At 42.7% G+C, this 444580-nt stretch carries 390 protein-coding genes, 3 tRNA genes, 1 other RNA gene and 1 pseudogene (1 of these 395 cut by a window edge); 209 read left to right on the plus strand and 186 right to left on the minus strand.

The annotated features are described in order from the left end of the window. From CCS90_RS02005 to CCS90_RS02020, 4 genes are all read right to left on the minus strand, one after another. On the minus strand, positions 1 to 616 hold the 5' portion of the coding sequence (locus CCS90_RS02005; RefSeq protein ID WP_099017832.1) for a hypothetical protein. The gene continues 212 nt to the left of window position 1, outside the view; 616 of the gene's 828 nt are visible here — the first part of the coding sequence; it begins with the start codon at positions 614 to 616; the stop codon falls past the left edge of the window. A gap of 115 nt (positions 617 to 731) precedes the next feature. Next, a complete protein-coding gene (hslU, locus tag CCS90_RS02010) occupies positions 732 to 2057 on the minus strand; it encodes an ATP-dependent protease ATPase subunit HslU (RefSeq protein ID WP_099017833.1) in 1326 nt (441 codons plus the stop codon). A 10-nt stretch (positions 2058 to 2067) separates the two neighbouring features. Continuing rightward, positions 2068 to 2619, minus strand: a complete 552-nt coding sequence (gene hslV, locus CCS90_RS02015; RefSeq protein ID WP_442757001.1) for an ATP-dependent protease subunit HslV — start codon at positions 2617 to 2619, stop codon at positions 2068 to 2070. Between the two features lie 159 nt (positions 2620 to 2778). Next, positions 2779 to 3294 carry a DUF1232 domain-containing protein gene (locus tag CCS90_RS02020; RefSeq protein ID WP_099017834.1) on the minus strand — a complete coding sequence of 172 codons (516 nt, stop codon included), beginning with the start codon at positions 3292 to 3294 and terminating at the stop codon, positions 2779 to 2781. Between the two features lie 209 nt (positions 3295 to 3503). Between CCS90_RS02020 and CCS90_RS02025 the strand changes: the two genes are divergently transcribed. The 3 genes from CCS90_RS02025 to CCS90_RS02035 all read left to right on the plus strand — a co-directional run bounded on the left by CCS90_RS02025 (position 3504) and on the right by CCS90_RS02035 (position 7034). After that, a complete protein-coding gene (locus CCS90_RS02025; protein ID WP_162846728.1) occupies positions 3504 to 4052 on the plus strand; it encodes a M48 family metalloprotease in 549 nt (182 codons plus the stop codon). 200 nt (positions 4053 to 4252) lie between these two features. Next, the gene (locus CCS90_RS02030; protein WP_099017836.1) at positions 4253 to 5707 is read left to right on the plus strand and encodes a GTPase; all 1455 of its coding nucleotides are present in this window, start codon (positions 4253 to 4255) and stop codon (positions 5705 to 5707) included. Then, a complete protein-coding gene (locus CCS90_RS02035; protein WP_133566424.1) occupies positions 5634 to 7034 on the plus strand; it encodes a GTP-binding protein in 1401 nt (466 codons plus the stop codon). Before CCS90_RS02030 ends, CCS90_RS02035 begins: the two co-directional genes overlap by 74 nt. Positions 7035 to 7054: 20 nt before the next feature. On the opposite strand, the gene CCS90_RS02040 is transcribed toward CCS90_RS02035, so the two are convergent. Both CCS90_RS02040 and CCS90_RS02045 read right to left on the minus strand, forming a co-directional pair. Beyond that, on the minus strand, positions 7055 to 7423 hold the full coding sequence (locus tag CCS90_RS02040; protein ID WP_099017838.1) for a hypothetical protein: 369 nt from the start codon (positions 7421 to 7423) through the stop codon (positions 7055 to 7057). A 270-nt stretch (positions 7424 to 7693) separates the two neighbouring features. Continuing rightward, on the minus strand, positions 7694 to 8707 hold the full coding sequence (locus CCS90_RS02045; protein WP_099017839.1) for an SRPBCC family protein: 1014 nt from the start codon (positions 8705 to 8707) through the stop codon (positions 7694 to 7696). Positions 8708 to 8754: 47 nt separating this feature from the next. Here CCS90_RS02045 and CCS90_RS02050 point away from each other — a divergent pair, with 47 nt between their 5' ends. Continuing rightward, entirely contained in the window at positions 8755 to 10182 is a 1428-nt protein-coding gene (locus CCS90_RS02050; RefSeq protein ID WP_099017840.1) for a DNA recombination protein RmuC, read from the plus strand. 35 nt (positions 10183 to 10217) lie between these two features. On the opposite strand, the gene CCS90_RS02055 is transcribed toward CCS90_RS02050, so the two are convergent. The 3 genes from CCS90_RS02055 to pyrF form a co-directional block, all read right to left on the minus strand. After that, positions 10218 to 13376 carry an efflux RND transporter permease subunit gene (locus tag CCS90_RS02055; protein WP_099017841.1) on the minus strand — a complete coding sequence of 1053 codons (3159 nt, stop codon included), beginning with the start codon at positions 13374 to 13376 and terminating at the stop codon, positions 10218 to 10220. Next, the gene (locus CCS90_RS02060) at positions 13373 to 14569 is read right to left on the minus strand and encodes an efflux RND transporter periplasmic adaptor subunit (RefSeq protein ID WP_099017842.1); all 1197 of its coding nucleotides are present in this window, start codon (positions 14567 to 14569) and stop codon (positions 13373 to 13375) included. Before CCS90_RS02060 ends, CCS90_RS02055 begins: the two co-directional genes overlap by 4 nt. Positions 14570 to 14748: 179 nt before the next feature. Further along, entirely contained in the window at positions 14749 to 15552 is an 804-nt protein-coding gene (gene pyrF / locus CCS90_RS02065) for an orotidine-5'-phosphate decarboxylase (RefSeq protein ID WP_099017843.1), read from the minus strand. 86 nt (positions 15553 to 15638) lie between these two features. On the opposite strand from pyrF, the gene CCS90_RS02070 reads away from it, so the two are divergent. From CCS90_RS02070 to CCS90_RS02100, 6 genes are all read left to right on the plus strand, one after another. Beyond that, positions 15639 to 16979 carry a Do family serine endopeptidase gene (locus tag CCS90_RS02070; RefSeq protein WP_099017844.1) on the plus strand — a complete coding sequence of 447 codons (1341 nt, stop codon included), beginning with the start codon at positions 15639 to 15641 and terminating at the stop codon, positions 16977 to 16979. An 18-nt stretch (positions 16980 to 16997) separates the two neighbouring features. After that, on the plus strand, positions 16998 to 17384 hold the full coding sequence (gene msrB, locus CCS90_RS02075; RefSeq protein WP_099017845.1) for a peptide-methionine (R)-S-oxide reductase MsrB: 387 nt from the start codon (positions 16998 to 17000) through the stop codon (positions 17382 to 17384). Positions 17385 to 17471: 87 nt separating this feature from the next. After that, a complete protein-coding gene (locus tag CCS90_RS02080) occupies positions 17472 to 17813 on the plus strand; it encodes a hypothetical protein (protein ID WP_099017846.1) in 342 nt (113 codons plus the stop codon). A 327-nt stretch (positions 17814 to 18140) separates the two neighbouring features. Further along, positions 18141 to 19229 (plus strand): serine hydrolase domain-containing protein, encoded by a 1089-nt coding sequence (locus tag CCS90_RS02085; protein ID WP_099018714.1) that lies wholly within the window; start codon positions 18141 to 18143, stop codon positions 19227 to 19229. A 192-nt stretch (positions 19230 to 19421) separates the two neighbouring features. Continuing rightward, positions 19422 to 19799, plus strand: a complete 378-nt coding sequence (locus CCS90_RS02090; protein WP_133566423.1) for a hypothetical protein — start codon at positions 19422 to 19424, stop codon at positions 19797 to 19799. 656 nt (positions 19800 to 20455) lie between these two features. Then, entirely contained in the window at positions 20456 to 21859 is a 1404-nt protein-coding gene (locus CCS90_RS02100) for a mechanosensitive ion channel family protein (RefSeq protein WP_246026982.1), read from the plus strand. A 14-nt stretch (positions 21860 to 21873) separates the two neighbouring features. Here the strand turns inward: CCS90_RS02100 and CCS90_RS02105 are convergent, their stop codons facing one another. Both CCS90_RS02105 and CCS90_RS02110 read right to left on the minus strand, forming a co-directional pair. Continuing rightward, positions 21874 to 22194: an ArsR/SmtB family transcription factor gene (locus CCS90_RS02105; protein ID WP_099017849.1), complete on the minus strand. Its 321-nt coding sequence runs from the start codon at positions 22192 to 22194 to the stop codon at positions 21874 to 21876. Then, positions 22191 to 22634, minus strand: a complete 444-nt coding sequence (locus CCS90_RS02110) for an SRPBCC family protein (protein ID WP_099017850.1) — start codon at positions 22632 to 22634, stop codon at positions 22191 to 22193. The genes CCS90_RS02105 and CCS90_RS02110 overlap by 4 nt, the downstream gene beginning before the upstream one ends. A 179-nt stretch (positions 22635 to 22813) precedes the next feature. Between CCS90_RS02110 and CCS90_RS02115 the strand changes: the two genes are divergently transcribed. The 4 genes from CCS90_RS02115 to CCS90_RS02130 all read left to right on the plus strand — a co-directional run bounded on the left by CCS90_RS02115 (position 22814) and on the right by CCS90_RS02130 (position 24463). Next, positions 22814 to 23083, plus strand: coding sequence for a type II toxin-antitoxin system Phd/YefM family antitoxin (locus CCS90_RS02115; protein ID WP_099017851.1), 270 nt, complete (start codon positions 22814 to 22816; stop codon positions 23081 to 23083). Then, positions 23084 to 23377 carry a type II toxin-antitoxin system RelE/ParE family toxin gene (locus CCS90_RS02120; protein WP_099017852.1) on the plus strand — a complete coding sequence of 98 codons (294 nt, stop codon included), beginning with the start codon at positions 23084 to 23086 and terminating at the stop codon, positions 23375 to 23377. Positions 23378 to 23478: 101 nt separating this feature from the next. After that, positions 23479 to 23799, plus strand: coding sequence for a hypothetical protein (locus CCS90_RS02125; protein ID WP_099017853.1), 321 nt, complete (start codon positions 23479 to 23481; stop codon positions 23797 to 23799). A gap of 214 nt (positions 23800 to 24013) precedes the next feature. Continuing rightward, positions 24014 to 24463 (plus strand): hypothetical protein, encoded by a 450-nt coding sequence (locus tag CCS90_RS02130; protein ID WP_099017854.1) that lies wholly within the window; start codon positions 24014 to 24016, stop codon positions 24461 to 24463. A 48-nt stretch (positions 24464 to 24511) separates the two neighbouring features. Here the strand turns inward: CCS90_RS02130 and CCS90_RS02135 are convergent, their stop codons facing one another. From CCS90_RS02135 to CCS90_RS02150, 4 genes are all read right to left on the minus strand, one after another. Beyond that, positions 24512 to 25528: a glycosyltransferase family 4 protein gene (locus CCS90_RS02135; RefSeq protein WP_099017855.1), complete on the minus strand. Its 1017-nt coding sequence runs from the start codon at positions 25526 to 25528 to the stop codon at positions 24512 to 24514. A 5-nt stretch (positions 25529 to 25533) separates the two neighbouring features. Beyond that, positions 25534 to 26196, minus strand: coding sequence for an SPOR domain-containing protein (locus CCS90_RS02140; RefSeq protein ID WP_133566422.1), 663 nt, complete (start codon positions 26194 to 26196; stop codon positions 25534 to 25536). Positions 26197 to 26263: 67 nt separating this feature from the next. Further along, positions 26264 to 27070, minus strand: coding sequence for a biotin--[acetyl-CoA-carboxylase] ligase (locus CCS90_RS02145; protein WP_162846727.1), 807 nt, complete (start codon positions 27068 to 27070; stop codon positions 26264 to 26266). 7 nt (positions 27071 to 27077) lie between these two features. Then, positions 27078 to 27728, minus strand: a complete 651-nt coding sequence (locus CCS90_RS02150; protein ID WP_099017858.1) for an alpha/beta hydrolase — start codon at positions 27726 to 27728, stop codon at positions 27078 to 27080. A gap of 70 nt (positions 27729 to 27798) precedes the next feature. On the opposite strand from CCS90_RS02150, the gene lptM reads away from it, so the two are divergent. The 16 genes from lptM to CCS90_RS02225 all read left to right on the plus strand — a co-directional run bounded on the left by lptM (position 27799) and on the right by CCS90_RS02225 (position 42006). Then, a complete protein-coding gene (gene lptM / locus CCS90_RS14890; RefSeq protein ID WP_162846726.1) occupies positions 27799 to 27969 on the plus strand; it encodes an LPS translocon maturation chaperone LptM in 171 nt (56 codons plus the stop codon). 7 nt (positions 27970 to 27976) lie between these two features. Continuing rightward, positions 27977 to 28753, plus strand: coding sequence for a diaminopimelate epimerase (gene dapF / locus CCS90_RS02155; RefSeq protein ID WP_099017859.1), 777 nt, complete (start codon positions 27977 to 27979; stop codon positions 28751 to 28753). After that, a complete protein-coding gene (locus tag CCS90_RS02160) occupies positions 28746 to 29435 on the plus strand; it encodes a DUF484 family protein (RefSeq protein ID WP_099017860.1) in 690 nt (229 codons plus the stop codon). The genes dapF and CCS90_RS02160 overlap by 8 nt, the downstream gene beginning before the upstream one ends. A gap of 276 nt (positions 29436 to 29711) precedes the next feature. After that, positions 29712 to 30089: an ATP synthase subunit I gene (locus CCS90_RS02165; protein WP_099017861.1), complete on the plus strand. Its 378-nt coding sequence runs from the start codon at positions 29712 to 29714 to the stop codon at positions 30087 to 30089. A 9-nt stretch (positions 30090 to 30098) separates the two neighbouring features. Next, positions 30099 to 30965: a F0F1 ATP synthase subunit A gene (gene atpB, locus CCS90_RS02170; RefSeq protein WP_099017862.1), complete on the plus strand. Its 867-nt coding sequence runs from the start codon at positions 30099 to 30101 to the stop codon at positions 30963 to 30965. A 40-nt stretch (positions 30966 to 31005) separates the two neighbouring features. Then, positions 31006 to 31281 carry a F0F1 ATP synthase subunit C gene (atpE, locus tag CCS90_RS02175; RefSeq protein ID WP_099017863.1) on the plus strand — a complete coding sequence of 92 codons (276 nt, stop codon included), beginning with the start codon at positions 31006 to 31008 and terminating at the stop codon, positions 31279 to 31281. Between the two features lie 39 nt (positions 31282 to 31320). Beyond that, positions 31321 to 31791: a F0F1 ATP synthase subunit B gene (locus CCS90_RS02180; RefSeq protein WP_099017864.1), complete on the plus strand. Its 471-nt coding sequence runs from the start codon at positions 31321 to 31323 to the stop codon at positions 31789 to 31791. Position 31792: 1 nt separating this feature from the next. Further along, positions 31793 to 32320, plus strand: coding sequence for a F0F1 ATP synthase subunit delta (locus CCS90_RS02185; RefSeq protein WP_099017865.1), 528 nt, complete (start codon positions 31793 to 31795; stop codon positions 32318 to 32320). A 38-nt stretch (positions 32321 to 32358) separates the two neighbouring features. Then, positions 32359 to 33906, plus strand: a complete 1548-nt coding sequence (atpA, locus tag CCS90_RS02190; RefSeq protein WP_099017866.1) for a F0F1 ATP synthase subunit alpha — start codon at positions 32359 to 32361, stop codon at positions 33904 to 33906. 48 nt (positions 33907 to 33954) lie between these two features. Then, the gene (gene atpG / locus CCS90_RS02195) at positions 33955 to 34815 is read left to right on the plus strand and encodes a F0F1 ATP synthase subunit gamma (protein ID WP_099017867.1); all 861 of its coding nucleotides are present in this window, start codon (positions 33955 to 33957) and stop codon (positions 34813 to 34815) included. Between the two features lie 12 nt (positions 34816 to 34827). After that, a complete protein-coding gene (atpD, locus tag CCS90_RS02200; RefSeq protein ID WP_099017868.1) occupies positions 34828 to 36222 on the plus strand; it encodes a F0F1 ATP synthase subunit beta in 1395 nt (464 codons plus the stop codon). 11 nt (positions 36223 to 36233) lie between these two features. After that, positions 36234 to 36656 (plus strand): F0F1 ATP synthase subunit epsilon, encoded by a 423-nt coding sequence (locus CCS90_RS02205; protein WP_099017869.1) that lies wholly within the window; start codon positions 36234 to 36236, stop codon positions 36654 to 36656. Positions 36657 to 36920: 264 nt separating this feature from the next. Beyond that, positions 36921 to 37691 (plus strand): hypothetical protein, encoded by a 771-nt coding sequence (locus CCS90_RS02210; protein ID WP_099017870.1) that lies wholly within the window; start codon positions 36921 to 36923, stop codon positions 37689 to 37691. A gap of 762 nt (positions 37692 to 38453) precedes the next feature. After that, the gene (pip, locus tag CCS90_RS02215; RefSeq protein ID WP_099017871.1) at positions 38454 to 39401 is read left to right on the plus strand and encodes a prolyl aminopeptidase; all 948 of its coding nucleotides are present in this window, start codon (positions 38454 to 38456) and stop codon (positions 39399 to 39401) included. Between the two features lie 399 nt (positions 39402 to 39800). Continuing rightward, positions 39801 to 41471 carry a M28 family metallopeptidase gene (locus tag CCS90_RS02220; protein WP_099017872.1) on the plus strand — a complete coding sequence of 557 codons (1671 nt, stop codon included), beginning with the start codon at positions 39801 to 39803 and terminating at the stop codon, positions 41469 to 41471. Between the two features lie 118 nt (positions 41472 to 41589). After that, positions 41590 to 42006, plus strand: a complete 417-nt coding sequence (locus CCS90_RS02225; RefSeq protein ID WP_099017873.1) for a hypothetical protein — start codon at positions 41590 to 41592, stop codon at positions 42004 to 42006. A 57-nt stretch (positions 42007 to 42063) separates the two neighbouring features. On the opposite strand, the gene CCS90_RS15080 is transcribed toward CCS90_RS02225, so the two are convergent. From CCS90_RS15080 to CCS90_RS02245, 5 genes are all read right to left on the minus strand, one after another. Next, positions 42064 to 42198, minus strand: coding sequence for a hypothetical protein (locus CCS90_RS15080; protein ID WP_257205601.1), 135 nt, complete (start codon positions 42196 to 42198; stop codon positions 42064 to 42066). 89 nt (positions 42199 to 42287) lie between these two features. Then, positions 42288 to 42950, minus strand: coding sequence for an energy transducer TonB family protein (locus tag CCS90_RS02230; RefSeq protein WP_099017874.1), 663 nt, complete (start codon positions 42948 to 42950; stop codon positions 42288 to 42290). Between the two features lie 174 nt (positions 42951 to 43124). Beyond that, a complete protein-coding gene (locus CCS90_RS02235) occupies positions 43125 to 44279 on the minus strand; it encodes a T6SS phospholipase effector Tle1-like catalytic domain-containing protein (protein ID WP_099017875.1) in 1155 nt (384 codons plus the stop codon). A 184-nt stretch (positions 44280 to 44463) separates the two neighbouring features. Further along, positions 44464 to 45696: a hypothetical protein gene (locus tag CCS90_RS02240; protein WP_099017876.1), complete on the minus strand. Its 1233-nt coding sequence runs from the start codon at positions 45694 to 45696 to the stop codon at positions 44464 to 44466. 162 nt (positions 45697 to 45858) lie between these two features. Beyond that, entirely contained in the window at positions 45859 to 46467 is a 609-nt protein-coding gene (locus tag CCS90_RS02245) for a BON domain-containing protein (protein ID WP_099017877.1), read from the minus strand. A 358-nt stretch (positions 46468 to 46825) separates the two neighbouring features. Here CCS90_RS02245 and CCS90_RS14895 point away from each other — a divergent pair, with 358 nt between their 5' ends. Both CCS90_RS14895 and CCS90_RS02255 read left to right on the plus strand, forming a co-directional pair. Beyond that, positions 46826 to 47713, plus strand: coding sequence for a prealbumin-like fold domain-containing protein (locus CCS90_RS14895; RefSeq protein WP_180236482.1), 888 nt, complete (start codon positions 46826 to 46828; stop codon positions 47711 to 47713). Positions 47714 to 47716: 3 nt separating this feature from the next. After that, the gene (locus CCS90_RS02255) at positions 47717 to 48169 is read left to right on the plus strand and encodes a hypothetical protein (RefSeq protein ID WP_099017878.1); all 453 of its coding nucleotides are present in this window, start codon (positions 47717 to 47719) and stop codon (positions 48167 to 48169) included. 16 nt (positions 48170 to 48185) lie between these two features. Here CCS90_RS02255 and CCS90_RS02260 read toward each other — a convergent pair whose 3' ends face one another. After that, complete coding sequence (locus CCS90_RS02260; protein WP_211336953.1) at positions 48186 to 48854, minus strand: helix-turn-helix transcriptional regulator; 669 nt, start codon at positions 48852 to 48854, stop codon at positions 48186 to 48188. A gap of 147 nt (positions 48855 to 49001) precedes the next feature. On the opposite strand from CCS90_RS02260, the gene CCS90_RS02265 reads away from it, so the two are divergent. Beyond that, on the plus strand, positions 49002 to 49388 hold the full coding sequence (locus tag CCS90_RS02265) for a VOC family protein (protein WP_099017880.1): 387 nt from the start codon (positions 49002 to 49004) through the stop codon (positions 49386 to 49388). A 79-nt stretch (positions 49389 to 49467) separates the two neighbouring features. Here CCS90_RS02265 and CCS90_RS02270 read toward each other — a convergent pair whose 3' ends face one another. Continuing rightward, positions 49468 to 49896 carry a hypothetical protein gene (locus CCS90_RS02270; RefSeq protein ID WP_133566421.1) on the minus strand — a complete coding sequence of 143 codons (429 nt, stop codon included), beginning with the start codon at positions 49894 to 49896 and terminating at the stop codon, positions 49468 to 49470. A gap of 748 nt (positions 49897 to 50644) precedes the next feature. Between CCS90_RS02270 and CCS90_RS02275 the strand changes: the two genes are divergently transcribed. From CCS90_RS02275 to CCS90_RS02285, 3 genes are all read left to right on the plus strand, one after another. Next, a complete protein-coding gene (locus CCS90_RS02275) occupies positions 50645 to 52954 on the plus strand; it encodes a hypothetical protein (RefSeq protein WP_099017882.1) in 2310 nt (769 codons plus the stop codon). Between the two features lie 63 nt (positions 52955 to 53017). Further along, positions 53018 to 53206 carry an IS3 family transposase gene (locus tag CCS90_RS14900; protein ID WP_371411547.1) on the plus strand — a complete coding sequence of 63 codons (189 nt, stop codon included), beginning with the start codon at positions 53018 to 53020 and terminating at the stop codon, positions 53204 to 53206. A 147-nt stretch (positions 53207 to 53353) separates the two neighbouring features. Further along, entirely contained in the window at positions 53354 to 53992 is a 639-nt protein-coding gene (locus CCS90_RS02285; protein WP_133566420.1) for a hypothetical protein, read from the plus strand. Positions 53993 to 54051: 59 nt separating this feature from the next. Here CCS90_RS02285 and CCS90_RS02290 read toward each other — a convergent pair whose 3' ends face one another. From CCS90_RS02290 to CCS90_RS02300, 3 genes are all read right to left on the minus strand, one after another. After that, the gene (locus tag CCS90_RS02290; protein WP_218961645.1) at positions 54052 to 54498 is read right to left on the minus strand and encodes a hypothetical protein; all 447 of its coding nucleotides are present in this window, start codon (positions 54496 to 54498) and stop codon (positions 54052 to 54054) included. Between the two features lie 59 nt (positions 54499 to 54557). Then, the gene (locus tag CCS90_RS02295) at positions 54558 to 55121 is read right to left on the minus strand and encodes a hypothetical protein (RefSeq protein ID WP_099017885.1); all 564 of its coding nucleotides are present in this window, start codon (positions 55119 to 55121) and stop codon (positions 54558 to 54560) included. Between the two features lie 62 nt (positions 55122 to 55183). Further along, positions 55184 to 55543: a hypothetical protein gene (locus CCS90_RS02300; RefSeq protein ID WP_099017886.1), complete on the minus strand. Its 360-nt coding sequence runs from the start codon at positions 55541 to 55543 to the stop codon at positions 55184 to 55186. A gap of 572 nt (positions 55544 to 56115) precedes the next feature. On the opposite strand from CCS90_RS02300, the gene CCS90_RS02305 reads away from it, so the two are divergent. Next, on the plus strand, positions 56116 to 56727 hold the full coding sequence (locus CCS90_RS02305; RefSeq protein ID WP_099017887.1) for a DUF6445 family protein: 612 nt from the start codon (positions 56116 to 56118) through the stop codon (positions 56725 to 56727). Between the two features lie 149 nt (positions 56728 to 56876). On the opposite strand, the gene CCS90_RS02310 is transcribed toward CCS90_RS02305, so the two are convergent. The 6 genes from CCS90_RS02310 to CCS90_RS02335 form a co-directional block, all read right to left on the minus strand. Next, positions 56877 to 58364: a tryptophan halogenase family protein gene (locus tag CCS90_RS02310; protein WP_099017888.1), complete on the minus strand. Its 1488-nt coding sequence runs from the start codon at positions 58362 to 58364 to the stop codon at positions 56877 to 56879. Between the two features lie 26 nt (positions 58365 to 58390). After that, complete coding sequence (locus tag CCS90_RS02315; protein WP_099017889.1) at positions 58391 to 59926, minus strand: tryptophan halogenase family protein; 1536 nt, start codon at positions 59924 to 59926, stop codon at positions 58391 to 58393. Positions 59927 to 60222: 296 nt separating this feature from the next. Then, positions 60223 to 60930 carry a hypothetical protein gene (locus CCS90_RS02320; RefSeq protein WP_099017890.1) on the minus strand — a complete coding sequence of 236 codons (708 nt, stop codon included), beginning with the start codon at positions 60928 to 60930 and terminating at the stop codon, positions 60223 to 60225. Between the two features lie 38 nt (positions 60931 to 60968). Further along, a complete protein-coding gene (locus tag CCS90_RS02325; protein WP_257205602.1) occupies positions 60969 to 62138 on the minus strand; it encodes a ribonucleotide-diphosphate reductase subunit beta in 1170 nt (389 codons plus the stop codon). A gap of 131 nt (positions 62139 to 62269) precedes the next feature. After that, a complete protein-coding gene (locus CCS90_RS02330) occupies positions 62270 to 65149 on the minus strand; it encodes a ribonucleoside-diphosphate reductase subunit alpha (protein WP_099017891.1) in 2880 nt (959 codons plus the stop codon). Between the two features lie 236 nt (positions 65150 to 65385). Next, on the minus strand, positions 65386 to 66735 hold the full coding sequence (locus CCS90_RS02335; RefSeq protein WP_099017892.1) for an MATE family efflux transporter: 1350 nt from the start codon (positions 66733 to 66735) through the stop codon (positions 65386 to 65388). Positions 66736 to 66815: 80 nt separating this feature from the next. Between CCS90_RS02335 and CCS90_RS02340 the strand changes: the two genes are divergently transcribed. Beyond that, the gene (locus tag CCS90_RS02340; protein ID WP_099017893.1) at positions 66816 to 67799 is read left to right on the plus strand and encodes an NAD-dependent epimerase/dehydratase family protein; all 984 of its coding nucleotides are present in this window, start codon (positions 66816 to 66818) and stop codon (positions 67797 to 67799) included. Continuing rightward, on the plus strand, positions 67792 to 68478 hold the full coding sequence (locus tag CCS90_RS02345) for a YjjG family noncanonical pyrimidine nucleotidase (protein ID WP_162846724.1): 687 nt from the start codon (positions 67792 to 67794) through the stop codon (positions 68476 to 68478). The genes CCS90_RS02340 and CCS90_RS02345 overlap by 8 nt, the downstream gene beginning before the upstream one ends. 4 nt (positions 68479 to 68482) lie before the next feature. Here the strand turns inward: CCS90_RS02345 and CCS90_RS02350 are convergent, their stop codons facing one another. The 10 genes from CCS90_RS02350 to CCS90_RS02395 form a co-directional block, all read right to left on the minus strand. Next, positions 68483 to 69052 (minus strand): hypothetical protein, encoded by a 570-nt coding sequence (locus CCS90_RS02350; RefSeq protein ID WP_099017895.1) that lies wholly within the window; start codon positions 69050 to 69052, stop codon positions 68483 to 68485. A gap of 1324 nt (positions 69053 to 70376) precedes the next feature. After that, positions 70377 to 70913 carry a hypothetical protein gene (locus CCS90_RS02355; protein ID WP_099017896.1) on the minus strand — a complete coding sequence of 179 codons (537 nt, stop codon included), beginning with the start codon at positions 70911 to 70913 and terminating at the stop codon, positions 70377 to 70379. A gap of 12 nt (positions 70914 to 70925) precedes the next feature. Next, on the minus strand, positions 70926 to 72668 hold the full coding sequence (locus tag CCS90_RS02360; RefSeq protein WP_099017897.1) for an OPT family oligopeptide transporter: 1743 nt from the start codon (positions 72666 to 72668) through the stop codon (positions 70926 to 70928). A 581-nt stretch (positions 72669 to 73249) separates the two neighbouring features. Beyond that, a complete protein-coding gene (locus CCS90_RS02365; protein ID WP_099017898.1) occupies positions 73250 to 73444 on the minus strand; it encodes a hypothetical protein in 195 nt (64 codons plus the stop codon). 110 nt (positions 73445 to 73554) lie between these two features. Then, a complete protein-coding gene (locus tag CCS90_RS02370) occupies positions 73555 to 74757 on the minus strand; it encodes a type III PLP-dependent enzyme (RefSeq protein ID WP_211336951.1) in 1203 nt (400 codons plus the stop codon). Next, positions 74754 to 75626, minus strand: a complete 873-nt coding sequence (speE, locus tag CCS90_RS02375) for a polyamine aminopropyltransferase (RefSeq protein ID WP_099017899.1) — start codon at positions 75624 to 75626, stop codon at positions 74754 to 74756. The genes CCS90_RS02370 and speE overlap by 4 nt, the downstream gene beginning before the upstream one ends. Continuing rightward, complete coding sequence (gene speD / locus CCS90_RS02380; RefSeq protein ID WP_099018719.1) at positions 75623 to 76120, minus strand: adenosylmethionine decarboxylase; 498 nt, start codon at positions 76118 to 76120, stop codon at positions 75623 to 75625. Before speD ends, speE begins: the two co-directional genes overlap by 4 nt. A 194-nt stretch (positions 76121 to 76314) precedes the next feature. Then, entirely contained in the window at positions 76315 to 77217 is a 903-nt protein-coding gene (locus CCS90_RS02385; RefSeq protein WP_099017900.1) for a hypothetical protein, read from the minus strand. Next, entirely contained in the window at positions 77207 to 78520 is a 1314-nt protein-coding gene (locus CCS90_RS02390) for a hypothetical protein (protein WP_099017901.1), read from the minus strand. The genes CCS90_RS02385 and CCS90_RS02390 overlap by 11 nt, the downstream gene beginning before the upstream one ends. Before the next feature lie 29 nt (positions 78521 to 78549). Beyond that, positions 78550 to 79404, minus strand: a complete 855-nt coding sequence (locus tag CCS90_RS02395) for a substrate-binding domain-containing protein (RefSeq protein ID WP_099017902.1) — start codon at positions 79402 to 79404, stop codon at positions 78550 to 78552. Positions 79405 to 79514: 110 nt separating this feature from the next. Here CCS90_RS02395 and CCS90_RS02400 point away from each other — a divergent pair, with 110 nt between their 5' ends. Then, positions 79515 to 80270 carry a hypothetical protein gene (locus tag CCS90_RS02400; protein ID WP_099017903.1) on the plus strand — a complete coding sequence of 252 codons (756 nt, stop codon included), beginning with the start codon at positions 79515 to 79517 and terminating at the stop codon, positions 80268 to 80270. A gap of 6 nt (positions 80271 to 80276) precedes the next feature. On the opposite strand, the gene CCS90_RS02405 is transcribed toward CCS90_RS02400, so the two are convergent. From CCS90_RS02405 to hemL, 3 genes are read right to left on the minus strand one after another with little or no spacing between them, the layout of a single operon-like run. Then, positions 80277 to 81755, minus strand: a complete 1479-nt coding sequence (locus tag CCS90_RS02405) for a multiheme c-type cytochrome (RefSeq protein WP_099017904.1) — start codon at positions 81753 to 81755, stop codon at positions 80277 to 80279. After that, positions 81752 to 83650, minus strand: a complete 1899-nt coding sequence (locus CCS90_RS02410) for a DedA family protein (RefSeq protein WP_099017905.1) — start codon at positions 83648 to 83650, stop codon at positions 81752 to 81754. Before CCS90_RS02410 ends, CCS90_RS02405 begins: the two co-directional genes overlap by 4 nt. A 4-nt stretch (positions 83651 to 83654) precedes the next feature. Next, positions 83655 to 84929, minus strand: a complete 1275-nt coding sequence (hemL, locus tag CCS90_RS02415; RefSeq protein ID WP_099017906.1) for a glutamate-1-semialdehyde 2,1-aminomutase — start codon at positions 84927 to 84929, stop codon at positions 83655 to 83657. 108 nt (positions 84930 to 85037) lie between these two features. Here hemL and CCS90_RS02420 point away from each other — a divergent pair, with 108 nt between their 5' ends. Next, a complete protein-coding gene (locus CCS90_RS02420; protein WP_099017907.1) occupies positions 85038 to 86456 on the plus strand; it encodes a gamma-glutamyltransferase in 1419 nt (472 codons plus the stop codon). 75 nt (positions 86457 to 86531) lie between these two features. Here the strand turns inward: CCS90_RS02420 and CCS90_RS02425 are convergent, their stop codons facing one another. Continuing rightward, on the minus strand, positions 86532 to 86849 hold the full coding sequence (locus tag CCS90_RS02425; protein ID WP_099017908.1) for a hypothetical protein: 318 nt from the start codon (positions 86847 to 86849) through the stop codon (positions 86532 to 86534). A 190-nt stretch (positions 86850 to 87039) separates the two neighbouring features. Here CCS90_RS02425 and CCS90_RS02430 point away from each other — a divergent pair, with 190 nt between their 5' ends. From CCS90_RS02430 to CCS90_RS02450, 5 genes are all read left to right on the plus strand, one after another. Continuing rightward, positions 87040 to 88221 (plus strand): hypothetical protein, encoded by a 1182-nt coding sequence (locus CCS90_RS02430; protein WP_099017909.1) that lies wholly within the window; start codon positions 87040 to 87042, stop codon positions 88219 to 88221. After that, positions 88221 to 89405 carry a heme biosynthesis HemY N-terminal domain-containing protein gene (locus tag CCS90_RS02435; protein WP_099017910.1) on the plus strand — a complete coding sequence of 395 codons (1185 nt, stop codon included), beginning with the start codon at positions 88221 to 88223 and terminating at the stop codon, positions 89403 to 89405. Before CCS90_RS02430 ends, CCS90_RS02435 begins: the two co-directional genes overlap by 1 nt. A gap of 12 nt (positions 89406 to 89417) precedes the next feature. Then, entirely contained in the window at positions 89418 to 89666 is a 249-nt protein-coding gene (locus CCS90_RS02440; protein WP_099017911.1) for an FUSC family protein, read from the plus strand. 67 nt (positions 89667 to 89733) lie between these two features. Continuing rightward, the gene (locus CCS90_RS02445) at positions 89734 to 90438 is read left to right on the plus strand and encodes a hypothetical protein (protein ID WP_099017912.1); all 705 of its coding nucleotides are present in this window, start codon (positions 89734 to 89736) and stop codon (positions 90436 to 90438) included. 78 nt (positions 90439 to 90516) lie between these two features. Next, on the plus strand, positions 90517 to 92313 hold the full coding sequence (locus CCS90_RS02450) for an ABCB family ABC transporter ATP-binding protein/permease (RefSeq protein WP_099017913.1): 1797 nt from the start codon (positions 90517 to 90519) through the stop codon (positions 92311 to 92313). Positions 92314 to 92321: 8 nt separating this feature from the next. Here CCS90_RS02450 and thrC read toward each other — a convergent pair whose 3' ends face one another. Genes thrC through thrA form a run of 3 tightly spaced genes read right to left on the minus strand, consistent with a single transcriptional unit; the run spans position 92322 to position 97030 of the window. Beyond that, positions 92322 to 93611, minus strand: a complete 1290-nt coding sequence (gene thrC / locus CCS90_RS02455) for a threonine synthase (RefSeq protein WP_099017914.1) — start codon at positions 93609 to 93611, stop codon at positions 92322 to 92324. 1 nt (position 93612) lies between these two features. Next, positions 93613 to 94581: a homoserine kinase gene (gene thrB / locus CCS90_RS02460; protein WP_099017915.1), complete on the minus strand. Its 969-nt coding sequence runs from the start codon at positions 94579 to 94581 to the stop codon at positions 93613 to 93615. 1 nt (position 94582) lies between these two features. Next, the gene (thrA, locus tag CCS90_RS02465) at positions 94583 to 97030 is read right to left on the minus strand and encodes a bifunctional aspartate kinase/homoserine dehydrogenase I (protein ID WP_099017916.1); all 2448 of its coding nucleotides are present in this window, start codon (positions 97028 to 97030) and stop codon (positions 94583 to 94585) included. A 422-nt stretch (positions 97031 to 97452) separates the two neighbouring features. On the opposite strand from thrA, the gene CCS90_RS02470 reads away from it, so the two are divergent. From CCS90_RS02470 to CCS90_RS02490, 5 genes are all read left to right on the plus strand, one after another. Further along, positions 97453 to 97872 carry a DUF6491 family protein gene (locus CCS90_RS02470; RefSeq protein WP_099017917.1) on the plus strand — a complete coding sequence of 140 codons (420 nt, stop codon included), beginning with the start codon at positions 97453 to 97455 and terminating at the stop codon, positions 97870 to 97872. Positions 97873 to 98104: 232 nt separating this feature from the next. Continuing rightward, entirely contained in the window at positions 98105 to 100315 is a 2211-nt protein-coding gene (locus tag CCS90_RS02475; protein WP_099018720.1) for a TonB-dependent receptor, read from the plus strand. A 101-nt stretch (positions 100316 to 100416) separates the two neighbouring features. Next, complete coding sequence (locus CCS90_RS02480; RefSeq protein ID WP_133566419.1) at positions 100417 to 100779, plus strand: CidA/LrgA family protein; 363 nt, start codon at positions 100417 to 100419, stop codon at positions 100777 to 100779. Beyond that, entirely contained in the window at positions 100772 to 101497 is a 726-nt protein-coding gene (locus CCS90_RS02485) for an LrgB family protein (RefSeq protein ID WP_099017919.1), read from the plus strand. The genes CCS90_RS02480 and CCS90_RS02485 overlap by 8 nt, the downstream gene beginning before the upstream one ends. Positions 101498 to 101570: 73 nt before the next feature. Next, on the plus strand, positions 101571 to 102752 hold the full coding sequence (locus CCS90_RS02490; RefSeq protein ID WP_162846723.1) for an acetyltransferase domain-containing protein: 1182 nt from the start codon (positions 101571 to 101573) through the stop codon (positions 102750 to 102752). A 16-nt stretch (positions 102753 to 102768) separates the two neighbouring features. Here the strand turns inward: CCS90_RS02490 and CCS90_RS02495 are convergent, their stop codons facing one another. From CCS90_RS02495 to CCS90_RS02525, 7 genes are all read right to left on the minus strand, one after another. Next, positions 102769 to 103827 carry a mechanosensitive ion channel family protein gene (locus CCS90_RS02495; protein ID WP_099017921.1) on the minus strand — a complete coding sequence of 353 codons (1059 nt, stop codon included), beginning with the start codon at positions 103825 to 103827 and terminating at the stop codon, positions 102769 to 102771. Continuing rightward, positions 103824 to 104909, minus strand: coding sequence for a saccharopine dehydrogenase family protein (locus tag CCS90_RS02500; RefSeq protein ID WP_099017922.1), 1086 nt, complete (start codon positions 104907 to 104909; stop codon positions 103824 to 103826). The genes CCS90_RS02495 and CCS90_RS02500 overlap by 4 nt, the downstream gene beginning before the upstream one ends. Further along, positions 104909 to 105394: a phosphatidylglycerophosphatase A family protein gene (locus CCS90_RS02505; RefSeq protein ID WP_099017923.1), complete on the minus strand. Its 486-nt coding sequence runs from the start codon at positions 105392 to 105394 to the stop codon at positions 104909 to 104911. The genes CCS90_RS02500 and CCS90_RS02505 overlap by 1 nt, the downstream gene beginning before the upstream one ends. A 5-nt stretch (positions 105395 to 105399) precedes the next feature. Continuing rightward, on the minus strand, positions 105400 to 106299 hold the full coding sequence (thiL, locus tag CCS90_RS02510) for a thiamine-phosphate kinase (RefSeq protein WP_099017924.1): 900 nt from the start codon (positions 106297 to 106299) through the stop codon (positions 105400 to 105402). Beyond that, on the minus strand, positions 106296 to 106769 hold the full coding sequence (nusB, locus tag CCS90_RS02515) for a transcription antitermination factor NusB (RefSeq protein ID WP_162846722.1): 474 nt from the start codon (positions 106767 to 106769) through the stop codon (positions 106296 to 106298). Before nusB ends, thiL begins: the two co-directional genes overlap by 4 nt. A 22-nt stretch (positions 106770 to 106791) precedes the next feature. Next, on the minus strand, positions 106792 to 108045 hold the full coding sequence (gene glyA, locus CCS90_RS02520) for a serine hydroxymethyltransferase (protein WP_099017926.1): 1254 nt from the start codon (positions 108043 to 108045) through the stop codon (positions 106792 to 106794). A gap of 122 nt (positions 108046 to 108167) precedes the next feature. Beyond that, positions 108168 to 108599, minus strand: coding sequence for a CopD family protein (locus CCS90_RS02525; protein WP_099018721.1), 432 nt, complete (start codon positions 108597 to 108599; stop codon positions 108168 to 108170). Positions 108600 to 108723: 124 nt separating this feature from the next. On the opposite strand from CCS90_RS02525, the gene CCS90_RS02530 reads away from it, so the two are divergent. The 7 genes from CCS90_RS02530 to CCS90_RS02560 all read left to right on the plus strand — a co-directional run bounded on the left by CCS90_RS02530 (position 108724) and on the right by CCS90_RS02560 (position 116934). Further along, the gene (locus CCS90_RS02530) at positions 108724 to 109479 is read left to right on the plus strand and encodes a DUF6776 family protein (RefSeq protein ID WP_133566418.1); all 756 of its coding nucleotides are present in this window, start codon (positions 108724 to 108726) and stop codon (positions 109477 to 109479) included. A 49-nt stretch (positions 109480 to 109528) separates the two neighbouring features. Continuing rightward, positions 109529 to 109933, plus strand: coding sequence for a bactofilin family protein (locus CCS90_RS02535; RefSeq protein ID WP_162846721.1), 405 nt, complete (start codon positions 109529 to 109531; stop codon positions 109931 to 109933). After that, positions 109923 to 110258: an iron-sulfur cluster insertion protein ErpA gene (erpA, locus tag CCS90_RS02540; protein ID WP_099017929.1), complete on the plus strand. Its 336-nt coding sequence runs from the start codon at positions 109923 to 109925 to the stop codon at positions 110256 to 110258. The genes CCS90_RS02535 and erpA overlap by 11 nt, the downstream gene beginning before the upstream one ends. Further along, the gene (gene nudC, locus CCS90_RS02545; RefSeq protein WP_099017930.1) at positions 110255 to 111139 is read left to right on the plus strand and encodes an NAD(+) diphosphatase; all 885 of its coding nucleotides are present in this window, start codon (positions 110255 to 110257) and stop codon (positions 111137 to 111139) included. The genes erpA and nudC overlap by 4 nt, the downstream gene beginning before the upstream one ends. A 17-nt stretch (positions 111140 to 111156) precedes the next feature. Beyond that, positions 111157 to 111972, plus strand: a complete 816-nt coding sequence (gene mutM / locus CCS90_RS02550) for a bifunctional DNA-formamidopyrimidine glycosylase/DNA-(apurinic or apyrimidinic site) lyase (RefSeq protein WP_099017931.1) — start codon at positions 111157 to 111159, stop codon at positions 111970 to 111972. Between the two features lie 154 nt (positions 111973 to 112126). Continuing rightward, positions 112127 to 114892: a bifunctional diguanylate cyclase/phosphodiesterase gene (locus tag CCS90_RS02555; protein ID WP_099017932.1), complete on the plus strand. Its 2766-nt coding sequence runs from the start codon at positions 112127 to 112129 to the stop codon at positions 114890 to 114892. Positions 114893 to 114954: 62 nt separating this feature from the next. Next, positions 114955 to 116934 (plus strand): ATP-dependent helicase, encoded by a 1980-nt coding sequence (locus tag CCS90_RS02560; RefSeq protein ID WP_099017933.1) that lies wholly within the window; start codon positions 114955 to 114957, stop codon positions 116932 to 116934. A gap of 8 nt (positions 116935 to 116942) precedes the next feature. Here the strand turns inward: CCS90_RS02560 and CCS90_RS02565 are convergent, their stop codons facing one another. Further along, the gene (locus CCS90_RS02565; RefSeq protein ID WP_099017934.1) at positions 116943 to 117620 is read right to left on the minus strand and encodes a hypothetical protein; all 678 of its coding nucleotides are present in this window, start codon (positions 117618 to 117620) and stop codon (positions 116943 to 116945) included. 136 nt (positions 117621 to 117756) lie between these two features. On the opposite strand from CCS90_RS02565, the gene CCS90_RS02570 reads away from it, so the two are divergent. The 7 genes from CCS90_RS02570 to CCS90_RS02600 all read left to right on the plus strand — a co-directional run bounded on the left by CCS90_RS02570 (position 117757) and on the right by CCS90_RS02600 (position 122341). Further along, positions 117757 to 118248: an RNA polymerase sigma factor gene (locus CCS90_RS02570; RefSeq protein WP_099017935.1), complete on the plus strand. Its 492-nt coding sequence runs from the start codon at positions 117757 to 117759 to the stop codon at positions 118246 to 118248. Then, on the plus strand, positions 118241 to 118606 hold the full coding sequence (locus CCS90_RS02575) for a hypothetical protein (RefSeq protein WP_099017936.1): 366 nt from the start codon (positions 118241 to 118243) through the stop codon (positions 118604 to 118606). Before CCS90_RS02570 ends, CCS90_RS02575 begins: the two co-directional genes overlap by 8 nt. 13 nt (positions 118607 to 118619) lie before the next feature. Continuing rightward, entirely contained in the window at positions 118620 to 119138 is a 519-nt protein-coding gene (locus CCS90_RS02580) for a DUF4252 domain-containing protein (protein WP_099017937.1), read from the plus strand. Between the two features lie 106 nt (positions 119139 to 119244). Beyond that, positions 119245 to 119487, plus strand: coding sequence for a type B 50S ribosomal protein L31 (locus CCS90_RS02585; protein WP_099017938.1), 243 nt, complete (start codon positions 119245 to 119247; stop codon positions 119485 to 119487). 194 nt (positions 119488 to 119681) lie between these two features. After that, the gene (locus tag CCS90_RS02590; RefSeq protein WP_099017939.1) at positions 119682 to 120971 is read left to right on the plus strand and encodes a citrate synthase; all 1290 of its coding nucleotides are present in this window, start codon (positions 119682 to 119684) and stop codon (positions 120969 to 120971) included. Positions 120972 to 120976: 5 nt separating this feature from the next. After that, positions 120977 to 121675 (plus strand): class I SAM-dependent methyltransferase, encoded by a 699-nt coding sequence (locus tag CCS90_RS02595; protein WP_133566417.1) that lies wholly within the window; start codon positions 120977 to 120979, stop codon positions 121673 to 121675. 114 nt (positions 121676 to 121789) lie between these two features. Next, positions 121790 to 122341, plus strand: a complete 552-nt coding sequence (locus tag CCS90_RS02600) for a hypothetical protein (RefSeq protein WP_099017941.1) — start codon at positions 121790 to 121792, stop codon at positions 122339 to 122341. Between the two features lie 39 nt (positions 122342 to 122380). On the opposite strand, the gene CCS90_RS02605 is transcribed toward CCS90_RS02600, so the two are convergent. Then, entirely contained in the window at positions 122381 to 123853 is a 1473-nt protein-coding gene (locus tag CCS90_RS02605) for a peptide ABC transporter substrate-binding protein (protein WP_162846720.1), read from the minus strand. A 231-nt stretch (positions 123854 to 124084) separates the two neighbouring features. On the opposite strand from CCS90_RS02605, the gene CCS90_RS02610 reads away from it, so the two are divergent. Then, entirely contained in the window at positions 124085 to 125437 is a 1353-nt protein-coding gene (locus tag CCS90_RS02610) for a glutamate--cysteine ligase (RefSeq protein WP_099017943.1), read from the plus strand. A 68-nt stretch (positions 125438 to 125505) separates the two neighbouring features. Here CCS90_RS02610 and CCS90_RS02615 read toward each other — a convergent pair whose 3' ends face one another. Next, entirely contained in the window at positions 125506 to 129975 is a 4470-nt protein-coding gene (locus CCS90_RS02615; protein ID WP_099017944.1) for a PA domain-containing protein, read from the minus strand. 96 nt (positions 129976 to 130071) lie between these two features. Continuing rightward, entirely contained in the window at positions 130072 to 131544 is a 1473-nt protein-coding gene (gene nhaB, locus CCS90_RS02620) for a sodium/proton antiporter NhaB (protein WP_099017945.1), read from the minus strand. Positions 131545 to 131853: 309 nt separating this feature from the next. Between nhaB and CCS90_RS02625 the strand changes: the two genes are divergently transcribed. Further along, a complete protein-coding gene (locus CCS90_RS02625; RefSeq protein ID WP_099017946.1) occupies positions 131854 to 132849 on the plus strand; it encodes a YeiH family protein in 996 nt (331 codons plus the stop codon). Here the strand turns inward: CCS90_RS02625 and CCS90_RS02630 are convergent. The 8 genes from CCS90_RS02630 to CCS90_RS02665 all read right to left on the minus strand — a co-directional run bounded on the left by CCS90_RS02630 (position 132817) and on the right by CCS90_RS02665 (position 139878). Beyond that, the gene (locus CCS90_RS02630) at positions 132817 to 133644 is read right to left on the minus strand and encodes an MOSC domain-containing protein (RefSeq protein WP_099017947.1); all 828 of its coding nucleotides are present in this window, start codon (positions 133642 to 133644) and stop codon (positions 132817 to 132819) included. The genes CCS90_RS02625 and CCS90_RS02630 overlap by 33 nt on opposite strands. Continuing rightward, complete coding sequence (gene queC, locus CCS90_RS02635; protein WP_099017948.1) at positions 133634 to 134314, minus strand: 7-cyano-7-deazaguanine synthase QueC; 681 nt, start codon at positions 134312 to 134314, stop codon at positions 133634 to 133636. The genes CCS90_RS02630 and queC overlap by 11 nt, the downstream gene beginning before the upstream one ends. Before the next feature lie 64 nt (positions 134315 to 134378). Continuing rightward, positions 134379 to 135035 carry a 7-carboxy-7-deazaguanine synthase QueE gene (gene queE, locus CCS90_RS02640; RefSeq protein ID WP_099017949.1) on the minus strand — a complete coding sequence of 219 codons (657 nt, stop codon included), beginning with the start codon at positions 135033 to 135035 and terminating at the stop codon, positions 134379 to 134381. Continuing rightward, positions 135032 to 135886 carry a tol-pal system protein YbgF gene (gene ybgF, locus CCS90_RS02645; protein ID WP_099017950.1) on the minus strand — a complete coding sequence of 285 codons (855 nt, stop codon included), beginning with the start codon at positions 135884 to 135886 and terminating at the stop codon, positions 135032 to 135034. The genes queE and ybgF overlap by 4 nt, the downstream gene beginning before the upstream one ends. A gap of 98 nt (positions 135887 to 135984) precedes the next feature. Further along, entirely contained in the window at positions 135985 to 136518 is a 534-nt protein-coding gene (gene pal, locus CCS90_RS02650) for a peptidoglycan-associated lipoprotein Pal (RefSeq protein WP_099017951.1), read from the minus strand. A 262-nt stretch (positions 136519 to 136780) separates the two neighbouring features. Further along, on the minus strand, positions 136781 to 137335 hold the full coding sequence (locus CCS90_RS02655; protein ID WP_099017952.1) for a lysophospholipid acyltransferase family protein: 555 nt from the start codon (positions 137333 to 137335) through the stop codon (positions 136781 to 136783). Positions 137336 to 137338: 3 nt separating this feature from the next. After that, positions 137339 to 139387, minus strand: coding sequence for a phenylacetic acid degradation bifunctional protein PaaZ (gene paaZ, locus CCS90_RS02660; protein WP_099017953.1), 2049 nt, complete (start codon positions 139385 to 139387; stop codon positions 137339 to 137341). Beyond that, a complete protein-coding gene (locus CCS90_RS02665; protein WP_162846719.1) occupies positions 139384 to 139878 on the minus strand; it encodes a DUF4442 domain-containing protein in 495 nt (164 codons plus the stop codon). Before CCS90_RS02665 ends, paaZ begins: the two co-directional genes overlap by 4 nt. 120 nt (positions 139879 to 139998) lie before the next feature. On the opposite strand from CCS90_RS02665, the gene CCS90_RS02670 reads away from it, so the two are divergent. Beyond that, the gene (locus CCS90_RS02670; RefSeq protein ID WP_180236484.1) at positions 139999 to 144318 is read left to right on the plus strand and encodes a hybrid sensor histidine kinase/response regulator; all 4320 of its coding nucleotides are present in this window, start codon (positions 139999 to 140001) and stop codon (positions 144316 to 144318) included. A 10-nt stretch (positions 144319 to 144328) separates the two neighbouring features. Here CCS90_RS02670 and CCS90_RS02675 read toward each other — a convergent pair whose 3' ends face one another. The 4 genes from CCS90_RS02675 to glnA form a co-directional block, all read right to left on the minus strand. After that, positions 144329 to 144748, minus strand: a complete 420-nt coding sequence (locus CCS90_RS02675) for a hypothetical protein (RefSeq protein WP_099017956.1) — start codon at positions 144746 to 144748, stop codon at positions 144329 to 144331. 179 nt (positions 144749 to 144927) lie between these two features. After that, positions 144928 to 145386, minus strand: coding sequence for a free L-methionine (R)-S-oxide reductase MsrC (gene msrC, locus CCS90_RS02680; protein ID WP_099017957.1), 459 nt, complete (start codon positions 145384 to 145386; stop codon positions 144928 to 144930). Positions 145387 to 145512: 126 nt separating this feature from the next. Then, a complete protein-coding gene (gene mscL / locus CCS90_RS02685; protein ID WP_099018722.1) occupies positions 145513 to 145917 on the minus strand; it encodes a large-conductance mechanosensitive channel protein MscL in 405 nt (134 codons plus the stop codon). Between the two features lie 138 nt (positions 145918 to 146055). Next, entirely contained in the window at positions 146056 to 147459 is a 1404-nt protein-coding gene (gene glnA / locus CCS90_RS02690) for a type I glutamate--ammonia ligase (protein ID WP_180236485.1), read from the minus strand. 142 nt (positions 147460 to 147601) lie between these two features. Here glnA and CCS90_RS02695 point away from each other — a divergent pair, with 142 nt between their 5' ends. Genes CCS90_RS02695 through modC form a run of 4 tightly spaced genes read left to right on the plus strand, consistent with a single transcriptional unit; the run spans position 147602 to position 151470 of the window. Next, positions 147602 to 148963 (plus strand): mechanosensitive ion channel family protein, encoded by a 1362-nt coding sequence (locus tag CCS90_RS02695; RefSeq protein WP_099017959.1) that lies wholly within the window; start codon positions 147602 to 147604, stop codon positions 148961 to 148963. After that, positions 148950 to 149726 (plus strand): molybdate ABC transporter substrate-binding protein, encoded by a 777-nt coding sequence (modA, locus tag CCS90_RS02700; RefSeq protein ID WP_099017960.1) that lies wholly within the window; start codon positions 148950 to 148952, stop codon positions 149724 to 149726. The genes CCS90_RS02695 and modA overlap by 14 nt, the downstream gene beginning before the upstream one ends. Beyond that, positions 149723 to 150397, plus strand: coding sequence for a molybdate ABC transporter permease subunit (modB, locus tag CCS90_RS02705; protein ID WP_099017961.1), 675 nt, complete (start codon positions 149723 to 149725; stop codon positions 150395 to 150397). Before modA ends, modB begins: the two co-directional genes overlap by 4 nt. After that, positions 150397 to 151470: a molybdenum ABC transporter ATP-binding protein gene (gene modC / locus CCS90_RS02710; RefSeq protein WP_099017962.1), complete on the plus strand. Its 1074-nt coding sequence runs from the start codon at positions 150397 to 150399 to the stop codon at positions 151468 to 151470. Before modB ends, modC begins: the two co-directional genes overlap by 1 nt. Before the next feature lie 234 nt (positions 151471 to 151704). On the opposite strand, the gene CCS90_RS02715 is transcribed toward modC, so the two are convergent. Beyond that, positions 151705 to 152121, minus strand: coding sequence for a hypothetical protein (locus CCS90_RS02715; RefSeq protein ID WP_099017963.1), 417 nt, complete (start codon positions 152119 to 152121; stop codon positions 151705 to 151707). A 199-nt stretch (positions 152122 to 152320) separates the two neighbouring features. Here CCS90_RS02715 and CCS90_RS02720 point away from each other — a divergent pair, with 199 nt between their 5' ends. The 7 genes from CCS90_RS02720 (at position 152321) to CCS90_RS02750 (ending at position 162963) form a co-directional block, all read left to right on the plus strand. After that, positions 152321 to 153535 (plus strand): alginate export family protein, encoded by a 1215-nt coding sequence (locus tag CCS90_RS02720; protein ID WP_099017964.1) that lies wholly within the window; start codon positions 152321 to 152323, stop codon positions 153533 to 153535. Between the two features lie 198 nt (positions 153536 to 153733). Further along, entirely contained in the window at positions 153734 to 154168 is a 435-nt protein-coding gene (locus CCS90_RS02725; protein WP_099017965.1) for a c-type cytochrome, read from the plus strand. Positions 154169 to 154179: 11 nt separating this feature from the next. Beyond that, positions 154180 to 155589, plus strand: a complete 1410-nt coding sequence (locus tag CCS90_RS02730; protein ID WP_099017966.1) for a cbb3-type cytochrome c oxidase subunit I — start codon at positions 154180 to 154182, stop codon at positions 155587 to 155589. Between the two features lie 60 nt (positions 155590 to 155649). After that, positions 155650 to 156453 carry a CbbQ/NirQ/NorQ/GpvN family protein gene (locus tag CCS90_RS02735; protein ID WP_099017967.1) on the plus strand — a complete coding sequence of 268 codons (804 nt, stop codon included), beginning with the start codon at positions 155650 to 155652 and terminating at the stop codon, positions 156451 to 156453. A gap of 4 nt (positions 156454 to 156457) precedes the next feature. Continuing rightward, a complete protein-coding gene (locus tag CCS90_RS02740; RefSeq protein WP_099017968.1) occupies positions 156458 to 158293 on the plus strand; it encodes a nitric oxide reductase activation protein NorD in 1836 nt (611 codons plus the stop codon). 166 nt (positions 158294 to 158459) lie between these two features. Beyond that, positions 158460 to 160637 carry a TonB-dependent receptor plug domain-containing protein gene (locus CCS90_RS02745; RefSeq protein ID WP_162846717.1) on the plus strand — a complete coding sequence of 726 codons (2178 nt, stop codon included), beginning with the start codon at positions 158460 to 158462 and terminating at the stop codon, positions 160635 to 160637. Positions 160638 to 160815: 178 nt separating this feature from the next. Continuing rightward, positions 160816 to 162963 carry a cytochrome D1 domain-containing protein gene (locus CCS90_RS02750; RefSeq protein WP_281275141.1) on the plus strand — a complete coding sequence of 716 codons (2148 nt, stop codon included), beginning with the start codon at positions 160816 to 160818 and terminating at the stop codon, positions 162961 to 162963. Positions 162964 to 163033: 70 nt separating this feature from the next. Here CCS90_RS02750 and CCS90_RS02755 read toward each other — a convergent pair whose 3' ends face one another. The 9 genes from CCS90_RS02755 to deoC form a co-directional block, all read right to left on the minus strand. Then, positions 163034 to 163741: a Crp/Fnr family transcriptional regulator gene (locus CCS90_RS02755; RefSeq protein WP_099017970.1), complete on the minus strand. Its 708-nt coding sequence runs from the start codon at positions 163739 to 163741 to the stop codon at positions 163034 to 163036. A 45-nt stretch (positions 163742 to 163786) separates the two neighbouring features. Beyond that, positions 163787 to 165076, minus strand: a complete 1290-nt coding sequence (eno, locus tag CCS90_RS02760) for a phosphopyruvate hydratase (RefSeq protein WP_099017971.1) — start codon at positions 165074 to 165076, stop codon at positions 163787 to 163789. Then, complete coding sequence (kdsA, locus tag CCS90_RS02765; protein ID WP_099017972.1) at positions 165063 to 165905, minus strand: 3-deoxy-8-phosphooctulonate synthase; 843 nt, start codon at positions 165903 to 165905, stop codon at positions 165063 to 165065. Before kdsA ends, eno begins: the two co-directional genes overlap by 14 nt. Positions 165906 to 165926: 21 nt before the next feature. Beyond that, entirely contained in the window at positions 165927 to 167558 is a 1632-nt protein-coding gene (gene pyrG / locus CCS90_RS02770) for a CTP synthase (RefSeq protein ID WP_099017973.1), read from the minus strand. 77 nt (positions 167559 to 167635) lie between these two features. Next, positions 167636 to 168892 (minus strand): cation:proton antiporter, encoded by a 1257-nt coding sequence (locus CCS90_RS02775; protein WP_099017974.1) that lies wholly within the window; start codon positions 168890 to 168892, stop codon positions 167636 to 167638. Positions 168893 to 169000: 108 nt separating this feature from the next. After that, on the minus strand, positions 169001 to 170311 hold the full coding sequence (gene deoA, locus CCS90_RS02780) for a thymidine phosphorylase (protein WP_099017975.1): 1311 nt from the start codon (positions 170309 to 170311) through the stop codon (positions 169001 to 169003). Positions 170312 to 170374: 63 nt separating this feature from the next. Continuing rightward, the gene (locus tag CCS90_RS02785; protein WP_099018724.1) at positions 170375 to 171190 is read right to left on the minus strand and encodes a purine-nucleoside phosphorylase; all 816 of its coding nucleotides are present in this window, start codon (positions 171188 to 171190) and stop codon (positions 170375 to 170377) included. A gap of 4 nt (positions 171191 to 171194) precedes the next feature. After that, on the minus strand, positions 171195 to 173558 hold the full coding sequence (locus CCS90_RS02790; RefSeq protein WP_099017976.1) for an aldehyde dehydrogenase family protein: 2364 nt from the start codon (positions 173556 to 173558) through the stop codon (positions 171195 to 171197). 20 nt (positions 173559 to 173578) lie between these two features. Beyond that, positions 173579 to 174532, minus strand: coding sequence for a deoxyribose-phosphate aldolase (gene deoC / locus CCS90_RS02795; RefSeq protein ID WP_099017977.1), 954 nt, complete (start codon positions 174530 to 174532; stop codon positions 173579 to 173581). Between the two features lie 353 nt (positions 174533 to 174885). Between deoC and katG the strand changes: the two genes are divergently transcribed. Beyond that, positions 174886 to 177060: a catalase/peroxidase HPI gene (katG, locus tag CCS90_RS02800; RefSeq protein ID WP_099017978.1), complete on the plus strand. Its 2175-nt coding sequence runs from the start codon at positions 174886 to 174888 to the stop codon at positions 177058 to 177060. Positions 177061 to 177173: 113 nt separating this feature from the next. On the opposite strand, the gene CCS90_RS02805 is transcribed toward katG, so the two are convergent. From CCS90_RS02805 to CCS90_RS02815, 3 genes are all read right to left on the minus strand, one after another. Beyond that, positions 177174 to 179945 (minus strand): ligand-binding sensor domain-containing diguanylate cyclase, encoded by a 2772-nt coding sequence (locus CCS90_RS02805; protein WP_099017979.1) that lies wholly within the window; start codon positions 179943 to 179945, stop codon positions 177174 to 177176. A gap of 263 nt (positions 179946 to 180208) precedes the next feature. After that, the gene (locus CCS90_RS02810) at positions 180209 to 180706 is read right to left on the minus strand and encodes a cupin domain-containing protein (RefSeq protein ID WP_099017980.1); all 498 of its coding nucleotides are present in this window, start codon (positions 180704 to 180706) and stop codon (positions 180209 to 180211) included. Continuing rightward, positions 180703 to 181356, minus strand: a complete 654-nt coding sequence (locus CCS90_RS02815) for a TetR/AcrR family transcriptional regulator (protein ID WP_099017981.1) — start codon at positions 181354 to 181356, stop codon at positions 180703 to 180705. Before CCS90_RS02815 ends, CCS90_RS02810 begins: the two co-directional genes overlap by 4 nt. 150 nt (positions 181357 to 181506) lie before the next feature. Here CCS90_RS02815 and CCS90_RS02820 point away from each other — a divergent pair, with 150 nt between their 5' ends. From CCS90_RS02820 to CCS90_RS02830, 3 genes are all read left to right on the plus strand, one after another. After that, complete coding sequence (locus tag CCS90_RS02820) at positions 181507 to 183729, plus strand: TonB-dependent receptor (protein WP_180236486.1); 2223 nt, start codon at positions 181507 to 181509, stop codon at positions 183727 to 183729. A 136-nt stretch (positions 183730 to 183865) separates the two neighbouring features. Continuing rightward, positions 183866 to 185818 carry a 3-hydroxybutyrate oligomer hydrolase family protein gene (locus CCS90_RS02825; protein WP_099017983.1) on the plus strand — a complete coding sequence of 651 codons (1953 nt, stop codon included), beginning with the start codon at positions 183866 to 183868 and terminating at the stop codon, positions 185816 to 185818. 5 nt (positions 185819 to 185823) lie between these two features. Continuing rightward, entirely contained in the window at positions 185824 to 186579 is a 756-nt protein-coding gene (locus CCS90_RS02830) for a 3-hydroxybutyrate dehydrogenase (RefSeq protein WP_442757005.1), read from the plus strand. A gap of 44 nt (positions 186580 to 186623) precedes the next feature. On the opposite strand, the gene tsaD is transcribed toward CCS90_RS02830, so the two are convergent. Together tsaD and CCS90_RS02840 are read right to left on the minus strand one after the other, a co-directional pair. Beyond that, on the minus strand, positions 186624 to 187655 hold the full coding sequence (gene tsaD / locus CCS90_RS02835) for a tRNA (adenosine(37)-N6)-threonylcarbamoyltransferase complex transferase subunit TsaD (protein WP_099017985.1): 1032 nt from the start codon (positions 187653 to 187655) through the stop codon (positions 186624 to 186626). Continuing rightward, the gene (locus tag CCS90_RS02840) at positions 187652 to 188230 is read right to left on the minus strand and encodes a nitroreductase family protein (protein WP_211336950.1); all 579 of its coding nucleotides are present in this window, start codon (positions 188228 to 188230) and stop codon (positions 187652 to 187654) included. The genes tsaD and CCS90_RS02840 overlap by 4 nt, the downstream gene beginning before the upstream one ends. A gap of 121 nt (positions 188231 to 188351) precedes the next feature. Here CCS90_RS02840 and CCS90_RS02845 point away from each other — a divergent pair, with 121 nt between their 5' ends. Continuing rightward, the gene (locus CCS90_RS02845) at positions 188352 to 188807 is read left to right on the plus strand and encodes a GFA family protein (protein ID WP_099017986.1); all 456 of its coding nucleotides are present in this window, start codon (positions 188352 to 188354) and stop codon (positions 188805 to 188807) included. Positions 188808 to 188898: 91 nt separating this feature from the next. After that, positions 188899 to 189375: a DUF1203 domain-containing protein gene (locus CCS90_RS02850; protein ID WP_099017987.1), complete on the plus strand. Its 477-nt coding sequence runs from the start codon at positions 188899 to 188901 to the stop codon at positions 189373 to 189375. A gap of 19 nt (positions 189376 to 189394) precedes the next feature. On the opposite strand, the gene CCS90_RS02855 is transcribed toward CCS90_RS02850, so the two are convergent. From CCS90_RS02855 to CCS90_RS02865, 3 genes are read right to left on the minus strand one after another with little or no spacing between them, the layout of a single operon-like run. Continuing rightward, a complete protein-coding gene (locus CCS90_RS02855) occupies positions 189395 to 189871 on the minus strand; it encodes a nucleoside deaminase (protein WP_099017988.1) in 477 nt (158 codons plus the stop codon). A 40-nt stretch (positions 189872 to 189911) separates the two neighbouring features. Next, complete coding sequence (locus CCS90_RS02860) at positions 189912 to 193013, minus strand: efflux RND transporter permease subunit (protein ID WP_099017989.1); 3102 nt, start codon at positions 193011 to 193013, stop codon at positions 189912 to 189914. Between the two features lie 3 nt (positions 193014 to 193016). Then, the gene (locus CCS90_RS02865; protein WP_099017990.1) at positions 193017 to 194129 is read right to left on the minus strand and encodes an efflux RND transporter periplasmic adaptor subunit; all 1113 of its coding nucleotides are present in this window, start codon (positions 194127 to 194129) and stop codon (positions 193017 to 193019) included. Positions 194130 to 194295: 166 nt separating this feature from the next. Between CCS90_RS02865 and CCS90_RS02870 the strand changes: the two genes are divergently transcribed. The 4 genes from CCS90_RS02870 to CCS90_RS02885 all read left to right on the plus strand — a co-directional run bounded on the left by CCS90_RS02870 (position 194296) and on the right by CCS90_RS02885 (position 199285). Continuing rightward, the gene (locus CCS90_RS02870) at positions 194296 to 195435 is read left to right on the plus strand and encodes a Re/Si-specific NAD(P)(+) transhydrogenase subunit alpha (protein ID WP_099017991.1); all 1140 of its coding nucleotides are present in this window, start codon (positions 194296 to 194298) and stop codon (positions 195433 to 195435) included. Beyond that, complete coding sequence (locus CCS90_RS02875) at positions 195432 to 195749, plus strand: NAD(P) transhydrogenase subunit alpha part 2 (RefSeq protein ID WP_099017992.1); 318 nt, start codon at positions 195432 to 195434, stop codon at positions 195747 to 195749. Before CCS90_RS02870 ends, CCS90_RS02875 begins: the two co-directional genes overlap by 4 nt. Then, positions 195749 to 197179: an NAD(P)(+) transhydrogenase (Re/Si-specific) subunit beta gene (locus CCS90_RS02880; protein WP_211336948.1), complete on the plus strand. Its 1431-nt coding sequence runs from the start codon at positions 195749 to 195751 to the stop codon at positions 197177 to 197179. Before CCS90_RS02875 ends, CCS90_RS02880 begins: the two co-directional genes overlap by 1 nt. Positions 197180 to 197446: 267 nt before the next feature. Further along, complete coding sequence (locus CCS90_RS02885; protein ID WP_099017994.1) at positions 197447 to 199285, plus strand: FG-GAP repeat protein; 1839 nt, start codon at positions 197447 to 197449, stop codon at positions 199283 to 199285. 17 nt (positions 199286 to 199302) lie between these two features. On the opposite strand, the gene CCS90_RS02890 is transcribed toward CCS90_RS02885, so the two are convergent. Together CCS90_RS02890 and CCS90_RS02895 are read right to left on the minus strand one after the other, a co-directional pair. Then, positions 199303 to 200838, minus strand: coding sequence for a sensor histidine kinase (locus tag CCS90_RS02890; RefSeq protein WP_099017995.1), 1536 nt, complete (start codon positions 200836 to 200838; stop codon positions 199303 to 199305). Then, positions 200825 to 202171 (minus strand): alkaline phosphatase D family protein, encoded by a 1347-nt coding sequence (locus CCS90_RS02895; RefSeq protein WP_099017996.1) that lies wholly within the window; start codon positions 202169 to 202171, stop codon positions 200825 to 200827. The genes CCS90_RS02890 and CCS90_RS02895 overlap by 14 nt, the downstream gene beginning before the upstream one ends. Before the next feature lie 193 nt (positions 202172 to 202364). Between CCS90_RS02895 and CCS90_RS02905 the strand changes: the two genes are divergently transcribed. From CCS90_RS02905 to CCS90_RS02960, 12 genes are all read left to right on the plus strand, one after another. Then, positions 202365 to 205415 carry a TonB-dependent receptor gene (locus CCS90_RS02905; RefSeq protein ID WP_099017998.1) on the plus strand — a complete coding sequence of 1017 codons (3051 nt, stop codon included), beginning with the start codon at positions 202365 to 202367 and terminating at the stop codon, positions 205413 to 205415. Positions 205416 to 205528: 113 nt separating this feature from the next. After that, on the plus strand, positions 205529 to 206770 hold the full coding sequence (locus tag CCS90_RS02910) for a cation:proton antiporter (protein ID WP_099017999.1): 1242 nt from the start codon (positions 205529 to 205531) through the stop codon (positions 206768 to 206770). Positions 206771 to 207178: 408 nt separating this feature from the next. Beyond that, positions 207179 to 207255: transfer RNA gene (locus tag CCS90_RS02915), tRNA-Met, on the plus strand. A gap of 138 nt (positions 207256 to 207393) precedes the next feature. Continuing rightward, a complete protein-coding gene (gene rimP / locus CCS90_RS02920; RefSeq protein WP_099018000.1) occupies positions 207394 to 207858 on the plus strand; it encodes a ribosome maturation factor RimP in 465 nt (154 codons plus the stop codon). Continuing rightward, entirely contained in the window at positions 207855 to 209336 is a 1482-nt protein-coding gene (gene nusA / locus CCS90_RS02925) for a transcription termination factor NusA (protein WP_099018001.1), read from the plus strand. Before rimP ends, nusA begins: the two co-directional genes overlap by 4 nt. Before the next feature lie 19 nt (positions 209337 to 209355). Then, positions 209356 to 212019, plus strand: coding sequence for a translation initiation factor IF-2 (gene infB, locus CCS90_RS02930; RefSeq protein WP_099018002.1), 2664 nt, complete (start codon positions 209356 to 209358; stop codon positions 212017 to 212019). A 16-nt stretch (positions 212020 to 212035) separates the two neighbouring features. Beyond that, the gene (gene rbfA / locus CCS90_RS02935; RefSeq protein WP_099018003.1) at positions 212036 to 212413 is read left to right on the plus strand and encodes a 30S ribosome-binding factor RbfA; all 378 of its coding nucleotides are present in this window, start codon (positions 212036 to 212038) and stop codon (positions 212411 to 212413) included. A gap of 9 nt (positions 212414 to 212422) precedes the next feature. Continuing rightward, on the plus strand, positions 212423 to 213352 hold the full coding sequence (gene truB / locus CCS90_RS02940) for a tRNA pseudouridine(55) synthase TruB (protein WP_099018004.1): 930 nt from the start codon (positions 212423 to 212425) through the stop codon (positions 213350 to 213352). Positions 213353 to 213490: 138 nt separating this feature from the next. Further along, the gene (gene rpsO, locus CCS90_RS02945) at positions 213491 to 213757 is read left to right on the plus strand and encodes a 30S ribosomal protein S15 (protein WP_099018005.1); all 267 of its coding nucleotides are present in this window, start codon (positions 213491 to 213493) and stop codon (positions 213755 to 213757) included. Positions 213758 to 213878: 121 nt separating this feature from the next. Continuing rightward, positions 213879 to 215975, plus strand: coding sequence for a polyribonucleotide nucleotidyltransferase (gene pnp, locus CCS90_RS02950; RefSeq protein WP_099018006.1), 2097 nt, complete (start codon positions 213879 to 213881; stop codon positions 215973 to 215975). A 211-nt stretch (positions 215976 to 216186) separates the two neighbouring features. After that, positions 216187 to 216498 carry a hypothetical protein gene (locus tag CCS90_RS02955; protein ID WP_099018007.1) on the plus strand — a complete coding sequence of 104 codons (312 nt, stop codon included), beginning with the start codon at positions 216187 to 216189 and terminating at the stop codon, positions 216496 to 216498. A gap of 81 nt (positions 216499 to 216579) precedes the next feature. Continuing rightward, positions 216580 to 217383, plus strand: a complete 804-nt coding sequence (locus tag CCS90_RS02960) for a M48 family metallopeptidase (protein WP_099018008.1) — start codon at positions 216580 to 216582, stop codon at positions 217381 to 217383. 23 nt (positions 217384 to 217406) lie between these two features. On the opposite strand, the gene CCS90_RS02965 is transcribed toward CCS90_RS02960, so the two are convergent. Both CCS90_RS02965 and CCS90_RS02970 read right to left on the minus strand, forming a co-directional pair. Then, positions 217407 to 219986 carry a hypothetical protein gene (locus CCS90_RS02965; protein WP_133566415.1) on the minus strand — a complete coding sequence of 860 codons (2580 nt, stop codon included), beginning with the start codon at positions 219984 to 219986 and terminating at the stop codon, positions 217407 to 217409. 55 nt (positions 219987 to 220041) lie between these two features. Continuing rightward, the gene (locus tag CCS90_RS02970) at positions 220042 to 220779 is read right to left on the minus strand and encodes a hypothetical protein (RefSeq protein WP_099018010.1); all 738 of its coding nucleotides are present in this window, start codon (positions 220777 to 220779) and stop codon (positions 220042 to 220044) included. 204 nt (positions 220780 to 220983) lie between these two features. Between CCS90_RS02970 and CCS90_RS02975 the strand changes: the two genes are divergently transcribed. The 5 genes and pseudogenes from CCS90_RS02975 (at position 220984) to CCS90_RS02995 (ending at position 224309) form a co-directional block, all read left to right on the plus strand. Continuing rightward, on the plus strand, positions 220984 to 221469 hold the full coding sequence (locus tag CCS90_RS02975; RefSeq protein ID WP_099018011.1) for an asparaginase domain-containing protein: 486 nt from the start codon (positions 220984 to 220986) through the stop codon (positions 221467 to 221469). 5 nt (positions 221470 to 221474) lie between these two features. Further along, the gene (locus CCS90_RS02980; RefSeq protein WP_099018012.1) at positions 221475 to 222092 is read left to right on the plus strand and encodes an L-threonylcarbamoyladenylate synthase; all 618 of its coding nucleotides are present in this window, start codon (positions 221475 to 221477) and stop codon (positions 222090 to 222092) included. Positions 222093 to 222126: 34 nt separating this feature from the next. Further along, positions 222127 to 222885, plus strand: a pseudogene (locus tag CCS90_RS02985) (segregation and condensation protein A); the annotation flags it as partial. A gap of 13 nt (positions 222886 to 222898) precedes the next feature. After that, on the plus strand, positions 222899 to 223498 hold the full coding sequence (gene scpB, locus CCS90_RS02990; RefSeq protein WP_099018013.1) for an SMC-Scp complex subunit ScpB: 600 nt from the start codon (positions 222899 to 222901) through the stop codon (positions 223496 to 223498). Then, positions 223488 to 224309, plus strand: coding sequence for a pseudouridine synthase (locus tag CCS90_RS02995; RefSeq protein ID WP_099018014.1), 822 nt, complete (start codon positions 223488 to 223490; stop codon positions 224307 to 224309). Before scpB ends, CCS90_RS02995 begins: the two co-directional genes overlap by 11 nt. A gap of 12 nt (positions 224310 to 224321) precedes the next feature. Here CCS90_RS02995 and CCS90_RS03000 read toward each other — a convergent pair whose 3' ends face one another. The 18 genes from CCS90_RS03000 to CCS90_RS03085 all read right to left on the minus strand — a co-directional run bounded on the left by CCS90_RS03000 (position 224322) and on the right by CCS90_RS03085 (position 241947). After that, positions 224322 to 224927 carry a rhomboid family intramembrane serine protease gene (locus CCS90_RS03000; RefSeq protein WP_162846714.1) on the minus strand — a complete coding sequence of 202 codons (606 nt, stop codon included), beginning with the start codon at positions 224925 to 224927 and terminating at the stop codon, positions 224322 to 224324. After that, positions 224914 to 225387 carry a SixA phosphatase family protein gene (locus CCS90_RS03005; protein ID WP_099018016.1) on the minus strand — a complete coding sequence of 158 codons (474 nt, stop codon included), beginning with the start codon at positions 225385 to 225387 and terminating at the stop codon, positions 224914 to 224916. Before CCS90_RS03005 ends, CCS90_RS03000 begins: the two co-directional genes overlap by 14 nt. Next, positions 225387 to 226361 carry a hypothetical protein gene (locus CCS90_RS03010; protein WP_099018017.1) on the minus strand — a complete coding sequence of 325 codons (975 nt, stop codon included), beginning with the start codon at positions 226359 to 226361 and terminating at the stop codon, positions 225387 to 225389. The genes CCS90_RS03005 and CCS90_RS03010 overlap by 1 nt, the downstream gene beginning before the upstream one ends. A gap of 13 nt (positions 226362 to 226374) precedes the next feature. After that, positions 226375 to 226902, minus strand: a complete 528-nt coding sequence (locus CCS90_RS03015) for a gamma carbonic anhydrase family protein (protein WP_099018018.1) — start codon at positions 226900 to 226902, stop codon at positions 226375 to 226377. Positions 226903 to 226949: 47 nt separating this feature from the next. Continuing rightward, entirely contained in the window at positions 226950 to 228755 is a 1806-nt protein-coding gene (locus CCS90_RS03020; RefSeq protein WP_099018019.1) for a hypothetical protein, read from the minus strand. 2 nt (positions 228756 to 228757) lie between these two features. Beyond that, positions 228758 to 229207, minus strand: coding sequence for an NfeD family protein (locus tag CCS90_RS03025; protein ID WP_162846713.1), 450 nt, complete (start codon positions 229205 to 229207; stop codon positions 228758 to 228760). Positions 229208 to 229209: 2 nt separating this feature from the next. Next, positions 229210 to 230130: an SPFH domain-containing protein gene (locus tag CCS90_RS03030; RefSeq protein WP_099018021.1), complete on the minus strand. Its 921-nt coding sequence runs from the start codon at positions 230128 to 230130 to the stop codon at positions 229210 to 229212. Between the two features lie 91 nt (positions 230131 to 230221). Beyond that, positions 230222 to 231628: an ATP-binding response regulator gene (locus CCS90_RS03035; protein WP_099018022.1), complete on the minus strand. Its 1407-nt coding sequence runs from the start codon at positions 231626 to 231628 to the stop codon at positions 230222 to 230224. After that, complete coding sequence (locus CCS90_RS03040) at positions 231625 to 232101, minus strand: Rab family GTPase (protein WP_099018023.1); 477 nt, start codon at positions 232099 to 232101, stop codon at positions 231625 to 231627. The genes CCS90_RS03035 and CCS90_RS03040 overlap by 4 nt, the downstream gene beginning before the upstream one ends. Further along, the gene (locus tag CCS90_RS03045; RefSeq protein WP_099018024.1) at positions 232098 to 233873 is read right to left on the minus strand and encodes a BON domain-containing protein; all 1776 of its coding nucleotides are present in this window, start codon (positions 233871 to 233873) and stop codon (positions 232098 to 232100) included. Before CCS90_RS03045 ends, CCS90_RS03040 begins: the two co-directional genes overlap by 4 nt. A gap of 42 nt (positions 233874 to 233915) precedes the next feature. After that, positions 233916 to 234311 (minus strand): hypothetical protein, encoded by a 396-nt coding sequence (locus tag CCS90_RS03050; protein ID WP_099018025.1) that lies wholly within the window; start codon positions 234309 to 234311, stop codon positions 233916 to 233918. Between the two features lie 20 nt (positions 234312 to 234331). Continuing rightward, positions 234332 to 235009: a response regulator transcription factor gene (locus CCS90_RS03055; RefSeq protein WP_099018026.1), complete on the minus strand. Its 678-nt coding sequence runs from the start codon at positions 235007 to 235009 to the stop codon at positions 234332 to 234334. 84 nt (positions 235010 to 235093) lie between these two features. Further along, positions 235094 to 236458, minus strand: a complete 1365-nt coding sequence (locus CCS90_RS03060) for a coniferyl aldehyde dehydrogenase (protein ID WP_099018027.1) — start codon at positions 236456 to 236458, stop codon at positions 235094 to 235096. 2 nt (positions 236459 to 236460) lie between these two features. Further along, positions 236461 to 238614 (minus strand): sensor histidine kinase, encoded by a 2154-nt coding sequence (locus tag CCS90_RS03065; protein ID WP_099018028.1) that lies wholly within the window; start codon positions 238612 to 238614, stop codon positions 236461 to 236463. Beyond that, positions 238611 to 239159: a DUF4390 domain-containing protein gene (locus CCS90_RS03070; RefSeq protein ID WP_099018029.1), complete on the minus strand. Its 549-nt coding sequence runs from the start codon at positions 239157 to 239159 to the stop codon at positions 238611 to 238613. The genes CCS90_RS03065 and CCS90_RS03070 overlap by 4 nt, the downstream gene beginning before the upstream one ends. Beyond that, positions 239156 to 240403, minus strand: a complete 1248-nt coding sequence (rsmB, locus tag CCS90_RS03075) for a 16S rRNA (cytosine(967)-C(5))-methyltransferase RsmB (protein ID WP_099018030.1) — start codon at positions 240401 to 240403, stop codon at positions 239156 to 239158. The genes CCS90_RS03070 and rsmB overlap by 4 nt, the downstream gene beginning before the upstream one ends. After that, positions 240400 to 241323, minus strand: a complete 924-nt coding sequence (fmt, locus tag CCS90_RS03080) for a methionyl-tRNA formyltransferase (RefSeq protein WP_099018031.1) — start codon at positions 241321 to 241323, stop codon at positions 240400 to 240402. Before fmt ends, rsmB begins: the two co-directional genes overlap by 4 nt. A gap of 6 nt (positions 241324 to 241329) precedes the next feature. Then, the gene (locus tag CCS90_RS03085; RefSeq protein WP_099018032.1) at positions 241330 to 241947 is read right to left on the minus strand and encodes a thymidine kinase; all 618 of its coding nucleotides are present in this window, start codon (positions 241945 to 241947) and stop codon (positions 241330 to 241332) included. Between the two features lie 383 nt (positions 241948 to 242330). Between CCS90_RS03085 and CCS90_RS03090 the strand changes: the two genes are divergently transcribed. The 12 genes from CCS90_RS03090 to trhA all read left to right on the plus strand — a co-directional run bounded on the left by CCS90_RS03090 (position 242331) and on the right by trhA (position 254986). Beyond that, positions 242331 to 244214: an EAL domain-containing protein gene (locus CCS90_RS03090; protein WP_099018033.1), complete on the plus strand. Its 1884-nt coding sequence runs from the start codon at positions 242331 to 242333 to the stop codon at positions 244212 to 244214. Between the two features lie 158 nt (positions 244215 to 244372). Further along, positions 244373 to 244624: a divalent-cation tolerance protein CutA gene (cutA, locus tag CCS90_RS03095; protein WP_246026990.1), complete on the plus strand. Its 252-nt coding sequence runs from the start codon at positions 244373 to 244375 to the stop codon at positions 244622 to 244624. Continuing rightward, on the plus strand, positions 244605 to 246821 hold the full coding sequence (locus CCS90_RS03100) for a protein-disulfide reductase DsbD (protein ID WP_099018035.1): 2217 nt from the start codon (positions 244605 to 244607) through the stop codon (positions 246819 to 246821). The genes cutA and CCS90_RS03100 overlap by 20 nt, the downstream gene beginning before the upstream one ends. 72 nt (positions 246822 to 246893) lie before the next feature. Further along, positions 246894 to 247322, plus strand: coding sequence for a type II 3-dehydroquinate dehydratase (aroQ, locus tag CCS90_RS03105; RefSeq protein ID WP_099018036.1), 429 nt, complete (start codon positions 246894 to 246896; stop codon positions 247320 to 247322). A gap of 19 nt (positions 247323 to 247341) precedes the next feature. Continuing rightward, positions 247342 to 247791: an acetyl-CoA carboxylase biotin carboxyl carrier protein gene (accB, locus tag CCS90_RS03110; protein WP_099018037.1), complete on the plus strand. Its 450-nt coding sequence runs from the start codon at positions 247342 to 247344 to the stop codon at positions 247789 to 247791. A 32-nt stretch (positions 247792 to 247823) separates the two neighbouring features. Then, positions 247824 to 249170: an acetyl-CoA carboxylase biotin carboxylase subunit gene (gene accC, locus CCS90_RS03115; protein ID WP_099018038.1), complete on the plus strand. Its 1347-nt coding sequence runs from the start codon at positions 247824 to 247826 to the stop codon at positions 249168 to 249170. A 30-nt stretch (positions 249171 to 249200) separates the two neighbouring features. Further along, positions 249201 to 250085: a 50S ribosomal protein L11 methyltransferase gene (gene prmA, locus CCS90_RS03120; RefSeq protein WP_099018039.1), complete on the plus strand. Its 885-nt coding sequence runs from the start codon at positions 249201 to 249203 to the stop codon at positions 250083 to 250085. 111 nt (positions 250086 to 250196) lie between these two features. Continuing rightward, positions 250197 to 251003 carry a zinc-ribbon and DUF3426 domain-containing protein gene (locus CCS90_RS03125; protein WP_099018040.1) on the plus strand — a complete coding sequence of 269 codons (807 nt, stop codon included), beginning with the start codon at positions 250197 to 250199 and terminating at the stop codon, positions 251001 to 251003. Further along, positions 251000 to 251239 carry a helix-turn-helix domain-containing protein gene (locus tag CCS90_RS03130; RefSeq protein WP_099018041.1) on the plus strand — a complete coding sequence of 80 codons (240 nt, stop codon included), beginning with the start codon at positions 251000 to 251002 and terminating at the stop codon, positions 251237 to 251239. The genes CCS90_RS03125 and CCS90_RS03130 overlap by 4 nt, the downstream gene beginning before the upstream one ends. A gap of 132 nt (positions 251240 to 251371) precedes the next feature. After that, entirely contained in the window at positions 251372 to 252949 is a 1578-nt protein-coding gene (purH, locus tag CCS90_RS03135; protein WP_099018042.1) for a bifunctional phosphoribosylaminoimidazolecarboxamide formyltransferase/IMP cyclohydrolase, read from the plus strand. Positions 252950 to 252962: 13 nt separating this feature from the next. Then, positions 252963 to 254237 carry a phosphoribosylamine--glycine ligase gene (purD, locus tag CCS90_RS03140; RefSeq protein ID WP_099018727.1) on the plus strand — a complete coding sequence of 425 codons (1275 nt, stop codon included), beginning with the start codon at positions 252963 to 252965 and terminating at the stop codon, positions 254235 to 254237. Between the two features lie 110 nt (positions 254238 to 254347). Then, positions 254348 to 254986: a PAQR family membrane homeostasis protein TrhA gene (gene trhA, locus CCS90_RS03145; RefSeq protein WP_099018043.1), complete on the plus strand. Its 639-nt coding sequence runs from the start codon at positions 254348 to 254350 to the stop codon at positions 254984 to 254986. Here trhA and CCS90_RS03150 read toward each other — a convergent pair. Beyond that, a complete protein-coding gene (locus CCS90_RS03150) occupies positions 254983 to 256026 on the minus strand; it encodes an FAD:protein FMN transferase (RefSeq protein WP_162846712.1) in 1044 nt (347 codons plus the stop codon). The two genes, trhA and CCS90_RS03150, sit on opposite strands and share 4 nt — an antisense overlap. A 48-nt stretch (positions 256027 to 256074) precedes the next feature. Between CCS90_RS03150 and CCS90_RS03155 the strand changes: the two genes are divergently transcribed. The 6 genes from CCS90_RS03155 to CCS90_RS03180 all read left to right on the plus strand — a co-directional run bounded on the left by CCS90_RS03155 (position 256075) and on the right by CCS90_RS03180 (position 259824). Continuing rightward, positions 256075 to 257295, plus strand: coding sequence for a porin family protein (locus CCS90_RS03155; protein ID WP_099018045.1), 1221 nt, complete (start codon positions 256075 to 256077; stop codon positions 257293 to 257295). A 15-nt stretch (positions 257296 to 257310) separates the two neighbouring features. Next, positions 257311 to 257829 (plus strand): FMN-binding protein, encoded by a 519-nt coding sequence (locus CCS90_RS03160; protein ID WP_133566413.1) that lies wholly within the window; start codon positions 257311 to 257313, stop codon positions 257827 to 257829. Then, complete coding sequence (locus CCS90_RS03165) at positions 257826 to 258545, plus strand: PepSY domain-containing protein (RefSeq protein WP_099018047.1); 720 nt, start codon at positions 257826 to 257828, stop codon at positions 258543 to 258545. Before CCS90_RS03160 ends, CCS90_RS03165 begins: the two co-directional genes overlap by 4 nt. 84 nt (positions 258546 to 258629) lie before the next feature. After that, a complete protein-coding gene (locus tag CCS90_RS03170) occupies positions 258630 to 258992 on the plus strand; it encodes a DUF6249 domain-containing protein (RefSeq protein ID WP_099018048.1) in 363 nt (120 codons plus the stop codon). A 5-nt stretch (positions 258993 to 258997) separates the two neighbouring features. Continuing rightward, the gene (locus tag CCS90_RS03175; RefSeq protein WP_133566412.1) at positions 258998 to 259543 is read left to right on the plus strand and encodes an RNA polymerase sigma factor; all 546 of its coding nucleotides are present in this window, start codon (positions 258998 to 259000) and stop codon (positions 259541 to 259543) included. Further along, positions 259540 to 259824 (plus strand): hypothetical protein, encoded by a 285-nt coding sequence (locus tag CCS90_RS03180; RefSeq protein WP_099018050.1) that lies wholly within the window; start codon positions 259540 to 259542, stop codon positions 259822 to 259824. Before CCS90_RS03175 ends, CCS90_RS03180 begins: the two co-directional genes overlap by 4 nt. 39 nt (positions 259825 to 259863) lie before the next feature. Here the strand turns inward: CCS90_RS03180 and CCS90_RS03185 are convergent, their stop codons facing one another. After that, positions 259864 to 261807: an alpha/beta hydrolase family protein gene (locus tag CCS90_RS03185; RefSeq protein WP_099018051.1), complete on the minus strand. Its 1944-nt coding sequence runs from the start codon at positions 261805 to 261807 to the stop codon at positions 259864 to 259866. A 141-nt stretch (positions 261808 to 261948) separates the two neighbouring features. Between CCS90_RS03185 and CCS90_RS03190 the strand changes: the two genes are divergently transcribed. After that, complete coding sequence (locus CCS90_RS03190) at positions 261949 to 263199, plus strand: DUF819 family protein (RefSeq protein ID WP_099018052.1); 1251 nt, start codon at positions 261949 to 261951, stop codon at positions 263197 to 263199. 188 nt (positions 263200 to 263387) lie between these two features. Here the strand turns inward: CCS90_RS03190 and CCS90_RS03195 are convergent, their stop codons facing one another. Continuing rightward, positions 263388 to 264074 (minus strand): cupin domain-containing protein, encoded by a 687-nt coding sequence (locus tag CCS90_RS03195; protein WP_099018053.1) that lies wholly within the window; start codon positions 264072 to 264074, stop codon positions 263388 to 263390. A 285-nt stretch (positions 264075 to 264359) separates the two neighbouring features. Here CCS90_RS03195 and CCS90_RS03200 point away from each other — a divergent pair, with 285 nt between their 5' ends. The 4 genes from CCS90_RS03200 to CCS90_RS03215 are packed head-to-tail and all read left to right on the plus strand — an operon-like array spanning position 264360 to position 266500. Then, the gene (locus CCS90_RS03200) at positions 264360 to 264833 is read left to right on the plus strand and encodes a hypothetical protein (protein ID WP_099018054.1); all 474 of its coding nucleotides are present in this window, start codon (positions 264360 to 264362) and stop codon (positions 264831 to 264833) included. Positions 264834 to 264855: 22 nt separating this feature from the next. Beyond that, entirely contained in the window at positions 264856 to 265332 is a 477-nt protein-coding gene (locus tag CCS90_RS03205) for a hypothetical protein (RefSeq protein WP_099018055.1), read from the plus strand. After that, positions 265332 to 265559, plus strand: a complete 228-nt coding sequence (locus CCS90_RS03210; protein WP_099018056.1) for a helix-turn-helix transcriptional regulator — start codon at positions 265332 to 265334, stop codon at positions 265557 to 265559. Before CCS90_RS03205 ends, CCS90_RS03210 begins: the two co-directional genes overlap by 1 nt. Continuing rightward, on the plus strand, positions 265556 to 266500 hold the full coding sequence (locus tag CCS90_RS03215) for an NAD(P)-dependent alcohol dehydrogenase (protein WP_099018057.1): 945 nt from the start codon (positions 265556 to 265558) through the stop codon (positions 266498 to 266500). The genes CCS90_RS03210 and CCS90_RS03215 overlap by 4 nt, the downstream gene beginning before the upstream one ends. 5 nt (positions 266501 to 266505) lie before the next feature. Here the strand turns inward: CCS90_RS03215 and CCS90_RS03220 are convergent, their stop codons facing one another. Beyond that, entirely contained in the window at positions 266506 to 266964 is a 459-nt protein-coding gene (locus CCS90_RS03220; RefSeq protein WP_099018058.1) for a MarR family winged helix-turn-helix transcriptional regulator, read from the minus strand. Between the two features lie 87 nt (positions 266965 to 267051). Between CCS90_RS03220 and CCS90_RS03225 the strand changes: the two genes are divergently transcribed. Next, entirely contained in the window at positions 267052 to 267786 is a 735-nt protein-coding gene (locus CCS90_RS03225; protein WP_099018059.1) for a lipase family alpha/beta hydrolase, read from the plus strand. 34 nt (positions 267787 to 267820) lie between these two features. Here CCS90_RS03225 and CCS90_RS03230 read toward each other — a convergent pair whose 3' ends face one another. Continuing rightward, on the minus strand, positions 267821 to 269140 hold the full coding sequence (locus CCS90_RS03230; protein WP_218961646.1) for a DUF1329 domain-containing protein: 1320 nt from the start codon (positions 269138 to 269140) through the stop codon (positions 267821 to 267823). Further along, positions 269133 to 269612, minus strand: a complete 480-nt coding sequence (locus CCS90_RS03235) for a GNAT family N-acetyltransferase (protein WP_099018060.1) — start codon at positions 269610 to 269612, stop codon at positions 269133 to 269135. Before CCS90_RS03235 ends, CCS90_RS03230 begins: the two co-directional genes overlap by 8 nt. Positions 269613 to 269809: 197 nt before the next feature. On the opposite strand from CCS90_RS03235, the gene CCS90_RS03240 reads away from it, so the two are divergent. From CCS90_RS03240 to CCS90_RS03255, 4 genes are all read left to right on the plus strand, one after another. Then, on the plus strand, positions 269810 to 270250 hold the full coding sequence (locus CCS90_RS03240; RefSeq protein ID WP_246026981.1) for a DUF4442 domain-containing protein: 441 nt from the start codon (positions 269810 to 269812) through the stop codon (positions 270248 to 270250). Positions 270251 to 270335: 85 nt separating this feature from the next. After that, entirely contained in the window at positions 270336 to 270734 is a 399-nt protein-coding gene (locus tag CCS90_RS03245) for a hypothetical protein (protein WP_099018061.1), read from the plus strand. A 101-nt stretch (positions 270735 to 270835) separates the two neighbouring features. Beyond that, a complete protein-coding gene (locus CCS90_RS03250; protein ID WP_246026980.1) occupies positions 270836 to 271501 on the plus strand; it encodes a class I SAM-dependent methyltransferase in 666 nt (221 codons plus the stop codon). A gap of 86 nt (positions 271502 to 271587) precedes the next feature. Next, a complete protein-coding gene (locus tag CCS90_RS03255; RefSeq protein ID WP_099018062.1) occupies positions 271588 to 272466 on the plus strand; it encodes a winged helix-turn-helix domain-containing protein in 879 nt (292 codons plus the stop codon). Between the two features lie 41 nt (positions 272467 to 272507). Here the strand turns inward: CCS90_RS03255 and CCS90_RS03260 are convergent, their stop codons facing one another. Continuing rightward, the gene (locus tag CCS90_RS03260) at positions 272508 to 273251 is read right to left on the minus strand and encodes a choice-of-anchor J domain-containing protein (RefSeq protein ID WP_099018063.1); all 744 of its coding nucleotides are present in this window, start codon (positions 273249 to 273251) and stop codon (positions 272508 to 272510) included. A 194-nt stretch (positions 273252 to 273445) separates the two neighbouring features. Here CCS90_RS03260 and CCS90_RS03265 point away from each other — a divergent pair, with 194 nt between their 5' ends. Next, positions 273446 to 276103, plus strand: a complete 2658-nt coding sequence (locus tag CCS90_RS03265; protein WP_099018064.1) for an alpha/beta hydrolase family protein — start codon at positions 273446 to 273448, stop codon at positions 276101 to 276103. Positions 276104 to 276262: 159 nt separating this feature from the next. Here the strand turns inward: CCS90_RS03265 and CCS90_RS03270 are convergent, their stop codons facing one another. Both CCS90_RS03270 and dtd read right to left on the minus strand, forming a co-directional pair. Further along, positions 276263 to 276766, minus strand: coding sequence for a hypothetical protein (locus CCS90_RS03270; RefSeq protein WP_099018065.1), 504 nt, complete (start codon positions 276764 to 276766; stop codon positions 276263 to 276265). After that, positions 276763 to 277203, minus strand: a complete 441-nt coding sequence (gene dtd / locus CCS90_RS03275; RefSeq protein ID WP_099018066.1) for a D-aminoacyl-tRNA deacylase — start codon at positions 277201 to 277203, stop codon at positions 276763 to 276765. Before dtd ends, CCS90_RS03270 begins: the two co-directional genes overlap by 4 nt. Before the next feature lie 1158 nt (positions 277204 to 278361). Here dtd and CCS90_RS03285 point away from each other — a divergent pair. Then, positions 278362 to 281142, plus strand: a complete 2781-nt coding sequence (locus CCS90_RS03285; protein WP_099018068.1) for a hypothetical protein — start codon at positions 278362 to 278364, stop codon at positions 281140 to 281142. Positions 281143 to 281152: 10 nt separating this feature from the next. Next, positions 281153 to 281554, plus strand: a complete 402-nt coding sequence (locus tag CCS90_RS03290) for a hypothetical protein (RefSeq protein ID WP_099018069.1) — start codon at positions 281153 to 281155, stop codon at positions 281552 to 281554. Between the two features lie 2 nt (positions 281555 to 281556). Here the strand turns inward: CCS90_RS03290 and miaA are convergent, their stop codons facing one another. From miaA to CCS90_RS03310, 4 genes are all read right to left on the minus strand, one after another. After that, positions 281557 to 282513, minus strand: a complete 957-nt coding sequence (miaA, locus tag CCS90_RS03295; protein WP_099018070.1) for a tRNA (adenosine(37)-N6)-dimethylallyltransferase MiaA — start codon at positions 282511 to 282513, stop codon at positions 281557 to 281559. Between the two features lie 9 nt (positions 282514 to 282522). Further along, complete coding sequence (gene mutL / locus CCS90_RS03300; protein ID WP_099018071.1) at positions 282523 to 284355, minus strand: DNA mismatch repair endonuclease MutL; 1833 nt, start codon at positions 284353 to 284355, stop codon at positions 282523 to 282525. A 153-nt stretch (positions 284356 to 284508) separates the two neighbouring features. Further along, positions 284509 to 286713, minus strand: coding sequence for a ferrous iron transport protein B (gene feoB / locus CCS90_RS03305; RefSeq protein WP_099018072.1), 2205 nt, complete (start codon positions 286711 to 286713; stop codon positions 284509 to 284511). Between the two features lie 12 nt (positions 286714 to 286725). Continuing rightward, positions 286726 to 286968, minus strand: coding sequence for a hypothetical protein (locus CCS90_RS03310; protein WP_099018073.1), 243 nt, complete (start codon positions 286966 to 286968; stop codon positions 286726 to 286728). 224 nt (positions 286969 to 287192) lie between these two features. Between CCS90_RS03310 and argS the strand changes: the two genes are divergently transcribed. Genes argS through CCS90_RS03325 form a run of 3 tightly spaced genes read left to right on the plus strand, consistent with a single transcriptional unit; the run spans position 287193 to position 292993 of the window. Next, the gene (argS, locus tag CCS90_RS03315) at positions 287193 to 288974 is read left to right on the plus strand and encodes an arginine--tRNA ligase (protein ID WP_099018074.1); all 1782 of its coding nucleotides are present in this window, start codon (positions 287193 to 287195) and stop codon (positions 288972 to 288974) included. Continuing rightward, a complete protein-coding gene (locus tag CCS90_RS03320; RefSeq protein WP_099018075.1) occupies positions 288971 to 289549 on the plus strand; it encodes an SPOR domain-containing protein in 579 nt (192 codons plus the stop codon). The genes argS and CCS90_RS03320 overlap by 4 nt, the downstream gene beginning before the upstream one ends. 9 nt (positions 289550 to 289558) lie before the next feature. Next, positions 289559 to 292993, plus strand: coding sequence for an NIDO-like domain-containing protein (locus CCS90_RS03325; protein ID WP_099018076.1), 3435 nt, complete (start codon positions 289559 to 289561; stop codon positions 292991 to 292993). Between the two features lie 104 nt (positions 292994 to 293097). Here CCS90_RS03325 and CCS90_RS03330 read toward each other — a convergent pair whose 3' ends face one another. From CCS90_RS03330 to CCS90_RS03355, 6 genes are all read right to left on the minus strand, one after another. Then, entirely contained in the window at positions 293098 to 293985 is an 888-nt protein-coding gene (locus CCS90_RS03330) for a lysophospholipid acyltransferase family protein (protein ID WP_099018077.1), read from the minus strand. A gap of 325 nt (positions 293986 to 294310) precedes the next feature. Continuing rightward, complete coding sequence (locus CCS90_RS03335; RefSeq protein WP_099018078.1) at positions 294311 to 294550, minus strand: FmdB family zinc ribbon protein; 240 nt, start codon at positions 294548 to 294550, stop codon at positions 294311 to 294313. An 83-nt stretch (positions 294551 to 294633) separates the two neighbouring features. Then, positions 294634 to 297216: an ATP-dependent chaperone ClpB gene (gene clpB, locus CCS90_RS03340; RefSeq protein ID WP_099018079.1), complete on the minus strand. Its 2583-nt coding sequence runs from the start codon at positions 297214 to 297216 to the stop codon at positions 294634 to 294636. 205 nt (positions 297217 to 297421) lie between these two features. Continuing rightward, complete coding sequence (locus CCS90_RS03345) at positions 297422 to 298717, minus strand: DUF2254 domain-containing protein (protein ID WP_099018080.1); 1296 nt, start codon at positions 298715 to 298717, stop codon at positions 297422 to 297424. A 142-nt stretch (positions 298718 to 298859) separates the two neighbouring features. Further along, positions 298860 to 301088 carry a xanthine dehydrogenase family protein molybdopterin-binding subunit gene (locus tag CCS90_RS03350; protein WP_099018081.1) on the minus strand — a complete coding sequence of 743 codons (2229 nt, stop codon included), beginning with the start codon at positions 301086 to 301088 and terminating at the stop codon, positions 298860 to 298862. Further along, a complete protein-coding gene (locus CCS90_RS03355; protein WP_099018082.1) occupies positions 301085 to 301561 on the minus strand; it encodes a (2Fe-2S)-binding protein in 477 nt (158 codons plus the stop codon). Before CCS90_RS03355 ends, CCS90_RS03350 begins: the two co-directional genes overlap by 4 nt. An 875-nt stretch (positions 301562 to 302436) precedes the next feature. On the opposite strand from CCS90_RS03355, the gene CCS90_RS03360 reads away from it, so the two are divergent. From CCS90_RS03360 to CCS90_RS03375, 4 genes are all read left to right on the plus strand, one after another. Beyond that, entirely contained in the window at positions 302437 to 304017 is a 1581-nt protein-coding gene (locus tag CCS90_RS03360; RefSeq protein WP_099018731.1) for a GMC family oxidoreductase, read from the plus strand. A gap of 337 nt (positions 304018 to 304354) precedes the next feature. Continuing rightward, positions 304355 to 305278 carry an ABC transporter permease subunit gene (locus tag CCS90_RS03365; RefSeq protein WP_099018083.1) on the plus strand — a complete coding sequence of 308 codons (924 nt, stop codon included), beginning with the start codon at positions 304355 to 304357 and terminating at the stop codon, positions 305276 to 305278. After that, complete coding sequence (locus CCS90_RS03370) at positions 305278 to 306078, plus strand: ABC transporter permease (RefSeq protein ID WP_099018732.1); 801 nt, start codon at positions 305278 to 305280, stop codon at positions 306076 to 306078. The genes CCS90_RS03365 and CCS90_RS03370 overlap by 1 nt, the downstream gene beginning before the upstream one ends. A gap of 22 nt (positions 306079 to 306100) precedes the next feature. Then, on the plus strand, positions 306101 to 307840 hold the full coding sequence (locus CCS90_RS03375; RefSeq protein WP_246026979.1) for an ABC transporter ATP-binding protein: 1740 nt from the start codon (positions 306101 to 306103) through the stop codon (positions 307838 to 307840). A 233-nt stretch (positions 307841 to 308073) separates the two neighbouring features. Here CCS90_RS03375 and CCS90_RS03380 read toward each other — a convergent pair whose 3' ends face one another. Continuing rightward, the gene (locus CCS90_RS03380; protein WP_099018085.1) at positions 308074 to 308973 is read right to left on the minus strand and encodes an acyl-CoA desaturase; all 900 of its coding nucleotides are present in this window, start codon (positions 308971 to 308973) and stop codon (positions 308074 to 308076) included. Between the two features lie 98 nt (positions 308974 to 309071). Here CCS90_RS03380 and CCS90_RS03385 point away from each other — a divergent pair, with 98 nt between their 5' ends. Both CCS90_RS03385 and CCS90_RS03390 read left to right on the plus strand, forming a co-directional pair. After that, complete coding sequence (locus tag CCS90_RS03385; protein WP_099018086.1) at positions 309072 to 309389, plus strand: metalloregulator ArsR/SmtB family transcription factor; 318 nt, start codon at positions 309072 to 309074, stop codon at positions 309387 to 309389. 4 nt (positions 309390 to 309393) lie between these two features. Next, positions 309394 to 310044, plus strand: a complete 651-nt coding sequence (locus CCS90_RS03390; RefSeq protein ID WP_099018087.1) for a DUF4272 domain-containing protein — start codon at positions 309394 to 309396, stop codon at positions 310042 to 310044. A 165-nt stretch (positions 310045 to 310209) separates the two neighbouring features. Here CCS90_RS03390 and CCS90_RS03395 read toward each other — a convergent pair whose 3' ends face one another. Next, positions 310210 to 311427, minus strand: a complete 1218-nt coding sequence (locus CCS90_RS03395; RefSeq protein ID WP_099018088.1) for a bifunctional alpha/beta hydrolase/OsmC family protein — start codon at positions 311425 to 311427, stop codon at positions 310210 to 310212. A 123-nt stretch (positions 311428 to 311550) separates the two neighbouring features. Between CCS90_RS03395 and CCS90_RS03400 the strand changes: the two genes are divergently transcribed. Further along, positions 311551 to 311928, plus strand: a complete 378-nt coding sequence (locus tag CCS90_RS03400) for a DUF2237 family protein (RefSeq protein WP_099018089.1) — start codon at positions 311551 to 311553, stop codon at positions 311926 to 311928. 33 nt (positions 311929 to 311961) lie between these two features. On the opposite strand, the gene rarD is transcribed toward CCS90_RS03400, so the two are convergent. Next, positions 311962 to 312852, minus strand: a complete 891-nt coding sequence (gene rarD / locus CCS90_RS03405) for an EamA family transporter RarD (protein WP_099018090.1) — start codon at positions 312850 to 312852, stop codon at positions 311962 to 311964. 92 nt (positions 312853 to 312944) lie between these two features. On the opposite strand from rarD, the gene CCS90_RS03410 reads away from it, so the two are divergent. Continuing rightward, entirely contained in the window at positions 312945 to 313805 is an 861-nt protein-coding gene (locus tag CCS90_RS03410) for an MBL fold metallo-hydrolase (RefSeq protein WP_162846709.1), read from the plus strand. A 25-nt stretch (positions 313806 to 313830) separates the two neighbouring features. Further along, positions 313831 to 315195, plus strand: a complete 1365-nt coding sequence (locus tag CCS90_RS03415) for a M24 family metallopeptidase (protein ID WP_099018092.1) — start codon at positions 313831 to 313833, stop codon at positions 315193 to 315195. A gap of 10 nt (positions 315196 to 315205) precedes the next feature. Here the strand turns inward: CCS90_RS03415 and CCS90_RS03420 are convergent, their stop codons facing one another. Together CCS90_RS03420 and CCS90_RS03425 are read right to left on the minus strand one after the other, a co-directional pair. After that, entirely contained in the window at positions 315206 to 316279 is a 1074-nt protein-coding gene (locus CCS90_RS03420; protein ID WP_099018093.1) for an acyltransferase family protein, read from the minus strand. Next, positions 316276 to 317868 carry a tetratricopeptide repeat-containing sulfotransferase family protein gene (locus CCS90_RS03425; RefSeq protein ID WP_162846708.1) on the minus strand — a complete coding sequence of 531 codons (1593 nt, stop codon included), beginning with the start codon at positions 317866 to 317868 and terminating at the stop codon, positions 316276 to 316278. Before CCS90_RS03425 ends, CCS90_RS03420 begins: the two co-directional genes overlap by 4 nt. Before the next feature lie 155 nt (positions 317869 to 318023). Between CCS90_RS03425 and CCS90_RS03430 the strand changes: the two genes are divergently transcribed. From CCS90_RS03430 to CCS90_RS03440, 3 genes are all read left to right on the plus strand, one after another. Next, the gene (locus CCS90_RS03430) at positions 318024 to 318869 is read left to right on the plus strand and encodes a sulfotransferase domain-containing protein (protein WP_099018095.1); all 846 of its coding nucleotides are present in this window, start codon (positions 318024 to 318026) and stop codon (positions 318867 to 318869) included. Between the two features lie 450 nt (positions 318870 to 319319). Then, the gene (locus CCS90_RS03435) at positions 319320 to 321911 is read left to right on the plus strand and encodes a TonB-dependent receptor plug domain-containing protein (protein WP_257205604.1); all 2592 of its coding nucleotides are present in this window, start codon (positions 319320 to 319322) and stop codon (positions 321909 to 321911) included. 61 nt (positions 321912 to 321972) lie between these two features. Beyond that, entirely contained in the window at positions 321973 to 322905 is a 933-nt protein-coding gene (locus CCS90_RS03440; protein WP_099018096.1) for a class I SAM-dependent methyltransferase, read from the plus strand. Here CCS90_RS03440 and gmk read toward each other — a convergent pair. Beyond that, positions 322902 to 323528, minus strand: coding sequence for a guanylate kinase (gene gmk / locus CCS90_RS03445; protein ID WP_099018097.1), 627 nt, complete (start codon positions 323526 to 323528; stop codon positions 322902 to 322904). The two genes, CCS90_RS03440 and gmk, sit on opposite strands and share 4 nt — an antisense overlap. A gap of 2 nt (positions 323529 to 323530) precedes the next feature. Then, positions 323531 to 324397, minus strand: coding sequence for a YicC/YloC family endoribonuclease (locus CCS90_RS03450; protein WP_099018098.1), 867 nt, complete (start codon positions 324395 to 324397; stop codon positions 323531 to 323533). A gap of 134 nt (positions 324398 to 324531) precedes the next feature. Here CCS90_RS03450 and CCS90_RS03455 point away from each other — a divergent pair, with 134 nt between their 5' ends. After that, the gene (locus CCS90_RS03455) at positions 324532 to 327771 is read left to right on the plus strand and encodes a VPS10 domain-containing protein (protein WP_099018099.1); all 3240 of its coding nucleotides are present in this window, start codon (positions 324532 to 324534) and stop codon (positions 327769 to 327771) included. Positions 327772 to 327816: 45 nt separating this feature from the next. On the opposite strand, the gene CCS90_RS03460 is transcribed toward CCS90_RS03455, so the two are convergent. Continuing rightward, positions 327817 to 328686, minus strand: a complete 870-nt coding sequence (locus tag CCS90_RS03460) for a sulfotransferase family 2 domain-containing protein (RefSeq protein WP_099018100.1) — start codon at positions 328684 to 328686, stop codon at positions 327817 to 327819. A 270-nt stretch (positions 328687 to 328956) separates the two neighbouring features. On the opposite strand from CCS90_RS03460, the gene CCS90_RS03465 reads away from it, so the two are divergent. The 7 genes from CCS90_RS03465 (at position 328957) to CCS90_RS03495 (ending at position 337916) form a co-directional block, all read left to right on the plus strand. Beyond that, positions 328957 to 329364: a pilin gene (locus tag CCS90_RS03465; RefSeq protein WP_099018101.1), complete on the plus strand. Its 408-nt coding sequence runs from the start codon at positions 328957 to 328959 to the stop codon at positions 329362 to 329364. A 69-nt stretch (positions 329365 to 329433) separates the two neighbouring features. Continuing rightward, entirely contained in the window at positions 329434 to 331362 is a 1929-nt protein-coding gene (locus tag CCS90_RS03470) for a hypothetical protein (RefSeq protein WP_099018102.1), read from the plus strand. Further along, complete coding sequence (locus CCS90_RS03475) at positions 331322 to 332194, plus strand: glycosyltransferase family 2 protein (RefSeq protein ID WP_099018103.1); 873 nt, start codon at positions 331322 to 331324, stop codon at positions 332192 to 332194. Before CCS90_RS03470 ends, CCS90_RS03475 begins: the two co-directional genes overlap by 41 nt. A gap of 228 nt (positions 332195 to 332422) precedes the next feature. Continuing rightward, on the plus strand, positions 332423 to 333316 hold the full coding sequence (locus CCS90_RS03480; RefSeq protein WP_099018104.1) for a lysylphosphatidylglycerol synthase domain-containing protein: 894 nt from the start codon (positions 332423 to 332425) through the stop codon (positions 333314 to 333316). A 79-nt stretch (positions 333317 to 333395) separates the two neighbouring features. Then, entirely contained in the window at positions 333396 to 334490 is a 1095-nt protein-coding gene (locus CCS90_RS03485; RefSeq protein ID WP_099018105.1) for a UDP-N-acetyl glucosamine 2-epimerase, read from the plus strand. A gap of 179 nt (positions 334491 to 334669) precedes the next feature. After that, the gene (locus tag CCS90_RS03490; RefSeq protein WP_099018106.1) at positions 334670 to 336805 is read left to right on the plus strand and encodes a sulfatase-like hydrolase/transferase; all 2136 of its coding nucleotides are present in this window, start codon (positions 334670 to 334672) and stop codon (positions 336803 to 336805) included. Between the two features lie 103 nt (positions 336806 to 336908). After that, entirely contained in the window at positions 336909 to 337916 is a 1008-nt protein-coding gene (locus tag CCS90_RS03495) for a DUF2333 family protein (protein WP_099018107.1), read from the plus strand. On the opposite strand, the gene CCS90_RS03500 is transcribed toward CCS90_RS03495, so the two are convergent. Both CCS90_RS03500 and CCS90_RS03505 read right to left on the minus strand, forming a co-directional pair. Further along, on the minus strand, positions 337913 to 339667 hold the full coding sequence (locus CCS90_RS03500) for an ArnT family glycosyltransferase (RefSeq protein WP_099018108.1): 1755 nt from the start codon (positions 339665 to 339667) through the stop codon (positions 337913 to 337915). The genes CCS90_RS03495 and CCS90_RS03500 overlap by 4 nt on opposite strands. Continuing rightward, a complete protein-coding gene (locus CCS90_RS03505) occupies positions 339661 to 340941 on the minus strand; it encodes a transglycosylase SLT domain-containing protein (RefSeq protein ID WP_218961647.1) in 1281 nt (426 codons plus the stop codon). The genes CCS90_RS03500 and CCS90_RS03505 overlap by 7 nt, the downstream gene beginning before the upstream one ends. A gap of 19 nt (positions 340942 to 340960) precedes the next feature. Between CCS90_RS03505 and CCS90_RS03510 the strand changes: the two genes are divergently transcribed. From CCS90_RS03510 to nth, 16 genes are all read left to right on the plus strand, one after another. Further along, the gene (locus CCS90_RS03510; RefSeq protein WP_162846707.1) at positions 340961 to 341470 is read left to right on the plus strand and encodes a tellurite resistance TerB family protein; all 510 of its coding nucleotides are present in this window, start codon (positions 340961 to 340963) and stop codon (positions 341468 to 341470) included. Between the two features lie 20 nt (positions 341471 to 341490). Then, entirely contained in the window at positions 341491 to 342579 is a 1089-nt protein-coding gene (locus tag CCS90_RS03515; RefSeq protein ID WP_099018111.1) for a PilT/PilU family type 4a pilus ATPase, read from the plus strand. Between the two features lie 232 nt (positions 342580 to 342811). Continuing rightward, a complete protein-coding gene (locus tag CCS90_RS03520; RefSeq protein WP_099018112.1) occupies positions 342812 to 343027 on the plus strand; it encodes a hypothetical protein in 216 nt (71 codons plus the stop codon). Positions 343028 to 343042: 15 nt separating this feature from the next. Beyond that, a complete protein-coding gene (locus CCS90_RS03525; RefSeq protein WP_099018113.1) occupies positions 343043 to 343705 on the plus strand; it encodes a class I SAM-dependent methyltransferase in 663 nt (220 codons plus the stop codon). 22 nt (positions 343706 to 343727) lie between these two features. Further along, complete coding sequence (locus CCS90_RS03530) at positions 343728 to 344879, plus strand: CDP-glycerol glycerophosphotransferase family protein (RefSeq protein WP_099018114.1); 1152 nt, start codon at positions 343728 to 343730, stop codon at positions 344877 to 344879. Further along, a complete protein-coding gene (locus tag CCS90_RS03535) occupies positions 344872 to 345993 on the plus strand; it encodes a YidC/Oxa1 family membrane protein insertase (RefSeq protein ID WP_099018115.1) in 1122 nt (373 codons plus the stop codon). Before CCS90_RS03530 ends, CCS90_RS03535 begins: the two co-directional genes overlap by 8 nt. A 355-nt stretch (positions 345994 to 346348) precedes the next feature. Then, positions 346349 to 347677: a class I SAM-dependent methyltransferase gene (locus tag CCS90_RS03540; RefSeq protein ID WP_099018116.1), complete on the plus strand. Its 1329-nt coding sequence runs from the start codon at positions 346349 to 346351 to the stop codon at positions 347675 to 347677. Positions 347678 to 348050: 373 nt separating this feature from the next. Continuing rightward, entirely contained in the window at positions 348051 to 349169 is a 1119-nt protein-coding gene (locus CCS90_RS03545) for an MBOAT family O-acyltransferase (RefSeq protein ID WP_162846706.1), read from the plus strand. Between the two features lies 1 nt (position 349170). After that, positions 349171 to 350289 carry an SGNH/GDSL hydrolase family protein gene (locus CCS90_RS03550; protein WP_099018118.1) on the plus strand — a complete coding sequence of 373 codons (1119 nt, stop codon included), beginning with the start codon at positions 349171 to 349173 and terminating at the stop codon, positions 350287 to 350289. Between the two features lie 120 nt (positions 350290 to 350409). After that, positions 350410 to 351381, plus strand: coding sequence for a sulfotransferase family 2 domain-containing protein (locus CCS90_RS03555; RefSeq protein WP_162846705.1), 972 nt, complete (start codon positions 350410 to 350412; stop codon positions 351379 to 351381). 204 nt (positions 351382 to 351585) lie between these two features. Continuing rightward, entirely contained in the window at positions 351586 to 352170 is a 585-nt protein-coding gene (locus CCS90_RS03560; protein WP_342775142.1) for an ABC transporter permease, read from the plus strand. Between the two features lies 1 nt (position 352171). Further along, positions 352172 to 352909 (plus strand): ABC transporter ATP-binding protein, encoded by a 738-nt coding sequence (locus tag CCS90_RS03565; protein ID WP_099018121.1) that lies wholly within the window; start codon positions 352172 to 352174, stop codon positions 352907 to 352909. Continuing rightward, entirely contained in the window at positions 352893 to 354185 is a 1293-nt protein-coding gene (locus CCS90_RS03570; RefSeq protein WP_099018122.1) for a glycosyltransferase family 4 protein, read from the plus strand. The genes CCS90_RS03565 and CCS90_RS03570 overlap by 17 nt, the downstream gene beginning before the upstream one ends. A gap of 15 nt (positions 354186 to 354200) precedes the next feature. Then, positions 354201 to 355532: a hypothetical protein gene (locus CCS90_RS03575; RefSeq protein WP_099018123.1), complete on the plus strand. Its 1332-nt coding sequence runs from the start codon at positions 354201 to 354203 to the stop codon at positions 355530 to 355532. Continuing rightward, complete coding sequence (locus tag CCS90_RS03580; RefSeq protein WP_162846704.1) at positions 355522 to 356592, plus strand: sulfotransferase; 1071 nt, start codon at positions 355522 to 355524, stop codon at positions 356590 to 356592. The genes CCS90_RS03575 and CCS90_RS03580 overlap by 11 nt, the downstream gene beginning before the upstream one ends. Next, the gene (nth, locus tag CCS90_RS03585; RefSeq protein WP_099018125.1) at positions 356585 to 357229 is read left to right on the plus strand and encodes an endonuclease III; all 645 of its coding nucleotides are present in this window, start codon (positions 356585 to 356587) and stop codon (positions 357227 to 357229) included. Before CCS90_RS03580 ends, nth begins: the two co-directional genes overlap by 8 nt. Here nth and aroE read toward each other — a convergent pair. Further along, positions 357226 to 358014 carry a shikimate dehydrogenase gene (gene aroE, locus CCS90_RS03590; protein ID WP_099018126.1) on the minus strand — a complete coding sequence of 263 codons (789 nt, stop codon included), beginning with the start codon at positions 358012 to 358014 and terminating at the stop codon, positions 357226 to 357228. The genes nth and aroE overlap by 4 nt on opposite strands. Then, positions 357999 to 358988 carry a porphobilinogen synthase gene (gene hemB, locus CCS90_RS03595; RefSeq protein WP_099018127.1) on the minus strand — a complete coding sequence of 330 codons (990 nt, stop codon included), beginning with the start codon at positions 358986 to 358988 and terminating at the stop codon, positions 357999 to 358001. Before hemB ends, aroE begins: the two co-directional genes overlap by 16 nt. Before the next feature lie 93 nt (positions 358989 to 359081). Between hemB and map the strand changes: the two genes are divergently transcribed. Then, positions 359082 to 359852 (plus strand): type I methionyl aminopeptidase, encoded by a 771-nt coding sequence (gene map / locus CCS90_RS03600; RefSeq protein ID WP_099018128.1) that lies wholly within the window; start codon positions 359082 to 359084, stop codon positions 359850 to 359852. 3 nt (positions 359853 to 359855) lie between these two features. Continuing rightward, on the plus strand, positions 359856 to 362441 hold the full coding sequence (gene glnD, locus CCS90_RS03605; protein ID WP_099018129.1) for a [protein-PII] uridylyltransferase: 2586 nt from the start codon (positions 359856 to 359858) through the stop codon (positions 362439 to 362441). 112 nt (positions 362442 to 362553) lie between these two features. On the opposite strand, the gene CCS90_RS03610 is transcribed toward glnD, so the two are convergent. The 4 genes from CCS90_RS03610 to CCS90_RS03625 all read right to left on the minus strand — a co-directional run bounded on the left by CCS90_RS03610 (position 362554) and on the right by CCS90_RS03625 (position 368712). Then, positions 362554 to 363312, minus strand: a complete 759-nt coding sequence (locus CCS90_RS03610; protein ID WP_099018130.1) for a MipA/OmpV family protein — start codon at positions 363310 to 363312, stop codon at positions 362554 to 362556. A gap of 337 nt (positions 363313 to 363649) precedes the next feature. After that, the gene (locus tag CCS90_RS03615; protein WP_099018131.1) at positions 363650 to 363967 is read right to left on the minus strand and encodes a hypothetical protein; all 318 of its coding nucleotides are present in this window, start codon (positions 363965 to 363967) and stop codon (positions 363650 to 363652) included. Positions 363968 to 364117: 150 nt separating this feature from the next. After that, positions 364118 to 366040, minus strand: a complete 1923-nt coding sequence (locus CCS90_RS03620; protein ID WP_133566411.1) for a CRTAC1 family protein — start codon at positions 366038 to 366040, stop codon at positions 364118 to 364120. Between the two features lie 77 nt (positions 366041 to 366117). Further along, the gene (locus CCS90_RS03625) at positions 366118 to 368712 is read right to left on the minus strand and encodes a bifunctional aspartate kinase/diaminopimelate decarboxylase (RefSeq protein ID WP_099018133.1); all 2595 of its coding nucleotides are present in this window, start codon (positions 368710 to 368712) and stop codon (positions 366118 to 366120) included. Between the two features lie 59 nt (positions 368713 to 368771). Here CCS90_RS03625 and CCS90_RS03630 point away from each other — a divergent pair, with 59 nt between their 5' ends. From CCS90_RS03630 to pth, 8 genes are all read left to right on the plus strand, one after another. Next, positions 368772 to 371141: a Lon protease family protein gene (locus CCS90_RS03630; RefSeq protein ID WP_099018134.1), complete on the plus strand. Its 2370-nt coding sequence runs from the start codon at positions 368772 to 368774 to the stop codon at positions 371139 to 371141. Positions 371142 to 371303: 162 nt separating this feature from the next. Next, positions 371304 to 372068 carry a hypothetical protein gene (locus CCS90_RS03635; protein WP_099018135.1) on the plus strand — a complete coding sequence of 255 codons (765 nt, stop codon included), beginning with the start codon at positions 371304 to 371306 and terminating at the stop codon, positions 372066 to 372068. 48 nt (positions 372069 to 372116) lie between these two features. Beyond that, positions 372117 to 372695 (plus strand): lipoprotein insertase outer membrane protein LolB, encoded by a 579-nt coding sequence (lolB, locus tag CCS90_RS03640; protein ID WP_099018136.1) that lies wholly within the window; start codon positions 372117 to 372119, stop codon positions 372693 to 372695. After that, complete coding sequence (gene ispE, locus CCS90_RS03645) at positions 372689 to 373519, plus strand: 4-(cytidine 5'-diphospho)-2-C-methyl-D-erythritol kinase (protein WP_099018137.1); 831 nt, start codon at positions 372689 to 372691, stop codon at positions 373517 to 373519. The genes lolB and ispE overlap by 7 nt, the downstream gene beginning before the upstream one ends. Before the next feature lie 122 nt (positions 373520 to 373641). After that, a tRNA-Gln gene (locus CCS90_RS03650) sits at positions 373642 to 373717 on the plus strand. Positions 373718 to 373771: 54 nt separating this feature from the next. Continuing rightward, the gene (locus CCS90_RS03655; RefSeq protein WP_099018138.1) at positions 373772 to 374725 is read left to right on the plus strand and encodes a ribose-phosphate pyrophosphokinase; all 954 of its coding nucleotides are present in this window, start codon (positions 373772 to 373774) and stop codon (positions 374723 to 374725) included. 58 nt (positions 374726 to 374783) lie between these two features. After that, a complete protein-coding gene (locus CCS90_RS03660; RefSeq protein ID WP_099018139.1) occupies positions 374784 to 375455 on the plus strand; it encodes a 50S ribosomal protein L25/general stress protein Ctc in 672 nt (223 codons plus the stop codon). Between the two features lie 62 nt (positions 375456 to 375517). Beyond that, a complete protein-coding gene (gene pth / locus CCS90_RS03665) occupies positions 375518 to 376084 on the plus strand; it encodes an aminoacyl-tRNA hydrolase (protein WP_099018140.1) in 567 nt (188 codons plus the stop codon). Here pth and metX read toward each other — a convergent pair. From metX to CCS90_RS03710, 9 genes are all read right to left on the minus strand, one after another. After that, a complete protein-coding gene (metX, locus tag CCS90_RS03670; RefSeq protein WP_099018141.1) occupies positions 376069 to 377166 on the minus strand; it encodes a homoserine O-acetyltransferase MetX in 1098 nt (365 codons plus the stop codon). The genes pth and metX overlap by 16 nt on opposite strands. 104 nt (positions 377167 to 377270) lie before the next feature. Further along, positions 377271 to 378221: a hypothetical protein gene (locus CCS90_RS03675; protein WP_099018142.1), complete on the minus strand. Its 951-nt coding sequence runs from the start codon at positions 378219 to 378221 to the stop codon at positions 377271 to 377273. Further along, positions 378218 to 379075: an ABC transporter ATP-binding protein gene (locus CCS90_RS03680; RefSeq protein ID WP_099018143.1), complete on the minus strand. Its 858-nt coding sequence runs from the start codon at positions 379073 to 379075 to the stop codon at positions 378218 to 378220. Before CCS90_RS03680 ends, CCS90_RS03675 begins: the two co-directional genes overlap by 4 nt. Continuing rightward, complete coding sequence (locus tag CCS90_RS03685) at positions 379072 to 379443, minus strand: GntR family transcriptional regulator (protein WP_099018144.1); 372 nt, start codon at positions 379441 to 379443, stop codon at positions 379072 to 379074. The genes CCS90_RS03680 and CCS90_RS03685 overlap by 4 nt, the downstream gene beginning before the upstream one ends. A 1-nt stretch (position 379444) precedes the next feature. Continuing rightward, positions 379445 to 379654 (minus strand): hypothetical protein, encoded by a 210-nt coding sequence (locus CCS90_RS03690; RefSeq protein ID WP_099018145.1) that lies wholly within the window; start codon positions 379652 to 379654, stop codon positions 379445 to 379447. Positions 379655 to 379762: 108 nt separating this feature from the next. Then, the gene (locus CCS90_RS03695) at positions 379763 to 380215 is read right to left on the minus strand and encodes a hypothetical protein (protein ID WP_099018146.1); all 453 of its coding nucleotides are present in this window, start codon (positions 380213 to 380215) and stop codon (positions 379763 to 379765) included. A gap of 2 nt (positions 380216 to 380217) precedes the next feature. Further along, positions 380218 to 381096, minus strand: a complete 879-nt coding sequence (locus CCS90_RS03700) for an ABC transporter permease (protein WP_099018147.1) — start codon at positions 381094 to 381096, stop codon at positions 380218 to 380220. Next, entirely contained in the window at positions 381093 to 382070 is a 978-nt protein-coding gene (locus tag CCS90_RS03705) for an ABC transporter permease (protein WP_099018148.1), read from the minus strand. Before CCS90_RS03705 ends, CCS90_RS03700 begins: the two co-directional genes overlap by 4 nt. Then, on the minus strand, positions 382067 to 383866 hold the full coding sequence (locus CCS90_RS03710; protein WP_099018149.1) for an ABC transporter substrate-binding protein: 1800 nt from the start codon (positions 383864 to 383866) through the stop codon (positions 382067 to 382069). The genes CCS90_RS03705 and CCS90_RS03710 overlap by 4 nt, the downstream gene beginning before the upstream one ends. A gap of 69 nt (positions 383867 to 383935) precedes the next feature. On the opposite strand from CCS90_RS03710, the gene CCS90_RS03715 reads away from it, so the two are divergent. Further along, positions 383936 to 384250 carry an Mpo1-like protein gene (locus CCS90_RS03715; RefSeq protein WP_099018150.1) on the plus strand — a complete coding sequence of 105 codons (315 nt, stop codon included), beginning with the start codon at positions 383936 to 383938 and terminating at the stop codon, positions 384248 to 384250. Here the strand turns inward: CCS90_RS03715 and prmC are convergent. The 6 genes from prmC to CCS90_RS03745 form a co-directional block, all read right to left on the minus strand. Continuing rightward, the gene (gene prmC / locus CCS90_RS03720; protein WP_162846701.1) at positions 384240 to 385070 is read right to left on the minus strand and encodes a peptide chain release factor N(5)-glutamine methyltransferase; all 831 of its coding nucleotides are present in this window, start codon (positions 385068 to 385070) and stop codon (positions 384240 to 384242) included. The genes CCS90_RS03715 and prmC overlap by 11 nt on opposite strands. An 8-nt stretch (positions 385071 to 385078) precedes the next feature. After that, positions 385079 to 385564: a hypothetical protein gene (locus CCS90_RS03725; RefSeq protein ID WP_099018152.1), complete on the minus strand. Its 486-nt coding sequence runs from the start codon at positions 385562 to 385564 to the stop codon at positions 385079 to 385081. After that, complete coding sequence (locus CCS90_RS03730; protein WP_099018153.1) at positions 385551 to 386099, minus strand: RNA polymerase sigma factor; 549 nt, start codon at positions 386097 to 386099, stop codon at positions 385551 to 385553. Before CCS90_RS03730 ends, CCS90_RS03725 begins: the two co-directional genes overlap by 14 nt. 5 nt (positions 386100 to 386104) lie before the next feature. Further along, positions 386105 to 387649, minus strand: coding sequence for an ankyrin repeat domain-containing protein (locus tag CCS90_RS03735; RefSeq protein WP_099018154.1), 1545 nt, complete (start codon positions 387647 to 387649; stop codon positions 386105 to 386107). A 79-nt stretch (positions 387650 to 387728) separates the two neighbouring features. Next, on the minus strand, positions 387729 to 388859 hold the full coding sequence (locus CCS90_RS03740) for a sensor histidine kinase (RefSeq protein WP_162846700.1): 1131 nt from the start codon (positions 388857 to 388859) through the stop codon (positions 387729 to 387731). A 142-nt stretch (positions 388860 to 389001) separates the two neighbouring features. Then, positions 389002 to 389688, minus strand: a complete 687-nt coding sequence (locus tag CCS90_RS03745) for a response regulator transcription factor (protein ID WP_099018156.1) — start codon at positions 389686 to 389688, stop codon at positions 389002 to 389004. Between the two features lie 276 nt (positions 389689 to 389964). Between CCS90_RS03745 and xrtH the strand changes: the two genes are divergently transcribed. Then, the gene (xrtH, locus tag CCS90_RS03750; RefSeq protein ID WP_099018157.1) at positions 389965 to 390507 is read left to right on the plus strand and encodes an exosortase H; all 543 of its coding nucleotides are present in this window, start codon (positions 389965 to 389967) and stop codon (positions 390505 to 390507) included. A gap of 28 nt (positions 390508 to 390535) precedes the next feature. Here the strand turns inward: xrtH and CCS90_RS15190 are convergent, their stop codons facing one another. The 4 genes from CCS90_RS15190 to CCS90_RS03770 form a co-directional block, all read right to left on the minus strand. Then, entirely contained in the window at positions 390536 to 390817 is a 282-nt protein-coding gene (locus CCS90_RS15190; RefSeq protein ID WP_162846699.1) for an Hpt domain-containing protein, read from the minus strand. A gap of 4 nt (positions 390818 to 390821) precedes the next feature. Continuing rightward, a complete protein-coding gene (locus tag CCS90_RS03760) occupies positions 390822 to 393119 on the minus strand; it encodes an Ig-like domain-containing protein (RefSeq protein ID WP_162846698.1) in 2298 nt (765 codons plus the stop codon). Positions 393120 to 393245: 126 nt separating this feature from the next. Continuing rightward, a complete protein-coding gene (locus CCS90_RS03765; RefSeq protein WP_099018160.1) occupies positions 393246 to 393941 on the minus strand; it encodes a DUF3379 family protein in 696 nt (231 codons plus the stop codon). Next, on the minus strand, positions 393938 to 394453 hold the full coding sequence (locus CCS90_RS03770; RefSeq protein WP_099018161.1) for a sigma-70 family RNA polymerase sigma factor: 516 nt from the start codon (positions 394451 to 394453) through the stop codon (positions 393938 to 393940). The genes CCS90_RS03765 and CCS90_RS03770 overlap by 4 nt, the downstream gene beginning before the upstream one ends. A 126-nt stretch (positions 394454 to 394579) precedes the next feature. Here CCS90_RS03770 and CCS90_RS03775 point away from each other — a divergent pair, with 126 nt between their 5' ends. Next, the gene (locus CCS90_RS03775; RefSeq protein WP_211336941.1) at positions 394580 to 396763 is read left to right on the plus strand and encodes a S9 family peptidase; all 2184 of its coding nucleotides are present in this window, start codon (positions 394580 to 394582) and stop codon (positions 396761 to 396763) included. A 74-nt stretch (positions 396764 to 396837) separates the two neighbouring features. On the opposite strand, the gene CCS90_RS03780 is transcribed toward CCS90_RS03775, so the two are convergent. From CCS90_RS03780 to CCS90_RS03795, 4 genes are all read right to left on the minus strand, one after another. Continuing rightward, positions 396838 to 400095, minus strand: coding sequence for a M12 family metallo-peptidase (locus tag CCS90_RS03780; protein WP_099018162.1), 3258 nt, complete (start codon positions 400093 to 400095; stop codon positions 396838 to 396840). 121 nt (positions 400096 to 400216) lie between these two features. Beyond that, positions 400217 to 401887 (minus strand): energy-dependent translational throttle protein EttA, encoded by a 1671-nt coding sequence (ettA, locus tag CCS90_RS03785; protein WP_099018163.1) that lies wholly within the window; start codon positions 401885 to 401887, stop codon positions 400217 to 400219. Positions 401888 to 402112: 225 nt separating this feature from the next. Next, positions 402113 to 403912, minus strand: coding sequence for an LTA synthase family protein (locus CCS90_RS03790; RefSeq protein WP_099018164.1), 1800 nt, complete (start codon positions 403910 to 403912; stop codon positions 402113 to 402115). 124 nt (positions 403913 to 404036) lie between these two features. Further along, positions 404037 to 404657, minus strand: a complete 621-nt coding sequence (locus CCS90_RS03795; protein WP_099018165.1) for a DUF502 domain-containing protein — start codon at positions 404655 to 404657, stop codon at positions 404037 to 404039. A 127-nt stretch (positions 404658 to 404784) separates the two neighbouring features. Here CCS90_RS03795 and CCS90_RS03800 point away from each other — a divergent pair, with 127 nt between their 5' ends. Together CCS90_RS03800 and CCS90_RS03805 are read left to right on the plus strand one after the other, a co-directional pair. Next, positions 404785 to 405741 (plus strand): MBL fold metallo-hydrolase, encoded by a 957-nt coding sequence (locus tag CCS90_RS03800; protein ID WP_099018735.1) that lies wholly within the window; start codon positions 404785 to 404787, stop codon positions 405739 to 405741. Positions 405742 to 405800: 59 nt separating this feature from the next. Next, the gene (locus CCS90_RS03805) at positions 405801 to 408143 is read left to right on the plus strand and encodes a Tex family protein (protein WP_099018166.1); all 2343 of its coding nucleotides are present in this window, start codon (positions 405801 to 405803) and stop codon (positions 408141 to 408143) included. A gap of 85 nt (positions 408144 to 408228) precedes the next feature. On the opposite strand, the gene uvrD is transcribed toward CCS90_RS03805, so the two are convergent. Genes uvrD through yihA form a run of 3 tightly spaced genes read right to left on the minus strand, consistent with a single transcriptional unit; the run spans position 408229 to position 412145 of the window. Beyond that, positions 408229 to 410415 (minus strand): DNA helicase II, encoded by a 2187-nt coding sequence (uvrD, locus tag CCS90_RS03810; protein ID WP_099018167.1) that lies wholly within the window; start codon positions 410413 to 410415, stop codon positions 408229 to 408231. Between the two features lie 10 nt (positions 410416 to 410425). Next, on the minus strand, positions 410426 to 411526 hold the full coding sequence (locus tag CCS90_RS03815) for a hypothetical protein (RefSeq protein ID WP_099018168.1): 1101 nt from the start codon (positions 411524 to 411526) through the stop codon (positions 410426 to 410428). Positions 411527 to 411542: 16 nt separating this feature from the next. Next, positions 411543 to 412145, minus strand: coding sequence for a ribosome biogenesis GTP-binding protein YihA/YsxC (yihA, locus tag CCS90_RS03820; protein ID WP_099018169.1), 603 nt, complete (start codon positions 412143 to 412145; stop codon positions 411543 to 411545). Between the two features lie 131 nt (positions 412146 to 412276). Between yihA and CCS90_RS03825 the strand changes: the two genes are divergently transcribed. The 3 genes from CCS90_RS03825 (at position 412277) to CCS90_RS03835 (ending at position 414534) form a co-directional block, all read left to right on the plus strand. Beyond that, on the plus strand, positions 412277 to 412891 hold the full coding sequence (locus tag CCS90_RS03825) for a c-type cytochrome (protein ID WP_099018736.1): 615 nt from the start codon (positions 412277 to 412279) through the stop codon (positions 412889 to 412891). A gap of 56 nt (positions 412892 to 412947) precedes the next feature. After that, entirely contained in the window at positions 412948 to 413739 is a 792-nt protein-coding gene (locus tag CCS90_RS03830; RefSeq protein ID WP_162846697.1) for a thiol:disulfide interchange protein DsbA/DsbL, read from the plus strand. Between the two features lie 129 nt (positions 413740 to 413868). Continuing rightward, a complete protein-coding gene (locus tag CCS90_RS03835) occupies positions 413869 to 414534 on the plus strand; it encodes a thiol:disulfide interchange protein DsbA/DsbL (RefSeq protein WP_162846696.1) in 666 nt (221 codons plus the stop codon). Positions 414535 to 414585: 51 nt separating this feature from the next. Here the strand turns inward: CCS90_RS03835 and CCS90_RS03840 are convergent, their stop codons facing one another. Then, positions 414586 to 416649: a bifunctional (p)ppGpp synthetase/guanosine-3',5'-bis(diphosphate) 3'-pyrophosphohydrolase gene (locus CCS90_RS03840; RefSeq protein WP_162846695.1), complete on the minus strand. Its 2064-nt coding sequence runs from the start codon at positions 416647 to 416649 to the stop codon at positions 414586 to 414588. Between the two features lie 104 nt (positions 416650 to 416753). Next, positions 416754 to 417108: RNase P RNA component class A (gene rnpB / locus CCS90_RS03845), an RNA gene on the minus strand. A 257-nt stretch (positions 417109 to 417365) separates the two neighbouring features. Here rnpB and CCS90_RS03850 point away from each other — a divergent pair. Beyond that, positions 417366 to 419564 carry a S8 family serine peptidase gene (locus CCS90_RS03850; RefSeq protein WP_162846694.1) on the plus strand — a complete coding sequence of 733 codons (2199 nt, stop codon included), beginning with the start codon at positions 417366 to 417368 and terminating at the stop codon, positions 419562 to 419564. Positions 419565 to 419657: 93 nt separating this feature from the next. Here CCS90_RS03850 and CCS90_RS03855 read toward each other — a convergent pair whose 3' ends face one another. Continuing rightward, a complete protein-coding gene (locus CCS90_RS03855) occupies positions 419658 to 422072 on the minus strand; it encodes a S9 family peptidase (RefSeq protein WP_099018174.1) in 2415 nt (804 codons plus the stop codon). A gap of 159 nt (positions 422073 to 422231) precedes the next feature. On the opposite strand from CCS90_RS03855, the gene glyQ reads away from it, so the two are divergent. From glyQ to CCS90_RS03880, 5 genes are all read left to right on the plus strand, one after another. Next, entirely contained in the window at positions 422232 to 423158 is a 927-nt protein-coding gene (gene glyQ / locus CCS90_RS03860; RefSeq protein WP_099018737.1) for a glycine--tRNA ligase subunit alpha, read from the plus strand. A 2-nt stretch (positions 423159 to 423160) separates the two neighbouring features. After that, on the plus strand, positions 423161 to 425248 hold the full coding sequence (glyS, locus tag CCS90_RS03865; protein WP_099018175.1) for a glycine--tRNA ligase subunit beta: 2088 nt from the start codon (positions 423161 to 423163) through the stop codon (positions 425246 to 425248). A 330-nt stretch (positions 425249 to 425578) separates the two neighbouring features. Beyond that, on the plus strand, positions 425579 to 426352 hold the full coding sequence (locus CCS90_RS03870) for a DUF6090 family protein (RefSeq protein WP_099018176.1): 774 nt from the start codon (positions 425579 to 425581) through the stop codon (positions 426350 to 426352). Beyond that, a complete protein-coding gene (locus CCS90_RS03875; RefSeq protein WP_099018177.1) occupies positions 426349 to 427122 on the plus strand; it encodes a DUF6090 family protein in 774 nt (257 codons plus the stop codon). The genes CCS90_RS03870 and CCS90_RS03875 overlap by 4 nt, the downstream gene beginning before the upstream one ends. Positions 427123 to 427152: 30 nt before the next feature. After that, positions 427153 to 427374: a hypothetical protein gene (locus CCS90_RS03880; protein WP_099018178.1), complete on the plus strand. Its 222-nt coding sequence runs from the start codon at positions 427153 to 427155 to the stop codon at positions 427372 to 427374. Between the two features lie 2 nt (positions 427375 to 427376). Here the strand turns inward: CCS90_RS03880 and CCS90_RS03885 are convergent, their stop codons facing one another. The 4 genes from CCS90_RS03885 to CCS90_RS03900 form a co-directional block, all read right to left on the minus strand. Next, a complete protein-coding gene (locus CCS90_RS03885) occupies positions 427377 to 428372 on the minus strand; it encodes an adenosine deaminase (protein WP_099018179.1) in 996 nt (331 codons plus the stop codon). Between the two features lie 80 nt (positions 428373 to 428452). Continuing rightward, on the minus strand, positions 428453 to 429241 hold the full coding sequence (locus CCS90_RS03890; RefSeq protein WP_099018180.1) for a hypothetical protein: 789 nt from the start codon (positions 429239 to 429241) through the stop codon (positions 428453 to 428455). Positions 429242 to 429308: 67 nt separating this feature from the next. Beyond that, a complete protein-coding gene (locus CCS90_RS03895; RefSeq protein ID WP_099018181.1) occupies positions 429309 to 430850 on the minus strand; it encodes a tetratricopeptide repeat-containing sulfotransferase family protein in 1542 nt (513 codons plus the stop codon). 150 nt (positions 430851 to 431000) lie between these two features. Further along, positions 431001 to 431720 (minus strand): hypothetical protein, encoded by a 720-nt coding sequence (locus CCS90_RS03900; protein WP_099018182.1) that lies wholly within the window; start codon positions 431718 to 431720, stop codon positions 431001 to 431003. Positions 431721 to 432005: 285 nt separating this feature from the next. Between CCS90_RS03900 and CCS90_RS03905 the strand changes: the two genes are divergently transcribed. Then, complete coding sequence (locus CCS90_RS03905) at positions 432006 to 433535, plus strand: CRTAC1 family protein (protein WP_099018183.1); 1530 nt, start codon at positions 432006 to 432008, stop codon at positions 433533 to 433535. Here CCS90_RS03905 and CCS90_RS03910 read toward each other — a convergent pair. The 6 genes from CCS90_RS03910 to rsmD all read right to left on the minus strand — a co-directional run bounded on the left by CCS90_RS03910 (position 433521) and on the right by rsmD (position 437911). Next, positions 433521 to 433916, minus strand: a complete 396-nt coding sequence (locus CCS90_RS03910) for an MAPEG family protein (RefSeq protein WP_099018184.1) — start codon at positions 433914 to 433916, stop codon at positions 433521 to 433523. The genes CCS90_RS03905 and CCS90_RS03910 overlap by 15 nt on opposite strands. Then, positions 433917 to 434762 carry an MBL fold metallo-hydrolase gene (locus CCS90_RS03915; RefSeq protein WP_099018185.1) on the minus strand — a complete coding sequence of 282 codons (846 nt, stop codon included), beginning with the start codon at positions 434760 to 434762 and terminating at the stop codon, positions 433917 to 433919. Between the two features lie 148 nt (positions 434763 to 434910). After that, the gene (gene ggt, locus CCS90_RS03920; protein WP_099018186.1) at positions 434911 to 436611 is read right to left on the minus strand and encodes a gamma-glutamyltransferase; all 1701 of its coding nucleotides are present in this window, start codon (positions 436609 to 436611) and stop codon (positions 434911 to 434913) included. After that, positions 436608 to 436859, minus strand: coding sequence for a YfhL family 4Fe-4S dicluster ferredoxin (locus CCS90_RS03925; RefSeq protein WP_099018187.1), 252 nt, complete (start codon positions 436857 to 436859; stop codon positions 436608 to 436610). The genes ggt and CCS90_RS03925 overlap by 4 nt, the downstream gene beginning before the upstream one ends. A gap of 1 nt (position 436860) precedes the next feature. After that, positions 436861 to 437349, minus strand: coding sequence for a pantetheine-phosphate adenylyltransferase (coaD, locus tag CCS90_RS03930; protein WP_099018188.1), 489 nt, complete (start codon positions 437347 to 437349; stop codon positions 436861 to 436863). 16 nt (positions 437350 to 437365) lie between these two features. Further along, positions 437366 to 437911, minus strand: coding sequence for a 16S rRNA (guanine(966)-N(2))-methyltransferase RsmD (rsmD, locus tag CCS90_RS03935; protein WP_099018189.1), 546 nt, complete (start codon positions 437909 to 437911; stop codon positions 437366 to 437368). An 83-nt stretch (positions 437912 to 437994) separates the two neighbouring features. On the opposite strand from rsmD, the gene ftsY reads away from it, so the two are divergent. The 8 genes from ftsY (at position 437995) to CCS90_RS03980 (ending at position 444064) form a co-directional block, all read left to right on the plus strand. Further along, positions 437995 to 439146 (plus strand): signal recognition particle-docking protein FtsY, encoded by a 1152-nt coding sequence (ftsY, locus tag CCS90_RS03940; protein ID WP_211336939.1) that lies wholly within the window; start codon positions 437995 to 437997, stop codon positions 439144 to 439146. Between the two features lie 10 nt (positions 439147 to 439156). Beyond that, entirely contained in the window at positions 439157 to 440176 is a 1020-nt protein-coding gene (gene mutY, locus CCS90_RS03945) for an A/G-specific adenine glycosylase (RefSeq protein WP_162846693.1), read from the plus strand. Continuing rightward, positions 440154 to 440426: an oxidative damage protection protein gene (locus CCS90_RS03950; RefSeq protein WP_099018192.1), complete on the plus strand. Its 273-nt coding sequence runs from the start codon at positions 440154 to 440156 to the stop codon at positions 440424 to 440426. The genes mutY and CCS90_RS03950 overlap by 23 nt, the downstream gene beginning before the upstream one ends. A gap of 102 nt (positions 440427 to 440528) precedes the next feature. Beyond that, positions 440529 to 440604, plus strand: a tRNA-Phe gene (locus tag CCS90_RS03955). A 319-nt stretch (positions 440605 to 440923) separates the two neighbouring features. Next, positions 440924 to 441973: a tyrosine-type recombinase/integrase gene (locus CCS90_RS03960; RefSeq protein ID WP_099018193.1), complete on the plus strand. Its 1050-nt coding sequence runs from the start codon at positions 440924 to 440926 to the stop codon at positions 441971 to 441973. Positions 441974 to 442361: 388 nt separating this feature from the next. Then, positions 442362 to 442559, plus strand: coding sequence for a hypothetical protein (locus CCS90_RS03970; RefSeq protein WP_099018195.1), 198 nt, complete (start codon positions 442362 to 442364; stop codon positions 442557 to 442559). 1 nt (position 442560) lies between these two features. Further along, positions 442561 to 442914: a hypothetical protein gene (locus CCS90_RS03975; RefSeq protein WP_099018196.1), complete on the plus strand. Its 354-nt coding sequence runs from the start codon at positions 442561 to 442563 to the stop codon at positions 442912 to 442914. After that, complete coding sequence (locus tag CCS90_RS03980; protein ID WP_099018197.1) at positions 442907 to 444064, plus strand: helicase RepA family protein; 1158 nt, start codon at positions 442907 to 442909, stop codon at positions 444062 to 444064. Before CCS90_RS03975 ends, CCS90_RS03980 begins: the two co-directional genes overlap by 8 nt. Before the next feature lie 153 nt (positions 444065 to 444217). Here CCS90_RS03980 and CCS90_RS14905 read toward each other — a convergent pair. Beyond that, positions 444218 to 444580 (minus strand): hypothetical protein (locus CCS90_RS14905; RefSeq protein ID WP_180236487.1); only part of this gene is annotated, 363 nt, incomplete at its 5' end.

Genomic DNA, 444580 nt, shown 5'->3' on the forward strand with positions numbered 1-444580 from the left:
CCAAAGCTTGGTCGAAGCTCATGTTTTGGACTTCATCCAAAGATTTCATGTCCAATTCTTTTGCGGTGTTAACCAAGGCAGAAATAGCGGCTTTGGTTTTGTCTTCACTTAAGATGTCATTTTCACCCATCCAATCCATCGCGGCGCCAACCACAGTTGCGGCTGAATCACGCTGAGCTTCTGGTAACATGGGGTTTTCTTTGATGCCTTGCAGGATTTGGTCTTTGCCCATCATCAACATCATTGGTAGCATGGCTCTGGCTTGTTCCAGTTGTGGTTCAACCATGGCATACAAAGTTTCTTCAGCGCCATCGGATGTCAACATGGTAACCGTTTGAGCAAATTGTGCTTTGTCTGCTTCAGAGAAATCACCTGTTTTGTTGTTTTCAAATTCCGTGACCAATTCGTTGTACTGTTCTTGGCTCAATGAATTTTTAATCAATGATTTCAGATCGTTTGATTTCATCGCCGCCACTGACGCCATAAAGGCACCATCTGGTGTGTTGATGTCCATTTTCGAAATCTCAGCTTCGGCAGAATTATCATCTCCACCACAAGCGACTAATCCCATCAGTAATACCAACAGCAGTGACCCTAATTTTAAATGTGCTTTCATTGTGTTCCTCTTCTAAATTTTGTATTGAATAGCCGTGTATTATCTCTTGATTATTGGTTTTCCACAAGTTTTTAACCTGTATTCAAGCGTCCACAAGGATGATGTTGGGCCAATATCACAGAATATAACGACTTAAGTCCTCATCTTCTGACAATTCGCCGACGGCTTGATTAACATGTTCTGCATCAATCACATAATCGCTGCCGGATTTATCCGCCGCTTCAAATGCCACTTCATCGAGGATTTTTTCTAACACGGTGTGTAATCTTCTGGCGCCAATGTTTTCGGTTTTTTCGTTCACCGAGGATGAGATTTCAGCGATGCGTTTGATGCCATCTTTGGTGAATATCAGTTTGACATTTTCTGTACCAATCAATGCACGGTATTGTTCGGTCAATGAATGCTCTGGTTCGGTCAAAATGCGTTCAAAGTCATCACTGGTCAATGCCCTTAATTCCACCCGGATGGGTAAGCGACCTTGTAATTCAGGTATCAAATCAGAGGGTTTGCTTAAATGAAAGGCGCCCGAGGCAATGAACAAAATATAGTCGGTTTTGATCGGGCCATACTTGGTGTTGACCACTGAGCCTTCAATCATTGGCAACAAATCACGTTGTACGCCTTCTCTTGAAACTTGGCCAGTTCCACCGATGCCACCACTTTTTGCTACTTTATCGATTTCATCGATAAACACGATGCCATTTTCTTCGGCTTGGGTCAGGGCTTGTTGTCTGATTTCATCTTCATTGATTAATTTTTGAGCTTCTTGTTCGGCCAATATAGGTAAGGCGGCTTGGATGGTCAGCTTTTTGGTTTGTTGTTTCTTTTTTCCTAAGTTTTCAAACATGCCTTGTAATTGATCGGTCATTTCCTCCATGCCTGGCGGTCCCATGATATCAACGCCTAAATTCATATTGACCTTGATTTCTATTTCTTTGTCATCAAGCTTACCCTCGCGCAAGCGAGTGAGGAATTTGGCTCGGGTGGCGCTGTCATCCACAGACTCGCCAGGAATGGGTGATTCTCTTTTGGGTAACAAATAATCCAAGACCCTTTGTTCGGCCGCATCTTCCGCTTTTTTCGTCACTTGTTTCATGGCCGCTTCACGAGTGCGTTTCATTGATGACTCGACCAAGTCACGGATGATGGATTCAACGTCTTTACCAACATAACCCACTTCGGTGAATTTAGTGGCTTCCACTTTGATGAATGGCGCATCTGCCAACACCGCCAAACGACGTGCGATTTCAGTTTTACCCACACCAGTTGGCCCAATCATGAGGATGTTTTTTGGGGTGATTTCTTTGGCCATGGCATCATCCAGTTGCATGCGGCGCCAGCGGTTACGCAAGGCGATGGCCACGGAACGTTTGGCATTGTGTTGGCCAATGATGTGTTTGTCTAATTCTTCAACAATTTCTCTGGGAGTCATGTTTGACATAATAATTCCTTTATAAATCCAATGTTTCGATGGATTGGTTTCGATTGGTGTAGATACAAATATCGGCTGCAATGTTCAAGGCTTCTTTGGCCAATTTTTCAGCCGGTAGTTGGGTGTTTTTAATCATCGCCAATGCGGCGGCTTGAGCGAATGGGCCGCCAGAGCCAATGGCAATCAAGCCATGTTCAGGTTCGATCACATCACCGTTACCGGAAATGATCAATGAAGTGGTTTTGTCGGCCACTGCCAACAAAGCTTCCAAGCGACCCAGGCGCCGATCTGTGCGCCATTCTTTGGCCATTTCGACGGCTGAACGAACCAAATGCCCTGAATGTTTTTCCAGCTTGGCTTCAAAGACTTCAAACAAGGTAAAGGCATCCGCTGTGGCACCAGCAAAGCCAGCCAAAACTTCATTGTGGTAAAGCCGGCGGACTTTTCTGGCATTGGATTTCATGACGGTGTTGCCTAGGGTCACTTGACCGTCACCGCCGATAACCACTTGTTTGTCATCACGATAACTGACAATGGTGGTGCCTCTGTAATTATGCATGGATTCTTTCATTTGCGCTTTGATTTAATAGTTAGGTTCCTAAGATGGGATTTAACTTTAGAAATTCAATTGTTTGTTGAGATTCTTTGTAGCAAAAAAAACACCCTGCCAGACGGTGGGTGTTTTTTACTGGCCAAATAAATGGCAGCGTGACCGTTCAGTGGTTGGTCATTAAAAGCCTCTTGATCTTCTTGAGTTTCTGAAACGACGATTTCTGGCACGACTCACAGCCTCTTGGTCTTTAATTTTGCCCCAATCATCCAATGAAAATGGACCGTTTTTGGCGTACACCAAACGAGCACGACAGAAATCTTTGTATTCCATCATCTCGTCTTCAACAGCATCCATGGTGCCATCAATCACGATACAATCGTCCACATAGCCGATTCCTGGGATGTGATCTGGGATCACGTCATTGTCATCAATGAAGTATTTGATGGTGGCGTTGATTTTTTCCTTGTTGCTGTCTTCGATCACCCAAGTGTTGTCTTCAACCATGCTTAACATCATTTGTAAACAACCCACTTGGTCAATCACATAGCCGTCATTGACGCTTTCACGAACTTCCGCGACCTTCTTTAAAGCTTCTTTGACATCAGCTGAATCAATGTTGGTGCCATGTTCTTCGATAAATTTATTAAAATGTGCTTTGACTTGATCATCAATATCAATTGAAACTGTTGCCATAGTTTTCCTCTGTCAGAATAAATGTAAACATTATAAACAGCCCATCAGATAAATCAATTGGCTGGGTTAAGTCGTTTATAATATCATTGCTTGGTTAAATGCGGACAATAAATATCAAAAATATACGTCACACATATATACATCACGTTTTAGCAGCACTTTTGTTACTGAGTTTTGTTGTATTATCGAAAAACCAACCAACAAAACTGTTGAATCTCGCTGAGCAGCAACAACAAAAACTGGTAGAGAAGTTTGGTTTACTGGAAAACCAAAAGTGGTTGAAACGATGTGACCAATTGATGACAACCTTGTCACTCTCCGAGTTTAACCAGTGTTTCATTATTGATGCGGATTTCGCCAATGCCTATTCTTTGGCGAATGGAGTTTTGATTTTGACCAAGGGCCTGATGCAGAATATCAAGAACGATGATCAGTTGGCTCATATCATGTCGCATGAACACGCGCATTTGGTGCTAAATCACCATCATCAAGCGATGCAAATGGTAAATAACCCACCCACATTTTTTACCAAATCACGGCTAAAAAAGTTCTATCGTCAGTTGGAATCAGCAGCCGATCAAGCAGCCACTGAACGGATGCTTGAACTCAAGCGCGACCCCTTACAAATCCATCATTACCTGTTGCGCATTGAAAAAAACAGCAAGGAGGACAGCAGTGACCACCAGAAAATCAAAGATCGCATACAGCGTAACGACTTGCCTGATGAAGTGCTTGAGACGTTTTGGCTGAGTCAATAAAGCACTGTGTCCGCCGTCTTGTAGTGGTTGAAAAAATTCAGCAAACATTTCTCATATCATTAAAGTACATCAACAACAAAATCAGCTCACTGAGTACTTCGACGGGCATACAATATTAAGTTTGAGGGTGTAGCAAGTTTATCGCAAATTGATGACTATTCACACGAGCCAGGTGGCAGGTATTTATTTATAATGAGCTTATGAAGTTAAACAGCAGAACATTTTTATTGATTGTCTTGGTTGCATTGGGCTTGTTTGCTTTGGTGATGGTTTTGATTTTGGCCGAAAAGTTGTTAACCATTTGGCAACACTTACAAGATGCACCGCTTTGGGTCACCGTGATGTATGCGGTGGTTATTTTGTTGGTGGCATTGATACCGCTGTGGTTGTTTTTAAAATTGACGCGACCCAAAGTTAAAACCGAAGCATCGGTCAAGGTGATTGATGAAGGCTCTTTACAACAGGCCATCCACAAAGAACAAAAGCGTGGCGTAGATACCCAAGCCGCTGATGCTGAAATGCTGGAATTACAAAACCGACGTGCCGGCGGCCGGTTTCACATCAGTCTTTTTGGTGGCGCATCGACCGGTAAATCCAGTTTAATTGATGTGCTGATTCCAGCGGCTGAAGTTGCTATGGATGTCATCAAAGGCACCACCATAGATGCCCATCACCACAGTTACAAACAACTGGTGATTACTGATTTACCTGGTTTTGATGCGGTTGATCAAGCGGAGTTGGAAACCCTGGCTTTGGAAGAAAGTCAAAGGGCCCATGTGGTGGTGTTTTTGCTGAATGCCGATATTTCCCGCAGTGAAATGATTTTGTTTGAAAAGCTCAACCAATGGCATAAGCCCATGGTGGTTGCGTTGAACAAAGTAGATGTGTATTCTGCTGAACAACTGACGAAACTGACTGCTGCCATTGAAGCCAAAATTCAACAACAATTTCCAGTGGTGATGATTAACACCGGTGGTTTTAAATCAGTGACTGTGGTACATCCAGATGGCAGTGAAGAACACAAACAGCAAGCAATCCCAGTCAACATAAAACCTTTGTTGGATGCGATTGAAACGGTGGTACAAGATAACCCCGAAGCCCTGCATCGTTTCCGAGATGCCGGTATTTTGATGTTGGCAGAGGAAAAGTTGCACCAAGCCAGCCAAAAACACAATCAGCAATTGGCCGCAGAAACCATTGATCGACATACCAAGCGAGCCATCGTTGGCGCCTTGGCATCGGTGGCTCCGGGGTCCGATTTGGTGATACAAGGCACCATTGGCACTCAATTGGTTCGTGAGTTGTGCCAATTGTATGATGTGCAAGTGAATCAATTACAAGTAGATGAGGTGTTGAAGTCAGCCGGTGGTAAATTGCGCACCTCAACTTCATTGGTACTGGCGGTGGCTGGTAATGCCTTAAAAGCATTTCCAGGGGTGGGAACAGCGGCCGGGGGCATCATGCATGCGGTGGCTTATGGCATGATTTTCAATTCATTGGGTAAGGCCGTGATGACATCGGTCAGTACCCAAGGTCGGTTAGATACCGAACAAACCAAACAAACATTTGAGGAGAACCTACTTGGCTCATCTAAAGAATTGGCGAAAGATTTGGCGAAAATGGCGCTCACCATCAGCCGCAACAAAAACCAATAAGACCACAGCAGACAAGCACAAAGCTAAGGCTGAAAAGCTTGATGAAACCCCTGTGCCGACTGCCAATGAACAAGCCTTGGGCAGTTTGCGACAGTTGTTGTCCGATCCCAAAATTCCGGCAGCGGTCAGAAATCAATTAAAGGAAGAATACCAGAACATCCAGCTCTTGATTGATAAGTTGGAAAATGAACAAATTCATATCGTGGCATTCGGCAAGGTCAGTACCGGCAAGTCATCATTGCTCAACGCCATCAGTGGACAAGCACATTTTACCGTCAGTCCATTGCACGGCGAAACCAAACACAGCAGTCACTTGGATTGGCCCAGTTATGAACAGCAAGCCGTGGTGTTGATTGACACCCCGGGTACCGATGAATTTGACGGTGAAGCGCGTGAAATCATGGCGCAACAAGCGGCCAAACAAGCCGATGTTATCTTGTTCGTATTGGATGGCGACATCAGCGAATCACAGAAACAACAACTGGCCATCATTGCTCAGCCGAACAAACCGATAGTCATCGTTTTGAACAAGGCCGACCTTTATACCCATGATGAAATAGAACGCATCAAGGCATCCATCGCCAACAAAACCCAAGGCATCAACAGCCGCATCGTGGCAGTTTCTGCGGACCCAAGACCCAGGACGTTGATCATCCAATTGCCAGATGGCAGCCAGCAAGAAAAAATTGAAACCCCAGCTGCACACATTGATGAACTCAAACAGCTGATTTGGGACATGTTGGAAACTGAAGGCAAAACCATCACCGCTTTGAATGCCAGTTTGTTTGCTGGAGAAGTGTCGGAAAATGTAGCGAAAAAAGTCATTGAAGTGCGTAAATCCGCAGGTCAAAAAATCATCAGAACCTATTGTATGGCCAAAGGCATTGGTGTGGCATTCAATCCGATTCCAGTGGCAGATTTATTGTTTGCTGCTGGCTTGGATGTGGCCATGATCAGACAATTGTCCAAACTGTATGGACTGTCATTGGGTAAAGTGGAAGCGACCAAGTTGACCACCACCATCATGGCTCAATTGGCGGTGTTGATGGGTGCAGTTTGGGGCGTTAACCTGTTGTCATCAGCGATGAAAACAGTCAGTGCAGGCTTATCGACCACCATCACTGCCACAGCCCAAGGGTCCTTGGCCTATTACGCCACCTACTTGGTAGGGCAGATTGCTGAGTATTATTTTGTTCAAGGGAATTCATGGGGTAAAGAGGGCCCAAAAACAGTGGCGAAAAACATCGTAAAAAACCTGGATCGTAATTCCATCTTACTGGAGGCTCGGGAGCAAATTCTAAAAACCTTGAATAAAAAAAACGACTGAAATGATGTGCCTGTGCTGGTCTATAACAAAGATTTAAGCCATTGATTCATTCTGAATTTGGATTTGAAGTTTTTACTGCAGAGATAAAAGCCACCCAAGAAATGACCGCCTTCCTCTTTGACCCATAACAATTCAGCAAACACCTTGATGTGTTGTGCATCACAGTGGTCAAGGTTTAAAAGCAAAGTCAATTCATGAATTTCATTCAACGCCCTGTTTTGCAACATCAATAATTGCATGCCAAATTCATTGAAATTCAGTACATGACCAATCAATTCATTGGAGCACGAGTCAACCACATTGACCTTATTATCAGGCCTCAGACGAACCGGTCGGTCCCAATGTTTAAGGTTATTAAAAACCTGCCTTTCAATCGTTTCTTGGTTCATTTTATCAACTCAGTGTATACAATTATCATAATACGAAAACCCGGTTTTATAGGATCTGAGTTGTTAACAATTGTGATAAACAGCCAAATCAGCAGGAAAAATCTGGTTTTAATGTTCTGAAAAGTAAAAAAGGTGAAAAATTATCAATAAAATAACAGAAACACCGGTGGACAAAGGCCACAGTCCAACGATTTCAGTTGGCCATGGGTCTGAATAACGGGTTTGCGAAAGCTGGAGAAGTGAAAGACATCCTTGTCTTTGATGGCTTGTTTATTTAATCGGTTGATAAATATAAGTCAAAATTTCAGTCTCTGGAACGGTTTCTGGGTCATTGGCGTAGACTTCCCATGGGTTACCATTGCGCTGTAGTTCATTTTCAGCGATGTAAGCATCCAGTAAAGCGTATGAGGCTTCGCCTTGGTCATACGAGCCTTTTTGGATGTATTTAACCGCTTTACCGGCATAGGTTTGGCCCAGTTGAATTTCACCGGTTTCACCTTCAATGCTGGTCAGGTCAACTGGGATGGCTGCATCAAATTCCCACACGCTGTTTTCCCAACTGCGGGTAATGGCCAGTGGCATGCCACCGAAATTGATGTCGTTGGCAGCCATGAATGCAGTGATTTTTCCGTAAGCTTCGCCAATCACACCACTCAAATCATCATTGGTGTTGCCTGAGGCAGTGATGTACAAGACATTTTGTGATGACACATTTTCAATGCTGAAGCCGGAAAAATCATAAACCGGTTTTGCCTCAACCAAGGTTTTTAAGTTTTGCAAACCCAATTCATACTGCGGGCCTAACATGCCATCCATCATCATGCCAAAATAACGTCCGAGGATGTCGCCTTTAAAATCAGCGTCAAAAATCCACGAAACTTCTGTTGAATCTCCCATTGCTTTGATTTGATAGGTGGCCCATGCGGGATCATCTCCTTGTCCATCAAAATACAATTCAGCTTTAATTCTTTCATAAGGTACTGATTCAATGATGGTTTGGTGACCCGAACCCACTTCTTTGTTACCAGACCATGACATTTTAGAACCAACCCCTTTCTCAGGTCCTTCATACTGGTAGCTTGCATCGGGGTCTAGCTTGGCCCAGGGAGACCATTGGTTGAAAGTGTGCATGGAGTTGACGGTTTTAAAAACCATTTTTGCCGGCCGGTCAATGGTGATGCTGCGCGAAACTTGCACTTTATCTTCTAAAAAGAAAAAGCCATAAGCATAGAAAGCGATGACTAAAAATAACAATGCGAAAAACAAATACTTGAAAACTCTCATGATGAATACCCTATGTTTTAACTGGGTTAAATGATAGCATATATGCCATGAAAAACCTTTTGAGTTATGCGGAAATTTACCTGCTAGAAAGTTTGTTGATCAGCCTGCTTTTGGGCGTATTTTTGTGTGCATTATTGGTTTGGTTTTTATGGGCCAAAGCCAAGAATCAATGGCAATCCCTGACGGCCGAAAAGCACCGGGCAGAAATTCAGTTGCATCAACAGCAATCGCAACAGCTACAAGCAGAACTTGAGAAAGTTTCTCAAGAAAACGAACAACAAGAACGAGAATTGTTGCGGCTGAACAAACTGACCGTCAAAATTTCAGAGCAGTATAAATACAGCCAAGAAAAAGCACAGCTGGCTGATGAGCGACAATTGGCACTATCAGAAGCAGAAAAACAATTGACTCAATTGAAATCTGAAGTCGAACATCAATCAGCGCGCTTCAAAGAACAAACGGAATTCATTAAAAACTCTCAGGCAACCTTGTCCGACCATTTCAACACTTTGGGGCAGAAAATTCTGGAAGAAAAATCCGCCAAATTTACCGACCGCAACAAAGAACAAATGAACCAGGTGGTCAGCCCTTTACAAAAACAATTACAGGAATTTCAGCTACTGATTAATCGCAATGCCACCGAAGGTTTGGCCCAACAAAAATCGATGAAGTCAGAGATTGAGCGCATCTACCAGCTCAATCAGGAATTAAGTAAAAAAGCCACAGATTTGACCAAAGCGTTGACCTCAGAAAGCAAAACCCAAGGCAATTGGGGTGAATTGATCTTACATCGATTGCTTGAAGTGGCCGGCTTGGAAAAAGGCCGTGAATTTGAAACCGAAATTTCTTTCACCAATGAAGACAACAAGCGCTACCGTCCTGATGTATTGATTCATTTACCACAACAAAAAACCATGGTGGTTGATGCCAAGGTGTCATTGACGGCCTTTGAGCGCTATGTCAATGCAGCAACCGATGCCGAACGACAAAACCAATTGAAATTGCATGTGCAATCGATGCAACAACACATCAAAACCTTGTCAGAAAAAGCCTATCAGAAGATTGAACAAATTGATTCATTGGATTTTGTGATGATGTTTGTGCCCGTTGAGTCGGCTTTTTTAGAAGCGGTTAACTCACAACCTAATTTGATTGAAGAGGCCTATAAAAAGAACGTCTTGATTTTATCCGCCAGTAATTTATTGGCCACTTTACGCACGGTGATGGTGCTGTGGCAAAACGAAAATCAAAACAAGAATGCCCAATTGATTGCTGACAAAGCCGGCAAAATGTACGACAAGTTTGTCAGTTTTGTTGATGATTTGAACCAAATCAAACTGCGTTTAGATCAAGCCGACAGTGCTTGGTACGATGCAGAAAACAAACTCAAAACAGGCCGCGGTAACCTCATCAGACAGGCGGACAATTTAAAACAATTGGGCGCACGCAACAGCAAACAATTACCCTCCGACTGACCTTTTTTCAATCGTGGTCAACCTGCCAAGCTCTGTTATTGACCATGTGGCACCGGTGCTTTGTTTTCACTTTTTCGTTGATAGCCTTTGATGTTGATGAATCGATACTTCATGCGCTCTAACAAGGCGTACAAGGCGGGAATCAATATCAAGGTAATGACCGTGGCGAATAAAATTCCAAAAGCCAGGGACACCGCCATCGGGATGATGACTTTGGCCTGTAAGGATTGTTCGAACATGATCGGTAACAAACCAAAGAATGTAGTCAAAGAGGTCAATAAAATGGCCCTGAACCGTTTGCTGCCGGCGTGTTTAACCGCGGTAATGATGTCTACGCCATGGCTGCGTTCTTTGTTGATGTAATCAACCATCACCAGCGAATCATTGACCACCACCCCAGTGAGTGCAATCACCCCAAAGATTGACATCATGCTGAAGGTCATGCCCAGCAACAAATGCCCAACGATGGCACCAGTAATTCCAAAGGGGATCACCATCATGATGATAATGGGTTGTAAATAGGACTTCAGAGGAATTGCCAATAAAACATAGATCAACATGATGGCAGACAACATGCCGATGGCCAGGTTATTGATCAAGTCAGTCATCTCCTTGCTGGTGCCGTCCAGATCGAATTTCACATCGGGGTATTCAGGCACTATGGGGCCACCATTGCTTGGCATGATTTGACCCACAATGGCTTGAGGGTCGGCAATCGATTTATCAACCGCTGCGGTGATTCGGGCGGCCCGTTTGCGATTAACCCGTTCAATCGAATTGGCCGCTTTACCCAAGGTAACTTCAGCCACGGTATTCAAAGGCAATTCATCGCCCTGCTGAGTGCGGATGCGCAAATCATCCAGTGATTTCAATGACTCCCTGGTTTCGCGGTCATAACGCAACATCACCTTGATTTCATCATTGCCTCTTTGCAGGCGTTGAATTTCTTCGCCGTAATAAGCTTGCCTGATTTGTCTTCCAATGTCGCTTTGACTGAGGCCCAAGCTGCGCCCGACCGGCTTGATGGAAAATTCAATTTCATCCTTGCCGGCTTCCAATGAATTTCTGACATCAGAGACGCCTTCAAACTCAGCGATTTTTCCCGCCAGTATTTCTGCCGCCAACCTGAGCTCTTCGGTGTCATTGCCCACCAGTTTTAGGCTCACATCAGGACCTTGGCCAGGGCCGGTCAATGACATGGTGCCGATGTGCGTGGCGCCAGGAATGTCGCCAATGTATTCTGTCCAGCGCCGCAACATTTCTTTGCCATCAATGACTGAGTGTTCATCCTTGACCAATTCAACGATCACTTTGCCTGATATTTGAGAATCAATGAAAGACAATCTGTGGGTAAACACAGCGCCGCTTTCTTTGCCCACTTCCTGACTGATGTCTCGGTCTAATTTAACCAAAGAATTTTCAATGTGATCAAGCACTTCCATGGTTTTGTCCTGAGGTGTTCCTTGGGCCATGGCAAAATCTGCTTGCACAAAATCCGCCACAAAATCCGGCATCATCACGAAACGAACCAAGCCATTACTGATTAAACCGATGCTTAAAACAAAGACCGCAACAAAGGCAGTTAAAGTCAAGCCTGGACGATTAATGGCTTTGCCGATAATGGGTTTGTAATGGTGCTTGATGACGTATTCCAAACCGTGGTTGACCTTGCGTTGTAGCCGCAACAAGGGTCCGGGATTTTGGGTGCCAATGTCATCGGATTTCATGTGTGCCAAATGTGCTGGCAAGATTAATTTTGATTCCACCAAGGAAAACAACAAACACAAAATCACCACCCAACCAATGGCTTCAAAAAAGGAACCAAATAAAGTGCCAACGAACAGCATCGGGGCAAAGGCCGCTATGGTGGTTAACACCCCAAAGGTGGCAGGTGTGGCCACTTTTTGCGCTCCGACCACTACATTTTTTAAGGAATGTCCATTGTGTTGGATTTCGGAGTAGGCGCTTTCACCAATAACAATGGCGTCATCAACCACAATACCCAACACCAATATAAAACCAAACATGCTGAGCATGTTGATGCTGACCCCAGTCAACGGCAGGAACATGAAGGCACCCAGGAAAGCGACGGGTAAACCGAGCATCACCCAAAAGGCCACTTTGAGGCGCAAAAATAAAGTCAAGGTCAATAACACCAACACGGCACCTTGCAGCATGTTGCGTTCCATCATGTCCAGTCGGCCCCGTACATAATGCGAAGTGTCTGACCATGTGGCCACTGACATATTGGCTGGCATTTTGTCTTGAATTTGTGAGACGTAGGCATTGACCTGATCGGAAATAATCAACACCGATTCATTTTCCACCGCATTCACTCGAATACTGATCGCTGGTTTACCATCAAAAGTGCCAATGTCAGCGGTTTCAACAAAGCCGTCCTTGATGGTGGCGATGTCAGACAGTTTTAACCTTGAGCCATCTGGATTGGTCCTGATCACAGTTGCTGCAAACTCCTTGCCAGTATAAGATTGGCCCACAGAACGCAGCAACACATCACCGCGATCGGTTTTGATGGAACCACCAGGTAAATCAATGGAAGCGGCTCGCAATGCGCGTGAAATTTCATCAAAGGTCAATTGGTACTGTCGCAGGGTGTTCTCAGTGATTTCAATGGCAATTTCATAATCTCGGCTGCCGACCAAAGTCGCCATGGACACGTCGGGTAAGTCTATGATGTCATCGCGCACATCGCGGGTGGCTTGCAGTAAATCAGATTCTGGCACATTGCCATAGACCGACAGAAACAACACAGGTTGTTGGATCACGATTTCACTGATGATGGGTTTTTCAGATTGTTCGGGAAATGAATTGATGCCATCGACGCGATTTTTAATTTCTGCCATGACGTTTTTGACGTCGTAATTGCTGCCGATTTCTAGGTTGGCTCGGGCAAACCCTTCGTTGGCCAAACAGGTGGTTTTATCAATGCCTTCAAGCCCAGTGACGGCGTCTTCAATCTTGACACAAATGCCTTTTTCAACCTCATCAGGCGCAGCACCCGGGTAGGCCATGGTGATCTGAACTTGATTGATGGAGGTGGCAGGGAACATTTCTTTTTTCAGCGTCCAGGCTGAATACAAACCTCCAATGATTAAACAAACCATCAGCAAGTTGGATGCCACAGAGTTGCTGGCGAACCAGTAGATAATGCCTTGGTCCCATTGTTTTTTCATGGGCTTGCCTCAGAGGCTGAATCGTTGCTATCAACAGTGGCGTCATTTTTCCTTAATTTCATGCCAACTTCTGGAGCCTGAATGGGGGTGGTGATGATTTGATCGTTGGCCGTTAAGCCATCATCTACATAAAAATACTCATTGGTTTTGTGTACCACATGGACTGATTTTATGGCCAATGTGCCATCGGTTTGATACACAGAAAGTTGGTCGTTGGGCATCATCCAAGCGGTGGGTACGGCATAGACTTGGTCATAGGTTTGGCCAGTAATTTTTGCTTGTAAAAAGCTGTTGAATAACATCCCTTGGGCAAAAGGCTCAGGGACCTCGGCCACGGCATAAGTCATCAATGTTCGACTGTCTTTGCTGGATTCCAATCGCTTGATATGACCATTGATAGGTTTAGGCTGCTGATCACTGGTAAACACAACCTGTAATGGCTTGTCGTTCAATGTTTGTTCGGCGAGGTTCAGCTTGATTAAATTGTCATTGGTTAAGGGCAATCTAACCTCTGCAACTGCCGTACCGGCCAAGGTTGCCAATTGACCTGACATACCGATGAATTGTCCCAGATCAACCGATTTACTGATAACCGTACCATCAAAGGGGGCTTTGATTTCGGTTTTTTCTAAATCCCGCTTGGCTTTCATTAAATCAGCTTTGGCGGCTTTTAAGTTGGCTTTGGCGCCATCCAATTGTGGGATGTTGAGTAACAAGGCACTGGGCTGACCTTTTTTGCCAAAAGATTGCCAGTCTTTTTTGGCCTGATCCGACTTGGCTTGTTCCAAATCCAATTGGGCTTGGGCGCTGGCGACATTGGCATCAGCTCGAGCCACGGCGACTCGGTAATCGGCTGGATCTAAGGTTATCAACACATCACCGGAGTTAAAAAATCCGCCTACAGTGAACGATGGGCTTAAGGACAAGACCTTGCCACTGACTTCTGAGGCCAGGGTAATTTGACGCTTGGCTTGTAAAGTCCCTTGAGACTCCACTTGGATGGTTAATGAGCTGGGCTTTAGGGTTGCGGTTTCTACCAAAAAGCCTTTGGGTTTTTCAGGTATTTTGGCGGGTTCTGTTTTCATCGACGACATGAATTGCCAAGCGAAAATCACCAAAAGTACAATGATAATAACGGGCAAGACTCGTTTGATGAACGAGTTTTTGTGGTTTTGGTGACTGATCTTTTCCATGGCTTTTATCCAACGTTTCTCTGGTTTACTACGCAATCAACAGCTCCCCAACTGCTGTACATTTTCGGTGATTTTATGTGGGTTATTTTAAACGATTACCAGCCATGGTGATATAGACCATCTGGCATAAATCTGATTCAACTTCAATGCCTGCAATCGGCATCAGCCCAAATCCTCGTTTACCTGAAAGCGTTGATGGTGTTTTTCAGGTCAATACAGGCTTGTTCGGCTTTCGCTGCGTAATTTTCTGGCTTATCACCAGCATAGATGATGCCGCGTGATGAGGAAATGATCAGGCCTTTGCCATCCGTTCTGAGACCGGCTTTTAAGGTGGCTTCGACATCACCGCCTTGCGCGCCAATACCAGGAATCAGTAAGGGCATGTCACCTACCAATTGTCTGATGGTTGCCAGTTCATTGGGATAAGTGGCACCAACCACCAGCAGTAAGTTGTGGTTGTGGTTCCAGTCTTGGCTGGCTTTTTTGGCCACCGTTTGGAACAAGGTGTCGCCATTGGCTAAGGTTAAATTTTGTAGCTCACCTGAACCAGCGTTGGAGGTTTTGCACAGCACCACCACGCCTTTGTCTTTGAATTTGGAATAGGGTTCAATGGTGTCGCCACCCATGTATGGATTGACGGTGACGGCATCGGCCTGATATCGCTGGAAGGCTTCGGCGGCATATTGGTCTGCGGTGCTGCCGATGTCCCCGCGTTTGGCATCCAAGATGACCGGAACTGTCGGGTGGTTTTGCTGGATGTATTGAATGATCTGAGTGAGCTCTGTTTCTGCTTTCAAGGCGGCAAAATAGGCAATTTGAGGTTTGAAGGCACAGACATGTGCGGCTGTTGCATCGACGATGGCGGTTAACCAAGGCAATAAATCAACGCCCAGTTCACTCAATTTTTCAGCATTGGGGTCAAGGCCAACACAGACCAAAGATTGATTTTTATCTTGCGCGTGTTCTAATTGTTGAATAAACATGGTCTTGAAAATAGACAGAAAGCGTCTATTTTAGGAGAGTGACCTCAGAATGGGAACTTTAATTTAGTTAAACAATCAGAAACACTATGAAAAAAATCAGCTTCATCATCATGTTTTTTGTGGCGGCCACTGTTCAGGCCACTTTGCCAGCAGCCGTGAGTGGTCAACCCGTGCCTTCTTTGGCACCTATCTTGGAGCGGGTGACTCCGGCGGTGGTCAACATCAACACCAAATCGGTGCAATATGTGCGTTCCCGCAACAGTGAGTTTTACAGTTGGTTTTATGGACTGCCCAATACCCCCAGAGAACGGGTGACTCAATCATTGGGGTCAGGGGTGATCGTGGATGCAGTGAAAGGCTTGATCTTGACCAACCACCATGTGGTCAATGACGCCGATGACATATCAGTGGTGTTGCATGATGGGCGTACTTACAATGCCAGATTGATTGGTTCAGATGACGGCACCGATGTGGCTGTGATACAGATTGATGCAGACAATTTAACGGCTTTGCCATTGGCTGATTCGAAACAGTTGCGGGTGGGTGATTTTGTGGTGGCAGTGGGTAATCCATTTGGTTTGGGTCAAACCGTGACCTCAGGAATCGTCAGCGCTTTGGGCCGCACCAGTTTAAGCGGACTGGGTTTTCAAAATTTTATACAAACCGATGCTTCAATCAATCCAGGTAACTCTGGTGGAGCCTTGATTGACCTCAATGGTTCTTTGGTGGGTATCAACACCGCGATATTCTCGCCTTCAGGTGGCAATGTTGGCATTGGTTTTGCCATTCCATCTTCCTTGGCCGAACGCATGATGCGCCAATTGGTGGAGTTTGGCACCGTACGCCGTGGTTCTTTAGGTATGGGTGTACAAGACATCACTGAACGCTTGGCTCGGGCTTTCGATGTGGGTCAAAAACAAGGGGTTTTGGTGACCTCGGTTGATCCAGACTCTCCGGCCGATCGTGCCGGTTTACAAGCTGGTGATATCATCACCCAGTTAAACGGTGATCGCATCACCAGCCAAAAACAGTTTCAAAATTACGAAGGCCTGATTGAATTGGACAGCCATGTGATCATTGATTACATGCGCAATGACAAGCAACGTCAAGTCCAAACCCTGATCACCGAAGCCGATCGCAATGAAATGAAAGGCAAGGAACTACATCCACTGCTTAAAGGTGTCTTGTTGAGTAATTTGCCGGTGCAATACAAAGATCGTTTTCAAGGTGTTTTGATCGAAGAAATTGAGCGTGGCTCAAAGCCATGGAAATTGGGTCTGCGAGCGGGTGATTTGATCACCTCGGTCAATAAAACAGAAATCAACAGTCTCAAGCAGTTGACCCAAAATGTTGAACGATCCCGCAAGACACCGTTGTTAAACATTTACCGCAACGGCCGCAATTATTTGTTGTTGCTGGAAGAGTAAAGTAATAGAGTAAACAACATGAAAGAAGAATTGAAAAAACAACTCAAAGAAAAACTCGACCCAGTCAGTTACGAAGTCATCGTCAACAAAGGCACCGAACGACCACATTCCGGTGAATACAACCTCAACCTCAAAGATGGTATCTACAGTTGTAAGGCCTGTGGTGAAGCTTTGTTCGAAAGCGGTTCAAAATTTGATGCCGGTTGCGGATGGCCCAGTTTTGATCAAGAAATTGCTGAAGGTAAAATCAAAGAAGTGTTCGATGATTCCCATGGCATGCGACGGGTTGAGGTGGTTTGCGCCAATTGTGATGGTCACTTGGGTCATCTGTTCAATGATGGTCCGACTGAAACTGGTTTGCGTTATTGTGTGAACTCAGTGTCGGTGGATTTTGAGGAAGCTTGATTTTTATGGGTTCAATCATTGGCCTGAACAATAAGATATAATGATTAGCACATTCATTGTTTTTATTGTGCGAGGGTCTAACAGAAAATGAAAATATTTTATCAAGTCATCACTGTCATTTTGATGTTGTTGGCTGTTTCTTCGGGCATCAGCAAAATCATGTTGATGGAACAAGACGTGATGTTCTTTGCACCCTACGGCTTCAGCAATGCTTTGCTGATGATTTTTGGTGTCGCACAAGTCATTGGTGGTTTGTTATTGATGCCATTCAAAACCAGGGTGTTGGGGGCGATCATTGTGGCCATTACTTTTGTTATTTCCCTGGTGATGCTCCTTATGGCGAAAAGTATGCTGTTTGCAGCGGTCACCCTGGTCTCGCTGTTGTTATTGGGCATGGTGGTTAAAGAACGCTTGAGTGCATCCAGTTAGTCCAATACACACAGATGGCATCAGTTTAGATCAAAATTAACTTGCTGTATCCGCATGATTCACACAGTGGTGCAATATGTGTTTGCAAAGCATGACTGCAGACTGGCTTTAACACTTTAACAGGGGTTTAAATCTTCCAGTAAGTAACCAAAATGATTTTTCTGCGTTTAATCAGTGAACTGAAGCCAATCTTTATTGAGATATCGTATGACATTTAATTACATCAAAACACGCCTTTTTTGCTTGTCATCCAAGCGCGTCATTAAGCACCCATGTAATAAGAACAATCAACGTCAAAAAAGTCGTGCAAGTAAATTGATACTTCTGATGCTGTGGATTTCCAGTACCAGTTTGTGGGCTGAAAAATCGACTTGTATTGAGGCACTAAAATTTTATGATACAGCCACATTCGTACAACAAATCGATTGCTTGCGCCAAGCAGCAAAAATTCCTGGATTGTCATTTGCGGTAGTAAAGGATCAAGAGGTTTTGATTGCGGCGGGTTTGGGATACGCCCATAAAGAATCTGGATTGCGGGTGACTGCACAAACGCCTTTCAACATCGCCTCGGTGACTAAGCCTTTATCAGCAGTGGCCGCTCTTCGAATGGTAGAACTGGGTCAACTTCAGTTAGATCGGCCGATCGCTGAATACAGCCAATGGTCCGATTTCTGTCATGCATTCAGTGAACAACCTTCGATTTTTGCCAAAGAGCTGCAGTGTCAATCAGCTGATCACACCCTCAGACAACTGCTTTCTCATACGGCCACTGGCATGCCCGGTACACGTTTTTCATACAATCCGGTTTTGTACTCATGGGCATCACGTCCCATCATGGCTGTCGGTGAACGTTCTTTTTCCAATTTGGTTGATCAATACGTGTTGCAGCCTGCTGGCATGCTGCAATCAGCTCGAACCAACCGAGACCTTCCGCTGACTGAGGATTTGGCTCAACGGTTGGCGAAACCTTATCTGCTTGACAGCACTGGAAAGATTCAGCGTGCGCCTTTACCGCCACCTCAAGGCGATGGTGCAGCCGGCGGGGTCATCAGCACGGTGATAGATTTGGCCAAATTTGATATCGCCTACGATCAAGGACAGCTCATTTCTGCACAGTCTCGTGAGTTGATGATGACACCTACGCAGTTGACTGGTGGAAAAACTGCCCCTTATGGGATTGGTTGGTTTGTGCAAGATTATCAGGGTCATCGCTTGGTCTGGCATTCAGGATGGTGGGAGGATGCGTATTCGGCTATTTATTTAAAGGTTCCAGAGCAACAATTGACCTTTATTTTGCTGGCTAACAGTGAAGGCGTTTGGTGGGACAACCCACTGGATTCGGCCCGAGTGCAGGACTCTGAATTTGCTCAGGCGTTTTTTTCGACTTATATCAAAGATTGGGTGTTGCCAAACTAAAATTCCCTGCCTTTCTTGGCACGACTCAAGTTTCGGTTTTACCTCGTACTGCTTAAATGAAGTTTTGTCATTTGAAATGAATATAGGTGACAGCAGGCCACCAATCGCTGTCGCTTAATGAATGGGGGTAATTTATTCTTCATGTGTTACTATTATATGGCATTAATGGTTGAACCAAAGGTTAAGAGTACAGTGAAGAAAATTAAAATAGGTACAATTTTCGGGTCTTTAGTGGGTTCAAGTACTGCTGCAGCACATGGTGGTTTGTCATCCTTAGAGGGCCTGTGGGTCATTTATTTGGTGCTGGTATTGATCGGGTGTCTGTTGGTGGTCATGGGTCTATTTTGGCTGTGGCTGACTTACCTGTACTGGACCCAAGCACGTGCGCGCTTTTTCCGCATCAAGACCTACCTGTTTTTATCCATCGCCATGACTCTGGTGGCTGGATTCAGTGCTTTCACATTCCATGCCAATGCACCTTACAGCCAGAATGTTTATTTTTCACTCGTCACTGTTGTGGTTATAGTGACCAGTTTATGGACTGTGATTGGGCAGTATAAAAGAACATAAAACGGAGTGATTCCCCCCCACGTTACCTCACTTTTGATATTCATATAAACTTGTGTTGTTTGAGGTGTAGTTTGGCACCTTGCCCATGACACAGAATCAATGGGCGCTATAAGCCAGCACATGTGACTGTTGTTAAAATAACTATTGAGTGGCTTCATGTGTGCCAGTAGAATTTATTTTTAAATCACCCCTTTTGTAGTGTTATGACCCTCCAAAAATGACTGTTGTGTACTTAGTTCTTGCTGCTATCAACTGCAGCTTTGACCGACCAACCACCAGCTGATTCAACCCTTGATTTAAAGGCTAATTATTCGGAGTTTCAATATTGTGACCAGTCCAGGGCAAGCGGGTTTTCTAATCAAGTGGGTTTGATTTTGGAGCCTTTAAGTGTGGATTTGGGATTTACTGTGCTGCTGGCTCATGCGGTGGCGGCTTTCCCCAAACCGCAATTGATAACGACGCATTGCTTACCTAACCCTATCGATCGGTGAAACCTTGTATCTGGGCTATCGACAACATAAACCCATTGCCAACCGCGTAAAAACAGTGATGGCAGAAATCAAAAAGTGGCTTTAACAAGCTATATGTATAAAAGCCACCAGACACCATATCATCAAATAGATTGGGTTCAAACAATCGATTCAATAGGGTGTTTTATGAACATTTTTGCAGATTGTGTGGCAAGTTGTGTAGCCAAAGGCATAAACTGGGTGTTGATCATTTATCCAAAAGTAACAGGAGCCAAACCCATGGATTTTCAAAATTTTAAACAGTCCTTGATTGATGGGGGCAATCATGTTGCTGCAACCTGGGTACAAACTGAAACCTATGCTCAGTTGGCTATGGTGTTGTTGATTTTTATCGTGGCATTGATAATCACCAATCGCTTGCGAAAATCTTTTCCATTGATAGCCAAGGCTCCTGCCGATGCGCCATTAAGTCCTTTGAGGAAGTTGGCCAGCAAAATGGGCAATTTGTTGTTTCCATTGATTGCCATATTGGCCTTGAGTTTCGCGGTTGAAATCAGTGCGAATTTATTGGGGCAAACTTGGTTGGTCAACACGGCTTTGACCCTGGCCATGATGTTGATGTTCATTGCCATCATTCGAGACCATGTCAGAAGCAATTTCATTGCCTTTGTTTTTCGCTGGATTGGATTGCCGCTGTTGTTTTTGCACCAAGTTAACCTATTAGATCCACTCATCGAAACACTGGAAAGTATGCAAATAACGGTGGGAAATATTCAGGTATCCGCCTACGGTGTCCTGCGCGTGGCATTGTTTGGTACTTTGTTGTTCTGGTTGGGTCGTTTTTCTAACAGCACTGGTAAAGAAATCATCCGGCGTCAACCCAAACTCGATTTTCGCACCAAAGAAGTGGCTTCAAAACTGTTAGAAGTCGCGATTTTCTTTTTGGTGTTTTTATTGTTGTTGCAAGTCATGGGCATCAACCTAACAGCCATAGCGGTGTTTGGTGGGGCGATTGGTGTTGGGATCGGTTTTGGTCTACAAGCCATCGCTTCCAATTTTATTTCTGGCATCATCATATTACTTGATCGCTCTATTTCGGTTGATGATTACATTGAGTTGGAAGATGGCAGAACCGGGATTGTGCGAGAAATGAAACTGCGCTCAACCACCTTGGAAACTTTTGATGGCAAAGACATCATGGTGCCGAACGAAAAGTTCGTGACCGAAAGTTTCATCAACTGGACTCATAAAGACAAGAAGCAACGTTATCGGGTCGACTTTTCAGTGGCCTATGATTCTGACATCCGTCAATTGGTGGAAATCATCAAAGAAACCGTGGCTTCACATGATCAAGTTATCAGCGGTGAAGACATCCCCATCGAAGAACGACCTGATTGTGAAATTGATGGTTTTGGCGATTCAGGCGTCAACATGTTTGTCGAGTTCTGGATGTTGGGTATAGATGATGGAAAAAACCGCGTTGGTGGTGATTTGTTGTTAATGATTTTCGAAGCGATGCGCAACAACGGTTTCACCATACCATTCCCACAACGAGAAGTGCGAGTGCTTAAAGATCCGACAGCAAAATAACAGTTTCAAATCCATTAAGGAACGGTTTGATCTTCCACAAAATGTTTCAGTGCATCGAGCCTGTGTTCCCACTGTTGTTCCAGTCGGGTAATGAAGGTTCGTGCCATTTTTAATTTGTCGGGATTCAACAGCACCTGGGTTTCTCGACCCTGTTTCTTTAATTGAACCAGTTCGGCCGATACCAACACTTGAATTTGTTTTCTCGCCCCTTGTCGAGAAATGCCCAAATTTTCAGACAGTTTGCCAATGGTATGGGTTGAGCGTCCGGACAATCTTGTAATGATTTTTAATCGGACAGGGTCTCCCAATGCTTTGTAAATATCGGCTTCGATCATGATGAGCCAGAAAAATACTGTGCCAATCGATCCATCATAAAGTCCCAGCCACCTGAGTTTTGTTTGATGGCATCTGCCATCATTGCTGCTGGTAAGGCTGCAAAGCCAGATTCAGTCAAGGTGACTTCGCAGGCGCCATCAGTGGCTGCTGAAATCTTAAATTCAACCAGGGTATGGGGCACAGTGCGCACATCACCGATGAACATATTGGACCCGGGCACCCAGCGAAAAGCGAAGTATTCATGGGGTTTGGCCGCTTCAACATGAATTTGGGTTTTGCCGCCTTCACCAAATCCAAATACTGGCTGACTGCCTGGCTGGTAGTCTCCTTCCAGTGTTTCCGGAAACCACTTCACCACCAATTCAGGATCGGCGATGGCCGCATAGATTTGTTGTTGAGTGGCCTTGACTTGTATTTTTCGTTGAATGGTGTCTTGCATTTGAGGTTATCCAAATAGTTTTGTTAATTAGATTTAAGCATGGTTTATCTTAATATGCAACTATTGGGTTGCATATAATCATAGCTATGTTCATACAGGCCATGTTTTAATTGCTTACATATTGACAAGACCTGTTAAAAGGTGCTATAAAATGGTCTTTCCATCAATTGATAAACCTGATGCCAACTAAATTTTCTGAAGATGTCATTTCTTTATCAGAGCTCAAAGTGAATCCAGGCAAGGTTGTTAATCACGCCAAGGACTCTCAACGTCCTATTCTTTTAACCAGTCGCGGTAAAGGAGTTGCAGTGGTTCAAGGCCTGGCAGAATTCGAAAAGAATGGTGAGGAGCTGGCTTTTGTGAAAGCCATATCTCAAGGCTTGATGGATATTGAAGAAGGCAAGGTTATGAGCCTCAAAGACGCCAAGAAAAAACTAGCTATTGATTAAGTGAAGATTTTATTCTCAGATTCTGCCGTGGCTGACCTTGAGAGTATTAAAGCATATTACATCGAACAAATGGTTGCAGTGATTGGGGAAAAATTTGTTGCTGCAATCATTGAAAAAATTGAAACCCTTAATGATCATCCTGACATGGGCAGAATTGTTCCTGAGTTCGATGAAAGCCATATCAGAGAACTTATCCACCCGCCATTCAGAGTCGTTTACCTGCGCGGTAAAGCCTCAATTCAAATAGTTAGGGTTTGGCGAAGCGAAAGGTTGTTGAATCTTGACGAAGGTTAGTAACATCGCCACAGAATTTAAACTCGGATATTTCTTTGATAGGTAAAAAGAAATTGTTTGTGATGTAACACATAACTTATACAGACTATTTAAAAATTAAAATGGGATGGACACTGCAATATAAAGCAACAGCACATGAAGAAGTGCTCGAAACATTTGTTAATGAAGCAAATCAACATTCACTAAAACTTTCTTGGGGTGCGGAGCCTTATTGTTGGGGTTTGAATGAGGACAACACAGCCGGAGGTTTTACTAAAATAGAGTCATCATTTAGAAAAAAGAAAGATTTTATAAAAATTATAAATGAACTGAAAAGGTTGTCTGAAAAATGGCCCAATGTTCGAATAAGTGTTGTGGATGATTATGTTCTAGAAGACTGGTGGCAAGTTAAAAATATTGAAGTAGATAAGTTAGATTTGTAAATTATTGTGGTTATCAAAAGTCGAAAGCGAAACCTACTAACCGATATTTTCAAAACTTGTAGAACGTGGGTTTTATGAAAGCAATTGGTGCGACTTTACTCAACTGATAGACTATCATGAATTGGTGGACAGAGCACACCTTACATGGCTCTCATAACAATGAATTAACTACAAGAGTTAAATACCTGGATGAAGACAGTTATATTATTATTTTATGATCAATGCCACTCATTCACAGCACTTTCAATTGTCTTTCGACGATGGACGAGTGGATAGTTTTGATTCAACGTACAGTTCGTTCAATCGGGAGATGTGTGGTGATGCTGCTGATCAATGGGTTCCGTTGAAGCTAGAAAGTGTAGAAGTACAAACACTGATTCCATTGATTGATGCTGTGAGATTTTTCGAATTAGCTGAGAACCAAGTAGAATCTAAGTTGGTGGATAAAGACAAAGGTATCTCATTAACATGTAACCCTTGTGCGAAATCCCAGTTACAAATTAAATTAGGTGACATGTCGAATAAAGTCTTTTGGGACTGTGGATGTGCCAGGAAAATATCACCGCCTGAATCCATCGAGCCATTGGTAAAAGGTATTAAAGCCATTCTTTATCAGCGAAAAGAGGTGAAATCAATGCAAAAAACTAATTGTGTATTTTTTTAAATTGTAATGTGTTTATAGCGCACTTCGACTTCGCTCAGTGAGCGGGTTTCACAAACCCAAAGCATTTACCCACTGCTGGTAAACAGAGGGTTCGTCAAATTCTTTGCGGTAACTCACTTCAGGCAATGACTGCTGCCATTGGATCAAGGTTTGGGTGATTTGCTTGATGTTTTCGGCATTAATTAGCGGATTGTTTGGATGCAGGATTTCTCGGGCAGCCCCGATGTCATGGGCCATCACTGGTGTACCCAGTGCGTTGGCTTCGGCATATATTAATCCAAAGGTTTCGGCGAATGAATTTTGTGGGTAAAACACACACAGACTGGTGGCCAAATGCGCTTTGACTTGTTCAGCCGGTAAAGCACCGAGGTAATGAACATTGGCAATTTGTTCTGGATTTTCATCGCGGTAGCCGGGGTTGGCGATGTAAAGATGTAAATCTTTGAGTTGCTGATTGATTTGTTGAAAGGTTTTTAATACTTGGTCTAGGCCTTTGTTGGGTGCAGACAGGAACAGCAGTTTATTGGGGTCCCGGTGTTGGCTTATACCTTGGGCCAAAGTGGCAGGAATTGGGTTGTAACAGGTCTTGATTTGGACCTTGGCTTTGAACAGGTTGTAAATTCGACCCATAAAACCATGGTTCAATAATCGATCACAATGCTTGGCATGGGTTTTTGAGTTGGTAATCAATTGCCAAGGTTTGGCCAGCCTGAGGCCGCGCTTTAACACATACTCCCAATTTTTGTAGGTGTGAATCCACAGGTGAAATTGGGCTTTGGGGAATTGTTTTTGCAATACCAGAACTTGTGGAAATTTCCTTAACACGATGACATGATCAACACCTGTTGTGGCAGCCAAATCCTCAGGTGCTAAGAATTGGATACCATGTTGTGTTTCACTCAGTGATCGGTTTTTTTGATACACACTGATTTGGTGACCCTGGTTGTGCAATATTTGAGCGGTTCGCAGCAAACTGGATTCAGTACCACCCATGGCATGCGCCGCTAAATCATCAAATCCGTAGGGTTTGGGGTGACTGGTGTCGGCGAACAGGATGTGTGCCATGATGCTTAATTATTTTTGCAAATCACTTCGTTTTGACTGACGTCTGGGAATGTCGCTTTGAGGTCAGGCAAAGAAGTCAATTGGGTTTCAGTGGCACTGAAATCCAACCAAAATTCAGGCCATTGTTCGATGCGAATTTCTTTGTTGACCTGAAACCCTTTCTTGGACAATTCATTGATGCGATTGTCTGCATTGTATGGTTCACGATACAACCCCAAAGAAATCGAGTTCTCATTGTCACCCGAGGTGACTACATAATAGTCACGAACAAAGGCAGCGGCCAATTCTCGACCTTTTTTCAAGGCTTCTGCACGGCTGGATAATGCCGGCAAATAGACCCAGTATCCCGCTTCTTGGGTGGTGGTTATTTTGCGGATATTGGTTTTCAGTACCAGTGGATTTAAAGTTTCAGCAGCTGCGTGGATATTGGCTTCTATGTCAAATGGGCCGACAGAGAAACACATTTGTTGTACATCGTCATTGATGTCCACTGGCTTCTCAGGTATTGGCGTGTTGTTTGTTTCGGTATCAAGTTCAGCGACCAATTGCAGGGGTGTGACACCAACATCCACTGTGGTAAATGCTTTTTTAGTCGGTGGCGACAACCGTTTGGTCCAGACGAAAAACGCAATGTTGGCCATCAATAAAAGAATAAAGAAATAACGCATTCAGAGCAAATGTCTCAGTCAGTGGTGTAAAAGCGCAATTATATATTAACCTGACTACATAATACCATTATGTCTCAGGCTTAATCATTCTTACACTGACTTCACCGGCTGAATAAGTTTTGATCATGCCATTGATGGCAATCAACAGTTGTCCTTGTTCATCGATGCCATGATACAGCCCTTCAACAATGCCGGTGTCTTGCGTCACGCAGACGGGTTTGTTGACCAAATAATCGTGTTGTTGCCACAGCTGTAAAAATGGACTCAGGCCATGTGCCAGGAATTGGGGGTTGTTGTGGTTTAATTGTTTGATCAGGCGATTGATGAAATCAGCTCTGGGTGGTTTGTCGCACAAGGGGATGTTACAGACGGGTTGGTCGACAGACTGCAATTGTTCCTTGGAAAGTGACCAATTGATACCGATGCCTACAGTGACATCCAATTGTTTGGGACCAGCAGCACCTGGATTCATGGGTTTTACATGAATCAAAATACCGCCAAATTTCTGCTGATCGAAATACAAATCATTGGGCCATTTTAGCTGAGCCTTGGTTGTCGAGCCGGCAGCACCATCGAACGCCTTTATCACTTGGATGATTGACACCGCCACCATCAAAGCATAACCAGACATTTGATTGGTTTGGGCATTTAAAGTGAAGCGGTAGGAAAAACAAATGGCCTGTCCACTGGGTGTCAGCCAGCGGTTGCCACGACGACCCACCCCGGCCAATTGTTGTTCGGCAATCAGTATAGAGTTGGCTTGGACCGATTGCTGGGTTGAATCAATTGAGTCAACCCAGCTCACGGTGAGGTTTGGATGGTCTTGTTGGAGGTTGTCCAAGCCTTGGCTGTTTGTCTTTACTGGGCTTGGCATGCAGGGTTCAAAGTCCCAAGATAAATTGTTTGATGTCCTCGAGTTCATCCATAGAAACACCGTGTTGCAGCGGGTATTCATGCCAGGAAGTTTGGTAACCGGCGGATTTGAGGGTATGGTAAGAATCTTGACCAAGTTGGTAGGGCACCACAGGATCATAACTGCCATGGCCCATAAAGAAAGGTGTGGATTGATTCACTTTAGATTGTTCGTCAGCCAATTTTTCAGGAATCGGCAAATAACAACTTAAAGCCACCACCCCGGCCAATTTGTGCTGGGTGCGTGTTGCTGTATGCAATGCAATGGCGCCGCCTTGAGAAAATCCAGCCAGTACAATTTGTTCTGCTTTGAAGCCTGCTTTGATTTGGGCTTCTATCAATTCCAACACGCTTTGTTCTGATTCACGGATGCCCTCTTCGTCAGGCATTTTGCCGATGTCCATCATTTTGATGTCGTACCATGAACGCATGCGCATCCCACCATTGATGGTAACGGCTTGAACTGGTGCATGTGGAAAGATAAACTGCAAGTCTTTGTTGGGGTTGTTGAATTGTGGCACCACAGGTTCGAAATCGTGACCATCGGCGCCCAGGCCGTGAAGCCAAATAATCAATAATTCAGGGTTTTCACCGGTTTTTTTAGTAATAAAATCTAACATATTGTCTCTGACTTGTTATCCAGATAAAAGCGTTCTATTATACCGGTACTGACAGTTTTGGCATGATTTTATGAAATTTTTGAGACGCAACCGACTTACCATGTGGCTTGGTGTGGTTTTTACTTTGGGTTTATTTGGCTGTGGCAACAAAGGTGAACTTTATTTGCCTGAAAAAACTGAAACAGTTGAATCTGCACAAACTAAATCAGCAGCAGCATCAAGCAACCAAGGTTTGGACTGAAAGTAAGATGAAAACGAAAACCCTTGAATTTGAAAAACTCAACGGACTTGGCAACGACTTCATGTTGGTTGATTGCCGTCACGGTGAGTTTGAAATTACAGCAGACAACATCAGGGTTTGGTCAAATCGGCGCACTGGCGTGGGTTTTGATCAAATGATACTGATCAATGAAAATGAAACTGGCTTGTCTTATCGGTTTTTCAATGCCGATGGTGGTGAAGCAGAACAATGTGGCAATGGACAAAGGGCCATCGCACATTATTTACATCGCCAAGGATTGGACGTCAATGACTTAACCCTGGATGGGCTGGGTGGTGAGGTTCATTTGAAATATGTCGATGAAGAAAAAATTTCAGTGACTTTTTATCAAAATGTCGTGGTTGATGAAGTGACCATTGCAGGGGTTGATGGTTATTTTGTAGACATTGGCAATCCACATTGGGTTTATCATGAGCCGCAATTAACGGCCAAAGATTTGGTTCCATTGAGCCACATAGCCAATCACCATTATCCTGCAGGGATTAATTTTGAAGCCGTAAAAAAAATTGATGACCACCACATACAATTGCGGGTGATTGAACGGGGTGTAGGAGAAACCCAAGCCTGTGGCAGTGGTGCCTGTGCGGCAGCGATTGCCAGTGCGACTTTATTGGGAACCACCACACCACTGACTGTTTCGATGTTGGGTGGGGATTTACGAGTTAGTTACGATTTGGTTTGTGACAAAATCACCTTAACTGGCCCAGCACGTTTGGTATACAAAGGACAATTAAGCTATGAGTAAAGAAAAAAACATCCAACAAGGCATCAAGAAATACTTACTCAAAAACCCCGGTTTTTTTGCCTTGTTTCCAGAGCTCATGGCTGAGTTAGAGGTGGTCACACCTGAAGGCGAGTTGACCAACCTGTCCACCCATCAATTGCGTACATTACAAAAAGAAAACAAACAACTGAAAGCGCAAATTGCCCAGTTGATTAAAAACGCCCAACAAAGTGAGTCATTGATGAATCGCTTGTTTGAGCTGTTGACCGAATTATCGGTGATGAATCAAAGCGAATTCATCCCTGGCTTTGTGAAATTTGTGACCACCCACTTTCCCAGTGATTATTTTAAATTGTTGTTGGCCGAAGGCACGCAGGGAGTGGTTGCATCAGCAGAAGTTGCTACCATCACCACAGCCCAATTGACTCAGTTTTCAGTGTTTCAAGCCAAACAAGAACCGATGTCTGGCCGACTGAAAAAAGAAAAAATAACCAGCCTGTTTGGAGAGCAAGATGACATCAAGTCAGCCATTGTGTTACCGATAGGGCAACAAGCCAAATTTGGTTTGATGTCATTTGCCAGTAAAGACGAAGAAAAATTTCATCCCAATTCTTCCAGTGATATTTTACAAAAGTTGGCACAAATTCTTGAAAGTTACCTCAAACAGCAACAACCACAAGACGAACACCAAGCCATGTCTTGACGGTGGTTTCTGATCTATTTGACTGGGTTAAACCCAGTAAGGATACATATTAATGAGTGGCTTACTTGAAAGATAAATGTGAAATAGCCAACAAGCCAGACCTTTATAAATAGCTCAATATCATTGGGTTAAAATGTCGTTAATAAATCGCAGGTGTTTTTGCCCTAAAAGCATTGCGTTGCCTTGGATTAACCATTATAATGCACCCGCTTTTAGTTGAGGCAATCTGATTGACTCGTTAATTCAAGTAAATGCAGTATTGACTCCTGGCCCAAAATGACTGAACAAATAACCTTGAAAGAGGTGAAGAAAACGGTAGTAAAAATTCCCCTATATCAAATGTTGATTGGGATTGTTATTGCTGTAGTTTTTTACTACTTACAAGGCCGCTCAGCTGCGTATTCCGCAGGTACGGGTGCTTTGATCAGTGCATTGGGTTCTTTGGCTTTTGCTTTAATAGTTACTTGGCCTTTCGGTAACTCCCAAGTTTTGGTTGGCAGAATGTTTAAAGGCGAAATCATGAAATTTGTAGTGATTGGGATATTGTTCTATGTGGCAGTAACCAATTTCTCATTCCAATTGATGCCTTTATTGATTGGATTTATTGCTACCCTATTGGCGTTTTGGGTGGCTTTGTTAACATCTTTTAAGTGAGTTAAATCAATGGCAAGTGGCGAAGGCGGCGGCGCTGGTGAATACATCAGTCACCATTTAAAGAATCACACAACTGAATTGGTCGAAGGCAATGCTTTTTGGACCATCAACACAGACAGTGTTTTTTATACCATTCTGACGGCGGTTATATTCTTGTGGTTTTTCCGTAGAGTGGCTAAAAAAGCAACTGCGGGTGTACCCAATAAAACTCAAAACTTCATTGAGATGATCATTGGTTTCATTGATCAACAAGTGAAAGACATCTTCCATGGCAACAGCAAAGTGGTTGCGCCATTGGCATTGAGCATCTTTATTTGGGTGTTTTTGATGAACTTCATGGATCTGTTACCGGTTGATTTGTTACCTTGGTTAGGTACATTCGTTGGAATTGATTACATGAAAGTGGTTCCATCGACAGACTTGAACATCACCTTTGGCATGTCATTTGGTGTCATGTTAATTGTTTTCTATTACAGCTTCACGGTTAAGAAGCCATTTGCGTTGGGTTACTTGAAAGAGTTTGCGACCCATCCATTTGAAAGTCCTAATTTCTTTGTACAGAGTTTATTGGCCATCGCCAATATATTCCTTAATATAGTCGAGACCATCGCGAAACCTGTTTCGTTGGGTTTGCGACTGTTCGGAAACATGTACGCAGGCGAATTGATCTTTATCCTGATCGGTGTCTTGACTTTAAACTACGGTTGGTCAGATGCCTTCAGTTTCGGTGGTGCTTCAATGGGCATCGTACAGTTTTTACTTGCTTTGGCATGGGCTTTATTCCATATATTGATCATTACATTGCAGGCTTATATTTTCATGATGTTGAGTGTGGTTTATTTGAACATGTCACACGAGACACATGATTCACATTAATTTTTTAATATTTTAACCAAAAGGTAAATCGGAGAAAACGATGGAAAATTTAGCATTAGTAGCTGATATTCAAGGCATGACAGCCATTGCAGTGGCATTGATTTTGGGCTTGAGTGCGATTGGTACAGGTATCGGTTTGGGTATATTGGGTGGACGCTTATTAGAAGCTTCAGCTCGTCAACCTGAATTAGCCCCTATGTTACAAGGTAAATACTTCTTGTTAATGGGTCTGGTCGATGCGGTAGCTATGATTGGTGTTGGTATTGCTTTGTTCTTTACTTTCAACAACCCATTCTTAGCAGCTGTTACAGGTTAATTCTAGGCACTTTCTAACAGATTAAGGCGGAGTACAAACATGAATATTAATGCAACTCTAATCATTCAAGCACTTGTGTTCTTTGTTGTGATTATCATCACCATGAAGTACATCTGGCCGCAAATCTTGGGCGCCATGGAAGAGCGTGAGAAAAAGATTGCTGACGGTTTAGCCGCTGGTGATCGTGCTGAAAAAGAATTGAACCAAGCCAAAGCCAAGGTAGATACCTTGATTGTTGAAGCCAAAGAGCAAGCCAGTCACATTAAAGACCAGGCAACTCAAATGGCAACAAAAATCAAAGATCAAGCCAAATCTGATGCACTTTCTGAGAAAGAGCGTCAGTTGAATGCGGCCAAGGCTGAAATTGAACAAGAAGCAAATCGTGCCAAGGAAGCCTTGCGTCAGCAAGTGTCTGCTTTAGCCATTGCAGGTACTGAACAACTGCTTTCAAAAGAAGTGGATGCCAGTAAACATGCAGATTTGTTGGACGATTTAATCAAAGAGATCTGAGATGAGTGAATTAATCACATTAGCAAGACCTTATGCCAAAGCGGCATTTGAGTTCGCCAAAAGTGAGTCTGCTGTAGACCAATGGTCTAAAGACTTGTTGGTTGCTGCCGGATTAGCTCAGGACGAACAGATTCTTAATTATTTCAGTCGCCCAGATGTTTTGGACGACGACTTGGTTCAATTGGTGAGCGGTAAAAACGGCAGTGAACATTATCAAAACTTTGTTCGCATGTTGGTTGAGAACGACCGCTTGAGCTTGTTGCCAGAAGTGGCAGAGCTGTATCAGTTTTATTTAGAGCAGGATTCACAATCACTGACCGTGGATGTGTATTCAGCTGTTGAATTGACTGACACGCAGAAACAAGCCATGACCGCAGCACTCAGCAAGAGAACCGGCAAACAAATTAGCCTGCAAACGCACATCGATGAGAACATGATGGGCGGTGCTCGAATTCACTGTGGAGACTTGGTGATAGACGGCACTTTACGCGGTAAGATAAATCGCTTGAAGACACAACTTTTTAATTAATTTAAGTCAATAGACTTAAGAGAATACGAGGAAATGCAATGCAAACGACATTGAATCCATCAGAAATCAGTGAACTGATTAAAGATCGAATTAAGGACTTTAAAGTTCAGTCAGAGGCCCGTACAGAAGGTACTGTAGTCAGTATTTCAGACGGTATTGTTCGCATCCACGGCTTAGCCGATGCGATGCAAGGTGAAATGATTGAATTACCAGGCGATACTTATGCGCTGGCATTGAATCTGGAAAGAGATTCAGTCGGTGCTGTAATCTTGGGTGGTTACGGCCACATTTCAGAAGGCGATAAAGCCAAATGTACTGGTCGTATTCTTGAAGTGCCTGTTGGTCCTGAATTGATTGGACGCGTGGTTGACTCTTTGGGTAACCCCATTGATGGCAACGGCCCAATTGAAACTAAAATGACTTCGCCGATTGAAAAAATTGCACCGGGTGTAATTGATCGTAAATCGGTTGACCAACCTGTACAAACAGGTTTGAAATCAATTGATGCCATGGTGCCAATTGGTCGTGGTCAACGTGAATTGATTATTGGTGACAGACAAACAGGTAAAACAGCAGTAGCGATTGATGCGATCATCAATCAGAAAAATACTGGCGTAGTTTGTATCTATGTTGCGATTGGTCAGAAACGTTCATCGGTTGCGGCTTTGGTTCGTAAGTTGGAAGAGCATGATGCCATGGGTCACACCATCATCGTTGCTGCCACAGCTTCTGATTCTGCAGCGATGCAATACATCGCACCTTACTCTGGTTGTGCCATGGGTGAGTACTACAGAGACCGTGGACAAGATGGCTTGATCATTTATGATGATTTGACTAAACAAGCATGGGCTTACCGTCAAGTGTCATTGTTGTTGAAACGTCCTCCAGGTCGTGAAGCTTATCCTGGTGATGTATTCTACTTACATTCACGTTTACTTGAGCGTGCTGCTCGAGTTAACGCTGATTACGTTGAGCGATTCACCAATGGTGAAGTGAAAGGTAAAACCGGTTCTTTGACTGCATTGCCTATCATTGAAACGCAAGCAGGTGACGTATCTGCTTTCGTACCAACCAACGTAATTTCTATTACAGATGGTCAGATTTTCTTAGGAACTGACTTATTCAACTCAGGTATTCGTCCTGCGATTGATGCTGGTTTGTCAGTATCGCGTGTGGGTGGTGCGGCTCAAACCAAAGCGGTTAAGAAATTAGGTGGTGGTGTTCGTTTGGCACTGGCGCAATACCGTGAATTGGCGGCTTTCGCACAATTTGCATCAGACTTAGATGACGCAACCAGAGCTCAGTTAGAGCGTGGTCAACGAGTCACTGAATTGATGAAACAAAAACAATACTCACCAATGAGTGTGGCTGAAATGGCCTTGTCCTTGTTCGCGATTGATCGTGGATTCATGGATGATGTAGAAATGAACAAGATTGGTGCTTTTGAAAGTGCCTTGATTGATCACATGAACAGCACCCAAGCCGCATTCATGAAAGAATTGAATGAGTCTGGTGACTTTAACGATGAAATCGAAGCCAAGCTGAAAGCTGGTGTTGAAGATTTCAAAAAAACAGGCAGCTGGTAAATAGTTCTTAGCAGGTTAAATGTTAATAACCAATAACAGGTAATAATTATGGCAGTCGGTAGTGAAATTGTAACCAAAATCGTAAGTGTGAAGTCCACCCGTAAGGTGACGACCGCTTTAGAAATGGTTTCAGCAAGTAAGATCAAAAAGGCGCAAGATCAAATGCATGCCTCACGACCTTACACAAGCAAAATAAAACAAATGATTGGTCACTTGGCTAAAGCAACGCCTGAGTACAAACACCCTTTCATGCATGATCAAGATGGCGCACGAGTTGGTTATATCGTGATCTCTACGGATCGTGGATTGTGTGGTGGCTTGAACTCTGGTTTGTTTAAAAACGCAGTGATTCACATGCGTGAATGGCAGAGCAAAGGCAAAGACATCGATGTGGTAACCATCGGTAACAAAGCGGCTTCTACATTCAAGAAAACCAAAGTGAACTTGAAAGCCAACATTTCGGCCTTGGGTGATAAACCTGAATTGGCTAAATTGATTGGTGTGGTTAAAGTGATGTTGGATGCATATGCCAACGGTGAATTGAGTCATGTATACCTGGTATACAATGATTTCATCAACACCATGACACAAAAACCGGTGGTTGATCAATTGTTGCCACTTCCTGCTACCGAAGATGAGGAAATCTCAGATAATTGGGATTACCTGTATGAGCCAGAAGCCAAAGATGTATTGGATCAATTAATGAACCGTTACATTGAATCTTTGGTTTACCAAGGTGTTTTAGAGAATTTGGCCTCCGAGCATGCGGCCAGAATGGTGGCAATGAAATCAGCTTCTGATAATGCATCAGACCTGATCAAAGACTTGCAGTTGATTTACAACAAAGCAAGACAAGCAGCCATTACACAAGAAATTTCAGAAATTGTCAGCGGCGCAGCGGCCGTATAGGAGAAGTCAGACATGAGTTCAGGTAAAATAGTACAAATCATTGGCGCGGTAGTAGACGTTGAGTTTCCAAGAGACTCAGTGCCTAAACTGTATGATGCTTTAAAGATTGCTGCAACCAGCACCACTTTAGAAGTTCAACAACAATTAGGTGATGGCGTCGTAAGAACCATTGCATTGGGTACAACTGATGGTTTGAAACGTGGTTTAGATGTGACTAACACCAATCAAGCGATTACCGTTCCTGTTGGTGAAAAAACATTGGGACGCATCATGGATGTATTGGGCGATCCCATCGATCGTGCTGGTGACATCGGTGAAGAGACTCGTTGGGAAATCCACAGAGAAGCCCCTAAATATGATGAGCAAGCCGCTTCTGACGAAATCTTAGAAACAGGTATTAAAGTAATCGACTTGTGCTGTCCTTTTGCTAAGGGTGGTAAAGTGGGTTTGTTCGGTGGTGCCGGTGTTGGTAAAACCGTAAACATGATGGAATTGATTCGTAACATTGCGATCGAGCATGCAGGCTACTCAGTATTTGCTGGTGTAGGTGAGCGTACTCGTGAAGGTAACGATTTCTATTATGAAATGAAAGAATCTAACGTACTGGATAAAGTGGCCTTGGTTTACGGACAAATGAATGAGCCTCCAGGAAACAGATTGCGTGTGGCTTTGACCGGTTTGACCATTGCTGAATACTTCCGTGACGAAGGTCGTGACGTATTGTTGTTCATCGATAACATCTACCGTTATACATTGGCCGGTACCGAGGTATCTGCTTTGTTGGGTCGTATGCCATCAGCGGTTGGTTATCAGCCTACATTGGCTGAAGAAATGGGTAAATTACAAGAGCGTATTACCTCAACCAAAAAAGGTTCTATTACATCAATCCAAGCGGTATACGTACCAGCGGATGATTTAACAGATCCATCACCAGCAACAACCTTTGCGCATTTGGATGCAACCGTTGTACTGTCTCGTTCAATTGCTGAGTTGGGTATTTACCCTGCGGTTGATCCATTGGATTCAACTTCACGTCAGTTAGATCCGTTGATGGTTGGTGAAGAGCATTACAACGTAACACGTGCGGTACAAGGTACATTGCAACGTTACAAAGAGTTGAAAGACATCATCGCGATTTTGGGTATGGACGAGCTGTCTGAAGAAGACAGACAAGTTGTATACAGAGCGCGTAAAGTTGAGAAATTCTTCTCACAACCATTCTTCGTGGCAGAAGTATTTACCGGCAGCCCAGGTACTTATGTATCTTTGAGCGAAACCATCCGTGGTTTCAAAGGCATCATCGACGGTGAATATGACCACATTCCAGAGCAAGCTTTCTATATGGCTGGTACCATTGATGAAGTTTTGGAAAGAGCCAAGAAAATGGCCGAAAAAGAAGCAGCTTGAGGTAAATAAATATGTCAACCATACAGTGTGATATTGTCAGTGCAGAAAAAGCCATCTATTCAGGTGAAGTGACCATGGTCATTGCCAGTGGTGTGGCCGGTGAATTGGGTATAGCCCCAAGACACGCGCCTTTGATCACACAGCTGAAGCCTGGTCAGGTTCGTGTTTTATTGGCCGATGGTGGCGAAGAAGACTTTTACGTGTCAGGTGGCATCCTTGAGGTTCAACCTTATATGGTTTCAGTCTTGGCTGATACGGCGGTACGTGCTGATGACATCGACGAAGCGGCAGCCATCAAAGCCAAAGAAGAAGCAGAAAACTTGTTGAGAAACAACGACAAGAAACAAGACTTGGCAATGGTACAAGCCGATTTGGCCAAAGCCATGGCCCAAATTCAAGCCATTTCGAGGTTGAAAAAGAACTTGAAACGCTGATTCTGGATTGACCAAGCAGTATTGAAAAGCCGACCCAGTGTCGGCTTTTTTGTGGGTGATTTGTATTTATATTTGAGTTGACTTGCTTTCAATTAGCTGAGCTTGTCATATTAAAGATGACCATTCAGAAGCTTAGTACTTTTGTTGGAAAATGAGATGTTTGTATCACTGAATGATAAATTTCATGTATTTTTAATCTTTTTTTCATAAGTTAACTTGCCGATTAAGTTATTTTAAAGGTAATTAATTTGGATCAAGAATGATATGAAGAATGTAATTTATTTATTAATCATTGGCATGAATTTTTTAAGCACCGCCAGGGCCAATAATGGTGTGTTAGAAATCAATGAAATTGTGGCTAATCCCAATGGCGTTGATGAAAATTGTGAATACATAGAACTGACAGGTGCGGCAGGTTTGGCATTAACCGATCATTATTTTGTTTCCGTCGAAGGGGACTCCACTTCCAATGAAGGCACGGCGGATATGGTGGTGGATTTAAACGCACAAGTACTGGGCAGCAATGGCCTATTGGTTATCACTGCAGAAGACACCCAGGGGGCATGCGGATCCCGGACCTGGGGAGTGCCAGCCACCACCTTGGTTCGTGATGCAGCAATGGATGGAGGTCGTTTGGAAAATGGCAGCAATTCTTTTTTACTGATCCACAGTCCCACGCCGATGGTTGAGGCGACGGATTACGATGCAAACGATGATGGTGTGCTTGAGTTACCGGCCAATGCATCGATTGTCGATGGCCTAGGTTGGTCGGATGGCGGTACTGGTGACTTGATTTATGGCATGGTCAATTTAGCCCTGACAGCAGGTGGTACCCCTGACATGGCGACCCGCTTCCCAGGAAATACCGCACCCAACGACAGCGCTGCCTGGTACCATGGTGACATGGACGGGTCCGCCAATTCAGTGCTGTATGATTTGACCCAAGTCAGCAGTAACTTTCCAGAGGGTGGCATGCTGACTCCAGGTGTAGAGAACATGCCCAATGACGTCATATTTAAGCATGGTTTTGAATAATGGGTGTATGGCTTGATAAACCTAAACTGATCTTTCGTTTCGAGAGAGCAATGCGAGTTAAGGAATTTTATGGGTCTGAGCTGTCGTCATCAGTTTGGTCAGGTAATGAATTGATTTATTGGGAGCGCCTGATCGACGTTATGGACATATGGCAGTAAGGACTGGTACTGAAATGATAATCTGGGGTGGACAAGACGAAGTTAATGAAACCGATTGGTTTGATTCTGGATTGACCAAGCAGTATTGAAAAGCCGACCTGGTGTCGGCTTTTTTTGTGGGAGGAACTGTGATTAACTTGAGACAAAGTTATTTATGGAATTGTTTAATGTTTAAATTAATATTTGAGCAGAAATAGCTATCGGATTAACTCAGATTTAGGTGTCTGAGCTTGTCGAAGTCTGTCACTGACTGGCCGTATATTCAAATGTCCAAACACACTTCGACAAGCTCAGTGAACTGATAAGGTTAAAAACAATATAATGGTGTGTAGACGCCTTGAATGTCCAGAAAAACAGAAATAGCTATCGGATTAACTCGGGTATAGGTGACTGAGCTTGTCGAAGTCTGTCACTGACTGGCAGTATTCTCAAATGACCATACACACATCGACAGGCTCAGTGAACTGAAAAGTTTATAAATACAATATTGTGTTATATAGACAGGTTGTATGTTTCTAAAATCATATGAATGGCTTAAACAGAGTTAACTGACACGGCAAGTTTATTTATTTATAATGATTTATCCGATACACGCCAGAAGCTCATGACCAAAAAACTCTACCCCAGCATTGAACCCAACCAATCCTTTCATTTACCAGTCGGTGATACCCATGAAATCTATGTCGAGACTTGTGGCAATCCAGCTGGCGTGCCGGTGGTGTTTGTGCACGGTGGGCCAGGCGCGGGCTGTGGTTTGGACGACCGTTGTTTTTTTGATGCAGAAAAATACCACATTGTGCTGTTTGATCAACGAGGTTGTAATCGTTCCAAGCCTTTGGGAAATATTGAAGAAAATACCACGCAACATTTGGTGCAAGACATCGAAACCATCCGCGAACATTTAAACATTAATCAATGGGTGGTGTTTGGTGGTTCTTGGGGATCAACCTTGAGTTTGGTGTATTCGCAAACACATCGAGATCGCGTGCTGGGTTTAATTGTCAGGGGTGTATTTTTTGGTACACCAGAGGAGAATCGCTGGTTGTGGCAGGAAGGTTTGAGTCGTTTTAATCCAGAAGCTTATGATCGGTATCAATCATTGGTGCCTGAAGATCAACGTGACCATATACTCGAAGTATATTATCAAATGATGATCGGTGGTGATGTCAAGCAACGCAATCTGGCGGCGGCCGAAATGATGTTATGGGAAGAAGCGGGCTATACCATGCAGAATTACCAACCAACGCTTGACCTTGAGAATTGGCACCAAGGGGTACTTGAAGCGCATTACTGTGTACACAATTGTTTCATCGAAGATCGACCTATTGCAGAAAACCTGGCTGTTTTACAAGGCATGCCAGTTTATATAGTTAATGGTCGTTATGATTTGTTATGCCCACCAATCAAAGCCTATCAGCTTCATAAAGCCTTGCCAGGTTCTCGATTAACCGTGGTCGATCGGGCAGGTCATGCATCGAAAGAACCGGGAATGGTGGACGCCTTGGTCAGTGCCACCGATGAGATGTTGCTCAAACTCCAGCTGACGGGTTAAAACCAAGTAAATGATGAACTGCTTAATTATGGTTTAATCTAATCGATGATCGTTAAGGTCTATGAAAGGATGAAGCAACCAACCCAAGCGATCAACTGATGTATCAATTCTCCAAGATAAAGGCGTATAATGTTTTTAACATTAATCTAAAGGAGTGATTTATGGCTAAGGGCCAAGATGCAAAAAAAGCAGTAAAAAAGAAAGCCGAGAAAACCTTGAAGGAAAAGCGCCAAGAAAAAAAGGACAAAAAGCTGAAATAGCATATTGAATCAGGGTAAGTGCTAAAGACTGATCGACAGTCATCATCTGACACTCAAGAAGTGTTGATGTCGTCATTGAACACGCGACAATGAAATCCATGCTGCCCGCAAAAACAACCAATCAAGAGGAAAAATAACAATGAAAACATTGATCTGTGCATTGCCATTTATATTATTGGGCTGTGTCAACAAACAAGAACCAATGACTGCCGAAAATCAAACTGAAGCAATGGGCCAGCATGCCATTTCAGTCGATGCCTTAACCCAACACATTAAAACCTTGGCATCAGATGAGTTTGGTGGTCGGGCACCTGGTACTCAGGGCGAAGAATTAACCGTTGAATACCTCATCAATGAATTCAAAAAAGCGGGGCTTGAGCCTGGTAATGGTGACAGCTTTACCCAAGCAGTGCCACTGACCTCAGTAGAGGCGGTCAATCAACCTCAGCTCACCATCCAAGGTGGCAATGGTGCGGATTTGTTATTAGACTATACCCAACAACAAGTAATCTGGACCAAACAGCAAATCGACACCGTATCGATAGCGCAAAGCGAATTGGTGTTCGTGGGTTATGGCATCAATGCACCAGAACACAGTTGGGACGATTATGCAGGGGCTGATGTGGTCGGTAAAACCGCAGTCATGTTGGTCAATGATCCAGGCTACGCAACTCAAGACAAGGACATGTTTAACGGCAACAGCATGACTTATTATGGTCGTTGGGATTACAAGTTCGAAGAAGCCGCTCGGCAAGGCGCTATTGCTGCCATCATCATTCATGACACCAAACCGGCAGCCTATCCTTGGTCCACAGTGGCATCCAGTTGGACCGGCCCACAATTTGATCGAGTCAGGGCCGATAAAGGTGAACAGTTGGCATTGATTGAGGGCTGGATAACCAAATCCACCGCTGAGGCCATGTTTGATAAAGTGGGATTGAGTTTACATCAATTGTATATTGCAGCCCAAACCAGGGGCTTTAAAGCGGTTCCTTTGGATTTAACCGCTTCTGCGACCATCAATAATAAAGTCGAACAGATGACTTCACGAAATGTGGTGGCGATGATCAAAGGTTCGGAATCACCAGAAGAAGTGTTTATTTACATGGCGCATTGGGACCACATTGGTACAGATCCAAGTTTATCTGGGGACAACATCTTCAATGGTGCACTGGACAATGCCACCGGTACAGGCGGGCTGATTGAGCTGGCCAAGGCTTATACAAGTTTATCTGAACCCCCTCAACGCAGTGTGGTTTTTATTGCCTTAACCGCAGAAGAACAAGGCTTGTTGGGTTCGGCCTATTACGCCGCCAACCCCATTTTTCCATTGGCCCAAACAGTGGCCGGTTTGAACATGGATGGGCTGAATTATTTCGGACCAACCAACGATGTCACGGTGATCGGATTTGGCATGAGTCAACTTGATGATTACCTGGCGAAAAATGCCCAAGTACAAGGCCGTGTGTTAAAAGCCGATCCTTTTCCAGAAAATGGATACTATTACCGTTCTGATCATTTTGAATTGGCCAAGCTGGGCGTACCCATGTTGTATCCATCCATCGGTTTAGACCACAAAGAAAAAGGCGCCTCATATGGCAAACTGAAAGAAGATGAATACACCGCAAAACATTACCACGGACCTTCGGATGAATACGACAGCAGTTGGGACTTGACGGGTGCAGTTGAAGATTTGCGATTGTATTTCCTGACCGGTTTAGAGATCGTCAACAGCCAAGACTGGCCCGAATGGAATCAAGGCACTGAGTTCAAAACAGTGCGTGACGAACAACGCGCAGATATGAATTAAAAAATAACGTCAAGCCAGAGTGATACATAATCATTTGAATTACATTTTGAGTGATATCTGCTGAGACATCAGATAAACTGATTGTTGAAGATTTGGTTTTATTGGGAGGATTGATAAGATGAATAGCATGACACGCAATGTATTGGCGGTAATTGTGGGGTTGGTGGTTGGCGCGGCAGTCAACATGGGTTTGGTCAATATTGGACCCATGGTTATTCCGGTGCCAGCTGGGGCCGACGTAACGACCATGGAAGGTTTGAAGGAGAGTATGAATTTATTCGCTCCGAAAAACTTCTTGTTTCCGTTTCTGGCACACGCCTTAGGCACCTTGGTGGGCGCTTTTGTTGCAGCCAAATTAGCGGCCACGCATCAGATGCGATGTGCGATGATTATAGGATTGGCGTTTTTAATTGGCGGCATTGCTATGGTTGTGATGGTTGGTGGACCCATTTGGTTCATGGCGGCTGATTTGCTTCTGGCTTATTTGCCAATGGCATACCTCGGTGGTTTAATGGCAGGCAAAAAGGCTGCTTAATAACGGGGCAATTAACCTAGACAGGCGGTCAATCGCAGTTGTATTGACCGCTGTGGTTTAAGCTTCTAAAACCACTGAAATCCATGTGTACAGCTGATCCACCAACAGCGGACTGACCAAAGAGGCATAGGTCAACAAAGACAGCTGAACGTGCTTTCGGTAGCGGATCAATAAATTTTCAATTGGGTTCATGTGGTAACCATTCAATGAAACTACATTGATGTTAGCACATCAAATGATGATTCTGTAGTTAATGTGTTTACCACCTCTTGTTATAAAATTTATGCATCTGTCTTGATGTCAATCGAAAAAGTCTTGCTGATGACTTCATTGATACCAATTTCCGCAGGGGCTTCGAAGCGCCATTTAAGGATACTCTTTTCGGCACTTTCAAAAATCTTCTTTGGGATGGAGGCTTCTGCCACAGTCACTCGAGTGACATGACCTTTGGGATTGATGTGAATGTTCAATTTCAACGTTTCATTGTCACTGAAATTTTGTGGCACTTCAATCGGCAATGACTTCAACAAAGTCCATTTGTATTCACTGACCAAAGGATTCACTTCAGTTTTAACTTCACCTTCACCTTTGCTGCTGAAGTACTGGTCAAAAGCCTCTTCTCTGGTGGCTGCTACAGGTTGAACCGTTTCAACTTCTAATTCCATCACTGGCTCCAGTTCAATCACTGGTTGGGTATTCATCATTTCAATTTCAACACTGGGTAGCTCGGTCAGTTCAAGACTTCGATCGTCTTCAATGACATCCATAGGCTCTTGTTTGACTTTGAACTTGTTGATGGAAGATGTAGGTGTCATTGAACTTTGGCGTTCAGGTAAACCTTGTGACCAGCTGGGACGCTTTTGATTTTTTGGTTTGTCTTCGACGGGTTCTTGGGCTTGGCTGTTTACAGTCAACAGCAGACTAAAGAGGATAAGGTATTTCATGGTCTTTTAATGCGTGTCAATGGATAAATTTTTCGCAATTGTATGCTTCCTATACCTAAAGTCAATCAGTTACCGTTGTTGTTTGATTTTTACCCATGATTTCTTTGTATAGCGTACCCTTAAGCGATGTTTTCTAACAAACAATGACAATAATTGGCCCTTAGGGGTTCATTGTCATTCAGCGGATAAATTAACTGGCCGATAGGGTGGGTCAAGTTCAGTGCCAGACTGTCGTGTTTTGACACTGGGATGAATGGTGGCATCCTCATTAATAAACCTGGGTTCCCCCAGTGGTAAGTACATACCAAATTTTGATGGTCTGCTTGGCCATTCTTTGGCAAAATCACTTTTCGGTAACCATTCCAGAATTTTCCAGACTGCGTTCATTGAGTCATGTTGTTTGGCTTCAGGGTTTGGAGCCACATAGGTTTTTAAGCTGTTGGCAGGATTTTGTCCAAGCACCAATCGTTTGTAAATGACAGCCTTGATTTGTAAACCCTGTTCCACAGCTTCATCAATCATCCACTGTAAAGGAATTTTAGCCAGCCCACTGTCTGCCTCAGGGTAGCCACCACCGATGTCAGAATGCACCCCAGCAAACCAAACCTGTTTGCTGTCTTGGGCCTCAGCGTTTTTATCCTTGATGAATGGATTGGGTTTAAACTTTTGGTCTGCTTGCCAAGGATACAGGCGAAACATGCGGCGTTTTTCATCAATCGCCATGGCCTGTCGAAAAGTCCGTACGGCTGGGTTCGTTTTTGTGTATGGCAGGGCTTGAAAGCTTGGAATATAAAACCGATCCGGCCGAGGAATGATGATTGATGCCACGGTGTCCCACACGCCCATAAAATGAATGGTGACTCGACGGGTTTCCAGGATGTTTTGGAATCGCCAACCAATGGCCAAATCGTTGTTTTCACTGGATTGTTTATAAGCGGTCAAGGCATAACCGCAGAGGTTTTCTTTGGCCGGATCAAGCAGCCCCACCAAGTTCAGAAAGCCAGCCAAAACCCGCACAGAATAAGCGCCACGGCTGAAACCAAACAGGAAAATTTTATCGCCCTGTTTGTAATGACGCATCAAGAACTTATAAGCATCCAACACATTGTCATCCAAGCCATAGCCCGTGGCTAAACCAAAAATGCCCTTGGCATGGTTTTTTAACCTGGCCCAAGCACTGCTGTTACTGATGGTGCCGATGCCAGGATCATAATAGACCACTTGACTTTGGTTTTTGTTAAGCACCCTGAACAGTTTCAAAACATTGGATAAATTTTCTTTGATTTCATTGCCCGTGCCATCACAGCAAATAATGATATTTTTTGGCATGCTTGCTCTAAATTTAATTGTATTCAATTGCACAATAGCACAAGACTTTGGCGAATTAAATTGAAACCAGAAAAATTCTTAGGCGTGATTAAGTCGATTCAGCAATCGAAGTAGCAACACCATCTTCCAATGCGCGTGTTTGGCACCGAACTGGTGCTGATGGTGTACTGGATTGTCATCTTTTTTATGGGCAATCGGCATCATAAATGATGGTGGGAGTCAGTTCGAAGCGACCGGCAAAGATCGGATCAGCTTCCAATCTTTTGAGGTACAAACTGGTACCACCTGGACCCACCGTAGGTCCAATAATCAGACCTTCTATTTCAATGATGTCATTGCCACGCATTTGTTTGATCACACAACCATCGACAGGTCCACCAATACCCATCAGTGGATAATCGGAATCTACAGTGAAAGTCGGCGGAGACATGTCATGGTTGATTTCATACAGATTACCCCACATGACTTGATGAACCATTGGATTGCCGTCCAAGTCAGGAACGCTGTATCCTGAGCCGCCTTGAAAATTAAACTGAGAACCCATGCTATTGATTGGACCTAAGTGGGTCATGGTAAAAGCTGCGGGGTTTGCTGTGGGGATGTTAAATAACTCAGCTTGACCATCACCATTGAATGAAAAGGACATATGATCACCGTTGATACCGCCTGATGACTCTTTCACAAAAGTGAAGCCAGTAGGCTGCATCAGCATGGTTAAATTAACGTGGTCAAAAACAGGGAAGGCATCGGAGGTAAAAAATCGGGTGGAACGGACCATGCCAGTATTCATTTGCGACACGGTCATGGCCAAGCCGCTGTCATAATCTGCTGTAATGAATTCTCGGATACCGCCACTGAATGGCCCCACTGAGTTGTAATTCCCAAACATATTATAAGAAACACCTGAATTGGTGGATTTAAAAATTTCAGTTTCTTGATCAGTCAAATCATGGGTTAGGATAAAAATGCCATCATTGGTCACCGCACAATTGGCATTGTCATAGTTATTTGTCATTGTTGCTGGAATGGTTAAACTGCTGAAGTTTAAGCCATCGTATTTAATCACGCCCACATTAAAATCTTTGATGTAGGGGATGTATGCTTGGTTGTTTTCCACACATATTTCTCCCAAAGCAAACAAATTAGGACTGAAATCTATCCTGGTGGGTGGCGAAACATCTGAGCCATCAAAAGGCTGACGTATGGTGATGGCATCCAGTCGATTGGTGTTGTTGCTGTTATCATGTGACAACAGCACTGAAAGCATCTCGCCGTTTATTGGTTCGGACAATTTCAGCTCTAAACCAGTGATGGCCGTAACCGGGGTGCTCTGCCAAGCATTGCTGCCGGCTGCCAGTGAAACCGATGCGGGTATCAAGGTGAATAATAGACTCAGTGTGTATTGAATGTTTTTCATGCCGCAGCTCCTTTTTTAACTGTACCTTTATTTAATGCGATAAAAGCAGCTTAAAAGCGCCACATAAATGAAATATATATAGATGAGGTTGACTTATTTTGAGCAATAAAAAAGCAGACTTCCCTGTCTGCTTTGTGTTTTCACTGAATCGTGAATGGTTATTTAGCCATTTTTGATTTTCAGTTTATTGATGACTTTGGTTACACCATTGGTGTTTTTGGCCATCTCTTCAGCCAAGGCTTTATTGGCTGATGTATTGGCTGTACCATTCAAAGTCACTACACCGTGCATGGTGTCTACATTAATGTCTAAACCATCAACTTCGCCACTCCACAGAAACTTAGATTTAATGGCTGCAGTGGTGGTTGAATCGTCATACCACGTACCAAAGCTTCTTTCATCACCGTCTTTGTAGGCTTTCTTTGACATTTTAGCGTCTTCTTTGACCACTAAATTATTTTCAACGTCAACCACACCTTCAATGCCTTTGGCGATTTCACCGGCCAATTCTTTGTCAACCCCTGATTTGACAGTACCTGATAAATACACAGTTTTACCTTTCACATCGGTATCTATGGTGAAGTTATTCAAGTGGCGATTGATCAACAAAGCAGATTCTACTTTGCCATCGATCCATGCATCTCTTAATTTGTCATCGGTGTCGTAGTGGGCATTGTTGCCACCAGCCAATGTCATGCTGCTTATTCCTAAAGCAACCACCAAAGAAGTAACTTTCAAAGATTTTCTAATTGATAAATTCAATGTATTCATGATTTTTCTCCTATAAAATTTTTGTCCAACGTCAATTGAAATTGGACTTCCTATTGTCAGGATGTACAGTGAATAATGTGTGAAATGAATGTTAATCTAACGATTTAATTCCAATATATGGTGCCTATCTTATTGATTTATATCGTTATAAATCATTTGCAAATACATGCAAATATTTTATGGTTTATTTTGAAGCAGAAGAAAAAACAGCATCTTTGTATTAAATTGACACTCACAGCTGGGTGTCATTTAGGTCGGGCTGACTCACTTGCAAAACATCCATAAGTCTGTGAAAATAATAAGACGAGATGCCAGTTCCTGTAGTGCACTCAAGTCAACTTTAAGGGTGGAATTAATTATGACTAAGAACCTCAACAACATCATTTCAAGCTTATTGTTTTTATCAGTAAGCCTCTTTTCAAGTATTGGTATTGTCATGCCAGTACAAGCCCAATCAGGCAAAGCAATCGTTGAAGTCATGACAGAGCCAGCAATCAGCGGCACGGTGCGTTTCAGTGGTACGCCTGATGGAGAAGTCTCATTACCCAGTGGTGCCATCTTTGCCACTGGTCTGACGCCAGGCAGTTACCAAAGCAGTGTCAGTTATGTTGAACCAGCCTTATTGGCAGCCAATTATTCATTGACCAGTATCAGCTGTGATGATGACTCCAGTGCCTCGCCAAGCATTGGCGATGTGGCCAGCGGTCGAGCAACTTTCAATCTAGACAACAGCGAAACGGTCACATGTGTCTTCATTTATACCAAGGATGATGTTGACAATGGTCCGGGTGACGATGGAGGTGATGATGGTGATGGCGATGACGGTGGCAATGATGACGGTGATAACGATGGCGATGATGATTTGGTGAGCTGTATTTGCCCCAAAGAGGGTTCTTGGAGGGTCTCTAATTTACCTGGAAAAATGGTTTGTACTGGTGTAATGTCGATGACCGTTCCCTTGGCACCCAGCAGAGATACTGGCGTCATTGAAAAATCCAACAGTTGTCGCACCTTGACGGCATCGGGCTTGAGTGAAGACGAAGCCACCATCGAATTCAACCGAACCGCCAATTGTAATTACATAGGTACCGTGGGTGGATCACATGAAGGCATTCCAATGGAAATAGATTTTACGCTGAATGTGGCTGACGAAAGCAGCATGTCAGGCAAACTGCATTCAGTGGTCAGTCAACAAGGCATGACTTGTACCATGTCACGCAATTACACCATGAATGCAGTAGATTAAAGGATGGCTGGCGCTGAACTCAGCAGGGACATTCGAGGCTATCAGCAGATTCGATTGCTTGCCGGACAATGGCAAGCAGTGAATAAAACCACCACGGTTGAATTTCGTGAATCAGCCTGTGGTTCGATCATCATAGAAACATGGCACTGGCCGGAAAAACAAATTGAGGCATTGACAGTTTATTTTTTGGATAGTCAGCAGCTGACGGCAACTCATTACTGCCCACTGGGTAATCAACCAACTTTGCAGCTGATACCCAGCAAAGCGCCCAACCGTTTTAATTTCCAAAAGATTTCGATCAGCAACTTGAAAGACAAAAACAGCGACCATTGTGAATCATTTTGGTTTGAATTCGGTCATGACAACCAATTCATTCGAAGCGAGTCCTATTGGGACAATGGAATTTTGGATACCCAGCAGTCCATTTATCAACGGATTCAAACCAAGGGAAATTGAACCTATAAATTCCCAATCAATCGTTACAAGATTCAATTTTGGCTAAATAAGCCGACAGGTTTTTGTTGGGGTCATCTTTGAAGGTTTCCTCGTTTACATCCAATTGCTGAATTCGATCTAAACGGAAATTCCGAAAATCTTGGCGTTTTTCACACCAGCCAGCCAGTAACCAGACCGGATTGAAAAAGAACAAGGCCAGTGGCCGCAGGGTGCGATGGGTTTGTTGTTTATTTTCATCGACATAAACCATGTGAATTTTGCGGCGGGCACGAATGTATTCACGCAAAGCTGAAAAACTGACAGACCATGGCACGGGTGGCCGCGTGGGTACAGCATAGGTGGTGATTTGTTTCAGTTCGCCTTGTAGACTGGCAGGTAACACCGCTTGAATTTTTTCAAAGGCACTGTCCGCTTTGTCAGCAAACTGTTTGTCTGTCCATTGACGAACCATACTGATTCCCAGACCAATCGCCTCGAGTTCATCGGCATCAAAGGCTATGGGTGGCAGGTAATATTTTTTGTCTATGGTGTAACCCACACCGGCCTCGCCACGGATTGGCACGCCTGCATCCATCAGACATTGGATGTCGCGGTAGACCGTGCGTTTGCATACCCCAAAATATTCAGCCACTTGCGTGGCGGTAACCGCTTGTCGCCTTTGGCGCAAGAAGTGGGTGATTTTCATCAGCCTGTCTGCTCGTCTCATACCGTGTTTTGCATCCCATGATTAACATGATTATAGCTTAAGCGATCACTGCTGACACCATGCTGTCAGCAGGGTTTTGCTAAGCTGTGATTTTTAACAACAACCAACGAATTGAGGAGAAAAAATATGATTGGATATGTAACCCTTGGAACCAACGACTTCCCACGCGCCGTGGCTTATTATGATGCTTTGTTTAAGTCCATTGGTGTCGGTCGCTATATGGAAGAGGACAACTATTTTGTGGCTTGGTCACCTGCCCCTGACGCCCCCGCGCTATCGGTAACGATTCCGTTCAACAAACAAGCGGCGACTGTAGGTAATGGCGTGATGGTGGCCTTGTATTTCGAGTCGCCTGCACAAGTGGATGCGTTTTACCACAAAGCCTTGGAATTGGGCGGAACTGATGAAGGCAAACCTGGTTTTCGCCCGACAGATGCCACCCAAGGCTTTTATGCCGGATACTTCCGTGATTTAGATGGCAATAAGCTGAATGCGTTTTGTGTGGTTGAGTAAAAGCCCATGGATCCGAGCCCGTTACATCGGGTTCGGTTTTATTGGAACAAAACCGCAGAACCCCTGAGTCTACTGGCTATCAGCCTACCATCAGCTCGGCCTGTTCGATATGATCATACTCATCGGCATTGAGTTCATTGAACCAATCTGACCAATAATTCAATAACCATTCGGCATTGTCTTCGTTCAAGTTTCCGGCTTCATACACATGAATGCTGTGATCGAGTAGGTCGTTGCGGTAAAGCACAGGATAGATTTTTTGTTTTCGCAAATCAAAACCCAGAACCACAGCGGGGTCAGCCTTCAATTGTCCATTGACTGAAACCACATGGGCGTATTCAATGTACACATCGATGAAGTCTTGAGAATGGCTAGGAAAAACTTTTTTTATCAGCAAGCGTTTGCCTTCATCATTCATCAACATCCCTTGTTTGAATTGATTGTTTGAGTCAATAAACCCCTTGAATTTCATTTTGATGAAAACATCACTACCTATAGAATCGCTCACAAATTACCTCACAGTTTCTTATCATTTTTCCTTGCTTCAATTTTTGCTGTGATTCTTTGCAGAATCCTCAAAATCGAATACATAATTAATGATAGCCATTCACTGTAAATTGAACAATTTCATTTCACCAAAGATTGAATTTAAGGCTAAAAACCAACTTAAAAATGTGTTTTTAAGGTGGAAGTGTAATTTTATATCAGTCATTAAAAAGCAGACTGCCACATTTTGGCACATAATTATCAGCCTTTGATTTGCTGATGACTGGATTGGTTTCAAGTTGGTGCTAAGGAAAATAATGGAAACGGCCGCTTTATTATTTGGTGTTCCTGAACAAGCCCCTTTTAAGCCCTCTTTTAGGGTTACATAAAATACATTATGTGACCTTTAAGTTGGTGGCCAATTTTACTGTACCACTACAGAGCTAGGTTTTAAGGGATACGGGATAAATAGGGGTTTTGCGCACATCTCCTCGAAAAGCTAAATTAAATGACTTAACATACTGGTATATTTAATATTAAAATACAGAGAATCTAATGAATGTGACTGTTCTTTTTAAAAACAAACTTCCTTTCTTTATTGTTTATTCAATGTATCCACTGCCTTACTAGGGTGCATAGTATTTGTAAGATTTCATCTGGCCACCAATAAAGTCAGATAATGGATGATTGAATGTTTTTCAAATGACATTATTACTTGATAATTTGAATTTTCGATCATTAGATAACACTTCACTTTAAATGGAAAAAATATGAAAAAAACTACCTCTATATTCTTTATTCTTGGAATGGTAATTACCCAATCATCACTGGCATCTAGTTATTTGTTTTTTGGAGACCCATGTGTGGTTAGTGAAACCAATCAACAATGTATGACAGTCATCAATACCGTTAACAACTCTGGAAAAAAAACATGTTTGTGGAGAGCAGCTCAAAATGGAAAACCACTTGAAATTTTTCATTGTCAAGCAGCAAGCACAATCAACTCATCAAAAAACTGGACCAAAACCAGTGTCAATTATGATGTTTTCGAAATGAAGTCTCATGATTCATGGCCAACTCAAGATCCTTTGGGACTTGAGCATGCATACAACACAGGAACTTTACTAGATACTGATCAATTAACAGCTGAATACGGTAAGATCACAGCTCCTAATGTATGCCAAATCAGTAATCCCTCTGAACAATGTACAACAGAAATTTTTGCCAACAAGCTTGGAAAGTTAAATGGTTGTATTTGGCGCAAACCAACCAACGGTAAACCACTCGAAATCTTTGCATGTAATTCTGTGGCCATTCCAAATTACTCTAAAAATTGGACTAAAACATCATCAACACCTGATGATTTTGTATTCATGTCACATGTAGGGTGGCCAACACAGGATCCAATGGGCTTAAATCATGCTTACTCTCAAGGGATTGTATTGGATGAAATGACAATACAAGCCAATATTGTATCCACCGGCCCACTACCAGAAATCACTTCTGTCACTGCTGGATGCAAACATCGCTACTGTTTAAACATCAGAGGAACTGATTTCGCTGCAAATGCATCTGTAATAGTAAGGGAGAACAGAATTGGTTCTGCACCAAGTACGTTTAGAGATAATTTAATTTACAACCGCAGTTTCACTACCAATGAAGATAAGTTTGTGGTACCAATTGTTGACATGAGTAGACAAGCTCACTTCAGAAACAATGGACTTTGTATTAGGGTCAATAATAACGGAGACTTAAGTAACGAAGTTTGTTTGACACGTCCTGCAAATATAGAACCACAACCACCCTTGATGGGCTCTCCAGTTCTAAGTTACGATTCTCAGCAGGATGTCCACGCAGATTCATACATAGTGAAGGGCGCAACTAACAATGTTCTGAAGTTTTTTGGTAACAGTTGGAAAAAAGTACCAATGAACTACACTGTGACACCAAATACAATCTTGGAGTTTGATTTTAAATCAACCCACCAAGAACCAGAAATAACAGGAATTGGTTTCATATTACAAGGGCAAAATAACATGAGTTTTAATCGATTCTGGCAAATTTTTGGAACAGATATAAACCATGGTAATCAATCTCATAGAAACTACGTTAATCAATCTGGTTTTAAATCTTACCGCATCTCTATAGGTGAAGTTTTTACTGGTCAAATTTCACACATAGTTTTTATCTCTGATGAGGACACTAGGGTGGGACAAAGCGTGATTTTCCAGTCTCCTAATTTAATTGAAGAGGTTAATAACTCTGGACCTAGTGGTTGGGACTATGGTTTGACTACCCGAAATATTCGTTCCTATGTAGACTTTAATGGTGATGACCAATTGTTTGACTTTATTGATGAAACTGACCCTTCAACGAGACACTACCGTATTGGTATCCAAAATGAAGCTGGTTTCGGTCATGGGTTTCCTGGTCCAAACGGTCTTAGTTATATGCCAAATGGCAGTAGCAGTCCTTCTACAATCAATTGGTTATCAAGTAGCGAAGGGGGTTACACGGTTGAGATGAAAACTGATCAATATACTTTTGATGAAGTGAATTATCAGCCAGGTCGCAATATGTTTACTTGGTTTGCCTTTCTTGATAAGAATAGCGATACCAATCCTCATCCGATGGACACTCAAGTTTCTCTGGATGTTAAGTACAATGAGTACAACACAGGCGGATCTGCTGGCAGAATGATAGTAGGTATGGACTTGGTTTTAGATGGGGTTTGGTACGAAATTGAAATAAACACTTATATGAAACAGTGGCAGCATTATGATCGAGAAGTGGTATTTAGCGATTTTGTTGGAACAAACAAGAAATTTATAAATATTAATGGTCGTTTTTTCAATGCCGAGGTACCGTTAAACTCATGGTACAGTCTAATAATCGACTGGGAATACGTACTAAATTGGTTAATCGATAACGGTCACATTCCTTCAGGTGTAAGAAGCAGTCCAACACTTAAACCTAGCTTGAAAGTTGCCATTGAAAATATGTCTAAGTCAACTTCTGGAACGGGTAGTGGTGTTACACATTTACAGTTTAAGAACTTAAAAGTTGATGCAAAACGTTAGTCTAAAGCAACTAAACTGGACAATTATTTAATAGAAATAAAGGGTTCAGTACCCTTTAGTGTTGTGGCTGAGAGTTTCTTTGCCACTCTAAAAAATGAATGGGTCTACTTGACTAAGTACAAAACCAAAGATGCTGCCAAAAGCAGCATCTTTGAATATATTGAATTGTTTTACAATCGAATCAGGCGACATTCATATTTAAATGATGAATCACCAACCGATTTTGAAAGTAAGTACTATAATAAAATCTAGTGTCCAGTAAATTGGGGGATTTTCATACTGACCGCTTTAGTTTCAAAGAAACCTATAGTAAGCAAAAAATATGCTGCTTTAATTATAGGTTCTCTAAGGGTGTCTGATTAATTAAATTTAAAACAATACAAAGACCAGAGAATAATTATGATAAGAATATCATTGTTCATTACCTCCTTAGGGATACTTTTTTTACATACTTCAAATGTAGCTGCATCAACTTATATGGATACATCCATAGAAAGTTTGATTGACTCTGCAGATTTAATTATTAGTGGCAAGGTAGAAAATAAATCATCACAATCAGAGGATGTAATTGTTGAACTACAAACCAAAGAAAACAATAAAATCTCAACTCGAAAAGTTAATACTCGGACCCCAATGACATCATTTGTCATAAAAATAGATGAAGTTATTAAAGGGCAACATTCAGAGGAGTTTGTCACTGTTAAAATGGAAGGAGGCTGTGGTGATGATGGAATGTGCCTAGAGGACAGCACTAACTACAATTATCAAGTCAATGACAATATAGTGATTTTTTTGAAATTTGATCAGGACAATAATTATTATTACTCTAGTGATGGTAACCTTACAGCATTCAAACAAAATGAAAACAAAAACATTTACCGAGAAGATAACTTTAAATTCATAGAAAAGAACACTAATATTGTAAGAAATGAAACTAACAAATTGATACTTTCTATAGATGAATTAAAATCAAAAGTTAAAGAGATTTTAGATAACCAATCAAGGGCAGGCACTTCAATCACACCAGCTCTGGAATAGCTCTAATCCAATCAGTGTTGAATGGGGTGCCTGTCCCTGGTTAGTTCTTGATGTGTTTGTTAGGCATTTTTACCTACGGTTCCACGAAGAATATCTAGCTTATTGCTTGGAGCGTCCGGAGACATAAAATTAGGAATTGTCCTTTCATTTCTTCGAGGACGACCAAGGAATTCTATGGGCCATTCGGTAATACGCTCTTCTTTAACGTGAACATATTCCCCAGGTTCAGATTCGTCTATGTATTCTTTTTGCAAAACAAGAGCAAGCGGTGACTCAGCTCCACATTCCTCGAGGGAACATTCTAAAGCGGTTTCGCAATCCTCGAATGCATAGTAGTAATCGTCGCCTTCTTCAGGGTGACACCAAACTCTGTATTCAAGCACCTCATCCCACACATAGCCCCCTCCCGCTTTAGCGAGAGCAGGATATTCTCCAACCATGCTCGGGTCTTTAACTTTGGGGTACACGCTTAACTCCATGTAGTGCCTAACGCCAAGCTCTGGCATTTAGTGAGCCAGCGAACAAAATTGCTAGCTGCGTATTGTTAGGAATATTAATTGTAAACTTAATGCTCATTATAGTGCTCTTTTAGTGTTTCTATGGACAAACAGTTACCTTTATTTCTTTTATGAAAACTGCGATCCGGACATTTCCTATAATCGGTATGCATGTACGAAAAATCAGTAACACATCCATTATCTTCGTTATAGCTTATAGATGTGGCCATATATTTTATTCCAGTATCTTCAGCGAAATCCTTAGGACTAGGTTGCAGTATAAATTGCCATTGATTTTGATTATCAAAGGTGAAATCAACTCTTTTTCCACCAGTTAAAGCCACAATCAACGGTGTTTCAAACAATGTACCATTTTCATTTTTAGGGTACTTAATTTTGACACTATGCATGTATGCATGAACGAGAATACTGTTGTTACAGGACTCGCCGTAAGGCACTTTCTTGTCGTTCATTGGCTGACCGTAAGAGCAATAATCTCTATACCAATTCGTGTCATCCATTGTTATCGGAATACCAACCACCAAAACAGGTTCATTTTTTGGCAAAGGTATTACCGCACAGCTAGTTAGAAATACTAGAATTGCAAAGGTGCAGTTGATTTTTCCAGCCACTATAGGTTCCTAACGCCTCACATCAGCGGCGCAGCATTACTGCGTCCGACTGCATGTGTTTGTTATGTGCGACGGTTTCGAACATCGATAGCTTTTTCTGGATCAATATGTACTCCTTTTTTCTTCAGCCTTGCTCTAACACCACAAAGTTGTAACTTACCAAATCTTGCCTCATACAACGGAAAGACAAAGCCCACACAAAGAATAAATAATACCAGAACTTTCCAATAGCCAAAAACAATAATGAATAAAAGTGGGGTGGAAATAATAATTGTCACAACCCAAAAAACCACTCTGTTAAGTAAAGTGCTTTTTAATTCGAAATTTGCGCCACAAGAATTACATTGAACCTGGCTTGATGACCAAAGATAAACACCAGCTTCTACAGATTTATTATTACATTCAGCACAAATTCTAATCATTGCTTAGTCCACATAACAATTTATTATAGGTGCATTTATGCATACTATCATCTGTTTACCTTGTTATAAATGCATTAAAAAAACCATGATATTACCATAAGTTGTTGATTTCTTACATTATAGGAAATTATTTAATGCATCTATAGTAGGTTATAGACGGATATAAATGCACGATTGCACTAATATCAGGTAAATTCTTAATAAAAGTGCATTTTGAGGAGTTTTTCTTTGGATAAGGTTATGTGCTTAGTCGCCAGGAAACACTTAGTCAGCATATTTTCATCCTTTAATTAGTATCACATAAAACACGTTATGTTTTACTAATAAAGCATTCTTAGAATGGCCTCAATGGGCTTAATAAATTCAGGCCTTACCAGATTTTCTGGCCACAAAAGTATTCAATCAAAAAGTTCAGTTAAGTGGCTTCATCTGATTTATGTCCTGGATGGGCTCCGCCTGAACCTTTGGGTTCAGCGATTTTTATTGATGGGGATTTATTATTGAGTGACTGTCTTATGGAGAGCTGTTAAAATTAATTGATACCAGCACCTTAAGCAGGAGAATTGACTTTTATGCCTACTTCATTCATTGTGATTGATGACTTTCTTGATGACCCTTATCCACTGCGAAATGCAGCACTTGGCTTGAAATATCCAGCGACCAAAGGGCCTTATCCTGGGCGAAACTCCTCACAACAAATTGAAATCGAAGGCTTGCACCATGAAGTGTCTCGTCTGGTAGGGGAGCCCTTGTTGCCGATGAGTCATAACCAAGCCCATGGTAACTGTCGAATCGCTTTGGCATCTGATGTCGGTACAGCCAAAGTGCATGTTGATGCTTCTCATTGGTCTGGCATTCTCTATCTCAGTGAGCCAGAAGACTGTCGTGGTGGGACTGAATTCTTCCGTCACATTCCAACCAATACCGAGCGAGCACCCTTCAGTGATCAAGAAGCGATGGAAAAATTTGGCGTGCCTTCCGCTAAGCAGTGGACGTCAGATATATTGGACAGAGACACCAATGACGATTCAAAGTGGGAGATGACCATGAGGATTCCGATGCGTTTTAATCGCTTGATTCTGCTCAGGCCATGGCTGTGGCACACGGCTGGAGAGAGCTTTGGTGATAAAATTGAAAATGGTCGTTTGGTGTATCTGATGTTTTTTCGTCAGGCCAATGGCTGATTTTTTGCCGATAGGTATTTTAACGCTTCATTCTGTTCAATGAAGCGGTCATAAACCATCCATTTTGTTTTATATGGCCACGACTGTTGTGCGAACCATGGGATGTGCCGCGCAGGTTCTATTGGGTTTTATTGATACAGCCATGAGTCTCATTCACAATATTTTTCTAAATAAAGACGATGACTCGGCATTTTTATCACGGTGTCTCTGATCGCTGCACGCATATAATCAAACCGTTGTTTGAGGTCTTCAATATCAAAGCTGTCTAAAAATGGATCATATTTATCGGGCCACATACCAAGCCCAAGAAATGTTGAGGCTCGAGAACCTTCGAGAAATGTTTCTAGCTCATAGGAGGCCGATTGACCATGAATGCTGAACAATGCGGTTTTGTGTTTCAACGAATCTGGTAAGGGCTGTTGACGCCATTGATTCCACATCATCGACTCTTGCTTGGTGACCGATAAATAATGTAACAGGTTATAGTCCCGTATATTATCAAGCTCCAATTGCGTCAAACGGTTGTATTCATTAACCAATGCCGGATGACAACTTTGGTCCGGAAACAAATTAATGAATCGCTGTACAGCCACTTGAACCCATTGTAAATTGGACATTTCTAACGCCTCAAAATCTGCAGCCGCTGAGCCAAAAGCAATACAATTTTTAGACCAGTGCTGTTGTCGCTGTCCTGAGTGAAGTTCACGCAGGGAAGGTTCACTGAAAGTATTCGGTGAAAGTCCTGTGGTGATTATATTCTTGGCTTCAGCAAGACTGACTTCGTCACTGTTATAAACAAACTCTCGTACAATCGTATTTAATAGCGGGACATGGCGAAACCAACCCTTGGTCTTACCTGCCACTTGTGTATAAGGCATCACTTCGCCTTTGGATTTAATGGTGGTTGATAAAACCCGGTTCGCCGGTAACCAACAAGACCAATCTTCACGACCAACCCCCATTACTTTTTCAATTAAACTGGCAGCGTTTCCAGAACAATCGATAAACAGGTCCGCCTTGAGATTTTCACCCTTTTCCAGGGTGACGGAATTTATAAAACCGTTGTTTTCATCCAAACTAACATCAACAATATTTTCAGTCTTGAAGTGAGCCTTATCTTGTAACACATGGTTAAGCAAATATTGTTTATAAGCAGTGGCATCAATATGTAGCGAGTAAGCCATGGTCGAAAAAATTGAATTAGGGTCGCTTTGTGGATGCATGAACCTATTATTTTCAGCCGCAACGGCACTCAAAGCATATTCACTATAGGCCGTGTTGTCGCCTGACTGATGCATCTTTGTTGCAAAGTGATGAAACCCAACAAATTCTGTGGCAGCACCATGTGGACCTAATGGTTGCGTATAGCTATGTCCAGGTTTATTCCAGTCCTGATAAATCGTAGCCAACTTAAATGTAGCCTGCGTGGCTTGCATGAGCGCTTTTTCATCGATGCCAAGTAGGCGATGAAATTCATGGATTTGTGGCAGCATGGACAAGGCTGCTGATTGTTCGTCATCCGCGCCAATCAAAGTTATTTTTATTTGTGGCATGGACTTTGCGATCGCAGAGGCCACAGTCACCGCTGTTATTCCTCTTCCAACAATTACAATGCTATTTATTTCTTGGTTCTTCATGTTTGGTACCGCTGGGCTATAGACGTTTATTGTTTTGATGACTTGGACAGGGGATTTGAAATCAGCTCACCCGCACAATACCGGGCAAGCGTTTCGTTGTGTGTGGGCATGGCTTTGGCCGCTTTGGCAACATCCGTTCTCATCTGTGCCATAAGCCGCTTGACCTCTTGTGGATCAACCACATCAACCCTTGGGTCATAGGAATCAGGTTTGATGCCTTGACCCAACATCACTTGCAACCAATTGTGCTCGATAAATAAATCTGAGTTTTTATGTGCAGTGTGACCACTGTGACGGAATACATCGATGCGATGTTGTAGCTCATCAGGGATCTTCATGGTTCGACAATAATTCCAAAATTCAGAATCATTTCTTCGGGTCATATGATAATGCAGCATGATAAAGTTTCTTGACTCTTCATACTTGATATCCATCCTTCGATTGAATTCATTTTCTGTGGCCGGTGCAAAATCTTTACTCGGAAAGTTCCTGATAAGCAGTAGGATAGCCGCTTGAATAAGCGCAATACTGGTAGATTCCAGTGGCTCTAAGAAGCCCCCAGACAGGCCAACGCCAACACAGTTTTTATGCCAGAGTTTTTCGCGTTTTCCGGTGGTAAACTTCAATAAACGAGGCTCGTTAATGGGTTCGCCTTCTATGTTTTCCAACAATTGATCCAAGGCTTTGTCTTCACTGAGGTATTGGTCGCAAAATACATTGCCATCGCCGGTGCGATTTTGTAGCGGAATCCGCCATTGCCAGCCCGCAGTCAACGCGCGTGCACGTGTATACGGTGGTATGGGTGTGTCTTCATTTTCATAAGCCGTAGAAACAGCCCAAGCGCGGTTAACAGGTAACCAGTGACTCCAATCTTTGTAGCCTATCTTATGCGTTTTTTCTAATAACAAGGCCCTGAAACCAGAGCAATCAATAAACAGCTCGCCTTCAATACACTCACCGCTTTCTAGCGTGACCGATTCGACAAAGCCCGTTTCATTGTTTTGTGTTACCTCAGTTACTTTGCCTTCTATTCTGGTCACCCCTTTTGCTTCTGACCATTTTCGTAAATAGCGCGCATAAAGCGTGGCATCGAATTGATAGGCATAAAAATAGCGAGATCCTATAGATTCATTATCAAATTGTTTATGTTCAAATTTGTCATCAACACAAGCCATATAAGGCATGTTGTATTCATGAATCCCCCCAATATCTGGGTCTTGTTGCATCTTCATCCAGTAATGATGAAAAGAAACATCGTTGATTGGGAAGCCGTAATAACCAAAGGCGTGATAGTAATCCTCACCAATTTCTCCCCAGTTTTGAAACCGAATCGCTAGCTTGAAAGATGCATTGGTTTCACGCATAAACTCCTGTTCATCAATACCAAGCCCAGCATTAAAGGTGCGAATGACCGGTATGGTGGCTTCACCAACACCCACCGTCGCAATTTGATCGGATTCAATTAAACGAACATTACATTGTTCTGGGAGGTGTCTTGATAGCGCTGCAGCAGTCATCCAGCCTGCAGTACCACCGCCGACAATTACTATATTTTTAATCATTATGTTACTTAATTTGTTGCTAAATTTATAATAAAAGCGAAGATGAAGTCTCTTCTTTTCAGATTTTTATCAGTGTAACTGCCCGAAACTTTTAAGTCTACTGAAATAACAAACTGCCATGGGAAAACCATTTAATCACAAATCTAGGAAAGGCATTCCATAGGCGACCAATATGATTTGTATGTAGTTAATGGTAAGGGATGGTTTTTGTGGGTTGGTTTGTTTAGTTAGCCGGATTTAAAACTACATATTACAAGATATAATTTATCTATTCCTCTAAATAAAATCTAACTGCATCAATTTTCTCTAATACAAAAACTCTGATTATTCGGGAAATAATCTATATATTGATTCTTTCCATCATTAAATTGTGCTGTAAAATGTACAGTGGTAGACTTTGTGATCTTTGTTAAATTTGAGTTCAATGCTTTTGGTAAATAAACTGTAAGAGTATTGTTTGATACTCTTGTTGAAACAAATAATTTTGTTTTAACCTCCAATTGACCGTTATCTGTTATTGACTCTATTTCCGCAAGAGAACCATCTGCGAATTTTGAAATTGGAATTGTTTTTTCAGGTTGCTTTTCAAATTTATCTTTGTCAATACTTATAAACAAATCTCCTTTTGAAGGCTGACAATCTCCATCAATATCAAAATAGGCTAACCATGAATAATTATTTGCATACAATTCTAAGGCCGCATGATCAATTGTTAACACTTCTGGCAAATCATTCATTGTCCATGAAACTCCAATACACTCATTACCTAATGTCATTCCAATTTCTGTCAAATCTACAAAGGACTTTCCTGCATCTCCAGAAATATCATTAAAATTAATATCTTCACCTAAACAAATTGCTTCTTTAGTGTCACAAGAAATAATATCTTCTCCTAAACTAGAACAAGATGCTTTAGTATTAAAAACTAGCTTATTTTCTAATGTATTATCAGAACATCCTCCTAGCATTAATATAAGACAAATCTGTATAGAATTGTTTTTCATAAAATTTCAACTTATGTGTCGCTCTACGGTGTTGTTCCTCAATCCCAACTCAGCGCTCCACCGGTTTGGTACTCAGTCACGCGGGTTTCGAAGAAGTTCTTCTCTTTGCGCAGGTTGGATTGTTCGTCGAGCCATGGCAGGGTGCATTCGGCGCCGGGGAACGGTTCTTCGATGCCCAGTTGGCGCGCGCGGCGGTTGGCGATGTATCTGAACTGTTCGCTGTGATCTTCAGCGGAGTAGCCGAGGATGGGTCGGCGCAGCAGGTATTTGGCATAGCCGGATTCGGCAGCTTCAGATTCGTCCCACATGTCACGGATTTTCGCTGGATCCAGTTTGACGTCGTTTTCTTCGATGATTTGTTTCACCACGCGGATGCCGAATGAACAATGCATCACTTCATCACGCATGATGTACTGTAGCTGCTCGGCGGTGCCTTTCATCAGGCCACGTCTTTGTAACGCGAAGATCGGGCTGAAGCCGTTGTAGAACCAACAGCCTTCGAAAATGGCGCCGAAGAACATGTAAGCAAGAACAAAGTTTTCCAGCTCGTCTTTGTCGTTCAGGTCGATGTTGGGTCGCATGATGGAATCCAGGCGGCGGTTGGCGACTTGAATTTTTTGGTTGATCTCTGGTACCACGCGGTAGCGGTTGTAGATTTCGCCTTGGTCCAGACCAATGGTTTCAATACAATGTTGGTAAGTCCAAGTGTGCAGGGCTTCTTCATAAACCTGACGCGCTTGGTAGATTTGAAGTTCTGGGGCGGTCATTTTTTCCATCACAGCCAGGCCGATGTTGCGCATCGCCAGAATGTCTGAGGTGGTTAAGTATGACAACACGTTTTGGTACACGTGTTTTTCATCTTCGGTCAGGGTTTTGTTGTAATCATGTACGTCTTGGGTCATGTTGACATCAAGCGGGGTCCAGTGGTTTTTGTTGGCGTTCAAGAAGAATTTCCAAGCCCATGGGTACTTGAAAGGTGCCAGTTGATTCACGTCGGTTAAACCATTGACCACCCTTTTGTCTTCAGCACGAACTGGCTCAACGCCTTTGCTGGCATTGTTCAGGGTGTTTTCTGGGGTGACATTGATGGTTAGTGCCGTCGGTTCTGCGGCCACTGTGGGTTCTGCTTTGACCGCTGGTTTTTTGGCTTCCGGTGCTTTGTTTTCTTCTTTATTCTCGCCCATTCCTAATGGATCGTCCCAATTCATCATGATATATTTGCTCCTCAATATTATTGAGTTTTAATGTTTACTTTGTGGTGCTTTGGACAAGTTCCCAGGGGCACCACGCGTGTTGTTGTGTTTAGCCAGATGAAGTCAGATCACCTGGCTGTGTGGTTTTATTGACAGGCTTCACAATCCGGATCAAGGATGGAACAGGCCAAAGGCGCTGCAGATCCTGGTTCGGCTGTGACCGGGGCCTTGTTCGAGCTGGCATCCACGCTTTTCTCAACGTGGGTGGCACCGACTGAACGGAGGTAGTAAGTGGTTTTTAGACCACGAACCCAAGCCAGTTTGTACAGCGAGTCGAGTTTTTTGCCTGAAGGCTCCACCATGTATAAGTTCAGTGATTGGCCTTGGTCTATCCATTTTTGACGCCTTGAAGCGGCTTCAACCAACCAGCGTGAATCGACTTCAAAAGCCGTCGCATATTTGGCTTTCAAATGTTCTGGGACCCGGTCAATCGGCTGTACGCTGCCATCAAAGTATTTCAAATCATTGACCATCACGTCATCCCACAAGTCCAACGCTTTCAAGTCTTCTACCAAGTAAGGGTTGATGACGGTAAATTCGCCCGATAGGTTCGATTTAACAAACAGGTTTTGGTACACCGGTTCTACTGACTGTGACACGCCTGAGATGTTTGAGATGGTGGCTGTGGGAGCAATCGCCATGGTGTTCGAGTTACGCATGCCTTGGCTTTTGACTTTGGCGCGCAATGAATCCCAATCCATGCTGACACTTTGGTCTTGTTCGATGAATTGGCCACGTTCTTGTTTCAACATTTCAACCGAATCAATCGGTAAGATGCCTTGTGACCACAAGGAACCTTCATAAGAAGGGTAGGTACCACGTTCATCGGCCAAGTCACTGGAAGCTTGGATCGCATAATAAGAGACGGCTTCCATGGTGTTGTCAGCGAAGTTGATCGCTTCTTCGGTGGCATAAGCCATGTCTTGGATGTACAGTGCATCCTGGAAACCCATCAAGCCCAAACCAACGGGTCGGTGACGCAGGTTGGATTTTCTGGCTTGTGGCACAGAATAGAAGTTGTAATCAATCACGTTGTCCAGCATGCGCATGGCGGTGGTGATGGTTTTCTCTAGTTTCTTGTGATCGATGCCGTTTTCATTCACATGGTGTGGCAAGTTAACCGAGCCCAAGTTACACACAGCGATTTCTTCGTCTGATGTATTGAGGGTGATTTCGGTACACAGGTTCGAGGAATGTACCACACCGGTGTGTCTTTGTGGCGAACGGATGTTACATGGGTCTTTGAAGGTCATCCAAGGGTGACCGGTTTCAAACAACATGGTCAACATTTTCTTCCACAAGTCGGTGGCTTGGACCACTTTGGAATTGAGGATTTTACCTTCGGCTGCCAATTGCTCGTATTCTTCATATTTGGCTTTAAAGGCTTTGCCATACAGTTCATGTAATTCAGGCACTTCTTCTGGAGAGAACAAGGTCCATGATTGTTCTTTGGCCACCCGTTCCATAAACAAATCAGGAATCCAATTGGCTGTGTTCATGTCATGGGTACGGCGACGGTCATCACCGGTGTTTTTACGCAGCTCAAGAAACTCTTCCATATCGATGTGCCAAGTTTCTAAGTAGGCACACATGGCGCCTTTGCGTTTACCACCTTGGTTAACGGCTACGGCTGTGTCATTGGCGACTTTCAAGAACGGAACCACGCCTTGTGATTCACCATTGGTGCCTTTGATGTGTGAGCCTAAGCCACGCACTCGAGACCAATCGTTGCCCAGTCCGCCGGCGTATTTGGATAACATGGCATCGTCTTTGATGGCGCTGAAAATGCCGTCCAGATCATCAGGCACTGTGGTCAGGTAACAGCTGGACAGTTGTGGTCTTAAGGTGCCAGAGTTGAATAAGGTTGGGGTTGAACTCATGAAGTCAAATGAACTCAATAATTCATAAAACTCAATGGCTCGAGCTTCACGATCGATTTCATTGATCGCCAGACCCATGGAAACGCGCATGAAAAAAGCCTGTGGCAATTCGATGCGGGTTTTACCTAAATGAATGAAGTAGCGGTCGTACAAAGTTTGTAAACCCAAGTAAGTGAATTTCTTGTCACGTTCAGGTTTAATGGCAGCGGCCAATCGAGGGATGTCATAGCGGTTAAGCTCTGAATCCAGTAGGTTCAATTCAACCCCACGCTGGATGTATTTGCCAAAGTATTCTGGATAGATTTCCAGCATGTCTTTTTGGGTGGCGTCTTTTGGCTCACCATAAATATAGCCCAAGGCTTCTGCACGGATACCGTCCATCAATAAGCGCGCTGTGACATGTGAGTAATTCGGGTCTTTTTCAATCAACACCCGAGCCGTCATGGTGATTGAAGCATTGACGTCTGATTCTGCCATGCCATCAAATAAGTTTCGACGCACGTCTTTGATGATCAGGTCTTTGGTCACACCTTTGAGGCCACGGGTGGCTTCGGTGATGATGGTGTCTATGCGTTGAAGATCGAGTGGTTTGCGGTTGCCATCGGCATCGATGACATGCAAAACCTCTGAAGGTTCTTTGGGAATGCTTTCGTCTTTGTCAGCACGCGCTTTGGCACGGGCTCTTTTTTCATTTTGTTTTTCACGATATAAAACGTAATTTCTGGCCGCTTTGTGCTCACCAGAACGCATCATTGCCAATTCGACTTGGTCTTGGATGTCTTCGATGTGCACCGTACCACCATCTTCCATGTGTCTGAATAAGGCCATGAAAACTTGGTCACCCAATTTTTCTACGGTCTCTCTGACACGTCTTGATGCCGCTGCTTGGCCACCTTCAACAGCAAGAAAAGCTTTGGTCATGGCCACTTGGATTTTAGACTGATCGAAATCAGTGACTTTGCCGTTGCGTCTGATGACTCTGAACTTGCTTGGTTGGTTGGTGGTTGGTGCTTCGGTGGTTGTTGATTGAGTTGCTGATCCTTGAACTTTACTTGACTGACTTTCCGGTTGATCTGTATGTTGCATATGACCCTTCGATATTGATTTGGCTTAAATAATTCAGGTGCAGATTGCTTGTCGCGATCGTTTGTCACCCCAATATGACTCTCTCTCTTCGGAGAAGATAATATCTTATATTTTCAGCTGCTGGCAAGGATAAAATCTGCTAAATTTTTTCCAAGGTCTAATATCAATGACTTAGCAAATTCTCTTTATTTTCTGCACAAACTTTGTTGATTAATTGATACCAAGATGGCGGGTTTTTACGCTGACAATTCGGGTGGTTTTTGGGTTTTCAATTTAAATCGGATGATATTCAAAATGGCGGCAGAAGTTAAACCGACAATGATGCCCATCCACAAACCTTCGGCACCATATCCCAGTTCGAAACACAGGTACCAAGAAGCCACAAAGCCCAACATCCAGAAGGAAAAAATACTGCTGAGCATGATGAAATTCATGTCTTTGATGCCGCGCAAAGCACCAGCGGCTGCCACTTGTATGCCATCGGACAATTGAAACACCGCGGCGTAAAACAACAGGCTGACGGCAATCGTCGCCACGGCCACATCCTTGGTATACAATCCAACAATTTGGGGTGCAAACAAGATGGTCACGGCCGCGGCCAAGACTTGGGTGAATAACACCATGCCAATGCCATAAAAGCCGGCATTTTTGATGTCGATGGGGTTGTTGCGTCCCACTGCATTACCGACGCGGATGGTGATGCCCATCGACAAGCCAAGTGGCACCATAAACAACAAGGATGAGAAGTTCAATGCGACCTGGTGGGCGGCCACGGTTTCGGTGGTCAATGATGAGGCCAATAAGGTGATCACCGCGAAGAAACCCACCTCAGCAAACATCGAAATACCGACCGGAAAACCAAGTCGGAAAAAGCGCCAAATCTCGGGCCAATCGGGTGAGTCGTATTGACTGAAAATTTTGTAGGATCCAATGATTTTGTGTTTGTGGGTGATGATGACATAAGCCAGCATTTGACACAACAAAACGGTGGCAGTGGCATAACCACAACCTTGTGCGCCCATCGGTGGAAAGCCCAGTTTACCGAACATCAAAATGTAGTTCAGCGGGATGTTCAGTAACAAGCCCAGGAAACTGACGTACATGGTGGTTTTGGTGATGGCCAGGCCATCAGCCAAGTAACGAAATGAGACAAAAAAGGCCAGCGGCAACACACCCCATGACAGTGCATTGAGGTAGGCCTTGGCTTCGGGGATGACTTCAGCTTGGGTATCAAATAAGGCAAACAAGGGATCCATAAAGCGAATCACCACGGTGAATGTGAGCCCAAGTATTAAGGCCAGCCACAATGTTTGGCGGAAAAAGCCAGGTATTTTATGGTTCTCATCAGCCCCATCCATGGCAGAAATCACCGAAGGTATGGCCATCAAAATACCAAAGACAAACAAGATGGCGGTCGACCACAAGGAACTGCCGACAGCCACTGCAGCCAGCGTCACAGAGCCCAAACGTCCCGCCATGATGGTGTCTACAAAAGTCATCGCAACCACCGTGATTTGACTGATGATGATTGGCGTTGACAGTTTGATGGTTTGGGTTATGTGCCGTTTGATTGGCATCGGTTGCATGGCTTCACCTTAAAACTGAGCTTCTGTTTACCTAAATTGGTAGAATCGATTAAACTGTTATTTTTTGCGGAATACTTTCAATGTCCAAAACTGCTTTTGTGACTGGTTCAACAGGATTTTTAGGCAGACACTTATGTCATCAGCTGGTTCAAGCCGATTGGCAAGTCACCGCAATGTGTCGAAGCATACCAGAAAATGCGCTCAAAGGCGTCAACTATGTGCAAGCGGATTTGTTGGATATGCGCTCATTGATGGCGGCACTACCTAAGCATGTGGATTGTTTGTTCCATACCGCCGCTGACACCAATACCTGGAATAAAAACAATACCAGACAAAGCCAAACCAACATCCATGGCACCCAGAACTTGCTGGATGCCGCCAAGGAAAAAGGTTTGCAAAAGTGGCTGCATGTTTCATCCATAACGACGTTTGGGGTTGATCACCACGGCATGATTGAATTAACCGAACAAGCACCCATGGAAGGCTTGAACAGCTGGGTTAATTATGTCAAAACCAAAAGCCAAGCTGAACAAATGGTCATACAACAAGCGACTGATTTACCAGCCGTGGTGGTTAATCCGACCCACATCATTGGGGTCGATGATCAGCACAATTGGATCCGTTTATTCAAGATGTTGATCAGTGATACCTTGCCGACAATTCCGATTGGTGCCGGTTCCTTTGCTGATGTGAAAGACGTGGCCAGGGGCTGTATTTTGGCGGCGGAAAAAGGTCTGGTGGGGGAAAAATACATCCTCGGTGGGAGCAACTTGAGTTTTGAACAATTCATTGACCAAGTGGCGGATGGTTTCGGGATAACGGTCAGCAAAAGGCGCAAGCCACAGGCATTGATTAAAGTGGCGGCCAAAATACAATCAGCCATCGGTTATTTATCTGGCAACCCACCTGATTTAACCCCAGAGGCTTTGCAAATCATTTCAGACCAATACAGCTGTAGCAGCCAGAAGGCCAAGGATGAATTGGGTTATACAATCAGGCCATTTGACGAAACCTTACAGGACATCAAGGCCAACTTAATTGAACGAGGGATTCTCAGTGCATAAGCATACCAAACTCATCTTTGATGCGGACAACACATTGTTTGACTTTGATCGGGCTGAAGAAACGGCTTTGGTGAAAAGTTTGGAACATTTCAAGCTACCAAAACCTGAAGGTTTGATTGATTTTTATCGAAAGATGAATGTGGGTTTGTGGCAACAATTGGATAACAAAACCATCACCATCGCACAGTTGAAACAACAACGTGCAGCTCAATTGTTTGAGTTCATAGGCCAGTCAGCAGATCCTACAGTTTTCAGCTTGCATTATTTAGATGAATTGGCGAAGTGTCAGTTTTTATTGGATCATGTGGAACATACCCTCAACCTGTTGTCTGAACATTGTGAAATGGCGATCATTACCAATGGCTTGGAACGGGTGCAAAACCCCAGGTTTGCTGCCAGTACAATCAAACAACACTTTGGCGCTTTGGTGATTTCAGAGGCATTGGGTGTGGCCAAACCGGACGCTGCCATTTTTGAGCACACTTGTGACTTGATGCAATGGAGTGATCCTGCTGCGGTGTTGATGGTCGGTGACAACTACCGCTGTGATATTCAAGGTGCGGCTGATTTTGGCATGAGGACCTGTTGGTATAACATCCGCCAACAAGCCCATGATTACAGCGACCATGATTATGAAATTCAGCGCTTTGATGAATTGTTGACGGTGCTGAAAGCCTGAATCTTTACCCAGCCGCTGGCCACAGCCAAGCAAATGTGGCTGCCACAATGGCTCCATAAATCAAAGCATCAATCAAGAAGCGAATGCAGTTTGACCAAGGATGTCCCATCCAGATTGAAAAAGGAATCAGTCCCCAACCAAAGGCCAAAAAGCTGGTCACCATCACCACTCGAAACACCGACATGAAATCAGCTCCAGCCGTCAGTGCCAATGTGGATGCATAAGCAATCAACAGACAGCCAATGATGAAATACAGCAGTTGTTGACCCAGCAGTTTACCCATTGGTGGCAGGCCATTTTCAAACACGGCCAGCATAACCACTGGACCTGCAGTGAATTTTTTCTGTACAGTTTCATCGCCCATGTCTTTCATGTCGACACAATAAGGCATGGTATACAAGCCGGGTTTTGGGTCACCCGCATGAATGGCATCGGACACCTGTTCTTCATTGCTGATGGGTTTGTAATCGGCGTTGTGGTGTTTAATCACCATGTGAAAAATGGCGCTGGCTATCCAACAGAAAAGACCACCCAATAATATAGGCAACCAAAGTTGCATTAAAGACACTGACATAGGAACCTCCAAAATAACAGTTCTAATGATTATATACCTCATTTCTCAGTGCTTAAAGAATCCGTGGGTTTTTTTGTCATCCAGAGGGTAGCCTTTGTCATCCTGAATGGAGCGCAGCGGAATTGAAGGATCTCATAACGCTGGAAAGGTTTTTCAATTATCAGGGATCACGTGGACTGTAGGAGATTCTTCGACTCGGTACCCTCGCTCAGAATGACGTGGTCTAAAATAGCAAGCTGTCATCCTGAGCGCAGCCGAAGGATCTCATAACGCTGGAAAGGTTTTTCAATTATTAGAGATTACGTGGTCTGTAGGAGATTCTTCGACTCGATACCCTCGCTCAGAATGACGTGTTCTTAATAGCTTGCTGTCATCCTGAATGGAGCGCAGCGGAATTGAAGGATCTCATGATGCTGGAGTGGTTTTCAATAATCATGGATAACGTGGTCTGTAGGAGATTCTTCGACTCGGTACCCTCGCTCAGAATGACCTGTTCTTTAATAGCAAGCTGTCATCCTGAATGGAGCGCAGCGGAATTGAAGGATCTCATAACGCTGGAGTGGTTTTCAATAATCAGGGATTGCCTAGACTGTAGGAGATTCTTCGACTCGGTACCCTCGCTCAGAATGACGTATTCTTAAAAGCAAGCTGTCATCCTGAGCGCAGTCGAAGGATCTCATGATGCTGGAGTGGTTTTCAATAATCAGGGATTACGTGGTCTGTAGTAGATTCTTCGACTCGGTTCCCTCGCTCAGAATGACCTGTTCTTAATAGCTTGCTGTCATCCTGAATGGAGCGCAGCGGAGTTGAAGGATCTCATGATGCTGGAGTGGTTTTTCAATAATCAGGGATTACGTGGTCTGTTGGAGATTCTTCGACTCGGTACCCTCGCTCAGAATGACCTGTTCTTAATAGCAATTGGAGATGCTTCGACTCGCTTCCCTCGATCAGCATGACGTAGTCTAAAATAGCAAGCTGTCATCCTGAATGGAGCGCAGCGGAATTGAAGGATCTCATGATGCTGGAGTGGTTTTTCAATAATCAGTGATTACGTGGTCTGTTGGAGATTCTTCGACTCGGTACCCTCGCTCAGAATGACCTGTTCTTAATAGCAATTGGAGATGCTTCGACTCGGTTCCCTCGCTCAGAATGACCTGTTCTTAATAGCAATAGGAGATGCTTCGACTCGGTTCCCTCGCTCAGAATGACCTGTTCTTTAATAACAATAGGAGATGCTTCGGCTCGCTTCCCTCGCTCAGCATGACATGATGTATTTTTCATTAAAAAAGGCCGCAAGTAGCGGCCTTTTTCAGTCATGGTTACTTTAAACTTGACTCATGGCTTCATCAAACTCTGCCTTGGCATGTTTGAATTGATACAATGATTTTTCAACGTACATCATCACTTCATCGACATAGCCATCGGTTGATGCTGACCAAACCCGGTTGATGTAGCGTTCGCCAGCAGCAAAGCTCGACATGATGTCAGCGAAGGCTTGGATGCCAAACAAGTGTTTCATGCTGTCACGGGCATCGGCGAAATTAATCAAATCATCACGGAATAACTTATCGATTTCAAAACGCATTTCATAAGTGGGTACTTGTTCTTTGCGCCCATTCAATGCCTCTAAGTTTTGTAACACATTGTCCAAAGAGTCAATCAAAATCTTTTTGTTGTTTTTCAATACATCACCGTGTTTGGCAGCGGCATTGGCTTCTTTTTTATACAAAAAGGCGCCAACGAACCCGACCAACATCACTGGAATGAAATAGGTCCAATTCATCAACCTTTCATCCAATGATGCCAAATAGGAGCCTGCCAAGAAGGACAGGATGACGGCTGTAAATGCTAAGTTTTTCATATATTCTCTCCTTTATCCTGCTTGCACTATGACATAAACGGCGTTACCGACACCGACCAGGGCCTCGCCGACAATCAAGCCAGCGGCAATCGGTATGCCTTTGCTGTCTGACCAAGATTTGCCTTTGGTGCGATCAGTCACTTCACGAATCAAAGTACCTATGGCATAAGTCAAAACGATGTTGAAGGGGAGGTAGAATCCGAGGCCAACAGTGATGCCTAAACCGGCTTGCAGTAAAGACAACAAACCGCCCAATACAGCACCCGCGACATATTTCTCAGTGGGCACATCACCACCGGTGATGCCTTCTACCATGGATGCCAGCGCTTGGCCTTGAGGTGCGGGAAATTCATCGCCGCCGAGCCCAAAGGCCTTGTCCAGGGTAAAGATCAGAATGATGATCACAATGGGGCCTAACCAAGCGCCAAAAAATTGTCCCAATTGTTGTTGTTTGGGGGTTGCTCCCACCAGATAGCCGGTTTTTAAATCCAACATCAAATCGGTGGCTTGACTCATCGCCACACAGGTGGCTGCGCCAACGGTGACCGCTGCGACAATCGCAGGCCCCGTTTCCATGCCACCAAAAGTTTGGGTGATCATGATCAGTAATGTCACCGCAATCAAGGTCATGCCTGAAAGTGGAGACCAATTGGTTCGTCCGATGGCTTCCGACAGAATGATACCTGCCATCCAAATCCATAAAGTACCCAGTACGGCCATCATCAAGCCGCGAATCAAGCCGACTTCCTCGGCCGAAGTAACGGCCATCACACCCAATAAAATGGCTGCGCCGACCACCGCAAAATAAAGCATTTTAATCGGTAGTTCATCTTTGCTCATGGCACTGTCTTTTTTGGCCGCAGATTGCATTGATTTGATGGCTGATTTGATCAAAGGCAAAGCGAAAATAACACCAATGATGGCACCACCAATCAACATCCCAATGCCGGTGGGTCTGAATAACATCAATCGCAACTGATTGGGATCGGTAATGGCTGCACCGGCGGCATCCACCGGAAAGGAATTGGTCAGGTCAAGCAATGGAGCCAAGACCCAATAACAAACAAAGCCACCAATGATAAAAGCCAAACCGCCACGGCCTGCAATGAAGGCCACACCGATGGTCATCAAGGACAGGTACCAGGTGCCATTGAGGTAATCGGGTAAACCCAGTTGATCAAATAAATGCCAATTTTCAACACCAAAATAGAGGCTGATAAAATGCACCAAACCAGAAACCAGCATGGCACCAACCAACATCATGGCTTTACTGATGCCCGCACCGGGGGATTTCAGAATCGAAGCCACGGCCACGCCGCCAGGGTACGTCAATCGTTCATAATCGATCATTTGTTTGCGCAAAGGAATGATGAATGCGATACCCAAGAAGGCACCAGCGATGGCACCAAAAGTCAAAACATATGGGTTGAAGTCAGTGCCGTAACCTAAAATAAAAATAGCTGGCACCGAAAACATCATGCCTGATGATGCACCATTGACCGCTGAGGCCACGGTTTGGGTGACGTTGTTTTCAACAATAGAACGGCGCCTTAACAGGCCCCTTAAAATACCAAAACCTAAAATAGCGGCCAATTCAGAACCTTCAATTGAAAAGCCCAGTTTCAATGAGGCATAACCAATTGAAATGGCCAGCACCACACCCAAAAAATACCCAACAATCACCGCATGAGGCGTGAGTTCCGGATACGCGCCGCGGGTGATGGGGCCTGTTGCAGAGATCTGCTGATCAGACATATTTTTGCTCCCGTTAGAATTATTTATTGTGGGTGACTCACCCATTTTGGCAAAAATTATAGCACAAGATGCACCTTACTTCCCTTCTTCAAACCTGCGGTTTGAAACCGGCTGCGCAAGGTTAGTTGATTGAGTCTAAAACGTTGTTTTATCCATAGAGAGTGCCTTGCTCACCTTCTTGGCCTCGGGGTCCCTACTGTTGGCAAACCTGCGGTTTGAAACCGGCTGCGCAAGGTTAATTGATTGAGTCTAAAACGTTGTTTTATCCATAGAGAGTGCCTTGCTCACCTTCTTGGCCTCGGGGTCCCTACTGTTGGTTATGCTGCGCATAAAAACCGGTTTCACAAGGGCATTGATTGAGCCTAAAACGTTGTTTTATTCATAGAATGCACCTTACTTCTCTTCTTGGCCTAGGGGTCCCTACTGTTGGCAAACCTGCGGTTCGAAACCGGTTGCGCAAGGTTAATTGATTGAGTCTAAAACTGCGTTTTATCTATGGTGGGTGATGGTTTTTTGCAGGGTGTCAGGTACACAACGAGGTAAACGTGGTTACCTCGTTGAATGGGTGGGTGCAGCTTGTGTTACTTTTGATAAATGGTGTAGACGTTTTGATCCAGATCGGTGTTCATGATGTCTTTGATCACTTCATCAATGTCTAACTCTGCGTGGCATGAACAACATTCGAAAATGTGTGTGTTCTCTAACCACTTCAATGTCTTTTTGTATTTGAATTCACAATCAGCACATTGTAAAACTATCTTTTCATTCTTATTCATAATCAGCTCAATTTAAGAGCACCTGAGCGACATTAATTGAAAGTACAATTGTTGTGAAGCAACCATGGCTGGCTCAACTCAGGTGTTACATACCCTTTATTATTGTATTTTCAATCAGTCGCTGTCAGCAACTCTTTTTTACCACTCAACCACAAAATCTTGGATTTTGGGTATAAGTTGAACTCGGTTGATGAAGCCATGGTGTAGGCGCCCACTTGGGTGGCAATGAATAAATCACCAATGGCCAGTTCTGGTAAAACGATGTCCTCATCAATCACATCAATGCTGTCACAGGTGGGCCCTGCCAATACACTGGGGTGCAATCCTCTGGTTAAGTCATATTCTTGGAGCGGCGATATGGGGTATTTGGCATGGTCAAACATTTGTCCGCTGAGTACACCATAAACCCCGTCATCTAAGTAATACCAAGTGCGTTCGCCACGCTGTGCCATGCCAACCACAGACAGCAATTGGATGGCGCTGGGGCCTGCAATGAAACGACCAGGTTCTGCCAATATTTCAATCGAGTCATCAACCTGTTGTAGTGCATCATTGATGGGTTGACAGAATTCTTCAATGGTGGGACAAGGGCCATTGTATTCAATCGGAAAACCACCGCCGATGTCCAAAATTTTCCAACCCACATTGGGCATGGTTTTGAACACATCCAAACACTGTTCTATGGCATTCACGTGTGCATAAGGGGCTGGCACTTGTGAGCCCACATGAAAAGACAAGCCAGCAATGCGAATGCCACTGTGTTGCGCTTGATCGACCAATGCCGGAACTTTGGTTAATTCACAACCGAATTTTCGAGACAAATCGACCACCGCATCTTGGTTCCGGAAACTGACCCGGATCAACAGTTCTACTTGGTCTTTAAAGGCTTTGAACTTATCCAATTCATGGCTGTTATCAACGACAAAATAGCGACAACCAAATTCGATCGCTTGACGAATTTCAGTTTCTTTTTTGATCGGATGGGTGTGGATACAATGCGTGGCATCAATCGACAGGCTTTTCAGCAATTCAATCTCGCCTTGGGTGGCGAGGTCAAAGCCACAACCCAATCCATGCAGGTGATTAATCACATCAGGATTGGACAAAGCCTTGATGGCATACCGCATTTTTACCTTGGGCAAGGCTGCGACCAAACTTTGGTATTGTGAGGTAATCACGTCTTGGTCAATGATGACCGTCGGGGTACCATGTTCCGCTGCAATTTTAGTCAGTTTTTTGCGCGAATAATTGCCCAATTGATCAGGGTAAACCTGTTCAGCAAAGTGGGCTTTGAGTTGAATTAAGTTACTCACGATTGGGTGCCTGTGGAATCAATGGCTGTCATCACGTATTGCGGCAGGGCAAAACTGGCTTGGTGGATGGCTGCATTGTAATATTTGGTTTGAATGCCGGCTTGCTTGATTTTTTGCTGTAATTCAGCGACATCGGGTTGTTTTATTTTTGGGTTTTGGCTGGCCCAGGCAAAAGTCATGATACCTCCCACATAAGTCGGTACAGCAGCAGCATAAAAAGTCACGTCATTGAAACAAGGACTCAAACGCCGGTGTGTAGTGGTGACTTCATCCAATTGCATAAAGCTCACGCCATTTTGTGCCACAAAAATACCCTCTTGATGTAAGCAGGATTGAATGGCTTGGTAAAACTTTGAGGTGAACAAAGACTCACCAGGACCTATCGGGTCAGTGGAGTCTGAAATGATGACATCAAATTGTTCAGCACATTGGCTCACAAAATTTACCCCATCATCAATCACGATATTGACCCTGGGATCATCAAAAGCACCGGCAGAATGGTTCGGTAGGTACTTCACACACATATCAATCACTGCTTGGTCGATTTCAACCTGAGTGACTTGTTCTACCGAGGGGTGTTTCAGGACTTCGCGCAAGATACCGCCATCGCCACCACCAATGATCAAAACCCTTTTGGGTTTGGCGTGGGAGAACATGGGGACATGGGTCATCATCTCATGATAGATGAATTCGTCCTTCTCAGTGGTTTGTACCACCCCATCGAGCATCATCACTGTGCCCCATTGTTGGTTGTTGAAAATCACCAAATGTTGATGTTCGGTTTGATGCTCAAACAACACCTCATCTACCTGATAAGCCTGGCCCCAAGTTGGGTACAAGCTTTCAATCAATGCTTGTGTATTTTTCATTTGATTTGGCCGCGTGAAATGTTATCTACTTGGCAAGAATCAGGGTTGAAAAACTGTTGGAACACTTCCACTGCTTTTTCAGGTTCGGCATCGCCACACATGAACACATCAAAAGCCGCGTAATTTTTTTCCGGCCAGGTGTGCACACTGATGTGAGATTCAGCCAATACAGCCACACCAGAAATGCCACCGTTGGGTGTGAAATGGTGTAAATGGATGTGTAACAAAGTGGCTTTGGATTTTTCAACAGCCAAACGCATCGCGGCTTCCATGTGCGCTAAATCATCCAGGCGTTCTGCGCCCCATAAATCGATGATCAAATGCGTACCGGCAAAAACTTTTCCATCGCGATGAATAAAATGATCCAAACGGTCATCTTCTGGGCCTTGTTTAAAGGTTGGCCAGTGCGCTTCATTAGCTGGGTTGTTGCCAGGGTTGTTCCATGAGTTATTTAGGTCAGCCTCATGGTGCTGAGAGTAAGGGGTTTTTAACATCATTTTTTCCACTTAAAAACCATTGTGGAATCAGGCCCCACAATAAAAAAAGCGGCTGAACATTGAATGTGACAGCCTTGCAAAAAAAACCACTTGCCACCGACAAGCAGAAAAAGTTCGCGCATTATTCACAGAAGGGAAGTAAAAATCAAGAAATAATTATCAAGCCAATGAAATATTATTCATTCGCTGATTTACTCACGGAATTGTTGGTAATAATCCATTAACTGAGCCACGTCTTTTTTCATCCCTGGCAGGGTGTTTTGTAGGTACCAGGTTTGATAATCCAAACCACACACTTGAGGTTCATGAGCGCAGGTCAAAAGCATCAGGGCTGAGGTGCTGTCGCAAGTCACTCCCTGTTGGTATTGACAGGCAAGCAACATGATTGCCATGCTGCTGATTTGGTTGGCATATTGTTGGTCATGAGTTTTTAATATTTGTGTGATCGGAAATATTGTATTTCCACCCCAACTGTGCATCATTGCTGATAACATCATTACTGAACTGTTGCCCTCTTTGATGGATTGAGTCAAGATTTGCATGCTCACTGTCTGGCGGTCAAATGCTGTCAAATGTGGGTTTTCGCTGGTTTTAATCAGCTGGCCCAATTGGCTTTGGGGTTCGAATAACGCATTGGTTTTTTTTCGGTCATTGATGGCAAATAAGGATGGGTATTTGGTATGGGACAGTTCACATTTTTGTTGGATGGATTGGGTTATTTTTTGTTGTTGTTGGTAGCTGGCATGTTTTATCAACTCATTGACAAATATGTTGGTTTTGCACATCTCTAGAGTCCACTCCATCGAATATATTTCGACAAATGGATCATCACTGTAAAGTTGAAAATTGATTTCATCTAACACTTGTTGCTGTAATTCTGAAACAGTTGTATCGGTTGTAGTCACATCAACTTTAGCAGTGATTGGGATTGATTCACGGGAGCTAACTGAGTTCTTTGTTGTGGGCACTGATCGAATTGAGTCTGGTGACAACCTTGTTGGTGCTGCGGTGGGTTCAGGTGCATGGAGGGCGGGATAACCCAAGCAAAGCAGCAGTAAAGCCAGCGACAACAAACCCAGTGCTTTAGTTTTCATACAAACCTCGCATGATTTCTAACAGCAGTTGTACATCTGCCCATTGGTTTTCATTCATCCAATGGTCTCGATAAAATGTCAGCAAGTCCAAGTCACAGCTTGCGGCAGCTGGCAAGGCAGGGTTATCAAAACAATGGTATTTGATCCATTGGCTGTTCGGACCGCAGTTGGCGCCCAATTCACAAAGGTACAATTGGGTGGCGTTGTTAATCACCAGCGCAAATAATTGAACATCGGTGATTCCTGTCAGTTGAAGTACCACATCACCTGGAGAAACGTACTCTATAAAGGGTTCTTTCAGCTGACCCTTGCCGATGTTTCGGTAGGGGTAATGGCCGATGTATTGTATGCGATTGGTTTGTTCTAAGGTCATTTGGGCTTCATAAAACACATCGGCATCCTTGCTGTTAAGGAAGTTGAACATTTGGTTGTTGACCAGGTTGAATTCATCTATGGCAGCTGTTCTGGTTTCCGGGTCAACCAATCTGAGTGAACTGAGCGTTTCTTTCAACACCGCTTCTTCGGCGAAAGTCTGGGCATATTCTTTTTTTAGCGCTGTTTGGTCTTCGGTGGATTGGATTAATTGGTTTATTTCACTTCGCCTTATCCGCAATGCTTGTAATTGTTCTCGAATCACTGCTATTTCTTGGGCGTTTTTGGTTTCATCGCCTTTGGATGCATCCAATACATTTTGAAAGCGCTGTTGCCATTCAGGCTTCAAGTTGACCACTGAGGCAATGGCTTTCTCTTTGTTTGACTTAGGAGTTGCGGCAAGTAAATAAGCATTCAACTGTGCTTTGAGTCGGTTATGTTTATCCATTCCCTGCTTTTCTGTGATGTTGGAATGTGGCAGGTTTAACGACTCTAATCGATGCAATAAATCGATGCATTGATTGGCATGTTGTTGTATGGCTTTGCTTTGAGGAGCGGTGGCTTGAACGAATTGTTCTGGGTGTTGTTGGCTTAATGTTAAATTCAATCGAGCCACTGGGTCGTAGTTTGGTTGGTTTTGATAATCATAGATGACTTGATGGCATTGAGCCCACAAACGGGTCATGCGATATATGTCCAGATAACTCAGTTCTTTGTCGGACATACTATCCTGAACCGTTACAAACTCGGGTTCCTCATTCAGTCGTTTGGGTCTATTTTTGGGTTTGGTGTGGGTGTTGGTTTTTAAGTTTTTATTGACATCAGCAGCTTGCTTGCTCAACACATTGGGGGTGTTTTGATGGTCCGAATTACCTTTGGGCCAAAACACCCACAACAAGATCAATAGCAGAATCAGTAAAATTTTTTTCATGTTATTGTTTTTGCTGACAAGCCTCTTACTTACAATTGATAGTAACAATCTTCCGCTTTAAATTTTTGATGGACCAAGCCCAAATCTTTTAAAGTGGCAGTGGTTTCGGCCACCACATCTTGTTTTAGTTCAATTTGCTTGCACCACTTGGTGTAGGACAACCAGGCTGCTACATCTTCTGGCTGTAAATCAAATTGCTTGGCAATGATGTCGATTCGATTGGTGTTGTGGTAAAGCTGCTGCGCTTGTTTGAAAGTTTCTTCCAGCAGTTTTTTGACTTTATCAGCATGTAAGGTCAAGGTTTGGTGGCTGGCGACTACTACAAAACAAGACCAAGGCGTCGGGCATTCACCAATGCGTCTGAATTCGCCACTGTCAACATAGGGTTTGGTGGTGAATTTTTCCCAAAAGAACACATCGGCCTGGTCTTCTCTGAAGGCCATGCGGGCGCCATCCAAGTTATTGATAACGCGAAATTGTAATTTGTGCACTGGCCAGTTTTCTTGTCGAGCGTGTACATAGGGCATCAAATGAGAACCTGAACCATAGCGACTGATGGCATAACGATGGTGGTAAATTTCATTGACATCGGTGATGTCAGAATCAGCTGGCACATGGATGCCCCAAATAATCGGAGAGTCGGTATAAAAAGACACGATTTTATAATTGGCACTGCGGGATATGCCTGAAATGGCACCTTCAGTCAGCAGGATGGCCACATCCAATTCATCGTTTTTGATGGCTTGTATCATGCCACCTGTGCCTTCATAGAAGTCGGTCCATTCGGGCTTGATGCCCTGCGCTTGCAAGGCGCCGGATTGACGCGCCAAATGCCATGGTAGGTTGTAGTGTTCTGGTACGCCGCCAATTCTGAGTCTGATCATGAATGCATCCACAAAAGCGATATTGTATCATCGCCAAATTGTAATTCTGCAACATTATGCACACATAATCGAGCGATAGAATTTGGATTTTACTGTGTTAAACTGACCCGATGAAATGGTTGTTGTGTTTTTTGTTACTGGGTTTTTCTGCAGTTAATGCAGAGGTGAAGTTGATGGTGTTGGGCGGTCAACATACACCGGTTAAGTTTGTGGCATTGCCTTTTTCTTATCAGGGATCAGGCTTGAGTCCGGCAGTGGCGGTTGAAGACCTTATTGTTCAAGCTTTATCGAGCACAGGCTTGTTCAGCATGCCCTATCGCTACGATGTACCAGCCAACACCAACAACATGATGGCCTGGCAATTCAATGGCATACGCTATGTCTTACAAGGGCAGTTGATTGAAGCGGACAAGATGCTGACTTTGCGTTTGTCTATTGATGATACTTTGGGTTTGCAACCGACCATCAGTAGGGTGATTTTGAACCCAGAACAGTTGACCTTGAGCAGTCAAATGTTTGCTGACCAAGTTTACCGCAGTTTGTTTTATGCCACTTTCACCAACGACACGGAAAAACAATATTTAGCCAATGAAAACCCTGTTTTGACGCGGTATTTGAACCAATTGGTCATGACTTTCAAAGCGGCTTGGGTCAATGACCAAGGCAAAGGCAGCTGTACCGTTGATATCCAACAAATGCCTGGTGGGGTGCCTTTCAAAAGTGAATTAAACGAAGACTGTTTTTTAGACAGGGCTTTGCCCAATGAAATTCAGCAAGCACTCGAGTCCATTGAAGTTTTGCCATATGAAAATTACCAAACGGTGTTTGAGCGAAACCTAAAAATTGAGTTCATCAGTCTGAATTAAAATGCATTAATGAATGCTGTCTGAGTTCGCATTGCGTTGCAGGTGAAGATCGGTATCGATCAAATGATCATCCATACCCCAGTCCCTTAACTGTTTTATAATCCAATCCTGTGATTGGTCTTGGTGACAGTCATGGCAAGCATTGGGCGAATTTTCAACACCTAATTTCTTAGACAACAAGGGGTTTGGAATGGATCCCATGTTGTGAGTTCGAACAAGATGGGTCACACCTGATACTTGATTTAACATGTTTTTCGGCATGTGACAGTCATAACAAAACGAACCTTTTTTGCCCGCTGTGTGGTTGGTGTGTGCAGCTAAATTTTCTTCAATGTTTTGGTGGCAACTTAAACAAAATTCATTACTTTGTTCAGTGGCTCGGAGCAAGCCAGTGCTGGCTGGTTTTTTGTTGTTGTGTGGGTCATGACAGGTGTAACAGCGCATGTCTGTGGCTTGGTAATGGCTTGAATCAGCAAAAGAACGAAACATTGTACCCAAGCCCTTGGGTCGTCCATCCGGCCACACTTCAATGGTCGGTACGGTTCGGCCAGGTTCCAAGGGTGCTTCGGTAAAGTAGGCAGACAAGTCGTTCAACTGACCGTGCTGATCGAAACCCGGTTTATAATTTCGATACAGGGGCTGTCGTTTTCTGAAGATGTCAGCGCCATGACATCTGGCGCAGACGCTCAAGGCAAAGCCTTGTTCTTGTTTGCCTGCATTGATGATAAATGGTGCTGTCTTATTGAGTAAGTTTTGGTCTAGCCATGACGCCATTCGGTTGATTGGGTGGCCTTGCATGTAATCAACATGTTGACTGCCTGGGCCATGACAAACTTCGCAACCCACACCAATTTCAGTCCACTGTACATCGGCAACCGTGTGTGCATTGTCTTTACTGATTTCTTGTAAATTGGTGGTGTGACACCGTGCACAATATAAATTCCAAGCAGAATTCATTGGTTTCATTTGTTCCCATAAATCATGCACAGACTGAGGCGATTGTTCTTGTTCATTCCAATAGGCAAAAAAGGATTGTCTGGGCACTGACCATTGAATCGGCAAGCGCCGCAACACCCCGCCGACTTCTTGTGTCAGGTAGGTTTGTCGGTATTGGTAACCAATGACCTTATCAATTTTAAATTCAGTGAAAGCATTGCTGCCTTGATCACGCAAAGCCATGAAATATTCACCTTGTCTCTGGTACATTTTGGCAACGGGTGGTGCATTGGAGTCTTCAATATTTTGTTGAGGTAGGTAATATTGACCTGATGAAAAATTCCCCACGATGGTATTTTCTTTGGGTTCATGTGCGATGTTGTGATGTGGTGAAATTTTCCAGGCGTCGTAATTAATCCAATGACAATCACCACAAACTTGGCTGCCCACAAAATCAGCATGAAACACTTCAGGTGCTGGTTCACGCAACCAAAAAATACCCATAATAATTAACAGTACAAAAGCAACCAAAAGGGCCAGGTATTTCATTTTCTCTTTTTGATGATGGTCAAGGTTTCATCCGGCAAGAAATCGGTAATGAACAAGCTTGATTTGAGGGCAGCCAACAGTACGCTTTTGTCTTCGGCATTGTTCACGTATCCCCAATGATTGAACAGGTACAAATCGGTGTCTTTCTGATGTTCGGTTAAGGTGCCGCGCCAGTGGTCTTCAGAGGGAATGGTTCGGTCTTTCCAGACCCGCAACACGGTCAGTTTTTCACCAACCACAGTCCCCATCAACAAGCGTTCGATTTCACCTTGGTGGACATATGAAAATAAGGGGATGTCAGCTGCATCAGGCTCCACCAACATGGCTTGATATACGTTGCCCCAAGTTCTGGGTGTAAAGCTTTGCCAACCTGCTTGATTCAACTGTTGTTCCAAGGACGGTAAGTCGGATTGGATGATGATATCCAGGGCTTGTTCACCGGTATTGGCCCAGCCAGTGGTTTTCTCGGTATTTTGTTGGTTCAGCCATTCTGGTTTCAATGCGAGGGTGTTGTTAGAAAACAGGAACCATGCAACAAAAGGCATCAACAACACGGTGGTGATGTATGTGATTTTAACCGGCAGGCCAAGGAATTGTTTGCGACTGCGTGTGCGAAAGGCAATACCGATAACCAAGGCCCAAATGCTGGCAATCAAAATCGATAACAAGACCATGGCCAAATTCATTTTGAAGAAAAACAAAGTCGAGAAGGCGAATAACAAGATCAATACACCCGCAAAAACATAAGGCCAGCTGCGCCATTTTATGGGAAAGGCGCCGGCCACCAAAATACCCCAGAAACAGGCCAAGGCGGTGAACCAAAATACATGGTGGTCTGCAAAAAAGTGCCATTGATCATGGCCCACCCTGCAAATCAAGACAGAAAAAATATAGGCACTGAGTGAAACCAATAACCAGTGATTTAAAACGATCGTCATGCGTCGGTAAAAAAACCAAGCTGCAACAGTCAGGGTGGTGATCAAGAGACTGAGGTCGTGTCCAAGAAACAGCAGCCATTTCATGGGCAACACCGTCCATGGATTGTGAAAGGTGAAAAAGAAGGATTCGGAAGCCTGGTTCCAGCGCAACAAGGTGGCGTTGATGGCGATGAACCAAATGGCTGCGACCAAAAACACCAACAACAAAACAGCCAACATGGCAAGTGAACCTTTTTCAGGTTGTCTGGGGTCAACCAAGCCTGAAGTTAATCGGCCCAATTTGGGGTGTTTTTGGGTCCAAGTCAGCAGACCACTGAGCCAGTGATATGCCTTGGGGACCCATAATTTGTAGACCAAATTTATCAACCAATAAACCACCCACACCGAAACCACCAAAACCAACACCAAGACGGACATTTTGACGGCCACCTTGGCCATGGTTTCCATCGCAGAACCAAACAACATACCGGGTAATAAATAAAACGGCGCCCACAGAATCGATGCCACCAAGCTGATGACAATGTAGCGCTTAACGTTCATTCCCATCATGCCAGCAATGGCAGGAATGATGGGCCTGACTGGGCCGACGAAACGCCCAATAAAGACACTGACACCACCGTATTTTTGGAAAAAAGCTTGGCCTTTCTCAATCAATTCCGGAAATTTGTATATGGGCCATACCTTCAATAAGTTTTGTTTGTATTTATGACCAATCCAAAATGAAATGCCGTCGCCTAAAAAGCCGCCCATTGAAGCCCATAGCCAAGCCGTGTAAAAGTCCAAAACCCCCAAGCCAATGAGGGCACCCAAACTGACCAAAAAAGCCGCACCAGGGAAGATGATCCCAACCAACAACAATGATTCGGTAAAGGCGAATAAGAAAATCAGAATCCCAGTCCAGTTGGGATTCGCTTGAATCCAGTCGTAAATGTCTTTGACCCAACCGGTAGGTTCCATCAGCTTATGCCATTATGGCCGATCTGGCGGCGGTTAACGTTTGTTCGATGATGTCATCGTTGTGTTTGCTGCTGACAAAGCCGGCTTCATAAGCCGAAGGTGCTAAATAAACACCTTGTTCAAGCATGGCATGGAAAAAACGTTTGAATTTGTCTTCATCGCAGTGTTTCAGGTCGTTGAAACCAGTGACTTTATGATCGGTAAAGAATAAACCAAACATGCCGCCTTGGTTGCAGCTTGAAAAAGGCACACCAGCCTCGTCAGCAACGGCCTGTAATCCATCAACTAATTTTTGTGTTTGGCCAGATAGATAAGTATAGAAACCAGGTTCAGAAATGAGGTTTATCATGGCAGAACCGGCGGCCATCGCCAAAGGATTTCCAGACAAAGTACCTGCTTGATAAACTGGACCATTGGGTGCAATGTAATCCATGATGTCTTTGCGACCACCGAAGGCGCCTACCGGTAAACCGCCACCGATGACTTTGCCAAAAGTGGTCAGGTCAGGTTTAACACCATACAGTTCTTGGGCACCGCCCAGGGCCACCCTGAAACCAGTCATCACTTCATCAAAAATCAACACCGAACCATACTGATCACAAAGAGAACGCATGCCCTCAAGGTACCCAGGTAGTGGCTCAATCATGTTCATATTGCCTGCGATGGGTTCAACGATAATGGCTGCCACCTCATCACCCACTTCGGCCATCAAGTTTTCAAGGCAGGTTAAATCATTGAAGGGAACGGTTAACGTCAAGTCAGCCACTGCTTTTGGTACGCCCGGAGAACCCGGTATACCCAGGGTCAAAACGCCGCTGCCTGCCTTAACCAAAAAAGAATCGGCATGGCCATGGTAACAACCTTCAAATTTAATGATTTTATCGCGATTGGTAAACCCACGTGCCAAGCGAATCGCACTCATGGTGGCTTCGGTCCCTGAATTGACCATGCGCACCAATTCAATCGACGGAATCATGTTGCAAATTTGTTCAGCCAGAGTCACTTCAGCTTCTGCCGGTGCACCAAAACTCAATCCACGATCAACCGCAGCATGGACAGCTGCCAACACATGTTCATTGCTGTGACCGGCAATCATTGGCCCCCAGCTGCCGATGTAGTCAATATAAGACTTGCCGTTAACATCGACCATGTGTGGCCCTTTTGCTGTGGCGATAAACAGGGGGTCGCCACCCACACCTTTGAAGGCCCTGACTGGAGAATTGACACCGCCTGGAATGAATTGTTGTGCTTTGCTGAATAAGTTGTGGTTGTTGTCCATGTTTATGATTGTATGTGTGGATACGAAAGCTGCCATTATAATTGTTTTGACATGGTTTTTGCATGGCATACAATGGACTTTTGAAAATAACTGCTTGAATTGATCTGTATGTCACAATCTCAACCTCATGCCATTGCGGCAGGTCATCCTGAAACAGCCGCAGCCGCAGCCAAAATTTTGCAACAAGGTGGTAATGCCTTTGATGGCGTACTGGCTGCAATGATGATGTCATTTGTGGCTGAACCGTTGTTGTCATCTCCTGGTGGCGGTGGTTTTTTATTGGCAACAGGTCCTGAGCAACAACCCAAAGTGTTGGATTTTTTTTCTGACACCCCTACAGTGCCAGCGGCAGAAATCAGTGCTGATCAATTGGATTTTTATCCCATCATGGGAGATTTTGGGCCACGCAGCCAGGAATTTCACATTGGTCATGCAGCCGCAGCTGTCCCCGGGGTCCCAGCTGGCATATTCAAAGCCCATGAAAAACTCTGTTCTATGCCTTTGAGTGAAATTGCGGCACCAGCAATTGCGGCAGCTCGACAAGGTGTTAAGGTGAATCACCAACAGGCTTATGTGGCGATGATTCTTGATCCAATCATTAAATCCACCACTGCCAGTCAATCCATTTTCTCAGGTTTGAGGTCTGGTGCTGTCTGGAAAAACCCACAACTGGCAGTTTTTCTTGACAGGCTGTCAACCGCTGATCATGACTGGTTTTACCAAGGTGAAGTGGCGCAATCCTTGTCACAACAAAGGGACAGTTTGTTACAGTTTGATGATTTTTCGAAATACCAATGTGTCATCAGAGAACCGTTGACCTATGAGGTGGGTTCATACCAAGTCATGACCAATCCTGAACCCAGTACAGGTGGGCGATTGATCATAGAACAATTGAAGAGGCTTAAATCACGGCATGACGATGCTGCTGTGCTAGAAGCGATGCAACATGCCGATGACTTAAAACGAAATCCAATGACAGAAGTGTCTCGTGGTACCACCCACATGAGTGTGGCAGACAACCAAGGCAACCTGGCAAGCCTGACCCTTTCCAATGGTGAAGGCAATGGTCAAATAGTGACTGATTGTGGTTTTATGTTAAATAACTTTTTAGGTGAGGAGGACATCAACGCCCAAGGATTTTTTAATTGGATCCAGAGACAACGCATGCAATCGATGATGTCACCCACGCTAATCACCGGACCTGATCAACAGTATGCGCTGGGAACGGGTGGCTCTAACCGAATAAAAACCACATTGTTTCAGGTCATCAATCATTTGCTCAACAATCGCAAGATACTTAAACACGCCATTGAAGCACCGAGGATGCATTTTGAAAATGGGCATTTAGACATTGAACCAGGTTTCTCAGAAAGTGCGCTTTCGTTACTTAAAAAACTCAATCCCATTCATTCGGAATGGCACAATCACAACCTGTATTTTGGTGGTGTGAATGCTGTTCAAACAGGTGAAACAGTCGCTGCGGTGGGCGACTTTCGTCGACATGGCTGTGGCATAGTCGGTCATTAAAACTTTGATTTGTATTGGCCTTGGCTCAGCCTGCTGCAAACCGTTGCCAGCAATCACAGGACCTAAGCAAACTCATTATTGGCAGTGTTTCAGTGCCATATGATAGGTTTCGAGCAAGTCCTTCGGGTGGTCTGAAATGGAATGGCCGCTTAATTTCATTTGATTGATGGCGTTCAAGTCATAGACGTCACCGGCCAACATGTCTTCAACCACACAGCTGGCTGTTGCTTGGTCCATACCGATGTTGGCTGATTTTACTTTTTCAATCACAGCGACTTTGAGTTTACTGGGTCTTGTTGGCTTGCTTTGATTGTTGACTTGCTGATCCGTGCAAGCAGTTAACAGCATCACAAAGGTGCATACAGTGGGTATAGCGCGAACAGCTGCCTTCATGTGTTTTTATGATCCAGAGTGTTGAGGATCATCAGTATAGCAAAAGTCCCCCAGTGCCATTGCGGTTGCAGCAAAAGAAAAGTGTGTGTGATCAGTTGGGCGCTGTTTTTAATTGAACAAGTCGATTGAAATCAGTGAACTCATAGCTACTCTGGGTTAAAATCAGTGTATTGCACACTGATAATTAGACATGGATAAAAGCGAAGAAAACAAACTCACTGAAGACAAGCTTGATAATCAAACGCAGCTCAACGAGGCCGAAGAAGAACTGAGCGATGTGGTTGAAGTAAGCAATGAAACTCAAGTGGTGGTAAAAAAATCGGGTGCTGGCATGGCTGTATTTTTATCTGTATTGGCTTTGCTGGCCACGGCTTATTTGTATTATCAGGACTGGAAAAAGCCTGATGCAGTGATGGCAAATAACAGTCATGATGAGGTGATTAAAACATTGTTGGATACCGATAAAGTGTTGCAAACTGATTTAACAAATACACAGGTTGATGTGAACAATGTCAAGCAACAACTGGCGGCCATCCAGACAGCGGTGGAACAGCAACTGAATGAAATCAGTCAACAAGACAGTAGCCAATCAGCCAGTGCCACAGACCCAGTTCAAGTCTTTGATAACAGCCTCAATGAACAATCCATTGAACAATTGACCCAGCAGTTAAATGCCCAGTCATTGTTGATTACCCAGTTACAAACACAGATACAAAGCCAGGCATTATCAGCGGCCACAGAACCCAGCTTGGTAGCCAAAGAAGTGCTGCCAGAAAACGATGGCATGTACCTGTATCGAATGGCGGTTGATGTATTGAACAGAGTCAGGGTGTTGATCGATACCCAGCGATTGTCTTTGGCCATCGAAACACTGGACGACTTTTTGAATTTAACTGAGGTTGAACCAGCCAGTATGAGGCAAATGGCACAATTACGCCGTCAACTTAAAAGCCTTAAATCACCTGATTTTGATGATTTAAGACAGCAGTTATCTGACTTAAAATTGACAGTCGATGAATTAAAGTTAACTACCGAAGACGCAGAAGTTGAAGAAAGCAGTTGGTACAGTCGGTTGGTTACTGTGAAAAAAATAGCCAACGATGAAGCCATTAATTCAACTGCCAAGTTGATCGAATTCAAAACCGCGTTGAAACAAGCATTGTTCCAAGCGGGCTTGTATTTGACGGTTCATGATCAGCAAGGGTGGTCTGACAGTCTGACGGAAGCGGTTGAGTTGATGAAGCAACAAATGCCTGGCCAGCAAGCTGTGATACGCCAGCTGAACCAACTTGCTAAACAAGCTGTGGTGATTGAGTTACCTGCTGAAATTGATATTCAATCTTTGATTGATGAGTTGAAAGGACTGCGCTGATGCTAAAAACCATTAAAATAGTGATCTTGATCTTGTTGCTGTTATTGGCAGCATGGTTAACCCCCAAGTTAATCAATAACCCCGGTCTGATTCAGATTGAATTACTGGGTTACCAAATTCAAATGACAGCCATTGCTGCCGGTATTTTATTGGTCTTGGTGTTCTTGTCCATTTGGTTGGTTTTTGGTTTGTTGAAAGCACCGAAAAAAGCGGTCCATCATTTGACAGCCAACCAAAGTCGTAAAAAGTTTGCCCGTGGTTTATTGGCCCTCAGTGAAGGCAAATGGTCACAAGCAGAAAAATTGCTGTTGGCATCGGCTGAAAAAAGCCCTACCCCAGAGCTCAGTTATATGGCGGCGGCAAGGGCAGCTGTGGCGCAAAACAACTTGGAACAGGCCGAGGCACATCTGGATTTGGCCGAAAAGGTCATCGACAACCCTTTGACTGTGGATTTAACCCGTTGTGAAATATGGATCAAATCAGGTCAAGCCGAACGGGCTTTGCCGTTGTTAGAGACCATATTAAAAACTTATCCGAATAATCCCAGGGCCGTGCATTTATTGACCCAAGCCTCACAGCAAACACAAGATTGGAAGTTGTTACAAAACACCATCCCTAAAGCTGAAAAATTAAAACTCATCAATCACCAACAAAGCAATCAATTGAAACAACAAGTGACCATGGCGCGTTTTGCCGAAGCCGCTGACCAAGCAGAGTTGCAGGACATTTGGCAAAATTTGAGTAAAAAACAACAAAGCAAATACAGCCACACTTATTGTGAGAATGGTTTGCGTTTGGGTGCCTATCAAGAGATCACCAGCCACATAGAAAAAGCCCAAAAATATCAATTTGACGAGCAGCTGGTGGCTTATTGGTCGGCGCTGCCACACAACCTCAACCACCGCCTTAAGGTGGCAGAAAAATGGTTGGTTCAACACCCAAAAAAAGCTTCGGTGTTGTTGTGTAATGCCAAATTGCAAATGGCAAAAAAACAATGGGACAAGGCAGAAAGCTTGTTGTTGGAAGTACTCAAAGTGGCACCCAGTGCCGAAATCAATCAGCTGTTGGGTTTGATATACCAAGAAAAAGACCAACCTGACAAAGCTTTGAATCACTTTCGTGAATCGGTGGTGCCTAACAACCATGCCATCAGTGTGATTGATGAGCATGAACTTAACTCTTAAACAACCTAAATAATGAAGAAAAAAGAATTGTCAGAATTCACCGATCAGGAATTGTTAGAAGCAGCCAAAAAAAGCAAATCAATGGCCACAATTAATGCGTTGTTAATAGGCTTTATGATTGGAGTGATCATTTTCAGTATTGTGAAAAACACGGTTGGTTTATTCACCTTGATTCCTTTGTTGTTTGCATTCAAAGTATTGAATCAACCGAAAACCAATGAAGAATTAGAAAAACGACTGAAAGAAAGGAACTTGAAATAGATGATGTGGTCAATTAGGGTTAACTATCCAATGCCCCATCTAAGGCGATGTGCCTAACGAGATTAATATGAGCCAGCAAACCAAACTATTTTTTTTGTTAATTTTGATTTCAGTTTCTACTTTACTGGCGGCAGCACAAACTCAAAGTGAATTCGATCAAATCTGTGGTAACAACAGCCATGCCGCAGAATTGGGTCAGTTGATCAAAGGGCACCCATCACAACAAAGACAGTCGTTGCAATGCAATGCAATATTGGCAGAAATTGCCCAACAACGGGCTGAACAGTTGGCCAATAACAGCGCCGATCCAGAGATCACTCCCAATCAAGTTATCATCAAAGGCGGTTTTCGTGTACCCAATTATTACCCAGTCATAGGGAATCAAGTTGAAGCAGTGGCTAAGAATTTTGATCAAGCGCAGCATGCCCTCAGTTACCTGCTTGAAAGCGGCAAGCACCATGACCACATCATGGGAAAAGGTGATTTTTTTGCTTTGCAAAGTCAGTTAGGTGTGGGGTTTTTTAAAGCGCAAGAAGACACCCAACACGATCAGTGGGTGGTGTTAATTGCACAACCTTGGCAGTCACCAAAAATTGTGTATCAACAACAGTTCAATATGCCGTTCAAAATCGCCAAAGGGTGTGAAAAAGATTGGCAAAACAGCAACGATGAGTTTTTGAAACGAAAATGCAGCAGTATGGGCAGAACCAAACGCAATTCGAACAAAGAAACGCAACTGGATTGTGATGAAAAGACCTGTGAAATACAGTAGTCTTTGTCGGTGTCGCCCATAAATAATTCGTTCGTCTAATGCTGTTACAATGGCAGTCAATCAATTACCTAAGCCGTCATGCGTCCACAACCTCCACCTGATAGCAACCAAGCCGAAAATTGGGGCGTGCTGAAGCAGTTATTGCCTTATTTGGCTGAGTTCAAAGGGCGCATTGTCTTGGCTTTGCTGTTCTTGCTGTCAGCCAAGTTAGCCACCACAGGATTGCCCTTTGTGATCAAAGGCATGGTTGATCAGTTGGATTCAGGTGGTGATGCCTTGTTGGCAGCCAGCGATTGGTTGTTGGCACCTTTGGCTCTGGTTTTTGTCTATGGCGCTTTGCGCTTTGCCAATGTCCTGTTTGGTGAAATTCGTGATACTTTATTTGGTCGAGTGACGGAACGCGCCATGCGCAGGGTGGCACATGAAGTATTTCAGCATTTACATCGTTTGGATTTAGATTATCATTTAAACCGCAAAACGGGTGGCTTGTCACGGGACATTGAGCGTGGCGTCAGTGGCATCAGTTTCTTGATGCGTTTTATGGTGTTCAGCATTTTACCGGCCTTGCTTGAGATCTGTTTGGTGGTTGGTATCTTGCTGTTGCAATATGGCTGGTCATTTGGTCTGACCACTTTGGTTTCGATTTTTATTTACATCCTATTTTCAGTTCGCATTACCGATTGGCGCAAGGCTTTTTTGCGTGCCGCCAATACCGCAGATTCTGACAGCAACAGCCGAGCCATAGACAGTTTATTGAACTATGAAACGGTTAAATATTACACCAATGAAAATTATGAAGCCAAGCGCTATGATGCCAACTTAAAAAACCTGGAACAGGCCAAACGCAAGAACCGATTGTCTTTGTTTGCGCTCAATGGCGGCCAAGCATTGATCATCAGCCTGTCCATGACAGCGATGATGTTGTTGGCCGTTTTGGGTGTACAGCATGGCGACATGACAGTGGGTGACTTTGTTTTAATCAATGCCTTTATGATGCAATTGTTTATCCCGCTGGGTTCATTGGGTTTTGTTTATCGGGAAATCAAAACATCAATGATTAACATTGAACAGATGTTTGATATTTTGGCGATTGAACCCAAAATCAAAGACCCAGAAAACGCCAATGAATTGGTCATATCACAAGGTGAAATCAATTTTGATCATGTTGAATTCAGCTATAGGTCAGATCGAGACATTATAAAAGGCATCAGTTTTCGAGTGACGGCTGGACAAACTTTGGCAGTGGTTGGCGCCAGTGGTTCAGGCAAGTCCACTTTGGTTAAATTGCTGTTTCGCTTTTATGACCCCACAGCTGGGGTGATAACCATTGATGGCCAAGACATCAAACAGGTCACTCAACATTCTTTGCGCTCTGCCATCGGAATCGTGCCGCAAGATACGGTGTTATTCAATGATTCTATCTTTGAAAACATCAGATATGGTCGACCAACGGCCACTGATGATGAAGTCAAGCAGGCGATTTCTTTGGCCCATCTGGATGAATTCATCGGTCAATTGCCTAAAGGCAGCAACACCAAAGTGGGTGAACGGGGTTTAAAACTGTCTGGTGGAGAAAAACAACGGGTGGCCATTGCCCGAACGATTTTGAAACAGCCGCCAATCATGGTGTTTGATGAAGCGACTTCTTCCTTGGACAGTAAGTCCGAACAGATGATTCTCAAAGCGATTCAAGACATCGCGAAAAACACCACCAATTTAGTCATCGCGCACCGACTATCAACCGTGGTGCATGCCGATCAAATCATTGTATTGGATCAAGGGCAATTGATCGAACAAGGATCTCATGAAACCTTGATTGCACAACAAGGGGCTTATGCTGAACTGTGGGAAGCACAACAAAAGGAACTGGTTTAATCAGTTATTCAAGCGGTTAAAAATTGTTTCAAAGCCGCATAATCAGGTTCAATGGTTTTGGACAAGTCAGGCAACTGAGCACAAGCGGCAATCGCCGGTGGTAATGGCAATTCAATTTTTAAAATGTCTTCCACGGTTGATTTAAATTTAGCCGGGTGCGCAGTTCCTAAAAAGACACCCACTTCATCAGGGGTCAATGAATCTTGCAACCCTTGGTAGGCCACCGCGGCATGCGGTTCACTGATGTAGCCGAGTTGATGTAGTTGTTGCATGGTGTTGGCCGTTTGGCTTTCATCCACCGCCAAACCGGTTAATAATTCTCGATCAAATTGACCTGATTCAATCAAATACTCAATCCTTGGCCAATTGTTGGGTTTGCTCACATCCATCGCATTGGACAGGGTTTCAACGGTTTTGTTGGGAGCCCATACGCCATCTTGCAGATACCGCGGAACGGTGTCGTTGAGGTTGGTTGAAGCAATGAATCGTTTGATGGGTAAGCCCATGGTTTTGGCAATGATGCCGGCACACAGGTTGCCAAAGTTGCCACTGGGAACTGCCACCACGGCTTGCGACCTTTGTTCTATAGGCAATTGTGCCAATGCATCGAAATAATAACAAACTTGCGCAAACAAGCGGCTGACATTGATGGAATTGGCTGAGTTCAAACCCACTTCTTGCACCAATGGTCGGTCATCAAAACATTGTTTGACCAGTTTTTGGCAATCATCAAATGCGCCTTTGATGGCAACGGTACGGATGTTGTCAGATAAGGTGGTGAACATCTTTTGTTGCAGTTCACTGATTTTACCTGCTGGAAACAAAATCACCACATTGATGTTGTTCAAACCATGGAATGCATGGGCAACGGCTGCGCCGGTATCGCCGGAAGTGGCAGTGAGTATGGTGATTTTTTCTGATTGACCACTTTGTTGTTGGGCAAAATGTTGTAAACAGTTGGCCATAAATCGAGCACCAAAATCTTTGAATGCCAAAGTGGGCCCATGAAACAATTCCAAACAATGGGTTTGTTGATTGATGGTTTTTAACTGAGATGGAAAAGCATAGGTGGCGGCAATGATTTTCCTTAATTCATCATCAGCGATGTTCTCATGCACCAAGGGTTTAAGGATGTGGAAGTTACGCTCAAGGGTAGGCATCGCCAATAAACCATCAATGTTTTGCAGTTGCGGTATTTTTGCTGGGAAAAATAAGCCTTGGTTGTTGCCCAGTCCGGTTTTGACAGCGGTGGCATAGTCAACCACTTGTTGTGGGTCTTTGAGGTTGTTCAATTTCATCCTAAATTCCTTGTTTTATTATTCTGCTGCCTTGTTGGTCTACTTGGCAAATGGTGACAAAGCCGTGTTCACTTTGTAAATAATTTTCGCGCAACCATGTGGCTTGTTCTTGGGCCTCTGCCAAGTGTACACAGGCTGAGAAAATGGTTGGACCTGAACCTGATATACCGACGGCCAAACTGTTCATGCGCTTCAATTGTGCTTGTGTGTTGAGGTAGTCAGGTAGTAAGCCAGCACGATAAGGTTCAGCCACTTCATCAGTAATGAGGCTGAAGGCCAAGGCCAAATTTTGTTCATAACTTGCAGCAACGAATCCAGCCAAATTTTGACCGAAACGGATTAAAGTGGCTCGGTCATAGTGTTTGGGTAGCAAGTCTCTGGCTGCTTGGGTGCTGACCAGCACATCGGGATAGGCCAAGACCCAATAGACGTTTTCGAAAACTGGGATAGATTGTGTCACTTTGGTCTGCCCATGGAGCATCAATTGCAAGCCGCCTAAATAACAAGGTGCCACATTGTCATAATGCAGTGAACCACTGATTTCGGCTTCAGATTCGCCCATCAAACGCAACAAAGTCGATTGATCAATGGGTGATTGGTAAAATTGATTCAAGGCATCAAAAGCCGCCACCACGGAACAGGCGCTGGATCCCAATCCGCTACAGACAGGGATGTTTTTGTGAAGACTGATTCTGACTTTTTGGGTTGCTACATTGAGTTGTTCTAAATGACGTTCAAAGGCATGTAACACATGCCAGACAATGTTCGACTCTTTGTCTTTTGGTAAACGATCAGCAAAGGTACCGGTGAGTTCAAACGCATTGTCCTCGCCATCCTTCAGTGCCTCAATCGTCACTGAATCACCCAAAAGATCGCCATCAATGGGTTTAAGTGCCAAGCCCAAAGAGTCAAATCCAACACTGACATTACCTATGGAAACCGGGGCAAAAACCGTGACCGAATCGTTCATATCAATGCTCCTGTTCCCATGCCAAAGTTCGCAGTAAATCGCCAAACAAGCCTGCGGCAGTGACTTCAGCCCCAGCGCCATAACCGCGAATAATGAATGGTTTGGGTTGGTAATACAGGGTGTTTATGGCCAAGGCATTTTCACCGGCTTCAATTTCATACAGTGGATGGTCTGGACCGACTGATTGAATTTTTACTGCGCATTTGTGATCCTTAATTAAAGCCACATAACGCAGCTTTTCTCCTTTTGACTCGGCATCATCAATCAATTTTTGGAAAGAGGCATCGTATTCCGGCAGCTGATGCATGAATTGTTCGCCATCAGTCATTGCGGCCAAATGAGCGGGGACCACGGCCTGTAAATCAACATCGGATAACTCCAATTCCATGCCCGCTTCTCGAGCAATCACCAACACTTTTCTGGCCACATCCATGCCATTCAAATCTTCGGCAGGGTTGGGCTCGGTATACCCCAGCTTTTTGGCTTTCAAGGTGGCTTCAGATAAACTCAAACCTTGGTGAATTTCACCAAAAATATAAGACAAAGATCCAGACAATATGCCTTCAAATTGCAGCAATTGATCGCCGGCACGCAACAAACTTTGTAAATTATCAATCACCGGAAGACCCGCGCCCACATTGGTTTCATATAAGAATCGACGTTGACGCTTGGCGGCCATGTTCTGTAACTGGTGGTAATAAGTCAAGGAGTCGGTGTTGGCTTTTTTATTGGCTGTGACCACATGAAAGTTGGCTTCTAGGTAACTTAAGTAGTTCATTGCAATCTCTTGGTTGCTGGTACAATCAATGATCACAGGATTGGTTAAATGGGCCGAGCGCACAAACTGCTTCAATCGATCCAAAGACAAACCTTCTTCACAACGGGCCAGTTGAGCTTGCCATTGGTCTAAATCAATGCCATTGGCTGACAATAAACATTGTCTGGAGTTGGCGATGCCAACCAGATTCAATTCAACTTCCTTGCTCTTGAGCCAGTCTTTCTGTTTATTGATTTGTTGAATCAGTTCATGGCCTACGGTGCCGCAACCAATCAGGAAGGCATCAATGCGAGGTTTTTTAAGGAACAACTGTTGGTGACAAATTACCACAGCATCATCCACCCTTTTGGCGCGAACCACAGCTGAGATGCTGCGCTCGGAGGAATCTTGGGCGATGGCAATGATGTTCACTCTGGCATGCGACAAGGCACTGAAAAAACGGCTGGCCGTGCCTTTTTGTTGGTGCATGCGATCACCAATCAATGTGATGATGGCCAAATCTTTGCGACATTGGATGGGTTCTAACAAGGCATTTTTTAATTCCAATTTGAAAGATTGATTGAGGCGTTTAACTGCCAAATCTGCTTCTTCACCCGGGACGCAAAAACTGATGCTGTATTCTGATGACGATTGGCTGATCAGGATAACAGAAATGTTGGCTTCACTCATGCTGGCAAATACCCGTGCTGCCATACCAACCATGCCTTTCATGCCTGGTCCTGACACATTGATCATGGCCACATCTGACAGGTTGGATATGGCTTTGACGGCTTTTTCTTTATCGGTTTTGGCTGAAATCAAAGTGCCAGCATGGGCTGGGTTCAAAGTGTTTTTAATCACACACTGAATCTGATGCTTGGACAAGGGTGTGATGGTTTTTGGGTGTAATATTTTGGCACCGAAATAGGACAGTTCCATGGCTTCTTGGTATGACATTTGTTTGATCAGTTGAGCTTGTGCCACCAAGCGAGGATCGACACTGTAAATGCCATCCACATCGGTCCAAATCTCACACACAGTGGCAGCGGTACAAACGGCCAATATAGCCGCCGAATAGTCCGAACCATTCCTGCCGAGTAAACACAAGTCGCCGGCTGGATTGACCCCATAGAAACCAGGCATCACAGCCACCTCTTCTGCATCGGCATAATGTTGTTTAAACAGCTGTACACTTTGTTCGATATCTGCAATCGGTTCATCACTGAAATCTTCAGTGGTTAAAAAATGTTTGGGATCAATGACGGTGACTTTGCTTTTGGTCCGCAACAAAGCAGCCATTAATAAAGTACTGAATTTTTCTCCGGTTGAATAGATCTGAGCTGCAGTGACTTTGGGGCAATGACCAATCAACAAACAACCTTGTGCCAAGGACCTCAAATCTTCCAATAATTCAGTGGTTTGTAAGTGGTTGTGACTGGCATCAAACCCATCGCGTAACGAGGCACAATCGGTACTGATGGTGAGTAGGTTTTGACTGATCAAATCCAATTGTGGTGTGATGTCTTGTTGGGCTTGAATCATTGCTATCAGATCAGCCAAGGAGTTGGTAACACCTTGGGGTGCGGAAAACACCCCGCAGACTGGAACGGTTTGATGTTCGATCAAACCAACCACATGATTGAATTTAGCTGCTGTGGCCAGTGAAGAGCCACCAAATTTCATTATTTTCATAGTTTTATCAACTTGAGACTGCTACAAGTCCCGCTTAAAAAAAAGCCCGTGAGTTGTTTCCAAATCACGGGCTTCTCAGTTTTGTTATTAACGAATCAGCACATGACCAAAATTTGCAGTGTGGTAATCAGGGTTGTCGATGTGGTGGTTTGATTTTGCATCACACTAATATATTGAGTTTACTGGTAAATTACAACTGTTGATTGAATGGAATTAACAATCATCGCAAGAAACACCGAATCACACGCATTCAGATTAATTTAAAGCCATTTGATCTGATACCAGGGTTCATGAGTAGGGGTGACCAAGCACTTGTGGTTTCACCCCCCTCTGCATGGCAGTTAAAATATGAGTGTATTTATTCATACCACATTAATACTTAGTTTGGTATAAATGACAGACTGAATAAATCGAGAGAACGCATGAAAATTTTTGTTGTTGCTGTAGCCATATTGCTGTTGGGGGCTTGTCAAACCAACAGAGGCCATCGTCCTGATTATCAATCTTTTATCCAAGCCGAACAATTGGTCAAAAAAAGCAGGGTACAACGATTCCGTTTTCAAGGTTGGCAACCCTTGGATGACAGGTATTTGATCCTGAAAAGTTCTCAGCGTACCAGTTACTTGGTGAGGTTAATGTCATCTTGTAATGAACTGCCCTATGCACACAGTATTCAACTGAAACAGGATTTTGAGTCAACGTTGAATGCCAAATTTGATTCAATTATTGTGCCCGGACAGTTCAACCAAGAATGCACCATACATTCATTGTATGAAATGAATAAAGAACAAAAAGCGGCCTTATTGGACTTTGTGAATCAAAAAGAAGAGAACAGACCCTAGTCAAATGATGGATGACTTGGCTGCCTTAAGGCCAAAACCGGTGGTTATTTGTTAAATGGGTGTTAATTTTCAAAATCGTGCTATAAGATAGAATACCGTAGGCGTTTCTCAGTACCCAGTGACTGCGGTATTAAAAGAACATATTATTCGCAGTCGATTTTATTCAATTCGACGGCGATTCAATATGAAAAATACATGCAATAAATTCCATTTCAAAGCAATCAGCATTCACATGTGGACAATGATTTCTTTGGTGGCTGTTACTTTCAGCTCAAGCTTGCTGGCTCAATCCAATGAAGATGATGAAGACTCAATGGAGCTGGATTCAGTGATAGTTACCGCACAAAAGCGTCCAGAAGATGCTCAACAAGTCTCTAAGGCCATTTCGACCTTGTCAGGTGATAAATTAGACGTGCTGACTTCAGGCGGCATGGACATTCGATTCCTTAATTCGAGGTTACCCAGTTTACAGATTGAATCATCGTTTGGTCGTGCCTTCCCAAGGTTCTACATTCGTGGTTATGGCAACACTGATTTCGATGTGAATGCCTCACAACCGGTTTCATTGATCTATGATGAAGTGGTTCAAGAAAATGCCATTTTAAAAGGATTTCCAGCATTCGATTTGGAACGGGTTGAAATGTTGCGCGGACCTCAAGGTACTTTATTTGGTCGAAACACCCCAGCAGGTGTTGTTAAATTTGACTCAGTAAAACCCTCGCAAGCACAAGAAGCTTATGCCCAAGTGGCTTATGGTACTTTTAACCGCATGTTGTTTGAAGGCGCTATGGGTGGATCGATTACTGACAGCGCTTCTGGGCGTTTTTCGGTGCAATACCAAACTCGGGATGATTGGGTTGATAATGGCGGGTTTGTTGACCAGCGAAATGTTTTAGAAGGTTATGATGAATTGGCTTGGCGGGGTCAGTTACGCCATGAGTCTGATGCTTTAGATGTTTTATTCAATCTGCATGGCCGTGACAACGAAGGATCGGCCCGCGTCTTCAGGGCCAATATTATTGAGCCAGGAACCAATAACTTTGTCAGTGACTTTGACATGGATGATGTATTTACCGATGGTTTGAACAAACAAGAATTGGAACAGATTGGTTTTAATTTGCGCATCAATTATGACATGGGTGATTACACTTTGACTTCAGTAACCGGTTATGAAGATGTCGAAGTCTTTTCCCGTGGAGACATTGATGGAGGGTATGGCGCAAGCTTTATTGGTACCTTTGGACCAGGCTTCATTCCTTTTCCATCAGAATCAGCCGTCAGTGTGCCTGACCACAGTCAATTCACTCAAGAGTTCAGGATAGCATCAAATGATTTAGGCGTGTTTGATTGGCAGGGTGGCTTGTTCTATTTCAATGAAGACATTTCGATTGATAACCTTGGTTATGATTCCTTGGGTGGCAATGTGCAAGACACACTGGCTACACAAAGACAGAAAACCACAGCTTGGGGTTTATTTATATCGGGTGATTATGACGTTTCAGAACAATTTCGGTTGCAAGCTGGCATGCGTTATTCCAATGATAAAAAGGATTTTGTGGCTGAGAGAATCACTTCGCCATTCTCACCCCCCATTGGCCCCTTGGTTGAAAACCCAGAGGATGATGAGATTTCCTGGGATTTAAGTGCCACTTACGAATTCAACGATGACGTCAATGTATACACCCGTGTTTCCAAAGGGTTCAGGGCCCCAAGTGTACAAGGGCGCATTGCCTTTGGTGACACCACATCAGTGGCCAACTCTGAAACCATTTTGTCATGGGAAGCCGGTTTGAAGTCAACGTTATTAGACCGAAGGTTGCGAATGAATGCTTCGGTTTACAGTTATGTGGTGGATGATTTGCAACTGACGGCCGTTGGTGGCGTAGGCAATGTGACTCAATTGTTGAATGCAGATAAGGCCAGAGGGCAAGGTCTTGAATTAGAAATAGAAGCTTTATTAACCGCTGATTTGTTATTAACTGCCGGTTACTCTTACAACGACACTGAAATTGATGATCCGAATTTATATGTGGCTGGATGTGGTTCGGGTTGTACCGTATTAGATCCAGAAAGCAGTGTCAATGCAGGACAATTTTTAATCCATGGCAACAACTTGCCGCAAGCGCCAGAGAATGTATTTAACTTAACCTTGTCATACACCCGAGCGATCGGCTCAGGTGAGTTTTTTACATTTGTTGATTGGGCCTACCGTGATGAGGTGTCATTCTTCTTATATGACTCGGTTGAATACACAGGGAAAAGCCTTTCGGAGCTGGGTTTAAGAACAGGCTATCGTTGGGGTGAGAAATGGCAAGAGGTTGCATTGTTTGTTCGCAACATGACCGATGAGCATGTGATTGTTGGTGGTATTGATTTCAACAACTTGACTGGCTTTGTCAATGAACCCAGAACCTTTGGTGTTGAATATAAAATAGAATTCTGAATGGACGGTGATTTAACTCAAAACCCTTCAACTTGAAGGGTTTTTTTGTTCGAGGTTTGGCCTACAATGATGAATCATGTTCATGGTTACCCTGTACTGAATTGAAAATAATTTCAGGTTTGTTGATTTTGATTGCTTACCACCAAACTGGTGAGGCTTTGATGTATTGGTCTGGTTGGCCGATTCCAGGTTCAGTGATTGGCATGTTATTGTTGTTGCTCAGCTTGATGTTATTTAATAAACCACCCAAGCCTATTAAACATTCTGCTGAATTTTTACTGCGTCATTTATCGTTGTTATTTGTTCCGGCTGGTGTGGGCATGATGCTGTTGTTTGATTTGATCGCAGACCAATGGGTGGCGATGTTGCTCAGTTTGGTTTTGAGCACGGTCATATCATTGGCCTTCACGGCTTGGTTGATGCAATTTATATTGAAATTTATGGGTCGACCAGACCATGAATGAACTGATTCAATCTGCGGTGGTTTTGTTCCATGGCAATCCTTTGTTAGGCTTGGTTTTAACTTTGCTTGTGTTCTATCTGGCCCAAGCCATGTATCATAAATTCAATGCCACACCCTTGTTACACCCGGTATTGCTTTCAATCGTGGTTATTATTGGCTTGTTGCTGTTATTAGAAATTGACTATTCAACTTATATGAGCGGTGGGCAATTGATTCACTTTTTTTTGGGCCCTGCCACGGTGGCTCTGGCTTGGCCTTTGCACCAAAATTTTAAAGCAATCAAAGCAATGTGGTTACCAGTCTTGGTGGCAGTGATTGCCGGTGTATTGGTGGCTGCCACATCGGCCATTTATTTGGCTCGATGGTTGGGTGCGGATGTGGTGACTCAGCTGTCACTGGCACCTAAATCTGTGACCACACCCGTGGCCATCGCTGTGGTCGAAAAAATCGGCGGTTTGCCGGCATTGACGGCTGGCTTTGTTATTGTCACTGGGGTGGTGGGCGCCATGTTGGGTTCATTGGTGTTTAAATGGATGGGTATAGATGACCAAAAAGTCAAAGGCATCGCAATGGGCGTTTCTGCGCATGGGGTGGGTACTGCCAGGGCGTGGCAAATCAATCAAACCATGGGTGCCTATGCTGGATTGGCGATGGGCGTTGCGGCCTTGTTGATTGCTTTTATTTTACCGCCATGGTTGCAGCTTTTGGGATTGTGGTGAATTTGACCTAACAGCTAATTTTGCGTGATGCTTGAGGCCAATGCTACAATCATTGCAATTAAAGGGTGGTTGTATGAATACTGAAATCAAAAGAAGTCGAATCCAATCATTGGATATCCTGAGGGGTTTGGTGATTGTGTTGATGGCGATTGATCACGTCAGAGACATGTGGTCTTTGGAGGCTTTTCAGCCTGAGGATTTAAGCCAAACATCACCTGAGTATTTCTTTACCCGTTGGATCACGCATTTCTGTGCACCTGTTTTTGTTTTTTTGGCCGGCACATCATCATTTCTGTACCAAGTCAAAATCAATGACACCAAAGCTTTGAGTCGGTTTTTATTGATTCGTGGTTTGTGGTTAATCTTGGTTGAAGTTATGGTGATTAATGCCAGTTGGATGCTGGGATTTTTCTGGTCTGAATGGGGTTTCTTTTTGCAGGTCATATGGGCGATTGGAATTTCAATGATTGCATTGGCCGGTCTGGTTTGGTTGTCTGACAAGATGATACTGCTGATTGCGTTGCTGCTGATATTTGGACACAATGCTTTGAATTTCATTGTACCTGCTGATTTGGGCTCGTTCAGTTGGTTGTGGAAAATGCTGCATGAGTCAGGCTACCACGGCTTGAATCAGAGCGGTAATTGGGGCGTTTATTTTGCTTATCCGATGATTCCGTGGATGGGTGTGATGGCTGCCGGTTATGTGTTTGGAAATGTCATGACTTTTACACTTGAAAGGAGGACGCAGTGGTTGTATCGATTGGGTTTGGCTGCCATCGTTTTATTTGTGATCTTGCGGTATTCTAATGTTTATGGTGATACCGCTGTATGGGAGCCACAGCAAACGATGTTGTTTACTTTCATGTCTTTTTTGAACACCCAAAAATACCCACCTTCCTTGTTATATGTATTGATGACAATGGGGCCGGCATTTTTGTTGCTGATATTGTTTGAGAAAAAAGACTATAAGTGGTTCGGTTTTTTGCGGGTATTTGGCAGGGTGCCATTCTTTTTCTACGTGCTACACTTTATAGTGATTCACCTGACTTCAATGGTGTATTTCAAGCTGTTTCATGGTGAATGGTTTGATTTGGCGAATACACAAAATCCACAGAATTGGCCTGATTTTTACCAACCTTCCTTACTGAGGTTGTACGTGGCATGGGCGGTGATTGTGGTGTTTTTCTATTACTTGTGTCGTTGGTTTGACCGTTATAAATCAACGCATCAACAGTGGTGGCTGAAGTTCCTTTAAGGCCAATTGTTCTGAACTATTTCACAGCCTGGTGAGTCAACGGAGTGGCCAAAGTCAGTCCGTGTTCTGTTTGAAGGTCGAAAGCAGCCCGATTCAGTGCGTATCGCGCTTGTTTTATCCTGTAAACCGATTCAACCCGAAAATTCAGTCGCCAAAGGATGGCATGGTCGCCTGGGTTAACCAGCACCAATTTGGGTGTTTTTTCCGCATTCAATTGTTTTTCTATTTCACAGGCTTTTTGCCAGACGGCCTGGGCATAAGCTTCTACTTGTTCCGAGGGCGTTTCATAACCAATATTGAATTCAACATAATCGTTCCAATAAGGCACATCCACTTTGTTGAGTACTTCAACAGGTACCGCTCTTAATTTAGAGTTGGCAACTATGATGTTGTGTTTTTGAATCACATCATGAAAAGTGGTTTCGGTCAGCGACATGCGTCTGACCACAGCCAAAATATCCATAGATTGGATGCGACACACCACGCCGGGGGCAATTTCTCCTTGGTGTAACATAATCAAGCCACTGACCGCATCATGTGCCCAGGCTTCTTTGGTACCAAATAAGATCACCAAAATACCACCAATCACCCCCGTCGCTTGTAGCCAAGAAGTGACTTGCCATATGTTGATCAGTAACAACAGTGAAACGGCAATGGTCACCAGTAAGATGATGATGTAACCCATCTCTGATTGATAGGTTCTGGTTTTTGATTCTTTGCCATCTATGGTGCGGTCTTTGCCGTATTTTTTGATGGTCCATGAGTGGGAGAATTGCGCAAATAAATAACCCAGTAATAACACCAAACCGGTTTGAGAAACCCGTTTGAAGAATTCACTGTGTCCATTGTCGTATATGAAGTAATTCCACATCCAATCAAACAGATAGATGGACAACAACAAGACGTTCATCAAACGCAGCATCCGAGCCCGTTTGATGTTTAACCCATCAGAGCCTGATGGGACCACTTTCCTGAATAAAAATCCGGCGATTAGCAACAAGCTGAAATTCAAAACCACCGCCGTCTTGCCAAAAACCGACAGGGTTAAAAAATATGAAATCAGCGATTCAATCATTGTGGGGTGATTTTGATGTTGTGCTGGGCCAACTCTGCAAAAATTTGATCAAACCATGTTTTATTTTGACCAATGAGTTCCGGTGGAATCACGCCGCAAGGCAGGTCATCATGAGAAAGTGCCAGCCGCACGCCAGCTGCACAAGTAAATCCAGTGGTGCGCGCCATTGAAGATATGTTGTTCTCGTGGTCGTAGTGATCAATCAATTGAAAAGTTTCTGCTGTGGCTTGGCCGTTTTTGATGCCTGTGGCAGAGATTTCCATCACCGTGAGGTCTGGTTCATTTTCAGCAAACTGCCATTGCTCAAGCAACACTTTGGCTGTGGCATCCCGGTGTTCTGCTTTAAAGAACCCCGCATCGATTAACTTTTGAATAAAGCCCGCGTGGCCATTGTAGCGAACTGTTTTTTCGGCCATGGTAGGGATGTCTACCGTTTGTAACAACGAACGTAATCCATCGGTATTAAAGGCTTCCATGTGACCGACACCTTTGAAGTACAGTGACTCAATTTCACTCATGGCAGGTAAAATAATTTCTTCCCCCATTCTTTTCATCCGTGCAGGGCGGGTGTATTCCTCAATCACATCCAATGGGGCAAATGGGGCTTTGTATTCAAATGGTTTTAATCGTTCAACTGGAACGCCACCCACTTTGCAAGCAAAGCTATCAACTTGGTCATACTGCGCCACAAAATGTCCAGCATATAAATTTGAAATACCAGGGGCTAAACCAAAATCAACCAAGGCGGTGACACCATTGGTCTTGGCCAATTGATTGAGTGCCAAGGCATCTTCCGCAAAAAATGAAATATCCACGATATTTTTTTTCAGTTCAATCAAAGCACGCAAGCGATCAAAGCCCAATAAACTGGGTAAAGCGCCAACCACTAAATCAAAGGGTTCGACCAAATCAGACAACACCTGGTCATCACATGCATTGGCTGCAACCAATTGACAATGAGGGGATAAATGGCTCAAATGATTAATGCTCAAATCTGCCAAAGTCACTTCGTGATCGACACTTAAATTCTTTGCAATCGCAGCGCCAATGCGACCGCCTCCCAATACCAATACTTTTTTCATCAAACAAATCTCACTAAAATCATTAAAATTATCCAAGCAAATACCCCAGCTATCACGTCATCTATCATGATGCCAAATCCACCTTTTACTTTTTTATCCAGCCATTTTATCGGAAATGGCTTGAAGATATCAAAAAATCGAAACAACAAAAAACCTGTCAATAACCAAGGCCATTCATTGGGGACCAAGAATAAAGTAATCCACAATCCAACAAACTCATCCCAAACGATTCCACCGTGGTCATGCACACCCAAATGGTGACTGGCACGTTCACAAAGATAGATCCCCAGAATAAATGCGATGACGGTCAATGCTAAATAGACAGTCCAAGGCAATGGAGCCATCAGCCAATACAAGGGAATGGCCGCGAGGGTGCCAAATGTGCCTGGGGCAAATGGTGCCAGGCCGCTGCCAAAGCCAAAAGCCAAAAAACCAGAAGGGGTTTTCAGCGCGACGTGTTGGGTGGTTTTTCTGTCAATGCTCATGGTTGTTAAGTGAAGTGCTGATAGCCTTTAAAATTGGTTTCAATGGGTTGGTGATGATTGAGCACCATAACCCCTTGGCCAGCTATGATTTGACCGATGATATGACAATCCTCGGGCAGTTGGTCTTCGTCATCCATATTGATGGTGAAACACAGTTGATAATCGTCACCGCCAGCCAGTACATATGACATCCAATCCGGGTGTTTTTTAACTGTTTCATTCACTGGAATTTGGCTCAGTTCAATCACTGCCGCCAGTTGGCTGGCGTGGCAAATATGCCCTAAATCAGCCAACAGACCATCAGACACATCAATCATGGCTGTGGCCATGTGTTTCACTTGTTCAGCGACATCCAAGCGGGGTTTGGGGCTGTGTAATTGCTCGTTACATGCTTTACTTTTTCTGGGATTTTTAAGTGCAAAGGCAGCTGAACCTAATTCTCCTGTGACCACAATCAGGTCATCCATTTTAGCGCCATCCCTGCGCACCGCTTGGTCGGTTTCACCCATCACTGTAACGGTGATGGATAGTGGGCCTTGTGTGGTGTCACCACCAATCAGTTGGGCTTGGTGTTGGCTCAGTAGCTTGGCAAAGCCTTGGGTGAAACCCTTCACCCATTTGTCATTGATTTTAGGTAAAGTTAAATTGAGCAATACCCATTTAGGTTTGGCAGCCATGGCAGCCATGTCACTGAAACTAACAGCCAAAGCTTTGTGTCCGATGGATTGTGCTGAATCTTTGGCTTTAAAGTGAATGCCTGAAACCAAAGTATCGGTTGAGACCACCAGCTGCTGAATATTCGCTGGATGTAATATGGCTGCATCATCACCGATACCCAATACAGTGCCATCGGTTTCAGATGTGCACTGTTGTTGAATGTGTTGAATCAGGTCAAATTCTTTTATGACTCACCTGTCGCGGCATTGATTTCGGCTTTTCTGGTACTTGCGGCCACTTGTGTTAATACACCGTTGACGAATGTGTGTCCCCCTTCTGCACCAAATTCAGTGGCCATTAAAATGGCTTCATTGATCACCACTTTGAACGGGGTTTCCATGTGGTTAAGCAACTCATAGGTGGCCATGGTCAAAACCGCATATTCAACGGCACCCAATGACTTTTTCTCCCTGCCTAAATGGGGATCTATGGTCGCTTCGATTTCAGTTCGATTGGCTTCAATATAGCGCAGGGCGCTTTTAAAAAACTCGGTATCCACTTTGTCGAAATCTTGTTCCTCAAGAAATTGCTCGATGACAACCCTGGCTGTCATTTCGTTGTAGTGCATTTGATACAAAGCTTGAACCAAACGTTTTCTGGCTCGGTGCTTTCGAGCCAATGGCTCTGGTAATCGTTTATTTTTTTTGTGGTTTGTCATTGACTGTCCTGGAGGTGTTCGTTTATCCATAAACCGGAAATTGCCGGCACATTGAGGCCACTTTGGCCTTGACTGATTTAACAACTTCGTCATTTTCCATGTCATCTAGGATATCACATATCCAATGAGTCATTGCTGAAAACTCTTCATGACCAAAGCCTCTGGTGGTGCCTGCGGGTGTACCCAGTCGCAAGCCACTGGTAACAAAAGGTGATTTTGGATCATTGGGAACTGAATTTTTATTGACTGTGATGTGGGCTTCACCCAATCGAGCTTCAGCGTCTTTGCCCGTGATGTCTTTATCGATCAAGTCCAATAAAAACAGATGATTTTCGGTGCCACCAGAAACCACATTGTAGCCACGTTCAATAAACACTTTGGCCATGACTTGTGCGTTGTCAACCACTTGTGCTTGGTAGGTTTTGAATTCAGGTTCCAAGGCTTCTTTAAAGGCAGTGGCTTTGGCAGCAATCACATGCATCAACGGGCCGCCTTGAATACCAGGAAAAACCAATGAATTGAGTTTTTTCTCTATTTCAGGATTGGCCTTGGCCAGGATGATACCGCCTCTGGGACCACGCAATGTTTTGTGGGTGGTTGAAGTGGTCACGTCTGCGATGTTAACTGGGGATGGGTAAACATCAGCTGCCACCAAACCAGCCACATGGGCCATATCAACCATAAAGTACGCGCCGATTTCATCAGCGATGTCTTTGAATTTTTGCCAATCTATGCGTTTGGAATAGGCTGAAAAGCCACCAATAATCAGTTTGGGTCTGTGTTCTAGCGCCATCGCCCGCACGTTGTCAAAATCAATTTCACCGGTGTCTTCCTTGATGCCATATTGAACTGCATTGAAAAGTTTACCTGACACATTCACCTTGGCACCGTGGGTGAGGTGACCGCCATGCGCCAAAGACATACCTAAGATGGTATCCCCTGGTTGTAACAAGGCGAGAAATACAGCTTGATTGGCTTGAGAACCTGAATGAGGTTGGACATTGGCATAATCGGCATTAAACAATTTTTTGACCCGTTCAATGGCTAAATTTTCTGCGATGTCGACAAATTCACATCCACCATAATAACGTTTGCCTGGGTAACCCTCTGCATATTTATTGGTCATTTGACTGCCCTGCGCTTCCATCACAGCCGGTGAACAATAGTTTTCAGAGGCAATCAACTCGATGTGATCTTCCTGGCGTTGATTTTCAGCCTCGATGGCGGCTTGTAATTCTGGATCCGTGTGAGCCAGGGTCAAAGATTTATCAAACATAGTCATTGATGGTGTGTAAAAAACGGTATTTTACATGAGGAGACCACCGGATGGTTCAACAGTGAAGCAAAAAAAGACAAAAATCCTGATCTATTTACCTGTGGCTGGTCGACTGCAATGATTCAAAACGGCTTGGCGATGACTAAATAGAGCACCAACAACAGCATCAAAGCGGGCACTTCGTTGAAAACTCGAAACCAAACATGGCCGCGATGTTCCTGATTTTGGGCGAAATTATAGTGAATTTTTATGCACCAAAAATGATAAAAGACCAATAAAAAGACCAGGGCAATTTTGGCCATAAACCAGCCTTGTTGGATGTAGGCTTTCCAACCACTGCCAGCAATGGAATAAACCAATAATGTGGCAGAGACCACGGTACCCCAAAAAGTGAAGCGCATCATTTTTATTAACCTGATTTCCATACCCAGAAGCATCACTCGTTGAGCATCTTCTTTGGTTTGGGCGTGGTTGACATAGAGTCTTGGCAGGTAAAATAAACAGGCGAACCAACTGACAACAAAAAAAACATGAAAAGTTTTGATCCAAAGCATGACATTTAATCCCATTTACAAGGTTGAAAATATTTTCCATGGAAATCATCGATATCTGTGAATTTAACGGCTGTTTTCCATGCCAGTGGTATAATGCCGTTTTTTTGAGCAAACAACAAGTCAAGTGAATATCAAAACACCTAAATATGTGATGCAACAAGCCACCGATGAACCTTCGTTTATCCGTCAGCATTGGCTCATGTTTTCGTTGATGGTATTGGCGGTTGTCACTTTTTTGATTGGACGTTACAGCAATATTGATATGTTAAATGCATTCAAAGGTCAAAAAAGAACCTGGGATGAAGTGAATCAACAGCTGACTGCAGAAAATGAACAACAGAAAAAAACCATCAGCTTGTTAGAGACCGAAGTTAAAATCAAGAATCAAGCCATAGCTGAGTTACAAAAAAGTTTGGATTCATTGACCCAAGAGAAATCAACATTGAAAGCTGATTTGGTTTTTTATGAAAATTTACTCAGTCACAAGGACACCATCAATAAGCTCCGGGTATTTGACATAGAAATTGAAGAACAAGGTGAATTGGTTTTTATCAAAATGGTGCTGGCGCAAAAATTACAAAAAGCTGACTTAACTGAAGGCACACTGGTCATGAAGTTAACAGGCATCACGGAACAAACTGGCACAGTGATAGATTTGGTGGAGCAATATAAATTGGACAATGATTACGCTTTTAAGTACTTTGAAATTAAGAAATATACAATCAGTTTGCCCAAAGGTTTCAATCCAACAACGCTTTTAGTAGAATTACACGGTAAAAACAAAAGACAGAAAGTGGTTTCAGAACAGTTTCAATGGTCTGAACTGCTGAGTCGTTCGCAAACTGATTTGGTTGATGAACCATCAGCCAACGCCAATTAATATCATTGGGATAATCATGTTCAATTCAAAAAATAACAAAGAAAAAATCATGTCAAATAATAATCAAACGCAAAATTTCGCCACCTTAATTGGTCAAGGTACCAATGTAAAAGGCGACCTCACTTTTTCCGGCCTGATGCATGTAGAGGGAAGCATTGAAGGATCCATCGTTTCTGCATCTGACAATGACACCCTAACCATCAGCGAGTCTGGAAGTATCAGTGGTACAGTGAAAGCAGGTAACCTCACGATCAGTGGAACGGTAGAAGGTGACATCACTTCTTCGGGTAAAATTGAAGTCGCTTCGCAAGCCAGAATCAATGGCAATATTTTTTATGTCAACATCGAAATGGAAACCGGCTCACAAGTCAATGGTAAACTGATTTATCAAGGTGGAGAAGTCACTCCTATGATCGGTAAAAAACCAGAAAAATCGGAACAAAATGGAAAATAACCCCATTCAACTTTCTTCTGCTGCCGCCCACAAAATCAGCCAGTTGGTGTTAGAAGAAATGAACCCAGATCTTAAATTCAGGGTTTACATCATCGGTGGTGGCTGTTCTGGCTTTCAATATGGGTTTGCTTTTGAAGAAGACATCACTGATGGTGACATGGTCCTTGAACAAAATGGAGTTCAAATGATGGTGGATCCAATGAGTTTTCCCTATCTGATGGGCTCTACAGTCGATTACCTTGAAGACCTACAGGGTTCACGATTTTTAGTCAGTAACCCCAATGCCAAATCAACTTGTGGCTGTGGGAGTTCATTTTCTATATGAGTGCTGACCAAATCCACTTTGTTCGAACGGAACTCGATCGTTGTGCCGATATGCGCGACCAAAAACAACGGATTAAACAACTTAAAAAATTCAAAACCTGCCACTATGTGCCGGTGTATCGAGGCAACCACATTTATCCAGATTCGGATGAAGAATATTACGTGTCTCAGGTTCCTTTAGGCTCGACAGATAAACAAAGTTTTCTGGGTGTTTTGGATGATGAACTGTGGTTTGGTTGTGGTCTGACTGAAAAAGAGGCCAATGCCCTAGAAATACAACTTGGGTGTCGCTTTGAATCAATCAGACAATATGCCATGGCATTAAAGGATGACTTGGCTCACATTGCCTTGTACTCTCGAGGCTTGGATCTTTGGCAACGGCAAAAACGATATTGTTCAAGCTGTGGCACCAAGAATCATTTAGAAAGTTCTGGGCATAAAATGGTGTGCGAAAATGGCCATGAGCAATTTCCCCACATCGAACCTGCGATCATTGTTTTGATTTCAAAAGGTGACCAGTGTTTATTGGGCAGGAAACATACATGGCCACCCAATGTTTATTCAACTTTGGCTGGTTTTGTCGAAGCGGGGGAGTCCATTGAAGATGCTGTGCACAGAGAAATCTATGAGGAATCCAATGTACGCATTAAAAATGTAACTTATTTTGGATCTCAGCCATGGCCATTCCCGTCTTCCTTAATGTTGGCTTTCAATGCCGAGGCAGTTTCTGACGACATCAGACTTGATGATGAAATGGAAGATGTCCGTTGGTTCAAAAAGGCCGACCTCATCAAATGGGCCAAAGATGGGTCAATCATTTTATCGCCGCGTTTCACCGTAGCCAATAACCTCATCAGCAACTTTTTAGGACAACGCATATAAACATTGAGTGATTAATTTTGCCTGAATTGCCTGAAGTCGAAACCACGGTACGTGGCATTTATCCTTGGTTAATAGATCAGGAAATTACAACCGTGAATGTCTATAACGCTGCCATGCGTTGGCCGATACCGCCCGAAGTTAATGATTTGACAGGTGTGCGTATTTGTCATGTTTCCCGAAGGGCAAAATACATATTGATCGAATTATCAAACCAAGCGCACTTGATCCTTCACTTAGGTATGTCAGGTGTTATTCGGGTGGTTGATGCCAATGAAAGCCTCTTAAAGCATGATCATTTTGAATTGGTTTTGTCACACGGAAAGGCACTGCGATTGAATGACCCAAGAAGGTTCGGCTGTGTTTTGATGACCAATCAGCCACTTGATGACCACAAGTTATTAAGCAAGCTAGGGCCTGAACCTTTGTCTGAACACTTTTCAGGGCGCTGGTTGAAGCAACAGGCAAAAAACAAACAGACCCTGATTAAAAATTTCATCATGAATAACCAAGTGGTGGTGGGAGTGGGTAATATTTATGCCGCAGAATCATTGTTTCTGGCTGGCATCAGACCAACCAGAAAAGTGTCGAATATCAGCTTAAAACAATACCAACAATTGGCTCAAGTGATTAAAGGTGTTTTACAACAAGCCATTGAAGTCGGTGGCACCACGTTAAAGGATTTTAAGAATATTGATGGTAAACCTGGGTATTTCAAACAGGAGTTACAAGTCTATGGACGAGCCGGTGAAGCTTGTTATGCTTGTGGAAAATCAATAAAAAGCCTGATCATTGGACAACGTGCCAGTTGTTATTGCCCAGGCTGCCAAAAATAACCCATCCATTGGGTTAATGATTGTCTGTTCAAAACATTTCAGGGCTTAACCCAATCAGCCAGTCCATTTAATCACCGCTTCACTTTAAGCCATCATGCACCTTGAATACCCATTGTGGATTGGTTATCATCAATACAAATAATGGGTGTTACAAATGGTAAGTAGAAGAAGGTCTATTGCTTGGTGGACAGTGGTCAACGTGACGGTTGCGGTGGTCTACGCGAGTTGTTGTTATATGGCCCAAAAATACATGGTCAGACCCACCTTGTCTGTTGCCATTTGGCCTGCCGCCGGTTTGGGGATAGGCTTGATCATGGTTTGGGGCAAAAAAATCATACCTGCGTTGGTGATGGGTGAAATAATCAACAGCCTTGTTTTGTATCAAATTCATTTGGATTTTGGATGGAACAAAATGGCCATGTATGACATGTTGTTGTTGGCCAACAATATCTTCAGACCGTTGTTTGCGGGGTTTTTGGCTCGTTATGTGATTGGTCCAGAACCCAGGCTGATTCAATTTAAGCAAATCCTCCGGTTTTTTGTCTTTGCAACCATGTTACCTTGCCTGCTTTCAACCACTATTTTTGTGGTCTTATTGACAGCGGCTGGCCATTACACCACAGATGATTATTTTGTCAAAGGTGGCTTGTGGTATTTGGGGGATTTGATGAGTGTGTTGATTTTGACACCTGTGGTGATGGCTTTTTTTGCCAAACCCAGAACCATTTGGCGGCCCAGAATCATCAGTGTTGCGCTGCCTGTTTCGGCAGGTTTTTTAATGGTGTTCGCCTTATTCAATTCTTTTAAGTCATACGAAGAAAATAGAATCAATGAATTGGTTAAAAATCATGCCAGCTACATTGTAAACACAGCAGAGATTCATTTATTTAGTTACCAAGAGTTGATTCAGTATCTAGAGCAAAGCAGGGACGGGTTGAATCTGGACAGCTATAAAATTGAAATTGATGAGCAACAAGGTGATGTATGGGTTAATCGATACACCAGCCAAAATGTATTGACGACCAGGCACCAAAACCTCATCAGTCATGAAACCCTTCAATTAGGTAACAAGCCCTATAGAATTACCTTCACCCCGACCAATCAATATTTTTCTGAAGAATCATCTTCAAGTTTGTGGTTAACCCTGTTCATTGCGCTGTGTTTCACTGGCTTTGTCGGGATTGGTATGTTGACACTGACAGGAAGGCATTGGTTAACCGCCAAGGCAGTCAAAGACAGGACCATACAACTCAAGTTGATTAATCAAGAGTTGAAAGAAAGGAACAACAATTACCAAAGAATCATTGAAAGTCAGCCAGTGATATTTTGGAAGGTTAATTTACAGTTGGACAAAGTGACATTTGTGTCTCATGAAGCGGAGTCAATTTTGGGCTACTCAGTCGATGAATGGCTAAATCAGCCTCATTTTTTCAGTAAGATCATTCATCCAGATGACATCAGCTTGGTTAAAGACACCATGCACAAGGATTACCAAACAGAGTCAAATGTTGAAGTTGAATATCGGATCAAACACGTCAATGGACAGTACCGGTGGTTCAGAGACGTTTTGCACATTCCAGAAGATTTTAATGAGTCGCATGAAGTGATGGGCATGTTGGTTGACATCACTGAAAAAAAGAACGACACAGAAAAAATTCACCATTTGGCATTCCACGATTATCTGACACAATTGCCCAACAGACAGAAGTTTCAAAATGTGCTGCATGATTTGATTCAATATGGCCAGCAACACAAAAAATATGGCGCCGTTTTATTCTTAGACATGGACAGGTTCAAAGTGTTGAACGATGCTTTGGGACACCATTTCGGAGATCAGTTGTTACTGAAAATAGCCAATCGCCTGCTGGAATTTGATGAAGATTTCAAAGTCATGGCCCGGTTTGGTGGTGATGAATTTGTGTTGGCGACAGATTGTGAATATGAGAATGCCAATGATGCAGCAGTGCAAATCATCTTGTTGGCAGAACAAATCATCAACCGCTTGGCCGAAGCCTATAACATCAACAAACACCATCATATTTGCACAGTGAGCATGGGCATTTCCTTATATCCGATTGACAACTCCACCGTGAACGACATCATTCGACAAGCTGATGTGGCCATGTACCGGTCAAAAGAACAAGGTCGAAATCAAGTGACCATGTACCATGAGAGCATGCAAAAGGACAATGACAAAATGTTGTTCGTTGAACAAGTGCTGCGCAATGCAGTGAGTCATGATAATTTTATTTTAAAATACCAGCCGATTGTAGACTCTGATCGCAATGTGGTTTGCTTTGAATCGTTGATTCGAATTTACAATGACCAGCAAACCATCTATCCAGATGATTTTATCCCAGTGGCTGAAGATACGGATTTGATTCAACAGGTCGGCCGCTGGGTGATCTCACATGCCTGCTTAAAAATCATGGACTGTGAGTACAATATTTCGGTTAATGTCAGCTCCAAACAATTCCACCAACAGGGTTTCATTATGTATATAGGTCAGATGATGAAGCGGTTTAACATTGAGGCTGGAAAATTGGTGATTGAATTGACAGAGGGTGTGGTGGTTGGCAACATCAAAGAAATTCAGTATAAATTCAATCGCCTAAAGGACATGGGTGTGATGATTGCAATTGATGATTTTGGCACGGGTTACTCATCATTGGAATATTTGCGTCAATTGCCGATTGATTATCTGAAAATTGACAAGAGTTTCGTTTTTGACTTGGGTCATGATGAATCTTCCAGGGTGATCATTGAAACCATCATATCGATGGCACAACATTTGAACTTAAAGACGGTGGCAGAAGGGGTGGAAACCGAAGAGCAGTTTAAGGTGCTTAAAGCCATTGGCTGTGACTTATACCAAGGCTATTTGTTTGGCAAACCTGGCGATTTAATGAGTTTGCAATAACATGGTTGTCAAACGTCATGCACTTTGGCTATGATGCCCCTGCTTAAAACCGAATAACTTCATTGCTCAATCCCCAACAAAAAGCGGCTGTTGAAAAAACCGACCAACCCTTGCTGGTACTGGCGGGAGCTGGCTGTGGAAAAACCAGGGTCATTACTGAAAAAATGGCACATCTGGTGAATCACAACTACTGTTCTACCGATCGACTTTACGCCATCACATTCACCAACAAAGCCGCCAAAGAAATGAAGCAGCGGGCGATGAAAATGGTGCAAAATGGTGAATTGCTCAATATATCCACCTTTCATTCATTGGGCTTGCGAATGATGCAACAGGAAATTACCAGTTCCGAATACCAAAGGGGTTTCAGTATTTTAGATACTTCCGAATGCCAAAAAGTCATCCAAGCCTTGTTGCCTAAAGGCATCAAAAAAGAATTGTCCAATCAATTACAATGGCAAATTTCAGGTTGGAAAAATGCCGCGTTGTATCCAGAACAAGTGGACTCTTCGGTGCCAATGGCAGTTGAAATATACCAACAATATTTGGATTATATGGTCAGCATCAATGCGATGGATTTTGATGATTTGATCTTACAGCCTTTGTGGTTGTTGAATCGATCAGAAGCCGTCAGGAATAAATGGCAACAACAAATTGGTTACCTGATGGTGGATGAGTATCAAGACACCAATACCAGTCAGTATCAGCTGGTTAAAATGTTGATGGGCCACGGCAAGCATTTGACCTGTGTGGGGGATGATGACCAATCGATTTACGGCTGGCGGGGTGCCCAAATTGAAAACCTACAATTGTTACAAAAGGATTTTCCCTCATTGGCGGTGATTAAGTTGGAACAAAATTACCGATCAAGCAGCACCATTTTGAATGCGGCCAATGCGGTCATTCAGCACAACCCACATCCGTTTGAGAAGAAAATTTGGAGTGATTTGGGCCAAGGTGAGACCATCAAGATAACCGCCTACAACAGTGCTGAAGATGAGGCACAACAGTTGGTGACTGACATCAGTTTTCAAAAAAGGGTGAACCTCAAGAGTTACAGTGACTTTGCCATTCTTTATCGTTCTAATCACCAAGCCAAGTTACTTGAGCAAGAGCTCAGAATCAATAATTTACCCTACCAAATGTCAGGAGGCAGGTCGTTTTTTGATTACAGCGAGATCAAAGACTTGATGGCATACATTCGATTGCTGTCTAACCCCAAAGACAATTCGGCTTTCTTGCGTTGCATCAACACACCGAAAAGAGGGATTGGGATGCAAACCGTGCAACAAATTTCGCAAATTGCCAAAAGAAATGGCAAATGCTTTTTTGAGGCTTGTGCTCAAACCCAATTGCTCGGAGATTTAAGTCCTGCTGCACAAGCCAAAATCAAAAACTTTGTGGCCATGATTAAAACCCACCAAAGCATGAAATCATCGGCTGAACACATTGTAGAATCATTGGTTAAACAAACAGACTACATCAACTGGGTCAACCTTTCTGCCAACAATAAGGTGGCAAAAATAAACAAGGTAAAATTGGTCAGAGATTTTTTAAAGTGGATTCAAGCCATCAGTTCGAAGCAATTTTTAGCGATGGATGAATTGATGAATTATTTATCATTGCAAAGCAATCAAGACGATGAGGTGGCTGAGGATTCAATCAAAATGATGACCTTGCATGCCGCCAAGGGTTTGGAGTTTGAACACGTCTATTTGGTGGGGGTTGAAGAAGGTATATTGCCTCATGCCAATTCATTGGCAGATTCCGATGATGAGAATGATGCGGTGGAAGAAGAAAGGCGTTTGATGTATGTTGGCATCACCCGTGCCATGCGCCAGCTAAATATTTCCTACGTCAAAAAACGCAAGAAAAGATACCAAGATGACCCCAATGAAGGGGTCTTCGGCCCCAGCCGCTTCTTGGATGAAATTCCAATGGAGCTAACCAGTGGTTACCACAGCCAAGACCTTTCTGAAGAAGAGCAGAAACAGAGCAACAAAAAGAATTTTGCTGCACTCAAGGCCATGTTAGGTGATTGAGGACAGCGTCAGGGTGTGTTGATCACCTGTGCATCGAATATGGCTTGCCATTGATCAAATAAAAATTGCGGCTTGCTGATTAGATTGATTTTCAGGTCCCCTTTGCGACTGGCTAAACATTGATTTCCAAAGTCACCGGCCAAGTTTTCATCAGATAAATTGATGCAGGGGTCATTTTCCGCCATTTGGGTCAAAATTTCCGTCAGCTCTTTGGGATTAATCACATGGGATACTTGCGCTCTTAAAGCATTCGAACAGCCATCGTTTTCAGATTCGCACAGCAGAAAGTCAATTTGACTGGGTGCAACCAACAAGGATTCGCGTTGTAAAATCCTGATTTGTTTGGCGGTTTCTTGTCGATAGATAGGATGCGCATAGGCCCACAGTAATAATTGTTTCAGAATTATTTGTTGGTGCAGGTTGTAATGATGCAGGTTTTTCAACAACACTTGACTGTTGCTGATGACTTCGTAGGGTTTGTCATTGATGGTCAATTGATATAAATTAATGATGTTGCGGTTTTTGGTGCTGATTTTCAGTTTATTTCTTTCGGCTTTAATCAAAGGATTGTTTTGCGCGATCAAAGCGGCAATCAGCCGTGTATGATCAATTTGTGGCTTGCTTGGTTGGCTACCACAGGCAGACAACAAGATAAATGTAATGACAATTGAAGTAAATTTACGCATAAGATTTCTTATAATGAATGATAAATTAAATAGAAAGTGACAGCATAAGCGATAAAGTGGGTTTATTTTTTTGAATTATGTAACAAATCATTAAATAAACCGTCTTACAAGTTGAAAAGCAAACATAACTGATAGAATGGGCATTTGGTATAGACTACAAGTAAGTAAGAACCAGCACGGATTGTATGCGCTTGCCTATCAAATGTTAGGCAACCAACTTGAAGCTGAAGATGTTGTACAAGACACCTTTATCAAGTTGTGGCAGCGAAAAGAGCAAGGTGGTGAGTTTGAAAAAGCATGGTTGTATAAGGTAACCCGAAATCAATGTTTGGACATCCTTAGGCGACGTAAGCATGCTTATGAGTATCAAATCGCTCAAGCTGTAGGCAGTGATGTATCGCCTTCGGCGAGTGATGAAGTATTGAATGAAGAGTTATCTGGTGAAATTGGTAAAGCCATCAATCAATTGGAAGAACCTTATAAATCCTTATTGGTGATGCGTGAGGTGAATGGTCTAAGTTACCAGGTGTTGGCTGATTCTTTGGATTTGAGCTTATCTCAGACCAAAGTTTACTTACATCGAGCCAGAAAACAATTACAAGAAAGTTTGGAAAAAACATATGCGTGAGCAATCAGTAGAGAAACAAGTCACAGAAGAATTGACAGAATATTTTGAGCAAGCCCGGCAGCTTAAGTGTCCGCCGAGCATGAAGAAAAAGCTATACGCTCAAATTGGCATCAATAAATCCTGGTCATGGGTACAGCCTGCGATGGCATTCTCCTTTGTCGCCATCAGTGCCTTGGGTTTGGTTTGGCACAATCAAAATCAAATCAGACAGTTGGAATTGGCCCAAGCGGAACGAGACATGCAGATCGCTATGCACTATATGCAAAAAATCAGCGAGAAGACCTTAGAAGATACCAACACACATGGCATCAAACCTGCCATCATAGTTCCTGTTTCTAAATCCATGGCACAGATTTAGTGGAGATAAAAAAATGAAAAAAGTATTATTGATTACAATGACTATCTTGAGCTTTCAGCTGAATGCGCAAAATGTCATGGATAAGTTACAAGGCTTATTGAACACAGAACCCTCGGTGGAAATTAACTTAGGTAAGGCCATGTTAGGCTTATTAAGCGGCATGACCAGTGAAGAAAAACAAGTTTCTGATGTGATGAAAAACCTCACTGAAATCTCAGTCAGGGTTTATGACTTGGATGACAGTGACTTTAAAGGTGATTTGAAACAGATCAAATCTTTCATCAACACCATGGCAGGGGAGATGAAAGCCTTGGGTATGGAACAGTTGGCCGCCATCAGAGAAGACGACTCTACGGTTTATATCATGGCCGAAATGAGTGACGACAGCATCATGGGTCTTTCGGTGATGTCATTAGATGATGACTCAGAATTGGTGGTGATTAAAATTGGTGGACAAATCATGTTAAAGGATTTGGCTGGTTTGATGGGTCGTTTTGATGTGGATTTAAACGATTTGGATATTGAACTTTAAGATTTAACCCCATACAATGCATAAAAAGTGAAAAGTGGGCTTTACATTCGCCAGTCGCCACATTAAAATACGCCGTCTTGTTTGAGACAGAACATTGGAAACAGTTATGAGAAAAGATATTCATCCAGAATACAGAGAAGTGGTATTTCAAGACGCAAGTGCTGATTTTGCATTTTTGACGCGTTCTTGTATACATTCAAAAGAAACCATCAAATGGGAAGATGGCAATGAGTATCCGTTAGTTAAAATCGAGATTTCATCAAAATCACATCCATATTATACCGGTCAACAAAAAGTGGCTGATACCGGTGGACGTGTTGATCGATTCAAACGCAGATACCAAAGATAATACACTTTTCAAAGCTATTCAGAAAAAAACCCGACCAGTTCGGGTTTTTTTGTATCTTGAATTAAGCCCACACTACAAACGTTATTAGACTGTGTCATGAGAAGCAAACTGCTTTAATTCAATGGCAGTAAAGTGTTAAAATGAACGATTGTTTGAAACCATAAATATCGAGACCTAAGATTGGAGAGTTGTAAATGAGTGAAGATGTCGTAAAAGTCATTACCCCAGAAGGAAAAACTGCTGAATTACCTGTAATCAGAGCAGAAATGGGTCCGCCCACATTTGATATCAAAACCTTGCACAAACAAACAGGTTACTTCACCTATGACTCTGGTTTTGCTGCAACAGGCGCGTGTAAAAGTGACATCACATTTATTGATGGTGGCAAAGGTGTGTTGTTGTATCGTGGTTACCCCATTGAACAATTGGCGGAAAGCAGCAATTTTATGGAAGTCACCTATTTGTTAATGAATGGTGAATTACCAGATGCACAACAATACAATGATTTCAATCACTTGATTTCTCGTCACACCATGGTGCATGAAAAGATCAGATCATTCATGAAAGGCTTTCAATATGATGCACATCCAATGGCCATGATGATGAGTGTGATTGGTTCTTTTTCAGCCTTCTACCATGATGGAATGAATGTCAATAATGCAGAGGACCGCAAAATGGCAGCCATCCGCTTGATTGCCAAAATGCCAACAGTGGCCGCCGCTGTTTATAAAAACTATGTGGGACAACCTTTTATGTACCCACAAAATAAATTAGGCTTTACTGATCGTTTACTTCACATGATGTATGGTGTGCCTGCAGAAGATTATGTGATCAGCCCGGTGGCTTCTAAAGCCTTGGACTTGTTATTTATTCTACATGCAGATCATGAACAAAATGCCAGCACTTCAACGGTCAGATTGGTCGGCTCAACAGGAGCCAATCCATTCGCTTGTATTTCAGCGGGTATTGCATCGTTATGGGGACCGGCACATGGTGGCGCCAATGAAGCGGTGTTGAATATGTTGGATGAAATTGGTGACGTTTCTCAAATTGATAAGTATGTCGCCAAAGCCAAAGACAAGAATGATCCGTTTAGATTAATGGGATTTGGTCATCGGGTGTATAAAAACTTTGACCCTCGTGCCACCATCATCAGAAAAGCCTGTCACGAAGTGCTTGAAGATTTAGGCATAGTTGACCCTCAATTGGAATTGGCCATGCGTTTAGAGGAAATTGCATTGAAGGATGAGTATTTCGTTTCACGCAAACTTTACCCGAATGTGGATTTTTACTCTGGCATCATATATAAAGCATTAGGAATCCCGGTACAAATGTTTACTGTTATGTTTGCTATAGCCAGAACAGTTGGTTGGACATCGCAATGGTTGGAGCAATACGAAACACCAGACACTCGAATTGGTAGACCGAGACAAGTTTATGGTGGTGCCAAGACCAGAGACTATGTGCCACTTAAAAACAGATAAGTCAGGTGGATCTAAAGCAACATTTGATCCAGATGGGATTGAATGCTGATTTAATTTTTAATTCATTGCCTGAACATTTAACCCTGTCCTTTGAGGATGGGGTTTTGTTTGTTCGTGAACAAAACAATTCAGCCATCAAAGTTCATGTTGATTTCATTCATGGACCCATGGCTTACCGTGCTTCGCGACACATTGGTGGTGAGCATTTAATCAAAGCCTGTAACATCAAATCTTTGGATTCGTGCAGCATCTTGGATGCAACCTGTGGTATGGGAAAAGACAGCTTTTTGTTATACAAGGCTGGTTTTAAAGTGACTGCTACCGAACAAAATCCGGTTGTTCATGCTTTGCTTTCTGATGGTTTGTCACGTTTCAATAAGCAAACCGATGAGCTGGGGTTTAAGTTAATGCAAGGCGATTCTGTTGCTGTGATGAGTGAACAGGTTTTTGATGTCATATATTTAGATCCGATGTTCCCGGTAAAGACCAAATCAGCAAAAACCAAAAAGGACATGCAACTTTTTCAGAAATTGCATCATGATGCTCAGGACAATGCCCATGATTTGCTGGTATCGGCGTTACAATCCAAATGTCAGAGGGTGGTCATTAAGCGCCCCATTCATGCCAAACCCTTGATATCAAGAAAACCCACTTTCCAAATGATTGGCAAAACTTGTCGTTTTGAGGCGTTTCAGCTGGTTTAACAGTATTTCACGTCATTTTCAATAAAAAATGCACGTTATTTTACAAACATTTTGATTACTTATATAACCATTTTGTATAATGTTTGTGTGTGAATAAAAAAGTGTGTATAAAAAATGAAAAAATATGAAGTGAAAGCTACGCCTATGAATCAACAAGTTTCCAGTATTGCCAAAACCTTGGCACTGGCAACTTTGCAAAATGATTTCTCCTATAAGGAATTTGTAGAGTATTATAAAATGCATATGGTTCGTGAGGCAAAAAAGGAAAAGAAAAAATCAACTGTGGTTGAAATTTCGGCACGTACAGGTATAGATAGACGCTTTATTGCGCCTTATTTAAACAGTGAACAAATTCATGTGAAACCTTCAAAAGTGACTCGTGTTTTCGATGACGTGTTGGCCTATTGCAAGAAAAACAATACCAAGAAAATACTGAAAAATGATGACAAAGAATCATTTGAGGTGTTGTGCCAGAAACATGCCAATGGCAGTTTGACGCCAAAAGCCATCTATACTGAACTGTGGCGATTGGGTTTAATGAAAGATGTGGGAACACATTATAAGTTGAAAAAACCCAAATCTGCAGAAAAGAAAGTGGCCAAAGCAACCAAGCGTATGGTCGCCATTGGTGAAGCAATCACCCAATCAGTAGATGGTATGTTGTAACAACATTGTTGGCTGAAAAATAAACGGCCTCTTGGCCGTTTATTTGCTGATATAGCGACTTAAATGCTTGTCCATTAAATTATCATGGTATCCCTTGATGTGCTTGGCCACCAGGTGTCGTGAAACATAATGATACAGCGGTATGACAGGCAGCTCATCAGATAAAATTTGTTCTGCTTGGATTGTCAGTTTATTCAATAAAGATGGGTCTGTTGTGGTGTTCATGGCATCAATCAAATCATCATATTTTTGTTGCTTCATGCCATAAAAGTTAAAGTGTGAATTGGAGTGAAACAATTCTAAAAAGTTTATCGGTGAAAAATAGTCCGCAATCCATCCTGACCTGAAGACTTGTTTATTGGGACTTTTTCGGGTGTTGACAAATATTTTCCATTCTTGATTTCTCAATCGGCTTTTTATGCCTAAATTTTGTCGCCACATGGCGGCTACTGCCAGTGCCACTTTCTTTTGGTTGTCACTGTTATTGTATAAAATTTCTAAATGATCGGTCTCCTTGTTAAAACCAGAGTCAGCCAACAATTGTTTGGCTTTGGGTATATTGATCAATGGATCCTTGGGCGTTGGTTCGACTGGTGGGATGATGGCATAGGCAGCTTGTTGACCTGATTTAAGGACTTTATTGACCAAGATGTCGCGATCAATAGAAGCACTGAGTGCCTGTCTGAGTTTAGGGTTATTTAACAATGAATCATTGAGGTTTAAGCCCAAAAAAAAGGTGCCATAATAGGGCGCAATTTTCAATTCATTGGGGTGATTTTTCTTCAACCAGTCAATTTGATGGTCAGGTATGGTTTCTGTCAAATCAAGCTCATTGGCTCGAAAACGCAATAACTCGCTGTTTTGGTTTTCGGTGACCCAGTAAACCACTTCTTTGAGTTGAACCTTGTCTGCTTGGTGATAATGTTTATTTTTAAGCAGGTGAATTTTTTCTTGAATGTCCCACTGACTTAAGTAAAAAGCCCCGTTGCTGACACGACGGTCATTGTTGTGGCTAGGCAGGGGAAAGAAAATAGGTAAGACCAATTTGTTCAGAAAACTGGCGTCAGGATAATTCAGTGTGATGTGCAACTGCAGTGAATGAGGGGCTGTAACATTGAGCTCACCATCTCTCATCAAGTTATTGAACAGCTGGCGATAAGGTGCGGCCACTTGTGGGTCAATGGCTGTTTGCCATGCAAACAAGAAATCGTTGGCGGTCAGCGATGTGCCATCGCTCCATTTTGCATGCGGATTGAGGTAAAAATGCCACTGCAGTTGGTCCTCTGAAACTTGATAGTGGGTGATGGCACCAGGAATGATCAGTCCCTTGGCATCAAAGGTCATGAGTCCTTCGTATAAGTCCAATAAGATGTTTTGGCTGTTGATTCCCTGTGCTTGATGGATGTTCAAGGAATCGGGTTCAGAACCATTTCCTCGATGAAAGGTTTGGGCATGACAAACAGCAGTGGAGATCAGAAAAAAATACAACAAAGAACGTAAGGTATAATTCATGTCTTGAATTAAAACACAAAAGCTACCATTTATAAATCCTTGAAGTTGTTTAAAACATGATGGCATACGTGCCAGTTTTTGGTATGATAAATTGATACCACAGGTCTCTTGAATTGATGCTTTTATATTGACCATAAAAGTCTATTTCCAAGACTATTATTTACCGCGATTAGCCAATGATCAAACTATGCTTAGCCATCAGGTCACCTCGCATCTTTAACCACCAATATTATGTCTCAAGCTCCACATATAAATTCTAAAGCAGACCTCGTTGATTACTTGGCCTCAGGATGTAAACCCAAATCCGCATGGCGGGTAGGGACAGAACATGAAAAATTCGGTTTCCATCGAGCGAACTTAAAGCCCTTACATTATGCCGAGAAAGGCGGGATCAGAGACATCCTTCAAGGCTTGGCCAGCCAATTCAACTGGCAGCCTGAATACGAAGGTGAACACATCATTGCCTTGAAACGAGAAGGTTGTTCCATCACCTTAGAACCAGGTGGACAATTGGAGTTGTCAGGTGCGCCCTTGGAAAATGTGCACCAAACGTGTACTGAAACTGGGGTACACTTGAAAGAGGTCAAAGCCATTGCCGAACCTTTAGGCAGTGCCTTTTTAGGTATGGGTTTTCACCCTTCTGCTACCCGTGAAGACATTTCATACATGCCCAAGGGACGATATAAAATCATGAGCGAGTACATGCCCAAGGTCGGTACCTTGGGGTTGGACATGATGAAGAGAACTTGCACCATTCAAGCCAACCTTGATTTTTCCAGTGAGGCAGACATGATCAAGAAGTTCAGGGTATCCTTGGCACTTCAACCTTTGGCCACGGCTTTATTTGCTAACTCGCCATTCACTGAAGGAGCTGGCAATGGTTTTGTTTCTTACCGTTCACAGATTTGGACCGACACCGACAATGACCGATGTGGCACCATCCCCTTCGTGTTTGATGACAACATGGGATTTGAACGCTATGTGGATTATATGTTGAATGTGCCCATGTATTTTGTTTACCGAAATGGACAATACATTGATGCAACCGGTCATTCATTTAAAGATTTCATGCAGGGAAAATTAGCCGTGTTGCCAGGTGAATACCCCACGATCAAAGACTGGGAAGATCATTTAACCACCGCTTTTCCTGAAGTGCGCTTGAAAAAGTTTTTAGAAATGCGCGGAGCCGATGGTGGTCCTTGGCGCAGAATATGCGCTTTACCCGCATTGTGGGTGGGTTTGTTGTATGACCAAACCCAATTGGATTTGGCTTATGATTTGATCAGTGATTGGAGCATGGAAGAATATGAATTGTTGCGTTCACAAGTGCCCAAGCTGGGCTTGAATACCCCATTCAGAGATTCCAATGTCAGGGAGTTGGCTTTACAAATGCTGGCTATGTCGCGCAAAGGATTGGAGCAAAGAGCCATTAAATCTTCTTGCGGTAAGGATGAAAGCATTTACCTCGAGCCGTTACAAATTATTGCGGAAACTGACGTGACGCCGGCTGAGAGAAAACTCGGTAAATACCATGGTGTGTGGGATAAAAACATCGAAGAACTGTTCAAGATTTATGCATTCTAAACAGAAAAACTAAAGTGATAGACACAAAAAAACCCAGAATTTATTCTGGGTTTTTTTGTACTGTTGAATCAATGTTCTTGTAATAAGTTCATTATTTTGATGTTTTCTCGGAACCATCGACCACCTTCTGAACCTTGGTAAGTCACGTCTATGGTGGTGGAACCATCGGTGTCCAAATCTCTGAATGTGTTGGCAAGGTTTAAGGTCACTGTGCCTGAACTGGTTAAAGTAAAAGGCACAGGCGTCGCTGTTCGTCCATAGGCATTGACATCAAACATTGGGATGGTGATGTCTTTATTCGGGGCAAATCCACCGGCACTGCCCGTGGCCCATCTTGCATTGCCATCGGCGTCATAATAAAACACATAAGCAATCATCACGTCACCGGTTTGGGCCAAAGAATATCCCCAACCATTTTCAGCTTGTCCACCCCACCAACCGGTACCAAAGTCTGGATCAGGCTTGGCCTCATCAGCGATGATGGGCACGATACACCAAGATTCTGTGACGTTGTTGATGCGCCAAGTGGCCAAAGCAACGGTTTGTAACGGTCTGCTGACACCATCTTGGCATGCTGGGTGGTTTTGTACTTCACTGGAGTTAAAATCAATGGATAAACGGCCTTCTGTGATTGAGTTGTCAGCAAAGAATGGATCTGCCACATTGGGATCAACGTCATAATCATAGATAAACTTACTTAATGTGTTGGCATCAAAACTTTGGTTCAACACCCCATTGGCCAAAGAAGTGACTGAGTTGAGCCACTCAGGATTGCCCGCATCATCATAGGTGTAAAACAAAGTGTAGTACAAATCATTGGCACCAACAGCCTCGACAATGAAACCGTGGCCATCATGCGCGGGATCGTACCATAAGCCTTTGGTCGGAATTTTGTTGTTTGTGGTGCTGACGCATTCATCACAGACGGCATCGGTTTGGGTGATGACATTGCTGACGCTGATGTCATCCAACCAAAATCCTTCAATAGATGTGTTGGTGTCAGAAACCATTCTGAATCTGATTTGAGCGGTTTGTCCGACATATTGCGTACCTAAATTGACTGAAGTTTCCCGCCAAGCCAGCTGAGAACCTGACCAAGCAAACTGAGCTTGGGCGGTGTTATTGGTATACAAAGGTCCATCATATGCAACAGTGCTTAAATGACCAATGTCAAACCAGTTGTCAGTGCCTTCAAGTTTCATTTCCAAAACCAGGCCATCCCAATGTTGTTGGTTACTGCCTTCGGTGTTGTAAGACATGGCAAATTCGAGCACATTGCCGCCACCATCAAAGGTCATCCACGGGGTCAACAGTGATTTGTCTGAATAGGCATCTTCATTGGTGGTGAACCAACTTCTGCTGCCAGAATTCACGCTGTCTGTCACCCTGATCCAACCGTCATTACCCAAGGCCAATTCTGATTTCATCAAACTGTCAGCACTTTCTGCACCATCAGTGAAGTTGTGTTTAACGAATGATTGATTGGCACTGGTTTTGACTGTAACAGCACTGTTGTAACTGCCTTCACTGGTGGTGATGGTCAGCGGAATGGTTACATCAGCCAAACAACTGGCTTGATTGTCCAGGCGACTGTTCAGTGCAATGGTCTTTTGTGCGAAACCGGCCAATGAAAATGACTGATTGGCATCGGTGAAACTGATGGAGCTGGGTTGATTGAAAGACAATGCAACATTGTTAAAATTTTTGCCTGAATTATTGGTCACTGAGACCATTAATTTACCCGCTTCGCCGCGGTCTAAGATGCCGTCATCATCACAGCTTGAATCAGTGGTAAGGAATTTCACCAAACTCACAGCTATGGGGTTTTTACTGGCTTTAAATGTGCCTCGACCATGGGTGCCAATATACAATTCATCGTTGTTCCACACCAAATCAATCACACGAGATGAGGCAGGGCCATAATCAAATTGTGTCCATTGGTAGGTGCTGCCAGATTTTTGGCCCACCCACAGGCCCAATTCGCTGCCTAAATACAGCATGTCAGCATCGCTGGGATCATTCAATATTTGATACAAAGGAATTTTGGGCAGGTTGTTGGCAATGCTGCTCCAACTGTTGCCGCCATCGGTTGATTTGAGGATTCGGTTTTTTTCATAATCACCAAAAGTGGCGTATAAGGTGTTACCAGAGGTATCAAAGGTGTCAACCTTGATGTCTGTGACTACATCACCAAACACCGCGAGACCACGAATGGGTGAAATATCAGTCACTGTATTGGCAGTTCCCAGACCAGATATTTTGACAATTTGGTTGGTACCCAGTGAATCAGAAGAACTCATTCCTGCATAGGCCACAGTGCTTTGATGAGGGTTGAATGCGAGCGCTGACACGCCAGATCCATTGATTGAATCTGAAACATCTTGCCAAGTGGCGTTGCTTAAAAATCTGGCATTGTTGGTGAAAAACACATTGTCGGTGCCGACCAACATGCGGTTGCCGTTGTTTTCATCCAGTACAAAAGGTTGAATAAAACGCGCCCCATCGGTATCAGGAAGTTCCATTGCAGCAGCAGATAAACCGCCATTGTTTGAACCGTACATTTGTCCATTAACATAGGACCCGTAAACATATTGTCCTTGTTGTTGGTCCCAGCCACTGTAGCCTCCATCTCCACCTTGCCACTCTAACCAAGTTTGTTGGTCACCAAAATACAGTTGAGAGCCATTGTCTTGGGTTCCCGATGTGACTCGTTGACCGTCTGGGCTGACGGCAATGCCATAGGATTGCGAGATGTTCAGACCATTGTTTAAAGCCACCCAAGTTGTTCCGCCGTCTTCTGATTTAGAAACTCCGCCATCACTGACCGCATAAATGTGGTCGCTGTTGTGAGGGCTGAAGAAATAGCCGTGGTGATCGGCATGGATGTACTGAGGGACTTGTCCAGCCTGGGGACTCCAGTATGACTTTTGGTTGATGGTGGTACCGCCATTGGTGGTGGCATATTGGTCCACCGCGCCCATGACTACATGATCAGAATCATTGGGGTTTACTGCGATGGCCAGGTCATACCAACCTTGGCGTTCGACAAATTGGGTGTTGGATGTGGTTTTGCTGTAGCTCACGTGGTTGGGCGCTTGGGATTTCCACAGTCCTAAGGTGCCTTCTGTGCCGCCGTTATCTAATTCAACGGTTTCTGTTGAGACAGCCAGGTATGATGTGCCGTCGGTACCAAAGCCAATTTCAATCCTTTCAACACCTGATTCAGGCAATCCATCTGATTGATCTAAAATTTGCCAGTTTTGACCTTGGTTGGTTGAGCGCATCACAAAACGTTCCAATGGGTCTAAAAGGCTTGGACCAACGTTGGCTTGAAGTGCCGTGGTAGACAGCAATATACCATCACCGAAATCTTTATTGACCATGGCTGATGGGATGTTGATGGTGTCATCATCACCGCCCATGACAAAGGCGTCTTCGCTGGAACTTTGGACCACAATGGCAGCGATGGCACCGGCATTTTGTGCGTTTTTGACTTTATCTGTGAAATTACACGAACCCCTTTGCATCACCGCAATTTTGTTGCTGACGTCACTGGTGATGGCTTGACAGCCGTTTAAATTATTACTGCCATAAGAGGCTGTAGCCAACGTGTTGCTGATGCCATTTTCTGGAAAATCAGGACCAAATGAGGCTGGAATGGCGATGTTAGAACCACTGATGTTGTTGGCTGTGGTGATATCGACGGTCAGGACATCATTGGGAATACCGAAATGGCTGGCCAATAAATGTGCAGGGTTTGCTGGGTCTAATTTCAAATCAACAAAGCCCCTGCCGCTGGTGTTATGGTTACTGACTTCTGTCCAGTTTTGACCAGAATCGGTTGAACGAAATATGCCGGTTGCTGTGGCGGCTAAAAAGACATTGCTGTTTGGGATTTTTGCCATGCGATTGACATAATAAAAATTTTCGCTGTCGGTATTGCCAAAGCGTTGCCAACTTTCGCCAAAATCTTCAGAGACAAAAATGCCATTGCCTTGTGCGGCATCGAAATTAAAAAAGCCCTCGCCGGTGCCGATATAAACTTTTTCTGAATCATCGGGATCAAGTAACAGGCTACCGATGGCAATGTTTTCCAAGAAGTCGGTTTTGGCTTCCCATGATTGGCCATCGTCTGTGGATTTCCACACGCCACCCAGTACGCCTCCGGCCAACAAATGACCCGCTCGTTCGGGGTGAATCACGAATCCACGAATCCTACCTCCGAAGACCCCAGGTCCCAATTCCTCAAAGGCCAAAGCAGGAAGTTCCTGATTGGCTTTATTTGCTCGGGCATTTTTTATCTGCTTCAAGTTGGCTAAATTCAATTGTGCTGCGTTGGTACCCTCAGGCGCTCTTCGCATGGTCGCTAACCAAGCAGCCGCTTCGCTGGGTTGGTCATAGCGTTTTGGTGTTTTGGTTTTGCTGTAGAGGTCTTTGCTTTTCAATGCCTTGGATGGGGCCGGAACGATGTTTTGTTGGCTGAAATAAGCCAAAGCAATGAAAGCAGTCAAGGTGGTCAATGAAACAATTGTGCGCATGGGTTTATCATTTTTTTAAAGGTACAAAAATTGTAGCAAAAAAAAAGCGACTTGAATATGCATCAAGCCGCTTTCCTTTACTATTTTGGGTCTGTCTTATTGGAAAATATAACCGACGACTGTCAATACGATGGTATATGGCAGGGCCATCCAAACCATTTGCATGTACCCCAAACGAATTGCAGGTGCCAAAGCCGATGTCAACAGGAATAAAAAGGCGGCTTGTCCATTAGGAGTGGCCACGCTGGGTAGGTTGGTCCCGGTGTTGATGGCCACAGCCAGGCTGTCAAAGTGTTCCCGGCTGATGTTACCCGCATCGTATTGTGCTTTGACTTCATTGATATATACGGTGGCGACAAACACATTGTCACTGATGGCAGACAAAATACCATTGGCCAAGAAGAACGCTTTGGGTTGGGCTTCAATGGGCAGTGCCAAAACCCAATCAATCACGGGTTTGAATAAGTGTTGGTCATGAATCATGCCGACAATCACAAAGAAGATACACAGTAAGGACACGAAAGGCAATGATTCTTCAAACGCATGGCCTATGCGATGTTCTTCGTTAATCCCCGTGAAGGCTGTTACCATCACCAATAACATCAAACCAATCAGGCCAGGTTGCATCACATGCAAATACAGCCCAATAATTAACAGCAAACCAGCAACACCTTGTACGATCAACGCGTATTTTTCTTTTTGGGTGCGTTTGGCGTCTTCTTCAGACAAGTAGTTTTCCAATATTTTTCGAACGCCACTGTCTAATTTACCACCAAAACCAAATTTACCTGTCAGTTCTAACAGCACAACTGTTACCAAGCCAGCCAGCACAGCAGGTATTGTGACATGAGCCATTTCAGAAGCAAACTGGACGAAATTCCAGCCCATTTTTTCACTGATCAATAAATTTTGCGGCTCACCCACTTGGGTGCAAACACCACCCAAGGCAGTACCGACGGCACCGTGCATGACCAAAGAACGCAGAAATGCCCTGAATTCTTCAAGGGTGTCGCCACCCAATTGCTTGCGGTCCTTGACTTCATTTTCATCGTAGTCAATGTTCATCGTTGAATGCACTTTCTCATAAACCCCATACAAGGCGACAAAGACGGTGATCAACACGGCCATTACGGTCAAGGCATCTAAAAAGGCCGAAAGGACAGCCGCTGAAATTGAAAACATCAATGACAGTATGATTTTATTTTTTACTTTCAACAAGATTTTACCGAAGATGAAAATCAGCAAAGGCTGCATAAAGTAAATAAAACTCACCATAAACACCAGCAGCATGATGACCCCGAGGTTTTGTTGAATTTCATACCACACAGTTTCTGGACTGGTCAGCCCTATGGCCAAGGCCGCGATGGCCAACAAGCCACCTGATTGTAATGGATAGCATTTAAGCGCCAAGGCCAATGTCATGATAAACATGGCGATGAAAGCCCAGCCCATAATGGTTTCACCCAACAGCAAGGTCAGCGGGTAACAAGTTACCAAGAAAGCAATAATCAGGTTTTTGAACCACCTGGGGCTGTTGCCTAAAAATTCAGTGTAAAAGGTATTTAGCATGGTTGCTCCAAAGTTAATAATTTGACATAGGTGTTTAACATGAACAAGGTCAAACAATCCAAACTGGCCGCCGCCTTTTGTTGTTGTGGGTTTAGGCCAAAATTTAAGCCATGCATTTTATCATGAGAACAATCATGATATGAAAAAGTTGGTCTGATTTTTTAGGCCAGGCATTCAGATTTACTTTTACTTGATAATCGGCAGCCAAATGCGATGAAACATGAATATTTTAAATCAATGGGGGGCTGTGTTTCATTGAATGTTTTTTTGTTTCACTGCATGGGCTCAAGCTTGGGTTAAAATACAAATATGGGTAAATTTATGAATGGAGTTCCAGGTGTATTAGGGGTGGCTGTATTGGCTGCCATTGCTGTCATCTTAAGCAAATATGTTAGCTTAAGCGGCACCCTAATTGCCATTATGTTGGGGTTTGCACTGGGTAATATAATCACTGTCCCGACAAAATTACAGACAGGTATCAAATGGTGTGAAAGTCAGGCCTTATCGATTGCGGTGGCTTTACTGGGCGTTAACTTGAATGTATTTACCATGCTTGAAATCAATGCCATGACATTGTTGTTTATCATTTCATCTTTGGCTTTGACTTTTTCAGTCACATTTATTTTTGCCAAAATTTTAAATATCCAGCCCGCTCAGGCTTGTTTGGTGGCCAGTGGTCAGGGAATTTGTGGCTCGGCAGCCGTGATGGCCACGCAAAAAATCATCAAAGCACCGACGGTTGAAGCCGGGTTGGTGGTGGCTGTAGTGAACTTTCTGGGGTTTGTTGGGGTGTTTTTAACTGCTTGGATGGCACCCTACCTCTTTACTGTCAATGACAGTGGAGCAGGCTTGTTGATTGGTAATACTTTGCAGTCCATGGGAAATGTGGTGGCGGCTGGTTTCAGTGTCAATGATGAGGTTGGACACTTGGCGGTATTGGTTAAAATGTGTCGAATACTGTTATTGATTCCAGTGCTGTTGCTGTTGATCTTGTACAGCAAAAGGGCGGGTCAAGTGAACCGTCAAGCTGAGCCAGTGCCTATTCACTGGGTTAAATTGGTGCCATTATTCATTTGGGTGTTTTTGGTCTTGAGCTTCATGTCATCCATGCAGTGGATTCCTCCCGTGATTCAAACCGGTCTGTCTGAAGTCAGTGGTGTGTTGTTTTTATTGGCTATGGTTGCCATTGGTTTAGCGATAAAAGTCAAAGACATTTATCAACAAGGTGGAAAGCTACTGATACTGGGGATGCTGGTGTTCAGTTTTCAACTGCTATTCAGCGTCTGGTTTTTGAGTGATGGATAAGTGCATTCCAACTTGCAACCTTGAATCATGAACACCTGCTGTGTCAGGAATGGCATTGATGCCAAATACGGCTTTGTCTTGGTGAGGGAATTTTTGTTTCAAGGTCAATAAGACTTCAGTTCCTGTCTGGGTTCCAGTCTGTTGTTCAATACCGGTCATGACGCATCTGGCACATGGTTTGACTAGATTCAATTTCAGGTTATCAATCGAAAGTTCGTTCCAATCCAATTCACTCCATGCGGGTTCTGTGCTTTGGACCACAATGTTCGGTCTGAACCGACTCATTGCCACTGCATGAGTTAAAGATTTATTTAACTGTTCCAATGTGGCTTGATGAGTTAACAAAATGGGATAACCATCAGCAAAAGCCACTGGCTGTCCAGGTTTTGAAAAGGCCAGGTCGATTTGGCGAAAACTGTTTGCTGCATAATGAACCAATTGCACAGCAACACCCAAGTAGGTTGAAAACCAGTCATTGGCTTGGTGGCTGATGACATGGGCAGTCAACGAGTCTTGCCAAATGGTGACATTCCTGTTGTGCCCAGTGGTGGTCAAATCAATCGACAATTGTTGCATGCCTGGTGCCGACAGTGTCAGTTTTGAATCTGTAAGCTGCGGTTGAATCAAGGCCATTTTTGGGTACTTTCTTTGGCTTAAAAAAACACCCTCTTCATCGACCAACATCCACTTGCGGTCACCTTCTAAGCCCATTGCGTTGATGGTGATTGTATCGTGACTGATGGCAGCACAAGACTTGATTGGATAGGTGTAAAGATGACTTATTTCAGCTGGCATATCTGGTGGGGTCCTTAAGCCCTGCTGCCTCAAAACCTTTTCTGCGGTAATGACAAGAATCACATACACCGCAGGCTTCTCCTTTTCGGTTGGCACTGTAACAACTGACTGTTAGGCCATAATCAAAACCTAAATGGTGCCCCAGTTGAATGATTTGTGATTTATCCAAGTCGATCAACGGCGTGATGATGCTGAGTTTTTGTCCCTCAACGCCAGCCTTGGTGGCTAAATTGGCCATGGTCTCAAAGGCTTGGATGTATTCAGCTCGACAATCTGGGTAACCAGAATAATCAACCGCTGTAACGCCTATAAAAATGGCATTGGCACCCACCACTTCGGCATAGGCCAAAGCAGTCGACAGGAATATGGTGTTTCTGGCAGGTACATATGTGACAGGAATGGCATCATTTGAATCACCATAATCTGGCACATCAATGTCATCATCTGTTAAGGCAGATCCACCAATGGCATCCAGGTTTATTTGTACCACTTTATGTGGATTGGGGGTTATGTTTTTGGCAATGGTTTTTGAGGCTTCCAACTCAGCCACATGTCGTTGACCATAATCTATAGACAAGGTATAGCAATCATAGCCATGGTCTTTGGCCACGGCCAAACAAGTAGAGGAGTCCAAGCCCCCAGAAAGCAGTACCACACACTTTTTACTCATGGCTATTATCCTGGGTTGTTGCTGAGGTCATGGGGTATATAAGGTCAATCATATGGGGAAAGAATTAAGTACCTGGGATGTCGCCCCAAAGGTGTTTATGTAATTGTATTTGAAACCTGACGTTCAACTGGTCAGCCAAAATCCATTCAGCCAATTGTTTGGCTGGTAGCACATCAGCCACTGGCGACATCAATATTTGACATTGCTCATTGAGCTTGTATTTATCCATGGTTTGTTTAGACCACAGGTAATCAGCTTCATCGGCAATAACAAACTTAACTTGGTCTTTTGGGGTTAATAAAGCCAAATTTTCATACAGGTTTTTACTGACTTCGCCTGAGCCAGGGGCTTTCAAGTCCAACACCTTGTGAACCGCTGGATTAACTTTTTCGACACTCAATGAACCAGCCGTTTCTAAGCTGACCGTCAAGCCTTCAGCGACCAATCGATCCATCAATGGGAACACCCGTTTTTGTGCCAAGGGTTCGCCACCAGTGACACAGACATAAGGTGTGTTGTGTTGTTTGACTTGTTTGATGATGTCATCGAAAGTCATCCATTGGCCGCCAAAAAAAGCGTATTCAGTGTCACACCAAGTACAGCGCAATGGACAGCCGGTTAACCGAACAAAAACCGTGGGCAAACCAACGAAATGACTTTCACCCTGTAAAGAGTGAAAAATTTCAAATATTTTTAACTGTTGGTCTCTGTTGGGTTTCAATTAATTTTACCTTCGCGTTTCAGTAGGTTCAGACGATTTTGTGCCAAGCGAGCAACCGATTCATTGGGGAATGAGGTCACAACTTTCAACAAGGCTTGTTCGGCTTGTTGAAAATCTTCCAATTCATGATAGGTGTAACCGATTTTTAATAAGGAATCGGCCAATTTGCTGCTTAATGGAAATTGTTGTTCCAGGGATTGAAACGCCGACAATGCCATTGGATAATTTCTGGTGACGTAATAACTTTCACCCAACCAATAATATGAATTGTCTGTCAATTCGTGATTGGGGTTTTGTTGAATAAAATCTTCAAATAAGCGCGCTGATTCGTTAAAGCGACCGGCTTTCAATTGACTGAAAGCGGCTTGGTATTTTTGTTCAATCGCTGGGTCTGTTTCACTTGAAGTGGCATTGATGTTGTTTTGATGAAGGGTGTTGGTTGATAGCTGCGCATCAACTGAATCACGAACCACGGGGTCGGCAATGGTTACCGTTTGGGTTTGTGCGCCGCTGTCTTCAATGGCACTGTCGACCACCAATTCATTGTTATTGTTGGTGTTTTGCGACAGCTTGGTTTTTTCTAATTCAGCCAACCTGGAATCCATGTCAACATACAATACTTTTTGTCGTTCTTTGAGTTCACTGATTTCAAAGTTTTGTTCTTCAATGGTGCCTTGCAGTTGTGCAATTTGAGTTTGTAGTTGTTGTAGTTGAATCACCAAATCGGCTACATTGCTTTGTCCGCCTGATTGCTGTTCCAGTTTGCTCAGACGATCTTGAATGGACATTTTTTGTGCGCCAGCAGCTTGGCTGACCAACAAGGTTAAAACAATTAATGCAATGTGTTTCATAAGCACCTCTTAAAATTTATTTAAAATTAACATGAAAAAAACCCGACATAAGCCGGGTTTTTGACAATCATGCGTTGTGAAAGTTTATTTTACCAAAATTATTTGGCAGTATAAACGATGACACCACGTCGGTTTTGTGACCAACATGAATCATTGCTACAAGTGGCTTCAGGTCGTTCTTCACCGTAACTCACGACTTTGACTTGGCCAGAAGCGGCACCCTGTGCGTTCAATAAGTTAGCGACTGCATAGCCCCTTTTCTCACCCAATGCCAAGTTATATTCTCTGGATCCTCTTTCATCCGCGTGACCTTCAACAGTCATGCGAGCAGAAGGATTCTCTTGCAAGTATCTGGCATGCAGTGACAACATTTCGCGGTATTCTGATGCGATGTTGGCTTGGTCGTAATCAAAGTAGACCACACGTTGTGATAACAAGCTGTTTGGATCATCTAAATCTTCAGCATTACAACAAATCAATCCGTCAGTTCTTACTGGTGTAGTATCAACCACAGCGGTGTCGTTGTTGTTGTCGCTACCATCATCCATAGGCGGCTTAACTTCGTCTTTTTTACATGCTGTCATCGCTAATGCGAAGATCAGTATCATTGCTAATTTTGTTATTTTGTTCATAGTCACTCCAAGGCGTTTTTGTGAAATATCATTCAACGATGTAGTTTACAACAAATACCCATTAAATGAATAAAATTTTAGTTAATTATCGATGTTACGGTTATTTAAGCCGATTATTGGTCTAATTAATGTGAATAAGTCCGTATTTTTGCTGTTTCAAGAGCTAAATTTAAAACAGATAAAAAAGGGTCCTAGGTCTCGATGGGTGTTGAGTTGAGTCAAGCTGCTTGGTTCAATTCACAGAAAATCCAATGGCATTCATTTATGATTTGACCCTGATTGGTCCTTGTTTTTCAGGATTTTTGCCTTGTATGTTTTCATAAAATGCCCTGATTAGTTCCATGTCTTCTTGGATGTTTCCGCTGGGCATAAAAGCACTGCCTAGTTTGACCATTTTGTTGCCAAAATCCAAGGTGGCCATAGCGATTGGAACCCCTGCTTTGTGAGCGATGTGATAAAAACCTGATTTCCAGTACTCAAGGTGTGAACGGGTTCCTTCTGGCGACATGGCTAAAATCATGTGCTCACGTTTATTGAATTCTTGCACCATTTGATCGACCATATTCAGTTTCTTTTTGCGATAAACCGGAATGCCACCCAAGGCACGAAAAAACCAACCAAAAGGTGAATCAAATAAAGCCCCTTTGCCTAAGTAGTTGAGTTTAACTTTTTGTGAAAATTTAACCAATATACCCAAAGGGAAATCCCAGTTACTGGTGTGTGGGGCTGCAATCAGCATGTACTTTTTTTCATCCGGTAAGTCATTGATGACTTTCCAGCCTAAAATTTTTAAAATAAATTTAGCAATCCAAGACATTGTTTATTCCTCAAAAGGTTCGGTGTTTGAGGCAACCATGGTTAATATGTCATAGGCAGCCACCACTTCATTGTCTTGGTTGATGGCTTGTAAGTCCCATCTGACTTCGCCATAACCCTTACCGCGACGATAGGATTTTTGTTTGCATGTTAGTTGGATGCGGATGAGGTCTCCCGGATAAACCGGCTCAGTGAATCGCAATTCATCCAAACCATAATTGGCCAACACAGGACCCTCTTCTGGATAAACAAACAAGCCTGCAGCCATTGAAACCAGAAAGTAACCGTGAGCCACTCGGCCGTCAAAAAACGGGTTTCTGGCAGCGGCTTCTTCATCCATGTGCGCATAAAAATGATCGCCAGAGAGTTCGGCAAATTGTTCGATGTCAGCCAAGGTAATTTCACGGCTTTCGGTGGTGATTGATTGGCCGACTTGTAGTTCTTCATAATGTAGCTTAAAGGGGTGTTGGGGTGGTTCGATGGTTTTCGCTTTCGGCATGTATTTTTCAGTTAGTTTCATCAAAGTGGTTGGTGAACCTTGTATCGCCGTTCTTTGCATGTAATGTTTGACCCCACGAATGCCTCCCATTTCTTCACCACCACCGGCACGACCAGGTCCGCCGTGAACCAAATGTGGCAAAGGTGAGCCATGGCCAGATGATTCGCCAGCTGAATCACGATTTACCAAGACCATGCGGCCATGAAAGCTTGCGGTTTGATTGACCAATTCACAAACGTTTTCATCGCTTTGACCAAAAATTGAACCAACCAAAGATCCTTGACCCAAATTCGCCAGTTGAGCCGCTTCTGCCAATGAGTCATATGGCATCAAGGTAGACACTGGGCCAAAGGCTTCAATATCATGTGCCATGTGATTGTTCAAGGGGTCTGAGTTCAGCAATAAGATGGGTGAAATGAACGCACCCTCTTTGTCATTGCCACCTGTGACTTCTGTGTGGTCTGGGTCACCATACAGTAAGTCGCAACTTTGTCTGAGTTCGGCCACCCGTTCTCTGACTTCAGTTTGTTGTGCTTGGCTGGCCAGTGATCCCATTTGAACACCAGCATGGGCTGGATCACCAATGACGACTTTTTGCAGTTCTTTTTGTATCGCTGCAGCCACTGCTTCAGTCAATGCTGCAGGGACGATGGCACGCCTTATGGCGGTACATTTTTGACCTGATTTAACGGTCATTTCTTTCACCACCTCTTTGACATACAGATCAAATTCAGCTGTGTCAGGTGTGGCGTCAGGGGTCAAAATTGAACAGTTCAGTGAGTCGGCTTCCATGGTGAAGCGAACGGCATTCTTGGTGATATTGGGTTTGGATTTGAGGTATAAGCCAGTATAGGCAGAACCAGTGAAAGCAACCACATCTTGGCAGCTCAATAAATCCAAAAGATTGCCGGTTGAACCACAAATCAATTGCACAGCACCTGGCGGTAAAATGCCGGACTCAATCATGGCTTTGAACATCAATTCAGTTAAATAGGCAGTGTCTGATGCCGGCTTAACGATCGCTGGCACTCCAGCCAGTAAGCTGGGGGCTAATTTTTCAAGCATGCCCCAACAAGGAAAGTTAAAGGCATTGATGTGGATAGCCACCCCTTGTAGTGAAGTGCAAATATGTTGGGCCAGAAAACTGCCATTTTTTGAAATATGCTCAGGTGGCCCATCCAAAAGAATGTGGTGGTCTGGCATTTCTCTGCGGCCTTTGCCTGAGTAAACAAATAAAGTGCCTATACCGCCATCGATGTCTATCCATGAATCTAATTTGGTGGCGCCAGTGGCAGCAGACAATTGATAAAATTCTTTTTTGCGTGACATCAAATACAAAGCCAATTCCTTGAGCATCAATGCCCTTTCGTGAAAAGTCATTTGAGCCAGTGCCGGTTTTCCTGTGGACTTGGCATAATCTAACATGCCAGAAAAATCTAAGCCTGCACTGGAGATTTGGGCAATCAGTTGACCATTGATGGCATGGTGACAGGGTTTGAATCCATCAGTGGCCGTGTGCCACTGTCCTTGAGCATATGATTTGAGTTTGTTCATTGTATTTTATCTTTGGGTGAAAGTAGCCAAGTAACTGTGACGATTGATACCAAATCATTGTCACTGTCATAAATGTTGGCTTGAATGGTGTGGCTGGTTTTGGGCACTGTGATTTCTGGAATTTGAACTTCAGCAATGGCGATTAAATGGCCACGCGCTTTTTTTAAATATTCGGTGCTGATGTGCGTAACAATACCCCTGATGTGGCTTGGTAAACCAGTCATTACAGCCAGACCACCGGTGAACTCGCCTAAATTTGATAAGGCCAAAGCATGAACTGAATTCAAATGGTTGGTGTTGGCTTTTCTGAATTTTAAAGCCACTTCACACAGGCCAGGTTGCAATTTTTGCACATCCGCTTTGATGCTACCAGTATAGGGAATTTTCTTCGCTATGATCTGCTTAAACAGAAATTTTCCGAAGGGTTTTTGGTGTAATTTCCGCCAGGTTTTTAATAGATTTTGACCGGCAGATTCTAAGTTATTGTTCATGTTGCGATTATAACATGAGGGCATGATTGTGGGGTTTAGATAAATCTGCAGATTTGAGTTAAGATGATAACGTTCGATGAAATGACCGTCACCAAGGTGCTGTGGTTTAAAGCAAAGCGTATGAATGAAACAAAAAAATACATGACAGTTTACAAAATGGATATTTTCAAATTGATCTGCTTAATGGCACTGGTACTCCACGTACTCACAGCTGGGGCGCAAAATGACCAGTTTGTCAACATCACCCAATATGATGTTTATGAAGGCTTGGCCGGGAATAAAGTCACCCAAATCAGTCAAGACGATGCCGGTTATATGTGGTTTGGGACCCACAGTGGCTTAACTCGCTTTGACAGTCAAAATTTGCATAATTATAAACAAGATACCTTGGCTACAAATGCCTTGCCAGCCAATGAAATTTCGTTGTTCCATTGGGTAGAAGATGAAATGTGGATCAGTTTAAACGATGTAGGCTTGGCTCGATTCGACAAAAACAAAGACACTTTTTCAATGGTTGATGAAACCCCTGGAAGTCCTGAGGGTATTCAGCATTCCGTGGTTTTTGCGATTTCATCTGATGACCAAAACAATGTTTGGGTGTTTCAATTTGACCATGGTATTTCGGTCTTTGAACGGGCACAAAATTCATACAGTCATTACACCCCAGAAAACGCAAGTTGGTTGACTTCAGTGCGGTTTTTTGATGCCAAAAAAGACCCTTTGGGATTTATTTGGGTGGCCACCTTGGAAGGAAAAATTCTTAAAATTGATCCAAGCAAGCGACACGCTGAGACGTATTTAATTGAACATGATGTCGAGGACCTCAAAACGGCTCGCATGTATGGCATATCGATTGCTCCAGATGGTCAAGTGTTTGCCTCAGGTTACCAAGGCGTGTATCAATACAATACAGCCAGCAATCAATTTCAACAAATCATATCGGATCAAAACATCATCGACTTAATGGGAGAACGGTTCACTGTCCGTAGTCTGTTGTCTGATTCACAAGGCCATTTGTGGTTGGCCACCAGAGGCGCCCTGTTGTTGTTTAAACAGCATCAATTGAATCAAATCAGATTTTTGCAGAAGGGTAAGCCTGTTTTGGATGATTTTCATGTCAGGATGGTTTTTGAAGACAAAGAAAACAACATATGGTTGGCCACGGATGAAAATGGTGCGATCAAGTTGAACAGTGGTTGGGATGATTTCAATATTTATTTGCCTTACCTCAACAACCAACTCCCCAACAACAGAATCAATGTTATTTTAAGTGATCACGGCAGCCTTGAAGATACATTTTGGGTAGCCAATGAAGGTGAAAATAACCTCATGGTATACCGCTATGTGAAAGGCAGAATCATGCAAAGCCAGGTATATGACAGCCAACATAATTTGCCTGATGTGGTTTTATCGATGTACCAAGACTCAGATTTTCGACTTTGGATCACGTCACTTTCCGGTTTGTATGTTTTTGATCGTGCGAAGAACCAATTTATGCAAATCGAATCCGATGTCATCCAAGGTGGGGTCACTGGGTTATTTGAGGCAGGTAACCAACTTTATTTTGCTGTTTATGGTGAGAAGACCCTCTACAGTGTCGATAAAACTGCATTGATTGTGACCAAGCATGAACAAAAAATGTTAAGTGATGTGTTGTCAACCACAGCACAAGACAGCGAGGGCAATTACTGGCTGGGAGGTAATCGTGGCTTGGAAATTTTTAGTCCTGAAGACTTGTCATTTACCTTGAAAATAGAATCAGATGAAGGTTTCAACCACATTTTGTTGGAACCAGAAAACGACTTGGTTTGGCTGATTTCAAACGGCAAATTACTGCAATATGAACTGACCGAAGGTCATCTGATTGCCAAGGACACCAGTCTGACCAACGCGCTTATTTCTAAAGAATTTGTTGACGCTGTTCATGTGTTTGGTGATGAGTTGTGGTTAGGCTCGAACAATGGGGTGATCGTGGTTGATAAAAACACCGGAGGTTTTGTTCAAAAAATCACAGTTGAAACCAACTTACCCAGTAACGAAATTCTGGAGATCATCGAACTTTACGATCGATCAAAGATGGTGTTTACCGATTCAGGTATGGCACATTTGACCCAACCCTTAAAACATAAACCTAACGGCCCATCAAAGCTGGTTATGCAACAAATTCGCTTGAATGATGATGTGGTCAGTGGTTTGACAGAATTGGCATATAACTACGGTAGCTTGTCTTTCAATTATCAATTGTTGTCGTTTACTGATCCGAGTTTGCATCAATATCAATACCGATTAAATACAGAGTCCACTTGGACCCACTTACAACAACAAACCCATCTGATTTTTAATCAACTGGGAGCGGGCAATTATGATTTAGAAATCAGAGGCAGAAGTGGTCAAGCACAATGGTCAGATCCATTGATTGTGAATTTTGCAGTTTTGGCGCCACCTTGGAAGAGCCATGTGGCTTATTTGATGTATGCATTGACCGGTCTGCTTTTGTTGATTCTGGTCATGTACTTGTATCGCAAACGCTGGCAATATACCGCCAAAATTTCTCAAGCCAAAGAAAAACAATCTTTTGCGGAAACCCAGCTTTCCTTAACCACTTCGTTGGTTTCTTCGCTGGCCATTGATGAATTGTTAGAAAAAATCAAACAGGAAGTCAAAAGCAATGTGAAAGCGGACCAAGTAGAGGTTTGTTATTGGAACAGCCAAAGTCATTATCAGATTTTTAGTGACAACAACCTGACAGTGGTTGAACAAAACGAATTGGGTGCCAAGGCGCTGACGATGTATGAAAATCAACAAGATCAAATGATTGAGTCTTCAGAGAATGGCCATGTTTTGTGGGTGCTGTTCAGTCATGCCAAGGACAGGTTGGGTTTGGTCAAGTTATACCGTGCAAGTAAGTCATTTAAACAATCTGACATTGCGCTTTCATTGGCCTATGCCACCCAGTCTTCCTTGGCACTTGAAAATGCCAGGTTATTTGAGGAAGTGAATCACTTAGCGGAACAAGCCAATGCTTCCAACCAGGCCAAAAGTGATTTCTTGGCGCAAGTGTCCCATGAAGTCAGGACGCCGATGAATGGTATTTTAGGTATGAATGAATTGTTACTTGATACTGACTTGAATGACGAGCAGCGTTTGTATGCCAGTGCTGTGGCCGAATCAGGTGATCATTTGTTACACATCATCAATGACATTTTGGATTTGTCAAAAATTGAAGCAGGTGAACTGGTGTTAGAGCATCGTTTGTTGAACTTACAAACCTTGTTGGATGAAGTGGTTAAGTCATTTGTGTGTGTCAGTAAAAATAAAAAGATTTTGTTCTGGTTCAATTACGACCCTGCACTTGAACCGATGCAAATGGGTGACTCAGTGCGACTTAAGCAAATCATGATGAATTTATTGAGCAATGCTTTCAAGTTCACACCCGCTGGTGAAGTCAGTATAGAAATGGGATATGCAGCTCCAGAGGGTTTATTGCAGTTGACCGTTACGGACTCTGGTATTGGTATTGAACCTGAACTGTTAGATAAGTTATTTGAACCATTCACTCAAGCGGACAGTTCAATCACCCGCAAATACGGAGGCACCGGTCTTGGCTTAAGCATTGTTAAACGTTTGACAGAAAAAATGGGTGGCTATTTGGCCGTGAACAGCAAGCCCAATGAAGGCACCGCTGTCAGTTGTTTTATTCCTTTGGTTGAAGCAGAAACAAAAGCAGAGGTTCCAGTAGCCAATGACCGCCATCTGGTCAAGGTTTTGTGTCACCATACAGGTATTAAAAACAGTTTAGTCAACTGTTTAGGCACTGTTGGAATTCAAGTGGTTGATGTAGCAGAGAACGTTCATTGGGATGCTCTGTTTATCTTGGATGATGAATCAATTGATTACACCGATGAAATTGCTGAAGCCAACCGAAATTTAATTCCTGTTTATCTGTTTAAAAGGGCTTTTCAAGACCACTGCCACCAATCAGGCACGTACAGAACCATCGATTTACCCTTCACATTTGAAGCCGTTAAAAATCTGTTCAGAACCAAATCACAAGAATCAACAGCTGAAGAAAAGCACAGCTCACAGCAATCCAGTCTGCATTTATTGGTGGTTGAAGACAACCCCATCAACCAACAGTTGTTGCTGGAGTTATTGGAAAAAGAAGGACATATCGTGGATATTTTTGATGATGCCAATCATGCCTTGTCAGGGATTAATAATTCCCATTATGATATTTTATTGGTGGATTATCATTTGCCTGACATGACAGGAATAGAATTTATTGCTGCCTGTAAAAATTTGGATGTAGAGGCCAAAGCCATTATCATGACTGCTGATGTGTCGAATGAATTGAAGCAATTGTGCGCAGAAAGCGGGGTTAATCACATGATCACAAAACCATTTAAAATGGCAGAATTGAAAGCCATCATTGGCCAATAACAAGATAGTCTTAGGCTTGTTCAGAGGGTCCTTTCTTGGTGTTCATCTTGCCATTGATGTCATTTAAGGCATCATTGAGTTTTTTAAGCAGCAAGTCCTTTTTTTCGGGATCAATGTACTTTGACTCAAAGGCCGTTTGGGTTTTTTGAATCATTTCATCAAAATTCTTGCCTTCATATTTAATCGGCTCCATTTGATCTTTGTCAGCATCATCAAACAAACCAATCCATTTTTCAGAAATGCGACCGTAACTGAGAATTCGATACAAATACCTGCCTGGCTGTTCACGATGTAAAATCAAACCCAACAAGGCTGCAAAAAAGCACAATGGCATCAAAGCCAAGTCTCGCAAGCCATCCACGATTAATTTAAGCTGTAATACCACAGTGTCTCGAACCACTTCAGTTCTGGAGTTGATACTTTCTGGCATGTTTTTCCCTGTTGTTTTTTAAATAATTATAAGCCATTCATCATTATTTATGAATAGGCCTTTGGTCATCTTGTTTAACATCTTTGCTCTGCCAGCAAAAGGCAAAAAAAGCAGTTTATCACCTGTTGTAGGCATTGGCGTTGAGAGAAACTTGGCAAGTGGCAGAGCTTGGTGATGCTTTAGTCTGCTTGAATGGATTGAACAAATATTTTTACCACGGCCTCAAAAAATGACTTTTCAGCTTGGGAAAATCGATTTTTTATCGGGCTGTCCACATCCAAAACACCATTGATTTGATCGGTGTAAAAGGGCACCACGATTTCAGATTCTGACGCGGCGTCACAAGCAACATGGCCAGCAAATGCGTGCACATCATCCACCACTTCGGTGTTACGCTTGGCAAATGCGGTGCCACAAACGCCTGATCCAATGGTTAATCGAGTACAAGCCGGTTGGCCATGAAATGGCCCCAACACCAACTCTTCGCCTTGCTGGTAATAAAAACCAAGCCAGTTAACCTGGGTTAAATTGTGGTACAAAAATGACGACAGGTTAGCGGCATTGGCTTGGACATCTTTTTCAACTGAAAGCAAGCCTTCTAATTGTTTCAACAACAGTGAGTAGTGGTTGTTATTCATGTTTTGGGTTAATTGATTGTGTTTTGAGTAGCTGTAGTGCGGTCGACTTGATTTATTTCAAGCTTTGATTGATAAAAACAGCAGAACTTTGCAAATACCAAAGTTCTGCTGTTTTTCGGATTAAGTTTATGCTTTTTCTTTCAACAAGTCCCTGATTTCAGTCAGTAACTGTTCTTCCTTGGTCGGCTCTGGTGGTGCAGAAGGTGCTGCTTCTTCTTTCTTTTTCAAGTTGTTCATGGCTTTAACCACCATAAAGACAGCAAACGCCACAATCAAGAAATCGATGGTGGTCTGCACGAACGCGCCCCATTGAATGGTCACTGCTTCGGCGGTTTCTGTGGCTGGTTTCAGTACATAGGCCAGCTCGGAAAAATCGACCCCGCCAATCAATAACCCCAATGGTGGCATCATGACACCACTGACAAAAGAGGCCACAATTTTACCGAACGCCGCACCAATGATGATACCAACTGCCATGTCCATGACATTGCCTTTGACTGCAAACTTTTTAAATTCTGACATCATACCCATGTCCATCTCCTCTCATTAATTAAGTCCAATTATTTTAAACGCCATGAGACAAGTTTGGACAGTAAAACATTGTAAATTAAAGACAAAAAGGCCAGTTATGTAAATAACTGGCCTTTGGATTTACTTAAAAATGATGGTTTACAATGAATAATACATGTCAAATTCTGCTGGATGGGTGGCCATTCTGATGCGATTGACTTCTTCCATTTTTAAATCAATGAACCCATCAATAACATCATCAGTAAACACACCGCCCGCTTTTAAGAATTCACGGTCATTGTCTAAGGCTTCTAAGGCTTGGTCTAATGAGTGACACACAGTAGGGATGTTTTTGGCTTCTTCAGGCGGTAAATCATACAAGTCTTTGTCCATGGCAGAACCTGGGTCAATTTTGTTTTTGATGCCATCAAGGCCGGCCATCATCATTGCAGAAAACATCAAATAAGGATTACCCATAGGGTCGCCAAATCTGACTTCAATGCGCCGAGCTTTTGGATTGTTGACAAATGGGATGCGGATAGAAGCTGAACGATTTCTGGCTGAGTAAGCCAACATCACAGGGGCTTCAAAACCAGGAACCAATCGTTTGTAAGAGTTGGTTGAAGAGTTGGCAAATGCATTCAAAGCGCGGGCATGTTTGAAGATGCCGCCAATGTAATGCAAAGCGGTTTCTGAAAGTCCGCCGTAGCCATCACCCATAAATAAGTTGTTGCCATCTTTGGTCAATGACTGATGCACATGCATCCCGCTGCCGTTATCACCTACCACTGGTTTTGGCATAAATGTTGCGGTGTAACCGTAATCGTGAGCCACGTTGTGGACGGCATATTTCATCATCAAAACTTCATCGGCCTTTTTAACCAAGGTGTTGAATCTGGCACCAATTTCGCATTGGCCAGCAGTGCCCACTTCATGGTGATGAACTTCAATTTCGATGCCCATACCTTCCATGACTTTACACATGGCAGAACGCAAATCATTCAAAGAATCAACTGGTGGCACTGGAAAATACCCGCCTTTGACACGAGGTCTGTGCCCTGAGTTTTCCTTGGCATCGGTGCCAGATTCCCAAGCACCTTCGCGTGAATAAATTTCATAACCACAATTGTTGGCATCATTTTTCCAGCTGACACCATCAAACACGAAAAATTCAGGTTCAGGACCAAAAAAAGCGGTGTCGGCCACGCCTGATTGTTGCAGGTAGGCTTCAGCACGTTTAGCGATTGAACGTGGGTCACGTTCATAACCTTGCATGGTGTTGGGTTCCAAAATGTCACACCGAATCACCAAAGTTGGGTATTGGCTGAATGGGTCGATAAAAGCAGTGTCTGGTTCAGGCATCAATACCATGTCAGATTCATTGATGCCTTTCCAACCAGCAATCGATGAACCGTCGAACATTTTACCGTCCTCAAACATTTCTTCATTAACCTGAGAAACAGGCAATGTCACGTGGTGTTCTTTGCCACCCGTGTCACAAAAACGCAAATCAACAAAATCGATGTTTTCGTCTTTAATTAAATCTAATATTTTATCGCTCATTATTCAGCCTGTTATTTTGATGGAATGCACGTATTTTAAGGTTTGTGCCAAAATAAAAACATACGCAATTCTGCGTGGATAGCCAAATTCATCTGAGTTGTGATAGAGTAAATACCTGTCTATTTAACAGCTTCATTGAAACATGAATAATATTTTAAAATGGTTGCCATTGTTGTTATTCTCTGGATTGTTATTGGCTCAAGAAGATGAGTCCAACATCACTGAAAATAAACCCAGTTGGAGTGACACAGCGCAACAAATAATTGTCAATCAAACAGTCGCGGATCAAGCCATACAGCAACGATTTGCCAATATTTTAAAAATCAGTGCACGCATCCAAGATCCTGAGGTTGAAGTCACTGAAGGGGTGTTGGTGTTAAATGGTTGGACAGACGATGCAGCTGATAAAAAATGGGTAGAGGAGGCAGCCAATCGGACAGAAGGCGTGATTGCTGTGGTCAATAACATTGAAGTGCGTCTCGGTGAACAATGGGACTTGGACCCTGCGTTCAAAGAAGCCATGACTTTGTATGATCAATTCATCCGAGCCTTACCTAAAATATCCATTGCTTTGATGGTTTTAATCCTCACATGGGTACTGGCTAAAATCACCGTTGCTTTGGCGACACGTGGATTGGGACGCAAGGTCAGTAATCCTTTCGTGCTGCGAATGGGTGCAAGGTTATTGGCTGTGCCGGTGGTGGTGATTGGTCTTTATTTGGTGTTAAAACTCACCGGTTTAACCAACTTGGCCCTGACAGTGGTTGGTGGTACTGGCATATTGGGTTTGGTGATTGGTATTGCTTTCAAAGACATTGCTGAAAACTTTCTGGCCAGTATTTTAATCAGTATTCAACGACCATTCAGAATTGGCGACTATATTTTAGTCGATGGGCATGAAGGCGTGGTGCAAAGTGTCACCACCCGAGGTACAGTTATCATGACCCTGGAAGGCAATCACATCCACATCCCCAATGCCATCATTTACAAAAACACCATCGTTAATGTAACCGCCAACCCCAATATCCGGCAAAAATTTACCGTGGGTATTGGATACGATGACTCGATCACCAACGCCCAACAAATTGCTTTGGCTGTTTTACTTAACCATGAGGCCATACTGAAAGAACCAGAGCCTCAAGTGCTGGTAGATAACCTGGGTGCAGCTACAGTCAATATCATCGTGTATTTTTGGGTAGATGGGCAAAAAAACAGTGCGTCCAAAGTCAAATCTGCGATGATTCGGCTGATCAAAAAAGCTTTTGATGAGGCCAAAATATTGATGCCTGATGAAGCCCGTGAAGTGGTTTTCCCAGAAGGCATTCGAATCATCCAAGATTCGGCTGAGGATACAGTGAAAGAGCCCGTGGTTAAATCCAGCGAACCGCAGGACAATGCGGTAGAAGCTGACTTATCCAATGATGTGGATGAAATTCGCAAACAGTCAGCAGAAAATCAATTGTCGAAAGCCGATGATAATTTGATCAAAGATGAAAAAAACTGAATCTTATGGGTTTTCGGTGTTGTTGATACTGTGTCTATTTGCCAGTCCTAGCAGTGCCACAAAATTACATGTGGCAGTGGCCAGTAACTTTCTGGCAACGGCTGAACAATTGGCGCCAGAATTCAAGTCCTACAGCGATGATGACTTGTTGGTCAGCTCGGGATCAACCGGCATGTTGTTTGCCCAAATCAACCAAGGTGCACCATATGATGTGATGATGGCAGCAGACACCTCAACCCCCCAAAAGTTAATGTCGTCAGGTTTGGCAAGTGACGCTTTCACCTATGCCACTGGCCAATTGGTGTTATTGGCCAATCAAAAAAGCAGTGGTGCCTGCCAAGACATTTTGTTTGCTGGTGATCTGCGTCATTTAGCCATTGCCAACCCTAAGTTGGCTCCATATGGATTGGCTGCAAAGCAATATTTAGAGGCCATAGGCTGGTGGCAGTCAAACCAAAATAAACTCGTGATGGGTGAAAATGTGGCCCAAGCCATGCAAATGGCGGTGAGCGAAAATGCCACTGCTGGGTTGGTGGCTGCTTCTGTCTTGATTCACCATATTCCATCAACCACCCAATGTACTTGGACACCGCCGATTGGTAGCTATGCACCGATAGAACAAGCCATGGTATTGCTGTCCCGTTCGGATCAGCAGCAGGCGTATCAGCGCTTCAAGACATTTTTACAAACTGCGCCCGCTCGTAAAATAATTGAGGCCAATGGATACCTCATTTCAGCTGACAATTCAGGGCGGACTGAATGATTGAGTGGCCAGACTTAACGGCATTCTTTCTCAGCTTTAAATTGGCCACCCTTACCACTTTGATTCTGCTTGTCATTGGCACACCTTTGGCTTGGTGGTTGGCTCGAACCAACAACAGAATCAAGCCATTGATTGAAACTTTGGTGGCCTTACCCATTGTGTTACCACCCACTGTGATGGGTTTTTACTTATTGATTTTACTGGGGCCAAATGGCTGGTTGGGTGGCTTTTGGGTCAGTCTGACAGGTCAGGCATTGACCTTTTCATTTGCTGGCTTGGTGGTGGCTTCTGTTGTTTACAGTTTGCCATTCGTCATTCAACCTTTACAGAATGGTTTTGAATCGGTCTCACCCAGGTTGTTAGAAGCTGCCAGGACTTTGGGTGCTAAACCTTTGGATGCCTTTTTTACCATTGCAGTACCTGTGGCCAAACGTGGGTTTTTGACCGCGACCGTGCTTGGTTTTGCCCATACCTTAGGTGAGTTTGGGGTGGTGCTGATGGTTGGAGGTAACATCCCAGGTGAAACCAAAGTCATCGCCATTGAAATTTATAATCAAGTGGAAATGTTGAATTACGCTCAAGCCCATGTGTTGTCCGCGATGTTATTGATTTTGGCATTTGTGATGATTTTTGCCATGTATTGGATCAATAACAAAGGCAGGAGTTCTTGATGAATATTGCGGGACATTGTCATTTTAAAATCAAGCGCGAAGATTTTGAACTTGAGCTGGCATTTGATATTCCAGTCGCTGGCATTATGGCCATCTATGGTGAATCAGGTTGTGGTAAAACCAGCATCCTCAGGGCCATGGTGGGCTTGGATCATCATTCAGGATCTTGCTTTACCTTGAATGGGGTGGCGTTGCAAAAAGGCGGTGTATTCATTCCAGCAGAACAACGAAAAGTGGGTTTGGTGTTTCAGGATTTGTCTTTGTTTCCACATTTGAATGTGCGGGAAAACATCCAGTTTGCTGAGAAAAGAAACCCCAGTGGAAACAACATTAAACGATCAGATGTGTTGGATGTTTTGGCCATTGGGGCATTACTCGACCGAATGCCTCAGCAACTTTCTGGTGGTGAACAACAACGGGTAGCGATCGCCAGAACCTTGATGCGACAACCAGAGCTGCTGTTGTTGGATGAACCGATGAGTGCTTTGGACGACAACAACAAGCAGCGGTTGATACCTTACCTTCGGCAGGTTCATCAAACTTTTGATTTGCCAATGATGGTGGTCAGTCATGACTTGAATGTAGTGACTCAATTGTGCGACCATATATTGATGATCAATGACAGAGGTTATCAGTTTCATGACTCAATTCACCAAGCGATGTTATCAGATGATGCTGAAACCTTCAAATCTCAGCAATTACAGGCAGTATTTAATACACAGGTGATTGACCGTGATGAAGCATTTGGTTTAACCACGGTTGAAACTCCAACTGGTACCACTTTTTATATCAATGGTTTGTTCCCAAAAACACAAGCCATCAGGCTCAACATCCATGCCAAAGATGTTTCTATGTCTTTGCAAGCTCCTCAGCAAAGCAGTATTTTGAATGTGTTGGCAGCCAAGGTGGTTGAGGTCAAAGCCACCCCAGGTTTTGAATGTTTGGTGGTGGCTCAAGTGGGTGAAGATCAAATTATGGGTCTGATCTCTAAAAAATCTGCAATAAATCTGAAACTCCAGGTTAATCAAAATATTTTTATCCAGATCAAAACCAATGCCATTGTTGCTGGCTAGGTGCCATGTTTTGATTTTCAAACTTCATGAATGATTTTTTCGCTTAATTATTCTACAAGTCTGGTCAATTTGAGGGATGATTGAGCTTGTAAATGCCAAACCAAAAGCCTGAATTGCGGTTTCAAAATATACATTGGCCATAAAAACCAAGTCATTGTTGTAATAAGCATTCATGGTTTTATTAATGATGTTAAAGGTACCTTGATATTCTCTAACTGTTATGTATTCATACCCTTATTCTGTCTCTATGAATTGCTCAACAGTTAATTTAAAAAAATCGTCCTGAAAAGTTGAAAGTGTGATTAAGTGGCCGTTGCATGAATTGGTGTAAATACCGACTAATTTGGGCTTGTAACTTGGATAATATAAACCTGCAGAATTGGTATAAAATTGATTGCCACCTTGTGCCAAAGTGGTATAAACAATTTGGTCCAGTGCAGCCTCAACAGCCCCAATGGGAAAAGAGATGGCACTGACCAAGGTCAGTTGATCAAATTCAGAACTCAGATTGTTTTGCTTTATAACCTCGATACCACTGTGTTCGAGTTTGTTTTTTAGTTGATCAAATTGTACTTCATCGGCGCCAATGACGAACAGTTTGTGCTGACTACAACCCACACAAAATAGCAAACATAAAACAATATACTTCATCTCACCCGACATCAATTAACATGTAAAAAAGTACTTTATCACATCTACCTTGTGAGAAGTTGTGTGGAGTTAATAATGCCATTAAACCTAAGTAGCAACATGTGCAGACATTGTTTTTTTAAGCTCCTTGATTTAAGTCAATGCGATTCAATGGATATTGACTAAACTTCACCCTGATGGCTCACATTGGAGAATTGAGATGCACAAGAAAAATCATCATTTAACGTCTGCTGTTGCTATGATTTTGATGAGCTCGCCTGCCTGGTCTATTGATTCATTGGGAGATGCTTTCAGAGAGGGCGATGCCAATTTGTCTTTCAGGTACCGATTTGAATGGGTGGACCAAGATGGGTTTAACAGAGATGCCAATGCATCAACCTTACGCACCCGTTTAAACTTCCAAACAGCTGCTTACAAAGGGTTCAGATTCTTCATAGAGGCTGATAATGTGATGGAGGTTTTTGGTGATAATTACAACGCTGGGGCTGGCAATACACCAAACCATGGACAATATCCTGTGGTTGCAGACCCAACAGACACTGAAATCAATCAAGCTTGGTTCAATTACGCTTTTAACGACACCAGTGGCATTAAATTGGGTCGTCAAAGGATTTTATTAGACAACCAACGATTTGTCGGTGGCGTCGGCTGGCGACAAAACGAACAAACCTATGATGCCGTTTCATTGGATACACAAATAGCCGGCAGTCAGTTGTTTTTATCATATATCGAAAACGTAAACCGCATCTTTGGTGATGATGTGGCTGCCGGCGATCATGACAACCAAACATTGCTCGCCAACTGGTCTAACATATGGCAAAACAAACATCAATTAACACTTTACTACTACAACATAGACAATCAAGATGCCGCTGATTTTTCTACCGCTACTTTGGGCGCCTCATTCAAATCACATTGGCCCATGGGCGAGCACAAAATGACTTTTGCCGCTGAATTGGCACAACAGTCTGATGCCCATAATAATCCCGTCAATTATGATGCCAGCTATATGCGATTAGACCTGGCTTTGGCCTTTAAACAAGTGACTTACTTCGTTGGTTATGAAGTGTTGGAAGGCAGTACCAAGCAGTCTGGTGCAGCTTTCAGAACACCGCTGGCAACCTTGCATGCATTCAATGGCTGGGCTGATCAATTCCTCGGCACACCTGATGTTGGCTTGGCAGATTCTTTTGTGGGCGCCAAAGGTGCAATTGCAGGTTTCAACTGGCAAATAAAATACCATCAGTTTGACCCTGAAAGTGGTCCTGGTGATTTGGGCCATGAAGTGGATTTTTCAGTGGCCAAAAAACTGAATAAAAACTTATCTGCATTGGTGAAAGCAGCCCATTTCGAAGCCGAGGACATCAAGTCTGACACCAATAAATACTGGCTTATGTTAAGTGCTGATTTTTAATAGAATCAATAACTGATTAATTCCTTTAAATTCCACGCTGCTGCGCCGTTACTAGCGGTGTATCGGCCTGGTTTGTTGTAGCCGTACTGCAGCGAGTCCGCGTTAAATTAAATAAGATTGACTTACATCAAGATGTCATTCTTAACATATTGTTAACATAGCGAAAACCCAGTAATCAATTCCTGATATGAGGCTAACATGAAAGATATATTCACCAAGAGCGTGGCTCGAAACATCTATTACGGCGGTTCCGCATTTTTTATTTTTTTATTTTTGGTACTGACTTTTGATACGCACCAAAGGCTGCCACAGCGTGACAACCGCGAGGCCATGACCGAAGTCACTTCCCATGGCAAGCGATTGTGGGAAGAAAACAACTGCATAGGTTGTCATACATTGTTGGGTGAAGGGGCTTATTTTGCACCTGAGTTAGGCAATGTTTATTTGCGTTATGGAGAAAGCACTGAAGCCATCAAAGCCTTCATGAAAAGTCGACCACCTAATGGCATTCCTGGTAGGAGAAGCATGCCGCAATTCAATTTCACAGAAGAGGAATTGGATGCCATTGCTGAGTTTCTTAAATATGCCAGCGGTATCAATACTGAAAACTGGCCACCCAACATTCAAGGATAAGGAGACATCAAATGACCTATCAATCTCAATCTGTAGCTAAACTTTATTTCATTGCCGCCATTGGTTTGTTTGTTGGACAAATTCTGTTTGGGGTGATTTTGGGTTTACAGTACGTCATAGGAGACTTTTTGTTTCCCTATATTCCATTCAACATTGCGCGCATGGTGCACACCAATCTGTTGATTGTGTGGCTGTTGTTCGGTTTTATGGGTGCGGCTTATTATTTGGTACCTGAAGAGTCCCAAAGGGAGTTGCACTCGGTTAAATTAGCCAAGCTCTTGTTTTGGGTGTTTCTTGGCGCTGGTGTGATGATTATCTTGAGTTACTTGCTGATTCCCTATGGACGCTTGGCAGAACTGACTGGTAACAGCATGTTACCTACCATGGGACGGGAATTTCTTGAACAACCAACCATTGGTAAGATTGGTATTGCCTTGGTTTGTGTGGGTTTTGTATATAACATTGGTATCACCGTTCTTTCGGGTCGAAAAACAGTCATTAACATGGTGTTGTTGACAGGCTTGGTGGGCTTGGTCGTGTTGTGGTTGTTCTCATTTGTTAATCCAGAAAACTTGGTTTTAGACAAATATTATTGGTGGTGGGTGGTGCATTTATGGGTCGAAGGTGTGTGGGAACTTATTCTGGGTTCCTTACTCGCTTTTGTGCTGATTAAAACCACTGGTGTTGACCGTGAAGTCATTGAAAAATGGTTGTATGTGATCATTGCTATGGCTTTAATTACTGGAATTTTAGGTACCGGGCACCATTACTTTTTTATGGGTGCTCCCAGTTATTGGTTGTGGATAGGTTCTGTCTTTGGCGCTTTGGAACCGATACCATTTTTCTTGATGACACTTTTTGCCTTCAATATGGTGAATAAGCGACGCCGAGTACATGCCAATAAAGCAGCTGTTCTTTGGGCTTTGGGTACCGGTGTCATGGCATTTTTGGGTGCTGGAGTATGGGGCTTTTTGCATACACTCGCTCCTGTTAACTACTTTACCCATGGGACTCAAATTACCGCTGCACATGGTCACATGGCATTTTATGGTGCTTATGTGATGGTGGTGTTGTGTATCATTTCTTACGCCATGCCAAAACTGCGTGGTCGTGTGGCCAATTCGAATCAAGCCCAAGTGGTTGAAATGTGGTCGTTCTGGTTAATGACCGTATCAATGGTATTCATTACACTGTTCTTAACGGCTGCAGGAGTGGTTCAAGTGTATTTACAACGCATGGGAGACACCCCATTACCATTTATGGTGGTTCAAGACAAAATTGAAATTTTCTATTGGATGCGAGAAGTTTCTGGTGTGGTATTTCTCATTGGTTTGATGGTCTATATCAGCAGTTTCTTTATCAAAGGCGATGTGGCTGATGAAAAAACTGTTGCTGAAGAAACGCAAACCGTTACAGGTTAACAAACCACATGAACCCAGGCTTACAGCGCCTGGGTTCATTTTCCCTCTTTGGAGTAGATCATGGATAATGTCCAAGCCATTCAAACAAGCAAGCAGACTTTTTATCAAGCTCAAAACAATGAAATTGAATTGTTTCAAACAGCAGCCAATAACCAAGTCCCAGTATTAATCAAAGGGCCGACTGGCTGTGGAAAAACACGTTTTATTCAGCACATGGCTGAAGTGTTGGGTCGCAAGCTATTTACAGTCGCCTGTCATGAAGATTTAACAGCATCCGACTTAATAGGACGTCATTTGATTGGTGATGGCAATACGTATTGGCAAGATGGACCGCTGACTCGCGCTGTGCGTGAAGGTGGCATTTGTTATTTAGATGAAGTGGTGGAAGCCAGAAAAGACAGCATCGTTGCGATTCACCCATTAACGGATGATCGCCGCATTTTACCCATTGATCGTACCGGTGAATTACTCAAAGCACCGGATGATTTTATGTTGGTGGTTTCCTACAACCCTGGTTATCAGAACCTATTGAAAGGCTTAAAACCTTCAACCAAACAACGGTTTATGGCATTGCGGTTCGATTATCCAAACATAGAAACTGAAACTCAAATCATTCTCAAAGAAACCCATTGTGAGATGAGCTTGGCCAAACAATTGGCAGAATTGGCTCATCATTTACGCCAACTCAAGGAGCATGATTTAGAAGAGTCAGTCTCAACCCGCTTGTTGATATATGCAGCCAATTTAATCAAGCAAGGTATCAATCCTTTGTCTGCTTGTGGTGCCGCCATTGCAGAATCCTTGAGTGATGACTTGGCAGTGGTTGAGGCATTGAACTTGGTGATACAAGCTAAATTGGTATAAAATCATGGAAGAATGGGTTGGCGTCAAATGGCACCATTACATCACTGCTAAGTCCTTGCCGGCTTATCCAGAATCACGTGTTTGTCTTGTCGATATCAAGAGACCTTTGGCTATTTTCTTTAGGGCGTTGGGTGGTGACAAAGGTATCAGTATCGGTCACACCACAGCACAGTTATTTGATGGGCACAGAAGCTGGCTGCAAAAGATTTCTGGTGCAGCCAAAAGATTCGAAAGGGCACACTTCAGTCGTGACCATTTGTATTTACCAGAACACATAGATTATTTTGATAACCGCCAAAGTAATTTGGATGTTTATTACTGGTTGACTGCTTTGGCCAGTCACAATCAGTTGCCACATCCTCAGCATTTATTGGCTCACAATCTGCACCTAACCCAAAAAACATTGCGTCAATGGCCTGGTTTAAAAAAACGCTACCACAATTTGATACAACAACACTTGCCACAAAGGCCTCATTTGAAACAATTGCCTTCCGCTTATCAGCAACATGAGTTGTTGATTAAAAATGTCCTTAAAAATGTCGAACATACGCAAGCAATTCCAGAAGTGTCCGAACAAAACCTTCCTGCCATGGTCCCTGTGTGGTTGTATCCCAGCCCTGAAGTGATACTCAGACATGGTAACAAGCAAGCCTTTCCACAAGCCAAAGGCAGCAGTGAGGCCAAAGCCCAAAAACAAAAAAGCAAACGATACAGTGCTGAACAAGTGGCCTCAACGGACAACAAAGACGGGTTGTTGTCATTTCGCTTAGAAAGCCTGTTTTCCTGGTCAGAATTCATTAATTTAGATCGCAGTGAAGAGGATGGTGATGACGACAATGAAGCCCTCAAAGCGGCTGATGATTTAGACAAACTCAGTATCGGACAAGGAGAAACCGGTCATAAAATCAAGCTTGATTTGGATTTGCCTGCAGCGGAATATGATGATGAAGTGTTAGAAAAAGGTATTTTGATGCCAGAGTGGCAACACAAAAAACAACAATTGGTGAATGATTATTGTAGCCTGCAGTTGATGCAAATCACTGCCAGTGAATCAGTGACTTGGCCCCATCAGTTACAACGCCAAGCGCAGCAATTAAAAAGGCAATTTGAAGCCTTAAAACCACAGAGGCAGTGGCTGAATCAACAAACCGATGGTGAAGAACCTGATCTACTGAGTTTCATTGATTACACCGCTGACAAGCGTGCTGGTCGCAGCAACACTGACCCTAAACTCTACCGGAATTTACAGCACAAGCAACGTGACTTGTGTAGCTTGATCTTAACCGATTTATCCTTATCAACCGATGCTTATATCAATGATGAAAAAAAGGTCATTGATGTTATCAGAGATGCGCTGTATCTGTTTTCAGAAAGTTTGGACGCAGCTCAAGAACGTTTTGCCATTGCTGGATTCGCCTCTCGCAAAAGGTCACATGTTCGATATTACCCAATCAAAAGGTTTGATCAAAAATACGACGATCTGATCAGAGGGAGGATTCATGCCATTCAACCCAGTTACTATACCCGCATGGGTACTGCTATTCGCTATGCAACCCAAGCGCTTTTAGAGGAAAAATCCAAACAAAAACTGTTGTTGATCCTCACCGATGGCAAACCCAATGACCTGGATCAATATGAAGGTCGCTATGGATTAGAGGACACCAAAATGGCGGTTAAAGAAGCCAAACAAAAAGGCATTGTTCCGTTTTGTGTTTCAATTGACCATGAAGCTTATGATTACTTGCCCTATATTTTTGGTTCACAATCTTTCTTTCACATCAAAAATGCAGCTGAATTACCCAGAAAGCTTCCACAGCTTTACTTGCATTTGATCAGTTAAAAAACCTGCTGTATTGAAAAATTTTGATTCGCGTCAAGTTTGCAATACACAGCAGCATCAAACTTGCTTAACTTGACATATGTCAACGGTACTATAGATTCAATTGGCTAAACTTCAACCACTGCAAAATTTGACTCACATGTATATTAATTTAGGAATTCTTGGCATGAAAAAAATATTGATTCTAAGTCTACTTGGTACGCTGACTTCTGTGGCTGTGGCAGAAGAGACATTGACAGATTTGACTGAATTGGATGATATGGTGGTGGTGGCGTATAAACAAGCCAGACCCGTTCAAGATGTGATTGGACATGTCAGTGTCATTTCAGCTGAACAGATGGCTGAAACAATCAGCCAAGACATGGCATCTGCCATAAAATATGAAGCCAATGTCAACATTGAAGATGCCGGTACGCGATTCGGCACCTCAGGGATTAACATCAGAGGAATGGGTGATAACCGGGTGGCCATCGAAGTCGATGGCATTCCTAATGCGAAGACTTTCGATTTAGGTTCATACTCTTTTGCCACAGCCGGCTTTCCTGAAATTGATTTGATTCAGAACATTGAAATCCTCAAGGGACCAGCATCAACTTTGTATGGCAGCGATGCTTTGGGTGGTATTGTGGCCATCAACACATGGGATCCTGATGTGTTACTGGCACAAAACCCCAACAGTGATGATAATTGGACTAAACTCAGATTGGGCTTTGATGGTAAACGTCATGGGAGATTTGCTACCTTAAGCTCTGCTTGGGATTTTGACACCCAAAGTTTGTTGTTATCGGCCACCCAGCGCGATGGCAAAGGCGTGGTCAATGAAAATTCTTCGCTGCTTAAGGACACTGCTGACTGGGATGCCCAATCAGTTTTTGGTAAGTGGAAAATAGACCTTGCTGAGGGTAACAGCATGACCTTAGGCTTTCTGGCTACCCAGAAAGACCAGTTCACGCAAATCAATTCATTTATAGGACAAGGACGTTTTATACGCACCACTGCTTTAAGTGGTGATGACGAAGCCTCTGACCATAAATTAAGCCTTGATTATGACTTTTTAGTCAATGGATCACTGGCCGATGAAGGCAGTGTGGTGATTTTTCATGCCAAAACCCAGTTCGAACAAAACACCTTCGAGAATCGTTTTTCTAGACGAGGCATACCACAATTTCAATACCGACAATTTAACTTTGACAGCCGTCGAACTGGACTGGAAATAAATTTCATCAAATCATTGTCAACAGTCAACACCCAACATCAATTGATTTATGGGTTTGAGTGGACCCAATCTGCCGTTGAGGAATCACGTGACGCCTCTGAAACCAACTTAATCACCGGTGTCAGCACCAATGTGGTATTGGGTGAAAATTTTCCATTGCGAGATTTTCCCAAAACCGATCTGCAAGAATTGGGGGTTTTTATTCATGATGAGATAACTTTCAACGATTCCAAGTGGGCATGGGTGCCCGCGATTCGTTTCGATCATTACGATTTGTCACCCAACCGTGACAGTTTATTTGATAATGGGGCAGGTGATGCAGAAGTTGTTTCAATCAGGGCTTCAGACTTTTCCCCTAAGTTGGGTGTGATGTACGATGTTAATGAGGCAATCAACCTCTATGCGCAGTACGTTCGTGGTTTCAGGGCCCCACCTTATGATGATGTCAATATTGGATTTAATTTGGCCTTATTTAATTACCAAGCCATTCCTAATCCAGACCTTAAGTCTGAAACTTCAGATGGCTTTGAATTGGGCTTTAGGTACAGTGGTGACGCTCAGCAAATTAACTTCAACGTTTTTCATAATGATTACAATAATTTGATAGTCAGTCGTGATTTAATCGGTTTAGATCCAGCAACTGATGCTTTGATTTTTCAATCCAGAAACATCAATGATGCCAAGATTTATGGTGCTGAACTTGACTACCAATGGCAGATCAATGAGCAATGGTCAACCGCTTGGCAGTTGGCATGGACGCGTGGTGAAAACAAACTGACAGACCAACCTTTGAATCACATATCGCCGCCGAAAGCCACCGCAAATTTACAATGGCAATCAACCAACCAGCTTTGGCAGCTGGGTCTGTATGGCGTCTTCAGCCAAGCTCAAAATCGACTTGATGATGCTGATGAATATTTCCAGACGCCAGGGTTTGCAACTTTTGATTTGATTTTAGGGTATCAGTTATCTGACAACGCAGCGCTGCGCATTGGATTGAATAATTTAACAGATAAAAAGTATTGGTTGTGGCAACAAGTGAGGAATTTTGAACCTTCAGATCCCATCATAGAAGCGATGGCTCAAGCATCCAGGTACTTGAGGGTTTCCTACAGCGTTGAATGGTAAAACAACAGCTGCGGACAAGCATCATTTGGTTCAACCAATCAACAGCTACATTGACTTATATCAATTACTGTTGAGAACAATAACCATAAAATAACAACAGAAAGTTTTGGAGTGGCTCTGCTTCGATGTATTTAAGCAAAAAAACTCAATAAATGTTACTAAGTAGTAGGAGTGAATCATGAAAACCATAAAGCGCAGTCTGTTACATGCAGGCCTCATAGTAGGGATGTTTACCGGAATCAGTGCTTGTGCCGCCGAACAACCGGCAGCCACAGATGCCTTGGCAGAACACAAGGCCGAAATGATGGCAGGCACCACAGATTTAGCCAGCCAAATAGCCGCCGGCGAAAAAATATACCAAACGTATTGTACGGCTTGTCATCAGGCGAATGGACAAGGGCTGGCTGGTGCATTTCCTCCATTGGCTCAATCTGATTATTTGTTGGCAGATAAAAATCGCGCCATAAGTACAGTCATTGGTGGATTGTCTGGAGAAATCACCGTCAATGGCAAGACTTACAATGCGGTGATGCCTAATTTGTCGTATTTAAAAGATGAAGAAGTGGCCAACGTGGTTACCTATGTCATGAACAGCTGGGGCAATCAAGGATTTCAAGTCAGTACTGCAGAAGTGATGGCTGCCAGGAATGAGACCGCAGCTGTACCCACAGGAGCAGCTGCTGATCACCCCATCACCACTGCAGAAGAAGCGGGGTATCAAGGGGCTCCTTCAGGCATCAATCCAGAAGACGCGGTGCAAATGATAGACTCAGAGGGTCCTGCCATGAGTAAAGATGAATTTGCTTTCGCCACCAAAATTTATTTTGAACGATGTGCAGGTTGTCATGGGGTGCTGCGTAAAGGCGCCACTGGCAAACCACTGACCACTGACATCACCCGAGAAAAAGGCACTGACTACTTAAAAACATTGATTACCTATGGTTCTCCAGCCGGCATGCCTAATTGGGGCACCTCAGGTGATTTTACTGCCGATGAGATTGATACCTTAGCAAGATTCTTGCAACATGAACCACCTGCGCCTCCAGAATGGGGTATGAAGGAAATGATGGATTCATGGAAAGTTTACGTCAAACCAGAAGACCGACCCAAAACCAAACAACACAACAGAGATGTAGACAATTTCTTTTCGGTCACCTTGCGTGATTCAGGTGAAATGGCACTGATTGATGGTGACACCAAAGAAATCGTCACCATTTTAAAAACGGGTTATGCGGTACACATCACCCGACCATCGGCTTCAGGTCGGTACGCTTACACCATTGGCCGAGACGCTAAAATCGACATGATAGATATGTACATGGATCCGCCAGAAATTGTTGCCACCATCAAAATTGGTTTGGAAGCACGTTCGGTTGAAACATCTAAGTACAAAGGCTATGAAGACAAATACGCCATTGCGGGTGCCTATTGGCCGCCACAATTCACCATCATGGAAGGTGATACCTTAGAGCCTAAACGCATTGTTTCTACTCGTGGGATGACTGTAGATACCCAGGAATATCATCCAGAACCTCGAGTGGCAGCGATTGTGGCTTCACACCTGCACCCTGAATTTATTGTGAATGTCAAAGAGACTGGTAAAATTTTATTGGTCAATTACTCAGACATAGAAAGTTTGTCTATTACCACCATTGATGCCGCACGTTTCTTACATGACGGTGGTTGGGACAGCACCAAACGCTATTTTCTGACAGCAGCCAATCAGTCAGATAAAATCGCTGTGGTTGATTCCAAAGAACGAAAATTAACGGCTTTGATTGATGCTGAAAAGATTCCGCATCCGGGTCGAGGTGCCAACATCATTGATCCTGAATATGGTCCCGTGTGGATAACCAGTTCATTGGGTAATGACAACATCACTTTCATTGCCACTGATCCTGTCAACCACAAGGAGCATGCTTGGAAAGTCGTCAGAACATTACATGGCCAAGGTGGCGGTTCATTGTTTGTGAAATCACATCCTGAGTCAAAAAACCTGTGGGTGGACTCGCCGCTGAATCCAAGTGAAGCCATCTCACAAAGTGTTGCCGTGTATGACATCGAAGATTTAGAGGCAGGTTTTGTGGTTTTGCCAATTGCCGAGTGGGCTGATTTGGGCGAAGGTGCCAAACGGGTAGTACAGCCAGAATACAATAAGCAAGGTGATGAAGTGTGGTTTTCAGTTTGGAATGGTAAAGATCAAAAATCAGCGATTGTCATTGTCGATGACAAAACCCGAAAATTGAAACATGTGATCAAAGATAAGCGCATCATTACCCCAACCGGTAAATTCAATATTTACAACACTGTGGAAGATGTTTATTGATTCAAGACTGAAACTATAAACAGTTAAGAAAAAAGCGCTGCCCTTTCCTCCGGGGCAGTGCTTTTTTAGTTTATAAAGCTTCGGTATTCAGTAATGAACGCAGTTGAGGTAGGTTTTTCAGGATGATTTTTTTTTCTTCAATCACAATCAAGCCCTTATTTTCTAACGATTTCAATGCCCGTGAAAAAGTTTCTGGTTTGATTGAAAGACGGGATGCAATGTCGCGTTTAGTCACTTTAAGTTTGAGTGTGAACTCATCTTCAGCTGCATCTTGGGCTTGGGTAAGGAAATAATCGACGACCCTGAAAGCCGCATTGTGCAGGGTTTGTTTATCCAGTTCTTTGACCATCCAATGTAACCTGACGGATAAATGCCCCAGCATATTGATGCATAAGTCGGCTGAACTTTTTAACAGTTTCAAGAAGGGTTGGGCTTGGATACTGACAATGATCGATGGTTTCAATGCGATGGCTGTGACTGGGTATTTGGGTTTGCCGGCAAACAACACCCCTTCGGCAAAGGTGTTACCCGGGAACACCACTTCAATGATTTTCTCATCACCTTTGATGGTGCTGCGGACCAGTTTAATCGCGCCATCATAAACAAAATAGATGTGTGACAAATCCATACCTTGTTGAAACAACATGTGATCTGGTTTTTTATGCAGCAAGTCAGAGAACTGTAACACCTGACTGAACTGAATATCGCTCATGCCTGAAAACATCACGCACTCACGCAAAGCGGCAACCACATTTTGGTTCAATGCCTCATGAATCATAAGGGTTCATTTAAGCGAGTCTGCACAGTTCTGCGAATTTTCATTTTACAAGATATTCAATAAATCAAAGGCAGACTTACCTGCATAACTGGCATTGGATCCCAGTTGTTCTTCGATGCGTAATAATTGATTGTATTTGGCGATCCGGTCCGAACGACACAAAGAGCCAGTCTTGATTTGTGTGGCAGACGTGGCTACTGCTAAATCAGCAATGGTGTTGTCTTCGGTTTCGCCTGAACGGTGTGAAATCACCGCTGTATAACCCGAACGGTAAGCCAAATCGATGGCATCCAAAGTTTCAGTCAAAGTACCAATTTGATTGAATTTAATCAAAATTGAGTTGGCAATGTTTTTATCGATGCCTTCTTTGAAGATTGAAGTATTGGTGACAAACAAATCGTCGCCAACCAATTGAACTTTTTTACCCAGCTTCTCAGTTAAATGTTTCCAACCCGTCCAATCGGCTTCATCCAAACCATCTTCAATACTGATGATGGGGTATTGATCGACCCATGATGACAAAAAGTCAGTGAATTGTTCAGAGTTCAATTGTTGCTGCTCACCGGTGAGGTGGTATAAACCGTCTGAGTGAAATTCAGAACTGGCCACATCCAAGCCCAAATAAACTTCTTCACCGATTTTATAGCCGGCCTGATGAACGGCTTCTAAAATGGTGTCTACCGCTTCAACATTGGAACGCAAATTAGGAGCAAAGCCACCCTCGTCACCCACTGAAGTTGACAGGCCTTTGCTTTTCAGAACTTTGGCCAAGGCGTGAAAAATTTCGGTGCCACAACGCAAAGCTTCGGAAAATGAAGTGAAGCCAGTAGGCAGTACCATAAATTCTTGAACATCCACATTGTTATCGGCATGGGCACCACCATTGATGATGTTCATCATTGGCACTGGTAAGACAAATTTTTCTTGTGTCGCGATGCTTTGGTACAAAGGGATTCTTTTGTCATTGGCCACTGCATGGGCGTTGGCCAGTGAAATGCCCAACAAGGCATTGGCCCCCAGGTTGCCTTTATTATCGGTGCCATCTAAATCCAACATGGCTTGATCCAATCCAGCTTGATCATTGGCATCACGACCCACCAGGGCAGCGGCCAATGTACTGTTGACGTTATTAACTGCTTTGCGCACACCTTTGCCTAAATAGCGAGATTTGTCACCATCCCTCAATTCAATGGCTTCACGAGCACCGGTGGATGCGCCGGATGGCACGATGGCGCGACCAAAGGCGCCTGAATCCAGGGTGACTTCAGCTTCTAAGGTGGGGTTGCCGCGGGAATCCAGAACTTCTCTGGCGTGAATTTTTTTAATTCCAGTCATCGCTTTGTTCCTGTAATGGTTTGGATTTAATGGTTTGATCAATCATTTTCAAAGTTTCCAGTAAGCCGGCCATGTGGCCTAATTTAACGGCATTGGGGCCATCACTTTTGGCATTGGCTGGATCTGGATGGGTTTCCATAAATAAGCCTGCTATACCAACGGCTGTGGCTGCACGGGCGAGTACCGGCACATGTTCACGTTGGCCGCCTGAAGTACCACCTTGGCCACCCGGTAATTGTACCGAATGGGTGGCATCGAAAACCACTGGACACCCAGTGTCTCGCATCACCGCCAATGAACGCATGTCTGAAACCAAGTTGTTGTAGCCAAAACTGGCACCACGTTCACAAACCATGATTTGTTGGTTACCGGTTGATCGGGCTTTTTCGATCACATTTTTCATGTCCCAGGGAGCCATGAATTGGCCTTTTTTGATGTTAACTGGTTTACCTGCATTACAAACCCGCAAAATGAAGTTGGTTTGTCTGGCCAGAAAGGCAGGTGTTTGTAAAACATCAACCACATCAGCCACTTCTTCAATCGGTGAATCATCATGCACATCAGTGATCACAGGAACCCCAACTTGCTTTTGTACTTCAGCCAATATATTCAATCCTGTTTCCATGCCCAATCCGCGGAATGAATTCAAGGAAGTTCGGTTGGCTTTATCAAATGATGATTTGAAGATAAATGGGATGCCCAGTTTGTCGGTGATTTCTTTCAAGTGTCCAGCGGTGTCAATGGCTAACTCCAGTGACTCGATCACACAAGGGCCAGCAATCAGAAAAAAAGGTTGGTCTAGACCGGCTTCAAAATGACATAATTTCATGTTTATTCCTTGGTTAAGCGGCTATTTATTGGTTTTATAAGCCAAAGCAGCAGCAATGTAGTTAGCAAAAAGCGGGTGTCCATCTCGCGGCGTTGAGTTGAATTCAGGGTGAAATTGACAAGCCAAAAACCAAGGATGATTTGGTAATTCTACCATCTCTACCAATTTTGAATCTTCAGAATGGCCTGAAAAAACCATGCCAGCCTCACTGAGTGGTTTTGCATAATTGTTGTTAAACTCAAAACGGTGGCGATGGCGTTCAGAAATCACTTCACTGCCATAGACCTGGTGGGCCAAAGACCCCGGTTTTAACAAGGAATTTTGTGCCCCCAGTCGCATGGTGCCACCTAAATCTGATTGTGAATCCCGAATTTCTTTTTGTCCAGCTCGATCCATCCATTCGGTGATTAATCCAATCACCGGATGAGGGGTTTTCTCGTCGTTTTCTGTGGTGTTGGCTTCAGTCAAGCCACAAACGTTTCTGGCATAGTCAATCACTGCTGCGTGCATGCCATAACAAATACCTAAATAAGGTATGTTGTTTTCTCTGGCAAATCCCACAGCAAATATCTTGCCTTCAAATCCACGATTGCCGAATCCACCGGGCACCAATATGGCATCCACATCAGTGAAAACTGTGCCGTCTTTGGTTTTGCCAAGTTCTTCTGAATCGATGTGCTTGATGTTGACCTTGGTTTGGTTGGGTATGCCTGCATGACGCAAGGCTTCATTCAATGATTTGTAGGCATCAGAATGGTCTAAATATTTACCGACCATACCGATGGTGACATCGTGTTTGGTGTTGGCTTCTGCTTGAACCACACGTTGCCATTCAGACAAATCTGTTTCACCACATTGCAAACCAAACCGTTCTACGACCAATTGATCGAAACCTTCTTTACTTAACTCTTCAGGGATTTGGTAAATGTTGGCACAATCCAGTACAGGGATGACAGCACGCGCTTCTACATTGGTGAACAGCGCAATTTTTTGTAACTCTTCTCGCGGTATACGGTGTTCAGCACGACACAGTAATATGTCTGGTTGTATACCAATCGAACGCAATTCCTTGACGGAATGTTGTGTTGGTTTGGTCTTCAATTCTCCAGCAGCACTGATATAAGGAACCAAGGTTAAATGCACAAACATGGCATTGGAACGCCCTTCTTCCACGCCCATCTGACGAATCGCTTCCATAAAGGGCAATGACTCAATGTCACCCACGGTTCCACCAATCTCTACCATGATCACATCAAAACCATTGGCGGCTTTGCGGACTTTTGATTTGATTTCATCGGTGATGTGCGGGATCACTTGAACGGTTCCACCCAAATAGTCACCACGACGTTCCTTGCGAATCACATTTTCGTAGATTTGGCCGGTGGTGTAATTGTTGTTGCGTGACATTTTGGTACGCACAAAACGTTCATAATGACCTAAATCCAGATCAGTTTCTGCACCGTCTTCGGTGACAAAGACTTCGCCGTGCTGGAATGGGCTCATGGTGCCGGGATCGACATTGATGTAGGGGTCTAATTTCATCATGGTGACACGCAATCCGCGTGCCTCAAGGAGCGATGCCAGAGAGGCTGCCGCTATACCCTTTCCAAGAGATGAAACCACACCACCAGTGACAAATACAAATTTAGTCATGTTGGGTGAAATAGTTAAGCTCAGAAAGGACGTGTATTATATCCGATGGCCGATTTATTTAGCAACTTACTTAACAACTATTCAGTGGTTTTACTTTCCTCTGTTTTGAATTTAATTTTCCACAGTTTGATTGAAATGGGCACCGAAATATTTAACAAGAAAGCAGTGATCATCAAGGTGTAGAAGACTTCAACACTGAATATTTGGTATTGCACAAAGGCTATGTTCATGACCACAAAGGCCAGTTCAGCACGACCTAACATACCAAAACCAATCAACCAACTTTCTGGCCATGAAAATTTTCCAGTATATTTAGCGGCTAATCCTGCTGAAATAATCTGTCCCATAAACAAACCAACAAACAACAACAAGGCTTCAGGCAGCACCGACAGTAACAGCTCGGCATCAAAAATCAGGTGGGTACCCATGGTGACAAAAAACACCGGACCGATCCAGGTGAAGGCCACGTTATCAATGATGGATCGAGCCTTTTCATAAAAATCAGTTTTTTGTTCTTTGTGAAAATCAAAATACTCAGTGTGGATGACCAAACCTGCCATATAGGCACCAATGGCTGGATGGAAGCCAAACTCATGCGCCAACAGCCCCACAGAAACAGCAATTAATAACAACGAAAGTACGGTGTATTCGCCTTTACCCATGGACAACAAGCTGCGTAAATTAACTTGACCAATGATGGGTATTTTCTTGATCCAACCTTTGCTGGTTGGAAACAACCATTTGCCGATCACCACAATGATCAAGAAGAAAACAATCACTTTACCAATGATTACGAATATGTCAGAACCATTGACTTCAGATTGGCCGGCAGCAATTGGCACCAAGATGGCCACAAAGGCCAGTGAAGCAATGTCATCCAACACAGCTGATGTCATGATACCAGTGGCAGCTGGAGAGCCGGAGAGGCCTTCGGATTTCAGTGAAACCATGGTCAATGAAACGGCCGTAGCCGTCATGGCTAATCCAACCATCAATGCGATGTTAGGGTCTCCCCAGTACATCATGGCGGCGCCATATGCGATGGAGAAGGGTACGATGGCACCAAAAAAAGCAATGCCCCATGAACGTTTGATGCTTTTGATGAATTGGTTAACGCATTCTTCAAAGCCCAAAGCAAACATAATGATGATGATGCCCAGTTCAGAGATGTGGTTAATGAAATCTGGTAATTCTTTGGGTAATAAACCGATGTTGGTTAACAGGGTGCCAAAAAACAAAAACCAGAGTACCGGCGTTAATCGGGTGATGTGAGCCATCCAAGCGGCAAAAAAAACACTGACCCAAATAATCGCCAACAGCATCAAATCATGCATCCAATCACCCTCCTGTTATTAATGAGAAATTGCTTTCCTATTATTCTAACTCACAAAAGCAGGGTGCAGGAAACAGATAAAAAATTTATCGCTGTGAATTGACCGAAGTCAAATTGAATCAATAATGACCGAGGTTGGTTTGGGTTTATTGTGGCCTATTTTAAAACAAGTCCTAAGTTTATTCTTGGCGTGATTTAAGGTCTCTTGGCTGCTGGCATGCACCATGGCGATGGGTGTTTGTGCATCCACTTTGTGACCAGTTTTTAACACTTGCGAGAAACCCACTGTCGGATTGATTTCATCACTGGCATGGGTGCGTCCACCACCCAAATCAATGATACTTAAACCGACATCACGACAGTTGATTGATTCAATAAAACCCGTTTGTCCAGCAAACACCGGTTCAATGAACTCTGCTGGTTTTAAATATTTTTGTGGTTGTTCAATGAGGTCACTTGGGCCACCATGGGCAGCCACCATTTGAGCGAATTTTTCAGCAGCGTGACCTTGATCTAATACTTGATTAACTTGGTCTTTGGCATCATCAATGTCTGCAGCCAAATGACCAACCAACAACAATTCAGCTGATAAGTTGAGTACCAATTGATGCAGCTCGGTGTCTTCAGATTCCAGCTTTAAATAATCGATGGTTTCTTGAATTTCTAAACAATGTCCAGCACTGTGGCCAATCACTTGATTCATGTCTGTGATCAAAGCCCTGACCGGAATCGGAGAAACGTCTACCAAGCTTTTGGCCAAATCCAATGCCATGGTGTAGTGGTCAGCAAAAGCGCCACTACCGCATTTGACATCCATCACCAAGCCATCTAAACCAGCTGCCAATTTTTTTGACAAAATGGAGGCAGTGATTAATGGAATGATGTCAACAGTTGCCGTGATGTCACGTGTGGCATATATGCGTTTATCTGCCGGTGCCAGGTTACTGGTTTGGCCAATGATTGAACAGCCCAGTTCGGCGACAATCTGTTTAAATTGAGTGGTGGACAGTTGCGTGTTATAACCTGGGATGGCTTCCAACTTGTCCAAGGTGCCACCAGTGTGACCCAAGCCTCGACCAGATATCATCGGGACGTATCCGCCACATGCAGCCACTATGGGTGCCAACATCAAGGATATTTTGTCGCCCACCCCACCGGTGGAATGTTTGTCGATCACAGGACCGTTTAAATTCAAACTGCGCCATTCAAGTACTTCACCTGAAGATTTCATCGCTTCGGTCAGACTGCGACATTCAGCCGCGCTCATTTGTTGGAAATAAATCGCCATCGCCAAGGCGGCAATTTGTCCTTCACTGATGCTGTTGTCGGTGATGCCCCGTACAAAGAAATTGATTTCTTCTATACTCAGCTCACCACCGTCACGTTTTTTCTTGATGATTTCTTGGGGTAATAGTGTCATGGTTATCGAAACTCTGTTGGCGTATCTCTGACTGTTTGATGTTTATCAACTCATTCGTCATTGTTAATTTGTAGCATACAAATGATCCAAAAAACCGCTGATCAAGGTGTGTACTTTGGCGGCGGCTTTGGGTGCGTAGTTCAGGGTTTGTTCGTGACTGAGGCGCACATCGTCCATACCAGCACCGTAGTTGGTGATGATGGATAAAGCGGCCACTTTCATGTTGTGGTATCTGGCCAAAATGGTTTCTGGCACAGTCGACATTCCGACGGCATCGGCGCCCATCATGCGGATGGCACGAATTTCAGCTGGGGTTTCAAATTGTGGTCCAACCATCCAGGCATACACGCCTTGGGCCAGGTGAATGTCGTTTTTCTCAGCGATTTGACGTAAATGATATCGGTATTGAGCATCATAAGCTTTGCTCATGCTGACAAATCGATTGTTGTTGTTCACTCCAAACAATGGTGATTGGCCGGTGAAGTTAATGTAATCTTTGATCAGCATCACCGAACCCGGTGCTGAATTGAGCAAGGAGCCGGCTGCATTGGTTAAAATCAGGGTTTCAATTCCCAGCAGTTTTAAAGTAGCAATCACCGGAGCCATGGCACCTGCTTCGCCTTTTTCATAGAAATGAATGCGACCGTTCAAAATGATCAAAGGATGACCATTCATTTTGGTCAATAACATCGAACCAGAATGTCCGGCCACGCCGGTTTCTGGAAAACCTGGGATGTCGCTGTATGGAATTTCAGCCAGGATTTCAGTTTGATCGGTCACTGTACCAAGTCCGGAGCCTAGAATCATCGCCACTTTGGCATGGTAATCGACCCGTTGATGGCGAATCATTTCAACGGCTTTGATGGTGGTATTTTCCATGCTGTTATTCTCCATAAGGCGTCCATATGTTTTTAACTTGTGTGGCACGGCGCAGGAATTCTTGGCCTTGTCCTTGGTTTATGTTTAACCAATCTCTGTGGCTGTTTTGAGTCCAACTTCGTTTCAAATTGGTCGCCGACTCATGCTCTACCCATTGCGCGTCAGAACCGAACGCCCAAATGGCATCGACATTCATGTGCCCAGCCAAGGGTTTGGTCAGTTCTAAACGATTGCCACTGATGATGTTTACAGTACCTGCTGGCACATCTGAAGTGTTCAATACCTGGTAAAAATCCAAGGCCGACAAGGGGAAGGCTTCACTGGCAGTCATCACCACTCGGTTGCCCATGGCGATGGCGGGTGCCAGCAATGAAATAAAACTCAACAATGGCGCTTCATCGGGGCATTGGATGGCGATTACCCCTATCGGTTCGTGCATCGCCATGACCACACCGCGCATGGGTACACTGTGAATTTGACCGTCGAATTTATCGCACCAAGCGGCGTAATAACTCAAGCGTTGGATCGAAGATTCAACTTCTGTTTCGGCTTGTTTTTTGCTGTGACCAAAAGACTCCAATCGAGTGGCAAACTCAGCTTTGCGATAGGATAAGTTTTCGGCCATAAAATACATCACTTGTTGCCGTTGATAAGCATTCATATGCGACCAACTGTGGCTTGTAGCTGCGGCTTCTACCGCATTTCTCACATCTTTGCGATTACCCAGACCGGCGTGGGTGATGATTTGTCCTTTTGAGTTATGGATGGCGTATGAATAACCACCATCAGGTCGGACTTGCTTGCCACCGATATACATCTTGGGTGTTTTGTCCATACCTTGAACGGGTTCAATGCTTTTGGCTGCTTGTTTGTTGGCCGCTTTGTCTTTATCTTTTTGGGTCTTTGTGTTAATTTTTAAAGTCAAGTACTCATACAAGCCCTCTTTACCACCTTCGCGACCAAAGCCTGATTCTTTGACCCCACCAAAACCTGCGGCAGCATCCATCATATTGGTGCAATTGATCCACACAATGCCTGCTTGTACCAAAGGTGCCAAATGCATTGCCATATTGATGTTCTCGCTCCAAATGCTGGCAGCCAAGCCATAACGAGAATTGTTGGCCAAAGCCACCGCTTCACTGGGGGTGCGGAACGTCATTGAAACCAAGACAGGGCCAAATATTTCATCTTGTACCACTTGATCTGAGGGTGAGACATCGGTTAACAAAGTCGGTGGATAAAAACAACCGGAACTGGGTAACTCAGCCGTTGATTGGTTCAAACACGCACCAGCATCGACACCAGCTTGAACCAAACTGGCAATTTTCTGTTGTTGTCTGGGGTCTATGATGGCGCCCATGTCGATGGATTTGTCCAGTGGGTCACCAATGCGTAGTTTATGCATGCGGCTGATTAATTTTTTATGAAACCTTTCTGCCACGGCTTCTTGTACCAGCAGGCGCGAGCCGGCACAACAAACTTGGCCTTGGTTGAACCAAATCGCATCGACCACACCTTCTACAGCGGCATCCAAATCGGCATCAGCACACACGATAAAGGCCGATTTACCACCGAGCTCCAGCGACAGTTTTTTGCCACTACCTGCAGTGGCCTGTCTGATCCAACGACCCACAGCAGTGGAACCGGTGAACGCAATTTTCTTGATGTCTGGGTGTTCTACAATGTGTTGTCCAGTGCTGCCATCTCCTGTCACCACGTTGAGCACCCCTTTGGGTAAACCGGCTTGTTGACAGATTTCTGCGAACAACAATGCGGTTAAAGAGGTGAACTCAGCCGGTTTGATCACGATGGTGTTACCTGTTGCTAAGGCTGGGGCTATTTTCCATGCCAACATCAGCAGTGGAAAATTCCAAGGGATGATTTGACCCACCACACCAATGGCTTCATGGTCAGGGAATTCTGTGTCTAACAATTGTGCCCATCCAGCATGGTGGTAAAAATGACGGATGGCCAATGGCACATCAATGTCACGACTTTCGCGAATCGGTTTGCCATTGTCTAAGGTTTCTAACACAGCGAACAATCTAGAATTTTTTTGAATCAAGCGAGCGATGGCATACAAATATTCACTCCGAGCATGGCCCGATAAAGCCTGCCAGCCTGGCAGTGCTTTTTCAGCGGCCTTGACCGCTTGATTAACTGTGTTTTTATCGGCCTGGGAGACCTGAGCCAGCCGTTCACCACTGGCGGGGTTGTTGCTGGCAAAATGGTTTTTACCACTATGCCAATCGCCGTTGATGAAATGGCTCATTTTGTTTTTATGCTGAGCCAACCATTCAAGGGCCAAGTCAGGTGATTCTGGTGCGTTGCCGTAATCCATTGTCTGTAAGATGTCTTTAATGTTCATGATTAATATAATTTGTCCCTTTATCCGATGGCATGTCTGTGTGCAGCCGAATAATGGCCGGTGATGTGATGTTCCAATTGACGTTCGATGTCGCCCAATAAACTGGAGGCGCCAAATCGGAATAAATCCGGTTGTAACCAATCATCTCCTAATTCTTCTTTCATCATTGAAAGGTAAACCAAAGCGTCTTTGGCTTTGCTGATGCCGCCAGCTGGTTTGTAACCCACTTTATAGCCAGTGCGTTCTTGGTATTCACGAATTTGTCTGATCATGGTCAATGACACCGGCAAGGTGGCGTTGACTGATTCCTTACCGGTGGAGGTTTTGATGAAATCAGCGCCCGCCATCATACAGACCATCGATGCCTTGGCGACATTCCTTAAAGTGGATATTTCACCGGTGGAAAGGATGGTTTTCATGTGTGCCTGACCACAAGCTTCGCGGTAGGCTTTGACCTCGTCGTACAAGGCTGACCAGTTCTCGGAAAACACGTGTTTACGCGTGATGACGATGTCAATTTCATCAGCGCCGGCTTTGACCGACTCTTTGATTTCCTCGATTTTTAAATGCAAAGGTGTCAAGCCAGCTGGGAAACCGGTTGAAACAGCGGCCAAGTGAATGTCAGTGCCTTTCAATGCATTCGCGGCAGTGGTTAACATGTCATGATAAACACAAATGGCGCCCGTAGTCAGGTGTAAATCTTCGATGCCCAAAGCCGTCACCAAATCATGCCGAATGGGCTTTTTAGCCTTGGCACATAATCGCTTGACTCGCAGTTCGGTGTCATCACCTGCCAAAGTGGTCAGGTCGATCAATGTAATGGCTTTAAGTAACCACGCCGCTTGGTGTTGTTTTTTCACACTGCGTCGCGCTCCTAAAGATTGTGCGCGCCTTTCAATGGCGCTTTTATTGACTTGAATGGACTCAATCCAATCCAAGTTCAGGTCCATGCCTGGGTTTCTTTCAATAGTCATGCCGGTTATTTTACATCAAATTTTATAGACTTAATATTCAATGCATTCAGATACCATGATTTCGACTGCTTGGTGCTGTCTTTTGGGTGGTCGGTTTGAACCCGTTAATTCAATGTAACAAGCAGGTCATTCTGATTTAGCGAATGTTATGATTCAATCATGCTATTTTACAAAAGATGCGAGCAATCGTATGATGGAAACAGAAGGGCATAAGAGATTGGCTTGTCAAAATCAAATCTAAGACAGCTCAGGTAAAATCGCCTGGTGTTGCAAGTTGATTCAATTCCATAACCTGATGACCCTGAGGTATAAAATAAACGAACTGACTGAGATTTTAGTTAAGGAGCATGATAATGAGTAACAATGAAACACCGAAAACCGGAAAATGTCCGGTGATGCATGGGGCAAACACCAATCCAAGCACTTCTAAAGATTGGTGGCCAAATACCCTGAATTTGGATATCTTGAGTCAACACGACAGCAAGACCAATCCATTGGGTGATGACTTTGACTATCGAACGGAAGTCAAAAAGCTTGATGTGGCGGCACTGAAACAAGATTTACATGCATTGATGACCGACAGTCAAGATTGGTGGCCCGCCGACTGGGGTCATTATGGTGGATTAATGATTCGCTTGACTTGGCATGCGGCCGGCTCTTATCGTGTGGCAGACGGTCGTGGTGGTGCAGCAACCGGTAACCAACGATTTGCGCCGTTGAATTCTTGGCCTGATAATGCCAATTTGGACAAGGCTCGACGTTTACTTTGGCCAATTAAAAAGAAGTACGGCAATCAACTGAGTTGGGCCGATTTATTGGCTTATGCAGGAACCATAGCCTATGAGTCTATGGGCCTGAAAACCTACGGATTTGCCTTTGGTCGTGAAGACATTTGGCACCCTGAAAAAGACATTTATTGGGGTTCGGAACAAGAATGGTTGGCCACCAGTGATCAACCCAACAGTCGGTATTCAGGTGAACGTGATTTGGAAAACCCATTGGCTTCAGTGATGATGGGTCTGATATACGTTAATCCAGAAGGGGTTGATGGAAAACCTGATCCGTTAAAAACAGCCCATGATGTCAGGGTCACTTTTGCTCGCATGGCGATGAACGATGAAGAAACTGTGGCATTGACGGCCGGTGGTCATACTGTCGGTAAGTGTCATGGTAACGGCGATGCCAGCTTATTGGGTGCTGAGCCTGAAAGTGCTGACATCAGTGAACAAGGCTTGGGCTGGAACAACCACAGCAAGCGTGGTATTGGTCGAGACTCGGTGACCAGTGGACTGGAAGGAGCTTGGACATCTAACCCCACACAATGGGACAACGGCTATTTTGACATGTTGTTGAAGCATGAATGGACATTGAATAAAAGCCCAGCAGGGGCTTGGCAGTGGGAACCAGTAGATCTCGACGAAGCCGATAAACCGGTTGATGCAGAAGACGCCTCTTTAAAAGCCAATGTGCTCATGACTGATGCAGACATGGCCATGAAAATGGATCCTGAGTACCGCAAAATATCAGAAAAATTTCACCAAAATCCAGCTTATTTTTCTGAAGTGTTTGCCAGAGCTTGGTTCAAATTAACGCATCGAGACATGGGGCCAAAATCTCGTTACATTGGCCCAGATGTACCCGACGAAGATTTACTTTGGCAAGATCCAGTGCCTCAAGGCCATGTCAGTTATGACGTGAAAGCAGTTAAAAGCCAAATACAAAAAAGTGGTTTAAACACCGGTGATTTGGTTGCAACCGCATGGGACAGTGCCAGGACCTTTAGAAATTCTGATTTAAGGGGTGGTGCCAATGGTGCACGCATTCGCTTGGCGCCACAAAAAGATTGGCCAGGCAATGAACCTGCCAGGCTGCAAAAAGTGCTGTCGGTGCTGGAAAAAATAGCTGAGACATCAGGCGCCAGTATTGCTGATGTGATTGTGTTGGCAGGTAATGTGGGTGTTGAGCAAGCCATCCAAGCAGCTGGCATTGATGTCTCTGTACCATTCATACCAGGCCGTGGTGATGCCACAGATGAAATGACTGATGTGGATTCTTTTGAGCCACTGGAAGTGGTGCATGATGGTTTTCGCAACTGGGTGAAGAAAGACTATTCAGTTGAGCCTGAAGAATTGTTGTTGGATCGTGCCCAACTTTTGGGTCTGACTGCGCCAGAAATGACCGCCCTGGTTGGCGGCATGCGAGTGCTTGGTACCAATCATGGCGCCACTGAACACGGGGTTTTTACCAATCGAATTGGCACCCTGAGTAATGATTTTTTTGTCAATTTAACTGACATGCAAAATACTTGGCAGCCAACTGGTAATAACATTTATGAGCTGCGAGATCGACAATCAAAGCAAACCAAGTGGACAGCCACTCGGGTTGATTTGGTGTTTGGTTCCAATTCCATTCTTCGCAGTTATGCTGAGTTTTATGCCCAAGATGACAACCAACAAAGGTTTGTCAAAGATTTTGTGGCTGCTTGGACCAAAGTGATGAATGCCGATCGATTTGATGTGAACAGTTAACCGTTCAAGGGTATTGCATTCCCAAAGAAGAGATTCCAGTGTCATTGTTATTATGCCACTGGAATTTTTAATATGGGATGTTTGTCAGTGAGGGTTATGCAATGGACCCATTTTTATGGTTCGACTACAATGGTACCAAATTGGTTTTTGCCATTGTTTTTAGCTAAATAAAGTCCTTGGTCCGCTTGTTTCATTAGTTCGTTTGAATCAATGTTTTTCCATGTGTTGTCAGACATTAAACCAATACCAATACTGACAGTTATGTTGTCCTTGATCGCCTCTGAAATGTTTTTGGTGTCTATTTCCGAAACGATTTTCAGTATTTTGTTGGCTATTTTTTTGGCGCCATCTAGTGAGGTATGAGGCAATATGACGGCAAATTCTTCACCACCTATGCGAGCTGCATAATCACCTTTCCTGATAGATGCCTCCAGCATATGAGCCACATTGATCAATACCAAGTCACCGATGTCATGTCCATAATTGTCATTGAAAAACTTGAAATCATCAATGTCCAAAATCAGTAAGGACAATGGGCTGTTGCTTCTGGTGCTGATATCCAATTCAATGTTCAAGCTTTTATGAAATGAACGTCGATTGGCCATGCCCGTTAAAGGGTCGGCATTGGCTTCTTTGTGTAGTTGCGTATTGGTTTCTCTTAATTCAGTAAATGCCTCAGAAATTTCAAGCTGTTTTTGTTCCAATTGTTTTTCCAGGTGTTCATTCATTTGTATCAATGCAGACGATTTTCTTTTACTGGAAAAAACCCCATAAACCACGTTGAAAAATCCATAAACTGCTTTCAACCAACCACGAGCCCAACGCGGGGTCAGGACTTCAAATTCATACAATATGGTGCTTTCACTCCACCCTTTGAGTGGTGAAAAGGCTTGGATCAAAAATTGATAATGGCCAAGTGGCAATGAATTGAATTGGACAAAATTTAATTTAGTGAAACTCCAATCATCATCAAAACCAATTAATTTGTAACGGTACTTGAGGTTGTTTTCATTGGAATACCAAGCACTGAAAAATTTAATTTTAAGGGTCCAGTTTCCCGGTTTAACTTTATCCAGCTCTTTAGATCTTTTTACAGTTGCTTTGTCCCAAATCACTTCATCTAAATAAGTATTGAGTTTGTTGGTGATGTCGTCTAGTTTAAGTTTATCGACAATGACCAAGCCTGAGTTTAGTCCACAGTACAGGTATCTGTTATTGACCATTAACAAGCTTTTACTGGTGGTGAATTCCCAGTTGGCCTGTGATAAAAATGCGGTGATGTTTCTGATTTCATGTTTGCCCTTGGTATCGTATTGGCTCAGGCCGTTGATGCCACCGACCCAAATGGTGTCTTCATCCCATACCACGGACCAGCCTGAAATCATGGTTTCGGTTTCAATCAGTAGATGAGATTCATGATTTTGGTGATGGATTGAAATCAGGTTGTCATGCAATATGGCACAACTGTTTTCAGCATTAAAATTAATACAGTAAACGCTGGCATTTTCTTTTAAGTACCGCAGTTTCTGTTTGATGAATTCGTGATTCGATTCAATAAATAAACCATTGCCAATGGTCCCAATCCATAATACTTCATCGGCATCGCAGGTGATGCTGTAAACATAGCCCAGATCAAACTGTTTCACAATGTGTAAATGACCCTCGCTATTCAATCGGGTCTCAGTTAATCCATACCTGCTACCAATCCACAGTTGATTCTGACGTTTGAAAAGTACCCTGGCTTGTTTAGATAAATACTTGTCACTGGCAAACAATTGTTGCCATTGTCCGGCTTTATTGGCATAGACCCCGATATCAGTGGCTATAAATTGTAAATGGTCATCAATTTGAATTTGGTCCCAAATAATGGTTTCAGCTGGTTTGGGCGAATCCTTAAAATAATGAAAATTATCTGTTTTCACTATTTTGTTTACGCTTCTACCGCCTATTTGGATTTGGTTTTCATCCACTTTATTGATGCAAAATACTGTGCAGTTTCGATCAAAAATAGGTTGATAAATCAAATCTTTCAAAGCACTGATTTTAATCGCGCCATACTGGGCAGTAGAGCACCAAATGTTGTTGAATGAATCGATAACAAAATCATTAATCAGGCAATCATGGTTAATCACTGCAGGATCGCCCCATTGATTGTCAAGGAGTTTGTACATGGCCAATTGATCATTGATACCTAACCAAAGATCATTTTTATTACGTAATGCAGCACTGACATTACTGAATGGGTTTGTTCTGATGATTTTATTGTTGTTGATTTCAAAAATATTATCTTTGGCTACCAAGCAAAGGTTGTTTTCTGAGTCTTGACTGATGTGTTTCAATGATTTTATTTGGTTTGAGATTTCAGACAAAGTAGGTTTAAATTCAGTGTCGTAAATTTTCATACCTACCGTTCGCCCATAACTCCAAATCAAACCAGAATGATCAACGAACACCAGGTCATGGTTGCCATTGAATAATTTTGTAATGGAGTGGTTTTGGAATTGGAACAAGCCCTCTGAACTGCCAAAAATCAGACCAAGTTGAGGGTGTAGGGCCAAATCATTAACCAGGCCAAATTCCCATTTTTCGATGATCTGCTGGCTGTTGCCTTTTATAACTAAATCAATGCCACAGTCTGTAGCAATCAGAAGCTGTCCGTTGGGACCTGGGATGACCTTTCTCAATCCATGTGACGATAGCTTAAGGCGTTTGGTGTGGTTTTCCAGTTCATTGCCGTTGTATCGGCTGAGGCCATTGGGTCCTGAAAGCCAAATTAAACCGTTGCTGTCTTGGCAAATGTTGTGCACCTGGCCACTGTCCAAGCCATTGTTCTTATTGAACCACTTCAGAGGAATGTGTTGTTTATGGTAGGTGTAATTTTTCAAAGCTGAATGGCTGGTTTAAATTTATATAGCATAAATGATATGTTTTTTGGTTCCCAGTGCAAGTGATTTAAGTGCTTTATTTTAAACATATTTTACTAAATCATCACTTTCAATTAATTTTGTTGCTGTTATGTCCAGAGACTCAGTTTCAACTTGCTGTTATTATTTTAAAATCTAAGTACAAATGTACAACATTTTTATCACAAACCTGTAACAACGGCTACAGATTTTATCTGAAGATTCAATTCAAAAACCAAGACTGCTTACCGGGTCAGTTGCTTTATGATTGTCTGATGTTGGGGGTATAAACCAATCAACTCATCTTGATCAGCCAATTCAAAATCAGCAAATTCAAACCCAGGTGCAACCGTGCAACCAACCAATGCATAACCATTGGGTTCAGCAACACTGGCAGCGAACCAATCGCCCGCTGTGACCAGCTGTTGCAATGATTGGCCATGTATTGGGTTGTTACCCAGTGGCAAGACTTCATACTGCCCGTTGGTTTTGAGGACGTGAATATTCAAACCTGAGCCTTGATAGAAATGCCACAATTCGTCTTGTTTGATGCGGTGAAATGCAGAGAATTCAGGTGCTTCCAACAAGTAATAGATGGCGGTAGAAAAACTGTGTGCTTGATCAAACCTGGGTGGAAGCTTGACAGCTGGCAAGGATTCTTTACAACGGTAAGTTTCTCTGAAAAAACCACCTTCTGGGTGAGCCTGTAGGTCTAAATGATCAACCCACTCCTGGGGTTTCATGGGGTTTTGTTTGGTTGCTGTTTAAAAGCTTCGAATCCCGCGGTGATGAAGGGCACCAAGCGTTCATGCACCGCATCTAAATTACTTGATTGGCACAGACCGTCTGACAAATTACTGATGCGCTCAGTGCCTGAAAAAGTCAAGGTCAATGCGCCTGAAAGAAAATGATAACACCAGAACAAATCCTCCTTTTCGGCAGCAGGCATGGTGGCATGGATGGCATCCAAAAACTTTTTAGCCAACGGGTCAAAATATTGGGTCATGATGACACCACCAAGTTCAGGATGGTTGTTGATTTGTGCGATGATGGCAAAATAGCTTTTCCAGCCAGTACCACCTTTGTTTGACCGGTTCAATAATGCATGAGTAAATGCATCAATGATTTCATGCAGGGGTGCTGGATTGGGTTGGGCTCGCCGAATGCAATCATCCAACATTTGGATGCGCTCACGATTCAATATTTCTGCTCGGCGTAACATCACCGCATCAAAAATATCATTCTTCTTGCCAAAATGGTAACTGGCCAATGCTGGATCAACATCCGCTTCTGCAGTGATTTGGCGAATTGAAACGCCATAAAATCCACGAACGGCAAATAATTTTTCAGCGGCATCAAGGATTAAATCTTTGGTGTTTTTTTTATTGGTCATGTTTCATTTAATGTTTATTGATAGTCATTCTACAGGCATTTTAACATGCTCAATTCAACACATGATGAAATTAATTTAAACAAGTGTTGAATTAATTTAAATAAATGATGTAACATCTTAGCCGGACAATTAAATTTTGGGGACGAAATGATGTACAAGAACAAAATAACTGCTGCCATTCATCAGACTTTGATGGTTTCAGCATTCAGTATGGCAATGGTTCCAGTCGCTTGGTCACAAGCGGCGGACGATGAAGAGTCCGTGGCTCTGGATGATGTGAAAGTAACTGCCAGAAGGGTGGAAGAATCCATACAAGACATTCCTGTGGCCGTGACTTCATTCAGTCGGGAAGAATTAGAAGATGCGCAGGCTGAAAATTTAGATTCATTGAAAGGTGCAGTACCGAATATGAACCTGGTACAGGGCCGTGGATCGGCCACCAGTGCCAATATCTACATTCGAGGTATTGGCCAACCCGATGCCCTACAAACATTTGACCCAGGCGTGGGAGTTTATGTAGATGGTGTATACCTGTCACGGATTCAAGGCGCATTGATGAGTTTGCATGATGTTGAACGGATCGAAGTGCTGCGTGGCCCTCAAGGCACCCTGTATGGTAAGAACACCATTGGTGGTGCAGTCAATGTGGTGACTCGAAGACCTGATGGCGAAAGTGCTGGTGAACTTCAGCTACTGGGTGGTAATTACGGTAAATTGTCGACCAGCATGTACTACAAAGGCGCTTTAAGTGATCGTACCAGCGCCAGTATTTCTGCATTGTATCGTTTGGACAATGGCTTTGTTGAAGACCAATTCAATGGTCAACATTACAACGACCGAGACAACACTTCACTGCGATTTTTATTGAATTCACAGGTCAATGATCGCCTGTCATTGGATTTTTCGATTGATTATACTGATCAAGAAAATGCGTTGTCTTTGGGTCGGTCTGAATCGGCTTTGATTGCATTGGATTTTGCTGATTTAACCACACCTGTGATATTGAGTTTGCCCCCAAGCGGTGAATATGATTTCCGCGGCCGCACATCATTCAATAACGATGAAAATCAAGAGTTGCGTCACACCGGTGCAAGCATAACGGTCAACTATGACATCAATGACCGATGGAACTTCAAATCCATTACCGCAAAACGCGATTTACAATCAGATTCATTCATTGATATCGATGCCACAGAATTTGAATTGGGTGATGTCTTTGTAGGGGTTGATCAAGATCAATTCAGTCAAGAGTTTCAATTTCTTTTCGACAATGCCAATGGATTTAACGCCGTGTTGGGTGCTTACTATCTTCAAGAAAATGTGCCATCACATCAAGAAGCTTATGCCAATGATTTTCTGCTGTTTGGTGGCGTGCCTTTAGATTTTCTGCGGACTATTGATGATGACTTAGAAACCACAAGTTATGCCTTGTTTGCCCAAGGTAACTGGACTTTAACTGATCGCTGGGGTTTAACAGCTGGTATTCGTTACAGCAAAGACGATAAAGACTATGCCCGAACCACCTCCACTTTTTCAACGGCTGGTCCATTCTTAGATGGCACCTTTGCTTTTCAAGACTCGGACAGTTGGGACAGTGTGACACCCATGCTGTCAGTTGATTACCAAGTCAGTGACAACAGCATGATGTATGCCAGTGTATCCAAAGGATTTAAATCAGGCGGATTCAATGGTCGTGCCAATGGTGCTGCAGATGTCAGTTCATTTAAGCCAGAGACGGTATGGACTTATGAAGTGGGTGGTAAGTCGCAATTTCTAGATAATCGCCTGCGCGTTAATTATGCGATGTTCACATCAAACTATGAAGACTTTCAAGCTCGAGTGGCAGAAGACATTTCCAGTTTCCCAGTCATCAATGCAGCGGAGCTTGATATATCTGGAGCTGAACTTGAAGTCACTTGGTTATTAAGTGCGTCTACATCAGTATACAGTTCAGTGGGGTATTTAAACTCAGATTACAAAAAATTCTTTGATTTCAGGCAACCCGATTTAGACCGTTCAGATGACACACCTCCCTTTTCACCAGATTGGACATTCCGCATAGGAATGAATCATGCGATGTATTTAAATGGTGGCGCGGTGTTGCGATTTGGGGTTAATGGTAATTACACCGATGACATGTATTTGTCGGTGGATAACCAGGCTGCGCTGACTCAAGACGACTATTGGTTATTCAATGCTTATGCCACCTATGATTTTGCCAACCCAGCTTGGTCTGTCAGTGTTGGAGGTAAAAATTTAGGTGATGAAGTGTACAAAGTGGATGCCCAAGAATTCTCCAGTGTCGGAAACATCCAGACGGCTTATTATGGTGATCCAAGAACCTGGTATGCGGCTTTGAACTATCGATTTTAATTGTTCTCCTCGAAATGGCTTTTGCATGATACTGCAATTAGATAGTGGTGCTTTGTGAAAGCCGTTCAATTAAAATAAGTTGATGTCACACCACAATAAATGGGTTGTGGTGTGCTTCTTTTTACAGAGCTAGTTTATGCAAAATGTATTGAAATTGATTCCGGTTGCTTGTTGTATGCTGTTGCTCTCATGTGGCAATCGCACAGCACATAAGGCATTGCAAAACACACCGCCAGAGGTGCTTAAAAAAATCTATTACGATGGGGTTGAAGACGATTTACTAACGGCAGGACTGGGCCTTGCTGGTTTGCGCTCAACAGCGCCGGAAATTCCGCAACAGCCAAGTGCTGCCAGTTTGCGTCAAGCCAGTTATTACCATCAGTTTAAGGCTTTGAATGACCTCAGCACAACAGGCGGTTTCGGTACCTTGTATGGCTTTGATGAAAATCAAAATCCCATCGCTGGCCATGAATATTGGGGCCAAAGAAGTGTTGCAGAAGGGGTCTTCCATACCGTGGTTTTTCAACTACCCGACACATTCAATGCTGACCAAGCTTGTTTAGTGGTTGCGCCTTCCAGTGGTTCAAGGAATGTACTCGGTGCAGTTGGTACCAGTGGGTCATGGGCGCTGACCCAAGGCTGTGCTGTGGTCTATACTGACAAAGGAACAGGAACGCAGGTGGCATTGGATAACAACCGAACTTATCAAATTGACGGTTTGATTGATGAAAATCGAGACACCGCCACTGATAAGCTGTTAGAAAACACTCAATTAGCAACCGCCAGTAAACTGCATGTGGTGCAAAAACACCCTTATTCACAGCTTCATCCAGAGCAGCATTGGGGGACTTTTGTGCTTGATGCCGCGCAATTTGGCCTGGACTTGTTACAACAAGAAAAAGGCCTGACAAGAAACGAAATAAAAGTCATCGCTGCCAGTGTATCCAATGGTGGTGCTGCGGTATTGCGAGCAGCAGAAAGTGATGTATTGGGATTGATTGATGCGGTGGTGGCCGCCGAGCCACAAATAAATTTGCAGCATCAATATGATTTGAAAAATCGCAGGGGAATCAACAGCATAACAACCAAACCATTGATTGAATTGTCGATGAATATGAGTCTGTTTGAACCCTGTGCGGCATTGTCTGAATCGTTGAATGGATCGCCATTTAAGCACAACACTGTATTGATTCAAGAGTTACAAAAATCTCGTTGTGCTGCGCTTAATCAGTTGGGTTATTTGGCAGCAACAGATTTAGCAGCTCAAATTGATGAAGCATTGAAAAAGATTGAACAGCTCAAAATCGAACAAGCCGCCATGCAATTAAGTCAAGTGAATACCTTGGCCAATATGTGGGCAGCAATCAATCACACATACAGCAACAGTTATTTACAAACAACGGCGCTAGATAATTTGTGTCAATCAGCCATGAGTGCATTCACGACACAAGGCGTGCCTCGGGTATTGTCAGCAGCTGAAATCACTGGCATGTTTGCCCTGTCCAACGGCATTGCGCCCAGTAATGGAGTGGAGTTGGCACACAGCAACCAACACAATGAAGTTCAGTCACGGATGATATTGGCCACTGGCTTTGGCCTTGAATCTCAATCTTGTTTTTATCAACTATTGGATGATGCCAACATGCAAGCGGCGATAGAATCGATCAAAGCCCAGCCAGAAAAAAATCAAGTGCCAACCATTGTCTTACACGGCCAAGCCGACGGCACGGTCGCGATAAACCACGCCAGTCGGGCTTATTATCATCGCAATCAAAGCAGTCATGATGCCAACCAAAGCATGCGATATTATGAGATTGAAAATGCGCAACATTTCGATGCGTTTTTGGCCTATCCAGGTTTTAATCAGCAGTTTGTGCCAATGCACCCATATTTTGAACAAGCCCTGGAGTTGATGCATGCGCATTTGTTTTCAGCCTATGCATTGCCTGAGAGTCAATTGATTAAGACTGAACCCAGGGGCGTGATTGAAGGACAAGTGCCTGCCCTGAGCCAATCAAACATTCCTCGCATTAAACGGCAAGCAATGGATCGAATCACAGTGAAGCAACAACAATTGGAGATTGAATGAAACCCATGCGAGTATTCATCACAGGGGCCAGCAGCGGTATCGGTAAAGGCATTGCGCAACATTTGGCACCGGACCATGAGGTCATCATTTCAGACTGTTCAGCAGCAGCCATCAAGCAAGCACAGCAAGATTTGAAACGGCAAGGATGTCATGTGGAAGCGCAGGTTTTCGATGTGTGTGACGCCACTGATTTGGCTCAACTTAGAAAAATGGCAGATGAAAATAGGATTGATGTGTTGATTAACAATGCTGGCATTCAATATGTTAAGCCACTGGAAGAATTCCCGCCTGAAAAGTGGCAACAACTCATCAATGTGATGTTGGTTGGTCCTGCCATGACCACCCGAGCGGTTTTGCCGGCCATGAAAGCCAATAATTTTGGTCGGATCATCAATATTGGTTCAGTTCACTCCTTGGTGGCATCGGCCTACAAAAGTGCTTATGTGGCTGCCAAGCATGGTTTACTGGGTTTGGCTAAAACCGTGGCACTTGAAGTGGCTGCGGCCAATATCACCATCAACACCCTGTGCCCTGGTTATGTAGATACGGACATGGTGCGTGACCAAATTAAGCAACAAGCCGAGGCCCACCAAATTCCTGAATCAACCGTAATCAATGACATCATGTTAAAGAGCATGCCGAAAAAAGAATTCATTGAAATCAGTGAGTTGGCTGGCACTGTGGCTTTTTTAATGGGCCCTTATGCGAAAAACATCACGGCTCAAGCCATTACTTTAGATGGTGGATGGACGGCCCGCTAAATAACCTTGAGAGGTTGTTTTGATTATATGAGCTAGCAGTTGAATCAACTGAGCTGTTCAAGACTCCACCTTGGATAGGCTTTGATCAATGCATTTTGTGCGGTGACTTTGTGGGTGAACCGCATGGCTCCAGCGAAGGCAATCATGGCGCCGTTGTCTGAACAGTATTTCATAGATGGAAAATAAGATTTGAAGCGATGTTTTTGACCCATGACAGCCAAAGTTTCACGCAAAGCAATGTTGGCGCTGACACCACCAGAAATAACCAATTCTTGGTGACCTGTTTGTTTGATGGCTCGCAAACATTTTTTGGTCAGGGTATCAACCACAGCCAGTTGAAAACAAGCGGCAATGTCGGCTTTCAGCTGTTGTGTTTCGGCTTCGTTTTTACAATCATCTTGTGCTTTTTCCCATGCCACACGGGTGTGGGTTTTTAAGCCAGAAAAGCTGAAATCCAATCCAGGGCGATTCATCATTGGTCGTGGAAACTTAAAGCGAGTGGCATCACCTTGTGCCGCCAATTCGGCGATGTAACGTCCACCAGGATAGGGCAAGCCCAATAATTTAGCCGTTTTATCAAAGGCTTCACCAGCGGCATCATCCAAGGTGTCTCCCAGAATTTTATAATCGCCTAAACTTTGTACATCGACTAATAAGGTGTGTCCGCCTGAAACCAACAAACACAAGAAAGGAAATTCAGGTTTGTCAGTCTCCAACAATGGCGCCAATAAATGGCCTTCCATGTGATGAACCTCGATGGCTGGTAAATCCAAGGCCCAGGCCAATGATTTACCAACACATGCACCGACCAATAATGCACCCACCAAGCCAGGACCAGCGGTATAAGCGACGGCATCCAAATCTTTGAGTTGTAGATTGGCTTCTTGACAGGCTTGTTGAATCAATGGCACTATTTTTCTGACATGATCGCGTGATGCGAGTTCTGGCACCACGCCACCATATTGTGCATGAAGTTCGATTTGACTGTACAACTGGTCGGCAATCAAGCCATGTTCAGTGTCATAAATGGCAATCCCCGTCTCATCACAGGAAGATTCAATTCCAAGGATTTTCATTGTTCATTCCAATGCATAACCACCTCATCCAAATCAGGTCGTTGTCGATCCAAGGGTTCATCAGCACAGCTTCCAATATAGAGGTAGCCTGCAACAAACTCTTTTTCACCCAGACCCATGGCTTGTTGCGCATTTTTATCCAAACATGACCAACCAGTCACCCATTGGCTGGCATAGCCCAAAGAGCCAGCAGCGATGTTGATGTTTTGACACACCGCTCCGGCGGACAGTATTTGTTCAACTTCAGGGGTTTTGTGTTCAATCGGTGAAGCCACCACCACAATCACCAGCGGGGCTCGCATGAAACAATCTTTTTCGATTTCCACTTGAATGCCCATGACGGCTTCTTTTTGCGCTTTGACTTCAGCCAACTTTTCACCAAAGGCACGCCGTGCATCGCCTTGTAACACCAGCAGGCGCCAAGGTTCTAATTTGCGGTGATCAGGCACGCGGGTCGCTATGGTCAAAATGGTTTCTAGTTCCTGTGCATTGGGACCAGGTTCCACCATGTTTTTGATTAACACTGAACGGCGGTTGAGCATGAATTGTGTGACTGATTTGTTTTGTGGGTTCATCTGATTACTTCTTATTTAAAGTTTTTATCTGGCTTATTATAAAGGATAGTTGCAGTCCACTAAACCATCTCACAAAAAGATTATGTATGAGAATTAATTTAGCTGGGTTAAACTGCAATTGATGAATAACTATCATTTCAAATGTGCTTGTGAGCAGACTGCATTTAATGTGCTTGGTCAGCCGCAATTCAGGATGTTGTGCCACTGTACCATTTGTCAAAAATTCAACGCGGCGCCACGTGCTGATATTTTGGTGTATAAAATGTCTCAAGTAACCATGCCAGCTGATGGTGTGGTTAGCTTCAGTACCTTCAAACGACCGCCGAATGTACAACGGGGAAAATGTGTTCAATGTGGCCAAGCCGCCATCGAAGTATTTAATATGCCGTTGATGCCTAAATTGGTGCTGGTGCCAGTTGGTATGGTGGACAGATCAGCTGAAATACCAGAACCCAAGGCGCACATGTTTTATGACAAGCGTCTGGCCGACGCCCAAGATGATATACCCAAACACCAAGGATTTATCCCGAGTCAATGGGCGTTTTTTAAATACTTGTGGTTTCCCAAGCGCAGTTAGCAGCTCGATCTAATTCAAGCTTAGCTTCCGATTTTGTCCAGCTTCAGAATCAATAAATATTATCATGATGGTTTTTTAAGTGAATCAAACCATGCAAAATACTTCATTCCAAATCAAAGCATTGGATGCAGCACTGCTAGATCCTTATTTTAAAATGAATGAATCAGAACTGCAGCGTCATAACGCAAGATGGGTCACTGCAGATGCTGACCCTGGATACCCATGTAGGGTTTCATTGCAAGATGCCAAAATCGGCGAAAGGGTTTTGTTGTTCCCGTACAATCACCACGATGTGTCATCACCTTATCGGGCTGCAGGCCCTGTTTTTGTCAGAGAACTTGCCGTGACTGCAAATCCAGCCATCAACCAAATACCAGATATGTTGCGCCATCGAAACCTGTCAATGAGGGCTTATGACCGTGCTGGCATGATGATTGCTGCGGCTGTGGTGGCAGGTGAGGCTTTGGAAGCAGCCATGGTTGAGATGTTGCAACAGCCAAAGATTGAATATATTCACCTTCACAATGCCGGACCTGGCTGTTTTCATTGTGCTGTTGTGCGTGCTTGAAATAGGGGTTGAATTGCATTCAATACTCAGTTTTATCAAGCTTATTTGCCCAGGCTTTGAACACTTCAAGGGCGTCTTTTTGTGCCACTTGTTGGAAGGGTATTTTTCTTTGATTGATGGGTGTTTCGATTTCGTCGTAGATAAATTGGTCATCAAAAGCGATGTCGGCAGCATCTTGTTTGTTACAGCCATAATAAACTTTTTTCGGTCGTGCCCAATAGATGGCACCCAAGCACATGGGGCAGGGTTCGCATGAGGTGTAAATCACACAATCATCCAATTGAAAGGTGCCCAGTTTTTCACAGGCGGCTCTGATTGCGGTTACCTCTGCGTGTGCAGTCGGATCATTGGTCGAGGTGACCTTGTTCCAGCCTTCGGCAATGATTTGATTGTCTCGGACCACCACGGCCCCAAACGGGCCGCCAGCACCGCTGTCCATCCCAGCACGGGCCAGTTCAATGGCGCGTTGCATAAATTCTACGTGTCTATTTTCCATAGAGTCTATGATAAATTGTATCTAATTTATTGCAATGCTTTTATGTTTGATTTGATTCAGCTGCCAGCTTTTTAGCCACCGTTTCTGGGGAGCTGGTGTTGCGCGCCAATAAACTATAGGCCACAGGTAGAATAAACAAAGTAAACACTGTAGCAGCCACCACTCCAAACAAGATCACTGTGCCAATCACAATGCGGGTTTCCGCTCCAGCTCCAGTAGCCAATATCAATGGCAAGGAGCCGGCAATGGTGGTTAAACCGGTCATCACTATCGGTCTGAATCTGACTTTTGAGGCGGTTAAGGTGGCACGATTGAAATTGTAATTCATGTCCCGCAATTGATTGGCAAATTCGACAATCAAAATACCATTCTTGGTGGCCAGACCAATCAAAATAATCAACCCAATTTGTGAATATATGTTGATGGAACCACCCAATAACAACAGCCCCAATAAACCGCCGCCCATCGCCAACGGCACTGTCAGCATAATCACAAAGGGGTGTACATAGCTTTCAAATTGTGCGGCCAACACCAAGAACACCACAATGAGACCCAGTACAAAAACAAAAATAACGGACGAACCTGATTCCATAAAGTCTCGGCTTTGGCCTTTATAATCAGTGATGGCATGGTCAGGCAAATGTTCATCAACCATGCGATCTAAATAACTCAAGGCTTGGCCTAAACTATACCCTTCGGCTAAGTTGGCTTCTAAAGTGATGGACCTGACTCGGTTGTAACGTGCCAGGCTATCCGCCGCGCCGTATTCTTTGATGCTGATCATATTGGACAAAGGCAACAACTCGCCTGAACGTTGTGACCTGACATAAATATTTTCAATGTCACTGAAGGATTTTTGTTGGCTGCGTTCGCCTTCTAAAATGACATCGTACTCTTCGCCATTGTCTATATAGGTGGTGACGTTTCGACCTGAAAGCATGGTTTGTAAGGTCCTGCCAATTTCATTCACCCGCACACCTAAATCAGCAGCAGCATCATAATCAATGTTGAAGTCAATCTGCGGCCGGGTTTCCTTATACCCGCTGTCCAGCCCAATTAAACCAGGATTATAGGCGTTGATTTTTGCAAATAAAATATCACGCCATTCACTCAGTTCCTCGTAACTGTCTCCACCCAATACAAATTGAATTGGCTTGCCAGTCCCGCCCCCCAGACCTTGACGCATCAACGGAAATGTTCTGACACCAGGTAATGCAGACAAATCTTTACGGATTTCGTCCATCACGGTGAAAGCCGAGCGACGTTCACCCCAAGTGTCCATTTTTGCAATGATGATGCCACTGTTGAATGACTCGATGCCACCGAATGATCTTGGTGAGCGAACCAATAAACGGTCGAACTCACCACTGTCTACATATTTCATCAGGCGTGATTCAATTTCAGTCATGTACTCTTCCATGTATTGAAAAGTTGCGCCTTCAGGGCCGTCTACTCGCACAAAAAAGGCACCACGGTCTTCTTTGGGTGAAAATTCTTGAGCTATTTTGGGGTAAATAAATACTGTGCCAGCCAATAAAACCGCGAAAACCAAAAACATATAGATGGGTTTGCGCATAGATTTAACCAGGATGCTGATGTATTTTTTACGCGTGCCATTGATCACTCGATTGGTGGCTTGGAGGATGCGACCTTTGTTGGTTTTGGATTTCAATAATTTTGAAGCCAACATCGGTGATAAGGTCAATGCCACGATGGATGAGAAAGTAACAGCGGCAGCAATGGTCAATGAAAACTCAGTGAACAGACGACCAATGTCACCATCCAAAAAAGTGATGGGGACAAAGACTGCCACCAGTACCAAGGTGGTAGCAATCACTGCAAAACCCACTTGTCTTGAGCCGCGGTATGCAGCCACCAAGGGTGTTTCGCCTTTTTCTTGCATGCGCCTTACGATGTTTTCCAGTACCACAATGGCATCATCCACCACCAATCCAATGGCCAGGACCAAGGCCAGTAAAGTCAGTAAATTGATGGAAAAGCCCAACGCATTGATCACTATAAATGTTGCAATGATAGAGACAGGGACGGTAACCGCTGGAATCATCATGGCACGTAAATTACCCAAGAATAAAAAGATCACCAACACCACAAAACCAATGGCCACAAACAAGGTGAAATAGACTTCCTTGATGGCTGCTTCAATAAATATTGAGGCATCGTAACTTTGTTCAATGGTCATGCCATCGGGTAAGTCTTGGTTAAGTTTAGCCGTCAAGGCTTTGACCGATCTGGCCACATCAATGGTGTTGGCATTCGATTGTTTGATGACACCGATACCGACCATCGGAATGCCGTTACCACGAAAAATGGTGCGGTCTTCTTCCAAGCCTAATTCAACCCTGGCCACATCACCTAAACGGACCAAGTAACCGTTTTCTCCTTTGGCTAAGACCAGTTTTGCAAAATCCTCAGGTTGGTTGAAGTTACGAGTGACTCGGGCTTTGAATAATCTTTGTTCAGACTCCAAACGACCTGCCGGCAATTCAATGTTTTCGGCCCGCAAGGCCTGTTCGATGTCTGCAACACTGAGGTTCCGAGCAGCCAAAGACATGCGATCAACCCAAATGCGCATGGCGTAGCGTAAGCCACCGCCGACCCGCACACGGGCCACGCCATCAAGGGTTGAGTATTGGTCAACCAAATAACGTTGTGCAAAATCGGTGATTTCAGGGACGGACAGTTTGCTGCTGGCCAGGTTTTGCCAAATCACCACATCATTTGAACTGTCCACTTTCTGTACTTCGGGTGGTTCGGCTTCTTCGGGCAGGTTGTCTTGTATGCCTGCGATGCGATCTCGCACATCGTTGGCCGCTGAGTCAATGTCACGACTGATGGAAAATTCGATGGTTACATTGGATTCACCATCGCTGGAATTTGATTCGATGAATTCAATGCCTTCAATGCCTGAGATGCGATCTTCAACAATTTCGGTCACACGGGTTTCTACCACATTGGCAGGCGCCCCTGGGTAATTGACTTCAACAGTGACCACCGGTGGATCAATGTCTGGGTATTCACGCAGAGACAAACGATCAAACGCCACCAAACCAAAAGCAATCAATAACAATGAGATGACCGAAGCAAAAACCGGTCTTTTGACCGAAATGTCAGAAATTAACATGGTTTAAATCCCTTCTTCTGTAGCGCTTTGTGAGGTCTTTTTTTCAGCCAACAGTTCTACCAAGGTTTCCTTGTTTTTTTTATCAGCCACCACTTCTACTGGATCACCATCTTTGATTTTTAAAGTACCGTGAATCACCACTTGATCACCTGCATCTAAGCCTGAGTGGATTTCAAGCTTGCCACCGTATCGAGTACCAATGGTGACCTGGGTTTCTGCCACTGTGCTGTGCTGGTTATCATTCACTATTTTAAATACTTTTTGTTCATTGGTTGATGCTGTGATGGCTTCTTCAGGAATCAGTAAACTGGTCCTGGGTTGGGTGGCCAGCTGTATGCGCATCAAGATACCTGGTTTAAGCAATTGATTGGGGTTTTCAATAATGGCTCGAACCACCACAGAGCGTGTCACTGGATTGATGCGACTGTTGATGCTGGCAATTACGCCACTGAATTTCTGGTCAGGAAATGCCAAGGTTTGGGCCTCAATTTTTAAGCCTTTGCTGAGGTATGATAAATGCCTTTCAGGAACCGAAAAATCCATCTTCATGGTGACATCATCGTCTAATGTGGCCAGCTCAATACCGGGTTGTGCCAAAGTGCCTACACTGATGTCGAGTAAACCCAATACCCCATCAAAAGGCGCTTTGATCAGACGTTTGTCGATTTGTGATTTGATGCCTCTGATTCGCGCTTCAGCTACACTGACAATGCTGTTTTGTGCGTCCAAGGCACTTTTTGATGTCGCGTTTTGAGCTGCCAATGGTTTCAATCTTTTTACCAGTCTTCGGGCTTCACCCACCCTGGCTTGTTCTTCTTGTAACAAGGCTTGTTCGTCGGAAGTATCCATGGTGACCAGCAAATCGCCTCGCTTAACCCGTTCGCCATCACTGAAATGCACCTCAGTGACTAACTCAGTTACGGTAGATGTTATGGTCACGCTGTTGTTGGCTTTCAGGGTGCCCAGCGCTTCAACCACATCATAAAACTCTTGGTTGACTGCAGTGGCTGTTATCACGGGTGTGACGGTGTTGTCTTGTGCTTTGGCAAAGCAAGTCACTAGCCATAATGCTGTGATGACAATGAATGGGTGGGTTTTAAATTGTATGGGATTCATGGCTTAATCTAAATCAAAGGTCGTCACATTGTATTTTTACATATGTCGACAGCTTGTGAAGGAATAATTGAATGGATTTATAACATCACATTGTGCAAAAAAAATGAACAGCAAAAAAAAAAGCATTTTGCTATACTGATGTTCGATCAAAAAATAGTGGGACAATATGACGATAACGGTGGGCTTTGTAAAAGAGCGTAATGAAGGTGAGTCGCGTGTGGCCATGGTGCCAGAAACGGCAGAGAAAATTCTTAAACTGGGTTGGCAAGTTTTGTTTGAACCTGATGCGGGTGTATCAGCTGGCTTTCCCAATGAAGCCTATCCTGAAATGTGTCAAATGGCCAAAAAGCGTAACGACGTGTTGAATGCCGCTGATGTATTGGTCGGTGTTGATGCCTTGTCCGATGAAGACTTGAAAGAAATTAAAAATGATTCGGTGGTTGTTGGTATGGTTTCGCCGTACCAAAATCAACAGCGATTTGATCAAGCCGTGGCTAAAAACATCACGGTATTTTCCATGGAATTGATACCTCGAACTTCTCGGGCACAAGCAATGGATGTGTTGTCATCTCAGGCTTCTGTGGCAGGCTATAAAGCCGTGCTTTTGGCCGCCAGTGAAGCCCCCAGATTTTTCCCAATGTTAACCACCGCTGCCGGCACCATTCGCCCAGCTTCGGTTTTGGTGATTGGGGCTGGAGTGGCCGGATTGCAAGCGATGGCCACGGCCAGGCGTTTGGGTGCCAATGTCACCGGTTATGACGTCAGGCCTGAAACGGTGGAACAAATCAAATCATTGGGCGCCAAGTTTTTGGACTTGGGCGTCGAGGCAGTGGGCGAAGGTGGCTATGCCCGTGCTTTGACTGATGAAGAAAAACTCACACAGCAACAAAATTTAGCCAAACACCTGACTTCTGTAGACGTGCTGATCACAACCGCAGCGGTTCCAGGTCGGCCCGCACCACGCATCATTACCGCGGAGATGGTTGATGCGATGAAGGCTGGCAGTGTGATTGTTGATTTGGGCGCCGAAGGTGGCGGTAATTGTGAGCCGACAGAATTGGGTGTGACCAAGTTGGTGAACAACGTCAAAGTGATTGGGCCGAAAAATTTACCAGCCACAGTGCCACTGCATGCCAGCGAGATGTATTCACGCAATGTCTGGAATTTACTGAATTTGATGAACCATGAAGGTGAGTTTGTGATTAATTGGGAAGACGATATTTTAGCCGGTTGTGCAGTCACCAGAGAGGGTGCCGTGGTACATCCAGCAGTAACAGGAATTAAGGAAGGCGGAGACAAATCATGATAGACGGTTTTATTGCTTTGTATATATTCGCACTTGCAGCGATTTTGGGGTTTGAAATCATCAGAAAAGTACCGGTGGTTTTGCACACGCCATTGATGTCTGGTTCAAATTTTATTCACGGCATTGTTTTGGTCGGTGCGATGATTGCTTTGGGCCATGCCGACACCACTTTGGAAAAAGTGTTTGGTTTCATCGCAGTGTTCTTGGGCGCAGGTAATGCCGCCGGCGGGTATGTGGTGACTGAGCGGATGTTAGAAATGTTTAAGCCGCGGGTCAAAAAAGATGACAGCCAAGACAATCAAGGAGGTCAATGATGGAATTTATCAATGAATACCTCCCCTATGTGATCAAAGGCTCGTATTTTTTAGCTGCCATCTTATTTATCACCGGTCTGCGCCGCATGAGCGCGCCAGGCACCGCCAGAGGCGGCATTGTTTGGGCTGGTTTGGGTATGTTGATCGCCACCATAGCGACCTTTTTATTACCAGACATGCACAACATGGTGTTGATTTTGGCCGCCTTGGTGTCATCCACAGTGCTGGCTTGGGTCAGTGGCAAAAAAGTGGCCATGACAGACATGCCACAAATGGTGGCTCTGTACAATGGTATGGGTGGTGGTTCAGCGGCCTTTATTGGTGCCATGGCCTTGTTCAATGCAGTCGACCACATGGGTGCTTGTACGGCAGGGACCCTGGTCGATACGGCGTCATCACATGATTGTTTGTCTGGTGTCAGCATGGTGTTCGCCATTGTTGGTGTTTACATTGGTGCCATATCACTCAGCGGATCATTGGTGGCCTTTGGAAAACTACAGGGCTGGATTGATAAACGTTTTACCTTCCCTGGACAAAACATTTTCAATGGTCTGGTCGGCATAGGCACCTTGGTATTGGGCTTGTATTTAACCCAAGACCTGAATCCTCACTACATTTGGATTTTCTTTGGTTTGTCTTTGTTGCTCGGTTTGTTGATGACATTACCGATTGGTGGTGCGGATATGCCGGTGGTGATTTCTTTGTACAATGCATTCACGGGTTTGGCAGTTTCATTCGAAGGTTTTGTGTTACAAAACGAGGCGATGATCATCGCTGGTATGTTGGTCGGTGCAGCCGGTACCATGCTCACCCAACACATGGCCAAAGCGATGAATCGATCTTTGGGTTCGGTGTTATTTGGATCCATGGGAGGCTCTGGTGGTGCCGCCATTGAAGGTGAGATGAAAGAGATTCAGGCGCAAGACGCATCGATTCAAATGGCTTTCGCTGACCGTGTTATTGTGATTCCAGGTTATGGCATGGCCGTGGCTCAAGCACAACATAAGTTATGGGAAATGACACAAATATTAATGGACAAAGGGGTCGATGTGAAATTTGCCATTCATCCAGTGGCCGGTCGTATGCCGGGTCACATGAATGTGCTGTTGGCAGAAGCAGGGGTCCCCTACGATCTGATTGAGGACATGGAAGACATCAATTCACAGTTCAAGCAAGCTGATGTGGCCTTGGTGATTGGTGCCAATGATGTGGTCAATCCGGTGGCCAAAACCGATCCGCAAAGTCCGATATACGGCATGCCCATTCTGAATGTCGATGAAGCCAAAAATTCCATTGTGATTAAACGCGGTAAAGGCACCGGTTTCGCCGGCATCCAAAATGCCTTGTTCTTCGCCGACAACAACAAGATGCTCTATGGTGATGCGCAGGATGCGATTGCGCAGTTGATTCAGGGTTTGAAGGCGCTTTAATGGCACAGTAATAAACAGCCCAGTGAGTTCACTGGGCTGATTCGCGCTTCAGACCTTCTCTGAGAAATCAATTCAGGTGATTGATTGCCTTAAATTCCTCAGTCTGGCTTGACTCAATCCATAGCGGTTTTATTATGTAGATTACTTTGCTGGGTGCTGATCAGATGTCAGCAGTGAATCCCACAGTTGCGATTCAGCCATTGGTTAAAATAAATGGCGTGATTTTGGTTTTAACTGGTTATACCTAATAAATAACCGGAAAACCCAATGAAAAAAACTGTCTTTATACGCATCCATCCTTTCATATTATGTTGTTTGTTCCTGTCTGTGGCTGTTGATGCCAGTACATCCAATGTCACTCCCAATCAGTTTAACCACAATCAATGGTTGAACCAGTTAGGGTCAATTGAGCAGGCCAAGTTGTTGGCAGATGATGGCATGGCGACTGATTATTTTGGGGCTGCTGTAAGCCTATCTGGAAACTGGGCTGTGGTTGGTTCAATTCGTCATGATGCTGTGGCGAATGATGCTGGTGCTGCTTATGTCTATGAATTTGATGGCAGTTTTTGGGTGTTCAAACAAAAACTTACAGCTGATGATGGGGCCAGCAATGATCAATTTGGTTACGCAGTCAGTATTTCAGGTGAACAAATCATGGTCAGTGCCATTCGCGACGATGACAACAACGGTGACTCGGGTTCAGTGTATGTATTTGGTTTTGATCATAATGCCAACAATTGGGTACAAACTCAAAAACTGTTGGCTTCAGATGGCAGCAACGGTCATTGGTTCGGTTTTTCCATCAGCATACAAAACAACCGTGCCATGATTGCGGCCAACCATGAAAATCAGTTGGGCTCCAATGCGGGTGCTGTATATGAGTTTAATTATGTGGCTGACACATGGCAGGAAGGTCAAAAGTTGTTGGCCAGTGATGGTGATACACTCGATCAGTTTGGTCAATCGGTGAGTTTGTCTGGAGACCGACTGTTGGTTGGGGCTTTTTACCATGATGTCAATGCCGAACCGGTTGGTGCAGCATATGTGTTTGATTTCGATGCCTCCAGCAGCAGTTGGCTTGAAAGTCAAAAGCTGCTTTCACCGAACCCTGAATCAGACGGCTATTTTGGTTTTTCAGTCAGCTTGTCTGGGGATCGAGCATTGATTGGAGCCCATCAAGAGACGGGCGGTGCTGGCGTTACGGGTTCGGCGTATTTGTTTGATTTTGATGGCAATGATTGGAACCTGACACAACACTTGACTGGTGATGCCAATGGTTCAGGTGGACAGTTTGGTATTTCGGTTGGTTTGTTGGGTAACCGGGCCTTGGTGGGCGCCAGTCGCGAAGCCTACAATGGCTTCAATTCAGGTTCGGCCTATGTGTTTGATTTAATCGGTAACACTTGGCTCAATTCTGAGCAATTGACTGCTGCCGATAATGCATCCAGAGATGAATTTGGGGTGTCGCTGAGTGTCTTAGGAGGTCAAGTCATTATTGGTGCTCACAGGGATGGTGATCAAGGCAGTGATTCGGGTTCCGCATATGTATTTGATGTGCCTTTTCCACTGGCTTTGCAATTGACTGGCTTGGCCCCCGGTAATTCTGTGGTGTTACAAAACAATGCAGCTGACGATCTGCAGGTTGATGAAAATGGTCTGGTGGTCTTTCCAACGGCTTTGTTTGAAGGAACGGGGTATGATGTGACTGTGGCGGTGCAGCCCACTTCGCCCAACCAAAGCTGTGTCGTTAATCAAGGTGTTGGGGTGGTGAGCCAGTATGGTATCAGTGGAATCACTGTGGTTTGTGTGACCACGCCATATTTTGTTGCTGGCATGGTTGATGGTCTTTTCGATGACAACCCAATGGTGTTACACAACAATGGATCAGACCCACTAACCATCAATCAAGATGGCTCCTTCGTGTTTGCAATACCCGTGGATGACCAACAGACTTACGAGGTCACCATCAACAACCCGCCAGTCGATCCCATCCAACCCTGTGTAGTCACCCAAGGTCAAGGCGTGATACAAGGTGGTGATGTGACTGATGTCAGGATTGATTGCGCAGTTGGTGGTGATTTGATTTATCGTGGTGGATTTGAATAATCGTGTCTGTATGGCGCTTACACTACTTTCATTAAATTGTATTCCAACCTGAATACATGGAAACCATTGATGTGGTAATAATTCAATTCTGCATGGTTGTCATGACAGAGTTGGCGACAAATATGCAAACCCAAACCTGTGCCTCGGTTGTGGGTGGTGAAAAAAGGCTCGAATAAGTTTTTGGTTTTCTTGCCATCAAAGGCAGTTCCTTTGTTCTTGAAGTCAATCACTTGCCCGCGTACGATGATTTGTAATTCCTTGTTTTCACCATGTTTGATGGCATTAGAAGCTAAGTTCCAAATAACCTGCTTGAAGTGGTCAGGATCAAATTGAATGGTGGCCTCTTTGGGGGCGACGATTTGGATGTTTTTTGCTTCGACATTGACTTCTTGAATCAATTGTTGTTTGACCTCAGACAGTTGGTTGAACAACAGCAGCTCTTGTGGTTTGGCTGTTTTGCGTCTAGACATTTGTAAGATGTCTTCAATGATGTGATTGGCTCTGCGGGTTTGATTGACTATGATTTCACTGATTTGTTTGTCTTGGTCTTGTAAGTCTGGTGATTCAGTCAACAATTCAGCGGCTGTACTGATGGCGGCCAGTGGGTTTCTGATTTCATGCGCAATTGAGCTGGATAATTTGCCCAGAGAGGCCAGGTTCAATTGTTGAGCGGCCTTTTTTAAAAAACTGGAATCTTCAATGAACAAAACGCCAAAATTCTTTTCTTCACTGACGCTGGCTTTGCGCAGGTACAAATCCATGCCATTGGGTGCGTGATACACCATGCCATCCTTGTTGCTCTCGATGTATTTTAAGATGTCTTCGGGGAAGAAAATAATGTCTTCCACGCCCAATAATTTTTTAGCCGATTCATTGGCATGTAGGATCACATGGTCTTGTTGATAAATAATCACACCATTGGTTAATTTTTCAATGATGATTTGATTCATGTCCTCTAAGCCGCTGATGGTTTGTCTTTGGCTTTTGTACATTTGTAAGGTGCTGGTGTATGAAATGGATTGTCTGATACCCACCAAGGCGATGACAAAATAACCCAGGGCATGCAGCAGTTTGTTTGAATCAGAAACTTCTTCTTGGCGGCTGAAATTAACAATTTCAGGCAAGTACCACAACAAGATCGCGGCTGTTAATGGTGCCAATAAGATATAGATGGCTTTGCGATACAAGATGGCGGCTGAACCAATGGCCAACACCGGTAAAATGGCCAAGCCTTGTTGAAACCCATTGATGGCGAAAGCCAAATATATCAAAACAAACAAGTCAAGGAACAGGATGACTTTACTCAGTAAAATGGCATTGTTCTGTTTTGAAACATAGGTGATGATCATGATAAGGACGGATATCGCCGCATAAATGATCACCACATTTTCAACCATATAGTGGTAATTGGTGGAATCAAAAAATTTACTGATCAGGTCATTGTTGATCAGCATGAGAAAGAACAAGCTGATAAACAGCCTGAATAAATTCAGGTACCTGAGGTTCTTTCTCTCTAGTTGAAAAAGCAGTTCTTGGGTGTCATTCCTTATCATTGACTTGAGCGTAACTCAGCACACTGCTTTTGATTTGTTTGGTCCAATACTGTTGGCCATCTTTGCCTTTCACTTGAATATTTAATCGCCGGTCGGTGCGAGGGCCGGTAAATGACATTTTACAGTAGTTGTGTTGGTTGACCAGAGAGCCTTTGACCAATCTGGGGTTATCAAAATCGCCGCCAGATTTGCTGGAGTGCGTTCCAGCCGTAAAGGGAGAGCAGGTCATTTCATACAAAGGGTAGGCGCCAGGTCTTTCGGCTTTCAACATTTCTGTGTGGTGTTTGTCACCACTGAGAAAAATGACGCCAGTGATTTTATTGTCATCCAACCACTGAATGAATGGGTCTCTTTCATGGCGGTATTTATCCCAGCCCTCATAAGCGTGGTAATTGTTGAGCATTTGTCCGCCACCAACAATGAATTTGAAGGGGGCGTAAGATGCCAATAAACTGTTTTTCAACCAATCAAGTTGCGCTTTGCCATAAAAGATTTTATCTGGCCCATCAATGGCATTTTCGTGCGACTTGTTGTAGCGGTTGTCCATCAAGAAAAAGTCTACATCATTGTAACTGACTTTGGTGAACACGCCCTCTTGTTCTGGCATCCCATAGCTGGGGTTGGCCCAAAACTTTTTGAATATGTTCAAGGTTTTTTGTTTGAAGGGAAACTCTGAACCTGAATTGTTGGGGCCAAAGTCATGGTCATCCCAAGTGGCGTAATTGGCAAACTTATTAAAGACGGCTTGTAAATGGGGTTGTTGGCGGTCGCGCACCACTCGGTGGATTAAGTTTTGTTCGGCAGCAAAGTCGACTTCACGGTAATACCAGTTGTCGCCGATCCAAATCATCACTTCAGCATCTTCAGTGGCCATTTGGTCAAAAATTTCATGCTCACTGCCATACGGTTTACCGGGACGGTCATAAATGGTTTCATTTTCAAAGTTACATGAGCCTGCCAAAACCGAGAAATCAGGTGGATCGGTTCGCCATTGCCACAGGGTTTGGGTGGTGAAAGAATAAGTGGTCAATGGTTTTGACTTTTTGTTGTTGATTTTGAAAAAATAATTGTAACGCGTGGCGGGCTCTAAACCAGACAGCTTAAAGGTGTGGGTGTTGCCATAGTCTGTATCCACTTTGGCTGACAAAGATTGTTTGTTCTTGGGTTTGTCCGATTCCCAGTAAGTAATTGATACCTGACCATTTTCTGGAGATTGCACCCAAATATTGGCACCCCGCAATGCCACATGACCAAGTAAAGGACCCGCTGACAATTGTTTGCTTTGGCTGTCAAGGGTAAAGAGCAATATAGATAATATAATGAGTGTTTTCATGGTTTATATGTTACTGTTTTTAACGGAATCTTCACAAAAGGCTTTTACCATTGGCCTTCATGTGAGAAAATACGAAGTGGATTTTTTCAGAGAGGCTTTTAAAAAGCGCCAATTTTATCAAACGTTCGTTTTATGTGTCTGTTTGATGGTTGCGTCCATAAAGTCATTATGTTTATTTATATAGGTTTTTGCAATGAGAAATATGAAACAAGTTAAATGGATGGTTGCGGTTTTAATGATCGCAGTATTGCCATGGGGTGTTACATTGGCTCAAGAAACATCAGCGTCAATCAACGGTACTATTGTTGATTCATCGGGAAATGTTTTATCGGGTGCCACTGTAATCGTGACTCATGAACCCACTGGTCAAGTTAAGACTTTGACTACGAACGACTCAGGTCGTTATTCAGCACGCGGTTTACGCGTTGGTGGTCCTTATAAAATTGAAGTCAGAAATGACGGCTTCTCTGATGCTGAAGAAGGCAACATTTTCATCAAGTTGGGTGAAGATCGTGCCATTGATGCTGTGTTGGTTCAAGACGCCATCAACCTGGATACTGTAACCGCTGTCGGCGTTGCCGCTCAGTCAGCTACTTTTAATCCAGACAACATGGGTACAGGTACCAGCATTTCACAAGAACAAATAACCAATTTACCGACTGTTGATCGCAACATTCAAGATTACGTGCGTTTAGATTCACGTGTCAACATCAGAAGTTTTGGTGAAGGTATTTCAGTTTCTGGTGTTAATAACCGTTTCAACAACATCTCTATCGATGGTGTAGGTATTGGCGATCCATTTGGTTTAGAAGCTGGTGGTTCACCCGGTTTGTCACAACCTTTCTCATTGGATACCATTCAAGAGTTGAACGTTCAGTTGTCACCTTATGACGTGACGTTGTCAAACTTTACCGGTGCCAACATCAATGCCATCACCAAATCAGGAACCAATGAGTTCACTGGTCGTGCTGCATTGTATTATTCAGATGATGATTTGCAACGTGACGATGCAGATTTTACCCGTGAAGTTTACTCGGTATCTGCTGGTGGTCCAATCATCAAAGACAAGTTGTTCTTTTTCTTGGCATATGAAAAAGAAGAGCAAACTCGTTTGAACAACAATTCAAGTTTGACAGCAGAAGCTCAGCAAGTGGCTGATGTGGCTTCATCTGTATATGGTATTGATGTTGGTGGTTTTGATGCACCTTCTGACCTGGTGACTGAAGAAGAGTCTATTGTTTTAAAACTGGACTGGAACATCAACGAGTATCACAGGGCTTCATTCAAATATCAGAACAATGAAGACTCACAGCCTATTTTCCCAAATTATGGCGGTGGTGAAATTTCTTTGAGTTCACATTGGTATACCAATGCTTTTGAAAACAAATCTTACAACTTGAACTTATACAGTGATTGGACCACCAACTTCTCGACTGAGTTGCGCATCTCTAATTCTGAGTTTGATAAAATCCCTGATTTGAATGCTGTATTACCACACGTTGAAGTAGGCGTTGGAAATGGTAACTCTGTTTATTTTGGTACAGAAGAATTCAGACATGCCAACGAATTGAATGTTGTGACTGATAACATTTATTTAGAAGGTAATTACTTCATGGGCGATCACATCCTGACTTTTGGTGTTGATTGGCGTGAGCAGGACATCCGCAACTTATTCATCTCACAAGCTTTGGGTTACTATGAATTTGACAGCATCGATGATTTTGCCAATGGTATTCATTCAAGGTATGAATACAATCGCGGAACTAATGTGCCTAGACCAGAAGCCAATTGGTCTTGGGAAAACCTGGGTTTGTTCATCCAGGACAACTGGACAGTTAATGATCGCTTGACTGTGCAAATGGGTTTGCGTTTCGACAAGCCTGATACAGGTGACAAGCCACGTTTCAACCAAGATTTCTTTGATGCTTATGGTTTTGCCAACAACAACGTGGTCAGCAAAGGCACACTTCAACCAAGAATTGGTTTTAACTATGACATGTCAGACGACAAATACATGCAGTTGCGTGGTGGTATCGGTGTATTCACTGGTGGCACACCCAACGTGTGGTTGTCTAATTCATTCACCAACACCGGTGGTGATTTGACTTTCTACAGCTCCAATGGAGTGGATGATGATGGTGTGATTTTCAGCCTTGACCCTAACAACCAACCTATTTTGGATGGTTCATCTAGACAAAATGTTGATGTATTGGATCCAGACTTTGAAATTCCAACCGTGTTGAAGTCTAACATCGCAGTAGATGCTGAATTACCTTGGTTTGGTTTGATTGGTTCGGTTGAATTGGAATACATCAAAGCGCAAAACGCCATTGATTACCAACATTTGAACTTGGGCGACCCTACTGGCACATTGCCTGATGGACGTTTGTCTTACTATGATGATCCATTGAATTTTTCAGGTAGACGTGCCAATGCCAACTCGGATTTTAATGATGTGATTTATTTAACCAACACATCTAAAGGTGACACCAAACGTGCCACTGTGAGTATTGAGTTACCACAAACTGAGCATTGGTATGCCAAAGCATCTTACACCTACACTGATGCGACTGAAGCTTCAGCAGGAACATCGTCTCGTGCGATTTCTAACTGGAACAACACACCTGCATTCAACCCCAATCAAGCCTTGGCAGCAACTTCTGCCTATGAAATTGAGAATGCATTTGTATTCACTACGGTTTATCAAAACATGTTCTTCGGTGACAACTACACCAACATTGGTATGGTTTGGATTTCTCAAGATGGCGAACCATTCTCGTACACATATAGAAATGACATCAATGGTGATGGTATCCGTGACAATGATTTGGTTTATGTTCCATTGCCTGATGAATATGTTTTAGATGACGGCGACAACCAAGCAGAATTTGAAGCCTTTTTACAATCTTCAGGTTTGGCTCAATACCGTGGTCGTGTGGCACCAAGAAATGGTTTCAAAGCACCAAGAATCAATACAGTTGATTTAAACATGTCTCAAGAGTTGCCAGCATGGGGCCCTGTCAGAGCCACTTTGTTTTTCAATGTGAAAAACTTGGGTAACTTGATGAACAGTGATTGGGGTCAAATCCAAACAGCTGGTTTTGATGGTGATGACGTGTTCAACTTAGACAGCATCGACGAAGATGGTACTCATAACTTGAATTGGAATGGTCCAACTCGATTCAGTACCAACCGCACCGCTTCACAATGGCGTGCTCAAATTGGTATCCGTTTAGATTGGTAACCAATTGAAAAATCAGAGCCGATGATATTGGCTTGTAAAAAAGGGTGGCTATTAAGTCACCCTTTTTTTGTGGCTCGAATTAAAATAACTTCATCTTTTAAGGAATCTATATGATGAGTTTATTTGACTTGGTATCCATCTTGTTGTCATTGGCGGCATTGTTTGCGTATTTTAACCACCGCTTTATTGGCTTACCCAATGGCATCGGCATCATGTTGATTGGTTTGTTGATGTCTTTGATTTTGGTGGCGCTGAGTAAACTGGGTTGGTTCAACACCGATCAAATTGCTGCCATTGTTTCTCAAGTCGATTTTGATGAGACGGTGATGAATGGCATGTTAAGCTTTTTATTGTTCGCAGGTGCTTTGCATGTCAACATCAACCGTTTGGCTGCTGTCAAGGACACCATTGCCATATTGGCGACCATTGGTGTGGTGATCTCCTCTTTAATCATCAGTGTCGTTAGCTTTTATATATTCCAATTGTTTGGGGTGGAAGTCTCATACATTTATTGCTTGGTGTTTGGGGTGTTGATTTCACCCACAGATCCGATTGCGGTGATGGGGATATTAAAGAAAGTGGGCGCTCCCAAATCAATCGAAGTCAAAATCACTGGAGAGTCCCTGTTCAATGACGGCGTTGCCGTAGTCTTGTTCATTGCGGTGCTTGGGGTGGCGACCGGTCAGGCAGAAGCGTCTTTCTCCAGTGTCGGTTTGTTGTTTTTACAAGAAGCGGTCGGTGGGGCTTTGTTTGGGATTGCTTTGGGCTATGTTGGTTATTGGATGCTTAAGTCGATTGACAACTACCAGGTTGAAATGCTGATCACCATTGCAATGGTGACTGGTGGTTATGCCTTGGCACAACATTGGCATTTATCGGGTCCGATAGCCATTGTGATTGCGGGCTTAATGACAGGCAACCAAGGTCGACTATTGGCGATGAGCGATGTCACCAGAGAGCGTCTGGATAATTTTTGGGAATTGATTGATGAAGTTTTGAATGCGGTGTTGTTCTTGTTGATTGGGGTGGAAATCTTGTTGATTCAATTTTTACCCAGTTATATTTACAGTGCATTGTTGATCATTCCTTTGGTGATTCTGGCCAGATTCATCAGTGTGGGTTTACCTGTCAGTTTACTTAAATTTAAAAACACCTACTCGCCACATGCCATTAAAATATTGACCTGGGGTGGATTGCGCGGTGGTATTTCAGTGGCCTTGGTATTGTCTTTGCCGCTTGGACCATACAGAGAACCATTGATTGCAGCCACCTATGCAGTGGTTTTGTTCAGTATATTGGTGCAAGGGTTGACAGTTGGCAAGGTGGCAGCGATGGCTAAACAGGACAATGGATGAACTGTATTAAGGGTGTCATGCTGAGCGGACTTGAACCATGAGATAAAACTTAATCGCACAGTATTGGGGTTAAAAGCACCATGAAAAAACAAAGGCAATGAGTCGAAGGATCTCCTGACGCTGGAAGGGTGGTTCCTTTTTAATTTGCGAGCGCTGTGGGAGGTTCTTCGACTCGCCTTCGGCTCGCTCAGGATGACATTCAGTTTTTTTGGCACACGGCCTACGGCATTCCAATATCGCTTCATGAGCTTCATTTAAATCGCAATATCCCCATAATCCTTACCTCTGAATGACATGTTATATTTTAATATTTATCCTGTACCAAACCTGAGAACTAAAGTTTGTTGATTCATCCACATTAACTGTTGCAAAAACAAAATTATATAGTAGAATATGCCATCTTGATGATGCGGGGTGGAGCAGTCTGGCAGCTCGTCGGGCTCATAACCCGAAGGTCGTAGGTTCAAATCCTGCCCCCGCAACCAATTGATTGATCGTATTATCAGGCTCCAAGTGGAGCCTTTTTTGTTGCTGAAATTCATTGATTGGTGAAGCGACAAATGTCTTTGCCCATCTTATAATTTCTTAGCATCGAGTATTTTTAAAACGTATTTTCACTGTTAATGAAAGAAAAACTGCTAACTGAACTTATTGCACCTGTGATTGAAGACATGGGCTTCGTCTTTTGGGGATTGGAATACCTGCCACAAAAGAACAATGCTATATTGCGTGTATATATTGAGCATGCAGATGGCATTACTGTCAACAATTGTGCCGAGTGTAGCCGTGAAATTTCAGGGGTGTTGGAAGTTGAAGACCCCATTACTGGTGCATATGTATTAGAAGTTTCCTCACCAGGCATGGATCGTGTGTTGTTTAACAGCACGCAATTTGATCGTTATAAAGGTGAGTTTGTTCAAATCAAATTGGCACAGCCAGTAGATGGTGCTAGAAATATTAAAGGCGAAATCAAGTCAGTCGATGGTGACAAGATCATTGTGGCCAATGAAGTGACTGAATATGAATTCGAAATGGGTAATGTAATGAAAGCTCGGTTGAAACCAACATTTGGTGGAGTTAAAAAATGAGTAGAGAAATTCTATATGTAGCTGAAGCCTTGTCAAATGAGAAAGGTGTCAGTCGTGATGTGATTTTTGAGGCCATCGAATTGGCATTGGCTTCTGCCACAAAGAAAAAACACATGAAAGACATGGATGTGCGGGTTGATATTGACCGCACCACTGGAAAATATGACAGTTTCCGCAGATGGACTGTGGTCGAAGATGATGAGTTTGAATCTGAAGACAAGGAAATTTTGTTGGCAGAAGCGAAAAAAACCGATGCCGACATTGAAGTAGGTGATGTGATCGAAGAACAAATGGATTCGGTTGAGTTTGGTCGCATTGCAGCACAAACAGCCAAGCAAGTGATTTTGCAAAAGGTTCGTGAAGCCGAGCGTGAGCAAGTGGTTGAAATGTTTGAAGACCGCATTGGCGAAGTGCTTTCGGGCATAGTAAAACGTGTAGAACGAGGACATGTCTTTATTGATGTGGGCAGTGGTATTGAAGCCATTGTGCCGCGTGAATTTGGCATACCACGTGAAAAAGTAAAACGGGGCGACCGTTTGAAAGGCTTGTTGGTTGAAGTGAATCGATTGAATCGTGGACCCATTCTAACCCTTTCAAGAAAAAGCCCAGATTTCATGATTGAATTGTTTAAGGTTGAAGTGCCAGAAATCTCACAAGGATTTTTAGAGATTAAAGGCGCCGCCAGAGATCCTGGACACCGGGCAAAAATTGCCGTCTTTTCACATGACAAAAAACTAGATCCGATTGGCGCTTGTGTGGGCATGAGAGGCTCACGCGTAATGTCTGTAGCCAATGAATTGGGTGGCGAACGAATTGATATCATTTTGTGGGATGAGAATCCTGCTCAGTTTATGATCAATGCCATGTCGCCAGCTGAAATTGAGTCCATTGTTGTCGATGAAGAAAAAGGTTCTATCGATGTGGCAGTGAATGAAGCTCAGTTGTCACAGGCCATTGGTCGTGGCGGACAGAATGTTCGTTTGGCCAGTGAATTGACCCAATGGGAAATCAATGTTCTAACCACCGAGCAAGCGGAAGAGAAAAACGAAGCTGAAGCGATGGAATTTGTGCGTGAGTACGAAGAAAAATTGGATGTGGATGAAGACATGGCCATCTTATTGGTTCAAGAAGGTTTTTCATCCATTGAAGAAATTGCTTACGTTGATGAAGCTGAACTGTTGAACATTGATGGTTTTGATGAAGATTTGGTTGAAGAGTTAAGGGGACGAGCCAGGGATGCCTTGTTAACCCAAATGATTGCCAATGAAGAAAAATTAGAAAGTAAAAAGCCTGCAGATGATTTGTTGGGCTTGGAATTAATGAATGATAAGTTGGCCTATATGTTGGCTGACAAAGGCATAAGAACCAGAGATGATTTGGCTGATTTAGCAACAGATGAATTGCTTGAGTTGATCGAAATGGATGAAGCCGATGCTTCAGAATTAATCATGGAAGCCAGAAAACATTGGTTCGAATAAATAACAACAGGAGACGACAATGTCTGATGTAACTGTAAAACAATTAGCTGGTGTATTAGGAATCACTGCAGATAAGTTGATGGAACAACTGGAAAGTGCTGGTATTCCAGCCACATCTGAAGATGAGGCGATCAGCAATGAGTCAAAAGTAAAATTACTGGAATTTTTGCGTGGCTCGCATGGTAAAGACAAGAAAAATTTATCACCACGTAAAAAAGTGGTTTTAAAAAGAAAGTCCAAAGAAGTTTTACGCGTATCCAGCAGTGGACCCGGTGTTTCTAAAACCAAAAACATCAACATTGAAGTTAAAAAGAAAAAAGTTGCTGTTGGACCCAGTCAAACTGAGATGGCGGAGATTGAAAAAGAACGTCTAGAAGCTCAACGTGCATTGGATGATCGCAAGTTGCAACTTGAGGCAGAAGAACAAGCCAAACGCGATGCTGAAGAAAAAATAAAAAGCTTGGAACAAGCGGGTAAACAAAAAGAAGCCGAGCAAAAAGCCAAAGAAGAACAAGAGCGCTTGGCACTTGAAGCTGAACAAGAAGAAATTCGCAAGCAAGAAGAAGCCCAACAAAATTTGGTCGATGAACAAGCCAAATTAGAGCAGGCCAAAGCTGAGTCGGTCAACAAAGAAGAAGCGAAGAAGAAAAGACACGAAGATTTGGTTAATCAGCAAGTGCAAAAAGCCATTGCTGAGCGAGCCAACAGAAAGAAAAAGGAACAAACTCAATCACAACCTGCTGCCCCTGCTGCTGGTAAAGGCAAAGCCAATGAAGCTGGCAACAAAGGTAACAACACACGTTATGGCCGAAAACAGTTGCACGTTCAAGCGGGTCATCAAAGGTTTGATAGAAAAGCACGGAAACACGTGGCACCATCAAATGCAGAGCATGGCTTTCAGCTTCCTGCTGCACCAGTGGTCAAAACGGTAGCCATTCCTGAAAACATCACAGTATCAGATTTGGCCAAAGAGCTGTCAATCAAAGCAGCAGATATCATCAAAGTATTGATGAAAATGGGCATGATGGTTACCATCAATCAACCATTGGATCAAGACACTGCCATGTTGGTGGTCGAAGAATTGGGCCATATTGCTGAAGAAGCGGTTGAACAGACCAAAGCTGATATTTTGAAAGAAGAGTCAGTCAGCAGCATTGACGAAGAAAATGCAGAAACCAGACCGCCAGTTGTGACGGTAATGGGTCATGTTGATCATGGTAAAACTTCATTGTTGGATTACATCAGAAAAACCAAAGTTACCGACAAAGAAGCCGGTGGCATCACGCAGCACATTGGTGCGTACCATGTTGAAACTGAAAAAGGTGTGATTTCATTCATCGACACCCCCGGCCATGCAGCTTTTACAGCCATGCGTGCCCGTGGAGCACAGGTGACAGACATCGTTATTTTGGTTGTGGCAGCCAATGACAGCGTCATGCCCCAAACCAAAGAAGGTATCGCTCATGCCAAAGCGGCCGGCGTACCATTGATCGTTGCGGTCAACAAAGTTGATTTGCAGGATGCCAATGTAGACAAAGTGAAACAAGACCTGGCTGCTCATGAAGTGGTTCCAGAAGACTGGGGTGGAGAGGTTCAATTCATTGAAGTTTCGGCACTGACTGGACAAGGTGTTGATGCTTTATTGGATGCCATCTCACTACAAGCTGAGGTGATGGAATTGAAGGCAGTTAAAGATTCAGATGCTTCTGGCATCGTGGTTGAATCTTCACTGGACAAAGGACGTGGCCCGGTTGCAACCGTACTGGTTAAAAGCGGTACTTTGAAAAAAGGCGACATGATTCTTTGTGGTGAACAATTTGGTCGCATCAGAAGCTTGATTGACGAAAATGGCAATGAAATTGCTGCGGCTGGACCATCCATACCTGCTGTTGTATTGGGACTGTCTGGAGTGCCTATCGCCGGTGACGAATTCCTGGTGGTTAAGAACAAAAAACACGCACGTGAAGCGGCACAAGAGCACCGTGAACGTGAGAGAGAAACACGACTTAAGCGTAAACAAGCCGCTAAGCTTGAAAACTTGATGTCGCAAATGGGTAAGGAAGCTAAGCTTGAAGTGAATTTATTGGTCAAGGCCGATGTGCAAGGTTCGGTTGAAGCACTGCGAGAATCATTGGAAAGTATTTCTAATGATGACGTCAATGTGAATGTCATATCATCAGGTGTGGGTGGAATCACCAACGCCGATGCCCAATTGGCTGCAGCGTCAAGTGCCATCATCATTGGTTTCAATGTCAGGGCAGACAAAGCCGCACGTGAATTCATTAAAGAAAGTGATTTAGACCTTCATTATTTCAGTATTATTTATGAAGCCATTGATCAAGTTAAACGATCAGTGACTGGTATCTTGGGTACAGAAATCAAAGAAGAAATCATTGGTAATGCAGATGTTAGAGATGTCTTCAGGTCATCTAAATTTGGCACCATTGCAGGTTGTTTGGTTTCTGATGGCGTGGTTCGTAAAGACAACCCGATCCGCGTGTTGCGTGATAATGTGGTTATCTTTGAAGGTGAGTTGGAGTCATTGCGCAGACACAAAGACGATGTTAAAGAAGTGAAATCTGGAACTGAGTGTGGTATTGGTGTAAAACAATACAATGATGTTCAGCCGGGCGATCAGATTGAATGTTATGAACGCATTGAAGTTCAAAGAACTTTGGATTAAAGGCAAGGATTAATTTATGGGACACAGAGATTTTAAAAGAAGTGATCGAGTCGCCGCACATTTAAGGCGTTGTTTGGCTACGGCCATTCATCAAAATTTGCCAGATGAAGACACTTCTTTTATTGCCATTTCAGATGTCGAAGTGACCCGTGATTTATCAGTGGCGACTGTTTATATCAACACTTTGGATCCATCCCAAGAAAAGTTAGCGATCCAAACCTTGCGGTTGAATGAAAAGCCGTTGAGAAAAATCATGGCGAGCCAGTTGAACACCAGAAAGGTGCCAGAATTGCGTTTTAAATATGACTCTTCTTTGGAATACGGTCGAAAATTAGAAACTTTGATCCAAAAAGCCAGGGCCACTGACCCGAACTTACCTGAAGAAGACAGTTAATTCACGTTTATGGGCAATCATGTCTCAGCCAAGCGCAATTATGATGATTTGCATGGCATCATATTATTAAATAAACCCAAAGGAATCAGTTCCAATCTGGCGCTGCAAAAACTCAGGCATTTAATCAAAGCCAAAAAAGCAGGACACACTGGAAACCTGGACCCCATGGCAACAGGTTTGTTGCCTTGTTGTTTTGGTGATGCCACCAAAGTAGCTCATTTACTGATCAATTCTGACAAAACATACATCGCACGGTGCGTATTGGGGATTAAAACCGATACCGGTGATGCCACCGGCGAAACCATTGAAACGGCCGCATTGACTCAGGTCAGTGATCAACAAATCGAACAAGCCTGCTTGGCGCTCACCGGAGACATTGAACAAGTGCCACCGATGTACTCTGCGTTGCATCACAAAGGACAACGTTTGTATGATTTGGCAAGGCAAGGAATCACCGTTGAACGACCAGCCAGACCAGTCACTGTTCATGCATTTAAATTGTTAGAAAATACCCCTGATTACATCGATTTTGAAATCAAAGTATCCAAAGGCACTTACATCCGAACATTGTTAGAAGATTTTGCCATTCAACTGGGTACGGTCAGCCACATGTCAGCCTTACATCGCACTGAAACAGGTATTTTCAATGCAGCTGGTATGAAAACATTGGAACAATTGGCTGAGATTAAACAGCTTGAAGATGTGTTGATTCCATTTGAAAAAGCCTTGATCGAATACCCAGTGATTCATTTGAGCGAACAGCAAACACAAGATTTAATTCATGGCAAACAGGTAAAGTGTGATCAAGCCGATGAGCTATATGTGATGTTGGATCAGCAGAATTTGTTCTTAGGCATAGGGCAGGTCGATGGTGGTCAACTGAGGGTAAAAAACATTTTCATGAAATCATACCAACAAAGGCTGTCAAGGCTGAGTTAAAACCCCGAAAACACTTGTTATTGAGGTGCAATACCATTAGAATACGCCCACCTCTGAACTGTGCGACAAGTCTGACGGCAGTTCGGTATTATTAATGGGTCAATCCAATGAATAAAGACCCCTTCAACGAGAGCAAAAATGATTACAGTTGAACAAAGACAAGAAATCATCAAAGATTTCCAAACAGGTGACAATGACACCGGTTCACCAGAAGTGCAAGTGGCTTTATTAACAGCCCGCATCAGTAACTTAACTGAGCATTTCAAAAACCACAAAAAAGACAAGCATTCTAGACGCGGATTGATTCATTTGATTAATCAACGTCGTAAATTATTGGCTTATACCAAACGCAAAGACACGGCCAGATATCAAGATCTGATCAAGCGCCTAGGTTTAAGAAGATAAACTGATAAAAAAGCCCGCTATAGCGGGCTTTTTTAATTGGTAGATTAAAGGTGCATTCAAGGGAATGTATCAGTAGGTAAGTAAGAAAATAACAGGTTGTCAATTCGACCAGGAAAAGAAAGTGAATAAAAATATTAAACAATTCCAGTATGGAAAACACACCGTAACATTAGAAACAGGACAAATAGCAAGACAAGCCACAGGGGCTGTCAAAGTCACCATGGACGATACGGTCCTATTGGTTACTGTTGTTGGTAAGAGAGAAGCCAAGCCAGATCAAAGCTTTTTCCCATTAACAGTAAACTATCAAGAGAAATTTTATGCAGCGGGTGCAATTCCTGGCGGATTCTTCAAACGTGAAGGCCGACCCACTGAAAAAGAAACATTGATTTGTCGTCTGATTGACAGACCGATCCGACCTTTATTCCCAAATGGGTTTAAAAATGAAGTTCAAGTCATCGCCACTGTGATGTCATTCAGCAAAGAAATTGATGCCGACATTCCGGCATTGATTGGTACTTCAGCCGCATTGGCTATTTCAGGTTTGCCGTTCAACGGCCCCATTGGTGCAGCCAGAATTGGTTATGCAGATGGTGAATACTTGTTGAACCCATCTTTGGAACAATTGGAAACTTCAAAATTGGATTTGGTTGTAGCCGGTACTGATAAAGCAGTATTGATGGTTGAATCAGAAGCAGATTTACTGAGTGAAGAAGTGATGTTGGGCGCTGTTAACTATGGTCATGAGCAAATGCAAGTGGCGATCGAAGCCATCAAAGAGTTTGCTGCTGATTTCGGTAAGCCTCGTTGGGAATGGGAAGCACCGGCCATCAATGAAGCTTTGTTGACTGAGATCAATGAAAAATTCGGACCTGTGATCGAAGCTGCATTTGCCAACCAAGAAAAAGAAGAACGTTACGCGGCATTGGCTGCCATGAGAACAGCTGCCATGGAGCAATTGTGTCCTCAAGGTGAAGAGCATGGCAATGATCCGAAGGAAGTTTCTGCTTTGATCAGCAAACTTGAAAAAGAACATGTGCGCAATAAAGTGATTTCAGGCGCACCAAGAATTGATGGTCGTGACCCTACTCAAGTTCGTCCTATTTCAGTTGAAGTGGGTATTTTACCTCGAGTCCATGGTTCAGCGTTGTTCACCCGTGGTGAGACCCAAGCGATTGTGGCCACTACATTGGGAACAGGTCGTGATGCACAATTGATCGATGGGATTGAAGGTGAGTCTAAAGATGATTTCATGTTGCACTACAACTTCCCTCCATTTTGTGTCGGTGAAGCGGGCTTCATGAGTGGTCCAAAACGTCGTGAGATTGGTCATGGTCGTTTGGCTAAACGTGGTTTGATGGCAGTGGTTCCTAGTGAAGAAGATTTTCCATATGTAAAACGTGTGGTATCTGAAATCACTGAATCCAATGGTTCAAGTTCTATGGCTTCTGTTTGTGGTTCTTCATTGGCCATGATGGATGCTGGTATTCCTTTGAAAGCACCAGTGGCTGGTATTGCCATGGGTTTGATCAAAGAAGGTGAAGATTTTGCTGTATTGTCTGACATCTTAGGTGATGAAGATCATTTGGGTGATATGGACTTTAAAGTGGCTGGTACAGAAGATGGTATCACTGCTTTGCAAATGGACATTAAAATTGAAGGCATTACGCCTGAAATTATGGAAATTGCTTTGAACCAAGCCACGGCTGGTCGTCATTTTATCTTAGGCGAAATGAACAAAGTACTTTCATCTGCCCGCACAGAAATGTCAGCTTATGCGCCAAGGTTAGAAACGATTAAAGTCAATCCTGATAAGATTCGTGACATCATTGGTAAAGGCGGAGCCACCATCCGTGCATTGACTGAAGAAACCAACACCACAATCGACATCAACGATGACGGTACTGTAACGATTGCTTCTATCAATCGCGAAGACGGTGATTTGGCCAAGAAACGCATTGAAGACCTGACTGCAGAAGTTGAAGTAGGTACGATTTATGAAGGTAAAGTAGTCAAAATTATGGACTTCGGTGCATTTGTTAACTTATTACCAGGCCAAGATGGCATGGTTCACATTTCAGAAATCTGTCATGAGCGTGTGGCTAAAGTTACTGACAAGATTCAAGAAGGTGAAGTGGTTAAAGTTAAAGTGTTGGAAGTTGATAAACAAGGCCGTGTTCGCTTATCAATGAAAGCATTGGAAGAAAAACCAGAATAATAATTGTTATTCAGTACAAAAAAAGCCCGCTTTTGTTGCGGGCTTTTTTTTGACTGTTATTTGATGACTCTAGTTTCGATGAATGTAACAACAATCAAGTATTGAAGGGTGATTGGTCATTAACAGAGAAAAATTATTTATGGGTGAGTTGTAATTCACTGAAACATAATCTTAAATTGTTATAATGTCAGTTTTTAATGATTGACTACTGATGAAATCAAAAAATGTGGTTTTTACCCCTTTAAGAATTGCCCTGATTATTTCAATCGTTGTATCCAATGCATTGGCAGTGATCAGCCTTTTTGTCGAAAAATCACCAGCCACAGAAGCTTTGGGCATATTTGCGGTGGTCTTTATCATGCTGTTTGTATTTGTGATTCTGCTTGAAGTGGTGTGGTTGCATCATCGAGCCAAGGCCATCACTGATCCTGCGACCTTAAGTCGTTACAGAGCCGCTAAAATCATTTACAGCCTTTTATTCATATGTGGGTTTATTATTTCATATTGGGCCATATTGAAGTAAGTCCAGATCCTTAACAAATATTTCACGCCGAATTTTGGTAACTGCGCTAGAATAATATTCATTGAAAATCCGAGCATGACGATGAAAAATATTCTTCCAATGGTATTGATTTTGCTGATCTCAGCCTGTGCCACCACCCCAAGTGGTGACAGTCGGTTGATGTTGGTCAGTAGCGAACAAATGAATCAAATGGGTGTGACTACATTCCAACAAATAAAAACGGCCCAAAAGATTTCCACTGATTTTAGACAACGTAAATACGTTGAATGCGTTTCCTACGCAATCATCAATGCATTGCCCCAACAGTGGTCAAACATGAATTGGGAAGTGGTCGTCTTTGAAGACGATTCAGCCAATGCTTTTGCTTTACCAGGCGGTAAGATTGGTGTTCACTCGGGGTTGTTAAAAGTGGCAGAAACACAGTCACAATTGGCGACTGTGATTGGGCATGAAATTGCTCACGTGTTGTGGGAACATGGTAATCAACGTGTTTCACTACAAATGCTGGCACAAACTGGGTTACAAGTGGCTGATGTCATGAGCCAACAAAAGATCGAAGGCTCAGCCGGACGACAAATGTTAATGGCTGGATTGGGTTTGGGAGCACAAGTTGGGGTGATGCTACCCTTCTCCCGAGATCATGAAAAAGAAGCCGATCGCTTTGGTTTACATTTTATGGCTGCCGCTGGTTTTGATCCGACAGAGAGTGTCCAGCTTTGGCAGAACATGGATAAAGCATCAGCAGGTAAGCGTCCACCTGAGTTCCTTTCAACCCATCCACAGCCCGAAAACAGGATTGAGAAATTAAATAAATTCATGGCCAAAGCGCTGAGTTATCAAAATGAAGCCAAGCAACGTGGGTTGAACCCGCAATGTAGCCTGTAAGGCTTTCCTAGAGAGTCAACAGCTTATTGTTTTTCAGTAAAATCAATGATCTGTTTTAATTCATTCAAGGTGGCGTTGATGAAGCCTGATTCAGGTCCGGTCAGCGCAGAAAAGCTTTCGGTCCAAATCGCATCATGTTGGACGAACAAGGCATCTCCTTGTTCCATCATGTCAATGACATTGGTTTGGTTGTCATATGATTTGCGGAAAAAATCGGCATCAACCATTCTTAAATCACCTGTTAAAGCAGATCGAACTGCTTGGTTTGATTGGAAGGTATTGGGAAATAACCCCGTGACCATATGATTGATCAGTTTGCGTTGATTTAAGTATTCAAAAGTGGCCTTTGATAAAGCAGAATCATTGATTCTTGAAGGGTTGCTGGCAATTAATTTGCGATAAATTTGTTGTTGAATTTGATTGACGTGTTTCAAGAACGAGTCATTGACTTTGGTTTTGATGCCATTCATTTCATCAAAATAATTCAATGCAGTACTTTCATCTTGGATGTTTTCTAACCAAGTGTTCCAGTTATTTTTAATCACCGCATTGATGTCTGTTTTTTGTGCTGTTAAAAAGGTAAGCCGGTTGGGTAACAAACCAAATGTGCCCCGATCCAGGGTGGTGTTGATTTGTTTACCAATTAGACTCAACGGACACTCCATTTCTAAAGTTTCCTGGTTGTTTTCTCCAAACAAATAAATATGTCGTTGATTGCTGATCAGCTGTTTTGAAAATACGGTGTTGCCCTCGAACAGGCCATTGAGCTGAATGGAAAGTTCACCTTCAAAATTAGATATCTTGTTGTTATCTAAATGAGTGGGAGCGGTTTTTCTGTTTTGCCACTGCACTTGGTCATAACAAATTTGAATTTCACCTAAGCCGAACTGTGTGGCAAGTTTTAAGTGATTGGGGAACAGGTTCATTAATTTAAGGCTGGGGTCTAATTCTACATAGGCCCCACATGATTGACTGATATCGCATGGCTTTATAACTAAACCATCTGGAATGTGGTTGGTTTTTTGTTCGATGGAATCAAACAAATTGATGTCGGAATTGGCAATTAATTCATTTTTTTCATACAGGTCTATTTGGAGTTTTATTTCCTGCTTTAAGCGCTCCCATTTCGATTTTAGGGTGATGTACTGGTTGGCCAAGGCATCTGATTGATTGAAACAAGGTGGGTGATTGTTAATTGCTTTGCCCATAGAAATCAATCGCTTGAATTCATCATTCTTATTCTTATCGGCAAAGATTCCTGGCCACCGATCATGGAACCAAGCCAGTGTTTCAGTCGCCAATAACCATTCAAACAAATTGGCTTGAGTCTCAATTTGTTGTTGGCAGTTTTCATCAGTGACTGCTTGCATGTTGAGGATGTTGATGATTTGTAAACTGGGCAACTCAAGGGCTCGATGCAAACTGGTTGGATTGTCTAACCTGACTTTGTTACCGGCCAAAATAGGGTCTTTGGCTGTTTCATTGGCCCAATTAAACAAATCGTCGAAGCAACTTTCAAACTGCTTGTCAGCAATCGGTAAATTTGGTTCTGGTGATTGCATCACACTTAAATTCAAACAAACTTCTAAGTTTTTCTGGATGTTTTCACGAACCGGATGGTTCATGTACGATGCCATGTCCTCTACGTCAAAAGCCAAGCCTAAAATTTGTTGGTTCAATATGGGGTTAATGTGATCAGGGTTCTTAAATTTATTAGGTAACTCAAGCAATAAGAGTTTTAAGATCGGGTGCAGGCGTGCATCTAAAGATTGAATTTGATCCAGGTTTTGCTCCCAAAATAACATGGATTGATCTATCAGCTTGGCCAGGTTTTTCTGTTCAGCTGAAGTCAACAGTGAAGGACTGAGCTCTATCAATTGATAAATTTCAATCCAGTCATTGGCGAATGCCAGCAAAGAACCCTGTTGCATATGGTGGTGTTGTCTGATCAATGCCACCGATAGGTTGTCATAATATTCAATCATTGCATCGGTCTTAGCCAATTCAACAGTAAGCTCAGGTGCTTTTTTATTTAACCAACTCAGCACCAAAGGCAAATCAGCTTGTTTTTCAATGGACAGGAATTGATTTGCTTTTAATGTCGCATCAGGCCATTTGAGCCATTGAACGGTCTGTTGTGGCTGGTTTTTAATGATTTGTTGCCAGAAATAAGGCAGGTTCAACCAAATTTGAAAAACCTGGTCTGGGGTTAAACCCTCACCAATGGCCGGTAATTGGGGTGGGGGACTTAAGTCTGTCAAGCGCCAGCGATTGAGGCTCATCCCGTTGGAAAACTGGATTAAAGTTTGTGCCATCAAGGCATGGGTGTTGATGTGGTTGAATTGTTGGTGTTCAAAAACTTCAGTTTCTAATGCCTGTAGCCATTGCTGTTGTAGTTGATCAACGGAAGCAAATGAGCGAGAAAACTCCCAAGCCATTTGCGTCAAGTAGGCTGCTTGGGTCATGCCATAGTTAAGCCTTAAATGATTCGCAATAGCCACCGCGGATGGCATCGCCACATCTTTGTTTACTTCATCATTGGTTTGTCCATAAGAATAGAACGAATTAAGAATGATGACTAGGGTGAGTATTAAACGTTTCATAAAGTTCATTGTAACAAAGTAGTTGAGATTGCCAAGGAGAGAATGCAGTCCTTGGTCACCGCCTATGTGGTTCGTAGGGCGCTTTGAAATATAAAAATAAACTGATGAGTAAAACCCCAAATGCAAATGACATCAGAGAACGCCACTGGTTTTTCATCGGTTGTAGGATGCTGATCTCTTTTACAAATATAGTTTCACAGGCGCCATCGCCACGGTCATTTCTGCTGGTACTGGTACCTCGTTCATATCCCAGTGGGTTTTTGTAATGTGCCAACCAGCCTTTGATGTTAATTTGGTCACCAATGTTAACTTCACTGATGGTGTCCCTTACAGCATCATCAATGGCCAATAAGTGGTTGTTGGACAGTTGGGTTTCGTTGAATGCATTCCACGCGGCACTGCTTTGCGTACCATAACTACAAGTGAATTGGCCGTTGCTGAAATCAAATTCCCGCAATAAACCAGGCTGGGCGGTATCGCCCCACACCACGCAAAAATCAGCAACGTTTAAATGGTCTTTACTTAAAGCATGAAGCATCGTACCGCCATCTGCATCATGCAAGCGATATGACACCACCAATCCATTCAATTCATAATCATACTTAGGCATGATTTCAAAATCCTCTTCATTGTATGAAGTGAAAAATGGCGGTAAGTTTACGGGTGTTTGTTTCGGATCGTGCATCAAATCAACCAACACGTTCAAATCATCAGTGAAATCATTTCTTTTACTGAAAGATACAATCAATAACACGAAACTGATGATGATTAAATAGGGTGAAATTTTTAGCATCGGTAGATTATACTTTGGTGTGGTGAATTATCAGCTAATTTCAGAAAAAATCACCTCAATGAGCCCATGTTTGGATTGAATGGACGGGATTATTTGACAGGGGTGATATACTGATTAAACAATGTGGCCAGTAGGTTTAAAATTCATGATTTATCACAACCTAATACGGCTAAAATAGCAGCACTTTGAGTATCTAGTATTAACATGAAAAATCTAAAAATCATTACCACTGGCGGAACCATTGATAAATTGTATTTCGATGACCTCAGTGATTATCAAATAGGCAAGCCCATCATTGGTGAATTGCTTAATACTTATCATGTTGGGTTTGATTTTGAAGTGGTGCCGTTGCTGAAAAAAGACTCCATTTATATCACTGATGAGGACAGGGAGTTAATCAGACAAGTGATTGAAAAATCTGAAGAGTCCCATTTTTTGATTACCCATGGAACAGACACCATGGTGGAGACGGCTCAGTTTTTAAGCGCCATCAAAGGTAAAACCATTGTGCTTACTGGTGCTTTGACCCCAGCCAGGTTCAATGCCACGGATGCCATATTTAATATCGGCTGCGCAGTGGCTGCCGTACAAACACAACCAGCCGGTGTTTGGGTGATTATGAATGGTTTGGTTTGGAACCCTGAACATGTACGAAAAAATCGCAAAGCCAACCGATTTGAAGAGGCATAAAACACATGGCAAATATCCTTCGCGTTCATCCAGACAATCCACAACCCAGGTCAATCAAGGCAGCTATTGATACGGTGAGAAATGGTGGCTTAATCATTTATCCGACTGGCTCTGGATATGCGATTGGATGGGGATTGGAAAATTTAAAAGCACCTAAGATAGTGGCCATGATCAAAGAAATCGATGCCCAGCATCATTTCACCATGATGTGCCATTCAATTTCGCAAATGACAGAGTTTGTGTTGGTTGATAATGTGGCCTTTCGATTGATTAAACACCATACACCAGGCCCATATACTTTTATCATGCCGGCGACTCGCAGGGTTCCTAAAAAATTACAACATCAAAAAAGAAAAACCATTGGTATCAGAATCGATGAAAACCCGGTGGTTCATGCATTACTAGAAGAGTTGGGTGAGCCCTTGATGACTTCAACCTTGGAGTTTCCTGAGGTGGACATGTATGAGTTGGACGTTATGGACATCGAATTAAAAGTGGGTAATCGCATCAACACCATCATTGATTCTGGTTATTGTGCACAAGAACCGTCAACTGTGGTTGATTTGTCTGAAGGTGAAGTTAACATCATTCGTCAAGGTCAGGGTGAGATTGACTTTGTCTGACTCAGATAAAAAAACGCAAGTCCAACAAGAGGAAATGCCTTTTGCAATGGTTGAAGGCCAACCATTTACCACCATGCCTACCGATTTGTATATTCCGCCTGATGCGTTGGAAGTTATTCTGGAAGCATTTGAAGGCCCATTGGATTTGTTGTTGTATTTAATCAGACGACAAAATTTAGATATTTTAGACATTCCAATATACGACATCACCAAACAATATGTCGAATACATCGAATTGATGCACCAATTGAATTTTGAACTGGCAGCTGAGTATTTAGTGATGGCAGCCATGTTGGCAGAAATTAAATCAAGGATGTTGTTACCCAAACCGAAAACAGATGATGAGCATGAAGAGGATCCCAGAGCCGAGTTGATTCGTCGTTTACAGGAATATGAGCGATTCAAGCAAGCCGCTGAGGACATCGATGGTTTGCCACGGGTTGGTAGGGATTTTTATGTGGCCAGTGTTTATTTAGAGAAACAAGTGGACCAAGAAGATCACATTGAGGTCGACATCAAAGATTTGTTGATGGCTTTTAAAGAAGTGATGGCCAGGGCTGACTTGAAAGTATCCCATGAAATAGAAAGGGAAGTTTTGAGCGTAAGGGACCGCATGACCGTGGTCTTAGACCGATTGCTGCAAGAAAAAACCATCAACTTCAAGTCCCTATTCAGCCGTGAGGAAGGACGCCAGGGCGCCTTGGTTTCTTTTTTGGCTGTGTTAGAATTGCTCAAAGCGCAGAGTTTAGAACTGGTTCAAAACACACCTTTTGGTGAAATTTATATTCAAGCTGCTGGATAGTACCATGGAAATCAAAGAATTAAAAAACACAGTCGAAGCTGCTTTATTGGCATTGGATGAACCGTTAAGCATCAAGGAATTATTACAATTATTCCCCGATGAAGAAATAACCAGCAATGACATCAATCAAGTGATCAATGATCTTGAAGCTGAATATCAGGATCGAGGTATTGAGTTGAAACGTTTATCCAAAGGTTATCGCTTACAAACCAAACAAAAGTACCAACCGTGGTTACAAAATTTATTTCACCACAGACCAAAAAAACTGTCGCGAGCACTGTTAGAAACATTGGCATTGATTGCTTATCGCCAACCAATCACTCGTGGTGAGATAGAAGACATACGCGGTGTTGCGGTTTCCAGTAAAATCATACATTATATGATGGACCGTGATTGGATCAGGATTTTGGGTTACAGAGACGTCCCAGGAAAACCCGCCATGTTAGGCACCACAAAAACATTTTTAGATGACTACAACCTCAGTTCGCTGCAAGAATTACCCAGTTTGGCTGAGATCAAGGACATTGAAACACTTGAACAAGAGTTGCAATTCAATGATCACAATAATGACGAAACGCAGAATGAAGAATTAAATGAAGATTGAAGAGCACGAGTTTGAACCCACTGAACGTATCCAAAAAACTTTGGCCAGATGTGGCTTGGGTTCAAGAAGACAAATAGAAGCAGCCATTAAACTTGAACAAATTACCATCAATCGAGAACCGGTTACCTTGGGTCAAAAACTTATGGTGGGTGATAAGATAGGATGGAAAAATCGAGCCTGGGTGGTTGAGAGTGAATTTGTTCCACCCAGGGTCTTGATGTACAACAAACCATTGGGTCAGGTGACCACCAGAAAAGACGACAAAGGCCGTCCAACGGTATTTGATTCTTTACCCAGTGTTAAAGGGCAAAAATGGTTGAATATTGGCCGTTTGGATATCAACACAACTGGCTTGTTGTTATTCACCACCGATGGTGATCTGGCCAATCACATGATGCACCCAAGCGCCACCATTGATCGTGAATATGTTTGTCGCGTGTATGGGGAAATTACCGATGATGTGATCAAAAATTTGTTGAAAGGTGTGGAATTAGAAGATGGCATGGCCAGATTTTCTGACATCCAAGAGGCCGGTGTGGCCGCTGAAGAAAAAGGAGCCAACAGTTGGTTTCATGTGGCGCTTATGGAAGGAAAGAACCGTGAAGTCAGGCGTTTGTGGGAATCTCAAGGTTTACAAGTCAACCGTTTGAAGCGAGTCAGATACGGCGGTGTCTTTTTGCCTAAAAGCTTGAGAATCGGTCAACTGCGAGAGTTGAATGACAAAGAACTGGCAGTTTTATTTAAGGACACCAAGTTCGAACCAGCAGCCACTTCTTTAATCGTTAAATCCATTAAAAAAGGGCGGCACTGAAGCTGCCCAAGGTCACCACTTAAAAGGTGGTTTCTTGCGCCAAAACTGAATCAATAAGAAACCAGTGATGGCACCGCCAAGGTGTGCAATGTGAGCGATACCATCGTTGTTTGGATTGATGCTACTGATCAGTGCAATACCAGCAAAAATCATCACGAAGTATTTTGCTTTCATAGGTATGGGTGGCAAGATCAGTTGAATGGTGTGGTTTGGCCACATCATGCCATAGGCAACCAGTAGGCCATAGACCGCGCCAGAGATTCCAATGGCGCCTATGTCACTTAACAATGCATTGGCTAAGCCTGAACCTATGATGCAGGTAATGATGTATATGCTGTATTTCTTTTCTCCCCAATAGCTTTCAATTTGTGAGCCGAACATCCAAATGGCAAATCCATTGAAAAATAAATGCATCAAATTTCCATGCAGTAAAGCATAGGTCAGTAATTGCCATGGATAAAAATATGGGGTGTCAATTGGGTAGAGTGCAAAATACCGCCCGATAAATTGGCCACCTGTTTGCCCCAGTATTTGTTGAGCGATAAACATCACCACAATAGCGATCAAGATATTGCGGGTAACGGGTGGGATTGAACTCAGTGGATTATTGGATTGCATCAGGCGAAAATAATTCGTTAAAGTGAGCTGGTAATTTAAGGCCATCGGCCGCAATTTCAAGGCTAAAGTGCCCAACACAAGCAGGTTTATATTGAAAGGATTTGGAGGGTATCAGGTATTGGCTGAGGGTTGACATGGTCGGGTTGTGGCCCACCAAGATCAGTTTTTCGAAATGGCGATGAGCCAGGATGGCATCACACCATTCACCGGTCAGTGCATTGTAATATTGGCGATCGCTGTGTAATTGTACTGCAGCTAAATGTTGTTGAATGATTTTGGCAGTGGTCATTGTTCTTAATGCATCTGAACAGATGATATGTGTCTTGGCATTTAAACAGTTTTGGGCAATAAATTGAGCGCTTTTTCCCGCTTGTACTTGCCCTCGTGGTGACAATGGTCTGCTGTGATCAGATCCAGCGTGAAAAGGTGATTCTCCATGCCTGACTACGAATAAGTCCATCAAACACGACCCAGTTCGAAAGCTTTTTGCCTGAATGCATTTTTAATTTCAGTGGCTGGCAAGTCTTGAGGAAGTGAAGCGATGTGCTGAGAAAGGGCAATCAGGTTGTCACGGTTGTTGTCTTTGTGAGGTTGAAACCATTTTTTACTTAACGTTGCATGAAAGCTTTGTTGTTCAAAAAAATAAATATGTTGTTGCTGACAAAAAAAATAATGCGCTGAAATTTGCGCTTTTTGATGAGAAATCAGTTCATCATAAATTTGAATGGCCGATTCGGCGAATTGTGCAATGGGTAAACTGACATTGGCGGTGTCTATGTCGCAGGCAAGCAGCACCAATTGGTTGTCATATTCATTTTGCAGATTAAGTTTTTCTAATAAATGTTTAGCCAAGTTGCCTTGAAAGAAATTCTTACTTCTTTTACCACCAGAACCAAAGGTGCTGCCTTCAATCATGGTTTTGAGTAACAATAAATTGTGGTCATTCCACAGTGAGCCCTTATGTGATGTATGGTTGGTTAATTCAATGATTCTCAGGGCTTCTAAATAACTGGCTGTTTCATTGGCCCCAACCAAGGAATCATCTGTTGCTGATTTTCTAGGTTCTGCTTGTCTTAAATCATGACAGGCGGCAAAAAAACTTAATAGGGCTAAACCCTCATTGGTCAGTTCGTTATTATCTCTACCAGCACAATACATGATGCGGAGTAACAGGTCATTGATGTGGTTTTCATTGTGGTAACTTCTTGGGGTTTTGCTCAACAGGCCATTGCGCAATGCCATGCGAGCGTATGCTATGGTCATGCTTTCTGCCAGTTGGGTTTTCCAGTCTTCCGCGGCAAAGGTTTCTTCGCACCAAATGTTCCAATGGTTGAGCTGATGATGGGTGTCAGGTAAGCAGGACAAGGTTTCAATCGCTTGATCAAAGCCATTGATTGCTAATTCAGTTTGATCTGGTGCAGAAGCCGAAACCATGATTAAGTATAAATTACCTTTGATACATTGATTTTAGTTTAACATATTGATCGGCTGAATATTCCAAATATTCAATTTGTGATTGGGTCAACATTTTGACTTTTTTTGCTGGGTTTCCCATCCACAACTCCCCGGTTTTGATCAATTTACCAGGTGGTAATACACTGCCTGCTCCTAACATACTGTGATGCTCCATTTTGGCGTTGTCCAACAGGGTTGAACCCATACCCACCAAACAAAAATCATCAATGGTACAGGCATGTAAAATGGCACCATGGCCAACAGTGACGCCTTGACCAATGAGCAGTGGGCCACCTTTGGGGTTGGCTTTTGATTTATGGGTGACATGTAAAATGCAGCCATCTTGGATGTTACTCAGCGCGCCAATTTGGATGTGGTTAACATCGCCTCGAATCACTGACATCGGCCAGACGGATGCATCTTCACCAATTTTGACTTCACCAATCACCACAGCATCATGATCGATATAAGCCGAATGAGCAATTTGCGGACTGTGCTTGTTGAACGTTCTGATTGTCATTTAAGGATAGGCGCCCCAATTGATTTGAGGCGCCGTGTTGTGGTTAATTAATATTTGATATTGAAATCAGTTACAAAACCTTTGTCAGTAAAAGACAAGGTCATTTTTTGAGTTTTCCAATACAACATACTCAGCGTCAAGTCTTTTTGAATGGCCAATTCATTCTTAACTTGTTCCGGCATATCTGGCATTTCAGCCATGGAGAAAATTTGTTCCAAAATCTTTTTATAGCCATCAACATTGGCAGAAAAGCTCATCAAAACGGCTTGGCCTTCTTGTTTGACTTTATCACTTAATTCTCCACCGCCTTCATGTCCCATTGATAGACCAATGGTGTCAGTTGATATGGCTGCATACAACTCACTGATGTCCAATGGGATGTCTTTGCCACTGAGCATGGGCACTTTATCCGCCAAGGTAATCAATGAACCATCGGTATCAATTTCAATGCCTTGTAATTGTGGCACCATCATTTGTGCCATACCTAACAATGCCTGAGTCTCATCCAATGCAAAGTACATTTGGGTCTTTAGGCTTTCAATGATCTCATTGGGATTCGGATTGGCCAGGTCGGCGTTGGCCAGATTCAATTCCAAATCATCCAATGAAAAGTTAAAGCCTTTGAAATTACCCACAAAAGGAGGAATGGGTTGGCTCAGTTTGGCTTGCATGTCTTGGGCTTGTTGATTAAGCGGTGCCAGGTGTTCACATTGGTAAGGGTCATTAATCAATTGATCAACATATTTACTGGCAATGTCTTTGGCCCCTTTGAGATCAAAACTCATGCCAAATGCCATCGCTGCATCGTCGTTTCCTTGTGGAATTCGACCTGTCATCTTAGCCATATCCACTGCAAGGGTTTGATTCATTTCCCAAACCAAAGCGCCATGAATGGTGTCACCGGTCAGTGTTTTATTTCCAGCGACCATGCGAGGTGCTTTGTCAAACATGGCAGATATTTCATCTTTACATGCGGCTGACAGCATGTTGTCATCTATTTGTAAGTAATTAACCAGCTTTGAGTTGTGTTTGCTCGGGTTAATAAAATAGTCAGCCAATGCTTTGAAGTCTACCAACATCAAATCATCAGTAGTAAAGCCATGGGCTTGTTTGATTTCAGTGACAACTGATGGGTCATCTGCCAATGATTGACTAGGTTTATCTAAACCAAGCAGTTGATTGAACAGCTGGTCTTTGATGACAGTAGGTGCTCCTGTAATAACCATATAATCATCTTGTAAAGCCAGTAATAAAGTCATTTGATCGGCAACCACTTCTCTGACTTTAGTCCCGTTGACATCAGTGGTCACCATGGGTAGTTCGAATTCTTGTTGCATCTCAGTTAACATGGCTTCTACTTGCTGTCCTTTACTGAGTTTCATTCTTAGGACTGGAATTAAATCGACCAAATAAACAGCCAATTGAGTTTCGCCCACTTTAAAGCCAACCTTATTGAGGTTTTCATCAATCAACCATTTATCAACAAAAGCCATGATTTTCTTTTGTTCTGGGTCTTCAGTGGTTGTGGTTTCAGAGGGTGAAGCATTGTTTTCATCCAACGCGTCTTTAACGGCGGCATACTTTTTCGATTGATCGGTGGCTTGTTTAATCAAAACCTCAAGGTATTTAACTACGCCGTCCATATTAGATTGCATCACATCAATGTAATTGGCAGGGTATTGTTCTGGATAGATACCACTGGTAATAAGCACTGGTGATTCTGCTGGAATATAAGTCAGCATATCAGGTTGGTTTTTACCAAGTATTTTGACTTCCGCTGCAGTGTTGTCTGATTGGTCACCACTGCACGCCACCAATAACATGGTGGCCATTATTGTCATGAAATTTTTCATGGTTATGATTCTCCTAAAGATTCTACTATTAAAACGGTTCCATCAATGTCTTTGACTCTGACAGCGGTGCCTTCAGCCGCATCTGCGCCTTTGACTTTCCAACTGGAATCGTCAACATTGATTTTGCCAACGCCATTGATGATGGGCTGGCTGAGTTGAAAGGTGCGGCCGATGTATTGATGGCCTCGTTTGTTTAAGGTTGGTCGGGTGCTTGTTTTGTCACGTTTTTTATCATAAACATACCAAGCCACAACGGAAAATATAGACGACAGTGAAAACACAATCATTTGTGCGCCCCATTCGAGCCCAAACATCCACTGTAAAACAGCTGTTAAGAATGCTGAAAAACTCACCCACAACAAGTAGTATGAGCCAATCATCATTTCAATCACCAGCAGTAAGACTGCCGCTGTTAACCAATGCCAGGGTGTCATTGCGATTAAAAATGCCATAATCATGCCTTTTCTTTATTGGTTAAGTCTTTGGCCAATTCGGTGATACCAGCCAATGAGCCGAGGATACTGGTGGCCTCCATCGGTAAAATCATGGTTTTTTGGTTGGGTGAATCAGCAAATTTTCCAAATTGATCCAGGTATTTTTGGGCGACAAAATAATTGATGGCATTGACATCTCCAGCAGCAATGGCTTTTGATACCATCATGGTTGCTTTGGCTTCGGCCTCGGCTTCCCTTTCTCGTGCCTCGGCTTCCCGGAACGCAGCTTCTTTCAATCCTTCAGCTTCCAGTATGGCAGCTTGTTTCTTGCCTTCCGCTTGTAATATATCAGATTGACGTGAGCCTTCAGCTTCTAAAATTTGCGCTCTTTTTTCACGCTCAGCCTTCATTTGTCTGGCCATCGATGCGACTAAATCATGGGGTGGCTTGATGTCCTTTATCTCAATCCTGGTCACTTTAACACCCCAAGGTGAGGTGGCTTCATCCACTACGGCCAAAAGTCGATGATTGATTTCATCGCGTTTAGATAAGGATTCATCTAAGTCCATTGCACCCAATACAGTTCGTATGTTGGTCATGGTCAGGTTTAAGATGGCATACTCGAGTCTATTGACTTCGTAGGCGGCCTTCACTGAATCTAAAATTTGGTAAAAAACCACGCCATCAACAGTCACCACCGCATTGTCTCGAGTGATCACTTCTTGTGAAGGTACATTGGCCACTTGTTCCATCATATTTATCTTGCGTCCGATGCGCTCCATAAACGGTACTTTTAACCCTAAACCGGGAGAAAAAACCCGTTTAAATTCACCAAATCGTTCGACAGTGAATTCAAAGCCTTGTGGTACGACCACAAAAACACTCTTGAGAAAAATGATGCCAAACACACCGAGTATGACGTAGAAAATGGTATCGTCCATTTCGCTCCTCCTATTGCTTAAATAATAATAATAGCATGATTATATGACATTAATCATGTGCCATTAGTGATATCGAAATATTCAGTTAAGATTATGCGACACTGTTCACCAAATCCAATTGATTCAATGGTTTAGCCAGGACCAGGTCAAAGCCATATTGGTACAGTTTCTCGGTTAATTCTGCGGTTGGGTTAGCGGTTACCACAATTTTTAGTTTGGTGTCTTTGAGTAAATGAAAAACATCTGTTACTTGAGCCTTGCCTAGATTCAGGTCTGTGATGATGGCGTCAAAATATTTATGGCTTAATTGCTCAGCCAGTGTGTCGATCGAATTTGCAGTGGTTACTTGGTGTTGTGCTTGGGTCAAAAAATACTCAAACAATGCCAAACAATCCTCATCATCATCAACCAATAAAATGTGTTTAACTGTCACTACTTTTTCTTTGGGGAATTGAAACCTGAAAGTGCTGCCGGTGGTGTTTGTTGCCAAAAGGAATAAGTCTGCCGAAAGTTGTTCTGCCATCATTTTTGAAATCACCAAACCAATCCCATTGCCTTTGGCTATACTTTTATTTTCTCGGGCCCATGCTGTGAATAAATCAGGTTGAAACTCACTGCTGATTCCACAACCGGTATCAATCACATCCACCAATAAATGTTCATTGTTTATGGATGATTGAATGGTGATTGAACCTTGGTCAGTGTATTTGATGGCATTGCTTATCAGGTTGGTTAAAATTTGTTGCCATTTGGTTTGGTTAGAAGATACCGACAACTTTTTATCAACTTGATTAATCAGCGTCAATGACTTTTGTTGCGCTTGTATTTTAAAGTCTTTGATCAGTTCATCAATTAATTGATGTGGGTGAAAAATAAAATTATTCTTATGTGATTTTTTATTGTCATAATCTATGGCTTGGGTAATGATTTTATTCAGCTTATCGACATTTTTATCAATCACTGCAGTGGCCTGTTCAAGGTCTATGGCCTGTTCCTGTAATAGATTGTTGTATCCTTTTATGGCATTGAGTGGATTACCCATTTCATGAGAAAGTGCTGATATGTAAAATGATTTGGCTTGATTGGCACGTATCAATTCTTCTTGCGCCAATTCCAATGCGTTGAACAATGCTTTGAACCTTAATTTTTCAATTTCCTCATCATGCGCCAATTGTTGTTTGTATTGAACTTGTTGATGAAGGATGTCAACAGGAACCATGATGACAAATTTATGGCTGGAGTCAACGATAAAATGTACATCAAACACGTGTTCATTGTGGTTGTAATAAGGCAGAAAAAATGATTCGTCCAATGGTTCTGTCGCCAACAGTGGCAAGGCATCCTGGATGTTTTGTTGCTTGCTGTGGATGTTCAATTCACTGGATGCTTTTGAATTCAATTTAATGATTTGGTTGTTTTGATTGAGTGTGATTAAACACCAGTTTGATGCTTGGTAATGTTGTTGAATTTGTTTGATTATGTGGTTAGGTAAACTCACAACAGTTGATGACTTAAAGCAGTGAACCCAATTTCTACATTTTCTCCAGTCTTGGCACTGGTCCAGTAGGTTTTGGTGGTGATTTTTGATAATTTATCATCAAACTCTTGTTGCCATTTGATTTCATCACTTAAGTCGGCTTTATTGATAAAACACACCGAGGGTTTATCGGCCAATTCTGGAGAGTCTTGTAGAATGGTGTCTAAGGTGATGATTGATTCTGGTTCAGTGGCGTCCACTACATAGATGATGGCGTGTGCGCCTCTCAAATAAGGTTTGTAGTGATTTTCTTGTTCGAAGCCTGCAATATCCCAGATGATAAATTTGGTGGTTTCATCGATTATTTTGGTGGCTATAGCAACCCCAACCGTGGTTTGGTATTTTTCTGAAAAATGGTTTTTTACAAAACGGTCAACCAATGATGTTTTACCGACTGCAAAACGACCAATCATACATATTTTTTTAGATATCATTCAACCACCTCAAACCAAACTCCTAATTTATTGGTGTCTAATTGATCTGAAACTTGGCGACAAATATCAGAGACACTGATTAATGTATTTTCTGACAAGCCAAATTCAAGCAATTGTTGCTTGACTGTGGCTGCCCTGTTAGCGGCATAGGTATTGCTTTCTTCAATGGAGCCTTGACAATCACTTTTGCCGCTTAACTTTAATTTTAATTGATTGTTGTCAGTGTAAAGTAAATTAAATTTTTGATGGATGTTTCTGAGTGTGTTTAGCTGATTGGCATTGATGGTTCCTGTTTGTACCATGGGTAAGGTCGTTGACGACAATTCGGCTTTCAGCGCTTCAGGGCTGTAAAGTTGGAGGGATGAGGTTTCTGGGTTTGGGAAACTCGACGCTAGGTTTGACAAATAAGGTGTGCCAACTGCTTCAAGTTGCAGCCCCGAAAGTAGGATGGTTTCATCTCGCAGCTCAACATTTAAACCATCAGGCGTGGGGTTTTCCGTCAGGAAATGATCCAATTGTTCAGCAAGGCTTAACACCTTGGTTAATTGATTTTGGATAGACTTCACACCAGGCAATAATTCAATTTGCATGATTTTGGTCGAGAATGAATCGGTATCAGGATGGAGGCCAGCTAAGGTAACCATGCCATTGTTTACGGTCACAATAACGTCTGGCTCTGACAAATACTGAGCGACCCTGGCTTGTATCATGTTGTCATCCAAAGAGATAAAAGGTGTGGTTTCAAGTTTTATGTCAGGACTTAATTGAGTCAAATCGGTGTTGGGATCCGCCAATCCTTTGGCAATGTACTGCCCTTTGCGTTGAGAAAAGTCTTGTAGCACCAGCCCGGGTGTTTGGTTCAGAGATGACAGGTGATCATTGTAAGTTTTGTGTTTTTGATAACTGCTCCAACTGAGCCAGCCAAAAAGCAGTAAAAACATCAGTGCCCATGGCCACCAACGAGTGCTTTTTGCCACTTGTTGTTCTTCAGATTGTGACTTGGTCAACAACAGTTGTTCAAGTTGCAGCTTGAGCTCTGGGTTGTTGTTCCACTTTTCCTGATTGGTTAGTTCCTGGTTAAAATCTGAATGCAATTCGCCACAGGCATCGGTTAATTGATCTCTCAATCGATTGGTGGGAGCACCTTTGACCACAACAGCTAAATTGGCCACATTGCCTTGAATCAACCACAGTAATTTATCCCCCAACTCTGCTGCCGATAATCCTGCTGATTGTTTGTCTATGGAATCTTTAACAAAATCTTGAATGGCCGTTAGCATGGCTGACATGGCTTCTTTGTCTTGTAACAAATCACCTTCTTGGCCAGCATATTCAATCAGTAGGCCGGTTTCATTGTCGATCAAAAATATTTGTTGTACTTGATAGGCAATGGTGTTGTTAAAAACCAATTCGGCAAAGGGGACACCGGTCCGCAAAGACTGCCAGCGCCATTTAAGGGCTTTGGCTGAAAACCCCATTTCCATGGCACGGTTGACATCAGATACGAATCGCCTGATGGCTGACGTGACAGACTGCCTGATCATTGGACCAATGATGGGAAGTAAAGCATCAATAAAGGTTTGTTTATTGGCTTTGATAGCCCTCACATAAGCTTTGGAATCTATCTTAGAAAATTTCTTTTGAAAATTGGGGTTGTTTTGAATGGTGAGATCAGTGGCCTGATCGAGAACTTCACTGATTTTTTGACTGAATTGATTGTGATTATCCAGTAATTTTCGGATGGCATTGATTTGAGCGATTTCTTCGCTCATTAAGAGGACCTTGAGTTTATCGCGATCTTCGCTCATTCAAGTTTATCCGGAGATTTGTTCTGCCATTTTTTTAAGCAAACTGGCCAATTCTTTTCTGTGGGTTAAGTTTTGATCAAGCTCATTGGCGCGTTGTTGTAATTCATTCAGGATACTGGCTTCGGTGTCGATGATTTTGTTGTTCAAACTGGCTTCAATTTTTGCCATTTGATCGGTGTGTTCCGTGTGCAAACTGGTCAAGCTTTCATTGCTTTGTTTTTCCATCGCTTTCATGTTCGCAGTCAATTGTTTATTCATGGCTGTAATTTGGGTTTTGAGCCCATTGAATTGTTGATTGATTTCAGCTTCTAATTGAGTGAATTTCTTTTCAATGCTTTTGGTTTGTTCACCAAACAATATGTCTCTGATTTGGTCTACTGAACTGTTGTCTTTCTCTGCCATAATAAGGGTGTCCTCCTGGGTTAAATTTGGATGAGTCTGTAGCCTTTGTGATAGACCGAAATCAATTTCCATCCAGTCGAACCGTCTAAATTCAGTTTTTTTCTTAATCGACTGATGTGAGTGTCTACCGTTCTGGTGGTGATGGCTGAACTTTTGGCCCATACGATTTCTAACAGGTAATCCCTGGCAATCAATCGGTCGGGGTTGTTGAAAAAATAATAAGCCAATTGATATTCTTTAGATGTCAGTTTGACGGTCTGACCCTGAAAGTCAACCGTGTCTTCTTTGCTGTTAAAATTATAGGGTTCAAAAACCAAAGCGTTTTGGGCTGAACCGTTGTGCCTTCTGTGCAATGCATTGGCTCTGGCAATCAGCTCAACTTCCTTGATTGGTTTCACCAAATAATCATCGGCACCTTGGTCTAAGGCTTGAACCAAATCGTCATCATGCCCTCGGGTGGTGGCAAATATGACAGGTAAATCACTGTAGTCGCTTGAACGCACCCAATTTAATATTTCAAGGCCGCTGATGGTAGGTAAATTCCAATCCAGCACCAGTAAATCGGGTTGTTCAAAAGGTAATTTATCGATAAAACTTCTGCCATTAACAAAATGTTGACACTCATGCCCACTCTTTTCGAGCCAGTGCTTGACCAACAGTGCCTGGTCAATGTCGTCTTCCAGTATAAAAACTTTCATCCCATCCTAATGTTCATAGTTATTGTTACTCATCATTCTAACTCAATTTAACAATTATTAACATTCCCCAATCTTTATTATTTTTTAACTTAATAACCCTAAAATTTTCTTTTTCAAACCGGTAAATGGGGCCCTGACCATTGGGTTAACGTTTATTTTTGATTGGTAATAAACAGATTTCATGTGGCTCATGGCAACAAAGCCTTGGTAACCATGATAGCTGCCCATGCCGCTGGCTCCAATTCCGCCAAATGGCAGGCCTTCTTGTGCAAAATGAACCAATGTTTCATTGATGGCCAATGATCCGGACTGAGTGCCTTCACGCACGGCTTTAATCGTTTGCTTGGAGTGACTGAACAAGTATAAAGTCAGGGGTTTTGCTTGGCTGTTGATGTGATCGATGGCTTCATCGACTCCAGCCACAGTAATGATGGGTAATATAGGGCCAAAGATTTCGTTTTGCATCACTGGGTGATCTTTGGGTGGCGTTATTACCAAGGTTGGGGGCATTTTTCGACAAGTGGCTTGGGTGCTGTCTTGGCCCAGTTTGATGATGTGTTCTTCAGCCAAACCAGACAACATTTGATTCAATCTTTGGAAGTGGTTTTGGTTGATGATGGCAGAGTAGTCGTCATTGAATTCATAGTCTGGATAACTGATGGCTGTGTATTTTTTGAGGGCAGCAACCAATTCTTCCTGCCTAGATTGGTTGATTAATATATAGTCGGGTGCGATGCAAGTTTGTCCTGCATTAAACCATTTGCCTTGGACAATGCTTTGTGCAGCTCGATTGATGGAATAATTGTCATCGATGATAACCGGCGACTTACCGCCTAATTCTAGTGTCAACGGCACCAAGTTTTCACTGGCATTTTTCATCACAATTTTACCCACTTGGGTTGAGCCAGTGAAGAGGATATGATCCAGTGGTAATCGGCTGAATGAATCGGCAACCGATACATCACCCAAAACCACAAAAACCTCATCATTGGTAAACACTTCAGCCAGTAAGTTTCGAGTCAATTGAGCCGTATTTGGTGTCATTTCAGAGGGTTTAATCATGACCCTGTTACCTGCAGCAATGGCTGCTATCAAGGGCTCAATCACTAAATTAAAAGGGTAATTCCAAGGTGACATGATGCCCACCACGCCTTTGGCTTGTGGTGATATGGCACATTTTGAAGGAAAAAATTTCCAATTGGCATGCCAAACTTTGTTTTTGGTCCATTGTTTGATGTGTTTCAGCGTGTGTTTGATTTCATCCAAACAAACCATGACTTCTGCCAACTGAGATTCTTCTGAACTGCGGTGAGAAAAATCTGTGTTGACCGCCTCAATGATTTTGGATTGGTTGGCCTTTATCGTTTTGGCCAGTCGTTTGAGCTTGTTGACACGCATGTCCAATGACAAAGGTGGCAGTTGCTTCATGGTTTCTAATTGTTTATGCATCTTTAAGCCAAGGGTAAGAGAATACTGATTTTAGCACCAATTTCTTGGTTTTTTGCGGTGATGATGCCGCCATGTTCTTCTACAATTTTTTTCACTATGGCTAAACCCAGTCCAGAGCCACCTTGTTTGGTGGTTTCATAAGGCTCAAATACATGTTCTTTGATGTCTGCACTGAATCCATGTCCATTGTCAATGATGTTCAGTTCGAGTTGATCATTGTGGGTGATGGTACTGATTTGAATGATGACATCACCGGAATCTACACTTTCTTGGGCGTTTTTGATTAAGTTGGTGAGTAACTGAGTGATGCGACCTTTGTCGAGTAGTAATTGAGGTTCTGGTGTCATCAAGTCCAGCGTGAATGTAATGCCTGGTTGAGACAAGCTGTACAGATCGACTATTTCATTGATTAATTTATTCAACCCACCCAATTCTTTTTTCAGTTCTGGCGGTTTGGCATAATCAGAAAATGCATTAACCAGTGTTTTTAGATTTTCAACTTGTGAAACAATGGTTTGTGTGGCGCGGTCTAAAATTTCATCTTCTTCCTTCGAAAGTTTGCCGGTGAAACGCATGTGCATACGTTCTGCAGATAATTGAATCGGGGTCAAAGGGTTTTTGACTTCATGGGCCAGTCTTCTGGCGACTTCACTCCAAGCCGCATCACGTTGCGCTTGGTTGATGATGGTTTGATCATCAAATACAATCACATGACCACCACCTTCAATTTCTTGGTCGCTGATTTGGCTGCCTCTGACCAACAATATTCTGCGCAATGAATCTTCTGCAATCAGGACTTCTTGCTGCCAATAATTGGTTTTATCAGTCACTTTCTGCTTGATGAGTTCAATCAAAGGCTTGAGTGTGGGGTTTTTCATGGCCAAATAATCAATGTTTCGATTATTCAAACTGCGGTTACCCAAATGCAGAATTTTGTGCGTGGCTTCGTTGCTTAATCTGATAAGAAAATCCTGGTCAATACTGATTACCCCACTGGTTAAGTGAGACATCACATTTTCCAGGTACGTCCTTTGGTTTTCCGCTTCACTCTGAGCGCGGTGAGCCAGTGCACTGGATGAGGCGATTTGAATGGACATTGAGTTGAATGATTGAACCAGCAGTCCTAATTCGTCGTTAGAATCAACAGGGATGACTTTACTGAATTTGCCCTCGGTGATGTCTCTGGTGGCTTCTGACAGTAATTTAATGGGTGCAACCAAGCGTCGAGCAGATGAAAAAGCCCGCAACATGGCGAGCAATACACTGATCAATAAAACGATGGAAAGGATGATGATGAAAGTGCTTTTTAATTGTTGTCTTTGATAAGTTTGTTGGGTGTATTCATGGTATTGGGTTTCAATGTTTATGGTCAGGTTCTCATAGTTTTTGGGAATCGGATAAAGTCCTTGTAGGTATTGTCTTTGTCCCACATTGATGGCCGTGTTGTTAATGATTGGTAACACCACACGAATATGCAATCCGGTGTTGCTGGAAGGTTCAACCCGGGCATAATCCCTGTTGTTACTGACTTCATTGAATGTGTTTTGTGGCAAGGCTGGTGAGACAAAATTAAGTGGATTGAGGTTGCTGGTGCTGATGAGTTGGCCATCTGCGCCATAGATGGACAATGAGTTTGCTTTTGAATTGTCCAATAAGCGATCCAAATAAATGGACTGGTTCAACGGATCCACTTCAGCCAGTTCTGCAGCCATATTCCGCGCTTCGGTTAAATGTGTGATGGTTTGTGTGTCTAGAAAAGTGTTGCCTAAGGTGATGGCATCTTTCAAGGCTTGATCTGTTTCAACATCAAACCAAGAGTCTACATATTGATTGACCAACATGATGGCAAATAAATAAACAACGATTACCGGTGGTAAGGATAAACCGGTGAACATCAGCACCATGCGTGTTGTGAGTTGGATGCCAGGTTCGTTGTTTTTGCGTTTGATGAACAGCCACACCATCCGTTGAATGATGATCAGAATTAAAAACACCACGGCCAGTACTGAGGCGGCAAACAGCCAAATGTAGATCCGATTGAATTGCTCAGAACCTTGTATCGCAAGACCCAACAAATACAGTGCCGCCAATAAAGTGATTACCAATGCCAGCACTGGTAAGTTTTTATTGAACACTATTTTGGTGAATTTATTCATGGCGTTTCTGCCGACTCAGCTGCCATGACTTTTGCCTGTTGCCAACCTGAGTTGATGTTCCAGTCTTGGTCGAAAACAATGGGAAGCTGCATGGTTGAAGGCAAAGCTTGCTTGTCTAAAAACAGTTTGGTTTCAATATAATCAGCAGAATTTGATTTTTGAAAATTGAATTGTGTTTTGCCACTCAAATGGTTTAGCAATAAATCCAATGTGACAAAGGTTTGAATGTTCTTCTGGCTGATGTTATTGAGTTGGTATTGTCTACTCAGTGAAAAATAACGCAATTTAAAAGTCTGACGTTTGCTGCTGATGGTGCTGTCATACCACCAATTAACTTCTTTCATTAACTGAACTTGGATCACAAATGTGATGACAATGCCGCTGTTGATGGCTTCTTTAATTTCCTCTGATAATTGCAGTTTGAATTGCGGTGTGATGATCAATTCTTCATCGATATATTGTTGTTTAACGGAAACCAGTTCAGCAGCACTCAGCCCGAAGCACAGCAGCAACAGGGTGGTCCGCAGCAACAGTTTAGTTTTCATGATGTTCTTTGTAATAAACAATAATAGAAGCCATCCATCTGTTCAGTGCCGGTGATGATTTGAATACCATAGGCGCATTGTTCTGCGAAATCATCATGCAGTTCAATTTCGGAAAAGTTTGGGTTGGCCTTTAAAAACTTTTTTATTTGGCGTTCATTTTCAGACCTGAAAACCGAGCAAGTGGCATACAACAGTTGGCCACCAACTTTCAATAGTGGTGAAATTCGATTGATGATTTGTTGTTGTAGTTGAGTTAAATGTATCAAGTGTTCGGCTTGTCTCAGTAATTTAATGTCTGGATTCCTTCGAACCACCCCAGCAGCACTGCAAGGCACATCCAAAAGTATTTTGTCATATTCTTTTTCTTCAAACCAATCTTCAGGTTTGGTGGCATCGCCTAAAATGATGCGGTTTGCCGACAAGTTCAATCGACTTAAGTTATCCTCAACACGCTTTAAACGGCTGGGCTCCTTTTCAAGTATATCTAATTGTATCTTACTTTCCTGCTCTAGCAGGTGGCAAGACTTTCCTCCAGGTGCTGCGCAAGCATCTAAGATGTATTCTCCTGCTTGTGGATTCAAAATTTTTGCCGCCAATTGCGCCGCAGCATCTTGTACCGAAAACTGTCCATTCATGAGTTCATCACTTTGACTGGCTTTGTTGTCGTCCAATAACCAAGCCGTTTTGATATTTGGGTGTTGTTGACCTGGCATGATTTGACTTTCATGGACAGTTCTTATCCACAAAGGGGGCTTTTGATTGTTGGCTTGCAAAATTTTTAGGTAATGTTCAGGCCAGTCTTTTTTCAACAAATCAATCCACCATTGAGGGTGATCAAACTCGATGACTTCGCTGTCTATTTTGTAATCAACATCTTTCATTGCCAACCTCAGCACTTTGTTGATTAAGCCGCTGGCCCAATTTTTTTTGACTTTTTTTGCTGCTCGAATGGCTTCATCCACGATGGCGTGGTCCGGCGTAGACATGTGAAATTTCTGGCACAAACTCAAAGTCAGTAATTCAGACACCCATTTGTCCTTTAATGGTTTGTCGGTGAATTTTTGCCAACGATTTTGTAATGAAAAATGATGTCGTAAACTGACATAACAGGCATGTTGTATCCAGGCTTGGTCTTGGTCACTGATGCCTGTACCGATGTTGTTGTGGAGCGCTTGTTTGAGGTGCTGATGTTTAACCACTACTTGGTACAATACTTGGGTGGCCACTTGTCTGGATTGACTCATGAATTAAACCAAGCTGTTTTGGCTGCCATGAATGCCTCAATTGGCATCCGTTTTTTACCCGACTTCTGAATTTCTTGGATACAAATTTGCCCATCACCAGTTTGTATATACAATTGATTTTTATTGGCCAGCACAATACCTCCTGGTTGTATTTCAGTGTTCATGTCGACGGTCTCGGCTGCCCATATTTTGACTGAGTCACCATTGATTTCGGCATGCGAACCAGGCCATGGATTGAAGGCCCTGATCTGTCGTTCAATGTGGGTAGCCGGCGCTGACCAATCGATTGCTGATTCTGCTTTTGTCAGTTTGTGCGCATAGGTAGCCAGTTCATTGTTTTGTTTTTCAGGTGGCGGCAATGATTCATTCACCAATTGTTCTACACAGGCCACAATGGCTTCTCCGCCCATCAAACTTAGGCGGTCATGCAAGGTGGCTGAAGTGTCCTTGGTGCTGATTTGGGTTGGATACATGTGGTATACCGGGCCCGTGTCTAAGCCAGCTTCCATCTGCATGATCGCAATGCCGGTTTCTTCGTCTCCGGCAAGAATGGCCCTGTGTATAGGTGCGGCACCACGCCATCGCGGTAACAATGAAGCATGAATGTTCCAGCAACCATGCTGCGGTAGATCCAAAATATTTTGCGGGATGATTAAACCATAGGCTACCACCACCATTAAATCAGCTTCGAAACTGGCCATCAGTTCAACCACTGCAGGGTCCCTCAGTGAAGTCGGTTGAAACACGGGTATGTTGTGTTTTTCTGCTTCAATTTTTACCGGTGTTTTTTGAATCTGTTGACCACGACCTTTTCGCTTATCCGGCTGGGTAAAAACCGCTTTGACATGATGGCCAGCCTTCACCAAGTCGACCAGTGGCGGAACGGAAAATTCAGGGGTACCACAAAATATAATATCCATAATGATTTATATGTCCTCCAAAGGTAAGGATATCTGAGAAGGCTTGATGCTGCCTTCATCATGGAAAATTCGTTTGTACTCGGCTCGAGAAACCGATACGTACCGTTCATTGCCACCGATTTGGATTTGTGCGCCTGATTTAATGGCTTTGCCATTGTCATCAATGCGGACCACCATGGTGGCTTTTTTGCCTGTGTGACAAATGGTTTTTAATTCTCGCAACTCATCGGCCCATGCCAGAAGGTATTGACTCCCTTGGAACAGTTCACCTTGAAAGTCGGTTCTTAACCCATAGGCCAAAACTGGAATGTTTAATTTGTCGACAACCTCAGTCAATTGATAAACTTGTGCTTTGCTTAAAAACTGCACTTCATCGACCAAAATACAATCAACAGCAGCTTGTTGATTTACCAAGTCTAAAATATTCTCAGATTGGTTGAAGACGATGGATTCTGATTGGATGCCTATTCTTGATTTGACCACCCCTCGGCCAAATCGATTGTCCAGAGAAGAGGATAAAATCAAAGTTTTCATGCCTCGTTCCCGATAGTTGTGACTTGACTGTAAGAGGTGTGTCGTCTTGCCAGCGTTCATCGCAGAATAGTAAAAATAAAGTTTTGCCATGCCATATAGAATGAAAACCACTTATTTTAACAGAGAATTGAAATATTGTGACATTTTGCAATCAACTGAAACATGAGGTTTTCTGTTTATATCAAACCAATTTTTGAGGGAGTTAATCAAAGCTCTTCTCATGATCATCTGTTTTATCTTTGGTTATGACGGCAGGTGAAAATAGGCCGGCATGTATTTTTTTGTTATGGATGAATGATTAAAAAAAAGTACAAAAACTAGGGAAATTCACAAAGGATTTAGGTAGAATAAAATATGTGGGATTTCTGTTTTGCTGTAATTTATCCAAGAAATAAAAACAGCTAAGCAATTTAATTGGCCAATGCTAATTTAATTAGGCGTATTGAAGATTTAAGTTGTTTCGAGTGAGTTAAATGGAAAAAAAGAAACGCTCATTGTTGATGGTTATTTTCACATTTGTTGTGATATTGCTTGTTGCGGCCGGGAATATATATAGTTTATCTAGAAGCCATTATTTGGCTCAATTGGATGGTCAACTCAGCTTATTGGCCAATCACAAAGCCATCAGTCATTTGCTCAATGCAGTTGATACAGATGAAATCGCATCACAAACCAGCCAGTTTGAATTATTTCTTAAACAACAACATCCAAATGCATTTGGGGTGTTGTTTTATCATGAACTGCCGAGTGAAGGTGAGGCCTTTAATTGGGCCAGTAGTCAAAAAACACCCATCAATGGAATGGCCTTTGATAACAATTTGGTGTCAGAACTTGCTGCCAAAGCCATTGATGACAATCAGTCAGCGACTTCAGTCATGGTCGGTGACAAGACGTATCGGACTTTGTTTGTTCCAGCCAGTACAGGTCAAAGAGCCAACTTGTTGTTGCTTGTTGAAGTGTCTGGAGTCAGGCTGCTTTATGCAAAATATGCTTTTTGGCTGATACCTGTCATTGTTGCGCTGGCTGGCATTGTTTATTGTTGGCATCGTTGGATTCATACAAAACGATTGGCACGTTGGTTGAAATTAATCGATCAATCTATGGTTGATCCAATAACTGGACTGCCTAATCAGCAGCAATTGTTATTGGATTTAGAAAATTCAAGGCACACCAACCTGGCCTTCATCAAAGTCAGCAACTTCAACAGCATCTTAAATACGTATGGACCAATCATTACAAATGGGGTCCTTAGACAAATATCAGCCGTTATTGCTGGATTTAAACACCCTATGTTACTCAAGCCGACCTGTTATCATGTCAATCAGTCGGTGTTTGCCATCTTAGAAGATCAAGACATCAGTTTTGACGGCATAGCTGAAGTAACAAAAAGTTTAATCCGCACCATCATGAGCACAGAATATCAGGTAGGCAATGGTCAGACCATCGCTGTCAATGTGACCACGGGTGCTGTTCGACAAAACACAGACGCCTTTATATTGGCCAACATGGCTTTACAGGAAGCAGAGTCCAATAAACTACAGTTTTACTTGGTTGATGAGCGTGACAGTATGTTACCTGAAACGTACAAAAGGGATTTGGCGTTGACTCAGGTTTTGATTAAAGGGATCAATGAGCGACGATTGATTGCTTATTACCAACCTATTTTTTCAGCCAAAGACCACAGCAAAGTTGAAAAGTATGAATGTTTGGCCCGCTTGGTTGATGGGCAAGGTGAGATTTTACTGATGCCCAATGTTTTTATCTCCTTGGCACAGCGAGCCAATATCTATTATTTAATTACCAAAGTGATGATTAAGCACGCTGTAGAATTTGCGCAAAAAAACAAAGTCATGGTCACCATAAACTTGAGTATCGCGGACATCAATAATCCACGAACTTGTGACTATCTGTTTGAAAAAATAACAAAATCAGGAGTGGGTGATTTGTTACAATTTGAATTGTTAGAAAACGAAGCCATTGTTGAGACTGAGTTGGTCATTGAATTTATAAAATTACTACACCATCATGGCTGCAAAGTGGGCATGGATGATTTGGGTAAGGGACACTCAAATATAGAGCGGCTGCTAAACCTGCCAGTCGATTTCGTGAAAATTGATCGAGCCATCATGGAAAATGTCACACAAAACCCAGAAATCCAAAATTTGGCGCGAGGGATAGTCGAGCTGGCGCATAAAAAAGGGTTTAAAGTAGTTGCTGAGTATTGTGCAGATCAAGACTTGGTAGAGGCAGCCATAGATCTGGGCGTGGACTACCTTCAAGGATTCTACTTAGGGAGGCCAGCCCCTGATTTATTTGTCCACAATGAGCAGCAAATGACAGCTAGCGGTCGCGCTTAATGACTCAATCAGCGTAATTCAGTGCTACAGGGCCGTAAGGTCTGATAAAATCATCAATCATCAAAAAATAAATTTAAATTATTTGCATGGAGATTCCATTCATTCAGGTCTTTATCAGCTGTGCCACCAGGTCACAAGCTCAATCAATGGTTGATTCTATGCTGGAAGCCCAGATAATAGCTTGTGCACAAATTATGCCAAAGATTGAATCTTTTTATCGTTGGCATGGTCAGACAGAACGCGCTGAAGAATACTTGTTGATAGTCAAAAGTAAAAAGGACCATTTTATTGCGATTGAAGCAACAGTTAAGCGGTTGCACTCATATGAAGTACCTGAAATTTTAGCGGTCCCAGTGGTGGATGGCTCAACGGATTATTTGAATTGGATCAATGAACAACTTAAATCATAAAATTAAATATATGGCCGCATGGGTGTTACTGTGCTTCTCTTTTTTGGCGCTAGCAGCAAATAACAACCCGCCGCCACCTGATGAAGCGATGAAAGTTTCGTATAAGGTGTTGAATGATGAAATGGTTCAAGTCAGTTTTGAATTGATTGATGATGTTTATTTATATAAGCATGCCTTTAGTTTCAAAGGTGAAGATTTGCTTGTTGATGAGGACCTGTTGATTATCCCAAAAGGCAAGGCAAAAGATGATCCTGCTTTTGGTCCGGTCGAGACTTATTATCAGGCGGTGACTATAGATGTCCCTGTTAAGAACGCAGGAGCATCACCAAAACTAACTGTCAAGTACCAAGGTTGTGTCGAAAACTTCATTTGTTATCCACCACAAAGAAAGACTTTTGATTTAAGTGGTCAAATCAATGCCTCCGTGGTGCCAAATACAAACCAAGGTATTGAATTGTCATTCGGCCAAACTGCCACAAACAGTTTTTTTGGTGGCGATGCCTTGTTACCAGTTGATCAAGCTTTCCAATTTGAAACCATCGCTTTATCGGCCAATCAATTGATGGCACGATTTACCATGGCACCCAATATTTACCTTTACAAAGATCAAATCCAATTCACCAGTTTGACCGATGGAGTGGTTTTAGAACCAGCGGTTTTCCCACAAGCTCAGCGCAAAGACGATCCTGAGTTTGGCATGGTTGATGTGTTTTATGATGTGGTCGAAATTGAAATTCCGATACAAAGAACGCTGGCTGATGTCAAGCAACTTGAAATCGAAGCGGCTTACCAAGGCTGTGAAGATGGTAAGGTTTGTTACCCACCTGTTGCCAATCTGGTGACCGTTGAATTGCCTCCGGCCGAAGCTTTGGTTGATGCCTCAAACTCAGAGTCGCTTGAATTGTCTGAAACAGACGAAATCAATAAAATATTTAATGAATCAATTGGCTTGATTGTGTTGCAATTTTTTGGCTTTGGTTTGTTGTTGTCATTAACCCCTTGTGTGTTTCCTATGATACCGATTCTTTCAGGCTTAATCGTCGGACAGAAGGACCCCTCAACAGCCAAGGCATTTTCATTGTCTTTGATTTATGTGCTCGCCATGGCATTGACTTACACCGTAGTGGGCGTGGTGGCTGGCATGGCAGGAACCAATTTACAGGCTCTGTTTCAAACCCCTTGGGTGATCATCAGTTTCAGCGTGGTGTTTGTGTTGTTGGCATTGTCGATGTTTGGTTTTTATGAGTTGCAGCTTCCAGCGAGTTTACAAAACAAGTTGTCCAGTATTTCAAACAAACAGAAAAGTGGGTCATGGTTGGGTGTGGCCATCATGGGCTTGTTGTCAGCCTTGATCGTTGGACCTTGTGTGGCACCGCCCTTGGCCGCAGCTGTGATTTATATTTCTGCAGTTGATGGCGGCCCCTTTATTGGTGGCTTGGCCTTATTTGCCATGTCTATGGGCATGGGCGTGCCATTAATCGCCATAGGAACTTCGGCTGGAAAATGGATGCCCAGCTCAGGTGGCTGGATGAATGTGGTTAAATCATTCTTTGGTGTGCTGTTGATTGGCATGGCCATTTGGTTCCTTTCACGCCTGTTACCTGAGGACACCATTTTGATGCTCTGGGGCTTGTTGTTGATAGCCACGGCTGTGATGTGGCATCAAAATGCCAAGGACAATGGTTTATCTGGTTGGGTGATGTCACTGTTTGATGCGCTTAAGGTGATCTTGTTGGTCATCGGTGTGGCTCAATTGATTGGCGGAATGGCCGGGCAGTCTGATCCCTTGAGGCCATTGAAAGGTGTGTTTGCAAGCGGTGGCAGTGCGGCGATTGAAGCAAAGGTTCAGTTCAAAAAGATCAAATCATTGGCTGACCTCAATGAACAGATTGCCAACAGCAATCAACCGGTGTTTTTGGATTTTTATGCCGACTGGTGTATTGAATGTAAGCGCATGGAAAAAACCACTTTTATGGATGCTGAGTTGGTTGAACTGTCGAAACGATTGACGGTTTTAAAAGCCGATGTCACTGCCAATGATGCGGTGGATGCTGAATTAATGCAGCACTTTGGTATCGTTGGCCCACCAGCCAGTTTATTCTTTGCGGCAGATGGCCAGCCGCTGGTGGCTCACAACTTCTTTGGTTATAAGTCAGCGGATGATTTAAAACAAACGTTTGAAAAAATACTAAATTAAGCGACTTTCTGGACATTCGCGACCAATTGATGCAAAATCGCAGAACTTAGAAGCGAAATCTGTTTTTCATACATGCGTGAAATTGCCATCATAAACGGTCCAAATTTAAACTTACTTGGGGTCAGAGAGCCTGAGGTCTATGGTGCGGAAACGTTGCAAGACATCAACCAATCATTAAGTGAGTTGGCTGAAAAGTTGAATTTAAGTTTACGTTTTATGCAATCCAATGCAGAGCATGAGATGGTTAATTACATTCACCAATGTTTTGAAGATCAAATTTCAGGAATCATCATCAATCCAGCTGCTTTCACCCACACCAGTGTGGCTATACGTGATGCGCTGTTGGGGACACAAATTCCATTTATCGAAGTGCACTTATCTAATATACATGCCCGCGAACCCTTCAGGTCAGAATCGTGGTTATCCGATGTTGCCATAGGTACCATCACAGGCATGGGTTCGATTGGTTACCAAATGGCACTCAGGTATTGGGATCAATAATAAATTACAGGATATATCAATGGACATCAGAAAAATAAAAAAACTCATTGAATTGTTAGAACAATCTTCTTTAACCGAAATGGAAATTACTGAAGGAGAGGAAACCGTTAAGTTATCAAGGATGGGGCAAGCTGCACAAATGGCCCCTGTTCAAACGCAAGCACAAGTTGCCATTCCGGCAGCAGCACCTTCGATGCCAGCTCCTGCTGCCGCACCGGCTGCGGAAGAACCTTCTGGGTTATTGGTTCGAAGTCCAATGGTGGGGACATTCTATGCCTCTCCGTCACCGGATTCAGAAGCTTTTGTCAAAGTGGGTCAAAGTGTGAATGTTGGAGATACTTTGTGTATGGTTGAAGCGATGAAAATGTTCAATCAAATTGAATCAGAACTGAAAGGTAAAATCAAACGCATATTGGTTGAAAATGGCCAGCCTGTTGAATTTGATGAACCGTTGTTCGAAATTGAGTGATTTAAGCCCCAGCAGAATAAAGAGAATCTATTATGTTCAGTAAAATAGTCATCGCCAATCGTGGTGAAATCGCTTTGCGAATATTGCGGGCTTGCCAAACCATGGATATCAAAACTGTGGCCGTGCATTCAACCATTGATCGCAACCAAAAACATGTGGGCATGGCAGACGAGTCAGTTTGTATCGGCCCACCTTCATCTTTAGAGTCCTATTTGGACATCCCTAAAATCATTGCAGCGGCTGAAGTAACCGATGCCGAAGCCATTCATCCTGGCTATGGGTTTTTGGCAGAAAATGCCGAATTTGCCGAATGTATTGCAGAGTCAGGTTTCAAATTCATTGGTCCTAGAGCAGAAACCATCCGATTGATGGGGGATAAGGTTGCCGCCATTGAGGCCATGAAAGCTGCCGGGGTTCCCTGTGTCCCAGGTTCAGACGGTCCATTGGATGATGATGGAGAACGGAATTTAAACATCGCCAGGAAAATTGGTTACCCAATCATAGTGAAAGCGGCAGCAGGTGGTGGCGGACGCGGTATGCGAGTGGTGCACACCGAAGCAGCATTGAATAATGCCATCATGACCACCAAAACGGAAGCCAAAGCAGCCTTTGGCGATGATACGGTCTACATGGAAAAGTATTTAGAAAATCCCAGACACATTGAAATCCAAGTTTTATCAGACATGCATGGTCATGCGATTCATTTAGGTGAAAGAGATTGTTCGATGCAACGCAGGCATCAAAAAGTGGTTGAAGAAGCGCCTGCACCAGGCTTGACTGAAGAAGAAAGAGCGGCCATAGGTGAAGTTTGTGTCGCTGCTTGTAAACGCATTGGCTATGAAGGTGCCGGTACATTTGAATTTTTGTATGACGAAGGGCGTTTTTATTTCATTGAAATGAACACCAGAATACAGGTTGAGCATCCAGTGACTGAAATGGTTACCGGCGTTGACCTGATTAAACAACAATTGTTGATTGCCAGTGGTGAACACATGACCATCCAGCAGTCAGACATCAAAATGACCGGTCATGCCATTGAATGCCGAATGAATGCCGAAGACCCCAATACTTTTATGCCTTCACCAGGTACCATAGATATATTCCATGCGCCGGGAGGGCCTGGGGTGCGTGTTGATTCTCATATTTATGACGGTTATCGAGTGCCACCAAACTATGATTCAATGATTGGCAAAATCATCACCCATGGTGAAGACCGCAAAACAGCCATCAGACGCATGCGATTGGCCTTGGCAGAAACGGTGGTGTCAGGTATCAAAACCAATATTCCATTACAATTAAGAATCATGAATGATCAGGGCTTTGTGGCGGGTGGTAAAAACATCCATTACTTAGAAAAACGCCTGAACGAAAATAAGTAACGGTTTCGTTTATCAGGAGTGACTGATTCAATGCCATTTTATGAATTGACCCTACAGGTCGCTAAACAGCAAGCTGAATCTGTCGATCAAACATTGACAGATTCAGGTGCGGTGGGTGTGACATATGTGGACGCCAAGGATGCCCCTATTTACGAACCCAAGCCAGGAGAAACACCGCTTTGGGACCACATTAAATTAATCGGTTTGTTTGATGATGAATCACTGATGGATTCTGCCAGTGAGCAGTTGTCATCACTGTTCCCACAGCTTGAACAATTGAAAACCCAACTGAAAGACCGGGTTTGGGAACGGGTTTGGATGGATCATTTTAAACCCATCCGATTTGGTCAAAACAGTTGGGTCATACCCGATGGCTTTGATGTCGTTGATGCAGAGGCGGTCAACTTAATTCTTGATCCAGGCTTGGCCTTTGGTACAGGAACCCATGAAACCACCGCATTGTGCCTTAAGTGGCTGGATCAAAATGATGTAAGCGGTAAAGAATTGGTTGATTTTGGTTGTGGTTCAGGCATTTTAGCCGTGATGGCTTTGTTACAAGGAGCCAAGCGAGTGACTTGTGTGGATATAGATGAACAAGCGATCACCGCAACCTTACAAAATGCGGCTAAAAACGGTGTTGCCCAGGGAATTGAAATTATTAATCCTGAAAATGTGCACCTCATCAAGAATAAAGATGGCATATTAGCTAATATATTGGCAGAGCCATTAATGATGTTCTGTGAAGATTTTTATCAAATGTTGAAAATTGATGGTTTTATCGTACTCAGTGGCATACTTAAATCGCAAAAAGACATGATTTGTGAAAAATATGCACAGCACTTTGTTGACATCGAAGCTGAAATTGAACATGATTGGGTACGTGTGGGAGCCGTCAAAGGACCCGTCAGCGGATAAGGCTGACAACCAATCTAAATGTTGTTCAACTTCAGTTGATTATTTACATCAGCCCGCAGCTTGGTGACGGCAAAAAAAAAGTTAGTTTATAGCAGGTATTAGAGAAGAATTTTGTATACGCAATGTAGAGGTTGTGGTGAAGTATTTGTGGTTGAAGTAGATCATTTAATACACGCCAGAGGACATGTGAGATGTAATTTGTGTGGAACTGTTTTTGATGGTTTGGAGACCTTAAGTGCAGAGAAGCCACATGAAGACGAAGATTTATTGTTACATGATTTTGACAATGCACCGCCTTTATTGACCCAAGCCTATCATTCGATATTGGTTTCAGAAAGTGTTGAAGAAGAATTGGAAGAAACGCAAGTTCCAGAATTTGTCAATGAAATCGATACCCCTGAAGATGTTCCCTTTGTTGCTGAAAAAAGAATCAAAGACATCCCGAAAACTTCTCGTTGGATGTGGGGTGGCTTGTCAGCTGTCATGTTGGTGGGTTTGTTTTGGCAGGCACAGGCATCAATTGCAAGCGGTCAACTTAAACTGCCGGAAAATAATTTCAGCGATCAACTGTGTGAAATAATCAGTTGTCATGGTGAACAACTTGAGGTGGACTTAGAGGCCATATCCTTGGTGTCACGAAACATCAGGCCCCACCCTGGAAGAGATCATGCGTTGATAATTTCGGCCAGTATGATCAATGCCAATAAAGACCAATTAACCTTCCCTGCATTGGAAATTAAACTGTCAGATTTGAATGGTCAGATTGTAGCCATGCGTCGATTTGTGGCAGAAGAGTATGTTCCCAGCGATGTTTTGCGGGCTGGTTTCGTCAGTAATACATTGATCCCAGTTAACTTGGAAATAGTCAGTCCTGGCGATAATGCAGTCGCATTTGAAATTGGATTTGTTCAACCATGAGTGCCAATCAGCCCAATCAAAAAGCCTTTACCAGGGATTCTGTTCGTCGGTACCTTGAATCATTGAACGGTCACAAAGCCAACCAACTCTATGACTTAGTGATTGAAGAAACTGAAAGGGGCATGATTCTTGAGGTTTTGAAGTGGTGTAAGGGTAACCGGTCCAATGCCGCAGATATCTTGGGCATCACTCGAACCACCTTACGCAATAAAATGAATAAACTTAAAATATCTTAATCGCAAACAGTACCCGTTTAAGTCAAAGTATACTTATTGGGGCTGTTGTTAAGAAAAAAGTGTCAATATCAATTAACTTCATTTTTATTCGCGTTTATAATACGCGCCTCTTTGAGCACATTCACAATCATCATGCCACAAAATCGTGTACCCATCAGAAGGGCTTTAATCAGCGTATCCGATAAAACAAACATCGAATCACTTGCTACAGGTTTATCTCGTTTAGGTGTAGAAATCCTGTCTACAGGTGGAACCGCTAAAATGTTGGAACAAGCTGGCATATTAGTCACCGAAATTTCAGAGTATACTGAATTCCCAGAAATGATGGACGGGCGGATCAAGACTTTACATCCAAGAGTTCATGGTGCCTTGTTAGGAAGGAATGGGGTCGATGAGGAAGTCATGTCACAACATGGCATTGAAAGCATTGATCTTTTGGTGGTTAATTTATATCCATTTGAGTCGACCATTAAAAAAGCGGATGTTACTTTAGAAGAAGCCATTGAAAACATTGATATTGGCGGGCCCGCAATGATTCGTGCAGCAGCCAAAAACCATGACCGTGTGACGGTTATGGTCAGTCCAAGTGATTATGAAGAAATGTTGGATGAGCTGACCACTTATGGTGGCATTTCCCATGCCAACCGCCACATCCTTGCTGCCAAGGCATTCGCTCATACGGCACGCTATGATGGCTTAATTGCCAATTACTTAAGTGCCATCAATGACACGGAAGAACAAGAAGATTTTCCACGTTATTTAACCCAACAATTCAAACACCGTTCAGAATTAAGGTACGGTGAGAACCCACACCAAAAAGCGGCTTTTTACACTGAAGAACATCCTGTGTCTGGCACCATCGGACATGCTTGGCAAATCCAAGGTAAGGCCCTGTCATATAACAACATTGCAGATGCCGATGCAGCCCTGTCCTGTGTCAAAGAATTCAAAAACACACCGGCTTGTGTCATTGTTAAGCATGCCAACCCTTGCGGCGTAGCCACTGAATCTAATTTGACTTTGGCTTATTTAAAGGCCTTTGCCACAGACCCAACTTCTGCTTTTGGCGGGGTGTTGGCTTTCAATGGTAAATTGACAGGTAAAACGGCTGAAACCATTTTGGAAAAACAGTTTGCAGAAGTGATTGTGGCACCAGAGTTTGATGATGAGGCGTTGAAGGTGTTTGCTACCAAGAAAAATCTTCGGGTTATTTGTTGTGGAAAATTACCGGAAGAAACCAAACCATGGATGATGTATAAAAGAGTCAGTGGTGGTTTATTGGTTCAAGATGCCGATATTGAAATGATCAATGTGCATGAAGCCAAAGTGGTAACAAAACGTCAGCCAACAGAACAAGAATTGACAGACATGTCTTTTGCTTGGAAAGTGTGTAAATGGGTTAAATCTAATGCCATCGTTTATGTCAAGGGCGAACAAACCATTGGGGTTGGCGCCGGTCAAATGAGTCGTGTCGTATCGGCACGAATTGCATCCATCAAAGCAGATGATGCCGATTTAAAAGTTCCTGGATCTGTGATGGCATCAGATGCGTTCTTCCCCTTCAGGGATGGCATCGATGCAGCAGCGCAAGCAGGTATCACCGCAGTGATTCAACCCGGTGGATCGATTCGTGATGAAGAGGTCATTCAAGCCGCCAATCATCATGACATGGCGATGATTTTCACTGGCATGCGCCATTTTAACCACTGATTTGGAGTCAATGATGAATCGTGTATTGGTGATAGGGTCAGGTGGCAGAGAACATGCTTTGGCATGGAGAATATCACAATCAACCAACGTCGAAAGCACCTTTGTGGCCCCTGGTAATGCAGGAACTGAATCTGAGCCTAACATCAGCAATGTGGTACTGGATGTTAATGACTTTGTGGCCGTGGTGAAGTTTTGTCAAATTGAAGACATCAGTTTGGTTGTGGTTGGTCCAGAACAACCTTTGGTTGATGGCATGGTGGACCATTTATCAGCTGCTGGTATACCGTGTTTTGGCCCCAGCGCTCAAGCAGCCCAATTGGAAGGTTCAAAAGCCTTTGCCAAAGCCTTTTTACAAAGACATCAAATTCCAACAGCTGCCTATGGCGAATTCACCGAAGTTGAAGCAGCCAATGAGTATTTACAAAACCAATCTTTTCCCATCGTTATAAAAGCAGATGGTTTGGCAGCCGGTAAAGGTGTGGTTATCGCTGAGGATTTATCCGAAGCCGAAGCCACTGTCGCTGACATGTTGGCAATGAACAAATTTGGTGATGCTGGCAGCCGCATCATTATCGAAGAATTTTTGGTGGGTGAGGAAGCTTCTTATATTGTGATAGCCGATGGTAAAAATTTCATTCCGATGGCCACCTCGCAAGATCACAAAGCCAGAGACAATGGCGACATAGGTCCAAACACCGGTGGTATGGGTGCCTATTCACCCGCGCCAGTTGTCACAGCGGAAATTGACCGACAAGTGGCCAAAGATGTGATTCAAGCCACTCTAGATGGCATGGCCAAAGATGGCATGCCTTTCACTGGTTTCTTATATGCAGGGTTGATGATAGATCAACAAGGCCAAGCCAAAGTACTGGAATTCAATGTTCGTTTTGGTGATCCTGAAACCCAACCAATCATGACCCGCCTAAAGAGTAACCTGGATCAACTGTGCATCGCAGCCATTGAGGGTCGATTGGACCAAACCAACTGTGAGTGGGATGATCGATTTGCATTGGGCGTGGTGATGGCAGAAAGGGGTTATCCATTCGCTTATGACAAAGGCCATGTGATCAGTGGCTTGAATGAAGTCAGTCCTGAGGTCAAAGTGTTCCATGCAGGTACAGCGTTACAAAGTGGTTCTGTGCTTACCAATGGAGGCCGAGTCTTGTGTGTTTGTGCATTGGACAGTGATTTGGCTCAGGCGAAATCTAAAGCCTATCAAGCTGTTGATAAAATCACTTGGGGCAGTGAATATTATCGAACCGACATTGGATTTAAAGCCATCAAGTAGTGGCTTGAATCTTTCCAATATAGCGGGTTTTGTATTGAATCCGCTTTTTACATGACATTAAGGGTAACAATGCTATACTTCGAATTTTTAGCATACAGATGTGACTTAAAATGAATAAAAAAGCTGTCCATTTTTATCCCCCTTTAGAAGAAAAAATCAATATCATTTCTCATGCCTTGGGTCTGCTGCTCAGTGTGCTTGGGTTTGTGTTGTTATTGGTTCAAGCCATAAGTCAGGAATGGGTCCATGTATTGGCTGCCGTGGTGTATGGTTCAAGTATGGTGATCCTGTATGCAGCTTCGACCATATATCACCGTTCTACCACACCCAGCATACGCATAAGACTCAGGGTGGTTGACCATGCTGCCATTTATGTATTGATTGCGGGTACATACACGCCATATATGCTCATTACTATGCCAGGTACTTTGGGGTACTCAATACTGGCGGCTGCCTGGACTATGGCTGTGGTGGGTATTGTGATTAAATTATTTTATACCGGACATTTTGAAGTGTTTTCCACTTTATTGTATATCGCCATGGGATGGGCGATTGTTTTTGCGATCAAACCATTGGCTGCCAATTTAGCACCGGAAGGTTTGTTTTGGTTGATGGCCGGTGGTATTGCTTATACGGTTGGTGCCATTTTATATGCAATCAAACAAATTCCGTACAACCATGCGATATTCCATTTGTTTGTATTGATGGGCAGTATCAGTCATTTTATTTCAATCTACTTTTACCTTTAATCGATTGCTTGGCATTTGATGTTGAGGTTTTGTAGCCGTTGAATCATCGCTTGGGTTCCGGTGCATTGCATCTGTTCATTGATGATGAGGGCCTGCTTAATTCCCATGCTTTGCGCCGTTGCCAGCCAATGCGCACTGCCCGCCACGATCAAAGCTGTGGCTGCTGCATCGGCACTGATGCCATCCTGAGTGATTACAGTCGCTGAAACGATTTCACCAACGGGCATACCTGTTGTGGGATGGATGATGTGTGAATAGCGTTTACCATCAAACTCCTTATACCTCTGGTAATTGCCTGAGGTGAAGACTGATTCATCGCCGACAATTTCAAGTTCGGCTACCGTGGTCCAATCACTTGGAGATTGGATGGCGATGCGCCAAGGGACCTTGCCTTTGCTGCCGATACTGCGCAAATCACCGCCTGCATTGATGATGGCATTTTCAATTTGCTGTTGTTGCAAAATACCCACTGCCAAATCCACCGCCAAACCTTTGGCTATGCCGCCAAAGTCCAGCCACACGTGAGGATTGTCAGCCATTAGGTTTAAACCATCCAGATGTAGGTTCTTAACGGTTAAATTTTGTTGGATTAAATGTTCAATCTCTGACGGCTGGGGAGGTGGACTCAGGATGGGATATTCATCGGTGTGAAAGCCCCAAAGGTTGATTAATTCACCAATCACCGGATTAAACAAATGATTTGATAGCTCAGCCTGATCAATGGTTTGTTGGATAAATTGCGCTTCCTCACGACTTAACATCACACTTTGGCCATTTCTCAGTGTTTGATTGATTTGATGTAATCGTCCAGGTTTCCAGGCATGCCATTGGTGGTGCATGTTATTGAAAGTGTGACTGATCAGTGCCACAGCGTCAGTGACTTGTTGTTCATCATCGTGCCAAATATTGATGTCAATTAAAGTACCAAATACAAACAGTTGGTGTTTACTGACATTAAGTTCTTTCGGTTTGCATGAAGTCAAAAACAAGAAAAAAAGTAACAAAAAAACAGTTTTTTTCAAAACGCTGTTGATAATCATTCTTATTAGCATTAAAATTCACCCACTTTAAACAACATTGATAATGACATGATCAAAAAAACACTTATTTTAGCATTGTCGTGCTTCACCGTAGTGGCTTCTGCAGCAGAGAAAACGCCCAGCATAGAAGAAATGTGGCAAATCATTCAGTCACAACAAAAAACCATTGATGCACTGCAAGCAAAGCTTCAAGAACAAGATAAAACCGCAAACCAAAAAGCCGAGCAACTTGAAGCCCAAGTTGACGCACAGCAAGAAGCGATTGCCGTGGTTGCAGATGCCATAGAAGAGCGGTCAGAACCCACCAATCGAGTTAAAATGGGTGGCTATGGAGAGCTGCATTACAACAATTTGGATTCTGGTGAAGAAATTGATTTTCATCGTTTTGTGTTGTTTTTTGGTTATGATTTTAATGAGAAAACCCGCTTTTTCTCAGAGTTTGAACTGGAACATGCTTTGGCAGGTGATGGCAAGCCGGGTGAAGTTGAATTGGAACAAGCTTATATAGAGCATCTGTTTAATGAAAGCACCAAAGCCACAGCCGGCGTTAGTTTGGTGCCAGTAGGTATTTTAAATGAAACACACGAACCTGATACCTTTTTTGGTGTAGAACGCAATAACGTTGAGAAAAACATCATCCCTTCCACTTGGTGGGAAGCTGGTGTTGGCTTTAACAAACAATTCAATGATCGAGTGGGTTTAGACTTGTTTTTATCCAGCGGTTTGAATACACCGGTTTCAGGCAGCAAGGCATTCCTTATTCGCAGTGGTCGACAAAAAGTGGCAGAAGCCCAAGCTTCAGACTTGGCATACACCGCAAGAATAAGGTATAACCCAATCCCGGGATTGAAATTGGCAGCGACCTACCAACACCAAACTGATTTAACGCAAGGCGCTTTGGATGTGGCAGCAGATTTATTTGAAGTCAATGCGCAGTATCAAAAAGGTGGATTTGGTCTTAAAGCTTTGTACGCCAATTGGGATCTGGATAATAATGTCAATGACATCAATGCAGGACGAGCTGAACAAATGGGTTATTACATTGAGCCTTCATACCGTTTTGGTGGCGCCAGAGAGTATGGGGTTTTTGCTCGTTATTCTGTGTACAATAACAACGCCGCTGACAGCAATGCTTTGGATGTTGAACAAGTGGACATAGGCTTTAATTATTGGCTGACACCAACCACTGTGTTTAAATTTGATTACCAAGATCAAAGCGAAGGTGGTTCCGATGACGGATTTAATTTGGGTGTAGGTTATTCTTTCTAACCAAGAGATAAAAACTTGAGAAAAATAAATTTTCATTGGCTTTTAATCACCAGCCTGTTGATGTTGGCATCAACAGGCTGGTCTTATACTGCGGATGAAAAGTTAAAAATTGAATCGTTTTTGGCACAACAATTCAAGCAGCAAACCCCTAAACCCGCTCGTCTGTGGGTCAATGCAGAGATCAAAGCAGGCATCAGTAAAATCCTCAGCAGACCCAGCAATCAATTGAACTATCGATATTGGCAAGCCCAAGGCAAAACCATTTGGCTGTTGGATGAATTAGGTAAGGAGCGTGACATCACCACCGCTGTGGTGGTTAAAAACAATCAAATCGCAGCGATAAAAGTGATTGTGTATCGCGAATCCAGGGGTGGTGAAGTTCAAGTGCCTTGGTTTACCGATCAGTTTGTTGGGGTTCAATCAGGGACCAACTGGCAGCGCAATATTGACAGCATCAGTGGTGCCACCTTGTCGGTCAATGCGATGAAAAAACAAGCTGAATTGGCACTGTTTCTCAATGAGCAATTACCATGAGGATGCGCAAAGCCTTAAGAAAAATACACCGCTGGATTGGCATGATTTCTGCAGTGTGGTTGTTACAGTTGGCCACCACAGGCTTGTTGCTACAACATGCAGATGATTTAAAATTAACCACCAGTTATGTCAGTTCACCTACCATACTACAGTGGTTTGATTATGGTAAAAGACAACTGGCCTGGGATTCGGAAGGCGAGGTGTTTTATCAAATAGATGATGCCATCGGGTTTTCAGACTTTAAAATAGACCAAGCAGAAAAAATAATGGCTGCGGTGAAAATCAAGCAAGAGTGGTGGGCTGCTTCTGCTCAAGGTATTTACCGATATAATCAACAAGGTGAACTGGTGATGCAGTTAGATGCTTTTGATGGCTTGGCAACGCCGATTGACAAAGTGGCCTTGCACACTGACTATTGGTCTCATCAGTCTGCAGGTCAATGGTTTGAAGTCGATTCCAATGGAATGACCTCGAATTTAAATCATCAGCCCAGTGAAATCGTCCGCGCCAGGGAACTTGACTCGGATGAAAAAAATATATGGTTGCCACGAATGCTAGGGAATCAACTCAGTTATGACAAAGTCTTGCATGGCATTCATTCAGGAATCAAAAGTTCAAGTTGGCTCAACAGCCTGTCTGCATTGGCCCTGTTTTATTTGTGCTTTTCAGGACTTTACCTATTCTTCAAACAGCCAAAATCTAAACGAATCAGTTGAATAAAGAAAATAAGTGGCTAGCCATGCATCTGATTTTGGGTGAATCACCTCTATATAGGTAATACACAAAATCAAAAGGTTATTATGCAAACTGAAGTCGTTGTTTTATTTTTCATCGTAGGCTCATTAGCCACCATTATCCTGGTTCATTTAATCAATCGATATAAGCTCAAAGTAAAGACCCATGAATTGTTAGAAAAAAGCATTGAGAAGGGGTTTGATGTTACACCTGAACTTTTAGATAAGTTGCACAATGAGAAGTCATCCAGATTCAAAGATTTGCGTCGTGGTATCATAATGGCAACCATTGGAGCCGCAGTCTTCTGTTTCAGTTTGGTCATACCAGAAGATGACACTGCCCAAGTGTTCAGGGGGCTTTCAATATTTCCATTCTTTATTGGTGCGGGGTTCTTGCTGGTTTGGAAAATCAACAAATACGAAGACTGAAGCTGGTGAATCAAGACACGGTCTTGTCGCTGGTCAATCGTGTGGTCTGTAGCAATGACCACACCGCTTTCGAACGATTACTTAAAATGCACCAGTCTCAAATCAGACATTTTTTGCGCAGGTTAACTGCTGGCAACCATGCCTGGGCGGATGACTTATCGCAAGACACTTTTTTACTGGCCTATCAAAAAATCCATCAATACCGCTCAAAAGGCAGTTTCAGTGCTTGGCTGCACACCATTGCATACCGATTGTTTTTGAAATCAATTGATAAAGTCCAAATGGTTTGTTTTGACAGCGAATTACATGCACAAAATACCGAAAAAAACACCCTAGGTGACGATATATATGCCGAACAATTGATGCAAATATTGAACCCCAAAGAGCGAGTAGTGATCACATTGTCATGTGCCGCTGGTATGAGTCACAGGGAAATACAAGCCGTAACCCAGATGCCACTTGGCAGCATCAAATCCTTGATTCAACGAGCCAAAAGTAAAATCATTAAATATGCAGAACAAGACACTAACAAACAACAGGTGCAATCATGAATGATTCTTTTTTAGCAGAGATATTGGCCTATAAAAAGCCATTGGATGAAGCAACTTTCAATGCCACAGTGATGGACCAAATAAAGAAAGCCCATCAAATGAGGCGCATGATCGTGGCATGTTTCAGTTTAATGGGTGTATTCTTGACAGCGATGTATTTGTTGACTGTGATGCCAGCTGGCTTGGCGCCAAAACTGTTGACACCAACCAATGGCTTATTACTTTCAAGTATAGGACTGTTTGTTATTTGGCTGTGGACTGTTGAACTGTCCAGTGATTAAGGCACCAGGCTATTCCGGGTGCCTTATATTGCGGTTAATTTATTGGGCCTGTCCAATGTGTTGGTCAAAAAATGCCTGCACCTTGTCATACAATTCTATTTTGTTGTCCAAATCATAAAAGCCATGACCTTCATAAGGCTTGAGCATCTTTTCATGATTGATACCCGCTTGGTCTAAGGCTTTAGACATGTCATGGTAGTTATCGACGACCACCCTGGGATCTTTGCCGCCATGGACCAACATGACAGCGGCTTTGATTTTATCGACATGGTATATGGGTGAACGTTGCTTGACAAAATCAGTGTCGTCTCTGTTCCAGGCTTCATCAAGAAAGCGTTGGCCGCTTTCAGATTGAACAATATCAGATTTGCGGGTTAGTTGAATGTCATATAAACCCACATAACCCACAGCACATTGGTACAAATCAGGTTCTTGAGCCACACCCATCAACGCGGCATAGCCTCCATATGAAGCGCCATAGATACAAATATTTTCTTTACTGGCATGGCCTTGTTCAACCGCCCACAAGGTGGCGTCAGTTAAATCATGTTGCATTTCCTTACCCATTTGACGGTAGTGGTCATATTGAAAATCTGCACCACGTCCCCCTGAGCCACGGTAATTCACTTGTAATACGGAATAGCCATGGTGAGATAAAAATTGCACTTCAGGGTTGTATCCCCATGAGTCAGTCACTCCGTAAGGACCCCCATGAACCATCAACACCATGGGTGATAATTTGCCTTCTGGCTGGTTCATTGGTTGGGTCAAATAACCACGAATTTCTAATCCATCACGCGCCACAAACTCAATCGGCTGCATCGAAGCCATTTGTTTGCGATCTATCCAAGGTAAGGTTTTGAATAATGGGGTGACTTTGTTGCTGTTCATGTCCATCAAATAGTGGTTGCCTGGATTGTAATCACTCCACACCCTGATGACTGCCAGTTTTCCATCTCTGGAAGTGTTGACGATATTAACCACTTGACCTTGGAATGAATTGAATAATGAGCGGTATATTTTAGCCACTGGATGTTGGGGATCAAAAAACTCAGTTTCTACATAGCCAGGCATGCGAGTAAAGCCAATGATTTCAGGTGAATCATAATTAAAATCATAAAGATGCGACAACACTTCAGCATCGCCTTTCACTGGGTGAATGAAAGTGCTTTCTTTGCTGTTCAAATCCAAAGAATAGATGCCCGTTTCCTTGTTGGCAGCCCCATCAAAATAGATCAAATTTTTATTGTCCGCTGAGAAATCATAGACTTCCATTTGGATGTTTTTTTCATCAAATTCTTTGAATAATTCCCATTCGCCTTCCGGCGTGGCTTTGATGTGAATTTTAAATAGTGAACGGTCTTCGTTGAAGCTGGTCGATATTTTCGGGTTGCCGGTATGATCAGCATACAGTCTTGCATATTTTTCAGGACTTTTATCAACCACTTTCTTTTTGCCAGTATAGACGTTTAATTTATAGGCGTAGGTGTAGGTATTGTCGACATGAGATATCAAGATGTGTTTGTCATCATTGGGCAGCCTATTGAGGATTTCATAACCCCTTTGATAGTCCCTGGCTCCGCCAATTCGCTTGCTTTTCGATGGCAACAATTGAATGGTTTTTTTGCCATTGATGTTACCAGCAAACAAATACCCTGTGGCTCGAGGCTGGGCCAGGGGCCCTACTTTCTGAACCATGGCAGCAAAAATTCGCTCGTTGTTTAGCCAGCCATAATTACCTATTTCTTTTTTGTCAGATGAAAAGTTGAAAATGTGTTTGATCTTGGTCGCATTGATGTCAAGTATGGCCAATTTTTTGGTACCATCGGTTTCAATGGTGGCCGCGAAGTGCTTGCCATCGGGTGAAATTTTGATTGATGTTAAATCCGGGTTTTTAAAAAAAGTCTCGGTGTTTATGTTGGCCGCAGTCACCTGGTGGCTACAGGCAATCAAAAACCAGCTGATGGTCAGTATTTTTAACATCAATAAATCTCAATAAAAAGTACATTTTACTGAAAAATGCCTTTTGCTTCATCTTTAGGATTTATTTTTTTTAACATGGGTAAGGATTGATTTTTGTTTTTTTGTTACACTCATTGTTTACTGAATTTGAGGGAATGAGGAATGAATCCAGAGCCAGCTAATTATCTAATTCAAAGTGATGCCGTGTTGTTTGGTGTCTTGGCATTAATCTTGGGCTTGGTGTTTTATACCAAACAAAGTAAAAACCCAATCCTGGTTAAGTTTTATACCTATGTGCCAGCACTGTTGATGTGCTATTTATTGCCTTCATTTTTAACCACTTTTGGCTTGGTCGATGCCGATGCTTCTAACTTGTATTACATGGCTTCGCGGTATTTGTTGCCTGCTGCCTTGGTGTTATTGACCATCAGTGTGGATTTAAAAGGCATTGTTCGTCTGGGGCCCAAAGCTGGGATCATGTTCCTCACTGGAACCCTGGGAATTGTGATAGGTGGTCCGATAGCTTTCATTGCCACTCGAGCGATGTTTCCTGAAGCTTTTGCCGCCTCTGGAGCCGATGACATTTGGCGTGGTATGACCACCTTGGCTGGATCATGGATTGGTGGTGGGGCGAATCAAGCTGCGATGAAGGAAGTATGGGAAGTGTCTGACGCGGCCTTTACCCAAATGGTTGCCATTGATGTGGTGTGGGCCAATATTTGGATGGCCATTTTGTTATTAATGGCAGCCAGGTCTGCCAACATTGATGCCAAAACAGGTGCAGATGTATCGGCCATTGAACGCATTAAACTCAAAATGGAGACTTTTCAAAAAGAAAATGCCAAACCACTGACGCTGCCTGATTTGGCAATGATGTCTGCCATAGCTTTTGGTATCACTGGATTGGCCCATGCTTGCGCCAATTGGTTGGGCCCAGCAATCAAAAACAACTCACCCTTATTGGCCTCGGTCAATTTAGACTCGACTTTTTTCTGGCTAGTAATCCTGGCCACTTTGGGCGGTGTATTGATGTCTTTCACCAAGGCGCGTAAATATGAAGGTACTGGCGCATCTGCGGTGGGTTCGATGTTCGTGTATATTTTGGTAGCCACCATTGGCTTGAAAATGGACGTCACCCAAATCAAACCGTTCCTGTTTGTCATAGGTGGTATTTGGATTGCCATTCATGCCTTTTTGCTATTAGGTGTAGGTAAACTAATCAAAGCACCGGTGTTCTTCTTGGCCGTCGGTTCTCAAGCCAACATCGGTGGCGCCGCTTCAGCCCCGGTTGTCGCATCAGCCTTCCATCCTGCTTTGGCACCGGTCGGCGTGTTACTTGCCGTGTTTGGCTATGTGATAGGCACTTCAGCTGCCATGTTGACTGGCATTATCTTGCAGTGGCTGGCGGGATGAAGTATTCAGGTATTGTTACTACACTTTTAACGTTGGCGCATGAAGCGCGACAGGCTCAATGACCTTGGCTTTTAAGCTGACTGAGCTTGTCGAAGCCCCTCGTTTTGCTTGTATTGTGGTGCCCTACAGGCATGCCAAGCCTTTGATGTGGTGACCCTGATAGTTTTAAACACCTGAGTCAAGGGGGCCTAAGTTTGATCGTCTTGATATGAATCAATCAGTGGCAAATGCCCAGTCTTGACCCAAATAATGGTTTCTTCATCCACATAGGGGTGATGGCCACTGAGGTGGGGGCTGCGGATCCAACTGCCTTTGGGGTAGATACCATATTGGTCTTTAAAAGTGCCTGACAGTACGAAAATTTCTTCACCACCGAAATGTGTATGGGCTTGAAAAATTTCTCCTTTGGGCCATTTAACCAAAGCTGTGTTTTCATGCAGATGTTGGTGTAAAGGCATCACTGACAATCCACCGATACCAGCACGCCATTCAGCGGTGTTGGTGTCGATGCGAATTTCAGCCATGTCAGTGCTTTGGAATTGGCACAACTTAACCAACAAGGCGCATCCATTTTTACTGAAGGGTGCATGTGAAGAACCTGCCGGGTTTCTGAGGTATGTTCCAGCTGGGTAATCACCATGTTCATCAGAAAACACACCGTCCAGCACCCATATTTCTTCACCTTTTGGGTGTTGGTGGGAATCAAAGGACGCGCCAGCTGCATATTTAACCACGCTGGTTGCATGCCCTGATTCTGCCTCGGCTCGTGCCAGTTGTTTTCTGAATACTTTGGGTGACGGACTGGGTGACCATTCCATTTCTTCGGTATGAATGACGACTTTTTGGCTGAAATCCATGTTCAAATGCTTTGACATGTTGTTGTCCTTTGTGAATCCAATTTTTTTTATTGGTGTATTGGTTATATCAATGTGATGTCTTGTCCAAATCGACGGTATTAAATCATCGAAGACAAGTTGAGTTTAATTCAAAAACCGTGACTCTGCACCTTTCAGCACCCTGAGGCATCACATCAGTCCTAAGTTGCAATGATTAAATTATATTGACATATGAGATGTATTTGTGTCTTAATGTAACCCTAGGGTGTCATTTGGAGGTGTTTAGGTACCTTTTTATTTTTGTATCAATGATGGAGATATTTAATGAGTAACAATCAAAATTGCGCGGAAGCGATGGATTTAATGAATACCAGGATAGCGGTTGGCTTATTACTGGCTTCTCTTAGTTACGGTTTAGACGCTTTTACCTATTTGCTGCCTGCAGGTGAAAACCAAGTGCTTAAGTGGTTTGGTTTCGGTGTCAGTGTGTTGGCTGCTTTGTGGATTTTTCGAGCAGTGGGTCCTGCACTTTGGGATAAATTAAAAAGTGGTCAGTTCAAACACCAAGAACCTGAAAGTTTCATTACTGAGACCTTTCATCAGGCAATCATCAAATCATGGATCATCACCATTGCTGTTTTGATGGTTTTGAAAGTGTTAGAGCAATTGATTGTTCGAATTGATTTACCCATTGAATTTTATTTCAATGGATTGGTCTTTATTATGTTGTTTTCAGTCAGTGTTATTTTTCTCGTTTTGACGCGTGAAAATGATGACAACAGCATTGCCATTAATTAACTTTTCAAGGGAGACAAGAAATATGAACCACAAAAATAGGGCTGAAAAGACAGAACAAGCCTACAAAAGAATCGCCTGGAGTGCCTTAATGGTGGGTGTGGTTGTGCTTAATTTGTTGCTTTCATTGCATGTATCAAAAGACAGCGCTGAAATCATCTCAATGATCAATTCAGTGCTTATAATCCTGGTGTCAGTAATGATGATTCTGGCCGTAATATCACAACATGGAAGCGTTAACAGCAGCCAGACATTACTGCTTGAAGAACCACAAAGTCATGCGTCTGAAATGTTAAATAAAGCCATCAGTATTTCATGGGGTTTTAGTATGGTGACTTTGGTTGCCATTAAAATGGTCAGCACTTATATCTTATCTACACAATTAAGTGGTGACTTTGTGTTTTATGCTGTACTTGGTCTGATGTTGGTGTCTTACAGCTTAAGCTATTTGTTTTTGACAGCAGAGGGCTATGACCAACATCCTGATGAGGAATGTGACTGATGCCTACACCATTGAAAAATCGCATTCGGGTGTTTCGTGCCGAACATCGCATGAGTCAAAGTGAGCTGGCTGATGCCATTGGCGTTTCCAGAAAAACCATCAGCACCATTGAAGTGGGAAGGTATGTACCATCAACCGTGATTGCGTTGAAAATTGCCAGGCATTTCAAAGCACCGGTTGAGGAGATATTCAGTTTATCAGAAGCAAGTAAAGGGTTGCTAAAATGAAAATCATAGGGTGTCCGAAATATGGATCTGCTGAGGTTTTGTCGGTTGTTGATAGACCGGTTCCGTTGGCCGGAAAAAATGAAGTTCTGGTTAAAGTATATGCCGCATCGGTGAATCCAGTTGATTGGGAAATTCGCAGTGGTGCTTTGAAAATTAAAACTGGTTTCAAACCACCTGAGATTTTGGGTTCGGATTTTGCTGGGGTGATTCAAGCAGTTGGTTCACAAGTGAACGAATACCTGGTAGGCGATGAGGTCTGGGGTAAATTTGATTCATTCAAAGGGGGATCATACGCACAGATGGTGGTCGCAAAAGAACAAAACATCAGTCTCAAACCTCAAAATATAGATTTTTTGCATGCCGCCGCTGTACCCAATGTGGCTTTGACTGCTTACCAAGCTCTGGTTAAAAAAGCGGGTCTGAAAAGGGGTCAAAGTGTGATGGTCAATGGTGCTTCAGGCGGTGTGGGGATGATGGCGGTGCAAATGGCCAAAGCTTTAGATTGTCATGTCACTGCCGTTTGTAGTGGTAAAAATATGAGCATGGTTCAATCATTGGGAGCTGATGTGGTATTGGATTACAATCAGGATGACATTTTGAAACCAAACAATGCTTATGATGTATTTTTTGACTGTGTTTCCAATCAATCATTTTTTAAAGTGCGAGCCACTTTGAGATCAGCGGGTACCCACGTAAAAACGACGCCAGATTTAATCAGTGCCTTGGGTGGTTTGATTAAACCTTTCAAAGTAAAACGACCGGACCACATCATGGTTAAGCCCAACAACAAAGATTTAAAACAAATAAAAGCATGGGTGGAAAGCGAACAACTGAAACCAATGGTTCAACAGGTGTATTCAATGGCAGAAATTGTGCAAGCACACCAGCAGAGTCAAACAGGCCGAGTGGTCGGTAAACTGGTGTTGGATATGCAGGGTTAATCGATTCATGGTAATTGGTCCAAAGAATGGTATACCCGGTTCATGATTTCCAGATTGGTTTGAATTTCATCCTCTGACATCACGGCTGTCATGGCTTGAACCACTTCTATTTGTACTGACATGGATTGATTGAGTAATTGTTCCCCAGCTGATGTTAAATGTAAGTGATGTACCCGAGCATCCTGCTGGTCTTTGCGCCGTTCAATCAAACCCCTTTGTTGTAACTTTTTCAATAAGGCCGAGGTGTTGCTTTTAACCACCAGTAAACGGTCACTGATTTCTTGCTGTGACATGCCTGGTTTGTGATTAATGTTCATTAATAACTCGTGTTGAGCGGTGGTGAGTCCAAGTTTAGCCAACTTGATATTCATGACTTTTTGACACTTCAGGTAACACTTTACCACTGACAGCCATGATTTATGGCCTTTGATGTCACAGGGTCTTATGGTTTGGTTGGTTTTCATTTTCACACAAGGTTCACATATGAACTATATACTGTATAATGAAACAAGCTTAAAGTAAACTCATATTAGCCACCGAAGATAAATGACATGTACCCTCCATCAATTGGTCCATTGAAGCCTCCCACAAAATTCAATACGTTGAAAGAAATTCGTGCGCCACTTGAATGGTTGTTTGCTTATGGCAATCGCCGTAAACTTGCAGACGTACCGCAGGGTGATGGACGTATTTTGGTGTTGGTGCCCGGTTATGGTGCCGATGAATGGTCCATGCGACCTTTGAAGAAATTTTTGCAGTCAATCAACTATCAGGTTTTTGATTGGGGTCATGGACGCAATCGAGGACATGTGAAACACGACACTGCTTTGTTGGCAAACACGATCAAAACCATCAGTGAAAATCATAGTCAACAAGCGGTCACCATAATTGGATGGAGTTTGGGTGGCGTGTTGGCTCGCGAAGTCGCTCGCTTGCACCCAGCGTGTGTCAGTGAAGTCATCACCATGGGAACGCCATTGGTGGGTGGACCTAAGTATACAGTGTTGGCCCAAAAATATGCCAAATCAATGGACATGAATTTAGATCACTATGAAACTGAAATTCATGAGATCAATGCCCAAGGAATCACCCAGCCAGTCACGGTCATTTACAGCAAATCAGATGGTGTGGTCGGATGGAACGCGGCCATAGATCGATACAATGAACAAGCACGTAACATCGAAGTCAGTTGCTCGCATCTGGGTATGGGGGTCAATGCAAGGGTTTGGCAAATCATAGCTGAAACTTTGGCAGCATCTAATAACACCTCAAAAGCAATGACATGATGTTAGCAGATATTATGAACCTGGTTTGATTGCATTATTTCACATAACGCTTCAGACCATTGGGAGTGAATATATTGTCATTGGCTAATTTGGCATCATAAATGTTGCCTTTGGGCGCTTCATTTTGTAAACCCATGACGTGGTATTTTCTGCTGTTTAAGTCGTGAAAAACGGTGATTACCGGAAAAGTGCCAGGCATATTCGGGTCTTGTTGCAAATAGGCCATGCTGACGCGGAACAATTGTCCTTGTTTGTCGTATTGATCAGCGATGGCAATTGACCATGAGTCTTCATCAATGTAAAAGTCACGTCGGCTGTACAGGTGACGCCATTCACTTTTTACCGTGCCTCGGATAACCCATACACGGTGTTTTTCATATCGAGTCAAAGCGGGATTGATGTGGCCTGGTTTTAAAATGTCTGTATATGGCAAAGCCGTGTCTGCCAGTCGATTGTTGTTATATGGGATGTACACCGTTCTGGGTTCAAGTAATTGCCATTCAAAGCGATCAGGTGCCCCATTGACCATGTCTGTGTCATCCGCTGTGCGCAATGCATTGGCGCTACTGATGGGTTGATCGTAAGCAAAATTAGGTGCCCTGGTTACCCGACGACGTCCTTTGTCCCATAACCATGCGGAACGTGGTTCATCAATTTGATCCAAAGGTTCAATCACCAACCCCCCAGTGCCGGAGCGGCTGGCAGGTGCCGTGGTTTTGGAAATCGCGGAAAACAATCGATTCGGATTGGGGTTGTCATTGAGGTAATAATCGTAGCGTATCAATGATTCGCGACTGGACAATTGAAAACTACCATCCTCAGCCACATTGGCATCACTGGCATGGTTGATCAATTGAACGCCACGCCATCGAGCCACATGATTGAAATAAACTTCCAATGCTGATTGGGGTATGGGAAAGGGAATGCCACCAGTTGCGTTCAAAATACCCGTTTTTTGTGGGTTTAACTCAGCCGTAATGGCATTATTTTTGCTGTTGTTATAAACCCAGTCGGGTGCCGCAAAAGTGCGGTGACTGGGGTAAATAGACATCTTAAAAGTTTCAGGGTGTGTTTGGAATAAAGCGATTTGCCCCGCTGTCAGGTGTTTTTCATGTTGTAAGTAATTATCATGGGTGATGGTGAACAACACCTGTTCTGATGGGTCTGTGGTTTTGACATCCTGCCAAGCAGGAATTCCTGCGGGTTCATCGCCTTTTTTGATGGCGCCAAAAGGTGTTAAGTCCTGCCCCAATCGTGCGGCTTGTTCAGTTGAAACTTTGGCTTCAACGCCGGTGACAAAAAACATTAAGAATGTTAGCAAGGTGGTGGGACGAAAATCAGTCATATTATTCATCGTGTTCGGTTCTGTTGAGGCGCATTTCTATCAGGTGATGAGCAAAACCCACTTTTTCATAAGCACGAATGGCTCTGGGATTTTTGGCATAGACATGCAAGATAATTTCTTTGATATGGTGCTGATGAAACCAGGCAGTGATGGCTTCAATCAGAGCCTTGCTGATGCCTTGGCCTCGGTAAGATTTTTTTACATACATAAAACCGATATAACCCAAATGAGTTGATTGGAAGAAATTTTTTCTGGGCCTGATTTGGCCATACACACTGCCGACTATTTGAGCGTCATCTACTGCCACCAGTACTTCTGTGTCTTCGGCATGGATGTAATCTTTAATGGGGTAATAACTGATGGGCTGGTCCTGAATCAATGTGGGGTCCATCGGTCGTTCAGTGGCGATGATTTTTTGCTCAAATTCCAGCAAAGTTGGCAAGTCTGCGATGCTGGCTGGGCGAATGTGTGTTGCGGACATAGTATTCGATTGTGACAGTTGCTAATAAATAACCAATGAATCATACCATCAAAATCATATCAGTCCTTTTATTGTTTAAAATAGTCAATTCTGATTTTTACAATCAACTTAAATGTTGTAAACAATAGGTACAAACAATCATGGGCATGCTCCGCAAGTTTTCGACAAGTCATTCAGCACAAAAATTAAAACGAATCATGAATTGGTATGGACCTTATTTAGGTGCAGGCGTAAAAATTGAATATCTGGCTGATGACTGGCGCGAACTCAGGGTCGCTATGTCGATGAAATGGTATAACCGCAATGCAGTGGGTACTCATTTCGGCGGCTCTTTATACAGCATGATTGATCCACACTACATGTTGATGTTGATGAAAATATTGGGCAATGACTACATTGTTTGGGATAAAGCCGCTTCAATCAATTTTATCAAACCTGGTACCGGTACGGTAAGGTCCACCATGAAAATTACCGATGAAATGTTAGTTAAAATACAACAGGAAACCCAACATGGTGAGAAGTATCTGCCAAATTTTGAGGTTGAAATTTTCAATCAAAAAAATGAATTGGTGGCTCAAGCAGTTAAAACTTTGTATATCAAAAGGAAGCCGCCAATACCTGGTGAAAACTCAGTTTAATCGTTGTATCAATTTTAACAGTCTATGGCTGTTGCCCACTCCCATGGTTGTGAAGACATGAATTAAAAAGATATAATTAATCACTATGAGTAAAATTGAAATCACCATCAACGGCAAAACCCATACTTTTGAAGCAGGGGATCAAAATGCCATTAAAGACATGCCATGGCAAGAGCGAAAAGAACTCATTGGCATTTTAGAACAAATCAAGCAAGTTGAATATGTAGACAATAAGCCAGCTGTAGAGAAGCAGGGTCTTTCCATCCTTACCACTGAAAAACAGATCAACCCCACCCCTTCCGCCACAGCAACACCGGCCTATGACAAAGCGGTGAAACCTGGACAAGGTGATGTGGATTCCATCATGAATCGTTTGATTATGGAGGAAAAGAAGCATCAGTCCACCGTTCCTGACAGGGGAACTGTGATTAAATGGATGTTGGCGGTGATCGCTGTGATCATGGTGTTGGCATTGTTGTTCTGAATGCTGTATTAACATCTATTGACTGCTGTTGATGTATAATCAATAGATGACGTAGCGATTCGATAGGATGATGGCTTGTTGCGAGTTATTAATACTTTGCGATGAATAACATGCCAAACTTCAGAATCAAATTTCAAACCCTCGAGTTTTCCCACATTGACATTCACTTCAAAACCCTCAGGAGCAATCAAGAATTTGCCGACCCTGAAGGGGTTGCAGCCTCATTGGGTATTTCATCGGCCCAATGGCCTTTGTTTGGTGTGGTCTGGGAATCCAGCCAGGTGCTGGCGCATTTGATGGATGATTTAGATACCGGCAAAAAGCGAATACTTGAGGTGGGATGTGGCATTGGATTATCGAGTTTGTTGCTCAATGCCAGAGGTGCGGCCATTACTGCCACTGATTACCATCCTGAAGTGGGTGAATTTTTGATTGGCAATGCGGCATTGAATGAAGGCAGGAAAATCCCTTATTTAAGAACCAGCTGGGACAATCAAAACACCGGTTTGGGCCAATTTGATTTAATCATTGGCAGCGATTTATTGTATGAAAAGGAACATGTTGAATTGTTGTCGCAATTCATTCATCGCCATGCCAAACTCCAATGCGAGGTCATCTTGGTCGATCCAGGCCGAGGTTTTCATGCAAAATTCAGCAAAGCCATGATCCTTTTGGGGTATTCCCATAAGCAAAGCCATGTCAAAGCAGAAAATTATTTGTCAGAGAATTACTCAGGCCAAATACTGCGCTATGCAAAACCAGCATAATCAGCGTGTGATTTTGTGAGCCATCAGCTTGTTTGGAATTTCAAGGCTCGCTATAATCTTGACTTTTCATCGGTAGCAAATAAAGCATGATATTGACTTTGGGACCTTATAAAGCAGACACAAAGACCTACCGGGTGTCCCGATCGGATCAACTGCTTAAATGGGGAGACAAAGCCAGTCAGCTGTTTGTGTTATTACTTGAAAATTCACCACAAACCATTTCCAAAGAAACCATCTTCGCTCAAGTGTGGCAAGGACGCGTGGTTACAGAAAATTCTTTGTATAAAACCATTGGGACGCTTCGTAAAACCTTGAATAAGGATGGCATTGAAATTGAGTCGGTGTTTGGCGAAGGGTATAGAATCATTGCTGATGACAGCATGGATTCTGTGCAATCAATTGAATTTACGCAGAAAAACAAAAAGACATCGAAGTTGAAATACTTGCCATTGTTGCTGTTGATACCTTTGATTTGGTTCAGCCATGATTACCAAAAAGCCACCCTATTATTTGGCAAAATGAAGCGCTTACAACAAAACCTCGCAGTGACTAAACAAGCTTTTATCAGCCAGGTGAATGTCAGGAATGAGCTGGGTGAATTGTTGAGCCAACGGTTCGAATTGAACCCTGAAGATTCATGGGAAAAAAGATTTTATCAATTGTATGATCAAATGAATGCACAAGAGCGATTTCTTTGTCAGCAAACTCGTGCTTACACAGAAGGGCCTTTGTATGAAAAAAATCAAGCGGCCTTATCATTGTTGAACAACCATCCTGAGCTGTCTCTTGAGCTGCCTATGGCTCAAGAGTTAATCACCCACTTAACCATTTGGTTGAATAAATACCACCGTGTGTTCAAAGGTTCGGAAAAAATGTGCTTGTTGTATGTCGGGGTTGAAGATGGGGCAAAATACCCATCAGAGTTTGATGCTCAATTAGCAGCATGGATCAATCAGCATCAATAGAGGCTTGTTTCTACAGTGACAAGCCTGCTATCAACTGATACTTAATTGTTCGATTTGAATGGCGTCACGGCCAACAACAGAAGCATCACCACCATCAGCAAAATAACACCGATTGTATTTAAGCCTGGAACAGAGGTGGGCGTTCCTTGGTTGATTGGTGTGATGGGCCCTACACTGATGCTGTCGATACCAATCAGGTTACCATTGAATGGTGATTGACCCACATTTTCGACAAAATAAATCAAAGCCAGCCGACCCGCACCATTGACTGGGACATTGAATTCTGTCCATTGTTCGGGATAAGTCCCAGCCGTTAAATTGGGATTGATCGATAACAAAATTTGAAAATCTCCAAAGTCACTGCCTGCGGTTCCATTGAATGCCGGTTGTCCGCCAACACATGGACCGGTGTTAATCCCGCCGGATGGACTGTAAGCCACCAGTAAATTGTCTGCTGAAGGAGAATTAGGAACTGTTCGGGTAAAAAAATTCAATTGTTCTACCATGCCAATGTCTGGCAAAATCAACCAGTCACATAAAATGTTACCGCCAGTTTGGCCAACACCGCCGAGTATGTAGGAATTGTCTGAACCTGCCTGGGCTGGAAAAACCGAAGCAAAGCCCTGTCCCCAAGACAAGTCGCCGATGAAGTCAGATTGGTTATCAAAAACCCAGCCATCTCCCGGTAATTGATTGACCGCCTCAAAGCCTTCTGAATAGCTGCCCGCCGACAGTGGTGCTGACAGCAGTAAAAGTAAAATAGTTAAATATATCGATGATTTCATGTGTGCTCCATATGCTGGTTGTTAACCATTCACAGCATATTGAAACCAGCGCAAAAGGGTTACTGAATAAATCTGAATAGTTCTGCCAAAACCTGATTGAAAGGTTGAAAATAAGTGAATGTGTTGAATTTCAATTTTAGACTGATTTTGCTAAAATTCATTGCACTGTATTCAAAACACATGGATGTCAAAGCATGAAAAACAAATTTAATCGCACCATTCTGACCCACTTTGCTTGGGTTTTCATTGCGTTTTACAGCTTCCCTTTAGCAGCATTGAAGTTCAATGAAAAAGAATTGATTGTTTTGCATGGGGATGAAAAAGCATTGGCCGCTGATGAGGGGTACTTGTATTTATCTGTGGACAGTGAAAATCATTTTACGACTGTTGTTTTGGATAGGGTGGGCTCAGGAAAAAGACTCAGATTCACTGATATGGCGGCAGGGGAAAATCATGCTTTGATTCAACTTGAAGCAGGAATTTATTACTGGAAATCAATCAGAGGCTATTTGTTATTTGGCTTGAATTGGTTCCACTTTGATGAAGATGATTATTATTTCGAGGTCAAGCCAGGCGTGGTTAATTATCCGGGAACTTGGCAATCAAATTTTAAATTAACAGGCTTGCTTCAGGGCTATTTATCTATAAAAGCGACCAACAAAGCAACCATAGAATGGCCTTATTTCAAACAAACCTACAGTCAATACACTGGGCAGACGCCTTTTGAGTATGTGGGCCACACCGAAGATTATTACAATACTTATTTGGAAGCTTTGATTGATAAATATGACTTCAAAGCACGTCAAAAAATAGATTATCAAAACACAGATAAAAGCAACTTACCCGTCAAATATTTTGACATTGATGACGGGGTTGAACTACAGAAAAAACAATTTCCCTTGTTGTCAGATTATCTAGACAGCGACGATCAGATATCGGGTGAGATCAATCCGCAAGGCGAGTGGATTTTATTGAGTTCAAAACAGCACAAAGAAACCATGATCGAGGTGGTAAATATCAAAACACTCAAATCTTATGTGGTATTCAAAGAAAATCTACCGGCAAGGGCGAGGATCCGTCACTTGCAATGGATAGACAATGATTCATTCTTATTTGATATTGATTATGAAAAGTACTCATTCAGTCAAGTCTTGCATTTAGAGACTAATGATAACAATGAGTTAACCCGCGCACATTCAGTTGAGTTACCCATGGCAGGATCGGTGTTGAGTCCTTTGGTAGCGCAGGATAACCACATGGTTTTTGCTAATCATAAAATGAGTGATGTTGGAGGTAAAAGCATCAATGGGGTTTACTTGGTTGATACCAGCACCAGCAAAACAGTAAAAAAATCATTCAAGAAGAAATTAGGCAAGACCAAAAGATTTGATCGTGTGATTGATTGGCTGACCGATGCCAGTGGTGTGGTCAGGTCTGCTATTGAAGTTGAGTATGATGAAAAAGCAGAACAGGTATTGTTTCATCACTGGTTTTTGACCCAAAAAGGCACTGATGATTGGGTTAAAATTAAAACCAGTTACGCGGATGACGAAATTCCATTACCAGTTAAATTGTCGGAAGATGAGACGTTTTTTTACGCATTCAGCGATCAATATGGTGATAAAAAATCGGTGCATAAATACAGTGTAAAAGATTACTCATACATTGGCCCTTTTTATGAAGACTCTGAAGTGGAGATCAATGGCTTGATTGAAGACCCGACCACCCACCAAATCATTGGTTATACCTACATGGAAAATGGCTTGTCCAAGCGTAAGTTTTTTAATGAAAAAAATGATCGCATCAAAGCACTGCGTGCCAAAAATCCACAGATACAATTGTATGTCAGACAACACTTAGCAGATGCGGGGTTGATGTTGATTTATGGCACCACTCAATTCTCCAAAGGGGCTTGGTATTTGTTCCAGCAAAACAACGGACAAATCATCAAGCTATTAGACGAAAGTCCAGTGTATGAAAAGCTGCCAAAAGGTGATAACTTCAGTTTAAAAATCACGGCTGAAGACGGGGTTGATATTGAGGGTTATTTGGTGGTTCCTTCTTTGCGAGGTGATGATAAGCCACCGTTGGTGGTGATTCCACATGGTGGTCCGATTGGTGTGAGAGACACTGCCAACAATGATGAGATGCAACATTTTTTTGCTTCAAAAGGAATTGCCACATTGAAAGTTAATTATCGAGGCTCTTCAGGATATGGTAAGCAATTCAAAGAAATGGGTAATCAACAGTGGGGGGAAAAAATTGAGTCAGACATTCATAGTATGGTATTGCACGCTGCCAAAACCCATGACCTTAACCTCAATAAAGTATGTGCAATGGGTGGCAGTTATGGTGGTTACTCAGCGGTTATGTTAACTGTTTTGTATCCCGATGTTTACCAATGCGCTGTGTCGTTACATGGTGTGATGGATTTGCCCTTGTTGTTTGCCAATGACTCCATGTTTAAAGACGATGAATTTTATGCACGATTGGCGGAAATTGTTGGAGATCCAAAAACTGATTTGGATCGACTGATACAAAAATCACCATTTTACCTGGCTGAAAAAATCACCAAACCGATCAAATTGTTTCACGGCGTGAATGATGAGAGGGTGACTTTAGAGCATTCTTTCAGGATGCAGCAAATGTTCACCATTTTGAAAATGAATGCAGATTTAACCCTTTTGATGGATGAAGGTCATTCCATGAAATATTTGAACTCCAACATTTTTTATGTGGCTGAGAGTTTGAAATTTATCATCAAACACCTTGACCTACCAATCAAGTATAGCCCAGATGATGACCAGGAATTAATCCAAGAGGATGATGTAATAGACTATATATTGGACTGATTGGGCTTGATTGTGAATGTCCGATATAGCCACGAAAACATGGGGTCTGATTAGTCTTCAGACCCCATCATGATTAAACCGTTGTTATTGTTTTAAATAGGTGTCTAAGAGTATCAAAGACAATCAGTATATTTAAAAACATTGGGATGCGTTGGCTATTTATTTTTTACTGTGTATTAAGCGACCTCGTAACCATTGCTTGGTGGGCTTGCCGAGCAGTGCTTTAAGCGTTGGGGTGGCTTTTCGAAAGGACTTGAGGTGAATCGGGTTGTTTCTACCGCCTAATTTGGCAAAGAAAATGTATTCTTCATCCAATTTCATTGGGCTACATTTATTGTCAGTGGGTGGTTTGCCTAGGTCTATATCAACAGTTTCAGTGACTTTGCCTTGCCATATTTTCTTGGTTTGGATGTAAGTCATTGGCTTGTTATTAAAGCTGGCTTCTTTGCGGTAAATACCAGAGAATACATAGGTGAAATTCATCTTTTTGAGTTGATCAAAGTCAACTTGTGCCAGTTCTTTGGCACTGGGTTTGGCCTCTTGAATCCATTCACCATTGACCAAACGGGGTGGTTTGGATATTTCGGGTTCAGGTGTACATGATGAAGCCATTTGACTCATGGCGATGCCAGATAAGGCAATGATCAAAAGGGTTTTTTTCATGGGGTCTCCAGCCAAAAAGTCACAGGGCCGTCGTTGATTAAGCTGACTTGCATGTCAGCGCCGAATTGTCCGGTTTGAATCTTTAGACCTGTGTTATTGGCCAGTTTGACCAATTGATTAAAAATAAGTTCGCCGTGTTCAGGTGTGGCACCACGCGAAAAACCCGGGCGGTTGCCTTTTTTGGTGTCGGCGACCAAGGTAAATTGGGACACCAACAACAATTCACCTTGGATGTCATTCAGTGATAAATTCATTTTACCGGCCTCGTCAGGAAAAATGCGGTAACGACAGAGTTTATTGAGTAACTGTTCTGCTTTTTCAGTGCTGTCCTCACGTTCCACTCCGACCAAAGCCAGGATGCCTTGTTGGATTTTTCCCACGGTTTTTCCAGCCACATCGACCTGCGCTTGTTTGACCTTTTGGATTAATATTTTCATGGCTGTTGATGTTAGCAGAATTGCCAATAAAAGTGAAAATCATCCAGAACTGATGTTAGATTTAATGGCATGGGTTATTCAGCGCGCAGCTGAAAGTTAGGTGATTCAATAGCACTTTTAATCGAAATGGTGTCATCCTGAGCGCAGCGCAGCGCAGCGAAACCGAAGGATCTCATGAGGCTGGATTGGTGTTTTGCTTGAGTGTGCGTGGTCTGTAGGAGATTCTTCGACTGCACTTCGTTCCGCTCAGAATGACTGTTTTTTTAATCAGAATGCTGTCATCCTGAGTGCAGCGCAGCGAAACCGAAGGATCTCATGAAGCTGGATTGGTGTTTTGCTTGAGGGTGCGTGATCTGAAGGAGATTCTTCGACTGCACTTCGTTCCGTTCAGAATGACTGTTTTTTAATCAGAATGCTCTCATCCTGAGTGCAGCGCAGCGAAACCGAAGGATCTAATGAAGCTGGATTGGTTTTTTGCTTGAGGGTGCGTGATCTTAAGGAAATTCTTCGACTGCACTTCGTTCCGCTCAAAATGACTGATATTTTAATCGGAACGGTTCATCCTGAGTGCAGCGCAGCGGAACCGAAGGATCTCATGAAGCTGGATTGGTTTTTTGCTTGAGTGTGCGTGGTCTGAAGGAGATTCTTCGACTGCACTTCGTTCCGCTCAGAATGACTGTTTTTTTAATCAGAATGCTGTCATCCTGAGTGCAGCGCAGCGAAACCGAAGGATCTCATGAAGCTGGTTTGCTGTATTAATTGAGGATGCATGGTCTGTAGGAGATTCTTCGACTGCACTTCGTTCCGCTCAGAATGACTGTTTTTTTAATCAGTATGCTGTCATCCTGAGTGCAGCGCAGCGGAACCGAAGGATTTCATGAAGCTGGATTGGTGTATTAATTGAGGATGCGTGGTCTGTAGGAGATTCTTCGACTGCACTTCGTTCCGCTCAGAATGACTGATATTTTATTCGGAACGGTTCAACAAGCGGTCAAAATAATTATGCTAAAATATAACAAACGTGTGTAACCATCATTAAGCCAAGGGTGAGATGGTTGTTTGCTGAGCAACGCTTATTGAACCAGCTTTAATCACAATGCTGCTGTCCAATCTGATATCACACGACATAACTGAATCTATTAATCATTGGGGGAGACCATGAAACCATTCATCACCTTGTGCCTGTGCGCCATCACCGGACTGGCACAAGCCAGCACTTTAAATATACCGAATACCTTCACACCGAACACACCAGCCCGAGCATCTGAAGTCAATGCCAACTTCAACGCCACAAAATCCGCTGTGGATGACAATGACAGTCGTTTGGCTTCTGTAGAGGCTTTGTTGACCACCATGCAAAGCAGCATCACTAACTTAGAAAACACGGTGGCCTCACAACAAACCACCATCACCAACCAACAAAACCTGATCAGTCAATTACAGTCGGACTTGGCAGCGGTGGAATCCAACAGTGTTTTGGGTTTGGACGGATATTTAAGTTTGACCACATTCAATGGCTATGATACGGCGGAATTTACCGGTGTTAATGTTCAGATTAACGATGGATCAGGAGACACTGATGGGGTGGTCAACGGCTTGGGCAATGTCATCATTGGTTACAACGAGTTCACTTCTCCAGGCACTTTGTTTTGCAGCTTACCTCAATACAGCAATGAAACAGACTGCAACAATTCTGGTGGTACTTGGCAAGAGAACGTAACAAATGGATCTCATAATTTAATTTTAGGAAGGGCGCATTCTTTCACTTCATTTTCATCACTGATCTCTGGCCACAGTAATGTCAGTAACAACGAGAATACAACGTTATTGAGCAGTGGATACAGTACCAGCAATGGCATCAGAGGAATCATATTAGGGGGCTCCAGTCATTCAATCAATGCCGATTACAGCAGCATCATGGGAGGCGCAGACAATCATGCTGAGGAAGAACTGACTTCTTTGGTGGGTGGCTTAGGCAATATTGCATCAGGTTACGGCAGCAGCATCACAGGTGGCAATTACAACTCAACCAATGACTATTATAGCGTTGTATCTGGAGGGCAATATAATCAAGCCACAGGAAGCTATTCTAGCGTCAGCGGCGGACAGAATAATGAAGCCAGCGGTGATCATGCCAGTGTCAGTGGGGGAAATCAGCTTGTGGCATCAGTCAACCATCAATGGCGCGCAGGTGATTTGGCTGTTGATATTCAGAATGTTGTTGACTCGAACAGCCAGCAGTTTAATTCTATTAATCAAAGCATTAATGTCCTTACCAATGATGTTAATTCGACAAACGCAGCGGTAACTTCAAATACAAATGACATTAATTCACTTCAAAACAATTCGGTTTTGAGCCTGGATGGTTATTTAAGCCTTATAACAAACAATGGCTATGATACGGCTGTATTCTCTGGAATTAATGTACAAGTAAACAGCGGATCAGGCGCAACTCACGCTTCAGTAAATGGTTTAGGAAATTTGATGATTGGTTACAATCGTGATTGGGGTACTGGGAAATATTTTTGCAGTATTTCTGAATTCATTGAAGAAAATGATTGCATCAACAACAATGGTACCTGGCAGAAAAATATAACCACCGGTTCGCATAATCTGGTGATAGGAGACAACCATTCATATACCAGTTATTCTGGCATAGTCTCTGGATACAGTAATGTCATTAATGCAAATCAAGCCAATGTTTTGGGTGGCAGGGAAAATGTAGCAGGTGGTTCATACAGCTCAATTGATGGTGGATACAACCATAATGCAACAGGAGACTTCAGCAGTATCAGTGGGGGGCATTCAAATGTTGTGAGTGGATATTCCAGTAGTATCAGCGGTGGCCGTGATAATCTTGCCAGCGGCGATTACAGCAGTGTCAGTGGTGGCCGACTGAATATCGCCAGTGAAGAAGGTAGCAGTGTTAGTGGCGGTCAAGAAAATACTGCAAGTTCTTTTTACAGCAGTGTCAGTGGTGGGCATCAGAATGTTTCTGATGCAAACTCTAGCAGCATCAGTGGTGGATTCCAAAACACAGTAACAGGATCAAGCGGGAGTGTAAGCGGTGGTTGGCAAAGAACCATTAGCTCAAACTTGGGTTGGACTGGAGGAAACTTGTCAACCAACATTCAACCTACTGTCAATGCTTTAGTCAACGAAATGAGTCAAGTGCAAGACGATTTAATTGCAGTAGAAGATGATGTCATTCTACTGAATTCTGATGTTTCAGGACTAAACAACGATTTTTCAACACTGAACACATCTGTCAACACCAATCAAACCAACATCACCAATGTCAGTAATAGCCTAACCGCTGTTCAAAACAACTCTGTTCTGTCATTAGATGGCTTCCTCACCCTTTCCAACATCAACGGTTACGACACCGCAGAATTCACCGGCATCAATGTTCAGGTCAACGACGGTTCTGGTACCACCCAAGGCGTCACCAATGGACTGGGGAATTTACAAATTGGTTACAATGAAGTTACTGGTAACGCCATCTTTTTCTGCTCGGACAACGACTACTACAATCAAAACGACTGCACCACCAATGGCGGAGTTTGGGACCAAAATGTCACCACAGGCTCGCACAACTTGATCATAGGTGATGACCATTCTTACACCAGTCATGGTTCGATTGTGGCAGGCTTGGCTAATATATCCAATGATCGATTTTCCAGTGTTTTGGGTGGTTGGAGAAACCTGGCCGCAGGGAATGTGTCCACTGTGTCCGGCGGCAGCTACAACATCGCCAATGGCAGCATCAACAGCGTGACAGGTGGTTACAGCAACACCGCAACAGGCTCCAGAAGCAGTGTAACCGGTGGCCAAGGCAATCTGGCCTTTGGTGCTTACAGCACGGTCAGCGGTGGCAACGGCAGAACCGCCAACGGTGATGACGATTGGGTTGCAGGTTCTTTAACGGAAGACTTTTGAGGACAGACCCATGAGTCGATACAAAATCATGGCAGTGGCCGCCTTCTTGGCCACCACTGCCCAAACTTTAGCCACTGACCTGATCTTTAAATCGGGCTTTGATCCCAATGGCCTGGTTTCTGGTCAAGTCTTGGGTTTGGGTGCAGATCCAATCCAATTAAGACTGTCAGCCACAGGCGTGAATGAAACCATGACCCTGACCCAATCAGGCGGATTCATCTTCAAAAGCTATGTCACCTCAGGTGATGCTTGGCAAGTCACCATCGAACAGATGCCCGCCCAACAGCATTGCAACCTGACCAACGCCTCTGGCACCATGACCACAACCGGTGATGATGCCTTGCAAGTCACTTGTGGCACCTTAGAATCCGAATGGGATGTGATGAACTGGGATGAAGGGGTCTGGCAATGAGTTCAATTGTGCAGAAATTCATCTACATGTTGTTTTAACACAGACAGGTAATCTGGTTTCATTGGGTCCAGCCAAATGGCATTTTCCTCTTTGCGCAACCAAGTCAGTTGGCGTTTGGCCAATTGTCGGGTGGCGACGATGCCTTTGAATATGAAGTCCTCTTTGCTGGTTTTGCCTTCCAAGTGCTCCCAAGCCTGGCGATAACCCACCGAACGCATGGAAGGCAGTTCATCGTGGTTTCTGGGATGTGCCATCAAGGTTCGCATTTCATCGAGGAAGCCTTGTTTGAGCATCAGCTTAAAACGCATGGCGATGCGCTCATGCAAAATGCTGCGATCTTCAGGTGAGATGATGATTTTTAGGCTGTTGTATTTCAGTTTTTGTCCTTGGTCCAATTCATACCAGGTACTCATGGTTTGTCCGGTCAATAAATACACTTCATAGGCGCGGTTGATCCGCTGAGGGTCATTGGGGTGGATGCGGGCGGCACTTTCAGGATCGACTGCAGCCAATTGTTCATGAACATGTTCCCAGCCCAGGTTATCGGCCATGGATTGGATTTGTTCCCTGGTCTTGGGGTCGGCTTCTGGCAATTGCGATAGGCCATTTTGTAGGGCGTTGTAATACATCATGGTACCACCAGCCAATAAAGGAATGCGCTGATTATCGACACTTTGTTGCATCAGATTGATGGCATCATGACAAAAATTTGCCGCTGAATAGGGTTCCCAGGTTTCACACACATCGACCAATGCATGGGGTGCTTGTTTGCGTGTTTCGGCATCGGGTTTGGCGGTACCAATGTCCATGCCTTTGTAAACCAATGCCGAGTCGACTGAAATGATGTCGCCTTGATATTCCTGGTGCAATAAAATCGCCGCATCGGTTTTGCCCGCGGCAGTGGGGCCCATCAAGAAAACGGCCTTTGGTAAGTTTGAATTTTCGGTCACATCACCCATGAGCGAAGATTATTGACCACGCAGGAATAATTTGTCCAATTGTTTCATGTCTAACTGCGTCCAAGTCGGTCTTCCGTGGTTACATTGGTCCGAACGCAAGGTATTTTCCATGTCACGCAACAAGGCATTCATTTCCATGATTGATAATTGGCGGTTGGCTCGAACCGAACCATGACAAGCCATGGTGGACATGATTTCATTGATTTGCGCTTCGATTTTCTGACTGGAACCCAAGGCCACGATTTCAGACAACACATCTTTGATCAGATTTTCCACATCGGCATTGGCCAACATCGCTGGTATCTTGCGAATCACCAAACTCTCCTCGCCGGTGATGGTTATTTCAAAACCCAGTTGATCAAACCAATTTCGGTGGGTTTCTACTGCATTGACTTCTCGGCTGGAGACATTGACTTGAATCGGCACCAATAATTTTTGGTTACGCAAAGCGTCCTCTGCAAACTTTTCTTTCATGCGTTCATAAGTGATGCGTTCATGAGCGGCATGCATGTCAACAATGATCAGACCATGTTGATTTTCAGCAATGATAAACACGCCATGGATTTGTGCTTTGGCATATCCCAATGGAGGGATGTCTTGCTGATCATGTTCTGAGGTCGGCAGGTTGTTGTAATCACCTGCTGGATAGCTGGGCAGGTTTTGGCTGGCTTGGGCTGATTGACTTAAGTAATCAAAACTGGCTTCGTTCACCCCTTGGGATGGTACCGAAGACTGAAAATGGCCACCTGAACCGCCACCAGATAAATTCATGCGGTGTTGCATTTGCGAATAATCAGGCAAAGGTTCGGTTACCGTTGCTGACATTTCTCCGACACGTGTATGAGCCAGCGATTGATGAATGGAACCAAAAATAAAGTCATGGACTAATTTAGAATCGCGAAAACGCACTTCGTGTTTGGTTGGGTGAACATTGACATCGACCAATTCCGGGTCAATGTCCAAATACAACACAAAAGCCGGAAAGCGACCATGAAACAACACATCTTGATAGGCTTGTCTGATGGCATGGCCCACCAATTTGTCTTTGATCATGCGGTTGTTGATGTAAAAAAATTGGCGATCAGGTTGCGCTCGGTTCCAAGAGGGTTTGGCCACCCAGCCTGACATTTTCAATTTACCTCGTTCTTGTTCCATGTATATGGCGTTTTCAATAAAGTCTTTGCCACACAGTTGATTGATGCGTTGGTGTTTGAGGATGTCTGAATCACCACCCGAATGACAGCCCTGGGCATTGCGGATCATTTTACCGTTGTGACTGAGTCTGAAAGTGACATCAAAGCGAGACAATGAAACGCGCTTGATCAATTCATCGATGCGCAGGTATTCGGTTTGATCGGTTTTCATAAAACGCCGGCGGGCGGGCGTGTTGAAAAACAGATCTGAGACAATGATGGTGGTGCCAATCGGATGGGCTGCAGGCATTGGGCCTTCAATTTCGCCGCCATGGGCATTGATTTGATAAGCCATCTCGGCGTCTTGGTGTCGTGAAATCAATTCAAAACGGCTGACCGAGGCGATACTCGGTAAGGCTTCGCCCCGAAAACCCATTGATAACAGGGACTCTAAATCATCCAATGACTGTATTTTGCTGGTCGCATGGCGTTGCAGGGCCATGGATAAATCTTGTTGAGTGATGCCTTGGCCATTGTCGGTGATTTTAATGCGCTTTTTACCACCGGTTTGCACATCGATGTCAATCACAGTGGCGCCTGCATCCAGGGCATTTTCTACCAGCTCCTTAACCACCGAAGCGGGCCTTTCAACCACTTCGCCTGCGGCAATTTGGTCGATCAATTGATTGGGAAGTTTTCTGATACTCATGTGATAAATTTTAACATGAGAATGCACAGAAATGATTCATTCCTGGTCGCAACTTTAAGGATATGTTTGACTACATACAGTGTGTGGAATGTCCTTGGCTGAACCGATTCGCTGTCAACGTCAGTCCAAGTTTCACTCAATGCCATCAAACCCTTACTGGATATTCAGTTGAATGACTTTATTTTGTGGCTTATTGGCGTGGCGTTTCAGGAAATAATAAAAGGCGTAAAGTAAAGACGCACATGCCAGCAACCAACAGCTGGCAAACACCGGATGTTGGGCAAAAGTCACAAGCTGATAAAAACAGGTGGCAATCAAATAAGCGATGCCAGTGGAATAGCTGGCTGAAAACAAGGCCCATTGTTTACCCGTTTCCTTGGCGATGGTGGCGATGACAGTAACACAAGGGAAATACAACAAGACAAACAGCAAATAGGCATAAGCCGCGAAACCATTTCTGAATTTTTCCTGCAAGATGCCGAATAACTGGGTTGAAACACCTTGGTTTTCTGCCATGTTTTCCACGGCATCAATTTCAGCCAATGACAGCCCCAAAGGATCGGTTAAGGCATCGGCCAGACCAGCCGCATTGTCAGGGATGGTTTGTAAGGCTTCCATCAATTGTTCACCTATGGTGGCATCATCTTCTGTTATGGATTTAGAGTAAATGGCATCCAATGAACCCACCATCACCTCTTTGGCCAACAATCCTGTAAATAAACCTACCACGGCAGGCCAGTTATCTTGTTCTATGCCCATGGGAGCGAACAGCGGGGTGGCTATTTGTGAGCCAGCGGCCAACATCGATTGATCGACGTCTTTGTTGCCCCACGAAAAATCCCTGCCCACCGATGAGATGATTTGGAGAATCAACACAATGACGATAATGATTTTACCGGCGTCTATCATAAAACCGCGCAGTTTGAACCAGGTGGATTTGAGGATATAAAAAACGCCAGGAAAACGCCATTGAGGTAGCTCAATCACAAAAGGATCGGGTTTGCCAGGCAGGATGGTTTTGCGCATCAACAAACCAGTGGCTACGGCCACCAAAATGCCAATTAAATACAGGGAAAGCACGATCAAAGCCGCATTTTCAGTGAAAAAGGCAGCAACAAACAAGGCATAAACAGATAACCTCGCGCCACATGACATGAAAGGTGCCATCAGGGTGGTGATGATGCGTTCGTCTTTTTTCGCCAGTTGGCGCGTGGCCATGACCGCTGGCACATTACAGCCAAAACTGACGATCAATGGAACAAAGGCTTTGCCGGAAAGGCCGATTTTTTGTAACCAATTGTTCATCACAAAAGCCGCTCTGACCATATAACCAGATTCTTCTAACAAGGTCAGGAATAAAAACAAAAAACCAATCACAGGTATAAAGGTGGCAACGGTTTGAATGCCAGCGCCGATGCCATCTGCCAGCACCACTGTGAGCCAATCAGGTGCATGAACCATAGTCAACAACTGGCTGGTTCCATTGATGAACAGGGCACCTGTGGCGATGTCGAAAAAGTCCACAAACACGCTGGCCACATTGGTGGCAAAGAAAAACATCAGGTACATGGCAAACATAAAAGCCAAACTACCGCTTAATGGACTGGTCAGCCATTGATCGATTTTGCTGAAAGCGTTTTTCTTGTTTTTTCTTGAGGTGTCACTGGGATGTACAGTCACCGATGCAGCCATGTCCATGGCCTGTTGAAAGCGTGCATCAAAAACACGTTTACTCTCATTGATTACTTCATCCGAGGATTTAACATATTGTTTGATGGCTTCTGCCCGGGTATCAGCGGCAGGTAAATCAATGTCTTTTGGTAATTCTGTGTGCAAGTGATCTGCGGCTGTCTGATCGGATAGGGCCAGTTCAATGGCATCGAACAAGGCCTTGATGCCCTCATGATTGATGGCAGTGGTGGTGATGACTGGACAGCCGGTTATCTCAGCGAGTTTTTCAAGGTCGATGACTTTGCCGCTGGCCGCTCGTTCATCATCCATGTTAAGCACCAAAATGGTGGGAACGTCTAAATCGAGGACTTCGGTGGTTAAGAACAAGCAGCGTTCTAAATTGTTGGCGTTGAGTACATTGACATAGACAGCGATATCAGCTTTGTTGATGGCTTGTTTAACCACCAATTCATCTTGTGACAATTCGGCCAATGAAAGGCCATAAATACCCGGTAAATCAACCAAGGTAAATTGGGTGTTGTTGCGAATCAGTTTGGCTTTGGATTCACTGACTGTGACACCCGCCCAGTTGCCGGTTTTTTTGTTTTGTCCAGCGAGGGCATTGAATAAGGTGGTTTTACCGCTGTTGGGGTTTCCAATCAGGGCGACTTTGGCAATAGGGGCCATACGTGTGGCTGCTTAAATCAGTGAAACTGAAATGGAATTGATTAAATCTGAGCCTACGGCGATGTTGCCAAAAGGGGTTTTGATGACGGCGCCGTGTTTATACAATGCAACCAATTCAATCATCATGCCTAAACCCAATCCCATTAAGGTTAGTTTTTGGCTTAAAGATTCAGAGCATGCATTTTTACAAACTTGGTAGGTATTACCCGCTTTGGCTTTTGATAATTGTACTGAATGGTCAGTTGTTGCTGTCATGGCAAGATGTTAATCTAAATAGTAATGGTTCTCATTATTAGGTATTGTTCTGAATAAATCAAGACCCTTTTACTTAAATTTCATAAAAGTTTGACTCAAATCAAGCAGCAAGGCGCTTAATTAAAATGGATAAATGGTGAACCAGTCATAAACTGGCTTTAATTGTTTGGTTTAGTGCCGTGCAATTTGATAAAATGAACCGTTTATTTTGACTGGAATCATTGATGATTGGACACATTCAGGAGTTGATTGAAAACGCTTTGGAACATTTACAAGCCAAAGGTGAATTTAATTTAGAACAAAACCCAACAATCAACATCGAAAGAACCCGCAGTAAAGAGCACGGTGATTATGCTTCTAACGTTGCATTGACCTTGGCCAAACCCTTGCAGTCAAACCCGCGTGCCATTGCGGAAAAAATCATTGCCGAGCTGGCAGAATCCAGCCATGTGAGCAAAGTGGAAATTGCTGGGCCTGGGTTTATTAATTTTTACTTAACCGATGCTTGTCGCTTACAAGTCCTCAAACGCATCATCAAGCTGGGCAAATCCTATGGCAGCAGCCAATTGGGTGCGGACAAACGGATTACCGTGGAGTTTGTATCGGCCAACCCAACCGGACCACTGCATGTGGGTCATGGCCGTGGTGCCGCTTTTGGATCGAGTTTATCCAACATCTTAAAAAAAGTCGGTTATGACGTGCATGCCGAATATTATGTCAATGACCATGGACGCCAAATGGATATTCTGGCAGCTTCGGTGTGGTTACGTTATTTGGAATTGTGTGGTGAACCGATCACTTTCCCTGCCAATGGCTACAAAGGGGAATACATCGTCGACATTGCACGCAAAGTCAGGCAAAAATACGGTGATGACTTCAGGTACAGTCAGGCTGAAGTGTTTGCTCAAGTCAGTCCAGATGAACCCGCTGGTGGCGACAAAGAACAACACATTGACGATTTGGTGATCAATGCCAAGGACATTTTGGATAAGGGTTACCATAAGATTTTTAAAATTGCTTTGAAAAATATATTGTCAGGCATTGAAAATGATTTGGAAGATTTCAATGTTCACTATGACGAATGGTTTTCAGAAAAGTCATTGCATGAGTCAGACACCATCGAACGTGCTTTGGCCAAATTAGAAGCGGGTGGACACCTCTACAAAAAAGAAGGTGCCCTGTGGTTCAACGCCACCCATTTTGGTGATGAAAAAGACCGTGTGGTGATGCGTGAGAATGGTCTGAAGACTTATTTTGCTTCAGACGTGGCTTACTTGCTGAATAAATTTGAACGTGGTTTTGAAAAATCCATCTATATATTTGGTGCCGATCATCATGGGTATATCCCACGCTTGAAAGCAGCGACCAAGGCTTTGGGTTTTGATGCCGATCAAATTGACATCTTGTTGGTGCAGTTTGCGCATTTATTCAAAGGCGGTGAAAAACTAAAAATGTCCACCCGTTCGGGGGAATTTGTTACTCTGAATGAACTGGTGTCTGAAGTGGGTTGTGATGCTTCTCGATTTTTCTATGTGATGCGTTCGCATGACCAGCATTTAGATTTTGATATGGATTTGGCCAAGTCACAATCCAATGACAACCCAGTGTATTATATTCAGTATGCCCATGCCAGAATTTGTAGCATTTTAAGAAAACTCGAAGAACAAAACATGATGCACAACATCGAGATCGGTCACGTTTCGGTTGAGTTGTTGGTTGAAGAGCAGGAATTGGATTTGATCAAAGCCTTGTCGCAGTATCCAGAAGTGGTGGAAAAAGCGGCACTTAATTACTCGGTACATTCATTGTCTAATTATTTACGTGAATTAGCCCAGCTTTTTCACAGTTATTACAATGCCCATCAGGTACAAATAGATAACGAAAATTTACGCAACGCAAGGTTAAACTTATGTTTAGCAACGCGTTATGTGTTAGCCGATGGTTTGGCCCTGCTGGGCTCATCGTCGCCGAAAGAAATGCGTTCAGAGGACCGTAAAGAAGTATGACCACAAAAAAAGCAGTGCGCAAAACCACAAAAAAAAGAACCGCCCGCAAAGCCGGACACAAAAGACCTGTTCCAGGTTGGATAATTTTATTGAGCGGTGTGCTTTCAGGTTTGTTATTGGCGGTGTTTATTTACGTCAAAGGTTGGGTGCCTGAACCCATCCAAAACACCCAGAATCCGGTTCCAGGTGTGGCTCAGGAAACAGTGAAACCGGTAGAAGACGTCAGCAAAACGGTGTCGAAGAAACCAGATTATGATTTTTATTCGGTGTTACCTGAGATGGAGGTGGTGATTCCGAAAGAAGAGTTGGAACAACAAGCAGCCAGGGACAGCAAAGAATACAGTTATATCTTACAGGTGGGCTCATTCAAGAGTCGCTCAGATGCAGAAGAATTAAAAGCACGTATTGCTTTTTCAGGACAAATAGCCCATATCCAAGAAATCAAAGTGAATGGGACCCAATACCACAGAGTCAGGGTCGGCCCTTTTGACTCCAGCAGAGAAGCTGATAAACAAAAAAGACAATTGGAGCAAGGAGGTCACAAACCTCTGGTGCTCAAAGAAACAAAACCATAGGTGAAGATTATGAAAAACATTATATTTTTATTATTATTGAGTGGTCTGGCACACAGCCAAAACAAAGAGACGACTTATTATTTGCCTGCGATTGATGTGGCTGCAGAGAAAAGCCAGCTTCCAAAATCAAAAGGACCTTTGAAATATGCCATTAATACCATTGTCAATGACATTAAGATAAATGACGGCAAATCAACTACCGGTCAATGGCGTGCGGACAAAACTGGCTACAGCATATGGACTATTAATATACAAGCAGACAACGCAACCAGTTTGGACTTTGGATTCAAAGAATTTTACTTACCGCCCTCGGCAACTTTAACCGTATATAACAATGACGAAACAGTCATTAAAGGACCTTACACAGGGGCAGTGAATAAGAAAAATGGTTATTTTTGGCCGGGTACTGTACCAGGTGATTCTGCCAGAATAGAAATTGTTGTGGCCGATAAATTTAAAAATTATTTAACCTTTAATTTGGCAAATATTTACCGGGGTTTTTATAAATTTTGGGAGCAACCCCTTGCTAGTAAAAGTTTGTCTTGTAATATTGATGTCAATTGTCCAGAAGGAGATGACTGGGAAAATCAAATAAATTCTGTGGCACGGTATTCATTTGCGACCAACAATGGCGCTTCACTATGTACAGGCCAACTGATTAACAACACAGCGCAAAACGGTACACCTTATTTTTTGACAGCCAATCATTGTGGTTTTGAGGGGGCAACCACTCAAAATCAAAAAGAAGCCATTGCGGCTTCTATGAACATCTGGTGGAATTATCAATCTTTATCTTGTCGGACACCAGGCTCGGCACAAAGTGGTACCCAAATATCTACAGCGGGATTCAATGACACCCAATCGGGAGCCAGTTATATTGCCAATAATTCCGACAGTGATTTTGCTTTAGTTAGTTTAAATCAAGTTCCAAACAGCAATTATGGCGTTGAGTACACCGGATGGGATCGAAGTGACATCGCGCCTGATTCAGCTGTTTCAATTCATCATCCTCGTGGACATGCAAAAAGAATTGCCATAGAAAACAACCCGTTGTCAATCACTTCACCTTTTGCATCACAAGGGGTCAACAATACGCACTTATCAATCAATGTCTGGGATGAAGGCTTAACTGAACAAGGTTCATCTGGAGGTGGACTGTGGAACAGTGGTGGGCTTTTGGTGGGACAGTTGCACTTTGGAGATTTGGCACAAGTCTGTACTGATCCAGTATCTGACAGTTATGGTCGATTTAACACCTCATGGGATCAAGGCGCCAATACACAATCTCGGCTTAAAGAATGGTTGGATCCATTAAACACCGGCCAAATGACCCTTCAGGGAACCGGTGGTTGTGATGCACCGGCTGTTAGCATCATCAATAACTCCAGCAATGCAGTCGGTGATAATTTGATTTTTGAATCACAAGTGAGTGGTGGAATTGGGCCGTATACTTATGAATGGGACATCAATGGTGATGAGCTGATTGATGGCCAGAGCAACACAGTACAGGTCAGGTATCCTAAACAGTATGTAGGTAATGTGAACTTAAGTGTTAAAGACTCCACAGGTTGTGAGTCCAATGCATCTCAAGCGGTGGTGATTGAAGGCCCCTATCTTGAGTTACAACAATTGGATAACATCCGAATCAATTTAGATTTGGTTTGTGGTAATAATGACGAAGTAATCGACCCAGGCGAACGGTGGACATCAACCATCGAAGTCAGTAACGTGGGCAGCAGTACTGCCACAGATGCCTTTGTTGCGATGGGAGTTGCCCAGACATCAGTTTTGAATGGGGTTGCTGATAATTACGGTAATGTAGTGAGCAGTTGTGACCGTTTATTTATTGATATCAGCTCAACGGGTGACCTCATTCCTTGGGAAGCTGCAGCGAATGTGACTGGTACCGATGCTGCCGATGAAGGATCTGCCTTGATTCAATTGTCTCAGGCTTTTGAACACTATGGTCAAGCGGTCAATCAACTGAGGGCATCAACCAATGGTTTCCTCAGTACTTCTGCCAATGCAACAGGAGGTGACTGGGATAATGACTGTCCATTGCCACAAGCACCAGACAAGGACAATGAAGGTGCCAGGATTGCTCCGATGCATGATGACTTGAGGGATGCTTTGTTTTACCACCAATCATTCAGCAGTTGTCCCAGAGCATCAGAAATGGGTGGTGATTTGGCTTGTGAAGTGTTTTTATGGAAGGGGGCTGATTTATATGACACCCAAGGAGTGATTGAAAGCATTGATATACAAGCGATATTGTACCCAACCACTTCTCAATGGGTTTACCAATACAGTGGTACCGGTTTTGATGGTTCATCATCCACCACAGGCATGCAAAACCCCTCAGCCACTGATGGTTTGACTTTTGCTTGTAATACCGCCAGCAGCATCAATAATACCGATGCCGTATGCACCTTTAATAAAAATCATTTGCCAGAATCTGATGGAGCGGACTTTGTTAAACTTGAAATTCCAGCCATTCCAGTGGGGAACCTGGCTGCCAATCAAAGTGGCGGCAACATTTTAGAGTTTTCGGTGGCAGAAAATGCCACCTGTGGGACCTCGTTTGCTTTCAACCATGAAGCATCGGTCTATGATCAAGGGTTCAATGCAGGTAAAGACAATATATTTGTTGGAACCATTGGAAACAACGGGGTGTGTAATCCAGTGACCCATTGTGATGTGGCAGATAATGGCAATGACATCGATCCACGAGATGGTTTGTGGTGGAATCCCAATCGATCGGGAAATGGCGTGGACTTACATGTCACCAATCAGTCTTCATTGTTGTATGTGATGTATACAGGCAACCCTGATCGTTCGCCCATTTGGTACATCGCCAACAATGCCGAGTCAGCGCACAATCAATATTACAACGACATTTTGAAAGTTGAATACCCAGGTGGTTTTGCGGCCAACAACCAACAAATCGAAACAGTGGGTTGGTCAAACACCACTTTCACCAGCGACACCTCAGCAATTCAAGTGCGCAGGATCAATGGTGAGTTGAGTGCAGAAAAAATCATCTTGGATCAATTTGCAGCTGATCCAACACCGAATATGCACACGGGTCATTATTACAGTCCAAGTGAAAATGGTTGGGGTCAATCAATCATTACCCTGGGAGATGTGCGGGTTGCTATTGGTTATATCTATGACCAGTTGGGTGCACCATTTTGGACCATAGCCAGTGGCAGCAACGATGGCGGTGAAAAAACGGTGGTGACAGCAGATACCTTCTGTCCTCATTGTCCTTCGCTGCCGCTTGATGTACACACCATCGGTACATTGCGTATGGATTTAAATGGCCAGTCAAATGGGACCATCAATGAATACATCATCAGCTATCCACCGGAAGCGGCTCAACCGCAGGCTACTTGGAACAAGAGTAATTTGTCGATTGAAAATTTAGTCCCAGCGGACAATTGATACCTCACCATAATCTCTACTGCAGTATTGATTTGGTGCATAAGTAAACATCCGACCTTGCCCCACCTGATGTGGGGCCTTGGTTTTGCTGTCAGTTTACAGGCTTAATTGGATGGTTTTTGATAAGGTTTAGAGCCATCGGCTTGGATGCTGAATCTTTTGTATGTCCATTGGTATTGACTTGGGTTGATCGCGACCAGACTGGCTATGGTTTTATTCATGGTAATCACTGATTCATTGACATCATTGTAAATGGTGTCAGCTGCCAGCTTGAAATGTAAATCAAAACCCTTTCCATCGCTCAATCTTTCGGCCACCGCAAACACCACCGGTACCTTGGTTTTACCCGCAATTTTAGCAAACAATGTCATGGTATAAGCCGCTTGTCCCATGAAGGGTGCATATACGCCTTGACCATTTTTGGGTTGTTGATCGGGTAAAATCGCCAGAATGTTGTTTTGTTTTAATACTTTGAATATTTTTCTCACACCTTTGGCATCTGCGGTGATTTGGTTGGCGCCGCCAGAGCCACGGTATCTCAACAACAGCTGTTCAATTTTTTTGTCTTCAGGTGGCTTGTAGAGAAAAGAAAAGCCTTGATGACGGGAAAGCCATAAATTCAAGACCTCCCAGTTGCCGAAATGTGGCACTGCCATTAACAAACCTTGCTGTTTAGCCAAAGCAGCCTCCAAGACATCCAAACCATGGATGTTGTTGATGAGGGATTCGATGCTATTTTTGTGTTTTTTCCAAACAACGCCCATTTCAAACATGGATTTGATGGTTTCTTTTAAAGCCTCTTGAGCCAGTTTAATTTGTTCATCCGTGCTCAGCGTTGGGTAACACAGTTTGATGTTGGTGAGGGTGATGCGCCGTTGTTTTTCAGACCACCGCCAAACCATTTTGCCGATGAATGCTGCCCATTGTTGTGCTGTTTTCAGTTTGAGCCAACTGGTGATGTGGATGATGAATTGAAACAAAAATGATCGCATGGCAGCTATTTTAATTCATTTCAAATAAATAGTTGGGACAAAAAAAACCGTTGCCAAAATGACAACGGTTAATTTGCGAAGGAACAAACACGATCCTTCCTATCCATGATCCCCGAGAGTGGTACTTCATGTACCTGATTGTTAGTCCTTGTAAGCAATCATTTAGAATCAGTTCCCTGATCCTTCCTTAGTGTGCCTCATTGGCTGGTAAATCCAATTACCGTTTCCTTGGGGATATTATGTGATGTGGGCCCAGAAAAATCTGTCAACAAATTCTGAAAAGCTTGTAAGAAATTTCCTACAAGCATTCTTCGTAGATGATGTTTTAGCTCGATGAATTGGTGGGCTTACTTTCGGCTTTTTTGGGTTCTTTCGCTGGTTTTTTGGTCTTAAAATCAGTTTCGTACCAACCTGTGCCTTTCAACCTAAACCCGGCAGCCGAAACTTTTTTCACCAATGAAGGGGCTTCACATTGTGGACAATCACTCAGTGGTGCATCTGACATTTTTTGTAATTTTTCTAATTGGTGGTCACAGTCTTGACACTGGTATTCATAAATAGGCATACAAAATCTCTGCTAAAAAGGGTTGATTCACCATGGGCAGCCATCAATTTGATTGATGACTGCCCACATTATTTCTGCGACCCTTAGTGGGGTTGTTTGGCAATGAATTCAAGCTTTTGATTGGATAAATTCACTTCAATGATTTGTCCGGGTGAAAAATCACCTGCCAACAATCGACTGGCCAATGGGTTTTCTAACTCATCTTGAATGGCCCGTTTTAACGGTCTGGCGCCATAAACAGGATCAAAACCCACATTGCCCAAGAAGTCCAAAGCCTCGTCACTGATTTGTAGATGTAAATCACGAGCAGCCAAGCGTTTTTTGACTTTGTTGATTTGAATCTTGGCAATCAAACGGATGTGTTCTTGTTTCAATGGATGGAACACCACAATGTCGTCCACTCGATTGATGAACTCTGGTCTGAAATGTTGGCCGACCACAGTCATTACCGATTCTTTGATTTCTTTATAAGGGTCGTTGATCTTGGCCTGGATCAAATCAGAGCCCAAGTTCGAAGTCATGATGATGACGGTGTTTTTGAAATCCACCGTTCGACCCTGGCCATCGGTTAAGCGGCCGTCATCCAATACCTGTAACAACACATTGAAGACATCCGGATGGGCCTTTTCAACTTCATCCAACAAAATCAATGAATAAGGTTTGCGCCGTACCGCTTCGGTTAAATAACCGCCTTGGTCATAACCCACATAGCCTGGGGGTGCGCCGATTAAGCGAGCGACTGAATGTTTTTCCATGAATTCTGACATGTCCAAACGAATGATGGCGTCTTCCGTATCAAACATGAATTCAGACAAGGCTTTACACAATTCCGTTTTACCCACGCCGGTTGGCCCCAAGAACATGAATGAACCAATGGGTCGATTGGGATCAGCCAATCCTGAACGCGAACGTCGAATCGCATCTGCCACTGATTTCACGGCTTCTTCTTGGCCAATCAAACGTTGATGGATCACTGACTCCATTTGCAATAATTTTTGTTTTTCACCTTCCATCATCTTGGTCACAGGGATGCCAGTCCACATTGAGACGATTTCCGCAATCTCCACTTCGGTGACTTTGTTGCGCAGTAATTGAAATGAACTCATGTCCACCTCAGTGGCTTGCGCAATTTGTTTTTCCAATTCAGGAATCTGGCCATATTGTAACTCTGACATTTTGGCCAAATCACCAGCTCGTTGAGCCACTTCGAAAGCAGATTTGGCTTCTTCCAACTCTTCTTTCAGGTGAGTGGTGCCTTGGACAGCGGCTTTTTCACTGTTCCATATTTCTTCCAAGTCAGAATATTCACGACCCAGAATCTCAATGTTTTCTTCCAATTCGGCCTGGCGTTTTTTTGACGCCTTGTCTTTTTCACGCAACAAGGATTCACGCTCCATTTTAAGCTGTATCAGTTTGCGGTCTAATTTGTCCATCTTGTCAGGTTTGGAATCAATTTCCATGCGAATGCGACTGGCCGCCTCATCCATTAAATCAATGGCCTTATCAGGCAAATTACGATCAGTGATGTAGCGATGAGACAATGTGGCCGCTGCAATGATGGCCGGATCAGTGATTTCTACGGCATGGTGCACTTCATAGCGCTCATTCAAGCCACGCAATATGGCGATGGTGTCTTCCACCGATGGTTCTTCAACCAATACTTTTTGAAACCTGCGCTCCAAAGCTTTGTCTTTCTCAATGTATTTGCGGTACTCATCCAAGGTGGTGGCACCAATACAATGTAATTCACCACGGGCCAACGCCGGTTTCAACATATTACCGGCATCCATTGCACCTTCGGCTGCACCAGCGCCAACCATGGTATGTAACTCATCGATGAATAAAATCACCTGACCTTCTTGTTTGCTCAAGTCATTCAACAAGGCTTTTAAACGTTCTTCAAATTCACCGCGGTACTTAGCACCCGCAATCAACGCGCCCAAGTCCAAAGACAACAATCGCTTGCCTTTGACCCCTTCGGGCACTTCATTGTTCACGATGCGCTGAGCCAAGCCTTCCACAATGGCGGTTTTACCCACTCCCGGTTCACCGATGATGACTGGGTTGTTTTTGGTGCGGCGTTGTAAGATTTGGATGGTGCGTCTGATCTCAGCATCACGCCCAATGATTGGGTCCATTTTCGACTGTTCTGCGCGTGCCGTTAAATCAACGGTGTATTTTTCCAAGGCTTGGCGGTTTTCTTCAGCACCAGCATCATCAATTTTGTTGTCACCACGGATGTCATCAATGGTTTTTTCCAATGAATCACGTTGGGCGCCGGCTTTTTTCAATAACTGTGCGGTGGTGTCATTGGAGTCCAATAAGGCCAATGCAAACAATTCGCTGGCAATGTATTGATCTTCACGTTGTTGTGCCAACTTGTCCGCCAGGTTCAAAACCTTGACCAAATTATTGGATAGGTTGACTTGACCCGTGTTGTTACCAATCACCGGCATCATCTCAATGGTTTCATCAACGCTTTTACGCAACAGGTTGACATTGACCCCTGATTTCATCAACACGTGTTTCATGGATGAGTTTTCTTGGTCCAGTAAAGCAGCCAATACATGGGCCGATTCAATCACATTGTGGTCTTTACCCACAGCGATGGATTGCGCTTCGTTCAGTGCTTGCTGGAAATTGGTGGTTAATTTATCAAAGTTCATAATTTCCAATTAAATTTATAGATTAAAACAGAAATGGGGATGGCTTAAGTGTTTTTCAAATCAGCAACATAACTACCAGTGGCTTATTTGATTGATATCAAGTTTTCTTACATGCTTTCTTCCTTGGCAACCACAAGTGGTAGATGTGAAAAAAAAATCCAAGGCCGAAAAACCATGCATTGTGACCAGTTTGAATGCGGTTACATCAAATCTTATCAAATTTTTGTTGTTCAGCTTTTAGGTTGTTCAAGTCATCCTCATTGTCGAGTTTTTTCTTCGCATCACTTATGATGTTTTGCGCTTGTTTCTTCATCGCCTTTTTATACTGCTCGTTGGCACATTCTTGTTGCAACAGATAGTCACACATGCGCAATAATTTACTGACAATGATGATGTCGTGAGAACAGTATGCCCTGAATGGTGCGAGGATGGTGTAGAGCAACTGATCAAACGGTGTGATGTTGATTTGTACTTTGAGCTTTTGATTTTTTCCAATCAACATGCGGTCTGATTTTTTTATACGCAAAGCAAGCAGTTCAGTGAGGTAGTCAATACAGGTTAAGGCGGTGCCGGGATCATTGATGCCTGGTGACATGGCTTTGATGGCTATTTCTGTTATCAGTTGAAATGCCAGGGCGTAATTTTCACTCATTGACTCGGTGTCATCGATGATGAACTGGTCTAAAAACTTTTCTGCGGTGGTTTCATCTAATTTTTGTTTAGATTTAAATATCGGAATGCCTTTGAGCAAGAAAGTGCTTTTTCTGGGCAATATTCGGATCACAGTATTCGATTGATCAATCAGTTCCAATAAGTTATTGATTCTCATGGTTTGAATGTACCCAGAATGGGCTGAATAATATTCATGCCAATCTGAGGTATCATTCAGTTGCTTGTCTTCTTCAATCAGCGATTTATTTTCTTCGTCATAAGTGATTAACAGCTCCAGGCGTTTTTTTGCAGTGGTGAATATCGATTTCAAAATATGGTCAACTTGAATCGACTGCGAAATGGAGTGAATAAAATATATGAAGGCCGCCAAAGAAACGGTGATAAAGATAATGGCTACCAATACCGAAAACCCTGGAAGCTGGTAATTTTTATCGGTGGGCTCAATCGAAATCAGGGTTATCAGACAATAAAACACGCCAGACAAGTGAATGCCCAGAATGCTTTGGTGTTTTTTGTTTGAGATTAATCCAGGCAGCAGCCTGGGTGAAAAATTACTGGAAGCTTGATTGAGAATGATCATTACCATGGAAAAGCTGAACACCAAGATTGAAATCAAACCTCCAATCAAACTACTCAAGATAACCCTGGCGGTTGCTAAGTCATTGATAACCAAAACAGGCAAGGCCTCTTGTAAATAATCTGAAATGCCGTGTTGTTCAGCTGACACCATCAACAAGGCAAAAATCACCCCCCAAATTGCAATCAAACTGGGATAAAACGCGATTTTGTTTTCAATTTTCCAGAAGTATTGGATGATTTTATTGAACATAGCCAAGTGTCAGTTGCAAAATTATTGAACATTTATTATAGACTGGTGGCAGGAATTTATTCAGTATCATTTTGGTTTGCTTGGAGCCATAAGCTAAGACCCATCTCAATTGAGATGGGTTGTAACCTTGTTTTACAAGCGATCAGACCAAAGTTAAATTTTTCAACGGTAACCTTCGGTGCCTTACACCATTGGCCGCAAAGATGGCATTACAAAATGCCGGTGCGAAAGGTGGCAGCCCCGGTTCACCGACACCCGTCGGAACGGCATCACTTTTGATGATGTGGGTGTGGATTTCAGGGATTTGGTTGATGCGTGACATTTGATAGCTGTCAAAATTACCTTGTTCAATCGCACCGTCTTTGGCGGTGATTTCACCATAAAAGGCCAGTGATGTACCAAAAATGGCTGAACCTTCCATTTGTGATTTAACCCGATCTGGGTTAAGTATTTTTCCTGCATCGACAGCCATGTGAATGTCTTCAATTTTGACTTTGTTGCCATCGGTGGAAACCTTAACGACCACCGCGATATAACTCAAAAAACTGCGCCAAGCGGCAATGCCCATACCAGTGCCTTCAGGCAACTCTTGGCCCCAACCGGCTTTGTCTGCTGCCACTTGAATCACATTTTTTAAGCGGCTGGTTTCTGCTGGGTATTGTTCTGGAGATTCGCCGTAATTGCTGTATTTGAAGTCATCAGCGGCAAAGTCTTCGATTCGGTCGCTGCCAATCATTTGCAACAAAAAGTCTTTTGGGTCTTGTCCAGCCAAATGGGCCAACTCATCAGCAAATGAAGACGCGGCGAATACATTGTTGATGTTGGTCACTGAGCGAACCCAGCCTATGCGCATAAAAGTATCGGTTTCTCCCAGTGCTATTTTGATGTTAGGTACATCAAACATCATGTCGCCTTGACCCAAGTCGGTACTGCCGGCTAATTTTGCCGCTGGATCAAAGGTGGCACCGATGGGGTGATTGACCATGGCGTGGTACCAGCTGGTGACTTTGTTATCAACATCCAATGAGCCGCTCAGTTTTTGATAGCTGGGCGAATGGTAATAACCATGTTTGATTTCATCTTCACGGGTCCACAACACTTTAACCGGAAATTTGCTTTCATTGGCCAGGTAAGCCGCTTCAGCGACATAATCGGGTTTCGATTTGCGACCGAAGCCGCCACCCAAAAGGGTGACATTGATTTCCACATTGGCTGCCTTTTCTTTGGGGATTTCTAAAGTCGCCATGACGTTGCCTTGAGCCGCTTGTGGGGTTTGGGTACAAGCCCAAACTTCAACCCGATCACCATTGATTCTTGCTGTGGCAGCGGGTGGTTCCATGGTGGCATGGGCCAAACCAGCCACATGGTATTCAGCTTCAAGGTGTTTGCTGGCATCTTTTTTGGCTGCTTCAACATCGCCTCGATTTCTGACCACTTCCTTGGGGTTTTCCAATGCCTGGATAAACACTGCTTCGTGGTCTTTGGTGTTGTAACTGGCATTACTGCCATGATCCCATTCAATTTTTAAGGCTTCACGGCCTTTGATGGCTGCCCAGGTGTTGTCTGCTATGACGGCGATACCGCCGAGCATTTTAAAGGCAGCCGGTGGTGTTAATGCAGGCATTTCAATCACTTTGACCACACCAGGTACTTTTAGGGTTTCACTGGCATCGAAACTTTTTACTTGACCAAACACCACGGGAGGACGGGCAATCACGGCAGTTTTCATGCCTGGAATCTCGATGTCATAACCAAATTTTGCTTGCCCAGTGACCACTTCATGAGCATCCAAGTTTTTCATTCCTGGCTTGCCTATGTATTTTTGTTCGGCTTCGGTTTTTAGTTTCAATGATTCGCGTGCCGGAACTTCTAGGGTGCTGGCAATTTTCACCAAGTTTTTAAAGTCAATGGTTTGATTTTGGTATATGGCTTGGTGATTTTCAATCCGCACTTGGTCAATGGGAACCGCCCACACATTGGCAGCCGCTTGTTGGATTAAGGTGCGCATGATGGCACCGGCTTCTTTAAGTTTGGTGTAATTTTTTCTGACACTGCGCGAGCCATCGGTGTTTTGACTGCCGTATTTGGCATCGCCGATGGCTTGTTTTACGGTGACGCGTTGCCAATCAGCTTCCATCTCGTCAGCCACCAGCAAGGGTAAGGTGCTGAGAATGCCTTGTCCCATTTCACTGCGATGAGAAATGATGGTGACTTGACCGGTTTCATCCATGGAAACAAAGACATCGGGTGAAAATGACATCGGTTCATGGTTGGCAGCAAAAACAGGTGCGAATTGAACGCCCAATACCAATGTGCCTGAGGCCAAGCCGGTGCCTTGAAGAAACTTCCTGCGACTGACTTTCTTAATCATGAGGTTTCTCCATTGCTGTTGTTGGTGGATTTGGCTGCCAACTTGATGGCTGCACGAATTCTTGGGTAAGTGCCACAACGACAAATGTTGCCTGCCATTGCATTATTGATGTCGTCATCTGTTGGGCTGGCATTGTTAGCCAACAGGGCTGATGCCGACATGATTTGACCGGTTTGGCAGTAACCACATTGCGCCACATTCAATGTTTGCCAAGCTTGTTGGACTGGGTGGTCGCCTTTTTCTGACAAACCTTCTATGGTGGTAATGGTTTTGTCTTTGGCATAAGACATGGGCGTGATGCATGAACGCATGGCTTGGCCATCAATATGGACGGTACAAGCACCACATATGCCTTTACCGCATCCATATTTGCTGCCTGTGAGTTTGGCCACATCGCGCAGAGCCCATAACAATGGCATGTCTTCGCTGACGTCTAAAGTGGTGAGTTGGCCGTTGATGTTGAGTTTAATCATTGTAGTGCCCAAAAAGATAATGCAGATAATTATAGCTTAATTTATTGGCATTTCTTTTTCAAAAAACAGCTAAAAGTGCACGATTTAATAGAGACATTCAATTTTATTCATAATCGAGTCGGCTAAAGCCAACAACCCAAAATAAAGTTGTAGGATTTTATTGAACTGGGTTGTTGACTTCAGTCAACCCAAAACTTTCAGTTTGTCATTGCTTTTATGTAACCGTGAGGTTTGGGGTTATAGTCTGGTTTCAGTTTATATTTTTAGGTCTGAATTTTAGAAGTTTTTTGAATCAGCTCATGACCATAGACCACCACACAAGCCATGATAATCTAGGGTAGCCATTCAGCGTTTTACATATGAATGATAAAGCCACTCAACAACGCCAGAATGGGCGGTATTAAAATCAGAACAATTGTCATAAGTATCTTGATGTTTAGTTCAGCCAGATGATTGTACATGACTTTGAACTGCAATCATGTGTTTAGCTATGAATAACAATATACTGTCATCCTGAGCGAAGCGGAGCGCAGTCGAAGGATCTCCCTCAGCTGATGGGAACATCCTTATTTAAGCCAAGTATCCTGAGATTCTCGATTTCGTCCAATTTGAAAGCGTTGAACTTGAAAGAAAAAGGAAAGTCTGATCAATCAAATTAACCCAAACTGGCAAGACTTAGATTTGGATTTGCAAATGGTGTGGTGAAGTTAATTATAGGTCAGCCCAGTAAAATGAGATCTTTCGACTGCGCTCCGCTTCGCTCAAGATGACAAATGACTGGTGCACAATTCAATCATTGATTTACTTCAATCTTCACAGCTTAACTGTAGCTGTTGGGCTATAATAACGAACGTTTGAAAGATAAAAATATAAACTTGAAAAAATTTGACTATATTGTGGTTGGAGCAGGCTCAGCTGGCTGTGTTTTGGCCAACCGACTGTCTGCTGATGGCAAACACACTGTGTTGTTGGTTGAAGCGGGCGGCACCGATTGGAATCCCATGATCCATATGCCAGCGGGTTTGGCTAAATTGGTGGGCTTTAAATCGATCAATTGGAATTATGACACTGAACCAGAGCCGCAGTTGAATAACCGCAAGTTGTATTGGCCACGTGGCAAAGTTTTGGGCGGGTCTTCGTCGATCAATGCCATGTGCTACTGTCGAGGTCACCGCAAGGATTATGACCATTGGGAAGCCCAAGGCAATGCAGGCTGGGGCAGTAAAGACGTGTTGCCTTACTTCATGAAAAGTGAAAACAACCAAAGGTTGAAAAATGAATTTCACAGCCAAGACGGTTTGTTGTCCGTATCAGACCATATATACACCAATCCACTGAGTGACGTATTTCTTGATGCTGCAGCAGAAGCTGGCTACCAACGCACCGATGATTTCAATGGCCTGCGTCAAAGGGGTTTTGGTTATTATCAAGTGACCCAAAAAAATGGCCAACGCCACTCCACAGCCGAAGCGTTTCTAAAACCTGCCAAAGGGCGCAGCAACCTAACAGTGTGGACCAAAACTTTGGCCCAAAAAGTTATTTTAAAAGACAAAAAAGCCACCGGTTTGCTGGTTAAAAAAGGAGGGCAGCTACAGCAGCTGAAAGCCAATAAAGAAGTGATTTTGTCCAGTGGCGCGATCAACTCACCGCAATTGTTGATGCTATCAGGTATCGGCAACAGCGAAGAACTGGCACACCATGGCATCCAGTGTCAGCATGAATTACCCGGTGTGGGGAAAAACTTACAGGATCATTTGGATGTGTGTTTGGTTCAGCATTGTAGCCAGGACATAACTTATGACACCGTCAATGAAGTGCTGTCAGGTTTGAAATACTATTTGTTCAAAAAGGGCCCAGGAACGTCTAACGTTGCTGAAGCTGGTGGTTTTTGGCAAAGCCCAATGGCCATCGATGATCGACCCGATTTGCAATTTCACTTTGTTCCAGCCATGCTTGATGACCATGGACGCAACCGTTTGAAAGGCAACGGATATACCTTGCACATGTGTGTGTTAAGGCCTGAAAGCCGTGGCGAAATTAAACTCAAATCAGCCAACCCAGAAGACCCACCACAGATTCAAGCCAATTACCTTGCGGTCGAACATGATTTGAAAATAATGGTTGAGGGTTTCAAAATTCAACGCAAAATTTTTGCTGCCAAAGCATTTGATGAATTCAGAGACGATGAAATATTTCCTGGCAGTGAGGTGCAAACCGACGAGGAAATCATCGATTTTATTCGCAACAAAGCCGAATCGATTTATCACCCAATAGGTACCTGTAAAATGGGCAGTGATGACATGGCAGTGGTTGACCAAAACCTCAAAGTGCATGGCATTGAAGGTTTGCGTGTGGTGGATGCATCGGCAATGCCCACATTGGTTTCGGGCAACACCAACGCCCCGACCATCATGATGGCCGAAAAGATCAGCGATGTGATTATTAACCAACGGTAATCAAAATTCGTTACTTCATCAAAACCAGGGGTCAGTTTTTTTGATCCCCCGTCATTCTGAGCAAAGCAAAAACACAGCCATTTAAATCGATTGGATGGATTGCACTCAGGATGGCACCATTTCATGATGAAATCCTGAGGGTTCGTTTTATCATTCCTGCGAAGGCATGAATTTTATCTGTTAAACTGAGGCCATTCAAAGCTTGGGATAATTTTAAACAACAGGTATGAAACACCCCTTTAAATACAGTCTTGCCAGTCAATCGCAAACCCATTAATAACTGTATGGAAAGTTATTTAAAAGACAAGATAAAATCGACACAGGTCGAATCCAGACAATGATTCAAATGTTGGTCAAACGGTTGCTTTGGGGAATCCCCGTACTCTGGTTGATCTTGACCTTGACCTTCTTTTTGTTGCGGGCTGCACCCGGTGGTCCCTTTGATCAAGAGCGTGAACTGTCGGCTGAAGTTGAACAGTTGATTGCCCAAAAATACCAGTTGGACCAACCGTTGATGACTCAATATGGCAACTACCTTAAATCTGCTGTGCAAGGCGATTTGGGTCCCTCATTCCAGTATGCAGATTATTCAGTCAATCAACTGATTGCTTTGGGGCTGCCTGTGTCATTGAAAATTGGCTTTTATGCTTTGTTGTTAGCCTTGTTTTTCGGCGTGTTGTTGGGTGGTTTTGCCGCCACTTATGCCAATCGCTGGCCAGATTTGGTTGCCATGATCGTGGCAGTCATTGGTATCAGCACCCCTAATTTTGTGATTGCCCCATTATTGATTCTTGGGTTTTCAGTCCACATGCAGTGGCTGCCAGTGGGTGGTTGGTCAGGTGGTCAGTGGCCCTATTTGGTGTTACCTGTGGTGACTTTGAGTTTTCCTTTTGTGGCAGCAATTGCCCGTTTGGTGCGCAGTGGTTTGTTGGAGGTTTTGAGCCAACCATTTATCCAAACCGCCAGAGCCAAAGGCTTGTCTACATACCAAGTGCTGTTTAAGCATGCTTTGCGGCCAGCGATGTTGCCTGTGGTCAGTTACTTGGGGCCGGCTGCCGTCGGTTTGATGACAGGTTCGGTGGTGATTGAACAAATTTTTGGGATTCCAGGAATGGGTCGCTATTTTGTACAAGGTGCTTTGAATCGAGACTATACTTTGGTTTTGGGTGTGGTCTTGGTGATTGGTATCATGATGATGTTATTCAATTTGTTGGTTGACATGCTGTACCGATGGTTGGATCCAAGGGTGGCGAAAACCTGATGAAATTGAAATTGGGTTTGTCATTGCTGTTGATGTTGCTTGTTGTGGTGCTGTTTGGGCCTTGGTTGACTGGTTTTAATCCAGAGACCATACATTGGGATGACATGGCGGCAGCCCCAGATGGCATTTATTGGTTTGGTACCGATGTGATGGGCCGAGACCTGTACATTCGTACCTTGTTGGGCGGACAGGTGTCTTTGATGGTGGGTTTATTGGCCACCTTGGTGAGTGTCTTGATTGGTGTCACCTATGGCATGATTGCGGGCTTTTTTGGTGGACGGGTCGATGCCATCATGATGCGCACAGTCGATGTGCTGTATGCTTTACCATTTTTGTTTTTGGTGATTTTGTTGCTGGTGTTTTTTGGACAAAACATGTGGCTGTTGTTCGCTGCGATTGGGTGTTATTTGTGGCTTGATATGGCGCGAATCGTTCGAGGTCAAACATTGGTGTTGAAAGAGCAGGCATTTGTTGAATCGGCCTATGCCATTGGACAAAAAGATGCTTACATTTTGCTCAAGCACATATTGCCCAATTTGATTGGTGTGGTGGTGGTCTATGCCACATTGACCATACCTCAAGTGATCATGATTGAATCTTTTTTGAGTTTCTTGGGTTTGGGTATTCAGGAACCGATGACATCATGGGGCGCTTTGGTCAATGAAGGAGCCAGTTATATGGAAATGGCACCGTGGTCATTGTTATTTCCCGCTTTATTTTTATCATTGACACTGGTAGGATTCAACTTGGTGGGGGATGGTCTCAGAGATCGTTGGGATCCTTCAATGAAAAACCAATGATTGCAGCCATTAAATATTTCCAATGAGAGAAATACCGAGAACACCCGAGATGAATAACAATCAACTATTGAGCATCGAACATTTATCGATTGAATTCAACACCCATGAAGGTGTGGTTCGTGCTGTGGATGATTTGAGTTTTGCCATCAAGGCAGGACAAACCATTGGTTTGGTCGGTGAAAGCGGTTCGGGCAAATCAGTCACCGCTTTGTCTGTCTTGGGATTGATACCACAACCGCCAGGTAACATCACATCAGGCGCTATCAACTATTTGGGCGACGACCTGCTTAAAATGCCTGAAAAACAATTGAGGCAGATTCGAGGCAATGACATTTCGATGGTGTTCCAAGAGCCGATGACCTCATTGAATCCAGTCTTTCGTGTCGGTTATCAAATCTCAGAAGTGTTGCGGCTGCACAAAAACCTCAGTAAAAAACAAGCCTGGCAAAAGACAGTGGAACTGATGGATTGGGTGGGTATACCTGAACCACACCGCCGAGCCAGGTCTTACCCCCATGAATTATCAGGGGGACAAAAACAACGTGTCATGATCGCCATGGCAATCGCCTGTGAACCTAAATTGTTGATTTGTGATGAGCCGACCACGGCCTTGGATGTCACCATTCAACAACAGGTGCTGGAATTATTACAACAACTGCAAAAGGATTTGTCCATGAGCATGTTGTTCATTACCCATGATTTGGGAGTGATAGCTGATTTGGCTGATGAAGTGGTGGTGATGTACCGCAGCAAAAAAGTGGAACAAGCAATCACGGCTAAAATTTTTACCGAAGCCCATCATCCGTATAGCAAGGGTTTGTTGGCATGTCGTCCTAAATTGCACGATAACCCCCAAAGGTTGTTAACGGTCAGTGATTTTATGAATGCTGCAGGCGAGGAACTGACACCTACCTTGGCACAACAACAGCCGCAAATCAAAGCAGATAAAAACCACCATGAGGTGTTGTTACGAGTGAATGAATTAAAAACCCATTTTCCCATCAAAGGTGGTTTTTTTGGCCGAGTTCAATCACATGTCAAAGCGGTTGATGGTGTCAGCTTTACAGTGAAGAAAGGTGAAACACTTGGCTTGGTGGGCGAATCCGGTTGTGGCAAGACCACCTTGGGACGAACCTTGTTGAAATTACAGCGAGCCACCAGTGGTAGCGTCCATTATGATGGGATAGATGTGTTCGCACAAAGCCCAAAAGACATGCGCCGTTTGCGTTCCCGCATGCAGATTATTTTTCAGGATCCTTTTGCTTCATTGAACCCCCGAATGACCATTGGTCAAGCCATCATGGAGCCCTTGAACATCCACCGACCAGAGGACAGCAAAGTCTTGCGTTGGGAGCGGGTGGCTGAACTGATCAAACAAGTCGATTTGAATCCCGATCAACTGAACCGTTTCCCTCATGAGTTTTCTGGTGGTCAAAGACAGCGCATCTCAATTGCCCGAGCCCTGGCCGTTGATCCAGAATTCATCGTTTGTGATGAATCAGTGTCTGCCTTGGATGTCTCAGTACAAGCACAAGTGCTGAACTTGTTGTTAGACCTTCAGGCCCAACGTGATTTAACCTACATCTTTATCTCTCATGACCTATCGGTAGTGAACTTCATTGCTGATCGCGTTGGGGTGATGAACCAAGGCAAGATAGTCGAGCTGAACACCGCCGAAGAAATCTACCGCAATCCACAGAATCCCTACACCCAGAAGCTGCTGGATGCGATTCCGAAGGGTGTGCCTAGAGCAACTAAATAAGGCTCGCCGACAAAAGTGCAAAAAAGCACATTGTCATCCTGAGTGGAGCGAAGCGGAACCGAAGGATTTCCTGAAGTTCCATAGATGGTTAATATTCGTCATCCCGGCGAAGGCCGGGATCCAGTGTCTTTCTGAAGGATCATTAACTTGCTATTAAACTAATGTCTTTTTCATGAGTCTTTCAATAGCTTGATTAATGAGTTTTCAATAAATTCAAATTTAATTAATAATTTTCACTCATCTACACAAACCAACTCTTTCCGTTCTGGTAAATTTTCCGGAGTCTTGAAATTAGCAGCCAAACCCACTTTTTCCAAAACCAATAATACCCACCATCCAGGATCCCATTCACCTGGATACAGAGAAAATTTTGCAGAGTTTGGATAGGCATGGTGGTTATTGTGGTGGCTTTCGCCCATGGTCATTAAGGAGGCAAACTTAATGTTATGGCCTTGTACGGCAGCGCCTTCGACATGCCAGTGTTGCCTTCCTTTATTGTGGGCATAGTAGCCGATTAACCAATGACCGGTGACTGACACAGCCACCCTGACATTGATGCCCCAGATCACCCAAGAGATGCCGCCGAAATAAAACAACAAGAAAGCCCAAGGAATCTGTTGCCACATCCAGGTTTTTTCCATCCAGTCATAAACCTTGTCTTTTGCAATGGCTTTTGGGGGATCAAAAGTAGGTGGACTGTCAAAGACAAAATCACAATGTAGTTGCCAATACCAATCTTTGGCCAGTGATTGTTGATGGCCAAAATATCCATGACATTCACGCTGCCTCTGGGCCCAGTCACGGGTATCGTGGGTTTGTAACATACCCTTCGGGCCTGCCAGTCCGACCAGTACACCCAAATGTACGAAAAGATATTCCAGTAATCGGGGGCATTCATAGCTTTGGTGAATGAGCCGCCGGTGCATACCGAGGGAGTGGCCAAAACACAAGGTGATGGCAGTAAAAAAGATGAACACCAACAATGCTGCAAAATTAAATGTCATGTATCCGCCGATGATGGCTGTCAGATAAAAAAATGAAACCCAAATTGATTTTACCGGTGACCATTTAACAGTGCCTTTGAATGCACTTGAATTTAATTTTGATTGGATACTTTGGTTTTCATATTTCATGTTAGTTTCCTTCCTTACTTGGACACAGCTATAAAACTGTTATAAAATACAAGTTATTTAATTAATTAAGTATTTAACTAATAGGTTAATTATATCCAATGAACGACACTTTTCAAGCTTTATCGTCTACTGTCAGAAGAAAAATTTTGGCTTACTTATCAAAAACTGACTTAACAGCGGGTGAAATATCTGACCGGTTCGAAATGTCAAAGCCTGCCTTGTCAAAACACTTAAGCATTTTAATGAATGCCGGATTGATCCAAGGCGATAAAAAAGGCCAATTTGTGCATTACAGCCTGGTCAAAGAAAACCTGTTTGCCAATATGAATGATTTTCTGGTTAATTTTTGTCCGCAGGGGAGGCCGTTGAAAATGGAGAGTGCGGAATTGGCTAAGAACAAAAACTCGAGTGAGTAGCTTTATGTTTACATCAAAGATAAGTCCAGAAAAGGTCAAAGCGAAAAATACTAAAGTACTAAAAAAGCAAGGAATTGAGGTTATTGAGCATTTGCCTTACTTGGATTTGATGGATTTTCGAAGTCCGGAAGAAGTTGCAAAAAGGTGTGTAATTTTGTCTGCTTTACTTCAGCTTCACTTTGAAGCTCCAAATGCTTTTATCAGAGAATATTTAGAAGAGAATAGTCTCATCGATGAGTTATCTAAAGAAGAAAATAAACGGTTAGATCTAGAATATAATAACTGGCAAGAACAAGAAAAAATTGACTTGTATTGGTCAATTGAAGCTATATGGGCATTAGCCTGGGTAGGAAAAATCCATGATAATCTAACTTTTAACACAGGTGTTGAAGAAACCCTGGCTTCATTTTTGCCTGAATTTCAGGAGAATGAACCTGCAAAGAAATTCATTACCGGTTTTTCTTTAAGGTCTAAAAAGGAAATCTTTTCTATGTTGGATAGATTCTATCGCGTGCATTGGTACGCTAGAAACCTATCGCTAACTGGTAAAAAATCACAACTTGTTGATATCGATATTGTCATGGAGAGAAGAAAAGCCCTTGAATGGGCTTGTAACAAGGAAGAAATTTGGGAAGATATTTCTCTTGATACCTAATTATTTGGATGATTAGAATTAATATAATGAATTTAAGCCCATGAAAAATGGATCCCCGAGTCTAGCCCGAGAACGATGGTGGCCGGGCTGGCAATAATCAAAGGAGATTACATGGGCTGTGGGAGATTCTTCGACTTCACTTCGTTATGCTCAGAATGACAAATTCTATTGTGAATTTAATTCAGTCCTCACCTCAATCTTATTATGTAAGGTTCGGTGCACGGGGCATTTATCCGCAATAATCAAAAGTTTGCTTATCTGTTCTTCAGTTAAATCGCCAGCGAATTCAATGTTGCGGTGGATCACATCTATTTTGGGGTGTTGGTCGTCGCAGGATTGGCAGTCTTCGCCGTGTTCGCGGTCGTGTGATAGGTTGACAATGACATTGTCCATGGGGATTTTTTTTAAGTTGGCGTACATTCTTAAGGTCATGACGGTGCATGCGCCCAATCCGGCTAGCAGGTGTTGGTAGGGGTCGGGGCCGGAGTCACTGCCGCCGACTTTAAGCGGTTCGTCAGCGATCCATTGGTGTGATGCGGTTTGTACATCACATTGAAATTTATGGTCTATTTCAGTCACCCTCACCTGACCAGTTGGAACTTCTGTGCGCGTTGGTTTTGTCGTTTCATTGGATTCGATGAATTTTTCTGACCATGCAGCAATCAGTTTGGCGGCATAGGTGGCGTCTTTTTTATGGGTTAATAAATGATTGGCATGGTCTAAGCTGATAAAGCTTTTAGGGTGTTTGGCCGCGACGTATATTTTCTCAGCTTCATTGATGGAAACCGTTTCGTCTACCGGTGAGTGCATCACCAACAAGGCTTTTTTTAATTGGCTGATGTGGCTGGTGTCTTGTTGATTCAAGTCGTCAATGAATTGTTTTTTGATGTTAAATGGGCGGCCGCCCAGATTCACTTCTGCTTGGCCATGTTGATCGATTGAATCCAGCTCACAATGGAACAAATGTTTAACATGGGAGGCATCGGCAGGTGCTGCAATGGTGACTACCGCCTTGGCATCTGGTATTTGTGCAGCGGCTTTTAGCACCGCGGCACCACCCAATGAATGGCCAATCAACAGACTGGGTGCCTGGTAGTTGTTTTGTAAAAAATCAGCGGCGGCCACCAAATCCTCAACATTGGAGCTGAAGTTGGTGTTGGCAAAATCACCATCCGAGTTACCCAAACCGGTAAAGTCAAATCTGAGCACAGCAAAGCCCAATTTCACCAAGGCTTTGCTGATATGGGAAGCGGCAATAAAATCTTTACCACAGGTGAAACAATGCGCAAACAACACATAGGTTTTGCTGTTATCATCACTTTGTTCCAATAACCCCGCCAACTGGCCTTGACTGCCTTCAAATGATACTTTCAGTTTTTTCATTGATTTAACCCCTGTGTTTGATCATGCATGGTAGATGACCCAATGCGTGATTTATTCTTACAGAATCTCTGCTGATGATTGATAACTGCAGTAAAATACAGTTTTATCCGTATTGAGAATAACATGATTCAACATGAAAGCCTGAATGTTTATGGAGAGGTGCTGGAGAGCTGCTGTGAAGATCCGGTCACTGGTTTTTTTCGTGATGGGTGTTGTAATACGGCCGATGAAGACCATGGTTTGCATACGGTTTGTGTGAAACTAACTGATGAGTTCTTGCAGTACTCTAAAAAAATGGGCAATGATTTATCGACGCCTCACCCTGAATTTGATTTCCCTGGCTTGAAGGCAGGTGATCAATGGTGTTTGTGCGCTCTGCGGTGGTTGCAAGCCCATCAAGATGGATGTGCGCCTAAGGTCAACATCAGAAGCACTCACCTAAGGACATTGGATGTGGTGGATATCAATTTATTAAAGGCCTATGCTGCTGACTTACAATGATTCTTAAGTGATGTCACCTTGTGGGTTTTGGCATTACTTTACCGGTTTTCTTTTGATCAATCTCATCATGGGCTGCCAGCTGAGAATGAACAAAGCCAGCCAGATACCGGTGAAAGCGACTTTGTGTCCGAAAGTGAACACTTCACCAAAGAAATATACAGCAATCAAAAAACTGATGGTTGGCGCAATGTATTGTAAAAAGCCGATCACAGTTAGGGTCAGTCGCTTGGCTGCATAATTGAACCCAATCAGCGGTAGGATGGTGATTAAGCCCGAAAACACCAACAACCACATGGTACTCATATCAAGATTGCTGGACGTTTGGTTTGATGACAGCATGGTCAAGAATACCAAGGCCGGAATCATCAGTAAGGCCGTTTCCCAAAATAAACCGATTAATGGCCTGACATCCAATGTTTTTCTGACCAAGCCATACAAGCCAAAAGTTATCGCCAGTGCCAACGCAATCCAAGGCGGCTGACCGATAAAAATTCCCAAGTAAATGGTGGTTGATGCGGCAAGAGTGAGGGCAATGATTTGTACTTTATTCAATCGTTCTTGTAAGAACAACATGCCCAGAAATACATTGACGAGGGGGTTGATGAAATATCCCAGTGATGTGGCCAGGATTTGTCCATCATTGACAGCCCAAACAAACAACAACCAGTTGCTGATGACCAATGAACCACTGATAAAGAGGATCAACAGCTGTTTTTTAGTGACCTTGAGTGAGTGAATCAGTTGTTGTCTTTCTCTGATGGCTAAGAACAACAATAAAAACAGGGCCGCCCAAATAATGCGATGGGCAATGATTTCGATGGCAGGTACATGCTTGAGTAGCTTGAAATATATGGGTGCAAAACCCCAAAAAATAAAACAAAATAATCCGGCCTGTAAACCTTTGTTGTGTTCAGAAATTGGCATTCGGGTATTGTAGTCTTAAAAATCCACTGATGCTTTAAACAGATTGAACTATTTCGTCATACAATGGGTTTAATTGTTAATTTTGGATGCGCATGAAAAACCTGCTATCAATCATTCTTATTTTGCTCAGCGGTGTGGTTGATTCTCATGAAGTCGTTAAGCCAGCCATAGCGGTTCGTTCGGTTGGGGCACTGACTGGAGAGGTGACCTATTTAGGCAATACGGGTCTAATGGTCAGTCATGGCGATCAACAAGTATTGTTCGACCCATTTTTTCACCGCCATTTTAATCATTACCAGCTGGTGCCAGCAGACATCAAATCAGCCATTTTTGCCAAAAAGCCGCCATATGATTCGATTGAAATGATTTTTATCAGCCATGCCCACGGTGATCACTTTGATGCCAAGGACGTGCTTGAATATTTGAAACTCAATCCTGTGACCCAATTGGTGGCGCCAAGCCAGGCGGTTGATCAATTGAAGGTCTTGTCAGGATACCAAGCCATAAAGAAGCAAGTTGTTGGCCTTGAATTGAACTATGGAGACCAACCGATTGAGATGACTTTTGTGGGAATTGATGTTGGGGCAGTCAGAATCCCGCATGCCGGGTGGCCAGGCAGGGCCGATGTTTCCAATTTGGTATATCGAGTGACTTTAAACAAACAAGTGACTGTGATGCACATGGGTGATGCCGACCCTGATGACCTTCATTTCAAACCTTGGGCCAATTATTGGGCGCAAAAAGTGACTCACAATGCCTTTCCGCCTTATTGGTTTTTGACTCACTCTGTTGGCCAACAAATTTTAGCTGAAAGAATTAACTCGCTGCACCATACCGGCATTCATGTACCGGTTGTGGTTCCTGATCAGTTACAGTACAGTGGAGAAGATTACTTTTCTGTACCCGGAAAAACCATTAAACTGAAACAAATCAAAAACACTTTAACCAAATAAAATCAAACTTAATATGAATAGAAATATGAATAGAATAATACTAATCATCAGTTTGTTGGTGATGCAAACAAGCTTTGCTGACACACCCAAAATCCTGCCGCTAAAAACCCAAGCGGCGGTGATTGATCGCCTGTTAGAGGATAAAGTTCAAACGGTGTTGCCACAATTAATGCGTGATAACAACATTGATATGTGGATTGTGATGGCTCGTGAATACAATGAAGACCCTGTGATTCGAACCATGTTGCCAGCCATTTGGCATGCCGCCAGACGCCGAACCATATTGGTGATGTATGACTCAGGTGAATCCAATTCCACTGCTGCGGCTGGCATAGAAACCATGGCAGTGGCCAGGTACGATGTGGGTTCGGTTTTTAAAAAGTCTTGGGACAAAGCGCAACAACCCGATCAATGGGCACGTTTGGCAGAAATCATTGAAGAGAAACAGCCAAACAAAATTGGGCTTAACTTTTCTAACCACTTTGGCCAAGCCGACGGCGTGACACATTCAGAATTTCAACAGTTTAAAGATTCATTGAAGCCAAAATGGCAAAATCGAATTGTCAGTGCAGAAAAGTTGGCTGTGGCCTGGTTGGAAACCAGAACACCAGCAGAAATGGCTGTTTATCCCCAAATTGTGAACATTGCTCACACCCTCTTGGCTGAAGGTTTGTCGGAAGTGGCTGTGCAGCCTGGTGTAACCACGACTGAAGATTTGGTTTGGTGGTACCGTGAAAAGATCAAGTCATTGAAATTAGACACTTGGTTCCATCCTTCTGTTTCTGTTCAAAGGGCTGACAATGATAAATTTGACCATCTGCGAACTTTTGATAAGCGACCGGCTGAAAACATCATTCAAGCAGGTGACTTGATTCATGTTGATTTTGGCATCACCTATTTGCGTTTAAACACCGATACCCAACAGCATGCCTATGTTTTAAAGTCTGGTGAAAAAGCCGCGCCAGATTATTTGCAGCAAGCTTTGCAAAATGCCAATCGTTTACAAGACATTTTTACTGGTAATTTCAAAGTCGGCAGGACCGGCAATGAGGTTTTGGCCATGTCCAGAAAGCAGGCCATTGCTGAAGGCATCACCCCGTCCATTTACACCCATCCCATAGGCTACTATGGACATGCGGCTGGTACTACATTGGGTATGTGGGATGCTCAAGAAGGCGTGCCGCATAAAGGTGATTACCCCTTACACGCCAACACAGCTTATGCCATCGAACTGAATGCCTCTACATTCATTGAAGCATGGAACAAGGAAGTCAGAATCATGTTGGAAGAGGATGCTTTTTTTGACGGAAAATCGGTGCGCTATATCAATGGCAGACAAACACAATTGTTGTTGATACCCAGGCAAAATCATCAAGTCCTGGGTCAATAACCAGCAAGAATCAATGAAACAGTCGCTGTTTGATGTGGTTTGACATGGCCATCAATGGTTTTTCAATCAATAAATAATGAACCACACTATAAACAACGGTCAGTAACATAAACAAGCCAACCCACAATCCTGGTGATTGGCTGTTGTTTTGAACCCATGAATGCCAGCCCAGTGCAATGGTCAAAGCAATGAATATGGTGTGAGATAAGTAGATACTGTAAGAAGCGCCACCAAGGATCAAGGAAAGGTGTTTTAGCAGCACCTGTCCCCGTTTTTCTAATTCAATCAGTGCTGCCATAATCAGCGCGGCGGCTGAGCCAAAAAAGCAAACCCTTAATATGACATGCTGTTGGCTGATCAGTGATTGTTGTAAAACGTGTGCTTGATAATAAACAGCAGTGGCTAATAAGGCCAGACCCAATAACAATGGCCAGAAGTGATTACATCTTTGGGTCTGAAAGAAACGACCCAGCAAGCATCCAGCAAAAAACTCTAAACAATAGGGTGACAACAGAAAGTCGACGGCAGTAAAGTCGCTATGGCTGTGTGTCGATGAAAATCGAGAGGCGATCTGGTACACGATAATGAGGGCCACAATGGCCCAAACGGCATTCAGCTTGTGCTTGCTTGGTAGCAACATCAACAAACCAAACAATACATAGAAATACAACTCATACTGTAATGTCCAGGCCACTTGGATCAACAGGTGAGTGGTGTCAGGCTCAGTCAAGAAAAATGAACCCCACATGTTGGCATTGGCAGGTTTGAGCTGTGGATAAAAATACAAAATAAGCAATGCCAGTAAAAAATATGGCCAGTAGCCTAAATAAATGCGGCTGAAACGTTTAAACGCAAAATTCAATACCGGCGATTGTGTGGATGCGCGCTTGGTGGTGACCCACATGATGTATCCACTGATCACAAAAAAGAAATCCACACCTGCATAGCCAATCAGATTAAACAGGTCAAAAAAGCCATGTGCCTGCCCGGGGTTGATGGATTGGTATTGCAGTGAAAAATGATAAAACATCACAGCCAGTGCGGCCACAGCACGCAAAAATTGAATGTTGACGATGGGTTTCATGGATTTGTTCGCCCTGTATTCACATCCAGCATTTTAATCAGGGGTTGTAATTGTTGTTCATAATGGCGCCACAAGTCCACGGAGCCGGTGTACAATTTTTGTCTCACTTGACTTGCGCTGGCCGTCGCAGTGGGTTGTCGGTTTTTATGAAAGTCTAAACATTGAGGTTGCCAAGTCAAGTTTAAGAAGGCCAAGATGTCTTTGGCTTGGTGGGTTAAATCTTTGACCAAATCTTCATAATATACGGTTTTAACCGAGTCGCCACCGATTTGCTGCCAGTGGTTCAATAATTGATTGTGCTGATTATAATAGGCAGCCATTTCTTCCAGGTCATAAGAGAAAGGGTAAGAGTCTTGGCTGAACAGTTGTTTGTACACCGCATAGCAGATGGCCACAGGGTGACGTTGCATAATGATGATTTTGGCGTTAGGCAAAGCTTTTAAGATCATGCCGACATAGTAGCTGTTTTGTGGAAATTTATCGGTAAACCTGGGCTTGCTCCCAGTCCTTGCGCTTGAGGTTTGTAGATAGTCTTGGCCGAATCGGTCGAAATCCATTCGTTTTGAGGCGGTGACCATTGCTGTTCTGGATAACTGTGGGTTCAACTTAAGTTGTTGTAGTCCTTGTAACATGCATCGGTTGATTTGTTTTAATTCACCAGCGGCTTTGACATCATCATGACTGCTGATGATGCGGTCTAATAAAGTGGTGCCTGAACGAGGCAGCCCAACAATGAAAATGGGTCTTTCAGATGTGTTTTTCGATGATTTTTGTCGAACAAAATCAGCATCGTATTCAAGCTGTATTTGACGCATAAAATCAATGTCAGATTGAAGGTCGTATTGAAAGCTTTGGCGGAACAGTACAGAACCTTTGTGTCGGGCCTTAAAACTTTCAGCCCATTGGCTGCAATCTTCCAACTCTTTGGCCAAAGCATAATACAGTTTGGTTTTTTCTGAAGGTGGAATCAGCTGGGAGTCGCATGCTGTACGCAAACGGTCGATGTGGTTGTCTGTAAGCGTTTGTTTTTTTAGGTGGCTGCGCAAAAAATGGCCGTCGGCATTATTGGGTTCTGTGTCAAGCGCTTGATCACAAAGTTTGGTGGCCTGGGCGATGTTGCCAAGGTTCTGCTGTGCAGTGGCTTGTTTCAATAGCCAGTTGACTTGGTTGCCTTGTGTGATGGCCATGTATTCATATAATTTTAATGCACTGGCAAAATCTTCATTGGCTTCAAGAATCAGTGCCAACTTTTCATTCATTTGTTGGTTGGGTGGTGGGTTGGCGGCCAGTTTCTGAGCCAGTGGCAACACTTTATCAGGCCGGTTCAAGCTGTCAAACATCATCACTTCTTGAAACGCGTAGGTAAAATTCTCTGGTTCCAATTGTTTGGCCATGTTAATCGCATCCGCGGCTTCATTGATTTCACCACTTTGGAACAACAAAAATGCACAGTTGAACCAGGCAGCTGCAAAATCAGGGTGATCTTGGGTGATTTTTTTGATTAAAGTCAAGGCTTGTGAGAATTGCTTTTGTTGCACCAGGTCATTAACTTGGTCAAGCTTTTGTTGTTGCATCAAGGTGGCGGTCATGACTGGGCGGCGTGGATAATTAAAGGTGTATACCGATTGTACTTGACCAGATGCGGATAAATCAACTTCGCTCAGATTGGAAAAGAATGAATCTGATATTGAGCCTGCATATTTAATGTTTATAATGATTTGATTTTCAAAGCTAAGGTGACAATGTGGGAAATATATTATGGATAGCGTCTTATCCAAAGTCTGGGAATACATGGGTAAGGGCTTTTTTACATAATTATTTGGACAACAAAAACACAGCTGTTGATATCAACACCTTACATCGGGACTTTGTTGATGAGGTTAAAGCATTCAGGTACCAACCTTTCTTGACCAAAGGGCAATCAACCACAGATTTGTCAATAGAAGAGGTTTGTGCCATCCGCCCTATGGTACAGGCTCAAATGGCAGCAGAGGCGCCAGCCACCCTGTTTGTCAAAACCCATAATTTTCAAGGCGCATACAAAGGATTTCCTTTGCATAATTGGCAAGTATCATCAGGTGCCATATATATTGTAAGAAACCCACTTGATGTGGCCGTTTCTCTCAAACATTACTTCGATTACAGCTACGATGAAGCCATTGCTTATATGGCTGCTGATATGGCAGGGACGCCCAATGAGGTCGAAAACGTACCTCAAGTTATTTCTTCTTGGAGTCAACATGTGGCCAGTTGGACCCAGGAAGAAGGTCGAAACATGCTTGTTTTAAGGTATGAGGATTTGTTGGCTCACACGCAACGCAGTTTTCGAAAAGTAGAATCGCTGTTGGGTTTGAAAAAAGACGTTAAAAGATTGGCCAAAGCCATCCGGTTTTCATCATTCAAACAATTAAAGCAGCAAGAGCAACAAACTGGTTTTGCAGAAAAACATGAAAATGCGGGACATTTTTTTCGCAAAGGGCATACCGAACAGTGGCGTGAAGAATTGTCGGATGCTCAGATCAGACAAATCATTACAGATCACAAGACTCAAATGCAGCGATTCAAATACATACCTAAAGATTACATATAAACCAGTACAGGGGCGGCTCCCAAGACTGGCATGATTGACTGCTAAGTTCCGCGCAGAGGGTAATCCACCCAGCCTATCCAGGCCAGGTGTATAAACAAATAGACCCGCTGGCTTAAAAAGATAAAAAAACAGCTGTTTAATGTTTTATTTTCTTTATTTTAACAATATTTAGCGTGAATTGTTAAGGTTGGTTTTAGGCGAGTTTGACACATTGAAAATTGGAATAATGCTGACTGCGATTGATTATAAAGTGTTTTTTGGCAGGGTCGGCAATATAGGCTGGAATTAAATAAGCCGTTAAACAAAGAAGTAAATGTTAAGAAAATGTGAAAAAAACGAAATTGTATCTTTTTTTTAATAAATGAAAGTGTTAGTATGTGCCGGATAGGGAATCTATATAGATGCAATTTTTTGAGTTAACTCATGGATAACAATTTGGAGAACATATAAATGAAAATGAAACGTAATCCTATTACTAATGCTGTACAAAAAGCATTATTTACAGGTTTTATCGCTTCTTCTGCTTTTGGTACTGTTGCTTTAGCACAGGACGAAGATGCAGTTGAAGAGCAAGGTAAAATTACTGTAACTGGTTCGCGAATTAAACGTTCAGACGTTGAAGGCGCTTTACCAATTACAGTTATAACAAGAGAACAAATCGAATTAAGTGGTGAATCTAACGCTGCTGACTTCATTCGTAACCTAACTTTTAACAGTGCAGGTTCTTTCAGACCACAATCAGGTAGCTCAGCTCAAGGCGAAGCCACTGTTTCTTTACGTGGTTTGGGATCATCTAGAACTTTGGTGTTGATCGACAACCGTCGTTTACCAAAATCACCAGCAACTGGTTCATCACAAAACTTAAGCACATTACCAATGGGCGCGATTGAAAGAATCGAAGTTTTGACTGACGGTGCTTCAGCTGTATATGGTTCTGACGCGATTGGTGGTGTAATTAACATCATCACACGTTCAGACTATCAAGGTGCTGAGTTGATGTTAGGTGCTGCTGATGTTTCTATCCCATCTAACGGTGGTGAAAGAGAAGAAGGTTCTGTCGTATTTGGTGCTTCTTCAGATCGTTCTAGCTTATTGGCTGGTGTATCTTGGAATGACCGTGAAATCGTTTTTGCTCGTGACTTCCCTTGGGTTAACCCAGGTGCTTCAGTTTACGGAAACAGCTTCACTACAATTACTGACGGTTTTGACAACTTCGATTGGACTTCTTATGCCAATGGCGTAGGTTGTGACTTCCCAGGTACTGGTTTTTACACGGTTCCTAACTCGAATTCACCAAACGGTACTCGTTGTGCATACGACTTTACTTTGGTATCAGCTGATGAAGCTTCTACTGAAAACAAGTCTTTCTATGCCAAAGCAACACATGAAATCAATGACAACTGGGAATTGTGGTCTAACGCTACTTTCTCACAAGCTGAGTCATTTGGTCGTTACGCACCTGTTCCAGATTCATCGTACTTCTCAGTACCATTGACTTCTAGCAGCCCTAACAACCCAACAAACCCAGCTTCACCATTGTATGATCCTTCTTTAGGTTTGGATCCACAATCAGTTAACTGGTGGCATCGTTTTGACGCATTGGGTAATCGTGACGGAACTGTTACAACACAGCAATTGGACTTCTTGATTGGTACTACTGGTCAAATCGGCAATGCTGAGGTTGAGTTTGGTTTACGTCATACTGACAACAGAACTTCTGATGTTGGTAATAACTACTTGCTACGTTCAGCTGCTGCTGCATTGATCGAAGACGGTTCTTATAACTTGGCTGATCCTTACAGTTCACCTGACAATGTTTTGAATGCAATGAAAATCACCATTTTCCGTAATTCAAAATATGATCAAGACGAATTATTCGGTTCTGTAGCTTTCGATTTATTTGATATGGATGGTGGCCCAGCTTCAATGTATGTTGGTGCTGAGTACCGTCAAGAAAAATATTCTGATCAATACGATCCACAATCAGAAGCTGGTCAAGTTGGTGGTTCTGCTGGTAACTCAGCTGCTGGTGACCGTGACGTGACTTCTGTGTTCTTCGAAGCCTTGTTCCCAGTATTGGACAACTTAGAGTTCAACTTAGCTGGTCGTTATGATGACTATTCTGATTTCGGTGATAACTTCTCACCTAAATTGTCAGCAAGATGGCAGCCATTGGATAACTTAACTGTACGTGGTTCGTATGGTCAAGGTTTCCGTGCGCCAACTTTGGACATCTTAACTCAGAAGCCTTCGTTCTCAGCAACTTCAGTACGTGATCCACAATCTTGTGTTGCACAAGGTCAAGATCCAGGTTGTTCATTACAAATCAATGACAACATCGTTGCTAACCCATCTCTACAACCAGAAGATTCAGATCAGTTCTCTTTAGGTGTGGCTTATGAGCCAGTAGATTGGTTTAACTTCACTGTTGATTATTGGGACATCGAAATTACGAATCGTATTCGTAGCTTTGGCGCTCAAACATTGATTAACAATGAAGGTAATGGCGTTTCTAATCCTCCTGGTTTAGGTTGTACTAGAACACCTACCGGTGCAATTCAATTCTGTACTTCAGGTTTTGGTAATGACGGTACTGTTGATACTTCAGGTGTTGACTTGAATGCCAGATTTACTTATGAGTTGTTTGGTGGAAACATGAGTTCTAGTTTCCAATTGGCTCATATGCTAGATTACACAATTGATGGTGGTAGTGACTTAACTAAGTCTCCAGGTTTACCAGAGCAACGTGCTGTATTGTCTAATCAATACTCATATGGCGATTGGAGCTTGGCTTACAACATCAACTACATCGGTGATCAAGACGCTGACTCAGTTGATTCTTCAGCTCCATCATGGACTACTCATGATGTACAGTTGAACTACCATGCACCTTGGGATGGTCGTTTCACAGTTGGCGTACGTAACGCTGGCGAGAAATTCCCACCAATCAATCGTGGTGCTGTAGGTTCACGTGATTATGACTTCAATCTTTATGATGGTTTTGGTCGTGTGACTTACTTCAGATACACTCAAACTTTCTAATAGAAGTTTGATAAACTGAATAAAAGGCGTACTTCGGTACGCCTTTTTTTATTGAATTAATATGTCAAAAAATCATTGGACAGCCTATTGGAAGTCAGGCGTACTCACTTCCTTACCAGCAGACTTTAAAGTCAACTATGATGGCGAACTGGCCGATTATTGGCTATCTGTACTTCAACAATACGATCAAGAAATTACCACCTTAGATGTTTGTACTGGTAATGGTGCAGTGGCAATTTTAGTCAAACAATTGGCACAACAACTAGATCTCAATATCAATATGACGGCAGTTGATGCATCAGACATCAAACCTGCATCAATCTTAAATAATTTCCCAGATATGCAAGATGTGATTAATCAAATTGATTTTATTGGAAATTGTTTGATTGAGAATATGTGTGAGAAGATAAATTCGAAATTTGAATTGATCGTCAGCCAGTATGGTATTGAATATTGTGAAACTGAACCGGCTGCGCAGAACATCGTTAAATTGCTTAAAGAGAAAGGTAAGTTTGTGTTTATATCACACGCCCCTGAAACAGCAATGATGGCATATATGCAAACAGAAGAACAAGTGTATCAAGTTCTGGAAGACGTAAAAGCCTTTGAAATTCTGCATCAATTTTCAAATGATAAAACCACTGTCAATGGTTTTAAGATTAAGTTAAAGGCGTGCTTGGCAGCCATGAGTTTACATGCTGCGTATAGAAGCAATGCTTTGTTCAATACTTGGGGAAATACCTTGTCTCAATTACTGAATATGCCTAATGCTGCTTTGAAACAGCAAAGAATAAAGGCCAAGGAATTTTCACAACAATATGAATTCGCCAGAGCAAGGGCCAATGACATGTTGCGTGTCAGTGATAAATTGTTGAATGATCCCAAATGGTATCAAGCGTTTGAACGTGCGGGATTGACCTTAATAAATCAAGGTGATATTAGATACCAGAATACACACAATGTGGGGCATTTTTATGAATTCACTAAAGACTAATTAATGAGGTTTCTTATCAGCCGTTGATTGATGATCTGCTGTTTGGATGTGGTCATCCGATTTGATTTAACTATGGCTTTCAGGCTTTTCAACGCTTCTTCAAAATCATCATTGACCACCAGAAAATCAGCTTTGTGGTAATGTTTTAACTCCGCTATTGCTTTGGTCATTCGTGTTTCAATCACTTCTTTAGAATCTTGTCCCCTGTTTTCTAATCGGTCTCTCAATGCCTGAATACTGGGTGGCAAAATAAATATACTGATGGCTTGTGGAAATCTGTGCTTGATTTGTTCAGCACCTTGCCAATCTATTTCGAGCACCACATCATGTCCATCATCCAACATTTTTTGAACGGTGTCTTGTGAGGTGCCATAGTGGTTTCCGAACACATTGGCCGATTCCATAAAAACACCTGCTGATTCCATTTGTTTGAATTTGTCTTCACTGATGAAGTGATAGTTGTAACCGTCAATTTCTTTTGGTCGTGGGTTCCTGGTGGTGTGGGAGATTGAAAGCTTCAAATGGTTGGTGTCCCGAACCAAGGCATTGACCAACGATGTTTTACCGGTTCCTGATGGGGCAGAAACAATATATAAGGTGCCGATGAGTTTACTTTTTTTCATGGTTATTCTATGTTTTGTATTTGTTCACGCATTTGTTCAATGGCCACTTTAAGGTCAATACTGGCATTTGAAGTTTTTATGCTGGCAGATTTTGAACCAATGGTGTTGGATTCACGATTGAGTTCTTGTATCAAGAAATCTAATCTTCTGCCAACTGGCTCAGATAGTTCAAGTACTCTGTTGAATTCTTTGACATGGGCATCAAGTCGATCGAGTTCTTCTGTGATATCAATTTTCTGTAATTGCATGGCAATTTCTTGTTCAAACCGGTCTGGGTTCACTTCAACATCCAATTCTGCTAATTTGTTTTTTAGTTTGCTGGAAAGCTGGGCATTGATTTCTGGAACAAAGGTACGTATCTCGTTGGTTAATGATTCAATCAAGTTAACTTTGTCTTTTAATACCAGCTGCATTTCTTTGCCTTCACGTTTGCGAGATTCAATCAACTGTTGCACGCTGGTTTGAATCAAATCAATGGATGTTCTGTTGAGCTCTGAAGTGTCAGTTGGTTTTTGTACAATGACATCAGTCCAATTCATCAGTTGATTCACTGACAAGCGATTGTCCAGTTGGTGTTTGGTTTCGATATCAGTGGCACAGGATTTCAGTTGTTTAACCAAAGCATGGTTAACCGTTAACTCTGTCAAGCTGATGTTGTCATTAGGATAAAACCGAATAAAAACCGAAACTTTGCCTCTAGAAATTGAATGACTAAAAAGTTTTCTGAATGCACTTTCACTGGCGCGCAGAAAATCAGGACACTTGATGGTCAATTCTAAAAAGCGTTGGTTGACTGAGCGAATTTCACAGGTAAGCCTACCTAAGTGATTTTCAACTTCGTGAGAAGCAAATGCGGTCATTGATTGCATATCTGGGAATTGCTGATTTAAGTAAGTCGACTATTATAAAGTATAGTCATTAAAAGAATGAACAAGATGTGACTAATAGGCTAATGAATTTTTCATAGTTAGCCTGTATAGTGTATAAAAAAAGAGGAAAATCCATGAAAAATATCACTTGGGCCCTGTTGTTAATGCTGGTCATTAATGTTTCAGTGGCAGATGCAAAAGAACCTACAAAAGATGATCCGTTTTCGGGCATTAAACTACGTAGCATAGGGCCTGCACTGATGTCGGGTCGGATATCTGATGTCGCCATAGATCCAAACAATGAAAATATCTGGTATGTGGGAGTGGCTTCAGGTGGTGTCTGGAAGACTGTCAATTCAGGAACCACATGGGAACCCATTTTCGATAAGCAGCAAGTCTATTCGATTGGTTCTGTCACCTTGGATCCACAAAACAGCAACAGAATTTGGGTTGGAACCGGTGAAAACGTTGGTGGTCGACACATGAGCTTTGGCGATGGCATATACCTCAGTGAAGATGGCGGTGGAAGTTGGAAAAAAAAGGGTTTAGAGCAATCTGAGCGCATTTCTACCGTGGTGGTTCACCCTAAAGACAGTAATACCCTTTGGGTTGCTGCGCAAGGGCCTCTGTGGTCAAAAGGTGGGCAGCGCGGATTATATAAAACCACGGACGGTGGAAAACAGTGGAAAAAGGTATTGGGTGATGATCAATGGACAGGAGCCACTGATGTGGTGATGGATCCACGTAACCCCGACCGTTTGTATGCTGCCACTTGGCAAAGACACCGAACAGTGGCTGCTTATATGGGTGGAGGACCTGAAACTGCGATTTATAAAACCGAGGATGGTGGTGACAATTGGGTTAAATTATCCAATGGATTACCCAAGGGTCCGATGGGCAAGATTGGATTGGCCATTTCACCACAGAAACCAGATGAAATATATGCTGCCATAGAAGAGCAAAGACGAACTGGAGGAATCTACAAATCATTTGATCAAGGCGCTTCTTGGAACAAGCAGTCTGATGCAGTGTCGGGTGGTACCGGACCTCATTATTACCAAGAGCTTTACGCCTCACCGCACCATTATGATTTGCTGTATTTAATGAACAACAGTTTGTTGATCTCTGAAGACGGCGGAAAAAATTACAGGTTAATGAATGAAGGCAATAAACATGGGGATAATCATGCAATCGCCTTCAAAGCCAGTGACCCTGATTATGTATTGGCCGGGAGTGATGGTGGACTTTATGAAAGTTTTGATCTCACCAATACTTGGAAATATGTGGCCAATTTACCCGTCACTCAATTTTATAAAGTGGCAGTTGATGATGCCGAACCCTTTTACCATATTTATGGTGGTACCCAGGATAACAACACCCAAGGCGGACCTTCCAGAACTGATAATTTACAGGGCATCAGAAATTCAGATTGGTATGTGGTTCTTTTTGGTGACGGGCATCAGCCGGCTACTGAGCCAGGTAATCCAGATATTGTCTATGCTGAATGGCAACAAGGTAACTTGGTACGAGTGGATAAAACCAATGGTGAATTGGTTTACATCCAGCCGCAACCCGATGAAGGCGAGCCAGCTGAACGTTTCAATTGGGACGCGCCCATATTGGTTAGTCCACATGAGCCGACCAGACTGTATTTTGCCTCGCAAAGGCTTTGGCGATCAGATGATAGAGGTGACTCATGGCAAGCCATATCAGGTGATTTAACCAAAAACCAAGAGCGCATGCAGTTACCCATTATGGGTGGTCAACAAAGTTGGGACATGCCTTGGGATGTTTTGGCCATGAGTAATTACAACACCATTACCTCTATTTCAGAATCACCGCTGCAAGCCGGGCTGATTTATATTGGTACGGATGATGGCTTGATACAAGTCACGCAAAATGGTGGGGACAACTGGCAATCAATCAAAGTTGGCTCACTACCGGGTGTCCCGGAGGCCGCATTTGTTAATGACATCAAAGCTGACCTGCATGATGTTAATAAAGTATATATTGCCCTAGATAATCATAAGTATGGAGATTTTAAACCGTATTTATTGATGAGTAAGAACCAGGGTAAATCTTGGCAAAGTATCAATCAAGGTATTGCAGCAAAGAACTTGGTGTGGCGAATTGTTCAGGATCATATTGATGCTTCTTTGCTGTTTGCGGGCACCGAGTTCGGTTTGTACGTAAGCCAAAACTCAGGAAAGAATTGGTCTAAGCTTGATGGTGGCATGCCGACCATAGCTGTTCGAGACTTGGCCATTCAACAAAGAGAAAACGACCTGGTTGCTGCGACTTTTGGCCGTGGATTTTATGTGTTAGATGATTACAGTTTTATGCGTCATGTCAATTTTTCTCAAGCCAAAGGTGCGCAACTGTTCCCCGTTAAAACAGCACTGTGGTATTTGCCCAGGGTGGTGTTGGGCTTCAATGAAAAAGCATCGCAAGGTGATGCCTTTTACAATGCAAAAAATCCACCATTTGGTGCGGTGTTTAATTACTACTTGGCAGATGAGTTGAAAACAGCCAAAGCCAAAAGAAAAGCAAAGGAAGAACAATTGCTTAAAAAAGGCGAAGATGTCTCATTTCCAGGTTGGGCTGCTATTGATGCTGAGAATCAAGAACCAGCAGCAAAAATTTGGCTCACTGTGAAAAATGATGCTGGCAAAGTGGTTCGCAGGGTCGAAGGTACCGATGATAAAGGATTTAATCAGGTTGCATGGAACTTGCGTTATCCTGCTTTTGGTGTTTTAGGTAAAGGTGGTGGTTTCTTTTCAGATGAACCGCAGGGAATGATGGTGGCACCAGGGAAGTACCAGGTATCACTCAGCCAAGAAGTCAATGGTGTCATCACTCAATTGTCGGACCCTCAAGAATTTGAAGTTGAAAGCTTGAGACCTGGTGCGTTGAAAGGGGCAGAGCCAGAAGAAGTGGTGGGTTTTTGGAAACAACTTTCTGCCGTACAAGATGAAGTGGCTGTGACCAATACCATCCTGGCTGAGGCATTAAAGCGTTCCGAACAAATTCAAATGGCATTGAAGAACAGTTTGGCTGAACATGGAGAATTGGATCTAGAATTGTTTCAAATGACCCGTGAGTTGAATGACATTCAACAAGCAATGAACGGCTCTAAGGCAAAACAAGAAATAGGTGAAAAAACCAAAGTGACTATCGGATCAAGGTTGTCAGCAGCCACCATAGGAACATCCTTGTCTACTTATGGCCCGACCCCGACCCATAAGAAGAGTCTGGCAATTGCAGAAAAGGAACATGCGAAAATAAAATCCAGATTGATGGAAATCGTAGATGTTCAAATGCCCGCCTTGGAAGAAAAACTACAATCCATTGGAGCACCTTGGATTTATAAATAAGGATTGATTAATGGTGAGCTGGATGACTTTGGGTAATGCAGTTCATCAATCGCCTGGCGAGTCAATCAGTGCTCGCCACTTAAGATTAATGCTTTTGAAGTCGGCGATTGCTTTGGGGCTTAGTTCTTGTTTGATGAGGTTTTGACATTGTGCCTTGGCCCAATCAAATAAATCAATGTCTGCGCGATTGTGCTCCAAAATCAAGTTGAGCACGGCATCGCTCAATTCATTTTTGGTAATAAATTGTGTCGATTCATTGACCCTCTGATAATAAATATCCTTTAAGCCCAATCTGTTTTTTAACAACAACAATCCTTCGTCAAACAAACAAGTGGTCAAAACCAAAGAGAAACATTGAGACAAGACGTCTTTGGCTTCATTGAAGTAAGTTTCAGGCGAAGCTGAACCAGAATGCAAGTAACCACTGAACCTGCGTGACTGGCCATTGATTAACTCTGGACTTGGGTTAGCAGTTAAAAATTTTTCTAGGGAGTTGTTGGCGTGTGGATGCATCGGGTGGTCTTTTTTGCCTTTGACATAGTTAAAATATGAGATGACACGGTCCAAGGGATTGCGCAGTTGGGTAAAGTGAAACAATGGTTTGTCTGCAATCAATCGATACAATTGGCCATGTATAGGATGGTGACCACAGATGAACCTTGGGCCGTTCTTTTTTAAATCGATGAGCTCTGGTAATCGATTCAAATCTGGCGCATTGATATGCAGTACATCCGAAGCTTTAAAATTTTTTGCAACAATCGATTCTAGACTGGTACCAGCTGTTTTGGGTACATGAGAAAAGCAGCAAAGGTCAGTGTTTATGTCATAAGTGTTTGTAATTAAAAACTTATTTAGGTTTTTTTTGTGAATGATAAGATTTGTTAAATCTTCTGAAGTTTGCCAAGTGTTTTGCATTTTTTGTTATAATCTATTCTATGCCATGTGCTGAAAGTTTAGCATATCTTTGTAGCTTGGCATGAAAATTGAAAGATTGGTGACAATTAGTGTCAGTGGCCAAACGATTGCAGTTAAATTGTGAATTATATGGCCTTGAAAGTTAACAATCTGGATGATATCTGTGAGAGTTACTAAAAATGAGAACTGGATTCTTGTGTAAAAACGGTTAATCCAATAATCTAATCACATGGATGAACTATTAATAATAATTTTTTGAGGTAAATTGAAATGAAAAGAAATCAACAAGGTTTTACATTAATCGAGTTAATGATTGTAATCGCGATTATCGCGATCTTAATGGCGTATGCATTACCTGCATATAAAGATTACACCATTCGTACTAAAGTGGGCGAAGGCATGACTTTAGCCAGTGCATCTAAAATTGCAGTGACTGAGTATTACCAATCTGAAGGTTCTTGGCCAACTACGAATACAGAAGCTGGTGTTTCTTCAGGTAATGGTAACAATGTATCAGCGACAGCTGTTGGCGCCAATGGCGTAATTTCTGTTACTTATTCTGGTATTGCTGAAGTGACTGACGATTTAACATTGGTTCCTACAGATATTTCAGGAAGCATTCGTTGGAACTGTTCGACTGCAATCGAAGCTAAATACGTACCTTCTTCTTGTAGATAATCGTATTTAACAAAATATGTGTTATAAAGCACCACATCAGTGGTGCTTTTTTTTTGCTTTAATTAAATTATGAATAGTTACATCAAGCCAATTTTTTTGTGTTCTTTGATTGTTTTAATCGTTGCTTTTGTTTACTTGCCGGCATTAAGTGGTGGGTTTATATTTGATGATTTTAACAACCTTAATTTGCTGGCCTTTATGCAAGGTGAGTTCAGTTGGGAGCACTTGCAAACCTATCTAGCCAGTCAAAAATCAGGTCCGGTAGGCAGGCCGATTGCTTCCTTGTCTTTCTTATTAGATGCAATGAACTGGCCAGTTGAAAGTGAGCGGCCTTTTAAGGTGACAAACTTGATCATTCACTTGATAAATACTGTGTTGTTGTTTGTCTTGTTGGTTAAATTGTTTGGTCTTTTTGAAGCCAAAAAGCAACATCGGTATTGGTTGGCTTTTATTGCCTGTTTTTTGTGGGCGGTTCATCCGTTTTTTGTTTCAACCACCATGTATGTGGTTCAAAGAATGGCCATGCTTCCTGCCACATTTACCCTGATAGGCATGCTGGTTTACATCAAAGGCCGCACAATGTTGCCGAATAAACCAATGACTTCACTTTTATTGATGGTGTTTGGTGTTTGGGGCTGTTCTTTGTTGGCTATTCTCAGTAAAGAAAATGGGGTGTTATTATTGGTTCATATCTGGTTACTTGAATACCTGTTGCTGAGAAAACAGTTGGCGAACCCTTTGCCAAAAAAACCTTATTACATCATCATTGTAATGCCCGTAGTTGCTTTGCTTTGTGCGCTGGTTTACAAGCTGCCTGATCACATCAGTTACTATGATGTTCGGAATTTTGACATGTATGAGCGCTTATTGACGCAAAGCAGGATGATGTTCAAATATTTATATTATTTGTGGGTGCCAGATTATTTGACTGAAGGTGTTTTCAACGATGGTATAGTTATTTCTAAAAGCCTTATGCAGCCTGTAACAACGCTGTTTTCATTGTTCGGTGTTGTGTTGTTACTGGTTACTGCTTGGGTTTTCCGAATCAAATGGCCTTTGTTTGCTTTTGCTGTTTTGTTTTACTTTATTGGTCATGCATTGGAATCGACATATTTACCGCTTGAACTGTATTTTGAACACAGGAATTACTTACCGGCCATGTTCATGTTCGTGCCTGTCAGTTTGCTGATGTTTAAGTTAAGAAATCAACCCAAGTTGTATTACACCATACCCTGTATATTGATTTTATTTTTAACCTTCCTGACTTTTTTAAGAGCCAATGTCTGGGGTAATAACTTGATGCTGCATTACGAAACGGCACAAAAATACCCAGAATCGGCACGAGCAGCCAACATGACAGCCAGTTTGTTTGCATGGGAAGGTCAGTATGACAAGGCATTAGAAATGTTAGATTACGGCATTCAAAATCACCCTAAAATTCAACTAAGATTAAATAAAGTGGCTGTGTTGTGTGAACTGAATAGAGTCAAGGAGGTTGATTTAAAAAATGTTATTATTGACATCAAGAAAACTGACTTGGTAAAGGATGACTTGACGGCATACCGTGATTTTGTGCGCAACTTAATTCAGCGTGATTGCTATAATAATTATGGCGAAGCATATGCCCAAAAATTTTTAGATGCGTTTAAAAACAACAACTTATTTAACGCATCACAAACAGCAAGAAAGTTTTATTACTTTCAAAATGCAACGATACAAGCTAAATTATTTAAGCTACAAGCTTCCTTAGAGTCCTTCAAAAGTATTATCAGTGAAGTTGATGGTTTAGCTGATGATCCTGTTTTTGAATCTACAGCTTTATCAGCTGTTGACTATTTAAAACAGTTTGATGTGGATAAGGGTGTAGAACTGGCTGAGTATTATAAAAATTACTGTTTGCAAAATTTCACTGATTGTGACAGTATTTTCCTAAATAAATTGAGAGAAAAAATTGAAAATGAAGGCAAAAATAACACTGATAATCCCAGCCAAAAATGAGGCTGAAAGTTTAGTCAATTTATTGCCTGAATTACAACAAGCAGTACCAGCAGCAGAAATCGTTGTGGTCAATGATGGTTCCACAGACAACACCCAGCAAGTGTGTGAGTCGGCTGGAGTTAAGGTGGTTAAGCATCCATACAGCAGGGGCAATGGTGCTGCGATTAAATCCGGCGCACGTGCAGGCAGTGGCGATGTTTTTGTATTTATGGATGCCGATGGCCAGCACCAGCCGAAAGATGTGGTCCGATTGCTCAAACGATTTGATGAAGGATACGACATGGTTGTGGGGGCACGTGGTAGTGACTCTCAAGCATCCAAAGCCAGGTTATTTGGCAATGGCCTTTACAATCGGATTGCTGGTTACATGACGGGACAAAAAATCGCAGATTTAACTTCTGGTTTTCGCGTTGTAGATGCCGCAAAATTCAAAAGTTTTTTGTACCTACTGCCCAATGGTTTTTCTTATCCTACGACCATTACCATGGCGTTTTTCAGGGCTGGTTTTGGTGTTGCTTATGAACCCATCGTGGCACCAGAAAGGATTGGTAAAAGTCACATCAATTTAATTAAAGATGGGATGCGTTTCTTTTTAATTATTTTTAAAATAGGTACTTTGTACTCTCCGATGAAACTGTTTTTCCCTGCGAGCTTGGTATTTTTTCTGGTTGGCCTTTTTTATTATATTTATACTTTTCTTACCGATGGACGGTTTACCAATATGGGCGTTTTGTTGTTCAGTACATCCATATTGATCTTTTTAATGGGACTGATTTCTGAACAAATCACCTCATTGTTCTATCAGTCAAGTGCACAAAATAAAGAAAATTAGTGGTTGAATAATCGAAACTACAAACTTGAGGCTAAAGGAAATTTTTGTTGGTCTGAGGGTTCTGGTTAATCAACGGTTGGTGTTGAGTTGAGTTACGTTCAGTGAACTTATATCAATGATAAACAACGCCAGAAGAAACCCATGGTGATAAAGTCAGAGGACTTTATTTGTTTTTTGCAGTCAATGCTTGTGAATGATATTTATTCAATTTATACAGTGAACTAAATTATGCGAAAAATAAGCTACACAACTGCAGCCAAAACGTTGGGCCTCATGCTGACACTGGCATCGCTTTATTATTTGGGTCAGAGTTTATTCCAATATTCAGAAGATGTTTTGTCGGTATTGAACCAGCCTGCATTTATGGCTATTTTTGTTATTGGCGTTATCATATATGCGTTAACATTTCTTATTGTCGTTATTTCTTGGTACATTCAGTTACATCAAAAGTGTCCACATTTGAGGTTTGCAGAACTATTTAAAATTGTAGGTATATCGCAAATTGCCAAATATTTACCTGGCAATGTATTTCATATTGCCAGTCGATTTTATATGGCAAAGAAACGGGATATCAAAGCCTCGGTCATCACAAGCTCTTTAATTTTCGAGACGATATTGATCATTATTTCTGCATTATTGGTTGGCAGTATCTTCTTCTTTTTGCACAGCTTCCCCATTATAAATATTGAAATAAATTATATATATTGGTCGTTGTTTTTGTTTATTTCTACCCTGGTGATGCTCTATTACCTGAATAAAAAAGAAAATGTGCTTGAGTTGATATCAGGTTATCGGATTGTCTCCATCTTGACTTTATTTGTTGGATCGCATTTTCTCCTTGGTACCATTGTCTTTATAGAAAACCACCTTTTATTTTCTGGTGATTCATCCTTGTTTGTTTTAACCTCTATGCTTGCGTTGTCATTTGTTGTTGGGTATGTAACGCCGGGCTCTCCAGGTGGGATCGGAATTAGAGAGTTTGTTTTTGTTAAACTGGCTGTGGCTGAATTGGACGAAGGTGTTGCCTTAAGTTTAATACTTAGTTTAAGGCTGATTTCGGTTTGTGGAGATTTATTGATATATTTGATTGCATTGAAATTTAACAGACGGCCTGGGATTTGAGTCACATTTTAAGTCTATTGTATTAACAGGGTTTATGGGTTTGAAATGATCAAATGTTTATTGATTTTAGGATTTAAAAATGATTACTTGCATTATTGGAACTAGGGCACAATTGATAAAAATGGCTCCGGTTATCAAAGAATTGGAATTACATGAGTTGAAATTTCAGATTCTACTGACCGGGCAACACAAGGAAACCATGGATACACTGTTGAATGACTTTGCAATCCAAACAAAGCCTATACAACTTGAAAAACCCAACGAAATATCCAGTATTTTCAGAATGGTGTTTTGGTTCCCAAGAACTTTGATTAAGATGTTTATCAAACGAAAACAGCTGTTTGAATGCGAGGATCATGCAAAATCATGGATACTTGTTCACGGAGACACCCTTTCGACTTTGCTGGGAGCATTGGTTGGTAAATTCACTCGCTGTCAAGTAGCGCATATTGAATCAGGGCTAAGATCAAATTCTTTTTTCAGTCCATTCCCAGAAGAAATTACCAGGGTTTTGACCTTTTACCTTTCTGATGTTGGGTTTTGTCCTGGACAGTGGGCGGTAGATAACCTTAAAAAATATCGGATAAAAGCAGTAAATACAGAAACGAACACCATCATTGATTCGGTTAATGTGGCTCTAGCAAGCAATGAAATCAACAATGAAACACCCTCGCAAAAGTATGCGGTTGTATCCATTCATCGATTCGAAAATATATACAAAAAGAAAAGATTCAGACAAATTCTGGATGTTATTCATCAAATATCAAATGACTATTTAATTTTATTTGTGTTACATCCAACAACCAAAAAAAGGTTGGTGAAATACGACTGGATGGATGAATTAACAGCCAACAATAACATTTTCCTGAAACCCAGGATGGGTTATATACATTTCGTAAAGCTGTTGTCACAGTCCTCTTTTGTGATCACCGATGGAGGCAGCAACCAGGAAGAGCTTGCTTATCTGAATATACCCACGCTGGTGATGAGAGATGCCACTGAAAGGCCTGAAGGTATTGGTGAAACTGCCGTATTGAACGGATTCGAACAACCCGTTGTTGAGGCGTTTTTAAATAGAATCAAACTACAAAAAATAAACAAGGAAGCAGCAGTTACTGTCTCACCATCAAAATTAATAGTTGAATACCTCATCAACAATGAAACGCAAAAATGATCGGGGATTAAACTGGGCCTTTGATGTTGCATGAAATCAAAAGGGCTGTACAGCGGCAAAAACTGGCATTAACTGAGCGAAGCGCTTTTAATCATGTGTATTAAGACTTTAAAGTAGAGTTCAAATCAACCAAGTGATAAATATTAAATGAGACAATCAATGATTCAAAACACATTCACATGTTAGTCAGTTTACATTACAAAAATAATTTGAAAGTATTGGCACCCATTATTGCTTGGATTGCATTCATTGTCAGTGTGTACATGCCGTATTTGGTTTACCGAGTGAATCATGCTTACTATGCAGAGACATTCCTGCATCTGGTGTTACCAATCGTGATTTTTGTTTTGCCATTCATGCTGTGTATTTTGTTGATAACGGCATTTATGCCAAAGAAGATGATGGCATATTTTTCATCGATGTTAACAATGTGTGCGATATTGCTTTGGCTTCAGGGTGATCTTTTTTCGATCAGTTATGGGCAAATTGATGGCGCCGGAATGTTATTTTATCCTCATGAGATTCGGGGTTTGGTAGAAATTCTTGTGTTAAGTGCCTGTTTGATTATTGCCGTGCTGTTTCGTAAAAAGCTCAATCGGATCAGCCCAACCTTAATCACTTTGATATTCATTGCACAATTAGGCATAGTTGGTTATGGTGTTTTGGCTGATAATAAACAACCCATTAAGCCCAAACAATCAATTGAAGACAGGATTGATGAGGAAATTTTTGCATTTTCATCTGAAGACAATGTTGTTGTGATTGTTTTGGATGCTTTTGGCAGTGAATTTTTTCAAACAATGCTGCAACAAAATAATGAATTGAGTCATCAGCTTCAAGGCTTTGTCAGTTATACCGATGCCATCAGTCAATATCCGCAAACCAAGAGCAGCTTACCTTCATTCCTTACCGGTAAAATGGTGCCTGAAAATGTTCGGTATGCTGATTATTTGAGTGGCACAGTGGCAGCGGATGGCATGCCAAAATACTTTGAACAACAAGGTTATGCGGTCAGTGTTATATCGACTGCATTTGTTTGGTTCAATGAATTTTATCGAAACAGGTTTCTGTATCGAGTACCGGGTCCGGGCAAACCTGCTTTTTATTCATCAGATTCTATGAAATTACTAGATTATGGCTTGTTCAGAATGTCGCTGCAGGTGACCAAGCATCATGTTTACAACGGCGGGTTCTGGTTGGTTTCTGATTACATGAGTGGATACAATCGCATACCAGATATCTATCCAACCAGGGCTGCAGCAATGATGGATTATTACCCAACAAAGTTACATGTGTCAGATGCCAATCCTCGATTTAAATTGATTCATTTTGTACTGCCACACCCTAAATTTGTGTACAAGCAAAATTGTGAATTCCAATCAAACATTGAATATTCAAATGATGCCATGTTGCAACAGTCTTATTGCACAATGAAGAAGTTATTGGCATTGTTTGAAGTGATGAAACAATACAATGTCTATGACAACTCATTGCTGGTGGTGATGTCTGATCATGGCGCCAGGATGTTTGATACGCGAGATGAAACAGGAATGCCGTCAGAATTCGAATTGAAATCATCTGGTATATTGTTAATGATAAAAGATCAGCATGCCACTGGCCAACTGGTACAGGATAACACGCCAGTTTCTTTGATAGGTGTCAGTCGTCAATTGAAACAGCTGCTTTCACAAGCTGGCACTGTCAGGTTGAAGCCGGAAAATGAACGACTTTATTATTCATACCGTTCAGACATAGGGTCAACCAAAGCGAATATTCCAGATGGCGTTGTTTATCAGGTTGAACCAAATTACAGTGAACCGACCAGTTGGCATGCCCTTAAAACTTCAGTCAGTCACTGCCCTGCTGTTGAAGTATTGGGGCGTGTTAATCTCGATCAGACCCAAACCGCTTCATATTGTTATAAGTATGGCTTCAATGATTTTTCTGAATCCCTAGGTGGGCTGGAATTGGTGGGCAGTGGAGGCATCATTGTGTGGCAAACCAATTCGCTTGCAAAACCACAGCTGGGTAATGATTATGAGTTAACAGTGAGCATAGAAAGCAACCATGAAATCAGTGCTTTTCTGCAAATCAACAGTGACCAGTCAACAGCTCAAGAATTGACGTATCGTGCAGAAGAGGAATTGTTTACTGTCCAACTCAATGACTCTATATTTGAAAGCAACACCAAATTAGAATTGTTTTTCAATAAGTCATCTAAGAGAAGGTCGAATGGCAACCCAACCATGGCAGATGATACGACTGAATCTGGTCAGGTTGTGATTAAATCAATAGAAATAACAAAAATTAATTGACAGTTCACAGTCATGACCGCGAGCAAAAATTTTCCTAACTATCAGCACATGTACTTTCTATATGATTGATCTATAATCATTGGATTACACACAATGCTCATTTATGGAAAACAGATACTCAACTGCAAAAAAGAAAACCAAATGGTGGCTTTATGGCTTGCTTATTTTCGTGGTGATACAATTTTTAGTGGCCATGTATTACGACCAAGAGCCAGATTTTTTTGATGTTAAGCAAAATGCCAAAGCCCGAGCTGGTTATCATCAACATGAAATGGTGACTGGTTTTACCAGTGGCGCCACTTTCATGGAAGTGACTGATGTGTTGTTGAGTAAACCAGGGGGGTATTTGTCTAATGATATTTTGCCGCCATTTGTCTTGATGGACAATATACCCAATTGGGAATTTGGTGTATTGGTACAAGTGCGCGATTTTGCCAGGGTCATGCGCAATGACATCAGCCGTTCGCAAAGTCAATCATCGGAAGATGAACATTTGGCTGAAGCAGATCCTAAATTTCATTATGACAACAGTTCTTGGATATTACCTCGAACGGAATCTGAATTTCGCAAAGGGCAAGAATTCTTTCATGAGTATTTAACTCAATTGGCAGACACCACAGACCCTGAGGCACAGTTTTTTGCTCGGACTGATAACTTGGTCATTTGGTTGAACTTGGTAGAGAAAAGGCTGGGTTCGCTGTCACAAAAGTTAAGTGCCAGTGTGGGACAAGATCGAATCAATACAGACACCGGTGGCGATGAGGTGGCAACCACTTCCACTTATAAGCCCAGTGAGTTGCGGGTACAAACTTCTTGGTTACAAATTGATGATAATTTTTATGAAGCCAGAGGGGCCACGTGGGCGTTGATACATTTCATGAAAGCCATTGAGGTCGATTTTAAAGGCGTTTTAGAAAAAAAGAATGCCTTGGTATCGCTGAGGCAGATTGTGCGTGAACTGGAAGCTGCACAAGACACCATTTGGACGCCGATGATATTGAATGGATCTGGTTTTGGCTTTTTTGCCAATCATTCATTGGTTATGGCTTCATATATTTCAAGAGCCAATGCTGGCGTCATTGATTTGCGACAATTGTTAGAAGATGGTTAATTGAGATAAAACTTGGTACTTTTTATGTTTAACCCAAGGTATTCAATCGTTATTTGAAAAGGTCCTGTTTGGACATCATTGGTTTTGAATAGATGCAGGCTATAGTCTTTATCACTTAGCGGCTCGAATAATTGGTTTGTCCCCAGCGTTTGTTTCGTTGGATTGAGCACTGTTTTTGTGTCGTCTTGCATGACGCTGACCTTTGCCGTTTGCGACTTTGGTAACAAGACCCAACCTGTTAAATGTTGCTCGCTTGTTTCGAGGTAAATGATTGGCGGTAAACTGCAGACTCCGGTGCCGGTTTTGAAATAATAATAGGATTTTATGCCATCTGAAACATCAAGGTGATCAATCATTTGAATGCCTTTCAGTTTTTCACAGGCTGATAAATAAAATGGAATCATTTGTTCCAATTTCATACCACTGTGTTCAGTGATCAACAGTCCTTTTTCTGATGTTGCCGATTGGTGATAGCCCATGATCGCCAATTGTTGTTCTCTGCCATGTTTGGTGTTTGAAGGGTGAGTGAGGCTGGTAAACTTGGTTGGTTCTTTAGAGTAAAACTTCAATGCAGCCAACGTCATAAAATGATCAGTCACAATGAATGTAGAGGGGGTGCTTTGTAACAGGGAGGTTGTTTTGATTGCCATTTGCTGCCAACCACGAAAATTTTCAGTGAACTGTGCATTGAGCTTTGTGACTGGATTGGCCAAATGCAAGGCATAAAACAAGGCAGTAATTAATGCAAAACTGCTGATGACACCAGTGAGTACAGACCATGATTTAAGTTTTTTGTCTGTAGGCACCGAAGAGGCAACCACCAACAGCAACACATATGAAAAAAGGGTCCAGTGCACATTAAACCTCATGTTATCGGTGAAGAAGCCCAATGCGGCATAGATGATCCAGTGCCCCAGCGCAATGTATGCCAGGGTTTTTTGCATCTGGTTCAATGATTGCATTTGTATGATTACCTTGGCACAAAGCCAAAAAACCAGGGGCGAAGCCACCAAAAGTTGAATCGGAAAAAAATTAAAATGCGAGGCCTGAAATGCCCAGGGATGTCGCTCACTGAGTTGAAAGGTCAGCAAGGAAAAATCATTTTGTAAGTTGAAAAGTATGATGGGGATAAAGCCAATCAACATGATCGGCAAACTGAAATAAATCAATTTTTTTATGACTTTTTGGTGGTTTCTGAAACGCCATAAAACAACCCAACAAGCCAGAAAAACAATGATCCAAAAACGGACATGAACGTTGATTCCACAGGCCAGTATGACCCCAAGTAAAATAAAGTCAATATGGCCATGGCTATGGGTGCATTGAATCAGTAATAAAACACTCAATAACCCAAAAAACAGCAGCCAAATGTCTGGAACAGCCAGTATTCCGACCACTGACAATAAAGGCAATGCCATTACAAGCAAGCCTGTTTCCCATGGGTTGAATGACTTGGATTCTGTTAACTTTTGGTTGATTAACATGCCCAGCCAAGGCAGGCTCCACGCCGCCATCAACCCAGGCAATCTGACTGTCAATTCATGCTGCGGTAGCAGCCATTGGCTCAACGACACGGCCCATTGCGTCCATCCTGGTAATTCTGCATATGACCAAGCCAAATGTTGGCTTTCCAGCCAGTAAAAGGCTTCGTCACCAAACAGTTGATGATGAAAAGCTGAATATATTTGAAGGCAAACCAATGCGGCAAAAGTCCCAAGGAACAGCCATTTTGATTTGTTTTCAATCAGCATTGAGGTACTTTAAGTTTTTTTCCGGCATTGATTAAATAACGAGGGGCCTTTATTTTATTCAATTGTGCAATTTCTCTTTTGCTCGAGCACTTAAACTTTCTGCTGATTGTGCTTAATGAATCACCTTGTTTAATTTTGTACCAAGTGAACATCGGGCGATCAGGAAAGTCGGCGTCATGAATTTTCTTTGCCAAACCCATCAATTCTGTGTCTTGACAAGTTGAATCAAACACAGGTTTCAATTCATGTGGTATCACTATGACGGCATTTTGTTTGATGACCCTTTTGGCCTTGATGGTGGCATTGAGGTTTCTTAAAATTCGATACCAGCCGATGTCGTTGTTGTATTGGCCAAAGCAGACGGCCAGCTCACTCAACGAAGTGTCGGTTTTGGCCCTTACGATGGCGGTTGACCCATCAATGTCATTGAGTACCACATTAAAGGCCTCTGGGTTGTCAAATATAAGCTTGGCTGATAAGACAATTGCGATGTAGTCTTGGGTTTCGCTGGGTAGGTCATAAAAAAATTGATTGTTCCAAATAGATTGATTTTGGTGCTTCTTATTCAACCGTCTGAAACGATTTTCACCGGCATTATAAGCGGCCAAGATTTTGGCCAAATCATCACCATATAGGTTGCGCTGTTCCTCAATATAGCTGGCTGCGCCCTTGGCCGCAGATTCTGGGTGGAACCGGGCATCATAGTCTCCAATGGTGCCTCTGACGCCGAATCGATCGGCAGTGGCCGGCATGAACTGAAATAATCCACTGGCACCAGCTGAAGACATGGAATGAACACGACCACCTGACTCCTGAGCAATGATGGCCAAGAAAAATGATTCAGGAATGTCCTTTGCAGCAAAAGCAGGATAGATTTGGGCTTTTAGAAATTGGTAGTTATTCCAAGTTTCTATCAATTTAGGTCTTTTCCAAGTCAACCATTCATTCAATGCCGCTTGTACACGGGTATTTTCTAATAAAGGTAATTTTAGGTTTGATTGTGGAATCACGGTCTGCTCATCAAGCATTGCGTTTAGTTCCTCTTCAGGCAAAGCAATGGCCAATTCTTTTTCAATTTTTGCTTGTTCTGCCAAGTCGGTGAAGTAAGTATTTAAGGTTTCTAAGCAAGTGGTGTCTTTTTGACACTGCTTGATGCCATCAATCAATACATCAGTACTCAAAGGTTCGGGTTCTGAATAAGCTTCAGCAATAGTGGCTTTTTTCTGGCAGGCAGAAAAAATGAAGAGGGCAAAAGTGATCAAAAATAGTCGCATATTTGTCTTGGCAGTTTTCATGGGTATTGTGTATTATCAGTATTTATTTTGTGTCATCAACCATTCTGTCATGAATTTATTGAATTCAATCAAATCACTTATGAACATCAATTTAGGCGAAAAAGTCCTTAATGCAGATGAAAGCAAGGAATTGAATCATGCGATTGTAGAATTGATGCTAGAAATGGTCAAAGCAGATTTTGTTGAGCTGCATGCGGAAAAACAAGCTTTGGGCATATATTTGTCACAATCTTTGCATTTACCAAAAGATGAGGTTGCTAATTACATTGAAGCAGCTGAAGACAGGATTAACTTTTCAATATCGCTTGAATCTCAAACCAATGTCATTAATAATTACTTAGCCAAAGAACAAAAAATTGAATTGATGAATCATTTATGGCAACTTGCCATTGCGGACAATCAAATACATTTGTTGGAAGAAAATTTATTCTATAAAGCGGGTGCCTTGTTGGGTATTAAAAAATCACTCCTTGTAGCGATTTGTCAACAAACGGGTCAATCTGACTGATAGAAACAAAAGAGGAAATTATGGATTTAACACACTTTCTGAAAACCATGCGTGAAAGTAATGGTTCTGACATGTATTTAAGTACAGGTGCCCCAATCAATGTAAAAACCGAAGGTGTGCTTGAATCATTAAGCAGTACAGGCTTGCCACCAGGCATTGTGGAAAAAATCGCATACTCCTTAATGGATGATAGGCAAATAAAGGAATTTGAGGATACCATGGAGTGCAACTTGGCGGTGTCAATCAAAGGTGTGGGCCGTTACCGAGTTAATGTGTTCAGGCAAAGGGGCGAAGTTTCAATGGTGATTCGGACCATCAAAAGCACGATTCCTAAATTGGACGAATTAAACATGCCGCCACATTTGTATGATTTAATCATGGAAAAACGTGGATTGATATTGGTGGTTGGAGCAACCGGTTCAGGAAAATCGACTACCATGGCCTCGATGATTGATTATCGTAATTCCAATGTATCAGGTCATATTTTGACCATAGAAGACCCCATTGAGTATGTTCACAAACACAAAAAATCAGTGGTCAATCAAAGAGAAATTGGGATTGACACTCTGGGCTATGCGCCGGCTTTAAAAAATGCCCTCAGGGAAGCGCCCGATTTGATCTTAATCGGTGAAATTAATGATGCGGAAACCATGGAAGCAGCGGTTTCATTTGCCGAAACTGGGCATTTGTGCATGGCCACCTTGCATGCCAACAATTCAGATCAAGCGATGGAGCGGGTGCTTAACTTTTTTCCCAGTGACATGCACAACAATGTTTTGATGAATTTAGCCTTGAACCTAAAAGCGGTCATCTCTCAGCGTTTGGTGATTGATGTTAAAGGTAAGAGAAGGCCGGCATGTGAAGTATTGATAAACACGCCACAAATCAGGGAAATGATTCGTCGTGGTCAAATCAATGAACTTAAAATGGCCATGGATCAGTCGCTTGAAGACGGCATGCAAACTTTTGACCAAGCCCTTTATGACATGTATAAAAATGGCATCATCAATCTTGAAGAAGCCCTTTCCAATGCCGATTCTGCACAAGGTCTTGAAGTTAAGATCAACCTTTCAAGTGAGGATGACACGGCTGGAGATGATTACTATTGATCATTGTTGGGAGCGGATTCTCAGTTGATTGAATCATTAATGTCAATCTGCTTGGATATAGATCGGCAGATTGATTGAAATCCCCTTGTCACATTTAAAGTGATCACTGACGAGACCTGAGTCTGAGGCTGAAGAGCTGAACTTAACATTCCTCAGGCAAATGCTAAAACCCGCTTACAAATGAAGTGAATCATGTATAATTTCACATGATTTTTATCCGAATGATTGTTTTATGAATAAATTATTTAATATTTTGATTTTAATTTTGTTGCCTACAGTCAGTTTTGCATACATTGATCCAGGCTCCGGCAGTGCAATTATGTCTGCAATCATCGGCTTTTTTGTTGCCATTGGATTGGCCGTTAAAACTTATTGGTATAAGTTGAAGTCGTTTTTTGTTAAAAGTAAAAAGCATGATAAGCAAGATCAGAATGATGCAGAAGATTAATTAAAAGGAATTTTCATGACTGAAAAAAACATTGATTACAACAAACAATATTGGAATGAATTTTACAAGAATAACCACAAGTTAACCCCATCGCAATTTTGTGTCAGTGTACTGACTGAATTGGCTGATCAAACGTGTTTGGTTGAATTAGGCAGTGGTAATGGCAGAGATTCATTTTATTTTTCAAGCCAAGGGTTTGTGACCGTAGCCATGGACTTGTCAAAACAAGCCATTGAAAGTTGTAAGCAACAAGCCACCCAAAGAAAAATCAAGCATGCTTCATTTTATCAAGGTGATCTGACTTCGAGCAGCGATGTAGGTCATGTCATTGCAAAGGCCAGAACAGACAAAAAAGAAGGTGGGGACATGGCATTTTATTCCCGATTTGTGATGCATTCATTGGACGATGAGCAAGAACAAGCCTTTTTAGGCATTTTATCTGAACAGGTCTTGTCGGGTGAAAAGGTCTATTTTGAATTCAGGTCTAAAGAAGATGAAAACTTGGACAAGCATTTTGGTAATCACTACAGAAGGTATGTTGACACTGCTGTGTTCAAACAAAGGCTTGATGCCGCTGGCTTTGAATTGGAATATGAAGTGATTGGACAAGGAATGGCCAAATACAAAGAAGAAGACCCTTTTGTGGCCAGGTTTATCGCCAGAAAAGTAAACAATTGATTGTTTGAATCTGGAATAAATAATGAAATTTTTCAAGCACCTGAAAAATGTAATTGCTTTCAATCAACTTGATGTCAAGAACCGTCAAATCGTTTTTTATTCAGAAGGTAAAAATTACTGGGTACACTTAAAGGGCTTGGTGGAAAAGCTGTTAGAGCAAGGCCAGACCGGTGTTTGTTATGTCAGCTCTGGAGCCAATGATCCCGGCTTAGCGGTCGAACATGAAAATTACCACAGTTTTTTAATTGATGAAGGTTGGGTAAGGAATTGGTGGTTTGAAAATTTAAAAGCTGATTTATTGGTATTGAGCATGCCTGACATTCATCAATACCAAGTTAAACGGTCCAAGTTTCCAGTACATTATGTTTATGTTCAACACTCTCTGGTCAGTAAACACATGGTTTATCGAAAGGGTGCTTTTGATTATTATGATTCAATTTTCTGTGCCGGACCACACCACATCAAAGAAATCAAAGCCATAGAGTCCTTGTATAAATTGCCTGAAAAAGCGTTGTATAAACATGGTTATTCAAGACTGGATTCAATCATAAAAAATGCATCGAGAAGGCCAAACAAAACAACACCTGACAATCAAAACCATGTGCTGATTGCACCTTCATGGGGGCAAGTTAATGTGGTTGAGGAATTTGGGCTGCAAATAGTTGAAGACTTGTTAAACAATGGCTTCAAAGTCACATTGAGACCACACCCACAAACCATTAAATTTTCACAGGCTAAAGTGGCAGAGATTGTTGCTCAGTTTAAGCATGATTCAAATTTTAGTTTTGAAGGCTCGGTGGATGGTGAACAATCATTGCATCAATCAGATGTGATGATCAGTGATTGGTCTGGAGCCGCATTGGATTACGCCTTTGGCTTGGGCAAACCGGTGTTATTTATTGATGTTCCAAGAAAGGTTAATAACGCAGAATATGAGAAAATTGACATCATTCCATTTGAAGATTCAATAAGAACTCAAATTGGTGAAGTGATGCCGTTGCATGAAGTGGCCAATGTCTCAAAATGGATCCGTCAATGTTTAGCTAAAAAGTCAGCAACGGGTTTTGACCACGGTATTTACAATGTGGGCTGTTCTGATCAAGTTGGTGCAGACCTGATTGTAGAAATTTTAGAAAAAGTTCAACAGGCCAAATCAATGGATTCAAATGCATAAATTCAGTTGTTTGATGTTTGTTTTGATGGCTGTTATGGGAACTCCCGTGCTGCAGGCCAAAGCCATTAATTTGCCAACTAACAACCAAGAACTGAACCAAGTCATCAGCACTCAAGTGGTTGAAACCTACGAATTTTCAGGAATGGCGCTGTACCTTAATCAAGTGTCTTTTTTTGCCTACCAGCAAAATCAACTGAGTCAGTTGGATGGAGAAAATTTTGAAAGTGAAGTTGAATCCATAGAACAAATTATTGTTGTCGGGCGCTTCAATGCGATGATTATCGATATAAATCGCAGCAGCCTAAGCATCCGTAATGGTCAGCTGAACATTGATGACTATCCTGCAGCGGTAAATGGAGTCAGTGTTTATCATAAAAAAGAATTGGCAAACCTGAATCCAGCCTATAAATCCATCAGGTATCATCATTTGTGGTGGCCACTGGCGCAACTGTCAATATTTTTTGAATCAGTACTGGAAATCCTGGGCAGTTGGGTTAATCAACATTGGGGCTGGGCCATATTTATATTTGCAGCATTGGTTAAAATTGTATTTATTCCGCTGTCAATAGTCACCAGAAAGGTACAGGCACAGGTCAATAAAATTCAAGGTGTTTTGGATCCCGAGTTGAAATTAATCAAAACGCAATTTGATGGTGAACAAGCACACCTTAAAATCATGGCCGCACATAAAAAGCATGGCGTGTCACCGTTCTATACCATGAAACCCTTATTGATGACATTGATTCAAATTCCATTTCTGATTGCGATTTTCAATACATTGGGTGAAATGCACGAGTTAAAAGGTGCTGGTTTTTTATGGGTGTCAGACCTTTCATTACCAGACAGGCTATTTAGTTTAGGCTTTGCCATTCCAATGTTTGGTGATTGGTTTAATCTGTTTCCCTTTTTAATGACAGGTATTACACTCTTGACGACAGTAAAGTATGGCGATGATTCATTGCCAGAGTCACTTGTCAAAAACCAACGTCGCAGGTTGTATTTAATGGCAGTGGTGTTTTTTATATTGTTTTATCCATTTCCTGCAGCCATGGTGATGTATTGGGCGTTGGCTAATTTTTGGCAGTTTTTTATTTCAAGAGTTTTTCTTAATTAAAAAAGTAGAATTGTAGTGGTCAAGTAATTTTGGCCACGGTTTTAAATTCCAGCCGGTGCTTTCGCTCTGACTCATTAGGTGTCAGGTCAATATTATTTGTAAGCAAAACAATGAAAATAGAAGATAATACATGCAATTGTCAAAAATACAGTGCAGCTAAAGATTGCAGGTGTCCAGATTTTCAAGGCGTTTTGAATGATGTGTGAAAAAGACAGCTACTTATCACAAAAAACGGTGGGAATTTGTTATATATTTGAATTTATACTTAATAATAAAATCGATAAAAAATGGCTGGTGCTTTATTTGCTGGTAGAGAGCCATTATTTTATTTGATTAAATACCAGAGGATTAACAAATGAAGTTTATTAAGAATTGGCAAAAAGTTTGTGTTTCGCAGGATTATTTTAACGATGAGTTTCAATATATTTTAGAAAAGAAGTTCAATCAAGTCCCGACATTTCACAGAAAACAGTGGGAATTTGTTGTTATATATCTCAACCTATTAAAGAATGGAAAACTCAATAAAGAGTCCATTGGTGCATCATTTGGGGCAGGTCGTGAGCGGTTAATATTTGATGTTTCTAAGGTTGTTAAAGAGTTTACGGCCACAGATTTATATGTTTACAATACAGCCTGGGCAACTGCCAAGGTCGAAAAAGACATGTCTTGTTTGGATTTCGTACTGGAAAAAGCACCTAAAAACTTTGATGACAGTAATTTAACTGTCAAAGAAATGGATATGAGGGATTTAGATTTCTCTGATAATTCTTTAGATTTTGCATATTCATCCTGTGCCTTTGAACATATTGGGCATTTTGATGATTTTGTTCAACATCTTAAAGAAGTCAAAAGAACGCTAAAAGAAGGTGGTGTTTATGTGATGACCACAGAACATTTATTTTTGCATGAAACCCTGAAAATGGAAGGTAATTATAAGTTTCAGTTTTCTTTTTTGATGGATATTTTTAAGGCAGCGGACTTTTATCCTGAAAAATCATTTGATGCAGAACTTAAACGGAACGGATTAAATATGCCCGGACCTGATTTATTGCCATTACTGGGGGTTGATCAATCAATTCAAAATGAAACTAAATCACTTATCATTGATCGACATGGTATACCGCATACATCGAGTTGTTATGTATTCAAAAAAGGGTCAGATACACGGCATGTTGAACTGTTAGGCAACTTAGAACAAAGTTCACGATTTTTTAATAGAGTCTTAAAACAAAAAGTTAAAGTTTTGTTCGATGATGTGAAAAGCATTGACCCAAGGCATAATTTGTCACCACAAGGGCGATCTACCTTGAGTGATCACATTGATTATTTGGCCGATGATTTTGAAAAACAAGTTAAACTGTTTCCGCAAGATGACAGTGAATTTGTTTATACTGATTTTATTTATTTTGATGATTTCTCTTTTAATTTTACTGTGTATTTAAGTGTGGAGTCAGCGGTTGAAGTTAAAGTTAAACTTATTGAACGGCCTCAAGTTGATTTTGAAAATAGAACCGAGGTTAAATCAGTGACAAAATCCATCAATAATGAGGCAAAAATATCCATCAATTATTCTGCCAATAAATCTTGTGTTTATGCCTTGGCTGTTTCAACTGAAAATGGCGATGAAATTAAGCTGCATTACTTGGATGTTAGGGCAAGGTTGGTATCAGAGTATGAGGAATGATAAAATATCCTTGTACTGATTTGTTAGAGGTTATCGGGTCAACTGATACAGTTATTTTTCCAAGCTAATAAATAGGCCGATAATGCTTTTTAACAGTGTCTCATTCTTTGTTTTCTTATTTTTTGTTTTAATTATCAGTGCCGTATTGAGGCGATATTCAGCAAAAAGCGAACTGTGGTTTTTGGTTTTAGCAAGCGCTTTCTTTTATGGTCAGTGGAGTTGGAAATACCTAATACTCATTTACACCACTATATGTGTTGATTACCTGTTAGGGCTCAGGTATTACAAAAGTGAACATCCGCAAAAGTATTTAACCATCAGCTTATGTGTCAACTTAGGCATATTGAGCCTATTCAAGTATTTTAATTTTTTAATGGATTCTGTCAATCAAGTCATCGAGGTGAGTGGATTTGATTATCATTTTTCAGCCATAGAAGTATTGTTGCCTGTGGGTATCTCTTTTTATACCTTTCAAAGCATGAGCTATATGATTGATATTCACCGCCAAACACTTAAGCCGCGGAAAAATTTTGTTGACTATGCATTGTTTGTCTCATTTTTCCCGCAGTTGGTTGCTGGACCGATTGTTCGTGCCTCTGAGTTTTTTAAGCAATTGGATGAAAAAAGGCATTTCAGCTTTAAAATGGCTCAAGCAGGAACCCTTTTAATTGTTGTTGGTTTAGTCAAAAAAGTGGTGTTTGCGGATAATCTAGCTTTGTTTGTCGATCCGATTTTTAACCAACCAGAGAATTATTCGGGTCTTATGACGCTTTTGGCCGTTTATGGATTTGCTTTTCAAATATACTTTGATTTTTCAGGGTACACAGATATTGCCATCGGTGTTGCCAAGTTGTTAGGATTTAATTTTCCCCGAAATTTCATGCATCCTTATGTGTCATTATCCATTAGAGATTTCTGGCGCCGTTGGCATATGACATTATCACGCTGGCTAAGGGATTATCTTTATATCAGTTTAGGCGGTAACAGACAGGGTACTTACAAAACGGCGCGTAATCTATTTCTAACCATGTTTTTAGGTGGGCTTTGGCACGGTGCTTCCTGGAACTTCGCTATTTGGGGTGTATTACATGGGGTATATTTATCTATAGAACGGTTCAATGATCATTACAAGTTGATACGATTAAATCCCGATAATAAGCTGGTGCGTTTAATTCAGTGGTTTTGGGTTTTTCACTTAGTGTGTTTTGCATGGATATTTTTTAGGGCTGAAAATTTTAAGGACAGTGCCATAATCTTAAACAATATTGTTTTTTGGAAAAGCCATGTAGGCATGACTTCTAGCGCTGTGCTTTACATGGCATTTATCATGTTTTGTCCACTTTTGCACTGGTTCAGTTCACGCTTTGATGTATCAAAGAATGCCGGAAACTTAGGTGCGTCAAAGTATGTTTGTCTACAGGTGGTTTTGCTGTTTCTGTTAATCTTTTTCAGCACCCAGCAGTCTGATTCTTTTATCTACTTTCAATTCTAATATGATTAAATTTTTTTTACATAAAAAGTTTTGGTTGCCAATGATAATTATTTTGTTGATGTTTTTGGTGCTGGAGCTTTTGTTGAGAATGGGGGTATACAATCCATTATTAAAGCCCACTTCTTATCTGGGTAGTTCCTATGAACGACTGGCCGCATTAAAAGATTTTGGCCTTAATGACATAGACTGGATAACAACCGGTGATTCAAGAATTGATTGGGGTATTAACCATGAAAAACTCAGGCAAGCACAAAAACAAAGGGGGGTGAATCATCTCAGAATGTCATTTGGTGGTGCCGATTTTATGGTTTTACAATCGTTAATTGACTGGTCAATCAAACACATGGATTCATTGGATGGTGTGGTACTTGGGGTATCAGAACATAAATTAACAAATAACAGTACATTCACAAAATTATATCCTATCGCTTGGCCTTTCAGGGAATCGCTTAATTTCGAGCGGTATAATATTATGCCGGCTGATTTAAAAAGAAGGCGACACTATTACGGGCTTGCTGTGGTGAACTATATAAGTGACATTAAAGATTTCATCACAAATCCTCTTGATCGGATAAAAGAACTTAAAAAAGCGCAACAACAAAAACCTGTGAATATTTTCGATTACAACAATAAGCTAGTGGGTGATTTATGCGCCTATAGCCTTGATTCACCAGAGTCTTGTATCCAAACAGCAAAGCAATTAATGAACAAAAAGCCCATACCATCTGGCTTTAAGTCGCCTGTTAGGTTATGTGGTGCGCCTAACGCCAAGTTGCGCATAAATTCAAACAGAACCACTGCACCCATTAAAGATAAAAGGCGGCTGATCAATGGATGGCGTTCTCTGATTAGGGGTGTGCTTAATAAAGACAAAAAACTGTTATTTGTTTTATTGCCTGATCATGAAATGTATAACTATTTATTGAAACCTAAAAACGCGCATCAGATAACAAAACAAATTATAGCGCCGTTTAAAAGCAATCCAAACTTTATGCTTTTGGATCTCAGGGAGTTTATTCCGCAGCAAGAACAATGTAAATATTATAACGACCCATTACACCTTAATGATAAAGGTGGGCGTTTGCTGACGAAGAAAGTCATTCAAAAGCTCATCAATTAAATTGTTCTTTCGAAGATCTGCATGTGAACCGATTAAGGCAGTCTTTTAACTATTATAATCATGTTTTATTTTCACAGTAAAACTCTGTTAAAATGTGACGTTTGCTTTTTAACAAATATTATGAAAATTTTTAATCGTCAATTTTCCGTCGCAAAAAGTCAAACACGTAAGTGGTATTCCAAAAGTATTGCTGATAGAAATCAACTGAACAATGAAGCCATTGATGAGCGATTGATAGGTTGGGATGAAATGTTGGATAACATACCGGATAGAAAAATAAAGCCTTTTCATGAAAAAACCCATGTGGTTTTTTTTCACATTCCAAAAACTGCCGGTACAACAATGGATTTTGTGATTAGTAAAAACTTAGCTGTCTGGGGTATGTTTAAACACAACGATGGTGATTTCGATCAAAACATTGCTGGGTTTTATAAATTGGGCAAGGCACCCAGAACAATCATGGGGCATCATGACTTAACCAGTTATTTTTATCAATTGTTAGAACGAGAACGTATGGTTCAGTTTACCTGTGTCAGGGAGCCCGTGTCTCGGGTGGTTTCCTATTATGATTTTGTCAAAACTCATCCAGGACATCCGAATTACAAACTAGCGAATCAACTGAGTTTAAAAGAATTTGTTAAGTCACCCAAAAGTGATGAAATGCATAATGCTCAATCATTGAGGCTGTTAGGTTTATTAAATGGTCAGGCGTTTAAAAAAGACAAGCGCACTGATGCTGAATTGATTAGCGATTCAGTGAATCAATTAAAGAACCGGTATTCCTTTTTTGGAGTAACCGAACAATTTGATGCCTTTTTGATGACCTTAGCCAAATTGATGAAATGGCATGATAATTATTATCAACGAAAAAATGTAACTAATAAAAAACTAAAAACCAATATAGATGAAATTGATACTGAAACGATAGATTTGATTAAACAATACAATGCTATAGACATTGAAGTGTATCGACAGGCCAAAGAAATATTTGAACAGCGATGTCAAACGCTTCAAATTACAGATCAGGTTGTCCGTGACTTTCAATCGCGTAATGTAGAGTTTCACCAGTTAGTTAAGGCCAACAAGATATAGTTTTAAATGGATTTTATCACTGACATTAAAGAGGGCTTTAAACGCAGGCGCTTGTGGAAACGCCTCGCAGTATTGGAATTAAAATCCCGCTATCAGGGTGCTTTTATTGGCACCTCGTGGATATTGTTGACGCTGATATTAAAAGTAGGCATGCTTTCTTTGGTCTATTCCATGGTGCTACAACGCGATATCAAAGAGTATGTCTTGTTTTTGGCCATTGGTGTCTTGACTTGGAATTTTATTTCGGCAGCTATTATCAGTAGTGGCATGGTATTTTCAAAAGGCTCAAGTCTTATGCAACAAATGAAATTACCACAGTCAATTTTTGTATTTCAAAACGTCTATCGAGAAACCTTAATTCTTATTTTATATCAGCTTTTTGCCATTCCCTTGTTGATTGCCTTGAAAGGCTTCGCTTTTATCAGTGTGCTCTGGCTGGTGGCTTTGGCAGGCTTTGTATTGATTGTGTTAAATGCATTCTTCGTAAATATGTGGCTGGGCTGGCTGGCTGTCAGGTACAAAGACGTTCAGCCGTTCTTAGGGAGTGTTGTGTTAATTTTGTTTTTAGTTACACCTGTATTATGGCCATTACCTGAGAAATTTAATGATAGTTTATTATTTCTTCTTAATCCATTTTATCATTTATTGGAATTAATTCGAGCACCGGTTCTAAATAACGAAATTCCCGTGTTGTCTTTTTTGGTTGGCATAGGCTGTCTGTTGTTTAATGTTGTCATTTGTATAATCTTTTATCCACGGGTAAAAAATAAATTAGTTCTGTGGTTGTAATATGGCTTCTATTTCATTAAATAATGTTACGTTTTCTTATCAGTATTTCCCATCCATTAGTGGTGGTTTATTTAAAAGTAATGCCGGGTTGAAGCAGAACACGGCGTTAAGTGCATTTAATCTGACTATTAAAGATGGTGATCGGGTGGCATTATTAGGTGTTAATGGTGCCGGAAAATCCACCTTGCTAAAAGTCATTGCAGGCGTCATTCAGCCCGAAAGCGGCGTGGTAAAAACAGAAGGTCAAATTTATTCTTTTTTTGGGCGAAGTATTGGTGTTATGCCACAATTATCAGGTTTGGAAAATCTATATTTGCGCGGCTTATTGCTTGATTTAGACGACCAAAGGATAGAACAGAAAATCCAAGAGATTATCGAGTTTACTGAATTAGGCCATGATATTGAGCGCCCAGTATCAACTTATTCACAAGGTATGAAGGCTCGACTGACATTTGGTATGCTGATGTTTGTTGAAGCCGATATCATGTTACTGGATGAAGGTTTGGCAGCCGGTGATCAATTTTTTATTGAAAAAGCCAAAAAGTTTATAGACTCACTTCTGGATAAGTCAAAAATATTGGTCTTTGCCAGTCACTCTAACCATTTATTAAAAAGGTTTTGTAATAAAGCCATTTTAATTGATAAGGGTCAAATCAAAGATTTTGGTGAGCTTGGTACTATAATGAAGCGCTATAGTCATATTAAAGATACAAAGAAGGCAAATGAAAAAGAAACCTAACATTCTTGTTGATGGATTTAACCTTGGATTAAGAAAAGGTTCGGGAATTAAAACCTATGGTATGACTTTATTGGATGCATATAAAGCCTTGGGATTTGAGGTGGGTGTGCTGCTGGACAATAACTTTGTGTCAGGAAAAGATCAATTAATAGATGAGGTGAGTCTTTTTGACCAAGATGAAGTTCGTCCTGTGCCGATGTTAAATTATCAATGGTTCAGGAATTTAAAAACCTTGAGTTATTTGTTTCGTCAAAGAAAGGCCCATTCTGTGATTCCTCATGTAACTGAACCAGATCCTGAAAATTATTTATCGCGTGTCGGTGGTGACAAATACCAGTACATCGAAAATATCGGTGATGTGTTCAATAATGCCACCAGATTGTTTGCGTTCACGAAAAAAGTCACAAAAATAAAACCCAAAATCAAACCAGACATACTTCACCTGACCACCCCATGGCCAATCAAAATTTCAGGGGTGAAAACGGTGGTAACCATCCATGATTTAATACCTTTGAAGGTGCCTTTTACCACTTTAGATATGAAAGTGCATTTTTATGAATTGTTTAAATGGGCAGCCGAATCAGCCGATTTGATTTTGTCGGTATCGGAGCATACCAAAAAAGACATCATGGAAATTTATGGTGTACCTGAAGAAAAAATCAAAGTCACCTATCAATCTTTCAAGGGCGGTGAAGTTAAAGTCAACAAAGAAGATTCAGAATTGTATCTGAAATCAAGAAAATTGGTGCCTGAAAAATATATTTTATTTGTAGGCAATATAGAACCCAAGAAAAATATCAAACAATTGATTCGGGCTTTTGCCTATATTAAAAAGGGATATAAATTAGCCATTGTTGGTCACAAAGCATGGATGTCTGAGTCTCAATTATTTGGTTTGCAAAAATACTTGAAGAAAAAAGAGTATGTGATGTTAGATTATGTCACTGAAGAAGAGTTGGCGATGCTGTATTCAAATGCATTTTGTATGGTTTTTCCTTCTTTGTATGAGGGTTTTGGCTTACCTGTTTTAGAGGCCATGCAGAACAACTGCCCTGTCATTTGTTCTGACCGTTCTTCATTGCCAGAAGTGGGTGGGGATGCTGCTTTGTATGTTGATCCTTACAAGTTTTCCGATATCAGAATGCAATTAGACAAACTCATTACCAATCCAGCTTTGAGGCTACAAATGATAGAAAAGGGAAAAGCAAGGGTGAAGTTTTTTAGCCCTGAAAATTATGCCAAGCGGATTAAAGAAGCTTATGAAGGACTGGTTTAATCAGCGTGAAAAATGATGAGTCATTGGTTTAAGTTTTTCCAACAGAAGGACCGGAAACCAGCATGTTATTTTGCTCACATTCCAAAAACAGCAGGCACCAGTTTTATTGTTTTGTTGGATCGATTTTATCAAGCCAATCAGATATACCCACATCAATTGTGGCGAGATGCTGGATGCATTGATGTCGTTGATAACAATAAATACAGGTTGTATCGAGGGCATTTTGGCGGGGGTGGTGTAGACGTATTGACTGATCGTCCATTGACTTATTTAACCATTTTGAGAAATCCGCATTCATTGGCATTGTCTACGTATCAATTTGTTAAACGGGAAAGTAACACCAAAGTCCATCAATTGTTGAATGAACTTAACATGAGTTTTTCAGATTTTCTTGGGCACCCGATGACTCAGCCTTTGGTACAAAACCGAATGGTGAGGAACCTGTCTTTTGACTTCAAAAAAGACCCAGCAGCTCAAGAAGTGTTTCTATCGGCTGAAACCATTGAATACTTACAACCCATTATTCAAAATCACAATAAACCCATTTCAGAATCAAAGCGATTACAACGTGCCAAAGCATTTATAAAACGATGTCATTGGTTTGGTTTGTTGGAACGGTTTGAGGAGTCATTACAGTTGCTGTGTTATCAGATGCATTGGCCACCATTCGGACAAACCCAGAAGCTCAATACGCACAACAATAAAATTGAGTTCAAAGATCAGGAAATGTCGTTACTGAGCAAAGTCAATCAACAGGACAGTGAATTGTATGCATTTTCTGAAGCTGTTTTTGTAAAAAAAGTACAGCAGATGAAGCACGGTTTACAACGATTCATGTCGCAACCTGGTCAGGGCATTGATGAATTATTGGATTTGTCTTATCAGCATCATCATGCAAAAAAAGTAGCCAATAGTTTAAATGTAAGTTTTAAATATGGCTTTGATCAAATTTTGTTGGGCAATCAGTGGCATCGACGAGAATTGATGCATCCTGAAAATGAGTACTTCAGATGGACTGGCCCTGGAACAACTTCAAGTATTGATTTTTGGTTAAAGCCACAAAATTATGACATCAGTATACGGGTTATAAACGCAACTTCAATTGACGTTTTGAATCAACTACTCATTGAAATTAACGGTCAGCAGGTCGATTGGCAAACCAGTGATACGGGTGTGGTAAGGATACTGCAGTTAAGCTGTCCTGAAGTTTACATAAAAGACAATGGCTTGCTAAGATTGACAATGACTTGTCATTCCATGATCAGTCATCAAGAGGCATTTGATTCAGATGATGAAAGGCTTGTTGGATTGGCCGTTCATTGGATACAATTTAAACATGTCAGTTGAAAACCAAGCCATTTTTATCACTGGAAGGTTCCGTTCGGGAACTTCTTTTTTGTGGCAGTTGTTTGACCAACTTGATGGTTACTGTGCCTGGTATGAGCCATTACATCCACAGTTATTAGCTGCCATCAACCACATACAACCCAAACAGGACCATGTGGGGATTCAAGATTATTGGACGACTTATCGGCAACACCCTGGTTTTGAAAAATACCACGACATGTCTTTTGCCACCCAAAATTTATACCTAGAAGCCAATGATGATGAAGCAAGATTGGCAGCATACATCAATCAATTGATCGAACTTTCTGGGGATGAAGTGCCTGTGTTGCAATTCAACCGAGTGGATTTTCGTTTACCTTGGTTGCGTGCCAATTTTCCAAACGCAAAGATCATTCATATAGCAAGAAATCCCTTACAGCTATACCATTCTCAGCGCAAACACATAAATTCAGCATGTCGTCATGATGTGAATTATTGGGATGCCTATGAATTATTGCCATGGTGTTATGCTTTGAGCAATGAGTTTCCTTTTCTTTTGAAGGCTAACAGCAAGCATGCCTTTTACCCATTTTACGCACTGTACCAATTATCGAATAGGGTGGCTGAAATTTATGCAGATGTTTCTATCAACCTAGATAAGCATGTGTTTCAAAGTGATGAATTTATTGCAAAATTGAGCCAAGTTGTCAAACTCAATGATCAGCAAAAGCATCACATCAAAACTTTAACTCATGTTCCAGATTTTCCTCTGTTTAATGATGAATTGACTGATGAACTGTCGGTACTGATGACTGAAGTGGATTTGGAATTAACTTCATCTGGTTTAATGGATCATTTTGCCCAATGGCCTTTGTCAAAGATAAAACAGCAATACCAATCTTATTGGCGAAAACACACAGCAGGAACTGGCTGCTATCAGCAGCTACTTCTGCATATACATCAATTGAACAGTGAAATGACAAGAATCTTGGCTGAAAATGATGCCATTAAAAAGCAACTTCATTGTTTGCAAGACCAAATTGAGGTAATGAAAAATAAAGCCCCAACGAATCATGAATAAAACCAAACGAACTGAGATTTTTACTCGGCTGAGGAACATCAACCCAAACCCCACCACTGAATTAGAGTTTTCAAGTCCATTCGAGTTGTTGGTCGCAGTGGCATTATCGGCACAATCAACCGATGTGGGCGTCAACAAAGCCACCAGGCGACTGTTTCCTGTTGCCAATACACCAGAAGCCATTCTGGCGTTAGGAGAAGCGGGTTTAAAGGATTACATTAAAACCATAGGATTATATAACTCCAAAGCCAAACACATCATTCAAACCTGTCGTATATTGGTTGAAAAATTTGACTCAGTTATTCCAGAAAACAGGGAAGATTTAGAGTCGTTGCCGGGTGTGGGTCGAAAAACAGCCAATGTGATATTAAATACGGCATTTGGTCACCCAACCATGGCAGTGGATACCCACATTTACCGAGTTGCCAATCGCACCAAAATCGCTCCAGGTAAAAATGTATTGGAAGTTGAAAAACGCTTGCTTAAGCTGATTCCTCAGGAATTTTTGATCGACGCGCACCATTGGTTGATTCTACATGGTCGTTATGTGTGCAAAGCACGCAAACCGCTTTGTGGTGAATGTGTGATTGTCGATTTGTGTGAATTTAATAAAAAAATCTTACCTGAAAAGTCTTAAGGAATATTTACTTCTGGTTTTTTTCCGAACCAAATGTTAAATGCCAATGCCGCTTGACCGTATAACATGCCCAGTCCATCAAAAACCTGTTTGGCACCATGGACTTTGGTGGCTGAAAGAAATGGCGCCGCAGCATCACCATAACTTAAATCATAAGCGATGGTGTTGTCATGGAACCAATGTTTTTCAAGCTCGGGACAATGACCCTGGTGGCCCATAGATGTGGCATGAATGATTAAATCATACGCTTGTTGCCCATTGGATTTTAAAGCATGGCATTTTTCAAATTGCAGGGCTAAATTTTCGGCTTTTTTGGCATCACGGTTCTTGATGTCTATACGCATAACACCTTGGTCTATTAATGCAGGTATGATTCCTTGGGTGGCGCCGCCTGCTCCAATGATTAGAATACATGCACCTCGCATGGTTACATGCTTGTTAATTAAATCCAGTACCAATCCATCGCCATCTGTATTGTCGCCCCAGAGTTCGTCAGCTTGCCAGTAAACAGTATTAACCGCTTGAGTCAGGTGTGCCCGTTCGGTGTAATGATCCAACAAAGGCATGATATTGCTTTTGTGCGGTAAAGTGACATTGCAGCCATGGGCGGTTTTGATCCATTGCTTGAAATCTGCTGGTAAATTGGCTGCTGTGGTGTCAATCAATTGGTAATTCAATGAAATACCAAATTGCTTGGCAAATGCGGCATGTATACGTGGTGACTGACTGTGTGCAACAGGATGACCTAATAAGCCCAATTGGAAAGTTTTTATGGGTTCAGCCATTGAGTCACACGGTCAGCATAATAAGTCAAAATGGCATCTGTGCCAGCACGTTTGAAACACAGCAAAGCTTCCATAACGGCTTTTTGTTCTTCAAGGAAACCGTTGTCAATGGCACTTTGAAGCATGGCATATTCGCCAGAGACTTGATATGCACAAATGGGTACGTTGAAATGATCTTTAGCGGTTTTAATGATGTCTAAATAGGGCATGCCAGGTTTGACCATCACCATGTCAGCACCTTCAGCGATATCCATCGCAATCTCATCAATCGCCTCCAATGCATTGGCTGGGTTCATTTGGTAGCTGGCTTTGGAGCTCTTACCTAAGTTTCCTGCAGAACCGACAGCATCTCTGAATGGACCGTAGAAAACCGATGCGTATTTGGCAGAATAAGCCAGAATAGCCGTGTTGTGGTGTTTCTTAAGCTCTAAAGCATCACGAATTGAACCAATTCGACCATCCATCATGTCAGAAGGAGCCACCACATCAGCACCTGCCTTTGCATGCGATAAAGCCTGCATCACCAATGCTTTGATGGTCACATCATTCAGGATATCACCTTGTTCATTGATGATGCCGTCTTGCCCGTGGGAGGTGTAAGGGTCCAGGGCCACATCAGTGATAACCACGAGTTCTGGCAAAGCCGATTTGATGGTTTTGACTGTTTTTTGTACCAACCCCTCTGGATTCCATGCTTCAACCGCATCATCAGATTTGTATTCATCATCAACCACCGGAAATATCGCAATGGCATTCAAGCCCTTTTCGTGTAAGGGGGTTAACTGGTCCAACAAAACATCTACACTCATGCGTTGTACACCTGGCATCGATGCGATGGTCTCAGATCGATTAAAACCATCCAAAACAAATACCGGCCAAATCAAGTCATTAACGGTTAAGTTATTTTCCTGACTGAGGTTACGAATGGCCTGTGAAGCGCGCAGTCTTCTTTTTCTGGTAAATGGGTATTCCATGTTGAATCACTAACAAAGGTAAGAATAGGTGATAGTTTAGATAAAATAAGCTAAAATTTCATCCAATTACTTACAATCAACAAAAACAAACCTATGGCCATAGTTATCAAAACACCTGAACAAATTGAAAAAATGCGTGAAGCAGGAAAGAATGCTGCTGAAGTATTGGATTTAATTGGTGAATACGTAAAACCAGGTGTTTCAACATTGGAGTTGGATGACATTTGTCACCAGCACATTGTTGACGTGCAAAAGTGCATTCCTGCTCCATTGAATTACCGAGGATTTCCGAAGTCAATATGCACTTCAGTCAACCAAGTGATTTGTCATGGTATTCCTGATGCTAAAAAAATCCTCAAAGACGGCGACATCATCAATATAGATGTGACAGTGATCAAAGATGGTTGGCATGGTGACACTTCTCGAATGTATTATGTCGGTGAACCAAAGCCACGTGCCAAAAAATTGGTTGATGTTACCTATGAAGCGATGAAACAAGGGATTCAAATGGTTAAACCGGGCGTGAGGTTAGGTGATATTGGTGCTGCCATTCAGGCTTTGGCTTATAAAAATCGTTTTTCTGTGGTCTATGAATACTGTGGGCATGGGATAGGACAAACCTTTCACGAAGATCCTCAAGTTTTGCATTATGGCCGAGCGGGAACTGGTGTTGTGTTGGAGAAAGGCATGACTTTCACCATTGAGCCGATGATTAATTTGGGGAAACGTCACAGTAAGTTGTTGGGCGATGGTTGGACCGTCGTGACCAAAGACAGGAGTTTATCTGCCCAATTTGAGCACACCATAGCAGTCACAGATGATGGTTATGACGTGTTAACCGAATCTAAAAATTTTCCTTTATAGTCAATGGCTTTATTGGCACCACCAGATCATGCCGATGAATATCTAGATTTGGTAGATTTGACGGCCATCAAAGGTCGGCCAATCAGTGAGTATAAAAAACTGTTACAACAATCAGATGAAAAGCTGAATCAAGCGTTTTACTTGTGGCAAAACATTTCCCGTTTGGTGCGAACGCGCGCTTGGATCATTGAACAGTTGGTTCTTGAGTTGTGGCAGCGCAATGAATTAGACCAAAGCCAATTAACTTTGGTCGCTGTTGGTGGTTTTGGCAGGGGTGATTTACAGCCGCATTCGGATGTGGATTTATTGATTTTATATCACCAAGACTTACCAGAAAATGCAGTCAGTGCCTTTGTGCAAAACCTTTGGGATTTGGGACTTGATGTGGGTCAAGCCGTCAGGACAGTGGAAGAATCTGTTCAATTGGCTCGCAAAGACATCACGGTTGCTACCAATCTGATGGAAAGTCGTTTTATGCAAGGCGAGCATCAGCTGTATAACGACATGTATGAAAAAACCAATGACCAACACATGTGGTCAGGAAGAGATTTTTTTCAAGCCAAATACCAAGAACAAATCAATCGACACGAAAAATGTGGTGGCACTGCTTATAACCTTGAACCCAACATCAAAGAGGGCCAAGGTGGCTTGCGGGATATTCAAATGGTCACTTGGGTGGCTCAGCGACATTATCATGTTTCCTCTATGCATGGTTTGGTTGATGTCGGTTTTTTACATCCTGAAGAATATTTGCAGTTGCAAAAAGGCATGAGAAAACTGTGGAAAATCCGATATGCCTTACATTTACTGGCAGGCCGTAAAGAGGACCGATTGTTGTTTGAGCATCAAAAAGATTTAGCAAAAATATTTTCATATCAAGACGATGATGAATCACTGGCTGTAGAAAAATTTATGCAAAGTCATTATCGCAATGCGATGCAGCTAGAACAATTGAACATGCGTTTGTTACAACTGTTCCAAGAAGACATCATACAAAGTCATGAAGACAAAAAAGTGACTCCATTGAATGATGACTTCCAAATCATCAATCACTATTTAGATGTCACCAATCAAGATGTTTTTACCAATCGCCCTCAAGCCATGTTGGAAGTCTTTCATCATTACCAACAAAACCCACAAATTCATGGAATCAGGGCCAATACATTGCGTCACATCAGTCAGAGTTTGTACCTGATTAATGACCAATTCAGAGCAGACAAAACCAATAAAATTTTGTTTTTGGATATTTTTAAACACAGAAACTTGGTGTTCAAACAATTAAAATTAATGAATGCTTTGGGTGTATTGGGTGCTTATTTACCCGTCTTCGGTCGAATTGTAGGACGCATGCAATATGATTTGTTTCATATGTATACAGTGGACCAGCACACCTTGTTTGTTTTGCGCAACATCCGTAAGATATTCCTTACACAAGAACCACACCAGCATGCGCATCAAGTTTCTCAGCAGATCACCGAGCCTTATGTATTGAATCTGGCCGGTTTCTTTCATGACATTGCCAAAGGCCGTGGCGGTGACCATGCTGAGCTGGGTGCAGTTGAGGCTGGACAGTTTGTCAATGATTTTGATATTAACCCAACTGATGGTGAATTATTGGTATGGTTGGTTAAGTACCATTTGATCATGTCTGTGGTTGCGCAAAAACAAGACATCAGTGACCCACAAGTGATCGCTCAATTTGCTCATTTAGTTCGCAGCCAAAAATATTTGGATCACCTGTATATCCTGACCATTGCAGATATATCAGGCACAGACCCTAAGCTTTGGAACTCATACAAAGACAGCTTATTGCAAGAGTTGTATGTAAGAACCACCCAGTACTTATCGGCAGAACAATCAGATGTGGTGCAAACCACCAAAGCAGAAGCGATGGATTTGGTGGATCAAAAGTTACACAAAGAACTGGAGGATCTGTGGCAGCACATTCCAGATCGCTTTTTCGACTATTCATCACCAGAACAAATTGCCCAAATCAGTCAAGCCATCACCAAAAATAACAACGAAGCAACCGTGTGTGTTACAGACTTACATGACGATGGTTTTGAATTGATGCTGTACGGTCGCGATCAGGTTGGGTTATTTCATCATGTAGTGGAAGTGCTTGCCGACCAGAATATCAGTGTGGCCAATGCCAGAATTTACAGTGGCAGCAATGGTTTTGTGATGGATTATTTTCATTGTTTAGGCGATTATGATGCATCCATTGTTGCGCAAATAGAAAAGGCATTGATGCATGTGTTGACTTCTGATAATGAACAAACCAGTCAGCGTGAATTGGTGGTTAGTCGAAGAGAGCGGTTGTTTCTTGAGCAACCGCAACTGAGTTTTTCTGGTGGTCGGCATGATCAAGAGTCTCGTTTTGAAATCAAGTGCACAGATTATGCGGGTTTACTGGTCAATATCACGCAAATATTCGTCGATCAGGGAATTGATATCCATGCGGCAAAAATTGGTACTTTTGGTCATCGGGCAGAAGATGTGTTTTGGCTTTCATACCAAAATAAAAAATTAACTGATGACATCCAGCAAACCTTAAAAGCGGCATTGTTGGATCTGTTGAGTGGATAAGCATTGATCACATATTTTAAATTGAACCATGGCAACAAATTTTCAACGTACCAAAGCCTACTAACAGGCTGTTTATATCAATTTAATCTTTACCAGGTTTAGACATTTTATGTCAAAAAAACTTATACAAGAAGCCGGCAAAAACTGACAACCTTTGGTCGTCTTCTACAATTGGGCTGTTGCTGATTTCATCGCCATAAAACTCATTTTGAATGTTGCCGACGAATGACCATTTTTCATTGATCTCTCGTAAACCCAAAACACTTAATTGTATGTTATTGACTGCACCAGTTTGGTAGGCTGGGAGTGACAATGTGGCATCTACAGTATTGACGCCATAAAAATAATTAACCACCTCTTGGCTGTGGTGTTCATAACTGATTTTTGGCATGATCAGCCATTGGCCTTTAAAAATAGGTGCAGCATAACTGATGCTACTGGAGTTTCCGTTGTGTTTATTGTTGATTTCATAGTCATGTTTGACTTTGAATAGACCCATTTTTGATTTGTATTGGGCTGAAATAAAGCCACTGACAGGAAGGCTTAGGTTGGGTAAATCTTTCAATAGTCGGCTGTCGCCTCGATCGGTGTCACCTACCAGGTTTACGCCCATGCCAAAATCAATTTCCCAATCCTTACTGTCTATTAAATTGAAACCAATGTCACCGGCTTGAAAATAAAACCGTTTATATTGGTAATCTATGGCTGGAAAAATGCGGTTTTGACTTTTGCCGCCCAAATATATGGATTGACTGCTGACGCCAGCCAAACCAATTTGCAGTTCATGTTCATAGGCTGGTGAATCGGGAACGGGTTGTGCCAAAAGGCAACTTGATATCAGGATTAAGGTAGCTGTGATTGTTTTTTTCATGATGTTACCAATGTCAGTGAATAGGTTGTAATCTATTATTATAAACCAGACCGGTGCTTTGTCTGCTGAATACGTTTTATTTCAATTGTGATTGATCATCTGAAAAAGCATGACCGTCATAGGACTTTGATGACTTCACGAGCGCATGATAGTGTAAATGCAGTGAAAATGTTGTAGAGGAGCTCAATTAAATACCGTTTTTCGAACAATTGATTGATATTTAATAACTGTGTCGTGAATGATTGATTGGGGCTTTGTAACTTGGTGTTTATTTAGTTGGCCTTGATCCATATTACAAGCAGCGAATCATCCGTGATTCTCCACCGCTGTGTTCTAATTATAGGTTGTCACCTTTGCTTTCGATGATTCTTCTGTTGTTCAATACATCTCCACTGTTGATGGTCTCTTGAGCTGCTTTTCTTTCTCTTTCTCTTTCAGCCACTGTTGAGCACACTTTTTCTTTTCTGTGTGAGCCGGTCACAATTCTTCTTTCGCAAACAAGGCGCTCTTTGGATCCGGTGTCTATAGCCATGGCAGCAGATCTGTCTGGTTTGTATAGTTCATCACCCACTTTGACAGCAGCAACCCTGTCCTTGGTGTTTGAGCCACAGGCTGACAGACCAAAGAATAAAATAATTAAAAGTAATGTTTTCATAATGCCTCCGTACGACATAGTTAGTAGATAGGAATTACACTATAAACCAAATGTATATTAAGTTCAACCTGGAATTTTTCTACGGTTAAAAAACAAGTTTACAATGTCTACAATTTACATTTTTTTCAATGACTTATGCCAATCAAAGGCTCATTCAAATCGGTCGACAAAGATGATGTCATTATTCCATTTGATTAATGAGCGGCATATTTGTGCTTGGTTGTCATGGTTAAAGGAATAACTGATGCGATCTGTACCTACTGCATTGCTGTTGACGGTAAATATGGCTCTACCCAGGGGGTCGGTGGTTGAATTGATGACTACGCCAGTATTGGGTCCTTTGTTAATGGTTAATGAAACCGCTTGTGAACTCAGTGGAAGCCCCATTAAGTCGTGTAGGTAGACAGCCACTTCAGTCGTTTGGTTACTGATGTCTGCCGATTGTATAAAAGTGGTGTGACAGTAACGACCAATACTGATTATTTCATTGACTGATAGGTTGTTTGTAATGTTTTGTTGCATGCCATCTGGCCATGTCACCTCGATGCTGTTTATGCTTGTGGCCAAGCCTAAGCCAAAGTGCTGTTGTAATGGATTGTTTGATACATAGTTGTTGCTGCTAGAGACTTCTCTTAACTGACTCATGCCAGTGGTATTGACTTTAATTTTGGCATTGATGGCATAGGGATTCGGCCCATGATCAAATAAATTGACTGAAAGGTAATTATTGCTGTTGTTGCTGGTGTTTTTATACAATTGATAAGCTTCATTGTTCGGGATAATGAGGATATCAAGATCTCCATCCAAGTCATAATCAACACAGCTGATACCTCGGCCTTGACCAGTGAAATGCAACCCCGCTGAGGCGGAAGATTCGGTGAAGGTTCCGTTGCCGTTGGACATGAACAAGCGAGCAGGGTCGTTCAGAAATTCACCAGCATGGAGCTCATTGGCAAAGCCATTTTCATGATAAATGTCTAAATAACCGTCGTTGTTGAAATCGGCAAAACAAGCGCCCCATCCCCAATAGCCTTCGCGAACTCCAGCTTCATCAGTGGCATCCTCAAATACCCCAGACCCCAAGTTTTTATACAGCCTGTTACCTGTTACACCCCAGTTTCCTTCGGGAATCCCATTGGGGTCCCAAATGCTGGTGACAAACCAATCCAAATCTCCGTCATTGTCATAATCAGCCACTGCTGATCCCATGCCGTTTTCATCTGAAATAAAACTGGGTTGACTGACCATGTATAAAGGTGTGTCAGGGCCGGGTAGGCCGCCAGTTCCATAAAAGATTCTTGTGGTTTCAAAATCAGCTGCCAACAAAACATCGATCCAACCATCTTCATTGATGTCAGTGATGTGAGGGGTGAAGCTCCATTTGTTGAGATTGGCGTTTTGTGTAAACCCCAAATAATCAATGGTGACATCAGTGAATTGTCCGCTGCCATTGTTTTGCCAAAACAGTTGTTTACTGGTTGTTTCTGAGTCAGAAGACCAATGGGTCATGAATAAATCAAGGTCGCCGTCTTGATCCAAGTCGGCAAAGGAGCCTGCATAAGAAGGCATACCGGAATAAAAGCCTGAGCTTGTTGTGGTGTCTAGAAAAGTACCGTCGTTTTGATTGATGAAAAGCCTGGGTCGGTTTTCTATCAAGTCTACATCACTGCCAAAGGGTTGGTCCCAAAGGTTGATGGAAAAAACCATTAAATCCAAATCGAAATCACCATCCACATCAGCAAAAGTGGGGCCAGATCCCAAAATATTAAATAAATCAACCCCAGCTTGATTTGCAATGTTGGTAAAAGTGCCGTCATTGTTGTTTTTAAACAGGGCATTGTTTTGATCTGAACCGCCCAGCAAATAAAAATCAGGATAACCATCGAAATCAAAATCTGCAACGGCACCACCAGCAATGACCATGGTGGCTTCTCTTGGTTGTTCAGCAGCATTGATGTGGGAGAAAATTAACTGGCTTTCTTGATTGGCCAGAACAAATTGTTGGGCATGTCCAGTTCCATTGCTCCCAAGGATTAAAAACGATCCCAATAAGTAAATCTTGTTGATTTTCAAAGCCAATACACTTTATTTAAAAATGCCATTCTATCGCATTTGATATGACATGCCTAAAAACAAGTGCTTAATGACTGTCAAATCACAAACTCCTTAGCAGGTTCGCGCAAATTATAATTTGAAGCCATGACTGCACCATAGGCACCGGTATTGGCAATTAAAATGGTGTCTCCAACGGATGTTCGAGGCATCTTCCTGTCCACCCCAAGTACATCTCCAGATTCACACATGGGACCTACCACAGTGGCTGTATATTCAGCGTCCTGGTTTAATCGGCTTAAGTTAACGATGTTATGCCATGCACCATATAAAGCAGGCCTGATCAATGAATTCATACCCGTTTCAATGCCTATATAGCCATGGCTGGACTTCCATTTGGTTTGCGTCACTTTGGCCATCAAGACCCCACTGTGAGCGACTAAAAACCTACCAGGTTCCATCCACAACTCGATTGATGGGTTTGATTTTTTAAATGTCAGTAAAGCATTGTTTAAAGCTTGTAAATCGAGCCCCATATCACCTGGGTTTTCACGAATGCCCAGGCCGCCTCCTACGTTGACTATTTTGGCTGTTGGAAAGAAGGACAAACAACTGCCTAAGTATTCTGCAATTCTGGGCCAATTGCTGTGATCCAGAATGCCGCTGCCAGAATGTGCATGCAATCCAATGACTTTGACTTGATGATCCTTGCACCATTGAGCAATTTGTTCAATATCAGATGAAGGAATGCCAAACTTTGAATGTGAGCCAGCTGTTCTGACATAACGATGGTGTCCACTGCCATGTCCTGGGTCTAAACGAAGTATCACTTCTTGGTTTTGAAATACTTCTGGGTTGTCATAAAGTAATGATGGGTTATCAATGGTGACAAATAATCCTTGATCCAGTGCATCCTGATACTCATGGATTGGGGCAAAGTTTGGAGTGAACAGCATACTTTCAGCTTTGATACCTTTACAACTTTTAAGCACCCTTTCTATTTCGCCTGGTGAAACAGTTTCCAGGGAAATTTGCTGTTGGTGCATGAAGTTCAATATTTGCGGGTGTGAATTGGCTTTGCTGGCATAAAAGATCCGGTCAATAGCCGTTAAGGACTTGAGTTGATCGATTTGATGTTTGATGGTATCCAAGTGATATACATAGCAAGGAGAATGTGTGTTGCTGAGTTCAATTAATGGTTGTTGTTGTGTTTGCCACCATGCGGGGCTGATGTGGGTTGGTTTTGACTTTTCAGCAACCAATTCAGCCCAGGTTGGACCAAAATCATCAATCTCTTTGTCTTCAATAATCAACACTTCATGCAACGCCCGAGCGAGTTTGTCGGCTTGGTCTTCGTCAACAACAAAGGTCTGGTTTAAATCATTTGAAGATTGGGTGGTGATGTAAATTCTTTGGTCGGCAAAAGATGAAATAACAGGTGAAATTTTATCGGCCAAGGCCCTGATTCGATATCCGACCAATGTCACCGCTGAACAGTTTTGATAGATTTCAACTTCGCACAACGGGGTCAATTCAGCTTGTAAATTTGACAATATTTCCGGGTTCAATATGTTGTCAATGTTATCAAGTGATATGGTGACATTGGTTTGTGCGGTTGAAACCAAATCAATGGACAATCCCAGTTTTTTGTAAATGTTGAAAACATCACCCATAAAACCAGCTTGGTGCCACATGTTCATTGATTCCATAGAAACCAAGGTGACTTGGTGGCGACTGTTGATTGCAGAGACCCTCGGCTTGGTCGCGCTGTGCTGTGAAGCCAATACCGTGCCAGCTGCTTGTGGGTGGTTGGTGTTTTTGATCAACAACGGAATGTCGTGTTGTTCAACCGGTAATATGCAACGCGGGTGCAACACTTTACCACCACTGGCTGCAATCTCTCTGGCTTCCTGGTAGCCGAGGTTTAACAACAGTCTGGCGTTGGGGATGCTGTGAGGGTTGGCGCTAAAAATACCATGAACATCAGTCCAAATTTCAAGTTGTTTGGCATTTAATATAACGGCCATATAAGCCGCTGTGGTGTCTGAGCCGCCACGGCCTAAAAGTACGGTGTTACCAGCAGAGTCACTGGCGACGAAACCTGGCATCACATAGAAAGGGTCAGTTAGCGTGTCGTTGATGTTTTCAAGCGGGTTGATGTCGCATTTTGCAGACAATATTTGCGCATCTTGATGCCTTTTGTCATGACGTGAGCTGACCAGCCATTTTTTTGGATCTAGGCTGTGGGTTTTGAGCTGATTTTGTAAATAGGCCAATATCACTTGATGGGTGCACAATTCACCCATAGCGAGTAATTCAGCTTGTTGCTTGATTGACAATTGGCTCAAGTCATTGAGGCGTTTAAGATGAGTCAATTGATTTTCAATTAAGTCGATGTCCACAGACAAATCGATGGCTAATTTCGATAATTGTGCAACAAATTCAGTATAGATGGATTGCTTATTGGTGATTTTTCGTGTCAATAAATTGGTCAGTCCTTGGGCGGCAGAATGTACCACCAGAACTTTATATCCTTGTTTAATTCTTTGTTTGACCACATCGACAATCACTTGCCATTTTTTGAGGTCAGAAACAGAGGTCCCACCAAATTTTAATACCACCCAAGAATTCAAAAGTTCACCTTTGTAATGAAGGTTAAAAAAAGCAAACTTTAGGTAAAAAGAATAAATCATGCAAGTAATATCGTTTAATATGTTTCTAAGTTATGAGTAATTAATACAACCAGGATTTTATGATTGAACACACTAAATTAAATTGGCAACAAGTCAGATGGCATTGTGATGCCGAAAAATTAGGCTTTAAAACCACCAAAGAGGTAGAGCCTGTCGATGTCATTATTGGTCAAGATGATGCATTAGAAGCTTTGCAGTTTGCTATTGAATGTGAAGCCTATGGTCAAAATGTTTATGTCCGAGGATTGAGTGGAACTGGACGAATGAGCATGGTTTCAAAAATTTTAAGGGATGTGAAACCAAAGCTTAAGCAGAAAACAGAACATTGTTATGTGGCAAATTTTGCTCAGCCTGACCGCCCCAGGCTTATCAGCTTGCCTGCTGGACAGGGAGTGAAGTTTAAAAACATGATGGATAAGTTAAGCCTGTTTATCAGTGAAGATTTGAAGAAAGCAATGGAATCTGATTCTTTGATTCAAGCCAAAAATAAGGTTGAAGAAAATTTACAATCAAAAATTTCTAAAATTACCGAACCCTTTGAAACTGAATTAAGTGAGCATTCAATGGCCATGCTGAATGTCAATTCACAACAGGGTCAACAAACCATTATCGCACCAGTGATGGAAGAAAAAGTTTTGGACCCCAATGCGTGGCAACAAAAGGTCGCAGCAGGAGAGATTAACGAGGCGGAACAAAAAGCGCTGATGGATACCCAGCAAGTGTTCAGCAAAAAATTAGAAGAAGTGGGGCGTAAAGTCAATGAATTAAAAGAGCAAGGCGTTGTTGCCATTAGGTCCTTGTATGAAAAACACGTATCCAAGTTGATTGATCAAGAAGTGGCCAGTTTTGCGAAACAATTTAAAGTCAAAGCTGTGTTGCAATTTTTGGAGTCTGTCAAAGAGGATTTATTGGATCAATATTTTTCACCCAAAAAGAAAGCGTTCAATCCTTATGAGCGCTATGCAGTCAATGTTTTGTTGCAGCATGATGATAAAAAAGACTGTCCTGTTTTGGTTGAAAGGGTACCTTCTTTGCAAAACTTATTGGGTTCGATTGAAAGTAAATGGTCTGAAAATGGACCGGTATTGGCAGATCATATGAGCATAGTCGGTGGTTCATTGCTGCGTGCCGATGGTGGGTTTTTGGTGCTCGATGCCCGTGATTTATTGGCAGAGCAGGGTGCATGGAAAACTTTAATCAGAACCATCAAAAATGAATTGTTGGAGATTGTTCCAGCTGAAATGAGTTGGCCATTTGGTCAGCCATCTTTGAAACCTGAGCCCATACCGGTTGACATCCGTGTGATTTTATTGGGAGATTCAAGCGTTTATTATCACCTTGATAATCAAGACCCCGATTTTCCTGAGTTGTTCAAAGTGTTGGCAGATTTCGATTCAGTGATCAGCCGTGATCAAGAAGGTTTTGACAATTATGCGGGTATCATTGCGAAAATCATTAAAGAGGATGGTTTATTACCCTTCGATCGATTTGCCATTGCCCGTTTGATTGAGCATGGCGCCAGGGTGTGCTCTCAAGACAATAAATTAACAGCTAAATTCTCCAGAGTGGCCGACTTAGCCAGAGAAGCCAGTTACCTTGCCAACAAGGAAAAAAACAAGTTGGTCAGTGGTGATGATGTGGTGCATGCGGTTCGAAGAACCAAAAAAAGAGCCGGACTGTCATCAAGAAAGTTTCAAGAGCGGTTACAAGATGGCACCATAAATTTGGATACCGATGGCTTTACAATTGGACAAATTAATGGGCTGGCTGTGATCCATGCGGGCCCCATCGTCTATGGCTTTCCATCCAGGATAACAGCCTCTATAGGGCCAGGTCGATCTGGAGTCATTGACATTGAAGGCATGGCAGGGAAATCGGGTTCCATTCATACCAAAGGATTTCATATTTTAGGTGGCTTGTTGCGGTATATGTTACCAGTGGAGCATCCATTGACTTTTTCGGCATCAATTGCATTCGAACAAAGTTACGGTGGGATAGATGGTGATTCGGCCTCGGGAGCGGAGTTCTGTTGTTTAATGTCAGCTTTGACGCAGGTTCCAATCAACCAAGGATTTGCCATGACGGGCGCGATAGATCAGCATGGAAGGCTGCAAGCCATTGGAGGAGTGAATGAAAAAATAGAAGGTTTTTTTGACACCTGTCATTACCGTGGATTAACCGGTAAGCAAGGGGTCATTATTCCCAGAGCCAATGCCGGTGAACTGATGTTGAGGACTGATGTCCAAGAAGCTTGTAAAAACAATTTATTTTCGATACATGCAGTTTCACACATCACAGAGGCCATTGAGGTGTTGATGGAAGAATCGGCAGGTATTCTAATTGATGGGTTTTATGCTGAGAACAGTGTCATGGGGAAAGCGATGATAATGGCGAAAAAGTATTGGCAAAACACCCAAGCAAAAGTGTAAAATTGTGACCGGTTTCACATTGCTTGAGAATTGTTTTAAAAAAAGCTTATATCTTTCTGATTTTGCTTGAAATAATCAAAGTTGTTTGATAATATTATTGTTGTACGAAACTATTTGTACTATGGGTTGTCTTAATGGGTAATTGTTTTTTTGGGGACGAAGGTGTTTTTAAAGTCTAAATGTAAAGGTTTATTATGTACGCTTGCTTTTGCCGGTTTGGCTCAAGCACAAGACGTTAAGCCGTTTCAGCCTTTTGAAATTTCAGTCAACAAATCCCTAAGCAGCCCTACATTTTCTGCCATGGATCGCGAATCATTTTTCCAAAACTCACTGCAATCCAATCATTCTGGTTTCGATTTTTTAAATCCACAAAAAAAGGGATATCACCTGTCGACCAAATCTGATGGCATGTTTGGCGAAGAATTGATTGTTGGAATGAAATTTGCTGATTGGTTGACCCTAAGGTTGAATGTTATCGATGAAGATCAAGCCTTTGATTTATTTTCAGGTCCATCAATGAGTCATCAATCAGGTCAAGCAGCCACAGATTTAATGGGCTATCAAGTAGGTGTCAGTTCAGTTTTGAACCTCAGTAATAAATGGCGCTTAGGTATAGATGTTGGAATGGGCCGTGTCGGTGGTGAATGGCTTGGTTTGTACCAAGATCAAGTAGAAACCACACGATTGGGATTTGGCATTCGAAACAGTAAATTTGGCGCCACTTTTCAATCTGACTTCATGAACGGTGCAACACAAAATGACCTAGAGCAATCCACCATAGATTTGCAAGTAGATTGGCATTTTACCAAAGATGGTACCATTTCATTTGGTGCCAGAAGGAATATCAGGGAAAATACCACCAACGGAACGTCATTGGATGAATTGACGGGTACTGTTCCTTACATCAAATTCAAGCACAACCTTTAAAATCACCTTCCTGCTATCTCTAGTTGCCATCCTCACATTTTTTGTGTCATGAAAAGATTTGTTTATTTGTTGCTGCTAATCGCATTGTGTTCTATTCAGTTGTCATGTTCAAGCAACCGTCAATTGAAACCAGGTGCTCTGCCTGTAATAACCGACTTATCAACAATTCAAGAGTATACGTTTAACGGTAAGATGTCGTTTTCTGACGGTGTTGAAGGGGGCAGTGGCCAAGTTTCCTGGAACCAGAACCATGATCGGATAGCGGTCACTTTAAAGGCGCCTCTGAGTAACAAAAGCTGGACCCTGATAGATGCGCCAGGTCATGCTGAAATCCAGTTGTCGAATGGAGAAACCATCTATGGTTTAACTGCAGGTGATTTAATCAGTGAACAAATTGGTTGGGATTTGCCATGGAAAGACCTTCAAGCGTGGGTAATCGGCCAAAAATCACCTTCTGGAAGAATATTGAATAAGCACACCAATGGCGATTTTGAAATATTGGACCAAGGGTGGTTCATCTCTTATTCGAAAATAAAAACCAATGGCAACGGCATCGTGCCACACAAAATAATTGCCCGTAAAGACCCTTATTCAATCAAACTAATCATTAAAAATTGGCAATGGTAAAACAATCCGTCTTAAGTCGAGCAAAAATTAATTTGATGTTACGAATCATCGGACAACGCAAGGATGGTTATCACCAATTACAAACATGTTTCCAAATACTAGAATGGGGTGATTCAATTGATTTTTGCTGCATCAGAGAAAAAGGCAACAACCATATTGATATCAAGGGCTTTACCGGATTAAAAAAAGAAGATAACTTGATTTATCGAGCGGCCTTATCATTGGTACCCTATGCACGTGTATCATCAGATTGGTCCATTCTTGTAGAAAAGAATATTCCGACAGGTGCTGGATTGGGTGGAGGCAGTTCAAATGCGGCAGAAACCTTGAAATTTTTAAACACCCATTGGAAATGCGGCTTGACCCAAATGGAACTGCAGAAAATTGGTAGCAAACTTGGGGCGGACATACCCGTGTTTATATCAGGTCATTCAGCATTGGCTTCAGGCATTGGTGATGAATTGGTACAAATGGAATTCAATACCCCATATATCTTGCTGATTTTTGCAGGTACTCATATCAGTACCCAATCAATATTCCAACACCCAAGATTAAATAGAAATCAAGTTGAATTAACGGCAGAGGAACTGGACAATCGTGATCTGTGGATCAATGACTTTTTTCCACTGGTGTTAAATAATTACGCAGATATGAATACCCTGTACCAACAATTAAGCAAGCACATCCATGTTAGATTGTCTGGTTCAGGCTCAACCCTGTTTGCTGTATACAATGATGAATCAGCAGCCCAGACAGCCCTAAAATGGGCTGATAAATATGCAAACTGTATGCTGGTTAGACCTAAAATAAATACGGTTGTCTAAAAATAAAAGCAAAAAGAGATTATTTTTATTATTTTGCCTTTGCAATCAAATTTTATCTGGTTATAATATGCCGCCTTTGGAGCTGATTGTTAAGCTTTAAAGAATGAGTCTATCTCACTAATTGGGATGTCGCCAAGTGGTTAAGGCACCAGGTTTTGATCCTGGCATTCGGAGGTTCGAATCCTCCCATCCCAGCCATATTTATGTCATGCCCGTCCCATGTACGGGCATACTTGTATCTGAGGCTGTAAAATGTTCGATCGTGGAATCAGGTTGTTTTCAGGTAACGCCAATCCAGCATTGGGACAGAAAATTGCTGACAACTTAGGCGTACCATTGGGACGCGCTAAGGTGGGTCGTTTCAGTGATGGTGAAGTGTCTGTTGAAATCAGAGACAATGTCCGAGGGCAAGATATTTTCTTGATACAACCCACATGCCGACCGACCGCAGATAACTTTATGGAACTGGTCGTTATGGTAGATGCCTTGAAAAGGGCCTCAGCCAGGACAGTTACCGCAGTCATTCCCTATTTTGGGTATGCCAGACAAGACAGAAGACCCAGGTCATCACGAGTACCCATTACTGCAAAAGTGGCTGCAAAAATGATTGCAGCGGTGGGCGTTGATCGTGTTTTAACCGTTGATTTACATGCCGATCAAATCCAAGGTTTTTTTGACATTCCTGTGGACAATGTTTATGCATCACCATTGACTTTGGCTGATATGTGGCAACGTTTTGATAGCAAGGACGTCACCATAGTTTCACCAGACATAGGTGGTGTTGTAAGGGCCAGAGCCATTGCCAAAAGATTGGGTTGTGAACTGGCAATTATAGATAAAAGAAGACCCAAGCCAAATATGGCCAAAGTGATGAACATCATTGGGGAGGTTAAAGACCAAATTTGTATCTTGGTTGATGACATGATTGATACGGCTGGTACTTTATGTGCTGCATCAACTGCATTGAAAGAGTTTGGTGCAAAAGAAGTCCATGCCTATTGTGTGCACCCTGTGTTATCAGGTGATGCTATAAAGAATATTGAAGGTTCAGGTTTAACTGAACTGGTGGTGACCGATACCATCCCTTTGAGGCAAGAAGCGCTCGATTGTAAAAAAATACGTCAATTGTCCGTGGCAGAAATGCTGGGAGAGACAATCAGACGAATCGCTAACAGAGAGTCTGTTAGTTCAATGTACATCGATTGATAGATCGATGATTTTACACCCTGGTCGCAAGGGTGTTACTGTTTTATAGGAAATTATTATGGCTATATTTAAAGTAGAAGCGGAAATCCGCTCAGACGTTGGGAAAGGTGCGAGCCGCCGCTTACGTCATGCAGGTTTGGTACCGGTTGTGTTATACGGTGGTGACAAGGAACCAAGAAATTTGACCTTGCAACATCATAAAGTACTCCATTTGGTTGAAGATGAAGCTTTCTTTTCAAGCATCATTGAGTTCTCAGCTGATGGTGGCAAAAAACAAAAAGTGGTATTGAAAGATGTACAAAGACATCCAGCAAAACAATTAATTATGCACATGGATTTCATGCGTGTTAATGATAAAAATGAAATTGTAATGAATGTTCCATTGCATTTTGAAGGTGGTGAAAACTCACCTGCTGGTAAATCTTCACGTGTGATGATTGATTACCAAATGAATGAAGTTGAAATCACATGTTTCCCTAAAGATTTGCCAGAGTTCATCAGTGTTGATGTTTCTGAATTTGATGCAGGTGATAATTTACATTTAAGTGATTTGAAATTGCCAAAAGGTGTTACTTTGGTTGCATTCACTCATGGTGACAATGATGCTTATGATGCAGTGGTTGTATCTACATCAGTGGTTGGTCAAGTTGAAACAGAAGAAGACGAAGTTGAAGAAGTTTCTGTTGAAGTTGAAGCAACAAAACAATCTAAAGACGATTCAGCTGAGTAAAATCAGTTGATACAAAGGGAAGCGTATTTGCGCTTCCCTTTGTGCTTCTCATAATACCTAAAATGCAAGTTATATTTGGCCTGGGCAATCCAGGTGAAAAATACCAACAAACCCGACACAATGCCGGCTTTTGGTATATTGATGCATTGGCAAAAAAACACAATTGCATTTTCAAACCTGAAAAAAAATTCAAAGCAGAAGTCGCCATATGGAATTTTATGGGAAAAAAGATATGGTTGGTGAAACCACAGGCTTTTATGAACTGTTCTGCTCAAAGTGTAGTCCCTTTTATCCATTTTTACCGCATTCCGGTTGATGAAGTGTTGGTGGCTTATGATGAGCTTGATATCCCTGTTGGTACGGCTAAGTTAAAAAAATCGGGAGGCCACGGAGGCCATAATGGTTTGCGTGACATCATTCCAACCCTTGGTAAAGATTTCAAAAGGTTGCGGATTGGTATCGGTCACCCTGGTGACAAATCTAAAGTGACTCCATGGGTCCTCGGCAGACCTGGTCTTGATGATTCAATTGAGATTGAGCGTTGCATTGATCGATGTATTGACGTTACTGATGACTTGATCAAAGGAGATTGGGATAAGGCCATGAAATTACTTCATACTGCTGACTGAACCAGGTAATCTCCGACCAATTGAGTAAATGTTTGCTGGTCGACTAAAAATGCATCGTGTCCTTGGATTGAATTTGTTATGACCAATTCACTTTTTATACCTGCTTTCTGCAATAATTGGTGTAATTCTGTTTGTAACGCCACCGGAAATAGTAAGTCGGTTTCGGCGCCTATAATTAATGCCCCATCCAATTTAACCCGACCCAATGGGTTGCTTCCCCTTGGTTGTGCGTAGGAATGGCCATCAAACCAATCCATCGCTCGCGATAAATAAAGGTAACTGATTGGATCAAATTTATGTACGAATTGGTTGGCATGGTGTTCCAAATAGCTTTCTATTGGAAACTCACTACCAAAAGCATGTTCAGGTACTTTTTTCAAACTGCGGGGAAAGCGATCTGCCCATTCGGTCGCTGAACGGTAACTCAACATACCAATTTTCCTGGCAAACTTCATACCTTCTTCTGGCCAATTTGCTGCTGAGTAGTGACCTTGGTTGAAGTTTTCATCTTTCAGAATGGCTTCACGCTGGAGGGACCTTATGGCTGTGCTGAAAGGTGGTGAAGCCATGCCAGATGCGATATGGACCAGGTGTTTACAGTATTCGCTGTGCTTTAATAATAAGGCCAATGCTGTCATCCCACCCATTGATGGTCCAATGGTTGCATGTAATCGATCGATGCCTAATGATTGGCAGAGTAGGACAGATGTGTTGGCAATGTCCTCTAAACATAAATCAGGAAAATCAAAACGATAGGCTTGCCCAGTTCTGGGATTGGGTGAGCATGGACCGGTTGAGCCTTTACAGCTGCCCAATGAACTGGCACAGATGACAAACCATTGATTGGTGTCTATGGCCTTTCCTGGACCAATCATGTATTCCCACCACCCTGCAGTGTCATTTGCAGAATGTCTGGCTGCATGCGAGTCTGCTGACAGTCCAGTAAGAATTAATAAGGCATTGGATTTGTTTTGATTTAATTGGCCCCAGGTTTCATAAGCAATTATACCGTTATCAATTTGACCACCTCGGTGAAATTGATAATGATTGGGTATATTAAATATTTTTAGATAGTTGGCCATGTTGTCCCCAAAAAACAAACGGCCCAGAAAATTAACCAGACCGTTTTTTGATTGAAGTATTGTAACAAAGAGGTTTCATGATAAGAAGCCTCTTTGTGACTCAATTATGTGGTATTGCGAAAACGCCTGACGTAAATGGCAACTGCCACTGCTATTACTGCAAAAATCAAACCATAATATAAACTGGTGTTTGATAATCCGTTAATCATTGAATAAATGACCTCTAAGCCTGATTGATCTCTAGGGTCAAAATCAATTTCATCTGCTGAAAAACTAATACCAGATGTAAAAGGAGATGCAGCTTTAGAAAATAAAAATAGTATGGTCTTAAATAATCCAGCTTGAATAACATCAAAGTTTGTAAATGCAACATACCAGTACCATGCAAACGCAACAGTTAAAGGTGCAAATATTGCTAACAAAAACGGTCTTCTTTTAGAAAATGATGATGAAAATAACAACCATCCATAAATAGGTAAAGCCCATAAAGATTGAATAAAGCAACCTATTATGAAAGCACCCCAATTGCTAATAAAATTAATATTGGCCCATATAAAAGAGAACGGGTTAATACCATTAAGTAAAAGTATACCGCTTAATAACATAAATATTAGTATGTGACTTAGAATCAGTCCAACAGTAAAAATTAATGGGGCAACAATTGTCGCTGTAATTAACTTTGATAATACAGTTTGGGTGTCTGATACAGGCAGTGATTTCCAAAATAAAATACTACCGTCCTTTCTGTCATCGTATAAACTTCCTAACAAAAAGAAAAATACAATAATAAAAAGAATGAAGTGATAAATGTATGCTGTAAATAGCATAAATGCATCGAGTCCCAATTTAATATTTTTTGGATCTATGGCGCTCAATGATTTAGAACCTAGTTCAGATAATTGCCCACTGTTCATTACAAGATCAACTCGATCTGTAAAAAAGTAAATCAAAAGTAATGTAATACCCATTACAATACCAATAATCAAGGGTGTTTTAAGAAACGCACCTCGGTGCTCCCAATACTCACGTTGTAGCAAAGCTTTGAAAGTACTCATGCTTGGTCCTCCTGCATCAAAGCAACAAATAAATCAGATACAGACGGTCGCTGTACTTCTCCAAGGGTTTCAATCACATCTCTGGAAGTGGAATTAAACAGCATGATGTGTTTGCCGAAAACTTTTCGCATCGTTAAGGGTTTGTGAGACAAAGCTTCTTCGTAATTATCTTGACCCACCATGACTTCAAAATATGAATTGGTTAATTCATCCATGTTGGCGTTCAACACGATTTCACCTTCTCGTATAAACACCACATCCGTTAATATGTGCTCAATTTCTTCCACTTGATGGGTGGTGATGATGATGGTCCTTTCATTGTCAAAATAGTCATTCAGTAAGTTGTCATAAAATTGTTTCCTGAATAAAATATCTAAGCCCAATGTGGGCTCATCTAATACCAGTAATTTGGCATTGATAGACATCACAATGGCAAGGTGTAACTGTGCTGTCATGCCTTTAGACAGTTCCTTGACTTTATGATCCATTTTGATTTTGGTTTTGCTCAAGAACTGTTTGGCTTGATCCAGTGAAAAATTAGGGTGTGTCTGTTCTGTAAATGTCAGTAGTTGAGACACTTTGATCCATTTTGGCAAAACCGCCACATCAGCAATGAAACAGATTTCTTTCATCAAGTCAGAACGCTTCTTATAAGGGTCAATGCCCAAAACTTTAAGCTCACCTTCGCAAGAATCAAGGCCCAGGACGGATTTCAGTAATGTGGTTTTTCCTGCGCCGTTGGGACCAATTAAGCCCACAATCTTACCTTTACTGATGTTGATGTTTACATTTTTCAATGCTTGGAAACTGCCAAATTTTTTATTGACGTTTTGCGCCGATAAGATATGACTCATTGATTTCTCCCAATCTCTTTTAACGAGTTTATTAGTTGTGAAGTATCTAGGTTGAGGTGTTGGATTTTTAATAAAATTTTAGGCCAATCCTCATTGATGAATTGCTGATTTTCATTCACTTGTAGTTTTTCCACAGCGCCTTTTTGCACAAACATACCCAAACCACGTCTCTTTTCAACCAAATGCTCATCCACCAATATTTGGTATGATTTTGAGACTGTGATTGGATTGACCTTGTACTCAATAGCCACTTGCCTGACTGAGGGCAGTGCTTCTCCTTCAACAATATCACCTGACAACACCATTTCTTTGATTTTGTCTTTCAACTGCAAGTAAATAGGTTCTTTGTCATTCCACTGAAAGCTCATATTATTTGCTCACCATTGGTATCAGCAAGTTCAAGGTTTCATTGATATTAAATCTAAGTTGTTTTTTATCAATGGATAAATTAATTTCCAATCCTTTGCTTGGCTTGGGTGTTTCATTGACAGGGGTGATTGCATAACACAAAGCCACTGATGTGATCAATGACAAAAATAATATGCCAGCTGCTATTAAATTTTTAATGAATTGATGCATGTCAATACTCCAAGTGGTTACTTAAGTGTTATACTTTACTACAACACTACTGATATAGTCAAGTATGCCAAAGGTCATGAGGCAGTGTAAGCCTGACTATTGGTTTAATCATCGATAACTGTTTTGCTCTCCTGGAATACGATATATGGTGGCTTTTGATATGATGTGTTCTTTCATGAATGTGCTTGAAAACAAAAAACAATCCAGTACATACGGTAACGCTTTGTACTGTTTTAGGCTGGCGTTTAATTGTGTAGACTTGAAAGTAGATTGAACCGTTTCAGTGGCAAAGGTCGTCAGATCTGGTATTTTCAAAGCTTGCAATGTGATGGGTGCAAAATCCTTAACTGCCAGCTGACAACTCAGTTGATTGTCCAGCCTTGGAGATTGATTGCGATGTGAAATTCGGAGTTTAATGGTTTGTTGGTTCAGATCAAGCGCCACTATCTCAATTAAGCTGGGCAAGTTTTGTAAATCTTTTCTGGTATTGGGAGTGCCACAGGCGGTTAACAGCAGCAATAAAAATGTGCTGATGAAGGCTTTATATATCAATTGATTCATAATTATTTTTGTAGTTTAGGATCCAAAGCATCTTGTAGTGCGTCAGAAAAAAGGTTGAAACCTATGACCAGTATGAACAACAGGCCAGAAGCCACGAAGAAATTCAGAAAATACCCTGCTTGGATGTCATTGGTAGATTCTGCGATCATTAATCCCCAACTGATGCCATCTTTAACGCCTAAACCAAGAAAGCTAAGAATAACTTCTGATTTTATCGCCGCGACGAAAATTAGCGTTGATTGAATGATCAGTAAATGACTTACATTGGGGATGATGTGTTTCAGTAAAATTTTAATCTGACTTTGACCCATTGCCACAGCAGACTCAATAAATTCAAGCTGATTGAGTTTGATGACTTCGCCACGTATCACCCGGGCAGTTTCGGTCCAGAAAACCAAAATCATTGCCATATGCATAGAAAAAATAAAACCTTTCATGGCATAAGCTATGGCCGCTACAAATAAATAAAAGGGTATGGAGTCAATAACACCCATTAACCAAAGAAGGCTAGAATCAAGCCATGTGTTGTTTTTAAAACCAGCAACGGCCCCTACCAATGTGCCAAGTAAGCTGGCACAAACAGCCACCAACAAACCGACTTCAAAAGCCACTTTGGTGGCATATATGCCACGTGATGCGATGTCCTGTCCAATCGCATTGGTACCAAACCAATGTCTTAATGATGGGCTCTGGTTGAAAAAGTCACTGGTTTCGCTCCAATTTTGTCCCCACAGCCCCAGCCAAACTCCAATCGTTATGAAAAGAAACAACAAAACTATGGTTGCACCCAAAATACCCAATTTATCGCTTATTAATTGCTGCCCGGCACGAAACCACAGATCATGTGAAGGTTGCGCTTTGTATGTAGCCTGATGGTTCATGTCGAAACTTTGCCCATTCTGGGGTCAAAAACCCTATACAACAACTCGGCCATTATTAGAACCAGTACAAATAAAACAGAAGTTAAGCCAACCACGGCCTTAAGAACGGGTTGGTCACCGGCAATGATGGCGTCATAAGTAACTAAGCCAATGCCAGGAATGCCAAAATAACTTTCGATCAACAGAGAACCACTGATGACAACCAATGGAATGGAAAACATGACGCGAGTGATGATTGGAATCATGGCATTTTTAAGTATGTATTTATACATGACTTGGCTGGGTTTATGACCATATGCTTTGGCTGTAGTTATATAACCTTTATTCAATTCTTCAACCAAGACTGCTCGGTAAAATCGTGTGTTATAACCAACCGCAACAAAAACTGTCGCCAAGGTAGGGACAGTCACATACGACAGATACCTTACGCCATCAAAATCACCATCGGCTGTAAAGATTTCCCAGCCTCTGACAGGAAACCAGTCAAGGCCATAACTTGAGGAAAGAGAAATTTGAAAAACAATGATCACCACCAAGAATGAAATACTCATGCCAACGACTGAGAATGTCATGATGGTTTTATCTCGCCATTGTCCGCGGAACTGAACGGCTTTGATTGCCAGAGCAATTGCCAGTATGTTACCCAATATAAAACCGGGAATCATCAGCAGCAAGGAAACAGGAATGGCCAGTTTTAACATGTCAGCAACAGGCTGGTCTTTCATCATTGACATGCCAAAATCCAAAGTAACTAATTCTTGGAGGTAATTAAAATAACGAGTCCAAAAGGATTGGTCGTATCCCAATAAATGACGAATTTGACTGATGTCCTCAGCCGAGGGGTTTTTGCCAAGCAATTCGAAGGTTAAATCAGGTCCAAAATAAACCATTAATACAAAAGAAATAAAAGTCACGCCGAGAATCAGCGGAATCCCGCCCAGTAACATTTGGAAAGCGAATTGCCAGTTGTTCATTGCTTGATGTCAACATACCTTAGGTGAAAACCACCGACAATTTCACGGTCTGGAAATGTAATGACGTTTTTATGCCAAAGGTTAATTTTATTTCGGGCCAGACCTGAAATAACCACACAATCATCAATGACCATTTGGTTCATTTGTCGGTACAAAGCCGTCCTTTGAGGCGAGGGTAGCATGGTACTGCTTTGTTCGAACAGTTGATCGAATGCAGGATTTGAATAATTGAAATTATTTGAACCTGGAGTTTGGTTGGGACCATAGAATAATTGCAGGGTGTTTTCAGCATCTGGATAATCTAGTGTCCACCCTAAAAAGAAAAATGGACTTTGTCGGTTCTTAATGGCTTTGTTGAATTGACCAAAGCTTGGATAAGGCTTGTATTTGATTAAATTAGAAGGGTAGCCAATTTTATTGAGAAAGCCCCTCATTTGTTCATAGAATTGTTTTTGTAAAACACTGCCGGTTACATGGTATTCAAACTCAGGTAATGTGTCATTGTTCCAGCCATGTTCTGCCAATAAGGTTTTGGCGCCTTCTATGTCCAACTCTATTGATTCGGTGCTTAAATTGGGATCAAATTCAGGTACCGATGGGGGGATGATTCCAGGGAAAACCTGACCTAAACCAAAATAAAAGGCACGGTTTTTTTGTGACCAGTTGTGTGCTTTCCTGATGGCACAACGCAAGGCATGACTGTTTTTATCATGTTCTTCATCGCCTCTCATCCCAAAAGTGGGATCATCCATGTTAAAGCCGTGGTAAACAAAACCCGCTTCGGTGCCATATGTGTAGTGATAATTTTTACTGATCTGAGGATGAACCAAAATGGGGTCATGTTGTAATATGACGGCATTCTGTTTGTCTTTAGGTACGGTTGTGTATTGAATTTCATTGCCTTTGGTGAATGAATGCCACCGCGATGATGATTCATTGATAAAGTGGACTTCAAGCTCATCAATAAATGGTGCATTTTTCCCCTGTAATGATTCTAGGCCATAGGATTTGTGCTTCGCTGGGTCATACCCTTCAAAATAGATATCAAGCGGTTCAGCTCTGAAATCTTGGTTCTTTATCAGGTAAGCGGTTTCTGAATTGAACGAAGTTAAAATAAATGGTCCTGAACCAATTGGTTTAGAACCAAATTCTTGGCCCAATGATTCAACCACTTCTCTGGGTGTTATGGCAGAAAATCCCATCGCCAAGGTGTAAATAAGTTGAGGGTAAGGTTGAGTCAGTTTGATCTGAATGGTGTAATCATCAAGTGCTTTTAGTCCTTCTATGACTTGGTCATAATTGGCGCCGTCTGCTTTCCACTGATCAATGCCCAGAATTTTTCCTTGCCATAACCAAGCACCTGTACCTCCGTTGGCAGGATCAAATGAACGTTTTATAGAATAAACAAAATCTTTCGCTTTGACTTCTCGCCCTAGCCCACCTGCAAAAGAAGCATGCGGCGTGAAATAGACATTCGGTTTGATTTCAATGGTATAGGTCAATCCATCGTCACTGATAGTAGGCATTTGTGTTGCCAAATTTGGTTTTAATTCATAAGGTCTTTTGAGGTATTTATATGCATACAAGGTGTCAAATATATTAACAGCCATCAGGTTACTGTAAATTGTTGAGGCTTTGATAGGGTCTAAACTGGTGGGTTTTCCATCTTCAGAGTGGCGATAAATTTTCTTGTCAACTTGCGCCTCATGGTTCATGTTTCCATCATTATTATCCTGTTGTTGGCAAGCTGACAACAACCCAAGAAATAAAAACAGTAACAGTTGATTTAACTTCATCAGATAAGGTGCTTTGAATAGACAGATCAAAGATTATAACCTTTCAATTTGATATGGTAAACTGATGAAATGACAGATCAACCTCAAAAATTCGAATCATTCAAAGCGTTTTATCCTTTTTATTTGGCTGAGCACCAAAATAAAATCAGCCGCAGATTGCATGTCACAGGATCAATATTGGTGTTGCTGGTTTTGGCCTTTTCACTCATCAGTCAAAGCTGGGGATTGCTGATATTGTTGCCCATTATTGGTTATGGGTTTGCTTGGGTGGGGCATTTTTTCTTTGAAAAAAACAAACCAGCCACCTTTAAATATCCACTATACAGTTTTGTCGGTGATTGGGTGATGTTGTGGCAAGTCCTTACAGGCAAGCTTAAACTTTGAGGTAAGCCCAAGTGACTCGATTGTGTTGCAACAGGTCTTTTTGTGTTGAGGTATTAACCAAACCAGCATTTTCCAATATTTTTGTAACCGATTCAGCTTGTTGCCAACCATGTTCAAACATCAAAACACCGCCTGGTTTAAGGAATTGGCTGGCGGCCAGACTGATTTTTTTGAAGTCTGACAAGCCATGGTCTGATGCCACCAGCGCACTCAAGGGTTCATACGACAAGTTGACTAGGTGTTCGTCCTCCGAATCAATATAAGGTGGATTGCTGACAATGAGGTCAAAGCAATCGGCATTGATGTCGTCGAACCAATTTGATTGAATGAATGTTACATTATTAATTTGGTTTGATTTTGCATTCAGTGCTGCCACCTTTAAAGCTGCTGCGGATTGGTCGGATGCGGTGATTTCAGCATCGGGATAAAGCGTGGCCAAAGACAAAGCTATGGCGCCACTGCCTGTACCCAGGTCTAGAATTTTTGCGGGTGACAAGTCAAGTTGTTCTATGACCTCAATCAATAATTCAGTTTCCGGGCGGGGGATCAAAGTGTGTTGATTGACATGTAGACGCAATGTCCAAAAATCTTTATTTCCAGTAATATAAGCCAGTGGTTTGCCAGCTTTGAGTTCTTCAACCCACAGGTCTAACTGATGGATTTGCTTTGCTGTCAGTAGGTGTTCTTGATGGGCATACAACCAAGCCGTGTTTATGGATAACAAGTGACACAACAACAAATTGATGTCGTTTTGATCAAATTGAGTGACTTGGTTTAAATGGTTTGATTGGTTTTTGATCCAATCATGGATACTGGTCAATGGGTTGATTATCCAAAATTGCCATCAAACAGTGAATCATTGGGTTTCTCACCGCCGTCAAAATCACTTTTATTCAATACATCGGCTTTGTTTTCAAAGTGATTATTACTGATCACATCATTGGTGATGTTGTTTTGAATGGGTTGCAAGTTTGTTTGATCTTGCTTGAATTCTGGCATGGCCACGACAAAAGCAACAGCAAGGGCGCCAGTTGCGACAGCTGTTTTTAACGGGCTGTCCATTCCCAGAAAACTGAACCATGGTTGCTGTGATTTCTGTACAGATTCGGCCACAATGTCTGACCACTGTTTCAAATCAATTGCCATTTTCATTCCTTGAGCAGCAGCATAATCATTGATTAATCCTTCTGCTTTAATCAACCGATTTGAAGATGCTGGTAAAGCATTCAGACACTCATCGACATCACCGCTTGCTTGGTTTAACTTGGTGCTGTTGGTAAATATTTCAGCCAATTGTTTTTCAGTTAATTTCATAATCAATGTTCATTAATTTTAATTTTTCTTTCAATGCTGCCATTGAGCGTTTTGACAAGTTCTCTGCTTTGTAATAAGGCCAACCTGTCAATTCCACCATTTCTTTTACAGAATACCCTTGTAGCCTCATTTTTATAGCAATCCTACGACTTTCAGGCAGTGATTCAATGGCTTGCAGTACTTTCATTTGCGTTTCATTGTCAATCAATTGTTGGTCAGGTTCAGACTCCTGACTGATTAAATCTGCTCGATAATGTTGTTCTTCATTTTGTTGATCAGGGAGTGGAATGTCATTCAAATGCCTGTTCTGCTTCCTGGCCAAATCAACAATGACATTAGCCGTTGTTCTGTATATATAAGACGAAAGGTTTTCAATTTGTCGGTCACTTTCTAAAACTTTAAATAATCGAATCGAAACTTCTTGAAACACATCATCGGCTGTTATGCCTGAAATTTGAATCTTTTTACTGTATACAGCCTTTTCAATTAAGTGCTGATGCTGTAAAAATATTTGATCAAGTTTTCGTTTCTTCATCTCATTTACCAAGCTTCAAGAAATGAAAGAATAACCCCTTTGGTGTTCAGTAAACCATGCTGTTTTGCATATTGAATGGCTGTGAAACCTTGGTGGTTCACTATTTTGGGATTGACACCTGACTTCAAAAACTCATGTGCGATGGTGGCGAGTTGACTGTCATCTGCGGCATAATTTTTGGCTTTATTGGCACCGCACAATATGTGTAAACAGGTATTGCCTTGTTTATTCACTTTATTGATATCTAAGCCATTTTGTATGATAAGTCTGGTGGTGTTTTTGGCTTTGGCTGTGTTGCTGTAATATTCGGCAGCAATTGCAATGTGGTGGTATAAATTCATGCCATTCAAATCCAAAGTTTCAACACTGGCGCCGGCATCTAGCAGCATACTGACACAGGCTTCATTCCATTGAGAAGCGGCCAAGGAAATGTACGGGTAATCTCCAGGGCCAGTCCCATTTGGATTGGCATTGTTTTCTAACAACAAGCCAGCCACTGATCGAGAATTGCTGATGATTGCACTTGATAAGGGGGTACTGCCGTTATTGGACTGGTGTTCAATATTGGCATTGTTCTGAATTAAATAGGATGCCACCGCTCGCAAGCCTCTGCCAGCTGCATGAATCAATGCTGTACATCCTTTGTGATCGACCAAATCAACGGGCACACCATTGACTTTGATTTTGTTGAGTTTGCCCAAGTTACCTTCAGATACTGCGATGAACCAACTATGATCATACGCTCCTACTGGTTGGTTAGGTGTTGATTTTTCATGGCTGGGTTCTTTGGCTGTTTCCTTGGTTTTGGATTGCTCATCTGGTTCCATACTGAACATCGGTAATTCCATTTGTTTATCCGCTTCAATTTTGGCAGCGAACATTTTGTGAATAAGTGGGTGTTTGTTTTCTGCCACAGAGTGCGCAGATTTCCCTGCATGGTTTTTTTGACAACAATCTATGTCATGTTCAAGCAGTGTTTTAATTAATTTTGTACTGGGATTTTTTGTTTGTACTGCAATCAATAAAGCATTGTCACCTTGGGCATTTTGGTGGTGAATATCAAGATCAAACTTAAGTAAATAATCAACGATGTGTGTAGATTGGCTGATGATGGCGTCTAAAAAGGCATTCATTCCCATCTGGTCTTGATTGCTTAAACTGCTTGGTTCGGATAACAGGTATTTTACTTTTTTCTCATGGCCTAATAAGCAAGCCGTCATCAATGCAGTCCTGCCATTTTTATCAACCACTGCTAAATCACCGGTGTGAGCAAAAATCAATTCAATGCCAGTGGTTAAATCTTTGTTGTACTGAGTGGCTGCAATCAATGGAGGGTTGTCACTTTTGATTGGAACGGTGTTATTTTGTAACAGATACCTGGCAATCTTCCAGCGGCCATTTCTCAGTGCTACATTTAATGGTAAAAATTCAGGGTGATTGACATCATCGATATCGATGCCAGATTCAAGGTGTTTCTCCAGGTAGTCTAATTGCCCTTGACGACAGCATTGAAGGATTTTTTTTGCTGATTCTGATAGTGGTTGATTCACTTGTTTAATCCGTTATAGACGTGTGTCAGGTGTGCGCATTATTTTGAGACCTTTTAAAGTTGTGTCAACTCAAAATCATTTAAAATGTTAATTTAGCAGATAACCCAGTCGTTTTATTGCGTTTAATTTCTATCTTCCAATTATACAGGTCGCACAGGCGTTTGACGATAGCTAATCCTAGCCCCGATCCTTTGCTGTTGGATTTGCCGGCTCGATAATGGCGGTCAAACAATTTTGGAAGTTCAGATTCAGTGACGCCGACACCTTCGTCTTCAACAATGATGTGGTCTTTGTTGAGTATGATATGCACTGTTCCTTCAGTGGTGTATTTAATGGCATTGCCAATTAAATTACTCAATACCACAGACACCACAGATTCTGGTGCTTTGACTTGTAGCCATTCATTCTCGGTGATTTTGGTTTTGACTGGTTTGAGTTTTAATGTGGGTTCAAATCCAGCCACTATGTTACGAATGATTAATCCGGGTTGCGTGCGTTCATGTCCTTTGTGTTCTTTGCGTTCTTCTCTGGCTAGTAGCAGTAAGGTTTCGGTTAATTCTGAGGACTGTTTGGTGGCACGTTCAATTCGATTGATGCGATCAAGTTCCTTGGGTGTGATGTTCGGATTAGATTTAATCAGTTCTACTGTGCTGCGTATAACCGTTAAAGGCGTTCTTAATTCATGGCTGACATCGGCATTGAATTCTTTGTCACGGATGACATAATCGGTTAATTTTTGGGCGTATGCATCCAGCGCGGTAGCAATCTTACCCACTTCATCCTCATGAAAATGTGGGGCCAATGGTTCAAGGTGGGTGTCAGCCGTCAAGTGTTCTAACATGGATGCCAACTTACTCAGCGGTTTCAATGCCTTTTTTGACACATAAATCGCCAATAAATACGCCAATAATAAAAACACCAAGAACATGGCACCAAAAGCAATCAATAAAGACTGGTTGTTTTGCCCCATGTGGCTGATGTCATATTTGATATACCCCCACACCGGTTGCTCTTCGATTTTATGGCTCTTATTAACTGCGACAATAAATTTTTTACTGTCTTCCGTTAATATATGGGTGCCTTCTGACAATTCAGAATAATGCAACGGTAAGTCTAAGTGAAAATTATCTGGGGTGGTGATGATGCCAACCACATTGGTTGAGATCGGCTCTTCTCGGATGACATTGGGGTTGGAGCTGACTCTGAGCATGTAACTGTCCAGGTCCTCTTGAATGGTCTGGGCAATTAAATCTGTTTGTAAACTCTGCCGAATGCTCAGTGAGCTGATCGCAAATAGTGTCGTTAAGATGGTACTAAAAGCCAGAAATCCGATGATTATCCGGCTTTTAATGCTACTCCGAAAGTTCATCCGGATCAGAGATGTGGTATCCAATGCCATGTCTGGTATGGATGAGGTTTTTTTCAAATGGTTTGTCTATGGTGGTTCTTAAACCGTGGATATGTACCCTCAATGAATCAGAATCAGGCATTTCTTCGCCCCAAACTTTGACTTCCAGTTCTTCTCGTGGAACCACATATGGACTGGCTTCCATCAAAATTTGTAATAGTTTTAATCCTGTAGGGTTCATTTTTATTGGTTTGCTGGCACGTTTAACAGTTAAGCTGTTTAAATTGTACTCTAAATCTGCAACGGTCAGGATTCTGTTTAGGTTCTGCTTTTTGCGATTGCCTAACACCGTTACTCTGGCTTCTAATTCCTGCAAAGCAAAAGGTTTAACCATGTAATCATCAGCACCAAATTCAAAACCTTCCAGTTTTTGTTCCAAGGTGTCTCGGGCAGTTAACATGATGATTGGTGTGTTCTTTTTGGCATCTTTGCGTAATTTTTTACATAGGTCCAGACCATCCATACCAGGTAACATCAAATCGAGTATGATGACATCAAAATCATTGGTAACTGCAAGGTGTAAACCAGTAATGCCATCACCGGCATAATCAACAATGTGGTCCCTGTCTTCAAAATAATCAACTATATTAGCCGCAATATCCGTGTTGTCTTCTACTACAAGTATTTTCATAATTATATGATCTCTTTGGGTGTCGTTTTTTGTTGTGAGTGGCAAAAAAAATCCCAAGGGTTGTTAAAACGCCTTGGGAAATATGATTAGATGCCCAGTAATAGTCAAAATCATTTGGAGAACTCTGACGTTGAATTCATTTTACTAACATTTCTGTTAAGAAATCGTTAACGATAAATTAATTGATTGTAAATTAACGGCCCGATTTTACTATTCTTACTCAATCGTGAATTTGTTTTGATACAATCCAGTTTCTTTATCAATAGTCACAATCATATGCTGAGATTTTCAGTGCTTTTTATCACCCTTATTCTTGGGCTTTTTATTTTAGAAATATATGAACCGGTTCGCCAAGCGGTGATCCTGCCATTTACTTCGATGATTGCTACAGCATGTTCTTGGATGATCCAATTATTTGATTCTAATGTGATTGCTGAGGGAGACATTATACGCAATGCCGTCACCTATCAAGGGATACAGATTGCACCAGGGTGTAATGGTGTTGAGGCAATGATTATATTATTTGCGGCATTGATGGCATTTCCTTCTTCTTTTGGCTACAAGTTGAAAGGTTTGTTTTGGGGATTTATAGCCATTCAAGCACTGAACTCAGTCAGAATTATTTCACTGTTTTATTTGTTACAGTGGGATAAAGTTTGGTTTGATTGGTTCCATCTATATTTGTGGCAGGCTTTAATCATTCTTGATGCTTTGGTGGTGTGGTTGATTTGGTTGCGGTATTTACCAAAAAATTCAGACAAGTCAAATATATCAGACAACAACAACGATCAGTTGGCTGCCAGCGAAAGCGCAGCATAAGACCGTTACCTCATCAGACAAGTACACACTAAGTTTGGGCTTTGGGCCTTGCTTCATGCATTAACTGTGTCAAACGCTTAACATCAGTTTGTAGCTTTGGGTTATCAGTGGATGATAAATTGAGTAATTGCGCCTCAATCTCTATACACAGAGTAGAAATTGTGGTGAATCCATAGCTACCACTTGAACCTATCAATTGATGTATTAAGGTCGAGAGCACTTGAATATCTGATGACTCAAGTGCATTCTCAATTTTGTTTATTTTATCTGTAAAAGATGACAGATAATTTTGTTTCAAAGTATCAAACAATCTATTAATCCAATATTTGTATGGTTACAGTGGCTGTCGATTGTTGGGTGCCATCAGTGATGGTGTAGGTAAACGAGTCTAGACCACACCAATCTGCTGGAGGTACGTAAGTCACTGTACCATCTGCATTGATATCAATGACTGTACCTAATGAACCTTCAGTATTGACAGACACCAAGGTAATCATGTCGCCATCTGGATCCGAATCATTGCTCAACAAATTAATGGTTGTTGAACGATTGATGGTAGTGAAGTAATGGTCATTAACTGCAATGGGTGCTTCATTCGGATCGTTCACCGTAACCGTGATGGTCGCAGAGGCGGTGGCTCCATCTGAATCTTGGATGGTATAGGTAAAATCAGTCACCCCAGTAAAGCCAGGTTCAAACACAAAGGTAATGGTCCCACCATCAACCGAACCGCTATACAGTATTCCTGGTGTTTGATTTGTAATGTCTACCAATTCTAAGTCAGCGTCATCGCCATCTGGATCAGAATCATTGCTGAGAAAGTTGATAACTACAGGGATACCAATTTGCGCCATGGCAGAATCGTTGTTGGCTATGGGCGCAACATTGTTCACAGTTATTGTGACAGTGGCGGTGTCTGAGCCACCTTCACCATCGGTGATGGTATAAGTGAATGTATCGGTACCGATAAAACCTTGGATGGGGGTGTAAGTGATGGCTGTGCCATTATTGACGACTGTCCCAAAAGAGGCTGGTGAGGTCGATTCAATTGACAATGTATCGTCTTCATCTTCATCGTTGTCGTTTGACAACACATCAATGACTGTTCCTGATGAATTGCGATCGATGGTTATACCATCATCATTGGCGACAGGTTCTGCATTTAAGAAGATGACCTCACCCAAGGTAGTGTTGGTTTCAGTTTCTTGGTATTTATAGACATCAACAGTTCGTTTGTGTTGGGCAGGATTCCGCAGAGCTCGATTGATCCAGGCGGCAGGTGCATCAACTTTACGCTTAACCCATTTCATTGGCAAATCTTCATCAGCAATGTCCACTTCGACATATTCATTTTCAATGGTTAAGAAAGTGATTTCAACCCGTCGGTTTTTGGCTTGGTCTGGGCCGTTGTTGTCATAAGCCGGTTGTGATTCACCCATGCCATTGGTTTGAATGATGTCTGCATTGATGCCATGATCAGCGAAAAAGGCTTTGGCACTGTTGGCGCGTCTTTTAGACAAATCTAAATTATAGGCTTCTGAAGCAATGTCACAGGTATGTCCCACAATATTGATGCTGCTGGCCAATTCAGTTGTTTTGATTTGTTCTACCAATGATTTTAATTCAGCGGCTGCATCAGACCTGATTTCTGCTTTGTCTAAATCAAAGAAAGCCATAGAAGACAGATCCACTTGATTTTGAATCAATTGGCGATTTTCCAGTTTCAATTGTTTTAATCGGTCTTCATCCAAAACCTGTACTTCTTCATCAACGGTGGTTGGTAAGTAAGATTGACCAAAATCATAGCGGTACATTAAATTGGCTCGGGTGTCTGACTTATCTGTTTCAAAGTCCCCTGATTTCTCAATTTGTTCTACAGAAAGTGCCAAGCTGTGCCCAGTATTTTTGAAATACTTTTCTAAGTTAATGCTACCAGTCAATTGGTCGGAACTGAAATCACCTTGTTCATAGTCTAAGCCACCGGTTAAGCGCACCATTTGATTTTCAAAAAACTTACCTATTCGACCGCCCAATCCCCAATCATAGGGATGTTCATAATTTCTGATGATGGTTTCAATGGTTTGAGACTGTCTGAAGTCACGATTATCTAGTTGGCCGAATATGTCTGAAGTCACAGAACTTGAAGCTTGGTTAACCAAACGAGAACCTGTGATGGCTGAGCTCAGATTGACATTCCAAAATTTGTCTCTTGCTTCTGAGCCAAAACCGACAGTGAATTTTCTGTCATCAAAAGTGTTTTGATCAACTGCAGCAAAATACTTCCAAATTCGTACATTTTCCTCATTGTTGATTAAGTCGCCTTTTATGCTGGCACCAGACAACTTGTGGTAATCAAGTTTTAATCCACCTGCACCATCAGACAACCAAACCTCTCCCATCCAATTGCTGTTCCAATTGGTATTGAATGACTTAAGAAAATCACCAATCAGCTCACCCTCGTTGTCAATGCCAATGCCAAAACGAGTGTCATCACCTGCATAAGCAAAATTAATTTGATCTTCCGATCCAGAAACAGATGTTTGTTCTTGTGCACCAGCAGTGAAAGCCACCAGCATAGATGCCAGTAACAAAGTGGTTTTGTGGTTTTTCATGAAAGCCCCTGTTGAAAAAATGTACATAAAGCGCAATTTTAACAACACACCATTTTAAAGTCATGTTTAATTACATGAATTAACCTTTAATTACATTAAATAAGGTGGCATTCAAAAAACAGGCAATTATTGAATGGGTTTCAAAGACTTCAATAAGGTGGTTTCAATTTGTGCGGTGCTTTCATGGGGTCTGGCGATGATGGCTGCAGAACCTTGTTCCAAAGCAATGATTTTGCCTTTGAAACCATCCATTTGCATTTTAACGGCTTCATCTACAGGCGAATTGGGCATGTAAAGGACTGTGATGGGTTGATTTAAATCATTCATCATAACCATCCGAGCACCTTGACCATTGAGTGTAGGACAAATTTTCATAAAATGTACTTTACCCAGGTCACCATTGAGGCTGGTATTGATACTGGCAAATAAAGGCGCCAACTCACCGTGTGGAATTTCATTTTCTGACATGTATACAGCAGGCTCCATCAACAAAGCTTCATTGATGAACTTTTCTAAATCAGAGCTTTGACTGTTGTTGATTACAAACAGGCTTGCGCCAAACAATAAAATCACAGAAGCAGCCATGGCAAACAATCGATGCGATCGATTGGTTTGCTTATATTGTGCTTGGTGGAATTTAATATGCTCAATCTCCATAGCAGGTACAGGAATGTTCAAAGCAGCTTTGATTGTTTGCTCTTTTTCCATGGCTTCCTTATAAGCCTTTAAACATTTTTTGTCATTGGTTTTGGCGGTTAAAAACGCTGGGTTTTGCGAATACGGGTCGGCATTCAATATTTTTATAAATTCAAAATAATTCATGATCTACTTCCTATTTTACTTTCCCTGTTTAAATGTGTGGTTAATTGTTTTCTGGCTCTAAAGAGCTGGGTCATTACAGCGCTGGGGCTGATATCCAATTGAGTCGCTATTTCATCGCAGCTGAAACCGCCGATGACTTGCAGCATCAGTGGTTCTGCATATTTGGATTCTAAGTTCATCATGGCTTGTCGAGTGATGTTGATGTCCATCAATTCATCAGGCGAATGTTGCTTTTGGTCTTCAATGTCAACAACCATGTCATCCAGGCTATTGATGATGGGTTTTTTCTTTTCAAATTGCCTGGCAAATTCACGCCTGAGGATGGTAAAAATCCAACTTTTTGCGGCTTTTTCATCTTTCAATGAATCGATGGCTTTCCAGGCACGAAGATAAGTCTCTTGCACCAAATCTTTGGCCATGTGTTCATCCTTACCCAGCCAATAAGCAAATCGATACAAATCTTTATAATAGATTCCCAATAAGGCATCAAATTTTCTTTCTTTTATACTCATAAATCAATAGACCTAACAATTCAAAATTCATTACAAATTAACATGCCTAAAGTCATGTTTTTTCCATATATGACTTCAGATGACTTGATTTCATAGTAAGCTATTGGATTTTATCCAGAGAAAACCATGAAAACTTCAATCATTTGGGTGGCCGCATTGACTTTAATGGGTTGTCAGAATCAACCAGAAGAGCAATCCAGCTCAGCCAATAATACAGCAAAGTCAGTGGAAGTTTCTCCAGAGGAACCTATGAATTCAAAACAAACACCCAGCGCAGAAAAAAGACCGCATGTTTTTCAAGAGCATGGACTAGAAAGAGTCGATAATTACCATTGGTTGAGAGACGATACCCGATCAGACCCTGATGTATTGGCCTATTTGAACGCAGAAAATGATTATTTAGAATCCACCATGGCTGATACCGATGCATTTACCGACAGGGTTTACAATGAAATTGTGAATCGCATTGTACAAAATGATGAGTCGGTGCCTTATAAATTGGGAGATTATTGGTATTTTAAACAATACAAAGAAGGCCAAGAATACCCTATTTACGTCAGAAAGAAAGGGTCAATGGATGCCGCTGATGAAGTTTTGATTGATGTCAACGAATTGGCTGCTGGCCATGCTTATTACGCATCGAACACCCAAAGTGTCAGTCATGATCATAAGCTGTATGCTTTTTCAGAAGATACCGTAAGTCGCCGTAAATATGACATCAAATTTAAAAACTTAACAACAGGTGAAATGTTGCCAGATGTGATCACCAACACAACAGGATCGATCGCTTGGGCCAAAGACAATAAAACCGTGTTTTATACCCGCAAGCACCCCAAAACCTTGTTACCTTATCAAGTCTATCGCCATGAACTTGGCACTTCTACTGATGAAGATGTGTTGGTCTATGAGGAAGCCGATAACACATTTTATGTTGCTTGTTATACCTCGAGATCAAATGAATACATCATGATCTATACCGGTGCAACCACTTTAACTGAAATCTTGTACCTGCCTGCGGACCAGCCACAAGGTGAGTTTAAATCGGTGTTACCCAGAGCGCCTAAACATGAATATACAGTTGAAGATTTCAATGGGGACTGGATCATCAAAACCAACTGGAATGCATTGAACTCACGAATCATGAAAGCGCCTATAGGCGAGTCGACTGATAAAGACCAATGGCAAGAATTGATTGCTCATGATGATGAGACCTTGATCTATGATATGGAAACTTTCAAAGATTGGTTGGTTGTTGAACAACGCAAAGAGGGTATCAAACACATCAAAGCGGTTCATTGGGAAACGGGTGAATCTAAATTAATTCAATCTGATGAGGCCACTTACACCATGAGTGTGGCGTACAACCCTGAACAAGACCAAAACACCATGCGCTATACCTTTGATTCATTGACTCAATTGGGTAGTGATCTTGAAATTGATTTGAATACGGATGAAAAAACCTTGTTGAAGCAAGATAAAATCAATGGTGAATACAAACCAGAAGACTATCAATCTGAACGCATTGAAATAGAAGCCAGAGACGGCGTAATGGTGCCAGTTTCCATGGTTTACAAGAAAGGGATGGGGGCATTGAATCAGCGTCCATTATTGGTCTATGCTTATGGCTCCTATGGTGCTTCAATTGACCCCAGATTTTCATTGAGTCGATTGTCTTTATTGGACAGGGGGTTTGTCTATGCGATTCCACACATCCGCGGTTCGCAAGCGAAAGGTCGCCAATGGTATGAAGACGGCAAAATGTTTAACAAGATCAATACGTTTAATGATTTTATCGATGCCACCAAAGCCATGTTGGCACAAGACATCGGTGACAAAGATCGGGTTTATGCCTGGGGAGGTAGTGCTGGCGGTTTATTGATGGGTGCAGTGGCGAACATGGATGGCATGTTGTATGACGGCATGATTGCTGCGGTACCATTTGTTGATGTGGTCACCACCATGTTAGATGAAGACATTCCATTGACTACCGGAGAGTTTGATGAATGGGGCAACCCAAAGAATAAGGACTCCTATGATTATATGTTGTCATATTCACCTTATGATCAGGTGGAAGCGAAAGATTATCCAAATATCTTAATCACCACCGGCTTGCATGATTCTCAAGTTCAATACTGGGAGCCGGCAAAATGGGCGGCAAAATTAAGGGAGAAGAAAACCAATGATAACTTGGTGTTGTTGAGAACCAATATGGACACCGGTCATGGTGGCGCCTCGGGTCGTTTTTCATACTTCAAAGAAACAGCACAAGATTATATGTTCTTGTTTAAATTGGCAGGAATTAAAGAATAAGCCAACAAGTTCAGCTTGGTTGGTAAAAGCCACTTGCCCCTTGATCGGTGCAAGTGGCTTTTTTACTTGATTACTTATCGTGGCTTAGTTGGCACACTTGAAATTCTGATGATTGCTGTTTGATCCAGTTGCCATGATCCGGCCACTGGCGATGGCCAGGTGAGGTCGCTGCTCCAATAAGGGTTGCCTGAAAGGTCAAATTCCATCGACCCTGCTTCAACAATGGTGCTGTCAGGCTCACCAGAACATGAGGGACAAAGCGTGTCGCTGAAGACTGCGACCATGTCTAAATCAAATTGAGAAAGTGACTCTGAGACATTACTGATAACCCATCTTGGCTCGCCATCCTCATCGTAAATAAATGGAATCATAACGGTTTTGTCGCCATTGGTGATGACAGCTGTTCCCCAGCCAGGGGTGTCTGGTCGACTCCACATACCGGTGTGATTGATGGATTCTGGTTCTCCACTAAATTGTAACCAGTAAATGGCTTCCTCACCCATGTCATCACCTATCTGCCAACGCATGGTTGCTGCTCGCTCATTGTCAAAAGTGATGTTGATGTGCCCTATGGATTCAATTGAAACTGAACCATCGAAATCCATTTTGGTTTTCAATAATTCAGTGTCAAACTCATGACCCAATAGAAAATCAGCAGATGTGTACCAAATAGGCAGTCCATCATCGTCATAAGTAAACCAAAGCACTTGCAATCGATTGTCAAAAACACCGATGTTAAACCCGCGGCCTGAAGTGGCGGGGTTGAACCAATTTCCTGCATTGGGGCGCAATACCTTGTCTTTGTCTTGGTTAAAACGATCAGCCAATTGTGGCACCAAAAGCATTTTGTGTGGTTGATTCATGCCTCCACCAACAATCAGTTCACCGAGAAATTCCTGACTATCTAGGTTGAATTGTAAAATGGTGTTTTGGTCACTGACGGCCACCAGCAAGCGACCGTCTTTTGTGATGTCCATACCCGTGGGATTGGAGTAACCCAAAGTGGCCAAATCAGCAAATATACCGCCATAAGAAGCGGTTTCGATGTTGGTTATAACGAGTTTGTTGCGTGCTTGATCACTGTGAATTAAACGACCGTCATCAGTGGCCACCATGGCATATGGATCAACCAACCAAGAATAATTGCCATTGCCCAATATTTCGCTGTCAAACACTTCACGGGTGCTTCGGTATACGCTGTTGACCTGCCCTAGAAAATAAAATTGTTGACCCACACGTTCAATGTCAATGATGTTTTCACCCTGGGCAAATGCACTGAAGAATGGAAAAGCATAAGTACTGAGGGTATTTTGACCAATTGAAAATCCCCTGACATCACTGGCTGCATTGCTGCGTCCAATTTTAGTCCAAAATAAATCGGTGGTACCGTTGGGGTCCAAAGCCTGCTCATTGGCTTCAATAGCCAAAGGAAAACCAGTATTCAAATTGGTCAATGCAGCTGGGTTGTAATAAGGAGAAATAAGCAGTTTAGGCGTTGCATAAGGGTTCATTAAATCCAAAGTTTTGACACTGCTGGCACTGGTGAAAAACAGCCTTTTGAAGTTTTCATCATAAGTTAAGTCAGATTGGAAAGTAAAAAGACCGTCATTGGGTAACACTTCTATGCCTTTTGCCAAACCCGTTTGTGCATCAAACCGCAGCATGCGATTGTTTCCAACACTGATGACCAGTAAATCTTGTTTTGTAGTGTCTATATCTATCACACCATCATTGTCATCATCAAGGTCGGCATTGTTTCCGGTGCCATCACCGTCAGAGTCTTTGGATTCGGCTGCTTCAAACTCAAAATCATCGGCATTGTTGCCGACACCATCACGGTCACTGTCCTCGGTTTCACTGGGGTCAAAATCAAACACATCACTGATGTTGTCTACGCCGTCATTGTCGCCATCAGGGTCTGAGTTATCCCCCAAACCATCCTCGTCAAAGTCGGCAGTTTCATTAGGGTTGGTCGGAAAGGCATCGCTGTTGTCACCGACGCCGTCACCATCGGTGTCAGTGGTTTCAGTGTTGTGAAATGGAAACTCATCATCTCTGTCTAATACGCCGTCACTGTCCAAGTCAGTCAGTGCCACGCCAAAATCCGCAGGCAAGGGTGCGTTAGACAAACTGTTTTGATAATTGGCGACCACAGTTTTTAATTGGTTGATCACTCGGGTGTTATTGGATAAGCCTGTAACACCACAGGGTGAGCCACCACATTGGACTGCTGGGTTAGAAAAATAATCCAGCTCATAAAAGCGATTGGCATCTCCGGTTCCAAAAGAGCCCATAACAGTGCCATACTGTCCGAGTTTGGCAAAGCCAGTGCCATCAGGCAAAAACCGGTCTTCAGGTTCTGTATTGTGGTGCCCAGCACCAAGGTTGTGACCGATTTCGTGGGCCATCAATTGGTCGGTACAAATAGACCAACTGCTCATGCCATCCGCCAAAATGTTAACGCCATAACTGCTGTCAAAATTGTTGTTGTCAATGGGTAGTGGGTAATAAGCCACACCACAATTACCTCTTTTTTCGATGTCCATGGTTCTTAAGAAGATGACCAAATCCGCTCCGGAGTCAGCTCGCAATTGGGGTACATTGCTCAAGCCTTGACTGCCCACTCCTATTTCAATGGACTGTTGTAATTGTTCGAGTAAATTGATGTTTGAGTCATCGAAGTTGTAGTTGGTTAATTCTAAGCCAACTTGCCTTACAGCCAGGTCAATCCCTGAGTTGGCAAAAGTTTGGTTGGTTACATGAAGGTATTGGTCAACCCGAGCTTGTAACAACGCTCCTGGGTAACGATTACTGATCGCAGAGTCATGTAAAATCAACACATCGACGATGGTTCCTGCAGCTTTGTCGCTTAGGTTGGATTGTGCAATATACGCGGTGTTTTTGGCTTGATCAGAACTTGATCCATGGGCAAAACCGCAGTCATTAAAAGACAAACCTGTTGGGGGTAGTTCCACAGCCCAAATGCCTGCTTGGTTGGTGGTCAGGATGAAATGTTTGTTGTTCAAGTGCATTTGGCCAAACAAGCTGTTTTCACCCTTGGTGGCTGAAATGTAACCATTGGGAAGTGTCCATGTAAAACTGACATTGGTCGAATGGCCAGTGCTTGATTTTGTTATAGAAAATGGCAAGCCAATAAGCTCACCATCTAATTCAAAACTCAATTGATTGCTTTTGTTGTTCAACTCAAGGCGGTTGAAGGCATCATGACTTAAGCCAGCAAAAGCTTCAGGGTGTATTTCTGAGGAGGCCAGTGATTGGCTTGAAATGAAGCCAAATAAAGCGGTTGTGACAATGGACAGGAAAAGCTTCATGTTCGATTTTTGTTGTTTTAAAAACAATTATCATAAGCAATTTATCTACGAAAGTTAAGTTATTTCATCCTGGCCTGCTTAATTTAGCTGGACTTAAAGTGATTAAGTCCAGCTGCTTGGTTTATTTTTTCAGCGGACGGTATTTGATTCTTTCCGGCTGTAAGGCTTTGCCATGACGGTTTTTATAATCTTGCTCGTACTCGGTATAATTGCCTTCAAAAAATTCCACATGTGAATTATTTTCATAGGCCAAAATATGGGTGGCGATGCGGTCTAAAAACCAACGATCATGCGAAATAACCATCACACAACCTGCAAAATTCAATAAAGCTTCTTCCAGTGCCCGTAATGTTTCCACATCCAAATCATTGGTTGGCTCATCCAGCAGCAATACATTGCCACCCAGTTTCAGTACTTTCGCCAATTGCAATCGGTTGCGTTCTCCACCTGATAAGTTTTTAACTTGTTTCTGTTGATCGGCGCCTTTGAAATTAAAGCGACTCAGCCACGCCCTGGCTGGCACTGAATAAGTACCAATCTTGATGATTTCTTCACCATCGGCAACTTCTTCAAACAAAGGCCTGTCATGTCCCAGGTCTTCCCGGCTTTGTGAAACATAAGCCAGTTCAACGGTTGGGCCAATGGTGATTGAACCTTCATCGGCTTGTTCCGATCCAGCTATCATATTAAACAGGGTCGATTTACCCGCACCATTGGGACCAATGATCCCAACGATGGCACCTTGCGGCACTTTGAATGACAAATCGTCAATCAGGTATTTTTCACCAAAGGCTTTGGAAACATGATTGAATTCAATAACCGAATCACCCAAACGAGGCCCTGGTGGGATATAAATTTGTGACGTTTCGTTGCGCTTTTGAAATTCTTTGGATTGTAATTCTTCAAACTGGCGCAGACGTGCTTTTGATTTGGTGCGTTTGCCCTTGGCATTGGATCGAACCCATTCGAGCTCGTGCTTAATGGTTTTCATATGGGCTTGTTCTTGTTTGGATTCTTGTTCCAAACGTTTTTCTTTTTGTTCAAGCCATGATGAATAGTTGCCTTTCCATGGAATCCCGTGGCCGCGATCCAACTCTAAAATCCATTCAGCCGCATTGTCTAAGAAATAACGGTCATGTGTTACCGCAACAATGGTGCCAGTAAAGTCATGTAGATACCGTTCCAACCAAGCCACAGTTTCGGCATCAAGGTGATTGGTGGGTTCATCTAGTAACAACATGTCAGGTGATGACAGCAGCAATTGACACAAAGCCACTCGACGTTTTTCACCGCCTGATAAGTGTTTAACTTCGGCATCCCAAGGTGGTAAGCGCAGGGCTTCTGCAGCCATGTTCATGGTGCGATCCAAATCCCAGCCATTGGCCGCATCTATTTTTTCTTGCAACTCGGCTTGCTTCATTAACAATTCATTCATCGCATCATCGCTCATCGGTTCGGCGAATTGCATGTTAATTTCATCAAAAGCTGTCAATAAGTTTTTAACTTCACCCATCCCAGCTTCGACATTTTCCCTGACTGATTTGTCATCTTCAAGTTGCGGTTCTTGCGGTAAATAACCAATGTTGATACCAGGTTGCGGCCTGGCTTCACCAGAATAATCTTGGTCTAAGCCTGCCATAATTCGCAGCACAGTTGATTTACCTGATCCATTTAGCCCCAATACGCCAATTTTGGCGCCAGGAAAAAAAGACAGAGAAATGTCTTTAATGATTTCGCGGTTAGGCGGTACGGTTTTACTCACGCCCATCATGGTATAGATGTATTCAGCCATTAAAATTCATGTCAATTTAAGAAACGACCATAATACTTGATTGCAGTATGGCTGTCCATATCAGGGTGTCACCGTTCAATCACAGGAGGATGATTTGATTTTATAATTCGATTTTGCGAGGTTGATGTTACTGTTTTATTGCTTCAAAGCAAAATTGCAATGAGGCTTGATTTCAATGATTCCTTCATACAAAAACCACCTGGTGTTTATGCTGAATAAGACTTATTAATCAATTAATTCCGATAAATATTGTTGGCCAAATAACACATCATATTGCAGCATTTCATAATCGGCAATCAGCTTGGATTCTTCATCTGAAAGTTGATTGGTATAAGGCTTGTTTTTTAATTGATAAACCCTCGATATGACATCAAATTTTTCATACAGCACTGAGATGAATTTTATGAACCCTCTGGTTTTAATGCCCGCTTCATTGGAAATCAGTGCCGGCAATAAGTTCATACTGATGTTCAGCTTGGGGGTGTTGTACTGTTTGAAATTGGACCACATCAAAAAGGGCGTGCTGTAGCTGCTTTTTATCAGATTAATAAAATCATCTTCCAACTGATCTTGGGTCTGTTTGTTGCCCACGTTATAAAACTTCAAACTGGGTTGGTGGTCACCGACGATCAGTATCAGTGTTTTTTCATTTGAATGGTTGAGTTCATCAATCAAAATTCCGAACATGTCATCTATGTGATTGATGGCATGGGTATATGCCAACAAAGTGTTTTTAGTTGAGGCATTTAAATCGTGATTTAATAGGTTTAAGGATTTGTCTTGATAATCAGTGATTTTCCATGGGGAGTGACTGGAGTTTGGGAATGCAAAAATAAATGATTTGTCTTGCTCTCTTATTAATTCAAGCATTTCTTTGGCAACGACATGACTGGAAACACTTTTACCTGAAGGGTCTTTTTCATACTCAGGGTTTGACGGCGGGATGCCAATTTTATTGTTGACCCCTAAGTGTGCATAAATTTTTTCATACCCGAAACCTGAAAACTCCATCATTTGTATGGCATTACTGGTGAATCCATTGCGATTGAATTCTCTGGCAAGACTGGGTATTTCAGCGTCTATAAATTCTTGGTAAGGAGTCGATTCTATCGGGGTGAACATATTGGTCATGCCAGTCATGATTTCAAATTCAGCATTGATGGACTTGCCTCCATAGACCGGAGATATGGATGTACCTGCAAGTTGCTTATGTGACATGTTTCGGTAATTGGGAAGGATTTGTTCTGAGAACTGCCAACCCAGATCAATTGGGTCGGTGAATGATTCAACCATCAAGACAATGACATTATCAACGGCATCCTTGGGTCTAACATCAGTAGAGCCAGACAAATTGTATTGTTTAATCAAAGATGCAATGTGTGTTTTTGAGTAATTTTCAGGAGACGGTGGTTTTCCGGTAAAAAAACTGGACTGGAAAAAACTAGACAATAAACCCACAGAAAGGCTTCTGTTGGTGTGAGACATGTTTACTTTATGAAATATGTTGTGGTCTCTTAAAAACAAACGAATGGTTTCATTTTCGACTTTAAAACAATAAAAGATTAAAAACAGGGCCACAGTCAAAGAAATAAAACGATTGAAAGAATCTGCTTGTGTGTTTTTCACTTCATAAGCAACAACAAAATATAAGATCAGTACAACCGCAATAATAAATGGTACGAACATAATAAACACATGCCAAGTCCTGACCAAATCACCAACCAAAAATAAATCATTGGGGAAAAAAGGCGTGCCCAAAATCATGATTTTTGTGACAGTGACAGAAATAAAAATCAGGTATGACAAAGTGGTCAATATTAAAGCCAAGCGCTTTCTTTTGGTGATGATGTAAAAAAGCAACAACACAAACAACAACACACACAATTCGACAACTGCACCTAATGCGCTGATTGGAACATTTTTCTTGGTCAATTCAAGGTTGTTGATCACCAATCCATACAATATGGCAATGATCGATGATAAAAAAATAATCGCAATTAAGACGGGTTTAAGTTTTTTAAACATTTAAATGCTTTCAACAAAAAGGGGCATCATAACAATATTCTTTAAATAAGATAATCCAAACCTCATGAATAAATGGTTAAATTTACCTGGTTAAAGGTTTGCGATTAATAAATTTAGAAGAGTATTAATCAACTTTTGGCTTTTTACTGCCGTCTTGAGAAACGCCGGCAGTCAAAGCAAATCGCATGGCATCTTCAAAAGACCAATCCAGTCGTTTGATTTTATTTTCAGGAATAAATACAGTATAGCCGCCAACCATGTAACTCATGGGCAAGTACACCGTCAATAAATTTTCCGATGAACCCTCCAGTGATTTCGTGACTGAGTTTGGTAAGCTGTCTGTAGTGATGATGCCGACCATTAAGCCCAAACCTTGTGCTTGCATATCAACCAATGCCACTTGTTGGTTTTTGTTCTGTGAATTGTCAAACATGCTGGCCAAGTCTTTGATTGCTCCATAAAGGGTTTTAATCAAGGGGAATTTCAGTAGCATTTTTTCAATTCGATGATAAAACCAACCGATGAAACTGAATTTCAATAACCAACCAATCAAAAACAACAAGGCAGCCATGATAATCAGTCCACTGCCAGGAAATGAAAGGAAATCCAAATGTAAAGTGGTTATGGCATCCAAGCCCAAGGTGTTAAGCCATTTGATTGCGGACCATGAAATCCACGCAGTAATCAAAATGGGCAAGGCAACCAAAGCACCTTTTAATATAGGTTTAATTAACCAGTTTTTCATAGTCTTTTGAACAGTAAAAAGAAGTAAATATCATGACACAATAATTCATAGATTGCGAATGCCATTGGTTATATAAAAAACAAAAACTTCTCATGCTATGATTGGTGGAAAGTCATGGGTGTCAGGTATGAAAATTCTGTGGATATTTGTATGGAGTCATTGGTTTTCAGTTACTTTAGCTGATGAGGCAGTGGCACAAAAGTTTGAAAATCAAGGTAATCAATCTATAGGTGTTGAGTTGCTTGTATTGGGGGTTGCTCAGGATGCTGGCTATCCACAATTAAATTGTTACCAACCACATTGTCAAGCAGGTTGGGATGGTCATAAAAAATTCGCCACTGCATTGGCCTTGATTGATCATAACAACAAGCAAAAATACCTGTTAGAAGCGACACCAGATATTCGTGAGCAAATGCATCAATTGCATCAAGTGGCCCCCGATGGTCTGTATAACTTAGCTGGTATTTTCCTGACCCATGGTCACATGGGGCATTATACGGGTTTAATGCACATGGGTCATGAAGCAGCGGGCATGAAAAACACCCCCGTGTATGTGATGCCGCGATTCAAAAAGTATTTACAAAATAATGGTCCCTGGAGCCAATTGGTGGATTATAAAAATATTGTGCTACAAGATTTGCATGATCAATCAACAGTACAATTAAACCCTAATCTCAGCATTAAGCCCATGTTGGTTCCACACCGCGATGAATACACCGAAACGGTTGCTTATGTCATCAAAGGGCCTAGAAAATCTGTGCTGTTTATTCCAGACATCGATAAATGGCAAAAGTGGAACAAAGACATCAAAGCCGAAATCAGTCAAGTTGATTACGCCTTTTTAGACGCCACATTTTTTGCCAATGGTGAAATCCCCAATCGAGACATGGCTGAGATTCCCCATCCATTTGTGGAAGAGAGTCTGCAGCTACTCAAGGACCTATCGCCCAAAGACAAAGCCAAGGTCATTTTTATTCACTTTAATCACACCAATCCATTGTTAAACCATGACAGTGAGGCCAGCGAACAAGTTAAAGCTCATGGATTCAAAGTGGCATATCGTGGGATGAAAATAGACTTGTAACCGGCACCTGATCGCATGCTAAAATGCGTCGCTTTTGTAGCACAAAATAGGATATTTTAGTGGTCAACTCCAAACATGTAAGCCTCATAGCTGGCGAAATTAACGCCAAAAACAGTCAAATTCAAAGCGCCATCGAATTATTGGATGGTGGTGATACGGTGCCATTTATTGCCCGATACCGAAAAGAAGCCACTGGCGGTTTAGATGATACCCAGTTGCGTCAGTTGGAAGAACGTTTGGGATATTTGCGAGCGCTGGATGATCGCAGAGATACCATCATCAAAGCGATTGAAGAACAAGGTAAATTGACCGATGTTTTGAAACAATCCATCATGATGGCTGAAACCAAGACCCGATTGGAAGATTTGTATTTACCGTATAAAAAGAAACGCCAAACCAAAGCGCAGAAGGCCAGGTTGGCCGGTTTGGAACCCTTGTTACAACAGTTGATTGACAATCCCACGGCAGAGGTGGAAGCTTTGGCGGCGGAATTTGTCCATTCCAAGGGTGATGACGACTCGTTGCATGTAAAAGACGTGGCCGCGGCATTGGATGGTGCGCGCCAGATTGCCTTGGAAGATTTGTCAGAGGATGCTGATTTGATTCAAGCCTTGCGTGATTGGTTGTGGGCTCAAGGCGTGGTAATTGCCAAGGTCATGAAGGGACAGGAGAATGACCAAAAAGCAGCCAGATTCAAAGATTATTTCGACTTTTCAGAAGCCATCAATAAAATCCCATCCCATCGAATGCTGGCTTTGTTGCGCGGGCGCAATGAAGGGGTTTTGTCTATTAATTTAGACCATGCTGACGTGCTCGATGAAAACATGGTCATCCACCCAGCCATGGGCCGTTTGGTAAAACACACGGGTTGGGATATACAACAATCAGAATGGCTGAAACGAACCATGGAACTGGCTTGGAAAGCCAAGTTGCAATTGAAATTGAATTTACAACTGTCCTCTCACTTGCGTGAACAATCTGATGAAGCGGCCATTCAAATTTTTAACCGCAATTTAAAAGACTTGCTGTTGGCAGCACCGGCTGGTGGTCAAGTGACCTTGGGCTTGGACCCGGGTTTTAGAACGGGCGTAAAGACTGTGGTGGTTGATGGCAATGGTAAATTATTAGATACCGCTGTGATTTATCCGCACGCGCCACAAAAACAATGGGAAGCCGCTAAACAAACTTTGGTAAAACTGTGTCAAAAACACGGGGTGAAATTGATCGCCATCGGTAATGGCACCGCTTCGCGCGAAACCGATCAATTGGCAGCTGAATTGATTAAACAAAACAAAGACATCCAAGCGCAAAAAATCATGGTCTCTGAAGCCGGTGCTTCAGTGTATTCAGCTTCGGCATTGGCAGCGGCAGAATTTCCTGATTTGGATGTGTCTTACCGTGGTGCTGTCTCCATCGCCAGGCGCCTGCAAGATCCATTGGCAGAATTGGTTAAAATAGATCCTAAAGCGATTGGTGTTGGTCAATACCAGCATGATGTGAATCAAGCGCAACTGAGCAAAGCCTTAGGCGATTGTGTCGAGGATTGTGTAAATAAAGTGGGTGTGGACGTGAACACGGCTTCAGCGCCGTTGTTAAAATACGTGGCTGGAGTTTCAGATTCGGTGGCCCAGGAAATCGTCAACTACCGCGATGCCAATGGCAGTTTTAAAAACCGCAAACAATTACTTAAAGTAGCCAGATTGGGTGACAAAATGTTTGAACAATGTGCGGGGTTTTTACGCATCAGAGGTGGTGAGCAACCCTTGGATCAATCAGCGGTACATCCAGAAGCTTATCCGCTGGTGAATAATATGTTGGAGCATATGGACGCACAAATTGAACAAGTGATTGGTCAAATGGGTCCCTTGAGTCAATTGAATCCAGCTGATTTTGCCAATGACCAATACGGTATAACCACCATCAAGGACGTGATTGAAGAATTGAAAAAACCAGGGCGAGATCCTCGGGGTGAATTCAAAACGGCCACATTCGATGATCAAGTACATGAAATCAAAGACCTCAAAGTGGGTATGCGTTTGGAAGGTGTGGTCACCAATGTGACCGCTTTTGGTGCCTTTGTTGATGTCGGTGTTCATCAAGATGGCTTGGTGCACATTTCAGAATTGGCCGACCAATACGTCAAAGATCCCGCCGATGTGGTTAAAGCCGGTCAAGTGATTAAAGTGCGGGTGTTAGAAGTCGATGCACAACGCAAACGCATCTCATTGAGTGCGAAATCTGGTGATGGCAGTCAAGCCAAGCCTAGCGGAAAATCGACTGCGGCGAAGCCGGCTTTCAACAAAGCCAAGCAAAGTCGCTCAAACAACAAAAGACAAAATACAGACAATCAAGGCGCATTTGCTGGTGCGTTGGCGGATGCTTTTAAGAAAGCGAAGAAGTGAGTTGTCTAAATTAACAAGCAAGTCAAGCCCAACTTGAAGTTTGTGTTGGGCATGGTACCTCAGATTCTAACCAGTTGAAAACCTTTTATAGAATTTCCAGTTTGGCAAACTTAACCGCCAATACTTTGGGGCCGACGTCGTTGAATTGAACCAGCACTTGTAAGTAGTCACCTTTGCCACTCATGTCGGTGATCACACCTTCGCCGAAGCTTTGGTGGCGCACCGATTGGCCCAACTGATATGGTGAATCGTTAACGGCTTGCCGTTGTGCTTGATAGGGTGTGTTGCTTGTCTGCTGTCCACTGTAAGTGGTTGGGTGGATGTTGCCACGCAATTGTTTGACCAATTCTTTGGGAATTTCACGCAAAAACTGTGAAGGTTGGCAGGCGTTGATTTTACCGCGCATGCGCCGTGAAGTGGCATAACTGAGGAATAATTGCTTTTCGGCACGGGTGATGCCCACATAGGCCAAACGCCTTTCTTCTTGCAGTTTGTTGAAGTCTTCCATGGAATTTTGGTGCGGGAACAAACCTTGTTCCATACCAACGATAAAGACCACAGGAAATTCCAGGCCTTTGGCTGAATGTAAGGTCATTAATTGAACATGAGGCTCATCCACTTTGGTGGTGTCTCCAGCATCCAAACTGACTTGTGACAAGAACGCACTTAATGGGGTTAATCCCAAAGCCAGGTCTTCATCGGTGATTTCGAACATCTCAGCGGCATTGATCAGCTCGTCCAGATTTTCCAAGCGAGTTTGGGCTTTTTCTGGTGGTTCTTTCAGATAATGGTCTTTCAGTGAACTGCGTTCAATGATGTCTGAAAAAAGCTGAGCCAAGCTTTGGTCTTTGTTGTTGCTCTCAAGTTCATCAATCATGCTGACAAAGGCGGTTAATGCCGTTGCTGCGCGGTTACTGAGTTTGCCTTCGCTGACCAGTTTTTGACTGGACTCCCACAAACTGCTTTGTTCCATTTGGGCATAATTGCGAATCAAGTTTACCGTGGTTAAGCCGATACCGCGGGTTGGAGTGTTGATCACACGTTCGAAGCCAATGTCGTCATGGCGGTTATTCACCAATCGTGAATAAGCCAACACATCTTTGATTTCTAGGCGTTCGAAGAAACGCAGACCGCCATAAATTTGATAGGGGATGCTTCGTTTTAACAAAGCTTCCTCCAACAACCGTGATTGGGCGTTGGAGCGGTACAAAATGACGATGTCATCAGCACTGGTGGTTTCAGCCAACAGGCTTTCGATTTTTTCACCCACAAAAAACGCTTCATCAAATTCTGAGTGTGAACCATAAACCCCAATCAATTCACCCCGTTCTTGGGCTGACCACAGGCTTTTGCCCAAGCGTTTCTTGTTGTTGGCAATGACACCATTGGCAGCATCCAAGATATTTTGTGTAGAACGGTAATTTTGTTCCAGCTTATACATCGCGGTATCGGCATACAGGCTTTGAAAGTCCAGGATGTGGTCTACTTTGGCGCCACGCCAAGCATATATCGATTGGTCGTCATCACCCACCACCAAAACTTTGTTGTTTTTACCCGCCAGTAATTGAATAAATGCCGATTGGATGGCATTGGTGTCTTGAAACTCATCAACCAGAATGTGTGAAAAGCGCCGTCGGTATTTTTTCAATACGTCCTCATCGTTGAGTAACAGTTCATGCGCACGCAACAGCATTTCAGAAAAATCGACCAAACCAGCACGTTGGCAGTGGTCATCATAATGACCAAAAACTTTGATCAGAGTTTGGTTGTTAAAATCGCCATAATCATCGACTTCATGGGCCCGCAGACCATCGTTTTTCATGTCATTGATGAAACCTTGAACGGTTCTGGGTGGCCACTGTTTCTCATCCAATTCCAAATCATTTAGACAGCGTCGAATCAATCGGTATTGATCATCTGAATCAATGATTTGAAAATTCTTTGGTAAACCCGCAGCTTCGGTGTTGATTTGTAATAACTTCAGTGCAATGCCATGAAAAGTCCCAATCCACATGTCGCGAATTTCGCGTTTCAACATAAAAGCAATTCGGTTGCGCATTTCTGCGGCTGCTTTGTTGGTGAAAGTGACAGCCAAAATACTGTATGGAGAAACAAACTCGGCTGATATCAACCAGGCAATCCGGTGCACCAAGACACGAGTCTTGCCACTTCCGGCACCAGCCAACACCAGGGCATGTTGCGCGTCTGTGGTGACCGCTTCGGCTTGGTTTTCATTGAGGTTTTTTAGAATTTCTTCCGCGTTTAAGGTCATAGTGTGGTTTTTATAATAAGCCGTTTGGGTTGGAAGTTACATCACTTTCAATGGATTCAAATCCTGGTCCCAATTGTTGGCTCAGGTGCTTTTCAATGTCACGAATCCCATGCGGTGTGACCGGATAGTGTATCTCAAACAGCTCACTTTGTGCCACACTGATGGCGATGACTCCTGCTTGTGGGTGTTGGTGGTATATGACTTGCTTGGGCTGGTTGGATGATTGATGAGATTTTTCAGTCCAAAATGATTGGCTGATGCTTTGTTTTTCAAATTGTCCCAGACACACTTTTTCTTCACTGATGGGCCACAGATCGGCTTTGAATGTTTTGATGGCTAAACCATGCGCGGTGAATGCCCCCAAGGACAAACGCTGAGCCATCAACCAATTGATGTAATCTTCAATCGAAGTGTCAGCAAAATACGCAGTGAATTGGGCATATGAAAAATAAGGGGTAAACAACAGATGATCCACCAAATAAAAATGATTGTGGGTGTGGGTTGTTACTGCCGTTTTTGGGTCTGAGCTGACCAGCGCCGTTTCTATCACTTGCCAAAGGTGTGACAAACCCAGTTGTTCGTAGTGGTTGTGCATCATTGCTACCAAATCCAGGTATGTCATGTAATTGGCATGATTAATCACCACCTGGGTTTGTTCACATATTTTGGCATACGTGGGTGGTGCAACCATGCCTTTGTGCATCAAGGTGGCCTCGAATTGTTCAGCCAAATTCACATCATCAGTATATAAACAGAACGGCAGGTGCAGCAAGTTTTGTTGTGATTCATTGGGTCTTAATCCATCTGGCATAAAACCATCATTGGCACCTATCGATAAAACTTGATCACTGTTTAATTCACCTTGAAAAGCAGCCGAAGCGTACTGAGTCATGTTAACTTGGATGGGAAATTTAGGCTGTAACAGCTGTTCGGTTGAGAAAGCGGCACCACAAAAGACCAAGGCGGTGTTGTTGTTTATTTTTAACACCGCATGTAAATCTTTGGCAATCAATTCAGTCAGTTCACTGGCTTGTGATTTGGTTAATGTTTGCTTGATCGGTGTTTGGCATTCTATGGTGAGCATGCCATCACATTGGAATTTATATTTCATGTCATCGATTCAAACTTTATGACTGTTTGTCAAACCAAGGTGAGATGACTTGAGACAATTCAGCGGTTCCTGTCTTGCGTAAGGCAGAAAATACTTGGCAAGTGGTTGAGCTGCTGTATTTGGCAATGGCTTTGGTTACTTTCATCAATGACTTTTTGGTGTCATTGTTATTCAGTTTATCGGCTTTGTTCAACAACACATGGGAGTGTAATCCAGATTCATGAGCCCAAGTCAGCATTTGTTCATCGAAGGATTTCATTGGATGTCTGATGTCCATAATGATGACCACACCGATTAAACTTTCTCGATTCATTAAATAAGAGTCAATTTCTTTTTCCCAATGCTTTTTCATTTTAATCGGCACTTTGGCATAACCATAACCGGGCAGGTCGACCAAACGCTTATTGGGTTTGAACTCAAAACAATTGAACAGTTGGGTTCGACCAGGGGTTTTGGAAACTTTGGCCAAACCGCGGTGGTTGGTCAATGCATTGATGGTGGTTGACTTGCCAGAGTTTGAACGGCCAGCAAAAGCAATTTCCATGCCATCGTCGTCAGGTAGTTGACTGGTTTTATATGCACTGATTAAAAATTCACAATGACTGAATAGGTTTGACATGCAAAAGACGGATTAAAAAAGTGTATTTTAAATGAGATGGGATAAATTTGATATGTTTGCGGTTAAGGATTACGCTATAATACTGCGTTTTTGAAGAAACCAAACCATCAGAGGTTTTTATGAAACGAAATATGATTAAACTCTTAATGCCAGCATTGTTGTTGATGTCTGCGAATGTAATGGCCGGTGATGCCGAAAAAGGCAAGTCACTGTCTGGAACTTGTGCAGCTTGTCATGGCATGGACGGTAACAGCGTGAACCCAATATGGCCTAGTTTAGCTGGTCAACATGAAGCTTATTTGGACCGTCAAATTAAATTGTTCAGAAGTGGGGAGCGAGAAAATGCATTGATGGCACCTATGGTGTCTACGCTTTCAGATCAAGATGTGGCTGATTTATCGGCTTATTTTTCAAGTCAAAAATTGACAATGAAAGCAGCCGATCCTGCCAGTGTCGAATTGGGTAAAAAGATTTATCAAGGTGGCGACAAAGTGCGCAACATTCCCGCTTGTATGTCGTGTCATGGACCGACAGGTCAAGGCAATCCAATGTCTGGATACCCAGTCGTGGCCAATCAGCATGCGGCCTATACAGCGATTCAACTCAGAGCATACAAAGCCGGTCGGAAACTTGCTAACCAAGATGATGTTAACGGACAAATCATGGCTGATGTAGCTAAATACATGACTGAAGAAGAAATCGATGCTGTTTCTAGTTATATACAAGGATTGAAATCAGCCCAATAAGCTGAAACTTTTGTATGTTAAACAAGTCAAATACCCACCAATTACGAGGAATTAATATGAAGAAATTTACCCTGATTTTATCAGTGATGTTTATTTGGGGCTGTTCACAAGCCGATGATCACACTGAAGTGGATGAGCCAGTTAAGCAAGCAGTTGTGGCTGAAGTCAAAGATCAAACTGAAGTGGTAGTTGCTGAAGTCAAAGATCAAGTCGAAGCCGTGGTGGATACGGCGGCAGAAGTGGCAGAAAATGTGGTTGATGCAGTTGATGCGAAATTTCAACCAGGCATTCATTACCAAGTGATCAATCCAGCATGGGACACTCAAACTGAAGATGCCGTGGTTGTTTATGAATTTTTTAGCTATATGTGTGCGCACTGTGCTTCATTTGAGCCGTACATGAAAAAGTTAGAAAGTGAAATGCCAGAGCATGCAAAATTGGTACGCATTCCGGTGGTATTTTATCCACAATGGAAACCAGCGGCTCAAGCTTACTATACGTTTGAAGCCATGGGTTTGGTTGAGCAAGCTCACACCGCTATGTTCACTGCCATCCACCAGTATAAAAAACAATTCCGCACCATTGAAGATGTGGCTGAATGGGCAGCGGGTTCATTCGGTGTTGATAAAGACCAGTTTTTATCAACAGCAAATTCATTCATGATTGATGGTCAAATTCGCAAGGGCATGCAAATGATGCAGGCATTGGGTGTTTCTTCAACTCCTACGTTGATCACCAATGGTAAATATGTTCCTAACAGCAAGACCTTTAAAACCCGCGATGAAATCATTGATGTGACTTCATACTTAATCGGTTTAGAGTCAGCCAATATGGGTTTGCCTAAGTAAGTTACTCAGGTACCATACAAATTAAGAAAACCGGCGAATGCCGGTTTTTTTGTGGCCAGAGAAAACTGCGGTGCAACTTTTCTCGGCATCATGAGTCTATCCATACAATCATTTATTGAGGAACTTACAATGAAAGCACTGCTGTCTTTTGTATTATTGATCAACGGGTGGCTGGTAGCCGATGCTCAATCCATAGACCAAGAAGTGGCCGCAACAAATACAATGTCTCAGTACCAAGCAGGCATTCATTATGAGCTAATTAATCCGGCTTGGCCTAGTGATGGAGGGTTGCCAGTGGTGTATGAGTTCTTCAGTTATATGTGCCCGGGATGTTTTTCATTTGAGCCGATCATGAATCAGTTGGAAAGTCAGTCAAATGGCGATGAAACTTCGATGAACTTCCAAATCATCAAAGTGCCAGTGGCTTTGTATCCACAATGGGAACCACATGCCAAAACTTATTACACTTTAAAAATGATGGGCGAATTGGATCGGGTGCACCAAGCATTTTTTGCTGCCATCCATCAATACAAAAAACAATTCAGAACCCTTGATGACATCGCTGTTTGGCTGTCTGCGTCTTTTGGTATTAATCAAAAATCCTTTGTAGACAATGCCAACTCATTTGCCGTTGACAGCATGATGAGGAAAGGTCAGCAGATGATCAAAACCATGGGCATCAATCGTTTACCAACTTTGGTTGTCGATGGTAAGTACAAGCCTAATTTTGACCAGCTCAAAACGAAAAATGACATCTTAGGAATCACCCTTTACCTGACGCAAGCAAATCAATAAAGTGTGTGATAAATTTTTTCTGCCTTATCAATTGTGGCTGAATATCAAAGATTAGTGATTCAAATTACGTTGGATGTAATTGATGTGTTGTAAGCTAGATAATCGGCTCATCACTTCGCTTAAATGATCAAAATCCCTTATTTGAATGGATATTTTGATGTTGACCAAGCCAGCTTCATCATCGGGTTCTGCATGTAATGCCATGATTTCGACTTTGAGGTTGGCCAGTAGGGCACTGATGTCCTTGATCACATGTTTTCTGTTGTTGGCTGTGATCAATAGGGCCGTCACTGTGTCTTCAGTGACATCATCATTCCATTTGACATTCACCAAGCGATTGGGTTGTTCAGAAATCATGTGCAGGTAATTGTCACAATGGGACTGGTGCACGCTGATGCCACGCGTTCTGGTAATGAATCCCCCAATTGAGTCTCCCAGTACCGGGGTACAACAACTGGCCAGGGTGGTTTTCAAGGAGTCCACGCCTTCAACAATCAAGCCACCTGAGTATTGTGTTGACTTGGCTTTTTTAGGAACAGGTTTTTGAGAGAATTTCTTCACCGGATTAAGCTGTAAATCAGCTCGCCTGAGCACTTGGTTGACCGTGATGTCACCGGTAGCAATCATGGCATATAACTTGTCGGTGTGTTGTAAATTGAACGATTCCAACAATTTTTGCAAATCTGTATTTTGTAGGGCAAATTTATTCAATTCTGCTTCAAGTAACTCTTTGCCAATTTGTAGGTTTTTATCAAAATCATTTTCTCGGAACCAATGCCTGACTTTGGCTCGTGCTCTGACACTTTGTAGGTAACCAGACTGTTCATGCAGCCAGTCTCTGGAAGGCTTGGCAATTTTTGATGTCAAAATTTCTATTTGGTCACCGGTATTCAATGCGCGGGTCAATGGCACTATGGAGCCATTGACTTTAGCGCCCCGACATCGATGGCCCACTTCGGTATGTACTTGGTAGGCAAAATCAACAGGAGTGGAGCCAAAAGGTAAATCCACCACGTCACCTGAGGGGGTGAATACGTAAATACGCTCTTCTTGGGTATCCGATTGAAAGGCGTCCAGTAAATCATCAGAACCGGCATGTTCTGACAGCAATTGGCGCATCCAATTGACTTTGTTGTCATAGCTTTGGTCTTGTTTAGACCCATCTTTATAACGCCAATGCGCGGCCACACCGAGCTCAGCATGCTCGTGCATTTCATGGGTTCTGATTTGGACTTCCAGGGTTTTGCCTTCAACCACCACCACGGTGTGTAATGATTGGTAATTGTTGCCTTTGGGTTGGGCAATGTAATCATCAAACTCTTTCGGGATGTGCGACCAAGTGCCATGGACTATGCCCAAGGTGGCGTAACAATCAGCCACACTGTCCACCAACACGCGAATGGCACGGATGTCAAACAGGCCTTCAAACTCCAAATTCTTTTGTTGCATCTTCTTGTAAATGCTAAAGATGTGCTTGGGTCGCCCAGCGATGTCGGCTTTGATGTTGTTTAGCGCCAAAGCTGCAGTCAGTTGTTGTGAACTTTTTTGAATGAATTGTTCACGGTCGTTGCGTTTTTCAGCCAGTTTTTTGGCAATTTTCTTGTATTGATCTGGCTGTAAAAAACGGAAAGACAAATCTTCTAATTCCCACTTGATTTGCCACACGCCCAAACGATTGGCCAGGGCCGCATGGTAGGTCATGGTTGAGGTGGCCAGTTGCTGTTGGGTTGCTTGATTAAAATCAGTCGCAGCACGCATCAATACCAATTGTTCTGCCAACAGAATCAGCACCAGACGGACATCATTGATCATCGCGAATAACAAACGACGTAAGCCCTCTGCATTGTTTGATTTTGGGTTTAACAACCAATCGGCTTGGTGAATTTTAATCAGGTCTTTGAGTGTAGCCAGTTGTTTTTCTGAGGAGTCCTCACTCAATGCTGCCAGTTCAAGCTGTTGGCTGCGGATGGCATGAAACCAAGTATAGATCTGAATGATGTCTTCATCGGCTTGCAAGGTTTTCAGGACTTCAATGGTTTTTGTGTGGTGTGCCAGAGAACAGTGGATGTCGTCTAACCACAGGGCATCGTTTGCTTGTTGATCTGGATTATTCACGCCAATTGTAAAGGTGTCAGTAACCTTTAGATAAACCTCGTCTGTGCCTGAGTTTTACTGCATATAAAAAGACACTGACCTTTTCAAATTACAGTTTATAAATAAAAATGAGTTGGTCTGTAAGCCGGGTTCTGTTCGTATAAATACGTGGCAATCATTCATCTGGGTCTGACATTACTGCCAGCCTCAAGCAATCTACCCGGAAACAGTGTGGGCACACACCTATAGTTTCCCTATTTGATCTTGCTCCAGGTGGGGTTTACCATGCCGCCTTTGTTACCAAAGTCGCGGTGCGCTCTTACCGCACCATTTCACCCTTACCATCCGAAGATGGCGGTTTATTTTCTGCTGCACTGGCCGTGGGCTCGCGCCCCCCGGACGTTATCCGGCACCTTGCCCTGTTGGAGCCCGGACTTTCCTCGAGTTAATAAATTAACCCGCGATTGCCCAACCAACTCAAGGCGTATTATTGGGTCTAATGACTTAAATTACAACGAGTAAGTGTGAAATAAATAAGGCTGGATGTATGAAAAAATGACTTTAATTGACAGAGATAACAAAAACAGGGGCATAAATGTATTAAAGTGATTGGCTGTTATATTTTATGTTGAGTTGCTATGTTAATAAATAGAGTTTTGGTGGTCTTATTTTGCTTCAGTCAAACGGCTTGGGCAAATGATACGAGTTGGTTGCGATTCAACCAACCCAGCAGTGAAATGATAAGTTCATTATCGAGTTCTGCCGTCCAATATGAAAATTTTTTGTGGGTTGAATCGAATTCAATTTCTGAAAGCCTGGTGTCCAATGCCATTAAACCTGTCATCAGGGTTAACAAGCCATTTCATTATAAAGTGGACAATGATTTAATTGATCTCAAAACCCAGTCTTTACCTGACAATGATTGGTTCAATTCGGTTGGATCAACAAACGCCAATTTTCAATTGATTCAATTCAAAGGTCCGATCAAGTCACGCTGGTTAGAACAGATCCAAAACAGTGGAGCGGTCTTGGTTTCACCGATGGCTCCTTTTACTTGGATTGTTTGGGCGGATCAAAGTCAACTTGATGAATTGAAACAATTGGCCTCGGTCAGACAGGCCCATTATTTGTATTCGGCTTTCAGGGTTCAGGCTAACAACAGGCAGTTGACAGCCTCTGCAACGCCTACAATGGCATTGGTTTTAACCCCTGAGCTGAATCAAAGCGTTGAACAACTCCGGCAGTTGGGCGCCATTATTGCTTCACAAAGCCGCATCAATAAAACACTTTCAGTGATTAACTTTCGGCTGGATGGTGATCAATATTTGCAGGCTTCTCAAATTTCAGGTGTTATGACATTACAGCGGGTTCATTCTGATGGTGGCGCTCGAACTGAATTGAGTCAACAAACCATCGTCAGTCAATATGATGGTAGTGTTAATGCAGTGCCCGGTTATGCCACATGGTTAAGTGGCAATGCTTTAGATGGCAGTGGTGTGACTGTGGGAGTGGTCGATGGTGGTATTTACCAAAACCATCCAGATTTGACCAATGTCATTCAATGTACTGGTACTGGCCCTAGTTGTAGTGATGACAGTGATTCTCACGGTACCCATGTAGCCGGTGCTATTGGTGGTACCGGTGCTGCTGGCGTGTTGGACCCGGCTGGCTTCAACCGAGGCATGGGTGTGGCTCCAGGTGTAACCATCGTTGAACAGCTGTATGCCCCCTTGCTTGGTAACGGTCCCGGCAGTATGCTTGCGGGTGGTATGTTGTCTATATACAAGGATTCAGCGACCAGTGGTGTGTTGTTAACTAACAATTCATGGGGACCTACTGGCACCCCACAAGGTTATGACATTCCAACCATGGAAATCGATATGATCAGTCGTGATGCCAATGCAGAACTGGCTGGCAATCAACCTGTGTTGGCGGTTTGGTCAATCATGAATGGTAATGGTGATGGTGGCGGCGCATGTTCACCTTCTTCTTTGGGGTCACCAGATGAGGCCAAAAATTTATTTGCCGTAGGATCCACCAGTTCGCAAAGTGGCAACTTAAGTCAGGCAAATAATGTTTTTGAGATATCAGGAAACAGTGCCCATGGACCTGCCTGTGATGGCCGATTGGTCCCGCATATTGTGGCTCCTGGATGTAGTACAGATGCACCTGACAGCCCTTCAGGTTACGGACTTAAATGTGGTACTTCTATGGCGTCTCCAGTCATTTCTGGGGCGGTTTCATTGTTTTGGGAGCATTATCGGAATCAATTCCTACAAGACCCAAGTCCCGCACTGATTAAGGCCACTTTTACTGCAGTCACTGATGATTTGGTGGGCAATGATGATGCAGATAATAACGCCATGAGTCATGCGCCTAATAGACAACAAGGTTGGGGTCGAGTTAACTTAGAGAACGTGATTAACCCCACTGCACCCGTCTATTATTTTGATCAACAGCATGTATTTTCAGAATCAGGGCAAAACTGGCAAATTAATTTAAAAGTTTCAGATCCGTTGAAACCAGTCAGGATGATGTTGGTTTGGACGGATGCACCTGGTGCTGGTATGGGTGGCACCAATCCTGCCTGGGTTAATGATTTAGATTTATCTGTGGAGGTTGGTCAAGTGTATTTGGGCAATCAATTTGGCAATGATGCGTATTCAGCGGTTGGTGGCACAGCTGATGCCATGAATAACATGGAAGCGGTGTTTCTGAGAACAGACCAACACAATGGGCAAGACCTAACCATTGAAGTGATGGCCAGCAACATTGCCGCTGATGCCCTAAATCCGCATGATCCAGGTGCGCCACAGCAAGATTTTGCATTGGCTTGTTATAACTGTGAAGTGGATAATGGGATGTTGATTGATTTAATCTTTGAAGATGGATTTGATCCATTTATAGATTTGATATTTATTGACGGTTTTGAGTAAATAATTGATTGAGTCATTCGACCCATCTTTGGTTTAATAAAATCACTGTTGCTATGAATTACTTTAGCAACAGTGATTGAAGCTGACTGATTGTTACTGTTTATTTTTGACGTACTTTTCCAGCCATTCATGCTGTTCCCAAATCACATGCAAAATTGATTCCAGTGCTCGGTAGCCATGTGATTCTTTGGGTAACATCACCATTCTGGCGGTAGCGCCTAATCCTTTTAACGCATTGAAATAACGTTCAGTTTGCAATGGGTAGGTCCCTGAATTGTTGTCGGCTTCGCCGTGAATCAATAACAAGGGTTGATTCATGGTGTCCGCATGCATAAAGGGTGACATGTTGTAATACACTTCCGGTGCTTCCCAATAATTGCGTTCTTCGGCTTGAAAACCAAATGGGGTTAAGGTCCTGTTATAAGCGCCGCTTCTGGCGATACCAGCAGCGAAATCATCAGAATGACTGAGCAAGTTGGCTGCCATAAATGCACCATAGGAATGTCCACCGACGCCAACCCGGTTGCGGTCAATGTATCCCAAGTCATCTACCGCATCAATGGCTGCTCTGCCATTGGCAACCAGTTGTTTGATGAATGTGTCATTGGGCTGTTCATCGCCTTCACCGACAATAGGGAAGGAGGCGTCGTCCAAGATGGCGTAACCTTGGGTTACCCAGTAAATCATTGAGCCATAATAAGGGTAAGTGAACTCATTGGGGTTGTTGGTGTTTTGTGAGGCGCTGTTTTTGTCTTTGAACTCAGTAGGGTAGGCCCACATGATCATCGGTAGTTTGGGTTTTTGTTCAAAATCATAATCAGCAGGCAAGTACAGCACGCCGGATAACTCCAAGCCATCATCACGCTGGTATTTAATCACTTCTTTGTGAATGCCAGCAATCGAGGCAAATGGATTGTCAAACTCTGTGAGTTGCGTCAATGTGTTTTGTTTGAAATCGCGAATGTAATAATTTGGAAATTCTGTGGGTGATTCTATTCTGACCAGCACTTTTCCAGCACCCAAATCAATGGCATCGTTCAAATCCTCAATTCGATCTGTATAGGTGGATTGGTATAAACGTGTTTTTTCATGGGTGGCTAAATTAATTTGGTCAATAAATGGAAACTGACCTTCATCGGTGTAACCATCACCCATCAGATAAGCTTGGTTGTCTTCGATCAATAAAACATCTGCGCCATATTCATTTCGCTGCGTAACAAAATTCCCCGGGTCACTGTACACGTCTTGGTAATTTCTGACGCTGAGCTCATTCACGGCTTGGTCTAAATTGGAAGGGTCAAATAAAGTGGTTCTGATCTGGCGCGTATTCCACCAGTAGTCATAAAAAATGGCGGTGCTTTGATTGCCCCATGTCACTCGAAAAAATCGGTCTTTGGTTTTGAATAAGGATTCAGGCTGACCATCAAAGGGCGCTTTGACTTGAAAAACCTCATCTCTGAATGCCACTTGGTTTTCTGGGTCGCCACCATCCAAGGCTTCTGCATAGACCATGGTTGCTGGTTGGTCAGCACGCCATTGCAAACTTCTTTTGCCGGTTCTTTCTGCCATAAAACCTTTGGGTATTTCTTCAGTTAAGGGTACTTGGTTGAAGTTTGAAACCAATTTGCCATTGGCTTTAAAAATATCTGTTTGCTGAGGAAAGCGTCTATAAGGCACCAAATAGGAAAAGGGGCGTTTGATTTGGGTCACGGCAACATACTTGCCATCTGGTGAGAAATCAATGCTGCTGTACATGGCTGAAGGCTGCCAAGCTTTGATTTTGCCTTTGAGGCTGACTTCCATCAATTCAGCATGAGCCAGTTGTTCAAAGTTGAATTCGTCGTTGGGGTTCTTCAATAAATCCTGATAGGTTCTGTTTTGTGCTTTTGAACCATCACTGTTTGAGACAGTGGGGCCTACAGGTACCGCATCGTCAGAATTAATTAATGGCTTCCTGTCTTTGGGTAAAAACTTTACCAACAAGGCTTTGTCATTATTGAACCATTGAGCCACCGATCGCATGTTGGCATTCAAACTGGCATCAGTTAACCGTTTGACCTGTTGGGTTGTTAAGTCTGCGTACCACAACTGTACGCCAGTTTCGGTGGTGTGGGTGAAAGCAATTTTCGATTCGTCATTTGACCAAATGATGTTGGCAATTCGCGCTTGTTCAGGCAAACCTTTGAGGTCCATCACTTGTTGTGTATTGACGTCCATCAATCTGATGTTGTTGTAATAAGTGGTGCGGCTGCCAATGTTGGTTTTGGGGTTGATACGTAAACCGGCCAAGCGCAATTCTTTTTCAGACAACTCAGCAATAGATTTGTATTGATCTCGATAGATCAGCAGCATTTTTTGTTTTTTAGAGTCTGCAATAACAGAGGGCGCGCGTTCGATGTCAATCAATTGCAGAATCTCTTGCGGTGGTTTTTGATAGGTGATGGCTTCTTGAGCGTTGATTGTGCTTGCTAAAAACAAAGCAATTACTGCGATTTTGAGTTGATTCATAAAGACCCTCAGTTTGATAAAACCATTATTCTAACCATTGTGCTTTTAAAATATAGGGGCATATAGTCACGATTTTCGATTAAATCAAAAACCAAACATGGCACAGTCTATGGCAGGTCAAGTATAATGCAGGGTTTTGCTGAATCCTTGAAATATTCTATGGAAAATAACAAACACGAGTTCCTCACTTTTCAGGAATTAATCCTCAAATTACAAGAATTTTGGGCCGCACATGGGTGCGTGATCATCCAACCATTGGATTTGGAAGTGGGTGCAGGCACTTTTCATCCAGCGACATTTTTGCGTTCGATTGGCCCTGAACCTTGGAACAGTGCTTATGTACAGCCATGTCGCCGTCCAACCGATGGTCGATACGGCGAAAACCCCAATAGATTGCAGCATTATTACCAGTTTCAAGTGGTGTTGAAACCTTCGCCCAAGAACATCCAGGAATTGTATTTGAAATCATTGGCCGCCATTGGGGTGGATACTTTAGAGCATGATGTCAGGTTCTTAGAAGACAATTGGGAATCACCCACTTTGGGTGCTTGGGGTTTGGGCTGGGAAGTTTGGCTCAACGGCATGGAAGTCACACAGTTTACTTATTTTCAGCAAGTGGGCGGACTGGAGTGTAAGCCGGTAATGGGTGAGATCACCTACGGTTTGGAACGACTGGCGATGTATTTACAAAACAAAGACAGCATTTATGATTTGATTTGGGCAGAAACGCCCAATGGTACTGTGACATATGGTGATGTGTACCACCAAAATGAAGTTGAGCAGTCGGCTTATAATTTTGAACATGCTGACGTGCCCTCATTGTTCATTGCCTTTGATGAGGCTGAGAAGGCTTGTTTGAAATTGATTGAAAAAGAACTGCCATTGCCCGCTTATGAAAAAGCCTTGAAAGCATCGCATTTATTCAATTTATTGGATGCGCGCAAAGCCATCAGTGTGACTGAACGCCAGCAATTTATTTTGAAAGTCAGGAACATGTCTAAACAAGTGGCTCAGATGTATTACCAATCTCGTGAAGCTTTGGGCTTTCCTGGCCTGAAAAATCAAACGAACAAGGAGAGGAGTTAATCATGGCTGATATTTTATTTGAATTGGGTTGTGAAGAGTTGCCACCAAAAGCTTTGTATGGTCTGTCAGAAGCCTTGTACAAAGGTGTTTGTAAACAATTGGATGAAGCAGGTTTTACTTATGATGACAGCTCCAGGTGGTATGCCTCACCACGTCGACTGGCTTTTCAGCTGAACGGCATCAATGAGCAATTGGCCGATAAAGAATCTGAGAGACGAGGCCCTGCTGTGGCTGCCGCTTTTGATGATGACGGTCATGCCAAACCTGCTGCCATGGGTTTTGCACGGTCTTTAGGTGTAACAGTGGCCGATTTAAGCCGGATAGAAACCGACAAAGGTGAATACCTGACTTATCAAGTGTTAGAAAAAGGCATGAGCATAGAACAGGTTTTGCCAGAATTTATTGAAAAATCAATCAAACAACTGCCCATTCCAAAACCAATGCGCTGGGGTAACAATGATTACAGCTTTATTCGACCCGTTCATTGGATGGTGTTGTTGATCAATGACCAAGTGATTCCAATGGAACTGTTTGGCGTGCAAACTGGCAATCAAAGCTTGGGTCATCGTTTTCATCACAATGAATTTGTCACCATCAGTCATGCTCAAGATTATGTACAGACATTACAAGCTGCGCACATCATGGTTGATCAAGATAAACGTGAAGTTTTGATTGCCGAACAAGTCCAGGTCGCCTCCGCTGCGGTCAATGGTGTGGCCATGATAGGCGCCAGTCTGTTATCCGAAGTATCAAGCATTGTGGAAAAACCAGTGGCTGTATTAGGTGACTTCAGTAAAGATTTTCTTTCAGTACCGAAAGAAGCCCTGATTTCTTCAATGGAAAAGCACCAAAAGTATTTTTCTGTGGTAGATAACTCGGGTGAATTAATGCCGTATTTTGTGGCACTGGCCAACATTGATTCCAGTAATCCAGTTGCGGTGAAAAAAGGCTTTGAAAAAGTCATCACCCCAAGATTAGCGGATGCTCGCTTTTTCTGGGAAAAAGACAAAGCGCGTCCATTGACGGACAACATTCCTTTGTTGGAAAAAATGGTGTTTGAAAAGTCTTTAGGTACCCTGGCTGATAAAACGAATCGCATCGCTGAACTGTTATTATGGATGGCACCGTTGCTTGGGTTTGATCAAGTCGAAGCCAAGCGGGCAGCCTTGTTGATGAAAACTGATTTGATGTCAGACATGGTCGATGAATTTCCTGATTTACAGGGTTTGATGGGTGGTTATTATGCGGCAGCGCAAGGTGAATCTATAGAAGTGTCAAAAGCCATCAGAGATCAGTATTTGCCAAAGTTTGTCGGTGACCAGATGCCTGAAACAACCTTGGGACAAGCGGTCTCTGTCGCTGATAAAATTGACACATTTTGCGGTATTTTTGCCGTGGGTAAAAAACCCACGGGCTCCAAAGACCCCTTTGCCTTGAGGCGTGCGGCCTTGAGTGTGATTAATATATTGAAAGACAAAGACTTGCATCTTAATTACAGCGACTTGATAGCCAAGTCTTTGATGGTGATTGAAAATGATCGGGGTATAGAGGTTTCTGAAGAAATCAAAACTGATGTACATAATTTCTTTGATGAAAGATTGAGAAATCAATTTATTAACAGTGGTTACTCGCACGATGTGTTCAATGCAGCCAATGCGTTGGTCACCACCACATTAACCAATCTAGAAAATCGCTTGATTGCCACTGAAGAATTCAAACAGCAAGATTATGCCAAATCCTTGATTGAAGCCAACAAACGATCAGTGAACATCATTGCCAAGGCCAATCTGACGGCAGATGCAGCATCCATGTCAGTTGATACGAAGTTATTTGAATCAACATTTGAAAACGAGTTGTATCATGAAATTGAAAAAATCAGACCCAATTTTGAGTCTCTGGTGGTGAATAGAAATTATACCGAGGGTTATGAGTTGCTGGCCTCGCTGGCTGAGCCACTGGATCAATATTTTGAACATGTGATGGTCAATGATGAGAATCCTGAAGTCAGGAAAAATCGCTTGGCCCAATTGGCCCAATTCAGCCGATTAACCAGTTCAATTGCAGACTTAAGTGAGTTGGTTAAAGGCTGATTTAAATCAATTAATTCTTCGACAGGCTCAGTGAACTTGGATCAATGGCTGAGCTTATCGCACTTATCACGCCTTCAGTTGGAAGCCTCGCCCAAGTTGGTAAGTCAATTCAAAAACCTGACTCACTTCGACGGGCTCAGATAACTTGAATCAAAGGCTGAACGGTTTCTGATTGAATGATGCACTGATTTCGCCTATCATAATGGAGTAAATAAAGGGGAAATTGATGCTGCTAACCAGCAAATCGTGCACAACCAAAGTTTTGGCACTCAGTTTTGGTGCCAATAATAATTTGAATGTTCATTCATATTACTTACAAGTGCGCGCTCAATGATCCTGCGCAGCGTCACCAAACACGTCAGAGAACAAAACTGGTTTGCGGTTTTTCTGGATTTCATGATTGTGGTGATAGGTGTATTTATCGGCATCCAAGTCTCCAATTGGAATGTGGAGCGGGCGGGTGAAAAACAAGCGCAAGTGCTGATTGAAAGGTTAAACGAAGACCTAGAGAATGATTTGGAAGTGTTGGTTTCTACCTTGGATTATCAAGCCGTTGTCAGGACTTATGCAGTCAGAGCAGTGGATGGTTTTAATGGAGTTCCAACAGTCAATGATGAACAATTTGTGATTGCCGCCTACCAAACCAGTCAAATTAACACTCCTTGGAGTTACCGCTCAACTTACAATGAAGTGCTCAGTACCGGACAAATAAATCTAATCAAAAATAATGCGCTCAAAAGTAAGATTTTGGCTTATTATTCTGATGATTTTGCGCAGCAGTCTCTCATCACAAAAATCGCCCCTTTTCGTGAATATATCAGGGGGCGTATACCTTTTCAAATTCAAGACGCCATCCGCAGGGAATGTGGCGATATTGTCATCCCTGTTGCACAAACTTTTGGGGCTGCCTTACCCGCCAATTGTGACTTAGATTTGCCGGATGAATTGTTCACTGAAACGGCTTCCTTGTTGCGGGCTCAGCCCCAAATGTTATTTGACTTACAATTTCAAATAGCCGTTTATGAAACCCAAGTATCAAATATATTGAATTTCAAAATTGAAACCGAGAAATTAATGTCGGCCATCAAAGAGCACCAACCATGATTCTGCGGAGTGTCAGCAAACATGTGAGAGATCAAAATTGGTTTGCAGTGTTTCTGGATTTCATGATTGTGGTGATAGGTGTATTTATTGGTATCCAAGTATCGAATTGGAATGAGCAATTGGTTGGTGAAAAACAAGCCCAAGTCCTGCTCAAGCGAGTTCATCACGACTTAAATAATGACACCCTTTCAATCACTGCTGAACTCGATTACCAATCAGCAGTTAGAAAGTACGCCATGACCGCAATAGATGCCCTCAATGGTGTTAACTCAGTCAGTGATGAGCAGTTTGTTATTGGTGCATACCAAGCAACGCAAATGAATAATGCTTGGAGCAATCGGGCGACTTACAATGAAATGCTCAGTACCGGTCAAATTAATTTAATCCAAGATGAAGCCTTAAAGGCACAAATATTTGGTTATTATGCGGTTGATTTTTCAACCGCAGCATTTGTCACCATAATGGCACCCTATCGTGAGTTCATCAGGGGGCATTTGCCAGTAGCCATTCAAGATGCGATCAAAGCACAATGTGGCGATGAGACATTCCAGGTGGCGAATACTTTTTCATCCAAACTTCCACCCACTTGTGATTTGGACTTTCCCGATGAAGCTTTGCATGAAGCCGCCAACCTACTGCGTTCGCTGCCAGACATGTTGTTTAATCTGCAGTTCCAAATTGCAGTGAACGACACCAAAGTAGCAAATTATCTAAATTTCGTTAAAGAAAGTGAAAAGTTAATCGCTGCCATAGAGGACTATCAACCATGATCTATACGCCTTTGTACGCTCAATCCCTTGGTGAAAAACTTTGAGTTCAATGCCAGTCAGGGTCAATCCGGTGATGCCACGCTACTGCCTGAGGATTATTTCAATGCCTACTTGAAAAGCCAGTCACTGAAAAATGGATTTGTGTTGGCGGTTCTGGAACTCAATACTTTGAACAAGCAAATGCGAGACATGATCAGCATGTCTCAAACATTGATTGTTACCATTGAGCAAGAAATCAACCGCGAGGACTGAATTCAGCCAATGGCGTGTAAGGCTTTTAAGTGAATTTCCTTGATGCTGTCAGGTAAAAAACTGGCTTTGAATGAATTTTCTACCAAAGTAAATATTTCATCTTCAGTTAAACCAACGGCTGCAGCCAATTGTCGATAGTTTTCATTGACGTAACCACCAAAGTAAGCGGGATCATCTGAGTTGATGGTAGCCATCAATCCTTTTTTCAACATTTTTTTGATTGGGTGATCAACCAGATCTTGTACCACTTTCAGTTTTAAATTTGATAAAGGACAAACTGTCAATGCAAGGCCTTTGTGAGCGATCTGAGCGGTTAATATTTCATCATCTAGACAACGGTTGCCATGATCGATTCGGTCAACCTGGAGCAGCTCAATGGCTTGTTTGACATATTCAGCCGGTCCTTCTTCGCCAGCATGTGCCACCACTTTGAAGCCGTCTTTTTTTGCTTGAGCAAACACCTGTTGGTATTTTTCCGGTGGGTGCCCCATTTCAGATGAGTCCAATCCGATGCCCAAAATTTTATCTCGGTGCTTTAAAATTTCAGGATACAAGTCCAAGGCGTCTTGTTCAGGTAGGTGGCGCAAGAAACAAGCAATGATGTGAAAGCTGATGCCCATTTGTTCTTGTGCATCATCAAAAGCTCGATACAATCCATTGATCGCTACTTCGAAAGGAATACCCCGAGCGGTGTGAGATTGCGGGTCGTAAAATATTTCGGTGTGGACCACATGGTCTTCTTTGGCTTTTTTCAGGTAGGCCCAAGCCAAGTCATAAAAGTCTTGTTCGGTTTGTAACACAGAACAGCCTTGGTAATAGATATCGAGAAATTCTTGTAAATTATTAAAATCATACAATGCTTTCAATTCATCGATACTTTGATGTGGTAATTCGATGCCGTTGCGTTTGGCCAGTTTAAACATCAATTCCGGCTCTAGACTGCCTTCAATGTGCATATGTAATTCTGCCTTGGGCAGCATTTGGATCAATTCATTCATATTAAATATTTTTTTATTGTTGGTGAAACAACAAAGGCACCCCAAGAGGTGCCTTTACTGAGTTTTTATTGAGGTTTTGTTCAGTCGTTTTTAATGAATCTGCGACCCAAGAAACCGAAAGTCAATAACATCAGACCTAAACCATACCAAGTCAGTGTAGGTACCAAAGGTGGCGGTCCTTGTGGTGGGGCTACTGAACCTGATACTGAGAACAAGAAATCATGAGCTGCGCCGCCGCCAGTTCCACAAACACTACCAGCCGGTTGGAAAGTGGTACAACCTGTCCCAAAGCCATCGCCTGGATTCAAGAAATGGCCTTCAGAGCCTGAAATTGTTGCAGTTCCGGAGAAAAAGTGTTGTCCCCCTGCACCAAAGTCTAAATTAGTTTGGTGAGAAATCCATGCAGTGCCTTGTGGCACAACACAACCAGCACCTAAGTCAATGACGAATGATCCACCAGTATCAGATAAAATTGTTGCAGCTGGAAAATCACAACCAGCTATTGGGGTAGGATCTGGAGAGCCACCTGCATCAGCATGGAAAGATACGTTTGTGGATGTAGCTGGACCTGTTGTGGAATAAGTTCCTACAGTATTGACTTGTGTGATGAGCCACCCATCCGCATCAGTAACAACAAAGTCATCAGCAATGAATCCATCATAAGCATCAAAACCAGCTTCAAAATTTTGATCAGGCGAACCATTTCCATTGGGTGCGGCACCTGTTTGATCATACAATACTGCAGGGCCACCATTGAATGTTCCGGCTTGTCCACCTACTCCTGCTTCACTGACCATTTGTGCGCTGACCACGGCAGAGGCCGTCAGTAAAAAGGGCGCAATCGCATTTCTAAGTTTATTAGTTTTCATTTTTTCCTCCAAGGCAATTTATAAATTATCGTTTATCCACATGATTTTATCTGATTTTAGTAAGCTATCAAGCTATATTTAAACTTATTGCCAGTCTTTCTAGCGATTTTCCGTATTTTTTGTACCTGAGGCTGGCATTGGTATAAATTTTCTTGGTGACTTGGGCGGCACTGGCGGTGCGAATGACTCTTTTGGTTTTATAAAATTCCATGCAGTTGTCTTCCCATGGCAGTTGAAGGAAGTTTAAAATTTCGGTGATTTGTGACTCCGTGTTGGCAACCATTTCTTCATAATTGACTGTCAAAATTTGTGCAGGATACCGTTTTTTCCAATACTGCATGACATGATCATGGTGTTTGTAATACGCCGCCAATTCATCCAGGTCATAACTGTATTCCTGACCAGCGGCAAACAATTGCTTGTAACAACTCAAACAAACATCCAAGGGGTGACGGGTGCAATGGATAAACAAACTGTTGGGCATGGCAGCTAAAATGGCCCCAATGTAGTTAAAGTTATTCAGGTTTTTGTCACTGATGTATTGATACTGTGTCCCATAGCTGTTGATTTTTTGTTGGTAACGCTCAGCCATCATTTGTCGGTCGCTGTTGTTGGTTTGAAGCCAAGCCTCTGGATACGGTAGTTGCTGCTGTTGTTCCATCTCTTTCATTATCTGAGGCAGGGTTGGTAGTTCCGATGCACCAAAAACTGCAGAATGAGAAGCCACGATTTGTTCAACCAGCGTCGAGCCTGAGCGAGGCATCGAGACAATGAATAAGGGTTGGGGTTCATCGGTTGTCTCTTTACTTGGGTTGTCTTGACTTTCATATTGATCAAAAACAGTCTCAATCCTTTGACTGTATGCTGCCCAATCAGTGGCAGTGCGATTGAGTTTTTTGTACTGCGCTGAGTTGGCTCTTTCCAGGTATTGGAAAGCCTCAGTAAAATTTTCCGTGTGCTCTAAATATTGTGCTTTGGCAAACAGCAACTCAATGCTTTCTGCATCAGTGGATTGATTGATGATTTTGCTCACTATACTGATTTCGTCGTCAGTGAATTGGTAGTTTTTTAAATTAGCCAATGACAAATAAACAGATTTGTTGAAGGGGTCAAGATCCAGGGCACGATGAAAATAACTTATCGCTTGGTCGATGTCACCGGCATTTTTCTTCATGAGGCCCAAGGTAACCATCACCGGTAAGTGGCTGGGTTGCAATTGTAAAACTTTTTCATAATGGCTGTTGGCTTGTTCCCACCGTTCCATCAAACGATAGATGTTGCCTAAGTTGAATAAGGCCGCAATGTGATTAGGCTCTTTGTTTAATACCGATTCGATCTTTTCAATGGCTAAATCAAAACGGCCTTGCTCTTTGTACAAGCTTGCCAAGTTGAGTAAGGTGGCATGTGCCAATGAATTGAGGGACAAGGATTTGTTCAAATGTTTTTCAGCCAGCTGAAAATTCTTTAAGTGAATGTAGGCGACTCCCAGCAACCGTTCTGTTTCTGAATTACTTGGGTTTTTGGTATTGAACTTTTTAAGTTTTTTAACCGCCAGGGTATATTTGTTGTCATTAAAAAGTTGGCTGATTGTATGATGAATATGATCCACAGTATCATCCCAGAGTAATCAATGCGCTAGGCTGTTTAACCACAATAAATATCCTTTTTTTTAGAGTAAAGTTAAGCATTTTATACACTATTGTGAACAAAAAAAAGGGCATCAATTGACACCCTTTTTTTAATGGTTGTTTTTAAAGTTTTAGGCAAATCTTCTGTATGCCACAAAACCCAACATGCTCAATACCAACAACAACAGCGCCAATGTGTTATTAGCTGGAACGACTGGTGGTGGAGGTGGTGGAAGCATCATACAATTAGGGCCTGGTGTAGCAACCAAATCAACCCCTTCAAAGGTTAAAGTACCGCCGGTGTAATTGGCATCTATGGTATCAGCCACATCGTCAAAATCTTCAAAAAACTGAAGAACAAATAAACCGTCAACATTTGATTCAACGTCAGCCAATGCAACGTCAGCAAGATTTACCACTCCGCCCGAATCATAAGTTCCTGATCCAGTAAAGTCATCACCAGCACCAAATAAAAGACTTACGCCATTAGGGTCGGCAGATCCATCTGAGTTGGTAAATAATACACCAGCTTCAGATAACCAACTTGCACCTTCGGTGGTGATGCCAACTGAAGTCCAACCAACACCTGTAATCGCTGTACCGCTTAAACAGTTCTGAATGATGTTATCAGCGTCGTCAAATGCGTCCCAAGATTCCATGCCGTTTAAGTCAAATGACAACTCAACGCTAGAATTAGGAACACCGCCACCATTAATCACTGCAGGTTGATTTGACTCAACCATACTGAATATTGGATTGCCGTTTGGTGAACTTGAATCACCTTTGGCTGCAATGGCGCTGCTTGATACCACGACAGCAGCAACCAGCAACAATGTTAAAAATTTATTCATATAAAATATCTCCGAGTTTTTTAAGTAGTTCACAAATTTATTATTCTGTAATTTTGCGAATCTCGAACATTCTATGTTGATTGGCAGGGTATTTCAACAGTTAGCGTTTAAAACCTTAACAAAATATTAATTATTAATCCTTATGACTGAATAACGGCAACAGGTCGGCGATTGATCAGAAAATAGAACGACATTTTATCGCAGTTGTCGATATCAATAAATATGTGTTGATTTATTGCAGTAACAAGGTTTATAAACGGTAACCATTGGAATGGGAGGTTTTTTTTGATTTTATTGCATGGTTTGAAGTGGTCACTGTTGTTACTGGTCAATGTGATCGATTTTGTTGATTCATCTCAAACTGTTGGAGTGAGTGCGAGTCATGACATCAGTGCCTTAAACCCGACTTATGGCATCGGTCAGGCATTTATCGATATAGACAATGACGATGACATGGATTTGTTGATGACCAACCAAGAAGATTCAAACTATGTATTTATCAATCAAGGCAGCGGTTCCTTTTTACAATCTGCGGCATTCCCTGAATTAAACCTCAATGCCGAAATCGCTCGTGGGGTGACGGTTGCTGATTATGATAATGATGGCTGGGATGATATTTTGTATGCCATTGATGGACAAAATCGTTTGTTTAAAAACAACATGGGCACATCATTTGTTGATGTCAGTAATGCCGCAGGTTTGTCCATCACCCGAAACAGTGTCAATGCAGCTTGGGCTGACATCAATGCAGATGGTTTTTTGGATTTTTATGTGATTAATTATCAAGACCAAAGTGGTCCATTGGCAAAGGATGAATTTTACTTAAATAACGGTGATGGCACCTTCACTGAAATCAGTGATGACTTACAACTGGCTGAATTAAGCAAACCAGGTTTGGCGATCACATTCTTTGATTATGACAATGATGGCGATCAGGATATTTATGTGGTGAATGATAAATTGGTGGGCAATACACTGTGGGCTAACATCGGACCTGCCACCCAAGGCTGTGGCGTATCTTGGTGTTTTCAGGATGTTTCAGTGCCTGCGGCAGCCAACCGGGCTGTATATGGAATGGGCATTGCCATTGGTGATTACGATTTGGATGGCGATTATGACATGTATTTTTCCAGTATTGCAGAACAGGTGTTGTTACAAAGCCAAGTGGCTCAAGGCAGCGATACATTTATTGACCAATCCAATGCGGTGGGATTGAATTTTGATGCTGTGGGCTGGGCCACTTTATTTTTGGACTTGGACAATGACGGTTGGTTAGATGCTTACCTGGCTACCGATGGCAACAACCTGCAGAGCTCAGATCGTTTGTATCACAACAATGGTTTGGGTGTTTTTGTCGACATCACGACTGGCAGTGGAGTGAGTAATTTAGACAGAACCAGGGGCGCGGCTTCTGGTGATTTCAATCATGATGGTTTGATCGATATCTTGACCGGTAACTGGGGTGTAGATTTTAAGTTGTATGAGAATCAAAGTACCGGCACAAACAATTGGATTAAATTCAAATTAAACGGTTCCGGTTCGGTTAACCGCAATGCCATTGGTACTAAGCTTAAACTGTTTCTAGATGACAATCGGGTGTTGATGCAGTCGGTGTACAGTGGCGCCAGTTTTGGTGCAGGCAATGAGCGAACGTTGCATTTTGGCATTGGCCAAGCCAACATCGAACGAGTCGAAGTGACTTGGCCGAATCAAATATCCCATGCTGTTGATGGGCATCTGATCAATCAAGTCAATCAATTGACCTACCAAGATGACATTTTCAACAACTCTTTTGAATCATCAAATCAGCGTTGAGATGTACTTACCGATATTCAACCCTGCCAGCAGCAAAATAACCAACCAAGTAATCAATGTACCGTAAAAGCGACCAAAGGTAGCCCCCTTTCCATTAACCAGACCACTGGGGTGAATCAACCGACCCAAGACCAGGGCAATGCCAATGCCATGGAGCAACCAGTGGTTTCCACCATTGAGTTCATAAGCGGCAAACAAAATCATTGCGATGGGAATGTACTCAACCGCATTTTGTTGGGCACGTATGTGTCTGATACCCGTTGAATCACCACCATCACCTATATCGACGCGCTTGGTGCGTCGAAAAGACACGACTTGATAACAAAGCCAAATAATAATGAGTGCCAAGATTGATGCATACAGGCCAGTAATGAATAGCATTTAAATTTCCTCTTTGAGTATTTTAATGGGATTGACGGCCGAATACCGACCCTCTTTTTGTTCGATCTGAGCCACCGAGTAATCGGGATCATGGGTGAAAAACAAGCGAAGTTTTTCATCAACAATGTTCGTGAGGAACTGGCTTTTTTCATCTATCAATTGTTCTGGAAAACGATCATACCCCATAGAGATAGGTACGTGAACCCATGCAGTTCCTGGAATCAAATCTGATGCAAACACCAAGTCAGCGATTTGTGCATGCATCAATCCGGGGGTGTGGCCGTTGGTGTAGCTAAAGATGACTTCTGGACCCAATAATTCATGGAAAGTACCACTGACCAATTGCAGGCGGCCTGATTGAATCAGCAGTTCATGCAATATTGGAATGAATGAAGCCCGGTCCCTTGGGTGTGGATTAATGGCCCGATCCCAATGATCAGAACCTACCAGGTACTGAGCCTTGGAGAAAACCAATTGTGGTTCTTGATCAGGATGCCAAGCGGTTAACATGCCGCCAGCATGATCAAAATGTAAGTGGCTCAAAACCACCACATCAATGTCCTCAGGTTTAAATCCCAAAGCGTCCAATGAGTTTAACAACACATGTCCAGACTCATAAATTCCAAAGCGTTGTTGCAATTTGGGTTCAAAGAAATTGCCGATTCCGGTTTCAAACAATACATTCTGCCCGTTCAATCCTTCAACCAACATGGCTCGACAAGCCAACTCCATTCGATTCAAATCGTCCACCTCTACCCACCGAGACCACAAGGCCTTGGGTGCATTGCCAAACATGGCACCGGCGTCTAATTTTTGGCGGTTGCCCTCTACTGAATAAAGTTTCATCACATGATTTTAACCGAAATCAAGTCGGTAATTAACTGTTGATTGAATAATCTTGTGGCAGCAGACTTATTCAGCTTGATCAGCATTGCTATTAGTGTATTAAGCTCAATGTGACAAGCGCCAAACCTTTATACTGCCTGCCTTCGCCCTATTTGACCACTGCAGAACCGGTGGTGGTTCGTGGGTCACTGGCAGCATCAACTTCGCCCGTGGTTTTGTTCCAATGCACGGCATGCATGTTGCCCCATTGGCCTTTTGATACCACGACTTCATGACCCTTGGCGGTTAAAGCATCTATGGTGACTTGATCAAAGGCGTCTTTCTCAGTGTACAAGCGGTCAGGCAAATATTGGTGGTGGTAGCGTGGTTTACTGACCCAGGAATGCACATCATGTCCATCAAAATAGTCCAGTAAGCCCAGTAATACCATGGTGATGATTCGGCTGCCGCCTGGAGTCCCAAGTACTGCCACTTGGTCTTCAGAAAAGACAAAAGTAGGTGACATACTGGATAAAGGTCTTTTACCTGGTTCGATTTTGTTGGCTTCATCACCAATCAGACCAAAAGCATTGGGTTCACCTGGTTTGGCTGAAAAATCATCCATCTCATTGTTTAATAACACACCGGTGCCTTCTGCAATAAAACCTGAAGCTAACCCTGTATTGACTGTTAGAGTCGCGGAGACCATATTACCCTCGGTATCAATGATGGAAAAGTGAGTGGTATCCTCACCTTTGGGGTTTTCACTGATGCCAGGCAAGTAATCAGATGGCAATGCTTTGTTCGGATTGATGCTGGCCCTTAGGCCTGCCGCATAATAGGGGTGGGTTAATAATTGGATCGGCACCTCAACGAAATCAGTGTCGCCCAAATAAATACTGCGATCACGATAAGCCCGGCGCATGGCTTCCGTAACCAAATGAATGCGATCTGCTCGACTCTGTTCAAGGTCCATTTGGGTTAAGTCCCAAGCCGACAAGACATTTAAAATGGTGGCAAGTGCAATCCCACCTGAAGAAGGGGGTGCCGCCGTAACCAATTGATGACCACGGTAGTTGGTGGTGATAGGCTGACGCTCTTTGACTGTGTAGTTTTTAAGGTCATCTAAAGTCCAGATGCCACCATGTTTTTGTACCGCCGTGACTAATTTTTTAGCCACTGTGCCTTCATAAAAACCTGCTTTGCCATTTTTAGCGACTGCTTTTAACGTTTCTGCCAAATCCTTTTGAATAATCAACTGGCCTTCTTTGGGTAATTGACCATTGGGAAAATAAATCGCAGTTGACGCGGGGTATCGTTGTAATACTTTGGCTTTGCGCTCAATGGTTCTGATGATGCGAGGGTAAGCAGGAAAGCCGTTTTCTGCGGCTTCAATGGCCGGTTGTAATGAAACCGACAATGGCAATTTGCCATAATGTTTGGCCAAATGTTCAAAGCCAGCAATTTCACCAGGAATGGCTGCTGCCAAAGGACCATTCAAGGCCAAGTCACGATTAACATCCCCATTTTCATCCAAATACATGTCGGGATAGGCTTTAGCGGGTGCTTCTTCACGACCATCAATCATCACATTTTTACCGTCTTTGGCGCGGTGTAACAACCAAAAAGCCCCACCACCAATTCCTGAGCTTTGTTGTTCAACCACAGCCAATGTTGAACTCACAGCAATGGCGGCATCAAATGCATTACCACCTTGGGCCAAAACGCGATGACCAGCTTCGGTGGCCATCGGGTGGGCGCTGGCAATACCAGCCTGCTTGGGTGATTCGGCCCAAGTCGAACCACAAATACATATCAGTGCCGTTAGGCTGAGTGCTTGAATCACGGGGTTTAATATTTTTGCTTTCATAGGTTTTCTGTCAATCTTTGGTATTTGAGCATCAGCTCGTCTTGGGTTTCTTCGTTGTCAGGGTCTTTTGGAATGCACTCCACAGGACAAATCTCTGCACATTGTGGCTCGTCAAAATGGCCGACACATTCGGTACATAGGCTGGGATCAATCTCAAAAATCTCTGGTCCCATATAGATGGCCTCGTTGGGGCATACAGGCTCACAAACATCGCAGTTAATACATTCTTCAGTGATAATGAGTGACATGTCAGTTGCTGAACTTCTGTTTAAGGGCTTGTTGCACAATGGGATGAGCAAATTCAGAGACATCACCATTGAGCATGGCTATTTCTTTGATCAGTGATGATGAAATGAAACTGAACTGTTCTGCGGGGGTTAAGAACATGGTTTCAATGTTTGGGATCAAGTGTCGATTCATGCTGGCCAATTGAAATTCATATTCAAAATCTGAAACGGCACGTAAACCACGTAATATAACATTGGCGTTGATCTCGGTTGCAAAATCTGCCAACAAAATATCAAAACCCACCACCCGTACATTTTTATAAGGGGACAATATTTCTGAGGCCATGTCAATGCGTTCATCCAAGCTGAACAAAGGGCCTTTGCGCCTGGAGTCGGCTATCGCCACCACCAGCTCATCAAAAATTTTAGCGCCGCGTTTGACTAAATCGGCGTGACCATTGGTTATGGGGTCGAAAGTGCCGGGGTAAATTGCTGTGACATTATTTTTCATGTGGGTCGTTAGGTTATCAAAGTTTTTGCCATATTTCGAACTGAACCTGGCCTGCTTTTTTTTGTTGGATTATATTCCAAAATTGTTCATCCATGGGGGCGATGTCTTGTGTAATTCCATATTCTCGGTAGATTTTACCAGCTGTTCGAACCAATGGCGAAATTATACCACTGATTGTATTCATTTCGTTGCTGTCAAACGGTGGATCTAAAAACACCAAATCAAAAGTTTGGTCACAGTGAGCAATGAATTGAGCGGCATTTTGTTGCTTGATGATGATTTGTTCAAGTTTCAACTGATTCAAATTGGCATGTAGTTGTTTAATTGTCTGCAAATTGTTGTCAACACAAACCACTTTTTCAGCACCTCGAGAAGCCGCTTCAAATGCCAAGATACCTGAACCAGCGTACAAGTCCAACACCTGTAGTCCGCTTAAGTTTTGTCCCAGCCAATTGAACAGGGTCTCACGAATGCGATCAGGGGTCGGTCTCAGACCTGGTTGGTCTTCAACGGTTATTTTTCTTGAACGGTGGATGCCACCAGTGATGCGAATTTGTCCCATGGGTGTATATAACTTTTCTGACTAAGCCTTGTATTTGTTAGAATATGCGCCATATTTTAACGGAATTTCTAAACAATAAACTCATGATTAAGTTTTTTAAAAGAAAAAACCAAAAACAAAAGGATCAAAAGCCAATTGATCAACAACCTGCTCAGGAGCAATCTGTCGATCCGTCGGTAGTGGATTCAGTTCAATCCAATGCAACACCAACTGTTGAAACACCCAATGAACCTGCCACTCAGGTCGAGCGTTCAATCGAACCTGCGGTTGAAAAGCCAGATGTGGTGAACACAGTCGTGCCTCCAGAGCTGTTGGCCCAAGGCGTAGAACCGCATCAACTCAATCAGCAATTGGCCAAAACCAATGACAATTTTGGTAAAAAGATGAAGCAAATTTTTTCCTTAAAGAAAAAAATTGATGAGGATTTGTTTGAAGAGTTGGAAACCATGTTGTTAATGGCTGATGTTGGTGCAGCGGCAACCATGGAGGTGTTGGAAAATGTACGTAAATCATTGAAGCGAAGTCATTTGTCAGATACCGATGCCGTATTCGATGCCTTAAAAGATCAATTGACTGAATTAGCCCAGGTGGTTGAAAAGCCATTGATCATTGATGACAGCAAACAACCTTTTGTGATTTTGGTGGTTGGTGTCAATGGCGTGGGTAAAACCACCACCATTGCTAAATTAGCCAGAAAGTACAAAGGCATGGGTAAAAAAGTCATGTTGGCTGCCGGCGATACTTTCCGCGCAGCGGCCGTTGAACAACTGAAAACGTGGGGCGAACGTGAAGACATTCCAGTGATGGCGCAAAACACCGGCGCAGATTCCGCTTCGGTCATCTTTGATGCCATGGCTTCGGCCAAAGCCCGCGGTATCGATGTTTTGATTGCTGACACGGCAGGCCGACTGCACACCCAAGCTAATTTGATGCAAGAACTTGAAAAAATCTCTAGGGTGATGCGAAAAAATGATGCAACAGCCCCACATGAAACCCTGATAGTGATTGATGGAGGCACCGGTCAAAATGCCATATCTCAAGTGCGTGAATTCAACAAAGCCAATTTGTTATCTGGCGTAGTGATTACCAAGTTGGATGGCACCCCCAAAGGCGGCGTTTTGTTTAATTTGGCAGCAGAATTTGGTATTCCAGTCAGGTTCATTGGCGTGGGTGAAAAATCTTCAGATTTAAAACCCTTCATTGCCAAAGATTTTGTCCAAGCCATCATCAATTGATTGAATCGAATTGAAATTCAGTACAAAAGTTGTTAACTGGTACCAAGCGCATGGCAGAAAGAACTTGCCTTGGCAAAGTCAAGACCACAGCAAAGTCAGTCCATACCATGTTTGGTTGTCTGAAATCATGCTCCAACAAACCCAAGTGATCAAAGTGATGACGTACTTTGATCGTTTCATTGAAGCCTTGCCGACTTTGGAAAAGTTGGCCAATGCCGATGAGCAAGCAGTGTTGTCATTGTGGTCTGGTTTGGGGTACTACAACCGAGCCAAAAACCTTCACAAAACCGCCATAATCTGCCAACAAGAACACCAGGGTAAGCTACCCAATGATTTAAGCCAGTTAATGGCTTTGCCGGGTATTGGCAGGTCAACCGCAGCAGCAATCATGTCGCTGGCTTTTGACCAAGCAGAGCCGATCATGGATGGCAATGTGAAGCGGGTTTTTGCCCGTCACTTTTTGGTGTCAGGTGAGCCAAACAAAAGCAGTACGATGCAGCAGTTGTGGCAGTTGGCTGAGAAACACCGTGAAACCAGAGAACCGGCAGCCTACACCCAAGGTTTAATGGATTTAGGGGCTAAAATTTGTATCAAACACCAACCCAAGTGTCAACAATGTCCAGTGATGCAGTCCTGCCAAGCCAGAGATCAAGGTGTGATTGAACTGTATCCAGAAAAAAAACGCAAAGTGATTCAACAAGAAGTGAATTTGTTTTGCTTGTTATCAGTAAGGAACAATCAAGTGGCTTTGCTGCCCCGCAAGTCAGCAGGTATATGGCCTAATTTGTGGTTTTTACCCACTTTTGATTCAGTGGATTCATTAAATGCAATCCATGCCGGTGCAGAAGCTCAATTCAGCTTGACCCATAAACTCACACATCGTATATTGCACCTACATATTTACCGAGCCTCAGGGCCTATTCAGTCAACAGATTTGGCATGGGTTGAACGCGATTTATTAAGCGAAAGACCTCACCCCAAAGCATTAACCCATATATTAGATCAATATGACAACCATCAACTGCATTAAATATGGCGCCGACCAGGAAGCCATCCCATACACACCTTATCCGGGTGAGTTGGGTCAAAAAATCCATCAAAACGTCAGTTTAAAATTATGGCAAGAATGGCTGGCACAACAAACCATGATCATCAATGAAAATCATTTTTCACCGATCGATCCAGATCATCGAAAAATCATTGAACAAAAAATGATTGATTTTTTGTTTGAAGGCAAAGATGTGAAACCACAAGGTTATGCGCCAGATGAAGACAATTGATAACAGATAAATTCATGAAACTTTGAATTAAAGGTTTGACAGCACCCAAGCGCATAATTATAATTCGCCTTCCTTATGAGACGACCTGTCTCAACATGGTGTGCCCGGTTAGCTCAGTCGGTAGAGCAGGGGATTGAAAATCCCCGTGTCCGTGGTTCGATTCCGCGACCGGGCACCATTTTTTATCTAGTAAAATCATCAACTTACCAACAATCCATCAATCACTGGCCTAACAATATTCTTGCGCCGGGGACATTTTGGGGACAGTTCGGTTTAACAAATCACAACAACGCCCCCATTTGATTCAAAGAAAGCCACACGTTAAGAGTTGGTCATGGAAAAAATACCCACTATTCGCACTAGATTGTCCCCTGAGTGTCCCATAGGGTGCGTTGACCCTTTGTTTACCAGTTAAGCATGGGGATTCTTAATCCCTTATTGCCATTTTTTATTGATTGCTGTAGACTGTTATTCATTATTAAATTATGTGAGTAATCATGGCTTCCATTATAAAAAGAGGTGACTCTTACCAGGTCAAAATACGTATCAAAGGCCACCCGGCAGAATCAACTTCATTCAGTAGGAAAACAGATGCAACCAACTACGCCAAGCAAAGAGAGACGGAAATAAGACAAGGCAAGCATTTAAAGGAAGCAGTTTCCAAGCGTTACACGTTCGCTCAAATGATTGATAGGTATCTTAAGGTTGGGTTTACAGATAAGCCGAAAAGTTTTAACAAGCAAAGGAATCAACTGGAGCGGTGGAAAGCTGAATTGGGGCAATATAGTTTGTTTGATGTTACAGCAACAAGAATCACAGAAGTTAAAGAGCGATTGTTGAATGAACCATTAAAGAATGGGAAAAAGCGTGCACCGGCGACAGTGGTTCGATATATGGCTGCATTATCACCCGTTTATAGAATGGCGGTCAATGAATGGGAATGGTTAGAAAAATCACCGCTTGATAAAGTTAAGCGACCAAAAGAATCCAATGGTGTTGTTAGGTTTCTATCTACTGATGAACGTCACCGGCTTTTGGATAAAGCTAAAAGCCATCCACACCCAAACATGTATGTACTTATTGTATTGGCTATTTCGACAGGGATGAGGCAAGGTGAAATTCTAGGGCTTAAACGTGAAGACTTATTTTTAAGTGATGGTTATGCGTTGTTGCATGAGACTAAGAACAATGAATCAAGAAGGGTTCCAATCACAGGGTTCGCATTGGATGTATTGAAAAACTTTTGCAAGGTTGTAAGAATGGACACGCCATATATCTTTGCAGATAAGACTACCAGTAAACCGGTGTTTAATTACCGTGCTTGGGAAGATGTGTTGAAGTTAGCAGAAGTAGAAAATTTCAGATTCCACGACCTAAGACATACATGCGCCTCATACCTTGCCATGAATGGCGCATCATTGGCAGAAATAGCCGAGGTGTTGGGTCATAAAACATTGAATATGGTTAAGCGGTATGCTCACTTGTCAGACAGTCATACAAGCAGTGTTGTGGCCTCAATGAATGATAAAATTTTTGCCGGAAATTAATAGCAGTTTTTTTTTGGGTAAGAATTTTAAAAAAAATAGGAAAAATTTTAAAAACTGCGTGCCAAACAAAAGTATAATCTTTGGTGTTGTGTTGATTTATCAAGAATTATATAACACTGCTAGCCTTTTCCCCGCTAAGTTAGAGGCTAGCAGTTACATATATCTTGTTTAGAGATAGGCGCACTTTAAACCGAAGCTTAAAGAACACTGTTTGTATATTACGGAAGTCATATCATAATTGCAACATTCTTAAGAATTAGTTTTTAGCCCCGCCTCTGACCACAACATTTGTTGCAAGCAAAAAAATGCTTGTGTTTATAAATGTGACTGACAGATTGGTTGTTCAAAATATCCACACCGATGCTGTCAGCAAATCGGAAAAAATAATATGAATTTATTATCTGTAAATAAGTTTATTGAAGCAAACCCCTCGTTCACAGTCGGTGGAATGAGAAACCTAATCTTTCATGCTGATTCAAACGGCTTAAATGACCACAATGCGATTGTTAGAATCGGTCGCAAGGTGATGATTGATGTTGAAAAGTTCTATCTTTGGATTAAAGCCCAAAATTCTATAGAGGTTTAACATGACCAAAGCATTCAGAAAGCACGGCAATATTTGTCGTGAGGCTACACCTACGCCTAAAGAAAGTGGGAATGTTGATGTCAACGGTGCAACACAAACGAGAATTAAGATGATTGATGAAGGAACAGATGTAGAGCCAATATTTATTAAGTCATTATCCTTTGGGTACAGCCTTATAAAGCGTGACGGTGATGAGCCAGTTTATGAAATTTGGCTAGGTTCAAATTCAATGAGAGACTTTGTTCACAGGTTTGATAGCTATGATGACACGGTGAAATACATGGTGACTAATAGCCATTGTCTTGATTACAACGATGCTGTCAGATTATTGAATAAAGGAGTCCAACATGCCTGATATAAGAATAGACAACAATCACAGTGATAGTAGCAATCAGAGCCCCTTGCGTAAAGCAGGGGGCGTATTTAGGCATAAAGCCAAGATACTAACTTGTAAACAATTCATGAGTTCAAGTGTTGAGCCTAATTGGTTGATTAATGGTGTGATTGAGAAAGATACTACAGGTGTGCTTTATGGCCGAACTGGCACATACAAATCATTTGTAGCTTTGGATTGGGCATTGTCAGTGGCTACAGGAAAGGATTGGCATAGTCATGAGACAAAGCAAGGGGTTGCTGTTTACGTGGCCGGTGAGGGCTTCCACGGGCTAATCAAACGTGTCAAGGCTTGGTTTGTAAGGTATGGTTATGATGATGCAGAATTCATGCCTACCGATACAAGAGTTGCAGTATTAAATGATGATGAGTACGAAAACTTTTTAAATCAACTTGAACAAATTGGCCAGCCGATTGGTTTAGTGATATTTGATACGTTACGTAAATGCTTTGGCCGCGGCGATGAAAACAGTGCCTCTGAAATGGGGGAGTTTTTTAGCCGTGTTGATGCGATAAGACGTGCCTTTAATACCACATGTTTGATTATCCATCATAAAAACAAAAGCAATGTAATACGTGGTAGTAATTCACTTGAGTCTGACGTTGACTATCTATACCAGCTGGAATCAAAGTCTAAAAACAAGGCCGTGCTTCATGCTGAAAAATTAAAAGATGTGGAAACACCAAGCCCAAAATATTTAAAGTTTAGTTTGATTGATATTGGTCATAGTTCTGAAGGTGAGACGATCCAATCATTGGTTCCCGAGATGACTAAAAAGAATGTTGATACCAATACCAATAAACCTAATGGCATCAGAGGTCAGGTGTATGACTACATAATATTGCACTGCCGACAGTTGACTTCCTGGTCAGCAGTTATTGATGGTGTATCTCAAAACAAACCTTATAGCCAAGAGCAGATTACTTCAGCATTAAAAGGGCTAAGGACAAGCGTCAGAGATGGTGTGATTCAGACTCTTGCTTTTGATAAAATTGGTGGCAGTAATCATGTTCAGTCGATGAGTAGAGGTTCCATTGATAGCTTCCATGATTTAGGTGGAAGCTCTGGTTATAGTTCCATGGAAGTTCCAACGGTGCAAACGCAAGCATAGCGAAGTTTGAAAATGTTCCATTGGTGTTCCAACAATATGCGCCGGTTTAATTTTGTTGGTAATGGAAGTGATGGAAGCCCCCCTATGTAATAGGGGGCTTACTTCCATTCCATAAAACCCAGTGTTAAAACTCAATCAAAACCTTAGATAAAGCTACTTAATAAGCTCTAGCTTTCTAAAGACTTTTGATAATTTTTTCATTGCTGATTTAATCATGCCAGCATTGCCCGATAATATTCCGCCTCTAGTGGTGTTCATGTAGCCAGAATAAACAAGTCGATTTGATACAATATGATTTAGGGTGATACTGTGATTTATGGTGCGCTGATTCATTTTGTATTCGGCACCGGTTTCTTTGGCCGTACCGTTGTACTGATAATTGCCATTCCCTGTGTCCCTTAATGTTCCACTATGTTGCATTTGTCTAGTGTCCATGAACTTAACATCCTTGTTGCTTTCGTTAGCATATTGAATAACTAACACAAGCTCAAAACCCTTGTCTTTTAAATTAGCCAA

It is taken from the genome of Marinicella litoralis (genome assembly GCF_002591915.1).
In the GTDB taxonomy this organism is placed as follows: Bacteria; Pseudomonadota; Gammaproteobacteria; order Xanthomonadales; family Marinicellaceae; genus Marinicella; species Marinicella litoralis.

What these genes read in the sequence shown, in the direction of transcription:
- CCS90_RS03375 (WP_246026979.1), top strand. Translation starts at nt 306,101, where the DNA reads ATGAGAGAAATACCGAGAACACCCGAGATGAATAACAATCAACTATTG.
- nusB (WP_162846722.1), bottom strand. Translation starts at nt 106,769, where the DNA reads ATGACAAACCACAAAAAAAATAAACGATTACCAGAGCCATTGGCTCGA.
- CCS90_RS02775 (WP_099017974.1), bottom strand. Translation starts at nt 168,892, where the DNA reads ATGCATGATTTGATGCTGTTGGCGATTATTTGGGTCAGTGTTTTTTTT.
- thrA (WP_099017916.1), bottom strand. Translation starts at nt 97,030, where the DNA reads ATGAAAATAATGAAATTTGGTGGCTCTTCACTGGCCACAGCAGCTAAA.
- CCS90_RS03240 (WP_246026981.1), top strand. Translation starts at nt 269,810, where the DNA reads ATGAATTGGTATGGACCTTATTTAGGTGCAGGCGTAAAAATTGAATAT.
- CCS90_RS03165 (WP_099018047.1), top strand. Translation starts at nt 257,826, where the DNA reads ATGAGGATGCGCAAAGCCTTAAGAAAAATACACCGCTGGATTGGCATG.
- CCS90_RS02300 (WP_099017886.1), bottom strand. Translation starts at nt 55,543, where the DNA reads ATGATTAGAATTTGTGCTGAATGTAATAATAAATCTGTAGAAGCTGGT.
- CCS90_RS03960 (WP_099018193.1), top strand. Translation starts at nt 440,924, where the DNA reads ATGGCTTCCATTATAAAAAGAGGTGACTCTTACCAGGTCAAAATACGT.
- CCS90_RS03265 (WP_099018064.1), top strand. Translation starts at nt 273,446, where the DNA reads ATGAAAAACAAATTTAATCGCACCATTCTGACCCACTTTGCTTGGGTT.
- CCS90_RS02100 (WP_246026982.1), top strand. Translation starts at nt 20,456, where the DNA reads ATGAACATTTTTGCAGATTGTGTGGCAAGTTGTGTAGCCAAAGGCATA.
- CCS90_RS02615 (WP_099017944.1), bottom strand. Translation starts at nt 129,975, where the DNA reads ATGCGCACAATTGTTTCATTGACCACCTTGACTGCTTTCATTGCTTTG.
- CCS90_RS03705 (WP_099018148.1), bottom strand. Translation starts at nt 382,070, where the DNA reads ATGAACAACTGGCAATTCGCTTTCCAAATGTTACTGGGCGGGATTCCG.
- CCS90_RS02735 (WP_099017967.1), top strand. Translation starts at nt 155,650, where the DNA reads ATGGATAATGTCCAAGCCATTCAAACAAGCAAGCAGACTTTTTATCAA.
- CCS90_RS02285 (WP_133566420.1), top strand. Translation starts at nt 53,354, where the DNA reads ATGATAAGAATATCATTGTTCATTACCTCCTTAGGGATACTTTTTTTA.
- lolB (WP_099018136.1), top strand. Translation starts at nt 372,117, where the DNA reads ATGAAAAGATTTGTTTATTTGTTGCTGCTAATCGCATTGTGTTCTATT.
- CCS90_RS02105 (WP_099017849.1), bottom strand. Translation starts at nt 22,194, where the DNA reads ATGATCGAAGCCGATATTTACAAAGCATTGGGAGACCCTGTCCGATTA.
- mutL (WP_099018071.1), bottom strand. Translation starts at nt 284,355, where the DNA reads ATGAGTATCAGAAAACTTCCCAATCAATTGATCGACCAAATTGCCGCA.
- CCS90_RS02610 (WP_099017943.1), top strand. Translation starts at nt 124,085, where the DNA reads ATGTCTCAAGCTCCACATATAAATTCTAAAGCAGACCTCGTTGATTAC.
- CCS90_RS02785 (WP_099018724.1), bottom strand. Translation starts at nt 171,190, where the DNA reads ATGGAAAATACCACCATCAAAGCCGTTGAAATGATTCGCCATCAACGG.
- rimP (WP_099018000.1), top strand. Translation starts at nt 207,394, where the DNA reads ATGAAAGAAAAACTGCTAACTGAACTTATTGCACCTGTGATTGAAGAC.
- CCS90_RS03575 (WP_099018123.1), top strand. Translation starts at nt 354,201, where the DNA reads ATGAGTCATTGGTTTAAGTTTTTCCAACAGAAGGACCGGAAACCAGCA.
- CCS90_RS02790 (WP_099017976.1), bottom strand. Translation starts at nt 173,558, where the DNA reads ATGAACATTAAAGACATCTTACAGACAATGGATTACGGCAACGCACCA.
- CCS90_RS03085 (WP_099018032.1), bottom strand. Translation starts at nt 241,947, where the DNA reads ATGGCAAAACTTTATTTTTACTATTCTGCGATGAACGCTGGCAAGACG.
- CCS90_RS02860 (WP_099017989.1), bottom strand. Translation starts at nt 193,013, where the DNA reads ATGTTAATTTCTGACATTTCGGTCAAAAGACCGGTTTTTGCTTCGGTC.
- CCS90_RS03660 (WP_099018139.1), top strand. Translation starts at nt 374,784, where the DNA reads ATGGCTATATTTAAAGTAGAAGCGGAAATCCGCTCAGACGTTGGGAAA.
- CCS90_RS02605 (WP_162846720.1), bottom strand. Translation starts at nt 123,853, where the DNA reads ATGAATTATACCTTACGTTCTTTGTTGTATTTTTTTCTGATCTCCACT.
- CCS90_RS03320 (WP_099018075.1), top strand. Translation starts at nt 288,971, where the DNA reads ATGACCACAAAAAAAGCAGTGCGCAAAACCACAAAAAAAAGAACCGCC.
- CCS90_RS03220 (WP_099018058.1), bottom strand. Translation starts at nt 266,964, where the DNA reads ATGAAAACCAACCAAACCATAAGACCCTGTGACATCAAAGGCCATAAA.
- infB (WP_099018002.1), top strand. Translation starts at nt 209,356, where the DNA reads ATGTCTGATGTAACTGTAAAACAATTAGCTGGTGTATTAGGAATCACT.
- CCS90_RS02955 (WP_099018007.1), top strand. Translation starts at nt 216,187, where the DNA reads ATGAAATCAAAAAATGTGGTTTTTACCCCTTTAAGAATTGCCCTGATT.
- CCS90_RS03700 (WP_099018147.1), bottom strand. Translation starts at nt 381,096, where the DNA reads ATGAACCATCAGGCTACATACAAAGCGCAACCTTCACATGATCTGTGG.
- hemL (WP_099017906.1), bottom strand. Translation starts at nt 84,929, where the DNA reads ATGGACAACAACCACAACTTATTCAGCAAAGCACAACAATTCATTCCA.
- CCS90_RS03015 (WP_099018018.1), bottom strand. Translation starts at nt 226,902, where the DNA reads ATGACAATCAGAACGTTCAACAAGCACAGTCCGCAAATTGCTCATTCG.
- CCS90_RS03970 (WP_099018195.1), top strand. Translation starts at nt 442,362, where the DNA reads ATGAATTTATTATCTGTAAATAAGTTTATTGAAGCAAACCCCTCGTTC.
- clpB (WP_099018079.1), bottom strand. Translation starts at nt 297,216, where the DNA reads ATGAACTTTGATAAATTAACCACCAATTTCCAGCAAGCACTGAACGAA.
- kdsA (WP_099017972.1), bottom strand. Translation starts at nt 165,905, where the DNA reads ATGAAATTATGTCATTTTGAAGCCGGTCTAGACCAACCTTTTTTTCTG.
- lptM (WP_162846726.1), top strand. Translation starts at nt 27,799, where the DNA reads ATGAAATTTTTGAGACGCAACCGACTTACCATGTGGCTTGGTGTGGTT.
- CCS90_RS03580 (WP_162846704.1), top strand. Translation starts at nt 355,522, where the DNA reads ATGTCAGTTGAAAACCAAGCCATTTTTATCACTGGAAGGTTCCGTTCG.
- CCS90_RS03535 (WP_099018115.1), top strand. Translation starts at nt 344,872, where the DNA reads ATGCATAAATTCAGTTGTTTGATGTTTGTTTTGATGGCTGTTATGGGA.
- CCS90_RS02275 (WP_099017882.1), top strand. Translation starts at nt 50,645, where the DNA reads ATGAAAAAAACTACCTCTATATTCTTTATTCTTGGAATGGTAATTACC.
- CCS90_RS03250 (WP_246026980.1), top strand. Translation starts at nt 270,836, where the DNA reads ATGAATAACATGCCAAACTTCAGAATCAAATTTCAAACCCTCGAGTTT.
- CCS90_RS03710 (WP_099018149.1), bottom strand. Translation starts at nt 383,866, where the DNA reads ATGAAGTTAAATCAACTGTTACTGTTTTTATTTCTTGGGTTGTTGTCA.
- CCS90_RS02110 (WP_099017850.1), bottom strand. Translation starts at nt 22,634, where the DNA reads ATGCAAGACACCATTCAACGAAAAATACAAGTCAAGGCCACTCAACAA.
- CCS90_RS02340 (WP_099017893.1), top strand. Translation starts at nt 66,816, where the DNA reads ATGTCCAAAACTGCTTTTGTGACTGGTTCAACAGGATTTTTAGGCAGA.
- feoB (WP_099018072.1), bottom strand. Translation starts at nt 286,713, where the DNA reads ATGGCCCCTATTGCCAAAGTCGCCCTGATTGGAAACCCCAACAGCGGT.
- CCS90_RS03565 (WP_099018121.1), top strand. Translation starts at nt 352,172, where the DNA reads ATGGCTTCTATTTCATTAAATAATGTTACGTTTTCTTATCAGTATTTC.
- CCS90_RS03380 (WP_099018085.1), bottom strand. Translation starts at nt 308,973, where the DNA reads ATGAAATATGAAAACCAAAGTATCCAATCAAAATTAAATTCAAGTGCA.
- pip (WP_099017871.1), top strand. Translation starts at nt 38,454, where the DNA reads ATGACCAAAAAACTCTACCCCAGCATTGAACCCAACCAATCCTTTCAT.
- CCS90_RS02325 (WP_257205602.1), bottom strand. Translation starts at nt 62,138, where the DNA reads ATGAATTGGGACGATCCATTAGGAATGGGCGAGAATAAAGAAGAAAAC.
- CCS90_RS03795 (WP_099018165.1), bottom strand. Translation starts at nt 404,657, where the DNA reads ATGAAAAACTGGTTAATTAAACCTATATTAAAAGGTGCTTTGGTTGCC.
- CCS90_RS03460 (WP_099018100.1), bottom strand. Translation starts at nt 328,686, where the DNA reads ATGCAAAACACTTGGCAAACTTCAGAAGATTTAACAAATCTTATCATT.
- CCS90_RS03195 (WP_099018053.1), bottom strand. Translation starts at nt 264,074, where the DNA reads ATGTCAAAGCATTTGAACATGGATTTCAGCCAAAAAGTCGTCATTCAT.
- CCS90_RS02535 (WP_162846721.1), top strand. Translation starts at nt 109,529, where the DNA reads ATGTCAAATAATAATCAAACGCAAAATTTCGCCACCTTAATTGGTCAA.
- CCS90_RS03800 (WP_099018735.1), top strand. Translation starts at nt 404,785, where the DNA reads ATGAAAATTCTGTGGATATTTGTATGGAGTCATTGGTTTTCAGTTACT.
- CCS90_RS03040 (WP_099018023.1), bottom strand. Translation starts at nt 232,101, where the DNA reads ATGATATCTAAAAAAATATGTATGATTGGTCGTTTTGCAGTCGGTAAA.
- CCS90_RS02085 (WP_099018714.1), top strand. Translation starts at nt 18,141, where the DNA reads ATGCTGTGGATTTCCAGTACCAGTTTGTGGGCTGAAAAATCGACTTGT.
- argS (WP_099018074.1), top strand. Translation starts at nt 287,193, where the DNA reads ATGATTGGACACATTCAGGAGTTGATTGAAAACGCTTTGGAACATTTA.
- CCS90_RS02505 (WP_099017923.1), bottom strand. Translation starts at nt 105,394, where the DNA reads ATGAGCATTGACAGAAAAACCACCCAACACGTCGCGCTGAAAACCCCT.
- CCS90_RS15080 (WP_257205601.1), bottom strand. Translation starts at nt 42,198, where the DNA reads ATGAACCCAATTGAAAATTTATTGATCCGCTACCGAAAGCACGTTCAG.
- CCS90_RS02080 (WP_099017846.1), top strand. Translation starts at nt 17,472, where the DNA reads ATGAAAATATTTTATCAAGTCATCACTGTCATTTTGATGTTGTTGGCT.
- dapF (WP_099017859.1), top strand. Translation starts at nt 27,977, where the DNA reads ATGAAAACGAAAACCCTTGAATTTGAAAAACTCAACGGACTTGGCAAC.
- CCS90_RS02410 (WP_099017905.1), bottom strand. Translation starts at nt 83,650, where the DNA reads ATGGAACCTACCGGTTGGGTCAAAGACATTTACGACTGGATTCAAGCG.
- rarD (WP_099018090.1), bottom strand. Translation starts at nt 312,852, where the DNA reads ATGCCAATTTCTGAACACAACAAAGGTTTACAGGCCGGATTATTTTGT.
- rbfA (WP_099018003.1), top strand. Translation starts at nt 212,036, where the DNA reads ATGGGACACAGAGATTTTAAAAGAAGTGATCGAGTCGCCGCACATTTA.
- CCS90_RS03825 (WP_099018736.1), top strand. Translation starts at nt 412,277, where the DNA reads ATGATTAAACTCTTAATGCCAGCATTGTTGTTGATGTCTGCGAATGTA.
- pth (WP_099018140.1), top strand. Translation starts at nt 375,518, where the DNA reads ATGCAAGTTATATTTGGCCTGGGCAATCCAGGTGAAAAATACCAACAA.
- CCS90_RS02840 (WP_211336950.1), bottom strand. Translation starts at nt 188,230, where the DNA reads ATGAACCCACAAAACAAATCAGTCACACAATTCATGCTCAACCGCCGT.
- CCS90_RS02305 (WP_099017887.1), top strand. Translation starts at nt 56,116, where the DNA reads ATGCCTACTTCATTCATTGTGATTGATGACTTTCTTGATGACCCTTAT.
- CCS90_RS03330 (WP_099018077.1), bottom strand. Translation starts at nt 293,985, where the DNA reads ATGCGATCATTTTTGTTTCAATTCATCATCCACATCACCAGTTGGCTC.
- CCS90_RS03060 (WP_099018027.1), bottom strand. Translation starts at nt 236,458, where the DNA reads ATGCATAAACAATTAGAAACCATGAAGCAACTGCCACCTTTGTCATTG.
- CCS90_RS03540 (WP_099018116.1), top strand. Translation starts at nt 346,349, where the DNA reads ATGAAGTTTATTAAGAATTGGCAAAAAGTTTGTGTTTCGCAGGATTAT.
- CCS90_RS02845 (WP_099017986.1), top strand. Translation starts at nt 188,352, where the DNA reads ATGAATAACTATCATTTCAAATGTGCTTGTGAGCAGACTGCATTTAAT.
- atpE (WP_099017863.1), top strand. Translation starts at nt 31,006, where the DNA reads ATGGAAAATTTAGCATTAGTAGCTGATATTCAAGGCATGACAGCCATT.
- CCS90_RS03515 (WP_099018111.1), top strand. Translation starts at nt 341,491, where the DNA reads ATGGATTTAACACACTTTCTGAAAACCATGCGTGAAAGTAATGGTTCT.
- hslV (WP_442757001.1), bottom strand. Translation starts at nt 2,619, where the DNA reads ATGAAAGAATCCATGCATAATTACAGAGGCACCACCATTGTCAGTTAT.
- CCS90_RS03470 (WP_099018102.1), top strand. Translation starts at nt 329,434, where the DNA reads ATGAATAGTTACATCAAGCCAATTTTTTTGTGTTCTTTGATTGTTTTA.
- CCS90_RS02600 (WP_099017941.1), top strand. Translation starts at nt 121,790, where the DNA reads ATGAAAAAATATGAAGTGAAAGCTACGCCTATGAATCAACAAGTTTCC.
- CCS90_RS03910 (WP_099018184.1), bottom strand. Translation starts at nt 433,916, where the DNA reads ATGCTATTCATTACTGGCCTGTATGCATCAATCTTGGCACTCATTATT.
- tsaD (WP_099017985.1), bottom strand. Translation starts at nt 187,655, where the DNA reads ATGAAAATCCTTGGAATTGAATCTTCCTGTGATGAGACGGGGATTGCC.
- CCS90_RS02475 (WP_099018720.1), top strand. Translation starts at nt 98,105, where the DNA reads ATGTGGACAATGATTTCTTTGGTGGCTGTTACTTTCAGCTCAAGCTTG.
- atpA (WP_099017866.1), top strand. Translation starts at nt 32,359, where the DNA reads ATGCAAACGACATTGAATCCATCAGAAATCAGTGAACTGATTAAAGAT.
- aroE (WP_099018126.1), bottom strand. Translation starts at nt 358,014, where the DNA reads ATGGCTGAACCCATAAAAACTTTCCAATTGGGCTTATTAGGTCATCCT.
- CCS90_RS02695 (WP_099017959.1), top strand. Translation starts at nt 147,602, where the DNA reads ATGAATAATATTTTAAAATGGTTGCCATTGTTGTTATTCTCTGGATTG.
- truB (WP_099018004.1), top strand. Translation starts at nt 212,423, where the DNA reads ATGGGCAATCATGTCTCAGCCAAGCGCAATTATGATGATTTGCATGGC.
- accB (WP_099018037.1), top strand. Translation starts at nt 247,342, where the DNA reads ATGGACATCAGAAAAATAAAAAAACTCATTGAATTGTTAGAACAATCT.
- CCS90_RS02425 (WP_099017908.1), bottom strand. Translation starts at nt 86,849, where the DNA reads ATGAAGGCAGCTGTTCGCGCTATACCCACTGTATGCACCTTTGTGATG.
- CCS90_RS03245 (WP_099018061.1), top strand. Translation starts at nt 270,336, where the DNA reads ATGAGTAAAATTGAAATCACCATCAACGGCAAAACCCATACTTTTGAA.
- msrB (WP_099017845.1), top strand. Translation starts at nt 16,998, where the DNA reads ATGAAAGAAGAATTGAAAAAACAACTCAAAGAAAAACTCGACCCAGTC.
- CCS90_RS03390 (WP_099018087.1), top strand. Translation starts at nt 309,394, where the DNA reads ATGTTTACATCAAAGATAAGTCCAGAAAAGGTCAAAGCGAAAAATACT.
- CCS90_RS02430 (WP_099017909.1), top strand. Translation starts at nt 87,040, where the DNA reads ATGGATAAAAGCGAAGAAAACAAACTCACTGAAGACAAGCTTGATAAT.
- CCS90_RS03345 (WP_099018080.1), bottom strand. Translation starts at nt 298,717, where the DNA reads ATGTTCAATAAAATCATCCAATACTTCTGGAAAATTGAAAACAAAATC.
- CCS90_RS02875 (WP_099017992.1), top strand. Translation starts at nt 195,432, where the DNA reads ATGATAGACGGTTTTATTGCTTTGTATATATTCGCACTTGCAGCGATT.
- CCS90_RS02730 (WP_099017966.1), top strand. Translation starts at nt 154,180, where the DNA reads ATGACCTATCAATCTCAATCTGTAGCTAAACTTTATTTCATTGCCGCC.
- CCS90_RS02135 (WP_099017855.1), bottom strand. Translation starts at nt 25,528, where the DNA reads ATGGCACACATCCTGTTCGCCGACACCAGTCACCCCAAACCCTACGGA.
- CCS90_RS03440 (WP_099018096.1), top strand. Translation starts at nt 321,973, where the DNA reads ATGTCAAAAAATCATTGGACAGCCTATTGGAAGTCAGGCGTACTCACT.
- CCS90_RS02970 (WP_099018010.1), bottom strand. Translation starts at nt 220,779, where the DNA reads ATGCTAAAAATTTCACCCTATTTAATCATCATCAGTTTCGTGTTATTG.
- CCS90_RS03415 (WP_099018092.1), top strand. Translation starts at nt 313,831, where the DNA reads ATGAATAGAATAATACTAATCATCAGTTTGTTGGTGATGCAAACAAGC.
- CCS90_RS02210 (WP_099017870.1), top strand. Translation starts at nt 36,921, where the DNA reads ATGAAGAATGTAATTTATTTATTAATCATTGGCATGAATTTTTTAAGC.
- CCS90_RS03355 (WP_099018082.1), bottom strand. Translation starts at nt 301,561, where the DNA reads ATGATTAAACTCAACATCAACGGCCAACTCACCACTTTAGACGTCAGC.
- CCS90_RS03680 (WP_099018143.1), bottom strand. Translation starts at nt 379,075, where the DNA reads ATGAGTCATATCTTATCGGCGCAAAACGTCAATAAAAAATTTGGCAGT.
- CCS90_RS02570 (WP_099017935.1), top strand. Translation starts at nt 117,757, where the DNA reads ATGGGCATTTGGTATAGACTACAAGTAAGTAAGAACCAGCACGGATTG.
- CCS90_RS03225 (WP_099018059.1), top strand. Translation starts at nt 267,052, where the DNA reads ATGTACCCTCCATCAATTGGTCCATTGAAGCCTCCCACAAAATTCAAT.
- glnA (WP_180236485.1), bottom strand. Translation starts at nt 147,459, where the DNA reads ATGAGCGATAAAATATTAGATTTAATTAAAGACGAAAACATCGATTTT.
- CCS90_RS02260 (WP_211336953.1), bottom strand. Translation starts at nt 48,854, where the DNA reads ATGAAAATCACCCACTTCTTGCGCCAAAGGCGACAAGCGGTTACCGCC.
- CCS90_RS03190 (WP_099018052.1), top strand. Translation starts at nt 261,949, where the DNA reads ATGAATCCAGAGCCAGCTAATTATCTAATTCAAAGTGATGCCGTGTTG.
- CCS90_RS02115 (WP_099017851.1), top strand. Translation starts at nt 22,814, where the DNA reads ATGCCAACTAAATTTTCTGAAGATGTCATTTCTTTATCAGAGCTCAAA.
- speD (WP_099018719.1), bottom strand. Translation starts at nt 76,120, where the DNA reads ATGTTAAAAACCCCTTACTCTCAGCACCATGAGGCTGACCTAAATAAC.
- CCS90_RS03435 (WP_257205604.1), top strand. Translation starts at nt 319,320, where the DNA reads ATGAAAATGAAACGTAATCCTATTACTAATGCTGTACAAAAAGCATTA.
- CCS90_RS03740 (WP_162846700.1), bottom strand. Translation starts at nt 388,859, where the DNA reads ATGCTCAGAGTCAGCTCCAACCCCAATGTCATCCGAGAAGAGCCGATC.
- CCS90_RS03270 (WP_099018065.1), bottom strand. Translation starts at nt 276,766, where the DNA reads ATGAAAAAAACCCTTTTGATCATTGCCTTATCTGGCATCGCCATGAGT.
- queC (WP_099017948.1), bottom strand. Translation starts at nt 134,314, where the DNA reads ATGAGTAAAAAGTGTGTGGTACTGCTTTCTGGGGGCTTGGACTCCTCT.
- CCS90_RS02965 (WP_133566415.1), bottom strand. Translation starts at nt 219,986, where the DNA reads ATGAAACGTTTAATACTCACCCTAGTCATCATTCTTAATTCGTTCTAT.
- CCS90_RS03545 (WP_162846706.1), top strand. Translation starts at nt 348,051, where the DNA reads ATGGATTCTGTCAATCAAGTCATCGAGGTGAGTGGATTTGATTATCAT.
- CCS90_RS03170 (WP_099018048.1), top strand. Translation starts at nt 258,630, where the DNA reads ATGCAAACTGAAGTCGTTGTTTTATTTTTCATCGTAGGCTCATTAGCC.
- CCS90_RS03775 (WP_211336941.1), top strand. Translation starts at nt 394,580, where the DNA reads ATGAAAACTTCAATCATTTGGGTGGCCGCATTGACTTTAATGGGTTGT.
- eno (WP_099017971.1), bottom strand. Translation starts at nt 165,076, where the DNA reads ATGACTGGAATTAAAAAAATTCACGCCAGAGAAGTTCTGGATTCCCGC.
- CCS90_RS03685 (WP_099018144.1), bottom strand. Translation starts at nt 379,443, where the DNA reads ATGAGCTTTCAGTGGAATGACAAAGAACCTATTTACTTGCAGTTGAAA.
- CCS90_RS03155 (WP_099018045.1), top strand. Translation starts at nt 256,075, where the DNA reads ATGATCAAAAAAACACTTATTTTAGCATTGTCGTGCTTCACCGTAGTG.
- CCS90_RS02290 (WP_218961645.1), bottom strand. Translation starts at nt 54,498, where the DNA reads ATGCCAGAGCTTGGCGTTAGGCACTACATGGAGTTAAGCGTGTACCCC.
- CCS90_RS02050 (WP_099017840.1), top strand. Translation starts at nt 8,755, where the DNA reads ATGAAAAACCTTTTGAGTTATGCGGAAATTTACCTGCTAGAAAGTTTG.
- CCS90_RS03925 (WP_099018187.1), bottom strand. Translation starts at nt 436,859, where the DNA reads ATGTCACTCATTATCACTGAAGAATGTATTAACTGCGATGTTTGTGAG.
- glnD (WP_099018129.1), top strand. Translation starts at nt 359,856, where the DNA reads ATGGCTTTATTGGCACCACCAGATCATGCCGATGAATATCTAGATTTG.
- speE (WP_099017899.1), bottom strand. Translation starts at nt 75,626, where the DNA reads ATGAAAAATACACAAGCATTGATTGAAAGCTTGTACCCAACTTGGGGC.
- CCS90_RS02145 (WP_162846727.1), bottom strand. Translation starts at nt 27,070, where the DNA reads ATGCCAAGCCCAGTAAAGACAAACAGCCAAGGCTTGGACAACCTCCAA.
- CCS90_RS03830 (WP_162846697.1), top strand. Translation starts at nt 412,948, where the DNA reads ATGAAGAAATTTACCCTGATTTTATCAGTGATGTTTATTTGGGGCTGT.
- CCS90_RS02150 (WP_099017858.1), bottom strand. Translation starts at nt 27,728, where the DNA reads ATGTTAGATTTTATTACTAAAAAAACCGGTGAAAACCCTGAATTATTG.
- CCS90_RS02580 (WP_099017937.1), top strand. Translation starts at nt 118,620, where the DNA reads ATGAAAAAAGTATTATTGATTACAATGACTATCTTGAGCTTTCAGCTG.
- CCS90_RS02390 (WP_099017901.1), bottom strand. Translation starts at nt 78,520, where the DNA reads ATGAAAAAAATTTTACTGATTCTGCTATTGATCTTGTTGTGGGTGTTT.
- CCS90_RS03150 (WP_162846712.1), bottom strand. Translation starts at nt 256,026, where the DNA reads ATGATTATCAACAGCGTTTTGAAAAAAACTGTTTTTTTGTTACTTTTT.
- CCS90_RS03815 (WP_099018168.1), bottom strand. Translation starts at nt 411,526, where the DNA reads ATGAAATATAAATTCCAATGTGATGGCATGCTCACCATAGAATGCCAA.
- CCS90_RS03630 (WP_099018134.1), top strand. Translation starts at nt 368,772, where the DNA reads ATGATTGAACACACTAAATTAAATTGGCAACAAGTCAGATGGCATTGT.
- CCS90_RS03005 (WP_099018016.1), bottom strand. Translation starts at nt 225,387, where the DNA reads ATGGACTTATTCGTAGTCAGGCATGGAGAATCACCTTTTCACGCTGGA.
- prmA (WP_099018039.1), top strand. Translation starts at nt 249,201, where the DNA reads ATGCCATTTTATGAATTGACCCTACAGGTCGCTAAACAGCAAGCTGAA.
- CCS90_RS02230 (WP_099017874.1), bottom strand. Translation starts at nt 42,950, where the DNA reads ATGAAATACCTTATCCTCTTTAGTCTGCTGTTGACTGTAAACAGCCAA.
- CCS90_RS03615 (WP_099018131.1), bottom strand. Translation starts at nt 363,967, where the DNA reads ATGAAAACATTACTTTTAATTATTTTATTCTTTGGTCTGTCAGCCTGT.
- CCS90_RS03025 (WP_162846713.1), bottom strand. Translation starts at nt 229,207, where the DNA reads ATGGCATTTTTAATCGCAATGACACCCTGGCATTGGTTAACAGCGGCA.
- CCS90_RS02350 (WP_099017895.1), bottom strand. Translation starts at nt 69,052, where the DNA reads ATGTCAGTGTCTTTAATGCAACTTTGGTTGCCTATATTATTGGGTGGT.
- CCS90_RS02495 (WP_099017921.1), bottom strand. Translation starts at nt 103,827, where the DNA reads ATGATTGAATCGCTGATTTCATATTTTTTAACCCTGTCGGTTTTTGGC.
- erpA (WP_099017929.1), top strand. Translation starts at nt 109,923, where the DNA reads ATGGAAAATAACCCCATTCAACTTTCTTCTGCTGCCGCCCACAAAATC.
- CCS90_RS03450 (WP_099018098.1), bottom strand. Translation starts at nt 324,397, where the DNA reads ATGCAATCAATGACCGCATTTGCTTCTCACGAAGTTGAAAATCACTTA.
- rsmD (WP_099018189.1), bottom strand. Translation starts at nt 437,911, where the DNA reads ATGGGACAAATTCGCATCACTGGTGGCATCCACCGTTCAAGAAAAATA.
- CCS90_RS03570 (WP_099018122.1), top strand. Translation starts at nt 352,893, where the DNA reads ATGAAAAAGAAACCTAACATTCTTGTTGATGGATTTAACCTTGGATTA.
- CCS90_RS03850 (WP_162846694.1), top strand. Translation starts at nt 417,366, where the DNA reads ATGATAAGTTCATTATCGAGTTCTGCCGTCCAATATGAAAATTTTTTG.
- CCS90_RS03480 (WP_099018104.1), top strand. Translation starts at nt 332,423, where the DNA reads ATGCGAAAAATAAGCTACACAACTGCAGCCAAAACGTTGGGCCTCATG.
- CCS90_RS02525 (WP_099018721.1), bottom strand. Translation starts at nt 108,599, where the DNA reads ATGCTTTGGATCAAAACTTTTCATGTTTTTTTTGTTGTCAGTTGGTTC.
- CCS90_RS02960 (WP_099018008.1), top strand. Translation starts at nt 216,580, where the DNA reads ATGAAAAATATTCTTCCAATGGTATTGATTTTGCTGATCTCAGCCTGT.
- CCS90_RS03090 (WP_099018033.1), top strand. Translation starts at nt 242,331, where the DNA reads ATGGAAAAAAAGAAACGCTCATTGTTGATGGTTATTTTCACATTTGTT.
- mscL (WP_099018722.1), bottom strand. Translation starts at nt 145,917, where the DNA reads ATGGGTATGATGTCAGAATTTAAAAAGTTTGCAGTCAAAGGCAATGTC.
- CCS90_RS03010 (WP_099018017.1), bottom strand. Translation starts at nt 226,361, where the DNA reads ATGGTTTCGGCTTCTGCACCAGATCAAACTGAATTAGCAATCAATGGC.
- CCS90_RS02715 (WP_099017963.1), bottom strand. Translation starts at nt 152,121, where the DNA reads ATGAAGTATATTGTTTTATGTTTGCTATTTTGTGTGGGTTGTAGTCAG.
- CCS90_RS02625 (WP_099017946.1), top strand. Translation starts at nt 131,854, where the DNA reads ATGGGTAAATTTATGAATGGAGTTCCAGGTGTATTAGGGGTGGCTGTA.
- CCS90_RS03350 (WP_099018081.1), bottom strand. Translation starts at nt 301,088, where the DNA reads ATGATTAAGAAAGTCAGTCGCAGGAAGTTTCTTCAAGGCACCGGCTTG.
- CCS90_RS02500 (WP_099017922.1), bottom strand. Translation starts at nt 104,909, where the DNA reads ATGAAAAAAGTATTGGTATTGGGAGGCGGTCGCATTGGCGCTGCGATT.
- nhaB (WP_099017945.1), bottom strand. Translation starts at nt 131,544, where the DNA reads ATGCTAAATACCTTTTACACTGAATTTTTAGGCAACAGCCCCAGGTGG.
- CCS90_RS02490 (WP_162846723.1), top strand. Translation starts at nt 101,571, where the DNA reads ATGAATACTGAAATCAAAAGAAGTCGAATCCAATCATTGGATATCCTG.
- CCS90_RS03520 (WP_099018112.1), top strand. Translation starts at nt 342,812, where the DNA reads ATGAATAAATTATTTAATATTTTGATTTTAATTTTGTTGCCTACAGTC.
- CCS90_RS02655 (WP_099017952.1), bottom strand. Translation starts at nt 137,335, where the DNA reads ATGTCTTGGATTGCTAAATTTATTTTAAAAATTTTAGGCTGGAAAGTC.
- CCS90_RS03285 (WP_099018068.1), top strand. Translation starts at nt 278,362, where the DNA reads ATGAAACCATTCATCACCTTGTGCCTGTGCGCCATCACCGGACTGGCA.
- CCS90_RS03870 (WP_099018176.1), top strand. Translation starts at nt 425,579, where the DNA reads ATGATCCTGCGCAGCGTCACCAAACACGTCAGAGAACAAAACTGGTTT.
- CCS90_RS02885 (WP_099017994.1), top strand. Translation starts at nt 197,447, where the DNA reads ATGAAAAAAACTGTCTTTATACGCATCCATCCTTTCATATTATGTTGT.
- CCS90_RS02255 (WP_099017878.1), top strand. Translation starts at nt 47,717, where the DNA reads ATGGCTGGCGCTGAACTCAGCAGGGACATTCGAGGCTATCAGCAGATT.
- CCS90_RS02825 (WP_099017983.1), top strand. Translation starts at nt 183,866, where the DNA reads ATGCAAAATGTATTGAAATTGATTCCGGTTGCTTGTTGTATGCTGTTG.
- CCS90_RS03980 (WP_099018197.1), top strand. Translation starts at nt 442,907, where the DNA reads ATGCCTGATATAAGAATAGACAACAATCACAGTGATAGTAGCAATCAG.
- CCS90_RS03780 (WP_099018162.1), bottom strand. Translation starts at nt 400,095, where the DNA reads ATGAAGCTTTTCCTGTCCATTGTCACAACCGCTTTATTTGGCTTCATT.
- ispE (WP_099018137.1), top strand. Translation starts at nt 372,689, where the DNA reads ATGGTAAAACAATCCGTCTTAAGTCGAGCAAAAATTAATTTGATGTTA.
- CCS90_RS03505 (WP_218961647.1), bottom strand. Translation starts at nt 340,941, where the DNA reads ATGCGACTATTTTTGATCACTTTTGCCCTCTTCATTTTTTCTGCCTGC.
- ybgF (WP_099017950.1), bottom strand. Translation starts at nt 135,886, where the DNA reads ATGAAACACATTGCATTAATTGTTTTAACCTTGTTGGTCAGCCAAGCT.
- CCS90_RS03760 (WP_162846698.1), bottom strand. Translation starts at nt 393,119, where the DNA reads ATGAAAAACCACAAAACCACTTTGTTACTGGCATCTATGCTGGTGGCT.
- CCS90_RS02820 (WP_180236486.1), top strand. Translation starts at nt 181,507, where the DNA reads ATGTACAAGAACAAAATAACTGCTGCCATTCATCAGACTTTGATGGTT.
- CCS90_RS02445 (WP_099017912.1), top strand. Translation starts at nt 89,734, where the DNA reads ATGAGCCAGCAAACCAAACTATTTTTTTTGTTAATTTTGATTTCAGTT.
- CCS90_RS03655 (WP_099018138.1), top strand. Translation starts at nt 373,772, where the DNA reads ATGTTCGATCGTGGAATCAGGTTGTTTTCAGGTAACGCCAATCCAGCA.
- CCS90_RS02435 (WP_099017910.1), top strand. Translation starts at nt 88,221, where the DNA reads ATGCTAAAAACCATTAAAATAGTGATCTTGATCTTGTTGCTGTTATTG.
- modC (WP_099017962.1), top strand. Translation starts at nt 150,397, where the DNA reads ATGAATATTGCGGGACATTGTCATTTTAAAATCAAGCGCGAAGATTTT.
- CCS90_RS02355 (WP_099017896.1), bottom strand. Translation starts at nt 70,913, where the DNA reads ATGAAAAACTTAGCATTTACAGCCGTCATCCTGTCCTTCTTGGCAGGC.
- pal (WP_099017951.1), bottom strand. Translation starts at nt 136,518, where the DNA reads ATGAACAAAATAACAAAATTAGCAATGATACTGATCTTCGCATTAGCG.
- CCS90_RS03180 (WP_099018050.1), top strand. Translation starts at nt 259,540, where the DNA reads ATGAATGATTCTTTTTTAGCAGAGATATTGGCCTATAAAAAGCCATTG.
- CCS90_RS02395 (WP_099017902.1), bottom strand. Translation starts at nt 79,404, where the DNA reads ATGATCAGACTCAGAATTGGCGGCGTACCAGAACACTACAACCTACCA.
- CCS90_RS03455 (WP_099018099.1), top strand. Translation starts at nt 324,532, where the DNA reads ATGAAAAATATCACTTGGGCCCTGTTGTTAATGCTGGTCATTAATGTT.
- CCS90_RS03020 (WP_099018019.1), bottom strand. Translation starts at nt 228,755, where the DNA reads ATGAAAAATTTCATGACAATAATGGCCACCATGTTATTGGTGGCGTGC.
- CCS90_RS03370 (WP_099018732.1), top strand. Translation starts at nt 305,278, where the DNA reads ATGAAATTGAAATTGGGTTTGTCATTGCTGTTGATGTTGCTTGTTGTG.
- CCS90_RS03890 (WP_099018180.1), bottom strand. Translation starts at nt 429,241, where the DNA reads ATGAAAACTAATAAACTTAGAAATGCGATTGCGCCCTTTTTACTGACG.
- atpD (WP_099017868.1), top strand. Translation starts at nt 34,828, where the DNA reads ATGAGTTCAGGTAAAATAGTACAAATCATTGGCGCGGTAGTAGACGTT.
- CCS90_RS02320 (WP_099017890.1), bottom strand. Translation starts at nt 60,930, where the DNA reads ATGAAAAACAATTCTATACAGATTTGTCTTATATTAATGCTAGGAGGA.
- CCS90_RS03325 (WP_099018076.1), top strand. Translation starts at nt 289,559, where the DNA reads ATGAAAAACATTATATTTTTATTATTATTGAGTGGTCTGGCACACAGC.
- CCS90_RS02405 (WP_099017904.1), bottom strand. Translation starts at nt 81,755, where the DNA reads ATGAAATACCTGGCCCTTTTGGTTGCTTTTGTACTGTTAATTATTATG.
- CCS90_RS02755 (WP_099017970.1), bottom strand. Translation starts at nt 163,741, where the DNA reads ATGATTCATGAGGCATTGAACCAAAATGTGGTTGCCGCTTTGCGTGAG.
- CCS90_RS02235 (WP_099017875.1), bottom strand. Translation starts at nt 44,279, where the DNA reads ATGCCAAAAAATATCATTATTTGCTGTGATGGCACGGGCAATGAAATC.
- CCS90_RS02890 (WP_099017995.1), bottom strand. Translation starts at nt 200,838, where the DNA reads ATGATAAGGAATGACACCCAAGAACTGCTTTTTCAACTAGAGAGAAAG.
- rsmB (WP_099018030.1), bottom strand. Translation starts at nt 240,403, where the DNA reads ATGAGTCAATCCAGACAAGTGGCCACCCAAGTATTGTACCAAGTAGTG.
- glyA (WP_099017926.1), bottom strand. Translation starts at nt 108,045, where the DNA reads ATGTTTGATAAATCTTTGACCCTGGCTCACACGGATCCAGAATTACAA.
- CCS90_RS03070 (WP_099018029.1), bottom strand. Translation starts at nt 239,159, where the DNA reads ATGAAAACTAAACTGTTGCTGCGGACCACCCTGTTGCTGCTGTGCTTC.
- CCS90_RS02555 (WP_099017932.1), top strand. Translation starts at nt 112,127, where the DNA reads ATGGTAAGTAGAAGAAGGTCTATTGCTTGGTGGACAGTGGTCAACGTG.
- CCS90_RS03690 (WP_099018145.1), bottom strand. Translation starts at nt 379,654, where the DNA reads ATGCATCAATTCATTAAAAATTTAATAGCAGCTGGCATATTATTTTTG.
- CCS90_RS03555 (WP_162846705.1), top strand. Translation starts at nt 350,410, where the DNA reads ATGAAAATTTTTAATCGTCAATTTTCCGTCGCAAAAAGTCAAACACGT.
- CCS90_RS03335 (WP_099018078.1), bottom strand. Translation starts at nt 294,550, where the DNA reads ATGCCTATTTATGAATACCAGTGTCAAGACTGTGACCACCAATTAGAA.
- CCS90_RS02125 (WP_099017853.1), top strand. Translation starts at nt 23,479, where the DNA reads ATGGGATGGACACTGCAATATAAAGCAACAGCACATGAAGAAGTGCTC.
- CCS90_RS03525 (WP_099018113.1), top strand. Translation starts at nt 343,043, where the DNA reads ATGACTGAAAAAAACATTGATTACAACAAACAATATTGGAATGAATTT.
- CCS90_RS02245 (WP_099017877.1), bottom strand. Translation starts at nt 46,467, where the DNA reads ATGAATACATTGAATTTATCAATTAGAAAATCTTTGAAAGTTACTTCT.
- CCS90_RS02385 (WP_099017900.1), bottom strand. Translation starts at nt 77,217, where the DNA reads ATGAAAACTAAAGCACTGGGTTTGTTGTCGCTGGCTTTACTGCTGCTT.
- CCS90_RS02855 (WP_099017988.1), bottom strand. Translation starts at nt 189,871, where the DNA reads ATGGAAAATAGACACGTAGAATTTATGCAACGCGCCATTGAACTGGCC.
- CCS90_RS03400 (WP_099018089.1), top strand. Translation starts at nt 311,551, where the DNA reads ATGATTCAACATGAAAGCCTGAATGTTTATGGAGAGGTGCTGGAGAGC.
- CCS90_RS02910 (WP_099017999.1), top strand. Translation starts at nt 205,529, where the DNA reads ATGAGTTTATTTGACTTGGTATCCATCTTGTTGTCATTGGCGGCATTG.
- CCS90_RS02220 (WP_099017872.1), top strand. Translation starts at nt 39,801, where the DNA reads ATGAAAACATTGATCTGTGCATTGCCATTTATATTATTGGGCTGTGTC.
- xrtH (WP_099018157.1), top strand. Translation starts at nt 389,965, where the DNA reads ATGCTGAGATTTTCAGTGCTTTTTATCACCCTTATTCTTGGGCTTTTT.
- CCS90_RS03765 (WP_099018160.1), bottom strand. Translation starts at nt 393,941, where the DNA reads ATGAATTATTTTGAATTTATAAAAATATTGAATGCCGACCCGTATTCG.
- CCS90_RS03715 (WP_099018150.1), top strand. Translation starts at nt 383,936, where the DNA reads ATGACAGATCAACCTCAAAAATTCGAATCATTCAAAGCGTTTTATCCT.
- miaA (WP_099018070.1), bottom strand. Translation starts at nt 282,513, where the DNA reads ATGGGTGATGTGACCGAAAATTCAAACTTACCAAAGGCCGTTTTCTTG.
- CCS90_RS03610 (WP_099018130.1), bottom strand. Translation starts at nt 363,312, where the DNA reads ATGAAAAAAACAATCACAGCTACCTTAATCCTGATATCAAGTTGCCTT.
- CCS90_RS03205 (WP_099018055.1), top strand. Translation starts at nt 264,856, where the DNA reads ATGAACCACAAAAATAGGGCTGAAAAGACAGAACAAGCCTACAAAAGA.
- CCS90_RS02880 (WP_211336948.1), top strand. Translation starts at nt 195,749, where the DNA reads ATGGAATTTATCAATGAATACCTCCCCTATGTGATCAAAGGCTCGTAT.
- dtd (WP_099018066.1), bottom strand. Translation starts at nt 277,203, where the DNA reads ATGAAAATATTAATCCAAAAGGTCAAACAAGCGCAGGTCGATGTGGCT.
- CCS90_RS03770 (WP_099018161.1), bottom strand. Translation starts at nt 394,453, where the DNA reads ATGAGTATAAAAGAAAGAAAATTTGATGCCTTATTGGGAATCTATTAT.
- map (WP_099018128.1), top strand. Translation starts at nt 359,082, where the DNA reads ATGGCCATAGTTATCAAAACACCTGAACAAATTGAAAAAATGCGTGAA.
- CCS90_RS02740 (WP_099017968.1), top strand. Translation starts at nt 156,458, where the DNA reads ATGGAAGAATGGGTTGGCGTCAAATGGCACCATTACATCACTGCTAAG.
- yihA (WP_099018169.1), bottom strand. Translation starts at nt 412,145, where the DNA reads ATGTCAAACCTATTCAGTCATTGTGAATTTTTAATCAGTGCATATAAA.
- CCS90_RS02850 (WP_099017987.1), top strand. Translation starts at nt 188,899, where the DNA reads ATGCAAAATACTTCATTCCAAATCAAAGCATTGGATGCAGCACTGCTA.
- CCS90_RS03410 (WP_162846709.1), top strand. Translation starts at nt 312,945, where the DNA reads ATGAAAAACCTGCTATCAATCATTCTTATTTTGCTCAGCGGTGTGGTT.
- CCS90_RS03045 (WP_099018024.1), bottom strand. Translation starts at nt 233,873, where the DNA reads ATGAGCGAAGAAATCGCTCAAATCAATGCCATCCGAAAATTACTGGAT.
- atpB (WP_099017862.1), top strand. Translation starts at nt 30,099, where the DNA reads ATGGCAAGTGGCGAAGGCGGCGGCGCTGGTGAATACATCAGTCACCAT.
- CCS90_RS02400 (WP_099017903.1), top strand. Translation starts at nt 79,515, where the DNA reads ATGAAATGGTTGTTGTGTTTTTTGTTACTGGGTTTTTCTGCAGTTAAT.
- nusA (WP_099018001.1), top strand. Translation starts at nt 207,855, where the DNA reads ATGAGTAGAGAAATTCTATATGTAGCTGAAGCCTTGTCAAATGAGAAA.
- CCS90_RS03725 (WP_099018152.1), bottom strand. Translation starts at nt 385,564, where the DNA reads ATGAAATTAACTGAAAAACAATTGGCTGAAATATTTACCAACAGCACC.
- glyS (WP_099018175.1), top strand. Translation starts at nt 423,161, where the DNA reads ATGGCTGATATTTTATTTGAATTGGGTTGTGAAGAGTTGCCACCAAAA.
- CCS90_RS03185 (WP_099018051.1), bottom strand. Translation starts at nt 261,807, where the DNA reads ATGTTAAAAATACTGACCATCAGCTGGTTTTTGATTGCCTGTAGCCAC.
- CCS90_RS03875 (WP_099018177.1), top strand. Translation starts at nt 426,349, where the DNA reads ATGATTCTGCGGAGTGTCAGCAAACATGTGAGAGATCAAAATTGGTTT.
- CCS90_RS02895 (WP_099017996.1), bottom strand. Translation starts at nt 202,171, where the DNA reads ATGAAAACACTCATTATATTATCTATATTGCTCTTTACCCTTGACAGC.
- CCS90_RS03500 (WP_099018108.1), bottom strand. Translation starts at nt 339,667, where the DNA reads ATGCTGATTGAAAACAAATCAAAATGGCTGTTCCTTGGGACTTTTGCC.
- CCS90_RS02665 (WP_162846719.1), bottom strand. Translation starts at nt 139,878, where the DNA reads ATGAACAATAACTTAGAATCTGCCGGTCAAAATCTATTAAAAACCTGG.
- CCS90_RS02040 (WP_099017838.1), bottom strand. Translation starts at nt 7,423, where the DNA reads ATGAACCAAGAAACGATTGAAAGGCAGGTTTTTAATAACCTTAAACAT.
- CCS90_RS03915 (WP_099018185.1), bottom strand. Translation starts at nt 434,762, where the DNA reads ATGAAACTTTATTCAGTAGAGGGCAACCGCCAAAAATTAGACGCCGGT.
- CCS90_RS02810 (WP_099017980.1), bottom strand. Translation starts at nt 180,706, where the DNA reads ATGAAACCCCAGGAGTGGGTTGATCATTTAGACCTACAGGCTCACCCA.
- CCS90_RS02420 (WP_099017907.1), top strand. Translation starts at nt 85,038, where the DNA reads ATGTCACAATCTCAACCTCATGCCATTGCGGCAGGTCATCCTGAAACA.
- CCS90_RS02485 (WP_099017919.1), top strand. Translation starts at nt 100,772, where the DNA reads ATGAATGAACTGATTCAATCTGCGGTGGTTTTGTTCCATGGCAATCCT.
- CCS90_RS03000 (WP_162846714.1), bottom strand. Translation starts at nt 224,927, where the DNA reads ATGCAATCCAATAATCCACTGAGTTCAATCCCACCCGTTACCCGCAAT.
- ggt (WP_099018186.1), bottom strand. Translation starts at nt 436,611, where the DNA reads ATGAAAGCAAAAATATTAAACCCCGTGATTCAAGCACTCAGCCTAACG.
- CCS90_RS02070 (WP_099017844.1), top strand. Translation starts at nt 15,639, where the DNA reads ATGAAAAAAATCAGCTTCATCATCATGTTTTTTGTGGCGGCCACTGTT.
- CCS90_RS03900 (WP_099018182.1), bottom strand. Translation starts at nt 431,720, where the DNA reads ATGAATAAATTTTTAACATTGTTGCTGGTTGCTGCTGTCGTGGTATCA.
- CCS90_RS03745 (WP_099018156.1), bottom strand. Translation starts at nt 389,688, where the DNA reads ATGAAAATACTTGTAGTAGAAGACAACACGGATATTGCGGCTAATATA.
- purD (WP_099018727.1), top strand. Translation starts at nt 252,963, where the DNA reads ATGAATCGTGTATTGGTGATAGGGTCAGGTGGCAGAGAACATGCTTTG.
- hslU (WP_099017833.1), bottom strand. Translation starts at nt 2,057, where the DNA reads ATGTCAAACATGACTCCCAGAGAAATTGTTGAAGAATTAGACAAACAC.
- hemB (WP_099018127.1), bottom strand. Translation starts at nt 358,988, where the DNA reads ATGGAATACCCATTTACCAGAAAAAGAAGACTGCGCGCTTCACAGGCC.
- cutA (WP_246026990.1), top strand. Translation starts at nt 244,373, where the DNA reads ATGCTGGAAGCCCAGATAATAGCTTGTGCACAAATTATGCCAAAGATT.
- CCS90_RS03395 (WP_099018088.1), bottom strand. Translation starts at nt 311,427, where the DNA reads ATGAAAAAACTGAAAGTATCATTTGAAGGCAGTCAAGGCCAGTTGGCG.
- CCS90_RS03030 (WP_099018021.1), bottom strand. Translation starts at nt 230,130, where the DNA reads ATGGACGATACCATTTTCTACGTCATACTCGGTGTGTTTGGCATCATT.
- CCS90_RS03530 (WP_099018114.1), top strand. Translation starts at nt 343,728, where the DNA reads ATGAAATTTTTCAAGCACCTGAAAAATGTAATTGCTTTCAATCAACTT.
- CCS90_RS03425 (WP_162846708.1), bottom strand. Translation starts at nt 317,868, where the DNA reads ATGACCGCCACCTTGATGCAACAACAAAAGCTTGACCAAGTTAATGAC.
- uvrD (WP_099018167.1), bottom strand. Translation starts at nt 410,415, where the DNA reads ATGACCTTAAACGCGGAAGAAATTCTAAAAAACCTCAATGAAAACCAA.
- CCS90_RS02815 (WP_099017981.1), bottom strand. Translation starts at nt 181,356, where the DNA reads ATGACCAATAAAAAAAACACCAAAGATTTAATCCTTGATGCCGCTGAA.
- ettA (WP_099018163.1), bottom strand. Translation starts at nt 401,887, where the DNA reads ATGGCTGAATACATCTATACCATGATGGGCGTGAGTAAAACCGTACCG.
- CCS90_RS02315 (WP_099017889.1), bottom strand. Translation starts at nt 59,926, where the DNA reads ATGATTAAAAATATAGTAATTGTCGGCGGTGGTACTGCAGGCTGGATG.
- CCS90_RS02265 (WP_099017880.1), top strand. Translation starts at nt 49,002, where the DNA reads ATGATTGGATATGTAACCCTTGGAACCAACGACTTCCCACGCGCCGTG.
- CCS90_RS03730 (WP_099018153.1), bottom strand. Translation starts at nt 386,099, where the DNA reads ATGAAGAAACGAAAACTTGATCAAATATTTTTACAGCATCAGCACTTA.
- pyrG (WP_099017973.1), bottom strand. Translation starts at nt 167,558, where the DNA reads ATGACTAAATTTGTATTTGTCACTGGTGGTGTGGTTTCATCTCTTGGA.
- CCS90_RS02335 (WP_099017892.1), bottom strand. Translation starts at nt 66,735, where the DNA reads ATGCAACCGATGCCAATCAAACGGCACATAACCCAAACCATCAAACTG.
- CCS90_RS02365 (WP_099017898.1), bottom strand. Translation starts at nt 73,444, where the DNA reads ATGAATAAGAATGAAAAGATAGTTTTACAATGTGCTGATTGTGAATTC.
- CCS90_RS03255 (WP_099018062.1), top strand. Translation starts at nt 271,588, where the DNA reads ATGATATTGACTTTGGGACCTTATAAAGCAGACACAAAGACCTACCGG.
- CCS90_RS03885 (WP_099018179.1), bottom strand. Translation starts at nt 428,372, where the DNA reads ATGAATGAATTGATCCAAATGCTGCCCAAGGCAGAATTACATATGCAC.
- CCS90_RS02160 (WP_099017860.1), top strand. Translation starts at nt 28,746, where the DNA reads ATGAGTAAAGAAAAAAACATCCAACAAGGCATCAAGAAATACTTACTC.
- CCS90_RS02830 (WP_442757005.1), top strand. Translation starts at nt 185,824, where the DNA reads ATGCGAGTATTCATCACAGGGGCCAGCAGCGGTATCGGTAAAGGCATT.
- CCS90_RS03790 (WP_099018164.1), bottom strand. Translation starts at nt 403,912, where the DNA reads ATGTTTAAAAAACTTAAACCCGTCTTAATTGCGATTATTTTTTTATCA.
- CCS90_RS03495 (WP_099018107.1), top strand. Translation starts at nt 336,909, where the DNA reads ATGGAAAACAGATACTCAACTGCAAAAAAGAAAACCAAATGGTGGCTT.
- CCS90_RS03675 (WP_099018142.1), bottom strand. Translation starts at nt 378,221, where the DNA reads ATGAGTACTTTCAAAGCTTTGCTACAACGTGAGTATTGGGAGCACCGA.
- CCS90_RS02450 (WP_099017913.1), top strand. Translation starts at nt 90,517, where the DNA reads ATGCGTCCACAACCTCCACCTGATAGCAACCAAGCCGAAAATTGGGGC.
- CCS90_RS02995 (WP_099018014.1), top strand. Translation starts at nt 223,488, where the DNA reads ATGAAGATTGAAGAGCACGAGTTTGAACCCACTGAACGTATCCAAAAA.
- scpB (WP_099018013.1), top strand. Translation starts at nt 222,899, where the DNA reads ATGGAAATCAAAGAATTAAAAAACACAGTCGAAGCTGCTTTATTGGCA.
- glyQ (WP_099018737.1), top strand. Translation starts at nt 422,232, where the DNA reads ATGGAAAATAACAAACACGAGTTCCTCACTTTTCAGGAATTAATCCTC.
- purH (WP_099018042.1), top strand. Translation starts at nt 251,372, where the DNA reads ATGCCACAAAATCGTGTACCCATCAGAAGGGCTTTAATCAGCGTATCC.
- CCS90_RS02865 (WP_099017990.1), bottom strand. Translation starts at nt 194,129, where the DNA reads ATGAATCCCATACAATTTAAAACCCACCCATTCATTGTCATCACAGCA.
- msrC (WP_099017957.1), bottom strand. Translation starts at nt 145,386, where the DNA reads ATGAATAACAACCACTACTCACTGTTGTTGAAACAATTAGAAGGCTTG.
- CCS90_RS02030 (WP_099017836.1), top strand. Translation starts at nt 4,253, where the DNA reads ATGAAGTTAAACAGCAGAACATTTTTATTGATTGTCTTGGTTGCATTG.
- CCS90_RS03385 (WP_099018086.1), top strand. Translation starts at nt 309,072, where the DNA reads ATGAACGACACTTTTCAAGCTTTATCGTCTACTGTCAGAAGAAAAATT.
- trhA (WP_099018043.1), top strand. Translation starts at nt 254,348, where the DNA reads ATGAATAAAAAAGCTGTCCATTTTTATCCCCCTTTAGAAGAAAAAATC.
- aroQ (WP_099018036.1), top strand. Translation starts at nt 246,894, where the DNA reads ATGCGTGAAATTGCCATCATAAACGGTCCAAATTTAAACTTACTTGGG.
- CCS90_RS03055 (WP_099018026.1), bottom strand. Translation starts at nt 235,009, where the DNA reads ATGAAAGTTTTTATACTGGAAGACGACATTGACCAGGCACTGTTGGTC.
- CCS90_RS03215 (WP_099018057.1), top strand. Translation starts at nt 265,556, where the DNA reads ATGAAAATCATAGGGTGTCCGAAATATGGATCTGCTGAGGTTTTGTCG.
- thrB (WP_099017915.1), bottom strand. Translation starts at nt 94,581, where the DNA reads ATGAACGATTCGGTCACGGTTTTTGCCCCGGTTTCCATAGGTAATGTC.
- CCS90_RS02165 (WP_099017861.1), top strand. Translation starts at nt 29,712, where the DNA reads ATGACTGAACAAATAACCTTGAAAGAGGTGAAGAAAACGGTAGTAAAA.
- CCS90_RS03130 (WP_099018041.1), top strand. Translation starts at nt 251,000, where the DNA reads ATGAGTGCCAATCAGCCCAATCAAAAAGCCTTTACCAGGGATTCTGTT.
- CCS90_RS02185 (WP_099017865.1), top strand. Translation starts at nt 31,793, where the DNA reads ATGAGTGAATTAATCACATTAGCAAGACCTTATGCCAAAGCGGCATTT.
- CCS90_RS03420 (WP_099018093.1), bottom strand. Translation starts at nt 316,279, where the DNA reads ATGAAACCCATCGTCAACATTCAATTTTTGCGTGCTGTGGCCGCACTG.
- CCS90_RS03200 (WP_099018054.1), top strand. Translation starts at nt 264,360, where the DNA reads ATGAGTAACAATCAAAATTGCGCGGAAGCGATGGATTTAATGAATACC.
- CCS90_RS03065 (WP_099018028.1), bottom strand. Translation starts at nt 238,614, where the DNA reads ATGAATAAATTCACCAAAATAGTGTTCAATAAAAACTTACCAGTGCTG.
- rpsO (WP_099018005.1), top strand. Translation starts at nt 213,491, where the DNA reads ATGATTACAGTTGAACAAAGACAAGAAATCATCAAAGATTTCCAAACA.
- CCS90_RS02750 (WP_281275141.1), top strand. Translation starts at nt 160,816, where the DNA reads ATGAAAACCATAAAGCGCAGTCTGTTACATGCAGGCCTCATAGTAGGG.
- nth (WP_099018125.1), top strand. Translation starts at nt 356,585, where the DNA reads ATGAATAAAACCAAACGAACTGAGATTTTTACTCGGCTGAGGAACATC.
- CCS90_RS02980 (WP_099018012.1), top strand. Translation starts at nt 221,475, where the DNA reads ATGGCAAATATCCTTCGCGTTCATCCAGACAATCCACAACCCAGGTCA.
- deoC (WP_099017977.1), bottom strand. Translation starts at nt 174,532, where the DNA reads ATGACTATTGAAAGAAACCCAGGCATGGACCTGAACTTGGATTGGATT.
- CCS90_RS03485 (WP_099018105.1), top strand. Translation starts at nt 333,396, where the DNA reads ATGATTACTTGCATTATTGGAACTAGGGCACAATTGATAAAAATGGCT.
- CCS90_RS02140 (WP_133566422.1), bottom strand. Translation starts at nt 26,196, where the DNA reads ATGCGTTATTTCTTTATTCTTTTATTGATGGCCAACATTGCGTTTTTC.
- CCS90_RS03235 (WP_099018060.1), bottom strand. Translation starts at nt 269,612, where the DNA reads ATGTCCGCAACACACATTCGCCCAGCCAGCATCGCAGACTTGCCAACT.
- CCS90_RS03550 (WP_099018118.1), top strand. Translation starts at nt 349,171, where the DNA reads ATGATTAAATTTTTTTTACATAAAAAGTTTTGGTTGCCAATGATAATT.
- gmk (WP_099018097.1), bottom strand. Translation starts at nt 323,528, where the DNA reads ATGAAAAAAAGTAAACTCATCGGCACCTTATATATTGTTTCTGCCCCA.
- fmt (WP_099018031.1), bottom strand. Translation starts at nt 241,323, where the DNA reads ATGGATATTATATTTTGTGGTACCCCTGAATTTTCCGTTCCGCCACTG.
- CCS90_RS02020 (WP_099017834.1), bottom strand. Translation starts at nt 3,294, where the DNA reads ATGGCAACAGTTTCAATTGATATTGATGATCAAGTCAAAGCACATTTT.
- katG (WP_099017978.1), top strand. Translation starts at nt 174,886, where the DNA reads ATGAGTAACAATGAAACACCGAAAACCGGAAAATGTCCGGTGATGCAT.
- CCS90_RS02670 (WP_180236484.1), top strand. Translation starts at nt 139,999, where the DNA reads ATGAATGAAACAAAAAAATACATGACAGTTTACAAAATGGATATTTTC.
- CCS90_RS03050 (WP_099018025.1), bottom strand. Translation starts at nt 234,311, where the DNA reads ATGGCAGAGAAAGACAACAGTTCAGTAGACCAAATCAGAGACATATTG.
- CCS90_RS02720 (WP_099017964.1), top strand. Translation starts at nt 152,321, where the DNA reads ATGCACAAGAAAAATCATCATTTAACGTCTGCTGTTGCTATGATTTTG.
- CCS90_RS03210 (WP_099018056.1), top strand. Translation starts at nt 265,332, where the DNA reads ATGCCTACACCATTGAAAAATCGCATTCGGGTGTTTCGTGCCGAACAT.
- CCS90_RS03490 (WP_099018106.1), top strand. Translation starts at nt 334,670, where the DNA reads ATGTTAGTCAGTTTACATTACAAAAATAATTTGAAAGTATTGGCACCC.
- CCS90_RS03510 (WP_162846707.1), top strand. Translation starts at nt 340,961, where the DNA reads ATGGGTATTGTGTATTATCAGTATTTATTTTGTGTCATCAACCATTCT.
- CCS90_RS02130 (WP_099017854.1), top strand. Translation starts at nt 24,014, where the DNA reads ATGATCAATGCCACTCATTCACAGCACTTTCAATTGTCTTTCGACGAT.
- CCS90_RS03230 (WP_218961646.1), bottom strand. Translation starts at nt 269,140, where the DNA reads ATGAATAATATGACTGATTTTCGTCCCACCACCTTGCTAACATTCTTA.
- CCS90_RS03625 (WP_099018133.1), bottom strand. Translation starts at nt 368,712, where the DNA reads ATGATTTATTCTTTTTACCTAAAGTTTGCTTTTTTTAACCTTCATTAC.
- CCS90_RS03100 (WP_099018035.1), top strand. Translation starts at nt 244,605, where the DNA reads ATGAACAACTTAAATCATAAAATTAAATATATGGCCGCATGGGTGTTA.
- CCS90_RS02055 (WP_099017841.1), bottom strand. Translation starts at nt 13,376, where the DNA reads ATGAAAAAACAATGGGACCAAGGCATTATCTACTGGTTCGCCAGCAAC.
- CCS90_RS02675 (WP_099017956.1), bottom strand. Translation starts at nt 144,748, where the DNA reads ATGCCAGAAAGTATCAACTCCAGAACTGAAGTGGTTCGAGACACTGTG.
- CCS90_RS03835 (WP_162846696.1), top strand. Translation starts at nt 413,869, where the DNA reads ATGAAAGCACTGCTGTCTTTTGTATTATTGATCAACGGGTGGCTGGTA.
- modB (WP_099017961.1), top strand. Translation starts at nt 149,723, where the DNA reads ATGATTGAGTGGCCAGACTTAACGGCATTCTTTCTCAGCTTTAAATTG.
- CCS90_RS02725 (WP_099017965.1), top strand. Translation starts at nt 153,734, where the DNA reads ATGAAAGATATATTCACCAAGAGCGTGGCTCGAAACATCTATTACGGC.
- CCS90_RS02330 (WP_099017891.1), bottom strand. Translation starts at nt 65,149, where the DNA reads ATGCAACATACAGATCAACCGGAAAGTCAGTCAAGTAAAGTTCAAGGA.
- CCS90_RS02590 (WP_099017939.1), top strand. Translation starts at nt 119,682, where the DNA reads ATGAGTGAAGATGTCGTAAAAGTCATTACCCCAGAAGGAAAAACTGCT.
- CCS90_RS03975 (WP_099018196.1), top strand. Translation starts at nt 442,561, where the DNA reads ATGACCAAAGCATTCAGAAAGCACGGCAATATTTGTCGTGAGGCTACA.
- CCS90_RS03290 (WP_099018069.1), top strand. Translation starts at nt 281,153, where the DNA reads ATGAGTCGATACAAAATCATGGCAGTGGCCGCCTTCTTGGCCACCACT.
- CCS90_RS02360 (WP_099017897.1), bottom strand. Translation starts at nt 72,668, where the DNA reads ATGTCTGATCAGCAGATCTCTGCAACAGGCCCCATCACCCGCGGCGCG.
- pyrF (WP_099017843.1), bottom strand. Translation starts at nt 15,552, where the DNA reads ATGTTTATTCAACAATTAGAACACGCGCAAGATAAAAATCAATCTTTG.
- CCS90_RS02310 (WP_099017888.1), bottom strand. Translation starts at nt 58,364, where the DNA reads ATGAAGAACCAAGAAATAAATAGCATTGTAATTGTTGGAAGAGGAATA.
- CCS90_RS02975 (WP_099018011.1), top strand. Translation starts at nt 220,984, where the DNA reads ATGAAAAATCTAAAAATCATTACCACTGGCGGAACCATTGATAAATTG.
- metX (WP_099018141.1), bottom strand. Translation starts at nt 377,166, where the DNA reads ATGGCCAACTATCTAAAAATATTTAATATACCCAATCATTATCAATTT.
- CCS90_RS02240 (WP_099017876.1), bottom strand. Translation starts at nt 45,696, where the DNA reads ATGAAAAACATTCAATACACACTGAGTCTATTATTCACCTTGATACCC.
- deoA (WP_099017975.1), bottom strand. Translation starts at nt 170,311, where the DNA reads ATGACACTATTACCCCAAGAAATCATCAAGAAAAAACGTGACGGTGGT.
- accC (WP_099018038.1), top strand. Translation starts at nt 247,824, where the DNA reads ATGTTCAGTAAAATAGTCATCGCCAATCGTGGTGAAATCGCTTTGCGA.
- CCS90_RS02585 (WP_099017938.1), top strand. Translation starts at nt 119,245, where the DNA reads ATGAGAAAAGATATTCATCCAGAATACAGAGAAGTGGTATTTCAAGAC.
- CCS90_RS02180 (WP_099017864.1), top strand. Translation starts at nt 31,321, where the DNA reads ATGAATATTAATGCAACTCTAATCATTCAAGCACTTGTGTTCTTTGTT.
- CCS90_RS03950 (WP_099018192.1), top strand. Translation starts at nt 440,154, where the DNA reads ATGACAACCATCAACTGCATTAAATATGGCGCCGACCAGGAAGCCATC.
- thrC (WP_099017914.1), bottom strand. Translation starts at nt 93,611, where the DNA reads ATGAAATTGAACAACCTCAAAGACCCACAACAAGTGGTTGACTATGCC.
- CCS90_RS03365 (WP_099018083.1), top strand. Translation starts at nt 304,355, where the DNA reads ATGATTCAAATGTTGGTCAAACGGTTGCTTTGGGGAATCCCCGTACTC.
- CCS90_RS03695 (WP_099018146.1), bottom strand. Translation starts at nt 380,215, where the DNA reads ATGAATCAATTGATATATAAAGCCTTCATCAGCACATTTTTATTGCTG.
- atpG (WP_099017867.1), top strand. Translation starts at nt 33,955, where the DNA reads ATGGCAGTCGGTAGTGAAATTGTAACCAAAATCGTAAGTGTGAAGTCC.
- CCS90_RS02440 (WP_099017911.1), top strand. Translation starts at nt 89,418, where the DNA reads ATGAAGAAAAAAGAATTGTCAGAATTCACCGATCAGGAATTGTTAGAA.
- CCS90_RS03475 (WP_099018103.1), top strand. Translation starts at nt 331,322, where the DNA reads ATGAAGGCAAAAATAACACTGATAATCCCAGCCAAAAATGAGGCTGAA.
- CCS90_RS03855 (WP_099018174.1), bottom strand. Translation starts at nt 422,072, where the DNA reads ATGAATCAACTCAAAATCGCAGTAATTGCTTTGTTTTTAGCAAGCACA.
- CCS90_RS02575 (WP_099017936.1), top strand. Translation starts at nt 118,241, where the DNA reads ATGCGTGAGCAATCAGTAGAGAAACAAGTCACAGAAGAATTGACAGAA.
- nudC (WP_099017930.1), top strand. Translation starts at nt 110,255, where the DNA reads ATGAGTGCTGACCAAATCCACTTTGTTCGAACGGAACTCGATCGTTGT.
- CCS90_RS02870 (WP_099017991.1), top strand. Translation starts at nt 194,296, where the DNA reads ATGACGATAACGGTGGGCTTTGTAAAAGAGCGTAATGAAGGTGAGTCG.
- modA (WP_099017960.1), top strand. Translation starts at nt 148,950, where the DNA reads ATGAAAAAAACTGAATCTTATGGGTTTTCGGTGTTGTTGATACTGTGT.
- CCS90_RS02905 (WP_099017998.1), top strand. Translation starts at nt 202,365, where the DNA reads ATGAGAAATATGAAACAAGTTAAATGGATGGTTGCGGTTTTAATGATC.
- ftsY (WP_211336939.1), top strand. Translation starts at nt 437,995, where the DNA reads ATGATTAAGTTTTTTAAAAGAAAAAACCAAAAACAAAAGGATCAAAAG.
- paaZ (WP_099017953.1), bottom strand. Translation starts at nt 139,387, where the DNA reads ATGAACAAACTCAAATCATATGCTCAAGGACAGTGGCACACGGCCACT.
- CCS90_RS02565 (WP_099017934.1), bottom strand. Translation starts at nt 117,620, where the DNA reads ATGCGTAAATTTACTTCAATTGTCATTACATTTATCTTGTTGTCTGCC.
- CCS90_RS02060 (WP_099017842.1), bottom strand. Translation starts at nt 14,569, where the DNA reads ATGGAAAAGATCAGTCACCAAAACCACAAAAACTCGTTCATCAAACGA.
- CCS90_RS02745 (WP_162846717.1), top strand. Translation starts at nt 158,460, where the DNA reads ATGAAAAAAATATTGATTCTAAGTCTACTTGGTACGCTGACTTCTGTG.
- CCS90_RS03260 (WP_099018063.1), bottom strand. Translation starts at nt 273,251, where the DNA reads ATGAAATCATCGATATATTTAACTATTTTACTTTTACTGCTGTCAGCA.
- CCS90_RS02205 (WP_099017869.1), top strand. Translation starts at nt 36,234, where the DNA reads ATGTCAACCATACAGTGTGATATTGTCAGTGCAGAAAAAGCCATCTAT.
- CCS90_RS03465 (WP_099018101.1), top strand. Translation starts at nt 328,957, where the DNA reads ATGAAAAGAAATCAACAAGGTTTTACATTAATCGAGTTAATGATTGTA.
- CCS90_RS14895 (WP_180236482.1), top strand. Translation starts at nt 46,826, where the DNA reads ATGACTAAGAACCTCAACAACATCATTTCAAGCTTATTGTTTTTATCA.
- coaD (WP_099018188.1), bottom strand. Translation starts at nt 437,349, where the DNA reads ATGAAAAATAATGTCACAGCAATTTACCCCGGCACTTTCGACCCCATA.
- CCS90_RS03310 (WP_099018073.1), bottom strand. Translation starts at nt 286,968, where the DNA reads ATGACAGCAACAACTGACCATTCAGTACAATTATCAAAAGCCAAAGCG.
- CCS90_RS02630 (WP_099017947.1), bottom strand. Translation starts at nt 133,644, where the DNA reads ATGCCAGCTGAAATAAGTCATCTTTACACCTATCCAATCAAGTCTTGT.
- CCS90_RS02470 (WP_099017917.1), top strand. Translation starts at nt 97,453, where the DNA reads ATGAAAATTTTTGTTGTTGCTGTAGCCATATTGCTGTTGGGGGCTTGT.
- CCS90_RS02225 (WP_099017873.1), top strand. Translation starts at nt 41,590, where the DNA reads ATGAATAGCATGACACGCAATGTATTGGCGGTAATTGTGGGGTTGGTG.
- CCS90_RS02045 (WP_099017839.1), bottom strand. Translation starts at nt 8,707, where the DNA reads ATGAGAGTTTTCAAGTATTTGTTTTTCGCATTGTTATTTTTAGTCATC.